Origin of the sequence: Bacillus sp. B28 (genome assembly GCF_029536185.1) — a bacterium.
Classification (GTDB): Bacteria; Bacillota; Bacilli; order Bacillales; family Bacillaceae; genus Bacillus; species Bacillus halotolerans.
This window is the reverse complement of record NZ_CP120511.1, coordinates 1,545,465-2,006,837: the sequence shown is the minus strand read 5'-3', so window position 1 is coordinate 2,006,837 and position 461,373 is coordinate 1,545,465. Positions and strand designations below refer to the sequence as shown.

Below are 461,373 nucleotides of genomic sequence, written 5' to 3'. Positions count from 1 at the left end.
CAAGGATTACGTCATGATCCTCTCGGCGATTTTACGAAACCCATCCATTCCTTTAAAAGAAATTCAATTAAGCGAAAAAGTAAACAAAAGGAAACACCTCGCAAGCACAATCGAATTGGATTTCTAATCATGGCCGGCAGCGGCTGTCCCGGCACAAATGCCGCGGATGCCGCCAGCCGCCTTCAAAACAGGAATGAAACCAACTGGAGGGATATGAATGTCAGAATTCAAACAACAGGAGTTGTTCTGGGGCCGCATGTTTCACACGGAAGACCGTCCCAGTGCATTCCCTTCGTTTCAAATGTCCGACTCAACATTAAAGCGTGATGTATCGAGTGCATCTGACTGTATTCACAGTTCATTGAGTTCAGATGTATCCCGGCGCATCCTGACCATGACAAATCAAACGCCGATGGCCGTTTATCTGGTTCTCCTGATCGGAGTTGAATCCCTGTTGTACAAATACACGGGGGAAGAGAGCGGGATTACAGGCGTTCCAACCTTTGAAGACGAAACTGATGAAGATCTTCGTTTAGATCAGCTCATGTTAATCAAGCAGAATATCAATGCCGACAGTACGTTTAAATCGATATTCCATGAACTGAAACATACGCTGGACGAAGCGATCTTATATCAGGACGTTCCTTTTGATAAAATGGCCGGACAGCTGCGGCTGAACTATAATACAAATCATTTACCGATCATCCATACGGTTGTTTCATTAGAGCAAATCCATTCTGATCGTTTCATAGAAACGGCTGCTTCAGATGCTTTATTTCAGTTTGCTATGAGGGAAGACACGATTGATGTAAAGTTATTTTTTAATGAACAAGCTTATGACCGCGAGTATATGTTACAGGTGATCAGGCATTTAAATCGTCTGTTTTCTATCATGTTATTCCAGCCCGACCTCACTCTCGGCCAAGTGGATATCTTGTCTGAAGCGGAGACTAATACTTTTCTCGCTGACTATCATCATACGAAAACTGAATATCCGCGGGATAAGACGATTTATCAGTTATTCGAAGCACAGGTGAAACGAACACCGGATCAACCAGCCATTATTCTCGGAGAAAAGCAATTCACGTATCACCAGCTCAATGAACGCGCCAATCAATTAGCCCGAACCTTGAGGGCCAAGGGCGTTAGGGCGGACCGGCTCACCGCCGTCATCAGTGAACACAGCATCGAACTGGTTGTGGGAATACTGGCCGTATTAAAAGCGGGAGGGGCCTATGTGCCAATTGATCCGGATTATCCGAAGCATCGCATACAGTATATAGTAGAAGACTCCCAAGCTGATATTATCTTGACAGAGAGCCATCTCCGAAAACAATTGGATATGGCCGGCACAATGGTTTTCATCGATGACGAAAGCTCTTACCATGAAGACGGCTCTGATCTTGAACCGATCAGCAGTACGAAGGATATGGCCTATGTCATCTATACGTCAGGTTCCACAGGCAAGCCAAAAGGTGTGGCAATTGAGCATCAGGGCTTAACCAATTATATTTGGTGGGCCCGCAGAGTGTATGTCAAAGGAGAAAAAACCAACTTTCCGCTATATTCATCCATCGCTTTTGATCTGACGGTAACGTCTATTTTTACCCCGCTTATTACCGGCAATGCCATCATTGTCTACAGAGGGGAAAATAAGGTGGCCTTGCTTGATTCCATTGTGCACGATTCGAGGGTGGATATTATCAAACTGACCCCGGCTCATTTGCAGTTATTAAAAGAAATGAACATTCCTCCTGAATGCACCATTCGGAAATTCATTGTTGGCGGCGACAATTTAAGCACGCGGCTCGCCCGAAACATCAGCGGGCAATTCGGCGGCAGAATCGAAATCTTTAATGAATACGGGCCGACAGAGACAGTTGTCGGTTGTATGATTCACTCCTTTGATCAGCAAAACGACAGACGGGAATCAGTTCCGATCGGAGCCCCCGCGGACAACATGAACATTTATGTGCTGGATAAGAGTATGAAGCCGGTGCCCATCGGCGTCCCGGGAGAAATCTATATCAGCGGGGACGGTATCGCCAGAGAATATTTGAATCGGCCAGAATTAACAGCGGAAAGATTTTTACGGAATCCATTTGTACAAGAGGCGAAAATGTACCGGACGGGAGACTTGGCCAGACGGCTTGCGGACGGTAACATTGAATACCTCGGAAGGATCGACCACCAGGTGAAAATCCGCGGTTACCGCATTGAAATTGGTGAAGTCGAAACCGCATTATTTCAAATACCACCGATTCAAGAAGCTCTCGTTATCGCACAAGAAACCAACGGGGAAACGACTTTGTGCGCCTATTTCACCGCACTGCATTCTTTAACCGCAGGCGAGATCCGGGAACATCTGTCCCGTCAGCTTCCTGCCTATATGATACCTGCTTATTTCATACAGCTGACAGCGATGCCGCTTACGTCCAACGGAAAAATAGATCGCCAGGCGCTGCCTGCTCCAACCGGAAATCTCACAGGCAATACCTATACAGCTCCGCGGACAGAACTGGAAAAAATACTGGCAGGAGTGTGGGAGTCGGTATTAGGCGCAGAACGTGTCGGAATCAACGATCATTTCTTTGAGCTGGGGGGAGATTCGATTAAATCGATCCAAGTGACCTCAAGCTTATATCAATCCGGTTATAAACTAGACATCAAACACTTGTTCAAGCACCCGACGATCTCCGGGGTAGTTCCTTTTATAGAGCCGGTCACCCAAATCGCAGAACAAGGGGAAATTAAAGGTCCGACACTTCTGACACCGATTCAGCATTGGTTTTTTGCCCAGCAATACCCTGATCCGCACCACTATAATCAATCCGTTATGCTTTATTTTAAAGAGGGTTTGGATGAATCAAAGCTTCGGGGAGTCATGAAGAAGATCGCTGAGCATCACGATGCTTTGCGCATGGTTTATGTTCCGACAGACCATGGGTACGAAGCCCGAAACCGGGGAATCGATGAAGGAGATTTATTCAGCCTTGAAGTATTCTCTTTACTCGAAGAAATTAATCCCGCCCAAACGATAGAATCGATATCCAATGACATTCAGCAATCCATCCATTTAGCCGAAGGCCCGCTCATGAAACTGGGATTGTTTCAATGTCAGGATGGAGACCATTTGCTGATCGCGATTCATCATCTGGTCGTAGATGGCGTATCGTGGAGGATTTTACTTGAGGATATAACGTTAGCTTATGAACAGCTGAAAAACGGAGAAGCGATCACACTTCCTAAGAAGACGGATTCCTACCTGTTATGGGCTGAACGATTGAAACGTTATGCAGAAAGCGCAGATTTTGAAGCGGAAAATCAATACTGGTTCGGGCAGCTGCATATCCCGCAGCATAAATTGCCAAAGGACAATGAACAGGAGAGCGGTATAGCCGAAGACCGGGAAATCATCATCGTCCAATGGACAGAGGCTGAAACCGAATGTTTATTGAAAAAATCGAACCGGGCCTATACGACTGACATTAACGATTTATTGCTGACCGGACTCTGTACGGCTGTTCATCGCTGGACTGGACATGAAGAGATTCTTGTTCATCTGGAAGGACACGGCAGGGAATCTATCTTTCAAGATCTTGATATTTCACGTACGGTGGGCTGGTTCACAAGCCAATACCCGGTTTCTCTTCAAATTCAGGCAGACCAGGACATCTCACAGCGGATTAGGACAGTGAAAGAACAGCTGCGTCAGATTCCCCAAAAAGGAATTGGATACGGCCTGATTAAATATTTGTCCGATCATCCGAAGGCATCTGACTTGACCGTTCATCCGGAAATCAGCTTCAATTACCTCGGTCAATTTGATCAAGATTTCGAAAATGGAGGCATCGAGGTATCTCCTTACTCCGGAGGGAAAATTGCAAGCGACAGACATCCCATTGCCTATACGCTTGACATCAACGGTATGATCTCAGACGGCCGGCTGTCATTGGCCATCAGTTACAGCGGTAAACAATATCGAAGAGAAACAATGGAAACATGCGCCGCTTTCCTAAAGAACAGCCTAAAAGAAGTCATCGATCATTGTACAGCCCAAAAGCAAATTCAGCTGACGCCAAGCGATATTTCACTGAAAGACATAACAATCGCAGAATTAGATCAATTTGCTCAGCAAACAAAGCATATTGGCGACATTGAAAATATATATCCTTTAACTCCCATGCAGAAAGGCATGCTGTTTCACAGCTTAATCGATGCGGCTTCCAGAGCTTACTTTGAACAAGCCTCTTTTGATCTTAAAGGCGATTTGGATATCGAAGCATTTACGATGAGTTTGTCGCAGCTGGCAGACAGACATGAGATTCTTCGGACTCATTTTTACACCGAATGGAAAGATCAGCCTCTGCAGATTGTCCTCCGAGAAAAACCGATCGAAATAACCGTTGAAGATATTCGAAACATGGAAGATGAACAACGCGGCAAATTGATTGCCGACTTTGTACAAAAAGATAAGGAAAGAGGATTCGATCTTACCCAAGATGCGTTAATGCGCGTATCAATCCTTCGTACAGAGGATGATCAAGCCCGATTGATATGGAGCTTTCATCATATTTTAATGGATGGCTGGTGTCTGCCTCTTGTTACGAAAGAAGTGTTTGAAACCTATTATGAGCTCCTTGATAGAAGAAAACCCGAGCAGGAAGCCGTCACCCCGTACAGCCGATATATCGAATGGCTGGAAGACCAGGATCATAAGAACGCTTCAGCCTATTGGCAAAAATATTTGGACGGTTATGAAGGACAAACCGTTTTACTGAAAGAATCTGTCTCAAACCAAGCCGAGGGATATCAAAAACAAAGGCTTGCATGCCGGCTCGGAAAGCAGCTATCAGAAGAAATCAGGCAGACTGCAAGCAAGCATCACGTCACCGTGAATACGTTTATTCAAAGCGCGTGGGGCCTATTGCTGCAAAGATACAACAACAGTCAGGATGTCGTTTTCGGGTCGGTCGTATCCGGCCGCCCGGCAGAAATTCCGGGTATTGAATCCATGGTCGGCTTATTTATCAACACCATTCCCGTACGTATTACCGCTCAGCCTGGAATGACTGTGGAACAAGTGTTGAAAATGAGCCAGGAGCAGGCATTGGCTTCTCAGGCGTATGATACATTTCCGTTGTATGAAATTCAGGCTCAAACCGAACAAAAGCGGCAGCTGATCAGTCATATCATGGTATTTGAAAATTATCCGGTCGAGAAACAAATGGAGCATATGAAACCGAATCGTGACGCACTGGACATTACCAATTTCCATGTGGAAGAGCACACTCATTACGATTTCAATTTTATTGTCATGCCGGCGGGGAATATCGAAATTCATTTTGTGTACAATGGCAACGTCTATGAACATACAAGCGTCAAGCGGATGGAAGAGCATTTTATGCAAATCATTAAGCAAATGGTGAACAGTCAGGCGATTCGCGTCCAGGACCTGGATATACTTACGGCGGATGAACGTTCGCTTCTTATAGAGGCATGTAATGATACGGCCGCGAATTATCCAAAGGAAAAGACGCTTTATCAATTGTTTGAGGAACAAGCTGAGCGAACGCCGGCGCAGGTGGCGATTGTTTTTGGAGATGAGAAACTAACGTATCGGCAGCTCAATGAACGGGCTAATCAATTGGCTCGAACGTTAAGGGCCAAGGGTGTAAGGGCAGACCGGCTCACAGCCATCATCAGCGAACATAGCATCGATCTGGTTGTGGGAATACTGGCTGTATTAAAAGCCGGCGGCGCCTACGTACCTATTGATCCGGATTATCCGAAGCACCGCATACAGTATATATTAGAAGATTCCAAAGCCGAGATCATCTTGACACAGTACCATCTTCGGCAGCGATTTACACATGCGGGCACGATCGTTCTATTGGATGAGGAAAGCTCTTATCACGAAGAGCACTCCAATCTTGAACGGATCAGCGATGCGAAGGATTTAGCATATGTGATCTATACATCGGGCTCCACAGGCATGCCCAAAGGCGTATTAATCGAACATCGCGGCTTAACCAATTATATTTGGTGGGCTGACAGCGTATATGTCAAGGGAGAAAAAACCAACTTCCCACTGTACTCCTCCATCGCTTTTGACTTAACGGTAACGTCTATTTTTACACCGCTCGTAAGCGGCAATGCCATCATAGTCTTCGGAGGAGAAGACAGGGCAGCCTTGCTTTCATCTATCGTACAGGATGCCAGAGTGGATATTATTAAGCTGACTCCCGCTCATTTGCAGTTATTAAATGAAATGAACATTCCCCATGAGTGCAGGATCCGGAAACTGATTGTAGGCGGCGACAATTTAAGCGTGAGTTTGGCCCGGAGCATCAGCGAGCGATTTCAAGATCAAATTGAAATCTTTAACGAATACGGGCCAACGGAAACGGTCGTCGGATGTATGATTTATTCCTTTGATCCGCAGAAAGACAGACGAGAATCGGTGCCAATCGGTACGGCTGCGGCCAATATGAATATTTATGTGCTGGATGGGGGGATGAAGCCAGTGCCGATCGGCGTTCCCGGAGAAATATACATTAGCGGGGCCGGCATAGCCAGAGGATATTTGAACCGCCCGGAATTAACGGCCGAGAAATTTGTTGAACACCCGTTTGCCGCAGGCGAAAAAATGTACAAAACGGGAGATGTCGCCCGATGGCTTCCCGACGGCAATATCGAGTATGTGGGAAGAATGGATCATCAGGTGAAAATCCGGGGCTACCGGATTGAAATTGGCGAGGTCGAAGCGGTTTTATTGCAACTGGAATCTGTCAAAGAAGCGGTCGTCATCGCGATTGAAGAAGAGGGCTCCAAGCAGCTGTGCGCCTACTTAACCGGAGATGAATCATTACATACAGCGCAGCTGAAGCGGCATTTGCTGAACAAACTGCCTACGTATATGATCCCAGCCTATTTTGTACAAGTAGAGAAGATGCCGATAACCGCTAATGGAAAAATTGATCGAAAAGCGTTGTCGGCTCCTGAGGGAAATAGGCTCACCGGAACCGAATACGCAGCACCCGAAACGTTAATTGAAAAGCAGCTGACCGAGATTTGGAAGAACATTTTAGGTCTCACTGACCCGGGTATTAAAGATAATTTCTTTGACGCGGGCGGCCATTCACTTAAAGTATTGCAGCTGATTCATCAAATTAACGCCGGTATGGGGCTCAACATGCATTATCAAGCCGTATACGATTTTCCTACCATCGAAACAATGGCACGCGCCATTCAAGCCGCGGTCTTCGAGTCCAAGACGGATAACGTATTCGTCAAGCTGAACCAGGAAGATTCAATCCCTGTGTTCTGTTTCCCGCCTTTAATTGGGTATGGACTCGTTTATAATGAAATGGCAAAAAGACTTGATGGCAGCTGCACAGTCTATGCGGCTGATTTCTTAGAAGAGCCGTCTTATGAGAAAGAGATCGTTGACCTGTATGCAGAAAGCATGATAGGCATTCAGGAACAAGGGCCTTTTGTTTTGCTTGGTTATTCTTCGGGATCGAATTTGGCTTTTGAGGTTGCCAAAGCCTTAGAGAAGCGAGAGCGCGTCGTATCAGATGTGATCATGCTTGATTCTAAAATCACTGTTTCGGTTACGCATTCATCAGAAACGGAAATTGAAGAGATCGTCCATCTGAATATGGATATTATTCCGGACTACTACCGAGACATATTAACCATTCCTTCGATTAAGGATAAAATCAGAAGCTACCTTGCGTATCACAATGAACTGATCAATTCCGGCGCCGTTAACAGCAACATACATCATTTGTTGTGTGGCGATTTGACTGATAGAGGATGGACGCAATCAACTGTACAGCATTACCTTGAGTACAAATTAAAAGGAGACCACGTGACGATCTTTGAACCTCATAATATCGAAGAAAATGTGGATGCAATTCGATTTATTATCAAAAGGATTGAAGAACGGCATCATCAAGGACTTATTCTTGATGAACAACTGTCAATGGGATCGTTTGCGGGAGACGCAAAGTTTGACAAAATGTAAATGATCAAGTGTAAAACGCCGCTGGCCTGGCAGTCAGCGGCGTTTTTATTAAAAAGGCGGAGTCATACTCCTGTGTTCGCAAGGCTTACTCTAGAAGCATTCTCCATGAACAGTTTTCATCAAATGGTAAAAAAATCATCATCCATTTTAAGGAAAAAGGAGGATGTCAAGTTATTAGAAAAAAGTGTAGCGTATGTTTATGGGTTCTAGCTCTATTATTGAGTTGCTTCACTGCGGAGTCTGCTTTTGCTGCCGGTACTGCAAATTTGTCCTCAAATGTTAAAAGATCCCCAAATTTAAAGAAAAAGGAGGAGCGTTAAGTTATGTCTAAAAAATGTTGCGTATGTTTATGGGTTCTAGCTCTATTATTGAGTTGCTTCACTGCGGAGTCTGCTTTTGCTGCCGGTACTGCAAATTTGTCCTCAAATGTTAAAAGATCCCCAAATTTAAAGAAAAAGGAGGAGCGTTAAGTTATGTCTAAAAAATGTTGCGTATGTTTATGGGTCCTTGCTTTATTATTGAGTTGCTTCACTGGGAAGTCTGCGTATGCTGCCAGTACTACAATTGCAAAACATGCAGGGAATTCAAACCCGCTTATAGACCATCATTTGGGAGCAGATCCGTTTGCGCTGACCTATAACGGAAGAGTCTACATCTATATGTCAAGCGATGACTATGAATATAATAGCGACGGAACGATTAAGGATAATTCATTTGCCAATTTGAATAAAATATTCGTCATATCTTCAGCGGATATGGTGAACTGGACAGATCACGGAGCGATTCCCGTAGCGGGTGCCAATGGGGCGAATGGCGGCCGGGGGATTGCCAAGTGGGCAGGAGCATCATGGGCCCCGTCAGCCGCGGTGAAAAAGATCAATGGTAAGGATAAATTTTTCCTTTATTTCGCAAACGGCGGCGGAGGTATCGGGGTTCTCACCGCAGACAGCCCGACCGGCCCATGGACAGATCCGATCGAAAAAGCGCTGGTAACGCCAAATACGCCAGGAATGTCCGGTGTTGTATGGCTTTTTGATCCGGCAGTATTCGTAGATGATGATGGTGCCGGTTACCTATATGCCGGCGGAGGCGTTCCGGGCGGTTCAAATCCCACGCAGGGGCAATGGGCCAATCCTAAAACAGCAAGAGTCATGAAATTAGGGCCTGATATGACCAGTGTTGCCGGAAGTGCATCTACGATTGATGCGCCTTTTATGTTTGAAGATTCGGGAATGCATAAGTATAACGGAAAATATTACTATTCTTATTGTATCAATTTCGGGGGCGCGCACCCGGCCGATAAACCTCCAGGTGAGATCGGCTATATGACCAGCTCAAGTCCTATGGATTCTTTTTCGTATAGAGGGCACTTTCTGAAAAATCCGGGAGCATTTTTCGGAGGCGGTGGGAACAATCACCATGCTGTTTTCAATTTTAAAAACGAGTGGTATGTGGTGTATCATACTCAAACTGTCAGCTCCGCTCTGTTCGGGGCCGGCAAAGGATACCGTTCTCCCCATATTAATAAGCTTGTGCATAATTCAGATGGCTCCCTGCAAGAGGTAGCGGCAAATTTTGCAGGGGTCAAACAGCTCTCCAACTTGAATCCATATAACCGGGTAGAAGCGGAAACGTTTGCCTGGAACGGACGGATTTTGACAGAGGCATCCTCAGCACCCGGCGGGCCGGTCAATAATCAACATGTCACAAACATTCATAACGGAGACTGGATTGCTGTAGGAAATGCAGACTTCGGGTCAGGCGGTGCCAGGACGTTTAAAGCAAATGTAGCATCTGCTGGAGGAGGAAAAATAGAAGTGCGTCTCGATAGCGTAAACGGCAAGCTTGCAGGAACCCTGAATGTACCTCCCACAGGCGGAACGCAATCTTGGAGAGAAATAGAAACTGCGGTAAGCGGCGCATCCGGTATTCACAACGTATTCTTTGTATTTACCGGAACTGGTACAGGAAACTTGTTTAATGTTGATTACTGGCAGTTTACGCAAAGATAACACCAGTTATGGCACCGCTTGCTTGCGATATAAAAGCAGACAGAACACATTTTTCTAATACGGTAAAAGACATTGAAGGAGAGGAAAAAATGATGTCGAGCGTCAAAAAAACAATTTGTCTACTATTGGTATGTTTCACTATGCTGTCAGTAATGTTAATGGGCCCAGGCGCTGCTGAGGTCTTGGCGGCAAATGATGTAACAGTTAATATTTCTGCAGAAAAACAAGTGATTCGCGGTTTTGGAGGAATGAACCACCCGGCTTGGGTTGGAGATTTAACTGCTGCTCAAAGAGAAACTGCTTTTGGCAATGGACAGAATCAGTTAGGCTTTTCGATCTTAAGAATTCATGTAGATGAAAATAGAAATAATTGGTACAAAGAAGTAGAAACTGCAAAGAGCGCGATCAAACACGGGGCAATCGTTTTCGCTTCTCCTTGGAATCCTCCAAGCAATATGGTTGAGACCTTCAATCATAATGGTGACACATCAGCTAAACGCCTAAGATACGATAAGTACGCCGCATATGCGCAGCATCTTAACGATTTCGTTACCTTCATGAAGAGTAATGGAGTGAATCTGTATGCGATTTCCATCCAAAACGAGCCTGATTACGCTCACGAGTGGACGTGGTGGACGCCGCAAGAAATACTTCGCTTTATGAGAGAAAACGCAGGCTCGATAAATGCCCGTGTCATTGCACCTGAGTCTTTTCAATACTTGAAGAATTTGTCTGACCCAATCTTGAACGATCCTCAGGCTCTTGCCAATATGGATATTCTCGGAACCCACCTGTATGGGACTCAGGTCAGTCAATTCCCTTATCCTCTTTTTAAACAAAAAGGAGCGGGGAAGGACCTTTGGATGACTGAAGTATACTATCCGAACAGTGATAACAACTCAGCGGATCGATGGCCCGAGGCCTTGGATGTTTCACAACATATTCACAATTCGATGGTTGAAGGGGATTTTCAAGCTTATGTTTGGTGGTACATCCGAAGATCATATGGTCCTATGAAAGAAGATGGCACGATCAGCAAACGTGGCTACAATATGGCTCATTTCTCAAAGTTTGTGCGCCCTGGATATGTAAGGATTGATGCAACGAAAAATCCTAATCCGAACGTTTACGTGTCAGCCTATAAAGGTGACAACAAGGTCGTTATTGTTGCCATTAACAAAAGCAACACAGGAGTCAACCAAAACTTTGTTTTGCAGAATGGATCTGCTTCTCAGGTATCTAGATGGATCACCAGCAGCAACAGCAATCTTCAACCTGGGACGAATCTTAAAGTAACGGACAATCATTTTTGGGCCCATCTTCCAGCTCAAAGCGTGACAACATTTGTCGTAAATCGTTAAAGGCACCTAAGGCAAGCGTACCACGTTGAAATTGAGCGATTTTCCGATCGGAAAATCGCTTTTTTCGTGTCTTGCGTCTGAAGCATACAGCATTAAAGCCTTACATGCGGGAGACATCAGTTTTTCATTGTTATATTTTAGCTGTATTATACGCCAACTTTGATAAAGCATTAATAGATCCTAATTTGGAGGTGTGGTTAAATAGCTAGAAGCAGATTTTATGAAAAACCAGACATTGATCCAAAGAGTTTAGATACTTCTCGATGGCAAAAAGTATTAACTGAAACATTTTTATACATTCCTGAGGACATTTTGCTTAAAATATATCTGAATGTGCTAAAGGACTAGTCATCCCCTTAATCAAGGACATTTTACGCCGATTGAGGGTTGATGGATATCTCCGCCCTGATATTGACGACGACTTGATTTCTTTTATGTTTGAGTCAATCAGTTTCATTTAGTCATGTTTTTTAGGGAATTCGATATTAAGGACTCTAAGCTGCAACATAAGATTAAGTAAGTACTTTGCGCTGACTTTATGGGTCATGGGATGCTTGAAGATCATAAATATTCTGAAATTGTTAGCGATCACAAGAAAGTCAGGGAGTAGATATGATTTACTGAAGATAGGATGTAATAGTTTCACAGTTTTGAAAAGCGCTTATAGAGCAATGTTTGTATTTCACATTCGCCACTTTTATTAATTAAGGGGGAAAACGAGAATGAAAACTTATGACGCATTTCCAGAACCAATTGGCGGCTATACTGTCGGCCGAACCCAGATGGATTTTGAGTACACGGCATCAGATCACTCAAAAAGAGAATTGACCGCGTTTGTGTACTATCCGTCCGACAGCAGCGAAGGTAAGACTACATCAACGTACATGTTTCCTGAAGTCTACGAGATGTTTCATGAGCAGCCACTTGTCACTGCGTATCTAAAAGGGAAGGATGTTTTCTCTATAGATATCAAGACCCAGTGTTACGACGACCTTGCTCTCTCCGGGAAGGAAAAGCGCTATCCGGTGTTATTCTATGTTTGCGGCGGGGGCGGTTCTCCAGAATGGGGTACAGTGATCTGTACAGACTTGGCAAGCATGGGATATGTTGTGGTAAGCATCGGGCATCAGAATAGCACGATGTATAAGCGTAAAGATGGGCGCCTGTTTAATGTATCAAAGGATTTTTCGGATGTCATTATGGCGTTTTCTGAAGATCAGGAGATGCGGGCGTTGGCTGGTAAGATGGAAATGCGGCCTGACGATGAAACTGCCATTGAGATGTGCCGTAACGTGCTTCAACTGCCGATACTTGACAAGTTAACAGAGTATAGTGAATTACAGGCGGAAGATGTAAGGTATGTAGCCAATTATCTTTACAAACTGGACTCTGGAGAGCTGAATTCCATCTTTAAACGCAGATTGTTGCTTGATATCGGCATGGGCATAGTCGGACATTCTTACGGAGGGCCTACAACGGCGATTGTTTGCCGGGACGACGACCGGTTCGCCTGCGGGATTGGCTTGGATAGCGGTGCGTTCGGCCTTCTCGACAGCGACCTAAAGAAACCCTTTTTGCTGCTTTTTTGTGAACCTAACTATAACATGAATGCGATAATTGGCGCTAACAATAGCATGGAAACCTATTATTTCTCTGTTGATCGTGTTGCGCATTTAGATTACTGCGACATTGTGTTTACCAGTGCTTATGAGGAGCTCAGAGGCGAACGGGATGCTATGGAGATGCGAAATCTTGTTACAGACTATACGAAGAACTTTTTTGATCATTACATACTGCAGAAGGCTGCAAGTGTGGAGAGTCTGGCATACGATGGCGTGGACTTGATCAAGAAGACCAGCAACAAGTGACATTACCGATTGCTGTAGGGAGAGGGATGCTCCGCAATCCATATTGGGCATTGGAAGCAGCAAAACAATTTAAAAAATCAACTGACGAATGGGTTCCAAAACAGTATGAAGCTGGTTTCTAAATATTGATTTTAATTTAGATAAATAGAATATTATTAAAAGCTCAAGGGTGCAATGATTTGTCAAATTTCATTGCACCTAAACAATTATTGTTTTCGTGAGCTACTGTAAAGGACCGAATTCGACTATGTCTTGGCCATGAAAGTTTTTTCTTATACAGAGAATAATCCTGGCATAAGAGAGGCTGAACAACCATGGTGTAGATTTTCGACTTATTTTAGTTTACATAATATATATTCTAGGAAGTAATTAATTTTAAAGAAATTCTGTCTCAATAACAAAGTATACTTAAGTTAGTGAGACAGAATAAAAAATCACTTACAGGTTGACCAATTTCGATTGCTTTTCATTTCAAGTGTCAAAACCCTGAGCTTCAGCAAGTCTGATTAAGAAACTTTAAAATGGCGAAGTCAACCCATAATAAACGGCTTCCAGCTCTTCCAATGTCATATCACCGTATGCGCATTTGATCACCGAATCAGCAAACTCATCATAATCATAATCGCTGGTAAAGCGTTGCTGCAGAAGTTTTTCGTAGGCTTCAATCTGTTCTTTTTGGTTTTGGATATCTTTTTCCTTTCCTGGATAGTCCGGTCCGTTAACCAAGTCGCTGTTTTGTTTGAACAGCAACATATACTGTTTCAATGTTTCGTCCACAGCTTGTACCTCCTTGTTCTGCCGCTGATTAGATAATGAAAACGGACACCAATTGTGATGTCCGTCAAAACAGGCACTATTTGGGTTCAGTTCCCCAAATCAGTTTTCCGTTATTATATAATGTGATTTTTTTTGTATCTTTAAACGTATTTGACTGGAAAAAAGAATAATCCCCGGCTTGTGAATAATTGCTCCAGTCCTCATTGTGAAGACGAATTTGAATTTCTCCGGTGCTTGCTCCCGGTGACAGCGTCCCGTTTCTAAACCCAAGTTCCAAATAGGCATCTGCACCTTTTACAGGTTTAGATAATGTCACAAACTTGTGCGTCACATTGCTGCATCCCATCTTCGCATAGTCACAGTCGAAGTTTTGGCCTTTGTTTTTCGTGTTATACCAGTAGCGGACAGTTACATTTTTTAAGTTAACGGTGGTCTTGGTGTTGTTTTTCACATTGATCTGAGGACGGATTTGGTTGCTGTTCACACTTCCATCCCCTGTTCTGTATTGTACAGAGATGCTGTTTTCCTGTGCAGGTTTCTCTTGCTTTGGCGTCTCAGATCTGTCTTCACTCGAATTTTGGGAGCTGCGGATGTTTTCTCTTACAAATGTCCCTGAAGCGGATAAATCTGATAACGGCCAGCCGCCTGTTTTAGATGCCCCCGGCTTTAAAGCTGAGGATGATTCCTGCTTATCAGAAAGGTTCCAGTTTACCCAGCTGATTTTCTTGCTGTCGAGATAATTCAGCCATTCTCTCGACTGGTCAAGGTATACACCGCCATTTCCGGAAGCGTCACTCGTCCCCCATTCCGTTACAAAAATCGGCGCTCCTTTGCTGAGCGCATAGTCCGCTTTATCCCTTAAAAACTGGCCGTGGGTGCCGGCATAAAAATGAAGCGCGTACATGACGTTAGCATCCTTAAGCTGATCATCCGCAGCATCGTTGACATCCTGGCTCCAAGTGCCTGTTCCGGTAATAATGATGTTATCCGGGTCATTTTTACGGATAACAGAAATCACTTCTTCCGCATACGGTTTGATATCGCGCTTCCAATTTACATCACCGTTCGGTTCATTAGCAATTTCATATATAACGTTTGGTGAGCTTCCGTAAAGGCTTGACATTTCCTTAAAGAATTCCTTCGCCTTCTCTTTATTTTGATTTGGATTGCCGTCATTTAAAATATGCCAGTCAATGATAACATATATCCCGAGCTCTTTTGCCGCTTCAACAGCTTCTTTGACTTTATTTTTCACAGACGGATTCTCGATATAACCGCCGTCAGCCGTGTACATTGCCGCCCGGAAGACGGTAATTCCCCAATCGTCTCTTAGCCATTTTAAAGTGTCTTTATTGACATAATCACCGAACCACTGCAAACCGTGTGAGCTGATTCCTTTCAGCTGTACCGGTTTTCCGTTTTGATTGACTAGCTGAGTACCTTTGATACTAAGCTGGCCATTAAGGGCTACAGGCGTTTTCGCCCCTGCTGCAGAGGCTTCTGGTGCCGCGACACCGCTAATTGTTAATACTGTCATTAATAAACAAGCGATAAAGATAGAGACTGAACGTTTCATATAGCATTCTCTCCTCCTCCAAATAATCATGTAAAACGTATGCCTATTAGCTGCCGCTCTCCCTCCCTTTCTTTTTTTAAACACGCACTCATTGTAAAAATCTTTCTCATGATTGTCTATCAACCTAATTTCTTGTTTTTAGGCGGCTTAAAAGCCTGTCTATTGACTCTTTTTGTGTTGCTTTCTATACAGCTGACACGTGTATATCAGGGATAATAGTGCTTGTTCAGGACTTTACACGTTATTTTTTGATGAAATCAAAAGATTCCGCTTTTTTTCGGCAAATAAAAAGCTGCATTCAAGTCATTAAATGCAGCCGTATTCTTTATGAATTTATGCTTCTTGTTTCTCTTCTTCCCAAGTTTCAGCGTGTTTCAGTCCTGGGATATTTTTCGCTTTAAACACAGGATCAAGTCCTTGTTTGCGCTGTTTCGCGTAATCTTTATAGACTTTGTATGCTACGTTTGACAGCAGTGTGATCACAACTAAGTTAATCAGCGCCATAACCCCCATAAAGAGATCCGCCATGTCCCAAACAATCTGGAACCCTGCTACACATCCAAAGACAACCATAGCAATAACCGCAATACGGTAAATGTTCAGCCATGTTTTGCTTGTTTTAATGAATTCAATGTTTGTCTCGCCATAATAGTAGTTTCCGACAACTGAGCTGAAAGCGAATAAGAACATTGCGACTGCTATAAAACTAGGCGCCCATCCCCCAATATGGTGGTCCAAAGCAGCCTGCGTTACTTGGATGCCGTCACCTTTTGGTGTTACACTGTACAGTAAAATAATAAACGCTGTGGACGTACATACGATAAATGTATCGAAAAACACGCCTAATGTCTGGATAAAGCCTTGCTTAGCCGGATGCGAAACATGAGCTGTCGCAGCAGCGTTTGGCGCGCTACCCATTCCCGCTTCGTTAGAAAAAAGTCCGCGCTGTGCACCGATGACAATGATAGCTCCTATTCCTCCGCCGACAACTTGTTCAATTCCTAAAGCGTTTTTGACAATTGTCGCAATAACGCTTGGGAATGCAGAAATATTTGTGAATACAACATATAGTGCAATAAGAATATAAAGCCCCGCCATGACCGGAACAATCAACTGTGTCACAGCGACAACACGTTTTAAACCGCCAAAAATAATAAAAGCCGTTAAAACAGCAAGAACAACAGCGACAACTATTTTATTCACATGAAAAGCGCCTTCTAACGCTCCTGCAATTGTATTTGATTGAACAGCGTTAAAGATTAAACCGAATGATACGGTAATTAAGACAGCAAATACGATGCCAAGCCATCTGACTCCAAGCCCCTTTTGGATATAGTAAGCCGGTCCGCCTCGGAAATCGTCTCCGTCCTTCACTTTATAAAGCTGAGCTAACGTACTCTCAACAAAGCTTGATGCCATACCAACAGCTGCTACAACCCACATCCAAAATACAGCGCCTGGTCCGCCTGTCGCAATTGCTAAGGCAACACCAGTCAAGTTCCCTGTACCGACTCGGGATGCGGCAGAAATAAAAAATGCCTGCATAGAAGAAACACCTTTGTTGCCTTGTGGCTTCTCACCTACTATTCTAAACATTTCGATAAAGTAACGGAATTGGATAAAACCAAAACGAAGTGTAAAAAATAATCCAAGCCCTATTAAAATATAAAATAAATATTTCCAGATAAAATCACTTGGAATATTAATCAAACTGTTGAAAAAAGACTCCATATTTACCTCCTGTTTCATCAATTCATTGTGAATTCAATTTTGATGTTAGATTTTTTAACATGACGAGTATTATTATATCACAATATGTCGAATTAGGAAGTTTTTTCGGAAGAATATTATGTTAGTTTGATTTTTTATTTCCTATGAATAAAATCATTAGAAATCAATAAAAAGAGTCTCCCTTTCTATACATTCACCGCTTGTTTCTCCCTAACCTAAGGGTGTATATCGTGATAATGTTTGAGCTGCAAACATATCTTTAAAATATGTTTTGAATCACACCCTAGATCGGGTATACATATACTAATAAAAGACATTTCACTTTAAAAAGGAACTGAAACGATATATACTTAACAAAGTGAATTTTATTTTTAAATTTAATAAATCAGGTTTACTTTTAAGACGGTCTGGGGTATCATTATAAAAATATTCAGTAATATCGAAGGGGGGAGATCATTTGAAAAAAGTAACGATACTTAAAGCGTCCATCTTATTTTTGGCGATTGCCAGTTTTCATTTGTTCTCAATCCCCCACGCCTTTGATATTGGCCATCATTATAAAGCGGTAGCCGACCAGCAGGAAATGCATGAGATGAAAGCTGGCCAAAATGCAGATGATGAAAAGAAATCCATCACCGGAGCTTTTGCGCTGACTGCCTTCTCAATGGCTGTGCTGCTGATGACCGCGGAAAACAAAGATATATGTTACTCCCGGAGACGGCAGCGAAGAAAAAGCTTTATACTGGCCAAATTTTATCAATCGTCTTATTTCGACAAACTTCATGTTCAACATCACCCGAATATATAACGAAAATATGAGGAGGCTGTTAACATGTTGTTTATCTTAAGAATGGTGATTTTAGGCTTATTCTCTTTCACAGCGCTGAACTTATTTGTATGGCAAGGTATTGAAGTCATTCATGCCGTGACAGACTTATTCACCAGCCATGAAAGCTGATGAAAAACAAAATATACCCGCTCACGATATGTGAGCGGGTTTTTTAATGATTATTCAGTTGTAAGACGCCAGACAGCTGTGACCTTGCCTGATTCTTCTTCATCAATAAAGAATGAACCATTGCTGTATCTGTCGTTTGTTCGCAGCTCTTTAGCCTGCAGTTCTTTTTTGTCCCCTTTTTCCGTCTCTGCCATAAACCGCTCATCAAGTCCGCACGCGAACAGCGAAACGACACGATGCGGATTTTTCTTCAGTTCACGCAGCATAACGACTCCCCGTTTTGCACGGGAGGTCTTTTCAAACTCAGAAAGACTCATACGTTTGACCGCTCCCCGCTGTGTAAACAATACGAGAGAATCAGACTCATGCAGAATTTCTCCTGACACGACAAAGTCTCCATCTTTCAAGTTAATTCCTTTAACGCCAGCTGCACGTGCGCCCACAACATTTACTTCATCTTCTCCAAACCATAGGCCATATCCGAGATGTGTCGCCATCAAGATCTGACTGTCACCATTTGTCACATGTACATCAATCAGCTCGTCTTCACCCTTTAGATTTAAAGCCACAAGTGCTTTAGAATAACGCTGTGCTTTGTAATGGGTGAGTTCTGTCTTTTTCACCATGCCGTTTTTCGTGAAGAATAAAAGATAAGCAGATGGATCAAACTCTTTTATCGGTATGGCCTTTACAATCGTTTCGTCACGTTCAATCGTGATTATGTTAGAAAAATGCTGGCCCATGTCCTTCCATCTGATATCAGGCAGCTGGTGAACCGGACAATAGATATAGCTTCCCTTATTCGTGAAAAGCAGCAGCACATCTGTCGTATTCATTTCAAACTGGTGCAGCATCCTGTCTGTGTCCTTCATTCCAAAATCCTGTCCGTTTGAAGCGGCAAAGGAACGCTGGCTTGTGCGCTTTAAGTAGCCATCTTTTGTAACGGTCACGTATACATCCTCAGAGGCAACCATGACTTCAAGATTAATTTTGATTTCCTCAATTTTTTCTTCAATGACAGAGCGTCTCGTGTCTGCATATTTCTTTTTCAGCGCTTTTAAGCTGTTTGTAATGACCTTTAACAGCTTTTTATCATTGCTCAAAATCGATTCAAGCTCTTCAATATTTTTGCTGAGCTCTTCAGCCTCTTCCTTGAGCGCTGTGATATCGGTATTTGTTAAACGATATAGCTGCAAGGACACGATAGCTTCAGCCTGAGGCTCAGTGAATTCATATTTCGCAATTAAATTGTTTTTGGCGTCACGTTTATCGCTAGAGGAGCGAATCGTTGCGATAACTTCATCCAAGATCGATAAAGCCTTCATAAGACCTTCTACAATGTGATGTCTGTCTTTTGCTTTTTGAAGCTCGTAAACGGATCGGTTTGTGACAACTTCTTTTTGGTGGCCGATGTATGCATCTAAAATAGCTGGCAGACTCATCAGCATTGGACGGCGGTTGTGGATCGCCACCATATTAAAGTTATACGTAATCTGCAAATCAGTATTTTTATATAAGTAATTCAAAATGCCCTTGGCATCTGCTTCTTTCTTTAGTTCTACGACCACTCTGAGGCCGGTTCGGTCTGTTTCGTCTCGAACCTCGGAGATGCCCTCAACCTTTTTATCAATACGGTACTCGTCCATTTTTTTCACAAGGTTGGCTTTATTGACTTCAAACGGAATTTCTGTAATCACAATTTGCTCACGTCCGCCTCTGATCGCTTCAATCTCAGCTTTTCCGCGGATAATAATTTTCCCTTTTCCGGTTTCGTAGGCTTTTCTAATGCCATCAACGCCCTGGATAATTCCGCCTGTCGGAAAGTCAGGCCCTTTGATCACTTCCATGAGATCGTCTACAGAGCATGATGGCATTTGAATGCGTTTAATAACAGCATCAATGACTTCTCCTAAATGATGAGGCGGTATATCAGTCGCATATCCTGCAGATATACCGGTAGATCCGTTGACCAGCAAGTTAGGGAACATAGCCGGAAGTACAACAGGCTCCTTGCTTGTATCATCAAAGTTTGGGACAAATTCAACAGTATTTTTGTCAATATCCCGCAGAAGCTCTGATGCAATCGAAGACAACTTCGCTTCTGTGTAACGCATGGCCGCCGGAGGATCTCCATCTATACTTCCGTTATTCCCGTGCATTTCAATTAATACATTCCGCACTTTCCAATCCTGGCTCATCCGCACCATTGCTTCATACACCGAACTGTCACCGTGCGGATGGTAGTTACCGATGACATTACCGACCGTTTTGGCCGCTTTTCTGAAATTTTTATCAAATGTGTTTCCGTCTGTATGCATCGCATACAGAATTCTGCGCTGTACGGGCTTCAAACCGTCGCGCGCATCAGGCAGCGCCCTGTCTTGAATAATATATTTACTATAGCGTCCAAAACGGTCGCCGATCACCTCTTCTAATGGTAAATCATGAAATAATTCTGGCTGTGACAATCATTAAACCTCCTCAGCGACCGATAAGTTTTCATTTTCTAAAATATTGCTTTCTTCGTCTAAGCCGAAAGCTACGTTTTTCTCAATCCACTTTCTGCGCGGCTCTACTTTATCGCCCATCAATGTCGTCACGCGTCTCTCAACACGTGCCGCGTCGTCAATTTTGACCCTTACAAGCGTACGGGACTCCGGATTCATCGTCGTTTCCCACAGCTGATCTGCGTTCATCTCACCAAGACCCTTGTATCGCTGGATTGTATAGCCCTTGCCGACTTTTTTCAGTACATCATCCATCTCTTCATCAGACCATGCATATTCAATGATTTCTTTTTTTCCGCTGCCTTTGCTGACCTTATATAAAGGAGGCAGTGCAATGAATACCTTTCCATTCTCAATGAGCGGCTTCATATAGCGATAGAAAAAGGTTAAAAGCAGCACTTGAATATGAGCGCCGTCAGTATCGGCATCCGTCATAATGATGATTTTATCGTAGTTAATGTCGTCGACTGCAAAATCAGCCCCGACACCGCCGCCGATGGCATGAATGATCGTATTAATCTCTTCGTTTTTAAAGATATCAGCAAGCTTTGCTTTTTCCGTGTTAATGACTTTACCGCGCAATGGCAGAACCGCTTGGAATCTGCGGTCTCTTCCCTGCTTTGCTGATCCGCCCGCAGAGTCACCCTCAACGAGATACAATTCATTCTTTGCCGGATTTCTTGAACCCGCAGGTGTCAGCTTACCGCTTAATGTCGCTTCTGATTTTTTTCGTTTTTTGCCGCTCCTGGCTTCTTCCCGGGCTTTACGTGCCGCTTCTCGCGCCTGGCTCGCCTTTATTGCTTTTTTCACAAGAAGAGTAGCGGTGTCCCGATTTTCCTCTAAAAAGTAAGCAAGCTGTTCTGATACGATTGCGTCTACAGCAGATCTTGCTTCACTTGTGCCGAGTTTTCCTTTTGTTTGTCCTTCAAATTGAAGAAGTTCTTCAGGAATACGGACAGAGATAATAGCTGAAAGCCCTTCCCTTATATCTGTGCCTTCCAGGTTTTTATCCTTTTCTTTCAGCAAAGCCACTTTTCTCGCATATTCATTAAAGGCTCTCGTCATTGCTGTCTTTGCACCTGACTCATGAGTTCCGCCGTCTTTTGTTCTGACGTTGTTAACAAACGACAGGATATTTTCTGAATAGCCGTCGTTAAACTGAAACGCAAAATCCACTTCGATGGAATGATGCTCTCCTTCAAACGAGACCACTTCAGACAGGGCATCTTTTTCCTCATTTAAGTAAGCAACAAACGCTTCTATTCCGTTCTCATAATAAAAGACTTCACGCTGGCCGTTCCGCTCGTCAATCAGTTCAATTTTTAATCCTTTTAATAAAAACGCTGATTCCCGTAAGCGTTCAGAAAGCGTTTCAAAATTATAAGTTGTTGTGCTGAACATTGTCGGATCAGGCTTAAAGTGAGTAAGTGTGCCTGTCTTTTTCGTTTTGCCAATCTTTTCGAGAGATGTGACCGGTTTACCTCCGTTTTCAAAACGCTGCTGATAGACGAAGCCGTCCCGCTCAATCGTAACCGTCAGCCATTCAGATAAAGCATTCACGACAGACGCGCCGACGCCGTGAAGCCCTCCGCTTGTCTTATAACCGCCTTGACCGAATTTTCCGCCTGCGTGAAGCACCGTTAAAATGACCTCAGGGGTTGGTTTGCCGAGTTTATGCATTCCAGTCGGCATGCCGCGGCCTCTATCCTGTACAGAAATACTGTTGTCTTTATGTATTTTAACGATAATGTGATCTCCATGGCCGGCAAGTACCTCATCGACGGAGTTATCTACAATTTCATAAACCAAGTGATGCAAGCCTCTCGCGTCGGTTGAGCCAATATACATACCCGGCCTTTTCCTTACGGCTTCAAGGCCTTCCAGCACCTGTATGGCATCTTCGTTGTAATCAAATTGCTGTTTTCTAGCCAAACGTACAAACCCCTTTCAAAAAACTAACATTCTCTTTTTCATTGTTACTTGTCAATTGTATAAAAGTATTTTTCATAATCCTTGCCCCGGTGCGCTTCTGCCTTGGACTCTTCATTATAACCAATGTCATCCCATTCTCAACATACAGCTAACGAATCATTCCGTAAAACATCCAAAAGTGCTGTTTTTCCGATATGAGAACGTATGTTTGTTTATTATATATAAAGCAGCGGACCTTCGCAAATCGAACGGCCGGAACCAAGCTTAGCAAGGCATTCAAAAAAAGCTGTTCAAGCTTTATTGTATCTGTTTCACAGTAATTCGCAAACAATATCTTTACATGAAAAAGCAAAAATCCTTGAATTCACAAGGATTTTTGCAGCTCTGAACCTATTTTGTTACAGCGTGTGCCACTTTTATGCACAGATCCATGATGACCGTTCTGCCATCATCCTTCAGCATCTGATAAGCCTCTTCGTTCACCAGGCCTTGCTGCGCCCAAAATACCGGGGCATCTGTCTCCAGAAACTCTTTAGCGACATCAGGAAGCTGTTCTGAACGTCTGAATACATTCACGATATCAATCGGACCGTCAATTTCTTTTAACGATGATACGGCTTTTACACCAAGCGCCTCTTCGATCGTCGGATTTACTGGTATGATTTCGTATCCCGCATCCTGCATCGCTTTTGATACCATATACGATGTTCTATCGGGACGGTCTGAAAGCCCGACTACCGCTATTCTCTTACTTCCATCAAGAATTTCTTTGATTTCCGCTTTTGAAGGGTTTTGCATGATAGACCACTCCTTTTTGTTTATTCTACACGACCGAAAAGGAAGAAATCAAAACATGATGTATGGCTGATTAGATTTGTAAGCAAACTTTACAAAAAAACTTATCATCAGATCATGACATCTCATGTTAAAATAGAGATTAGGGACATTGAAAAAGGAGAAATGTAGATGTTAATTGCTTTATTGATTATTTTGGCCTACTTGATAGGCAGTATTCCATCTGGCTTAATCGTAGGTAAGCTTGCCAAGGGAATTGATATTCGGGAGCATGGAAGCGGAAACTTAGGCGCTACCAACGCGTTCCGTACACTGGGCGTAAAAGCTGGTTCGGTTGTCATAGCCGGAGATATTTTAAAAGGGACACTGGCAGCTGCATTGCCTTACCTCATGCATGTTGATATTCATCCGCTCCTTGCGGGAGTCATAGCGGTTCTTGGCCATGTGTTTCCTGTGTTCGCCAAATTTAAAGGCGGCAAAGCCGTAGCAACTTCGGGAGGCGTCTTGCTGTTTTATGCACCTCTGTTATTCATTACAATGGTTGCGGTCTTTTTCATCTTTTTATACTTGACTAAATTTGTCTCTCTGTCATCAATGTTAACAGGGATATATACTGTCATATATAGTCTCTTTGTACATGATAAGTATTTATTGATTGTCGTCACGCTGCTCACTGTTTTTGTAATATACAGGCACCGGGCGAATATCAAACGAATTATCAATAAAACAGAACCTAAAGTCAAATGGTTATAAATGTTTAAAAAACTTCTATTTTGACACGAGATAGCCTTATACGTTTATAATAGAGAAAATCAAATGATAACAAAGGGAAAAGGGGGTCCTGTTATGAATATGACAGTTAACGAAGACGCGCTGAACTGGTATAAAGAAGAGCTTGATTTACAAAACGGAGACCAAGTTCGATTTTTCGTCCGCTATGGCGGCTGCAGCAACGTTCAAAAAGGCTTTTCTCTCGGAGTGGCGAAAGATGCTCCTCAAGAAGCAGGAGTCACGGCAGAAGTCGGCGGCATCACCTTCTTTATTGAGGAAAGTGATCTTTGGTACTTTGACAACCATGATCTTCTCGTCAGCTATTCAGAGTCTGCTGATGAGCCTGTATTTGAATACCATTAAGAAAAAGAACGCATATCCTATGCGTTCTTTTTTTATAAATGAAAACGTGTGAGATGGTCGGTCAGCTTTTCTTGTTCTAAGATATATTTTTGCGTCTCGCCCAAAAGATCAAAGTGGGGAAATTCGCTTTTTTTATGTATCCATTCTTCCTTCAAACCGTACGCCGCACCCCATTGAACCAGCTTATCAATATCTGCACAGCCTGCTTTTGTCACGGTTTTAGATTCCGGGAAACGGTCATCCAGCCAATAATGTGTTAAAAATGCGATTTCCCCTCTTTTGACTGCCTTCTTCCATCGGTTAACTTCCTCCCGTTTCACGCCAAATGCCATATGTCATTCACTTCCCTATTTTTTGGCCTTTTCATATGCTGCGTGCCAATCGGGGAAAGCCTTACGAAACTGAATCGGTTTAAAACTTTCTTTATCCACACAAATATGAGATGATTTCGCTTCAATTGATAGCTCACCAGCCGGATTATAAATATGGTAGCCATATATGGTTTTAAAGCCGTTGTATTCCTCAATCCATGTGTGCACCACCGCAGTTTCTCCATAATGGAGGGGTTTTTTGTAGGAAATATTGATATCAACGACTGGAGAAAGCACGCCTTTCTTTTCCATATCACTATACAAAAAGCCTAGGTCTTTAATGAGTGCCGTCCTTCCGACCTCCATCCAAATAAGATAATTCGCGTGATACACGATCCCCATTTGATCTGTTTCGGCGTAACGCACTTCTATTTCTGTTTTTGATACATGCAAGATACTCTGCTCCCTTAATCAGTTTAGCCCCATTTTACCACATCCAAATCAGAAAGAAAAAAACCAGGTTTCCCTGGTTTTTAGGAACGGTATCCCTTTTCTCTCGCTTCGGATTCGTCTTGAATTTCATTGCGAAATGCTTCGATGCTCTCTTCCCGTCTTGCGTTTTTTTCTTTGATGCGCTGCTTATCTTCTCCTGAAGCAAACTCCATTGATTCTTCTGCTTCTTCTATATTTTCGATCGTATTTTGGACCATATCCTGCAGTTTCTCTACGTTGTCGGAACGGTCGTCAGGATTAGGCTGCTGATATTGATTTTGGTTTTTTGTCATTGGGATGAACCTCCTAGTATAAAATCAATCCGGCGCTATTCGCCTTTCGTCTGCATGATAATTGGCTGCTGACCAGAAGTATCGTGCATTTTTTCCCCTTTATTGCGTTTATATTTAACAGGCTTCGTACCCAAGTGGCTTGGAGCATATTGAGGCTGACCGTTTTTCTTGTTGTTTCCCATGTTTATCCCTCCTCAACAAATAGGATTCTCAAAAGGAGGGGCAAACATGAATACAAATTAAAGGTTATTTTTGCTTAAATCGCTGTTCAAGCTTTTCCTCAAGCTGATTTAAATATTCCGTATTCGTCATCAGCTCTTTTTTGTTTTCCATGACGAGCTCATGAAAAGAACGTTTTCTCATCTTCTTCACTCTTCTCACCTCCGCGTATTCTTTTATTTTTTCCAATTCTGAAAATTTGTAAGCATGTTTGCACATAAAAAAAACTGAATCTAATGAAGATCCAGTTTTTCTTTCATCTCTTTTTTTGTCATGGTCCCGATATGTATGTCTTGAATCACGCCTTTTTCATCTAAAATATACGTAGTTGGGTACGAAAATACATTATAGTCAGCATTAATTCCTTTTTTATCAATCAAAATGGGGAAGGTTAAATGATACGTATCAGCAAAGGCTTGCACCTGTTTCTCGCTTTTCTCAGCTGAAGTAAAATTAACTGCAATAACCGCTACATCTGAGTGCTCCTTTTGCAGTTCCTCCATCGCCGGCATTTCCTGTCGGCACGGTTTGCACCAAGTTGCCCAGAAGTTAAGCAGAACTTTTTTGCCTTTAACGTCTGATAAAGAGGCCCTTTCTCCTGATAGCGTTTTCAGATTGAAGTCAGGCGCTTGCTGTCCCTCTTCAATGCCTATTTCTTTTTTGCTAAATTGCTGATAGACGTTCCAGCACATGTATCCGGCAAGCCCAATCAACAGGATTCCTGCCACCCATTTTTTCAGCATAATGTCACCCCCGGAGCTATCTTATCTCATAAAAAGAAGAGAAAGCAGAGTGCCTTCTCTTCTTCATACATTATGATTGCTTCATTTTTTCGCGAAGCACCATTTGCAGAATTCCGCCATGGCGGTAATAATCAATTTCAACTTCACTATCGAAGCGCACAAGTGCTTCAAATGTTTTTACATTTCCGTCTTCATCAATTGCTCTTACTGTAACGATATCACGAGGGCGTACGCTTTCATTAACATCCACCTCGATCACTTCTTTACCGTTTAAGCCGAGTGTATCCGCATTTTCACCTTGTTTAAATTGAAGCGGGAGCACACCCATGAATACCAGGTTACTTCTGTGGATTCTTTCAAAGCTCTCAGCAATGACAGTTCTAATGCCGAGCAGGTTTGTTCCTTTTGCAGCCCAGTCACGGGAAGATCCCATACCATAATCTTTGCCCGCTAAGATGGCAAGGCCTGTTTTATCTTCTTTATATTTCATGCAGGCATCATAGATTGATGTCACTTCACCAGTCGGCCAGTACGTTGTAAATCCGCCTTCTGTGCCCGGCGCGATTTGGTTTTTGATGCGGATGTTTGCAAATGTTCCTCTCATCATAACCTCATGGTTTCCGCGGCGGGAACCGTAGGAGTTAAAGTCACGAGGTGACACACCTTTTGCTTGCAAGTATTTTCCGGCAGGTGTATCTTTTCCGATTGCCCCTGCAGGAGAGATATGATCGGTCGTGACTGAATCACCGAATTTACCGACAACACGAAGGCCTTTTAAAGGTTCAACCTTACCTGGTTCAACTGACATTTCTTCGAAGAATGGCGGGTTTTGGATATAAGTTGACTCATTATCCCATTTATACAGCGCTTCATCTGTTGTCTCAATCTCATTCCAGCGTTTGTTGTCATCGAATACTGTTTCGTACTCCTTGCGGAAGAGCTCCGGTGTAACGGTTTGTTTAACAAGTGAATTAATTTCGTCCATTGACGGCCAAATATCGTTGAAGTACACTTTTTGTCCGTCTTTTCCGACACCGATCGGATCCGTTTTCAGGTTAATGTTCACTGTTCCAGCCAGCGCATAAGCTACTACAAGCGGCGGAGAAGCAAGATAGTTACCTTTCACAAGCGGATGAATACGTCCTTCGAAGTTACGGTTTCCAGAAAGAACAGACGTAATCAACAGGTCATTTTTCGCAACTGCTTCTTCAATTTCCGGTGAAAGCGGACCTGAGTTTCCGATACATGTTGTACATCCGTATCCAACGAGGTTAAAACCAAGCTCTTTCATGTATGGAAGAAGGCCTGAATTAACAAGATATCCTGTAACAACCTTAGAACCCGGTGCAAGTGATGTTTTCACGTAGTTAGGCACTTTGAGTCCTAATTCAACCGCTTTTTTCGCCACAAGGCCGGCGCCGATTAAGACGTATGGGTTAGATGTATTTGTACAGCTTGTAATCGCAGCAATAGCGATTGCACCCGTTTTCATGACTGTTTCTTCGCCGTTAAGCAATTTAAATTTAATTTCTTTGTCTTCCTCTTCGGCGTTTAATCCGAATCCTTGGTTACCCGCAGGACTGACTAAGTGTTTTTTAAACGTTTCCTGCATAGCAGAAAGCGGAATCAAATCCTGAGGACGTTTTGGACCGGAAAGGTTTGCTTCAATTTTAGACAAATCAATTTCGACGACATCAGTAAATTGCGGGTCTTCTACATCTGGAGTGTAGAACAAGCCGTTGCTTCTGCAGTATGCTTCTACTACGTCAATATGTTCAGCATCGCGGCCTGTCAGACGCAGATAATTTAGAGCTTCTTCATCTACAGGGAAGAAGCCGCATGTTGCACCGTATTCCGGAGCCATGTTGGCGATTGTCGCACGGTCTGCCAGCGGCAGTTCAGCAACTCCCGGTCCGAAGAACTCAACAAATTTACCGACTACGCCTTTTTCACGCAGTACTTGTGTCACTTTTAACGCCAAGTCAGTGGCTGTTGTTCCGTTCGGAAGCTTTCCGACGAGTTTCGCGCCGATTACCTCAGGAACAGGGAAATAAGAAGGCTGCCCAAGCATTCCGGCTTCCGCTTCAATTCCGCCGACACCCCAGCCGAGAACACCGATTCCGTTAATCATTGTTGTATGCGAGTCGGTTCCTACCAGCGTATCAGGATACGTAATCAGTTCCCCGTCTTCTTCGACTGCGTGGACAACACTTGCCAAGAACTCAAGGTTTACCTGGTGAACGATACCTGTTGCCGGCGGTACTGCCTGGTAGTTATTAAACGCTTTCTTTGCCCAGCTTAAAAATTTGTAACGCTCTGCATTTCTTTCGAATTCCAAGTCCATATTAATAGCCAAAGCATCTTCTGTGCCCGCTTTATCAACCTGTACAGAGTGGTCGATGACAAGGTCAACAGGAATCTCAGGGTTGATTTTGTCAGGATCTCCGCCGACAGCTGCCATTGCTTTACGTAATGAAGCAAGGTCAACTACTGCCGGTACCCCAGTGAAATCTTGTAAAATAACGCGAGATGGTTTAAACGGAACATCGATTTCCTTTAACTCGGCAGTTCCCCATTTTGCCAAATTTTCCACGTGTTCTTTTTTGATAACGAATCCGTCAACTTGACGCAATACAGATTCTAAAAGAACTTTAATGGAATAAGGAAGCTTCGACACATTTCCGATCCCCAAATCTTCCAATGCTTTCAAAGAGTAGTAATGATAAGTTTTCCCATTTGTAGTAAACGATTTTCTCGCTTGGAAAACGTCTTGTGCTGCAGTTTTTTGCTCGTTTGCCATTCTCCAAAATCCCCCTTCAGATCAGTTCATTCTCAGATGAACATTACATTCCATCACAATTTTCTCACAATTTCATATTAAAACAAAATCATACATAAGTAAATATCAATGTTTTTATTAAATACAATAAGATCGGCTTATCAGGGCAAAAAATCGGGAAATTTTACTGTCTGCACTCTCTCATATTCCTCATTGAAAGAAGCCATATTATGATTGAGGTGATAATGATGGTCAAACGAAAAGCAAATCACGTAATAAATGGGATGAATGACGCGAAAAGCCAAGGCAAAGGCGCCGGCTATGTAGAAAACGATCAGCTTGTACTGACTGAAGCAGAACGCCAAAATAACAAAAAAAGAAAAACCAATCAATAACGTTGAACTCTTTTAAGGAGGTTCTCATTTTATGACCAATAAAAATACAAGTAAAGATATGCATAAAAACGCTCCTAAAGGTCACAATCCGGGTCAGCCGGAACCCCTCAGCGGAAGCAAGAAAGTAAAAAACAGAAATCACACAAGACAAAAGCACAATTCCAGCCATGATATGTAATAAAAGCAGACCTTAGCGTCTGTTTTTTTATGCGTTCACCCATTTCTGACCAACTGCATAAGCTAAAGCAAGGTTGATATATGGAGGAATGCTTCCATGACCCATTCAAAACGAAACGATGCTAATGATTTCGATGGTATGGAGGAATGGCTTCGGCAATTTTTTGAAGATCCGTTCGCCTGGTACGACGAAACATTACCTATTGATCTATATGAAACAAGTCAGCAATATATTATTGAAGCAGATCTGTCGTCTATACAGCCGACACAAATCACAATTACCTTGTCCGGATGTGAGTTTATCCTGACGGTTAAATCCTCAGGACAGACTCTTGAAAAACAAATGATGCTTCCTTTTTATTTGAATGACAAGTCGATTGAGACTGAATGCGAAAATCAAATTCTTACAGTTGCCGTCAATAAAGAGACGAATGATGGCTCTTCTTTTTCTCTTCAATTCCCTCTCAGCTAAAATCAAAAGTCACTTTCATCCCCTATAATGAAAGTGACTTTTCTTCCGTCCATTTATCGTCAAATACCCTCTAGTGACTCTCCCATGGCCAAATAGCAGATTCACTATACAATAGAATATGATCTATCATCTCTTTTGACTAGACGTCTATCAGTTTTTTCTATTTTTTTAAAACATTGTTCTTCTATTCTTTCTTCATATACAATATGGTTAGTATAAGGGGGAATGATTGATGCTGGGAGGCTGGTTTTTGTGGTTTATTCTGTTTTGGGTGATCACGATGATTGTCTTGTTATCAATCGGCGGTTTTTTTATGTTTCGAAAGTTTTTAAAGCGTTTACCAAAAGAGGACGGCAAATCTGAGCTGGATTGGCAGGATTACTATATTGAAAACAGCAGACATCTATGGAGCAATGAAAACAAACAATTTCTCGATGAATTGGTCACACCTGTTCCGGAGCTGTTCAGAGATATAGCTCGAGCAAAAATTGCCGGAAAAATCGGAGAGCTGGCATTAAAAGAAAACGCAGCAGCAATTGATCAGCGGCTTATTATTAAAGGTTATATTTTGGCTACTCCGAAAAGAGACCATACCTTTTTAAAGAAACATCTACGAGACAAGAAAATCGATATTGAACCTTATCAGGCCCTTCTTAAATAAAAAACCTTTCCCGCAAGGAGGAAAGGTTTTTTAATTCATTTGAATGTCTGCTGACTGCAGCTCGCTTTGAAGTTTTCGGTATGACAGATACATGGCGATTCTCCACGGCACAATCATACCGAAAGCCAGAATCCAAAACATTCCGCTCAGTGCGCCGTAATCAACCGATGTGCTTAAAATTGATTTCATCACAATTCTGATCACTAAAAGGCCGACTAATATAAAGACAAATGCCTTAGAGCGTTTCATGTAAATTTCATTATTTTTAATTTCAAACTTTGAAGTTTTTATAAGAAAAATAGAGAAAATCACGCCTAAAGTGATCGCTTCTAAAAACTCTTCACCCGTTACCCAAAAAACCGGAAATAAAAACATTAACGCCCCCGTACTCATAAAAATCGGCGGGAGAATGATTTTTTTCGGTGAAACGGGCTTATCGGAAGACTTAATTCTGACCACCATCACAGCTGCAGCCATTAAAACAGCAACAATTGATGAAACTATAATCATCATACTTATCATTCCTTTGTTTTCTCGGAGTGTTGACACTATATACTATACTCCAAAACAATAAAAAAAACCATTTAGAAAAGAAATGACTAGCAATTTCCCATAACGCGGTTGACAGCTTCTAATACTTTGGACTCCTCAAACGGTTTGACGATAAAATCTTTGGCCCCAAGTTCAATGGCTTCTGTAACAATTCTTTGCTGGCGCATTGCGGTACACATGATGATCTTTGCTTTAGGGTCAAAGGATATGATCTCACGGAGCGCCTTAATGCCGTTTTTCACCGGCATCGTAATATCCATCGTCACTAAGTCCGGCCGAAGTTTTTTATACAGGTCTGCCGCTTGCTCGCCGTCCGCCGCCTCGCCTGCTATTATGTAATTTGCCTCTTCCAAGATCTCTCTGATTTTTACTCTCATGAACTTGGCGTCGTCTACAACTAAAACTCTTGTCATATTCCCCTCCAAAAATCGAATTCCTCAGGTAATAGTATTATTGTACCAAAAACAAAAGGATTAGTAGTAGTGCAAAAGTAATTTAACAGTCAGAAACCTGTAAATCCTCCAAAAAGATCCGACAGCAAAATAATGATCAAGTTCATCCAGTCAAAAAATAGCAGGACCCCAATAACAATCATAAGTACACCGCCCGCTTTCATGATCAAAAGCTGATTCTTCCTGATCCACTTCAGCTTCGTGATGAAGAACGACAATAATACAAACGGAACGGCAAATCCGAGAACATATAGCATCATATACGGTATCGCTGAGCCAGGATTAGTACCTGCTAATGTGATAACAGCCCCCAAAATGGGACCGGTGCAAGGCGTCCAGCCGGCCGCAAAAGCCATACCGATTAAAACGGAACCGAAAAAACCGCTTGGCCTATGCTTAAAATGGACTCTGCGTTCTTTCATGATAACCTCAGGCCGAAACACGCCAATCGTAATAAAACCGAACAGAATAATGAGCAAAGCGCCAACTTGCCGAATGGCATCATGATAATCCCTAAACAGGGTTCCAATAAAAGATGTTCCATATCCTAAAGCTATAAAAATCACTGAAAAGCCCAGCAAAAAAAACAGCGTATGGGCCAAGCTTCTTTTTTGCAGCAATAGTTTCTCTGTTTTCACATCATCCATGCTGACTCCTGTAATATATGACAGGAAAGCCGGATAAAGCGGCAAGCAGCAAGGCGAAATAAATGATAAAAATCCCGCGCCGAATGTCAGAAAATAATTCACATCTCCCATATCCTCATCCCTTCATGATTTGACATTCCTTCAAGTTATGACAAAATCATTTCATTTTTTTAACACTTTCACTCGAAGGATTTCTATTTTCAAAAAAAACTTATATAATTTAATTTGACATTGAGACATTGTACTCCTTCTCATTTGAAAATTAGTATAAATATGGATATAATATAAACATTCACTTTTGAAGATCTAATGTATGAAAGGATACATCCCTGTGATTAGAGAGCATCTATTAAATGAAATTGAAAAAAAAAGAGCAGAGCTGCTGCAAATTGTCATGGCGAACGGAATGACATCTCATATTACGATAGAACTCAGTCAGGAGCTTGACCATCTTCTCATACAATATCAAAAGCAGCGCCTTCGAGCAGTAGCGGGTGATGAATGATTGCAAAATAAAAAACCCGATAAAGGGTTTTTTATTTTATAACCATGTTTCTCTATATCATAATCTTTACGTATTATTTCGTTTGATTATTCATGGCTTTCATCATTTGATTGATTTTCTTTTGAGAAGGTTTCATTCCCATTTGCATCATCATCATGCGTAACATTTGTTCATTAATAGGCGGATTCTTTTTAAGGTAGCTCATCATATATTTACGAGCAATAAAAAACCCGAGTGCAACACCTATGAGCAGTGCAACAACGCCCACTAGGATGCCAACCCATAAAGTCATTTTATTTCCTCCTTCATGTTGTCTAGTTTAAAGTGTACTAAACCAAAAGCTATTATACAACATTTACATCTCTTTTTCTTCGGTTTTAGACAAAATTTCTTTCTTTCACCGGATTTAACCACCCATACCGCTTCGTATTGAAATCCATTGCGAGAAAGCAAGGGCTTACTTTGCGAAGAACTTCAAAAAATATCGTTTCCGCCTCGTAATCTCCGTTAGCTACAATTTCAATCATGTGTTCTTTCATCATAAAAGACGCTTGTCCCTTAGCTTTTGGGAGAGATAATCTATAAATATAATCCAGCTGTGTATAGTTTGTATTATTCAAATTCATTTTTAACCGCTGATGCATATGTAAAATCGGAATGGGTCTTGTGATATATTGAATTTGTTTCTCTGTCATTTCATACTGCTGCCTCGTCAGGCTTGTCCAATGATAGTCTTGAAACAGCTCAAACATAACCGATTCCCGCCCGAAATAATGATTGGCAAATTCCTCTTTGATCAGGTACGTATAGTAGTGACGTTCCATCTTCTCATCCCCTTTTCCAGCAGCATTTCATTTGCATTCTATTATACAAAAGAAGAGAAGAAAGAATTGTCTATTACTGTTAAACAGCCAATACTATTTTTGTCGGATAAACAAGAAAAAGAGGATGATTTGACTCATCCCCTTTGAAAAACTTATTTATTGATTAATGCTTTGACTCGATCCACAACATTTGCAACTGAGAAGCCGTATTCATTGATAATGGTTTCGCCAGGAGCGGAGGCGCCGAATTTGTCAATACCGAGCACGTCTCCTTCAAGCCCTGTGTATTTGCCCCAGCCAAATGATGAGCCCATTTCAATCGCAAGACGTTTTCTCACATCTGACGGAAGCACGGAGTTTTTGTATTCATCCGATTGTTTCTCAAAACGATCTACTGAAGGCATGCTGACGACAGAAACATCAATATTTTCTTTCGCCAATTCCGCCTGTGCTTCAATTGCGAGGCCAACCTCTGAGCCCGTAGCGATGAGAAGAGCGTCAGGTGTTTCGTTTTTAGACTTAGAAACAACATAAGCACCTTTTTCTACACCAGCTAATGCCTCTTCAGCTGTTTGGTCGATTGTAGGAAGGTTTTGACGTGTCAATACAAGCGCTGTTGGCTGATTTGTGCTCTGCACCGCAAGCTTCCAAGCCGCTGCTGTCTCATTACCGTCTGCAGGACGGATTAAAGAAAGGTTAGGCATAGCGCGTAATGAAGCAAGCTGCTCAACCGGCTCGTGAGTCGGTCCATCTTCACCGACCGCGATACTGTCGTGAGTAAAGACATATGTCACAGGAAGACCCATTAATGCTGCAAGGCGAATGGCCGGACGCAAGTAATCAGAGAAGACAAAGAATGTTCCGCCGAATACACGAAGTCCGCCGTGAAGCGCCATACCATTTAAGGCTGCACCCATAGCAAATTCACGAACACCAAACCAGAAATTTTTGCCTGAGTAATCAAGCGCTGTATAATCACCGGAATTTTTAATCGTCGTTTTGTTTGACCCTGCTAAGTCTGCAGAACCGCCGACAAAGAACGGAATTTTATTCGCAAGACCGTTCAGAACTTCACCTGAAGAGGCACGGGATGCCAGACTGCTTCCTTTTTCATAAACAGGCACCTCTTGATCCCAGTCTTTCGGAAGTTCTCCTTTGATAGCCAGCTCAAGCTGTTCAGCGAGTTCCGGATAAATTTCTTTATATTTAGCGAATTGGTCATTCCATTCCTGTTCCTTTTTCTCGCCGGATTCTTTTACTGTTTTTGCGAAATGCTCATATACTTCTGACGGAACGTAGAAATCTTCTTCATACGTCCATGCATAAGCTTCTTTTGTTAATTTACTTTCTTCTTTGCCAAGCGGAGCACCGTGAACACCGGAAGTGCCGGCACGGTTAGGAGAACCGAAACCGATTGTCGTTTTTACTTCAATCAATGTAGGTTTCTTGTCGTTTTGGCGTGCTTTTTCAATTGCCGCAGATAATTCTTCAATATTGTTTCCATCCTCAACGTAAAGAACTTCCCAATTCATCGCCTCAAAACGCTGTTTCACGTTTTCAGAGAATGAACGATCCAGATCTCCGTCCAATGAGATGTCATTAGAATCGTATAATAGGATCAGACGGCCAAGCTGAAGATGGCCTGCAAGTGAAGCGGCTTCAGAAGAAATACCTTCCATTAAATCGCCGTCACCGCAAATGCTGTATGTATAGTGATCGACTACATTGAATGAATCGCGGTTGTAAGTTTCGGCTAAATGGCGTTCTGCGATAGCCATTCCAACCGCCATTGCGATTCCTTGTCCAAGCGGCCCTGTTGTTGCATCAACACCTGCTGTATGTCCGAATTCCGGATGCCCCGGTGTTTTGCTGCCCCACTGGCGGAATCCCTTAAGATCTTCAATGCTGAGATCATACCCGCTTAAATGAAGCATGCTGTATAAAAGTGCTGATCCGTGTCCCGCAGATAAAACAAAACGATCGCGGTTAAACCACCCAGGGTTTGCCGGATTTACATTCATAAATTTTGTCCATAGCGTATATGCCATTGGCGCTGCCCCCATAGGCATACCAGGGTGACCAGAGTTTGCTTTTTCAATAGCGTCTATTGATAGTGTGCGAATGGTAGCAACTGATTTCTTTTCAATTGTATCCATAAAAATCCCCTTCCTTATATGTTGTACCCTTTCATCATAAATGTCTGACGACTTTTTCTCAACTGTTTCAGCTTAAATTTGAGAGAAACTTGATACATTTTGTCACCTGAAGAAAGCGCTGTTCTTTGTAGTATATACAAAAGAGGAATACGATATTGCCGTATTCCTCTTATATTAGTGAAGTCTGTTATTATTTTTTTCTCTTTTTAACTTTTCAGGTGTTACGTCATTGCCTTCAGGATCAATGATTTTTACACTTTTTAATGTGTTTTTCATAGAAGAACGAAATCCTTTTAGGTACTCTTGACGGAGCTTTTGCTGTTCAGCTTTTTCTTCTTCTGTAATAACGCCAGCTTTAGCTTTTGCGGCAAGTTCATTGATTCTGGCAATTTTTTCGTTTGAAATCATGATAAACTCCTTTATTGCATTTTGTCTATATACTACTAAAACAAGAGGAGTTTTACAACTGATTCACTCGCCTGTCTGCTCATTCTCTATGTATTCCTGAAAACGCCGATGGACTGTCGCCTTTGACACATCATAGCCAAAACCTCTCAACGTAGCCGCGATTTCAGCAAACGTCAGTTTATTCGCTCTCAACCGGACAATTTCCGAGATCGGAACTTCTATTCTTTCTTTTCCGCTGTTTTCATGCTGGTTTTTCAGGTTCTTTTGTGGCTTAAAACCATTTTTCACTGCACGTTTCATTCCGCGTTTAATTTTCATGTTGTGGATTTTCCGCTGGTATTCCTCCACAATGCTGACGATTTCCAGCACCATAGAGTCAGCCTCTGATAACTCCAGCTCACCTCTGTGAGCGGTCGTATATACTTTCACACCTTCCCTGTAAATACAATGAAGAAGTGCAATTTTCGCGTTTCCCCGGCCGAGTCTTGTTTCATCCTGAACTAAAATCACATCAATATTTGAATTCTTGATATGATCAAGCAAATCAAATACACCATCCCGGTCCATTTCATATCCGCTGGCTTTTTCAGAAATCACTTTGACGACTTCCATGCCGTTCTCGGCAGCAATGGCCGTAAGCTCCTCCTCCTGCCGCTTTAATGAGGTTTCTTGCTGTTCTTTATTTGTGCTTACTCGGGCATAAATGAGCGCTTTCACCTTTCTACCTTTCCTCTCTATTTAACAGTAGCCAGTTCGTATGCAGCCGGGTGTTCCTTTTTTAATGGAATCACCAATTCATCCCCCGGCTGAATCTCAGACGTCTGGAGATTATTTTTTTCAGCTACCCATTCAACAAAATCACTTTTATTTATCTTTTTTGAGTCATCCACCTGATCAGCGAGCGACCAGAGCGTATCCCCAGACTGAACTTTTATTTTAACATATTGATTAAGCTCCTGGTCGCTGCTTGTATATGACAACAGAAGGATAACCACGCTTAGAATCACAGTGAACAGGCCGACAAAAATAATAGATTCTTTATTCATGATAACAACCTCCGACAAGAATGTTTGTTCGCATTTTTATAATTTCAGTATATACGAACAAATGTTTCTGTCAATTGTTTTTTTCGAACCTATGTTTGTACTGTCAGGAAAATCATGCTATAATCTATTTAAAATCGACGTTTAGAGGTGCAAAAAATGACGAAGCTATCAAAAAGGCAACTTGATATCCTCCGTTTTATTAAAGCAGAGGTTAAATCAAAAGGATATCCGCCTTCGGTTAGAGAGATCGGAGAGGCTGTCGGCCTGGCGTCCAGTTCTACTGTCCACGGCCATTTGGCCCGTTTGGAAACAAAAGGGCTGATTAGACGCGATCCGACAAAACCAAGAGCGATAGAAATTCTGGATGAAGAAGTAGAGATTCCAAAAAGCCAAGTCGTTAATGTACCGGTAATCGGAAAAGTAACGGCGGGCTCGCCTATTACAGCGGTTGAAAACATTGAAGAATACTTCCCGCTTCCTGACCGTATGGTTCCTCCGGATGAGCATGTGTTTATGCTGGAGATCATGGGTGACAGTATGATTGACGCAGGTATACTTGATAAGGACTATGTTATTGTAAAACAGCAAAACACGGCGAATAACGGTGAAATCGTAGTGGCGATGACAGAAGATGATGAAGCTACGGTAAAACGTTTCTATAAAGAGGATACTCACATTCGCTTACAGCCTGAAAATCCAACCATGGCTCCGATCATACTGCAGAATGTCAGCATATTAGGAAAAGTAATTGGTGTGTTCAGGACTGTCCATTAAACTATTGAACTATCAGTTACAAAGAATAAACCCCCTCTTCCTTTACGGAGTGGGGGTTTTGTTTTTAAAAAAAGCAGGCTCGCCCTGGCTTAGGTGCGAACCTGAATAGGAGGAAAAAGAACATCATGTTTACACCATAATTATCCATCATTTAATTGTTGAAGTCAAGAAATTTTCTTTCCTTAACGAAACTTTTTAAAAAAAAGTGCTGTTTAACAAATTAGACGTTCTCTTCTTATAAATGTTTCGATTTTTGGACGTGAAAAGATGAGGTATACTCTGCTCTTTTATATTGAGCGAGGTAAAAGGAAATATACTGAATATTTAGTACATAGTTTATTTAGTTAATTTATTCTGCAAAAAAAGCTCACTTCTTTTCAAAAATGTGAGCTTCAATCAAAATTAAAATATTCTACACCATAGCGGCCTTTTACATGAACACTTGCACAGTTTTCTGAATGTTCTTCAGCTAATATTCGATACCGGTGATAAGGTTCAATGGAAGCCTTATCTTGAGCGCTAAAGTCAAACCAATTACCGGTGAATTGTTTTGTGCTTAACGTAGTATAATCCCCTGCAAGTCCCATTCGCTGAAGCTTAATGTTAACTGAACAAGTGTTCACTCCTAATATCGTAAATTGGTATCCTAAAAAATAATCCATTGCCGGTACATCACTAATGTTTTCTACATAAAACGCTTTTGTTCCGTCCTTTAGAATAAAGTCGGTTTTATGCTCAAACTGTGAAGTTGCTGCATGAATGGTCCCGGTTCCAAAAACACATAGTAAAACAGCTGTCATGAGCAATATTTTATTTCTCAACTGCAATCCCCTCCTTTACCATATATTAACCCCAGAAGATAAATATGTATATCCCCTGTTACTCTGTTTCCCGTACTTTTTCAATCATAAAAATCCATGTGGGTTTTAGCTTGCTTATAATATTGAAGTCTGTCTTGGAGAGTTCCTGTATGGAATTCAAATTTATGGCCGTCAGGATCAGTGAAATAAATTGATTTTCGATCACGTTCATCTCGTTCTCTCCCAGGCAACATAGTAACATGAAGGTTTTTTAATTTTGCGGACATTTGTTCAAACTCGCTTTCCTCAATTGTAAAAGCGATATGGGTATAAGAAGCGTTAATATCATTTCTGGGAATGTCACGCTCTTCGTTGAGAGCCAGCCATATGCCGTTTAAATCGAAATATGCAGTGCTCCTTCCTTTAACCAGCAGTTTAGCATCAAAGACATTTTGATAAAACTCGATGGAAGTCAGTAAATCAGAAACAGAAAATAACAAGTGATTGATCCCTTTGATCTCCACTGTGTCTCCTCCTTAGTATTTAAAGATAGATGATTAAAAACCATGAAAGATTGATTTGTTTAACAGAAGCTCAACCCCATCCCTTGTGTACGGGCATTGCAGCCAGAAAGTTTCAAACGACCAGCAAAAAATACCAGTGTAAACAAAAGCAATTTGTTCAAAATAAATCATATTACTTCAGAAGGGAATGACCATTATGAATGGCTACGGCCTTCATGAAACGTTAGAATTGCACGAATTGCTTACGTTTAAGAACCTTTGTTTGACAAAATCTTCAACCATGACGGGACTTGTACAAGATGAAGAATTAAAGAGTATTCTTGAGCAGGATGCTCAAAAAACAAAACAACAGGTTGCGCGTTTGCAGGAATTGCTGTCAGTGAGAGGTGAACAAGCGTGAATGAGTTCTTTCAAAAATTAGCTGGAATGGGCAGCATGACCGAACAAGTGATCGCAACGGATTTTTTAATATCGGCAAAGACAGGCGTTAGAAATATTGCAGCTGCCATCACAGAATCTTCATCCCCAGAAGTCAGAGAAACGCTGCAGCAATATTTACATGACGCGATGAATACCCATGAACAAATTTTTCATTATATGGCTGCAAAGGGTTTTTATCATTCTAAAGATTTAACTCAGCAAATAAGTGTCGATCTAGAGGCAGCAGATACCGCTAAAGATTTGCCACAAATATAGGTGATCAAATGAAACATATTATCGCTCTTGCTTCTAAGACAGCTTTAACTCTTGCCCTATTGTATGTGATTTTGGATAGAGTTTACCATGCTTCCTTTTTAAGTGTGCTGTTTATTGCATTTTTCTTAAGCTTTGTAACATACCTTTCCGGTGACATCCTGATCTTGCCGAGAACCAGCAATATAACAGCTTCACTGGCTGACTTCGGACTTTCACTCGTTATTCTTTGGGTCTTTCTTGAAACGCAAACTAGAAACGGTTTCTCACCGTTTGCAGCCGCTCTGATTGCGTCTGTCTGCCTTACTGTTTTTGAATATTTTTTTCACCGGTATTTACTGAAAAATGTGCTGGATGAAACATTCCGAAATGAACTGACTGTCAAAGATAACACTCTGCAATATCAAACCGAGGCATCAGATGAATTGTTTCCTGAAGCCAATGATCAGAAGAAGGACGAAAAATAAGGAGGCTTTGCGCCTCCTTATTTTAATAGCTGTTTTCTATGAAATGGGTCATCACTTCTGTAAAATCATAAAACCTCTCATTTTGAGTCACGGATCTGCTTTTTAAAGAAAAGATGCCAAACAAAGATTCTCTGAAACCTGTACTCATCTCTAACTGGATGCTCAAACCGGTTTTTGATTTATTCGCTATATTGTTTGGACTTACGCCTGCATGCGGATGATCTGTACCAAGCAATTCAGCCGGAAAACCGGCTTTTTGCAGTTTTGAAACTAATTCTGCCGCTCTTGATCGGTCTGTTCCGCCGATTTGTATCTGTTGGTCCTCTCCTGCATATCCATGCAATGAAATGACATACTCATGACTTGCTACAAGCTTCAGTGCCTGAGGCTCGTCAAAATGTGTGCTTGTTATATGCAGTACTGAATTTCCAGACGTCTTCAAACCTTCAAACAAATACATGGAATATTCTTTGCTGAGCTCTCTCGCTAATTCACTTGTGCCGCCTTCAATACCTCCTCCGTGAATAGCTAAAACAAGCACAGAGCTGCCGGTTTCTTTTGTGGCAATGTTATAATCTGAAGGATCTTCGTGATTCTTTAATTCCTCGAAATTCTGATAGATATCCTCTGCATATACAGAAGAAACCGGAACAAACAACAAGAAAATTAACAACAATTTTACATTTTTTAAAGTTGATGGAAAACGTTTGACTATGTTACAATCAACATGCTTCAAGGAATGGAGCACACGGCGGAGCAGGGATACTTTGGCCGGTTTCATCTACTCCGCCTCAAAACCAAAAACACAGGATGCTGGACTCTTTGAGGCTTTAGCACGAATTATCTCGTCCTCCTTGTTAAATTTTTGTTAAATTCACAATATTATATACCATTAGCCCGGGCGCTGTTCTTCACATTTATGAATTTATACTCCTTAGCAAAAAAGTAAGATCGCACGGCTTTATTCTCATTCCCCCATTAAATAAAAAAAATGCACCCGCCTGCTGGCTTGTGCACCTTTTACTTTCTGTTATTCCCGCGCTTCTTTACTTTATTGAGCTTATTAATGTCTTTTTCAATTTTTCTTATTCTCCGCTTTTGTGGAATGGCTTTTATTTCACTGTAAACAGCAATAAACCCGCTTAAAGTCACTGCTGCAATATAAATGAAACGGTGTTTGATAAAACGGTCAACAAGATCATGGTCACCTGCTTTTCTTTCAAGCCTTTCGATTACATCTTTATCGAATAGCTGATCGACATAAACTTGCTTCATCCCCACTGCAAATCCCGCAGCCAGCCATACAATCAGAAACAAACTGATATAAAACATAAAAACCCTTCCTTCCCCGTCTGTATGAGTCGCAGCATGAAAATGTGCCGAACCGATTGTTTACCGGACGAGAGACTGTCAGATGAACTATTGTCTTTGTTTTATATTATTCATTTGGACGGGCAATATGTAATGTCATAATCTACAGTTAGAAATTGAATCCCAAACAGCCACATTTCGTGAACAGCTGTTAACCTGTTTGCACCCGCCGGAGCCTTTATATGAAAGGTTTCAGATAATGGAAGCGGGCAGGTCCCGACTTTTGTTCTAAGATAAATCCCTTCATCCCCAGCACCGCTTTTTCTCTGCCTGCTGGTCAAAATCAGGTTCTCTTTGTGATGATAAGGCTTTAAAATGCCTGTCATGTTACTGAAAGGAAGCGGCAGAGAAATATTCATGTACCCTTCCCCTTTTGAGCGATATACAGAATACAGCGCGGTAAAAATGGTTTCGTTTTTTTCATTTGTTCTGATCCAGGCACGTACCTTTTTTCTTCCGTCTTTTTTTGAATGGACACCTTTTATTGTACTGTGCATCCTATACCAGTCAGGATTCGTTGACAGATGTATTTGTCCGGTTCTTTTGCTGATGTATTCATACATTTTCGCAAAGGGCTGAAACCAAGTGCTCCACGTCACTTTTGCTTTTACCTCATAATCTTTCGTCTGTTCATAAAAAGAAACAATCAACGGTGTCAAATGCTCCGGTGAAAAATCGTTTGAACGAAGGCTTCTCATATCATCCACAAGTCCGCTATATCGAATGTTATTTTCAGCGTGAATGTTGTGCAAAAAGTTCTTTCCGATTGTTCTCTTTCCGTATATACGGCTGAAAACCTTGACACTCGCATCCGAGGGCTGAGGATTTTCTTTTCTCCATCCTGCAAGAGCCGGCAAAATAACACCGAATGCGTTCACGATACCGTGTATCCATATCATTTGGCTGATGGTCAGCGTGACTTCTTGCCGGAATACACCGAATGAGTAAATGAAAGAGAAACAGATCGTTATCATTAACACGACAGAAGACAGTCGGATAAGCACTTTTCCTGTCTTACTGCGAAAAGCTGTCTTAAATATTAAGTATGAGTTAAGATAAAGTGCCGCCATATAGATACCAACCGCCAAGATATCAAGTGTTTTTGAGTATGTTATTCCGAGTGCGATGAGGAGCGGCGACAGTAAAATAATCCATGTCACCCAACCGTACATAACCCGTTTTTCTCTATTGACTCTGCCAAGTAAACCATTAAAGATCGGGATCAGAAAAGCAGAATAGTGAAAATGAACAGCTGTGAGCAAAATAATAAGAGGACCGAAGTGCAGGATATGTAAATGCGCAGCATAGGCAAAAAACCAAAATCCCCCTCCGCCTAAATAAACGAGTCCTAACAAAATAGATGTTTCTTCGATTCTATGTATTTTTGTTTTCAAGAGCCGCAACACACCATATAAAGCCAACAAAGCAGTGTATATCCACCAGATCAGTGCAAAATATCCTACGTCTGTTACAAGGGCTAATACCGCGAAAACAGCTGCTGCCGGATAGATGTGCATCAATATTTTTTCCGAAAATTGAATAGTCCTGTGAGCTGATTGATGAAAAACAAAAGGAAAAATTCCGGGCACAAAAAAGAGAATGGAAAACAAGACAAGCGCCTCCGCAACTAATATGTCGGGAGCTTCAGATACAAGAAACCAGATGAAACAAAGCGCACTAATGATGCCGTTTCGTTTTAACATACTTCTCCCTCTGTTTCCCGAAACGTCCCTTTATAATAAAAAAGAGTGCCAAGAATTGCATTTTCCACATGAACTTGTATAGTGAAACAGTTGTTGCTTTCATCAAAAGTTTCGCAAACAGTGGAATTACCGCTCAGCCATTTTGGCAAAGGAATTCTTTTTCCGCATATTAATAGCCATTGCTTTCCTGATGTAATGTGGAGAGACCCGTCAGAGAGTGCTTCAAAAGTTAAAACAGACAGCAGAATATGAGGTTGGCCGAAAAAATCAAGTATTCGTTTTTCATTTTCGTCGTAAACCATAACTGCATCAAAGAAACGCTTTTTATCTTTAAAGACAAAAGTCCGATTCCATTCAATCCCCGTATGTTCCTGCTTCGTAAGACATGTTCTGTTTTTAATTGTAAAAGGGATGTCCTTTCCTCTTTCTGAAAAGAAACATCTAAAAAACACCCCGCATTTCAGCAGCATTCTGACAAAAAAAGACCCTCCGCTTATTTCTGACATCGTTCCTCTTCCGCTGAATGTATGTGACCTGTCTAATTGATAACGTTTCTGCAGCTTGGGATGTAATAGATGATAATTTATAATTGTTTTTTTATACATTGAACTCACCATTTCACTTCTTTCTTTTTCGTTTCGTATGCCGAGCACTGGGAAGCCGGAGACTGATCAAGCCGCTTGCCGCAGTAACCACACTTAACAGTAAAGAACATATTCCGGCATCCAGAAAAGCGCAGACAGCAAAGATACAGGTCTGCACAGCATGAAGTGTCCATTTTCTCTTTAATGGACTCAGCCATAAAATGCCCAATCCTATCTTCGCTGCGCCTGCCATATTGTTCGTTTCAAGATCTGTAAACCCGTGGTAAAACCAAAACAGACTAAAAAACAAGCACGTCAGCATATAGACAAACGCATAACGGATCAATTGTTTCGGATGTTTATTTTGTTCAATCCAAAGTCTCAATGAATCAAAACTCCATGCTGTTGCCCACCCCAACAGCGGCCGAAATAATAAACGGTCAATCCATCTTCCCAGAAAGCCATATGCCGTTTCATATTGATACTGCGTCATAAATGTAAGCTTCCCGTTATCATGCTGTATGTATTTCCAATACCCGCTGCCTTTTTTAATCAGGGATAACGGATGGTTGGAGGAAAAGGCCAGGGAGGATACTCTTTGAGAGGAATGCAATTTCGTTCCCACGGTTTCACCAGCACCTGACACCTTTAATCCAAAGCCAATTCTTGTCTCGTAAAGAAACCTCTGCGCTTCATTTACGCTTCTGTTTAAATATGTAATGTCAGAAAACCGCAGATCCCATTCCTTATGTAGCGATGGGTTTTGCGTATATTCCCAAAGCTTGTCCAGGTCAGATGTCATCTCGATTTCGACATAAATCGGCTTCTGTTTCACAGCCCCTCCTCCCTTCTTTTTCTAGCAGTTCCTATATTAGCATATTTATAGTATTAAAATATATTAACGTTAAAATTTGAGTTCAAAGCCTTCTACATCATCTGAAACCTCCACAGGTATCCCCATAATGGTTTTAGGTTTGGAAACGTAAACAAAACGCATCTCTTCTTTTAACTGCTGAAGTGTGCTTTCATTAACTACAATTTTCGCGGGTTTTCCCGGACTATTATCAATGGCCGCTTTTATTTTACCGAGCACGCAGAACCCTCCTTCTTTACATTCTCATCACGATAGAAAAAGCAGAAATATCAGCATAATTACATTAACTACAGCCAAAATGCCTGAGACATATGCTATGCTCTTCTTTTTTCTCCAGAAAAACAGCACATTGGCCAATAACATAAAACTGATCAGTGCATCAAATACCCGAAATGCTAATTGATTAAAAGAAATCTTTGTTCATAAAAGCCCATTGCAGCCAGATAAATCATCAAGATCGTGAAATTTATAGAATGAAACACCGGACAACAGATTCAGCATAATTCATGCTCACTATGGACATGATTTCGTTAGATGATATAAAATTTGCTTGAAAGTATCTATTGGATAAAGAGGAGCAATATATGGATAAATATCAAGAAAAAACATTACCGGACATTACGAAACATGTAACATTAGAAGCGCCTATTCAAAAGGTTTGGGAGACAGTCTCAACTTCAGAAGGCATAGCCAAGTGGTTTATGCCGAATGATTTTCAGTTGAAGGAAGGATATAAATTTCATTTGCAATCACCATTTGGACCATCACCTTGCAAAGTTTTGACGGTTCATGCTCCCGGAGAGCTTTCTTTTGAATGGGATACTGATGGATGGATTGTTACATTTCAATTAACAGACGTAGGGAACAAAACAGAATTCACTCTCATCCACAGCGGTTGGAAGAAGCCGGATGAAATGATCGGTAAGGCAAACGAGAAAAGCTCAGTCATTCGGGATAAGATGGATGGCGGCTGGACAGGCATTGTGAATGAACGACTTCGCAAGGCTGTTCAAGAGTAAGGTATTTCATTGCTCATACAGTATAAAAAGAGAGAGCTCCCTCTCTCTTTTATTCATGACAAAGTTAAATTCACTGAACTGTATCTCCGAATCAATCGTAAAACGTAACTGTTTTTGATTTACCAGAGTAATCAGTAACAAAGAACTCTGCCTTGTTATTGCTTCCATCTACAAATTTCCCGATACTGCTAAAGGTATGACATTCTCCGGGTGAAAAATAATTAGAACCCACATATTCATCAGGGTTGTCACCAGCATCATCCTCATATAGATGCAGCGATACGGAGAAAGGTGTACTTCCTGAAAGACAAACTCTAAAATCACCTCCGCTCGAGTATACCGTCGGACTTGAATAAGTATAGGTGTAAGTCCCAAGCTTATCCCACTCTCCGGCTCCAGCAGTTCCCGCTTTTTCTGCATGTGCAGATAATGGAAAAGCGACAGCGAACATGAAAACAGGCAGGCACCCTATTAGCTTATTGCATCTCATAATAATATCTCCTCCTTATTTTAATCATAGCAACTTACAGTTATATATATCACCCCCCTTTAAATAAAATTGCAGGTATGTGTATGGTATTGGAAGCTTCATACGTTTTATCATCAGCATTTTCCCTGAAGAAATCACATCATTCTCCCTTCCCCTGTGTTATACAAAATATTCAAAACAGACGTATTCTCATTTGAACTGCCATCTTTTATAATTTGTTAATAAGGGTTCGTACTTCAAACAAGAGGAGGAGAAGCATCATGGAATTAAGCGTCACAAAAATGTTAGTTATTTTATTTGTAGGTTTTTTAGTGTTTGGTCCTGATAAGCTGCCTGCGCTTGGCCGATCTGCCGGAAAAGCCTTATCAGAATTTAAAAAAGCGACAAGCGGATTGACTCAAGACATAAGAAGTAGTGGTTCAGAAAACAAAGAAGACAAGCAAATGTAAGGTAAAATGATTTGGCCGATGCACATCGGCTTTTTATATTGTTGTTTCTGCATGATCCATCAGTTTTCCTCTGATTATTCCTCAACTTCTTTTTTTGGACAGCCCTTTTTTACTTTTGCAATTTAAACTGTCCAATCCGCAAACTCTAACTTCCATATAATGAAGCGTATGATCATAAAAGGAGGGGTATTTATGGGTTATTACAAAAAATATAAAGAAGAGTATTATACGGTTAAGAAAACGTATTACAAGAAGTATTACGACTATGACAAAAAACATTATGATCACCATGACAAAAAAGATTACTACTGTGATTATGACAAAAAACATTATGATCACGACAAAAAAGACTATGACTACGTTGTAGAGTATAAAAAGCGTAAGAAACACTGCTAATACTCCATTTAATCTCCTCAATTTTGCTTCCCCGGTCAATGGCCGGGGGTTTTTTTGCAGAAAAAACTATGTAACTTCAATGTCTAAACGAATCATAGGTCTAATTTGTTAGCTTTTTTACCTTTGGTGAGTGTCTTACAATTATTATTTGCTCCTTAATGCTGATTTTTTAATAAATATTGAACATTTGATACATAGTTTAATTAGTTTATTTTTAGATCTAGGGTGTCAATATATAAACATAACGCATTCATAAACAAGAGATTTTAACGATTTTGTCGATTTATCTTAATAAAAGAAGTTCCAAAATAAGGTATAATAATTGACGAAACCACTTTTAAAAGGGGGAATTTTGTTGAAAAAAGTATTAATTGCAGGTGCAGTAGGAACAGCTATTCTTTTCGGAACCATTTCTTCGGGAGTTCCAGGTCTTCCAGGAGCAGACACTCAAGTGGCAAAAGCGGCTTCCCAGCTGCCTAAGGGAATCGGCGGACGCTCCTACATAAACAGTACAGGCGCTGTATTCACGGCTAAAATTAAGCTTCCCGACACTGTGAACATCCAAGACTCTGTCTCTACCCCTTATATTTATTCAGGCTTTAGCGCAAAAAACGGAACTGAGGCAGATATCGGCCTACAGTACAGCAAACAATACAACGTCTGGAAACCGCTCATGAAAGTCGGTTCTAAAAATGATGAAACGTATATCGAAGGAAAAGAGAAATTTACTTATAATAAAGGCTTTCGTCCCGGAAGCACAGTTCAATTGACGATCTACAAAAACTTGAACGGGAATACTCGCATGACCCTCTGGGGAACGAACAATGACGGCTATACCGGACGTATTATCATGGAAATTCAAGGAACAAACATCGGCACTCTGTCGAAATGGAAAACACTTGCCACCGCTGCGGTTTCAGCCGAAAGCCAACGCTCTGCCATTAAAGCAACTTTTTCAACAACTTTTAACAATATCACAATCGACAATAAAGCAGTGACACCTGTCGTCGATACACAGGATTTTGCAAAAGTCCTCCCTTCTGGAAATAATGTCACGATTTCTGTTAATAAATAAGGAATGCTGCAAAGGGCGCCGGCAATGCCGGCGCCCTTTTTTATTGTATAACCTAAAAATGAAATCCACTGGATAAAATGATGATTCCAATACTATGATGTCATCATTTACCACATTTTCTCTTTACGAATTAAAAAATTCCCTCTCTTTTTTCTTGTTTAGCTTAAAAGCTATTAAAATGTTGATTAATGCAGCTGGGAAATATAAAAAACCTACTCCTAGAATACCTAAAATTGTACTTGAACTTATGATATAACTTTTTGTCATCTCTTGACTGTCATTAAAAATAAGAAGGGTAATCAATCCTGCTAATACACCTACGAACCACGCGTTACCCACTGCATAAGAATCATCTAACATTCCCATCAGCTGTCCGATGATTGAGATAACAATAGCAGTAAAACTTGATAACACGGCAAGTCTTTTCATTCTTCTGTCACCTTTTTCATATATTTAATCCGGTACATATTAACACTCCTTAACGTGCGTCAATGCTTGAATTTCCCCTGCTTAAATGTTTTTCAATTTCTCTTGCCCCTTAATGACTACTACCATTGAATACCGCAGAAGCTAATCAGACTCTTACCTTGGCTCTCTAACGAAACCGAATAGGTAAAGTGTATTCAAGTCTGCTACGGAGTTGGAGTGAATTTTTTCTTAAATTAAAAGGGCTAATGACATCTTTCCTTACATTAGTTTTAGTATTTTTGCTTTTGTTGTAATCCCCGTTTTTAAATCAGCGCTGGAATCTGAGCCACTGCTTTTATGGACATTAACTAATTTCCCTATTTTCCATCGAATTTCTTGTTCAAGACTTACTTATCTTTGAAAACTAATATGGATTTAAAAGGAATTCTAGCAATAAATACAGAATTGAAAAGATAAGCGCAAAATACGCTACAGCAACTGCAATACTGAAAACGGCGCTTATATTAAAAGAAAGAGGTGTCTTTAGAATGGTTCATTTTAAAAACTACCCCGATCCTTCTCTAAACGCCAAATCTGAGTCACACCCGGAATATACATCTGAAATTGAACATGTCAAGGAGAGAATGCAAAACCTTATTAGGCATTCCGTTACAGATCAAAACGTCGAAGTAACTGACGCAAGGATGACGGCAGAAGGAGAGATCACCTCTCTTTTAAAAGAACGTCTTGACAGAGAATACCATAAGCTTTTAAGTAAAATCACCCGGGAAGTAAATGTGGAAGACTTCGGAGCTGTTCCCGATGGACGAGACAATACAGAAGCTTTTCGAAAAGCAATCGGTAATGGTCGCGTCAAAGTAAATGTTCCTGCCGGAGAATATCTGGTTCAAGGGATTAAACTTCCGTCCTGGACAACAATTGCAGGGCAAGGTAAAGGAATTACCGTAATTAAACTTCATGAAGACTCTCCCGCTCATGAATGGGTAATCACAAATGATGATTACCAAAATGGGAACCGCAATATTTTTGTTCAAGGAATGTCATTAGACTGGAATCCTAATAGACAATGCGGTGTGAAAAATCCTGGTGGTCAATTCTCCAGCTGTTTAACTTTTGCTAAAGTTGAATATGGATGGATTAGAGACGTGGAAGCCATTAACGCAGGTCTTCACGGCATTGATATTACATCCCCAACGTACGATCATTTACCTGATACCGACTGGACTAAAGACGGCTCAAAATATATTTGGATTGATAACTGTGTGGCATATGGTTCAGGAGACGACGGCATTACTACCCATTATAGTGAATACATCTTTATTTCAAATTGCCATTCCGGTAATCCGCGAGGAACGGAGTTTGCAGAGGGTGTATCCAACTCCAACGGAATAGAAATCGACGATGGGTCTAAGCATGTATGGCTTTTGAATAACTTTACAAGCGGAAACATTCGTGGAGTAGAGGTTAAAGCGCATGCAATGTGGCCAGCCTCTCAAAATGTCCATATCATCGGCCATGTTTCTTATCGTGATGTCCGGGCATTTGATCTTCGTCATATTGGTCATCATCAAGCCACTGATCCTGAAAGCACAACGGCTTATGATGTCACACTCATTGATTGTTCAGCAATTGAACCGGTTTTCAACTCTCTTTATGAAGCTGTCACGCCAAGAGCTCTAGTTGTTTCAGCATATAAAAACGTTAATGTAAGCGGATTCACAGCAATTGGTGATCCCGACTATGACTATAAGGAAAATCCTGTCGTAGCTTTGCAATACCGCAGTCAGAATATCACCCTTAGCGGTATTAAAATTCGCGGATTTAAAAAAGCCGGTGTTGATATTCATTTATCAGGCGGGTCAAATAAAACTGATTATATTAAAATTTCAAACTTTGATATTTATCAATCTGCTCCAAAAGGAATTTCAATCGGTGGCGGTCTCTATAATGTGAATATACTAAACGGTACAATGATTGCTGATAACGGAGCGGTCGGAATTCAGTCGCCTAATAATCAAACCGTCATTCTCGGTGTACATGCAGAAGGCTATAGTGCGGCGGTCACCATCAAAGGTCAATCATACCAGCATGTACCCATTAATTTAAAAGGCGGCGCACAGCTTGCAACAACCTCTGGCTTCGCCTTTAACCAAACGAGCGCAGTTATCGCTGGTACCGGAGACATTACGGCGAAGGGAGAAAGAAATGCGGTCATCGGCGCTTCAGGAGGCTCTAGCACAGAAGGCTCCCGTGCATTAATCGCTTCTTCAAACAATGCCCATATTAAAGGAAACAATGTTTCAAGGACAATTTTGTCTTCTGAAAGTATTATACTGGAAGAACCATACACCGTGGCAGGAGGCCATCAATCAATGAAATGGCTTCTTGACTCAGTTGGAGGAAACGGGACATTTGCAGGAGCAATCAGTTCTTCCTTAAATGGATATGGAGAGTATTTTGAGAGTTCAACTGGGCAGTTAATCCAGACAGGTACAATCGTCACTTTAAGAGGTGAAAAAATAGCGCCCGCCCACGTGGGAGATTATATGCTTGGAGCTATTTCGGAAACAGCAGCTTTCATTTCAGGAGCATCCAGCTTCGTCTGGCAGGACCGCTATTTGACTAATGAGTTTGGCGGATTCATTTATGAGGATCTGATCGACAAGGAAACCGGTGAATTGATACGTGTGCCAAAACAAAATCCAGACTATGATGCAGCGCTGGAGACCGCTTATCATTCACGGGCTGTAAGGGACGAATGGCATGTGGTTGGACTGGCGGGACAGCATTATGTACGTATTGACGAAACTGTGGGACAAGGAGACTACCTTACTGCGCATAATGGGATAGGAACAAAAGCATCTGAAGGAACCTGGAAAGTAATGAAAATCACTACCATTTACACTCCGGAAAAAGGGTACGGCATCGCACTCACCGTCATTAGATAGTGAGAGTCTGGAACAAGTTCTTTATACTGATGAAAGATTAAATGATATCAGTTTTTTTATTTCCTGTTGGTTTAATATCAAGATATCTCAAGCTATAATAGCCCAAGATTCAGGCTCATTTTCTTGAAACTTGGGCTTCATGACCACTTCATTAGAAATCAAAAATACGTAACAAACCTAAATCACAATATTTTTATAAACATCCTTGTTTTGATCCATATTCCCTTCTTCACATTTCCGGGGAAGGAAGGTTAACATTAACCAACATTGCATTTTTACATCAGTATTTAAAAATTCCGTGCATTCCAATTAAGGTGCTAATACTATTCCTCACCTTTTTTATACATTTCATTTTATAACTCTTAAATCTTTGGAACGGCTTTTATATCTGTAGCCTTAAAACTTTCTTGCTACGCATAACGTTGAATGTTTCCACATCTTTGATTTCCCCTCATTTTTTTATTCAAATAATTCATTCTTCACTTGCTGCATCATACTCCCCTTTTTGATTTTCAGATACCAACCCTGTACAATATTCAAAAAACCAAAAGGATGATGAACATGTGTGGCAGATTCACTTTATTCTCAGAATTTGACGACATCATTGAGCAATTCAACATAGATCACTTCTTGCCTGAAGACGAATATCACCCCAGCTATAATGTCGCGCCAGCACAAAACATCCTTACCATTATTAATGATGGATCAAGCAACCGTCTTGGAAAATTAAGATGGGGTCTCATTCCTCCTTGGGCTAAAGATGAAAAGATCGGTTATAAAATGATCAATGCTCGTGCTGAAACATTGGCCGAGAAACCCAGCTTTCGAAAACCGCTTGTCAGCAAACGCTGCATCATTCCGGCCGACAGTTTTTATGAATGGAAACGCCTTGATCCAAAAACTAAGATTCCTATGAGAATCAAGCTGAAATCATCCAATCTGTTCGCTTTTGCCGGCTTATACGAAAAGTGGAATACACCTGAAGGTTACCCGCTCTACACTTGCACAATCATTACGACAAAACCTAATGCGCTTATGGAAAATATCCATGATCGAATGCCGGTTATATTGAATTACGAATATGAAAAAGAATGGCTAAACCCTAAAAATACAGATCCCGATTATCTCAAAAGCTTGCTTTTGCCTTATGATGCTGATGACATGGAAGCATACCAGGTTTCATCATTAGTTAACTCACCTAAGAACAATTCACCTGAGCTTATTGAAGCCCATTAAGTACCCTGCCAGATTGCTTTATATATCACCTTCGCCTAAGCAAAATAAACGAACGTGTACAGATTCAAAAACACCCCCTTATGTGCCATGCGTTATTTTTAAACCTAATGATTCAGTCAGCTGCCCAATTTTTAAATTGAATCGATTAAAGATATAGAGCGTTTCTCTGTAATGAGGAATGCTTTTTTCTTGTCCAAAGTGAAAAAAGACAGCTCTAAAACAACAAGGAAATAATCTATTTCAATATTTTTTTATTGTAAAACGATAAATAATATGTTAAATTCAAATCGACATTATTAGGTGAGGTGCTTTTTATGAAACGAGGATCAACACTCTTTTTAAAGATAGCTGTTATTCTTATTGGAATTCCAGTTCTTGCTTTGTGCATATTTTTAGTGCCGGAGATAGCGAACTTTGCAGCGGAATTGTATCCAGATATTTCTTATCTGAAATATCTTGTTTATATCGATTTGTATGCAGCGGCGATACCTTTTTATTTCGCTCTGTATCAAGCCTTTACACTTTTAAGCTATATTGACCGGAATAAAGCTTTCTCGGAATTATCAGTAAGAGCTTTAAAGAAAATAAAATACTGTGCAATCACCATCAGTCTTTTACTTGCGGCAGGCATGCCACTCTTCTATCTCATCGCGGAGATGGACGATGCTCCAGGTATTATACTAATCGGATTGGTCCTTATTTTTGCCTCAATGGTTATCGCAGTCTTTGCTGCTGTTCTCCAAAGGCTTTTGCAAGAAGCTATAGATATAAAATCAGAAAATGATTTAACAGTCTGAGGTGAAAACAATGGCAATTATAATCAATATTGATGTGATGCTGGCTAAAAGGAAAATGAGCGTAACGGAACTGTCGGAGAAGGTTGGAATCACGATGGCTAATCTTTCTATATTAAAAAATGGAAAGGCAAAGGCCATTCGATTATCAACTTTAGAGGCGATTTGTAAGGCTTTAGAATGTCAACCCGGAGATATTTTGGAATACCGAAGTGATGAAGACATCCAAGATTAATAAGTCAGGAATAATCATGCAAGGAAAAGATAGTTACTCGGCGGTGATTCTATGCACATAACCCTATGTCTATTTAGCGACTATACTAAACAGGCCTTCCATATATTCAAAAAAACCTTTGGAGGCAAAATTCATGAAAGCATTTAAACAGCTCGTTTGTTTTGGCTGGGAGCAGGCCCTATCATGTCTGTTTCCTGTCGTTATTTTTGCCTCTTTGGCAATTACACAAATCATACCGCTTCCCCTCCTGCCACGGTATGACTGGCTGCTCATCATCTGCCTTCTCATGCAATGGTGGATGGTGTATTCAGGGCTTGAAACACGGGATGAACTAAAGGTGATCACAATGTTCCACCTTATTGGACTTGCTCTTGAACTTTTCAAGGTACATATGGGCTCTTGGTCTTATCCGGAGGAGGGATATTCCAAAATTTTTGGAGTGCCTTTGTATAGCGGCTTTATGTACGCAAGTGTAGCCAGTTATCTTTGCCAGGCATGGAGGAGGCTTAAGGTTGAACTGGTTAAGTGGCCGCCGTTTTGGGCCGTTGTACCTCTCGCCGCTGCGATTTATTTGAATTTTTTCATCCACCATTTTTGGATTGACGTCCGCTTTTGGTTATCTGGACTTGTCTTGATCGTCTTTTGGCAATCATGGGTTACATACGAGGTGAACGGGACTCGTTACCGTATGCCGCTCGCCCTATCATTTATGCTCATCGGGTTTTTTATATGGATAGCCGAAAATATCGCAACGTTTTTTGGGGCTTGGGAATACCCAAACCAAACCGATACATGGAGTCTCGTTCATTTAGGAAAAGTGAGTTCATGGCTCTTGTTAGTGATTGTCAGCTTTCTTATAGTAGCGACGTTAAAACAAGTTAAGGGGAAAAATTCCACCAGGATAGATACTAGTCCATTTTTATAATCGTTAAAGAATCTTCTTTAATAAAAGTTGGATCCCGCATAGTAAGCAATTAGCGTACAACATTCTGAATAAGTAAAGTGGAAAAAGCAACGTTTGAATTGTTGCTTTTTTCTTTATAAATAGCTGCCGGAATTATAGAGGGTTATTTCAGTAAGATTTCGACCAGGAAGTAATGCTTTAATCAAAATCAGCTTTCGTTTAGAGAGCTCAGTCATGTGGACTCAACCTTATGTCTCTCTAATTCACCCTCCCATAAAAGAAGTCGTCAGGTTGCATAAGGTGAATGAATAGCTTATGTCATTTATCGCTCGGCATTTATTTCTTTTGGTAGCTGTGATGGCGCTTTGGGAACTTTTCGCAGTTTGATATTGATGACATCAGAGGAATAAAGCGTAACAATCATACTTCCCTCATATCGTTTGGCCCGGATTAGGACCGGTTGGTTATATTGATTATGAAAGCGAAAGTCAGGGCCTCCCCAGCTTACGGTTGCATCACGTCCGGACGGCACATATGGTACGCTTCTTGTGTGAGAATAACGCTGAACGATTTGCAGCCCTGCACGATCGACAGCATTAAATAATGTTGATGACACCTGACAAATTCCCCCGCCTACACCTTCAGACAACTCACCTTTTACGATAATAGGTGCCCGCATGTATCCTTTGTCCTGAGTTCTCATCCCAACTACTTGATTAAATGAAAACGTCTCATTTGGAAAAACAACATGATTGTCAATTGCTTTTGCAGAAAGAGAAATATTGTGTGAACGGCTTTTATTGCTTGAATTAAAATAAGTTACATACTGGCCTAACTGCTGCGTACTGATGTGAGCAAGCAACTCGCTGTCAACTTTCGGATAAATGTTCAATTCCGGCACTTCTATTTTGGATGGGCCATGACCAAAGAAATAGGCATAAAATTTCTCCTTAAACGCCTGTTGATAAAGTCTGTAACCCATTTTCCCCGGGATGATGATTCCTTGATCGTTAAGCTTGGCGTTTATGGGCTCCTGGTAAATTTGTTGATCAAGCTGTTTGATAAACTTACGGTATTTTTCATGATCAATCATTGGGGTACCGGGAAGAGGCATCGTAAAATCTTCGCGGTGAACAGTAGCAATTGTCCGTCCTTGTTGTGTGATCGCTAAACTGTCAGATGGCTCGCTGGGCTGAGCCAATAATAAAAGGCCAGTGATCCAAATATGTATCATAAGTCGGCATACCTCCCGACAATTAGTATGAACAGGAGCTTATCCTTTGATGTATCTCGTCTTATCATATCGTTCTTAAGCGTCTGGTCTTTGTTTGAACCCAACGTGAGCCCTCCTAAGAGAGCTTTGACTTATGTGATTAGTCCATGTCTACTTCAGCATTCACATCACCTAGTGTTAAGAAATCATGTCTTAACCAATACCAATGTTGTCAAGCAATCGTTGAATTAAATCAGTAAATGAAGTTACTGCCATAGGCAGCTATTTTTGTTTAGATGTACTATCTGATCCTCGGTCATCGTATCAATCTTCACCTAAGTGAAGAAAATCAATATTGAACTAATCAGCTAATATAAAAAAATAAAAGTGCTGTCGACTCCGGCCATCGGTTAGCATCTTCTCGTTAGATCAAGAGTTTGCTGTTGAATGATTTCAGTTAAGGTTGAATAAAATCAGATTGAAAGCATCCAACCATCAATGTTACAGGATTTATTAACGGCTAAATGCGCTTTACACTATTCTATAAGAAGGAAGGAAGCGTCGATGACAAAGCTCTGCCGAGAAGTTTGGATTGAAGTAAATCTTGATGCCATAAAAAAAAATTTGCGAGCAATACGCCATCATATACCAAAAAAGACCAAAATTATGGCTGTCGTAAAAGCGAACGGTTATGGTCATGGGTCTGTAGAAGTAGCGCGCCATGCACTGGAACACGGGGCTAGTGAGCTCGCTGTTGCCAGCGTGGAGGAAGGAATCGTTTTACGAAAAGCGGGAATTACAGCGCCTATCCTTGTGCTTGGTTTTACATCCCTTAGTTGTGTGAAAAAATCAGCAGCTTGGAATATAGAGTTATCAGCATTTCAGGTTGAATGGATCAAAAAGGCTAACAATATATTGGAAAGTGAAGCGGGTACTAACCGATTGGGTATTCATATTAATGTGGATACTGGTATGGGCCGACTAGGTGTACGTACAAAAGAAGAACTTTTAGCAGTAGTGAATGCATTAACAGCAAGTAAACTCCTAAGATGGGAAGGTATCTTTACACATTTTTCAACAGCCGATGAAGAAGACACCACTCTAACCAGACTGCAGCACGATCAATTTCTCCGTTTTCTCCGTTTTTTAAAAAACCAAGACATTGAGCTGCCCACCGTGCATATGAGCAACACGGCTGCGGCTATCGCTTTTCCGGAATTTAGCGCTGATATGATTCGTTTAGGTATAGGCTTATATGGATTATATCCTTCAGCATATATAAAACAACTACATCTCGTTAAGCTTGAACCTGCACTAAGTTTAAAGGCGCGTATCGCTTATGTGAAAACCATGCTGACAGAACCCCGTACCATTAGTTATGGTGCTACATACATCGCAAATCCCGGTGAAGTCATTGCTACACTCCCGATCGGATATGCTGACGGTTATTCTCGCGCGCTTTCAAATCGCGGGTTTGTTCTTCATCGCGGAAAACGAGTGCCGGTGGCGGGAAGAGTGACAATGGATATGATCATGGTTAGTTTAGGAGAGAGTGAAGGCAAACAAGGAGAGGAAGTTGTGATTTACGGTCACCAAAAGGGAGCTGAGATTCCCGTTGATGAAGTTGCTGAAATGCTTAATACGATTAACTATGAAGTGGTATCTACATTAAGCCGTCGCATCCCCCGTTTTTATATAAGAGATGGCGAGATTTTTAAGATATCAACTCCAGTAATGTACGTGTAGATTTTTTCTTTCATTTTTTTGCAAATGTGAGGTGGTCAATCCCTCTTTTATGCTGATTTAAGATCCTATCATAAGAGGGATTCAGTTTTACACACTTATCCCCCCTATCGCTGCAATTTTAGAAAGAGGATCACAATATCAAATAGGAATTTTAGGTATTATTTCTCGATTAATTAAGAAAAAGTATTGTGAATACTTAAGCTACTTAGTCGCTGCCTTTTTCTCGTTTTGCAGAAAAACAGAGTCCCAGATCCAAAAGATTACAGCAAATGATATACTAAATAAGTAAACTTCGTATTCCATTAGGAAGTCTAAGGTGTTCTTTGGATCAGTAATTACAGCGAAGAATAACCATACTAAGAAGGAAAAGAATATGTATATGAGTAAATATTTCGGGTTAAACCTCTTTGGATTGCGATTTACGAAATATTGAACAGGTGCAGCAAAGATTACATAAAAGATAAACAGAATAACACTTATGAAGAAGTATGGAATATAGCCATCATAATCAATGCCAAAAACATAAACAACAGCAGCTGATAACGCAGACAAGACATGAACAAATATGATCCTTAAAACTTGCATGTTTAAACCCCCTTTCATTATGTAAGCATCACTATGATGATCTCAATTATTGTTAAAATTGACATACCTACTTCCTGAATTAAATCTAGACTAAAGCTCCGTCACGTCCGAACTTTACAAATAGATTTACTTTGTTTCTTCAAAGTGACAAGAACATAAACTGAATTGTGATCTCTATCTATAAAGTATGTATCCCGGATGAAGAAATTTGTGTAGCCAGCTGTCTTGAGTATCGCTTTACTCATCATGAGCATATCCATCTGAATATCTTAATCAGTTGGAAAAGCCACATTAGCAGTAAACGCTGCATGTACTTAAAAGAAAGAATTATCAAATTTAAAGTTTAAGATTTTATGGCAATCCTTACGCACTATTTCCTTTATTGGGCCATTATGTCTCATTAAAACTGCTGTTTTATTCAGATATCAAACATCTTGGGTGTCTTTCTTATTCTTAAACCATTGAATAGCATTTCGGCGAGTTATTGCAACAGGTATTAATAGCAGAGTACCGACAATAAGCAACATAAAAAAGATCACAAACAACGCACCTGTTCCCGGAACAATTTCTTCATAGGTAATAAAGCGTTCCTCTCCCTGCAGGGCGAAGAACCGAGAATTTTCGAGAAAGACTAGATGAAAAGCGATTGATGTCCATAAGCTTCCTGTAACAATACGCAGGAGTTGAAGGATGAATCCAAAAGACAACAATAAAACGATGTAATCTAAAGTGATAGCAGGTGACTCAATTCCAGCTATATATTGCAAACCACTTACAGCTATGGGTGCAAGCACAAACAGAATCGGCTGCAGGAGCAAGGCCATGAAACAGTTAAATCGCCTGTTTAGAGCATAGTACACCGCCCCACGAAAAGTTAATTCCTCTGGAAAAGCTTCATAAAAGAAAGCGATAATCATATTTAAGAGCAATACTGTAACTAAATGAATAGAGAAATGAAATTGTGTAATTTTGACCCAGCCCAATAAATGGGCGATTGTGAATCCAGATCCGGATGGTTGATTAACGGCATATCCTTCTTTTAAAGTCCTAATAAACAAATTAGGATCAATCTTTTTACAGCTTATAAAGAACATTGGCATATTGTTCATTTTTGTATTTAAGCAATTCGAAATTAATCAACGGTTTGTATAAATCTTTATCTGATAAATTTAATTTATTTCTAAAGTATTTAATTGCTTCATCTTGTTCTTAGAAATAATGTTTGGCATTTTTCTAATCTCCTTTTTATATAATGTTTTAATACACACTAAATTGGGTAAAAATTTGTAGAGGTGATTTCTTTGAATAATGACCATAAAGTTACTCATTACTCTTCATTTATTTTTTCAACAATCATGGTATTACTAGTCGCCATCTTTCCACAATACACTTCTTGGTTTGTAACAGTTTTCTTCCTGGGTTTTGCACTTATCTATACATTCCAAAGACATAAAACAAGTTCTTCAAAAGCAATTTCTTATATTTCGTATTTTTTATTCATCGTTTCATTGACTTACACTTTAGTTAATCGGTTCCTGCTGATTCCCAGTCATCAGCAGCTATTTTAATGTTTTGATTGTTAAACACTGAGGCTGTTTTAAGTACATTAACTGGTTGATTAACACTTAATGGAGTTGTTTGGTTGTTTGTGGCTTCTTCTTAGCTTCCGCCCCAGCCGCAAAAGGTGAAAGCAACCCACCAATGACCAATGTTCCAACAATACCTACCTTACAATTGTAGAGTTCAAGGTAATCCTCCTCCAAATGTAAAATTGTGTACATTCGGAAATTACCCCACATTTATCCATTTAAACCACAATATTGTTTTAGACAAATAAAAAGAAGGAGTCTCCAAAAATTATATTGTTGGGATAACCTCTGTTCAAGATTATAGACTATTTACAAAAATGGTTTGAGTATTCAAATCCAGACTTCTTCGAACTATACGAAAACCTTGCTCTGGGCCAATGCCATTTGGATCAAACTTTCCTGAAAAATCTATCTGGATGCTGGTGACTCCGCCAACCCAACCGCCTCTTTTAGTAACCCGCCATGAACCACTTTTCGAATCTCCGTACCAATTCCAGCACCATTCCCTTACATTACCAGACATAGCGTAAAGTCCTAACTCGTTCGGGTTTTTTTGACCCGCAGTTTTTGGTTTACCATGGTTATTTTCTATTGCAGGCCGTTCCAATTGCCTGATAGGTACTTATTTATCTCCAGAGTTCGTCCAATACCATGCTACTTCATTTACCTCATTGCTGCCGCTGTATGTGTAACTCTTGCTCATCTGTCCTCCACTTACAGGCATATTCCCACTCTATTTCTGTGGCAATCGGTATCCCTTAGATCCTGAATTGATCGTGACTGTTCATTTTAAATTACCGTACTCACTTTGCTTATTGAAGTCTTTCTTATTCTTGATTATATTGTAATAGGGTTTTAAGCCCTCTTGGATACTGCGTTTATTACAGTATTCAAGAGCATCATACCAACTTACCATTTCTACCGGCAATTTGTCGCTTTTGGATTGTGAGGGGTTACTTCTGTCCACTCTTTCTGAGTTACCTCATTTTTGCCGAAAAACTCGATATTTTTACGCCTTTTCCATAAAAGTTAGACTTTTTGATCTTAACAGTCTCACCTTTAATTAGTATAAAGTTTTGAGGATCTGGTTCAACTACCGAGATATTTTTATTTTGCTTAAGGCTTATGTTTGATGAAGAAGGGGTTATGTGAAGGTGTCTCTTGTGAGCAAGCGCTGACTACAAAAAATATCGCTATTAAACAAAAAAATTAATACTATTCCATTACACTTATAGGGAAAGTTATAAAACCTGATGGAGAATATGCCAAGGCCGTTCGCCTCGTAGAAAGGACCTTTAACGATTACTCCCGAGGCATATAATGAGAATCCAACTAAAAGACCGTCGCCTCTTAGTAAACTCACAATAACAACGATTATAAACTTTCTCAAGGAACGATCAGCAGCCCGTTAGCTACCCTTAATTAAAGATAATCTGTTACCACACTGTTACGTTAGAACTTCCACTACTTTTATATCCCTCTGTCGCTAAGACTTGGTAAGACCAATTACTGCCCAGATTCATCCCATATCTCTTCCATGCGTTAACGTGATTGCTGAAAGTGATTGTAGCGTTGCTTCCAGTTGGTCTCTTCGACTGGCGAACACTCCAGTACTGCGTAAAAGTAGTTTTATCGCCATCAATGGAAGGTGCATCATAACGTGTAGTTGTGTACACGTCATATGTACCCCCATCACTGTAAACCGTACCTTTATACGTTCCAGTAGGTCTATAAGTACCCCATGAATCCACTACATAATATTCAATGAGAGGTGCTCTCGTCCAACCATATAAAGTCAAATATCCATTGCCATTCGGCGCCCAAACTCCGGCATTATAGTTTATTGTTCTAAATGGCGAGCCTATAGTCCAGCCTTTACCAACAACGAAATTTCCGGTATTAGACCAATTCACACTGTAATTCCCGCCAGATCCATTGACTGCGTTTACTGTTCCGCCCCCATCAGTCCAATTTTGCCAGTAATCTGTGCCAGCTGCAGAGGCGGTTGCCGAAAACATGCTGATACTCATTAAAGCTGCCGTTAATCCAACTAAGAAATTCTTTTTAAATTTAAACATATGTTACCTCCTATAATATTATTTCTGACTTTGACATGAGGTAGCACTCGTATATATTTAAAACATTGTTCATTACTAACGCCAAAGCTTTTGATCGTTCCCTTCAATATAATATCACGAATTCACGAGCAAATATTAAGAACATTTGTAATTTAATTACAAATACCTAAAAAATTATATTATAAGTGGTCTTGTTCCGCCATAGCCTGATCCTTTTTTCGCAGAATCACAAATCTTGTTACTAAATCTGATGGAGTAATATCTGTAATTAACTCCTATTCGAACCATTTCCTATAAAGGAAAAATACACTAGAGATTGTGAAGTCATTGTAGCTGCCCCGGGTGGTGCTCCTGACTTTGAAGCTGTAATGGAACATTTCATATCCAAAAAATCAGCTCATAAGACTGTTTACTGTGTCTTCAATGTTATCTGCAAAGACGGTCAGTCAATTGCCTCTAAGCCGCTCACTGTGCGTAAGACAGTTTTGAATTCACTTGAACTGAATCATCCTAATGTCTTTGTTATCGAAGGAATTCAAGGTAACAGACTAACTAACTTACTTTACCTTGGCCAAATAAAAAAATTAGAGGGAATCGTGCTCAAGAAAGCTGACTCCCCTTATGAAATCAATAAACGTTCACACAATTGGCTGAAAGTGATCAATTATGATTACACTGAAGTTCTCATAACGGCTACACTAAGAAGGATATAAAATTCCTTCCATCCTATCCCGATGGAACTTCAGCTGGATTTATGGAATTCATGCCACATGCAGAACGAAGTAAGTTCCACTCTATGAAACAAGTAAAGTCTGAATCTGATGAATATGTATTTATTGAGCCCATTTAATGTAAGGTTAAGCACAGATTTAAGACTAAACACGGTAAACTCCACATGCCTTCCTTCGAATCCTGAAGAGTATAAACTCTCCGTTACATAACTTCTTAGTGCCAAGCCCTATAAAGCTTAATGAAAATTTAGTACATGGTTTAATTAGTTTATTTAATTTTCATCTATTCAGCAATAAGGGTAAACGATACTTTCTACAAATCCAATCTCCTTTCCCTTATTGCGAATTTTCATTCATCCCTCATAGCTGTACGCCCATATTTCTTTAGAATCCCTCAGCTCGCCACAGTTCCCTGTTATGATGAATTCTCTAAAACTATTGATCATCTGCCACACGTTACCTCCGTGTGAAAATCCGTTTGGATCGTGGCGTAATTCATACGGATAAACGTCTTCCCCCGTGTAATTATCAACAAAGAATAGCTGTGTTCTGAATTTGACATACGCTTTTTGATTAGATTGTCCTGAGATGTTTTCTTTGCTATAGAAAGTTCGACGCTCAATGCTTGCGATAAGCTTTATCAGGTCATTAATATCATTCATGCGTTTAATTTGTCCTTCCCTTACCCCCTTTCGATAAAATAAATATTTTATTTTGATTCTAATGTAATCTTTTTAAATCTCTTTTTAGTTTCCCATATTTCTTTTACATTTGTCTCGGAGGTGAAATGTAATGAGATTTCTTCAGGGATTTTTTTGCGATTTGGACTTTTGATAAAGTCATGGATTATACAATAGCTGCTGTAATTTGGTTTGTATTCAAGTCCAAATCAAAACAGACTGAGTATCATGATCACTTCGAAGAAAGACGCCGCCATAGAAACTAAATCATCCTTCTATGATTTTTATCGATACGTGTGTTTTTCCGATAACGATCCATCCTTATATGTTTAGTTAAAAAACTATCTTTTATTTAGACTTGTTCAGCTTGTCGTATAGTATTTAACAGTTCTTTCTCAAATGTTTTTATGTGATTGCCTTCGAATCAAACCCTTACTCTTGTTTCGTTTTCAAATTCATTATTTAAAGCAGCTGCCTATTCAGTTTTTACATAAATACATTTATACTTGCTGTCATCAACTACATAAGCGTTCAGTATTTTCACTCCTTCGGATCATGATTTTAGTTAACTTTAAAGTACATCGTCTTGAGAAATTCCCTTTTAATTGGTAAGCTGACACCTAGGATCATACAAAGCAGGTGATGTCTTGAATAAAATAATCGGAATAATTGGATTAATTGTTTCCTTAATTGTGCAAGGGTTTTCAGCAAGTGATTCGTTGACTCATGAGATTGCTATGGCTTGTCTATTTGTATTCTTAATCATTTATAATTTTGAACATACTAAGGATTTCTCTAAAAAATCTCTAATTGTCTTAGGAGCAATCTTTATAGCACTAATGATAGGTATTTATCAACTCCTTTCCTTTATCGGTGATTACTTTGAGAGGCTCAACTTAAATATTGGACTTATCATCTTACTTGAGATTGCTTTGATCATTGTTTTGGTATCTATTGCAGTAAACTTAATGAAGCTTATTGCGAATCGGTTAAGGAAAACACCTCATGGAAAAGAGTTTTAACTCTTTTCCTTTTTTATGCTAAGTGCCCCTTTCTATTGGTCTGGTCTCTTATGTATGAAATCAAATGCAATATCAACTTTCTCAGGTTCCATTTCCTCTGTTTCTCGCTGCTAGTTGGCCATTTTCCTGACGATTCATGCTCTGGACTGAATATTCTTTAGCAGCGTAATATTCACTACGTAGTTGCTATGCAGATTCGTCTTTATCACTCGTGTACCATCCACTTATTTTATTTTTATTCTTTATTGGTTTATATGTATTCTATTCTCAGCTGAAATAAGGATTGTCTTTAAGGAACAGTACTTCCTCTATCTGTTGACCACGTGATTCAAAGTGAAAATCAAAATCGCTATAGCTTCTTATTATTCATACTGTAATCATCATTAACCCCCCCCCTTACAGATTTCAATAGTAATAAAAACATCTTAATATCCGTATTTAAATGACATTAACCGACACACAATTTCCATATGTATGGTATTAATATCACTATTTCCCTAATCCATAAAACCATATAATGTGATTGCAAGAAGAAAATTATGGAAATTGGGGATTTTACATGAGTTACAAAAAAGCATTAACAGGTGTTGCATTATCTGTAGGTTTACTTGTTTCAGCATCTCCAGCGTTCGCTGCAAGTACAAGCCCGGATCAGGTAGTAGCAAATGTTGCAAGTGATGATTTTAAAGCTCAAGCTATCACATGGGATCTGCCTAGCACTACAGGTATTTTTGCCAACACATTTGAACAAGACGGAATCCGCTGGTATTTAAAAAGTATTACAAAAGTCTCGGAAGGATATTGGATTGGCCACTACGAAGGTGTACGAATATAAGATCGTAATTGGGGGCTTCTGGCTCCCTTTTTTAACTTCATCGTCTTCCGCATTCAGATCATTTGTAAACATCCATATGCCCATAGTTCTAATTCACTTTCGCCGGAGCTAGGACAAATAATATCTTCGACCGCGCCCTTCAATAACTCAGGATTTTGATTATATCGCCGATCATTTTGTTTGTTGCCGTCTTCGTAAATAACGGACTTGCTTCTTTCTTTTTCTCGTTAACGATGTACCATGAGCCTTCCAGTATTCTTACTTCTCCGATGAATGTTCCCGCCCTGTATGGAAACCATAGCTCCGTTTCCTTCTGCTTGACGTTTTCACCCGCATACATTATTTTCCTGATTGCATTTTTCTCTTTGATCAGTTTCCGTCATAAGTGCCGCTGTGGAGCTGTCGGTGACACAAACCAAAACACCATTACACTGACGACGCAATACCCAATCACCATCGATGGTTAGGCTCCTTAATGCATCTGCTCGCCGTCCCATACTCTGAATTCTGTGTTCATTGCGCATCCTCCTATATATATCTCTCTTTTGATCGTTTTTAAAGCGAATGAAGCCGTGTTTTTCATATCTACTTTGTGAAAACACTTTCTATCTTCTGTATCGCACAGAGGAATTTTTATAGCTATGTGGATTGTTCATAGATTTTGTATGTGCCGGTTTTCTGTTGCATAATGCACATGGTTTACTTTCTGTTGATGAGATCCTCCTATTTTCACGCTATTTCCTCCTTAACGCCCTTGCTGCAGCCGCATTTAGAGCAGCAGGCATCTAGGCGGATTTATATATTTAAACGTAGTTCACCAAACGTTAACAAAAAATCCCTTGGATATTTTTGTATTCCATGTAATAATACAAGTGTATTAAAAAACAAAAGGAGTGTTTAAAATGAGAATGAAAAAAGTTTTAGCTGGTTCTGCTTTATCCCTTTCTTTGCTGGTATCAGCTGTCCCTGCTTTTGCTGCTAGTCCAGATGGTACACATTCTGAAAATAATAGTGTTGCTTCAAGTGATTTCAAAGCTAAACTTTATACAAAAGAAGAAACAAATGACTCCGGCATCTTTATTAATACGCATACCGATGCGGAAGGAATCACTTGGTTCCTGAAAAGAATCAATAAAAACAGCGATGGAACTTGGACAGCATATTATGAAGGTCGTAAACTTTAGCCATTAGAGAGGGAGCTTTGCTCCCTTCTATCATTCTTATTTAAAAGGGGAAAATTTCCACTATGTGGTCTCATAAGTAAGAAATCAAATGCAATATCAACTTTCCCTAATTCCTTCTTTTCTGATACTCGCTGAGATCCTCAATGGTCTCGACTGATTCACCCTTAGCTGCAATATAAGTAATTGATCATACCATTGATGTGATTGCTGTATAAGGTTCGTCTTTAAAATACAAGCCTCAATAAATGAAAAACGATGGACTCTCCATCTTCATTATTAAAGACAAGATTGAATATATGCAGTACTTTATCAGAACAACTATTTCTTATAAAAGAATAAAATAAGTGTTCGTTTTGCATCTTTCCTGTTACGAAAACTCTACTCAAGCCAGAAATCATTTTGTTTTTTTAAAAAACATTCTTGATTTTCACATTTATATAAGCACTCATAAAATATTAGATCATATCCATTATATATAACTAAAATGCCGGTATAATTGCTATTATATGGAGATTTAACTACCAAATATATGGGGCATATTTACATCTAAATACTCAAAAACAAGAACAAACGTGCCTATAGCACTTTCATTCCACACCTTACCCAAATTTTCATTTTCCTAATTCCGTCTCAAAAAAATTACATGGTAATCGCTACCGTATAGTACCAATGTTTTTCTCTCTTATAATTCCCCCTTTTTCTTCAATACTTACTTAAAGCAGCCACTTCCCTCTACTCCCTCTTACGTTTTACGATCGTTTAATCCCTATTCATCAATCAAATTAGTCAATATCCATATGTTTATCGCCTTTTTATTTTACGATAAGCATGTTATTCGCGTTCGATATATGACTTGATTGTATTTGTTGACAATTTGACAGAGAAATTTAATGCACTTCTAACTTTTTTAATTGCAATAGGAATTGTGGTTGCCCCCACAACTCAAGGCATTTCTGACAGTGAACAAGCAATGGATTACCAATCTCCACAATAAACCCTAAATTGAGGAGGGTATTTTTTCGTTTTTAAGATAACATTAATCTTCCTTATTCATTTAAATATGATAAAATATTACATATTTAATATAGGAGGGCTTGTCTTGGAGCAAATGATCTCTTCTTCTAAAGTTGGAGTGAAAATAAATGAGTGGTATAAATACATAAGATTGTTTAGTGTCCCAGATTCGGAAATATTGAAAGCTGAGGTCGAGGAAGAAATAAAGCATATGAAAGAAGATCAAGATTTATTGTTGTACTATTCTCTCATGTGTTTTCGCCATCAGCTGATGCTGGATTACCTTGAACCCAAAACAATGAACGAAGAACGCCTCAAAATTTCAGACTTATTAGAAAAGATCGAAAGTAACCAAACTGATTTGAAAGGAATTCTTGAATATTATTTTAACTTTTTCCGGGGTATGTATGAATTTGAACAGTACGAATATCTTAATGCCATAAGCTTCTATAAGCAATCCGAGAAAAAGCTATCACTTGTCGCAGATGAGATAGAACGAGCAGAATTCCACTACAAAGTTGCAGAGATTTATTATCATATGAAGCAGACACACATGTCGATGCATCATATAGTTCAAGCAATAGAGACTTATAAAGCACATGAAACATATACTGTAAGGGTTATTCAATGTTCGTTTGTTATTGGACTAAACTATTTAGATATGGAATATCCTGAAAAAGCGATCCCTCATTTTAAAGAAGCTCTAGACAAAGCAAGAGAAATCGACATGCCACGTTTAATCGGTTCGTCCCTATATAATCTTGGCTTATGTTCATTTGCTGAGGAAGCTTATGAAAAGGCAGCTGAGTACTTTAAAGAAGGTATACTAGTATACCAAAACAACGGGTATGAGCATTCAAATCGTTTATTAGATATCTTGTTAATGTTATCAAAAACCACATTTAAAATGAGGAATCAATCAGAAGCAATTTCTTGGTGTGCGCATGGTCTGTCTTTGTCCAAGAATTTAAATGATGAAATTATGGCTAAAATGTTTGAATTCATTAATGCCTTATATGTTGATGACGACAATGAAGAATTAAATTCGATTCTAAATTATTTAGAATCGAAATCAATGCTTTCAGACGTGGAGGATTTAGCCTCAGAAGCAGCGAAGTATTATAATGAAAAAGAAGACCATAAAGTAGCTAATGTTTTTTATGAGAAAGTGCTTTATGCCCGTAAACAAATTCAGAGAGGGGATTGTCTTTATGAAACTTAAGCATGCATCTGTCTTTATTTTAGCCATTGTTTTAATTGGATTTGTCAGCATTTATTTAACTAACACTCAAAAAGATGTCCAAGAAGCACGTAGAGGGCATACAGCAAGTATTGGTGATCTCACTAACGGACATTCATTTGAAGTTGCAAGTAGAGGTCATACTTCTTAAATATGTATCATTCCCCCCTTCAAATTTTGAAGGGGTTATTTTTACGATTTATGTCCACCAGTTAGACCTGTTTTCTGAAGTGCAGTTCCTGCAGGTGTATAAGAAACTGTTCTCAGGATCGCTTTCGATTCGTATTTGTTTCTTTCCCATTCATTACAAACCCGAGCTCTCTTCTACCAAATAGTCTTATTTGCTGATTAGAGTTATCTTCAATATTAGACTTACATGATTCTAGTAAGAAGATTGTTATTATCATTATTTTGACTGATGTTCCCTTTTAAAAGAATCATGTATGATCGATATAGAAAACGTTTTCAAAGAAAGGGGATACCAACATGTCTAATCGTATGAAACGAGTGTTGTTGCTTTTTGTCACTGGATTGTTTATGAGTTTGTCTGCAGTCACTTCTACTGCCTCGGCTCAAACCGGCGGATCGTTTTTTGACCCTTTTAACAGCTATAACTCCGGATTATGGCAAAAAGCACATGGTTATTCGAATGGAAATATGTTCAACTGCACTTGGCGTGCAAATAACGTCTCAGTGACGTCAATAGGTGAAATGCGTTTGGCGCTAACAAGTCCATCTTATAACAAGTTTGACTGCGGGGAAAACCGCTCTGTTCAAACATATGGCTATGGACTTTATGAAGTCAGAATGAAACCAGCTAAAAACGCAGGGATCGTTTCATCGTTCTTCACCTACACAGGCCCAACGGATGGAACTCCTTGGGATGAGATTGATATCGAATTTTTAGGAAAAGACACAACAAAGGTTCAATTTAACTATTATACAAATGGTGCAGGAAACCATGAGAAGATTGTGGATCTTGGATTTGATGCAGCCAATGCCAATCATACGTATGCGTTCGATTGGCAGCCAAACTCTATTAAATGGTATGTCGATGGGCAATTAAAACATACTGCGACAAGCCAAATTCCGACAACACCAGGAAAGATCATGATGAACTTGTGGAATGGTACGGGTGTCGATGAATGGCTTGGCTCTTACAATGGTGTAAATCCGCTATACGCTCATTATGACTGGGTGCGCTATACAAAAAAATAATGCCAAATGTGAAAGAGCCTGCTGCAATATAGCAGGCTCTTATGATTGTAATGAGAAAATTGTTGGCGTTCCCTATAGTGAAACTGAAGAGCAAATAGAAGTTTAAATTTATATGAGTTTAGTTTCTTAACTAAATGATAACAAAAAGCGAGTATATTTTTAGTCGCTTTTTGTTATGGCTTATGCCCACCAGTAAGCCCAACTATGTAAAGCGCAGTTCCTCCAGGTGTATAAGAAACTGCTCTCAGAATCGCTTTTAATCCGTATGCTTCTAATTCCATCCATAACGAATCCAGGCTTTCTTCTCTTTTCATTATCCACTTCAAATAAACTCAACTGTTGATTAACTTCATCTTCAATATTTGATAACGTAACCGAGATACTTCTCTCTTACCCGAGTAAAACTTATGAAAGAGCATCAAGCAGCATCTATAAATATCCATCGTGATATTTGTGGGAAGATCAATTGTTTTTGCTCGATGAAATTCCCCCCAAGCTTATTGTTCGACCAACTTTGTTATGTGTACGTGCCCTTTCTGCAAATCTCCAAGAGAACAGCTTTCACGTCTCCAAATAAATAAACCTCTAAAAATTAGTAGACATAAAAAATAACAAGGGCTTTAAGACCCTTGTGAAAGCTTGGTTTCATTACACTCTCTATCTTCCTTTTTTATCATTCTATATTCTTTTACGAATTTTGGTAAAAAAAGAAAAATGTACCGTTTGGTACCTTTTTTATATTCATTTCTCATTTCTTGTGAATTTTGGCAGTTCGAATATAATTGCTATGATGCCGCAGATCCCGATTAAAACAGGATAGAAAGAGTAATGCAAGATGCTGACAGGTGAAATATTCCCAAACTTCCCGGCCGATAACATCTGCGCGCCATAAGGAATTAAGCCTTGTACCACGCAGGAAAAGATATCTAAGATACTTGCCGACTTTCTATTGTCGATTTTAAATTCATCAGAGATATTTTTGGCTATCGGTCCGGCTGCAATAATAGCAATCGTATTATTGGCAGTAGCTAGGTTAGTAACACTGACCAATCCGGCAATACCGGCTTCAGCACCTTTTTTCGAATTGATCTTTTTGGAAATGAATCCCACCAAAAAGTCAATCCCTCCGTTTTGTTTCATGACGCCGACCATTCCGCCAATTAACATTGAAAGGATGATAAGATCAGACATTCCGGCAATTCCATCCGTAATTGCTTTAAAATAAGACTCAAGCGTCAAGCTGCCGCTTGCAAACCCTATAATTCCTGTTAAGATCAATCCCCCAAAAATGACAGCCACCACATTAAAACCAATTAACGCAAAGACTAACACGGCAACATAAGGAAGTACTTTAAACCAGCTGTAAGATTCAGCCCCGGTATGTCCTACGTGTCCTGTCGGGATAAAAAATAATAAAATGATAGTTATGATAGCAGCAGGCAAAACGATCAAAAAATTCGTTTTAAATTTATCCATCATTTGTGTTTTTTGTGACCGTACTGCCGCGATGGTGGTGTCCGAAATAAAAGAAAGATTATCTCCAAACATAGCTCCGCCGACAACAGCTGCAATAGCGATTGCAGTAGACAAGCCAAGTTCTCCGCTCAAACCGGCGCTAATTGGAGCAACTGCGGCAATCGTCCCCATCGATGTTCCCATCGAAACAGAAATAAAACAAGCAATGATAAAAAGCCCTGGCAGTATAAACTGATTCGGAATAATGCTCAAAGCAAGGTTAACGGTTGAGTGTACCGCTCCCATCGTCTCAGCTGCAGAAGCAAAAGCACCCGCTAATATAAAAATGATAACCATAATAATAATATCAGGATGTCCCGCCCCGGAAGCAAACCATTCTATTTTCTGATTGAGAGATTGCTTCTGGTTAAATGAAAGCGCGAAAGCTGATGCTATAATTGCCGCAATCAATATCGGCAATTTATAGAAATCTCCAGTCAATACACCAGAGCCGACAAAAAGGCCTACAAATAAGACTAGCGGCAATAGCGCCCAAGGATTTCCATTTTGTTTCATCTAAGTAGCCACCTTTAATTTCAGTATCAAGTCGTAAAATATAGTCTAAACAACATTCCATACTTTAAAAGGCTACAGTAAAAAAGTCAAGCGGAAAAATAGTATAGTAATTATTAAATTAAAAACAGAAAAGAAAGAAGGATTTTTCAAGAAGAGGAAATAACACTTTCATCAACAGATTATTTGGGAAGTTTCATATACAAATACAACTGTTTGATGAGGAGTGTTTGAGGGGGCAACACGCAACGATGCTGGCATAAAAACTGTTTTAGCTATTATCAATAATACAATATAAAAAGGAAAGAGTTCATACCCTTCTTCCTCTTTATGCACCAGCTCAATCTGCGGTCATAGCAATTGTTATTCAAACAAGAAATAGCAAACATCAGAGAACATGAGGAGCATTTACAAGAAAATAAATTTAATAATTAAAAGGGCGCTATTTTCATATTCAAATTGAGTTCTTGTAAGCACTAATTGCTTCGTTACGTAGTAACATGTTATCTTTGTTAACCATGCCTAAGTTGTAAGCTTTTTTAATAATATCTAATACCTTCAAATCCATTGCATAAAGACTACCTCCACCATTTCATCTAGATTTCCAATAATCTAAAGACTTATTTATGTCAAGTGAGCTTTTTTTATTCTCAGGTTCAACTACCTCATTTTTCTCTAGTTTTTCACAGAATTCACTAAAACTAACGGATGAAGGAGTTGGATTATTCCCTCCATATCCTTCAGTAGCCAAACTGCAAAATGCTAAGAATTTTGGATCTTAAATAAGATCACTTGAGTTTACATTTACCACTGATAACCACAATCCTTTCAGAGCTTTTTATATCTTAGAGCACCCTTTCCATCTTTACACGTGTTAAATATCTACAATTATTCAAATGATTTGATAATTAAATAAAAAAAGAACCTGCATTAAGCATGTTCTCTCCCTAATTTGCAAACTTTTGTTTTATAGATAAAACCATTATTTTATTGGAACGCAGAACTTTATCGATGTACAAGTGATATTATCCATGATTCAGTTTAAATTCTTCTCTTGTCATCCCAAAGCAAATACCATCATAATAGGCACCTTTAGTGAAAATGATCTTTCTTAGTTGTCCCTCTTTCATGAAACCTAATTTTTAATGTAATCGTATGGATGGATTATTATAAGTTTTTTATTTAATTCTTTGATTTCACGTTCTTTTGCTTCTTCTTTCTTAACGCTAAAGTAAGATTCAGAATGCTTTTCAATATCACCTTTTTTCTTATGTATGTCACTTTATGCTTTTGCATTATAGCGAATCGGAGTGGCGTTTTTCCCTTTCCCTGTTGATTCTGCAGCTTTATAAAATCTTGCTGAATGAATTGTTCGTTAGGCTCTGTTTCAACGTATTCTGTTATTAAATCCTCATCAAGCTTGTACAGCTTATCAATTGTTTTTTTACGTTTGTCATCTGCAGAAGAAAGTTTGCCTTTGAAATCTTCTGTTGAGTAAATTTCAAGAGATAAGATGTCATTCAGAATATCTTTCATGGCCTTCTTTTTTTCAGACATAATGGATTTTGATTTTGTATAGGCGTTGGTTCAGTTCATGTTCTTAAAAAGATTCTTCAATGTAAGCATCAGACATCTTTGCCTCTTCAAGTTTTGCAGATACGCTGCTTAATAACGCAATTTTCATATCAATTAGATCATCCATTGGTCAGTGACGCCTACATGGTCGTGATAGAAGGCTTTGATGTTATCAGCACCTTTACCAGAAAACTCGCTGTCATCCGGATCAGCTACAGCTTTAAATGCTTTTCTGAGCTTATCCATTTGTGACCTTAGTTCCCTTGTACTCCTTGGTTCTTTTATCCGCTTCAGAGAGCAAAGAATCAGCTTCAAATACCTCATGTCATTCTCCTTTTTCTGCTTTCAACACACAAATTTTACCATAGTTTGGGAGATTCCATAAAACTAAAATGTTTCAAGTATCAGAATTATTTCTAAAGAAATAGTCTTAATTACTCGCTCAATCTTTATGAAGAAAAGGATTTTTCCTTCTTTAAGTTTAGAAAAAAGAGAATAGTACGCAAAAGACACAGAGATATTAAATCCCATTCTTTATAATATAATGAAATAAATATTGAATATGAAAGCGTTTTCTTTTTGTTTTTAATGTGAATTAAATAATATAATAGGAAGTGTGATTATTTGAAGAAATTGAGGGCTACTTTACTATTGTTTCTGATTAGCGCTTTAGTTGTAGGTGTTATGCCAGAATTTAAAGCCAAAGCAGTAAGTAATGAAATGTTGGATACATCTGCTCAAGTATCAAGTGATATTGAGGGTAAAGAAGAGCTTGAAATTAATGGAGAAAAGTACACGTAGTTCTTACGACTTCACTGATCCTGCAGTGAACAAGATTGATGTTACTGATGAAAATGGTGCGAAAACAAAATTTGTATATCACACTGAGACGAATACTCTATATAAGAACAATGAACTTGATTTTAATCTGATCAAGCAAGAAGATGGAATTTTATCACCCTCAAATGCATCAACTATGATGATTCCACAAGGTGGAAAATACATGGGTAAATACAATTTGAAGGGAGTTTCAATTGGTGTTGCTACCACAGCAATCGCCGCAGTCTCAAAAGCACCTTACAATGTCATACTAAGTATTGTATCATTTTTAGCAGGTACACAAACAACTGCATATTATACGGTATTCCAGTATCGTTATGCCTTTAAATGTAATGCATATTCTTATGTCAATAGAACAAAATTCTATGAAGACTCGTCAAGAAAGAAAATCCTAAGAACAGCAGACAGCGCTAAATTCTTTGGAAGCAGACCAATCCGGCAAGTTGTCGGACATAAAAACGAGGTGAAAATATGCAACAAGAAAAAACAACAGTTATTAATAGGCCAATAAAAAGATATATCCTTTTGTTCCTTGTTTTATGTGCGTGCTATTTCGTTTACATGGGGGTACTGGGGAAGAAGTTTACTGTGATTCCACTGGCTATTTTCATTGTTGGCTCTTTAATTGGCGAGTTCGTAAGAATAGCGAGGATAAAAAGATAGGAGGTTCCACCTTCTATCTTTTTTGTTAACAGCTACAAACTCTCACTGAATCTTTACTGGAAGTAAGAAAGAGTACCTCACATAACAGTAATGAAGATATTAGTCAACAAGGTGTAACTAATGCTAAGTCTGAAACGAATATGCAACTAGTATTTCGATATTAAGGAGGTGTTTATGTCCTAGATAAAATATAGATTTTATCAAAATACATACTTGAAAGACATAGATAACAAGAACATGCGTTTAGTATTTCTAAGGTTTTATTACGAATAAAATAAAACCTCATCCGCTAAGAACGAGGCTTCTTCCAATCTATCGCTATATTCTGCTTACATTTACGACAAGTTACATTGTGTTTTCCGTACATTACAAAGTTGTTTTTAAATTCACATTGCGGACACTCTAGACGCTCTCCTCCAAAAAAGGCTCCAAAGATAAGAAAGACGCTGAGTGAACCCAGACCCAATCCCGGCAGGATACCGATTATAGAGATAATTAAGATAAAACTTATTAAAAAATCACTAAACCAACAGTAAACATAAACAAACGAGGAATCCATCGTTTTGGAGTCATCCGTCTTCGCTCAACCTCTACTCTTACAAAGTCCATTCCCCTTACCTCCGTGGCGTGATGGTAAAATTATACTACGGAATTTATTTAAACAGCAATGTGTTTTTATGTATTTAAATCGAATATAGAAAGTTTTCTAAATGAGAGATTGGGTCAATCCCCTTCTCTCTTTTTTTGTTCAAATTTTACAAAAGAGAGATGTTTTTTGCCAACTTATACAAATAATTATATTCCAGTAAACAAGTATACTCGACCTGGTTTAAAGTTAAATGGTGTTAAGAAATTAGTTGTTCATTACACAGCCAATCCGGGCGCCGGCGCAGATAATCATCGAAGATACTTCAGCAATGCGCAAGTTTATGCGTCAGCTCACATTTTCGTTGATAAAACAGAAGCAATTTGTATCATTCCGTTAAATGAAGTAGCTTACCATGCAAATGATATTCAGCAAAGAGATAGTGCCGGAAATCCTTATCGAGGAGTTGCTGCGCTGAAACCTAACGCTAACTTTTTATCTATTGGAGTTGAAATGTGCCTTGAAAAAGACGGTTCATTCCATTCAGATACAGTTGAAAGAACTGAGGATGTATTCGTTGAATTATGTAATAAGTTTGGTTTAGATCCTATTATTGATATTGTTCGTCATTATGACATCACTCATAAGAATTGCCCTGCACCATGGGTATCTAACGGCCAAAAATTTGCAGACTTTAAAAATCGAGTAAAGGCAAAAATGTCAGGCAAATCTGTTTCAAAAGCTTCTCCAACTAAACCAACAACCCCCTCCCCTTCCTCTTCATCAGCAGCAAGTGGTTCACTTAAATCAAAAGTTAACGGTCTTCGTTTCTATTCAAAACCATCTTGGGAAGATAAAGATGTTGTCGGCACAGTAAATAAAGGTATTGGATTCCCTACAATTGTAGAGAAAGTTAAAGTTGGATCAGCGTATCAATACAAAGTTAAGAACTCTAAAGGTGCTACATATTACATCACTGCTTCTGACAAATATGTTGATGTTACAGGATCAGTTAAAACCTCTTCACCTTCCCCTAAAACAACATCAACTTCTTCAAGTTCCTCATCTATTAAATCCGTGGGAAAAATCAAAATTGTTGGTGTATCAAGTGCAGCAATTGTAATGGACAAGCCTGATCGAAATAGCTCTAAAAATATTGGTTCAGTCAAGCTTGGAAGCACTATTTTAATCTCTGGTTCAGTTAAAGGTAAAAACAACTCAAAAGGTTATTGGGAAGTTATCTATAGAGGTAAACGTGGATACATCTCAGGACAGTTCGGATCAAAAATCTAATTATATTCAATTATCTCGGAGAATGTTTGCTGATCTATACATATCATCGAATATCCTCTTAATTTAGGAGGTGATGTAATGTCACCTTTCTATATTCATTAAAGGTTGGTGACAAATGGATAACTTTGAGCAAAGCACTATTTCAAGACTAAGTGCGCTAGAAGAAAAAGCTAAACACACTGATAACAAGGTTGACTCCCTTCAAGAAAGAACAAATGTTATCGGTCGTATTGCTACACTGGTTGAGCAACAAGTCGAAATTAATAAAGACTCTCAAGCACAATCAAGAGAACAGTTTAGTACTCTTAACGAAATGAGTAACAGTTTAAAAAATCTAAGCAAATCGTATGAAAAACTGGACAATCGAGTTGAAATACTAGAACGCTCTGATTCCACTCGAAAAATTGACCCCTCTCAATTTACAAAAGACCTTGTATTCAAGGTGTTACCAAGTGTGATTGCAACTATTGTCGGTGCATGGTTGCTCATACATTTTGGCCTTAAATAAAATTAACAGGAGACGATTAAATGACTAAAATCAACTGGAAAGTAAGACTGAAAAAGAAAACATTTCTTGTCGCAATTTTCTCAGCAACGCTGTTATTCGTACAAGCAATTGCCACTGCTTTTGGATACGACTTGACTGTATTTGGTGACGATTTAACAGAGAAATTTAATGCTCTTCTAACTTTTTTATCAGCAATGGGCATTATTGTTGATCCAACTACTCAAGGTATTTCTGATAGTGAACAAGCACTGGATTATGATTTACCGAGATAAAACCCCTACCCTTCTCTTGACTGAGGAGGATATTTTTTTCGTTTTTTAGAATAACATTAATCTGTACTCGAATTATCATTTTGTCGTTAACGACTGATAGGACTCTATAGTGGAATTAGGTTAATTCATTGCAAGATAATATCAAAATAATTTAAGGGAGTACATGGTTGTTAACATGTACTCCTTTGCAATAATTACTATTGATAAAATATTTTTTCTGATAAACAATTTATATATTTTTTTTAGTTGAATTAATTATTAAAAAGTAATTGCATTCTTCTTCTGATAGATTTATAAATCTATGATCTATATCTGCTTCAAAATATATTGAATCTCCCTCTTCTAATGTATAGACTTGAGGTTCCTCTCCTAATTGGACTTGTAACTTCCCTTTGGCAACATATATATACTCCTCTACACCTTTTTTATGAGGAGGAAAGCCACCTGTTTCTTTAAAGGGTGGTATCTTATTTAGAATAAATTCAATATCGTTAGTAGGCGGGGACAAAAGATGTCTTTCGAATTTAGTTTTTTCGTCTTTATATAATAATCTCTCATGGGAACGAATAATTGATACACTTCTTTTTTGTTCCTCTCCTAGAAGGGATGAGATTGTCTCATCTAGTGCTTCTGCAATTTGTGAGGCAATATTGATTGTGGGATTTTTATCTCCTCTTTCAATTTGCGATAACATAGATTTACTAACCCCAGATTTTTTAGCCAACTCCTCCAATGTATAGCCTTTTAGTTTTCTTACGTTCTTTACATTAGTTGAAAATTCCATAAAACTCCACCCTCATTCCACTATAGTAAATTAAATTCTTGACTTTATTTTATAATGAATTTATCATGGAATCAATTCCACTATAGTGAATTAAGTTCTTGACTTTGTTTTATAATGGATTTATTATGAAATTAAATTCATTATAATGTTTATTTTTGGAAATAAACACAATGAAAAGAGCAAGGGGAGTGGTTGTTCACCTTTAAAAATCTGAATATTTAAAATTAACTTGAAGTAATCAATACTAAATTATTGAATTTTACAGAAAGAAGAGGTTTGTTTAGATGACTACAAAGATATTTATCGACGGTACCTTCTATGAGAAAAGTGAAGCAAAAATTAGTGTGTATGACCACGGGTTATTATATGGTGATGGTATCTATGAAGGATTGCGCTGTTATTCCGTCTATGTATTTCAAATGAAAGAACACCTTTATCGTTTAAAACGTTCTGCCAACAGTCTACGTATGGAACTTCCATATTCTTTAGAGGAAATTGGTGAATATATTTTAGAGACATTAAGGATCAATGAACTTCAAAATGCCTACATACGTTTACTGGTTACAAGAGGTGTAGGTAATATAGGACCTGATCCAAAAACTTGTAAAAATACCAGCTTAATTATTATCGTGGAAGATTTACCGAATGTTCATGGAGAATCTGTTAAAGAAACAGGGCTGTCATTAGTAATCGTGTCTACACGCCGTGATGCTGTAGACGCAACTTCACATGAGATAAAGTCACTTAATTATCTTAATAGCGTGGTCGCTAGAATGGAAGCAAACCAATATGGAGCAGATGATGCCATACTACTAGATCCTAGAGGGTTTATTTCTGAATCAACTATATGTAATGTTTTTATAATAGACAAAGACAAACTTGTGACTCCTAGTCCATCTAATGGAATCCTTCAAGGTGTAACAAGACAAATTATTATAGATATTGCACAGGAACTAAACATAGATGTTGAGCAAAAAGATATTACACCGTTTCAATTAATTAATGCAGATGAAGTTTTTCTAACAGGAACGCATGCTGAAGTTGTTGGGGTAACACGTATTAATAATATTGAAATATCAAAAGGTAATATTGGGGAAATAACAAGAAAATTCATTCATAAGTTTCAGGAAAGAACATTAGACGTAACCTATAGTACTCCAGTATATAAAAATTCAAATATGGTAAGGTGATCAACTAATGGTTTTATTAACTAGTACTAGGAATATATTAAATGAAAAATTACATAAAATATCCCAAGGTATTCTATCCCCTAGAGATGTACTGTTTGAGTTACAGGAAGAACAGTTAACTGATCTCCTTGCACCTAACTTTATTAAGGAGGATGGACATTCTTCAATCGCAAATGGAGAAAGTATTCTTCCTGGAGATGTATCAGGCCAGTTAGTTCTAGATAGAAAATTAGGCGAAACATTATTAAAAGAGGCTCAAAAAAGAAATACAACTATTGATTTAATCTATTCTCTAGAGGGTGGAGACTTAGAGGACTTCTATGTACTAACATCATCTAAAGGTTTTTTCACTAATCAAAAAGCACGCACTACCTTCTGTCCCGTTCAAGCTAGCTGTGAAGGTATTCCAACATTGGTTAATGTCAATTGTAAATACCAATTTAATATGGAGACCAGACAGATTACTTATACTTTTAATGATGGTAGTAAATTTGAAATTGAACAGCCTTCAAGAAGAATCATATTCAAAAAGGATATAATAAATGAAGGTGAATGTCTCTCTTTAAACGCCAATAAAGGATTAATTTTAAAAGGAAACCTATCTTCTACGCCTTCTACTATAATCAAGGTTTATCACATTCTTTCTCAAGCTTTTATAGAAGCATTAGACAATTACGGGCCAGATAATGCAGAACAAAATATTATTTACTCAAGTATATATCAAAAAAACAAAAAGTTTCTTATAGAGACTATTCAATCTCCAGAATTTTTAGGCTTTAAAAAATTATTAGAAGAAGCATACAATATCTCAAATCTCAAGGTGTTATCAACAGCTCATACTACTAGAACTATGACTCTTACCAGGATGTATGGAAGTGACATATCAGTTGTAGATGGTGAGGTTTGCCTGCAAAGTAATTCTAATAGATACGGGTTAGGGTTATTAAGAGATGAACGTATGTGGAATCAAACTAGTGACATTGATTTAATGAGAATAATATTTCTTGGTGAAGAGATTGTAGGACAAAGTTACCTAGAGTATAAAGATAAGTATTTACAAAGATTCACTGAAATGGTCTATGACGTATTCAAAGTAGGTACAGGTGAGATTGCTGTTGTTAGGTTGTTATGTATGCCCTACAATATGATTTTCACAAAAGATTTTGATACTAAAAGTTTCTCTGAAAAATATAATTTAAACGAAAAGGCTGTGAGTGATCGCGTTAAAATTCTAGCAAATGAATCGGAAACATATCATGGTTGTCGAGGAGTAAGAGTTACCGTTCAAAGACAAGATATATGCCAAATTTGGTCGGAAGGAGTTATTAGGGCAGCACATAAAGCATATAACGAAGGTGTAAATGTTCATTTACAAATTCTATTGTCAATGGTTACTTTTCCGGAGGAAGTCTCTATGTTTGTAGAAACTTTTGAGAAGCTTGTGAAGTCATATGGAATTCAAGACTTAGTACGTGGAGTATCTATAATGATTGAAACATCAGGAGCTTTTCATGTATTAGAAGATATTCTTGATGTTAAGGGAGAGGATTTAGAGCTAAACGGTGCCTTATTTGGCGGAAACGATTTTACTGCAGCATGTCTCAATATGAATAGGGCAGACTCGGCCAAGTCGATTATTCCAGAATACGTTAAGTTGAACATAATGCCTAGTAGCCCGTTCCAAATTATTAATGAACAAATTGTTGGAAAAGCAATTGTACAAGGGCTGAGACGTACTAAACTTTTAAAATTATCAAATAGAAGAGAATACTTAATAGGTTTAGGTGGAGAGATAGCTGGTTCTTGGCATTCAGTCAAATGGTTATCTAAAAACGCAGCTCCTCATGGATTAAATTATGTTTCTACTCCGCCAGACAGAATTTTATTTTCACTATTTGCAAGTGCTCAATCAGTTCTACAATCTTTGTATAGTGATATTTCATAAATTAAAACGTTTACGCTACTTATAATGGCGTAAACGTTTTAACATTCGAAAGGAAAATTAATTATGAATTTAATAATAGCTTTATTACCATTTATATGTGTTTTTGTTTTTTTATTTGTATTAAAACAAACATCGTTGAAGTCTGGACTCCTATCCTACACTGCTACCCTACTTATCATTTTGATCTACCCTAATTATCGTATAACCTTAGAGGGCGCCTTACATGCTTCCTTCAAAGGTTTTTTAATCTCCTTTGTAGCAGCGTACGTTTTGTTCTTTGGCATACTTTTTTTTCATTTAATTAATAATATTGGTGGCATTCAAACAATCGCTGCTTTTATTTCAGGTGCAACAAACGATCAGCTTTTACAAGTAATATTATTGGTCATGGGGCTCTCACCCCTCTTAGAATCAACAAGTGGTTTTGGGATAGCTTTTATGATTGTAGCACCAATTTTAATTGCACTGGGTTTTCCCCCAATTAAAGCAGCTTCAATTGGACTTGTCAGTTTACTCGCAGTCCCATGGGGTGCCTTATCTACTGGGACAGTGATAGGTGCTCAGATTGGAGGTATTGCTCTCAAGGAAGTAGGTACTGGAACTGCTATTATAAGTATTCCTATATTTATCTATTTCTTGATAATTGCTGTCTACCTTGCTGGAGGGAAAAAGGCAATTAGACATACATGGAAGGAAATCTTATTCATTTCAATTGTTTTTTCACTTACAATGATTTTGTTTAATGTTTTTGTAAGTGTAGAGTTAGCTGGAGTTCTCAGTTCCCTAGCTAGTAGTTCCATTGGTTTACTCATAATCAAAATAAAAAACTCTTCTCAACTTAAAATGGCAAACAAGACTATTAATGAGACTTCTATGTCTGAAAAGCCTGAAGAAAGTATAAGTATCATCAAAGTTATGAGTCCTTACTTATTTTTGACTATGTCAATTTTCGCCACAAGACTTATACCCTTATTTAAAGATTTTTTAGAATCTAATTTTGTTCTTGAGTTACCTGCTTTTTCTTTTTCGTTAGCTTTACTTTATTCGCCGGGTTTCTGGCTGTTTGTTACATGTCTATATACGATATTCATTTTTAAAATTTCAAAGAATGTTATCTGGAATTCAATTAAAACCACTATAAAACAATGGGTTCCTTTTGTAATTTCCACCACAGCATTTGTAGCAATTTCACAATTAATGACTACATCAAACATGACCTTTACCATAGCTAATGCTGCTGGATTAATGTTTGGTACACTATTTATATACGTTTCTCCATTTATCGGGGGAATTGGAGGCTTCCTTACAGGTAGTAATACAGGATCAAATGCAATGTTCACCCAATTACAAGTTCAAACAGCCACAAAAACTGGATTACCATTAAATTTAGTTGCAAGTATTCAAAATGCAAGTTCTTCTCATGCAACGATGGCTTGTCCTTCTAGAATTGCATTAGGAGCGACATTATGTGGAATCGAGTCAGAAGAGAACAGTTTATTAAAAAAGATGACTTTAATCGTAGTTGGAGCAATATTATTAATTATCATTATGACTATTATTTTATTGTTACTTGGAAACTATTCTAAATAAATTCATTTTTAGTTTGTAAGTCAGAAACTTCACAACTCAACCATGTTTAACCCTTCTCAATGAGAAGGGTTTTAAGTCTTATGTCCCCCAGTAAGTCCAGCTCTGTGAAGTGCAGTTCCTGCGAACGTAACTGATATACTTCTCACTGTTTTACCGGAGTAAAACTTATTAAAGATCATCAAGCAGCATCTATAAATGTCCATTGTGATATTTGTGGGAAGATCAATTGTTTTAGATCGGAGAAAACCACCGCCAAGTTCATCTTTACTGTAACCAATTCCCAAGCTAATTGTTCGACCAACTTTATTATGTGTACGTGCCCTTCTTGCGACTTCTTCGCAAATCTCCAGAAGAACAGCCTTAATTTCTTCTCTCCTTGTATAATCCCTCAGTAAGATCTGACTCTTACCAAAACTAATTTGCCCTTGCATCAAAGGAGCTCCTATTTCTGATAAATCGATTCCATGAGCATGGTAGTACAACTGATTCCCCATTATTCCAAACTTCTTTTCAAGCAGCTCTAAAGGAAATTTGGCTAACTGACCTACAGTTGATATTCCCATCCGATTCAGATTTCTTTCCATCCTCCCTCCTATCCCCCACATTTTTGACAAAGGGTGAACATTCCAGAGTTTATTTGGCACATCTTCATATCTCCAACGTGCAATACCGCTCTTTGTTTTCTTACTCTCCAGGTCAAGTGCAAGCTTACTGAGTAACATATTGTCTCCAATACCTACTGTGCACATCAAACCAAATTCTCTCCACATGCTGCTTTGGATTGCTTTGGCCATTTCTTCAGGATCTTCTTTTCCTGCATCTAAAAAAGATTCATCATTGAATAAGTATGGACACATTTCTCAGGAACAAATCTGTAAAACAGCTTTGTAATCTCAGTCGAAACTCTGATGAAAAGCTTCATTTGCGGATTTACAATGTGTATTCTTGGATCTTCAGGTATCTCAAAAAGTCTCGATCCTGTTTTGATTCCAAAATCTTTTTTAAGTGCAGGAGATGCAGCTAATACTACACTTCCCTGTCTCTCCGTATTCCCTACAACAGCAAGATAACACGTTAAAGGATTAAGTCCCATTGTTACAGCCTATACAGAAGCATAAAAGGATTTCATATCGACACAAAGAATATTCTTACGTGGAAATTGTGAGTAATCAATCATTGTATGTAACTCCTATGATGTTATTCTTATTGACATAAACTGTATTGTCGTTCTGGTCTTTTACGGGAAGCTTTTGTTGTTCAAAATTAATGTAATGAACTCTGCCGGTAACATTTTCAACAAATCCATTGTTAAAGAGTTTGAATTTCAACTCTTTATTAAATTCAAGTGCCTCAGAGACGAGAAGATCCATCTCTTCAATTTGATGGTCATCTAAGGATGGTTTTTCAATTTTTGATACATCAATCAAATCTTGTTTAAGTTGTGTTAAATGTTCTGGAAGCATCATTGATGTCCATTTGATTGTTCCTCGATCCCTAAGCATATCGACTCACTCCTTTATTGATCTAACATTAACAGAACAAATGTTCTTCATTCAATATAAACAAGAACAAAAGTTCGATGTAAATGTTGGTAATAAATAAAACCCCCTTATAAAAGGAGGTTAATTAGGAGCAAATCAAGTTGCCATATTACTTAGGGTTTCATTGAAAGAAATGTACGACAAATATGCTGTCAAAGTTATCGCAACGCTTCGCTTCTGCTATCATCCTCTAATTAAAGTTGCAATGGATTTAGTTAGAATTCCAGATATAAAACATACAACTGTCATGATAGTCACCCAGATTAAAAAAGTCGGCTCTAACCCTATTTCAATTAGCATAAAAACTAAAGAAAGTACAAATATAATCAAGGTTGTTACCCATACTCTTTTGAAAATAAAGTATCCTATTATTCCTAAGATAAATGATACAGCCGGCAGTACTAGTAGTATTAAAAATGCAGGACCACCCAAATGAGATATCCTCCTAATCTTATTCATTATGCAATAATTCAAAACGTGCAATTTCCCATTCTTTTTTCGCTTTTAATGGTGTTGTGTTAACCTTTTTCCCTGATTTTAAGTCATAGGAGGTTATTTCCCCTAAGACATTCTCTTTTTGCATGTCAAACCCTTTGATAAGGACGTACATGTTACTATCATCAAATTTAATATCATTCAATAACATTTCACTATTGCCTGCATAGAATTTGAAAGATTTTTTCTTATTTAGATTTTCATCAAAAAAGCTAACTTTCCCATTGTATGAGACAGCAACGATCTCATCAGTTATTCTTTTTAATTTTGTTGGGATGAATCCATTCTCCATTATAACTTCTTTTTTTGTTTTTAATGTCTCCTTATCAATCAATAGTATTTTTGAAGCTTCTTTTTCATTTACATTATCATTAATAGCTAACATAAATGTTCTTTTATCAAAAGTTTGGAATGCATCTTTAGCATCTGTGAAATAAACAGTCTTATTTGGAATGGAGGCCTTCTTTTCCTGCTTGTTCGTTTTTGGATTAATTGAGATGATGGACATATTCTCTTCATCACTCGTAATAGCGTAAATTTTATTATCTAGGACTTGTGCTGAAACAATCTCTCCATCCCTAATTTCCAGACTTTTGTTTTATGGATAAAACCATTATTTTATTTAGATTGAGGATATTGGTTCGACAAGCAACAATACTTTGCTATTGTGTTAATCGTATCAGCAGTCCTATCTTCAACTAAGCCTACAGTACAGCTTCTAAAGCATAAAAATATTTCCAACTTACAAAAAGTGAGGTTAAGCAAATAGCTTTTTTAAAAATCAAATCCCAGCTTCCATCAAACCTAGCGCATCATTATAAGTTTCCAAAGCATATAAGCACCAAGAGATAATAAACCAACACCTATTAGAAAAGCTAAAATCAAACCACCAAAGAAATAAAATCCTCCCATGAATCTCACTCCTTTTCAGTATCATGCCATCAATAACCTTGATACCTTAATGTATATCATATGAGCTCAGATTCAATAAGTTTCGGTCTTATTTGCAATACTTTTGCTTAACAGTTTAATAAATCATCATCTAATTTAATGTAGAGAATTCCATCATCTTCTTTATCAGATTCAATTGGTTCATCAACTAAACTTAAGATAAACTCCTCAAACGAATTGGCAATCAGGAAAAAGCCTTTATTGGGATAACTTAATTCATGATCCCAAAACAATATCATTTCATTATCGATATCCATGCATATTTCATTCCCACCTGCGGAACTTGCAATAGGAATAATATTTCTAGGAAAGCGATCAGAATATGTATCGATTGCTTTCTGAAGACTGTTATGATCGTTCGCTAAATCATAAAAACCTTCTAACAATTGTGTATTAACGTCCTTACCCATCCAAGGGTCTTTCTCTATAGGTTTATAGCAAACGTCATACTCAATCTCATCTGTTGTTTTTTTACTTCCTAGATAACATCCTCCATATTTCTTCAAAAAGTCCTTATAATCTGAAGGTAATTGATTGCCTATATTTTTTTCAAGCTCTTTAAGTTGTTCATTTGTATTAATGCTAGGGTTTGTTTCAGCATCTATCGTAAACTCTTTCAACTTTTGTTCGATCTTAGTGAAGCTCATTTTAATACCCTCCGCATTGCACATCTTTAGCAATGAACAATTGCAATACTTTTGTTTAATAGATTATTCAATTTCTACGCCATCATATGCATCGCCTAGTGATATATAATCATCCCTTAACCAATACCAATGTTTACCCTTATTCTCAAGCAGTCGTTGTATTAAATCAGTAAATGAACTTGCTATCACTTGTGTTTCGCCGACTATTCCATGTCGATCAAAAAAGCTGTCATAGCATTTTCCTTTTCGCTCTTCGTTTAAGTCAATTGTTAGGTATTCTCCTTTTCCATCCGTGCAAACAATATACCACTCGGATGAAATGTCTTCTTCACAGAGTTCCCCAACAATAATGGGATTAGCCAATTTAAACTCATCTGGTCTTACTATGTATATTGGATACTCCGCATTTTCAAATAAAACTGCACCGCCACATTGTTCATAAAATTCACTAATATCTATTGGTAGTTGATGCTTCTCTTCTAGTATTGGGAGACCATCAGCTTCAAACAGCCGACAGTCTGATGTGGAAGCAATCTTCTTGATTAACATATCAATGCTCAAGTCCGCACCTACTTTCTAAAGTTGTATTGATTAAATGCGTTATAATATTGCTGTCTCGCTTCTTTAGGAACATTAGCAGCATCAAACATCTTCTCAGTAAGTTCTTGTATTTCCCTAGGTGATACTTCTTTCCAATTTACTTTACCGCCAACTTTTTTCCCTGTTTTTTCATATAACCATTCTCTATAAACTTTCTTGGTAGCATTGTGTTGCTCCTTAGTTAAAGCTACTGTTGGCGTATTACTACCTCTACTCACATAATTCGGAACATTATGTTTGGCCCATACGTCCATTACACCGTGATGATTCTCTAAAGGACTGTTACTTGGTCTATAATCAACGACATCGAAAGGTTTTACTTCTTTATCTGACCCTTTAGCAAAACTCATTAGCTGATTTTTCAAGTTTTCTCCATCCACTACATTGTATGGCACGTCCCCTGCCATAGCAAGATCGTACTTAGGGTTATAAGGCAGCAAATCTGGAATCTTGACGTCCTTAATTTTCTTCCCTGCTTGACTAGCTTTATTTATTACCTTGCCTGCTGCATCAGCTTTGTTAATGGCTCCTGCACCTTTGGTTCCAAAAACAGCTACAGCCACTGAACCAACAGCATAGGTTACCCACCTTGATCTAGAATAGGCATCCCCATTCACCATATCTTTTTGATATGACTCTTCTATTGCTGCTGAAATAGCGTCATATGTTTTCACTGGATGAATAACTGCATTCCCCAGTGCTGAGAGTGTTTCTCCTGGATCGGTGATGAAGTCCCATAAGCCGGTTACAGTGTCTTTTCCAACATCGTATAAACCAACTCCTACACCTTTTACGATATCCCAGGTGATTTCTCCTGCTCCTTCTAGCTCCTTCTAGCTGCTTCGCTTGTTCGATTTGTACCGCAAGCTGAACTTGAGCTGGCTCCAGATTCTCGTAGCCTACTTTCTTAGCGATCTCTAAGTATTCATCAGGATCAGACACACCGTCATTAAGTTTTTTCTTTAATTCCTTGATTTCACGTTCTTTTGCTTCTTCGTTCTTAACGCTTAAGTAAGATTCAGAATGCTTCTCAATATCACCTTTTTTCTTATGTATGTCACTTTCTCTATATGCTTTTGCATTATAGTGAATCGGAGTAGCGTTTTTCCCTTTCCCTGTTGATTCCTGCATCTTTTTAAAATCTTGCTGAATAAATTGTTCGTTTGGCTCAGTCTCAGCGTACTCAGTTTTTAAATCCTCATCAAGTTTGTTTAGCTTATCGATAAGGAAACCCAATCCTTACCGCACTTTTTTCCTCTCCCCCATAGTTTGGATCAAGGAATACATCGTTAATTTCTTTGATTGGAATTTCAATTTTGGATAATTGCCAATTGATTACTAAGTTTTCTTTTGATTTTTTAACTTTGACCCCTATCATAAGCACGTTCCCCTTTTGACTATAAATTCAGTAAAATTTTAACATGACCTGATCAAACATAGACTGAAAAAAGAACATGTTAAGGAAAAATTAATTCATAATAATTGAATCCCGGATTGTAATTATTCATGTTCTACCGATATAGATAGAAAACAAAAATTCTAAAGAGGAAATGAAGCTGAAGAAAGTAATATTAGACTTTGCTACATTCTGAGTTTATCTTTGTTCTTTATGGATCAGTTCAAAAGAAAAAAACTGAAAATGGCGGACAGGATTGACCCCATAAGATGAGACAAATAAAAAACACCTAAAAACAACAGGAAAAGCTGCAGTCAAAAAAGTGTCTAAAAAGCTTGATGAAACTCCTGATCCACTAACAGCAATTAAACCGTTTGTCATGCGAGAAGATGTTGTTGTAGCAGGTGGCATGCCGTATAATGTCATCAATGATGTGAGCGCAAAAGACAGGCTACTTCAGCTTGCTAAAAAATTAGATGAAACAAGAAAGTAATTTACAGGTCAGAAAGTAAACGTCCCTTGGTTAAATAAGAAAAATATGAATCATACGAAATAGGTGGCAAGGTCAAAGTTAAAGGACAACCTAGAGATGTAAGCCGTAGAGTCTATACAATGAAAGATATTGATCTTAATCAAAAAAATCGGAAAGGCCTTACGAATCTTTAACTAATGAAAAATGGCAATGCTCCTTTTGCAAAAGATGGAACCCAAATTAATTTGCATCATTTGATTCAAGAAGAGCCTGGAAATATGCTCGAGATACCTGAAAGCTGGCACAATAAGTACAGTGATGTTTTGCATGGATTAAAAGAGAATGGACAGAGTTTTAGAAATAATCCAGTACTTGATAAACAATATAAAAAGTTTCAGAAGAAGGTATTGGAGATGGAGAGCTCAGCAATTTGAGAACCAAGGATAAGAGGTGAAAGTTTAATGGATTATTCAAAAGTGAAAACTTTCTTTGATGAAAATAAAGAAAATTCAATTCTCACCGGGGGAGTCACTGAAGATCAAATTAGAGAAATAGAAGAGGATCTTAATGTAACCCTTCCAGACAGCTATAAATGGTTTTTAACTGAGTATGGTTCAGGGGGAGCATACGGTACAATGATACTCGGATATGACTCTCACGGTGCTGAAGTTGTCGATCAGACCAATGAATATAAAAAATATTATAACCTTTCGGATGGTCTTGTAGTGATCGAATATGTTGATGAATTTTCTTATTGTCTTGACACTAACAAGATGAAAGAAGGAGAATGCCCTGTCATCCTTTGGGATAACCAAGAGGGATATGGTAAACAAGTTGGTAGCACATTCCTAGAGTTTTTAATAGAAGAGCTTGAAGAAGCGAAAGACGACTGGATCGATGATGAAGACTGGGACGATTAAGTCAAAGGATTGCAATTTAGAGCCCCTCATTATATGAGAGGCTCTTTTATTACTTCAATTTCACTTCAATTTTCGCTTTAGTCTTAGGTCCATAAATGCAGTCAATACCGTTATTCTTCGCCCCTTTGTTCGGGTAGAAATAAAGAGCAGCCAACGCTTTTTGAATCCGCCTTATTTCGCATAGGGCTTGTGACTTTATAGATGCCAGAAGGCAGCGCATATGACGTTTTTTTTGCTGCTTGATTTAGTGCTGGAAGTGCTTGATGCTGTGAGCTTTAATGCTTGGCCGACCTGGATCAAGTTCGGGTTTTTGATACCGTTCAAGCTTTGCATGGTTGCCACACTCACCCTGTGCTCTTTTGCAATCGCGGAAAGAGTATCGCCTTTTTTAACTGTGTAAGTGCCCCCGAAATCTTTAGATGCAGATGATGACGGTTTAGAAGTTGTTTTCCCGCCTAGAGCCTTCAATTCTGCTTCGATGGCATCCTTAACCTCGTCCCATCTGCCCTCTGACAAAATACGGTGCGGACAATACTTGCCGTTTCAATCCTGGTGCTTGCGCACACGATCAATACCCTAGCCGCGTTCTTTGAGCAGCTGCGCCACAAATTTGATTGCCAGTTTTTCTGCCGCCTTGTATCTAGGGCCTCCTGACTTGCTGTAACAGATTTCAACGCCAATCGACTTACGGTTTCCGGTGCCGTTTGTGCCGTCTCCTGTGTACCATGCGTTACGATTTAACGGCAGCCCTTGAATAACCTTTGTGTCATCAACTGCAAAGTGGAAACTTGTTGATTGGTCATATTTTGTTCAAGGACCAAAAATATCGATCTCTTAACTTATGACCAAAATTTAAAAATCCCCTGACACCAATAGTGCCAAGGGATTGAGAGATTAATACTGAGACATATACTGTTCGCGCTCCCAAGGATGAACTTGTGTGCGGAACATATCCCACTCGATTTCTTTTGCTTCGATGAAGTGCTCGAATAGGTGCTCGCCTAGAGCTTTGACCATCACTTCGTTTGATTTGAATTCGTCTAATGCTTCAGCAAGTGTTGCAGGAAGGTCGACGATTCCGTTTTCCATGCGCTCTTCTTTGCTCATCACGTAGATGTTGCGGTCGATTGGAGCTGGCGCTTCTAGTTTGTTTTTGATTCCGTCTAAACCTGCAGCAAGCAAGACGCTAAGTGCTAGGTACGGATTCGCAGCTGGATCTACGCTGCGCACTTCAACACGTGTGCTGATGCCGCGGGAAGCCGGGATACGGATAAGCGGGCTTCTGTTTTGCGCGCTCCATGCAACGTAGCAAGGTGCTTCATAGCCAGGAACAAGACGTTTGTAAGAGTTCACTGTCGGGTTTGTTACTGCTGTAAAGCTTGTTGCATGCTTCACGATACCTGCAATGAAGTGTTTCGCTGTTTCACTTAACTGAAGATCTGCGTTTGCATCATAGAATGAGTTAACGCCATCTTTGAAGAGTGATAGATTGCAGTGCATACCTGAACCGTTCACACCGAACAACGGTTTTGGCATAAATGTCGCATGCAGACCGTGTTTGCGGGCAATTGTTTTAACAACTAGTTTAAACGTTTGGATGTCGTCACAAGAGCGGACTGCACCGGCATATTTAAAGTCGATTTCGTGCTGGCCAGGCGCTACTTCGTGGTGAGATGCTTCGATTTCAAAGCCCATCTCTTCAAGCTCAAGAACGATATCGCGGCGGCAGTTTTCTCCCAAGTCAGTTGGAGCTAAGTCGAAATATCCGCCTTTGTCGTTTAATTCAAGAGTCGGTTCGCCTTTTTCGTCTAATTTGAATAAGAAGAATTCAGGCTCAGGTCCTAGATTGAAATCACTGAAGCCCAGGTCTTCCATTTCTTTCAGAATCCGTTTTAAGTTGTTTCGCGGGTCACCTTCGAAAGGTGTGCCATCCGGATTGTAAATATCACAGATGAAACGTGCTACTTTACCTTTTTCAGCTGTCCATGGGAAGATAACAAATGTATTTAGATCAGGATACAGGTACATATCTGATTCTTCGATGCGAACGAAACCTTCAATAGAAGATCCGTCAAACATGACCTTATTATCAAGTGCTTTTGGAAGCTGGCTTACAGGAATCTCAACGTTCTTGATTGTTCCAAGAATGTCGGTAAATTGCAGGCGGATGTACTTGACGTTTTCCTCATTTACTAATTTTACGATATCTTCTCTTGTATACTTTGCCATTTCGTAAAACTCCTCCTCTAAAAGGTAAATGTATATAGCAAAACAGTTGCTAACGGATTAATGAAAGAAGCGGGACATGTCGCCTTGACGGAATGTATTTCCTCTTTGAAAACGGCCGGCTTGCATAAGCTCGTTTTTCAGGAGCTGTCTCAGTTCGTCATCAGACAGATCATGTTTCATTGGTTTCTTCGTCTTCTCATTTTGTTTCTGTTCCGGCTCGGCCGAAGCTTTCGCCAGAATTTGTTTAATTCCTGCCATGTTTACACCTTGTTCAATCAGGTGTTTAATTTCTAACAGTTTATCTACATCGTGAAATGAGAATAATCGTCTATTTCCTTCGCTTCTAGCTGGAAATATCAGTCCATTTTCCTCATAATACCGAATTTGTCTTGCTGATAATTCGGTCAATTGCATGACAATTCCTATTGGAAATAAAGGCATTGAGCGGCGAATGTTATCACTCATCTCAATTTCCTCCTTTTCTTAACTTAGTTTCATTATAGGTGATGTTATATTTTGTGTCAATAACATGTAAGGATTCTTAACATGAAATTCAGTGAAAATTTTAAACTATTCAAATTAATTTCTTATCCATTAAAGAATCCACTGCACTGCATATGGCATTTTTCACATGCGCATAGGTTAATCCTCCCTGCACATACGCTACATATGGCGGGCGGATAGGGCCATCAGCTGATAATTCAATGCTTGCTCCTTGTATAAATGTGCCCGCTGCCATAATCACATCATCTTCGTATCCCGGCATGTAGGCTGGATAAGGCGTCACGTGGGCATTGATCGGCGATGCATATTGAATGGCCTGGCAAAAGGCAATCATCTTTTCTCTGTCGGAAAACTCAACGGATTGTATCAAATCTGTTCTTTTCGCATCCCATTTCGGGTTTGAAGTGAAGCCCAGTTTTTCAAGGAATCTCGCTGTAAACACCGCTCCCTTTAAGCTTTGTGACACAACGTGCGGCGCCAAAAAGAAGCCTTGATACATTTCCTGGAGCGAGTAAAGAGACGCTCCGGCTTCCCGGCCGATGCCCGGTGAAGTCATTCGGTATGAACAAGCCTCGATCCATTTAGATTTTCCAACGAGGTACCCGCCTGTTTTGGCAAGACCGCCTCCCGGATTTTTAATAAGAGATCCCGCCATGAGATCGGCGCCTACATGGCAAGGTTCCAGCTCTTCTACAAATTCTCCGTAACAGTTGTCCACAAATACGATAAGGTTTTCATTGATTTCTTTTACAAAGCGGATCATTTCTTTGATTTCACTAATTAAGAAAGAAGGACGATTGGCATATCCTTTTGAGCGCTGAATGCCGATCACCTTTGTCTTCGGATTGATAGCTGCAGCGACAGCATCGTAATCTATTTTTCCGTCTTCAGTCAGGTCAACCGCATTGTAGCCGATTTGAAAATCCTTTAACGATCCAGAATTTTCTCCGCCTCTAACGCCGACAATTTCTTCTAACGTATCATACGGCTTGCCTGTGATATAAAGCAGCTCGTCCCCCGGTCTGAGGACACCGAATAAAGCAATAGAAATCGCATGTGTGCCTGATATAATTTGAGGCCTGACAAGCCCGGCTTCTCCGCCAAACACATCTGCATAAATGCTTTCAAGTGTATCTCTTCCGATGTCATCATAGCCGTATCCTGTAGACGGCGTAAAATGAGTGTCGCTTACCTTGTGTTTTCTATAGCTTTGAAGCACTCTCCATTCATTGCGTTCACTGATTTCTTCTATTTGTTTATGAACGCCGGCAATTTCCGTTTCCACTTCCATTGCTGTTTTTTTTAATAAATCTCCGTGTGTTAAAGTTTCGAACATGTCCTTGTATTCCCTTCTTACATATACTTCTTCAATTCACCGATGATACTTTGCTCTTCTTGTACATATCCCGATATGTCGTACTGTTCGTTTTCTTCATTAAAATGAAAACGGTCAACCATCGTTTCGGATTTGATTCTGGAGAGAAGCTTGCCCTCACTTGCCGGTACCTGCGCTTCAAAAGGCATTAACAGTTCTTGGCGCAAATAACGCTGGATGGTTCCCTTAAACTTTTCAGCATCCTCCTCAAATCTTGCACTGACCATGATATGATTCTTTCCAACGGACGGGATAAAGTCAGGCAGCTTTTGATCGCGTTTGTTATAAGCCGTCAGCACCGGGATATCATCTGCTTCAAGCTCTTCCAGCAAGCGAAGCACCGTTTTTTCGTGCCCTGTGTACTCCTCATTTGAGGAATCAATCAGATGCAGAATCACATCCGCTTCTTTTACTTCTTCAAGCGTTGAGCGGAATGCAGCGATCAGTGTCGTCGGAAGATCTTGAATAAATCCGACCGTATCTGACAGGAGCACGCTGTAGCCGCTTGGCAGCACCATTTTTCTGGTCATAGGGTCCAGCGTGGCAAACAGAAGGTCTTCTTCATAGCTGTCAGCGCTTGTCAAGCGGTTAAACCACGTTGATTTCCCCGCGTTCGTATACCCGACAAGAGCGATTTGCAGCACACCGTTTTTCTTTCTTCTTTCACGATAGCGGCTTCTATGGCGAATGACAGCGGATAACTGCGTGTTAATTTCATGAATGCGATTTCTAATATGGCGGCGATCGGTCTCCAGTTTTGTTTCCCCCGGTCCTCTCGCGCCGATCCCTCCGCCTTGCCGGGAAAGGTTGATCCCCTGTCCCGTCAGACGCGGGAGAGCATACTGGAGCTGAGCCAGCTCGATTTGAAGCTTTCCTTCTCTTGTTCTTGCTCTTTTCGCAAAAATATCTAATATCAATTGCGTGCGGTCGATGATTTTCACTTCAATCGCAGTTGCCAAGGACTTCAGCTGGCTTGGTGACAGTTCATCATTAAAAATAAGAAGATCGGCTTCAAGCTCTTCAACGAGCGTCTTCAGCTCTTCAACCTTCCCTTTTCCTATATATGTAGCTGCGTCAGCCCGGTTTCGTTTTTGCGTGACGCTGGTCAATACCGTTCCATCTGCTGTTTTTGTCAGTGATGCAAGCTCTTCCATGGAATTTTCAAAATGCTCATCTGTTATATGGGGCAGCTGACATCCGACTAAAATGGCCTTTTCCTGTCTTGTTTCTTGTTCGTTCAAATGGATGTTCCTTTCTATTGCATATTGGGCAGTAGTATTATCATACCAAACCCTGCATGTGTATACCACAAATCGATTGCTGTGAAAAGCAAGAAATACATTAGAAAAAAAGACCTCTCACAGAAAGAGGTCTATATCGAGCCAGCGGCGTCTTCTTTGATTGAAAGATCTTGGCTTTTAATGGTCATCAAATCGCTTTTTAAGTATTGGTCGCCCATTAGAAGTCTCATGGCTTGCGCTCTGATCGATTTTTCTATGACATTTCTGACAAAACGGCCATTGCTGAATTTAATGGGACTTGTTGTGCTTTTGACTGTCATTAAGTAATCCTTTAATTTCCATTCAGCTTCTTGACTGAGCTGGTATTCCCGCTCTGCGATCATTCGTTTCGCAATTTCCATAAGCTGATTGACGGAATAATCCGGGAAATCGATGGAGATGGGAAATCTGGATTGGAGACCGGGATTCAATGATAAAAAATGCTCCATTTCCCGTGAATATCCGGCAAGAATTAAAATGAATTCATGCTGTTTGTCTTCCATATGCTTGACGAGCGTGTCGATCGCTTCTTTTCCGAAGTCCTTTTCGCCGCCCCTTGCAAGGGAATAGGCTTCGTCTATAAACAAAATGCCGCCTAATGACTTTTTGATTAAATCCCTCGTCTTTTGGGCGGTGTGGCCAATGTATTCCCCGACCAAGTCCGCGCGTTCCGCTTCGATCAGGTGGCCTTTTGACAGTACGTTCATTTCAAAGAACAGCCGGCCGATAAGCCGCGCAACTGTCGTTTTCCCAGTTCCCGGATTTCCTTTAAACATCATATGCAGCGCTTGCTTTCCCACCTTCAAGCCCTGTTCCGCACGTTTTTGATTGACAAAAATCCAAGCGTATATTTCCTTAATGTTTCGTTTCATTTCCTCCATTCCAACCAGTGTGTTCATCTCTTTTTCTATTTCCTTCAAAATGCCGTGCTTAGCTTCGTTTTTTTGCAAAGCCGCTTGATATTCCGCCTCTGCCTCAGCGTTTGTCAGCACCTGCTTATGTCCGTTAAGAATAATGTTGATCTGTCCGTTGTTTTTATAAGTCACAGCGCGCTCCAACATTTTCACCTCTCAGTTCTCTCTATATGATATTCAAGCGTATGCCTTATGTGACAAACGCCTATCATGTGTCGAAACAAATGCTTTTTTTCGGGAACAATGGGGAATCCTGCGCTTTCCCGAGAAATACTTTATTTCTTATTGTATTCACGAACACAGGGTGGACAAACCAAGAGATTTTATTTTCAGTAAATTTGTTAGAACAATCAGCTATGAAGGCGATATTTCTTCGAGGTATAAACCTCAGTCAAGATATTTTCAAGGGCGGTCTCTGTTGTTTCTATATTAAAACAGCATATTATGCAGATATGCTTGTGATGAGCTGAGGGATTTGTGAATTATCAGATATACTTTCCTTTCACTTCAGTAGGTTGACATGAAAGTAAACCCCAGTCTGCATGAACAGCGTCTACTTCAACAGCTGAGCTTCTCTTACTGTTCGTCAATTGTGACAGCTTTTCTTTCGGTCCGTCGAATTTGATTTCTCCCTCATCAATCAGGATGATCCGTTTACATAAACGTTCAACGTCATCAATTTGATGGGAGGTGAGAAGAATCCTCGTTTTATGCTCAGTATTTACATGATGAAGAAATTGCTGTATTCTTCTTTTCGCAACGATATCTAAACCGATTGTCGGATCATCGAGAAAGAGGATTTTCGGATGATGTATAAAAGCCAGCAACTTTTTGGAAGAAATCCGGGTAAAACACCCGGGAAATCAACTTTCCTGAGAGACTAAGCCTAGGATGATGTCAAATCCCCATACTTCTCCAAATACAAATGCCAATAATCCGATGAAGAACTGGAGCGAAAATAATGGCACCGAGGAAAAGAGTGAGTATAAACGTTAACCCATGCGAACCATGAGTGATATTAATAGGAAACAAAAAGAATGTCTGAACGCTATTTCCATTGAGTATGTTCTGACTGACCTCCAAAACCACAGTCGGGCCGCAAAAAGACTGAAGCAGCATATGGATGTCATCATCATTTCCCCCTCCGCTTTCTGCTGAATTGGATTGAATCCCCCCTTTTTTAAGCCGATTAGAAGGCACACTTTTAGCAACCTTCCTGTCGCATCCTGTTGGATTGTGCGCTTTCCCGAGAAATAATTTTTCGGGTAACAGGGGTTATTTCCTCATTTTTCTGCCGGATGATAATCGTACAAGCAGAAGCCGTCTTTTTTCATATCCTGTAATGAGGTGATGGAGAATGGTTAAAATTTTTATTGATCCAGGTCATGGCGGGTCCGATCCAGGCGCAACAGGCAATGGTCTCCAAGAAAAAACGTTAACCTTGCAAATCGCTTTAGCTTTACGTACTATATTGACGAATGAGTATGAGGGTGTTACTGTGCTGCTGAGCCGGACAAGCGACCAATATGTCAGCTTAAGCGACCGGACAAATGCTGCAAATAACTGGGGAGCCGATTTCTTTTTATCCATTCACATTAATTCCGGGGGCGGAACAGGTTTCGAAAGCTACATTTATCCGGGAGTCGGAGCACCGACAACGACTTACCAATCGGAGATTCACTCTGAAGTCATACAAGCTGTTGACTTTTCCGATCGCGGTAAAAAAACAGCAAACTTTCACGTATTAAGGGAATCCTCAATGCCTGCCCTGCTTACGGAAAACGGTTTTATTGATACGGTTACTGATGCGAACAAGCTTAAAACGAGCAGTTTTATTCAAAGCTTGGCAAGAGGACATGCAAACGGGTTGGAGCAAGCCTTCAGCCTTCAAAAGACATCCAACTCAGGGTTATATAAGGTTCAAATCGGGGCTTTTAAGGTCAAAGCAAATGCGGACAATCTTGCAAGCAGTGCAGAGTCTAAGGGCTTTGACGCCATTGTGCTCTTAAAGGACGGATTATATAAAGTTCAGATCGGCGCTTTTTCTTCCAAAGATCACGCCGATGCCCTTGCTGCCAGAGCTGAGAATACCGGCTTTGACGCTATGGTCTTCCTAGAATCATAATACTGCTGCGGACGAGCATGCCTGATAAAAAACCCGGTTCCTCTTCATGAGAAACCGGGTTTTTTTATTCAAGAATGTCAACCACGAATTGCGACCATGTTTCCAGACGGTTATAAATGTCTGTTTGTTTTAGTTCAGAAATTTTCATCCATTTACCCGCGATTTGCTCTTTCTCTTTGACTTCCACATGTGAGCCTGGCTTTAATTGAAGCGCAGATAGAATACCGATATGCACTTTACCGACACTGTTGTCATCATCATTTATCAAACCTAATGTGACAATGGCCTGCTTATCTTCTTCTTCGATTTGCAGTTCTTCATCAAGCTCCCGGTCTGTGTTCAGCTTTAAGACCTCGGCAAAGGATGCAGCTCCTTCAATATGATTCATATGGCCGCCAAAGCCAAGAGAAAGCTTATTGTGAAGACGTGATTCTCCGCCGCCAGCCAGCCGCTCATAAAGGAAAACTTCATCCTCGCGTTTAATGACGACATAAGGAATCGGCTGCTTATAATGAGGATCTTCTTCTGCGTCTCCCCTTCTCATTTCAGAATAGGTCGCCTCAATTTGAGCCATAATTTCTGCTACTCGGGCATCTTCACTGTTTACGCCTTGAAAAGTCAATTTTTCTTTTTTAAACACTTCATCGCGCGGAGCGACCAAGATGATTTCATCCATTTTTCCCATGATTACTGCGTCCTCCTATTTCAACCTTCAAGCCGAAAAGAGCAGATATTATATCTGCTCTTTTTCATCATCAAAGAAAAAGTCATCATCTTTGATCGGCTCAACGGTCGCTTTTTTGTACCCGTTCCCCTTCATGGAGAAGAAGTCATGTGATTTTGTTTTTGTATTTAATCCGTTTAAAACGATCGGATTAATGTCTTCCTCTTCAAAGTAAGGATCAAATCCAAGGTTCATCAGCGCTTTATTCGCATTATAGCGGATGAACTTCTTGACATCGTGCGAGAGTCCGACTTGATCGTATAAGTCCTCGGTATACTCAAGCTCATTCTCATAAAGCTCATTCAAAAGGTCAATGGCAAATTCGCGAAGCTCTGCTTTTGTTTCTTCTGTCTGCTTATTGTAGATTTCTTGAGCGAGAAGTCCGACATAAACACCGTGAATCGCTTCATCACGAAGGATCAAGTTGATAATTTCACCGCTTTGCATCAGTTTTCCTTGTCCGTAGAAATATAACGGATAATAGAAACCGCTATAGAATAGGAAGCTTTCTAAATACACAGATGCAACCATTGCTTTGAACAGTGAAATCTCGTCATCTTTTTTAATCGCTTTGTAGAGTCCGACGATGATTTGCGCTTTTTTCTGCAAAAATTTGTTTTGTTTGACCCATTCGAATACTTCATTAATCGTTTCAGTCGGTGCCAGTGTCATGAAAATATTAGAGTACGATTTTGCGTGAACGGCGTTCTCCATCATCGCCATAAAATTCAGCACGGCTTTCCGCTGGTGGCCGTCTACGTGTTCAGCCACGATCGGCATTCCTGTATTCCCCTGCTCTGTATCAAGAAGAGTCAATCCGGCCAGTACCTTCATATACGTGTCTTGCTCGTTTTTCCCAAGGTACTTCCAAGTGAGGAGATCGCCGTTTAAAGCAATCTCTTCCGGAAGCCAGAACTGTTTCACATTTTGGTTATAGAACATTTGGGTAAAGTCGTCTTCATGTTTTGACCAGTTTGCTGCGTCATAAATTTTCGTCACTATAAACTCTCCTTTAATCAAACAACACAAGAAAGGCAGCTGTCTTGCCCAGTATCTTTCGTTCTTGCATAGTAAATGGTTTTAATTCCTCTGTGATGTGCATACAAATCAATCCGGTTTAAATCACGAGTCGTCATTGTATCTTTTAGGAACAATGTAAAGCTGATTCCCTGATCAACGTGCTGCTGGATTGTCGCGATCATATCTACGACTTTGAACATATCCATATCATAGGCTTCTTTGTAGAAGAACCAGTTATTAGATGCAAGCCCAGGCATTGGGTAGTACGTTTTTGAGTTGCCGTATGTTCTTTCTTCAATCCGTTCCATAATCGGCATGACAGATGCCGTGCTTGACTGAACGTATGAAATCGAGCCTGTCGGCGCAATGCATAATCTGTAGCTGTGATACATGCCGTGTTCAGCGACAAATGCTTTTAATTGTTTCCAGTCCTCTGTCGTCGGGATATGCATACCTTCAAACAGATTTGCGATTTTTTCGTATTTCGGCGAGAAATCAGCTGAAACGTATTTATCGAAGTATTCACCAGTTGCATAGGTTGATCCTTCATATTGATCAAACGTCTCGCCCTTCTCTTTTGCGATCTCTGCAGAACGCTGGATAGAGTAGAAGTTCACCATCATAAAGAATGTGTTCGCAAAGTCGCGCGCTTCTGGACTTTCATACGCGATGCCATTTTGCGCCAGGTATCCGTGAAGGTTCATAGCGCCGAGACCGATTGATTTCATCGCTTTGTTTGCCCGTCTTACAGCAGGTGCATTACGAATATCCGTCGTTTCAGATACGTGAGTTAAAGAATCAGTCGCAAGCTTAACAGTCTTTTCGATCGATTTGTGCTCCATCACGTTGAGAATGTTAAGCGATCCCAGGTTGCAGGAAATATCCAAACCGATTTCATCTTCTACATCGTAGTCTGTGTAAGAAGAAACCTGAGATGCCTGCAGCACTTCAGAGCAAAGGTTAGAAAATTTCACCTTTGAAATATGGTTATTCGCATGTACTTTGTTGACATTATCCTGGAACATGATGTATGGATAGCCTGATTCAGAACGAAGCACCGCAAGTTTTTCGAGCAATTTCCGCGGGTTGATTTTCTCTTTTTTCACCCGGGGGTTGTCGACAAACTTATCGTACATTTCATTCATGTCCATTTCGTCCATGTGCTGTCCGTACTCTTTATAGATGGTATGCGGATAGAATACATAAGCCGCTTTGTCCTCACGCGCAAGCTCAACGAACTTGTCCGGAATGACTACACCGATAGAAAGTGTTTTGACGCGCACATCCTCGTCGGCAGAAATCTTTTTCGTATCGAGAAAATCATTGATATCGCGGTGGAAAATGTTTAAATACGCCGCACCAGATCCTTGTCTTTGTCCCATTTGGTCAGCATAACGGAACGCGTTATCAAGAAGCTTCATAACGCCTACAACGCCTTTTGTGGCATTTTCAACATCTTTGATGGCTTCACCTTTCGCGCGAAGCTTGGACAGGTTAAGAGAAACCCCGCCGCCCAGTTTAGAAAGCTGCATGGAGATATCGATCGCTCTTGAAATGTCATTTAAAGAATCATTGACTTCGAGCAAGAAGCAGCTCACCAGTTCTCCGCGGCGTTTTCTGCCAGCGTTCAAGAATGTCGGTGTGCTCGGCTGATATTCCTGATTGATCATCAGGTTGACATATTCTTTTGCTTTCTCAGTGTCGCCGTTTGCGAAGAACAGCGCAACAATTGAGATCCGGTCCTCATAACGCTCGAGGATTTTTTTCTTGTCATTCGTTTTCAAAGCATAGTCATTATAGAATTTAAACGCACTCATGAAGGAAGGAAAACGAAACTTCTTAGCGTAAGCTGTCTTAAACACTTCTTTAATGTCTTCAAAAGAATAAAGGCTTAAAAATTCTTCTTCATAGTATTGATTTTCAATCAAATAATCCAGCTTCTCTTTTAAATCGTGAAAGAATACTGTGTTTTGATTGATATAATCTACAAAATAGCTATGTACAGCCTCTTTATCCTTATCAAACTGGAATTTTCCATCTTTTTGGATCATGATTTCGTTATTTAACTGGATCCATTTTGGCACTTGATTTTGTGACAACTCTTTCTACCTCCTGAGTAAACAATTCAACGTCTTTAGATGTGCCGCTGAGTTCAAATTTGTGCAAAATCGGCACCTGATATTGTCTTGAAATGGTATCGGCGCTTTTCGCAAAGTTATCGCCCCATACTTTATTGCCGCTCGCAGCGACTCCTAATAAGAGATGGGCGTATTTTTCGAGAAATGATTGTGTTGATGCCGGTACCTGGCCGAAGTTTGTCGTGTAGGTGACCAAAACAAACGGAGTGTCCTGGTGGTCAATTTCGTCCACCTTGCGTATTTGCTGAAAGTCTATTTTATTCACAAAGCGCTGAACATTCCCTGTTTTTGAATCAAATATGATTTGTACCACGTTTTATCACGACCTATCAAAAAATATGAATCTCTAAACTACTAACACTATATATAGTATACTACCCTCTGGCAAAAACACAATATATAGATTCGTTTTAATAAAAAATTCATATTTTCTCTCTGGCACCCTCATCAGGGCCCAAAAAAGAGAGCAGAACGAGAATCATCTCTCATCCTACTCGAAGTGTCGTTTTTAAGCCGATGTATATCATAACATGAAAAAAAACTGCTTAGTAGTCTAGATTTTTTTTTCTTATACTGTCACAGCATTTTTCGCTTTCGACTGTTTCTTCTATTTCTGCGTCAGCGCCGATTTCTTCTAAAACTGCCTTCAATGCGCTTATAATTGAGGCTTCTCTGATTAATTCTTTTCCATTAACAATAATACTCGTTCCATATTCATAGCAGGAATCGTCTTCACAGATTTCTTCCCAGTGATTGACAATAATCTTATGCTTCATCATTTCACCCTCTGTATGTTCTGTGTCAGTATTCAGTTTAGCGGCCTGCCTCTGCTTTGTAAAATTCCATGCTTGTGAATTTTATTCAAGCTCATCAGACGGAAACGCTTTTTTAAGCTTTACCTTGTTATCAGCCTCATTATACTCATAAATTTCTATATTGCCGTCATTTACGATTCCAAAATGATTATTTTCGAGCGGAAATGAACTTGGCTGGGGCGTTTCATAAGAATCTCCGCTATCTGTTTCAATTACTGTTTCATCCCTCCCGCACGCACCAAACAATAAGAACACAGCAATCCAGACAAGTGCAATTCTGATTCGTCTCAACTCCGCTTCAGATTCAGAAAACATTCGTTCACTCCTCTTGCGTTCAAATTTTTTACATTATATACACTTTCCCCCTTCTTATGTTCTCATTATAAAAAAGACCACGCAAGATAAAAAACAAGAGAGGCTGCTGTGTTAGCCTTTCAGCCCCTCCCTTTCTTACTTCTGTACATAAATGGATACTGAACCTCCGTTTACATGAAACTCTCCCCATCCATCAGAATGAATCGTAACAGGATCGGAGCGGTTCCCAGTAATGTCATACCATGTCTCGCCGGCATTTTGCTTTCCGACGTACATCCTCTTTGACCCGCCAGGACCGTCTGTGATTAATGCAGCCAATCCTGATTGGGCGGCCGATTGATCACCTTCCCTCGTCCAGCCAATCACATTCTCATGGTCAAAATAATCATGCTGGGTCCCGTATGCATAATGTTTACGCGCTTTTAAAATGGGTTCTATTTTATTTTTGAGCGGCGGAATTTCCCTTGACGATGAACCCTTTGTTCCATACATATCTCCATAGAAAACCTGCGGGTAACCAGCCTCTCTTGTTAAAATGAAGGCATAAGCGAGGGGCTTAAACCATGTTTGTACAGTCGACTCCAATGATTGCCCCGGCTGTGTATCATGATTTTCCACAAATGTTACCGCTTGCATCGGATGCTTCGATACGACAGTGCCATCCAGCAAATGTCTCATATCATAGCCGCCCCCCTGTGAGGATGCAGCCTGCAAATGATAGTGAAGCGGGACATCAAAAACAGATTGCTTAAAATCAGTTTTATTCAAATAGTTTTCGAGCTCGTTCAGGTTATTTTGCCAATACTCTGCAACTGTAAACATTTCCTTTCCTGTTGATTGTCTGACTGCCTTTACCCATTCACTCAGAAAAGAAAATTTAATATGTTTAACAGCGTCGAGCCGAAAACCGTCGAGTTGAAGCTCGTTTGCATACCAGGTACCCCATCTTTTCGTTTCTGCGACAACATCTGGATGATCATAGTCGACGTCTGCATACATCAAATAATCGTAGTTGCCGTTTTCCCTTGATACTTCCCAATCCCATGCCTTTCCATCCCCTTGAAACTTATAGATGCGGTTCAGCTTTCGGGATTCGTCCCAATCCGCTCCGTCGAAATGGTACCAATGCCACTTAAAATCGCTGTACGTGCTTCCGCGGCCCGGGTAATGAAAGCCTGTCCATGCTTTTATTTGATACTCTCCTGATGTTTCCTGATTTCTATCGTTTGGATTCACTTCGACCGCGGTTACATCTTCCGTTGCATCCGCGCCTGCCTTATGATTCAAAACAACATCACCGTATACTTGGATGTTTTGCGAATGCAGGGAGCTGATCGCTGACTGAAGCTCCGGTTTTGTACCGTATTTTGTGCGCATCGTCCCTTTTTGCTGAAATTCTCCTAAATCGTACAAATCATATGGGCCATATCCATTGTCAGATTGACTCGTTCCTTTGTATGCAGGCGGAATCCATACAGCAGTGATTCCAATTTCAGATAAATGCCCCGCATCTCCTTGCAAGCGTTTCCAATGTAGTCCGTCATTAGGCAGGTACCATTCAAAGTACTGCATCAGCGTGCCATTTACGCTTGCAGCCCAAGTTTTAGATACCGGCAGCGTGACAAACAGTAGTGTTAAGAAAAACACCAGACCCCATGATATGGCACGTTTTCGTTTGTGATTCATTTCCCTCTCCCCTTTCCAGCATGATCACAAATCATTGTACAACAATAGGAGTTTTACACAAATAACCAATTTCCTATATTTTTTGTAATCTCTATAGGAACTTCTGCGACACAAAAAACCTCGGGCTTTCAGCCCGAGGTTTTTCTATTTCGTTTTTATCTTTATGGTCTATTCTAATTCAAGCTGGACGTTTTTTTGCGGTGCAAAAGTCGAGATCGCATGTTTATATATAAGCTGCTGCTTACCTTCCGATTCTAGCAATACGGTAAAGTTATCAAAGCCTTTCACCTGGCCGCGCAATTGAAAGCCGTTCAGTAAAAAAACAGTGACATACGTATTTTCTTTGCGGATTTGATTCAAAAACTGATCCTGAATATTAATCGGTTTCATGTTTCGTCCTCCTTGATTCTCTATATCATACAGTTTCGATTAAAGTTGCAGTTTTCCTGCTATATGTGTGAAAATTTCCTTTTTTTTCAGCTCCATATCAACAGGCGGGGTCATATCGAACCAGTCAACCGGCATTTTGTTGCGAAACCACGTCAGCTGGCGTTTCGCATACCGTCTGGAGTTTTGTTTTAATTGCTCGACAGCCTCAGAAAGTGTCACAAATCCGTCAAAATATGCGTACAGCTCCTTGTAGCCGATTGCCTGTATCGATTGACAGTCTCTCAATTTTCGATCGTAGAGCTGTTTCACTTCCGGCAGAAGTCCGGCTTCCATCATCAGATCAACTCGCTGATTAATCCTGTCGTAAAGCGTGTCTCTGTCCATTGTAAGCCCGATTAATACAGCATTGTACAGCAGCTCCCGCTTTTGCTCTTTTAAATGCTGTGACATCGTTTTACCAGATGTATGTAAAATCTCCAGTGCGCGAATTACTCTTCTTGTATTATTCGGATGAATCGCTTTTGCTGCCTCCGGATCAGCCGCAGCCAGCTTAGCATGAAGGAATTCAGCTCCCTCCTGCGCCGCAGCCTTCTGCATTTCTTCCCGAAACGTCGGATCATTCGCCTCTTCCGTAAAGGTATAATCGTAAAGGACGGATTGAATGTAAAGCCCCGTACCGCCTACAATCATCGGAAGATTTCCTTTTTTTGCGATTTCGCTGATTTTATTTCTGACCAAACCTTGATAATCCGCGGTGGAAAAAGAATCTGCCGGGTCTAGAATGTCAATCAGATGATGCGGCACACCTTCTGTCTCCTGTTCAGAGATTTTAGCTGTCCCGATGTCCATTCCTTTATAAACCTGCATGGAATCTCCGCTGATAATTTCCGCGTTCAAATCCTTAGCAAGCTGAATGCTTAAATTGGTTTTCCCCACTGCCGTTGGTCCGACTAATATGACAACGGGCTGTTTGTTATTTTTCACTATGTATCACTCTCTTTTACAAATCTCCCCCCATTATAACATTCATCATATATAACCACCTATCCATTTTGCCCTTTTTTTGCAGCAGTAAACATCTCTTCTACCAGCCAAGAGGCTCATTTCCGACGATTTCCCGTGTCTTGCCTTTCAAATGATGGCGATGCGTTTTTTTGCTGTGATTTCGGGGATCGTACACAACGCCTCCGTAACGGATCTGAATCGGCTCGTTATAAGCGAGATAAGTATTTTCTTCAATTTCGTGATAATGTGTGCCGTCAGCCCTGGGAATGGCAGGGCCCGAGATCCCGTAATAGCGGTGGAAATGGCCATTTTCAAACGAAGTAATCCCAGTGAAGTAGTGTGTATGGCGATCCGTATTCGTTCCGTTTGCCGGCTGAGTAAAACCTTCAATGATATGATAATGCCCCTGTTCACTGGTTGTTTTAGCACGATAAGCATGTACGTGAGGCGGCGCCATGGCCCAGTCAGACTGATACAGGCCCAATCAATTCACTCTCCTTCTTTTTCAGCTGAACGCCCAATCAAATTTGGGTAGGCTGAATACACTGCATCATCTACACTTTATTATTGGAGGAAAGAAAAAATGAACGAAGTGGAATATTTCACTGACGAAAATGATGCAAGAATCTTTGGCAGACCAGGGTTCGGCTACGGCTTTGGACGGCCAGGTTTTGGATTTGGAAGACCTGGATTTGGCTATGGCTTTGGACGGCCGTTTGGATTTTACGGAGGACCTTTTTTTGGCGGGCTGGTAGGCGGACTTGTAGGAAGTGCTTTATTTAACCCTTATTTTTATGGCGGATATCCTTATCCCCCGTACCCATATTACTACTAAACCCAGCAGACCCCTTATAAAAGGGGTCTTTTTTATCCCCCGAATCTGAGTTGAAATGAATCTCTTGACTCATACATAGGTTTGCACTAATATTTTTCTAGCTGATGATCTTTTCATTACCTTACATTTATCATATTTTGAGTGAGGAGGATTACGATGTTGATCGGATACTTATTCCTCACAATTGCCATATGCTCAGAATCAATCGGAGCGGCCATGCTGAAAGTGTCTGACGGCTTCAAAAAGTGGAAGCCGAGTGCATTGGTCGTGATTGGTTATTCCCTTGCCTTTTATATGCTGTCGCTTACTTTAAACCGCATCCCTCTAAGCCTTTCATATGCGACATGGAGCGGCGTGGGTACCGTGCTGACGGCCGTTATCGGGGCAAAATTTTTCAAGGAAAAACTGAATGTAAAAGGATTTATTGGGATTGGTCTATTAATTTCAGGTGTCGTGCTGCTTAATTGGCAGTAAGGGAGTGTTGTATATGAGAGGATTTCTTTATTTGGCTCTTGCCATATTATCTGAGGTATTTGGGAGCACAATGCTCAAACTCTCCGAAGGTTTTACGCAATTCTGGCCTATTATCGGAGTGGCTGCCGGATTTCTGTCCGCCTTCACATTTTTAAGCTTTTCTTTAAGAACCATAGACTTATCAAGCGCTTACGCCACTTGGTCCGGTATCGGGACGGCGCTTACAGCGGTAGTCGGTTTTTTGCTTTTTGGCGAAACCATCAGCTTGAAGGGTATATTTGGGCTGACACTCATTATTGCAGGCGTTGTGCTGTTAAATCAGTCAAAAGCCCCTAATAAAGAAAAAAAGCAGACGGCCTGTCAGTGACCGTCTGCTTTTTTATGATTGCTCAGAAATTTTTACAGCAGCTTCTAGCTGCAGTTCGACGTTTCCTTGAATGGCTCGTGAGATCATGCAGGAAGATTCCGCTTTTTCACAAAGCTTGCGGGCTAACGCAACGTCTTCTTCTGAGGCATCGTGTCTGAGGACTACTGCGGGGCGGTGAATGATTTTTTTGTATGTAAAGATCCCTCTTGTCACATCGACTATGCCTTCTGATTCCATCTGCAGATCTTCTTTTTCCAGTCCGCTTCTTTCCATCATAGCAGCAAGCGTAATAATATAACAGGTTGCCGCTGCCCCAAGAAGCATTTCATCCGGGTTGGTCCCCTCCCCCGGTCCGTCCATTTCTTTAGGAATAGAAATAGACGTGATGAGATTGCCGCTTTCGATTGTGCCGACATCATTGCGTTTTCCCGGCCAATTCGCTTTTAAATAAAAATGATGATCTGCCATTTGATTGCCTCCTTCAATGGATTCCATTTCAAGTCTACTGATCTTCCTTAATTTTGTCCTCTGATTTGCTTATTAGGAATATTCTTTTTCAAGTACATGTTTTATCGCCCGGACATAAGAGTAGAATTCACTGGTTTTCGTGTATTTCCTATCTTTATAGTAAAAATCATCAAAAAAGGCTTCTCTCTGTTCACGGCTGATTTCCAGCTGGATACTCAGCCCGGTTTCCCCCTGGTTATTAATGTTATCTGCACTTAATCCTGCAAGGCCGCTTTGAGAGGACGCTAATTCAGCGGAAAACCCTCTTTTTTCAAGAGCTCTGACAATCATTTTCGCCCGCTTACGGTCTGTTCCTCCGACAAGTGTATTTTTCTTTTCTCCTTTATATCCGTGAAAAGCGACAACGTACTGGTGCTCCTTGATCTTCTCTTCAGCCAATGGCTCATCAAAGTTGGTGCTTGTAATGTGCAGCGTTTGATTATCATGTGACTTTAAGCCCTCAAACAGGTAAGTCGAGTAGTCATCGTTGAAATAACGCACAAGCTCACTTACTCCGCCTTCAATTCTTCCGCCGTGCGGAGACATGATTAAAATTTTGCTCCCTTTTTTCTCTTGATAAGAAATATCATAATCAGCAGGGTCCTCATTCTCTGCCAGACTGCTGAAATTTGAATATGTATCCGGCTGGTTAGATGGTTCAGGTTCTAATGAGTAATGAACATATCTTATGAATAAGACTATGGCTAAGACGAATATGACATTTAGTAAAAATCTTCTCATGTTAAACTCCTTTCACAAGAATGGCAAGGTTCATTATATGAGGTATAGTCAATAGGTTTTATCTTACCATTGTATACACCATATCATCAGTGAAAAAGTTCCCGGTTTCAAAAAATCAATTGAATGTCACATTTATCAGCGGTTATATTGAAATATCAGTGAAAAAAGATTGAGAGGAAAAACAGAAAAGGTAGGAATAACCTCACTTGGTAATTAAATGTATAGAGGAATAAGAAAGGTTTTACTAAAAACCAGGCTGTCCGGGATGCTGAAGCGGACAGCCTGTTATAGTCCTGCGAACCAGGGTTCTTGCTTCCTTGTTCGCACAAAGTCACAGGAGAGGATAGAGTCCAATAAAAACGTTCTGATCTGATGGTTCGTAAAACAAAAAGCTTTAATTTGTGTTTTGCTTTTCTGCCTGACGATAATCGTTCTTTTTGTTATGGTGCCGTCTTTCTTCATATATATAATGCTGATTGGTATCTGATCTTCCAAAGACCGGCGTAAGAAGATATTCATGCGATCTATCGCTCCCTCCTATTTGATATATATATAAATGATAATACGAACAAACGTTCTTTTTCAATACCCAATGATTAACAGTACACATGATTCTTTCGTATCAGATTCAAAAGATTCATAAAAACAAACTCTTGTCCGCCTCCTCTAAAGGACAAACAAACTTACCAAACATACGATCCACTCATAGAGTATACAGAGAACTTCATAATAGGAGGAAAATCGATGTTTGGCTACTCTATGGTACAAATGGTGAGAGCAAACGCTCATAAGCTTGATTGGCCGTTGCGTGAAAGCGTCTTGCAGCTCTACAAGCCCTTCAAGTGGACTCCTTGCTTTTTACATCAGTTTTTTGAAACAACATTAAAAAACAGAAAAAAAATGTCGGTCATCATTGAATTCGAGGAAGGCTGCCATGAGGCCGGCTTTCAAATGGCGGGACAGGTTTTACAAAAAGAAAAACGCAGTAAGCTAAAAAACCGTTTTAACAAAATCAATTGCTGCAGCGCAGAGGTTACCCCTTCAGCATTGCATTCTCTTCTTTCTGAATGCAGCGATATTCGCAAAGTGTATTTAAACCGCGAAGTCAAAGCGCTTCTTGACACAGCAGCCGAAGCAAGCCATGCAAAGGAAGTCGTCAGAAGCGGGCAAACCTTAACCGGTAAAGGCGTTACAGTCGCAGTCGTCGATACAGGAATCTACCCGCACCCTGACTTAGAGGGAAGAATTATTGGATTTGCCGATATGGTAAACCAAAAAACAGAGCCTTATGATGATAATGGACATGGCACACACTGCGCAGGTGATGTCGCAAGCAGCGGCGCGTCATCTTCCGGCCAATACCGCGGACCTGCACCGGAAGCCAATCTAATCGGAGTAAAAGTGCTGAACAAACAAGGTTCAGGCACGTTAGCGGACATTATTGAAGGCGTCGAATGGTGTATTCAATATAATGAGGACAATCCGGATGAACCAATTGATATTATCAGCATGTCCCTTGGCGGCGATGCGCTGCGTTATGACAATGAACTGGAAGATCCATTAGTCAAAGCAGTTGAAGAAGCTTGGAACGCCGGGATTGTCGTCTGTGTTGCTGCCGGAAATTCAGGCCCTGATCCGCAGACAATTTCAAGCCCTGGTGTAAGCGAAAAAGTCATTACTGTCGGCGCGTTTGACGATAACAATACAGTAAGCAGCGAAGATGATACAGTTGCTTCTTTCTCAAGCCGCGGACCGACTGTATACGGGAAAGAAAAACCCGATATTTTAGCACCGGGCGTAAACATCATTTCCCTTCGCTCACCGAATTCATATATCGATAAGCTGCAAAAATCAAGCCGTGTAGGGTCTCAGTATTTTACAATGTCGGGGACATCAATGGCAACGCCGATCTGTGCGGGAATCGCCGCCTTAATACTCCAGCAAAATCCAGATCTTACGCCGGACGAAGTGAAAGAGCTGCTCAAAAATGGGGCTGATAAATGGACAGGCGAAGACCCGAATATTTACGGTACCGGAGCAATCAATGCTGAGAAAGCTATTCCTGGTGAATAAGATTTCATGATCTTCGTGAACACTGCTGGTTCGTTAAAGGGTCAGCAGTGTTTTTAGCATACATAAGCCGGTATATCCCAGCAGAGTGTAAAACATAAAACAATTGGGAATAGTTACAGTATAGATCAAAAGGAGGAATGACTGATGGCACTCAACAACATTGAACTTTCTGAATGGTTGAGAGAGCGGATCGGCCAGACGCTTGATATTAGAAAAGGCGAACTGACCAATAACCAAGACGAGATTTCAGATTTGGATCAGATTGTTCTTCACCTTCAAAAAGTGGGCATACGCAGCGCAAACCACCCTGACGACTATGTTGCAAATGACGAACTCGTCCTGGAAGGCGAAGGAACAACCTTTACTGAAGCTGGGGACGTACCGCTTCCGCAGAACGCTTATGAAATTCCTTTATTAGGGGATATTCACATTCACCAAGAAAATGGCGGATTGAAGGTACTGACAGATCGTGCGGTATATACTATTGATGTACAAAACAAATGAAGAAACTTTTCACCTGGTCGAAAGAATACAGCGCCTTTGAAATTGCTCCAAAGGCGCTTGTTTGCATGGAATCATTTCCTTACCCGCAAGCCGATATTTTCGTCCCAAAACTATTGAACGGCACCTAAAATAGATATATAGTTTTAGACATAACAGGCTGTCGTTTCCAATGGGATTCTGTTATACAGATTGCGCAAAGCTTTCTTTTACATCTGGTCTAAACTGAATAAATGCATCTGTCTTAATCTATTAGGCGAGGAGAATGAAAATGGAAAATTTGATGTTTCATCCGCATGCTAAAGAGTTTCATGAAAACCCCTTTTCAGTTTTAGGCCGTTTTAGAGAACACGCACCCATTCATCGATTCGAATTACACCGTTTTGGAAGTACATATCCGGCGTGGTTAATCACCCGTTACGATGATTGCATGGCATTTCTTAAAGACAACCGAATTACAAGAGACGTTAAAAACGTAATGAGCAAAGAACAAATTGAAATGCTCAATGTCAGTGAAGACGTTGATTTTGTATCAGATCATATGCTGGCAAAAGACACACCTGACCATACTCGTTTAAGGTCACTGGTTCACCAAGCATTTACCCCCCGCACCATTGAAAATCTACGCATCAGCATCGAACAAATTACTGAACGATTGTTAGATGAAATGGAAAAAGAGAATGAAACAGACTTTATGGCATCCTTTGCCTCTCCGTTACCGTTTATCGTGATTTCTGAAATGATGGGCATACCGAAAGAGGATCGGGCACAGTTTCAAATATGGACCAATGCCATGGTTGATACTTCAGAGGCCAACCGAGAACTGACCAATCAGGCTCTTCGGGAGTTTAAAGACTATGTTGGCAAGTTAATTCAAGAAAGAAGAATACAGCCAAAAGACGATTTGATCAGTAAACTTGTGCATGCTGAAGAAGACGGCCAAACGTTAAGTGAAAAAGAACTTTACTCTATGCTGTTCCTTTTGGTGGTAGCAGGACTTGAAACGACGGTTAACTTAATCGGTTCTGGCACCCTTGCATTGCTTCAGCACAAGGAAGAATTAGAGAAACTGAAACTGCATCCTGAAATGATAGATACAGCCGTTGAAGAATTGCTGCGTTACACCTCCCCTGTCGTTATGATGGCAAATCGGTGGGCCATTGAAGACTTCTCCTACCAAGGCCATTCTATCAAAAAGGGAGACATGATTTTTATAGGAATCGGTTCTGCCAATCGAGATCCTGAACGATTTGAAAATCCAGAAACATTCGATATAACCAGAACACCTAATCGGCATATCTCTTTCGGCTTTGGGATACACTTCTGTTTAGGAGCGCCGCTGGCAAGATTGGAAGGACAAATTGCGTTTAACGCACTGCTGAAACGATTTCCGCAAATTGAACTTACGGTAACGCCAGAAGAGTTGAAATGGAGAAAAAATGCTTTTTTAAGAGGATTAGAAAGTCTTCCGGTCTCACTTGCAAGGAAAGATTCACTTTCACACCTCAGCTGATTTCTTCCAGCAGATAAAAATCCCCCTTTTAAAGGGGGATTTTATATTTCCTCAGCGCTTTACCAATTCATCAGCGTTTTCTTCGCTGGCTTCATGTTTTTTGCGAAAAGCCTTAAGGAAATTCGCGTTTACCACGCCTCTGTTTGAGTATAGTTTTTCACAAAACTCCAGCATGGCGCTGGACGCTTTAGATTCTGTTAACATCATCATGTGATTGCTGGAATCGACATCCACCAAATGGAATTGAGGGATTTGCCGCTCCCATTCCTCCCAGTAGGCAGTATCATCCAACGGTATTTTTTCATTTGAAATGGTAAAGTAAATGTCCAAGTCGCCAAGGAAAGACTTGCTTTTATTGCGGAAATAATAACATTTTACCGCTTCAGGATCCACAAGCGGCTGGACAGTGTACGCCTCAAATTCATAAGCATGCTGAGCTTTGACCATTTGGTTAAGCTGAGTCCGTATTCTCGTCTCCGGTTTGTTTAATCCCCGCTTTCTTGCTAAACCAATCAGTTCAGTTAAAAATTCCTCTTCCTCTCTGTCAACATCTACCTCTTCACGGCTGATGAGAACGTCTGTAAGCTTTTCCGGCTGAACAATAGATGCCAGCATCGTATTTATCGTTTGAAGCATTGATGTTTTTACAGAAGGCTCATTTTGTTCACGTCCAGGACTGTAAGGGGAATCAATCATGACCATGCTTTTTACAGCAAGCCCCTGGCTTTGCAGCTGGCGTGTTACTTCATATGCGAGCAGTCCGCCTAAGGAATATCCGCCTACATCATAAGGGCCTTCCGGCTGTACGGATCGCATAATGTCTATATAATAGGAAGCCATTTGTTCAATCCCGTGTAAAGGAGCATGATTTGTCATAAAGCCCTTGGCTTGAATGCCGTAAAAAGGACGCTGGCTTTTCTTCGCAAATGGCGTATAGATTTCTACACCGCCTACTCCTCCATGAAACCAAAATACAGGGCGCCCCCGCTTGCCATCGTTTAACGGTATTAATTCCGGAAATGACCGGCTGACAGTCTGGACTGACTGGTCTTGGACTGTATTTTCCCGTTTCATTGCTATCAAGTCCACCATATTCTGCACAGTTTGACACGTTTGCAGCTCTGCCAGGCTGATTGACAGGCCAGCTTCTGCTTGCCATTGCTGCAATAACTGTATACAAACGATAGAATCAAACCCGTAATCTTGTAATGCCTTTTGAGGATTTAATTCTTCAGGTGTCATGCCCAATACATCAGATATCATTTGAATATCGTTTCTTTTGTGAGGGGGAATCTCATCATTTGAAAAAGCAGGTGCTATTTCTGGTGACAGAAAGCCATTCCAGCAATTTCTTTTTTCAAACGGATAGGCGGGCAAGGATATTCTCCGCGCACCTTTTCCTTGATGAAGCTGCTCCCATGGAATTTGCACTCCTTTTGCCCAGCAAAACGCGATCTTTTCAAGATGGTTTTCAGACAATAGTGTCTGCATCACGATATCGCCCAATGTTCCCTCAAGTAAGGCACCGATATCTGACATGCCTTCTTCTGAATTTCCGATAAAGCAAGGTACAGTGCTTTTCGGCTTTTCTGCTTTTTCCGCAGCTGTTAAGTACTCTTCCAATCCGAGTACGAGTTCATCCTTACTGCGGATAACCAGGGCCATCCGGTCACTCATCTCTTCTCGTCCGACTTGAAGTGTGTAAGCGTAATTTTGTAAAGACAGTGCTTTTTGCTGTTTTACATAGTCAAGCATCTGTTGAACAACGGCTCTTAGTCTGTCTCGGTTTTTTGCAGAAAGCACCACAATGTGCGGCTCATCTGTATGTTCAATTGCTGGTTCTGTATGAGAAGGAACATATTCTTCTAAGATGATGTGCGCGTTTATTCCTCCAAAACCATAGCTATTAATGCTTGCTCTGCGTGGTATCGTTCTGCCTGCATCATCCTGTATTTCTTCCCACTGCTGGTTTCCGTCAATCATCCGGAAACGCGTTTCCTTTATTGACACCTGATCATTCAATGAACCAAAACCGGGAATACCAGGTATTGTTTTATGCTGCATCGCCATGCTGACTTTCATAAGAGCAGCCATGCCTGAGACCAGTTCTCCATGCCCGATGCTCGGCTTTAAGCTGCTGATGTAACAAGGCATTTCTCCTTGCAGTTGGTGTGAATGCTCCGATTCGAGCTGTCTGTATCCCGATTTCAACGCTTCCACTTCTATAGCATCAGCCACTGGCGATGCGATCCCGTGCGCTTCTATATAAGTCACCGTTTTCGGATCTACTTGCGACCCTTGGTAAGCCTTCTTCATCGCATCCTTCATTCCAACCGGATTAGGCGCGTGCAGTGACATTCCCCTGCCGCCATGCGATACACCTGTCCCTTTAATGACAGAATAAATATGATCAGAGTCTTCAATGGCTTTTTGTAAAGGTTTAATGATGAGAACCCCTGCACCTTCACTTCGAACAAATCCATTCGCCTCTGCTTGAAAGGACTTGGCTTTCCCTTCCGCACTCAAATATCCCATTGAATCAAAGCCGCTAAAACCCTTTGGTGAGAGCAGGAGATTCACAGCGCCAACAATGGCTTGCTCACATTCGCCGTTTCGAATGGATTGAATCGCTCTGTGCAAAGCGACAAGAGCTGAGGAACAGGCAGCCTCATAATATTCACTTGGCCCTTTTACATTCAGTGCATAGGAAATACGGTTTGGCATTAAGGAAGGAATCACAGCCGCATCGGTATTGCCGGCTGCGACAAAAACTCCTGTCGGGCAGCTGGATAAGGCTTGGCCTGTTATACCGGCGTCTTCCATCGCCTTCCACGCATGTGTCAAAAGCAGAAACTCCTGGGGATCCATTGTCGCTGCTTCTTTCGGTGAAATGCCGAAAAACAGCGGGTCAAACTCACCTATGCCTTCTATAAATCCGCCCCATTGAAGGCTTGACTGCTTCCCATCAGTATTTTCGGTATATTTTCGCCAATCCCAGCGTTCTTCCGGCACTTCAGAAATACAATTCCTCCCGTGAATCAGGTTATCCCAAAATTCCGTTACATTGTTTGCTCTTGGAAACTGCCCCGACATGCCGATAATGGCTATGCCGTCTGCCGTTTCTTTTGTTTCATCCGTCTTTCTTTCATAGGTTTGCATTTGCTTTATTTTATTTTCTTTTATATTCTGGGATTTCTGCTGTTGCTTGGTTCCTCCAAGCAATTGAACAAAGGATTTTTCATATTTTTCGGCAAAAAAATCGGCCAGTTCTTGAAGAGTCGGATATTCAAAAAACAATGTAGGATTTAGCTCAATCTTTGTCTCTGATTCCAGCTCTCTTGTCAACGCAATCAATTGGGAAGAATCGATCCCTAAATCCATGATATGAACTTTTGCAAGAGACAGTTTTGATGGAGTGGCCGTCTTATCAGCCAGTTTATCTGTGATATAGCTTTGAATACGGTCTCTTATATCGTGTATTTGAATTTCCTGATTTTCCTCTTTGCTTCCTCGATCTGTTAAGCTGAATTGCTTTAAAGAGTAACCTGAATAGCGCAGCACCGTCTCTGACGCTTCATTCATCACGTCTATGTCAAACAGCAGCATTTCACCGGTATTCTTAACGAAAGTAATCATAAGCCAGCAATCTTCACTAATTTTATTTTTTGTGAATTGAATATCGTTGATTCCAAATGGCAAGAAATGCCCCTCTATGTCTAATTGTTCTATGAAACTGAGAATTGCCAGGTAAGCACTGTTTGTAATCAATGGGCTGACAGTGTAATGATGCGCATTTGCCATTCCGTTTTGAGACAAACGCACTTTTGCAAGGATTGAATTATTGCCTCTGTACAGATGAGTGATGGTTTTATACAAGTCTCCCCACTCAGCGCCGCCGTCGACGGTTTGATACATTTGGTCAATATGATCCAGCTCTGTTAACGAACGTTTTACGCTTTCAATGTTGACTTTTTTTGTTTCAAAATGGTCTTTTTGGCATTGCCCGATTGCGGCAGGCTTCCACGTCTCAGATTCCCGCTCACGATACATGATTTGCAAATCGATTGCATGATCTTTCTGAAGAGGATCAGCTTTTATTTCAATTGTTTGCCCTTGGTTTATGACAACAGGATTTAGATAACTTAATTTACTGATACGGCCGCTGATTTCTTCAGGGAACATTTCAAAAAACGCGTCAATCGCAAGACTTGCATAGGTTGCACCGACGAGCACCCGTTCTTTGTTGAACACATGGCCTTGAACGTAAGGCTCATCGTATGCGAATGAATCTTGTATCAGCGGATGATTAGCCGTTTGTTCATCATGCCTTTTCCCTTCTTCATGAGGCAGGGCACCAAATTGAAAGACTGTTTGATGGTCAAATGCATAGTGAGGCAGATTGATCCAGCCAGTTTCATTCCCTTGATGTATATGGTCAAAATGAATCGAAGCCCCCGCAGCCCATTGCTGTGCTGTTAAGCTTGTTTCTTCATGGGCAGAAATCGCATCTGATTGTAAATCAAAGGATGTATAGATACCATCCTGGAGTGAGCTTTCTTTTGTTTTTTGGAAAATCTCTAGTTTCTCAATCAATTCCTGCGTCGACGATACCGAAAATGCAGCCCGATGTTCTAAGTCATGATTAATCCTGTGCAGTGAGCGTACAACTGCTCCAATAGAAGAAGATGGTTTTTTTTCTAAAAACACTCGCAGTTTTTCAAGATAGCTGAGCAGGCTCCATTTCGTTTTCGCAGAAAAAACGGCCAGATAGTCCTGCTGGTGAGGCACTGGATGTTGCTGCTCAGATGCAGCGCCAATAAATTCTTCTATAATGAGATTCGCATAGGCCCCTCCCGCTCCGAAAGAATTAATCATGCTTCTTCTGGGCAGATGCTTTCCTGTATCGGGATCTTTTAACCGCTGCCACGGCTCTGTTCGTTTTTGCAGATAAAATGCTGTGTTTTCCAGGTTAATATTTGGATTGACAGGGGTGGCATTAATCGTCGGCACAAGCGTCCCATTTTTCATCTGCAACAGAACTTTGGTGAGCTGAGAAATGCCGGAAGCCGCCTCCAAATGTCCAAGATTCGATTTTACAGAGCCTATCGCACAAAACTGTTTCTTATTTGTATACTGATGAAATGCATTAGATAGTGCGATTACTTCAATCGGGTCGCCTAACGCTGAACCATTTGCCGCAGATTCTATATAGCCGATTGTTTCCGGATCAATGCCGGATTGCTGAATGGACTTGGAGATTAATGCAGCTTGCTGCTTCGGGTCTGGCGCTGTATACATCTGCCTTCCTCCGCTATGATTGGCAAAGCTGCTTTTGATGACGGCATAAATATGGTCGTGATCTTCTATCGCCTTAGAGAGCGGTTTTAGCAGGACGGCTCCGACACCTTCACCCGGAATAAGCCCGCTTCCTGTGCCAAAGCTCTTGCTTTGATTTCCGTTCCCTAAAAGATTTGCGCGCTCCAGCGCATCATATTTTGAGAGATCCAATGTTAAATTGACACCGCCGGCTATTGCCATCGAACAGTTTTTCAGTTTCAAACTCTCACATGCAAGATGGATTGCGTTTAATGAACTGGAGCATGCGGAGCTGACAGCCAGACTTGGTCCTGTCAGGTTAAAAAAATGAGAAACGCGATTTGCAATATGCCAGTCTCCGCCATTAGAGCTCAGCACCGCTTGTTCTAATGAAGGGATATTCCAAAAATACTGATTATACATGTTTCCAACAAAGACACCTACTCCCGTTCCGTTGTCCTGCAGTTCATTTAATCGGATTTGGGAATAGCCTCCGTCCTCAAATGTTTCCCAGACGGTTTCTAAAAATAAACGAAGTTCCGGTGTCATTTCCATTACTTGATTCTGATCCGCTTCAAAAAGATGATGATCAAACGCATGTACGTCTTTTAAAAATCCGCCGTAGCGCTTCTTATCTGACGATTGTAATGATTCTTTCGACAAAGTGTTTACTAAAGATGTCCGCCATCTTGATTGCGGAGCCTCTGTAATACAATTATCCCCTGCTATTAAATGCTCCCAGAGCTCTTCTACGTTTTCAGACATCGGATAACGTCCGCTTATGCCGATAATAGCAATATCTTCTGTGCCGTAATGATTCGGTGTGGTTCTATGAGAAGGGATTGCCTTTACGTTTTTCGCTGTTTCGGTTTCTGATTTTGGATTCGCTTTTGCTTGCTGAGTTTTAATTACCTGCTGGTCTCCGCTAAAACGGCGCGTTTGATATGTAAACGGCTGTTCAGATTTTATTGGCTTCGCTTGAATAGAAGTTTCTTTATTTGCGGGCTGTGATTTTTCTTTCAGCAGTGATGTCCGCAGCTTCCCTTCATGCTCCTTTATCAGAAAATCGACGAGTTCTTTCGTATTGCTGTGTTCAAATAAAATTGTTTTCGGAAGCTCCCCCGTCAGTTTTTCTAACTCACGAATAAAATTCACCTGCAAAATAGAATCGATTCCATACTTCTCAAACGTTGTTTCTGCATGTATACGCTCCGGTGATAGTTTTATCGATTTTGCTAACGTATGTTTCACAAATTGTGTCGTTTGTTCAAGAAGAGAATCCTCATCACTATCCTTCGTTTGAGAATGATGTTCGTCTAGATGGTAATCTATAATTTCTTCTGCTGGTTTTGCTGTTCGCGTTTTTTGACGGACGATTCCGTCACTTTCCGCTGCAATGATCTGCTGGCCGAGTTGATGTGATTGTTCAGCCATAAAGGAAACATAACGAAAGCCCTCACTCTCAAGCACCATTTTCCATGAATCTGGATATAAACCAGGGCAGCCCGGGATACGCAGATCAGGATCTTCATACAGCCACCAGCCCTCTAACAAGCCAAAGGTCAGGTGTGAATATATATTATGGTCATTAATCTCATTCAGAAGGAGCAGACCGTTTTTCTTCAAAACCGCTTTGGCATTTCTCAATGTCTGCCGGATATTTTTCGTCGCATGAAGCACATTTGCTGCGACAACTACATCGTATCCGCCCGCTTCTATATGTTGTTCAGCCGCCGGCTCTTCCACATTAAATACCTTATACGTCAAATAAGGGTTGTCCGGACCGTACGTTTTTTCCGCATGCAGTAAAAACGCTTTGGAGAGATCTGTATAGCAATATTCTTTTATATGTGACTGATAGGCTTTCATTTTTTGAAAAACCGCAGCGCTTGTACCGCCTGTTCCCGCTCCGATTTCTAGTATACGAATCCTTGCTTCAGGCTCTTGCTTTAGACGCTCCTGCATAAAGGCAGCCAAGGTGTCTGCCAGCACATCGTTAAAATAGTCTGCGACTTGATTGTTTTTATAGATTCCTTCCACTAACTCCATAGATGAGTTCGGAAAAAGGATATCGGTGGCAGATGCCTTGCCGGTCAGAATATCCGGCAAGGCTTTAAGTGCAGTCTCTACTAACACCACCATGGCTTTCATGTTACTGTCTTGAAGCAAGTCTGCTTTTTTTTCATCCCATTCGTTCCACAATTCATTTATGTCCTCTGTTGAGCGGGTTACGGCGTATCCATTTGCCGTTTGTTGAAGAAAACCATGCCGCTCCAAAATCGATAGGCTCTCCTCAAACCATCTGCCATAGAAATTCTGCAGCACCGGCTGGGGCTTATTTTCCTTGAAAAATCCTATGGACTGCAATTGTGCTAACAGCATCTTACAGAGAATGTCTTCTGTGTTTCGCATTGGCGCTTCCCCTCCTATAACAGTTGTTGTATCTTTGTGCTGTCTCCCGGGTGATAGCTTCGCAGTTTCTCAATGGCGGAGCTGTGAGTTTCCGGATACACCTCAATTGTTTCGTCATTCTGTCCTGAGTCATTGTCCGTTCCGCAGTCTGCCATCTTCATCATCACAAGCTGTTTCAGCGGCCCCCCGAGCAGCAGTTCCAACGCTTCCATCGCTTCAGGGGCTTCAATAGAGCCTATGCCCGCCTGCGCCATTCTTCGCTGATAATCAGGTGAGGAAACAACACCAATGCTGCCCCAATAACTCCAATTGATCACAGCTACTGTACAAGGCCATACTTGTGAAAGCCGATAAGCAAAAGCATCCTTAAAGCTGCAGCCGGCAGCATAATTGCTCTGTCCTGAAGCTCTTGCAAATGATTGTACGGAAGAGAAAAACAAAGCAAAGTCCAACGGCTCTTTCTGGAAGACTTGAGCCATTTGCACACTTACATCCACTTTTGCAGAAAGAACATTTCTGAAACGTTCCTCATTCATATTCATCAGGCTTTGGTCTTGCAAAACGATGGCAGAATGAATGATTCCGTTGATTTCCCGATGTATTTGTTTGATGGCTGCATAAGCGCGTTCCAAGTCCTCTCGGTTTGCGGCATCAGCTTCGATGTAAAACGGAGCCGGCCCAAAACGCGCAAGTCTGTCCAGCTTGCTTTGAATGGATGTATCTTTTGTTCTTCTGCCAATCCAAACGACGTGCGCTTGGTATGTTCGAATCACATATTCGCTCCAAGCTTCTCCAATTCCGCCCGCACCGCCTATGACAACATAAACGCCTCCGTGCTTATACTTGGTATGCACAGGCTGATTGCTGTGTACAGGAATCAGACGCTGTTTGTGCCAGGTTTTGTTCCGATACGCCCAAGTATTTCCCTCTTGGTCGAATGGCAAGGAAAAGATTTCATCCACCGGCCAATCTTCATTTCGATCTACATCGATCAGTTTTGTCTGCCAATTTGTATATTCTTTTGCCATCGAGCCGATCAGACCGTGAAGACCGGCATCAATTGGATTGACAATGTCATGCTGATCAACACATTGCGTATTCGCTGTCACGACCGTCCAGCTTATCGTCTTCTCTCCATAGCCTAAAGAAAGCATCGCCTTAATGAGCCTGAACAGTTGAATTACGCTTTGGTTTTGGGCTTCAATCATGTCATCACCGATTTCGCACTCCGCAACATGGGAAGGAGAAATCCACACAATATGGTCAAATGCCCCTAATGCATCAAGCTGGTTTGCCAACTGATGAATCGAATCATGCGGCTTGATGTGCAGCTCTTTGGCAAGCGGGAACTGTCTTTGTACAGCGTTTCTGCTGTTTTCATCCCCACCTAGAATGACAACACGCTCATCAGCAGACGGAATGATCCTGCTATTCTCCGTTTGCACTTGATCCCATACCGGCGCCATTAGAAGCGCTCCATTAAGAGACGCCTTGCTGTCAGAGCGTTTTATTTTTTCCGGGCGTTGTATGTCTTCTTCTATCACTCTTGAGGAGATGCCCTTGATTCTTACACATACCTGGCCTTGTTCATCACATAGATCAATATCCAGCCGTTGTATTCTGTCCTCGTTTGGACGCGAGGTGACAGAGACCCACATGTTTTCTGTACATGGGCTATATACTTCAAGCTCCTGCAGTGCAAAAGGCAATGAAAGCTGTTCGTCTCCGGAATTCAGCTTTAACCCGATCGACGCTTGTAAAGCAGAATCCGTCATACTCGGATGAAGAATAAATTCGTTCAGCGTTTGAGATACACCAGACGGCAGCGAAAGCTCCGCCAACGCTTGATTGCGGCCAATGTAAAGCTGCTGTATTCCTTGAAAACCAAGCCCGTATTCTATGCCGATCGCTTTAAATAACTCATAGCACTGTTCATTTGAAAGTGTGCTTTGACTGCATTGTGATTGCAGCGCGCTGATATTATGAGAAGGAATGTTTCCTGCCTCTCTTATCTCAACACTGCCCTGACTGTGTACCTTCCGTGTGTTCTCACCGTCTTCTGTAAAGATTTCAAAAGCAATTTCACCATCTTGCTGAGGATCAAGACTGATATGCACTTGGACAGGCTGACCGTCCGCCACAATCGGCTGTACCCAAACAACATTTTTTATATGAATGACAGATTGATGATCTTTGAGCCCTCGCACTGCCTGCGAAATGGCTGCATGTACCATCTCAAGATACGCGACCCCCGGCATGACCGGCTTTCCCTTCACCTTGTGGTCGTTGAAAAAGAACTCAGCGCCTGTAAAGATTGAGCTGAAACGCTGCTCTGTCAAATCAGAAGTGTTGGTTTGTACTAATGGGTGCAAAACTGCTGTATCAACAGTTTTTGTCGGTGCCTTTTGTGTGATTGCCTCCTCTTTCATATCCGTTATCCAGTAGCGCTCTTTTGCAAATGGATAGGTCGGCAAGCTGATGCGGTTAGGCTGTTTCCCGTTATACATTTTATTCCAATCTATTTTTAATCCTGCTACCCATAATTCAACCAGTTTTGTATAAACTTCGGGTTCCCAGTCATTTTTGAGTGTTTTCTGAATGTCTTCGTCTGACCTGAGTGTCTGTAATATCCCTTTATTCGCCCTGCCTCTATACATGTTGGTCGCATTGGTTTGTCCTTCTATAAAGAGGTACAGTTTCTCCAGCAAATCTTGAACCGAGACAGCGATAATCCCTAATCTCTCCTCCATTGCATCGCGCCCCTCTTGGAGTGTATAAGCAATATCAGTGAGATCACGATCTGAGATTGAATGTTTGCTGATAAAATCCGCCAATTGCTGTGCTTGGTCCTTCAGGCGATCTTCTTCCTTTGCCGACAAGACAAAGATGCCCGGGTTCTGTGATGTCACTGCTGGCGCTTGTTCAGAAGGAGCAGTTTCTTTTGGAATATATTCCTCAATGACCACATGGGCATTGACACCGCCTATGCCAAATGAACTGACTCCGGCTCGGCGAGGCATTTCCCGTCCGTTTTCATCCCGCAGCGATTTCCATTCCCTGGATTCCTGCACGATATAAAATGGGCTGTCTTCCAATCTGATATATGGATTGATCGTCTCACTGTGCAGACTTTTTACCAGCGTTTTGTGTTTTAGCTGCAACAGGATTTTGATGACACCGGCTACACCGGCTGCGAGCGATAAATGGCCGATGTTTGTCTTCGCTGAACCCAGTCCGCAATGGCTGGCATGAACAGAAGGATCTCCCGTTTTCTCGTACAGTTCTTTAAATGCAGCCTTCAGCCCGTTAATTTCTACCGGATCGCCAAGTTCCGTTCCGGTTCCATGCGCTTCAATATACGTCACAGTTCTCGGATCGATTCCCGCCTTCAAATAAGCGGTTTTTACGACTTCTGCCTGAGCCTTCGGATTAGGCGTCGTCAGAGAATTCGCGCGGCCTCCGTGATTTACCGCACTTCCTTTGATCACACCGTAAATATGATCGCCGTCGCGTTCCGCCGCCTTTAGTTTTTTCAGGAAGAGGATGCCTGCACCTTCACTGACCGCAAATCCATCGGCTTTATCAGAGAACGTTTTGCATTTTCCTTCTTTGCTCAGAGCCCCTGCTTTATCGTAGGCAATGTGGCCTTGCGGTGTGACAACCGTGTTGACGCCTCCCGCGATCGCCATTTCACAGTTTCCAGCTTCAATTGCACAAACTGCATGATGAATGGCGACCAGTGAGCTTGAACATGCCGTGTCAATCGGTTCGCTCGGTCCATGAACGTTAAGAAAATAACTGACTCTATTCGGTCCGGCAGAAGGACTCATATTAGCAGCCGCTGAGCCTTCGATATCTACATTTGAGAGAAGAGAGCTGTATCCCGTGTTCCCAGTACCGATGAATAAGCCCGTTTTGGTTCCTGATAGGCTTTGGGCTGAATGTCCAGCTTCTTCTATCGCTTTCCAAGCATAGGTCATTAATAGACGCTGCTGAGGCTCCATCTGCTCAGCCTCCAGCGGAGAAATGCCGAAGAACAACGGATCAAAGTCGGCTACTCCATCAATAAAACCGCCCCATTTGACGTTCGTTTTATTTGCTTCTTTTAGCGGGTCTCCGTAGTACTCACGCCAATCCCAGCGGTCTTTTGGAACCTCTGTTATACAATCTGTTCCTTCTTTCAAATTCATCCAGTACTCCTCAACATCCTTTGCTTTTGGGAAAACTCCGCTCATCCCTACAATGGCAATGGGTTCGGGCTCAGGCGCATGCTCGGCTGTCTTCTTCACTGGCAGCTCCTTCGGTTTGCCAAAACGGTTTTCGGTTGAAAACCTGATGTCTTTCGTGGCTTTTTCCGCAGGCTGTACAGGCAGATCCTCCTTGACAGGCACTGCAAATTGCGCCGAGAATGTATTTTGATATTCTGCTGATAAATACACGGCAAATGCAGAAACAGTTGCATGCTCAAAGAAAATTGTAGGGGTCAGATCCAGCTTGTATTGTTCATTTAATATATTAGCGAATTCAGTCAAAGTGATTGAATCAAATCCATATTGATTAAACTCCATATGCGGATCAATCTCTTCAGTTTTGATTTTGAGCAATTGAGAGATTGCTTGCTTTAAAATGTCTTGTATTTGGTCCAATAAGCTGTCTTGATCCATTCTTGCTATCTGGGTCACAGGCTCTTGCGCTGGTTTATTCGGAACATCTTCAGAAGGCGGCTTTTGAGACAGCTTTTCTCTCATCATGTCTTTGATACCTTCCATGACAATGACATTATCTTTACCAAAAGCCAATCCTTTATAAAGTGCCTGAATGCCGGTTTCAGTTCGCATAGCCGTAACGCCCGTATTTTTCATTGTCATTTTTTCAGTTTCTTTATTTACACGCATGCCGCCCTCTTTCCACAGCGGCCAATTGATCGACAATGTTTGGCCGTGTCTGTACATGGCGGTCACAAGCGCATTACGATAAGCGGCATAGCTGTCCATAAATGCATTAGCCATCGCATAATCCGCCTGTCCCGCGCTGCCGGTGACACTAGATATGGAAGAGAAAAGGATAAAGAAATCTAACGCGAGATGCTCGGTTGCCTCATCCACATTTACGAGCCCTTTTACCTTAGGAGCGAGGACCTGCTTAAGTTCTTCATTTGTTTTATTCATGAGATAGTTGTCTTTAAGCAGTCCAGCACTGTGAATCACGCCATGCAAATCGCCATAATCAGCTGTGATCCTTGTGATTAACTCGGACGCAGCCTCCGTTTGAGTCACATCAACCCGTCTGTACTCTGTACGGGCACCTAAACGCTGCAGCTCGCTAAGCTGTGATTGCTGATCAGCGCTAAGCGCGGACCTGCCTGTAAGAATCAAAACAGGCTGTTTGACTTGGCTTGCAATTTCTTTCGCAAAAATAAATCCAAGTCCTCCTGCGCCGCCTGTGATGAGGTACACACCCTTATCCTTCCACGGCAATCTGATTTCACGGTCAGGCGTATGAATTTCATTTAATTCATTGATGTACCGTTTGCCTTTTTCATATTTAATGCGCTGATCTCCTGTGTTTCTTTTATTCTCTTGGACTATGTCTGCGATCCTATTCATAGTTTCGTTTGTATCGATTTCAATCGTCTGGCCGATCAGCTTTGTATTCTCCAGCCCGGCCGTTTTAAGGAGCGCCGAAAGTCCTGAGAAAGAGTAATGCTTTCTTTGCGCGGAGGTAAGCATTTGGATCAGAACATGGCCTTGCGGCTTGCTTTTGAGGATACTCTGTATCGTCTCAAGCGCTTGTTCGGCATAATCTTGGAATCGCTCTGCCAGACCCTCCCGGTAAGACTCCAATACTATACATTCCGCTCCTTTGAGCTTTGATTCAATGCTGTCTTTTGAGAGTCCGTTCATTTCACACAGCATGATAATATGCCGTTCATATTCTGGTTCCGGACCGTCTTTGTCGATCTCCCTAGACATCCATTTTTCCTCAAACATCAAAGTTTCCATCGTTTGGTCAGACTCTGCTGATCTAGGATCGCTTTCTGCCGCTCTGAAAGACAAACCTTTTAACCGTACGCAAACATTGCCGTTCTCATCTAAGATATCAATATCCCGCTTTTGCACCTTATCAGTCGATTTGCTGCCTTCACTGTATCTGGCGTATACCCACATGTTCGAGGAACATGTCCCGAAGACTTCAAGCTCTTGTACCGCAAAAGGCAGCGTCAGCCGGTTATCTCCTGCGCCTGTCAAAATGCTGGATGCCTGTAAAGCGGAGTCCATCAGACCCGGATGCATGCTGAATTGGCTAATTGTATCTAAAACAGAAGGATGCAATGACAATCTTGCCAATACAAAATGTTCAGCTGTATAAATCTTTTCTACACCGCGATAAGCTGGACCGTAGTCAAAACCAATCATTTTATAGGTGTCGTATACTTCGTTTACGGAGAAATGAGTTTGCTGACACTTATTTCGCAGGGATGCTAAATCAATGACCGGCGTATCCGCAGCAGGATGTAATTCAGCTCCGCCTTGACTGTATACAATTGGTTTGTCACCGGCTGTTTCCGGGTTGCCGTAGATTTCATACGTAATGTCACCATGCTCCTCCGGAAAAAGCCTGATGTGTACTTGCAGCGGCTGCTCCCCGACTACAATCGGCCGCACCCACACTGTGTTTTTGAGCGTAATGCGATACTGACCGTTTTGTACCTCTGCAGCCTGCTCAATGGCAGCTCGCGCCATTTCAAGATGGGCCACTCCCGGCAAGATCCGTTGGCCTTTGACAACATGATCTGCAAGGAAAAACTCTTCACCCGTATAGATTGAGCTAAACCGCTGTTCCGAGAGATTCGAAGTGTTTTGATGCATTAATGGATGTAACACAGATGCGCTGATGTGAGATGCTTTTTTGTCGGCTTTAACGCTTCCCCTTTTTGCGACATAATCAGAAATCCAGTAACGGTCTTTCGCAAACGGATATGTCGGCAAGCTGATGCGATGCGGCTCATTCTCGCCATATAGCTTCGCCCAGTCCACATCAAGCCCTTTCACCCATAATTCCAGCAGTTTTGCATACTTTCCGCGCTTCATCCATTTTTCAACCGCTTCTTGAATTTCTTCATCTTCCGTCAGCATTTGCAGCGTTCCTTTATCAATCCGCCCTCTATATACATCCTCCACATTATTTTTGCCGGCTGCATAGTCTTTTAGCTTGTCTTGCAAATCCTCAATTGACCCGGAAATGATCCCCAGCCGTTCTTCCATCGCGTCTCGCCCGGCTTGCAGCGTATAAGCAATATTTGCGAGATCTTCGTTTTTGTAAATATGCTGGTCTAACGCTTCAGCCAGCTGCTGTGCGTATTCTTTCAGTCTTGCTTCATTTTTAGCTGATAGGACGAAAATACCTGGATGTTCAGAAGTGATCGACGGTATGCTGCCAGCGTCCGCCTTCGGAATATATTCCTCGATGAGCACGTGGGCATTTACCCCGCCGATACCAAATGAACTGACGCCTGCACGGCGAGGCAGATCCTGCCCCTGCTCATTCTGTAGCGCTTTCCATTCTTCTGTTTCCCGAACGATATAAAATGGGCTGTTTTCAAGCTGAATATACGGATTGACAGTCTCGCAATGGAGACTTTTCACTAAGGTTTTGTGTTTAAGCTGCATTAAAATTTTAATAATTCCTGCTGCACCGGCTGCAAGCGATAAATGACCGATGTTTGTCTTCGCTGAACCGAGGCCGCAATAATGATTGGCAGAAGTGTCTCCTTCTTTTACACCCAGCCCTTTAAAAGCCGCTTTCAATCCGTTAATTTCAACCGGATCTCCAAGCTCCGTACCTGTTCCGTGCGCCTCAATGTACGTCACCGTTTTGGGATCGATTCCCGCCTTTTGGAATGCCGTTTGTATGACTTCCGCCTGGGCCTTCGGATTAGGCGTCGTTAAAGACGCCGCACGCCCCCCGTGGTTCACTGCGCTTCCTTTTATCACTCCATAAATATGGTCTCCCGCTTCCTCGGCCGCTTTTAACTTCTTCAGAAACAGTATGCCGGCTCCTTCCCCATGAGCAAAACCATCAGCTCGATTTGAGAACGTCTTGCATTTGCCTTCTTTGCTCAGGGCACCCGCTTTATCAAAGCTGATATACACCTCAGGCAGAATAATCGTATTAACGCCGCCGGCTAATGCCATGTCACAAGTGCCTTCCTCGATTGAGGAAATGGCGTGATGGATCGCTACCAATGAACTGGAGCACGCCGTATCAATAGGTTCACTCGGCCCATGCAGATTAAGGAAATAACTGACACGATTCGGACCGACTGACGGGCTCGTGTTAGCTGCCGCTGACCCTTCTATTGCCGAGTTCGCTTTAGAGAAAAGAGAACTGTATCCTGTATTACCCGTTCCGATGAAGACGCCTGTTTTTGTGCCTGACAGACTTTTTGCCGAATACCCTGCATCTTCAATCGCTTTCCATGCGTAAGTCAATAATAAGCGTTGCTGCGGCTCCATTTGTTCAGCCTCACGCGGGGAAATGCCAAAGAATAATGGGTCGAATTCCGCAATGCCGTCAATAAAACCTCCCCATCTTACATTCGTTTTATTGGCTTCCTTCGCAGGGTCCCCTTCATATTCGCGCCAATCCCAGCGGTCTTTCGGAATTTCCGTCATGCAGTCCTTGCCTTCTTTTAAGTTCTTCCAGTAGGCATCCACATCTTTTGCCATAGGAAAAATGCCGCTTATTCCGACGATTGCGATTGGCTCGGGCCCGGATTCACTCTGTATGGTTGCCGGATGCATAACCGGCTGCTTTCGGCGTCTTTTTGAGGTGCCATGTATGGTTTTATCCTGTTCAAATGCAGGCTGAGCCTGAACCTTAGACCTGGTGCGTACAGCAAATGTTTTCGCAAATACCGCTTGATATTCTTCTGACAAATGCTTGCCGAACTCATGGATCGTCGGATGGTCAAAAAAGACGGTTGGCGTCAGCGCCAGTTTATATGCCCGATTGATATGGTTGGTGAATTCAGTCATAGAAATGGAGTCAAACCCATACACCGTCATTTCGGCATGGTCATCAATCGTTTCAAATGGAACCTTTAATAGCTTGGCGACCTCCCGCTTTAACATCGCCTTTACTTTATCCAGCAAACTCCCTGTGTCAATGCTCTTTGCCGGTTCAGTCATGCTTTCTGTTTCCCTCTTTTCAATAGGTGCTGAGGCGGTTTTTGACAGCATGTTTTGTTTTATCTTCTGAACGTTTCCTTCCATCACCATGACCTGGCTTGCCTCACTATTGAACGCTTGATAAAAAGCCTGTATGCCTTGTTTTGCTTCCAGAGGAACAATTCCGGCCAGCTGCACAAGTCTTTTCTCCGTTTCACGATCGACCTTCATGCCGCCCTCTTTCCATAATGGCCAGTTTACAGAAAGCGTTTTGCCATGCCGCTGACCGTGTTCGGCTAGCGTACTGCGGTAACCGGCATACATATCCATAAATACATTGGCTGCCGCATAGTCAGCCTGACCAATGCTGCCTAAACTTCCCGAAAGAGATGAAAAGAGAATGAAAACATCCAATGCCAAATCCTTGCTGGCTTCATCCAGGTGAACGAGTCCTTTTACTTTAGGCGCCAGCACGTCATGCAAATCTTCTGCTGATTTCTTGGCCAAATAGCTATCTTTAATAATTCCCGCGCTATGAAGAATGCCATCAAGACGGCCATGTTCTTTCTGGATATTGTTCATTAACTGGTACACTGCGATTTTATCGGCAACATCCATTTGCTGATAGGTGATCTCGGCCCCTATGGCGCGAAGCTCTTCAATCTTCCCTCTTTTATTATCATTCAGAGGTGAACGGCCCGTCAGAACGACTGTCGCATTTTTCGTTTGTTCAGCAATTTCTTTTGCGAACATAAGGCCTAAGCCACCGGCACCGCCTGTGATGAGGTAAACGCCGCCGTCTTTCCACGGCATGCTGATGTTACGGCTTGCCGCTTTCATTTCACTCCAATCTGCAATAAATCGTGTGCCGTTTTGATATCTGATATGGGTGCCGCTGCTTATTTGATTTTCTTTCAGTTTGCGGGCGATGCTTTCCCCGCTTTCTTCACTGCTGATTTCAATCATTTGTCCGGTCAGCTTAGCCGTTTCTAATTCGGCCGTTTTCAGCAGCCCGGTCAATCCAGAAAACAATCGCTGCTCGCCTTCTGCGGAGGTCACGATCTGAATCAGAATATCTCCTTTCGGTTTCTCGCGAATCAGCGCTTGCACTTTTCTAAACACCTGTTCCGTATACGAATGAAAACGCCCATCCACTGAAGCAGGCCTTGCTTCCAGGATGAAGACATGGACATGCTCCATTTCTGCTTCGATCTTTTTTCTTATATCCTGATCACATTCACAGAGGAACACGAGATGCTCTGCATATTCTTTATCCGCTTTTCCGCCAGCCTTTTGTTCTTTCCAAACGGGCTGAAGCAATAAGGTTTCTGAATGTGATGATTCTGTTTGTATGTCATTCTCCATCACTCTCGTCGAAAATCCCTTCATCCGTATACAAACGCTGCCCTGCTCATCGCATAGATCAATATCAACTTTCTGTATCAGATCGCCCGGTTTATTTTTTGAATTGAATTGAACATAAACCCACATATCAGAAACGCATTCATGAAAGACTTCAAGCTCCTCTAAAGCAAATGGCAGCGCGGCTTTAAAGTCTTCACTGTCAGAAAGCTCCGCCCTGGTGACGTTTTGCAGATATTCAGCCGTCTGTAACGCCCCATCCAATAAACTTGGATGAAGAGCATAATCGGCTGCTGTATGAGAGACAGATCCCGGCAGCGATAATTTGGCGAGCAGCTGGCCGTCTCCTTTATAAACGGTCTCCACACTCTTGTATCCGGGACCGTAATCGGCTCCGATCATGCCTTCATAAAATAAGGAGGTGTCCATGAAGCCTTGATTACATTGATTCTTTATCGCCTCTAGATCCAATACCTCCGCATGTTTTGGCTGAAATAATTCCGCTATGCCCTGGTTATATACAATTGGGTCTGCGTCAGCGGATTCCGGTTCACCATACATCCGATAAAGAATATGTCCGCCGTCTTCATCATAGAGCCCGATGTTTACTGTAACCGGCTCATCTCCCGCTACAACCGGACGCATCCAAACCACATGTTTCAGGCGGATTCCGGATTCCTCATCATCAAAACCGCCAATTCCTTGTTCTATAGCGGCTCTTGCCATTTCAAGCGTGACAGCTGCAGGCAAAATCGCCATCCCTTTAATGATATGCTCAGCAATAAAATACTCCTGTCCTGTGAAGCTGGAGCTGAACCGCTGCTCCGATAAAACAGATGTATTCTGGTGCACCAAAGGATGCAAGCGTGGTTCAGCTGTTTTACGATTGCCCGTGCTGATGTCAGGCCAATACCGTTCTTCAGCAAAAGGATATGTCGGCAGACTCATGCGGCGCGGCTTCGCATTCGGGTAAAGATGGCGCCATTCAACCTGAAAACCTTTGGCCCATACTTCGGCAAGCTTTTTCAGTTTGCCTTTGGACATCCATGATGCAACCAGTTCTTCCGTTTCCTCATCTCCAAGTAAGAGATCAGCGGATTTCACTCGCGTTTTTTCTCCTTGAATACAGCCTTCTGTCAACGGTTGTCCATTCACAAAACGCTCCAGCTGCAGCTTCCATTCTTCCAAATCGCTCGCCATAAAAATAACTCTTGTGTCCATCGCCTCCCGGCCGATCTGGAAGGTGTATGCCAAATCCCTTAAAGAGTGTTTTGTCAGATCATTTTGACTGACAAATGTCAGCAGTTCCTTTACATATGCTTGCAGCCGCTCCCTGTTCTTTGCCGATACCGGAATGAGGTACGGAGGATTTCCTTCGTTATCCGCTCTTGTATCTTGGGCATTTTCATATTGTTCGAATATGGCATGAGCGTTCGTTCCGCCAAGCCCAAACGAGCTCAGCGCTGCCCGATGTACACCTTGATTTTTCTGTAATAATTTTCGTTCGCGGACAACATAAAATGGAGAGCTGTCAAAGTGAATATTAGGATTCGGCTCCTGGCAGTTGATAGTTGGCGCAAGTTCGTTATGAGATAAGCTCATGGCAACCTTAATGCAGCCGGCTAACCCTGCGGCAGTATCCAAATGTCCGATATTGGTCTTCACCGAACCGATTCCGCAAAATTGTGTTTTGTCCGTGTATTGCTTGTACACTTTGTTTAAGGCAGAAATTTCAATAGGGTCGCCTAATTTAGTCCCTGTACCGTGTGCTTCAATGTAGCTGATCGTTTCAGGATGGATATCTGTTTCGTCCAATACGCTCTGTATGACCTCTGTTTGGCCTTTTACGCTAGGTGCATAAAAGCCGGCCTTATCAGCTCCGTCATTATTGATTCCTATTCCGCGCATGATGGCGTAAATATAGTCTCCGTCTCTTACCGCATCCACAGCTTTTTTCAATAGGACGACAGCTACACCTTCTCCTCCAGCCATTCCGTCAGCCGCGGCGTCAAATGCCTTAACATGCCCGTCACTTGAAAAATTCAATCCGTTTTGATGCACATAGCCTATTCCTGACTGCGCGTGCAAGGTTGCGCCTCCAACAAGCGCGTATTCAGATTCACCAGCTGTTAGGCTTTTGTACGCTTGATACAAACCTACTAGTGAAGAAGAACAATTGGAATGAACAAAGTAGCTTGGCCCCTTTAATCCGAGCTTGTGCGAGATCATCGTCGGGATCGTTCCGCTTTGGGCTAATACCCATGAGACATAGCCATCCGGAGATTCATGTCCTTCTGTTCTCTCCTTCGGCAATAACGTTCTGTAGGAATTGTTGCTTGCAGACATATATACACTTGTTTCCGGAATCTCTTTTGCCACATAGCCCGCATCCTCAATTGCTTTCCATGAATGCAGCAATAAGAGACGAAGCTGAGGGTCCATAAACTCAGCATCTTTAGGAGAGATTTGAAAGAAACCTGGGTCAAACAAATCTTTTCCCTCAATCACAGATTGCACAGGAACGTAATCAGGATGTTGAATTAATTCTTCAGGCACTCCGTATTCTCGCAGTTCTTCTTTTGAAAAAAATTGAATACTTTCCTTGCCTTCTTTGATTTGATTCCAGAACTCATGATGATTTTTTGCACCCGGAAACTGGCAGGAGATTCCCACAATGGCAATACTGTCTTCAAAATACAACGGCAGCGCTTGCTGCTCCGTCTGTTCCGTTTGTTTCACCCTCTTCACATTCTGCTTGCTTTCATTTTGAGGTATGGCCGCCGCATCTGTGTTTTTCATTTCAATAATGTACTGGCTGATGGCCCTGATATTGGCGTACTCGAACAGCTCCGTTACACTGAATTCACAGTCAAATTCTTTTTGGATTCGTTCCGCCACGGTCACGGCAAGAAGTGAATCGCCTCCCACATCGAAAAATCCGTCCTCTGGCCCAAAACCGCTGACTTTCAGCATATCCTCCCAAATGAGCTGCACTTTTCCCTCTACTTCTGATAACTGTAAATGTTGTGTTTTTAAATGATTTAAAATGACCTTCCGATGTTCCAATTCCTTGCGGTTCACTTTCCCGCTTGGTGTTAATGGCAGTTCATCCAGGCGGATAAAGTGCGCAGGTATCATATATTCCGGCAGGCTGGATTTCAGGCAGCGTCGCAAATCGTTTGGATCGATAGGCGGATGTCCAATTTGCTCCGTATAATATGCAGCCAGCTTTTTATGTCCTTCCAGCTGCTTGACTACTACTGCCTGATCTAAAATGCCCGGATATTCACTCAGTTTCGTTTCTATTGCACCTAATTCAATTCGGAAACCTCGGATTTTAACCTGGCTGTCAATGCGGCCTAAATATTCAATATTCCCGTCAGGCAGCCATCTTGCTGAATCACCGGATTTATAAAGCTTGGTCCCAGCTTCAAACGGATTGTCAATAAATGTTTCCGCTGTCAGGCCAGGCTGGTTATAATAGCCCCTTGCCAATCCGTCGCCTGCGATACAAAGCTCACCAGGTTTTCCGATCGGAACAGGCTTTAAATGCTGGTCCACGATATAAATCTTCGTATTGGATACAGGCTTGCCGATTAGCGTATGATGACTGGCGATATCTCCTGTTCCGCATCCGAAATAAGTCGCGTAAATGGAGGCTTCTGTTGGTCCGTAAATATTTTCAACACGGCAGTTTTTAAAGATGGATACTGCCTTTTTCACCAATTCCTTAGGAAAGGCTTCTCCTGCAACCATCATGTATTTGATTGGTCCTTCTTCAGTAAATTTCCTGTTGTCTTTTGCCGTTTCTAAAAATACATGCAGCATGGCAGGGACAAAATTAACATGGGTCACATGATATTTTTCAATCACATCCATGCACAGCTGCGGTGATTTCTCTCCATCTGGCGGAAGAATAATAAGGCGGCCATTTCCGATAAACCAGCCGAATAATTCCGATATGGATACGTCGAAAACATAGTTCGTCTTTAATAAATAAGCGTCCTCAGCAGTGACAGGATACTGGGATTCAAGAAAATTCAGCGTATTCATAATGCTCTGATGCTCTACCATGACTCCTTTAGGCTGTCCCGTACTGCCCGAGGTGTAAATGATATATGCGAGATGATGGGGTTTGACTTCTCGTTTCAATTCACTTTTTTGTTGAGCAGTGTCCGTTTGACTGCAAGCCAAATCGATATTGATGACTTTTACATGGTCATCAGTTAATTTGTTTACTTTGTCATGAGCTTTAGATTGTGTAAGAACAATGGACGCTTCACTGTCTTTGAGCATGTACGCTAATCGTTCTTGAGGGAAGTTCGGATCTAGAGGCACATACGCTCCGCCGGCTTTCAGAATCCCTAAAATTCCGATCAGCATATCAAACGAACGCTCTGCACAAATCCCTACCGGGCGTTCCGGTCCAGCCCCCTGTGCTTGAAGATAAATGGCCAGCGATGTGCTTTTTTGATCTAATTCCTTATATGTAAGAGTCTCCTCTTCGAATACGACCGCTATCGCATCGGGTGTTTTTTTCGCTTTTTCCTCAAACATCTCATGTATGCACTTGTCTTTGGAGTCATTTGTCTTTGTCGCATTCCATTGCTCGAACAAGCTGATTTGTTCCTGATCTAGCTGTAAAGAGTATGTTTCAAGTGATAAAGACGGATCGTTAATGATGTTCTCAGTGAGTTTGATGTAGTTCTCCATCATTCTTTCAATGGAAGATAATTCATATATATCAGGGTTATACAGAAGATGAAGCACTGTTTCGTTTTCTTGTTCATACACTTCCAGCGCCAGCTCGAATTCCCCTTCTTGCCGAATGTCCTCGATATATTTGATGCCAAGAGCTTGATATTGCTCCAGCATTTTTTGTAAGCCTGCTGTCTGAAAGAAATTCTGGTAGAGAAAGGCTGTTTGAAAAATCGGAGAATCTGCTGCTGAGCGGTCTACATTCAGTTCTCTTACCAGTGCCGGAAACGGGTATGCCGAATGGTCAAGTCCGTCTGCCACTGTCAGCTGCAGGTCTCGAAGGAACTCTTGACATGTTTGGGTTCCTATCTCTTTACTCCGAACAGCCATCATATTAATAAAGTACCCGATGATCGATTCAAAACCGTCTTCAGGCCGCCCCATTGTCGGGACTCCGACAATGATGTCCTTTTGTTTTGTATAGTGATGCAGCAGCACTTTATAAATACAAAGATACACAACAGATTCGTTCACATCATGAGAACGGGCTAACGACTTTATTTGCTTGCTCAGGTTATGAGGGAGCAAGCTTTTGTAAGCTTGCCCCTTATATTTTTGTGCTGAAGGACGGGGACGGTCGGCCGGCAGCTCAAGAATAGGCAGCGTTCCGGACAGCTGCTCTTTCCAATAAGCAAGGTGCTCAGCCCCTTCTCTAGCGCCCAGCATACGATTTTCCCAGTCAACAAAGTCAGGATAATCGGCCGGTAAAGTCTGCAGCACCAGCTCTTCGCCTCGCAGCAATTGTTGATACGCCTCTAAAAGCGTCGATATAAATGTCAGCATTGACACACCGTCAAATATAATATGATGAACCGTGATAAGCACAATGCATGCCTCATTTGACTGATGAAACAGATATGTGCGCATTAACGGACCTGTTTCCAGATGAAAAGGTTCTTTAGCTTTTTCTTTTAGGCAGGGCAATACCTCAGCTGAATGCATAGCTGAGATATCCGCTTCCTCAAAATGAAGAGCCTGCGACGGCTGAACCGTTTGATATGGAATGCCATTTTCCTCTTGAATCACACTCGTTAAAACAGGATATTGTTTCTGTACAAACAGAAGGGCTTGCTTGAACGTCTCGACATGTAATTTTTTGCTGACGCGAAAGCATAAAGGAATATTATATGCGCCCATATCAGGAGACATTTTTTGAAGCATCCATAACCCTTTTTGACCTTCTGAAAGCGGGCTTTCCAACTGACGCTTCATGCTTTGAAGATGTTCTTCTACCTCAGTAATTGTTAATTCTCCTGATCTGTAGGCATCGAGAATTTCTTTATGGTTCATACGATTAACTCCCTTCTATGATGTTTTGCACACTCTTAAAATCCAATTTCCCTTGCGCCACCTCTTGCATCAAACCGATGATTTGCTCGTCAGTGTACAGGCTGTTGGTTTGATTTTGCGGCAGAGCCTCCGCGCTTCGGTTTTTTCCTTCAGCTTTTAAAGCCACATAAGCAGAAAGCGCTTGGATTGTCTGGAATTCAAGAAGCTCCCGGCCGGTCAGCTTGATCTGAATGGTCTTTTCTAAATGACGCATCAGCTTTCGGCCAAGAATTGAATCCATCCCGTATTCTCGAACGTTTCTTTTGAAATTGATTTGATGCCGTGACAGGCTCAGCTCTCGTTCCAGAAATTGTACGATGATGTCTTGAATGTGTTTCTCTTCATTGGACTCGTCAGTCTCACTTTGGGCGACTTGTGACGATGGTCTACTATTCTTATCTGATGAGATCCAATAGCGTTCCTTTGCAAATGGATAGCCAGGTAACGGAACGATACGGACATTATTGTCTTCATGGAGCAGTTCCCAAGAAATATGATTTCCTTTCGTCCACCAATCTGCTATCTTTTTAAAATCTTTTTCTATGACGACCGTTTTCAGAGATGTTTCATCTCTTTCTTCTGAAATGTCTTCCACATTCCCTGTATAAAAGGATGTAAATTGGCCGAATGATTCACCATTCTTCACCAGTTCTGCAAATTCCTTCAATTTTCGCACCAGTTGTTCCTGATTATTCACTACGATCGCCAGTCTTGCTTCCATTGCTTTTCTCCCAACCTGGAGTGTATACGCAACATCAGGTAATGAAAGGCTGTCATTCTGCTCTGCATACTCAAGCATTTGCAGAACAGCATCGTGAAGCCGATCCTCATTTTGAGCAGAAAGCACGATAACTTGCGGACATTCCGTTGGCTCTTGATGCGCGGATGCCTGCTCATCCGGAATGTATTCTTCAATTACTGCATGCGCATTCGTACCGCTGATGCCCGTTGTGCTGATTGTCCCCATCCTCGGATTATGATTTTTTCTGATCCATGGCTGGTTCTCTTTGTGAAGCACAAAAGGGCTTTCTGCAAACTGAATATAGGGATTGCTCGATTCACATTCATGGGTAGCCGGAATCGTTTGATTTTTCATAGCCATCAGCATACTGATCAAAGCAACCACACCGGAAGCTGCAAATGTGTGTCCGATTAATGATTTAATTGAGCCGATGGTGCAGAATTGCTTCTGTTTCGTATATTTGCTGAACGCACCCGTCAATGCCTGTACTTCAAGCGGATCTCCCAGATTTGATCCAGTGCTGTGCGCCATCACATATTGAATATCCAGCGGATTGATCTGATATTTTTCATAAATGCTTTCTATTAATTCCGCCTGGCTAAAAGGATTGGGAGCTGTCATTCCATTGGTTTTGCCGTCATAATTCACGCCGCTTGCTTTTATACATCCATAAATGTGATCTTGATCTTCAATTGCCTTTGATAATGGTTTCAGCAGAACAGCTGCTACCGCTTCACCAGGCACAAGCCCATTGGCATCCTGGTCAAACACTTTGCATTGTCCATCTGGAGAAAGCATGTCCGCCTTTGTCAGCGCCTCATAAGACATTTGAGAAATATTCAGACTGACGCCGCCGGCTAAAGCCATTTCACAGTCTCCCTGACGCAAGGCTGCGCAAGCCTGATGAATGGCTACAAGTCCTGAGGAACATGCTGCCGTCAACGCCATATTAGGTCCTTTTAAATCTAATGCGTATGCAATTCGCGCAGCCAATGTGGCGTTTTGAGTGCCGGTAATGTAATCCGTATCACCGGTTAAGTGGGCATATTCTCCTTCTTCCACACCCACATAAACGCCGCAGGACTTTCCTTTAATCCGGTTTCCCATATATCCTGCGTCCTCAAATGTATGCCATGCTTCTTCCAGAAACAATCGCTGGCGCGGGTCCATACTTTCGGCTTCTTTAGGCGATATGTGAAAAAACAGCGGATCAAATCGGTCTATGTCTTTCAAAAATGCGCCCCATCTCGGCACTTCTGCTTTCTCTGGATGTCCTTTGACTTCACGCCAGTCCCAGCGGTCTTTCGGAATTTCTGAAATGCATTTTTTTCCGTTTTTCAGATTGTCCCACAATTCATGAACCGAATCAGCTTGAGGAAACCTGCCGCTCATTCCGATAATGGCGATAGGCTCTGTGTAAAGCTGCCGGCCGCTTCTATGGCTGTTTTCTGATTGGAGTGCTGCAGTAACCGGCACTTCAGCTTCAGCCTGATTCTGAGTATCAGATGCATCACCCCGGTAAAATTCCTCGATCAGGCCTTTATGATCCGTTAAAAAGAAGCGGATTAATTCTTTTAAAGTCGAATAGCCAAAAAATAAAGCAGGCGTTATCTCGACTTTGTAATAGTCAGTTAACACGTTCGAGAATTTAGCCAAGTAGATGGAATCAAATCCAAAGTCGGCCCAGTTCTTATTCAAGTCTAGCTTGTCTTTTGAGATCTTAAGCAAGGTGTGAATATGCGTTTTCAAGTCCATTTCCAAACGTTTTTCAACGCTTAGGTTCTTCATCCCGCCCGATGTTTCTTGTGCAGGCGGGGCTATCATGTCCGGTTCTGGAACGGCACTTTCAGTCATTCCTAAAAAGCGGCGGACCCGGCTTGGCTGACCGGCGATGATAAGATGCTGCGCATCCTGCTGAGACAAAATGTGTTCAAACTTACGTATGCCTTCTTCCGCTTCTAAGAAGCGCTGACCGCTTGACTTCAGGTACATCTCGGTAGTTTCGGCATTCCCGATCGTCATCCCGCCGTCCTTCCAAACAGGCCAGTTGATAACAAACGTATGGCCGCGATGAAGCTCGTTTCTGTAATGTGCATAGGCCATTTGGAACCGATTCCCTACCGCATAATCACAAAAACCAAAGTCTCCTAAAATAGCAGAAGACGAAGAGAAGTAACAGATAAAATCCAGGGTTTCTTTTTTAAACCACTCGTCAAGTGCGATCGTTCCATTGATTTTCGGTTCAATAATACGCTTGAAGCTATCCATTTCTTTTTCAAAAATAGAGGACCCGCTCTCGATACCGGCGGCATGAATGACACCATTGATGGTGCCGTACCGGTCTTTTCCGCGTTTCACGCAGTCTCCCATTGCGATCGGATCACACACATCCGCCTCTGCATACATGGCTTCGCCGCCTAAATCCTTCAATACTTTTAGCTGCTTTTGTTTTTCTTTATTGATAGGCGTTCGTCCTGTCAGAATGATGTTCGCAGCATAGTTTTTAACCAAATGCTTGGCGAATAAATAACCGAGCCCTCCTAAACCGCCTGTAATCAGGTAAGTTCCCCCGGACTTCAATTTGCTGTTGCCTGGCTGTAACGTTGTCTGTTCAATCTGACATACATAACGTTTCTCATTCTGATACAAGACGGTTTGTTCAGTTGAAGCCTGTAATTCCGTCCAGATCTTGCTTGTCCAATCGTCCATTGATTCTTTTGGAATTTGATCAGCATCCTGAAAGATTCCTGTCACTTTCGTATTCGGAAGGACTAGCCCGAGTGAACGTTCAAATCCTATCCATGATTCCAGATAACTTCGGTCAAGACCACTTTCAAAACATCCAGCCAATAACACACGGGCAGGTTGAAGCTTCGCGGCCGCCATAGCCTGCAATAAATAGACTGCACAGGAATAATCCTGACTACAGCTTGAATCCTCCGTCGCCCATAAATAGAGGATTGCATCCGGTTCTCCATGTTCTTCCTGAATCCTACGAAAGGCTTTCTCAAAAGTGCCGGGGTCCTTCCGTACAATTTGATAAGAGTATGGAGACTGTTTGCCGTACGTTTCGCCTTGAGAAACAAATATGACCTTGGTCTCTGAATCAAAGCTTTTTACAGCTGAAGCGAATGCTTGTTGCTTGTCTCTGTCAGTCAGAAAACAGACGAGAGTTGTGAAGCTTTTCGATGTGAGAGACACCTGCTGTTCTTTCCATACTTCTTTAAAGGTCATCACCTCGAAGTCCTCTTGCTCTTGGTGTTCTATATTGTTTTCAAAGGACGATGTTCTCTTTTCAACACCTGATGCCCAGTAATGTTCCTTTGCAAATGGATATGTCGGCAGGCTGATTCGGATCGGCTTATGAGCTCCGTACAGCTTTGTCCAGTCAAAAGACAAGCCCTTCACCCAAAGATCCAGTAATTTCGTAAATTTCCCTTTGCTCATCCAGGCGTCTATCATCTTCTCCGTATCTTCATCAGCTGATAAGAGCGCTAATGCTTGTTTATTATCGTCGATACAATCCAGATATAGATCCTCTGCTTTCATTTCTATAAAATCTTGCAGCTTGCTCTCTAGATCTTCTATTGATTCGGCAATAAAGCCAAGCCTTTCCTCCATTGCTTCACGGCCTGTTTGCAGCGTAAAGGCAATCCGGACCAGATCTGATTCACTGTACCTTTTTTCGCGAACGGCATTGAGCAGCTGCTCCGCTCTTTCTTGAAGCCGTTCACTGTTTTTCGCTGACAGCACGATCAGAGCAGGAGGAGGAGCTTGAGGTGTTTGTGCCTCGGTTTTCGGAATATATTCTTCTAAAATCAGATGGGCATTTGACCCTCCGGCGCCAAAACTGCTTAATCCGGCGCGTCTCGGCACTTCCCGACCGTCAATGATCGGCCGCTTCCATTCACCAAGCTTTTGCTGAACGATAAACGGAGTTTGACTGAATTCAATATTTGGATTCAAACGCTCAGCATGCAATGATGGTGCGATTTGACCGTATCTAAACTGAAACAGTATTTTTGTCAAACCGGCGATGCCGGCTGCACTTTCACAATGACCAATATTGGATTTGCTGGAGCCGATCGCGCAGAACTGTCTTTCTTGTGTATCTTCCTCAAACGCTTTTGTTAATCCAGCAATCTCAATCGGATCTCCTAATGCAGTGCCTGTTCCGTGTGCCTCCAGATAACTGATCGTTCTGGCTGGGATATTGGCATGCTGAATGGCTTCTTTAATCAGCTTGGCTTGGGCATTCGGATTTGGAACCGTATATCCGTTGGTTTTGCCTCCGCTGTTAATGGAGCTGGCCTTTATCACCCCATATATATGGTCACCGTCTTCTATTGCTTTTTGCAAAGGTTTTAAAATGACGGCACCCACTCCTTCTCCATCAACAAACCCATCTGCGTCATCACCGAATGATTTACATCTGTCAGTTTCAGAGAGCATGTTCATGACAGATAAGTTCTGATAGTGAACAGGGTCGACAACTAAATTGACGCCGCCGGCAATGGCGCACTCACTTGATCCGCTGTAAATGCTTTCTAACGCCAAATGGATCGCTGTCAGAGAAGACGAACATGCTGTGTCAACAGCAAGGCTCGGGCCTTGGAAATTCAGCAAATAGGATACCCTGTTGGCAATGGACCAATAACCGTAGCCAGTAGGATAATTTTTGTTCATTACTCCGGCAAAGACGCCGACTTTTCTGCTTGAGCAGAGCGAGTCTGGCGTGTATCCCGCATCTTCAATACTCGCATAGGCGGTTTGCAGAAATAATCGCTCCTGAGGGTCCATTCTTTCTGCTTCTAGCGGAGAAATTTGAAAGAATAAAGGATCAAAAGTGTCCATACCTTTGATAAATCCGCCCCACTTTGTATAAATAGAGCCTTCTTTTCCTTTTTCTTTATCGTAATATGCTTTCCAATCCCAGCGGTCTTTCGGGATTTCCTCTATACAATTTCTTCCTTCTTTTAGATTGTTCCAAAATTCTTCTGCTGTCTCCGCCTGAGGATAACGCCCGGATATGCCGATAATGGCAACATCACGGCTGACCGGTGCTTGTGCCAGTGATGGTGCTTCTTTCTCGCGGCTGCGGCCAAGCTTACGATAGCGCCGGGTTGTGTCAGGCGCCTGCCCAGCCTCCTGTGAAGATTTGTTATTGATTGCTACCGGCTTGTCATTTTGCACTTGACGGTCAAGGCCTGTCAGTCTCATAAGTGCTTCTTTTTTCGTTTTGATTAAGTGTTCCACTAACGCGTCTATTGTCTGATACTCAAAAAATAAAGTGCTGCTCACATGGTCCAGTTCCTTACGTAATGTATTCGTGAGCTGAACAACGACAATAGAATCGATGCCGTACTTTTCAAGCTGTTCAGATGAATCGATTTTACTTGCAGGGATTTTCAATGTTTGTCCGATTCGTTTTTTCATATACTCGGTGCTTTTTTCTATCAAGACGGCATCATTTGATGGTCCGACTATCTCTGAAGCTACGTTTTGGACAGATGCCGGCTCCTTACTCACTGGTGAAAAATTCTTTTCTGCAGGAGGCGCCATGTCCATAGCCATACGGCGCACCACTCCGTTGCTTGAGGCTGCTATGATCTGGTGACTGAGGTCATGTGCTGCTTCTGCCGGGAAGAACACGGATTCAAAGCCTTCGCTTTCTAAGGCCTCTTTCCATTTGTTTGGATATAGACCAGGACAGCCGGGAATTCGCAGCGCAGGATCTTCATACAGCCACCAGCCTTCCAACAGTCCGAAGGTGATGTGCGGAAACAAGCTGTTTCCCGCCATTTCATTTAGTAAAAGCAATCCGTTGTGCTTCATCACAGCTTTTGCATGCCGCAGCGTTTGGCGAATATTTTTTGTCGCGTGAAGGACATTGGCGGCAATTACAACGTCATAGCCGCCTGCCTCGATTTCCTGCTGATCGATCGGTTTTTCTACGTCAAATAGCTGATATGTCAGGTAAGGATTTTCCGCCCCATACTCTTTTTCTGCATGCAGCAAAAACGCCTTTGAAAGATCTGTATAACAATATTCTCCTATATGATTTTGATAAGTTTTCAGTTTTTGAAAGATTCCGGCACTCGTGCCGCCAGTGCCTGCGCCTATCTCCATAATGCGAATGGAGGTTTTAGGGTCCTGTTTCAGCCGTTCATCTACGTAAGCTGTTAACGTATCAGCGAGCACTGTATTGAAGTAGTCTGCAACTTGGTTATGCTTATAAATACCTTCCACCAATTCCATTGACGAATGAGGGAACATGATATCCGTCGCAGGCACCTTCCCTGTCAGGATATCCGGTAATGCTTTCAGCATGGCCTCAGCTAATACAACCATCGCTTTTGTGTTGCTGTCTTGGAGCCATTCTGATTTCTTTGCATCCCATTCATTCCAAAGCATGTCTATATCCTCTGCCTTGTCCTTCCTCACCAAAGAATCTCCATCTTTTTTAAGATAGTCTTGCTGCAGAAGGAATTCGCTGCTTTGCCGGAGCCACTTTTCATAAAACTCACGAGTATTGTTGTTTCGTGGAAGACGTTCAACCGATAATGTATGACCATCAAACAGCCCGGCCGTCTGCATCTGCGCTAATAGAAGTCTGTAAAGGAGAGCGTCCAGCCCCTCGTGTGTAACTTTTTTTATTTTCCGTATTTCCGGCAGGCGTCTCTTCAGGCTTTCGGCGTCTATCGAAGGCTGCTGCGGGTAAAGGGTGATGAATTCCTTCTGATTCACGCCTTCGACTGCAACAGGTTTAGTCGTATGAATGAAAGCCGTTTGGCTGACAGGCCCTGAAAGCAGGGCTTCTAACGCTTTCATCCCTTCCTCAGGTTCAATTAAACCTAAGCCAATTTGATTCATGAGCTGCACATAATTTTCATCTTCGGCCGCTTCACTGTTCCCCCAATATCCCCAATTCATGACGTTAACGGGACAACTCCAGCTTTGGGACAGTCGGTAAGCAAATGCATCTGCGAACGCACAGCCAGAGGCATAATGGCTTTGCTTCACATTTTTGATATGGGACACAAGCGAAGAGAAAAATAGAACAAAATCCAAATCCTCCTGCTGAAATACTTTGGCCATATGAACACTTACATCCACCTTTGCCGCCAATCCAGTTCTGAATTCTTCGAGCGTCATATTTTCCAGGCTTTGTTCAAATAAAACCATTGCAGAATGAACGATCCCATGAATATGAGGATGGCGTTTTTTCACTTGTTCATAAGCCTGCTGCAATGAATGCATATCCGCAGCATCGGCTGCAATATAGTAAGGCGCAGGTCCAAGTGCCGAGAGACGGTTTAATTTTGCCTGGATGGCATCATTGATTTGACTGCGTCCAATCCAAACGATCTGCGCCTGATAGCGGCGGATCATATACTCACTCCACGCCTCTCCGATGTACCCAGCTCCTCCAATAACCACATACACTCCGCCGGTTCGATATAACGTATCATTCGACGGGGATTGCTGATATGGAATCAATTGCTGCTGATGCCATTGGTGATTCCGATAGACCCACGCGTGCCCAAGACGGTCTGCAGGGAGTGTAAACATCTGTTTGATCGGCCAAGTGCAGCCTTCTTCAAGGTCAATCAGCCGGATCTTCCAATGCGGATATTCCTTAGCCATTGTGCCAATGAGTCCATGAATGCTAGCATGAGCAGGATTGACAGCTTCATGCTGAGTAATCGGCTGCGCTTGGATGGTGATAATTGACCATTCCAGCTTTTCCCCGCCATAGCCTAATTGAAGAAGTGCTTTCACAAGCTTAAATACGTGAAGAACGTTTTCTTCCTGTTCTTCAATAAACATTTGCTCTGAGTGTAGCGGGGCAATCCACAGTACATGGTCAATGCTGCCGCACGCTTGCAGCTTATTTGCTATCGTTTCCATGTGATCTGCCGGCTGGATATCCAAAACCACAGCCTGAGGATAGTATTGTTTTATTAACTTCTGTTCGTGCTCAGTACCCCCTAATAAAACGGCTTGTCCACCGGCAGCCGAGACACCGCTCTCCGCATTTGGAGACACTGGTTCCCAGACAGGAACCATCATTGTATGTCCTATCGATGAAGACCCCGCTGCTATTGCTTCCGGAGATTGAGGTTCTCCTTCCAGCGCTCTAATGGAAGCCCCCTTCATTTGCACACAGACATTCCCATCTTCATCGCATAGATCAATATCATACTTTCTGATTTTGTCCTCTGCCTTACTGTCTGAACTGAATCTAATATAAGACCAGATTTCAGAAGGGCAAGAGGCAAGAATGTGAAGTTCCTGCATTGCAAACGGCAGAGACAGCTTATGGACTTGAGCATCCGTATTGACTGAGCTAACGATAAAACCAATCGATGCATGGAAAGCGGAATCCATCAAACTCGGATGGAGCATGAATTGCTTCTTACCGTCTTCCAAAAAAGCGGGTAAGGAGATTTTTGCAAGCAATTGTTCGTGTCCGATAAGCACTTTTTTAATCCCTTGATAGCCCTCTCCATAGTCAAGCCCTATCTTCCGAAACGCCGCATAGCATTGCTCTGATGTCACTGTGTCCAGACTGCATTCCGCCTGCAGCGCTTTAATATCTAAAACAGGAATGTCCGGTTCAGCCCCTAGGATTGCAGTCCCTTGGCTGTGTATCATCTGGTTTTCATCTTTGTTGTAAATCTCATAGCTGATCTCTCCGCTCTCCTCAGGATAAAGGCCAATATGTATCTCTTTTGGTTCACTTTCAATCGCGATAGGACGAATCCAGACGATGTCTCTGAGCGACACAATTCTTTGTCCCTCTCCCAGATCACCCGCTGCTTTTTCCGCTGCTTCCCTTGCCATTTCTAAATAGGCAACACCCGGCAGGATTTTCTGTCCCTGCACAACATGATCTGATAGAAAAAATTCCTTGCCTGTGAAGCTAGAGCTAAAGCGCTGCTCAGAAAAGTCTGACGTATTCCTATGCAGCAGCGGATGTAATGCAGAATTCGTTGTTCTGCCGCTGATTTTCGTCTCAGGTGCCGGTATCCAGTAGCGTTCTTTTGCAAACGGGTAGGTTGGAACACTTACTTTAAGCGGCTTGCGAGCGCCGTAGAGTTCATCCCAGTTGACCTGTTTTCCTTGAACCCAAGATTCCGCGATGTTCTCCAAATCCCCCGCTTTTGCCCCGGTAAACCCTTGGCCCTCTTTGGCCTGTCCGGTCCAGCAGCGATCGGCTTCTTCACCTTTTACAAATGCTCGAAGTTGATGAATTAGATCCTTTATGTCTTTCACGATGAAGGCTGCCCGCTCCTCCATTTCCACCCGTCCTGCCTGCAGTGTATAAGCAAGCTCAAAAAGATTAATGTCCTCGTGAAGAAACTCAATGAGTTTGCCGGCGTATGCTTGCAGCCTGTCTATATTTCTCGCCGACAAGGGAATAATTGCCTCTTCATATTTCACCGAAACAGAGGCTGAGGCGTCCTCTTTCGGGATGTATTCTTCCAAAATGATATGCGCATTGGACCCTGACGCTCCAAACGAACTTACACCGGCACGGCGGGGATACTTAATCTCCATTCCGTTTTCTGTCAATGCCGGTTGCTCCCATTTCTTTGCTTCGCGCTGAACAAAAAACGGTGATTGATCCAGCTCCAAATAAGGATTCAGCTCTTCTGAGTGTAGGGATGGGACCAGCGTTTTATAATACAGCTGCAGAACGGTCTTCGTTAACCCGCTGATGCCGGCTGCAGATTCAGCATGGCCAATATTTGATTTCACAGAACCGATCGAACAAAATTGCTGATCCTGCGTATTTCGGCTGAAAGCCTTCACCAATCCTTGAATTTCAATTGGGTCTCCTAAAGAGGTGCCGGTGCCATGCGCTTCCACATAGCCGACCGTACGCGGATCGATTCCTGTTTTTTCTAAGCAGGTTTCTATAACATCGGCTTGCGCTATAGGGCTCGGAACCGTAATACCGCTGACTTTGCCTACATGATTAATGGCACTTCCTTTGATGACGGCATAGATCCGGTCACCATCCTGTTCAGCTTTTCGCAGAGGCTTTAATAATACCGTTCCAACCCCTTCTCCAGAAACGTATCCGTCACCGCCTTCGCCGAATGTATGACAATAGCCGTCACTCGAGTGCATCCCCACACTGCCATAGCTGATATATTTAGCCGGGTGCAGAGATAAATTGACACCCCCTGCTATCGCAGCCTCACATTCCCCATTCCGGATGCTTTCTATTGCCAAGTGAATGGCAGTCAAAGAAGATGAGCAGACCGTGTCCACTGCCATGCTTGGTCCATGGAAATTACAGTAGTAAGACACTCTATTGGCGATTTGCGCATAGTTCAGGGACAAAGGAAAGGGATTTTGTTCGGATAAAGCTTCAGCACCTATAAGAGAATAGTCCTTATGCATGACACCGGCAAAGACGCCGACATGCCGTCTTTTATTAGCGCCTCGCTGTGCAGCAATTGTCTCAGGCGTATAGCCTGCATCTTCAATGGCTTCCCAGCATGTCTCTAAAAACAAGCGTTCTTGAGGATCCATGGTTTCTGCTTCTCTGGGAGAAATTCTGAAGAATTGCGGATCAAAGCAATCGGCATCCTCAATGAACCCGCCCCATTTTGAAAAAGGCTTTCCTGAAGGTGTTGTCAGTTCATCGAATTCCTTCCATTCCCACCGTGATTTCGGAATTTCACTGATGCAGTCTGTTCCAGCCTTAAGATTTTCCCAAAATTCTTGTATGTTTTTCGCCTTAGGATAACGGCCTGCCATCCCAATGATCGCAATGTCCTCCGCTTTTTTTGGCGGGGAAGAAAGAGCATCTAAAGACTCCGGCAGTGATGCAGGAGGCTGGCGGACAGCATCGTCCGCCTCTCCAAACAAATAGTTTTCAGCCAAATGCGCTGATAATTCTGCAATCGTTGTATATTCAAACAGCAAAGTGGGAGAGAGATCTTCTCCAACATGAGAGCCTATCGCCTGAACAATTTCAAGCAAGGATGGCGAATCTAACCCAAGCTCATAGTACCCGGCGTGAATATCCATTTGTTCTGCCGGCTTTTCAAGCTGTTCAGCCAGCAACTGACGCAGTAACCTTTCAAACGCATTGTATTTCCGGCCAGCGTCATGAGAGACAGAAGTTTCTTTTACCACACTCTCTTCCTGGAGCTGATCGATTTCTTTTTCAGGCTGAAAGGCCTTCGCATCCCGGACAGACTTGCTTGCGAAGTTTTTGAGTTCGGCTACTTTTTGTCCAGAAGAATTAAAATATTCAATGGTCATATAAGTAAGCTCGTTTTTCTGGCGCACGGAGGAAGCTTGAATGCGCGCCGCACATTCTTTTTGTAATGGCTCCGAAGCTGTAAAGGATTCGAAAAACAAAGGCAGATACACAGTCTGTTCGTTTTTATTTACACTTGAGAGCAAGCCGCTTGACCCTAAACCGCTGCCGTCGATGAGCGTCGGATGAAACATAAAAGCCTCAGAATGAAGCAATGCTTCTTGTCCGACAGATACATCAATCAAAGCGGCCTCTTTTGTTTCATATACCTGTCCTTCTGCTTTCATCATGCCTGTATGCACTAATTCTTGACGGCGGCATTGATCATAGATGTCGTCCAAATTCAGAATTCGGCCGGCCGCTTTTTTCCATTGATGAAGGTCAATCTTTTCCGTGAAAGCAGCTGGTGCTTTATGATGCATCTCGGCCGAAGCATATCGTCTATGACCTGATAACGACTCTCCATGCTGTTTTTGCCCTTCAATTAAGATGGACCATGTTCCTTTTTTGCTTTCAGACACTTGGATTGTCAGGGCAATGTCATACGATGCTTCCGCGATCAGAGGATAAAAAATGGTCAGATTTTTCAGTTCTAGCTCTTGATAAGCGTAACCATGTTCTTGGAATACTTGATAAATCAGATCTATATAAGCAAGGCCGGGTAATAACGCTTGTCCATATACCTTGTGATTGCACATGATAGGATTATTTAATGAGATGCGTAGTTGTTCAGTTATCATGTTCCCACTCCTCTCTTATTTGAAAGTTTTCCAAAACATTTCTTTAGGAGCACCCTTGTCTGAAAACCCTTGTCCCCGCTCAGTTTGAGCTGATAGGGCTCGATTCTCTGTTAAAACGGGCCGCCGATGCAGTGCCGGCAGCGGCAAAGGCTTTCTTCTGATCGGCCGATCAGCCGAGTCATCCCAGGCTTCTATAATCAAGTGGGCATTCGTTCCTCCATCGGCAAAACAATTGATCGCTGCAGCCGGCGTTTTCTCCTTCCACTCGGCTTGTGTTTTACAAAAGTACAAATCCGTTTCCTCAATATTAAAATGCGTCATTTTCTCATCACCTGACAGGAACGGAACCAATTGTCTATGTTTCAGCATCAAAGCGACCTTAATCAGGCTTGCTATCCCTTCTGCGCATAAAGGGTGGCCGATGTTAGGTTTAACCGACCCCAATCCTAAGGGAGCATTGCAGTGGGAACGGTAAATCGCTTGAATCGCCTTAAGCTCAAGCAAGTCCGTCACAACTGAACCAGATCCATTTGCTTCGAGATAACTGATTTCTTCAGGCTTTTTGCCGCTTTTCTCAAGCGCCGACAGCATCACGTCCTTTTGCGCCTCAAGATTCGGCGCGGACGGGCCTGCCGTTCTTCCGTCATTGTTTACAGCTGCGGCTTTAATGACAGCATAAATGGAATCTCCGTCTTCAAGTGCTTGGCTGACCGTTTTGACTAAAACCATTCCCACGCCTTCTCCTAAAACGACGCCTTCTGCTCGCTTGTCAAATACATGGAAAGACGGCTTGCCACTTAAAAGTCCGCGTTCCTGAAACATTCGATGTGCATCTGTATCGAGCAAACTGACACCGCCGACAACCGCTGCCTCGATATCTCCGCTTCGTAAAGCCTGAATGGCCATATTCATGCCGACCAATGCAGAGGAACAGGCTGTATCCAGAACAATACTCGGTCCTCGCAAATCAAAAAATTGTGAAATATTAGCGGCTAAATAGTTTTGTCCTCCAGCAACAATCGGATTTCTCGCTTTTGAAAGACTGTATTGATCAGGCTTGTGCTGACTGCGACCTCCTATATAGACACCAGCCCGCATGCCTTTCATTTCCTTTTCGGTGTACCCGGCGTGATACATCAGCTTCAGACTTTCTTCCAATACTGCCAAAGCCTGCGGGTCCATTGCTCTGACATCATCATCGGACATCAGGAAGAAATCAGGATCAAATCGGTTCAGATCCTCAATTACCCCGGCAAAATACGAGCTGGAATTGCCAAAGCGTTCAGGCGGCACAGGTTTGATCTCTGATCGACCGTCACGTATTAAATCCCAGTATGCCTCCAGCGTTTCCGCTCCGGGAAATCGGCATGTCAGGCCAACGATCGCGATGTCTTCTGCATGAAGCGCCGGTTTTATGTCGCTTGCCTTTTGCATTTGCTGTTTCGCCGCGGAAGCCTGATCGGGCGGCAATGATGCCGCATCAGGCACGTGTCCTTTTGAGGCAGCTGAATGTACAGCATCTGGTAAGGCAGATTTATATTCAGAAATCAGCCACTTTGCAAAAGATTCTATTGTGGGGTATTCAAATAAAATAGATGGATCGATATCTCCTTTTAACTTTTGATTAATCTGCTGTAATAGCTGCGCCAAAATAATCGAATCTACTCCGTATTCTTGAAAAGGCTCATCAGTTTCAAGGTCTTCGGCGCCTATCTTCAGCTCGTCAGAAAAAATAGTCACAAGCCATTCTACTGTTCCATGGAACAAGCTTTGAGCGCTGTCTGATTCTCTTGTCTCAGCACGCTGGAAAGCCTTATCCGTCAGTGAGTGCTGCATGAGCTTACCCGGCTGCCATACATCTGTATGGTAAATCGCGGGCAGGACAACAGCTTGTTGTTTTTCAGAAAGAATCTGATCCAGAAGCTGCAATCCCTCCTTGTTATTCAAGCCTAACAGTCCGGTCTGTTCTAAAGCTTTGCTTCGAACCTCGCCTAAGCCGGTCTCCTTCCAATTTGGCCACTGAATGCTGACGATCGGATATTTATCTTTATGTGATTCTGCAAAATAATCCATAAATGCATTCGCCATTGCATAATCAGCTTGTCCGGCCGCAAGCACAGGGACGGTCGCTGATACAGATGAAAATAAAACAAAGAATTGCAGCGGCTCATCTTTGAGCAGGTCAAATAAGGATTGAAGCCCTCCGACTTTCGGCTCCAGCACGGCTTGAATTTCTTCTGCTGATTTTCTTATAAATGCCGGATTATGTTTATTCACTGCCCCGGCACAATGAATCACTCCGCCAATCGCTCCCATCGTTTGCTGAATCGTCTCGATGCTTTGTTTGACAGCAAGCGGATCGGATAGCTGAAGAGACAGTACTTGTACTTGAGCGCCCATTGCTTCCAACTCTTGGATGGCTTTCAATTTCTGAGCAAGCGGCGTGTTTTTCGCTTTAAGAAACTCCCACTGTTCACGCGGGGGCATGACTTCACGGCCGGTGAGAACCAATCGTTTCACCCCGTATGTTTGCACAAAATGACGCGCACACACCAATCCAAGCCCTCTTGTCCCACCTGTAATCAGCAGCACCTGGTCTGACGGAAACGATAATTCTTTTTGATTAACAGCATCTGTTGTTCGCTCGTCCAAATATGCGCGATAACGCCGTCCGTCTCGATAACAGACTTCGGTGTCTCTGCTGTCAGCATAAAATTCATCTGCAATCTGTCTGGCCAGCTCCTTTTCAGCTGTTACATGGTCTGTGTCCATATGTCTTGATGTAAGGTGACTGTATTCACTTTGGAGCATTCGGTATAGACCGGCCCGGGATGCACCGGACAGATTAACAGCTTTATTTTCGTAAGACTCGAGCCCCTTCGTCACACACAAGACAGTCAATTCTTGCTTGTGTTTACGGCCAAACTCAATCAGTTTTTGCAGCCAACTGATCCAGTTTAGCGATTGCTCATGGCTCATTCCGCATCCGATCAAATCCACTGCTCCGCCGACATTTTCCCAGTCGGCGTCTGACAGATGCTCAAGCTCTTGGCTGTCAATGATGCGATAGCTCGAGAAATACTGGGAAAGCTCTCCAGCCAATGACCTTGTTTCTGCGTTTGCCAATATGGCAACCGTTTGGCTCCTACGTTCTGCTGATGTAATCGGGCAATACTGCCACTGTTTTTGTAACAAGCTCTGTTTCGTAGGCCGTGCAGCAGATGGCAATGCCGAACGGCTGTCTTTTTCTGCAGCATCTTCATTAGGCAGCCAATAGTACTCTTCTGCAAACGGATAAGCAGGCAGACTGATTCGGCGAGGCATGTGATCGCCATAAAGCTCGTTCCAGTTTATTCGCAATCCTTTTACCCATAATTCCGCTAGCTTCTCCAGCCTTTTTTTCTCAATCCACGTTTCCAGCAGGGCTTTGGCGTCATTATCTGTTTCAAACACTTTCATTTCACTTTTCTTCGTTTTGACATGCGCGTCATACATTTCTGTATTCGGAATATCTGCAATATAGTCTTCAAGCGTTTTGATAAGCATTTCTCTCGAATCAGCCAAAAATGCCATTCGGTAGTCCATTGGTTCCCGGCCAGTCTGAAGGGTATATGCCATATCATCCAGATTGATATCTTTATTAGAATCTGCGAAGTCTCTCATCGATTGGGCATAAGCCTTCAATTGCTGCCTTTTTTTCGCTGAGAGCACAAATAACTTTGAATGATGGCGATCTGGCAATGGATCATTGTTTCTATCAGACTGATATTCTTCAATCACGAGGTGGGCGTTCGTTCCGCTATATCCAAAAGAACTCACACAGGCCCGCCGCGGTTTTCTATCAGCCGTTTCCCAATGCTTAAGCTCAGTGTTTACATACAAAGGCGATTCTTCAAAATGAAAATGCTCATTAGGTTCAGAGAAGTTCAATGTAGGCACCAGCGTTTTATGTTTCATGCACATCAGCACTTTTTGAACCCCGGCAACACCCGCTGCCGCTGATGTATGGCCAATGTTGCTTTTCACTGAACCGATCGCACAAAATTGCTTTTTGTCTGTTTTCTCTTTAAATACGGTTGACAGCGCCTCTAATTCTATTGGATCTCCTTGTTTTGTTCCGGTGCCGTGCATTTCAACATAGCTAATGCTTTCAGGATGTATGCCATATGTCTCATATATATCCCGTTCCAGATCCATTTGGCTTTTCACGCTCGGTGCCGTAATTCCGTTTGTTTTCCCGTCCTGATTAATGCCCGAACCGATAATAATACCATAGATGTGATCACGATCCGCTTCTGCATCTTTCAGCCGTTTCAAAACGAGTGCTCCTGCCCCTTCTCCGGGAACAAAACCATTTGCGCCATTATCAAATGCTTTGCATTGTCCATCAGGAGACAGCATGCCGGCTTCACACATACTGATGTAAGATTCCGGTGTCAGGTATAAGGTGACTCCTCCCACCAGCGCCATATCAATTTCTTTGTTTACTAATGCTTGACGCGCTAAATGTGTACCGACTAGTGAGGATGAGCATGCCGTATCGATCGGAATCGCCGGCCCTTTTAAATTGAGATAATACGGAATACGCGCTGCCGCTATCGCAAAGCTGTTTCCGGTGGCGCTTGCTCTTGCCTGATTCCGATTCAGCATCACTCCGTATTCATTGCTCATAATGCCAAGATAAACACCGCACTTTTTATTGCTTAACGTTTGCGCATTATATCCGGCATCCTCGAATGCTTTATAGCCTTCCTGCAAAAAGATTCGATGCTGCGGGTCTATCAGTTCAGCTTCTGACGGCGGAATATTAAAAAACAGCGGATCAAAATGTTCAATATCATCCAGCATCCCCAGTGATTTGCAGTAGACTTTCCCCTTTTGATTCAGTGCCGGGTCATAGTATTTGTCTATATCCCACCGTGATTTCGGAATGTCACGGATCGCATTTCTTGCATTGACCAGATGATCCCAATATTCTCTTACATCCTTGGCACCGGGGTATCTGCCTGCCATCCCGACTATGGCTATCGCATCGTCTCGGTAACCTTGATGAGATCGGTCTGGTTTCTGTTCAGGCGCTTTCATCGCTGGCAGCCGAACAGGCTGAATCGAACGCTCCGCGGGTTTCGCTTTTGCTGGTGCTTCAGGCTGTTTATTCTCTTGGAAAAGCTCATCCTCTATTTCTTTACTTCTATTACTATGATTGACAAGCTCGGCTTTTAACATATTTGCAAACTGACGAATTGTTGGATAATCATAAACTTTGGTAACTGAAAATGATGTGCCATATTGCTTATTGATTGCTTTTATCCATTCTAGTCCTGTAATGGAGTCCATTCCGATATCGATAAAGGTGTCATCGATATCGACCTCTTGGGAATCCATGCATAACACTTCAGCAATGCTTTCCTTTAATTCATCATTCAGTGTTTCAATTGTTCCAGCATATTGACTGGAAACAGAAATTTCCGCAGCTGCATATTGAATGTCTTCAACTGGTTTCTGCTGCTCCGGCTCATGATGGCCTAAAGGCTGCAACGAAATATTATCCGGTTTAGATGAGATGGATTCCCGTTGTATCGGTGTATACGTCTCCTCTGATTTTTGCGGATGGTTTTCTGCATTTTCTCCATCAGCTTGTGTGCTTAATTCATCTTTTAAGAAAGCGGCAAAATCACGGATTGTCGGATAATCATAAACCTTGGTCACAAGAAGCGATGTACCAAATTTCTTATTGATTGATTTTATCCATTCAAGACCGGTAATGGAGTCCATGCCGATATCAATGAATGCCTCGTCCGGGTCGATTTCATTTTGATCCATATATAACACGTCTGCTAAGCTTGCCGACAATTCATCACATAAGACTTCAGCAGTTATGGTTTGCTGCTTTCTAACCGGCTGCAGCAGAACAGATGTACTTTGCGGTGTTTCCTGACTGCTTGCCATCAAAGGCTGTAACGAAATATTGGCAGGCTTATCGCTGACTTTTTCCGGAATAAATGGCGCTTGGATGACTGACTGTGGTGTAACAGCCGGCTTCACCGGTCTTTTTTCAACTGTCTTCACCACAGTTTCTTCTATCCAATAACGGTCTCTTGCAAAAGGATAGGCAGGCAAGCTGATACGGCGCGGCTTACCATTTTGATAAAGCATGTTCCAATCGATATTTAACCCTTTGACCCAGAGGTCTAAAAACTTTGCGAATTTTCCTTTGCGAACCCATGCTTCAATTGTCTTCGCCATATCTTCATCAGCCGCAAAAACTGCCATGGTTTCTTTATTTCGCTTCACTTGTCCCCGATATAAGTGATCAATGTGTTCTTTTCCAGATATAAAATCATTCAGCTTTTCTTTAAGCTCCTGCATATTTTCAGCTACAAACGCCAAACGCTCATTCATTGCTTCCCGTCCGACCTGAAGCGTATATGCGATACGAGGCAGATCGGCTTCAGAATAACGCCCATCACGGAGAGCATCCAGCAATCGTTCCGCCCGTTTTTGAAGTATCTCTTCATTTTTTGCTGAGAGCACAATAACAGCCGTCTGTCCCGCTGAAGAATGCTCTGGCTCAGATTTCGAAGCATATTCTTCTATTAGAATATGGGCGTTACCCCCTCCGGCGCCAAATGATGAGAGGCCTGCGATTCGCGGATATTCAATTTCTTTTCCATTTACTTCAATGATCGGCTTCTTCCATTCTTCAAGCTCTTGCTGGACTTTGAATGGAGAATTGAAGAAGTCAATATTCGGATTCAGCACTTTTGAATGAAGGGAAGGCGCCAGCTGTCTGTATTTCATTTGAAGCAATACCTTTGTTAATCCCGCAATGCCCGCTGCACTCTCACAGTGCCCGATATTTGATTTGGCTGAGCCTATGGCACAAAATTGTTTGTCTTTCGTATGTTCTGAGAACACTTTAGCCAGCCCTGTTATTTCAATAGGATCTCCGAGTGAAGTGCCTGTGCCATGCGCTTCGATATAACTGATAGCCCGCGGGTCAATTTGCGCCTCTGTAACCGCCTTTTTAATGACCTCTGCCTGAGCTTTCGGATTAGGGACTGAGTATCCGTTTGTTTTTCCTCCGTGGTTAATGGCTGTGCCCTTAATGACTCCATAAATGTGATCGCCATCTTCAATCGCTTTGGACAATGGCTTAAGGAGTACAGCTCCAACGCCTTCTCCCGGTACATAGCCGTCTCCTCCCTGTCCAAAGCTTTCACACCTGCCTTTGCTTGACATAAATTTGTTCTGTCCAAGCATCAAATATTTATTGGGGTGGATTGAAACATTGACTCCCCCTGCGAAAGCTGCCTCACATTCACCGCGCTGCAAGCTTTGGCAAGCCAAATGTATAGCGGTCAATGAAGAAGAGCACATCGTATCCAGAGCCATACTCGGTCCATGGAAATCGAAATAATAGGATACCCGGTTTGCTACAGAGGATGGATTTCCCGGTAAAGCCAGAGACCGGCCACGCGCTTGTTCTTGCGCTCCGTACAGCTGATATTCTTCGTACATGACACCGACATAAACGCCTACGTTTCCGCCAAGCTCAGCATTCTGTTTACGGCCGAGGTGCTCTCTTGTATATCCGGCATCCTCCATCGTTTCGTAAACACATTGCAAAAATAAACGCTCCTGCGGATCCATTAATTTTGCTTCACGAGGAGAGATATGAAAAAATTGCGGGTCAAACTTATCTACATCCTTAATAAAGCCTCCCCACTTGCTGTACGTTTTTTCTGGTTTGTCCTTATCTTTATCGTAATAGAGACTGTGGTCCCAGCGGTCTTCAGGAATCTCGGTAATACAGTCGTGTCCGTCCCTCAAGTTTTTCCACAGTTCATGGATGTTGTCTGCTTGCGGATAGCGTCCGGAGATTCCGATAATCGCAATCTCTTCCGTTTCTTTTTCAGCAGACTGCTTTTGCCCGTTTCTTTGCATGGGGACGAATCCGGACTTTCTGCGGCGAACCGGAATTTCTTTTTTCTCTTCGGTCTCAGAATCTGGCTTTCTATTTTCCTCTATTGAAGAAGATGTTTCTGATTCAATCCCCAAGATGTGTAACAGCTTTTCTCTATGTGATTCAGTAAAATACTGTGATAATGACCGAATATTGAGGTATTCAAAGAACAAGGTTTTAGACAATGAACCGAATACTTTTTCTAATTGTCCGGTAACATGCATGATCATAATTGAATCGATTCCGTAATCCTCCATTGGAGCTTCGGCGTCAATCTGGCTGACAGGCAGCTTTGTAACTGAGGAAAGCACACTCTTGAAATAATCCTCTGCTTTTTCTCTCAGCATCTCTTCGTCGGCTCCCATCACGGAACTCGCATTTTCAGCATGCTGAATTTCACTTTTGTATTTTCCATTTGGAGATTGTCCATTTCCTGTTTGATCCAAAAATGAATGGATTTTGCTTGCCGCGCCTGCAGCCACCATCAGCTGCGATTTTCCTGAGGCCCACCCATGGTATAATGCCTGAATTCCGTCATCTGTTTCCATGGCGACCATACCCGTATCTCTCGTCAGCATCCTTTCGGTTTCAGCATTAACATGCATGCCCCCGTCTTTCCACAGCGGCCAGCTCATGGCAAGGGTTTTCCCGTAGCGCTTGTGATGTGCTGCTTGGACATTCCGGTACTCGCTGAATGTATTCATAAAAGCATTTGCCATTGCGTAATCCGCCTGTCCTGCACTTCCCACTGTCCCGGCATTTGAAGAAAAAAGGATAAAAAAGTCGAGCGGGATATCTTTCGTTGCTTCGTCAAGATGAATCAGGCCGGTGACCTTTGGAGCGAGCACATCTTGAATCTCGTCTTTCTTTTTCTTAATAATGAAATTATCTTTTATAATGCCTGCGCTATGAATGATGCCATTTAAGCCGCCATATTCCTCTTGAATCTCTTTCGTTAAAGCATAAACAGCTTCTTTTTCAGTCATATCGGTTTGTCTATAAACAACACGTGCGCCCATTTCCTGTAACCTCTGAAGCTGTGACTGCTTTCTTTCATTGAGCGGAGACCTGCCTGTGAGAATCATGACAGCCTCACGCGTTTTGTTTGCAATTTCGTTTGCAAATAGGAAACCGAGTCCCCCTGCACCGCCTGTAATCAGATAAACCCCTTTATCCTTCCATGGCATGTCGGTGCCGGGTTGATCAGCTGCCGCCTCTTTCCATTTGCTTACATACCGTTTTCCTTGCCAATATCGGATATGGTTATCATGAGGATATTGCCTGCATTCTGCTAATTTTTCAGCCAGATCGGTTGCAGATATCCCTGAATCAAATTCAATCAGCTGGCCATTGAATGCTGGGTTTTCCAGCTGGGCCGTTTTGAGAAGTCCCGCTAAGCCGTTTAGCAGCTGCGGTTCATCCAATGCAGGAACAGCGACTTGAACGAGCACATTCCCGCCAGGTTTTGAGTTTAGCAGCTGTTGAATGTCTTCGAATAACTGTAAAGCATACGCTTTAAACCGCTCATGAACTGCTTGCCCGCTTTTTTCCAATACCGTACAGTCAAACTTGTTCCGGATTCTTTCGATTTGCCTTTCTGCCATATCACAAACAATAACTTTATGCCTCTGATATTCCATTAACTCATTTTTCTCTGAAACAGCGGCTTCTTCCCATATATGCTCGAATAAAAGTATGCCAGTTGCTAAATCTGTCTCGTTTTCTAGAGTTCTGGCAGAATAACCTTTCATTCGCACGCATACCTGGCCCGCTTCATTACACAAATCGATGTCAAGCTTCTGAATACGATCCGCAGCGGTACTGTCCTCGCTGTATTTCACGCGGGCCCACATCGAAGGCTCACAATCTTTGAAAATTTGGACATCCTGCAATGCGAAAGGCAGCATTGCTTGGCTTTCTGTCAAACTGGCATCCTCTGTTCCAAGCCTCAGACCGATAGAAGCTTGAAATGCTGCATCAATCATGCTCGGATGCAAAACATAATGATCTTGGGTATGTGAAACGACAGACGGCAAACTCAATTTAGCTAGAGCTTCGTTTGCCCCGACATATATAGTATCAATCGCTCTGTGGCCGTCACCGTACTCAATTCCCATTTCCGCATAAGCGTCATAGCATACAGCAGGCGGCAGAATGCGTCTACTGCAGCTTGCTTTCACCTCTTCAATATTCAGTTTAGGAGCTTCTTCAGTCTGGCAAAGCACAATGCTTCCTTGGCCGTATATCACCGGTTCCTCCCCCGCACTGTCACTCTCCCTGCAGATTTCGAACAAAATATCACCATTGTCTTCCGGATAAAGGTGAACGTATATGTCTGATTGCAGATCTGTGACGGCAACAGGGCGAATCCAAACGATATCCTGAAGACGAATATCTGCATGCATCTGGTTCGCAGCCGCCTTTTCTGCAGCTGCCCGAACCATTTCTAACAAGGCTGCACCGGGTAAAATGTGCTGACCCTTAATGACATGATCCTTTAAGAAAAATTCACGCCCTGTGAACTCTGAACGAAAACGCACGCCCGACATGTCAGACACATTTTCGTGCAAGAGAGGATGAATGGCATGGCCTTGGGTCAAATTCTGTTTTGGCAAGTCAGTCTCTGTCTCTTTCTCCGGCACCCAATACCGCACTTTTGCGAAAGGGTATGTCGGCAAGCTGATCCGCTTAGGTTTGTTTTCCCCGTATAAGAGCTTCCAATCAACCGCAGATCCACCGGCCCATTTTTCAGCGATCAGGTTTAGATTTTCTTGTTCCAGCCATTTATGTACGGTTTCCGCTGAAAGTGAAATATCACCGGTTTCTTTTGTCATTCGGCCCTTCCAGCAATGCTCAATGGTTTCCTGTCCTTTTAGATATGCTTCTAATTGACCTCTCAATTCTTGAATCCCGCCTGCCAAAAAAGCAACCCGCTCTTCCATCGGCTCACGGCCAATCTGCAATGTATAAGCCACATCTCTGATTTCAAGACCCTCATGAAGAAAATCGAGGAGACGTTCCGCATACACATGAAGACGTTCTTGATTCCGGGCAGAAAGCGGAAGAATCACCGGTGTGGTGTCACATACAGACATGGTCTGCTCCGCTGCTTCAGGAATGTATTCTTCTAAAATCATATGTGCATTAGAACCCGTTGCACCGAACGAACTGATGCTTGCCCGGCGCGGATAGATGATTCTCTCACCATTCTCATTGATAACAGGCTGCTTCCAAGTTTCGGTTTTATGCTGCACATAAAATGGCGACTTTTCAAAGTCAACGTACGGGTTCAGCTCTTCTGAATGCAAAGAAGGCACGAGGGTTTGATGGTGAAGCTGAAGGGCGACTTTGCTTAAACCGCTGATACCTGCGGCGGATTCCGCATGCCCGATATTTGACTTGACAGAACCGATTGAACAGAACTGACGATCCTCTGTATATTGGCGGAACGCTTTTACCAGACCCTGTAATTCGATCGGATCTCCTAAAGACGTACCGGTTCCGTGCGCTTCCACATAACTGACAGTCCGCGGGTCAATCCCTGTTTTCTCCAAGCATGTCTCAATCAGATCAGCTTGTGAAACAGGACTTGGCACAGAAATCCCGCTTACAGTTCCTACATGGTTGACTGCACTTCCTTTAATTACTGCATAAATCCGATCTCCATCTTTCTCGGCCTGGCGCAAAGGCTTTAATAAGACCGCACCAATTCCTTCTGCCGGCACATAGCCGTCCCCATCCTTGCCAAACGTGCGGCAGTGCCCGTCAGTGGAAAACATATCCCAAACACCGTACGTCATATACTTATTTGGGTGCAGAGAAAGGTTAACACCGCCGGCTAATGCGACCTCGCACTCTCCGTGGCGAAGGCTTTCCAACGCCAGATGTACGGCAGTTAAAGATGAGGAACATACCGTATCAACCGCCATACTCGGACCGTGGAAATTACAAAAATAGGACACTCTGTTGGCAATTTGCGCGTAGTTGAGAGAGAGAGGGAACACATTTTCCTTCGATGCTGCTTCAGCACCGACTAATGTATAGTCCTTGTGCATGACGCCGGCAAAAACACCTACATGCTGTCTTTTGTTCCGTCCTCTAGGTGTGGCCAACGTCTTCGGCGTGTAGCCAGCATCCTCAATCGTTTCCCAGCATGTTTCTAAAAACAGCCGTTCCTGAGGATCCATTGTCTCCGCTTCTCTAGGCGTGATTCTGAAAAATTGGGGATCAAAGCAATCAGGATTATCAATAAATCCGCCCCACTTAGAAATGCTTTTTCCTGAAGGGGAGGTGATTCCTTCAAAGCGCCTCACATCCCAGCGCGACTCGGGAATCTCGCTAATGCAATCCATTCCCTCTTTCAGATTGTTCCAAAAGTCATGAATATTGTTTGCATTCGGATACCGGCCCGCCATGCCGATAATCGCAATGTCTCCCTCTGCTGCCTTCAGAGGTGCAGTTCGGGCAGAATCCTCATGTACACGTCTCTTCCGGCTTTCAGCAGTACCGCGATCGATTGCGCGAAAAGCGGCACGCTTTTGTTCAATCTGATCAATAGAATGAGAGGCGGTAAAATGCTCACCGTACTCCTGGGCAAGAAACGCTGACAGCTCCGCAATCGTGGTATGCTCAAACAGGAGCGTCGGTGAAAGGCTCTCACCAATTTTGTCACTGATTGTTTCTACCACTTCAAGCAACCCGGAAGAATTCAGGCCCATTTGATAATAGCCGACCTGCTTTTCAATCTGTTCGACCGGCTTATTGATTTTGTCTGCGATTAATTGGCTGACGAATTGTTCAGCTGCCTCGTATGTCCCCGTACTCTCGGCTGACGATGACACCTCTTTGATTCCTTCTGCAGCCTGTGAAAATTCGGCTGTATCTTTTCTCGCCTCCTGGCTTTGAGGCAAATCCTTGCGGCCTCCATGAATAAGCTCTGCTTCACGCACTAATTTACTTGTGAAGTTTTTCAGTTCAGCCACCTTTTCTCCCGAAGCATTAAAAAATTCAAGCGTTACATAAATAAGCTCTTTTTCCTGACGGACAGATGAACGCTTAATTCTTGTCATGCAATGCGTCTGCAAAAGGGCTGAAGCAGAAAAGGATTCATAGAACAGAGGCAAAAACAGCCTCTGTTCCCCTTTAAGCAAGGATGTAAGCAAATTGTTGGCTCCCACTCCGCTCCCATCAATGAGAGCCGGATGAAACATAAAGCCTTCTGCATGAAGCATGGCTTCGGAGCCAAGAGAAAGATCAAGGAGCACACCTTCTTCCTCTTCATAAATATGTCCATTCGCTTTCATATATCCGCTATGCACAAGTTCCTGACGTCTGCACTGTTCATACACATCATCGAGCTGGACAATCGTGTCCGAAGTTGCTTTGAGGTGATTGAGCTCCAGTGTTTCTTCAAACACTGCCGGCACGTCGGTGTGCATATCAGCCTTCATATAGAGCTTTTCATCTGACGCTTCTTTATCACGGCGTTTTTCGAAGCCTTTAACTGATATTTGCCAATGCCCTTCATTTTTCTCCGTGCAATCGATATCGAGCATAGTTACCGAATCCTGTCTAGCAGTCAACGGCTGGTAAATGGATAAGTTCCGCAGCTGAAGCTCTGAGAAGGAATAGCCGTGTTCTCTGAATATCTGGTAAATCATATCAATATAAGCCAAACCCGGAAGAACATGTTGTCCGTAAACCACATGGTGATAAATAAACGGATTTTTTAACGATAGAGTGAGTTGCTTCGTTATATTTTTCACGTTAGACCTCCACTTCATAAGTATCCCATATGTTTGCTGTGCCCATTTTTAAGGTCTCCTCTTCCGGCTTTGACGAGCCAGCCGAAAACACCCGTTTCTTTAATTCAGGAGGCGATATTGGACTACGCTTAATCACACGTTTTTTATCTTCATCCCACGCCTCTAAAATGACATGGGCGTTTGTCCCCCCATCGGCAAAGCAGTTAATGGCCGCAGCAGGCAGCGGTTCTGTCCATTTTTCCAGCGATCGGCTGAACGTGAGATTCGCTTTCTGCTTATCGAAATGTGACATCTCTTGATCACCTGATAAAAATGGAACAACACTGCGCTCTTTCATCATCAGAACAACCTTGATAAAACTTGCGATTCCTTCAGCACAAAGCGGGTGTCCGATATTCGGCTTGATTGATCCGAGCGAAAGGGGATTTGCGTTCCCTGAACGGTACACGGATTGTATCGCTTTAAGCTCAAGCAGATCGGTTACCATTGAACCTGATCCGTTTGCTTCAAGATAGCTGATGTCCTCTGGCTGTTTTCCGCTTTTGGCAAGCGCAGCCTTCATGACTTCCTTTTGCGCCTCCAAATTAGGTGTTGCCGGCCCTGCGGTTCTTCCGTCATTATTGACCGAGGCCGCTTTGACCACAGCATAAATGGTATCTCCGTCTTGTATGGCCTGTTTTACCGTTTTTAACAGAACCATTCCGACACCCTCACCTAAAACAACGCCATCAGCACGCTCATCAAACACATGGAAGGATGAACGCTTACTTAAAATGCCGCGCTGCTCAAACAGCCGGTGAGAGGCGTCTGAACCAAGCAAGCTGACACCGCCCACTACAGCAGCTTTCATATCCCCGCTGTGTAAGGCCTGAATAGCCATGTTCATGCCGACTAAAGCTGATGAACATGCTGTATCTAACACAACACTCGGGCCGCGAACATCAAAAAACTGTGAAATATTTGCCGCTACATAATTCTGGCCGACTGTCACGATAGGATTCTTCGCATGAAGAAGACTCTCTTCATCAGGCTTGTGCTGGCTTCTGCCTCCAAGATAGACACCGATGGATTCACCCTTTATTTCATCTGGTGTATATCCGGCGTGATACCAAAGTTTCAAACATTCTTCCAATACCAATAATGCTTGCGGGTCCATCGCCTTTACATCCTCTTCATGGAGCAGGAAGAAATCAGGATCGAAATGGCTGATGTGATCAATGACTCCGGCATAATACGGTGACTGATAACCCCAGCGCTCTTCTGGAACCGGTCCGATTGACGAGCGTCCCTCAGATAATAACGACCAATATGATTCCAGTGTATCCGCCCCCGGAAAGCGGCAAGATAATCCGACAACGGCGATATCATCCTCTGCATAAGAACTCGGTGACGAGGACACCGGCACCTGTCTTCGGCTGACAGAAGCTGGATCCTCCGCAGGGTGAGGTGTGACTGTCTCAGTTCTATTTGCCGAAGATGCTTCCGCATTTTCCGCTATCTTGTCTCCAAACAGAGCAGTCAAGGATTCGGCATAAGATCCTACAAGCCAATCAGCAAAGCGCTGAATTGTTGGATATTCATAAAGAATAGATGGATCGAGCGCTGCGTCTAACTTTCGATTAATACGCTGGAGCAGCTGTGCCAAGATAATAGAATCTACACCATAATCCTGAAATAAATCATCAATTTTCAGGTATTCGCGTTCGATTCTCAGCTCTTCAGAAAACAAAGCAACAAGCCATGTCCGCGTTTCATCTAAAAGCAGCTCATGTTTAGCAGGCTCTGCGGTTTTCCCGATTTTTTCAGGTTGTGATATTAGCAAAGCTTCTTCTTTCAATCCAGATTCTTGCCGTATCCGCCGCTCCATCAGCCGGTCTGGCTTCCAATTTTCCTGATTCGTTATAGCAGGGAGGACAACCGGCTGCAAGGTCCCAGATAAGATTTGATCCAGAAAACGCAAGCCCTCTGAATTCGTAATGCTCAGCAAGCCGCTTTCTCGATATGCTTGATTTGTCACTTCTCCCATACCGGTTTCTTTCCAATTCGGCCACTGAATGCTGAAGATTGGCGCACTTCCCTTATGTGCTTCTGCAAAATAATTCATATAGCTGTTAGCCATGGCATAATCAGCTTGTCCAGCCGAAAGTGCCGGAATAATGGCCGAAACAGAAGAAAATAATACAAAAAACTGTAGTGGCTCATGACTTACATAGTGATATAGGGTTGTAAGCCCCGACACCTTTGGCTCCAGTACCTGCTGCATATCATCAGCTGTTTTGCGGATAAACGCCAAGGTATCCATGTCCGTTATTCCTGCACAATGAATGACTCCGCCAATTGGCCCCATTGTTTGATTGATTTCATGTAAGGCTTGCTGTACTTGTGTCTCATCAGACAAAGAGAGTGACAGCATTTGAACTTGTATGCCTTGTGCCTCCAGCTCCCGCACCGCTTGAATTTTCTGCGCCGCAGAGGTATTTAATGTCTCAGCATGAGCCCATTCCTCTCGCGGAGGAAGCTGCTCACGTCCTGTCAAAACCAGCTTTTTGACTCCATAGTGTTCCGCAAAATGCCGGGCGCTTAATAGTCCGATTCCTCTTGTCCCGCCTGTAATGAGAAGCACATGTTCTTCCGGGAAGGTCTGTCGCTCTTCGATTCCTTTCCAGGTTACCGGATGCGCTTTTAAGTATGCCTGGTACCTCAAGCCCTCTCTGTAGCAAACCTCTGTCTCCTCAGTATCGGAATAAAACTCCTCAGCGATCTGCTTCGCGAGAATATGAGGATGAACAGAGTCTTCCGCATCCATATGCCTTGATCTCAAATGGCTGTATTCGCTTTGAAGCATACGATACAAGCCAGCACGGGAGGCTCCTGTCATCTGCACGGAAGGGTTTTGGAATGATTCCAGCCCTTTCGTCACACAAAGCAGCATGATTCCCTCTTTATGCCCGTCTTCAACCAGCCTTTGAATCCAGCTAATCCAATGTAGCTGTTCTTCCTCGTGTCCGCCGCAACCGATTAAATCCACAAGGCCGTCAAACTGTTTCCAATCATTACTTAACTGTTCATTGTCAATCCGGCTCACATTTAATATGAGATGTTTTGGGAAATGCTTTGATACTTCAGCTGCCAAGTATGCCGTCTCTTCATTGCTGAGAATCGCAACAGCCCTTGTCCCCGGCGTTTTTGTGGCAATCGGACTTGCGCTCCATTGTTTTGTCAAAACACATGAGGTGCGCTTTTCACTTTGATCAACGAACTCTATGTTGTCCGGTTCTGAAAGACGTTCCTCTGCCGGAAGCCAATAGTAATCCTTCGCAAACGGGTATGAAGGAAGGCTCATCAGACGCGGTTTGGCCGCCTCGTCATACAGTTTAGCCCAATTGACCGCGACACCTTTGACCCATAAATCCGCGAGCTTGGCGTATTTCCTTTTTCTGATCCAAGCCTCAATAGCCATCGCCAAGTCCTCATCGGCAGAAAAAAGGGCCAACGCTTCTTTGTTTCGATTCGCCTGTCCGCGGAAGAGCCCTTCAGCCCCTTCCTTGCTGTCTACATACGCTTGCAGTTTTTCTTCAAGCTCCTGCATTGTGCCCGCAATACAAGCCATACGTTCATCCATTTCTTCCCGCCCGACTTGAAGCGTGTAGGCGATACGGTGCAGATCTTGATCTGTATACTTTTTGTTACGAATGGCACCCAGCAACTGTGCAGCCCGATCCATTAGCCTTTGTTTATTTTTAGCCGACAGCACAATAATGTTCGGATGTTCAGTAAGCGCATGTCGGGAACCTGCTTTTGGAATGTATTCTTCAATCACAATATGGGCGTTTACTCCGCCAATCCCAAAAGAACTTATTCCTGCCCGGCGCGGGATTTCGTTTCCGTTCCGGTCTTTGACAGCTTTCCATTCCTCTTTTTCTTGAACAATGTAAAATGGACTGTCAGTAAGCTGCAGGTAAGGATTGAGCGTATCGCAATGCAGGCTTTTGGCCAAGGTTTTATGCTTCATCTGCAGCAGTACCTTAATCAGGCCTGAAATACCCGCTGCCAGCTCCAAATGACCGATATTGCTTTTAACTGAGCCGATCCCGCATCGATGATCCGGAACTTCCGGCTGTATGTGCTCATCCATATTAGACAGTTCTTTAAACGCGGCTTTCAGCCCGTTTATTTCTATCGGATCTCCCAATTCAGTCCCCGTTCCGTGCGCTTCGATATATGTGACTGTACTCGGATCTATGCCTGCCCGGCGATATGCACGCACCAGCAAATCAGCTTGCGCTTTCGGATTAGGCGATGTCAGAGTATTGGCTCTTCCTCCGTGATTTTCTGCCGTACCCCGAATGACGCCGTAAATATGATTCCCATCGCGCTCAGCATCTGCCAGCTTTTTCAGCATGACCATTCCGACACCTTCTCCTCTGACATAACCATTCGCATCAGCAGAGAATGTTTTACATCTACCGTCTTTGCTCAGCATGCCAGCTTTGCTGTAGCTAATGTGCGCCTCCTCGGTTAATATCGTGTTCACGCCTCCTGCGATTGCCATCTCACAGTCGCCGCTTTGCATAGCAGTCACAGCACGGTGAATCGCAACAAGCGAGCTTGAACAAGCCGTTTCTACCGGTTCACTTGGACCATTGGTATTTAAGAAATAACTCATTCTATTCGGACCGACCGAAGGAATCATATGGCCTGTTGCGGCATGACCTTCAATCGGCAGATTTTCTTTATTAAATAAATCTTTATATCCTGTATTTCCTGTGCCGATAAAGATGCCTGTCCCTGTACCTGAAAGGCTCTGCGGCGAGCATCCGGCATCTTCTATCACCTTCCATGCATATTCCATTAACAGCCTCTGTTGAGGATCTACATAATGGGCTTCACGGGGTGATATCCCAAAAAACAACGGATCAAATTCTGCAACACCATCAATAAATCCGCCCCATTTGATATCAGTCTTATTGGCTTCTGAATCAGGATTTCCATAATGCTCCCGCCAATCCCAACGGTCTTTCGGGACTTCCGTGATACTGTCTTTGCCTTCCTCAAGATTTCTCCAGAATTCATCTATATCATTGGCTCCAGGGAATCGGCCGCTGATGCCGACAATGGCGATCGGCTCATAATCGGCAGTCAGATTTGTGTTTCTTCCCTCTTTTGGCATAACAGTCTGTTTAAAGCGCTGTTTTCTCCTCTTTGTCATGCTTGGAGCCGCAGGAGCTGTTTCTTCATCTTTTTCAGGAGCCGATGATATTACGTTCTCCTCTGCAAAAGTTTCCTTGTATTCATCTATCAGATAGTCAGCCAAACTTTGAATCCTTCCATATTCAAAGAAAATGGTCGGCGTCAATTCCAATTGATATGCTTCATTAATCTGATTCGTAAATACAGTGAATGAAACTGAATCAAAGCCATACTCACTCAGTTCTGTATTGATATCGATATCTTCAACGTTCACTTTTAAAATGACGCTGACCATGTGACTCAATGAAGCTTGCAGGCTGTCTGCAGCAGGTAAAGAGGTGGATAATTCATCAGTCCCGCTGACGGCTACATCTTGACGCAGCCATTCATCCTGATACTCAGACATTACATATTCAGTCAAGCTTCGTATGCTTCCATATTCGAAGAAAATGGTCGGCGCTAACTCCAATCGGTATACTTCATTAATCCGGTTTGTAAATACAGTAAACGTAACCGAATCGAATCCGTACTCGCTGAGTTCTGTATTGATATCAATATCTTCAGTGTTTACTTTTAAAATCTCTCCGACCATCTGGATGAAAGACTGTTCCAATTTACGGGTTTGGCTGTTATGTTTATCTGCGCTTTTATGATCCATCCGTTTGATTTTAGACCCGGAAGAGAGCAATTTTTGCTTCATTTTCGCAAGCTGACCTTCCATCACGAAGACTTGCGGTTTTTCTGAAGCGATTCCTTGATAAAGGGCTTTAATGCCGTGATCACTTTGCATCGGGACCATTCCTGCGTTTTTCAACATACTCTTTTCAATTTCAGCATCAACTTGCATACCGCCCTCTTTCCATAACGGCCAGTTGAAGGAAATGGTTGTGCCGTTCCGCTTCTTAGACATGGCAAGCGCGTTTCTGTACGCGGCAAATGCATCCATAAATGTATTGGCTGCTGCATAGTCTGCTTGTCCAGTGTTTCCTAAACAACCGGACACAGATGAAAACAGGATGAAAAAGTCCAACTGCCAATCTTTGCTGCATTCATCCAGATAAAACAAACCGTTCACTTTTGGCTGTAACACTTCTTGAAACTCTTTATTTGTTTTGTGCACAATGAAGTGATCTTTTATGATGCCTGCACCGTGAAGAATTCCATTGAGATGGCCGTACGTCTCTTTGATTTCATCCATGAGCCGTGAGACCGCCTTTTGATCTCCAACATCAGCCTGTTTATAGATAACCTCTGCACCCAACTTCCGGAGAGCCTCAAGCTCCTGCTCCTTATGCTCATTTAAGACTGAGCGTCCCGTAAGAATGATGGCCGGATGAACGGCTCGATTGGCAATTTCTTTTGCAAACAAAAGACCTAAGCTCCCCGCTCCACCTGTGATAAGGTAAACACCATTATCCTTCCACGGCATATGAAGCTCAGCAGCTGCCGGACGCGCTATTTCACGCCAGCCTTTGACAAAGCGGTCTCCAGCTTCATATTTGATCTGTTTGTCATCAGGCCTCTGACTGTCGTCTATCAGCTTTTGATGAAGGCCAATGATCTCTTCCGGATTCTCGACCTCAATGACCTGAGCTGTAAGTTTGCTGTACTCCAATTCTGCTGTTTTGAGTAATCCGGACATACCCGCAAACAAATGCTTCTCGCCTTTCCCCGGCACAATCACTTGAATGATCAGATTAGTTTTAGAGCGAATTTTCTTTTGTATGAGTTCAAAAACCTGCTGTGTATAGCTTTGAAAACGTTCAGCGATATTCCCCTCAGTTTCATTCAAAGTAATGACATGCACATTCTGCATGCGGGATGCAATGCCGTCGCTGACCTTTCGTTCGGTTTCACAGAAGACAACGAGATGCTCTCCGTAAGATGTCACCTCTTTATCGCTCACCTCACGCTTATTCCAAATCGGCTCGAGCATTAACCGCTCATGTGTAACTGCAGGTTTTGGCGAATGAACTTCTCCTTCCAACACTCTTGTTGAAAATCCCTTCATCCTTACGCATACGTCCCCAGTCTCGTCAAACAAATCGATATCCGCTTTCTGCACCATATCCCCGCCGTGATCACCGTCACTTAACCGGGCATATGCCCACATCGCAGACGTACATCCTTTGATCACTTCAAGTTCTTCAAGCGCAAACGGCAAAATCAATTTTTGCTCAGTAAATTCCTGCATAATACAGATTGTGGCAGCCTGAACAGCGGAGTCCATCATACTTGGATGCAGCACAAAACGTTCCTGTGTGTCAGAAACAGATGCTGGCAGCTGCAATCGTGCCAAAACCTCTCTGTTTCCGATATTCACTTTCTGAATTCCTTGGAATGCCGGACCATGGAACATTCCTCTGCTTCTGCCTTCCTCGTAAAATTGGTGAGGCGAAAGCTCCTTCCGGCTGCAGCGGCGCTGTAATTCACCAAGATCCCAAGCCGGCTTTTCTGCTGCGGTTATCAGTTCCGCACTGCCTTGACTGTGTATGGCTGAGTCTGACCCTTCTCCGGTACTGTAAATGTCATATGTGATTTTCCCATCCTCTTCTGGAAAGAGACTGATATGCACACGAACCGGCTGACTCTCGACCACTACAGGCTGAACCCAAACGGCGTGATTCAATTTGATTCTGACATCCTGTTCGTTCGTGCTGCCTGCCGCCTTGTTTACAGCCATTTGCGCCATTTCAAGGTAGGCAACCCCAGGGAGCACCGGCTTCCCTCTCACCACATGATCTGTCAGAAAGAATTCCTCACCTGTAAAAACTGAACTGAATCTCTGCTCAGAAAAGTCTGACGTATTTTGATGAAGCAGCGGATGCAATGCACTGACGCCTGTCTGTTTAGCGGACATTCTTCCCGAAAGTTTGTGATCATCCTGTGATGCCCAGTATCGTTCCTTTGCAAAAGGATATGTCGGCAAACTCATTCTGTTTGGACGCACATCTTTGTAAAGCTGTAGCCAATCAATATGCGCTCCTTTACTCCATATCTCCGCCAGCTTGTTCACTTTTCCTTTTGCGATCCACTTCCCAATCAGGTCCGCGCTGTCTTCATCCTCTGTCAGCCATGAAACATCCTTGGCTTGCTGCTTCTCTCCTTGATAACAGCCTTCTATTGATGAATTTCTATTGATAAAATCAGCCAGCCTTTGTTTTAACTCATCCACATGATCAGCGATAAAGGCAACTCGATATTCCATTGCTTCTCGCCCGACCTGAAGGGTATAAGCAAAATCAGCCAGACGGCCGCTTTCAAGCCCTCTTCTTTCCAAATGAACCAGAATGCCATGTACATACTCATGCAGCCGCTCTTTATTTTTTGCCGATATCGGAATGATGCAGGCCCCTGTTTGTTTCTGATCAGCAGAAACTGTTTTGTATTGCTCGAAAATCGCATGAGTGTTTGTCCCGCCAAGCCCGAACGAACTAAGTGCAGCCCTGTGCGTTTTTATTTCATTACTCAATGCTTTCTTTTGATCGACGACGTAAAAAGGAGAATGAGCTAAGTCTGTATTTGGATTAGGCTCCTTATAATTGATGCTAGGAGCAAGCTCATTATGGTAAAGGCTCATCACAACCTTAATACAGCCTGCCAGCCCGGCGGCCGTATCAGCGTGTCCGATATTGGATTTGACCGATCCGATTCCACAAAATTGTTTTTTATTTGTATACTGCCTGTAAACTGCCGTCAACGCTGACAGCTCGATTGGATCTCCAAGCTTCGTACCTGTACCGTGCGCTTCCACATAGCTGATAGATTCAGGCTGAATATTCGTTTGATTCATGACCTTTTGAATTACGTCCGCCTGTCCTTTTACACTTGGAGCATAAAAACCGACTTTGTCAGCTCCATCGTTATTTACACCTATGCCTCTTAACAACGCATAGATATGGTCGCCGTCTTTTACGGCATCCGCCGCTTTTTTCAGCAATACAACGGCAACGCCCTCACCGCCAATCATTCCGTCGGCAGAGGCATCAAATGCCTTAATATGCCCATCGCTTGAAAAATTCAAACCTGACTGATGCACGTAGCCGATATTTGACTCGGTGTGCAATGTCGCTCCGCCGACCAAAGCATAATTAGATTCACCAGACATCAGGCTTTGATAGGCGGAATGCAATCCGATTAAAGAAGAAGAACAATTGGCATGAACGAAATAGCTAGGCCCTTTCAATCCGAGCTTATGAGAAATCATCGTCGGAATGGTTCCGCTCTGTGCAAGCACCCACGATACATAACCGTCCGGCGTTTCAAGGCTCTCCGTTGTTTCTTTTGGCAAGAGCGCGCGATATGAATTATTGCTTGCCGACATATAAACACTCGTTTCCGGAATCTGTTTGGACACGTAACCTGCATCTTCTATCGCTTTCCAGGAGTGAGTCATGAGCATCCGCAGCTGCGGATCCATAAATTCAGCATCTTTAGGTGATATTTGAAAGAAGCTTGGATCGAACTCGTCCTTCCCTTCAATCGAAGATTTAGCCGGGACATACCGTGAGCTCTCAGTCAGTTCCTCTGAAACACCCAAACTCCGAAGCTCTTCTGTACTGAAAAATTTAATACTTTCCTTGCCGTCTCTAAGGTTCTCCCAAAACTCAGCATGGTTTTTCGCACCTGGAAATTCACACGATATCCCAATAATCGCTACACTGTCCTCATAATAATCCGGAAGATCACCAGTAACATTTTGCATGTGAATAGGCTTATCTGACTTTTCCGCAGATGCTAAAGTCAAAGAGAAACCAGTATCCGCCATTTGCTGTTCAGTGATATATTTACTGATGCCTTTGATCGTTGAGTATTCAAACAAGTCTGTTACAGTAAACTCACAGGATAGTTCATGCTTGATGCGTTCGGACGCCGTAACAGCGAGAAGCGAATCGCCTCCCACATCGAAAAATCCGTCTTCCTGCTCAATGTCATAAACGTTCAGTACATCTTGCCAAATAGATAAAATAGTTTCCTGTATTTTCACAGAAGCAACATTCCCTTGCCTTGGCTGCTTCGCTGTCACTTTTTGTTTCTTCAGAGTGTTTCTGTCTATCTTGCCGTTCGGTGTTAACGGCATTTGGTCAAGCTGGGTAAAATAAGAAGGCACCATATAGGCTGGTAAACTGTTTTTTAAATAATTCCGCAGCTCCCTTGATGATAGAGATAAATTTGCATCTTTCACTGTATAATAGGCAGCGAGCTTCTCGTCTCCGTCCTGTTCAGCTGCAAGAATGACGCTTTCCTGAATAGCCGGATGTTCATTAAGCCGGCTTTCAATATCGCCAAGCTCAATGCGGAATCCGCGTATTTTCACCTGGTTGTCGATGCGGCCGATATATTCAATCCTGCCTCCCGGAAGCCAGCGTGCCATGTCACCAGTTCTATAAAGCTTTGACCCAGGCTCAAAAGGGCTGTCTATAAATCTTTCATTCGTCAATTCACCCTGTTTGTAATAGCCCTTTGCCACTCCGTCCCCCGCAATGCAAAGCTCTCCCGGGACACCAGCCGGGACAGGCGTTAGCTGCGAATCGGTAATATAAATCCGGGTATTTGCGATAGGCCGGCCTATCGTGATATGAGAGCTTTCTTCATTCACACGCTGGACCGCAGACCAGACTGTTGTTTCCGTAGGTCCGAACATATTCCAGGCTTCGCTGCCCGTATTGAGAAAATACCGCTTTAGTTTTTCAGGTAAGGCTTCGCCTCCGCATAGAATCTTAACTCCCTCTTCATTTTTCCAGCCTGAATAAAAGAGCATTTTCCATGTCGCAGGGGTTGCTTGCATGATTGTCGGTCTCATATCTTGTATGTCGCGCTTCAGTTTTTCAACGTCTTTTGTATGTTCAGTTTGGCAAATATGGCACTGCGCCCCCTTTATCAAAGGGAGATATAGCTCTAAAGCAGCTATATCAAAACAGTAGGTTGTTACAGCAAGCAGGCTATCCGCTGATGAAAGACCAGGCGTCTCACCCATGGAAACGAGAAAGTTTGTCAACGCTTTATGCGGAATCATGACACCTTTTGGCTTCCCTGTGCTGCCGGACGTATAAATGACATAAGCCAAGTTTTCCGGCTTGACGGTGCGCGAAAGAACACGACGATCAAAAGCGGCTTGAGTGATCTCATCCCAGTCCTGATCTAACAAAACTGTCTGAAGCCCATTCCAGCTTAAAGTATTGGCCAATTCGGAAGTAGTCAGTGTAATGGAGACTTCACTGTCCTTCAGCATGTATTCCAATCGCTCAGCCGGATAAGACGGGTCTAACGGCACATATGCTCCTCCTGCCTTGAGAATCGCCAATAAACCCACAATCATTTCCAGCGATCGATCCACATAGATACCCGCCAAGCGATCCGGCCCCGCTCCATGCGCCTGCAAATATATGGCCAGCTGTGTGCTTTTTTCATCAAGCTCCCGATACGTCAATGTATCACCTTTATAGCTGACAGCCGTCCGATTAGGCGTCTTTTTCGCCTGCTGCTCAAATAACTCATGAAAACACGCATGTGGATAATTCTTGTCAGTAGCGTTCCACGTTCTGAGAATCATTTGTTCCTCTTCGTCAGTTAATAAGGAATACTCTTTTAAAGACTGAGAAGGACTCCCAACAGCCTGTTCTGTTAAATAAACAAAATGATCGAACATAGCGGAAATAGAAGCGGTATCAAACAGCCCAGTATTGTATTTGATGTTCAGCTCCATTTTTTCTTCTTCTTCCCATAGCTCAAACACCAATTCGTATTCACCCTCTTGATGAATACTCTCAACGAAATCAACAGAAAAGGAATCCTTATATTTACTCAACAGACTTTGATAACTTCCAGTTTGAAGAAAATTCTGATAGAAAAAAGCTGTCTGAAAAACAGGTGAACCTGCTTGCTGGCGAGAAATATTCAAATCCCGCACCATTTTTGGAAAAGGATAAGCCGCATGATCCAGTCCGTCGAGGATTGTGAATTGCAATCTCGAAACAAACTCAGAAAAAGTTTCTCCCGCTTTCAGTTCACCTCGAATAGGCAGCATATTGAGAAAATGCCCAATAGAGGAATCAAATCGCTCTTCAGGTCTCACCATCGCAGGCATGCCGACGATCAGTTCTTTCTGATCGCAATAACGGCCTAACAGCATCATATAGCAGCTCAGCAATACCGTTGAAACATTTGTAGAATGCTCTTTGGCAAACGATCTGACACGCTTCATTAAACTGCTGGGCAGCCGCCGAGCGTATGTGTCTTCCTTAAACTCTGAAACGGACGTACTGGTGCTTACAGCCGGCAGCTGAAGATTCGGCAATGTGCCCGATAGCTGTTTCCGCCAGTACGAACGATGTTTCTCGCCGTCTTCACCGGCAAGCATGTTCTGTTCCCAAGCGGCAAAATCATGATAAACGGCCGGTGAAACAGACTCTTTCGGCTCCTGTCCTTCTAATAGAAGCTTATAGCTGTCAAAAAGACTGCGAATAAACGTCAGGGAAGAAATCCCGTCAAAAATAATATGGTGAATAACCACAAGCAAAAAGTGCTCTTCTTCTGATCTGGAAAAAACACGGACGCGCATTAACGGGCTGTTTTCCTTTACAAACGGTTCTTTTACTTGTTTTCTTAGATAAGCAGTTGTGTCAGACTCTTTCATACCCGAAATGTCTTCTGTTTTGATATCAAGAGATAGCGCCAGCTCATTTTTGAGGCAAGGCACTCCGTCTTGTTCTTGAATCACATGCTTTAATATCGGATGCTGTTTCAGCACATGGTGAAAAGCTTGCTTTAAAGTTTCAAGGTGAAGCGCTGACGTAAATCGAAAACAGAGAGGTACGTGATACGCGCTATTTTCAGGTGACATTTTTTGCAATGTCCACAAACCTTTTTGAACTTCAGAAAGAGGTTGAAAGGCTGCTTGCTTTTTTTCCGCCTCTTCTGATTGGGGTGCGTCAATGCTGTCTTTGTCACCAGACAGGCTGCTCCGCAAATCTTCTTTTTCTGACAGATAGTTGGCCAGTGATTCGATTGCAGGATACTTATATAACTCTCTGGCTGTGAGTCTGATGCGGTATTTTTTCTCGACCGCCCGAATAAGCTTCATCATCTTAATAGAGTCAATACCGAGGCTTTGGATATTGGTGTTGGGCTCAATCCAATTGCGGGAAACATGAAGCTCATCAGTAAAACAGCTGAGCAGATATTCCTGTATATCTTCTCTTATTCTTTTGGCATCATCTGCTCCCTGTGTCTCTCCCTCACCGTTTATACGGTTCGGTTTGTGAAGCAAGTGGTCGAACTCTCCATTTTCAAATGCCGTTTTCAGCTGTGTGCGCTGAATCTTTCCTATAGCTGTTTTCGGAATCTCTTCTTTATGCACCGGCAGCAAAAATTCGGGAGTCACACCGATTGTCTGCATGACATGGTACTGTATGTTTCTAAGAAGCTGAACGATTTCATCATCATTCATCTGGGTGGAAGTAACAAAGAAGATAGCCAGCTGATCCGTTGTATTGTTATTCACACGGACAGCACAAGCGGCAGTATAAGAAGTTTCGATTTCCGCTAATTCTTCAACTGCGGATTCAATCGCATGGCTGTAGTAATTGACACCATTAATAATAATCGCATCTTTCGTACGGCCCGTAATGGTTAGACGCCCATTGCGCAAAAAACCGAGATCGCCAGTTTCAAACCAGCCATCCTCCGTAAACACACTCTCATTCAAATCCGGGCGCCGATAATATCCGCTGGTAACAGAGAGGCCAGAGACTTGAAAACGGCCGATCTCGCCTTCCTCAACCAATTCATTATGGTCATCCACAATCCTCATGGAGAATCCAGGAATCGGGGAGCCTATTTCCACAAAACCATCATCATCGTTTGTTGCGGCACGGGTAAACTCACGAGAGAAAATCACGCCGGATGAAGTTTCAGACATGCCCCATGCAGGGCGAATCGCGTCAGCAGGCAATCCGTGAGGTTCTAAAAGCTCTAGCATTCTGCGCCCGACTTTAGCGACCATCGCTTCACCGCCATTGAGCATAAAGCGCATGGATGACAGGTCCCAGTTTCGATTTTTCATTTCATCAGAAAAATCAGTGACCAGTCCGAAAGCAAAATTCGGCGCCCACGTAACAGAAGCACGGTAATGATCAATCCAATCAAGCCATTTTAGAGGTTCCATCAAAATCGCTTCACTTGCGACGTTGATTTCTTGGCAGCCAAGATAAACATCCCGCAAATGAAGCATCCCGATGCCTCCGACATGATCAAACGGCATCCAGTTAAACGTGATATCCTCTCTTGTAAAACCTTGCATTTGAATAATACCTTTCACCATGCTTAAAATATTTTTGTGATTGAGCATGACTGCTTTGGGAGTGCCCGTACTCCCTGAAGTCAGCAGCAGAAGCGCCAAATCTTCAGGATGAGCTTGGTGCCAGTCGGTTTCCATCTCATCACAGTAAAGATCCTCGACAGCCAAGGCGCGAAAACCTTCAAGTTCTTGTTCTTTTGCCCAATCAATCATTTCCTGAAGCAATTCCCGACTCGTAATCACCGGCGGCCTGTCAAGAAGTGTCCATGCGTCTTTCAGTTTTTGAGTCCCGCTGTTCGACTCTGTGTACGTCGGGGCAACAGCTAAAGGAGCCGGAACAATTCCAGTTGAAACACAGCCCCAGAAAGCAGGGATAAATTGTGAATTGTCACCAAGCTGCAAGATCACATTGTCCTTTGCTCTCAGGCCAGATTGACGGAGCCCCTTCACAATACGCAGCGCATCCTTCCATAAACGGCCGTAAGATTGATGAATCTCAGTTCCATCCGGCTGCAGATAAATGATCCCCTTTGTTTCTCCAAGCTCCGCTGCAGTTTTGTATAAAACCTCGGGTATTGTAGCCGGTTGATCTTCGGATATATGTAATGGCTCCCCATAACTGACAGAGGGATTAGCTAATCCGCGGGTATTCACATCATTTCTCATAGAGCTGCCTCCATTTCACCTGCACATTTTTATGTATCACACGACGATCGTTTCTAATTCAATTAATTCCCATACAAACCTGTGATTCTCGTTTTGACTTCGTCTTGATGAAATGTTTTCTCATGCATAACGAGCTCCTGTTCTATCACGCTGGGAAGCTGCTCGCGAAGCGGCGCAACCAAGTGGTCCTTTAGTGTAATTAAGGAGTTTCTCGGTTTTTCCGCCAGCTCACGCGCCAGCTCCACAGCATACTCCAAAACTTCAGATCGAGGGAGGACTTTAAAGGGGATTCCTCTTTTTTCGAGATCGGCTCCCCGGTAATTGCCCGCATTCATTAATAACTCCTGCGCCAAGCTGAACCCGAGTTTTTGGGGAACGATAAAAGTGGCTCCCATACCCGGCGTAAACCCGTATTTCATAAAATTAGTGGTATACACGCTCTCCCTGCTCAGAATAACAAAATCAGCAAAGAGCCCCATGACAAAGCCGCCCCCAATTCCGTGACCCTGCATGGCAGCAATGACGGGAATTCTGCAATCAAGTGCCAGAGAATAGAGATTATCATCAGTAAACTTGGTGATTCCTTGCTGGATTCTCAGCAATCCTTCTTGTGTTCCGCCTGAAGCAAAATAATTGTCGTATCCCGTTAAAATCACTGCTTTATAGCTTTGGTGATTGCGAATGAATTCGAACGCTTGAATTAATCCGTCTGTGAGTTCTTGCGAAAACGCGTTTTTATGAGCACGGTCATGCATCTTGACCTGAATAATAGCGGGCTCGATTTCAAAAAGCTCTACAACAGAATGCGTCATGATGTCCTCCTAACGGTTTCTGATTGTATGTATTTCACACAGTTTACGGGCTCTTCTCCCAAGGGAACTGCCCCGTTTCAACGTACCTTATGATGCCCATTTGATTTTGAGGGTCGGAAAACATGTCTTGATTTTCAGTTAAAGCCATGGATTTCGTACGGCGCGGGCGGTCATCCAATGAATTGATAAACTGTTTATACCGCGCAATTGCCTTTTTATTTAACCGCCGCAAGCGCAATAAATGCTTTCTCAGCAGGACCTCGCTTTGAGCGTCACAGGCATCTACCAAGCTCCATTCCATGGCTTCCTGAACAAAAATCGGTTTTGTCATTAATGTCATATAATGCGCTTTTTGATAGCCGATCCTGCGAATCAGAAATGGCAGCACACAAGCTGGATAAAGACCAAATAACAACTCGGACAGACTGAATGATGCAGTTTGATCCGCAATGACAATATCACTGGCAGCCACAAATCCAAGACCTCCGGCATTTACTTTTCCCCGCACATGTGAAATGGTGACAAAAGGACCAGTCTGCAATTTCAGCCACAAATCATAAAGGGGTTCTTGAGAACTCGCTTGTTTTCTGCCGCTTTTCATCTCCTGATATATTTCTTGAAAATCCGCTCCGAAACAAAATACCTCCGGGAGCCCCTCTAAAACTATGACCGTAACGGAAGATGTCTCACATTGATTCATCACTTGTAAACATTCATCGATTAATTGGTCATTGATCGTATTATTAGCGTCAGGACGATGAAAGGTTAGATAGCAAATTGACTCTTGAAACCGGACCTTAATCGTTTGGTATGTCACGACATCCACCTGTACTTGCGATGAAACTCAGAAATTTCTTCTAAAAACAGCCTCGGCTTTTCTTGATGAAACTGCAATATCCACGGAATCATCTCAAGATCCAGCTTGACATTACGAGTTCCGAACCGGACCATCCCGCTTCCCTTGAACAGCGTTTCATACTCATCCATTGAAAGATGATATCGATTGTCCAAGTGCTTCTCGATTTCAAATAAGCGCTGGCGTTGTTGGCCTTGAGGCGTTGCAATTCCGCTGTAAAATTCAGAACAGCAGCCTGAACCATAGGAGAAACAGCCGATTCGTTTAGGCGAGTCAAGCTGCGCTTTGTCAATAGTGCTAGCCAACGCCAGAAGCAATGCGGCTCCCATAATGTTTCCGACCCTTTGGCAGTAGAGCAATCCCGGCTGTACCCGTTTCAAAAAATCAGTTTCTATCTCGGCCGTTTTCGCCTTTGCCATCTTACGCATCATCGTCCGGTGCGCCCCTTTCACCATTCCGCCAAAAGGCGTATGGTAGGCTAGATATTGAAACGTATCTTGATAATGAGCCCCAGGTACACGTTTTTGATATTCCAAGAACGTTTGTTCACAGCAATCCAAATATGACATTAAAGACAGGTCAGCATCTCCCGCCTCACTGTCGGGAATGGGACGGCACGTATCCATCACTTCGTAGCCGTAATAGCCGTTTGCCCCGGGATCAACTTGAAACACCTCGGGATTTTCGCCTATCAAAACAGCCACTGCTCCCGCTCCGGCACTCGGTTCGGCATAGGACCAATCCTCACTTAAAGCGTCTCCGCCTTCAGCGATTAAAAAACGGGAAATATCACTGGCGATGACCAGTGCTTTGGCACCCGGAGACGTCTGGGATAATATAAAATTCACTGCCATTTGAAATCCGGCAGTTCCTGAATAACAGGCTTGTTTTATTTCGAACAAACGACAGTTGCGATTGAGCCCTAAATACTCATGGATATAGGTGCTTAATGATTTTCCAAAATCGATCCCAGATTCGGAACAGGTGATCAGCAATTCAATCCTGTCCTTCTCTGCGTCACTTAGTGAATCAATAATCGGTTTAGCCGCATTCACTCCAAAGGTCACAGGATCTTCGTAAGGCAGTGCTACCGCTTTTTCCTTCATTAATAAATTTTCAAATCTAGCAGTATCTAAATGTCTGTACTTGGCTAATTGCATGACATCAAGGTATGCCGTTCCGCCAAAGACATTCATCGCTTCTATTCCAGCAGAAACCATTTATGATTCGCCTCCGCATTTTTCAATGTTTTGTATACAAACAGCGGTATTCATTCCGCCAAAACCCATGCTTAAACTCAACGCGTTTTTTATGTCGTGTGAAATTGATTGATCCTTCACCCAATGCAAGGAAGGATCAATTGGATCATGTAAATTCCGGCTCGGATGCAGGCGTGATTCTTTCATTTGAAGCAGTACAGAAATAATCTCAACAATGCCTGCTGCACTGAGCCCATGCCCGGTTATTGACTTTGTTGCGTTTATATAAGCATGAGAAAGACCGCAAGCATGCAGCGCCTTCAATTCAATTTCATCTCCAATGAAAGAACCCGTGCCATGAGGGTTTATGTAATCAATTTCTTCAGGTGTGAGACCGGCTCGCTCCAATGCCTTTTGTATGACATGGATCTCCCCTTCTAAAGAAGGATCAGGGTTTCGGTTCCCGTCTACTTTGATAGACCATCCAGACAATGCTGCATAGGGTTTTACGCCCCGGCGGACAGCCGTATCTTTTCGTTCTATCACCAATGCGCCGCAGCATTCTCCATAAATAAATCCATCTCTGTTCTGGTCAAAGGGACGGCACGCGTTTTCCGGCTCATCAGCATATTTATCCGTTCCCATAGCGCCTAAAGCCCTGAGCGCCTCACATTCCATATAGGAAATATCCATTAACGCCCCCAGTGCGATGCAAATATCAACCTCTCCTGACAGGACTTGCTCAATTGCTTGAATCACCGCCAACTGGCCGCTTGCGGAAGCACCTCCCGCCGTATAAGCTAAACCGGTAATTCCAAACTGTTCTGTACAAAGACCGCAAAGATCGCTATCCATAAAAGACAGTGCATATGCTGGCGACATGAAACCAGAGCGGTCCCTATAATTCTCATAAAGCTGGAGGGTCTCTCTTTGCTGAAAGTTCGATCCTCCTGCTACCAGCCCGATACGTGCGGAACCAGCATCGTCTAACTTCGCCTCCTCCCAGGCTTCTGAGAGAGTAACCAAAGCAGCTCGGCTGGAAAATGACGCTTTTCTTAGCAGTTTCTTAGAAAGACGGTCCGGATAAGATAACGAGGGAATTTCAGCTCCAATAAACCGGCTGTCTTTTTGTCTGCCAGGGCGCTGCATCACTTCAAAGGCATGCCTCCCAGACAATAACGAAGAAACAAAAGCCTCTTTCCCTTGGCCGATCGCTGCCGTTACTCCGACACCGGTCACCAAAATCTCAGGCGGATTGTACTTTGTCATAAAGCACCTCAGCTAATTCGCCGATGTTGTTCACACCAGACAGCTCGACACGAGGGATTTTTAATGATAAATCCTCAAGCACCATGGTTATAATTTCAGCCCTGTCTACAGAATCAGCCCCTAAATCAGCTAATCGATCTTCAGGCTCAAAACGGTGTCCGTCCAATTCCGGAAGAACCTCACAAATATTAGTAATCAATACTTCGAAGACTTTCTGTTTATTCATAACGTTTGTCTCTCCTTTAAATGGAATGTTAAACATGCAGGCTTCAACCATTTCTTTCGCAATATTCAATCTTTTATTATTGCACAATAGACTTTAAAGCGCCTTTTGAGAAAATAATGCAATTCTGTCGTTAAGTAACTTTGCGGTTTCTGTCATTAATATTTTCCCGATGTCATCCACATGACGGTTCCGCCAGCTCTCTAATTCCGAGCCTTTCACCCATTGATTAAAAGCTCCTAACGCCGGGCCGCAGTGAACTTGATAATCGACTTTAGACTCTTCGCTTCCGCTGATCGCCAATTGCGAGCTGTACCTAAAGTACCATCTGAAAATCAATGCCATCTTATGTTTCGGATTCCGTTCGGCCTTCTCAATCTCTGCCGATGGATAGTGTAATTTAATATCTTCATATATTTTTTCGATACTGCGTTTAAAATATTTCTCCTCTAGCTGAGTTAAGGTCTTTTGATCGATCTCACTCAATGATCCAAATCGCTGGTAAAGTTCATGCAGCTTGCTGGCTCGCGCCGGAAAAAACACACCTTTTTTCAGCACTTGCACTTTGCTGCCCGATTCGAACATATCACCCGCTGGCGCATACGCCGTATCTTGAACATTCATTTGCTGCAATAAATCTTTCACTCTGTCACTTGTGGCCGCTTCAACCGTACACTGATTGATTGAGCCGGTTAAGATAAAATCAGCACCGAGCATAAAGGCAGCCATCGCCGCCTCAGGAGTTCCTATCCCGCCTGCCGCACCGACGCGTATTTTTTTGTTATATCGATACTTTTTCATCATTTCGTCTCTTAATAATGTCATCGCCGGCATCAAACTGTATGCGACACCGCCGTCCGTATGACCGCCTGAGTCGGCTTCCACACAAATATCCTCTGCCACAGGGATCTCCCGCAATAACTCAGCTTCACTCGTTGTGATTTTGTTTTCTCTTAAAAGCTTTTCTACCATATTCTCCGGCGCAGGACTCATAAAGGATTCGGCAACCTCCGGCCTTGAGATTTTCGCTATTATTCGATTTGCACATGTCACTTCACCGTTTGGACGCCGTTTCAATCCTTTGGCGCGATATCTTACTAAAGCAGGAGTGACACTTAGAAATGCGGAGGCTTCCAAATGTCTCACATTATGTTTCAATAAAAGATCAATCATTTTTTCTTCTGATTCAATATGCTTCATATTGTGCACCAGGTTAATGCCATAGGCTTGTCCCTGCCCCAATTCGCCTTGAATAGACAGAATCGCGTCCTCAACGTCATTCAGATCCAAACCGCCCGTGCCAAAGAATCCCATCATCCCCGCTTTTGACATCTTTACAACCATTTCTTTCGAAGCAATACCGCGGTACATTCCTCCTGCAAGATAAGCATATGTAAGTTGATAGTCTTTTTTAAACTCGGCACTTCCTAATGAATGAGCTGTAATTTCAGCAGACATTCGAGCTGAATGGGCGTCACTCTCTGCTTGTTCATTTTGCTGGCCATTAGAGGCATTTTTCTCTGTTGAATCAGCATGATGTGTTAACGGCTCCGCTTCATTTTTTATGCGGGTAATTAAGCCGGTTAACACCTTTCCAGGACCGACTTCTTCAAACTCCATTGCTCCTCTTCCCATAAGAAAACGAATGCTGTCTGTCCATCTAACCGTGCTGTTCATTTGTTGAGACAGGGTATCTTTCAGCCTTTCCTGTTGATAAGGCTCTGCATATACATTCGAGATAACTGGAAAAGACAAAGGCGAAAAATGGAAAGTTTCTATAAATTGCTTAAATTCTTGTTTTGCTTCATTCATATACCTGGAATGAAAAGCTCCGCTTACGTTTAATGGGTGAAACAGCTTTACATCCTGGATGGTTTCAAAAACAGCTCTCGCTTTTTCAATATCTTTTTTTTGCCCGGAAATCACAATTTGCCGAGGTGTATTCTCATTTGCCACATCAATCGTATGTAAATGATGTTCTTCTAATACGGATGCAACTTGTTCCTTATCTAAACCGATCACCGCAGCCATACCGCCTCCAGTAATCCGTCCCATCAGCTCGCCTCTTTTTTTCACCAGCTTTAAGCCTGTCCCAAAGTCAAATGCGCCTGCTGCAAACAGGGCGTTGTATTCTCCTAAGCTATGCCCCGCCGCAAAATCAGGTTTTTCTCCGGTCTCCTCCAGCTTTTTCAAATAACTGAGTGCATTGACCACGTATAAAGCCGGCTGAGTATATTGAGTATGATTGACATCGAAATAGCCTAGTTCAGTACAAAGTTTTTTGATTGAATATCCTAGTATTTGATCTGCTTGGTCCGTCAAATACTGATATTGCTCAAAAAGTCCTTGTCCCATTCCTTTTTGCTGGGAGCCTTGTCCCGGAAAAACATATGTAATCATCTTGTTTACTTCCTTTCTAGTTTCTGTAAACGCTCAACCATCTCCAGATTTTTCAGCTCCTGATGAAATGGTGTGATGATTGAATAACAGCGATTCGCTGAATCTCCCGAGATTAATTGTTTAACAAACGCAGCTAAGGTTCCTGAAGGCCCCAAATCAATGAAATAGCACGTATGCTGACTTTCCAAAAATTGAATAGCTTCTCGAAATCTCATTGGTCTTCTTACAGTATCCCAAAAGAAATCGTTATGAATCTCGCGAATGCTGCTTCCCGTTAAACAGGATACCAACGGAATTTTAGGGTGTTTAAAAGATTTTGATCTTAAAAATTCTTTATATATATCTTCTGCAGGATCAATAAGGGAAGAATGAAATCCGTAGGATACAGGCAGCGGCTGGCAGAGAATCTCGTTCTCTCTCAGGACATCAGTGATCTGCTGTATGTTTTCACTTTCTCCCGAAATGACAAAGTGCGAATCATAATGAATGGAGGTTAATTCACTATTTTCAAATAGCTGCGGATGATCAAGTAATAGTTGCGGTTTGTCGAGTATAGCCAGCATTTTTCCTTTATCGCAGTATTTTTCGATGACGGTAGCCTGTTCAAGTATGCATTCCAGTATCTCTTTTGCGTCTAAAACACCGGAAGCAGCAGCTGACGCGAATTCTCCCAGACTTGCCCCCAGCACGTAATCAGGCTGGATTCCCTTTTCTGCGAAAACCCGATATAAAGAATACTCAACCATAAAAATAGCGGGGTGCGTATAAAGGACACGGTCAAACGGATCCGATACACGCTTAGCGGGATGATACATTTCATTGACTATAGATATGCCGATTCGCCGAGAGACAATGGCATCCATTTCAAGCATACATTGGCGAAAAACGGTGTTTCCGCTGAATAATTCTTTTCCCATATGATAGTACTGAGAGCCTTGTCCGGAAAACATAAAAACGAGTGGTTCATTCATTTGTATAACCTTCTTTTTTTATGTATTTATAGGTGAGTTACGGAAATATGATGATGCTGGCCTGCCTGTGAGAAAAGCCTCGTTATATGGTTTATAACATGAATGGAAAAATGCTTTCGTTTTGTTGTTCTGGATGTGGAAGCTCGTTAATGAAGTGATCTTGGAAGCATCTGAATTTGATGTGAATCATTTTGGCATCGCCAAAAACATCGACTCTATTATGACTTAGATGTTTTTGAAATAAAGGGCGGTTCTCTTGAAAGGAGAGCGATGGTTTATCGTCATATAAAAACTGACTGCGATAGTGCAAATGTCCGCTAGAGAGCGAACTTTTTTTATCAGCCTCATTATGTAACAGTATATAAATTCTTTCCGTTTTAACAGTGTCTATCGAATCATGCATCGCGTATACTTTAGACCCGAATTTGAGGCCTTTTGGTATAGAAATCGGTTTAGCGTGTCATAGGTTCCGCATCTGTTTCAATGCGGCGGATCAATCCTGTTAACACATTTCCCGGTCCTATTTCCTCAAACTCCATTTGACCTTTTTCCATTAAAAAGCGTATACTTTCAGTCCATTTTACCGAATGGTTGATTTGATCCGCCAGTGTCGGCTTAATTACTTCAGAAGAGTACGGTCTGGCATATACATTAGAAATAACCGGAATAGATAAAGGAGCAAAATGAAAAGTGTCAAGAAACTGTTCAAACTCCTGCTTTGCATGATTCATGTATCTGGAATGAAACGCACCGCTGACGTTTAAGGGGAGAAACATCGTAACGTCTGTTTTGGCTTCAAAGATGGATGCGGCTTTGTCAATATCTTCTTTTTGACCTGAAATCACAATTTGATAAGGAGCATTTACATTCGCAATGTCAATCGCATGTAAATGATGATCTATCAAAACCTCTGAAACCTGTTCTTCATTTAGTCCCATAACGGCCGCCATACCGCCGTTGCTTACCATGCTCATCAGCTCGCCTCTTTTTCTGACAAGCTTTAACCCCGTCTCAAAATCAAAGGCTTCAGCCGCAAATAGCGCATTGTATTCTCCAAGGCTGTGCCCGGCAACAAAATCGGGTTTTATGTCTGTTTCCTGTATTTTTTTCAGGTAGCTTAATGCGTTCACTACATATAAGGCCGGCTGAGTAAATTGCGTTTTGTTTAAGTTTGAATAAGGATTTTCTATGCATAGGCGTTTGATAGAATACCCTAAGATCTCATCTGCTTGTGCCGTCAGTTCTTTAAACTCATCAAATAACTCACTGCCCATTCCCTGTTTCTGTGAACCCTGTCCCGGAAAAACATATGTGATCATTCTATTAAAGCCACCCTTCCCCGCATATATAATTACCTGCTGACTTACGTTATAAAAAATATAAGTATTGCCCCGGATAAATAGTAGCATGTTCATGTTGATGGTAACCTCTGTAAATATTATCCGTCAAGTTAATTTTTCCTACACATTCCATCGTTTTTTCTCTGCATTTTTCAATAAAGGTATAAAGAATCAGGACACGCTGTAAAACATGAGAAAATAGACCTTCATATCATTTGTGCCAAAAGATGATGATACATAAGCTTCATTTCATCACTTAATAAAATCAACCCGTGCTTTGTCATCATTTTTCAAAAGGCAAATCTTTCGGATGCAGAAAGAAAATAGTCTAATAGAATGATTTCGGGAAACACTTATTTAAAATCAAAAATGCCTCTTTGATTTTTTCTATTGCGGAATTTCACAAAATATTCTCTTTTATCAATCTGAAAATAAATATTATGTTTTAAAAGCTCACCTATTGTTTGCCCTGGTGCTTGACCAAATGAATGCCCCGGATAAACCCGCCCTTCTGGGGAAACGATAGATTTTATCCTCTGAACACTGTCGAACATATCATCTGCGGAACTGCCATGATCTTCACATATCCCGCATCCTTCCGTAAAAATCGTATCTCCTGTGAATATACTTTCTGAAAATAAATAACACATCCCGCCGGCTGTATGCCCAGGTGTAAGCAGACATTGCGCTTTCGTCATTCCTATGCTGATGGTTTCAAGGTCTTGAAGAGCAATTAAGTTTTTGCATCTGAATTGGTAAAAGTCGATTTCTGTTTTCGACATATACACTTGAGGATGAAATAATGCCGAGAGCGGCTCAACAAGATTTACATGATCATAATGAGAGTGCGTTAAAAGAATTGCTGATAAATCAACCTCCAGCTCAGAAAGTTTATTAGTTATTTTACTCAATTCCCATGATGGATCAACAACTATTGCAGATCGGCTTACAATATCTTCAATGATGTAACAATAGTTAGTCCACCTGTGATGAAATGTTTTGATCGTATGTACCGCATAAGTAACCATTTTCACCATTCCTATCAATATGAAGTTCTTTCATTCTCTCTTCCATTCCCACTTTACCAAACGGCATGCGGCTTTTCCATTCTTCAATTCATTCTTGCAGTTACGGCTTGATTCTCATAAAAAAAGTTATTCTTTTTGGAGACTTGTCCATTAAGAATAACTTTTTACAGTAACCTATTCACTCTTGGGCTGATTCATCCACGCAGATAGATTGTAAATGCTGCATAATCACACGTTTGATCCGTTCTTTATTCACACGGCGAGGGTCAAACATCGCATGTAAAGCCAAGCCATCGATTAAAGCGTACAGCCTCTCTCCTTCTATTTCTTTATCAGCATGTTTTTGCAATAAATGAAGCTGGTCCAAGTAGTCAATCAGATTTCGAATTGCTTTGTAAATTTCGTCATGTCCCTCATCAAACATATTGTCTTTATGTCTCGCATAAACAGTAAAAGCAAACCATACCTCCATCTCTCTAATCGTTTCAGCATTTGTCGGGACAATTTCAAGCAGTATGTGTAACACTTTTTCTTTAGGCGGCAAATCATGGGCAGCAATTTCATTAATGCGGTCTGTCACCTTTTCTTTCACAAGTTTCATTGCAAAAACAAGCAATTCATCCTGAGTTGAAAAATAATGGCGAAGCGCACCTAACGACAGTCCTGCTTCTTTGGCAATGTTTCTGACTGAGGCCCCCTCCATCCCTCGTTCTAAAATCACCCGCCATGTCGCTTCTGCAATGTGTTTTCTTCTTTTTTCATGGTCAATTTGTTTTGGCATATCATTATTTTACCAAGAAAAAAATCAAAGAGCAATTTTTATAATACAGTTGTTTTATAAAAATGCAGATGGTAAAATCATATTAAATAATACAACTGTATTGGAAAGAGGGGAACAGATTGAACAGTGTCGCTTGGATGATTGTCTTCTGCGAAATAGGATTTTGGGTTGTAATAGTGTTAGGCCTTGTCGTACGCTATCTATTTAAACAAGATAAATTAGGGCTGCTTCTTTTTGCCTTAACCCCTGTCATTGACCTGATTTTGTTAATAATGACGTCCGCGGACTTATACCGCGGAGCCGTTGCGACTACTGCGCACGCGATTGCTGCAGTGTACATCGGCGTATCGATTGCTTTCGGCAAGCAAATGATCCAATGGGCGGATGAAAAATTCCGTTATTATGTAACAAAGCAAGGCTCAAAACCGCTTGTGCGCTATGGAATGGATCATGCGAAACATTATGCGAAAAGCTTGATCAGACATGTGCTCGCTTACCTTATTGGTGCCGGGCTGCTGGCCGGGATGATTTATTTTATTAATGATGCTGCCCGTACCGAAGCTCTGGGCAGTGTTTTAAAGCTATGGACAGTCATTCTGGGCATTGATTGCCTGATCACCGCCAGTTATTTTATCTGGCCGAAAAAAGCGAAAGCTTCAAAAAATCTCAGAAGTTAAAATTAGTCCCGCTAAAAAATCCTTTTTCAATAGAAAAAGGATTTTTTCACTTTTGTAAATATATGTTACACTTTATGCAAGTCATCTAGATAAGGAGCTTATATGAAAAAAGCCTCTGCTTTCTCAGTATACCTGCCGGATTTTCGCTTTTTTCATTAGGCACTTGCCTAGGAAACATATCCTGTTTTTATTATTATTTTAGTATATTCGGGATGAATTCTGCTGTATTGTGAATCACTAACATGTAAGGAGTGTAATACGTGAGCCAGAAAGAACACGACACGCCATTTAAAGACTTAAAACCAAGCTCAAAAATAATAGTGATTGTATCCATTGCCCTCCTTATCACAATTGCAGCTGCTGTGATCTTCGGCGGTTATTTCTTCGGCATGAAAGGGCTATTTGCCATTCTCGGCATCACATACGATTCCAATCAAACCTTATTGTTTTTTATATTGGGATGCTTTGCTGCCGGACTGGTTATAGACCCTCTAACAAAAGCCGTTTCTTTGATCATGATTCATTCACTTTCTATCAGAAAAACAGCACTTTTCACATTTGTTTTTTATTTCATCGCTAATTTCATCACAATTTGTTTAGTAGATTACTTTATGGATTCTATTTATATTCCGGACGCATTACTCTTTGTCATATCAGCATTTATGGCGTTCACTGAACTAGCATTTGATGATCAGCCTAAAACATGAACCGATAAAAAGCTGCTTGTGATTGATTCAAGCGGTTTTATGGTGTAATGTCATTTTCGTCGCCTCACTTTCTTATATGGTCAACGAGAAAGTGTAAAACAATTAGAGGAATGAAACCTGGAATGCAAAACAAAAATCAAAATATGTCTAAAAACTTGTTATTGTTTCGTTTCTTCTTGTTGCTGTGTCTAGTGTGCATCACAGCCCCGGCTACGGGTGAGGCAGGATCGGGCAACCAAAGGCGGTTCATATTCTCATAGGTTTAAGGGCATAGCCCTCACTCTTTGCCCTTTCATTCGCGAGTGAAGATACATATAAAATCTTTTTGATGAATTGCTTAGTCATCTTTAATGCTCCTTCGAATATTTTGTATCCTATTCATAATCTCTCCTTTGCCAATATAAAAAGACACACAATCGGATGTCTTACTCTCTTTCTACTAGAACGCCTGTAATCACCGGTGTCTCTTCACCTTCTTGCACAGGGCCGTAAGCTGAAACCTTATCACCCTTAGTTAATGTTAAATAACTCATGTTCATCACTAGATACAAACACTTTTCACCGTCTTCTTCCTGAGAAATTATAAACGAATCTTTATCCGTTACACTCTCGACTGTACCAGTTATCTTCACAACTTTATCAACTGGTGGATCGTTTACATTTAATTCTTCGTATGACGCTTGAGCAGCAATTTCCTTTACTGTTTCGTTAACTTCTGTACGTGCTGTGTCTGTAGACTCGTCTTCTTGAGTAACACCAGCATCATCTATAGACAACCCATCTGTGTTTGATTCCTTGTTTATTTCATTCTGTTTCGCAGTGTCATTGTTTTTCGTTTCATTGCTGGTTGAACAGCCAGCAAGCAGTCCAATAGATATCAAAGTAATTATTATGTATTTCATGTAACTCCCTCCATTATGAGAAGAGTATACCTTACATGATTGTTTCAAACTACTTTTTAATAGACAAAAGTTAATCCCTCCTCCATACTTCCTTTCCTCTGTTCACATGTGCCACTGCATCGCGCAGCTACCCAAATAAAAAAGCACCCCGAGGGATGCTTTTTTATTTTCTTTTCACATCAAATTGCGTGACAAGTCGCATATTAACATTTGCTATACGCTTACCATCTTCAAACTCATACCAATGTTCACATTCTTGCAATTCTTTTATAAGTGCTTTCTCAGATTCTGCAATTACTTTAGCTGTTCTTAAATTTTCATTATCAAACCAAAAAACAACTTCAAATTTCATAAACTTTCACCTCTAGATTTATTATCAGACAAGAGGACTAGAAATGAAACAGTTCGCAAAATTTGTCGAACGGTTCCCTTTTAATCACATATTTATTCTTTCTAAACTGCCACCGTACCGCCAATTGTCTATCCTGAGATTTACCGGAAGCAGTTTACAGAGAATATAAAAAAGCGCCTTCCGCCTTCCCCACGACGGGAAAGCGCCTTAACGAATATAAAAAAGAATCTAAGATAATAATTTTATCTGAGCGTAACACCTTCAACACTTTATTTGCGCTTAGTTAAAGCCTTGCGTTAGACGCATTCAATCTTTAATTAATATACGTAAGGCTTTACACATCCTCAATGTATGAGTGCCGATGTCATCCAAACCAACATACTCAGCAGCCGCCCTGAGAATCTTGTATGCCATCGACCGGGATATTGGCTTGTTAATCCCTTCACGGCTTTTAAAGAGAAATTCATGATCCTCTTTCCCTTCGACATAGGCCTTAGATTCTCTTTGAAGAGCAGGCGTCATGTCGATTCTCTTTTTCTTTTTCGTTTTCTTTTCTATGAGATTGAAGTATGGCCGTTTAGCGTCTCTTACTCTCAGCTGCAGAATATCCGATATGCGGAGCCCTGAATTGATACCGGTCACAAATAGCATGTAATTCCTCATGTTTTGCTCTTTTAAAAACCTCTTGATGTAGAAAATACATTCCGGATCACGTATAGGCTGAACAAAATTCATTAAGAAGCTGCCCCTTTCTTGTAGACTTCTTCTCTTAGAGCAAACGCCAGCCTATAGAGAGCTTTTGCCTTTACACGATAGTAACTTCGCTGGCTCATTCCGATTTCTGCATATACTTCATAATCGTACATTTCTTCCGGCTTCATATAGAGCATGAAGATGATCTGCCGTTCTCTTTGAGAAAGCCGGTTAACAGCCTTTTGAATCCTTTTTAAGAATTTGTCACGCTGAATCTCCCAATCAAGACGCTTTAACGCTGCATCTTCCGTCGATGAATGAAATTCATTCGTAATGCTTGGCGGAACAATGCTGTAAGTTGGTGTAACCTTTGGCAAAAAATCATCTGGCACCTGTAAGAGATATATCCGGTATTGATCAAGCAGCTTCTCTGCTTTTAATTTAGTCGCTTCTTCGTCAATCTGAGGAATGTTTAATGTTAATTGATTCATATTTTTACCCTCCCGTTTATTTGCGTCTTAAAGCCCCGCCTTTGCCTCTTTTCAATGTTTGCCTATCTTGCACCCATCATTTGCCGCCAAAACCGTTCAGAACGCTCCTGTGCGTTTTTATTGGGCTTTTTCTTCCTCTTCTTCATGCCATCCCTCCGTTCAAATAAAAAACGGACACCAAACAAACAGCTTTAATGCTGTAAGTTCAGTGTCCGCAGGCTTTCCGTCTTGGACTTATTTAATTTTAATTACGTTTATATTCATACTTCTATTTTATCTATTATTCTAATAATTTTCATCCGCGAATTTAGAAATTAATTCTGTAAATTTATAAAACTGTTCATTTTGTGATACATAACGGTCAAAGAGATTAAATTTATTGAACATAGCCTTTCGTAAACCGGTACTAAGTTCAAGCTGAATACTCTTGCCAGTTCTATTTCTATTTGCGATATTTTCCGGGTCTTCCTGCAAGTCGGCTGTCTTCCGCCAATAACTACGCAGAAAATCCGGCTTGGTTAAGTACATCCGTTAATTTCTGCGCTCTTACTCGATCAGTGCCGCCAACTTTAACATGCTAGACTGTTTACGATGTAAACACTTTTCTACAAAAATATGCCCACACCTCTTCTGGTGTAGGCATATTTTTGTATTTAATAAGTTGAAATTGTTCCAGATCCTTCAAAATACCAATATGAACCTGATTGTTTTTTCATGACCATATAATAATTTCCTGCTGGTATATCTACTAAATCCTCATCAAAATAGGTGGTTTCACCATCTGCAACATCTATTGTAAAACTGTCGATCACTGGGTCAGTGCCCAATACATCTTTTTTAATCTCAACTAATACTGTCGTTTCGTCTTCCGATTCATATCCAGTAGCATAAATTTCTCCTGAAACATTCAAGGTTCCTGCACAAAGGGCTCTGGTTACTCCCGTGAGTTTGGCGGAAAATTCAAAGTCAAAATCGTAAGAGTCATAACACGAAGCAGCCGGGGTTACAGAATTCGCAGTCGGTTTTTCAGAGTTCAATGATGATGCATTCGCCGTTGCAAACGGACTGATCGCCAAGCAAATAAGTACGCTAAACAAAGTAAGAATCTTTTTCACCATTTTATTCCCCCCATATTGTTGCTTTGCACAATAAAAATATTAACATATTAGTAAATTAATGACAATCATATTTTTGGGCTTTATTTTATTTTCTACTAGATTATTTGTTTTCTATTCTCGATTACAAATATATAATTGATAATGAATACGATCTTATTCGTACAAAATCGCCAAAAGTACGACTTTATTCGCACAACCAAAAAGTGGGATGGCGCTAGAGCCACAAGGGATATTACTTGAAGTATTCCGGCAAGATTTTCAGCTTATGAACTTGCCTGTAATCCATCACACAAATTCCTCCTCAACGCCCATGCTGCAGCCGCATTTCGGGCAGCTGGCATCTGGGCGGATTTATATATTTAAACTAAGTTCACAAATTACTAACAAAAATTCCCTTGGATACTTTTTCATTTCATGTAATAATACAGTTGTACTAAAAACAAAAGGAGTGTTTAAAATGAAATTGAAAAAAGTTTTAACTGGTTCTGCATTGTCCCTTGCTTTACTCGTTTCCGCTGCTCCTGCCTTTGCTGCAAGCCCTACTAATACTCATTCTGAAGAAAGTACAACAAAGGAAGTATCTGCATTAGGAACCCTAGTTGTTCGTGGATTACCTTCTGATCCAGAGCCAGGTCCAACAATCACTATAAACGGAACAACATATTATTTAGACAATGTTACTTTTTATCCTGATGGATCTTATACCGCCTACTATTCAAGTTAACTATGAGGAGGCTATGAGCCTCCTCTTCCCCTAGCCTAGTTACTCCCAATCACTCCCGGTAGAACGGCAATCGTAAGGAATAAAACCACTGCAATCGCCCCAATCAGCCAGCCATTTGTCTTGTCTCTTTTTGCAATAATTGCGTCCTTACCAACCATTTTCAGATCGTCAGCCTGAGCCTGCCGGAATTGATGGACCATTATCTCCTGCTGGCGCTTGTTTTCCTCGATGATTGCCTGCTGCTTTTTCATGAAGCCGATCATAATTTCTTTGACATATCTCTTTTCGATGATGTAGCAAGGCCCTGCGTTTATATCACATGGCTGCAGCTCCTCCTCAGAAGCTAATTGCCACAATGACAAGTCACTTATAATTTCCTGCAATTTATCCATGTCCGTTCCTCCCATATTGCAGAGAGGACCGGCCCCTCTGCGTCACATTTTATATCCGATCTCAAAATCAATTCTGGAAAGATTGCCTTTTGACGTTTGCACGATGGTTTTCCCGTGCTCTGGCATTTCCGTTAACTTGGACGTAATTTTTGTCATTTTCAATTTGATTAAGTACCTGTTCCAGATTTTCTATATGTTTTGGACAGTTCACCGTAAACGCCCCCGTATGGTATAATAGAAGTGTCGAGTTTTTATTTTCCATACGGGTGACGTCTACTAATGACTGTCATCACATCCAATCGTTCATCGGGAAACTTGCAGCTTTGTCTGTGGTTCTTCCGTTGGGATGATTGGATGTTTTTTTATATACTCCAAACGCTCCTCTTTCGTTATAATCCATGTAATGACTTCCCTATGCTGACGTAAGTTTTTATTTTCTAAAGTCAAGATGACTTCAAATGTTTAAATTCATATTACTGAAAAAACACAATAAAAAAAGCATTGAGCGATTCCGAAGAATATCTCAATGCTTGAAATGCATGACCAAAATATAGAAAAGGATATATTCCCCTTCGCCAAACCCCGCTACATCACCCGTTTGAACATCTTTTCCATCTCATACGTGGAATGATGAATCATAATCGGACGGCCGTGCGGGCATGTAAATGGGTCTGATGTGCTTCGGAGATCGTCCAGAAGCGCTTTGATCTCGTCGTTTCTGAGGTGGCGGTTTGCTTTGATTGAACCTTTGCAGCTCATCATAATCGCCGCTTCTTCGCGCAGTTTTTTGATATCAATGTATTTCGAATCGAGCACCTGCTGAATGATTTCTTCTATCAGCTCGGCTTCTTCTCCTTTTGGAAACCAAGCCGGGTGGCAGCGGACGATGTAACTGTTCGAGCCGAAAGACTCTAAAAAGACACCTACGCTTTCGAGCTCTTGTTGATGCTGTTCAATAATGAGTGCCTCGTTCGTGGAATAATGGAACGTGAGCGGCACAATCATGTCCTGCACCTCAGGCTCAACCTCCCCGACCTTTTCACGAAAATATTCGTATTTAATACGCTCTTGGGCGGCATGCTGGTCGATAATATATAAGCCGTTTTCGTTTTGCGCCAATATATAGGTCCCATGCATCTGGCCAATCGGGTACATGATCGGCACACGTTCAGATGATGTCTGCTGAAGTTCCTGAGCGGGCTCCTGTTCGAATGCTTCAGGCAATTCCTCTGAAACAGCAGGCTCTGCAATATCTTGTTTTGTTTCAGCCACAGAATGAGTTTCAAGCTGCTCTGAAGGCAATTCGTCTTCTATCTCAACTGGTTCTTTGACAACTGAACTGAGCTTCATTGGTGAATACGAAGGCATAGGCGCTTTTTCCGGCACTTTTCTTTCAGAAGGTTTATCATCAAAGGTCATGATCTGCTGCTCATTTTTGATCACAGGTGCTGACTTTTTCGGAAGCTGTGCGCTCGGTATCAGCTGCTGCTGTTTAAATACATCTTTTATGCCGTCACGAATTAAGTCGTGCAGCTCTGTTTCCTTGCTGAGCCGTACCTCAAGCTTCGAAGGGTGCACGTTGACATCGACTAAAATCGGGTCCATGGTGATTTCTATAAATGTGATCGGATGGCGTCCGATTGGCAAAAGTGTGTGATATCCTTCGTGCACCGCCTTGACGAGCGGGAAATTTTTAATATAACGGCCATTGATGACAGACGACATGTAATTTCTCGATGCCCGTGTAATCTCTGGCAGAGCGATATATCCCTTCACTTCAAAATCCAGTGAGCTGACATGAAGCGGCAGCATTTTTTTAGCGACAGCCGTACCGTAAATCGCGGCAAGGACATGGCGCACATCTCCATTTCCATTCGTTTGGAGAAGATTTTTTCCATGATGGCGAAGGCGGATCGATACCTCCGGATGTGCCAGCGCAATGCGGTTGACCACATCCGTAATATTCCCAAGCTCTGTATGAACGGTTTTCATATATTTCAAGCGGGCCGGTGTATTAAAAAACAGATTGGAAACGACAATTTCGGTTCCCTTCCTGCTTGAGGAACGCGATTCAGAAATAATGTTTCCGCCTTGGAGCATGAGCTTCGTTCCCGCTCCTTCTCCCGTGCTTGTCGTAATCTCCAGATGGGAGACTGACGCAATACTTGGCAGTGCCTCTCCCCTGAAGCCAAGTGTTCTCACTCTGAATAAATCATTCTCATCTTTTATTTTACTTGTTGCGTGGCGGCGGAAGGCACGCTTGCAATCTTCATTTTCCATTCCTTCTCCATTATCCAGAACACGAATGGATGCAAGACCCGCTTCCTCAATGTCGATTTCAATGACTGTGCTGTCAGCGTCGATGGCATTTTCCACCAATTCCTTTACGACTGAGGCCGGCCGTTCCACAACCTCGCCCGCCGCAATTTTATTTGAAAGTTCATCTGACAGCTGGATGACTTTTGCCACATTCATCACCCCGTTTTAATGTAATTTCTTTTGCAGCTTGTACATTTCATTCATCGCTTCCAGCGGTGTCATATCAAGTATATTCAGAGATTTAAAGATATCAAGTACTTGCTTTTCTTTTTTAGAAAGCTTTGGTGATACAGCCGGTTTATCCGATTCGTCAAAGAAGGACAGCTGTGCCGGCTCTTCTTTGACCTCATGTTTCTGTACTGGTACCTCAGGTTTCTGCACTGGCACTTCCGGTTTGTTCCCTGAATGCTCAAGTTCTTTTAGAATGTCTTGAGCGCGCGAAATCAGATCTTCCGGCAGCTCAGCCAGCTGGGCGACATGGATACCGTAGCTTTTGTCAGCGGCCCCTTCTTTAATTTGATGAAGAAAGACAACCGTTCCATTATATTCCTCAGCACGAACATGGACATTTTTCAGCTGCGGAAGCTTTTCTTCAAGAACCGTCAGCTCATGATAGTGCGTACTAAACAGCGTCTTGGCGCCAATATGGTCATGAACATATTCAATAATCGCTTGCGCAAGGGCCATGCCGTCATATGTGGACGTTCCCCGCCCGATTTCATCAAACAAAATGAGGCTGTTTTTGGTTGCATTTACAATCGCATTTTTGGCTTCAAGCATTTCCACCATAAATGTACTTTGTCCGGAAATCAAATCATCCGCCGCGCCGATTCGGGTGAAAATTTGATCAAAAATCGGAAGCATAGCTTTTTTCGCGGGCACAAAGCAGCCAATTTGCGCCATAATGGAGATGAGCGCGATTTGTCTCATGTATGTGCTTTTCCCCGACATGTTCGGTCCGGTAATGAGCAGCATCTGTCTGTTATCGCCCATCACACAGTTGTTAGGCACGTATTCCTGGCTGTCCATTACTTTTTCAACAACCGGGTGTCTGCCCTCTATGACCTCAACTTCATCTTTAGAAAACTCAGGTTTCGTGTAATGACGATTTTCACTAATTGTCGCAAAGCATTGCAGCGCATCGAGCTCACTCATCTGTTTGGCGAGCTGCTGCAAACGCGGAATATACAATTTCACTTTCTCACGCAGCTCGGTGAACAGCTCGTATTCCAGCTCGCAGATGTTATTTTCCGCTTCCAAAATGAGCGCTTCTTTTTCTTTTAATTCAGGTGTAATGTAGCGTTCTGCATTCGTTAGCGTCTGTTTCCGCTCATAGCGCCCTTCTTCAAGAAGGTGCAAATTCGCCTTTGTCACTTCAATATAATAGCCAAATACTTTATTGAAGCCGACTTTTAATGACCGAATGCCTGTATATTCACGTTCCTGCTGTTCAAGGCGGGCAATCCAGTCTTTCCCGTTTCTGCTAGCATCGCGGTATTCATCGAGTTTTTGATTGTACCCGTCTTTGATCAGGTTCCCTTCTTTTACTGATATCGGAGGGTTTTCGTACAGGGCTCCTTCCAGTAATTCTAGAACATCACCGCACGGGTCAATCCGCTCCGCACGCTCCTTCGCTTTCTTATGAGCCAGTGAAGCAACAAGCTGTTTAATGCCGGGCACTTGCTTTAATGATTCCTTCAGCTGAATGAGATCCCGTGCATTGACATTTCCGAATGCGACACGGCCTGCAAGGCGTTCTAAATCATAGACTTCCTTTAAACGCTCACGCAGATCTTCCCGTTCAAAGAAATGGGACATTAATGTTTCCACCATTTCTTGACGCTCTTCAATTTGATTCACTCTGATAAGCGGACGGTCAATCCACTGTTTCAGCAGCCGCCCTCCCATCGCAGTTTTTGTTTCATCAAGCAGCCATAACAGGGAGCCTTTTTTATTTTTTGAACGGATCGTTTCAGTCAGCTCCAAATTTCGCTTTGAGTACAAGTCGATTTTCATGGCTTCTTCAAGCTCATACACTTGTACAGGCTGAAGGTGATCTAAGCTCCGTTTCTGAGTCCTTTTCAGATACGTATATAAACGGAGAAACGTTTTCGTTACGTCCGGATTCTGCAAATGATCAATAATCTGAACGTGCTCATCCGTTTCCCCATCTTCAATTGAAATGGTAGCGCCGCACCGCTCCTTCAGCTGAGCAACCGTCTTTTCATCAAGGCTTCCCGATACGACAATTTCCCGCGCGCCGACCGAATAAATTTCTGATATGACGTCTTCCAGCCGTTCAATTAAAACAGCCAAATTTTCACCCGTTGTTAAATCGGACAGCGCCAGCCCGTATCCGTTTGAGCAGGCCGAAACTGATGCAATAAAGTTGTTTTCTGATTCATGGATGCCTTTTCCGTCCATTACAGTTCCAGGCGTAATCAGCTGAACGACTTCACGTTTGACGACGCCCTTTGCAGCCTTTGGATCCTCCGTTTGTTCGCATATGGCTACCTTGTATCCTTTTTTAATAAGCTGTTCAATATAAGCCGAAGCAGAATGATACGGAACACCGCACATCGGTATTTTTTCAGCGGCGCCTCCGTCTCTGCTTGTTAACGTAATTTCCAGCTCTTGTGATGCTTTTTTAGCGTCCTCAAAAAACATTTCGTAAAAATCACCGAGACGAAAAAATAAAAAGGCATCCTGGTGCTCTGCCTTTATTTTTAAATATTGCTGTATCATAGGCGTATAAGTAGCCATTGTTTAATCCCTCACTATGTATCAACGTTTCTATTTGCCAGCCTTCATTATAACATAAACAGAAAGTGTTAAAAGAATGATATGTCTATATAAAAAAGAGACTTGGGGTACCGACTCCCCTAGTCTCTTTTTTATTCTTCAGGATCTCCCACTAAAAATTCAGGATTGATGTCCTCCAGCTCTTCATCAAGTTCGTCTTCCCAATCCTCTTCGTCATCCTCTTCCCAATCAGAATTCACTTCTACAACAACCTTTGTTTCCCCTACCACTTCCGCCAAAAATTCCCTCTCCGCTTGCACGACAATTTTATTGCCATTTGGAGATATGGTGACTTCAAGGCAGTTTGGCTGCTGAAGCACTTTTGCAATCACTTCATGCTCATCGTCTAAGTAATTGTTATCTCTGTATCTGAGTTTAATCACATCGACGTACTTCACTCGTTCTGTGACAACTTCTGTTTTTGTATTGTCTGCGTAAGAGTACCATACGTTTATATCGTAATACCCTTCAATTTCTACGGTTTTTCCGATTTTTTCTGCGTCATACTTGTGATTGATAATCCAACCCCCCAAAATGCTGCTCGGTTTTTTCTCAGGGGAGATGGTATTGGTGCACTGTGTAAATTTTCTGCCTTTCGCTACTACCGCCTTCGTGATAATTTCCCTGTATTCAGACATTCCGGCATGCCTCCTTGTTCTTCTTCGTGTTATCTTATGCTGGGCATTCGTCTAGTGTGCATTTTTATAAATAAAATATAAAAATACAAAGTTTCTGTTCCATTGTATGCAGGGGTGCCTAGAAACTTTACTCATAAGTGCGATAAAGTTTATTTGGCTAAAGGCGGCAAAACAGATTGAATATTTAGTACATAGTTTATTTAGTTCTGTTAATAGTTTAACATAAAAAAACACGGTGCCTTTTCAGGCCCGTGTTTAAAGAGAACAGCTGTTATTTGAATGTTTCATCTTCGAACCGGTTTCTCCTTTTAGAAGGTCGCCTCCGGTTGATGCAATGATTTCATTTGTGACCTGATTGGAAATGGTGGTCGCCACGAGCTGCAGAAGGTCATTCACCTCAACCTGAGAATCTCTGAATTCCTGGATGACAGGAATGTCTTCAAGCTCCTCTTGCAGCGCATCAATTTTTTCTTCTACTTGTTTGAGCGCTTCGAGTTTTTGGTAATGCTTCAGATTAACAGCTTGTTTTTGCAGGGCTTTAATCTGATTAATGATTACAGACACTTTTGCGTTCTCATTAATTTGCGCTTCAGCCCGTTTGAAAAAATCAACCTCTTCTGTTTCAGAGATCATTTTTGCAAGGTTTCGTGCTTGCTGCACAATGTCTTTTTTAGAGTAGAGCGTCATCTTATTTCACCTCGATTGCTTCTCCTGCCATTTCTCCGTCAAGAGACCACGTTTTCGCTTGCTGGATTTTCACGCGAACGATTTTGCCGATCGCTTCCTTTGGTCCTTTGAAATTCACAAGCTTGCTTTTTTCAGTGTAGCCGGCAAGAACCTCAGGGTTGTTTTTGCTTTCGCCCTCAACTAATACTTCGACAACCTTGCCTTCATATTCCTTCATTTTTTTAGCAGAAATTTCATTAACCAGTGCGTTCAGACGCTGCAGGCGTTCTTTTTTCACTCTCATCGGAACGTTATCTTTCATTTTTGCTGCAGGTGTGCCTTCACGCGGAGAGTAAATGAACGTATAGGCGCTGTCAAACTCCACTTCACGGTATAATGACAGCGTTTCTTCAAACTGTTCGTCCGTTTCGTTAGGGAAGCCGACGATAATGTCAGTTGTTAAAGAAGCGTTTGGCATAGCCGCTTTGATTTTTCTGACGAGCTCCATGTAACGCTCTCTGTCATATTTGCGTGCCATCAGTTTCAAGACCTCTGAGCTTCCTGATTGGACCGGCAGATGAATATGATCGAGTAGATTGCCGCCTTTTGCAAGCACTTCAATGAGATGGTCATCAAAGTCACGCGGATGACTCGTTGTGAAACGGATTCTCGGGATATCGATTTTGCGCAGCTCATCCATCAAATCACCAAGGCCGTAGTTCATATCTTCAAAATCTTTTCCGTACGCGTTTACGTTTTGGCCTAAAAGTGTAATTTCCTTATAGCCTTCGCTTGCAAGTCTTCTTACTTCCTGAATGATCTCTTCCGGACGGCGGCTTCTTTCTTTTCCGCGTGTATACGGGACGATGCAATACGTACAGAACTTGTCACAGCCGTACATGATGTTGACCCAGCCCTTAATTTTTCCGTTGCGGACTTTCGGAAGGTTTTCAATGACATCGCCTTCCTTGGACCAAACTTCTATGACCATTTCTTTTGAAAGGTATGCTTCAGACAAAAGCTCCGGCAGACGATGGATATTATGCGTACCGAAAATCATATCGACAAACGGATGTTTTTTCAAAATCCTGTTAACGACTGATTCCTCTTGTGACATACAGCCGCAAACGCCTAAGATAAGATCCGGGTTATTTTTTTTGAGTGCTTTTAAGTGTCCAAGCTCACCAAATACCTTGTTTTCCGCATTTTCACGGATCGCACATGTATTTAACAGAATGACATTGGCATCGTCAACAGAGTTTGTCGCTTCATAGCCAAGAGCCATAAAGATGCCTGCCATTACTTCTGTATCATGTTCGTTCATTTGGCAGCCGTACGTCCGGATATAGAATTTTCTTCCTTCACCCATGCCTTTGAATTCTTCAGAAATTTTAAAGTCATTATGATAAGTAACGGCTTCTTTGCCGCGTTTTTTCGCATCTTTTAAAGAAGGCGGAATGTAGACAGCTTCAAAGTACTTGCTGTAATCCTTCTCGGATTTTTTGTCCGATGGATTAACTTGTCCGCTCTCTAATTTTTGCTTTTCATTCATATGATATTTCTCCTTTCAAACCAAACTTCCACCCTCCAGTATAAAGGTTATTGAAGCTCTGCACAACTGGCAACCTATCATTGTACACTCATTGAGAATAATAATCAATAAGGAATGAAAGGGAGAAGAGTGTTCCCTTCTCCTTACAATAGCTGAAGCTCCTTTGCTGTCTTTTCAATGGCATCAAGCGCCTGATCCAGTTCTTCTTTGGTGTGCTCGGCTGTAATAATTGTGCGTATTCTGGCTTTTCCTTTTGCAACAGTCGGGAAAACGATGCTTTGTGCAAAAACACCTTGTGACAGAAGCTGATCAGAAAATTGCTTCGCTGCCCCCTCATCACCTATTAAAATAGGCAAAATCGGCGTCTCGCTCTGTGTGAGAGTAAAACCCATTTGGACAAGCATTGATTTAAAATAATGTGTATTCTCCCACAGACGCTCCATATGCTCCGGCTCTTCCAGCAAGACATCAATTGCTTCCATACAAGCTGCAGTTACAGCCGGAGGATGTGACGTGCTAAATAAAAACGGACGGCCTTTATGACGCAAATAGTCGATTAACACCTTTGAACCGGCAGCGTATCCCCCTAAAACTCCGATTGCCTTGCTTAACGTTCCGACTTGAATATGAACCCTTCCGTCAAGACCGAAATGATTTACCGTCCCTCTGCCGTTTTCGCCAAGCACTCCGGATGAGTGGGCGTCATCAACCATCACAAAAGCGTCATATTTCTCAGCGAGCTCCACAATGTCAGGCAGAGGAGCAATATTTCCATCCATTGAAAATACGCCGTCAGTGACAATCAAACGCATGCGGTAATTCATTGATTTTCTCAGCACCTTCTCTAAATCACTCATATTTACATGCTGATAAACCTTTTTATCTGCCTTAGTCAATCTGATTCCATCAATGATAGAGGCATGGTTCAATTCATCAGAAATGACAATATCGTCTTTTGAAAGAATGCTGGAAAGTACACCTTGGTTTGTTGTAAAGCCTGATTGGAAGACAAGTGCCGCCTCTGTTTTTTTAAAGGCTGCCAGCTTTTTCTCCAATTCTTGATGCATGGTAAACGTTCCGGCGATTGTCCGGACTGAACCGGTTCCGGCTCCAAATTGCTGAGCAGCTTCCTGTACAGCTTTGATGAGTCTTGGGTGTGAAGTAAATCCGAGGTAATTATTAGAAGAAAGCTGAATGACTTTTTTATGATTCACTGTAACAGAAGGGCCCTGCATTGATTCCACCTGTTTAACGTCTTGCCATGTATGGTTTTCTTTCATTCTTTCAAGCTCTGCTTTTAGAAACTCAAATTCTTTTGTCATGTTGATCCCCCTTTTATGGAATTAAAATAACCTTTCCGCACTGTCCGCTTCTCATCAGTTCAAACCCTTTCTCAAACTCTGCTAACGGAAACTGATGGGTAATAATAGGTGAAAGATCCAGTGTGTTTGTTCTAAGCAATTGTGAAACCTGCCGCCATGTCGTAAACATCTTTCTCCCTGTGATCCCTTGGATGGTAAGGCCTTTAAACACGACTTTATTCGTCAGGTCGATGGTAACCGGATGTTCCGGCAGGCTGAGAATATGGAATCTCCCGCCATTTGCAGCCATTGCAAGGCCTTGCGCGATAGCTGAAGGGTGACCCGACATCTCACAAACGAGATCAGCTCCTTCCCCATCCGTTAAAGCGCTTACAATTTTGAGCGGATCTTCTTTTTCGACGGAGACCGTGCTTGTGGCTCCCATTTGTTTGGCGATAGCTAATCTGTACTCATTTTTGTCAATGGCGACCACCTGCGCTGCACCTGCTGCTTTTGCGACCGCTACCGCCATAAGTCCGATCGGCCCGCATCCAATAACGGCAGTCGTTCCTCCGGCGTTCTGACTCTCAAGAACTGTATGAACGGCATTTCCTAAAGGCTCTTGAATGGAAGCAATCGCTGGGTCCATATCCGCGGGGTTCCTCCAAACGTTTTCGGCCGGCACTTTGACATACTCCGCAAAACAGCCTGCCGTGTCCACTCCGATAATGGCCGTATTTTTACATACATGAGGCTTTCCTGTTAAACAAGGGACGCATGTGCCGCATACAATGTGTGTTTCCGCAGAAACATACTCCCCGATTTTTACACTGCTGACATTCTCGCCTACAGCCTCGACAATGCCACTAAACTCATGGCCGAAGACACAAGGAGCTTTTATTCTCTGCCGTGCCCATTGGTCCCAATTATAAATATGCACATCCGTGCCGCAAATGGAAGCTGCCTTAACTTTTATAAGAACTTCATGCTTATCGATTTCAGGAATGGGAACTTCAGCCAGCACAGCGCCGAAAGCACCGTGTTTTTTCATTACAGCTTTCATCTTTCCACTCTGCATGTACAATCCTCCTTTAAAAGTCTTGCTATAACCGGATTGTACCATGATCTGGAATCACCGTAAACAGCTGTGTCTTCCTAGGAAAGACAAAAGTATCCGTCTTGAAAAATGGGCTAAATTTTTTTTATAAAAAGCCGGAATCGTTTTTAGACATGACATATGATTCATTTATATTATAAAAATACTATTGAGAGAAAATATCACAATAAATGAAAAACAACCTGCTTGCATATGCAAACAGGTTGTGAATACTTTAATTTTCTTAGCGAGGCTCCACGATTAATTTAATCGCTGTTCTTTCTTCACCATCGATCTGAATATCAGTAAAAGCCGGAATACAAATCAAATCAACCCCGCTTGGCGCCACAAATCCTCTGGCGATTGCCACAGCTTTTACAGCTTGGTTCAAAGCACCCGCTCCAATTGCTTGAATCTCGGCGGCTCCGCGCTCTCTTAACACACCTGCAAGCGCACCTGCCACTGAATTTGGACTCGATTTTGCTGAAACTTTTAAGATTTCCATTTCTGCTCCCCCTTAGTTTTACAATGGATAAGTGAGTGTTCATTAGAACAATCATTATTAGATGTTGCTATCCAAAAAGCCATCCCCACAATGCTTTTCAAAAATAGCGGGCTACCTTCCATTTTTACTATATTCACTAAGGAGTTGCTATATTCCTGCTTTTCTTTTTAATATTTTTATAAAATAACCATGTGATCAATTATTCAAAGAACATGTGATCATCATTGATTAAAATACGTTCGATTTTAACGGCTTTTTTCGTTTGATCGTCTATATCAATGACGACTCCGCTCAGGGTTGTTTTTCCTTCAGCGACAGTAAAGCGCACAGGAAGGTTTGTTTTGAAACGTTTGATAATCGTTTCTCTGTCCATCCCCAGTATACCGTCATATGGGCCGGTCATTCCTACATCAGTAATATATGCCGTGCCCTTCGGCAAAATGCGGTTATCCGCTGTTTGCACGTGAGTGTGAGTTCCTACTACAGCAGATGCCCGTCCATCCGTGTACCAGCCGAGTGCGAGCTTTTCACTTGTCGCTTCCGCATGGAAGTCGATAAAAATGTACGGTGTTCTTTTAGCAGCTTCGGCAATTAATTCATCCGCTTTTAAAAACGGATCATCGAGCGGCGGTAAAAACGTACGGCCTTGCAAGTTGATAACAGCAAGTTCTTTACCGTTTGCTTTCACATATGTGATCCCTTTTCCCGGTGTTCCTTCCGGAAAGTTTGCGGGACGGACTAAGTTCGGGACATCGTCGATAAAATCGAAAATTTCTTTTTTGTCCCAGGTGTGGTTTCCCATCGTGATCGCATCTGCGCCAGACTGTATTAAACTGTGATAGATTTTTTCTGTTAAGCCTTTTCCATGTGCGGCATTTTCGCCATTTATAATGGTAAAATGCGGCTTGTATTTTGTTTTCAGCTTTGGCACATACTCTTTTACCATGTCGCGGCCCGGTGACCCGACAACATCTCCGATAAATAAAATTCTCATTTTGTAAATCCTTTCTATTCCTCAGCCGTCAAAAAAATAAAGTGATGCTTAGCGCATCACTTTATTTTGCATACTCTACGGCTCGAGTTTCTCTAATGACTGTCACTTTAATATGACCTGGATAATCGAGCTCGTCCTCAATTCGTTTTCGGATATCTCGCGCCAGGCGATGAGCTTCAAGATCATTTATTGAATCCGGCTTCACCATAATACGCACTTCACGTCCAGCCTGAATCGCAAATGATTTTTCAACACCTTCGTAGGACTCAGAAATTTCTTCGAGCTTTTCAAGTCTTCGAATGTAGTTCTCAAGCGTCTCACTTCTTGCGCCAGGTCTTGCAGCGGAAAGCGCATCTGCTGCAGCTACCAGCACAGCGATAATGGAAGTCGGCTCCTCGTCCCCATGGTGTGATGCAATACTGTTAATTACGACTGGATGCTCTTTATATTTAGTCGCAAGCTCGACTCCGATTTCAACGTGGCTTCCTTCTACTTCATGGTCAATCGCTTTTCCGATGTCATGAAGTAATCCCGCCCGTTTAGCAAGCTTTGCATCTTCTCCAAGCTCCGATGCCATCAGCCCAGCCAAGAATGCGACTTCCATGGAATGCTTAAGCACATTTTGACCATAGCTTGTACGGAACTTTAAGCGGCCGAGAATCTTGATCAGATCTGGGTGGAGGCCGTGAACGCCAACCTCAAATGTCGTTTGCTCACCCATCTCACGAATGTAGTCATCGACCTCGCGGCGAGATTTTTCAACCATTTCTTCAATCCGTGCCGGATGAATACGGCCATCCTGAACGAGTTTATCAAGAGCAATCCTTGCTGTCTCACGTCTGATCGGATCAAATCCGGACAGGATGACAGCTTCAGGGGTATCATCGATAATCAGGTCAATACCTGTCAGCGTTTCAAGCGTACGAATGTTACGCCCTTCCCGGCCGATGATACGTCCTTTCATCTCATCATTTGGAAGATTGACAACTGATACCGTTGTTTCGGCAACGTGGTCCGCTGCGCAGCGCTGTAAGGCGAGTGAAAGAATGTTTTTCGCTTTTTTATCCGCCTCTTCTTTCGCACGGTTCTCAGTTTCTTTTGTCATGATGGCGATGTCATGTGAAAGCTCGTTTTCAACCCGGTCAAGAATGATTTGTTTCGCTTCGTCACGAGTCAGACTCGAAATTCGTTCCAACTCTGACTGCTGCATACGAATCATCTCATCCACTTTGCTTTCCATCTCTTCAATATGTTGTTGTCGTTCATTCAGAGAATGATCTTTCTTCTCCAACATCGCTTCCCGTTTATCAATTCCCTCATGTTTGCGATCAAGGTTTTCCTCCTTTTGGAGTAAACGGTTTTCTTGTTTTTGAAGCTCATTTCGTCTTTCACGAACTTCTTGTTCAGCATCTATTCGAAGTTTGTGGATTTCATCCTTTGCTTCAAGCAGAGCTTCTTTTTTCAGTGCTTCAGCATCACGCTTTGCATCTTCAAGAATTTGCTCGGCTGCACCGCGTGCGCCTGCAATTTTCGCTTCGGCAATGGTTTTACGAACATAGTAGCCAACAACTAAACCGAGTAGAATCAGCAAAATGGAGATGAGAACCATCATAATTGGGGTCATACTTTCACCTCCTCTTGCTATGAACTTGGTTGTTGCTCAAAATAAGTGTCGGCATGTACATTGTCTAGTTTTCTCAACATACAGAACCTTCACAGGGAATGAAAGTTTCATCGCCCTTGTCAAGTTTAAATGGTTTAACAATCATGTTAAAAAAACAAATGTTACAACTTCATTGTAATTGTGTCGGAAATACTTGTCAAGCTTGCCAGCTTAACGTTTGCCGAGCCGCCCCCATTTATCGTGCTGAACGTGAATCCGCCAATCTTTTGAAAAAAAAGATCGTAAATTACTCCTGATTTAGAAGCTGGTATATTTTATTGTTCACTTGTCCAAGTTTAGCGTTATTTTGAATGTTTGACAACAAAACAACAACGGTTTGTCCGGATTTGCTGAAGCTGTTCAATACGTTGAAGCCCGGCATGACTCCGTGGTTTGAATAGCTTCCGGGAGCCACATAAAATCCCATCCCGTATGTGGAACTGCTCCCTGGCGTGAACATTTTTTCATAGCTTTCTTGCGAATAGAGCTTGCCGTCTATCAGTGCTTTGTCAAATTTGTACATATCGGCAGCACTCATATATATATCGCCTGCTCCATAAAGCTGAGATAAATCAGGCATATACGGTGTGACGGCCCTGCTGCCTTTCAGTTTGTAGCCGACAGCTGGATAAGGCTGCTTATCGTATGTCTTGTAAAAACCCGAGTGCGTCATCCCTGCAGGCTTAAAGATATGATTGGTTATGTATTGTTCATAAGACTCACCGCTCACTTCAGCAACAATATAAGCGAGAACTGTATAGTTAGAATCCTGATAGTCCCATATTCCAGGCTGACGTTTGATTCCTTGCTGCTCTATGTCTTTTATTAAGTCATCCGGAGTGATCGCGCCATTCCCTTCAACATGTCCGTTTATTCCCGATGTATGAGTAAGCAGATTCTTTAATGTAATATTCTTTCCGTTGGGAAAATGGGATAAATATGTGCTGACCGGATCACTTGTCTGGAGCTTTCCCTTTTCCTCAAGCTGCAAGATAGCGGTTGCTATTAGCGCTTTTTGTGACGATCCGACATAAAAAGATGTCGCAGGATTGTTTTTTATGTGATGCTCGCGGTCCGCGTAACCAAAACCTTTATTGATTACGACTTCTCCATTTCTGACGATCATGGCTGTCCCGCTGAAGCCGATCTCTTTTAAATAACTGCTGATTTTTTGATTGCGGTCCACTGCTTTGATTTGTTCCTCTGTTTTTTTGGCTTTGTTTTTCTTCTGATCAGCGTGCTTCTGACCGATATCAGAAACCGCCACAGCTTCTTGAGATGGTTCGGCTTCTTCATCCTCTCGATGAATGGCATTCCAAATCGTGAAACAAATGATTGCGGCCAACATACCAAACAAAAGTTTGCCTCTTTTATTTAGTTTTCTCCGTCTGCGCGTCGCAGTTCTTCTGCGAGTAGGGCTTGTCATTCATTTTATCCTCCCAATCTAATTTCAAATAAACACGTTTTGTTAGACGTATGAAGTACTATAAAAGTTGTCAAAAAAACCAATTTATTTATCATTATTTTGCAGAAAATATAAAAGAAAAAAGGCAGAGTTCTCACTCTGCCTTTTTTATCATTTCAAATTCATTTTATTTTTATTCTTATTCTTCAAATTCGAGTTCTTCCTGTGTCTCTTCCGCCTGCTGCTGTACTACTCCGTTATTATCTAAGCCGTAATGTTCACGAATTTGCTCCTGAATCATAAGCATGATATCTTTATTTTCTTTTAAGAATTGTTTGGCATTTTCACGGCCTTGGCCAAGACGCTCTTCTTCATAAGAGTACCATGAACCGCTTTTTTGCACGATATCAAGTTCAGTTCCGAGATCAATGATTTCGCCTTCTTTTGAGATACCTTCTCCATACATAATATCAACCTCAGCTGTACGGAACGGAGGAGCCACCTTGTTTTTCACAACTTTAATTCTCGTTTTATTCCCCATAACGTCGTTGCCTTGTTTCAGCTGTTCAGCACGGCGTACTTCAAGACGAACGGAAGAGTAGAATTTCAGCGCACGACCGCCGGGAGTCGTTTCCGGGTTTCCGAACATAACGCCGACTTTTTCACGAATTTGGTTAATGAAAATCGCAATTGTTTTCGATTTGTTGATAGCCCCTGAAAGCTTACGAAGCGCTTGAGACATTAAACGTGCCTGCAAACCGACATGTGAATCTCCCATGTCGCCTTCAATTTCAGCTTTCGGAACGAGCGCCGCTACAGAGTCGACAACAACGATGTCAACCGCACCGCTTCGAACTAACGCTTCTGCAATTTCAAGCGCCTGCTCGCCTGTGTCAGGCTGAGACAGTAAAAGCTCTTCGATATTGACACCGAGTTTTTGTGCGTATACCGGGTCTAGCGCGTGCTCCGCATCGATAAACGCAGCTTGTCCTCCCTGCTGCTGAACCTCAGCAATCGCATGGAGCGCAACAGTTGTTTTACCTGAGCTTTCAGGACCGTATACTTCAATAATCCGTCCGCGCGGATATCCGCCAATTCCCAGTGCCGTATCAAGAGCGAGGGAGCCGCTTGGGACAGTAGAAATTCTTGTATCTGTCTTTTCTCCCAGTTTCATAATGGAACCTTTGCCGAACTGCTTTTCTATTTGTTTAAGAGCCATATCTAAGGCTGCCTGACGATCACTCATTCTATTTTTTCCTCCTTTATGTTACCACTACATATACTATACCCTGTTTGAAGGGATTTGCCAAGAAAAAAGCGAACGCATATTCGGATTTTTTCTTGGCCTGATTTCTACCAAAATATCATAATGAATCAGAGAAATCATGTTTTTTGAGGAGGATAGTGTGCTGAAAACATTATTTTTGCTCTAACAGTTTTAAAATTAAATGGCAGCCATATTTAGCAGCACGTTTTCTGATTCCTGTTCTGGAGCCTGCAAAGTGAAACTCGTGAACCTCTTCTTTTCCGTTTGCAGAAATACCGATAAATACATGTCCAGGTGCATGGCCTTCTTGAGTATCAGGGCCGGCAACACCGGTAAAGCTAATGCCAATATCGCTTCCAGTGAGCTGCTGAACACCCTTTGCGAGCTCAGATGCGCATTCCTCGCTGACTGCTCCGAAACGGTCCAATGTTTCCTTTTTGACGCCGAGCACATTTTGCTTCACTTCGTTTGAATAGCAAACAACGCCGCCGGAAAACAATGCTGAAGCGCCGCTAAGGTCTGTCAGCCATTCAGAAAACAGCCCGCCGGTAAAGCTTTCTGCGGCAGAAAGCGTGATGCCTTTTTCCTTACATGCTTTAGATAGCTCTTTCACAAGCGATGTAGCGTCGTAGCCATAGAAAAATTCACCGACACGTTCTAAAATAACGGCTTCTGTTTCTTTTAACAAACGCTCTGTTTCTTTTTCATCGGCATGTTTTGCTGTCAGGCGAAGCGTCACCTCTCCGTCCGCTGCCAACGGAGCGATCGTCGGGTTCGTCTGTGCATCAATGATATCTTCTAAATCAGCTTCAAGCTGAGACTCGCCGATACCGAAAAAGCGAAGAACAGTTGATACAATTTTTTCATTGGAGCCCATCTTTTTAAGAAGAAGCGGTTTTGCCTCATTTTCAAACATCGGACGCAATTCGCTCGGCGGCCCGGGAAGAAGCATATAAAAGCGCGAATCATGCTCTGTAAGCATTCCCGGCGCCATTCCAAAGTGATTCGCCAGTACGTCAGATCCTTCGATGACAAGCGCCTGTTTTCGGTTATTAGGTGACATCGTGCGTTTTGTTCGTTTGAAATAATCCTCAATGGATTGAAACGCCTCATCATTTAAAACGAGCGGGCGTCCCAGCACATTTGCTATCGTTTCTTTTGTTAAATCATCTTTTGTCGGTCCGAGCCCTCCTGAAAAAATAATAAAATCAGAGCGCTCTTCAGCAATACGGATGACCTGCTTCAGCCGCTCCGGATTATCACCGACTGCTGTATGGTAAAATACGTTTACTCCGATTTCTGCCAGCTGTTTGCTGATAAATTGAGCATTTGTATTCGCAATCTGACCAAGTAAGAGCTCTGAACCGACTGCAATAATCTCTGCTTTTTTTGGAAATTCCATCACGTATGTCCTTCTTTCTTAGTTAGATGTTTTTAGCGCTTCCCAGTTTTTAGCGAAATAGTCCCAGCCTGATACAACGGTAAAGAATACGGCTACCCATAACGCCAGGTCAGCGAACGGAAATGACACAAGCTCAAACGGAAGATTGTGAAGAAGCAATGCAGATACTGCAATGATTTGTGCCCAGGTTTTAATTTTACCAAGCATATTCGCAGCGACTACTTCTCCCGTTCCGGCTAATACGAGCCTTAAACCTGTTACGGCAAACTCACGGCTGATAATCACAATGACCATCCAAGCTGGAGCAAGATCAAATTGAACAAGGATAATTAACGCTGCCGATACGAGAAGTTTGTCCGCAAGCGGATCGAGAAATTTCCCAAAGTTTGTAACAAGGTTCAGTTTGCGGGCATAATAACCATCTATCCAATCTGTCGTCGATGCAATAATAAACAAGATAGCGCCCGCCAAGTGTGTGACCGGAATGGATTCGTCTCCAAATTCGAGCCTGCCCCAGTCAAACGGCGCCAGCATGATAATCATGAAGATTGGGATTAATGCAATTCTTGCTAGTGTGATTTTATTCGGTAAGTTAAACATAAAGCCCCTCCAGTTTCATACTCGGACGTGAAGAAAAGTCATCTGGTGATTAAGATGACTTTTCTTCCTTTTTATTTACAATCTTTATTGTTTGTGCCATCACTTCTTTAGGATCAAGTTTATATGAAAGAACCTCACCGTTGATTTTTATTTTCAGGTTAGGTGCATATCCTGTACGGATTTCAACTTGTTTCTGATCAGTTATGTCTTTTTTATATGTTTCGTCTTTTTTCAGTGTACCCTCTTTAAGAGAGCTGCTGTTTTCATCGCGCACTCGAATCCAAGAGCTGTCTGAAGCCTTCAGCTCAAGCTCGATTTTATCAGCGCCGGACACTTCATAAGTTGTTACAGATCCTTCAGTGCCAGTTGCTTTCACCTCTAGTTTGTCACTGTCACTGTCTTCTTTTTTATCTTCTTTGTCTTTCGTTTCTTTTTTCGTGTCTGTCTCTTTTTCAGAGCTGTTGGTTTGATTCTCTTTCAGCGTTGAATCTTTAGGGATCTCATACTTGCTTTCACTTTTCGCGATTGATTTTTCTGATGCCGCATTGCTATTATCATCGTTTTTATGATTCGCAAACTGAATTATAGCGTAAACAATGGCGATCACGACAATCACGCCGAGAATCACAAGTATTGTAGGCAGCAATTCCAGCGCCTTAGAAGCAGGCTTTGGCATTTCCTTCTGGAGATTCATGCCGGAGATTTTTTCAGACACATCGTCATGATACGTATTCGGGATATCTTTTTTATGCTCCTCAAACAATTGGTCAGCATCAAGCCCGACGGCTTCCGCATATTGCTTGATGAAAGCCCGGACATAAAACTTACCCGGAATAATGTCATAATTTCCTTCCTCCAAGGCGGTTAAATACCTTTTTTGAATCTTAGTTGCCGCTTGGAGATCATCCAATGACATTGCTTTTTCCTCTCTGGCTTCTTTCAGCCGGATTCCTAGTTCAGTCACAACAAACACCTTCCAATTTTAAAAATCAAAGCTTGAAAACCCGGATTGATCAAACATTTGGGGTTCTTCAGCATGTTCATATGTAATAACCTCATCAGGATCATTTCTCAGTTCAATAATATAATCAAAGTCATCTAGTGTATACTCTGTATTTTGAACGAATATGTCCGGATGCTCCACCACTTTTGTAGCAGGCAGCCTCATGATTTCCCTCACCAGCTGCAGGTGGCGTTCTGATCCTCTTCTTGTCGATACAATTCCGTCAATGATAAAGACATTTTCAGTGCTGTATTCATCGGCAATCAGCTGGCTTCTGATTGTCTGTTTCAGCAAGGTAGATGACACAAACAGCCACCTTTTGCTGGCGCATACGCTGGAAGCTACGATTGACTCCGTTTTCCCGACGCGCGGCATTCCCCGGATCCCGATTAATTTATGGCCTTCTTTTTTGAACAATTCGGCCATAAAATCGACTAATAAGCCCAGCTCGTCCCGTTCAAAGCGGAATGTTTTCTTATCATCGGCATCCCTCTGGATGTACCGGCCGTGACGCACGGCGAGGCGGTCGCGAAGCCTTGGTTCTCTCAGCTTCGTTACTTTAATTGTTTCCATCGTTTTTAAGATTGATTCTAATCGCTTAATTTGATCTATATGGCGGCACCTGAGCAGCATTCCCCTTCTGGAAAGATCGACGCCGTTTATCGTTACGATGTTAATAGAAAGCATCCCGAGAAGAGATGAAATATCCCCGAGCAGTCCGGGGCGGTTCACTTGAATTTCATATTCAAAATACCATTCGAGCTTTGCCAAATGATATACCCCCTTCATTGTGGCAAAATTTTACCTTCCTTTATCATAAAGCATTTTTCTCTAATTAGAAAGAAGAATGTTGCTGTGATGGGGAAAACATAAAAAAGAGAGGAAGAATCTCCTCTCTTCTTAATGAGTGCTGTTATTTTCAACAAGCTTAACCATCATATTGGCAATGGCGTGCTGTTCTTCTTTAGATGCTACGCTCCAAAGATCTGCCAGCACTTTTTCCTGCTCGTTCTTAGAATCCACTTCATTAGCCAGGTAACCGCCGATTTCTGTAGCAAGGTCAGTGATGGTATCCTGACTCATGCCTTTATCTTGCGCATAGTTTAAACGATCACCAAGGAAATTCTTCCAGTTATCCCAGTTTTCTAATACTGACATGTGAGTTTCCTCCATTTCATGTGAAGTTACAAAATTATTTTGTCCTTCTTAAAAGAAACTATACACATTTTATTTTGCATCAGCAGTGCCAGCCGCCGTTAACTGACAGAATCTGTCCAGTAATATAGGAAGCTTTTTCAGACAGGAGAAATGCTGCCGCCTCGGCAACTTCTTTCGGCTGTGCAAGCCTGCCGATCGGGATTTCATCTGCGATATCTTCTAATTCCTCCGGATTGAATTGATTCATCATGTTTGTATCTACAGCACCCGGCGCTACTGCGTTGACCCTGATACCGCTTGGGGCCAGCTCCTTAGCCAGTCCTTTTACAAACGAGTGCTGCGCTCCCTTTGCCATGCTGTACAGCACCTCACACGATGCGCCAGTCTCTCCCCAAATAGAGCTGACTGCCACGATCGCTCCCGATTTGTTACGGATCATGCCTGAAACAAGGTTTCTCGTCAGCATGTAAGGACTTGCCACATGCAGCTGAACCATTTCCTGTACCGTAGCATTATCTACATCAGTAATCAGTCCAAAATGGCTTCTGCCGCTGTTTAAAACGATCGCATCAACCGGCTGAACTATTGATTTTGTTAGTTCATCAGCGCCAGTGGGAGTGGAGAGATCTCCTTGCAAAATATCAGCATATATGCCAAATGACCGTTTCAGTTTTTCAGCAAGCTCTGCTGCCGCGCTTTCATTCTGATTGTAGTGCAAAAGCAGATCATATCCCTCTGCTGCAAGCGATTCACTTATGCTTTTGCCGATACCGCCGCTCGCCCCGGTGACTAATGCTGTTTTTTTCATCCTCTTTCCTTCTTTCCGCAGAAAAACACCCCTCACATTGGAGGGATGCATGTTAAGATTTAGGAACCACTTTGCAGACAGTCAGTCTGTCCTCAGCAATTTCCTCTTGTATGATTTGCTGCACATCCTCGAGGGTGATCTGCTCGAGGACAGTTACAATATCAAACAGGCTCATCTCCAAAAATGCATAGCGAGTGAATTGGTTAGCGATGTATTCAGGTGAGTTTAATGCCTTTAAAAATGACCCGATTTTTTTCTTTCTGGCAAGTTCAATCTTCTCAGCGGTGATGATTTCACCGGCGCGAAGCAGATTGCCTGAAATGTCTTCAGCCAATTTATCCGGTTCAGGCGTGTCCCCGCCAATGGCAGCAAAACCGAACCCATATTCAGCCGTAAAATCAAAGCTGAACGTTTCATCTATATACCCTTTTTCATAAAGGGACTCATATTGGGCAGAGCTTTTGCCGAACAAAGATTCAAGCAATAGGTTCATTGTAAGTTCATGCTTGAGCAGCTCTTTCCCTAATTTATACGGATGCTTTGATTTCAGTCCGACGAGACATTTCGGTCCCTGGACATTCATTTTAATTTCTTTTTCTTTCCGGAAAACAGATTCTTGCTCTTTTACTTCTTCCCGTTTAATTTCCGGCTGATCTGTATACGGTTTTCTTTCCTGATTTTCTCTTACCTGAGAAATGATAGCTTCAGGATCAACAGGACCGACTATAAAGAGGAGCATGTTGCTCGGATGATAAAACGTTTCATAGCATTCGTAAAGAAGGTCCTTTGTGATATGGGATATGCTTTCTACCGTGCCGGCTATGTCTATTTTGACAGGATGATCTTTGTACATGTTTTCAATCACCCCGAAGTAAAGCCTCCAGTCAGGGTTATCATCATACATGTTAATTTCCTGGCCGATAATCCCTTTTTCCTTTTCCACCGTTTTTTCTGTAAAATAAGGGTCCTGCACAAAATCAATCAGTGTCTCCAAATTGCGTTCCACATTTGACGTGCTTGAGAAAAGATAAGCCGTTCTTGTAAATGACGTGAACGCATTGGCAGAGGCGCCCTGTTTACTGAAATCTTGAAAAACATCTCCATCAGCTTTTTCAAACAGCTTATGTTCAAGAAAATGGGCAATCCCATCCGGAACTTGAACCATCTCGTCTTTTCCAAGAGGGACAAACTGATTATCGATAGACCCGTACTTTGTTGTGAATACCGCATACGTCTTGTTGAAGCCTTTTTTCGGCAAAACGTATACGTCCAGGCCGTTTGACATTTTTTCATGATACAGCGTCTCCTGAAGCTGTTCAAATTCGATTGGTTTTATCAAGATGCACCCTCCGTCCCTTTTAAGAAATAAGTCGTATCAAGCTGAATCTTTTCGCCGACTTTAATGATATCCTCTTTTGTCACCCGCTCAATATTGGCAAGGAAATCTTCGATCGGAATATCGACTTGGGCAGCGGCCTGCTGATATAGAAATTCAGATAAACCGTACGCAGTATCAATTGTTTCCAGCACCTGATTCCGAATCATGGCTTTCGTCTGAGAGATGTCTTGCTCACTGAACTCCCCGTTTTTCATAGCCTGAAATTGCTCGGCAATAATAGAGACGGCTTGTTTGTAGTTTTTCACTTCAATTCCTGACATCACCATTAATAAACCTTTAAAGCTATCGATACGCGAGGCTGCGTAATAAGCGAGACTTGCTTTTTCCCGAACATTAATGAAAAGCTTGGAATGAGAAAAGCCGCCGAACATTCCGTTAAAAACTTGTAAAGCTGAATAATCCTGATCCGTAAAGGTAATATTGGTCCGATAGCCAATATTCAGCTTGCCTTGTTTGACGTCTTCTTCATCAATGACTTCTTTGGGCTCAGGTTGTTCAGCATGATTGTTTGCAAATGCTTCCAGGGTGCGTTCCTCTGTTTGAAAATATTGTTCAATAGCAGCTTGCACTTGTTTACTGTCAACATCGCCGACGACATATAAATCAAGCTGGTCTTTTTGGATCGCGTGTCGGTATGTTTCATATAATTGATCGGCCGTAATGGCATCAACATCGTCGATCTCACCATTGACGTGCAGCGAGTAAGGTTCGTTTTTACACATTTCCTGTATAAGCCTTAGATTAGAGTAACGCATTTTATCATCATAAACTGCTTGAATTCTTTGCTTCAGTGTTCGTTTTTCTTGATCCACATATTGCGATTGAAAAACGCCTGCTTCCAAAGCAGGTGAAAAGACGATTTCTGCGAGAAGCTGCAGCCCTTTTTCAAGGAGCGGCGTCTGATCTTTTAAATATTTTTCATTCGGAATTTCAAGTCTGAATGTAATCACATGCTGTTCACCTTTTTTCGAGAGATCAGCCGAAACAGACGTGCCGTAAAGTTCATCCAGGTAAGAACGCAATTCTGCAGTTTTTGGACGGCTTTCTGTTCCTCGAAGCAGCACATGCGGGAACAGCGCTCTTTTCGTAACTTGCTCCTTTGTTAAGGGCGCCAGCATTTTAAAGATAAGCGAGACGGTTTTAAATTTTTCTGTTTCTACAATATGTGCGGTTAAACCGCCGTGCTTTGTTTTGACTTCATTGACATATGACATGTGAAACCTCCTTCGTTCATTTCTTATTAGTATGTATTATGACCAAATTTCAGCATTCGCAGAAACACTCTTTCATGTAATTATAGCAACTGTAGGATTTATAAGGAAACAATAACCTCTTACGTATTAATTGTTCGTCCGCTATTGGAAATAAAAAAGAGTTTTCTGCCGAGATTCGCTATTCTTCTCAGCAAAAAAAAGACGGTGTGTCAAACCGTCCCTAAGTTTTTTTCTTCTTCACTTTTTTTAGCATCTACATTAAAGAGCACCAGAAATAAGGAAATAATCCCGCAAAACGCGGAAAGAATGAAGATAAGCCAGCTTGCATTAGACATCAATGCCGCAAACACAGGCGGCCCGAGAGCTACTCCAATAAAGCGCATACTATTATAAAATGAGGAAATTGTTCCGCATTCCTCACTCTCAATCCCTTCTGTTATCAGCGCATCTAAAGCAGGAAGCGCCATTCCGATTCCAATTCCCCCAAAGCTCAAAAAGATAAATAAAAAATAAAAACTGTGGTTCCACCACAAGCCGATAAAAGACAGGCTTAACATAATCATCCCTGTAACGACGCAAAATTTCATTCTTGCCTTATCTTTGCCGATCTTTTTACCCGCTATAAAAGAACTGCTGGACAGGAATAAAAGAGGTATCGCCAGCAGCCCGCCTTTGGCCACTCCGTCAATTGTATATTTATTCTCTAGCGTATCTGATAAGTAAAATAATACGCCAAATAATAAAAACATAATGACGCACCCAATAATAAAAACTGTGTAGAGCCAGCGTCCATCCTGTTTAAAGATTTTCCGCACATTCTTGAGGAACTCTGAAATTGTAGGTGCATCCTCATCTTCTTCAGGCTTTTCGACCAGAAACAATACGAGCAAAAAGCTGATCAAACAGAAAAACGGAATAAACCAAAACGGGACGAACCAGTACCAGGAGGCAAGTAAGGCACCCAGTATGGGACTCAGCACTTTTCCAGAGGTGTTAGCGGTCTCAATATCGCCAAGACCGGCACTGACCTTTTCATCATCCCCCTCAAACAGATCGCCGATAAACGGCATGACGATGGGAGCTGCACCCGCTGATCCGATGCCTTGAAGAACCCGTCCGACCAAGATCATAGCGTAAGGATTGTCTATATATGTCGAAGCAAAAGCAGCCACAGCTCCCCCTATTCCCGCAATAAGAAGGCATGGGAGCAGCACTTTTTTTCTGCCAAATCTATCCGACAGGTACCCCGCGATCGGAATGCAAATGATCGCTACCACCGAATATACAGTGATAATTAATGACACTTGAAATGAACTGACCGACAGCTTTTTCTCCATCATCGGAAGCACGGGAATCAGCATGGAGTTCCCTAATGTCATAACAAGCGGTACGGAAGCCAGAGCAATAATATTTTTCATTCCTATTTTTTCTTTCAACATTTTCACCCATTCACTTTGTCATCCTTTATATCTTGCGTTAACAGCAGTAAAAGTATGTACAAAGAAACATAAACCAGGCAAATAAAAAAACAGACACATCACAGGCGTCTGTTTTTAGAAACGTTTACGCAAAACATGGAATCTGAATTTGTCGGCTCTGAAATAATTTAATGAATAAAGCACCGGTTTATCATGCTGATCGTAATGCGTTTGTTTTAACAGCAAAAGAGCTGTTTCCGGATCGCATTCCAGCACTGGAGAAATCGTATCATGATAGCCGATCGGCTCAATATCAGTTACGGCGTAGCTGATCACAGAGCCTGAATTTTTCTCAAGCAGGTCAAACATAGACTCTTGCTGGTGAGAAAAAGAATCCGGCAATATATCCATCGGAATTTTGTCAATACAATACACAATCGGCTGCCCGTTTGCCGTTCTGACACGTTCAAGATAAAAAACTTCCTGGCCCGATGTCAGATGAAATCTCTTGATATCATCATCAGACGGCATAAGCACTTGAGATGAAAGAAAAATCGTTCCTGGAATCATATTAGCCTGTTCAATCATCTTGGTTACACTGTTCAGCTGTTCAATGCCCGAAAGAAATAACGGCTTAGAATGGACAAAAGTTCCTACACCATGCCTTCTGATAATCACATGCTCTTCTTCCAATATCCGCAGTGCTTCACGCAAAGTCGCCCGGCTGACACCAAGCTTTTTGGAAAGCTCAAATTCAGAAGGGAGCTTTTCTTTCTCAGTGTAGATTCCATTTTTAATATCCTCTTTTATTCGTTCAATCACTTTTAAATACAAGTGCCGATTATCAGCTTTTGTAGACATGTTTCCCCTCCGTAAACCACTTTCGATAAAAATTATTGAACAATTGGGACAACTATATCATGTTTTGTCGAAAAAATAAATAAAAAGGTGTACAGTTTACATAATGTTATTATTGTTACTGAACCCCCTTCATTTAAGAAGAGAGCTCATCATGTTTTTCTTTTGATATTAAGACTTCCCTTGGTTTGCTGCCTTCATACGGGCCAACTACGCCGCGTTCTTCCATTGCATCAATCAGGCGTGCCGCTCTCGTATACCCGATTCTGAACCTTCTTTGCAGCATCGATACGGATGCAGTCTGCATGCCGACGATTAATTCGACGGCTTCATCATAAAGGTCATCGGTAACCTCAGTATGGGTTTCCGTTATTTCTTCAGGAATCATTTCTTCCTGATATTGAGCTTTTTGCTGCGTAATGACATGATCCACGACCTGCTCTACTTCTTCGTCTGACAAAAATGCTCCTTGTACACGGACAGGTTTATTAGCCCCGACAGGTAAAAACAGCATATCTCCTCGTCCTAAAAGCTTCTCAGCGCCCCCCATATCCAGAATGGTCCTTGAGTCCGTCTGTGAAGAGACACTGAATGCGATTCGTGACGGAATATTTGCCTTGATGACCCCTGTAATGACGTCAACTGACGGACGCTGTGTCGCAATAATAAGATGGATGCCGGCAGCCCGTGCCATTTGGGACAATCTCGTAATCGAGTCTTCTACATCAGATGAAGCTACCATCATGAGATCAGCTAGCTCGTCCACAATGACCACGATATACGGCAGCTCTGGCTGTTTTGCCTCTCCCTCATTATTGGAGCGTTTTATATAATCATTGTACCCTTCAATATTTCTTGTTCCGGTATGCGAAAACAATTCGTACCGACGTTCCATTTCATTGACAACCTTTTTCAAAGCTTGTGATGCTTTTTTCGGGTCAGTTACCACCGGAGCAAGCAAATGCGGAATCCCATTGTACACATTCAGTTCAACCATTTTTGGGTCAATCATCATCATTTTCACTTCATGCGGTTTAGCGCGCATCAGAATACTTGTAATAATGCCGTTGACACAGACACTTTTTCCGCTTCCGGTCGCGCCTGCGACAAGCAAATGAGGCATTTTGTTTAATTCAGCAAGCACAGCTTCACCCGAAATATTACGGCCAAGTCCGATTAACAGTTTTGCATCAGGTCTGTCATTAAGTTTTGACTCAAGCACTTCCTTCAGCGATACCATAGCCACTTCCGCGTTTGGCACTTCTATGCCGATAGCAGATTTACCTGGAATAGGCGCCTCAATCCTGATGTCTTTTGCAGCTAACGCAAGCGCTAAATCGTCACTTAGGTTGACTATCTTGCTTACCTTCACTCCGACATCCGGATACACTTCATATTTCGTGACAGCCGGCCCAAGATGAACCTGTGTCACTTTCGCCTTTACGCCGAAGCTTTGGAAGGTGCGTTCAAGCTTTCTGGCATTTTCATAAATATTTTTTTTATCAGCCTGCTGGCCGGTATGCTTCGGATCAGCTAATAAATCTAATGACGGCATCTGATAATCTTTATTTTCAAGTTCTGTAAAAGTCATTGGCGGAGCAGCAGCCGTTTCATTATGGTCAGCCTCGGACTGATTTTCCTGAAGCGTTTCTGTGGCCGGCTCAATTCGTTTTACTGCAGCTGCCGGAGGCTCTTCCGCTTCATTCCGGTCTGAAAAGCTTGAGATAATCGGCTCTGAATGAATGAGAGGCGATACCATTTCCTGCTCCTCTTCTTCAGCAGCGGGCTCTGGCTCGATTTGCTGTTTTTTGCGCGCCGGCTTTTGTTTCTTACTGGTATTGGCTTTCGCTTTTTTCGATGATTTCATATTTGTTTTGACTGATTTCATATCATCAATAAAAGCAAACCATTGTTCTTTGATGAAACGGCCGATCGGGCTCATCCACTTTTTCAGTGTTTCTTGAAGAGAACGCCCCGTGACCAGAATCATTCCGATCAAAATCATTACAATCGCCATAATTTGAGAACCAGTTGATGCAAACAAAAAGTGTGAAGCCGCAAACAGAAGCGCTCCGATCATCCCCCCGCCTAAATCAGGTGAAGCAGAGCTTCCATTCATGTCCATTAAAAATAATTCCCATGTATTGCGGATCACGCTGGCAGACTCAATAGATCCTCTGTTCGTCAAATTTTTAAACAGCTGTACATGAGAAAGCAGCAATATGCTTGCAATGATGCAGTACAGCCCAGCCTTTCGTCTTGTTAAAAGACTCGGCGTTTTTTTCTTCCAAAATAGGGAAACCCCTAAAACGAATAAGCCTAACAAGCATAAAATAAACCACTCACCAGCGAAAAAACGGAACAAGTAGATAAAGGTTTGTCCCACTACACCAAGCTGTAAAATGGCAATAATTGAGATAGCAATGCACAGCAATCCGTTTAATTCAAATTTTATGTTGAGCTGTTTTGCCTGTTTTTTTCTCGATTTTCTTTTTTTCTTTGCCACACTCATCACCTTACTGCGTTAAAAAATGTAAGTTCATACATAATGAAGAAAGCAGCCGTTTACTGGCTGCGTTTTTCTGTAGGATTCCCCTATTATAGCATATTTTGCCCTTAAAAAAGGGCCGGAATCTTATACGTTTAATTTTAGCTTTTGTCCCGGAGAAATATCCGGATGCAGAAAGTGCATTGGATTAGTGCTCATGACTTGAATAACCTCTGCTTCATTGCCTTTCATCTCGACAAGAAGCGGAACACCTCTATACTCAATTTGCTCGTGTGCACTTGGCTGTTGGTTCTGTTCCGCGAAAACAATTTCCTGCGGCATCGTGGTATACAAAATCATTGAATCATCCGTCCTTTTTCTTCTCTCGCTTCCTCGACCAGCTCATTTAATTTATGAATCGCCTGTCCGACTCCGCCGACGTGATCAATCAGTCCATACTCGACGGCATCCTTGCCGACGACATTTGTTCCAATATCGCGTGTTAAGTTTCCTTTTGAAAACATCAGCTCTTTAAACTTATCTTCATCTACATTTGAATGGCTTGTTACAAAGTTAACGACTCTTTCTTGCATCTTATCCAAGTACTCAAAGGTTTGAGGCACGCCGATCACCAGTCCCGTCAGACGAACGGGATGAATCGTCATGGTAGCTGTTTCAGCGATATAGCTGTAATCACAAGATACCGCAATTGGTACGCCGATGGAATGTCCTCCGCCAAGTACGATGGAGACGGTCGGTTTTGACAAAGATGCGAGCATTTCAGCAATTGCAAGACCTGCTTCTACATCTCCGCCGACTGTATTTAATATAATAAGCAAACCTTCAATTTTTGGATTCTGCTCAATGGCAACGATTTGCGGGATTACATGTTCATATTTTGTTGTTTTGTTTTGCGGAGGCAGCTGAACATGGCCTTCTATTTGTCCGATAATGGTCAGACAATGAATATTTGTATCTTGCGGCAGCTGAGGAAGTGTCGTTTCTCCTAGCTGCTGTATTTTATTCATAATGCTGTCTTTCGCATCATTTTTTTCGGGACGTTCTTCTTCTGTATTTTCCATACGATGATCCATTTCGCTTTCACCCTTTCCGAGTTTCTCTTTGTATTATGAACAAAGATCTTCAATTCAATCCCGGCTTAACAGGCAAAAAAATAAAGACCGGAACAGGTCCGGTCTTACGTTTACATTAGACTTCCATAATAATTGGGATGATCATCGGTTTACGTTTTGTTTTTTCATATAGGAATTGGTTCAAAGCATCTCGCATTGCCTGCTTAAGCGTTGACCATTCAACGTTTGATGTTTCAGTTGCTTCTGTCACGATAGAGCGTACAAGCTCAGTAGCCTGTACGATAAGGCCTTCAGACTCTCTTACATAAACAAAACCGCGTGTGATAATCTCAGGACCTGATACAAGATGTTTCTTTTGTTTATCAAGTGTAATGACAACAATCAGTATGCCGTCTTGTGAAAGTAAGCGGCGGTCTCTCAGCACAATATTTCCGATGTCGCCTACACCTAAACCGTCGATTAAAATATTGCCGTATGGCACTTTATCACCGATCTTTACGTTTTGGCCGCGGAACTCGACAACGTCTCCTTTTTCAATTAAGAAAATATCACTGCGCTTCATGCCGATTTCTTCAGCGATTTTTGAATGAGCCTTTTGCATTCTGTATTCGCCGTTTACAGGAATTAAATATTTTGGTTTAAGCAGATTGATCATCAGCTTTAACTCTTCCTGTGAGCCGTGTCCAGATACATGCACACGCTTTTGGGCAAAAATGACTTGTGCGCCGGCTCTGGCAAGCAAATCTACTGTTTTAGAATAAATGAGTTCCTGCCCAGGGATCGGAGTGGATGCAATGACAACTGTATCCCCTTCTTCGATATTCAGCTGCTTGTGAGCTTTGTTTGCCATTCTTGTCAGAGCTGCCAACGGTTCACCATGGCTGCCGGCAGTTACAATCGCTACTTCGCGCTTCGGATATTTTTTGACATCCTGAATTGAAATAAACAGTTCATCATCTGCTTCAATATATCCAAGCTTTCTTGCAAGCTGAAGGATCGATTGAAGGTTTTTTCCGGCAATGGCAATCTTTCTGCCATTTTGAGCCGCTGCATGAATGACTTGCTGAATCCGGTTAATATTGGATGCGAAAACGGCAATGATTACCCGGTTCTCTGAATTGTACAGTGCGTCCGAAATCTCTCCGCTGACAGCAGCTTCCGAAGGGGTGTAACCCGGTCGTTCTGCATTAGCACTGTCAGAAAGCAGAGCAAGTACGCCGCTGTTGCCGATTTTGGCAATCTCGCCAATGTCGCACGATTGATTAAGTGCGGGTGTTTGGTCAAATTTGAAGTCTCCCGTGCATACAATAGATCCAAGTGATGTTTTTAAACTGACGCCTACTGAATCAGGGATACTGTGGATCGTATTAAAGAACGATACCTTTGTTGATTCAAATGTAATGACAGATTTTGAGTGAATTTCTCTTAAATCAGCTTTTCGGTTATGTCCGTATTGTTTTAATTTCTCTCTTAATAGTGCAAGCGTCAGCTTTGTTCCGTATACAGGAACAGACAGCTTGTTTAATAAGTAAAAAACGCCGCCGATATTCTCATCATGCCCATGTGTTAAAAAGATAGCCTTAACGCGGTCAGATCGTTCAATCAAATATGATATGTCAGGAATCACCACATCAATACCGAGCATTTCGTTTTCTGGATGCATTAGGCCGGCATCAACGACAAAAATGTCTGAATCAATTTCGATGACATAAAGGTTCTTCCCAATTTCTCCGACACCGCCAAGGGCGATAATTCTAACGTTTTCTGTATTTTTCTTTTTCAAAATCTATATCCTCCTAGTCTCATACCCGTCCATCATCACTTGTTCCTATTATAACTGAAAGTAAATTTAGAAAACAAGATAAAGCAGAAGGTTTAGGGAAAACCAATATGTATAAGAAACGGTCAAACTCAGGTGGAATGAGAATGACCGCGTTTGTTTCACTGTATGAAATTTTTCTTACAGTTCGCTGATCGCGCTGCTTAAGCTCAGACGTTCATCTTCGTTTAATGGGATGAGAGGAAGACGCACTGAACCGACATCAAGGCCTTTCAGCTGAAGAGCTGTTTTCACAGGAGCCGGGTTAGGCGCTTTAAACAGTTCCTTCATAATCGGCAGCAGTTTCTGGTGAATCAGTGCCGCGTTAGCTGTTTGCCCATTTGTATAATTTTTGATCATTTGCTGCATATCAGAGCCTACGATATGGCTTGCGACTGAAACGACACCTCTTCCTCCTACTGACAGAACAGGAAGCGTCAAGGCGTCATCCCCAGAATAAACGGAGAAATCTTCAGGCGTTTCCGCAACAATTTTTGTAATCGCTTCGAGATCTCCGCTCGCTTCTTTAATCGCAACAACATTCGGAATATCCGCCGCCAAACGGATTGTCGTCTCAGGAGCAAGAGAAGCAACGGTGCGGCCCGGCACATTGTACAGCATAACCGGAAGAGATGTTTCAGAAGCAACAGCTTTAAAATGCTGATACATTCCTTCTTGTGAAGGTTTATTATAATATGGCGTAACAAGCATCACCGCATCTACGCCTGCTTCCTCAGCTTTTTTGGTCAGCTTAATGGAATCTTTCGTATTGTTGCTGCCAGTACCCGCAATGACAGGCACCCGGCCGTTCACTTCTTTGACCGTATATTCAAATAGCGCTATTTTTTCTTCTGTTGAAAGGGTTGGAGATTCTCCTGTTGTTCCCGCTACCACTAAAGAATCTGTTCCGTTTTTCAACAAGTAATCAATCAGTGTAGACAATTTTTGAAAGTCTACATTCCCTTTATTGTCAAAAGGTGTAATCATAGCTGTAGACACATTTCCGAAATTCATTTTTTTCACCTCATCATGATTCAATCACATTTACTTAGAAAGTTCAAACACTTCATGCAAAGCGTTTACAGCAGGAACCATGTCCTCTTCATGGACAAGCACCCAGATGGTCGTGTGGCTGTCCGCCGACTGCAGAATAGGAATCTCTTTCTCTGATAGAGCTGTCACAATTTTAGACGTTACACCCGGGACGCCCATGATACCGGCACCGACCGCCGAAACTTTTGCGCAGTTTTTCGTCACCATCGGGTCATAACCCATATCCATTAAGATGCGCTGAGCTGTTTCCGTCTTGTTCCCAGCCACCGTATAAACGATTTCACTAGGTGTAATGTTAAAGAAATCAACGCTGATCCCTGCACTCGCCATCGCTTTAAAAACTTCAGTCTGAACGTTATACTGACCGATTTTTGAAGGCACTTTGAACTGTGTGACATCTTTGACATGGGCAATTCCGGTAATCAGCCGTTCAAAAACATCACTGCCGACATTGGAAGAATGATGTGATGTCACCAATGTGCCTTTATCTTTGGAATATGTTGAGCGGACGCGAATCGGAACCTTAGCCTGCATCGCAATCTCCACAGCTCGCGGATGAATCACTTTCGCTCCCTGGTACGCCAGGTTGCAGATTTCTGTATATGTTACTACAGGAAGCGGTTTCGCGTTTTCCACTACTCTCGGATCAGCAGTCATCACACCTTCAACATCTGTGAAAATGTCGATGTATTCAGCGTCAATTGCCGCCCCAAGTGCAGCTGCAGACGTATCGCTGCCCCCTCTTCCGATCGTTGTTGTATCGCCCTTTTCAGTAGCGCCTTGGAATCCTGCGACGACTACTGCGTCATGATTCGCAAGCACACTGAATAAACGCTCCGGTTTCATTTCAAGGATTTTCGCATTTGTATGCTGATCATTCGTTAAGAACCCAGCCTGAGCCCCTGTCAGTGCAGATGCTTTTACACCGTTATCCAGCAGCATGCTCGTAAAGACGACAGAAGAAATCGTCTCTCCGCATGATAAAAGCAGATCCTGCTCTCTCGGGGAAATCGCAGACTGGTCGCCGTAAAGCAGTCCCAACAGAGAGTCTGTTGCGTACGGATCACCCTTCCGGCCCATCGCAGAAACGACAACGACAACCTTATATCCTTCACTGATTGCTTCTTTAATGTGCTCTAAAGCCAGTTTACGTCCTTTGTCATCTTTTACAGATGTCCCGCCAAACTTCTGAACAATTATCTTCACTGTTTTCACTCCAAATTATTCGGACGTAACAGAAGAGAGCAGGCTATTTGCGCCTTACTCTCTTCTATTCGTCTTTGGGAAATTCTTTCTTTTATACGAGGTTTAGTTTTTTCAGGCTTTCTGCAATTTGAACAGAGTTCCATGCTGCGCCTTTTAATAGGTTATCAGAAACTACCCATAAATGAAAACCGTTTGCTCTGTCCAAGTCTTTGCGGATGCGGCCTACAAACACATCGTTTTTGCCGACTGCATCGGCAGGCATCGGATAAAGCTGCTGGCTCAGGTCGTCTTGAAGTGTAATGCCAGGAGCTTCTTTTAATAGATTTTTAATATCTTCCACAGTAGCGTCATCTCGGTCTACTTCGATGTAAACGGACTCTGAATGGCCGGTTTCAATCGGAAGTCTCACACATGTAGCCGCTACTTGAAGCTCAGGCATGTGCATGATTTTTTTCGTTTCATTTATCATTTTCATTTCCTCAAACGTATAGCCGTTATCTTGGAATTTATCAATTTGCGGAATCGCATTGAAAGCGATTTGATAGTGTTTTTTATCCCCTTTTACAGGCATAATCTCTGGTTTGATTTCTTCGTTGTTCAAAATCGCCTCTGTTTGGCTGTACAGCTCTTTTACAGCTTCATTTCCCGCTCCTGATACCGCTTGGTAAGTTGATACGATAACTTTGTTTAAGCCGTAAGCTTTGCGGATCGGTTCCAGTGCAGCCACCATTTGAATTGTAGAGCAGTTAGGGTTGGCAATAATGCCGTTGTGTTCGTGCAAGTCTGCCTCGTTAACTTCAGGCACAATAAGCGGTGTATTTTCGTCCATACGGAACGCACTTGTATTATCTATAACAATAGCGCCGCGTTTTACAGCTTCGGGTGCCAATGCCTGTGATACGCTTCCGCCGGCGCTGAACAAAGCAATATCTACTCCTTCAAAGCTTTCAGGAGAAGCTTCCTGTACAGTCAGCTCTTGGCCTTTAAACGTGACTTGGGTACCAGCAGAGCGTTTTGAAGATAGCAATGTAAGTGTGTCCATTTCAAAATTTCTGTCTTCAAGTGTTTTAAGCATTTGTTGTCCTACAGCTCCTGTCGCTCCGACAACAGCTACGTGTAAACCTCTTCCCATCTGTAAAACTCCTTCCGCCAATCAGCTTCATTGAATTGATTTGACTATAATTTTACGTTTTATTTTACCATAGAATATGCGGGTAATGATCGAAATTTTTTGTTTGGGAAAGATTTTCTGTATATTTAGTCATTTCCCTGATAATTATCAACGAGAATCGGCTGAAGCTGCTGATGCATCAGCGCCTTTTGAACGGTTTGAGGAAGCAGATCCATTTTGGCAACCATTGAATTCGGTTTTTTGAAGGGATCGTCTTGCCCAAATGGAATAAAGAAGATATTTTTGGTAGACATGAGCCTCATTAGGTTTGAGCCGTTTAAACCGAGAGCGTCATTTGTTGATATACCGAGAACGACCGGCCGATTGTTTCTGATTGTTGCTTTTGCAGCCATCAGTACAGGGCTGTCTGTCATAGCGTTGGCGAGCTTGCTCATCGAGTTTCCAGTTAAAGGAGCAATTACCATGCAGTCCAGCGGAAGCTTTGGCCCGAGGGGTTCAGCCTTTACAATTGAATCAATTGCCTCATATCCGGTAAGGTCTTCAATCTTTTTAACCCATTCTGCTCCTTCTCCAAAGCGTGTATCAGTCGATTTTACAGTAAATGTGACAACCGGCCGAACTTCCGCTCCTTCATTGACTAGCGCCTCAATTTGCGGAAACACCGCTTCATATGTGCAATGCGAGCCGGTCAGTCCAAATCCGATTCTTTTCCCTTTTAGTGACGACATTCTTATTTCCCCTCCTCAGCATGTAGTTCAGCCAAAAGCTTGCTCAAGACATTGGCGAGGATCTGCCCTGCTGTTTTAGGAGCGACAATCCCCGGCAAACCAGGGGCAAGGAGTGCCTTAATCCCTTGTTTTTCAGCATATTTAAAATCGGTTCCGCCGGGACGTGAAGCCAGATCCAATATTAAGGTTTTCGGTGTCATGCGAGAAAGCACAGTTTGATTCAAAATCATGCTCGGTATGGTATTAATACAAATATCTATATCTTTGACATGCTCTTTGAGTTCATCAGTGTGAAACGGAACGAGCCCCATTTCGGTGATGCGCGCCAGATGCGCTGAACTTCTTGCCCCGACCTTTACATTCGCTCCAAGCGCGGCAAATGTACGGGCGATCGTCATTCCGGTGCGTCCCAGCCCGAGAACCGCCACCTGAGATCCGTGTATCGTATAATCTGTGTGCTGAATGGCCAGCATGATGGTTCCCTCTACTGTCGGAATAGAATTGTATATCGCAATGTCATCCCGCTCAAACAGCTTAACAAGTTTTCTGTTTGCTTGAGCTGCAATGTTTTCTAAATAGGCGTTAGAAATCCCTGAGAAAATGACACAGTGTGCAGGCGTTTGGTCAAGGTGCTCCTGTTTTAAAACAACTTCTTCATTTGAAAATACGGTTGATACGACACCTTCTCCTGTTGTCGCAGACACAGGAAGAATGATACTGTCTATTTGCTGATAAGGAATTTCATCAATATTGCATTTTACAGCTCCGGTAAAACCGTGATCCAATTGGTCAAAACCGACGAGATAGATGTCAGTCTGCTGTTCAGTGAGCTTCCTAATAATTTCGAGCTGTCTTGCGTCACCGCCGATAACTGCAATTTTCAATCCGGTTAACATGTTAAACGTTCACCTTCTTTGTATATACTGGATCCCTAGCTGTTAAGCTCCCCTTCATCTTATGATCAAAAGGAAATAGCGGTGAATTAAAACATACGCTTTTTTCACACAAAAAAACATCGGCAGACTCAGCCGATGTTTGGATGTTTTCATGAAAGCCCATAACCTGCAGAGTTGGGCCTTTTCTATAGTTACTCTTGGTGAGGAGAAATTTCCTCAGGGACATCTAAAATGATCATATCTGATCCGATCTTTTGAATATGATTCCAGGGGACACGAATGTCTTGACCGTGTTTTCTCAAACCAAACCATTTGACTGTCGGAATGAGGAGCGCTGTGATCTGACCATCCTGTTCATTGATTTCTAAATCGGTCTGACCCAGTACTCCCAGCCGTTCAGCTCTTTTGATGTCGACAATTTCCTTCCCGGATAATTCACTGAGCCGCATCTCTGTCACCCCCTTGTACTATGTATGATCAAAAGGATAAAAAAATGCCTGCTCCGTTTCAGGGCAGGCATTTCGGATTTATGACGGCATATTGCCGGAAGGGCTGATAAGAGCCAGAGAATAGTCATTCGTAAACATTTCTCTGGCAAGACCGTTGACACGTTCTAAGTTTACAGCGTTTAATTCATTAATAATTTCGTCTAATGTTTTGTGTTTTCCGAGCAGCAGTTCATTTTTACCGTTTCGGCTCATTTTGCTGTTCGTGCTTTCTAAGCTCAGCATCAAGCTTCCCTTCATTTGCTCCTTGCTGTTTTCCAGCTCTTTCGGCGTTATGCCGTCGCGCTTTAATGTTGCAAGGGTTTCTTGAATGGTTTCTGACAGCTGCTGAAGCTGATTTGCACCTGTTCCGCCATAAATGGTGAGCATGCCGCTGTCCTCATATGAGCTGTGATAGCTGTAAACAGAATAAGCGAGCCCTTTATCTTCACGAACATCTTGGAACAGGCGGCTGCTCATGCTGCCTCCGAGCACATTATTAAGGACGATCAAATCATAAATTTTTTCATGACCGACTTCCAGCCCCTTAAATCCCAGACATAAATGGGCTTGTTCTGTTTCTTTTTTTCTTGTGAGTTTTTCTGTATGGAATCCGGGCTTCTGAAGACCTGTCGCTTTGCCCTTTGCCTCGTATGATCCGAACCATTTTTCTACATCTTTTATAAAGCTTTCTGAAATATTACCCGCTACAGAAATAACGACACGGTCCGGCGTATAATAATCATGCATGTACTGCCTGAGAGAGTCGCCGTTAAAGGAATCAAGCGTTTCCTCTGTGCCTAGAATCGGATAGCCTAAAGAATGATTCCCGTACGTGGCTTTGCTCAGTAAATCATGAACAATATCATCGGGCGCGTCTTCATACATTTTTATTTCTTCGTAAACCACATTTTTTTCTTTTTTCAGCTCGTTTTCATCAAAAGTTGAATGAAAGAACATATCTGCTAATACGTCAAGTGCGTAATTCGCATGCTCATCAAGCACCTTTGCATAATAGCAGGTATATTCCTTTGAGGTAAACGCATTGACCTGACCGCCAATACGATCAAAAGATTCTGCTATCTCACGTGCAGATCTTGTGCTCGTCCCTTTGAAGAACATATGCTCCAAAAAGTGGGAAATCCCATTTATCTCCGGCGTTTCGTGCCGCGAGCCTGTACCAATCCAAACGCCGATCGCGACAGAACGGACTGTCGGGTTATTTTCAAGCACAACTCTTACACCATTTTGACACGTATATCGTTTAATCAAATTTGTTCCTCCTATTCAAAGACTGGCTGCCTGCCCTGTTACTTCAACAGTCTTGTTTCATCCATTAGTTCAGTGACTGTTCCAAGCGCATATCCTTTATCTTTTATCTTTGTAATCAGCGCTTCAAGACTTTCCGCCGTGGGATTGGTCGGATGCATTAGAATCATGGCACCATTATGTATCTTGCTTAACACCCGCGTTTGAAGTGCAGACGGAGCCGGTTTTTGCCAGTCGATTGTATCAACTGTCCACATCACTGTTCCCATATGTTTCTTAGCTGCAATGTCAACAACCGCTTTCCTGAAACTCCCGCTTGGCGGAGCGAACCATTTCGGCTTGACGCCGAGCGTTTTTTCTATTTGCTCATTCGTCTTGTCGAGCTGTTCGGAAATTCTTCCTGTAGTCAGTTTGCTCATATCCGGATGATTGTATGAATGATTTCCGATTTCATGTCCTTCTTCCGCAATCTTTTTAGCCAGCTGTTCATTGTTTTTCACCCAATTGCCTTCCAAAAAAAACGTAGCCTTCACGTTATGCTTTTGAAGGACAGGGAGCATTCTTTCCAAATATTCGTTTCCCCATGCCACATTAATTAAAAAAGCCACCATCGGTTTTTCCGGATTCCCTTTGTAAATAGGCTCTGGCTGAAGAGACTCAAGATGAACGCTTGGTTTTACTTGACTGTACACTAAATCGTTTTCCCGAAACTCACCGTGCTTTTTCATTTTTTTATATGATTTTTCAATATTGACCTTCAAACCATTGTAACCGGGAATGCTTTTCCACACCTTGTCTATTCTTGCATTCTGAGGCTTTACTTCATAATCTGGCGCCTTTTGAAGCAATTCTTCATATAACGGGTCTTTGGACGCCGAGACGGTCACCGTATCTTGTTTCATTGCCCCTATATAATCAAGTGTGTGCGGATTTTTCATCATCTCGAATGAAACAAAAAAAAGAAATAGAAAAACGGCAAACGGTACAAATTTTTTGTACATGTTCTGTCCCCCCTCACCTCACATTATGAAGGAGAAGGACAAGGTAGAACCCGCTTGCTTTTTAAAGCGTCAAAATAAAGAAGCCGGGTCTCCCAGGCTCCTTTCATGTTTTCATTTAAGATTGTTGTTCTTCTTTTTCTTTCTCTTCACGGAGCACAGCTTTACGAGACAAGTTGACCCGTCCTTGCTTATCGATTTCAGTAACCTTCACAAGAATCTCGTCTCCGATTTTGACAACATCTTCAACTTTTCCTACACGCTCAAGCGCAAGCTCTGAAATGTGCACCAAACCGTCTTTTCCGCTGAAAATTTCAACGAAAGCACCGAACTTTTCAATTCGTTTTACTTTACCTAAGTAAAGCTGGCCGACTTCAACCTCTCTGACGAGGTCTTCGATGATTTTCTTCGCTTTTTGGTTGCTGCTTTCAACTGTCGACGAAATAAAGATTGTGCCATCCTGCTCGATATCAATTTTAACACCGGTCTCTTCGATGATTTTATTGATTTGTTTTCCGCTAGGTCCGATGACATCGCGGATTTTATCAGGATTAATAGCCATTGTTAAAATCTTAGGCGCATATTGAGAAAGCTCTTTTCTTGATTCGCTTAATGTAGCAAGCATACTGTTGAGGATTTCCATTCTTCCTTTTTTCGCCTGCTGAAGCGCTTCTTCAAGAATCTCTCTGGAGAGGCCTTCAATTTTAATGTCCATTTGCAGCGCCGTTACGCCCTTTGCAGTTCCGGCAACTTTAAAGTCCATGTCTCCAAGGGCATCTTCCATGCCTTGAATATCAGTCAGAACAGTATAATGTTCGCCTGATTTGACAAGTCCCATTGCAATACCTGCGACTGGTGCTTTAATCGGTACACCGGCATCCATCATCGCAAGTGTGCTTGCACAAATACTTGCCTGAGAAGTGGAACCGTTTGATTCAAGCACTTCGGATACAAGACGGACAGTATAAGGGAAATCTTTTTCAGATGGAATAACAGGCTCAAGCGCACGCTCACCAAGAGCTCCATGTCCGATTTCACGGCGTCCCGGTCCGCGCATCGGTCCAGTTTCCCCGACGCTGAATTGCGGGAAGTTGTAATGATGCATAAACCGTTTCGATTCTTCGACACCTAAACCATCAAGGATTTGCACATCTCCGAGAGCACCTAACGTACAAACACTGAGAGCCTGAGTCTGTCCTCTTGTGAACAATCCGGAACCGTGTGTTCTCGGCAAGAGGCCAACCTCTGAAGAAAGCGGGCGGATTTGATCGACTCCGCGGCCGTCAGGTCTTACTTTCTCTTCAGTAATCAGGCGGCGCACTTCATTTTTGACAAGCTTGGACAAAGTCTGTTTGACTTGTTTGATTGTTTCCTCGTCATGCTCATCATCCTCGAATTTTGCCACAACTGTGTTTTTCACTTCATTAATGGCATCTTCACGGGCATGTTTTTCATGAACCTGGATTGCTTTCAGCAGATCTTGCTCTGCTAAAGCCTTAACTTTTTCACTCAGCTCTTCGTCAATTTCATAAAGCTTAATTTCTGATTTTTCTTTGCCGACAGCTGCAACAATTTCTTCTTGGAATGCAATCAGGCGTTTAATCTCATCATGGCCGAACATAATCGCTTCTAGCATCGTTTCCTCAGGAACTTCGTCTGCTCCTGCTTCCACCATGTTAATTGCATCTTTAGTTCCGGCAACGACAAGATTGATATCACTTTTCTCAAGCTGATCAACCGTCGGGTTAATAACAAATTGATTATCAATGCGTCCGACAGTTACCCCTGCAATCGGTCCTTCAAACGGGATGTCTGATACAGAAAGTGCAAGCGATGAACCGAACATAGCAGCCATTTCTGAAGAGCAGTCTTGATCAACACTCATGACGATGCTGATGACTTGAACTTCATTACGGAATCCATCGGCGAACAAAGGCCGGATCGGACGGTCGATTAAACGGCTCGCCAAAATGGCTTTTTCACTTGGACGTCCTTCTCTTTTAATAAACCCACCAGGTATTTTACCTACCGCATACAATCTTTCCTCGTAGTTTACAGTAAGCGGGAAGAAATCAAGCGGTTTCGGTTCTTTTGAAGCGGTTGCTGTACTGAGTACTGCTGTATCGCCGTAGCGAACCATAACAGCACCATTTGCCTGTTTGGCAAGCTGGCCGGTTTCAACAGTAAGCGTTCTTCCGGCCCAATCTATGGTAAAGACGTGTTTTTCTTGTCCCATACGATTACGAACTCCTCTCTTCGTTGTGTGAAATAATCAATTACTCCTATTATGAACGAAATGGATTGAACATATCAATGTCAAAGTAGTATGTAAAAGGATTTCAATGATTAGTTATAAAAAATTTTTCGCTTTTATACGATAAAAAAGCGGGAATCCTCCCGCTTTTTACGATTATCGACGTAAGCCTAGTTTGTTAATTAACTCACGGTAACGAGTTACGTCTTTATTACGCAGATACGTAAGAAGATTACGACGCTTACCTACCATTTTAAGAAGACCGCGACGTGAATGGTGGTCTTTCTTGTGAGTACGTAAATGCTCGTTCAAGTTGTTAATTGAATCAGTTAGGATAGCGATCTGAACTTCTGGAGATCCAGTATCAGATTCGTGTGTTTTAAACTCGCTGATGAGTTGGTTTTTACGCTCTTGAGTAATTGCCATCCTGTTTCACCTCCAAATAATATTTAGCCCCAGTTACCTAGCAACCGTCGGTGACTTCGGATTGCCAAGCAAAGGTTTTAAGACTACGAAAACTATCATACTAAAAATCGAGCCTATATGCAAATATTTTAGAATAAAATTTGTGTGCGCTGCATGTTATTTCCGCAAATTGCTGAAATAACGGATCGCTTGCTGCTTATCTTTCTCAATTTGCTCTGTTAATTCTTGAATGCCGTTGAACTTGCGCTCGCTCCGAATTCGTTTATACCATTCAATTTTTATAGCGGCTCCGTATACTTCTTGATCAAAATCAAATAAATTGACCTCAATTGAAGGCTGTTCCGGACGTTTTTCATAAAACGTCGGCTTATAGCCGATATTGCAAACGCCGTTGTAAATCTCGCCGTTTATTTCCGCCTTGACGGCATATACACCGGTTGGCGGGACAATATAGCTGTTATTTAAGCCGATATTGGCCGTCGGAAACCCGATTGTCCGCCCTCTTTTATCTCCGTGAATGACAATTCCTTTAATAAAGTAGGGCTGTCCAAGCAAGACATTGGCCAGTTCAACGTCTCCGTTTTGAAGTGCAGTCCGAATATAGCTGGAGCTGATTTTTTTATCCTGCTCCGTCAATTTTTCCACCATTGTGCAATCAGCTTTTCCATCTAAATCAATCGGCATCGTTTCCATTGTTCCTTTGCCGTATTTTCCGTACGTAAAATCAAAGCCTGCCACTGCATGCTGTACATTAAGGCCTAAAATATACTGATCAACAAACTGCTCAGGAGTCAGAGAAGCAAACACTTCATTGAATTTAACGACATACAGAATCTCCGTGCCTAATTGTTCAATTTGGCTGATTTTATCTTCAAGAGGGGTAATCAGATCCTTTGGTTCCCGATCCCTGCCCAGCACATGGGAAGGATGGGGATGAAAGGTCATCACGGCTAATGTCAGACCCTTTTCTTCAGCTATCTGTTTAGCTGTGCCGATTACCTTTTGATGCCCTAAATGAACGCCGTCAAAATAACCTAACGCCATCACAGACTTTGGCTGCTCCTCTTTTATTAAATGATGCGGATGTGTCATATGTATCGTCTTCACAGAACGGTCACCTTTTTTCTATTGTTCGCTTTTTTGCATCAATACTTTTGCCGGCTTTAACAGCCCGTGTTTTGTAGGATGAGGGAAATAAATCGCCAGACAGCTTCCGGATTCCGTATAGACTGCGAGACGGTCGTCACTAGTCAGATCCGAGAATTGTTCTGGTGTTTCAAGCAAAGCCCCATTTTCTACTTTCTTAGCTAATGTATCACTTATGATCCATTTCGGCAAATGATTGAGCGCACGTTCAATAGAGACTGTATGGTCTGCTACAGTTCCGGACTCGGCTTGAGCTTCCAGCTCTTCAAACGTATAGCATTCATCAAGAGAAAAGTCACCGGATGCTGTACGGATCAAATGAGACATATGAGCCGGATATCCAAGCTTTTCGCCAATCATAACCGCCAATGTGCGCACATAAGTTCCTTTTGAACATGTTACTGTAAACCGGAAACTCGCTGTCTCTCCATTATGTTTAACCCCTGTAGTGAGCACAATATCTTCAATGGTAATAAGACGTTTTGGCCGCTCTACTTCAAGTCCCGCTCTTGCATATTCATATAATTTTTTGCCGTTTACCTTTACTGCGGAATACATCGGGGGTATCTGTTCTTGTTGCCCCTTTAAACTGTTTAAAACCTTTTCTACTTCTGCTTCATCAACAGCTTGATCTACTGGCTTTGTTTCAACGGTTTCTCCGGTTTGATCCTCTGTCGTCGTTGAAACACCAAGCGTAATTTCAGCATCATATGTTTTAGACTTCTCAGTTAAATATTCGACAATTTTGGTAGCCCGGCCCACACAAATCGGAAGCACACCTGATACCTCAGGATCAAGCGTTCCCGTATGTCCGACTTTTTTTGTTTTAAGCAGCTTCCGGATCTTCATGACACAATCATGCGATGTCATGCCGACCGGTTTATGTAAAAGGAGAACTCCGTTAACCATATGCCTTTCACTCCTTCTGTTGTGAGGATTTTCTTCAAAACGCAGAAAAGAGGACAGACGACGAACGCCTATCCTCTTCATTTGTTATTCAGACGGGTTCTCTGAATTCAATTGGTGAATCAATGTTTCGATTCGATTTCCGTAATCAATTGATTCATCGAACTCAAATTCAATTTCAGGCGTTTTACGAAGTCTGATGCGGCTGCCGATTTCAGAGCGAATAAACCCTTTCGCCTTAGCAAGCCCTTTCAGTGCTTCCTCCCTTTTTTTCTCGTCTCCGAGAACGGAAATATACACCTTTGCAATTTGTAAATCACCGGATACACGTACATCCGTTACTGTCAGAAAACCAATTCTCGGATCCTTCAGCTTTCGGCTGATAATATCACCGAGTTCTTTTTTCATTTGCTCGCCGACACGGTTTGCTCTCATACTCAATTCAATCACCTCTAAGTTAAAACCACTCTGTTCTAGTGATCGTCCGTTCAATTTCAGGAAAAGAATCGATAAACGCAAGAACACGCTGCAATTCTTTTTCTGTCTGAACGCGAGAGGAAGAAACAGCGGCGATTCCAAAGCTGGTTCTTTGCCATGTGTCCTGATAGCCAATCTCCGAAATCGAAACATTGAACTTATTTTGAACCCTGGTTAAGATCCGCTTCAGAACGGCGCGCTTTTCTTTTAACGATCCTGCATCATAAATGATGCATTCACATTCCGCAAATCCGATCACTTTCTTTCAATTTCTTGCATGACATACGCTTCAAGGATGTCACCTTCACGAATGTCATTGTATTTCTTAATCGTTATACCACATTCGTAGCCTTGTGAAACTTCTTTCACATCGTCTTTAAAGCGTTTCAGAACGTCCACTTCGCCTTCGAAGATTACGACGCCGTCACGAATTAAACGGAGGCCGCTGTCGCGCGTAATCGTTCCTTCAGTAACATATCCGCCGGCAATCGTACCGATTTTAGACACTTTAAATGTCTGGCGCACTTCTACTTGACCAATTACTTTTTCTTCATATTCAGGATCAAGCATACCTTTCATAGCTGCTTCAATCTCGTCGATTACTTTGTAAATAATACGGTGAAGACGAATATCTACGTTTTCAGCTTCAGCCGTACTCTTAGCATTACCGTCCGGTCTCACATTAAACCCGATAACAATTGCATTGGAAGCAGATGCTAAAATAATGTCAGATTCTGTGATTGCACCAACGCCTGTGTGGATGATTTTCACTTTAACGCCTTCAACTTCAATTTTTTGAAGTGCGGCTGTTAAAGCTTCGGCAGATCCCTGAACGTCAGCTTTTACGATTAGGTTGATGTCTTTTACATCACCTTGTTTAATCTGCTCGAACAAGTCGTCAAGACTCAGCTTTGCTTTATCGCTGCGCTGCTCTTCAAGCTGTTTGGAAGCACGTGCTTCTCCAACAGAACGAGCTGTTTTTTCATCTTTAAAGACAAGGAATTGATCTCCCGCTTGAGGCACGTCATTTAGACCGGTAATTTCAACCGGAGTAGACGGTCCCGCTGTTTTCACACGGCGACCAATATCATTGACCATTGCACGGACACGGCCAAATGTATTGCCGACTACAATCGGATCACCGACATGCAGTGTTCCAGTCTGTACGAGCAATGTCGCAACTGACCCTCTGCCTTTATCAAGTTCCGCTTCAATAACAGTTCCTTTTGCCTGGCGGTTCGGGTTCGCTTTCAGTTCCTCTACCTCACTGACAAGCAAAATCATTTCAACGAGTTCATCGATGCCTTTTCCAGTTAAAGCGGAAAGCGGAACAAAAATCGTTTCTCCGCCCCAAGCTTCAGGCACAAGTCCGTACTCTGTCAGTTCTTGCATCACACGGTCAGGGTTTGCAGCTTCTTTATCAACTTTATTCACAGCAACGATGATCGGCACTTCTGCCGCTTTCGCGTGGTTGATCGCCTCTACTGTTTGCGGCATTACACCGTCATCCGCAGCTACAACCAGGATCGTAATATCGGTTACTTCCGCACCGCGTGCACGCATTGTTGTAAATGCGGCGTGACCCGGGGTATCCAAGAAAGTGATTTTCTTGCCGTTTTCTTCGATTTGGTAGGCTCCGATATGCTGAGTGATTCCGCCAGCTTCTCCTTCAACAACCTTTGTTTTACGGATGCTGTCAAGAAGCGTTGTTTTCCCATGGTCAACGTGACCCATGATTGTAACGACAGGAGGACGAATTTCAAGATCCTCTTCTTTGTCAGGCTCTTCGTATTTCTCTAATTCAGTTTCTTCAAGGACAATAACTTCTTCAGTTTCAACACCGTATTCTGATGCAATCAGTTCGATTGTGTCTTTATCGAGCTCTTGGTTAATGGTCGCCATAACACCAAGAAGCATCAGTTTTTTGATGAGTTCAGAAGGCTCTTTGCCAAGCTCTTCAGCCAGTGCGCCGACTGTTAAAGTGCCTGAGAACGTAATTTTTTCAGGAAGCTCCTTTTTCGGCTTCACAGGCTTTTGCTGATGTTGGTTTCTGTTATTGTTATTGTTGCGTTTATTTTTTTTGTTGTTGTTATTCTTCTTGTTTTTGTTAAATTGATTATTCTGCACGTCATTCTTCTTTCCGTCTCGAATTTTATTTGGTTGATTTCCAGCAGACTGCTGATTTACCCCTTGCGGCTGTTTGTTTTTGTTCGTTTCCGCAGGCTTTTGAGATTTAACGGCTGCGCCGCCTTTTTTAAATTTGGCATCAAGCTGTTTAATGGCCTTTTCTTCAAGCATGGCCATATGATTATTCACTTCTAAATCCATGTTCTTCAGTGCGGTCAAAATTTCCTTACTTGAAACATTTAACGCTTTTGCATATTCGTATACTCTCATTTTAGCCATTCGTTCACCCCCAAAAATATTAATCGAGCAAGCTGATCAGCTTATTCGCAAAACCTTGGTCAGTGACGGCGACAACGACACGGGATTCTTTACCGATAGAGCGTCCAAGAATCGCGCGATCCGCGACTTTTTTATAAGGAACTTTATAATAATTGCACTTGTCGGTTACTTTCTTTGCTGTGTTAGATGATGCATCCTCTGTAAGCAGGACAAGCTTCGCACGCGCATTCCTGATTTCTTTAATAACCAAGTCCTCGCCTGACACGACCTTACGAGCTCGATTGGCCAGACCCAGCAAGGGAAACCATTCCATTCCAGACATTTTATTTTTTCACCTTTTCCGCCAGTTCCAGCAATTCTTCGAAAATCTGGTCATCGATTTGTGATTGAAATTGATTTTGCAAAGTGTTTTTCTTTTTTGCTGCTAAGATGCACTCTTTATCCAGCGTTAAATAAGCACCCCGCCCGTTCTTTTTCCCGGTCGGATCTACTGAGATTTCGCCTTCTTTTGAACGTACAACTCGGATTAGTTCCTTTTTAGGCTTCATTTCTCCAGTCACTACACACTTGCGTAACGGGATCTTTTTGTGTTTATTCACCTAAGGTCACCTCTTATTCATCCGATTCAGCAGTTTCAGGCTTCGTAAAGAGCGGCTCTTCGTCGTCTTCTTCAAGTTCTCTCGGATAAATTCCAAGCTCTCTTGCGTCTGTTTCGCTCTTAATATCAATCTTCCAGCCTGTCAATTTAGCAGCTAAGCGTGCGTTTTGTCCTCTTTTGCCAATCGCCAGAGACAGCTGGTAATCAGGAACAATAACAGTTGTCGCTTTTTCTTCTTCATTCACGATGACATCCAGCACTTTCGAAGGGCTGAGCGCATTCGCGACAAATTCTACAGGATCATTCGACCAGTTGACAATGTCAATTTTTTCACCTTTTAATTCATTGACAATCGCCTGAACACGCTGGCCTTTAGGACCGACGCAAGAGCCCACCGGATCCACATCAGGATCATCAGTGCGAACAGAAATTTTCGAACGGTCGCCTGCTTCTCTGGCAACAGATTTCAGCTCTACAGTTCCATCATAAATTTCTGGCACTTCGATTTCAAATAAACGCTTCAAGAGGCCTGGGTGTGTTCTTGACACATAAATCTGCGGGCCTTTCGTCGTTTTTTCTACTTTTGTGATATAAACCTTAATGCGGTCATGAGGCTTATAGCTTTCATTCGGCATTTGCTCATTAACCGGCAGCAAAGCTTCAATTTTACCTAGAGACACATAGATAAATTTATTGTCCAGGCGCTGGACGATACCAGTCATGATGTCTTCTTCACGGTCAATAAACTCAGAATAGATCACACCGCGTTCAGCTTCGCGCACACGCTGTGTCACGACCTGCTTCGCTGTTTGGGCCGCAATGCGTCCGAAATCTTTAGGCGTTACTTCAATCTCTACAACATCGCCTACCATATATTCCGGGTGGATGCTTTGCGCCTCTTCGATTGAGATCTCCAGTCTTTGATCGTATACCTCATCAACGACATCTTTTCTTGCGAATACACGGATTGTACCTGTTTCACGGTTCAAATCCACCCGTACATTCTGCGCCTGATTAAAATTTCGCTTATAAGCAGAAATTAAAGCAGCTTCGATTGCTTCAATGATAATTTCTTTGCTGATGCCTTTTTCTTTTTCAAGAATGGTGAGAGCATCTAATAATTCACTGCTCATGTTAACGGTCTCCCCCCTTAAAACTTGTATTCATTAGAATGTTACAGCTAATCTTGCGTTAGCTATTTTTTCATACGGAATATCGATCCGTTTCTTTCTTGTTTTGATTGTCATCTCAACTGTCACTGTTTGTCCATCGAATTCAGCCAGCTGTCCTTCAATCACTTTTACGCCGTCAATCGGCTCATAGGTCTTAATGTATACATTTTTCCCAAGTGATTTTTCGAAATCGGCTTTTTTCTTTAATGGACGCTCAGCTCCCGGGGATGAAACCTCAAGAAAGTAATTTTGGCTGATTGGGTCTGCCTCATCAAGCTTCTCGCTTAGAGCTTCGCTTACTTTGGCACATTCCTCAATATCCACACCGTCATCGGAATCAATAAACACGCGAAGGAACCAGCTTTGACCCTCTTTGACAAATTCAATGTCAACGAGTTCAAGCTGAAGGCTGTCTACGATTGGCTGAGCCATTTCTTGAACGGTGTCAGTCACTTTTTTGCTCATGTTCTTCCTCCTTGTGCTGTCGATATCATATTCGTCTCGTCACTCTGCATAAAAACCCTGCTTCAAAAGAGCAGGGGCTTTAAAGTAAACGATGAACATGTCGAGACAAAATTGTCTTGTTCAATACAAAAGAGCGGGTTTCCCCACTCTTTGCCTCGGTAATCGTTAGCATTTCCAATAAAACTATACCATAACCATATTTTTATTGCAAATGGATATACGTTTACCTTTACGCTGTTAAGCAGATCACAGGGGCTCTACTCATACGATTGCACTTTTGCCGCTCATGTATGCATAAAAGCCGAATTTCTTAAGAAATTCGGCTTTTATATGCTAAAACAGCGATAATTGGTTTTGATCCGGCAATGACTCCAAACAGCCGTGACGATCTAAATACTCTAAAATCGTTTTTGATACTTTCCCTCTCTTTTGCAAATCTTCTTTTGAGAGAAATTCTCCTTCTTCACGGGCCTTTACAATATTTAGAGCGGCGTTCGTACCTAATCCAGGAATAGAATTAAACGGCGGGATCAGGCTGTTGCCGTCAATAATAAATTCCGTTGCGCTGGAGCGGTATAAATCGACTTTTTGGAATGAATAGCCTCTTTCACACATTTCCAGCGCTAATTCTAATACTGTGAGAAGGTTTTTTTCCTTCGGCGACGCATCAAGCCCTTTGGAGTTGATATCCTCCATTACGGCTTTGATTGCTGTGGAGCCTTTGATCATTGTATCAATATCAAAGTCGTCTGCACGAACCGTAAAATAAGCCGCATAATACAGAAGCGCGTGATGCACTTTAAAGTAAGCAATACGGACTGCCATTAATACATAAGCCGCGGCGTGGGCTTTCGGGAACATGTATTTAATCTTTTTGCAGGAATCGATATACCAGTCTGGGACATTGTTATTTTTCATTTCTTCTTCCCATTCAGGCGTTAAACCTTTTCCTTTACGGACAAATTCCATAATTTTAAACGCCAGTGACGGCTCGAGCCCTTGATAGATTAAATAAACCATAATGTCATCACGGCAGCCGATCACCTCACTCAGCTCACAAATATTATTGTGAATGAGCTCTTGCGCATTGCCGAGCCATACATCTGTTCCGTGAGACAGCCCTGAAATCTGAACGAGCTCAGAAAACGTTGTCGGCTTTGTGTCTTCAAGCATTTGCCGGACAAAGCGGGTTCCGAATTCAGGAATACCCAGAGTGCCCGTTTTACATCCAATCTGTTCCTGTGTGACACCGAGTGATTCGGTTCCTTGGAAGATTTTCATTACTTCAGGGTCATCTGTCGGAATCGTTTTCGGATCAATTCCGCTTAAATCTTGAAGCATACGGATTACCGTCGGGTCATCGTGCCCCAGAATATCAAGCTTCAGCAGGTTGTCATGAATGGAATGGAAGTCAAAATGAGTCGTTTTCCATTCAGAACCTGTCGCATCTGCCGGAAACTGAATCGGAGAGAAATCATAAATATCCATATAATCCGGAACTACGATAATACCGCCAGGGTGCTGTCCGGTCGTCCGTTTTACACCTGTACAGCCCTGCACAAGCCGGTCGATTTCGGCGCCGCGCATATGGAGATTATTGTCGCCGGCATAGCCTTTTACGTAACCGTAGGCTGTTTTTTCTGCAACCGTGCCGATCGTTCCCGCACGATAGACGTTGTCTTCTCCGAACAATACTTTTGTATAATTGTGGGCATGCGGCTGATATTCCCCTGAGAAGTTCAAATCGATATCAGGTACTTTATCCCCTTTAAATCCCAGGAACGTTTCAAACGGAATATCGTGCCCGTCTTTTTTCAAAGGCGTTCCGCAATGAGGACACATTTTGTCAGGCAGGTCAAAACCTGAACCGACAGATCCGTCATTAAAGAACTCAGAATGCTGGCATTCAGCACATATATAGTGTGGCGGCAGCGGGTTCACCTCTGTGATCTCAGTAAGTGTCGCAACTAATGAAGAACCTACCGATCCCCGTGACCCTACCAGATAACCGTCATCGAGAGATCTCTTTACGAGTTTATGAGAGATCAAATAAATAACAGCAAAGCCGTGGCCGATGATACTTTTCAGTTCTTTTTCAATACGCGCTTCAACGATTTCAGGGAGCTGCTCTCCGTAAATGCTACGTGCACGCTGATAGCTCATTTCCCTGATTTCTTCATCAGCGCCTTCGATTTTCGGCGTATATAAATCATCTTTAATCGGCTTGATGTCTTCAATTAAAGATGCAACTTTTTGTGTGTTAGTGACAACGATTTCCTTCGCTTTTTCTTCCCCTAAGAAGGAAAAGGCTTCAAGCATTTCATCTGTCGTTCTGAAATGCACTTTCGGGAGTTCGTGTCTGTTCAGCGGATTCGCGCCGCCCTGAGAGGATACTAAAATCTTTCTGTAAATTTTGTCCTCATCATTCAAATAATGAACATTTCCTGTTGCGACAACAGGTTTATTAAGCTTTTCACCGAGTTTGGTGATATTCGTAATGATTTCTTTCAGCGATTTTTCATCGCGAACCAGTTCTAGCTCAAGCAAGTGGCGGTACACCTCAGGCGGTTGAACCTCGAGGTAATCGTAGAATGATGCAACATCCTCCACCTCTTCCGGCGACTTTTGCATCATGCCTTCAAAAACCTCTCCTCTGTCGCAGGCTGAACCGATCAGAAGGCCTTCCCTGTATTTCTCAAGCTGAGACCTTGGAATACGCGGCACTCTGTAAAAATAATGAATATGGGAAAGTGAAACGAGCTTAAATAAATTTTTTAAGCCTGTGCTGTTCACCGCCAGCACTGTTGCATGATACGGTCTTGACCTTTGATAAGCGTTGGACTGACCCATATTTTCATTCAGCTGGTCATGATACTGAATGCCCTTTTCAGCAGCATCCTCCAGCATTTTCAGAAGCAAATAAGCGGTTGCCTCGGTATCATAGATCGCACGGTGATGCTGTGTAAGTTCAATGTTAAACTTTTTACACAGCGTGTTCAGACGGTGATTCTTAAATTCCGGATAAAGAAAACGGCCAAGCTCCAGCGTATCAATGACAGGATTTTTTGCTTTTTCAACTTGGAGAAGCTTTTTGAAAGCCACGTTTAAAAATCCCATATCGAAGCTTGCATTATGGGCGACGAGAATATCATCGCCAATCCATTCTCTGAAATCTCTTATCACGTCTATTACATCCGGCGCGTCGACCAGCATATCATCAGTGATGCCTGTCAGTTCAATGATTGTGGCCGAAAGCGGACGATGCGGGTTGGCAAATGACTCAAACTTATCAATGATCTCTCCGCCTTTCACTTTTACAGCCGCCAGTTCAATAATCGTATCATACACAGCGGAAAGTCCGGTTGTTTCGACGTCAAAAACGACATATGTTTCTTCATCAAGCAAACGGTGTGCGGGATTATAAGCAATCGGCACCCCGTCATCCACGATATTGGCTTCCATTCCGTAAATCATTTTAATTCCATGTTTTTGGGCAGCAGAATAAGCATCTGGGAAGGATTGAACGACAGCATGGTCAGTCAAAGCGATCGCCTCATGCCCCCATTTTTTCGCCTGTTCAACAAGCTTTCCGATGCCTGTTACAGCATCCATTTGGCTCATTGGGGAATGCAGATGCAATTCTACCCTTTTTTCTCCTTCAGGCGCCGTGTCTTCACGGTTTTTTACTTTTATCTCATTTACATCGTTTGCAATCATGACCAGATCTCGGACAAAGGTGTCGTTTTGAATGCTTCCGCGTGCTTTTACCCACATGCCTTTTTTCAGAGACTTCATCAGGGCCGCATCTTCTTTTTCTCTTGCAAACATTTTAATTAAGATACTATTTGTGTAGTCAGTAATTTTGAAGATGCACAGCGTGCGCCCGCTTTTCAGTTCTCTGGTTTCCACATCAAACACATAACCCTGAACCGTAATTCTCCGTTCCTCGTCCATTATGCTGTCAAGTGTTCTGATTTCCTCGTTATCTTTAATTTGATAGCCGATAACAAGAGGCCCTGAAGGAGCTTGATCTTCATCACTTTCTTTATCGTTCTTCTCCATTTCAATTAAAGCCTGCATCGCCCGTTCTTGATCTTCAGCTAGCTTTTGTTCCCGAAACTTTTGCACTTCTTGATCAGATACAAATATTTCAGCATCAAGCTGAAAATCCGGAAACCCAAATTGACGGTATCCCGCTTGAATCATCGCACTGTATTTGTTCTTAAGAGCAGATGCTTCTGTATCCGTTTTTGTTTTGACAATCAGTTTGTTGCCCTTCAGCTTTGGTTTTTGCTGGCTTAAGAGACTGATAATCGGCGGTGAAATGCCTTGCAGCTCTTCAATGCAGCGTGTCCAGTAATCCTGCACGAGGCCTTCATCAACCTCGGCATCTTGCACTTCGATTGAAGACGTCACTTTTGCAATATGGGCAAACGATTGCGTCAGCCTCATGGTTAACATGTCATATATTTGATAAGGCAGCAAAGATTTAAATTTAAAATGAAAATGCCAAGATTTAGATGCTTTGTGTATCGTCAGCTTTTTAATCTCGCCATCTTCAAAGTATGTCATGAAGGTATCATCTGTCATATTAATCTGCTGCAGAAGAATTTGAAACTGCCTTCTGTTTACTGATAACTGTTCCATTAAGACAGTATCCCCCCTAAAAACTTCATAAGTGAAGGTACCTCAGGCAATGAGGTACCTTCTATTATTTCTATTTTAACATGTTTTTTGATAAATCGTTATGGTGTTTACTGCTTGCTGATAAAGGCACATAACTCATCAACAGAAACTTCTGTTGACTCACCTGTTTTGCGGATTTTAACTTCCACAATTCCTTCATCAGCCCGTTTGCCGACAGTAATACGGATTGGAAGACCGATTAGATCCGAGTCAGCAAATTTTACGCCGGCACGTTCCGCACGATCGTCATACAGCACTTCATAGCCTTTCGCCTTTAAATCAGCGTACAGCTTTTCAGCCAATTCTTTTTGCGCATCGTTTTTGATATTCAGTGCAAGAATATGAAGATCATACGGCGCGACGCTTTTTGGCCATATTAAGCCTTTTTCGTCGTGATGCTGTTCAGCAATAGCAGAAAGGGTTCTGGAAACACCGATTCCGTAACAGCCCATCAGCATTGGCTGTGCTCGTCCGTTTTCATCTAAATATGTCGCATTCATCGCTTCAGAATAACGAGTTCCAAGCTTAAAGACTTGTCCGACTTCGATTCCTTCTGCAAAACGGATCGTGCCTTTGCCGTCTGGTGACGGGTCGCCTTCCTTAATAAAGCGAAGATCGGCAAATTCTTTAATTTGCGCATCACGGCTTACGTTGACATTTTTATAATGATAATCTCCTTCATTCGCACCGGCAACAGCATTAACCATTGCTTTAACAGCGAAATCTGCATAGACGTCAATCTCTTGATTCACACCGATAGGTCCGACAAAGCCAGGCTCTGTTCCAAGCTGCTGAACGACCTCTTCATGGGAAGCAAGTTCCATAACCTCTGCATGCAGGAGATTCTTCACTTTAATATCATTCACTTCGTGATCCCCTCGTACAAGCACCAGAACAAAACGGTCATCCGCTTTAAACAATACCGATTTCATGCAGGCTTCAGCTGGAACCTGTAAAAATGCAGTCAGCTCATCGATCGTTTTCACATTAGGAGTGTGCACTTTTTCTAAAGCGATAGGCTCTTCATTTGAAGGGACTTCCTGATAAAGAACTTCAGCCATTTCGATATTGGCTGCATATTGTGATTCATCAGAGTACGCAATGGTATCCTCTCCGATTTCAGAAAGTGCCATAAACTCATGTGTATCTTTTCCACCCATGGCACCTGAATCAGCGATAACAGGTCTTACATTAATGCCGCAGCGGGCGAAAACATTAGAATACGCATTGTACATTTTTTGATATGTTTCATCCAAGCTCTCTTCAGAAGCATGGAAAGAATAAGCATCCTTCATAATGAATTCGCGGCCTCTTAATAAACCGAAGCGCGGGCGTTTTTCATCCCTGAATTTAGACTGGATTTGGTACAGAGTCAGAGGGAGACGCTTATAGGATTTAACCTCATCGCGAACGAGTGAAGTGATCACTTCTTCATGCGTTGCCCCTAAAGCAAATTCACGGCCGTGACGGTCTTTAAGTCTCATCAGTTCGGGACCGTACGTATACCATCTGCCTGATTCCTGCCATGTCTCAGCCTGCTGCAGCGCGGGCATAAGCATTTCTACAGCGTCGATTTTTTCCATTTCCTCACGGACGATCTGCTGAATGTTTTGAATAACCTTATACGCAAGAGGCATATAGCTGTATACCCCGCTCGTATTCTGTCTGATAAATCCTGCTCTTAGAAGAAGCTGATGACTTTTCGCTTCGGCATCAGCTGGAACTTCACGGAGCGTAGGAATAAGCGTCAAGCTTTGTCTCATTTCTTCGCACCTCTGATTGATTTACTTTTCATTTACAAAAACAGCCGCTGGATATCGTTCCATGTAACGACCAGCATAAGAAGCATTAGGAAAGCGACTCCGATAAACACCACAAAGGCTTCTTTTTCTCTGTTGATCGGTTTGCCCCGAATGGCTTCTATAAATAGAAACAACAGTCTTCCGCCGTCAAGAGCCGGAATCGGAAGCAGGTTGACGATACCAAGGTTAATACTTAAAAATGCAGCAAACTGGAATAAATTAATGATTCCCGTTTTTGCCACTTGGTCTGTCATATCGTATATGCCGACAGGACCTGAAAGCATATCAATTTTAAATTGTCCTGTCACTAATTTACTGAGATTTGTTAATATCGCTTTTGTAACATCAACAGTTGATGTTGCACCATAAGCAACTGCTGAGAGAACGCCTTTCTCAGTCGGCGCGTAAGAACCAAAGCGGCCGATTGTTTTTTTGTTCTCATCTTTAACGGCTTCCGGAGTAACTGAAATGTGGAGCGTTTTGTTATCTCTTTTTACCTCAACGTCAATTTCTTTTTCCGGGTTTTCTTTTACCGCAGAGACAATGTCGGTCCAGGACCTCATCTTCTCTCCGTTAATGCTTTGAATGTAATCTCCTTCTTTTAGCCCTGCTTCGGCTGCCCGTCCGTTGTCTGTCAGCTGTCCAAGCATAGGCTCATTTGACGGAACACCCTGAATCAGCCCAAGCATCACTAAAATGACATAAGCCAATATGAAATTCATAATCGGACCTGCGGCAATCGCCTTAATTCGCTGCCACACAGGTTTGGAACCAAACTGGCGGTTATACGGCGCGATCTGAACTTCTTCTCCGTCTACAATGAAAAAGGAGGTTTCACTCACACTAAAGCTGGAAAGCTCATCCTCTTTCCCCTGTTCATAGCCGGTGATCTTCATGTCATGCTCTAGGTCCGCCGTTTCCACCTCGATAATTAAAGCATCCGGGTATTTTTCCTTTTGATTGATGATGACTTTTTCAACCTGATCCTCTTTGTTAAAAAGAAGCCCGATCGTGTAGCCGGGTTTCACCTCAATCATTTCCGGATCTTCGCCGGCCATGCGGACAAACCCGCCGACCGGGAGAAGTCTGATCGTATACACCGTTTCATTTTTTTTGAATGAAAAGATTTTTGGACCAAAGCCGATCGCAAATTCACGGCACAGAATTCCCGCTCTTTGGGCTAACAACAAATGGCCCAGTTCATGGAAGAAAACGAGCGTTCCGAAAATAATGATAAACGCTATAACTGTATTCACGAACATACCACCTTATGTGAGTATTGAATTGACGTATCCCCGGGTATCTTTGTCCACTTCCTGAATGTCTGCCAAGCTAGGCTTTTGAATAACCTGATGGCGGTTTAATGCCTTTTCGATACAGTCTTCAATCGCTAAAAACGATATCTTGCCCGCTAAAAAGGCGGCGACAGCCTCTTCATTTGCCGCGTTTAGCACAGTCGGCATTGTTCCCCCTATTTTACCTGATTCAAAGGCAAATTGTAAGCAGCGGAACCTGTCAAAGTCAGCTTTCTCAAAATGAAGAGTGCCGATTTCCCACAGCTCGAGCCTTTTGGCGTCTGGCAATGGCAATCGGTCGGGATAGGTGAGCGCATATTGAATCGGAACCCTCATATCAGGAGTGCCGAGCTGTGCAATCACACTTTTGTCATGAAACTCTACCATGGAATGGATGATGCTCTCCTTATGTAAGACCACATCGATTTGTTCATATGGAATATCGAAAAGCCAATGCGCCTCAATCACCTCTAATCCCTTATTCATCATTGTAGCCGAATCAATTGTAATTTTTGCACCCATTGACCAATTCGGGTGCTGTAATGCATCTTCAATTGTAACTGATTCGAGCTGCTCCCGCGTCTTGTCCCGAAAACTTCCGCCGGACGCCGTAATGATAAGGCGATCAATGTTTTTAGCCTGTTCGCCTTGCAGGGCTTGAAAAATGGCTGAATGCTCACTGTCAACGGGCAGCAGCGGAACATTGTATTTCTTAGCATGTTCTTTAACTATATGCCCGGCAGTGACAAGAGTTTCCTTATTTGCAAGCGCAATTGTTTTTTTCAATTCGATCGCCTTTAACGTAGGAATGAGACCGACACTCCCAAGCAAGGCATTGACAACAATATCGACTTCCTCCATAACTGCCGCTTCAATCAGGCCTTCTTCTCCAAGCCCGATCTGGCAATCAAATGAAAAAGAAACTTGTTTTAATTTGTGATATGTATCCAGATCACCGACAGATACAAACTTCGGCTGAAAGGCCTCTATCATCGGCACGGCCTTATCAATATTTTTGCCGAACGACATAGATACCAGCTGAAATTGGTCTTGGTGCGTACGCAATACGTCAAGAGTCTGTTCGCCGATTGATCCTGTTGCTCCTAAAAGACAAATATTTTTCAAAGTGCCACTACTCCTATTCTTTTTGCTGCATAATCAGTCTCTAATTCATATTAGACTTTTTTATGAAAAAAGGGCAAGCAGAAAGTACAAGAAAGGCATGACAAACAAAAAACTGTCAAAACGGTCTAGCACACCGCCATGCCCGGGAAGGATTTTCCCAGAATCCTTTACATCGTAATGTCTTTTCAGAGCGGATTCTACTAAATCCCCAATCTGTCCGAAAACAGACAAAAACAGTGTGATCAAAAGCAGATAGAAATATGGGATCGGCAAGTTTGCCACAAGCTGAAAAATCGTCGAAAGTACAAGTGCAATGACGATTCCGCCTACAAATCCCTCAACTGTTTTATTAGGGCTGATTTCAGGCCACAGTTTTCGTTTCCCAAGCGATTTCCCGACAAAATATGCACCGGAATCAGTCGACCAAATCACGACACAGGCATAAAAAATGTATGTCAGCCCATGCTGATCAAGATTTCTGATTTCAATAAAATAATAAAAACACATTCCGATGTAAATCGTTGCAAGGGTAATAAAGCCGACTTCATCAAAGGTAAAAGTGTTCTTCACCAATACTGTGTACGTCAGTAAAATCAGTACTGCGAACAAAGCCGTTTCAATTTTCGAGATACCATTCGCTTCAAAAAAAGAGTACTGGCTTGGCATTAAGAACATCCATAACAATAAAAGACTGATCAATCCAGGCAGTGAAACCAGCTTAAGTTTTTTCATCCGCAGAAGCTCAAAAAGCGCTACACTGCCCATTGCATAAACTAATATGGTGAACGGCAAATTCCCGACAATAACTAAAAATAAAAATACAATTGCTGCCAGAACACCTGTCAAAATTCTTTGTTTCATGTCCACCATCCTCTAAATTCCGCCAAACCTCCGGCCCCGTTGCTGATACTCTCCTAACGCCTGCAAGAAATGATTTTCTTTAAAGTCAGGCCACAGAACGTCAGTAAAGACAAATTCACTGTAGGCAACCTGCCAAAGCATAAAGTTGCTTAGTCTAATCTCGCCGCTCGTTCGAATTAAAAGTTCAGGATCCTGCAAAGATTCAGTCATTAAATGATTAGAAAAAAGCGACTCATCAATGTCTTCTATTTTCAAAGAACCATCCTTCACTTTTTCCGCGAGTGTTTTTGCAGCAGTGACAATTTCAGTACGCCCTCCATAGTTGAGAGCAAAATTAAGGATCAGCCCGTCATTTTGCGCCGTATCCTTTACAGCCTTTTCAATCGCACGCATTGTGTGCGGCGGCAAGGCTGATTCATCTCCTATAATCCGGACCTGCACATTCTCCTCAACAAGTTCCGGTAGATACGTATTTAAAAACTCTTCAGGAAGCTTCATCAAAAAATCAACTTCCATTTTCGGCCGCTTCCAGTTTTCTGTTGAAAATGCGTACAGGGTCAGTACCTTGACACCCAATTCGTTAGCAAGCTTTGTTGTCCTTTTAACCACCTTCATTCCTTCGTGGTGGCCTGCAATTCGGGGGAGAGAGCGTTTTTTAGCCCAACGGCCATTTCCATCCATTATAATGGCGATGTGTTCGGGGATTTCCCCCTTAAGTATGTCTTCTTTTGTATAGCGTTCTAAGTTGGAAGCCGCAGTTTGCTGGTTCTTCCAATTTTTGAGTATGTTGAGCATGAGATTCCTCCGTCACCCAAAAAGGTTGCATTCCCTGCTGATAACCAATGTAATCAACAGTATTAACAAAAAAACCCCCTGTAAACATGAGAGGGTCTTTTCACTATTATCTATTGTACATAGTTTTTCATTAAACTTCCATGATTTCTTTTTCTTTGTCTTTTGTGACACTGTCAATTTTTGACACATATTCATCTGTCAGTTTTTGAACATCTTCATTGGAAGCACGCAGCTCATCTTCAGTGATGTCTCCGTTTTTCTCAAGTTTTTTGAGATCATCGTTCGCATCACGGCGTACATTTCGTACAGCTACTTTTGCGTCTTCAGCATATTTTTTTACAACTTTGACTAATTCTTTACGTCTTTCTTCTGTTAGCGCAGGAATCGCAATGCGAATCATATTGCCGTCGCTCGTTGGCGTTAAGCCTAAATCCGCTTTTAAAATTGCTTTTTCGATATCACCGATTGCTGACTTGTCGTATGGTGTTATGACCAGCATACGAGCTTCAGGCACGTTAATAGAAGACAGCTGATTTAAAGGTGTCTGTGCTCCGTAATATTCAACTGTTACTTTATCTAATAAAGATGGGTTCGCACGGCCTGCGCGTACAGTAGCCAATTCACGCTGATAAGCAGCAATTGCTTTTTCCATTTTTTCTTTCGTTTGTGTTAATACTTCTTTTGACACGTTATTTCCCCCTCACGATCGTTCCGATTGATTCGCCTGTCACGGCGCGTTTAATATTTCCTTCTTCCATAATAGAAAAGACGATTAGCGGAATGTCATTATCCATGCATAAAGATGATGCTGTTGAATCCATCACTTCCAAGCCGTCTTTTAGAACGTCAAGGTAAGAAAGCGATTCATATTTTACAGCTGATTCATCTTTTCTAGGATCAGCATTATACACACCGTCAACATTGTTTTTAGCCATTAAAATAACGTCTGCTTCAATTTCAGCAGCGCGCAGTGCAGCTGTCGTATCAGTTGAGAAATATGGGTTTCCTGTACCCGCAGCAAAAATAACGACACGTTTTTTCTCTAAGTGGCGTATCGCTTTTCTTCTGATATACGGTTCAGCAACTTGTCTCATTTCAATGGATGTTTGCACTCTGGACTGGATTCCGAGTGTTTCCAAGCTGTCTTGAAGAGCAAGCGAGTTCATCACTGTCGCCAGCATCCCCATATAGTCTGCAGTTGCGCGGTCCATGCCCAGGTCACTTCCTGTTTTTCCGCGCCATAAGTTGCCGCCGCCTACTACAACAGCCACTTCGACTTCAAGCTCAGCGATTTCTTTCACTTGCTTTGCAATGGATTGAATGACAGTAGGGTTAATTCCATTACCCTGTTCCCCTGCCAATGCTTCCCCGCTAAGCTTTAATACGATACGTTTGTATTTTGGTTTTTCCATAATAACCTCCAAGTGTAAACATTGCCGTTTTCTATTATGCAAGAGAAAAAAAGGTTTGTAAATATAGTTTTAAAAATAGGGAACACAAAGTGTGTCCCCTATACTGCCTGAAAAGACGCGACTTGATCGCGACATCTTTTCACCATTATTTTTTCACTTGGTTCATTACTTCTTCAGCAAAGTTTTCTTGACGTTTTTCGATACCTTCGCCAACTTCATAGCGAACGAAAGTTTCAACAGTTGCGTTTTTCGCTGCAACAACTTGTTTCACTTTTTCATCTGGGTTTTTAACAAATGCTTGGTCTAAAAGACAAATTTCTTCGAAGAATTTGTTCAGACGGCCTTCAACCATTTTCGCTACGATGTTTTCAGGTTTTCCTTCTTGAAGAGCTTGCTGAGTTAAGATTTGACGCTCATGGTCTGTTTCTTCTTCTGATACTTGGTCACGAGAAATATAACGAGGGTTAACCGCAGCAACATGCATTGCGATATCTTTCGCAGTTTCTTCGTCAGTTGTACCGTTAAGAACAGTTAATACGCCGATGCGTCCGCCCATGTGAAGGTAAGCACCGAATGCAGAGCTGTCATCTTTTGTAAGAACAGCAAAGCGGCGAAGCGTGATTTTCTCACCGATTTTAGCAACTGCACTTGTAATGTACTCTTCTACAGTAGAGCCGTTGTCCATTTTTTGGCCCATTGCTTCTTCAACATCTGCAGGAGTGTTTGCAAGAAGGTGGTCAGCCAATGTATTAAGAAGCTCTACGAAGCCTTCGTTTTTCGCAACGAAATCAGTTTCAGAGTTTACTTCTAAAATAACACCTTTGTTGCCGTCAGTTTTAATAAGAGTTGAACCTTCTGCTGCGATACGGTCAGCTTTTTTCGCTGCTTTTGCAATTCCTTTTTCTCTAAGAAGGTCAATTGCTTTGTCCATATCTCCATCAGTTTCAGTTAACGCTTTTTTACAATCCATCATACCCGCGCCAGTTTTTTGACGCAGTTCTTTTACTTGCTGTGCAGTAATAGCCATTTGTATTCCTCCTTATATGTTTAAACAAGATATGTATCATGACATTTTTCTTGAAAAAAGGTGATAAAAGGCAGTCCCTCTTATCACCTTTTGAATAGGTTACGCAGTTGTTGTTTCAGTTTCTGGTGCAGTTTCTTCAGCAACTTCCGCTTCTTCTTCGCCTTGCTTCGCTTCTAAGATTGCATCTGCCATTTTAGAAGTTAGAAGTTTAACAGCGCGGATAGCGTCATCGTTCGCAGGAATAACAACATCGATTTCATCAGGATCACAGTTAGTATCTACAATTCCGATGATAGGGATGTTTAATTTGCGAGCTTCCGCAACAGCAATGCGCTCTTTGCGAGGATCGATGATGAACAATGCATCAGGAAGATCCTTCATTTCTTTAATTCCGCCTAGGAATTTTTCAAGACGCTCTAATTCTTTTTTCAATTGAACGACTTCTTTTTTAGGAAGTACTTCAAACGTACCGTTTTCTTGCATTTTTTCAATGTCTTTAAGACGTTTAATACGTTTTTGGATTGTTTCAAAGTTTGTTAATGTACCGCCCAACCAGCGTTGATTGACATAGTACATGCCAGAGCGTTGAGCTTCTTCTTTAACAGAATCTTGAGCTTGTTTTTTTGTACCTACGAAAAGGATTCTTCCGCCTTCAGCAGCAAGATTTTTAGTGAAGTTGTAAGCTTCCTCTACTTTTTTGACTGTTTTTTGAAGGTCAATGATGTAGATTCCGTTACGCTCCGTGAAAATATAACGCTTCATTTTTGGGTTCCAACGGCGTGTTTGGTGACCGAAGTGAACACCAGCTTCAAGCAATTGCTTCATAGAAATGACTGACATGTTATTTCCTCCTAATATAATGGTTTTTTTCCTCCGCTTAGGTCATTTTTGTGCAGAACTGCCGCCTGCAGCACCCTCTGCATAAATCGTTAAGCGTGTGTATTTAACACCAAGACATAATATAACACAGCTTTATGCGACAATCAAGAATCCTTTACAGCTTTGGAGCGAAATTTTAGAAATAGCTCGATTTCTGTCTTTCCGCTCTTCAATTTCTGAGCAATTTCACCAGCTGAATATCCCTGTTCATATAATGACATAACTTCATCTTCAAATGAACGGGCATCGCTGTTTACGTTCTCTTCCGCCCTCTCAACCTCGTTGATCAGACCTTCGATATGCTCGGGAAGAGCGTTGTTTTCTTCCTGAACAGCATCTCGCTCTGAATGTTGTTCTGCCTGCTGATGCTCTTCCTTCTGTTTTTCTTCAGTTTGAACAGAAGGTACATCCAAGTTGTCTATCAACTTCTCATTTTCTTCTTTTAGTTCAAGAAGAAATGCCGCAAGTGTGTTCTCCGTCTCTTCCAGCAGATTCTTTTGCTGTTTTTCTGTTTCTTTCACAGCTGCGAGCCTCATATACAGGATAATGACAGCGTACAGAAGAACGCCGTGAAGCGTGAAGCTTAAAAGCCATAATAGTGTTGACATGTTTTTCACTCGCTAATCATGAGAATTCTTTATTGAATTACTTTTTCAAGCAGATTCTTTAATTTAAATAGTGCCTTTGAATGTATTTGTGATATACGGGACGTAGAAAGATTCAATACCTGTCCGATTTCTGTCAATGTCAATTCCTCTTTATAGAACAAACTGACCACAAGCTGTTCTTTTTCAGAGAGTTCGTGAATTTTGTCCGCAAGCTGCGCAATCAGCTCATCTTTCATGATCTTTTCTTCCGGCGGGACATTTTTGTCATCTCTGATCATGACCTGGATGTTTTCCCCGTCATCCTGATCATGAAGCTTTTCGTCAATTGACAGCAGATTTGCAAAAAAACCTTCATTCATTGTTGACACTACATCCTGTTCCGTCATTCCGAGTTCCTCTGCAATTTCTGCGGGCGATACATTCCGAAGATAGCGCTGTTCAAGCTTTTCAATCGCCGCTTCAACCTTCTTTGTTTTTTCACGCGAGGTTCTGGGCAGCCAATCCTCTTTACGAAGCCCGTCAATAATTGCACCGCGAATTCTAAACGAGGCGTAGGTATCAAATTTTAAGTCCCGGCTGGGGTCAAATTTTTCAAGGGCATCATATAAACCAAGCATACCAAGGCTCATAAGATCGTCTTTATGCACTGATTTTGGCAGTCCGACAGAAATTCTGCCTACATGATATGTGACAAGCGGCATGTAACGGCGCATTAAATCATCACCGGCCTTAGGATCTTTCCACTCTTTCCAGCGCGACCAAAGCACCTGATCTTCATAATTCAAGGATTGCATTGTTATCCCCCTAATACCTTAATTAAATCGTTTTTTCACCTTGTTTAACAGTTCGAATATGCAGCATACAGGACTTCGGTTCAAATTCTATCGTACGGCCGCTTGAGCCTCCCGTATCTTCACTGATAATCGGAATTTTATATAATGACAGCTGTTCCTTTATCGCTAAGACATTTCTCGGTCCGATCTTCATCAAATCATTCGTCATTTTAAATTTAAACATCTCTGATCCGCCGGCAAGCTTTGCTTTTAACGCAAACTTTCGGCAGCCCGCTTCTACCAGCATATCAATCGTAGCTTTTACAGCGGTATCGGCATATTTTGCCCGATTGAGTTCAGCTGTTTTTGATAACGTCGAATCCGGCAGCATGACATGGACAAGCCCCGCCGTTTGCTTTTCTTTATCGTAAAGCACCAGCCCTACACACGACCCTAAACCAGACGTCCGGATTGAATCCGGGAAGCGGGCGATCTTCACGTCCGCTATTCCAACCTTTACAACAGCAGCCTCAGTTGTACTCATAATGAAGCACCCAAGGCGACAAAGAGCTTTTCAAATGAATCATAGTCCGGCAGCATAAACATATGCGCTTTTAGCTCCTGCTGATGGCTTTGGTCAAAAATTGACGTATCAACAACAATTGCATGTTCTCCAACCTGGCTGAGCTCCATCAGACCTTCACTGATGACAGCACCGAACATGTCCAGTGAAACTTCTGGAACACTCGGGTAAAGCTGGAGTTTCGTCAAATCAGCCAATGCCGTTAAATATGATCCTGCTAAAATATTGCCCAGTTCATGCAAAGCGGAAGAACTCATATGATCTTCACCCAGGTTTTCTATATCAAAATCCGGGTTGCCGATCAGCTCTCTGATAAACTGCTCCGCCTGATAAAAAGGCATTATAAAGAACATTGAGCCCGTCAAATCGCCTTCCATTCTTAAAAAGATACTGGCGACCGGCATTTCTGCTCCGCCGAAAAAGTCTACAAGTTCATCAAACGACAGTAACTTTGCAAACGGGACTTCCATATCAATCTTTCTATTTAACAGCTGGGCCATTGCAGAAGCAGAGTGGCCGGCTCCGATATTGCCGACTTCCCGCAAAATGTCCATCTGCTCTTCTTTGATTCCATTAAAAATACTCATGTCATAACCCCTTTAAGATTAAGCTTGATCGGGCACAGCGGACTGAGATGATTCTTTATCCAAAACCGCATTTGCATCAATAATATTTAAGAGCCTGTTCTCTTGTTTTACAATTTGTTTGATCGACACATACGTGTCTTTTTGAACACTTTCCGGAGCGGACTCTATTTCACTTTCATGAACTGTTATGACATCATTTGCTTCATCCACGATCCAGCCGACTTCAATATCACGATAAGCAATAATGATAATTCGTGTTTCATCGGTAATTTCATACTCAGGCAAGCTGAGACGCTTTCTTAAATCAATAACCGGAGTCACCACGCCGCGCAAATTGATCACTCCGCAAATATAAGGTTCAACGCCTGGCACTCTCGTTGGCTTTTGCCATTTCTCAATTGATTTCACCTGAGTGACAGAAATGGCATATTCTTTGCCATTTACCATAAAGACAATCATTTTTTCGCCTGTTTTAATTTCTGCAGTCATGTGAGACACCTCCTCGTATGGTTAAATAATCAGTGCATTACAATCGATAATGAGCGCTACTTCTCCGTCTCCTAAAATAGTAGCTCCGGAAATTGCAAAGACGTTTGTTAAATAATCTCCGAGTGATTTCAGCACAACTTCCTGCTGGCCAATAAAGGAGTCCACCACAAATGCAGTAGGTTTGTCGCCTTTCTTCACGACAATGATATGGAGCTGTTCTGCATCTTGTCTTGTATCTTCTATTTTAAACTCTTCTTTTAAATATACGACAGGGACAATATGCCCTCTAAAATCAATTACTTCACGGTCATGCGTTTGCAGAATATCTTTTCTGTCTATAACTGCCGTTTCAATTATAGAAGAAATCGGAATCGCAAATGTCTCTTCTTCCAATTTGATCAGCAGAACTGAAATAATGGACAATGTAAGCGGAAGCTGAATGCTGAATAGTGATCCTTGTCCTTCTGCAGATCTCACACTGACTGAACCGCCGAGTGACTCGAGTTTATTTTTCACAACATCAAGCCCGACACCCCGCCCGGAAATATCCGAAATTTGATCAGCTGTAGAGAACCCCGGAGCAAATATCAATTCATAAATTTCATTGTCTTCTAAAGTTTCAGCTTCTCTTTCTGTAATGACACCGCGCTCAAGCGCTTTTTCAAGGATTTTTTTGCGATTAAGGCCTGCCCCGTCATCCTCAACTTCAATAAAGACGTGATTTCCGCTGTGATAAGCTTTCAGCACAACTTTTCCAGACTCAGGTTTTCCTTTTTGCAAACGTGTTTCCGGAGACTCAATTCCATGGTCAATACTGTTTCTGATTAAGTGAACGAGCGGATCTCCAATTTCATCAATTACTGTTCGATCGAGTTCTGTTTCCGCACCGATGATGGAGAGTTCGATTTTTTTATTCAGCTCTTTTTGAAGCTGGCGAATCATTCTTGGGAAACGGTTAAAAACAGTTTCAACCGGAACCATTCTCATGTTGAGAATAATAGACTGCAAATCGCCGGAAATTCTCGTCATTCGCTCGACTGTTTCAGTCAATTCATTGTGCTCAAGCTCTTTTGCAATCTGCTCAAGACGCCCGCGGTCAATGACAAGCTCTTCAAATAAGTTCATTAAAGAATCAAGCCTGTCGATATTGACACGAATCGTTTTAGATCCGCCTGTATGCTTCGACTGTTCATCGTTTTTAGCAGGCTGCTTTTGTTTATCCTGCTTAACAGGTGCCTGTGCAGCAGCTGGTGTATCCGCCTGAGGCTCCTCCGGTTTTTCAGCTGGTTGTAAAGGCGAGCCCTGAATAATTTCAACATGCTCGACCTCTGAAACTCCGTTGATGATCTGTTCAACGTCTTCAGCCGTTTGATTCGTTAAGAAGCAAACCTGGAAGTCAGTGCCGAAATCTTCCGTCTCAAGCACTTCCGCACTCGGTATTGTTTTGGCTACTTCTCCGATCTCATTGAGCTTCTCAAAAACCATATATACACGAACCGCTTTTAACATACAGTCTTCTTTCAGAGAAATTGTGATTTCATACCGTTTGAAACCTTGCTCCTCCGCTTCTTCTATCACTGTTCGTTCAAACTCATCATATCCCCAATCAGATGCTGAACCCTTCGCTTCAGCAGGTTCCGCTGAAGCAGCAGTCTCAGCATGCGCACCGTTCACGTCAAGCTTTGCGCTCACTTCAGAGATATCTCTTTTACCATCCCCGCCGTCAATAATAGACTGAACCATTGCTTCCAGATGATCCAGGGCTTCAAACAAGATATCCATCCAGTCTGATGTAACTGCCATATCTCCGTTTCGAAAAGCATCCAATACGTTTTCAAGCAGATGGGTTAAATGGGCTAAATCCGTATACCCCATCGTTGCGCTCATACCTTTTAGTGTATGGGCAGCCCTGAATATATCGTGGACGAGCTGAAGATCTGTCGGGTCTTTCTCTAAAAGGAGAAGCTTTTCATTACATGTTTGTAAATGTTCTTTACTTTCATCAATAAAGACATCTAAATATTGATTCATATCCATTTGAATCACACCCTCTCTTTTTTCACACAGCTTGTGATGGATGCTGCGATATCTTCCACATGTTTAATTTCATGAATAAGGCCCGCCTTAACGGCTGCTTTCGGCATCCCAAATACAACACAAGATTCTTCAGACTCTGCAATGGTTTTCACATTGCCGGACGCAAGCATGTCCTTAAGACCGGCAGTACCGTCACTGCCCATTCCGGTCATAATGACCGCTACTTTTTCATAGTCTGCAAGTTTGCCGACAGAACGGAACAAGTAGTCTGCTGATGGTTTATGACGGCTTGGCGTATCGTGATTATCAAGAACGATTTTAAGACCGCCGCTGTTTTTGATAACGGATATGTTTTTTCCCCCCGGAGCTATGTACACACAGCCGTCAAGAGCTGCTTCGCCATCTTTTGCTTCCTTTACATGAATGTCAGACAGATGGTTCAGCCGATCAGCCAGAGAAGCAGTAAAGCCTTCAGGCATGTGCTGTACAACGACTACAGGCGCGTTTAAATCCTTAGGAAGCTTTGGTATCACCTTTTGAAGCGCCCTTGGTCCGCCTGTTGACGTGCCGATACAAACAATATGTCTGCCTGTTCCAGATTTTGACTGACTCAATGCAGGCTTAGCGATGCGTTTAGGCTCAGGCCGAATGACCGCCGGAGCCGCAGATTTTTGCTGGCCGGAAAGCCCAGCCGCGATGACCCGCTCAACTAATTGTTCTTTAATTTTGTATAAATCTAAAGATATAGAACCAGATGGCTTTGTGATAAAATCAAAGGCGCCTATCTCTAAACAGTTAATCGTACACTCTTTTCCTTGCTGGGTCTGGCTTGAAACCATAATGACCGGCAGCTGATAAAGCTCAATAATTTTCCGCAGTGTGTCTGTTCCATTCATCACCGGCATTTCGATATCAAGTGTGATAACATCCGGTTTCAGCAATTCTATCTTTTTAAGTGCCTCTTCTCCGTTTCTCGCAGTTCCGATTACTTCTATCTGCTTTTCCTCGGTTAGAAAATCACTTATCATTTTTCTCATAAAAGCCGAATCATCAACTACAAGCACACGAATCAAATTAAGCCCTCCTCATTAAAAAAGAAGATAATTTCTCAATAAATGTCTGTTTTTCTTCTTTGTGTCTAGTTTCTTCTCTTTCAAACAAGGCGTCCGCTAGGAGACGGACTGACCGGCTGGCTTTTGCCTGAGGACTTTTTAATAAAAAAGGAACCTGTTCGACAACTGCTTTGCTCACGATCCCGTCGTCAGGGACTGAACCGGCAAACTGAACCGCTTCGCCTAAAAACATGTGAATGGTCCGGGAAAGGCGGGTAAAAGCGTCAAGCCCTTCCTTTTGATCACGGCACCGATTGACAGCTACTTTCATAGAAAGCTGATTTCCTGTCAAAGCTAAATGTTTGACAGCGCTGTATGCATCCATAATGGCTGTAGGCTCCGGGGTTGTTATGATCAAAATGTCTTCTGCTGATAAAATAAAAGGCAGCTGGTCTTTTGATAAGCCCGCCCCCATGTCAAACAGTACATAATCGAACTGACTTAACGCATGAGAAAGCTCATTAGCAAAAAAGGTCCATTTTTTCTGGTCCAGCTGAAACATCATATCCAGCCCAGTTCCGCCAGATATATACCGAAGACCCTTTGGCCCAGTAGATATGGATTGCATAAAAGGCTTGCGCTCAGTTAGAACGTCAATAATAGTAACGGAAGACGAGTTTCCCATTAATATATCAATGTTCCCCATTCCGATATCAAGATCAATAAGCAGTACCTTCTTGCCTTTATCCTGCAGCGCAAGAGCCATATTTAAAGTGATGTTGGATTTTCCGACACCGCCCTTGCCGCTGATGACTGCAAGTGTTTTAGCTTTCTGTGCAAAAACAATCGGAAGATCGCGCTCACGCTTCTTCATTTTCGCCCGTAAAGTTGCTGCTTGGTCAAATCTGTTCATCTGCACAGCATCCCTACAAACTCCCTCGGCGAGACTGTCTGTATATCCTCCGGCACATTCTGGCCGTTTGTGATAAACCCGGCACCTATCTTTGATTCTGCCAGTATACTGAATACAGAGCCTAAGGAAGCAGTCTCATCTATTTTCGTAAAAATAAACTGATTGACAGGAACAGATGAAAAACGTCTGACAATTTGTTTCATATCTTCATATTTTGCAGTCGCTGACAAAACGAGAAATGACTGAATACTGCTTTCAAAAGGAATCGTCTCTTTCAGTTCATCGATATATTGCTGTTCTCTGAAGTTTCTTCCTGCTGTATCGATAAATACATGATCATATTCAGCAAATAATTCTTTCGCCCGCTGAAATTCCTCTTTTGTATAACAGACTTCCAGAGGAGCCTGCAGCAGCTCGGCATATGTTTTCAACTGTTCAACTGCTGCAATCCGATAAGTATCTGTTGTAATAAAAGCAATTTTTTTCTGTTTTTCAAGCAGAGAAGACGCTGCTAGTTTTGCAAGCGTTGTTGTTTTACCCGCGCCCGTCGAACCAAACAGCACGATATACTTCGAACGAATGGGCTCCTGCCACTTGTCTGCTGGAGGTAGTGCCTCGCACAGTATATCCTGAAGTTTACCGGCCACGTTTTCTTCCGTCAGTCCGCCCGATTCAACAGAGAATCGCAGTATTTTTTTCATAGTACTGGTCTTAATTGATTCATTAACGCCGGTTACTCCCAAAAGTTGTTCAGCTTTTCTGAGCGGTTCAGGAAGTACGGATTGATATGCTGAAAAATCACCTGGCTCAGATTGAGCCGGAATTTGAGGGATTATCCTCTCCTCTATTTTCGGACTGCTGACAGGAGGTTTTGACGTTTGTTTCGGCTCTGCTGCCTTTTCAACTGTTTTTTTCTCAAGAAAATCTTGATCCAATACGGCAATCACTTCAACAGCCGGTTTTTTTAAAAGCCCGAACCATTTACGCTTATTGATTTTTTTGGAATTTAGTATAACCGCTTCATTGCCTAGTTCTTTTCTGATAAGCTGTGCCGCTTCTTGCATTGAAGCAGCAGTAAATTTTTTGATTTTCATTAAATATCCACCACTCCAATGCTTTGAACTTCGACATTAGCCTCAAGCTCGTTATAAGAAAGAACAGGAAGATCCGGAAAATATCGTTCCAGAAGCTGTTTCACATACATCCTTACAGGAGGCGAGCAAAGAAGAATTGCAGTCTCTTGCCGTATTGAGAGCTGTTCGGCTTCTTTTGCAACAGAACGCACAATGCTTTCCGACACATCTGGTTCAAGCGACAAATAGTTCCCATGTTCTGTTTGCTGTACACCGTCAGCAATTGCCTTTTCTACACGGCCGGAACAAGTGATCACTTTTAACACTTCATTTTCTTTGGCAAACTGGGCAGTAATTTGCTTAGCAAGTGCCTGTCTTGTGTACTCTGTCAAAAGATCAGAGTCTGTTGTCAGTTTTCCGTAATCGGCGAGCGTTTCAAAAATGGTTACCAAATTGCGGATTGAAACTTTTTCTTTTAACAGTTTAGCCAGCACCTTCTGAATATCTCCGACAGATAATGGATTTGGCGTGACCTCTTCCACCAAGACCGGATACGTTTCTTTCAAATGATCAATAAGCTGTTTCGTCTCCTGTCTGCCGATTAATTCATGAGCATGCTGCTTAATTTTCTCTGTAATATGTGTTGAGACAACTGAAGCCGGATCTACAACTGTATAGCCCAGCATGTCAGCTTCATCCTTCACCGATTCGCCAATCCATTTGGCTGGAAGCCCAAACGACGGTTCCACTGTTTCGATCCCTTCAATCAGGTCGTCTTCAGGCGTAGGCGACATTGCTAGATAATGATCTAGTAATAGCTCGCCTTTTGCTACTTCATTTCCTTTAATTTTCAATCGGTATTCATTAGGCTGCAAAGCGATATTGTCTCTGATACGCACAACAGGAATGACAAGCCCAAGTTCCAGCGCCAGCTGACGGCGAATCATCACAATTCGGTCTAATAAATCCCCGCCCTGATTAGCATCCGCCAGCGGAATCAGACCATAGCCAAACTCGAATTCTATCGGATCTATATGCAGAAGCTGCACAACACTTTCGGGGCTTTTGAGCTCGTCAACTTCAGCCTCTTCCTCAAGAATCTCTTCCACTTCTTCTTTTTCCTTACCTGTTTTAGATAGCGTATAACCGCCAAAAGCAAGCAGCCCTGCAAGCGGCCCTGTTAGGAGAATACCAATTGGAGTAAACAAGCCAAGAAGCAAAATAGTTGCTGCTGTAACATATAAGAGCTTTGGATAAGCGAACAGCTGGCCTGTGATGTCATGACCTAAGTTTCCTTCGGAGGCTGCTCTTGTCACGACAATACCTGTAGCTGTAGAAATTAACAGCGCCGGAATTTGCGATACAATTCCATCTCCTACAGTCAGCATCGTAAAACGAGAGGCTGCCTCTTGTATCCCCATGCCTTGCTGTAGCATACCGATAATGATTCCGAAAATGATATTGATCATCACAATAATAATTCCGGCAATTGCATCACCTTTCACAAATTTGCTGGCACCGTCCATCGCACCGTAAAAGTCTGCTTCTCGAGCTACTTTTTCACGGCGGTGTTTCGCTTCTTGTTCGTTAATCATGCCTGCGTTTAAATCAGCATCAATACTCATCTGCTTCCCTGGCATTGCATCAAGCGTAAATCTTGCCGCAACCTCGGAAACACGTTCCGCGCCCTTTGTGATGACGATAAACTGAATAATAATTAAGATAATAAATACAACAAGTCCGACTAAAACATTTCCGCCGACAACGAAGTTACCGAAGGTCTCAACAACCTTCCCTCCTTCGCCGTGCGAAAGGATCGAACGCGTCGTTGACACATTCAAGCCCAGACGAAATAAGGTCAAAAGCAGCAACAGTGATGGAAAAATCGAAAACTGCAGCGGTTCTTGCATATTCATTGTGGTCAGAAGCACGATCAACGCAAGAGAAATATTAATAATGATCAAAATACTTAACAGCCATGGAGGAAATGGTATCACCAGCATTGCCACAATGAGGACAACACTTATTAAAACGGATAAATCTCTTGTTGACATGCTGTTTTTTCTCTCCTTTTGAATCTAAAATTCAATTTACTTTTTGTTTCGTTTTAAATACGTAAGCCAGGATTTCTGCCAAGACTTTAAAAAACTCTTCCGGCACCGCCTGATCAATTTCAACCTGATCATATAACGCACGGGCAAGCGGTCTGTTTTCTACCATCATGACATCATGCTCTTTAGCAATCTTCCTTATTTTTAATGCAAGGTGGTCAACACCTTTTGCAACAATGTATGGTGCATCCATTTTTTCTTCGTCATATTTAAGTGCGATCGCATAGTGAGTCGGGTTTGTGATGATGACATCAGCTTTCGGCACTTCCTGCATCATCCGCCTCATTGCCATTTCCCGCTGTCGTTGCTTAATTTTAGACTTAATAATCGGATCTCCCTCAGATTTTTTGTACTCATCTTTTATATCCTGCTTTGACATTTTGATATTTTTCTCATAGTCAAATCTCTGATACAAATAATCGAGTCCGGCAAGAATCAACAAAGCCCCTGCTCCGCTCAGCCCCATCCACAGGGTGAGTTTTGAAACAAAGGAAAGTGCCTCTTCAGGTGTCAGAAGCGGGAGGCGGAGAATTTCTCCATAGTGCATCCAAAGCACAACAAACGCCGCAAACCCTACAACAGCAATTTTCAGAATCGATTTAAGCAGCTCTACAATCGCCCTCATGCTGTATATCCGTTTAAAGCCTTTTATCGGATCCAATTTTTCAAGCTTAGGCTGGATCACTTCCGCAGAAAATAAAAATCCCACCTGCATATAGTTGCTTACAACTCCTGCAACAAGGGCAACAAGCAGAATCGGAGCAAGTACGATGCCAGTATCCTTTAATAAGCTGATAAACAGGATGTGCACATTTGATTCTGAGAGCTTCATTGTGAGTGACTCCGTGTAAAATGTCTCTATAAATGACAGCAGCCTGTCTCTCATATACGGGCCGATCGCAATAAACGAAAGGAAGATGACTAATAACGAAACGGCAGTATTCACATCAGAGCTTTTTGCAACCTGCCCTTTTTTTCTAGTATCCTTCCGTTTTTTCGGAGTGGCTTTCTCTGTTTTTTCTCCCGCAAAAAATTGGAGGTCAATTCTGAGCTTCATTAAGAAACACCGACCAATGCTAAAAGATTCCGCATCGTTTCAATCGTTAAGCCGAAAACATTCCGAACAACGACGAAGATAACGGACATACACACGATGAGCATGATAAAACTGACAGCAATCTTTAAAGGCAGACCGACGACAAATACATTTAATTGCGGAACTGTCCGGGCCACGATGCCTAATGCAAGATCCACAAGAAACAAACTGGCCACAACCGGCGCCGACATTTGAAATGCAATAATAAACATTGCATTAAAGCTTTTGGCGATAAGATAAGCAAACTTTTCATCGCCAAAATTCGGAAATGCCTGATCAACCGAAATATACTGAAAGCTGTAGTAAATACCGTCCAGCAGCAAATGATGCGCATTGACACTCAGCATAAACAAAAGAGCCATCGTATAGATAAACTGGCCGATCAATGGACTCTGTGCGCCCGTTTGCGGATCGATAACGTTCGCAATTGAAAAACCCATCTGAAAATCAATAAACGAACCGGCTATCTGAACAGCAGCAATCATCATATAAGCAATCAAACCAAGACACAGACCCACCAAAGCTTCTTTAAACGCCAGCAGCATATATTGCTCGTCAACCTCCAAAGACGGAGGTTTATCAATCGTGCTGAAGCAAATGACTGCAAGAAAAAAAGCAAATCCGATACGATGAACAGCCGGAACATTTCTGTGGCCGTATAGCGGAACCGTTACAAAAAAAGCAGAGATCCTAATAAAAACCAATAAAAAAGCAGGAAATAAATCAATAATCGAATTCATCACTGTATTACCCTGCAAAACGATTTAAATTAGAAAACAGCTCTGTTGTGAACGAAAGGATGGTCGACAGCATCCATGGCCCGAAAAAAATCAGTGCCAAGAGGACTGCCACGATTTTGGGAATAAACGCCAAAGTCTGTTCCTGGATTTGAGTTGTCGCCTGAAAGATGCTGACGATTAATCCGACCAATAAGGCGATCGCAAGCAGAGGCGCGCTGATCATCAGCGTTACATATACGGCTTTTTCCGCCATAGAAATTACAAATTCTGAATTCACGTTTAGCACCTACCCTAAAAGCTCTGAAGCAAAGATTTCACAATTAAATACCAGCCGTCTACTAAAACAAAAAGTAAAATTTTAAAGGGCAGAGAAATCATAACTGGAGGGAGCATCATCATCCCCATTGACATCAGAACGCTCGCCACTACCATATCAATAATTAAAAAGGGGATAAAAATCATAAAGCCTATTTGAAACGCTGTTTTAAGCTCCGAAATGGCAAAAGCGGGAACCATCGTTGTAAGAGGAATATCTTTTAATGATTCGGGTTTATCCATTTTCGCGTAATTCATAAACAGTGCCAAATCCTTCTGCCTTGTGTGCTTACTCATAAATTCTTTAATCGGTTCCTCAGCTTTTGTATACGCTTCGTCCAAACTGATTTTATTGTCCATCAATGGTGTCAGCGCTTCTTTATTAATCTCTGAAAAAGTAGGAGCCATAATAAAAAATGTTAAAAATAGCGCAAGGCCGATAAGGACCTGGTTGGGCGGCATTGATTGCGTCGCCAGTGAAGTTCTGACAAACGACAGAACGATGACGATGCGGGTAAAACATGTCATAAGAATCAATATTCCAGGCGCCACTGAAAATACAGTTAACAATAATAGTAATTTAACAGTTGAACTGACGTTACCCGGATCGCTAGAACTGAAAATATTTATAAACTCATTCATGATGACGTGGGCCTTTCTTTTTTCCTTCTGAACGGTTTTGTTTTAGCTCTTCAAGCTGCTCTTTTAATGCTTTAGAAAAGGAAGGCAGCTTTTGCTGCGGCTGATTCTCAGAACCCTTTAGGGGTTTGACAAGCTTTTGCCACTCTATTTTGCTTGACATCGCCTCTTCATGCTGGCTGAGTATGACTTCGATTTCCTTTTCATCCTCAATTTCTTTAAGGAGCTGGATCGTCTCTCCTACCCCAACGACGAGAACACTGTTGCCGACTTTAATCAATTGGATAGATCGGTTTTGGCCAACCGATGTTCCGCCGATATTTTCAACATATTGAAAAGGCTTTAGCAGCCGGTTTCTTTTGTTCATAAGCTTAACAAGCCCGTAAATCAGCGCGATGACAAACAATAAAGCGAAAATCATCTTCACAAAATCAAAAGCTGAAACAGAAGGAGCAGCAGCTCCCTCCGTCTCATCAGCAGTTTGTGTCGTTTTTTCTTTCTTTTGCTCTGGCTTATCTGCGGTCTTTTCCTCTTTCTTTTGAAACCATTCGTTTACAGTTGAATCATCAGATGCCGCCGCATCAGCAGCAAGCGGATGCACACTGAATAAAATGAAAAAACATATAAAAGCAATGAAACATTGACTCTTTTTCAACAGTCGTACACCCTTTAGCTTAATGTTTTGTTGATTGCTTCAAGCACACGGTCCGCCTGGAAAGGTTTCACGATAAAATCCTTAGCACCGGCTTGAATAGCATCGATAACCATTGATTGCTGTCCCATGGCAGAACACATAATGATTTTAGCTTGAGCATCAATTTGTTTAATTTCTTTTAGTGCAGTAATACCGTCCATTTCTGGCATTGTGATATCCATTGTAACTAAGTCAGGAGAATGCTCTTTAAATTTTTCTACAGCCTGAGCGCCATTTTCGGCTTCTGCCACTACGTCAAAACCGTTTTTTACCAAAATATCTTTGATCATCATTCTCATAAATGCTGCGTCATCTACAATTAAAATTCTATGTGCCATAATTTTTTCTCTCTCCTCGTGTTTCTTTATTTTAAATTATTAATGCGTTCTGCCTGGCTTAATATGTCAGTGACCCTTACTCCGAAGTTTTCCTCAATGACCACGACTTCGCCTTTGGCGACGATACGCTGATTCACTAAAATATCTACCGGCTCACCGGCTAATTTATCAAGCTCAATAATACTTCCGGCTGAAAGTTCTAAAATTTCTTTTACGCTTCTTTTCGTTCTGCCGAGTTCAACAGTGATCGAAAGCGGGATATCCAAAAGCATATCCAGATTGTTTATAGGAGCTTGTGTGCTCTCATTTGGATCAAATGATGAAAATTCCACTGGTGAAACTTGAACAGGCGCGGCTTTTTTCGGTTTCCCCTGCCTTTTAGCCGGCGCTTGCTGCTGCGGTTCGTTCCGCGGCTCGGGCATCACAGGCTCTTTCGGCTGTTCATATGTAACCTCAGGCTCCGGCTTTGTTTCTTCAGCTGGACTTTCCTCCGTGTTCATAAGGCTCGAGATCAAATCTTTAGCAAATGTCAGCGGATATAGCTGCATGATGTTAGAGTCTATTAACTCGCCCACCTTCAAGCGAAAAGAAACTTTAACCAGCATTTCATCAGCAGGAATACGGTCTGTTCCTTTTTCTTCATTTACATCAAGCAGTTCTACACGCGGGGGTGAAATATCAATTTTTTTACTGAATACAGTAGACATTGACGTTGCTGCCGACCCCATCATTTGGTTCATCGCTTCTTGAACCGCGCTCAAATGGATCTCTCCAAGTGAAGGATCTGCACCTTTCCCGTCTCCCCCGATCATTAGGTCCGCAATAATCGCCGCGTCACTTTGTTCGACGACTAGCAGGTTGCTGCCGCTGAAACCTTCCGTATAATTCACTTCAATTGCAACATACGGTTCAGGAAACGCATCACTGATTTTGCTTCTTGGGATGACAGTTACGTTTGGAGTCGTAATATCAACTTTTTGATTTAAAAGCGTGGATAAAGCTGTCGCTGAACTGCCGAATGAAATATTTCCGATTTCACCGATCGCATCACGCTCCATGTCCGATAAGTCATGCACTTCCGTAGCCTCAGGCTCGTCAGGTGTGCTGCTCGTGCCGTTAAGAAGCGCGTCAATCTCATCTTGAGATAATCTGTTATTCTCCATCTTGTTCACCTCTTATGTCGTGGTCTAAAATTTGCACTGCCTGTTTTCGATTCACCCGGCCGGCTTGTCCTAAAAATTTCGGCTTATCTCCGACCAATACAGTAAGAGGATCTGTTACTGATTTGTCCAAAGTTATGCAGTCTCCGACTTCTAAACTTAAAAACTCTTCTATTGTCAGTTCAGATGTGCCGAGTTCGGCCACGACAGGTATTTGTGCTGTCATGATACGTTTTTCAAGCGACTTTGTTTCCTCAGGTTTCGGTTCATTTCTTTCTGATTGCATCCAATAATGGACCGAAAGCTTTGGTATGAGCGGCTCGAGGACGATATGCGGGATACAAAGATTAATGACACCGCTGATTTCGCCGATTTGGGTGTTGAGTGAAATAACAACAACCGTTTCATTAGGAGATACCATCTGAACAAATTGCGGATTCACTTCAAACTCAGTCATTTCGGGTTCAATATCAGCAATGGACTGCCAAGCTTCTTTATAATTTCCCAGTGCATTTTCAAATAAATTAGAAATAATTTTTGTTTCAATTTCTGTTAAACTATCAACCTTATTATGACTGATCCCGATGCCCCCCATCACACGATCCATCATCGTATAGGCAATTGTCGGGTTAACCTCCATCATAATTCTGCCTTCCATCGGATGGACATCGAATAAATTCAGGATCGTCATATTCGGTATGGATCGGATAAATTCCTCGTATGGAACCTGATCAACAGAGCTGACCGATATATGGATATACGTTCTAAGCTGAGCAGAAAAGTGAGTTGTAAGCAGTCTTGCAAAATTGTCATGAATTCTTGTTAAACTGCGGATTTGGTCTTTAGAAAACCGCAGCGCGCGTTTGAAATCATAAACCTTTACTTTTTTCTCTTTTTCTTCTTTTTTCAGCTCTTCAGCATCCATTTCACCCGTTGATATTGCAGAAAGCAGTGCATCTATTTCATTTTGGGAGAGAACTTCTCCTGACATTTTCCTCACCTCCGTATTCTGTCAAATTATGCTTTATTGCAGATTAAAAGAGGTAATATACACTTTTTCTACTTTTCCTTCTTGGAGGTAGCTATTCACTTTATCTTTTAGTTCCTTCTTAAAGGTTTCTTTTCCCTTGTCTCCCTCAATCTCATCAGCATTCGTATCAGCCAGCAGTGATATAACAGCATCTTTCACTTGAAAATCACGTTTTTCAAGCTCTTCTTTTGATTTATCAGAGTCAGTTTCAAGTTTAATCGCTAAGCGAATAATGTTATCGGACTTTAAATTCGTTGTGATTTCTGCGACATCAACAGAAGATGCAACGATTTCATCAATACTTCGTTTTGCCTCATTTTTTTCGGACTTTCCGCCTAATACAAAATAAGCCGCCGCCCCGAGAGCACCAATTACGATAAGAATAATTAGTAAAATGATCAATAATTTTTTCTTCATTCCGGTTCCTCTATTCCATGGTCCATTGAAAATATTTGTATTTTTTGATAGAAAGACACGATCTTCTCCAGAACAGCTTCTTCATCTTCTTTTACTACAAACTTCTTACCGTTCGACAGTGTGATTGTAGTATCCGGAAAGCATTCAATCTGTTCAATAAATAACGCATTCAGCGTAAAGGGCTGCCCATTTAAACGGGTTACTTTAATCATAAAACAGCGGAGAAGCGATTACTCGCCTCCCCTCCCTCCTTAACGTTTAAGGTTAACCAGCTCTTGAAGGATTTCATCCGATGTTGTAATAATCTTGGAGTTTGATTGGAATCCGCGCTGAGCAACAATCATTTCAGTAAACTCGTCAGTTAAATCAACGTTAGACATTTCTATAAATCCTGACTTCAAGGCACCTGTACCGCCATCACCAGGCTGATTAGCTGCACTAGCAGTTCCAGAGTTCAAAGATTCACGATACAAGTTGCTTCCGATTTTATCTAAACCGTCACTGTTTGCAAAAGTAACAATCCCGATCTGACCGCCATCTTGTGGTTTACCGCCAGCATCAACAATTGACACTTTTCCATCGGATCCGATACTAAAACTTTGAGCATCAAGAGGAATTTTTATTGTTCCTCCCGTCATATTTAACACATGGTAGCCGTCACCAGTCACCAATGTTCCGGTATTATCTAAATAGAAGTTTCCGGCTCTTGTGTAAGCCGTTCCATCACCTGTATCGATTTGAAAATAACCGTCGCCGTCAATCGCTAAATCAAGCGTTCTTCCTGTGCTTTGTGTTGCGCTTGTTGAATGGATGGTATCGATTGTGCCAGATGATGAACCTAAACCGATCTGCTTAGAGTTTGTTCCGCCGATTGTTGCACCAGCAACAGAACCGCCGGCAATCGTTTGACTTACCATATCTTTAAAGGTAACCCGACTCTTTTTGAATCCCACTGTATTTACGTTGGCAATGTTATTGCCGATAACATCAAGTTTTGTTTGAAAGTTTTTCATACCGCTGATTCCAGAATAAAGTGAACGTAACATAATATATTCCCCCAGATGTTTTTATTTAGAAGATTGTCCCACAGACATGACATTCGCCGGACTGATCTCAGTCCCATCATCAAGAACGAGATAATAATTTCCTTTAGAATGTTTAACAGAGCTTACTGTGCCTGTTTTATCTGTTGCACTTTTACCATCAGTCCAAGATACTTCTTTTCCCATCCAATCAACATACGTTGTAAACGGATCTTGGTTTTCAACGAATTTAGTCATCGTCGTATTCAGATTCATCATCTGTTCCAGGCTTGAAAAAGTCGCCATCTGGCTGATAAATTCTTTGTCATCAACCGGATTAAGCGGATCTTGGTTTTGGACTTGAGTCATTAATATTTTTAAAAACTCGTCTTTTCCCAGGCTGCTGTTGCTTGCAGCTGCAGTGCTGCTTGTTTTTTCAGGCAATTTATATTCTGAGCTTATTGATGTCATTCTTCTTCCTCCAATTCAACCATTGACACTTCATCAAGCAAGTCGCCAAACTCGTTTGATTGCTTTTTCTGTCTTTGCTGCTTCTGTCCCTCTTGCTGCTGTTTCTGTTCATCAGCAAGCTGGCCATATATCGGCTGGTCTCCGCTTTGAATCGGCAATGTAAAACGGTCAACTTGGACAGCCATATTCGGCAGTGATTGCTTCAGCTGAGGCAGATGTTGTTCGAGCAGCTCTTTTGCAGATTGGCTGGATGCAATGATTTTACTCTGGAACATTCCATTTTCATTTGTCAGCTTAATTGTGACAAATCCTAAATGTTCAGGGTTCAGCCGAATTGTAAAACTGCCGGTTGACCTCCCAAAGGGTGTATATTTCATCTGCTTCCATGCACTGATCACTTGATCAGCAACCGTTTTCGTTTCGGCTGCATGCAAATCAGATGAAATCTGCAAATCCAGTGCCTGAACTCCTCCGGTGCTCCGGTAGCCTGAAAACATCATTTGAATTCCTGACTTACTATCTATGGGCTGAATACTTACAGAGGAATCTGCCGTACTTTTATTACCTGACGTCAGAGTGTCCGGCGAAAGGGCACGTTTTCCGACCTCTAGTGACGATTCGGATGATTTCGATAACAAGAAAGCTTTCAGCTGACTTTCAGCTATATTCCATTCCTTCGTCCCTTTTTGAGGAAGCACTGACATCTGTTCCATTAAGCTTTGAAAACTTTTCAGCTCTGACTTTGACATCGTATAAAGCTTTGAACTTGACTCGTCTTTTGTAAATATCTGCTGTCTAAGATCCTGAATAAGCTGTTCCGATATGCCCTTTTTATCTAATGCCGAAAGAAATTCATCTCCATTTTTGTAGACAATATGAGCTTGATGATCACGGTCAGTCATTTTATTTCCTTCTAAAAGCTGACTGATAAGCATTTGGATATGAATAAGCGTTTTAACATCTTCTGCTGATGCATCATTTTCCTGAACTTCTTGCTCGCTATCAGACTTGAGTTCATCAGTAGCGGCATCACCAGCTGAATTCTTTGCAGTCAGAGCAGTTTTCTCTTCAGAAATAGTTTTGTCTGCAAGTATTTGCCCCATGTGCAGTTGATCAGTTCCGTCAGCCAATTTTAATTCAACTTCTTGCAGCAGATTCTGTAACATTTGCTGAGCGGATTCATCCAGCTGCTTTCCTGTTAGTTTACTTAACGTTTGCAGAAGATCGGCTTTTTGCTTGTCTTGGTTTTCAGGAGTTGCTTTTAGCCAATCACTGATCTTTTTACATGCATCTTTTAAAAGCTGATCGTCAGTCAGAGTCCCATTTCCTTGTGATGAAGGTTCTTTCGAGCCGGCTTCAGACATAAGCCAATTTTGAAAAACTCCCTGGCTATTTTTGATTGTTTTAGCAGCTGTTCCTGCTGTAGTTTGCAGCCGAGGTCCGGCTAATTCAAGCAGCTTCACCTTTATTCCCCCTATTCTTGGCTGGCAGCAATTTTTTCTGTATATGTTGCCGCTTGCTCAGGAGTCATTTTTGCCAAAATTTCAGCAAGCTGCTTTTTGCTCAGTCCATTCAATATTTTCAGCGCTTCTTTTTCCTTTAATTGGGCAATGATTTTAGCAGCCTTTCCGCTGTCCATGCTTTTATAAACACTGATGACTTTATCATCAGAAGCTTTATCAGAACTTGATGAACCTTCTGTGTTATCCTTCGGTGTCTTTTTTTGGTCTTCCGCTGTTTTTTCAAGAGAACGAATTTTTTGATTCAGCCTGTCTATTTCAGATTTGCTTGTATCCAAATCTTTATTCAATATACTGATCTCACTTTTTTGATCCTTAATGGTTTTTTCCAAGGCCGCCGTATTACTGTTATTCTTAGCTGCTGATGATGTATCTTTTTTATCTTCGGTCTCAGGAACCAATTCTTTAAGAACTGGCGTTTTGGCTGCAGCTTCCTGTATCGGCTTTAAGACATTGACACCAGCCGCCCAGAGAACAATCCCCCCTGCTATAAGCAGAAATATCAGCGGAAGGATAATGATCAGCAAAACCGATCGGAACTTACCTGATTCTTTCTTTTTGCCGGACATTACATTCGCTCCTAATGGCCCTGAATCATAAACTGCTTGATCGAAATATCGTCCATTTCTTTCATCTCTGCAGCTTTGTCTTCAAGAGCAAACATTTTAAACTGTTTTTCACGCATCTTTTCAAACTTCTTCACTTCAATATTTTTTTCTGTTAACACTTCTTGCTTTTGGTTCATTTGATTCCTTTTCATAATGACGAGCTTTTGGTAGTGATAAATTGTGTTTTCAAGATTTGAGACAAATTGCTGATAATGCCTCATCTCTTGAACGCTCATCCCGCTTTTCAGTTTGTTTTCTTTATTTTGCTCAAGCAATTCCTTTTTGCTCATATTCTCATATAGTTTCTCCGCTACAGTTTCAAATTCAGAAACTGATTGCTGATACTCAGACAAAGACTGGTCTTTTTCGTTCTCTTTTAGTTCCAGCAGCTTTTGGAATCTAAATTGATAGGCCACGTTCTATTCCTCATTTCCTGTCAAACTAGTTAATGCAGCAATGCTTTCTTCCAATGATGCTGATTCTTCTGTTCCCTGCTTCAGAAATTGAATAAGCTGCGGATAAAATTGTATCGCCTCATCAATTTCTCTTGAGGACCCTCTTTTGTAAGCTCCTATATTAATGAGATCTTCAGAATTTTGATACGTTGATAAAAGTTCACGGAATTTATTCGCTGCGTCTAAGTGCTGTTTTGTCGAGATGTTTGACATCACCCTGCTGATGCTTTTTAACACATTGACGGCAGGAAACTGGCCTTTATTAGCAAGAGCCCTGTCTAACACAATGTGTCCGTCTAAGATTCCGCGAACAGTATCAGCAATAGGCTCATTCATGTCATCCCCGTCGACTAACACTGTATAAAACGCTGTGATTGTTCCGTGTTCATTTGCACCTGTTCTCTCTAGTAAACGAGGTAAAATAGCGAACACAGAGGGTGTATATCCTTTTGTCGTCGGGGGCTCTCCAGCGGCAAGTCCGATCTCCCTCTGAGCCATCGCCACCCTTGTGACAGAATCCATCATAAACATGACATTTTGCCCTTTATCACGAAAGTACTCAGCAATGGCTGTCGCCGTATATGCGGCTTTCAACCTCGTTAATGCAGGCTGGTCTGAGGTAGCAACAACTACAATTGACCGCTTCAGACCCTCTGCTCCCAAGTCTTTTTCAATAAACTCCCGAACCTCTCGACCGCGTTCCCCGACGAGTGCAATTACGTTCAAATCAGCTTCGGTCTGTTTAGCGATCATTCCCATTAATGTGCTTTTCCCGACGCCGCTTCCTGCGAAAATACCAATCCGCTGGCCTTTTCCGACAGTCAGCAGACTGTCAATAGACCTGACGCCAACACCCATTTTTTCCCGGATAGGCGGGCGTTTCATCGGGTTAGGAGGTGATTGCTCCGTCGATACAGGCGAAAGTCCTTTCGGTAAAAGTTTTCCGTCGAGCGGTTCGCCAAACGCATCAATGACTTGTCCGATCAGACCGGCTCCTACCTTTACACGAAGAGATTCACCAGTGGCTTCAACAATGCTCCCGGGGGCAATGCTAGCGGCCTCTAAATAGGGCATTAACAAAATATTTTCATCCTGAAAGCCAACAACTTCAGCTTTGATGACTTTACCTGATTGACCTTTTGCATAAATCAGGCACAGGTCGCCAATTGAGCTTGCCGGCCCCTTTGATTCGATCATCAGGCCGATCACCCGTTTTACTTTTCCATAACGCTTATACGAGTCTGTCATTTCTATGCAATCTATCAGACTCTGTGTCTTCATTGATCCGCACCTGCTTCCAGTGCTGTAAGGAGCTTATGCTTCAGTTGCACCAGCTGGGTATCAATGCTTGCATCCACTCTTCCAAAAGGAGTTTCTATATAGCATGATCCTTTTTCAGCTTTTTCATCGGCGTATAAACCTAGCCGGCATTCTTTGTAAAGAAGCTGCTGGATTTCGTCTTTATGCTGAAAAACTGTTTCATAGTAATAAGGGTCCACATATATTGATATATCGTCATATTCCTTTACTTCGTTTACCACCTGTTTCACAAGCAGGATAAAGGCCTCTTTATCATCAGATTTTTGCTGCCATACTTTTTTAGCTAACGCAACGGCAAGCTCAACGATTTCTCCGGAGGCATCTTCAAGCTTATCCTCTACAGCTTTTCTGGACATCTCTGTTATGCTGTTTGCCTGATTGAGCAGCTCAGCATACTGTTGCAAGGCTTCAGCTCTCCCTAATGCAACACCTTGTTCGAAACCTTCTGTTTTCGCTTCTTCAATAAGCTGCTGTTTTTCAGCCGCCCAATCATTTTTTTCCTGCTCAATTTGACGGCATATATCTTCCATTTGGCTGTTCGCTTGCTCGGAAATCCGATCAGCTTCTTTTTTGATCCGAGCCATTAACGCTTCCGGATTTTCTTCAGTCTGTAAAAGATGTGAATGATCGATCCGAACCTCTTGTAAAGAAAGCTTTCTTCTTTCCTGCTGTGGGGAAAAAGATGATTCTTGTTTAATGATATTAGACAATAATATCGTCTCCTCCGCCTCTTGCTATAACAATTTCACCGGCTTCTTCAAGCTTTCTGACGATGCTTACAATTCTTGATTGAGCCTCTTCTACATCCTTCAAACGTACAGGGCCCATAAATTCCATTTCTTCTTTGAATGTTTCAACCATACGCTGTGACATATTGTTGAATACAATTTCTTTGACTTCCTCGCTTGCCACCTTTAATGAAAGGAGCAGATCGTCGTTTTCAACATCGCGTATAACCCGTTGAATTGCTCGGTTATCAAGGGTAACAATATCCTCAAAGACAAACATCCGCTTCTTGATTTCTTCAGCAAGATCAGGATCCTGAATTTCCAAGGAATCCAATATCGTCTTTTCTGTTCCTCTGTCTACACCGTTTAACACTTCAACAACAGCTTCGATTCCGCCGGTTTGCGTATAATCCTGAGTAAATGCGGAGGATAATTTCTGTTCCAGAATCCGTTCTACTTCATTAATAATTTCAGGTGACGTTCTGTCCATTACAGCAATCCTTCTTGCGACTTCTGCCTGTACCTCAGGATTCAGCTCGGATAAAATTTGTCCGGCCTGCACAGGGTCAAGGTAAGACAAGATTAAAGCCATCGTTTGCGGATGCTCTTGTTGGATGAAATTTAAAATTTGTTCAGGCTCTGCTTTTCTGGCAAAGTCAAATGGTTTAACTTGCAGAGAAGAAGTCAGCCTGTTTAGTATGTTTTCAGCCTTATCTTCTCCCAGCGCCTTCTCAAGAACTTGTCTGGCATAGCTTAAACCGCCCTGAGAAATATAATCTTGCGCAATCGCTATATTATGAAATTCCTCTATAATCTCATCCTTTTTTTGATGATCGACACTTCTAACTCCTGATATTTCAAGGGTAAGCCTTTCAATTTCTTCATCGGTTAAATGCTTATATACAGAAGCTGACACATCTAAACCTAAGGAAATCATGAGAATGGCTGCTTTTTGTTTTCCTGTAAGCTTGTCTTGATCACGTCTCGCCATTTCTAATCCCTCCTAATCCTCGGCCAGCCAGCTTCTCAGCAGTTTTGCAAAGTCTTCAGGCTTATCTTTCGCCATCTTTTCAAGCTGTTTTCGTCTGACTGTTTCCTCTGTTTCATTTTCCTCTTCATTAATATCAGGCAAATTGATAGGCTCCTGAGGCACTTCATACGTGTATTCCTCAAATTCATCCTCTTGAGCGCGTTTCTTTCTGATAAACATAATGATCAGAATGATGATAACTGCGATCAATACGCCCCCAACGATATATACCCACATTGGGATACCAGAGGATTTTTCCGTATCAGTATCTAGACTTACTTTTCCGTCAAAAGGCTGAACGGAGACAACAATTTTATTATTGATATCTTCATCAGAAAGGTTCTGGTTCTGTGTTTCATCCTTATCCAATGATGTTCTGACAACAGTTGAAAGGATTTTTTGTATATCATCCTGTCTTTCAGTTGATAGCGACGCTGTGTTTTTGGCATCAGGCGGCTCTACCATTACTTGAATCCCTAAATCCCTTACCTTATAAGGGCTTTCAGCTATTTCTTTATGGATTCGGTTAACCTCGTAATTGATTTTATTACTGCTTTTTTCGTAGTTCCCACTTTCGGTATTTTCACCGTCAGCCTGATAGTTTGTTACATCTTCATCACCGGTTCCGGCAGTTCCGCCATTAGCTGCGCCGTCTCCCTGATATGTTTCCGATACTTTTTCAGCACTGACCGCGATGCCTTCCATGTTTTCTTTGTCAACAGGCTCGACGATGTCTTCTGTGCGATTTTCTTTTGTAAAGTCAATATCAGCCGTGACAGAAACAACAACTTTGTCCTGCCCCATCATCGTTCCGAGCAATGACTGAACATGTTTTTGAATGTCTTTTTCAACTTGGGATTTAGCTCCCTGCTGCGAAGAATAACTATCAGCGTAGGATCCTGAACCGCTGTCTGTTTTGTCATAGTATGTAGAGTTCTGGTCCATGATGACGATGTTATCTTCTTTTAAGTTCGGCACACTTTTCGATACCAGATGATATAATCCGTTGATCTGGCTTTGGTCCAGAGTGTAGCCAGGCTGAGTCTGCAGGACGATTGAAGCAGATGCTGCTGATTGCTCTTCACCGACAAAGACAGCGTCTTTCGGAAGGTTAATCATTACTTTTGAATTTTTGATACCGTCCATTTCATTAATCAGATTGGATAGTTCCGTTTGTGTGGCTTTGACTTTCACCATATCAAATTCATTATCTGTTAAACCAAAGCCGGCGTTCTGTCCAAAAAATGAGTAATCAATTGATCCGGTTTTAGGAAGCCCTTCTGCCGCCAGCTGAACTTTCAGTGAATCAACCTGATCTTCCGGAACCTTAATGACCGTACCGCCATTTGAAAGTTCGCTAGGCACTTTTTTTGCATCCAATTCCTCTTTGATCTGTCCGGCTTCTTCAGCTGACAAATCTTTGTACAGCGGCGCCATTTTCTGATTAGAAGAAAAAATACTTATAATAATCGCAAGAATGATAATTGCCGCTAAAGCACTAATCATTAAAACCTTTTGTAATTTAGATCTATTTTTCCAAAACTCACTTGTTTTGTTTTTCATTTGCATTAGAGTACGATTCATGTTAACCCCCGGTCATTCCACTCTTTCTCTTTCTCGTCAGACCCCCTACATTTGCATTCTCATAATCTCCTGGTATGCTTCCACAGCTTTGTTGCGGAACTCAGTTGCAGCAGTCAGAGAGATGCTTGCTTTTTGAGCGGCGATCATGACCTCATCAAGATTCACATCTTTTCCTGCAGCCAAGGCATTAGTCATATTGTCAGAAGCTACTTGGGACTCATTTAACGAACTTATAGAGTTTTTTAAAAGCTCCGAAAAGCTTGTTTGATTTGAAGAGTCTGTTTTTTGGCTATTGTTTAATTGATTTGTTGCATTTTGAGTGTTTTGAGTATTTTGAACCTGAAAAGGAGAAATTGCATTGATCACATTCATCACCTTACTTTCCGATTTCTAGAGCCTTCATCAGCATTCCCTTTGAGGCATTCATTGCTGTGACATTGGCCTCATATGATCTCGTACTGCTGACAAGATCAACCATTTCTTTTAATGGATCAACATTTGGCTTTTGAACATATCCTTCAGCGTTTGCATCAGGGTCAGTCGGATCATAGACCAGATTAAAATCAGAGTTATCTTCAGTGATTTTTGTAACCTTTACCCCATTTCCGACATTGCCGCTTCCGCTCATTTTAGAATTCAAAATCGATGAGAACGATTCACCTTTTGACTGAAGCGAAACCATTTTCCTTCTGTAAGGCACCCACTCACCGTTTACCTGCTTGGCTCTTGTCGTATCCATATTCGCCAAGTTAGACGATACAACATCCATTCTGAGGCGCTGAGCTGTTAAAGCTGATGCTGAAACATTTAAGCTTTGAAAAGCTATCATTATTTTCCTCCTGTTAACACGGTCTTCAGAGAATTGAATTTGCCGTTCATTCTTTCAACTAAAGCTTGATAGTTAATCTGATTTTCAGCTAGTTCTGTCATCTCTTTGTCAACGTCAACGTTATTTCCGTTTTGCTGATAAGATGTATCTCCGCTCGTTACAATTGAATAATTTGAATCAGCATCAGAAAAATCAACATGCCGATAGTCTGTTTTTATAGATTCGAGACGAGAGGATTCTTGATTCAATAAATTTTGGAAAGAGACTTTTTTCGCCTTATAGTTCGGTGTATCTATATTAGCAATATTATTAGTTATGACTTTTTGCTTAATATTCGCTCTGCCCAAGGCATTTTCAAGATTTTGTATCGTTCCAGAAAATAAGCTCAAATCCACTTACCTCCATTTCAGTTTTTTTCACCCTCAATATCCTTGTCGAGATTTGTAAAACCATATGCTTATTGTAAGAAATAACAGGCATAAAGTCTATGAAGTTCGTGTAAAAAAATGTCCTCATATATATCTATTTTATAACTAGGTACATAGTCCTAGATTATTTGAACTACATTTTTTACATTTATATAAGGCTGAAAATAGCTTAATTTCTGTATTTTCCCCATTTATTTCGTCATTTTTCTGTTTTTATGAAGAAAATAATAAACTTTATTAAAATTATTACAAAGAAAGACTTTTCACCCAGGAAATAAAGCTTATTGATTTCCTTTATTTGAACGAAAAGAAGAACCCCTTAAAAAAGGGGTTCTTCTTTTCATTAATGGGATTTCAGGTTTTCTAATTCAATCAGGAATTTGTTGTTCAGCACTTTGATATAAGTACCCTTCATTCCTAATGATCTTGACTCAATTACACCGGCGCTTTCAAGCTTTCTGAGTGCGTTAACAATAACTGAGCGGGTAATGCCGACACGGTCTGCAATCTTACTTGCAACAAGGAGACCTTCGTTTCCGTCAAGCTCTTCAAAGATGTGTTCAATTGCTTCAAGCTCACTATAAGAAAGAGAGCTGATTGCCATTTGTACGACAGCTTTGCTTCTTGCTTCTTCTTCAATTTCTTCTGCTTTTTCTCTCAGAATTTCCATTCCGACAACTGTAGCGCCGTATTCAGCAAGAATTAAATCATCATCATTAAATTGATCCTGTAAACGTGAAAGAATGAGTGTACCTAATCTTTCTCCGCCTCCGATGATCGGCACAATTGTTGTTAAACCAGCTTGGAACAAGTCTCTGTTTTCAACAGGGAAAGCAGTGTACTCACTATTGATGTCCAGGTTAGAAGATGTTTCAGGGACGTTGAACAGATTCTTCGTATATTCCTCTGGGAATTGGCGATCCTCAAGCATTTTTTTCATACGGTCATTTTCAATTTGCTGGTTGATAGAGTAGCCGAGAAGTTTTCCTCTGCGGCTTACAACGAAAATATTGGAATCAATTACATCCCGAAGCGTTTCCGCCATTTCTTTAAAGTTAACCGGTTTCCCTGCCGCAGCTTGCAGCATGGAGTTAATAATTCTTGTTTTTTGTAATAAAGCCATGATAAATGATCCTCCTAAACATTCCTCTTATTAAATTTTCACAATATAAATTGACTTAAATCTTTGTTTTTAGCTATCGTTCCGAGTTTTTCTTCCACATACTGCGGTGTAATCGTTATTTTCTCCATTGTTACATCCGGAGCTTCAAAAGAGAGATCTTCTAACAGACGTTCGAGTATTGTATGAAGGCGTCTCGCACCGATATTATCTGTTTCCTGGTTCACATGATAGGCGACTTCAGCAATCTTATGAATAGCTTCGTCAGAAAATTCAAGAGATATACCCTCTGTCTGCAATAATGCCTGATATTGTTTCAAGAGCGCGTTATCGGGTTCAACCAAAATTCTCACGAAATCGTCAACCGTCAGTTTGCTCAGTTCTACACGAATTGGAAAACGCCCTTGCAGTTCAGGAATCAGATCAGACGGTTTGGCCATATGAAATGCTCCCGCTGCAATAAACAATACATGGTCTGTTTTAACTGAACCGTATTTAGTGACAACGGTAGAACCCTCAACGATTGGGAGAATATCACGCTGAACACCTTCTCTTGATACATCAGCTGAAGATGACGCGCCACCGTTTTTTGCAATTTTATCAATCTCGTCGATAAAGATAATTCCGCTCTCTTCTGCCCGATGGACAGCTTCCTGGCTGACTTCATCCATATCAATGAGTTTGCTTGCCTCTTCATTCGTCAGGACTTTTCTGGCTTCTCTGACTGTCATTTTACGGCGTTTCTTTTTCTTTGGCATCAATCCGCTCAGTGCATCCTGCATATTCATGCCCATCTGCTCCATACCCGAGCCCTGCAGCATGTCAAACATAGAAGGCTGCTGCTCTTCAACTTCTACAGTAACATAGTGGTCTTCGAGCTCTCCTAATGCCAGCTGATGAGCCATGCGTTTTCTTTTTTCTTCAATGTTTGCTTCTTCCTGGCTTTCCGTTTCGTCCTCGCCGTTTGGCTGGCTGCCGCCGAAAAACATTTCAAACGGGTTTTTAACGCCTGATTGTTTTTTCTTCCCTGGAACTAACAGGCGAACAATGCGTTTATTTGCATTTTCTTCTGCCTGTTCCTTCACTTCGTTGATTTTTTCTTCCTTTATAAGACGAACAGAAGTTTCTACAAGGTCTCTGACCATTGATTCAACGTCTCTGCCTACATAGCCGACTTCTGTAAATTTTGTTGCTTCAATTTTGATAAATGGCGCACCTGAAAGCTTAGCGATTCGTCTGGCAATTTCAGTTTTCCCTACCCCGGTAGGCCCCATCATTAAAATGTTTTTCGGAACGACCTCGTCTTTCAGCTTTTCATCCAGGAGACTTCTTCTATAGCGGTTTCTTAATGCCACGGCGACAGCTTTTTTCGCGTTTTGCTGACCGACGATGTATTGGTCTAACCGATCTACAATCTGTCTTGGTGTTAACGGTTTTTTTTCCATGCGCCTCAAGTCCTTTCTATTCAAGCTCTTCCAGTATGATTTGATCGTTCGTGTATACACAAATTTCGCCCGCTGTTTCCAGCGCAGCTCTAGCAATCTCACTTGCAGTCATGCTCTCCCCGGCATGCTTTTTCAGCGCTCTTCCGGCTGCCAAAGCGTAATTGCCGCCTGATCCAATTGCCAGAATGCCGTCATCCGGCTCGATAACCTCACCAGTTCCCGACACGAGAAGCAAGGTATCTTGATTCATAACGATCAGCATGGCTTCAAGCTTTCTAAGCACTTTGTCGCTTCGCCATTCCTTTGCAAGCTCAACAGCAGCTCGTTTTAAGTTGCCATTATATTCTTCAAGTTTCGCTTCGAACTTTTCGAATAGAGTGAAAGCGTCTGCAACAGATCCCGCAAATCCTGCGAGAACCTTGCCGTTAAACAGTTTTCTTACTTTTCTCGCAGTATGTTTCATTACAACAGCCTGACCAAATGTAACTTGACCGTCTCCGGACATTGCGCTTCGTCCCTTATGCTGTACTGCAAAGATTGTGGTCGCATGAAAAGATGACATAAAGGGCCTCCTTTAATTTTTCTTAAAAGCTCTTGGATGGTGAGACATATATGTGTTTCTCAACATTTCCTTCGAAACGTGCGTGTATATCTGTGTCGAAGACAGATTGGAATGCCCGAGCAGTTCTTGAACGCTCCTCAAATCTGCTCCTTCGTTTAATAGATGAGTGGCGAACGTATGTCGAAGCATATGCGGATGGATATGTAAAGTGCCGGACGCTTTTTTGACAAGCCCGCTTAAAATGTGTCTAATGCCTCGAGCTGTAAGCGGTCCGCCTCTTTGATTCACGAATAATAGATCATGAGGTTCTTTTGCTTTTTTCAGCAAGCACTGTCTTCCGCTATTCATATATAACTTCAACGCTTCGCGGGCGTAAGACCCAAAAGGGATATAACGCTGCTTCTTGCCTTTCCCGTGAACAAGCACTGTATCCATAAATAAATCAAGATCATGAACACTTATGGAAGAGCATTCACTGACCCTCATTCCGGTGGCATAGAGAAGCTCTAATAGCGCTTGATCCCTCATGCCGGTCGGCTTGCTTATATCTGAAACTTCAAACAGTTCCTCAAGCTCTTTTTGATATAGAAACTTCGGTATCCGTTTCTCTTGTTTCGGCAGATGAACAAGCTGGAACGGATTATCATCAACAAGCTTTTCTCGCATCAGAAATTTGTAAAAGCTTCTCAATGCAGAAATTTTTTTGCTGATTGTTCTTCTCGATAAACCCTTTTCATAGGCTTCCGTCAAAAAAATTCTAGTATCTTGATATGCAACTTCTTCAAATCCATTTATACCTTGAACGCGCAGGAAAGTCTCGAATTCTTCAATTGAATCCACATAATTCACAATAGTATATTGTGAATAATTTTTTTCAATTTGTAAATATTCAACGAATAACTTTACGAAATTCTTAACATTCTCCATGCCAAATACCTCCCCAGGAAGGGCTTTTAAATGGTATCACAAATCGCGATCAAGTTGCAATCAATACCTATATTGTTTTCGAAATTGTTTGAATTGTCTCGATCGCCCGATTTGCGTACTGTTCATTACGCTCTTTTTTATTTTTAATTTTAACAGGCAAATCTTTCAAAAGCCCAAAGTTTGCATTCATCGGCTGGAAGTTCTTCTGGTTTGTTGTTGTAATATAGTGAGCCATACTGCCTATTGCTGTTTCCTGAGGAAAAGTGACAAGCTCTTCTCCTAAAACGAGTTTAGCCGCATTAATACCTGCTACAAGTCCAGAAGCAGCCGATTCCACATATCCTTCTACTCCCGTCATTTGTCCTGCGAAGAACAAATCGTTCCGTTTTTTAAATTGGTAAGTCGGCTTTAACAAGCTTGGAGAATTAATGAATGTATTTCTGTGCATAACACCGTATCTGACGATTTCCACATTTTCAAGTCCGGGAATCAATTTGAGGACTTCCTTTTGGTCTCCCCATTTTAAATGAGTTTGGAATCCTACAATATTATAGAGAGTTCCCGCCGCATCATCCTGTCTGAGCTGAACGACTGCATATGGACGTTTTCCGGTAACAGGATGCTCTAATCCCACTGGCTTCATCGGTCCGAAAAGCATTGTTTTCTTTCCTCGTTTTGCCATTACTTCAATCGGCATGCAGCCTTCAAAGAAAATCTCTTTTTCAAACTCTTTTAACGGCACAGTTTCCGCTGATGTCAAAGCTTCATGAAAACGGTCAAACTCTTCTTCTGTCATCGGGCAGTTTAGATAAGCCGCTTCTCCCTTGTCATAACGGGATTTCAAATACACTTTATCCATGTCAAGGCTGTCTTTCTCTACGATAGGCGCCGCTGCATCATAGAAGTATAAATAGTCCTCTCCAGTAAGCTCTTTTAACTGTGCAGACAATGATTCTGAAGTTAACGGACCAGTTGCGATAATCGTTGGTCCTTCAGGTATTTCTGTTACTTCTTCATTAACGACGGTAACGTTGGGATGGTTTTTCACCCGGTTTGTAACACTTGCCGCAAATTCATGCCGGTCTACCGCGAGTGCGCCGCCGGCAGGCACTGAGCATTCGTCAGCCGCAGCAATAATTGCTGAATCAAGTGCACGCATTTCTTCTTTTAGTACACCTACAGCGTTAGCAAGTGTATTGGAGCGTAAAGAGTTGCTGCATACCAGTTCTGCAAATTTATCAGTATGATGGGCAGGTGTCTGTTTGACTGGGCGCATTTCATATAATCTGACTTGAATCCCCCGTTTGGCAAGCTGCCACGCCGCTTCACTGCCTGCGAGTCCGGCTCCGATTACATTCACTGTTTGTTGGTTCATCTTTCACATCTCCTAGTTTATTATTCATTGTCTTCTTTTAACACACAAAGAAGGTGAGCAAGACCCTGCTCACCGCTACTTCTGTGGTTCTTCCTTATAATCGCATTCCACGCATTGGACTTGTATGCCTTTTTTGAGCTTTTTCTCAACAAGCATTTTTCCGCATTTCGGACATTTTCGTTCAATTGGTTTGTCCCAGGAAACGAATTCACAGTCCGGATAACGGTCACAGCCGTAAAAAACCCGTTTCTTTTTCGATTTTCGCTCAACAATATTTCCTTCTCCGCAGCTCGGACACTTCACACCGATTTGTTTGACAATCGGCTTTGTATTCCGGCAATCGGGGAAATTGGAGCAAGCTAAGAATTTACCGTATCGGCCCATTTTATACACCATAGGAGAACTGCATAATTCACAATCTTCTCCGGCATATTCTGGTTCAATTTCAACTTCCTTCATTTCTGATTCGGCTTTTTTCACGCGCTTTTCAAAATCGGTATAGAAGTTATCAATAATCTGTACCCATTCTATATTGCCTTCCTCAACATTATCAAGGTCTTTTTCCATTTTTGCCGTAAACTCAACGTTTATGATTTCAGGGAAAAATTCCATGATCAGCTCAAGCACGATCTGCCCTAATTCTGTGGGAACAAACCGTTTATTATCCAAACCAACGTACCCGCGCCGCTGAATCGTATCAAGCGTCGGAGCATAAGTGGAAGGACGGCCGATCCCGAGTTCTTCAAGCGTTTTAACCAAACGGGCCTCAGTATAGCGCGGAGGCGGCTGGGTAAAATGCTGTTCCGGTTCTATGTCCTTAGATAAAACAGTGTCTCCCTCTTGCAAGTCAGGCAGCATCCGGTCTTTTTCTTCCAATTGATCGTCTTTGCCTTCAACATACACTTTCATAAACCCGGAAAACTTGACTTTACTTCCGTTTGCACGAAAAGTCAAACCGTTGTTTGTCAAATCAACACTCATTGTATCTAAAACAGCAGATGCCATTTGGCTGGCAACAAAGCGCTCCCAAATTAATTTATACAGTCTCAGCTGATCTCTACCAAGGACTGCTTTTAATTCGCTTGGTTTTCTGAGAACCGACGTCGGACGGATCGCTTCGTGGGCATCCTGAGCATTTTCATTCTTTTTAGCGGGCTTTCTTTTGCCGCCTAAGTACTCTTTTCCGTACGTTTGATCAATAAACGCTGCTGCTTCATCAACTGCTGTATTGGAAATACGTGTTGAATCCGTTCTCATATACGTAATCAGACCGACAGTTCCTTCTTTTCCAAGATCAATTCCTTCATATAATTGCTGCGCAATCATCATCGTTTTCTTCGCCCTGAAATTGAGCTTACGCGCTGCTTCCTGCTGAAGGGTGGAAGTTGTAAATGGCAAGGCCGGATTACGTTTACGTTCCTTTTTAGTTACTTTTTCAACTGTATACTTATTGCCTTTGAGCTGAGAAAGTATGTCCTTTACATCCGCTTCACTCTTTAAAGGAAGTTTTTTGCCGTTTTTACCGAAAAAGCCCGCTTCAAACGTCTCCTGTCCTTTTAAGAACGTGCCGTCTATTGTCCAATATTCCTCTGGCTTAAAGTCGTTAATTTCCTTTTCACGATCAATAATTAACCGGAGGGCAACAGATTGAACACGGCCAGCGCTGAGTCCTTTTTTGACTTTTTTCCAAAGAATCGGGCTGATTTTATATCCGACGAGCCTGTCTAATATACGTCTCGCCTGCTGTGCATCCACCAAATCCATATTGATCATACGGGGATGCTTAAATGATTCTTTAATTGCATCTTTCGTAATTTCGTTAAACACAACACGGCAGTCTGAATGAAGATCCAGATCAAGGCTGTGGGCCAAGTGCCATGCAATCGCTTCCCCTTCTCTGTCGGGGTCGGCTGCGAGATAAACTTTTTTAGCTTTTTTGGCAGCCGTTTTCAGCTCTTTTAGTACCGGACCTTTACCTCGAATGGTTATATATTTCGGTTCGAAATTTTGTTCTATGTCAACTCCCATTTGACTTTTTGGAAGATCCCGGACATGTCCCATTGATGCTTTCACTTTATATTTTTTACCTAAGTAACGTTCAATCGTTTTCGCCTTAGCGGGCGATTCCACGATGACTAGATAATCAGACATTTTCATCCCCCTCAAGAGGTGTTCTCTCTCTTCAAGTATTTCAAATTTTATTTTATATTTGCAGCTGTCTTTATTTGGCTTTCAACATTTCATTCTTTATGATGAACGATTATTTAAATAGAAAACAATATGCAACTTTAAATCCTCACTATTATTAAATATTACAATGCTGTTTGTCAAACGATAATTCAAAAGGGTTCCGTATATTGAACGTTTTTCTCAGGAAGCTCTGCATAAATATCCTCTGCAGACCATATGGCTTTAGCCCCCTCTTGAATCAATTTTATAGGACCTCCGGCGTAAGGATCAAATACAGAACCGGGTACGGCAAATACTTCTCTCCCTTGTTCCAGCGCTTGGTATGCGGTAATCAAAGAACCGCTTTTTTCTTTGCCCTGCACAACAATAATGCCCTCACTTAACCCGCTGATGATACGGTTTCTCATAGGGAAATGCCATTTTTGGGGTTTGGTTTCAGGTGGATGCTCTGACAGAAGAAGATGGTGTTTAGCCATGTGTTCTGCTAATTGAAGATTTTCTCGAGGATAAATGTTCTGAAATCCGCCTGCGATGACTCCGATTGTCCGCCCCTTCGCCTTAATACTTGCAGCATGGGACAATCCGTCAATCCCAGACGCCAGCCCGCTGACAATCACCCACTTTTTATGGCAAAGCTCTATTGTAAGATGATTGACAACCCGAATTCCATAAGCTGTCGGATGTCTCGTACCTACAATTCCTATTTTTCTCCCTTGAGAAAGAAGAGATATATCACCTTTTGCAAACAGCACGGGAGGCGGATCATAAATGGTTTTCAGCCAGAATGGATATTGATCTGAGGATATTGGGATGACATTAATGCCTTGCTGATGATATACAGAGAGTAAATGCTGAAGTTTTGGATATTGTTCTTCTATTTTATTTTTTAGAGCCGCAGCCCTTACTTTGCCGCGTGAAGCTGTTTCTAATGCACATGAAGGATTTGTCAGTGACATTGACGGATCAGCTTTCCACCATTTTAATAGAAGAGACGGGGGTAGTAATTGGTTGATTCTGCAAGTGATTAAACAGGCAGCGGCCTGATCCAATATGAGAACCTCCTTTTAACAGCAAAAGCAGGAACAGCCAAGATGGCTGTCCCTTCTCTATTAATGAGTTTTGCACGTTTCAAATAAATTCTTTTCTTTCAACACTTTAATTAATGTTTCTCCCATGACAGAAGGTGTCTCTGCAACTTCGATTCCGCATTCATTAAGTGTTTTGATTTTTTCATCAGCCGTGCCTTTTCCGCCGGAAATGATGGCGCCTGCATGTCCCATTCGTTTCCCTGGAGGTGCTGTTTTACCGCCAATGAATCCGACTACCGGTTTTGTCATGTTGGCTTTTACCCACTCAGCAGCTTCCTCTTCAGCTGTACCGCCGATTTCGCCGATCATGATGACAGCGTGTGTTTCAGGATCTTCGTTAAACGCTTTTAAAACGTCAATGAAGTTGGTTCCATTTACAGGATCGCCGCCGATTCCAACGGCTGTAGACTGTCCTACACCCGCTTCTGACAGCTGATGCACTGCTTCGTATGTTAATGTTCCTGAACGCGATACAACGCCTACATGACCCTTTTTATGGATATATCCGGGCATAATGCCGATTTTACATTCATCAGGCGTAATGACGCCAGGACAGTTCGGTCCTATTAATCTCGTTTTCTTGCCTTCCATGAAGCGTTTCACTTTTACCATATCTAAAACCGGGATATGCTCTGTGATGCAAATGACCAGATCAAGCTCCGCATCTACCGCTTCCATAATTGCATCAGATGCAAACGGTGCCGGAACATAGATAACAGACGCATTTGCGCCAGTCGTATGAACTGCATCAGCCACTGTATTAAATACAGGTACCCCTTCCACTTCTGTTCCGCCTTTTCCAGGTGTCACACCGCCCACGATATTTGTGCCGTATTCAAGCATCTGCTTCGTATGGAATAAAGCGGTAGAACCTGTAATCCCTTGTACAATAACTCTTGTATCTTTATTGATAAAAACACTCATTATTTGGTCCCCTGCCTTTCATTCTTTCCTATACTAAAGATACGATTTTCTGCGCGCCGTCAGCCATGGATTCCGCAGATGTAATATTTAATCCTGATTCACTAAGGATTTTCTTCCCTAGATCCACGTTTGTTCCTTCAAGACGGACGACAAGCGGCAATGTTAAACCGACTTGTCTTGTCGCTTCAACAACCCCTTCTGCGATGACATCACATTTCATAATGCCTCCGAAAATGTTGACGAAAATCCCTTTAACATTTTGATCAGAAAGAATGATTTTAAATGCTTCCGTGACTTTTTCTGCGGTTGCGCCGCCCCCGACATCAAGGAAGTTGGCCGGTTCTCCTCCATAATGTTTAATGATATCCATCGTGGACATTGCTAGTCCAGCGCCGTTTACCATGCATCCGATATTTCCATCAAGGGAAATGTAGCTCAGATCGTATTTAGAGGCTTCAATTTCTTTTGGATCTTCTTCGTCCAAATCTCTGTATTCCATAATATCTTTTTGTCTGTATAATGCGTTGCTGTCAAAATTTAGTTTCGCATCAAGCGCCATCACATTCCCGTCTCCAGTTACAACGAGAGGATTGATTTCGGCGATTGAGCAGTCTTTCTCAACAAACGCTTTGTATAGTCCAAGCATAAATTTAGCAGCTTTCCCCACAAGCTCTTTTGGAATATTGATAGCGAATGCAATTTCTCTAGCTTGATAGCCTTGGAGGCCAACAGCCGGATCAATGACAGCCTTTTTGATTTTTTCCGGTGTTTTCTCTGCTACTTCTTCAATTTCTGTTCCGCCTTCTTCAGAGGCCATCAGAACAATTCTTGAAGTGGCACGGTCAAGCACTAATCCCACATAGTATTCCTTTTTAATATCGCAGCCTTCTTCAATAAGTAAGCGTTTTATTACTTGCCCGTCCGGACCCGTCTGATGCGTAACGAGGGTCTTACCTAAAAGTTCTTCGGCATACGCTTTTACTTCGTCTAATGATTTTGCTATTTTTACCCCACCAGCTTTGCCTCGACCGCCAGCATGAATTTGAGCCTTTACGACATAAACCGAGCTGGATAAGCTCTTTGCTTTTTCAACTGCTTCTTCTGCTGTAAAAGCCACTTTACCTTCAGGAACAGACACCCCATATTTTCTGAGGACTTCTTTTCCCTGGTACTCATGGATATTCATTTCCCATCCTCCTAACTTATGTAACAAAACTAAAAATAGACTGCGCTTTCATTCTATATAATACTGGAAGAGTTGTCTAGAGTTCGATGCAAAATCTTAAAATCCTTCTAAACATTCAAACTTTTATTTTATTAAAAACATAAATTTCAAGCGGAGAATGGGGAATATTTTAGCTATTTTTTATTTTTTACACTTTCGTCCAATCTGTAAATGAAAGAAAAAATCTCGGCTACCGTTTCATAAAGTGCTTCCGGGATCTGGTCATCCACAGTCAAATGGCGCATTAATTCGACAAGGGTCCGATCTTCTTGGATCGGGACCCCCGCCTTTTTAGCTTCTTTGATAATGTTGTCAGCAACATGGCCCTTCCCGGTTGCAATTACTCTTGGCGCCTTGTCTTTTTTTTCGTCATAATGGAGAGCTATAGCTTTTCTTAAAGGCGTTTGCTCGTTCATATTTTCACATCCACTCCCTGATCACTGATGCTTGTTATGTATTGATCAATAGTAGCCTTTTCATCAGATTGAAGGCGTTTTTTAGCGTTAACCCCTGAAAGACTGTAGCCCATTTCTTTGAGCGATTGCTTGAGGGCGGGCACCATCGGATCGATTGCCGGCTGAAGTTCAAAGTCCGTCTCAATTGTAATCGTCATGACTTGCTGCTGTATCAGGCAGTCGACAACTGTTTCTTTTAACGTATCCAATTGCAGTAAAAACAAGAGCCGGCAATGGGAAGGATCGAGCTTTCCATCCGCTTCTTTTTGTCCTTTAAACAGAACAGTCATGTCCTGAATCCCCGATTTTGAAAACATCGGAAATGACATCACAATTTGGCTGTAGGAAGGATGATCCTGCTGCATGAGAAGCTGACCGTTTAATTTATGGAAGAGCTGATCCGCTTCCTGTTTGACAGGTTCCGCTAACTCACGTGACGCTCTGGCAGCATGAAGAGCCATCTTAACTGATTGAATATCATCAGGCAGCACTGCGGCACCTTGTTCTAACGCTTTAATAAATGCAAGCTCATCTCGAGCGCCTATTGCCATTTTCACTTTGGATAAGAAAGAAAGAACATCTGCCTTATCCGCCAAATTAGGAGCTGTTTGCTGAACAGCCTTTAAAAACACTTCTGCTTCTTGATCCGTGACTTGCGCGGCCTGCAAAGCAGATGCTGCTGCCTCAGGCTTATTTTGACTAGAGGAAACAACAGCCTTTATCCAATTCGCTGCTTCTTTTACGATTGGATTGCCGTTTTTATCCGCAGCTTCCGTCAGTGTGGCCAGCAGCCTTCCTGCTTCTTTCATTGAAATGTCTGAGACAGTTTTAGCGGCACCGTCTCGTGTGTTTCGCTGCTGCTCCTGCGGGTTTGCAGGCGCCCAGTTTGCCTTTCCTGCGGAGCCGTCTGCTGCGCTAAGCTCCCGGTTTCCAGCTGTGCTGACTGAAGAGGCAGCTCTGTTATGATCCGTTAACGAGATAAGCTTCTCGATAAGACGTTCTGCATGGACATCTGTTTCGCTATTAAAAAGTGCCGTAACGGCTTCTTTTAGCTTTGTCAGCGCCTGGCTCGGCTGAGGATTTTGATGAATAGCCTGAATCAGCTGAGATAGGTGCTGATGGAGCGGTACAGGCGATTTGACAGCATGAACTCCGCTCAAAACATCGGGGTGAACGGGGAGATCCCGCTTTAAGGCAGATAAAACTGTTTCGATGGCTTTTTTTGTGTCTGTCGCAGGCAGCGTGTCCATCCAGCGGACGGCTGTTTTGATATCATTTTCTGTGATGGGTGTTTTGCTTTTCAGCATTGCGCCAGCCATCATAAGGGATGCGTTTGACGGCTTCACTGAAATAGCGTTTAGAAGCTTGCCCGCTGCATCCTGAATGGTTTTGGGATTTTGGTCAAAGCTTTGCACAACCTGGAGACGGCCTGTCTGTTCCGCTGGTTTTTTTTCGTAGGAAAACCAGTAATACGCCTGAGGACGAAGCTGGGTTTCAAGTTTGCCTTGAATCGTTTGATTCCCTACTTGGATCAGTGCATGCTGGTCCCCTAATAAACGAAGCACTTTCCCTAAAAGGAGACGCTTTACGGCATTTGATTCGTCGGTTGTATGTGATGTTTCCTGCGGAGCTGCAGTGTTTCCAAAAAGGTTTTTGAGCGCCTGCTGTACATCATTTCGTATGTTCATTTTCAAAAGGTGCCTCCTTGTCCATTAGATTATCTGTAAGATTGAACAGGAGCGAAAGTTTTCCGGTGCAAGTCGGTCGGTCCATAAGCTGCGAGCGCTTCAAGATGCTCTTTTGTCCCATAGCCTTTATTTTTATCAAAGCCGTACTGCGGATACTTTTCGGCGTATGCGCTCATCATCCGGTCTCTCGTTACTTTCGCAATACACGCACCTGCTGCGATAGACACGCTCTTGGCATCACCTTTTATAATTGAAGACTGAGACGTATCGAGCGGCAGTGTCATCGCGTCAACGAGCAAATAATCGGGTGTATCGGACAAATCGCGGATTGCTTCGACCATTGCCAATTTTGAGGCTTCATAAATATTGATCTCATCAATAACAGCTGCTTCTACAATTCCTATGCCGACTGCCACAGCTTCTTTCATAATGAGATCGTAATATTCCTCACGCTTTTTTTCTGTAAGCTTTTTTGAGTCTGTGAGCCCAAGTATTTCGCATTCCTCAGGCAGGATGACTGCGCTGGCGACAACCGGTCCTGCCAATGGGCCCCGGCCTACTTCGTCTACTCCTGCAATAAAACGAAACCCCTTGTTTCTCGCAAGCCTTTCATAGGAGGTCATATTCACCCACTGTTCTTTTAGCGCTTTTTCCTTTGCGTGCTTTTTCAGCCATTGCTCTACAAGCGCTTGTACGCTTTTTCTCGGATCATTTTCACACTGGGCAAGAAATGGGTCCTGGTCATCTCTTACCTCTTGCAGACGGTCTCTAATGTCTTTTACGGTTAATGTATTCACTTTCTCTTCTCCCTTACTGTATGTATCGGTCCTGTCAGGAAAAAATAAAGACCCGCATTTCTGCGCGTCTTTACATCGTCGGCTGTTCGAATGACAGCCTCCCGAACTTTTCTGTGCGGATATCACGAATGATCACTTCAGTCGTTTTATCGTAGTTAATAAGCCCACCGCTCATGAGGCAGCCGCGTTTTTCACCTATTGCATCAAACAGCTCCGCGATGTCTTCAGGTATCTCATCGAGCCCGTAGCGTTCTTTAAGCCGTTCAGGATAATGTTCTTCGAGAAAACGGAGGCCAAACACGGCAACATCCTGAAGATTGATAATCGAGTCTTTAATAGCCCCCGTGACTGCCAGCCTCAACCCGACAAGCTCGTCCTCAAATTTAGGCCATAAAATCCCCGGAGTGTCTAAAAGCTCCAATTCTTTCCCGACTTTGACCCATTGCTGAGATGTTGTGATACCGGGTCTGTCTCCGGTTTTCGCAATGTTTTTCTTTGCCAGCCGGTTGATAAGCGTTGATTTTCCGACGTTCGGAATGCCGATGATCAGCGCCCGGATCGCTCTTGGCTTTACACCTTTTGCTCTCATCCGGTCAAATTTCTCCTGCAGGATATCTTTTGAAGCCGGAACAATTTGATTTAATCCTTGGCCGTTTACAGAATTAATGGACAGAGAGCGGATTCCTTGGTTCTCAAAGTGCTCTTTCCACTGCTGTGTAACTGCCGCATCTGCTTTGTCAGCTTTATTTAACAGCATAATTCTCGGCTTATTTTTTAAGATGTCTTCAATCATTGGGTTTCTTGATGACATCGGGATTCTGGCATCTACCAATTCATATACAATATCGATTAATTTTAATTTTTCGGTTACTTCCCGTCTTGCCTTTGCCATATGGCCAGGGAACCATTGGATTGTCATGTGACACGAACACCGCCTTTATCTTCTGAGTGTGCAAGATTCTTAGTTGTTCTTTATGTATTTTACGATGCCTGACCGGCATTTTCAAATTCTGTATAAAAAAAGAGCTTGTTACTGGTAACAAGCTCTTTTCGTTCGTTATCATTATCGTCTGATTTCTTTAATACGAGCCGCTTTTCCGCGAAGTTCACGCAGGTAGTAAAGCTTAGCACGGCGTACTTTACCGTAACGTACAACTTCGATTTTCGCGATTTTTGGTGTGTGTACAGGGAAAGTACGTTCAACGCCAACACCGTAAGAAATCTTACGAACTGTGAACGTTTCGCTGATTCCACCACCACGACGCTTAATCACAACACCTTCAAAGATCTGGATACGCTCACGGTTACCCTCAACAACTTTTACGTGTACACGTAAAGTGTCACCAGGACGGAACGTAGGAAGATCAGTACGAAGCTGTTCTTTTGTGATATCTTCAATTAGTTTTTGCATCGTTTTCAACTCCTTCCAACAGATGCTCTTGGCCTCAAAACCCGGCACAGCGGAACATCGTTTTCAAGCTTCAACGGATAAGCCCGTTCAAGCCACAAGTAGTATCTTATCACAATTTCATAGCCTATGCAATAAAATCTATTCTTTTTCCCATTCAGAAATCCATTTTCTTTCTTGCTCTGTAAGCGGATAGTCTTTCAGAAGATCCGGGCGTCTTAAATAGGTTCTTCTGATCGATTCTTTATTCCGCCATTCTTTGATTTTAGCATGGTTTCCTGATAGAAGTGTTTCAGGCACTTTTAAACCTTTATAATCTGCCGGTCTTGTATAATGCGGATGCTCCAAGAGCCCCGTACTGAACGAATCCTCTATGTGGGAAGCCTCTTTGCCAAGCACACCCGGAAGCAGCCTGACGACACTGTCAGCAATCATCATCGCAGGCAGCTCACCGCCTGTCAGAACGAAGTCGCCAATTGATATTTCATCTGTCACCAAATGCTCGCGGATTCGCTCATCATAGCCTTCATAATGGCCGCAGATAAACAGCAAATGCTCTTCCTTTGCCAATTCCTCGGCTTTTTTTTGGATGAAACGCTCACCTTGCGGGCAGACAAGGATAACGCGCGGCGGACTGTCGGCTTTTGAGGCCAGATCCTCAACCGCGTCAAAAACAGGCTGAGGCTTCAGAACCATACCTGCTCCGCCGCCGTAAGGATAATCATCCACTGTATTATGCTTGTTATCAGAATACTCCCGGAAATTGACGATCTGGAACTGCACTGCTTCTTTTTCTTGGGCTTTTTGAAGAATGGATGAACCGAGCACCCCTTCAAACATTTCAGGAAACAGCGTCAAAAAATCGATTTTCATTCGTCTATTAATCCTTCCATGAGTTGAATCTCAATTTTCTTTTCGCTGACATCAATCTGTTTGACGACTGATTCAATGTAAGGGATCAGCGCGTCTTTTTTACCTTTACGACCGATTACCCATACATCATTGGCTCCCGGTGTTAAAATTTCTTTCACCTTTCCGATCAGTTCGCCTTCTTCGGTAAAAACTTCACAGCCGATAATTTCGTGGAAATAAAATTCTCCTTCATTCAGCTCACCCAAATCCTCTTCAGGAACTTTGATGATGGCGTTTTTCAGTTCCTCTACTTCATTCAGGCTTTGTCTTTCTTTAAACTGCAGCAGATGAAATTGCTTATGCAGCCTGTACGTGTTTACCGTTACCTCTATCGGTTCTTGGCGTCCGTCCATAAACAAATACAGCGTGTTGCCCGGCTTGTACCGTTCTTCGGCAAAATCCGTTTTTGAAATGACCCGCACCTCACCTTTAATTCCGTGGGTATTTACAATTTTACCGACATTAAACCATCGCTTTGTCATATGATCACCTCTGGCGAATTTCAATTACTGTTCCGTCTTTTATGACGATGGTGTTTGCTGCTGTTTTCTCATGCCAGTCATCTCCGACTTCAATGGTCAGCAGCGCATCGATTTCCTTTTCTTTCATTTCACTGCCAAGCGGTAATGTATGTACTTGGGTAATTTGAAAATCGATCATTTTCATATTATCTTTTCGTTTTTCTATTGCCTTTTTAAATTGTTCAATTACATCTGGGTTCTGCTGTTCTTTTTCATGTTTTCTAAGCTGAAAATAGAGCTGGCTGCATTCTCGTTCAAGCATTTGCTTCTTTTCTGTGAAAGTAGATAAAAGCTTTTCTTTGCTGCGCTCGGTTAAGACTTGCATAACGGCTACACGGTGAATAATTTGCATCGCACCAAGCTCCCTGCTTTTAAAACTTTTTCAAGACCAGACTTTTCTATCTTGTCTTATCTTCTATCAGTTTACCCGTTTTTTGCGTGTAAAAAAAGGGGAGGTGCCGGCCCTCTCCCTTTTAGTCAAATATTTCAAATTGAACTTTCTTAGAAGACTGTGCGCCAGCTGCAAATACAGCTGTTCGAATCGCTTTTGCAGTCCGGCCTTGCTTCCCGATAACTTTACCGGTATCTGACTTATGAACAGATAAGCGCAGCGCAATCTTTTGATCGGTTTCTTCTCTTATGACCCGAATGTCATCTGGATGATCAACAAGCGGCGTCACAATCGTGACAATCAAATCTTCCAAGTGTTGATCAGTCATTACTTGCCTTGTTTAGCGTTGTGGAATTTTTCCATGATTCCTTGGCTAGAGAACAAGTTGCGAACTGTATCAGATGGTTTCGCTCCAGTTTGAAGCCATTTAAGAGCAAGCTCTTCATCGATTTTTACTTCCGCTGGTTTTGCAACCGGGTTGTAAGTGCCGACTGTTTCGATGAAACGGCCGTCACGCGGTGAACGAGAATCTGCTACAACAATACGATAGAAAGGAGATTTTTTTGCTCCCATACGTTTTAAACGAATTTTTACTGCCATTTTACTAGCACCTCCGAAAATATTTCAACAAGATAGTATATTAACAATGATAAAAGTGTTTGTAAAGTGTTTTTTCTTAACAACGGTTTTATCATGTATAACCGATTACATAAAAGGTAACTTAAATCCTTTTTTCTTTCCTTTTGACATGTTTGTCATCTGCTTCATCATTTTTTTCATTTCGTCAAACTGCTTAAGCAGACGGTTGACTTCCTGCACGGACGTCCCGCTTCCTTTCGCAATCCGCTTGCGCCGGCTGGCATTAATGATATCCGGCTGTTCTTTTTCAAGAACGGTCATCGATTTAATGATCGCTTCCACATGATTCAGCTGCTTTTCATCAACTTGAATATTTTTCAAGCCTTTCATCTTACCTGCACCCGGCATCATTTGCAGAAGCTCATCCAAAGGCCCCATGTTTCTGACCTGTCCGAGCTGCTCCAGAAAATCATCCAATGTGAAGCTCATTGTTCTCATTTTTTGTTCCAGCTCTTTGGCCTTGTCTTCATCGACGGTTGCCTGAGCTTTTTCAATCAATGTTAACACGTCACCCATGCCGAGAATCCTTGATGCCATGCGTTCAGGATGGAATGCTTCTAATGCATCAAGCTTTTCGCCTAAACCGGCGAATTTAATCGGCGTGTTTGTCACCGCACGAATGGAAAGTGCAGCACCCCCGCGCGTGTCTCCATCAAGCTTCGTTAACACAACACCGGTTAAACCGAGCTGTTCGTTAAAGCTTTTGGCTACATTCACGGCATCCTGCCCGGTCATTGAATCGACAACCAGAAAGATTTCTTCCGGATTCGCGATTTCTTTCACTTGGGTGAGTTCATCCATAAGCTCATGGTCGATATGCAAACGGCCTGCTGTATCCAAAATGACATAATCATAGTGTTCTTCCTTGGCTTTTTCGATAGCCTGCTTGGCTATTTCTACAGGGCTGACCTGATCACCAAGGGAAAAAACAGGCATGTCGAGCTGCTTGCCTAGCGTTTCCAGCTGCTTGATTGCAGCAGGACGGTAAATATCGGCAGCAACCAGCATCGGTTTGCGATTATGCTTTTTGCGCAGCAGATTTGCAAGCTTACCGCTCGTTGTCGTTTTACCGGCACCCTGGAGACCGACCATCATAATAACAGTCGGCGGCCGCTTCGCAACGGCGATTTTGCTCTCTTCGCCGCCCATCAGCTCAGTCAGTTCCTCTTTAACGACTTTAATGACCTGCTGGCCGGGCGTCAGACTTTTCATGACGTCTTGGCCTACAGCGCGTTCACTTACTTTTTTGACAAAATCCTTGACTACTTTAAAGTTAACGTCAGCCTCAAGCAGCGCAAGACGAACCTCACGCATCATATCTTTTACATCTTGTTCGCTGACTTTCCCTTTTCCGCGGATTTTAGAAATCGTCTGCTGCAGTCGGTCGGCTAATCCTTCAAATGCCATAGTTTGCCGCCTCCTAATCTAATTTCTCAAGCGCTTCAATCAGAGCTGTAATTTCTTCCTTTTCTTCAGTACCGGAAGCAAGCTCCTTCAGCTTATTAAACATCTCTTTACGCTCCTGAAACTTTTTCAAAAGGAGCAGCTTTTCTTCATATTGTTCAAGCATCGCTTCTGTTCGTTTGATGTTATCATAAACAGCTTGTCTTGAAACCTCATACTCTTCGGCTATTTCGCCAAGGGAGAAATCGTCCAAATAATAAAGAGACATATAGCTCTTCTGTTTAGACGTCAACAACGACTGATAAAAATCAAACAGATAATTCATTCTCGTTGTCTTTTCGAGCGACATATGAGCTCTCCCCTTTGTTAAGTCAAATCCCTTTACGATAACTTAGTTTACATGGTTTTAATGTGAGTGTCAAGTTTTTATCTTGTCAAAGCAACGATCACTTTTTCCAATATTATCTAAACATCATCTAATTTATTCCGATATTGTATATGATCCCTATTTTAAAGGAGGATTCTCATGAAAAAAATCGGTTTATTGGTTATGTTATGCTTGGCTGCCGTGTTACCATTTATTTTTCCCGCCCAGCAAGCAGCTGCGGCCGGAGCCCCTTATAAGGCCTCCATCTCAAATATTAGCACGGACGGAGGCGTGTACGGTAAAATCAATTACGGACAGGGCCAATTTTGGCGAGTCAAGTACAATATTACGATAAGCGGTACATTGCTCGACGAAAAAGGAGCGCCAGTGCCAAACACACCAGTCAGCTTCGAAGCAGATACAAAAGTCGGGAATACAACACAGACAGCTGCGGGAACAACTGATGAAAACGGAAAGTTTAACGTTCCGATGTATTTAGGACCTGCTGCTGGATACTACACGTATTACACATCTGTTTCCGTTCATTACTATGACATTATTCCATTCAGGGTTTATTCAGGTGATGCGAGATTGCTATCCACTGATAACAGCCTTTATCATTTCGCCTATCAAGTGAGACGATAACAAAACAGCCCCCAAGGCTTTTGGGGGCTGTCTGTCTTTTTAATCCTCCGCTTTTTCCACTAAATCTGAAAAGAGCCCGTATACGTAAGATTCAGCGTCAAACTCCTGAAGATCATCAACTTTTTCTCCTAAACCGACTAATTTAACCGGAATATGAAGCTCGTTGCGAATTGCAAGGACAATGCCGCCTTTTGCAGTGCCGTCAAGCTTTGTTAAAGCAATTCCTGTAACGTTTGTTGCTTTAGAGAACTCCTTCGCCTGTGCCATTGCGTTTTGTCCAGTGGTGGCATCAAGGGCGAGCAGCACCTCATGAGGCGCTTCAGGCACTTCTCTTTCGATAACGCGCTTCACCTTTTCGAGCTCCTTCATCAGGTTTACCTTATTTTGAAGACGCCCTGCCGTATCACAAATCAATACATCGGCTTCTCTCGCTTTGGCAGCGTGAACAGCATCATAGATGACAGCCGCAGGATCGCTGCCGGCCGCCTGCTTAATGACAGGCACACCCGTACGTTCTCCCCATACTTCAAGCTGTTCAATCGCTCCTGCTCTGAAAGTGTCTCCGGCAGCGAGTACAACAGACTTTCCTTCTTGCTTTAGTTTATGAGCAAGCTTTCCGATCGTTGTCGTTTTGCCGACTCCATTTACGCCGACTAGGAGAATGACATTTAAACGCCCTTCCTGAATGTTCAGCTCAGAAATTTGTTCGTCTCCGCTGTTATAAATCTCCACCAGCTTCTCAGAAATAACAGACTGCACTTCCTGCGGATCTTGAATATTTCTGCGTTTCACTTCTTTTTTGAGCTCGTCTATCAGCTCCATAACCGTTGTAAAACCGACATCAGCACTGATCAGGACCTCTTCAAGCTCTTCGAAGAAGTCCTCATCAATTTTACGGTAACGGGACACGAGATCATTCACTTTGTTTTGAAAGGAGTTTCTCGTTTTTTCAAGGCCGTCCTTAAACTTTTCAGATACGGAATCTGTCTGTTTTGTGATTTTCTCTTTTAATTTTTTAAAAAAGCTCATCTTATAACCTCTTTCCTCGTTACTGAACGAATTCTTTTGTCTCTTCCAGCTTCACTGAGATGACCTTAGAAACACCGGATTCCTGCATCGTCACTCCGTAAAGCACATCAGCTTCCTCCATTGTGCCTTTTCTGTGGGTAATCACAATAAACTGAGTATCGGCACTGTATTTTTTCAAATACTGCGCAAACCGGAACACATTTGCTTCGTCAAGCGCGGCTTCTACCTCGTCTAGTACACAAAACGGCACAGGGCGCACCTTTAAAATTGAGAATAAGAGCGCAATAGCAGTAAGCGCACGCTCTCCGCCAGACAAAAGGTTTAAGTTTTGCAGTTTTTTCCCCGGCGGCTGCGCGATAATTTCCACTCCGGAATGCAGCAGATCATTCGGATCGGTAAGCCTTAATTCCGCTCGTCCTCCTCCGAATAAGGAGCGGAAGACTTGATCAAAGTGAGAGCGAATTTGGACGAATGTGTCATTAAAGCGTTTCGTCATCTCTTCGTCCATTTCCTCAATCACTTGGAACAGGGTATTTTTTGCTTCTGTTAAATCTTCTTTTTGCTCTGACAAGAATTGATAGCGTTCGTTAACCCTCTCAAACTCATCTATGCTTCCGATGTTTACCGTTCCAAGCTCTTCTATAGCGAGTTTAATCAGCTTCACGCGCTTTCGTGCTTCCTCAGGATCTGTTTCAAGCTGGTATTTCTCTTTAGCTCCCTCAAAGGACAAGCTGTATTCTTCCCGCAAGTATTGCAGCAAATTATCAAGCTCGACTTCCATTCGGCCTAGTTTTACTTCTTCGTCTTTTAAGAGCGTTGTTTTTTGTTTATACAGGCGCTTCATTTCTTTCAGCTCGCGCTCATACGTATCAAGCCCCTGCTGAAGTTTGATCCTCTGGTCGCGCCTTAACGCAATCAATTCAATTGTTTTTGTTTTGTCATTCAATTTATGTTTCGCGGCCTCTTCCAGTTTTTCTTCGCCGCTTGTGCTTGATGACATTTCTGACGTTAAGAAGCTTAGGTCCTCTTTCGTCTCTTTTAAAGCAAGCTCTGTTTCTTGGAGCTCTTTCTTTAATCTAGCGAGGTTGTCCTCTTCGCTCTTACATGCTTGCTCTTTTTTCGCTGCTGCGATCTTCAGCTCAGTCAGCTCATTGGAGAGAGACTCTTTTGTAGAGGACTGTGTCTGTTTTTGTTTTGTCAGTCTATCAATATCCTCTTCAAGCTGTTTCATCTTTTCGGATACGGAAGAAAGCTTTTCTTCCAGCTCGCGTTTGCGCGCTTTCTTCTCTTGATCGCTTTCTGACAGAGCTGATTTCTCTTGATCATAGAGCTCTAAGTGAGTATTGATATTCTTCTCAGCGACTTGAAGCTCATACAGCTGGCCTTTCACATCCTGCTGCTTTACTCTTAAGCCTTCCCCGGCCTCTCTTAATTCAGCCAGTTTTTTCTCCATCTCCTGAATGGATTGCTTAAGGGTTTTGACCTCTTGTTCAAGCTGCGCTGTTTTTTCTTCCATCTCAACGAGCCGCTGGGTGACATCCTCTAGTTCCCGGCTTCTTCCTAGCAGGGAGTTGTTTTTCTTTTTAACGGCGCCCCCCGTCATTGAACCTCCAGGATTCACGACATCGCCCTCGAGAGTAACAATGCGGTAACGGTGTCCAAGCAGCTTCGCAAGCTCATTTGCGCCTTTTAAATGCTCTGTAATCAGAACGGTGCCAAGCAGGTTTTGAATGATACGGCGATACGCAGGATCAAATGTGACAAGATCACTGGCAACCCCGAGAAATGACGGGTGCTGCTCCGCAGTTGCCGCGTCCCTGCTTTGAAGCTGACGGTCTTTGATGACAGAAAGCGGCAGAAATGTCGCCCGGCCGAACGAATTCTGTTTCAGATATTGAATCGCTTTACGGGCGGACTGTTCATCATCGGTTACGACATGCTGTGCTGAAGCTCCGAGTGCTATTTCAATGGCCGTTTCATACTTTTGTTCTGTTGAAATCAGCTCAAGGACTGCCCCGCGAATACCGCCAAGCCGCTCTTTCGCTTTCAGCACCTCTTTAACACCTTGATAAAAGCCGGAGAAATCTCCCTGCATCGTCTCAAGCATGTCTTTTTTCGATCTCGCCTGCTGGACGTATTGGTATGCTTGGTAAAGAGCAGATTCATTTTTCTCATATTGACGCTTTTTCTGCTCGTATTTGACCTGCATTTCACGATACGCGCCGACTTGGCTGTGAATCTCCTGCTCTATGCGGGCAAACTCGGTTTCACATGCAGCTTTTTGGGCGGAAATATCGCGCCGTTCCTGCAGATGCTTTTCATTATTATCAGCTAGCCTCTGCTGGGTAACGGCTGATTGGGACATCTGGTCATCAAGCAGCTGGAGCTCATTGCGAATCGACGCCTGGCTGTTTAACAGCTCAAAGTAATCGCTTTTCAGCTGTTCAATTTTCTCCTCGATATTTTCATTATGAAGACTGAGAGCCTGCTGCTTTTCCTTCACCTGTGCTTTTAAATCTTTCACTTCTGTCTGAAGCGTTTCGAAAACAGCTTCCTGCTTCGCAAGATCTTCTTTCAGCACAGCTTCTTTTTGCTGAAACTGTACGATGGCTTCTTCAAGCTGCTCTCGGTTTTGCACAGCGTTTTTTTTGCGTTCTTTCAGTACTTCTTTGCGCCCTTCCAGCTTTTCAAGCTCCTCACTTGTCACAAGCAAGACTTGCTGGAGCTCGTCCACTGATTCATCGAGCGCTTGAATTTTGTCTCGCGCATCTTCAATTTTCGCTTCTTTTGCTGAGATAGCAGACGATTCAGCGAGCTCTTCTTCTTTAGCGGCTTGCACTTTCTCCTGAAGGCTTGACCATTTGGCGTGCAGCTCTTCAATATCGTAAGCGGTCAGCGCAATTTCAACGTGCTCAAGCTCTTTCTTTTTCTCCAGGTAGTCTTTCGCAATTGAGGCCTGTATTTTAAGAGGTTCAACCTGGCCTTCCAGCTCATGTAATATATCTTCTACCCGGTTTAAATTATCCTGGGTTTCAAACAGCTTGTTTTCTGCTTTTTTCTTTCTCGTTTTGTATTTGAGCACCCCTGCTGCTTCTTCAAAGATACTGCGGCGATCCTCCGCTTTGCTGCTCAGGATTTCTTCCACTTTCCCTTGGCTGATAATCGAAAATGCTTCTTTTCCAAGTCCTGAGTCCATAAATAAATCAATAATATCTTTTAAGCGGCACGGCTGATTGTTAATTAAAAATTCACTCTCGCCAGATCTGTACACACGTCTTGTGACACTGACCTCATGGAAGTCAATCGGCAAAAAATGATCGTCATTATCAAGCGTAAGTGTAACTTCGGCAAGATTTAACCGTTTTCTCGAATCACTGCCGGCAAAAATAATATCTTCCATTTTCCCGCCGCGAAGGGAACGTGCTGATTGTTCTCCAAGAACCCAGCGAATAGCGTCTGTGATATTGCTTTTTCCGCTTCCGTTCGGGCCGACAACCGCAGTGACGCCTTTTACAAAATCAACGGAAATCCGTTCTGCAAATGATTTAAATCCTATAACGTCTAAACGTTTGAGGAACATAGCGATCCTCCTTATGTAATAAGTATTTCAATTTTATCATAAACATGGATGAAATAAGACGGCAAACATACTGAAATCCCCCTTATAACTCAGGGGGATTTTATTGTTTCGTATGGTGTTTTTGCAATTTAGCTAGAGCTTCCTGAGCAGCGTGCTGTTCGGCTTCTTTCTTTGAACGGCCGTTTCCGACTCCGAGTGGTTCACCTTTTAGAGATACGATGGCTTCGAATTCACGGTTATGGGCAGGTCCTTTTTCGTTGGATATTTTATACTCCAGCGAGCCCTTGCCGTCCCGCTGCACGTATTCCTGCAGCTGGCTTTTAAAATCCATCACATGAGAAAAAGCACCATCGTTTATTTTAGGGAACACATAGACTTTTAAGAAACTTTCGACCGGCTCTAATCCCTGGTCAAGATACAAGGCTCCGATAAATGCTTCGAAGACATCCGCCAAAAGTGCAGGACGTTTTCTGCCGCCCGTCATTTCCTCGCCTTTCCCTAATAGGACAAGATCGCCGAATGACAGTTCGTGAGCCAATGAAACGAGAGACGGTTCGCATACAATCGCGGCTCTCAATTTCGTCAAATCTCCTTCACTCATAGCCGGATACTTGGCAAATAAGAATCTGGAGATCGTCAGTTCCAAAACAGCGTCACCTAAAAATTCAAGCCTTTCATTATCTTCATACGGCTTTTTCCGATGCTCATTCACATAAGATGAATGTGTAAATGCTTGATACAAAAGCTTTTCATTTTGAAAGTGAACCGAGATCCGTTCTTGAAACTCTTTAAATTGTTCTATTTTTTTATAGAACTTTTTCTTATCTTTATAATGTGAGTGTTTTGACATAGTAACCTCCATAGGCACATCAGGTTCACCGCGCTTCTCTGACTAAACCGGATACAGCGCGCGTAAAAGCGGCATGCTGTAATAACTGCACGAATAAAGGGCTAAAGCCCCGCATTTCGGCGGGACTTTTAGCATCAGCTTATTGCTGGTTTTGTATGTAGTTCACAGCGTCGCCGACTGTTGCAATCTTTTCAGCATCTTCGTCAGAAATTTCCATATCAAACTCGTCTTCAAGTTCCATAACAAGCTCAACTACATCCAGGGAATCAGCACCTAAGTCTTCCTTGAAAGAAGCTTCAAGTTTGACGTCTGCTTCATCAACGCCAAGGCGATCTACGATGATTTTCGTTACACGCTCTAATGTATCTGCCATAGCAATTCACCTCCCCTCAAGTATTATAGTGGATTCGTTTTTAAAAAACTAGAGTAACTATGATGAAATTTTCGAGAAAAAACTTACATTACCATTCCGCCGTCAATATGAAGCGTCTGGCCTGTCATGTAACGCGCTCCCTCTGAAGCAAGAAACGTGACGACGCTGCTGACATCTCCGGGATCGCCAAAGCGAGCGAGCGGAATTTGTTTCAGCATTTCATCTTGAACGTCTTTGGCAAGCTTATCTGTCATATCGGTTGAGATAAATCCAGGCGCAATCGCATTGACTGTGATGTTGCGGCTTGCGAGCTCTTTAGCTGAAGACTTTGTTAAGCCGATCACACCCGCTTTTGCAGCCACGTAGTTGGCTTGTCCAGGATTTCCGCTGACGCCTACGATAGACGATACGTTAATAATCCGGCCTGAACGCTGCTTCATCATTTGTCTTGTGACAGCTTTCGTGCAGTTGAAAACACCCTTCAGGTTAATGTTAATAACATCATCCCACTCATCTTCTTTCATTCTCATGATGAGATTGTCTTTTGTAATTCCGGCGTTGTTCACTAGAATGTCAATCGTAGAGAAAACAGAAATCGTTTCTTTTATCATGTTTTGTACATCTTCAGGATTTGATACATCGGCTTTGACAGCAATTGCTTTTCTGCCCATTGATTTGATTTCATCTACGACTTCATTTGCTTTCGCTTCGCTGCCTGAGTAGTTAACGACAACGTTTGCACCGTTTTTGGCCAAGTCAAGGGCGATTGAACGGCCGATTCCGCGGGATGCGCCAGTGACAACAGCTGTTTTTTCATTAAGCATTCTCATTCTCCTCCTTAAGCGTTTGAATTGCCAGTTCAATCGTTTCCGGGTCTGATACGGCAATGGTTTTTAAGCGTCTGTTTACTTTTTTCACAAGGCCTGAAAGCACTTTGCCGGGACCGATTTCAATAAACGTCGTAACACCCTCTGCGATCAGCTTGTTAACAGTTTCCTCAAAACGAACCGGGGAGTACAGCTGCTCAATGAGTTTCTCTTTAATGTCTGCCTTATCTGTCATCACATCTGCAGAAACATTTGAGATCACCGGCACTTCTGCGTCTTTCAGTTCACAGGAGTCCAAGACTTCCTTCAGCTTATCAGCGGCAGGCTTCATCAGTTCAGAATGGAACGGACCGCTTACGTCAAGCGGGATCGCACGTTTAGCGCCGTTCTCTTTTGCCTGTTCAGATGCAAGCTCTACTCCTTTTGCCGTTCCGGAAATAACAATTTGTCCGGGACAGTTGAGGTTGGCAAGCTGCACAAGGTGGCCATCCTCAGTGACTTTATCGGTTACTTGTTTCAATGCGTCGGCATCCATGCCGAGAATGGCAGCCATCGCTCCTTCTCCGGCCGGCACCGCTTCGTTCATGAACTCACCGCGTTTTCTGACAGTATAAACAGCGTCTTTAAAGCTCATTGCGCCAGCCGCCACCAGTGCAGAATATTCTCCAAGGCTGTGTCCGGCTGTGAAATCAGGTGTAATGCCTGATTCTTTAAATTTTTCAAGCACAGCAATGCTAGTCGTCAGCAAAGCAGGCTGCGCATTGTATGTAAGGGTTAATTCTTTGGCATCACCTTCAAAAATCAGTGAGCTAAGCTTTGTTTCCAATGTTTCGTCCGCTTCATCGAACAGACGTTTTGCAGCTGGAACCTGATCATAAAGCTCTTTCCCCATGCCGATAAATTGAGATCCCTGACCAGGGAATAAAAATGCAATCTTACTCATGATGTAAAAACCTCCAGACTATTCATCTGTTTTTTCTTCTTTTACTTCTTCCTGAATGAGCGCAGCCATGTTTTGGCTGACCATCTCTCTGGCTTGGCGGATCGCATGATAAACCGCACGGGCATCAGAAGAGCCGTGTGCCTTGATTACCGGCGCTTTCAAACCGAAAAGACTTGCTCCGCCGTATTCGGAATAATCCATTTTCATTTTCATTTCCTTCATCTTCGGCTTCAGCACAGCGGCCGCAAGCTTAGATGTAAAGTTTGACGTGAGCGCTTCTCTCATCATTTTAAAAATGGACATCGCAGAGCCTTCAAGCGTTTTGAGTGTAACATTCCCGGTAAATCCGTCCGTTACTACGACATCTGCTACATCGTCTAAAAGGTCCCGTGCTTCCACGTTTCCGATAAAGTTGATGTTTGCCTCTTTTAATAATTGGAACGTCTGCTTCGTCAATTCGTTTCCTTTTTTATCTTCTGTTCCGACATTCAAAAGACCGACTCTCGGTGAAGTCACGCCACGGACTTGCTGCGAATAAACAGAACCCATAATGGCGTATTGAACGAGATGCTCAGGCTTGGCATCTACATTGGCGCCGACATCAAGGAGCAGAAATCCGCCGCCTGATACAGTTGGCAGTGTCGGTGCAAGCGCAGGGCGGTCAATTCCTTTAATTCTTCCCACAATAAACAGGCCGGCTGTCATTAACGCGCCGGTATTTCCTGCTGAAATGCAGGCGTCAGCTCTGCCTTCTGCAACTTCCTGCGCCATCAGAACCATAGAAGAGTTCTTTTTTCTCCGCACGGCGCGGACCGGTTCGTCCGTAGGCTCAATCACTTCATCTGCGTGCAGCACCGTGATGCGATCTGATGATGTTGTTAAATACGATTCTATTGTTGTCTTGTCACCGACAAGTGTAATATGAAGATCATCAAATGACTCTATACCCTTCATAACTCCGTCAATAACAGCTTTGGGAGCGTGGTCTCCTCCCATTGCATCTACAGCTATTCTCATGCATGCTCCACCTTTATGAATGTTTTGAACGGTACATGTCAAAGCGTCCAGAAAAAACAATTTCCTCTGCAACATAGCTGTTCACTTCGACAACCGTTCTTCCTTTATCTTTCTCAACCGCCGTCACTTTCGCTTTCGCAACGACGCGCTCACCCTGCTTTACCTGCCTGGTAAAGCGGATGTCTGCACTTGCAGTCAGCGCCAATTCGTCATCTATAATTGCAACGGCCAAAGAATTCGCCTGAGCAAATAAATGGTGTCCTCTCGCAATTTGATTCCGGCTGAATACATGCTCCTGTTTTATTTCTAAAATAGAAATCGCCTGATCATCCAGCTCAAGGTCAATAATTTCTCCGATGACTTCGTCTAGTGACAGGGACTTCACTTCATCTTCAAGCGTTTTCTCTGCCACGTTCTTAATTCTTTCTCTCAGCTCCGGTATGGAAAGCTCCAAGCGGTCCAAACGAATCGTCTGTATGCTAACTCCGAATTTTCCCGCTAATTCTTCATCTGTAATAAATGGGGTTGCTTTGATCGTCTGCTGAAGTAATTCCTGGCGTTCTTTCTTATTTCTTCTCATATCTAAACACCATCCGGCAAATTAAGACTAGGTACTAATAGTAGTATATAATTTCATAGATTGGAATGCAATGATTGTTTCTGGCTAAACACCAAAAACTTCTTGCCTCAGCTCAATTTTTCCCCGTCCATGACTCCGCTTTTCAGCAAATGCTCTCTTAGCGCCCCATATTCAGGGTCGTTCCAGAACGCTTCCGAAGCCACCAGATTTGCAGCGTCCTGCCTTGCCGTTTCAAGCGCTCTGTAATCATGAACCATGTCCGCCACCTTAAAATCAGGCATTCCGCTTTGTTTTTTTCCAAAGAAATCTCCCGGGCCTCTCAGTTCCAAATCCTTTTCAGACAGTTCAAAGCCGTCATTGGTTTCCGACATGATTCTCATCCGTTCTTTTCCTGTTTCTGATTTCGGATCAGCCATAAGAATGCAGTAGGATTGGTGCTCGCCGCGGCCTACACGGCCGCGCAGCTGGTGAAGCTGGGACAAACCAAAGCGATCGGCGTCGTAAATGACCATAATCGTTGCATTCGGGACATTCACTCCGACTTCAACAACAGTGGTTGATACGAGAATTTGACACGTATTCGCGCTGAATTCCCTCATCACCTGATCTTTTTCATCGGAATGCAGTTTTCCGTGCATAAGACCGACGTTCCATTTTCCACGGAAAACCTCAGAAAGCATATTGTATACATCTATAGCGTTTTGCACATCAAGCTTGTCTGATTCTTCGATCAGCGGACAGATAATATACGCCTGTCTGCCTTGCTTTAATTCTTTTTCGACGAATGCCAGAATGCGGTCCAGCATGTCATGTTTCACCCAATAGGTCTCGATTTGTTTCCGCCCCGCCGGCATCTCATCAATGACGGAGACATCCATTTCACCGAAAACAGTAATCGCCAGGGTTCTCGGAATCGGAGTGGCTGTCATAAAGAGCACATCGGGATCCTGCCCTTTGTTCCGAAGCTTCTTCCGCTGTTCAACTCCAAATCGGTGCTGCTCATCCGTAATGACAAGACTTAGCGCTTTAAACTCGACCTCATCTTGGATTAAAGCATGGGTTCCTACAAGAATATCAATCTCTCCCGCAGCAAGCCGCTCAAGCAATTCCCTTCGGCGCTTCCCTTTTACAGAGCTTGTCAGAAGGGCGACATTGACATCCCACTTTTCAAACAGTGAAACAAGGGAATCAGCATGCTGTTCAGCAAGAATTTCTGTCGGAACCATAAGCGCTCCCTGATATCCGGATAAAATGGCCGCATAAAGCGCGATGGCAGCGACTGCCGTTTTTCCTGATCCGACGTCTCCTTGAAGAAGACGGTTCATTCTATATGGGGAAGACATGTCTGCTGTTATTTCGCGAAGCACGCGGGACTGGGCGTTGGTGAGAGGAAACGGGAGGCTTTTGACAAATGTCATGAGTTCTTCGTTTGAAAAACGCTGCCGTATCCCTTGTGACTGCTCTCTTTCCGCCTTTCGGAACGCCTGCATTTTCAACTGAAATAATAAAAATTCTTCGTAAACGAATCGGCGTCTGGCCAGCTTTAATGCTTCTCTTGTTTCTGGCTGGTGCATCGCTTTTAACGCTTGATGATAGTCCGGCAGCTTATAGCGAACTTTAAGATTTTCCGGGAGAGGATCAGGTATTGAGTCCGCATATTGGGTCAGCCCGTGCTGAATAAAACGTCTCATCATTTTGACGGTGACATTTTCTTTCACGGAATAGACTGGTTCAATGCTTTTATCCTCTTGATGCGGCCCATTTTTTAATTCCTGAACAGAAATGGTCTGACGATGCTTGTCCCATTTTCCGGAAATCGTCACAACAGAGCCCAGCGAAAGCTTTTTCTTTAAATAAGGACGGTTAAAACAAATGGCAGTGATTAAATAATGGCCGACAAGAAGGCGAAATGTCAGCCTGTTTCGTTTTTTTCCGTAATAGGTAAGAGAAGGCTCTGAATGAACCTTCCCTTCAACTGTGACTCTTTCATCATGCTGTACTTCTTCTAAATCCCTCAGCTCGTAGTCATCATAGCGATAAGGGAAATAATTCAGAAGATCAGAAATGTCATAAATACCGAGTTCATTTAATGTTTTTTCTGTTTCCGGCCCAATGCCCTTAATGTTGGCTATACTAGTTTGCTGATGTTGTTTCACTTGAACCCAGCGCTCCTCCGAATATTTTTTTCTCTAATTCTCTTCCCGTCGGTGTGGCCGCTAAACCGCCCTGGCCTGTTTCTCTAAGGGCAGTGGGCATCGTTTGGCCGATTTTATACATCGCATCGATGACCTCGTCACATGGAATCCGGCTTGTAATGCCTGCTAATGCCATATCAGCAGCAATCATCGCGTTTGATGCGCCCATTGCATTTCGCTTCACACAAGGCACTTCAACAAGGCCCGCAACAGGATCACACACAAGGCCGAGCATATTTTTTAATGTAATGGCCATGGCCTCCGCACTTTGCTCAGGTGTTCCGCCTGCCATTTCAACAATTGCCGCAGCTGCCATACCCGAGGCAGATCCTACCTCTGCCTGACACCCGCCGGCAGCACCGGAAATACTTGCATTATTTGCTACGACAAATCCGAAAGCTCCGGCCGTAAATAAAAAGCGGATCATTTGTTCTCTTGTCGGGTTCAGTTTTTCTTTCACGGCAAATAACGTACCCGGCACTACACCTGCAGATCCGGCAGTCGGTGTCGCACAGATTGTTCCCATGGCGGCATTCACTTCATTTGTTGCGACAGCTTTCGATACCGCGTCTAAAATCAGCGCTCCCGACAGGCTTTTTCCAGATCGAATGTAGGCCTGTAATTTAACGGCATCCCCGCCTGTTAAGCCCGTTTGACTCGTAACTCCTTCAAGCCCTTTTTGAACCGCCGCTTCCATAACAGTCAGATTGTGATCCATCTGCTGAAAAATTTCTTCTTTTGTTTTTTCTGTTACTTCCATCTCTTGAGCGATCATGATGTCAGAGATGGATATTTGCTTTTCTTTCGTTATCTCAATTAATTCTTTTACATTACGAAACATAACTGGCTCCTCCTGACCCTTCGCTAGTCAGCAATCTTTGTCACTTGAATAATGTTCGGCAGCTTCGACAGCTCATCGAGAACATCATCGTCAATATTTTGATCCACTTCTATTGTCATCAGCGCAAGCTGACCAATATCCTTGCGGGCGACTTCCATATGGCCGACGTTGATTGAGAATTTCGCAAGGACATTGGCAACTCCTGCAATGGTGCCAAACTTGTCATTATGGACAACTAGAATGGCAGGGTGGTTTCCAGACAGACGGAGCTCAAAGCCGTTTAATTCTGTGATTTCAATTTTTCCTCCGCCTATCGAAATTCCCGTCAGTTCAAGTTCTCCCTTTTCATCAGAAATACTAATTCGAGCTGTGTTCGGGTGAACCGGAACAGCGTCTTCAACTCGAAACTCTATATCAATTCCTTTATCTTCTGCAATTTGTATAGCGGTTTTAATCCGTTCGTCAAATGTATCAAAATCAAGCAGACCGCCGATAATTGCCACATCTGTGCCGTGACCCTTATATGTTTCAGCAAAAGAGCCGTAAAAGGACACAACGATGCGCTCAGGCTCTCTGCCAAATAAACTTCTGGCCACTCTCCCGATTCTCGCCGCGCCTGCTGTATGCGAACTGGACGGACCGATCATAACCGGGCCGATAATATCAAAAACGCTTCTGTATTTCATGCTATTCCTCCTTATGAAACAGAGCTTATAAGCGGCTTTGCTTCTAGACTAATTGATCGGATATAAAATGGCAAGCGGGCGCGTTACAGCGCTGCCGCACTTAAAAGCAGACATAAGAATAGAAGGGCAATTTGCCCTTCTATTCTGCAGAAACTATATACGAATACAGCGGCTGTTTTCCGTTGTGGATTTCAACCTCAATCTCTTCGTACTTGTCGTTGAGAAACGCTTCAAGCTCTTCAGCTTCTTCTTGAGACGCATCTTCTCCATAAAGAATGGTGACAATTTCGTCCTCTTCTCCGATCATTTCTGACAAGAGCATTTTTGCAGCACCCAGCTGATCTTCAGCACTGCCGATAATCGTTCCATTCATAATCCCCATAAAGTCGCCTTTTTTTATGTCTTGTCCGTCAATATGAGTATCCCTGACTGAGTATGTCACCTGTCCGCTTTTTACTTGCTGAATGGCACTTAGCATATTGGCTTCATTTGCTTCAGGCTCTTGATCCGGATTAAATGCCAGCAGCGCTGACATGCCTTGCGGAACCGTTTTGGCAGGAATGACAAAAACCTTATCGCCTATCACACTTGCGGCTTGATTGGCCGCCATGATAATGTTGGAGTTATTCGGTAAGATAAACACAGTGTCTGCATTTACAGATCTTACAGCATCGACAATATCCTCAGTGCTCGGATTCATCGTCTGGCCGCCTTCAATTACAACGGAAGCGCCAATGCTTTTGAATAAATCAGAAATGCCTTCTCCCATCGCAACAGTCACAATGCCGTACGGCTGCTTTGCCGCTTTCTCGCTGTGAGCAGGCTCGCTGTCCTGGCTGATGATGGAAGTGTGCTGCTCTCTCATGTTTTCAATTTTGATTTTTATTAATTCACCGTAATTTTGAGCGTAGTTTAACACGTTTCCCGGCTCTTCAGCATGAATATGAACCTTCGCCAGAGACTCGTCTGCAATAACCAAAAGAGAATCACCAAATTGGCTGAGGTCATTTCTGAATGTGCCTTCATCAAATTCTCTTTTATTCTGATCGAGCCTTACCATCACTTCTGTACAGAAACCGAATTCAATATCATCTGTATTCATCATGCTCTGCGCGCTCTTATGATGCTCTGCGCTGACCATGTCATCAAGTGACGGAAGAACGGTTTTCTCAGGAACGGTCTCTCCTTTTAATGAAGCGAGGAAACCTTCATACACACAAAGCAGGCCTTTGCCTCCGCTGTCAACGACTCCTACTTCCTTCAGGACAGGCAGCAATTCTGGTGTCCGGTTTAAGGATGCCTCAGCTTCCTTTGTCACCGATGTCATCAGCGCAATGATATCGGTTTCTTTTTCCGCCAGGGCCACCGCTTGTTTCGCAGCATCTTTTGCAACTGTTAAGATGGTGCCCTCCACAGGCTTCATGACTGCTTTGTAAGCCATATCGACACCGGCTTGCAGCGCGGCGGCAAACTCTTTTGCATTAATTTCTTTTTTTGTTTCAATGCTTTTACTGAATCCTCGGAACAATTGGGACAGGATGACTCCTGAATTCCCTCTTGCCCCCATGAGCAATCCTTTAGATAACGCGGAGCCCACTTTACCGATATCACTTGTCTCCAAATGCTCCACTTCTCTTGCCCCGGAAGTCATTGACAGGTTCATGTTTGTTCCCGTATCACCGTCCGGCACCGGAAACACGTTGAGCGCGTCAACCGCACTCGCGTTTTGCGACAGATTCTGTGCACCTGCAAGAATCATCTCGGCAAAGGTTCTGCCGTCTAATGTTCTGATAGACAATCCTACTCCTCCTAACTACGGGTTCGTCACTCGTACGCCTTGGACATAAATATTGACAGAGTCCACTGCAAGTCCGACTGTTTGATTTACTGTGTACTTTACTTTTGTTTGGACGTTATGTGCCACTTCAGAAATTTTTGTGCCGTAGCTGACAATGATATACATGTCAATATGTATCTGTTCTGCTTCTTGGCGAACTTGAACACCTCTGCTGAAATTCTCTTTCCGAAGGATTTCAGTCAGTCCGTCTTTAATTTGGTTTTTAGAGGCCATTCCAACAATGCCGTAACAGTCAATCGCAGCGCCGCCGGCAACCATTGCAATGACTTCATTCGATATATCAATCTGTCCGTATTTCGTTCTTAATTCAATGGACACACTAGTTCCTCCTTCGAATGCATAGAGTTACAGCTATTCTACTATATGAATTCCATTATGAAAAGAAAAGACGCGACAAACGCTGCATGTCTCTTTACATATACTATAGCGCCGCTGTTTGCGCAAGATGTCAAGTGAATTTTCTTGAAAGATGATGAAACAATAGTTGCAAACGTTTTTTAGCTGTGGTAAATTATTTAAAGTATCCATATCGAAAGCATCTAAGAACATATGAAAGTGAAAAAGTAGATGTTTTGTGCAAGTGAGGAGGGAAACAAATGGCACGTAAATGCGTTATCACAGGTAAAAAAACAACAGCTGGGAATAACCGTTCTCACGCAATGAACGCTTCTAAGCGCACTTGGGGCGCGAATCTTCAAAAGGTTCGTATCCTTGTGAACGGAAAACCTAAAAAAGTATATGTATCTGCTCGAGCTTTGAAATCCGGTAAAGTTGAGCGTGTATAACAAAATGAACGCCTGCCCTGATATGTGGCAGGCGTTTTTATGTGGTGAAAGGGGGCTTGAACCCCTGGGCTTTAATCTTTTCTAAATGAGCCCAGCATCGCCCGGACAATTCCTCCTAAAAACTTCGGCAATTTAATGGTGTAAAATTTCATTTTTGTCCCCTCCTATAAGTCCCGTAACCGCCTGTTCATCGCTTTAAGGTTCATTAATTTCAACAAATGAGTGAAAGCAGAAGCTAATCCGTGCTTCTTATCATTATTAATATGCCTTTCGCAAACGAAAAAGTACCTCGTGAATGAATGAGTTCGTTACTAATACATAGTGTTGAACCAAGCGTAATATGACACTTATTTAGCGGATATTTAAAACCGGTGAGAGTCAGCTCATTTACTTCTTCTGTAAATGGGATGAAGGAGATATACCGTTTGTTTTGATCGATAAGAAGAGAATATTCGCCTGGAGAGAACATCTGAATATCATTCTGTTTGTCTATAAGCTTCATTTTCGAATTTGTTTTTACTCCCCTGTACAGCAGCTGAATATTTCCTAAAAAGTGATCTGCTCTGCCTCCCGTAATTCCGAAGATTTGAATGACATCCGGCTGCTTTTCGAGGGCCCAATCAAGAGCGAGGTCTAAATCAGTTTGATCTTTTTCTGCCTGGTACACATGGAGAGCGGGCGCGGCTTTTTCGATTTGCCGGCGTTCCTGCTCCGTAATGCTGTCAAAATCTCCGAAAGCTTCATCAGGAATGATGCCGGCATCTAAAAGCGTGACTGTGCCCTTGTCAACCCCGACCCAGATCGTGTGATCAGCCGTATAACCAGTCAGGTCGGGGATCAAATCTTTTGGGCCTCCCGCAACGATATTGATTTTTCTCATCTCTTTTTCCTTTCTGCTTCTGGGTACAGGAAAAAGAGCTCGGGCTAAATATTCCCGGCTCTTTCTCCTGCTGCTTATTTGTTTCCTCTTATCTCAGAAATAGCTTTTTCGCGGTCAGTTTGGCCATAAACAGCAGAACCGGCAACAAGTAAATTTGCGCCCGCTTCGATGACTAGCGGGGCTGTTTCTTTGTTGACGCCGCCGTCTACTTCAATTAGCAGATCATGTTTCCCTTTTTCCTCTGCCATTCGTTTCACTTCTTTTATTTTCGGAAGAACAGAATGAATAAATTTCTGTCCGCCAAATCCAGGGTTCACCGTCATTAAGAGTACGAGATCAAGTTCTTCAAAAATATGCTCAATTACTTGAACAGGTGTATGCGGATTCAGGACAACGCCAGCTTTTACACCCTGCTCTTTCATAAGCTGGATTGTCCGGTGAAGGTGCGGACAGGCTTCGGCATGTACAGACAGGATATCTGCTCCAGCTTTTGCGAAAGCCGGGATATAACGGTCTGGCTCTTCAATCATTAAATGTACATCCAGGGGCAGTTTTGTCACCGGACGAATGGCTTCTACAATCAGCGGCCCAATCGTAATATTCGGGACAAAATGGCCGTCCATGACATCAACATGAATGTAATCGGCTCCGCCTTTTTCTACATCTTGAATCTCCTTGCCTAAAGCGGCAAAATCAGCGGAAAGAATAGAAGGTGCAATCTTTACCATGATCTAATACCTCGGCTTTCTGTCTTTGATCTCTGTGATAAATTCAACATAATGGTCGTAGCGGTACTGCTTTAATTCCCCTTCTTCAACAGCTTGTTTGACTGCACATTTCGGCTCTTTCAAATGCAAACATCCTCTGAATTTGCATGATGCGCTTTTTTCTCTGATGTCAGGGAAGGTGTAGCCCAGCTCTCCTTCTTCAATATCTGTAAACTCAAGAGAGCTGAAACCCGGCGTATCCGCAACCAGACCTCCGGACGTGTGAATGAGCTCCACATGGCGGGTTGTATGCTTCCCGCGGCCTAAATGCTCGGAAATCTCGTTTGTTCTCAAACCCAGCTCGGGACTGATCGCGTTGAGAAGCGAGGATTTTCCAACCCCCGACTGGCCGGCAAAGACCGTTGTTTTGCCGCGGAAATGCGGGATGATCTCCGTTAAACTTTCTTGGTCCTTAGAAGAGGTAAGAAATACGTCATAGCCAATGTTACGGTAGTCTTCAGCATACGCTTGAATGAGCTTTTGTGTATGTTGATCTTCAATTAAATCCATTTTTGTAATACAAATAATCGGCTGGATGTCATTCGCTTCTACGAGAACCAAGAAACGGTCGAGCAATGCTGTGCTGAAAGATGGCTGCATCGCCGAGAAAACAAGCACCGCTTGATCAACGTTGCAGATCGGCGGCCTGATAAGTTCATTGGTTCTTTCTTTAATCTCCAGAAGATATCCTTCTTTATTATTTTCAGCTTGATAAACAACATAATCACCGACCAAAGGGGTGATTTTATTTTTTCTGAAAATGCCTCTTCCTCTGCATTGTATAACTTTTCCGTTATTTGAATCCTCTGATTCATCCAGTACGTAATAAAAGCCGCTAAGCGCTTTAATAATTTTGCCCTCAGGCATATTTTCCCTCCTTGTTATTCATCTTTCGGATACTCAATTGTTTTGTAGCTGACGACTTTATTATTGACCATCACTTGATAGTACCCTTTTTGGCCAGGTTCAATCTTCAGTTCGATCGTCCGTTCTGCGGGCTCTTTAATCTTAAAATGTTCGTAAGTGTCAGAAATGCTGTGGTCCGCGTCGTCAATCGCGATTTGCACCTCCAGCTCGTCCCCTTCGTTTTCAGGCTCATATGGAATCTTGACTTTTTCTTTCACTGTTTTCGCCGGTTTTTTCTCAGGTCCGAGAGAAAATATCACTTCGACCTCATTTCCCGGCTTTAGGGCCGTTCCCGCTGCCGGCTTTTGTTTGACAACCTGTCCTTCCGGAACGTCATCTGAGTACGCTTCTTTTTCCACCAGCTTGAGCCCGTTATCTTCCAGATATCCTGAGGCTGCTTCTTTACTGTATGTTTTTAAATCTCTGAGCGTAATATCTTCCGGCCCGATGCTGACTGTGAGCTTAACTTGATCTTCGTCCGGCACAAGTTCGGTCCCTGCTGACGGATTCTGATCTATGACAGTGCCGGCGTCTTTCTCATCATTATTTACTTCATCCACCGTTACATTTTTAAAGCCCTGTTCCTTTAACACTTTTTTTGCCTTGTCGACTGATTGGTCCGTCACATCACCGATCTGCTTTTTTGCTTTACCTGTGCTCTTATAAAGCGTAACCGTTGCCCCTTCTTTAACAGTGGACTCGGCTTTAGGATCGGTTTTGACCATCAGGCCTTCTTCGATCTTCTCATCTGAGATTTCCAATACGTCTGAATCTACCTGCAAGCCTTCTTTTTCTAGAAGATCTGCCGCTTTCTCATATTCCATCCCTGCTACATCGGGTATTTTGACATCCTTAGGCATAAAAAGAGAAGGAAAAACAGTGACGGCGAGAACTCCTGCCGTGATAAAAATCAGGCATATGGTGAGCAAAATCCACGGCCATTTTTTTCTCTTTGCTTTTTTCTTCGTTTGGTTTTCTTGAGGAAATGTCATGTCAGCTTCGGTTTCATTAGAAGCTTTCGCAAGCTCTTCATCCTTAATAATCGGAATCGCTTTCGTCATTTCTTCATCATCTTGAATCGTAAATTTCTTTTCGTTGAGCCTGTCCGCGTCAAAAGCTGTTCGAATATCTTCTTCCATATCTTCAGCAGTTTCATAGCGATGAAAAGGATCTTTGGCGGTTGCCTTTAATATAATGTTTTCAACGCTTTGGGGTACTGAGGGATTCCACCTTTTCGCTGAAGGGGTTTCAGCCTGAAGATGCTTTAAGGCGATGCTGACAGCCGATTCTCCATCAAACGGGATTCGGCCGGTTAACAGCTCAAATAAGACAATCCCAAGCGCATAAATATCTGATTTTTTTGTGGCCAGACCGCCCCGCGCCTGTTCGGGGGATAAATAATGGACTGAGCCCAGCACAGAATTGGTGTGGGTGATTGTTGTCGAAGTCAGTGCAGTCGCAATTCCAAAATCCGTTACTTTGATATTGCCCATATGGTCGATCAAAATGTTATGCGGTTTAATATCCCTGTGGACAATATGATTTTGGTGGGCATGGGCAATGGCTGAGACAATTTGCTCCATGATGCTGAGCGCTTCTTTGGGATGAAGCGGCCCATTTGCTGTTATGTATTCTTTTAGCGTCATGCCCTCTACGTATTCCATGACAATATAGTAAATATCATCTTCCTCGCCCAAATCATAAATGCTGACAATATTCGGGTGATCAAGACTTGATGCCGATTGGGCTTCTCTTCGGAAACGCCTGATAAACTCATTGTCATTCACATAGTCAAACCGCAGGATTTTGATTGCGACTTCACGATCAAGAATAATGTCCTCAGCTAAATAAACGTTGGCCATTCCCCCGCCGCCTATGGCACGGAGAATCTGGTAACGCCCGCTGATTCGCTTGCCGATTAGCACTGATCTTCACCCTCTTCAACATGTAAAGCAAGCTCAAGCAACACTGCTGTAATATTGTCTTCCCCGCCATTCTCATTGGCTTTGTCCACAAGCAGGTTTACTTTTTCCTGAGGAGCTGAATCGCTTTGCAGGATGTCTTTTAATTCAGTGACTTCCACTTTATTCGTCAGTCCATCAGAACATAAAAGGAGTTTATCTCCGGGTTCAATTTCGAAAGAACGTGCGTCAATACTGACAGATTGATCTGTTCCGAGCGCCTTCGTCAGCACATTTTTACGCGGATGATGCTCAGCATCTTCTCTGGAGATTTCACCGGTGCGAACCAGTTCATTCACAAGAGAATGATCCTCTGTCACCTGAACGAAAAGATCGTCCTGAAGCAAATAGCATCTGCTGTCGCCTATATGAGCAACGGAAACCGTTTTGCCTGTAAAAAGAGCGCATACAATGGTTGTTCCCATGCCTTGGCATTCTTCGTGCGCTTGGGCATGATCGTAAATCTTGCTGTTTACCGCGAGAATCTGTTCAATGAGCCACTCTTCACACTCTGACGGCGCTGCAGGAATCGTATCTGCCTCATTCCATTTCTCTCCCATGGCTTTCACAGCCATCTTGCTTGCAACATCTCCAGCAAGATGGCCGCCCATGCCATCAGCGACAACCGCTAATACAAAATCGTCTTTCCCCTTAAAAATACCCGCATCATCTTCATTATGCTGGCGGATTTTCCCTGTATCTGTTTTTAAGGCTGTTAACAACCCTCATCACCTCGTCTCGTCTTGACGCTCCTTCGCGCGAAGCTGACCGCAGGCTGCGTCAATGTCATGGCCTTGCTCTCTTCGGATCGTGACATTTACTCCGCGGGATTTCAGCGTTTTCTCAAAAGCAAAAATCTGCTCGCGCGGTGTGCGGACGTAATCCCGTTCAGGCACATAGTTTACCGGAATCAAATTCACGTGGCATTTTACGCCTTCCAGCAAGTCTGCAAGCTCTTCAGCGTGCTCGACCTGGTCATTTACGCCGCCGAACAGACCGTATTCAAAGCTGATCCGGCGTCCTGTTTTATTAATGTAATATTTAACGGCTTCCATTAAATCAGGCAGCTTGTACGCTCTGTTAATCGGCATCAAACGGCTTCTGATTTCAGTATTTGGCGCGTGCAGAGAAATCGCAAAGTTAATCTGCATTTGCTGATCAGCGAATTCGTAGATTTTCGGGATGATTCCGCTTGTAGAAACAGTAATATGGCGGGCACCGATGTTCAGTCCCTTATCATGGTTAATGATCTTTAAGAACGCAAGCATTTCGTTAAAGTTATCAAATGGTTCGCCAATTCCCATGATGACGACAGAGCTGACGCGTTCATCCGTTTCATCCAGCGCTTTTTGAACTTTCACCACTTGAGCGACAATTTCGCCCGCTTCAAGATTTCGTTTTAAGCCGCCGAGCGTTGATGCGCAGAATGTGCAGCCAATGCGGCAGCCGACTTGTGTCGTTACACATACAGAATTACCATACTCGTGTCTCATTAAAACGGTTTCGATTGTATAACCGTCGTGAAGCTCGAATAAAAACTTCATCGTACCATCTTGAGAAGTTTGTTTAACAGCTGTTTTCAGCGTCGTTAATACGAAATGAGTGTTTAATTTCTCACGCAGATCCTTTGACAGGTTTGTCATTTCGTCAAAAGAAGATACTCGTTTTTCGTAAAGCCATTCAAAAATCTGTGCCGCGCGGAACGGTTTCTCTCCGTTGTCTGTCAGCCATTGTTTGATTTCGTCTAATTCAAAAGAATAAATTGAAGGACGCTCTGTCCGCAATTCTTTTCTGCTCTTTGTTTTTTTAAGTTCTGTCATTGCTTATCCCTTCTTTCTCATGCTGCAAATAAAGAAACCATCTGTTCCGAAATAATGCGGAAGGATTTGAAGCCTCCCATCCCGAACAAAGGGTCTCGCCTTTTCGGGCAGCCGCTTTTCAAGAGACAAATCGGGTTCAAAATCAGGATGTTCTTGTATAAACGCATGGATAACTTCTTCATTTTCTGTCCGATCCATTGTACACGTACTGTAGACAAGAGTGCCACCTTTTTTTACTAATGGCGCAATTTCCCTTAAGATAGACAGCTGGATTTCAGCAAGCCGGGAGCTGTCATTTGGGGTTTTGGTGTATTTCATATCCGGCTTTCTTCTGATCACGCCAAAGCCTGAGCATGGAGCGTCAACCAAAATACGGTCAAACTGTTCACTTTTAAACGTTTCTCCCGCTTTTCTCGCGTCCATTGTTTTCGCATCAATAATGGAAAGGCCAAGCCGTTCTGCCGCTTCTTTGATCAGCTTCACCTTATGTTTGTGAAGGTCAAGCGATGTCACACTTCCCTTGTTCTCCATTAATTCAGCGATATGGGCTGACTTTCCGCCCGGCGCCGCGCACGCATCAAGCACCGTTTCACCTGGCTTAGGGTCAAGGGCCCGGGCAACCAGCATGGAACTTTCATCCTGGATGGACACTTCACCGGTCTGGAAGAAGTGAGTTCCGGCGATTGTACCCTTTACAAGCTTCACAGCGTCTTCGGCGAGATCGCCTTTTTCTGCTTCGATTCCTTCAGCTGCCATTTGATCAAGTATCTCCGCTCTGTCTGTTTTCATTTGATTGATACGCAGCGTTTGCTTAGGCGGAATGAGATGAATGCGGCAAATCTTTTCAGCCGCATCAAATCCGTATGCGTCTGCCCACTCTTTCACGAGCCATTCAGGATGGCTGGTTTCTGTCGCAAGCCTGAGAACAGGATCTTCGACAGCGTCAAAGGAAGGGACTCCTTCACGCTGTATAGAGCGAAGCACGCCGTTGACAAATGAGGCAATGCCTTTATGCCCTCGGTTTTTAGCAATCTCTACCGCTTCATGGATGACTGCCCGGTCCGGGATTTTTTCTAAATATTCCATTTGATATAAGGACAGGCGGAGAAGCTGGATAACCCACGGCTTCACCTTTTGCGGCTTGTTGATAAACGGCTTGAGCATATAATCCAGCGCAATTTTGTTTTGCAATGTACCGTACACGAGTTCAGTCAAAAGCCCCCGGTCCTGATCGCTCAATTTATTGGATTTAATAACCGATTTCAGGAGCAGGTTACTGTATGACTGATTTTGTTCTAATTTGACCAGCGCCTCCAGCGCAATATCGCGAACGCTATTTGTTTTCATTGTGTACTCCTAACATATCACCTGTCTCAACATGGGCGCCACGGACAAAGTCTTCGCCTCGCATACGTTTTTTGCCGGCAGGCTGCAACTCTGTTAATAACAGTGCCGTATCGTTTCCTGTGGCGACGATAATTCCTTCTTTTTCGATAGCAATGACTGTGCCGGGCTCGGCTTTTGCCGGCGCCGCTGTTTTCTTGGCCGCCCACACTTTCAGGTTTTGTCCATTTAAAGTCGTATAGGCAACAGGCCATGGGTTTAAACCTCGAACTTGATTATAAAGCTCTTCTCCCGCTCTGGACCAGTCAATCAGCTCTTGTTCTCTTTTAATGTTTGGCGCATACGTCGCTTTCTCGTCATCCTGCTTTTCAGGTGATATGTCGCCGGCTATAACTTGAGGAACTGTTTCAGACAAAAGCTTCGCGCCAGCAACGCTTAATTTATCGTGCAGGGTTCCGACATTGTCGGTTTCTTCAATGTCTACTTCCACTTTTGAAATCATATCGCCTGCATCTAATTTTTCCACCATGTACATAATGGTAACTCCGGTTTTTTTCTTTCCTTGGAGAATGGAATAATGGATAGGAGCCCCGCCTCTCAGTTCAGGCAAAAGAGACGCATGGACATTAATGCATCCGTACTTAGGGCTGTCGAGAAGCTCTTTAGGCAGAATTTGCCCAAACGCTGCCGTCACAATAAGATCCGGTTTTAATGCCAGCACCTTTTCAATTTCTTCTTTCAGTCTGACTTTTTCAGGCTGAAGAACCGGGATACCGTGACGCAAAGCTTCTTCCTTCACAGGCGGAGGCGTGAGCACTTTTTTTCTGCCCTTCGGACGGTCCGGCTGCGTGACGACCCCCACTACTTCATATCCGTCATCTATCAGGGTTTTTAACACAGGAACTGAAAAATCGGGTGTTCCCATAAACACGATTCTCGTCATCAAATCATCCTTCCATATCCGCTAGTTCATCTTCTGTATAATATTTGCTTATTTTTGATGTGAACAGCACGCCGTCCAAGTGGTCCATTTCATGTTGCACAGCTCTCGCGAAAAAGCCTCTTGCTTCAAGAATAAACGGTTTTCCCTGACGGTTATACGCCCGCACTTTCACATAATCGGCACGTGTGACATCTCCGTAGACGCCGGGAAAACTCAGGCATCCTTCAACTCCGGTTTGCTCGCCGTTTTGTTCAAGAATTTCCGGATTCACAAGGTCAATTCTGCCGCTTTCTTCTCCGATATCAACAACAGCCGCTCTTTTTAAAATACCGATTTGCGGCGCTGCCAGTCCGACTCCATCCATTTCGAGCATGGTATCGTACATATCATCAAGCAGTTTTTTTAGCTTTTTATCAAAAACAGTCACGGTTTCCGCAGGCGTTTCCAAAACCTCCGCGGGATGTGTGACGACCTTTTTTACTGCCAATTCATTACCCTCCAAGACGTGAGATCTTACATCATCATATAAGGATTCATATCAATTGAAATCATTACATGTTTTTGTTCAATTTCGCGTTTATAATGTTCCAGTATCTTCTTCAATAAAGCTGATATCTGGGTTTCCTGTTTGTATTTTATCACGCATTGATAGCGATATCTATCTTTGATCCTGGCGATCGGCGATGCGCTTGGACCGAGTATTTTCGTATCCGCCCCGCAGTTTGCTTTCAGAAAGTGTGCGATTTTCTCAGCCGTTACAGCCGCTTTTGCCACTTCCTCGTGAGAAACCGTCACAAGAGCCAAATAGTAATACGGCGGGTAGGATTGCTCCCTCCTGTGTGCCATTTCTTGCTGATAAAACGTTTCATAATCATGCGTTTTCGTCAGCTGGATGCTGTAATGGGACGGTGTATACGTTTGAATGATGACATTGCCGGGTTTTTCATGTCTTCCCGCGCGGCCGCTGACTTGTGTTAGCAGCTGAAACGTTTTTTCGGCAGATCTGAAATCAGGAATGTGCAGTGTTGTGTCAGCGCTTAAGACTCCGACAAGTGTCACATTCGGAAAATCAAGCCCTTTCGCAATCATTTGCGTTCCAAGAAGAATATCTGCTTTGCCTTCTCCGAAAGCAGACAATAATTTTTCATGGGCACCTTTCCGAGAGGTCGTATCAACATCCATCCGTATGACTCTTGCATGTGGCAGCACCTTTGTTAATTCTTCTTCCACTCTTTGTGTTCCCGTTCCGAAAAAACGGATATGATCGCTCCCGCATTCAGGACAAGTATGCGGAACAGGCTCTTCATGTCCGCAATAATGACATTTCATCCTCTGGCCGGAACGGTGATACGTCATGGAAATGTCGCAGTGAGGGCATTGCGGGACATATCCGCAGTCCCTGCACATCACAAAGGAGGAATAGCCCCTTTTATTTAAAAACAGCACAGCCTGTTCACCCTTGGCAATGGTTTCTTCAAGCTTTTCCATCAATTCTATTGAAAACATAGAGCGATTGCCGTTTCTGAGCTCCTCTCTCATATCCACAAGCGAAACCTCAGGCATCACTTGGTGATTGACGCGGTGTTTCAGCGAAAGCAGCTCGTACACTCCTTTTTGCGCCCGTGCATATGACTCTAACGTCGGTGTAGCACTGCCTAACACAACCGGACAGCGGTGGTGCTCCGCCCGCTTGATCGCTACCTCTTTCGCATGGTAGCGCGGCATTTCCTCTTGTTTATAGGACGATTCATGCTCCTCATCGATGATAATCATCCCGAGATTTTCAAACGGGGCAAAAATAGCGGACCTCGCACCCACGACAAGCCGTACTTCCTTGCGGTGGATTTTGCGCCACTCGTCATACTTTTCACCAGTGGATAACCCGCTGTGCATCACGGCTACCTGAGAGCCAAAACGCCCTTTAAATCGATGAACCATTTGCGGCGTTAACGATATTTCCGGTACAAGTACGATGGCTTCTTTTCCTTTCGCAAGCACTTTTTCAATCGACTGGAGATAAATTTCCGTTTTGCCGCTTCCCGTCACTCCGTGCAGGAGAAACACCTGATGTTCATTGTTGTCTAACGTCCGGCGTATCGGCTGAAAGGCCGCGCTCTGCTCGTCTGTCAGCGGCAGCGGTTCTGTTTTTTTGAACATTTTGTCCTGATAGGGGTCTCTGTAAACCTCTTCATAGGTTTCTTTCAGAAGCCCCTTTTGGATCAGGGTCTTGATGGTGGCCGAGCTTGCGTCTGTTTTTTTGCACAGGTCCGCAGCAGATATTTTCGTGCCTTCCGGTTCCGTCATGAAAAAGTGCAGGATCGCCTGCTGTTTGGCCGCTTGTCGGGTTAAACCCTCAGCCTGCTTGGAGAGCTCTTCTTTACCGGCATTGGCCTGAATATACCTGACCATTTTTTTGTTCGCTTTTTGCGCCACTTTATAAGTTACATCGATATGGCCTTTTTGAACCTGCTTCTGGATGATTTTCAGCGTATCGTGATCAGGTATATCGGAATACAGCAAGCTCTTTGTTTCAGAAAACAGCCGTTCTACCTGCGGCGGGATATCCGCACCTTCCGTAATCTTCAGCTCTTTTTCATATTTTGCCTTTAATGCGGCAGGCAGCATCGCTTGAAGCGCCGTAATCTTAAAAGACAGCGTTTTGTCTGACAGCCATGAAGACAAATGCATCAGCTCTTCTGTCAAAACAGGCGTAAGATCTAATAAATTCTCCACTTCTTTGACAGATTTACCTGAGAGATCAGACGTATCTTTGACAGCTGTCACAAACCCTTGAATTTTACGGGGGCCAAACGGAACAATGACCCTCATTCCCGTTTTGATCATACCTTTAAGATGGTCTGGGATTTTGTAATCAAACGGCCTGTCTATATTTTTGGTGCTGACATCAACGATGACTTCGGCAAAATTCATGAGTGCTCTCCGGTTTGTTTTAAGAGGGCTGCGACTTCTCCAAGAATATCAAACGAAACATCGAGCTTAGACATCTTCGGCAGCTCGCGTTTGCGCCCGTCTTTGAAAAAGAGCGTCACAATATTCGTATCAGCACCAAAACCGGCCCCTGCCGCTTTCACATCATTCGCCACAATCATGTCAAGATTTTTGGCAGAAAGCTTTTTGCGGGCGTAATGTTCAACATCTTGTGTCTCAGCAGCAAAACCGACTAACAGCTGATGCTGTTTTTTCTCGCCCAGTTCTTTTAAGATGTCGACCGTTCTTTTTAATTCAAGGGTCATTCCGCCGTCTTGCTTTTTCATTTTTTGGTCAAATACTGTTTTTGGCGTAAAATCGGCAACAGCAGCTGTTTTTATGACGACGTCGCTTCTCTCATACACAGAGAGCACCGCATCGCGCATGTCCGCAGCCGATTGGACAGAGATAAACTGAGAAAGCCCTTTAGGGACATCAAGAGAAACCGGCCCTGAGATCAAGGTCACGTTTGCACCAAGCCGCACCGCAGCCTCAGCTAATGCGTATCCCATTTTACCCGTCGATTTATTCGTAAAAAAACGCACAGGATCAACTGCCTCCCGTGTCGGGCCTGCTGTGATCACCACTTGTTTCCCTTCTAAAGGCGCGTCTTTTTCTTCTGCAAAATGCTTTTCCGCAAGCTTCACGATGTTTTCGGGTTCTTCCAATCTTCCTTTTCCGACGTAACCGCATGCTAAATAGCCCTCGCTCGGTTCAATAAAACGAAAACCATCCTGATAAAGGACAGAAATATTGCGTTTGACTGCCGGATGGTCATACATATGCACATTCATGGCGGGCGCAATCCATACCGGCGCTGTTGCCGCTAATAAGGTTGTTGTCAGCATATCATCAGCAATGCCGTTGGCCAGCTTTCCAATCACATTGGCCGTAGCCGGCGCAACAATAATCAGGTCGGCCCAGTCAGCTGCGTCAATATGAGAGATGACGCTTGGATTTTGTTCTTTAAATGTATCTGTATATACTTCATGGCGGCTCAATGCCTGAAATGTCAGCGGTGAAACGAACTGGCACGCAGATTCAGTCATAATGACTTTAACATTTGCCCCCGCCTGCACCAGCTTGCTTGTCAGCGCACAGGCTTTATAAACAGCGATGCCTCCGCTCACGCAAAGCAACACATTTCGATTGTTCAGCAATGACTTCTCCCCCTCTGCAATTTACAACAGCACGGAAAAAAATAACAACCTACATGATATAGGTTGCTACTTGTGCTACTATTCGCGGTCTTCCTTTTCAAACGAAAGCAGGCCTGCATCAATTTCTTCTAAAGCTTTGCCTACATATTTGTGTGAAATCGTATGTTCAATCATCTGGTCTTTTTTGATTTGCATTTCACGCGCGCGTCTTGCAGAAACGGTTACGAGCGTGTATTTCGAATCCAATTTATTCATTAATGAGTCAATTGACGGATCTAACATCAGTTATTCAACCTCCAGCATTTTCTTATATCTTGGTGCAACGCGCTCACGCTTCAAATGTTCAGCGAGAACGATTGCTTTGATTTTGTCGCAAGCCGTTTCGACATTATCATTTTCTACGACGTAATCATATGCGTCCATCATTTCGATCTCAGCTTTTGCGGCTTTCATGCGATTTTCAATCAGAGCATCTGTTTCCGTTCCTCTTGTCACAATTCTGTTCTTCAGTTCAGAAAGACTCGGAGGCGCAAGGAAAATAAACAGACCTTCCGGGAAAGCATTTCTCACTTGAAGAGCGCCTTGAACTTCGATTTCTAAAAAGACGTCTTTTCCTTCTTGGAGCGTCTGTTCAACATAATCGACAGGAGTGCCGTAATAATTGCCGACATATTCTGCCCATTCAAGCAGTTTATTGTTTGCAATCATTTGCTCAAATTCTTCTCTCGTTTTGAAAAAATAATCGACTCCGTTCACTTCGCCCTCTCGCGGGTTTCTCGTTGTTACTGAAATCGAATACTCGAATTTTGTATCTTCTTGCGAAAAAATCGCTTGCCGAACCGTTCCTTTACCAACTCCTGAGGGACCTGAGAGAACGATTAATAAACCTCTTTCTTTCATGCGGCAATTATCCCTGCCCTTCATCCATAATTTCTTCTTTAACAGAAAGTCTGTGTGCAACTGTCTCAGGCTGGACGGCAGATAAGATAATGTGATCACTATCCATGACGACAACTGCACGGGTTCTTCGTCCGTATGTAGCGTCAATTAGCATTCCGCGGTCTCTTGCATCCTGGATCATCCGTTTGATTGGCGCAGACTCCGGGCTGACAATCGAAATCATCCGATTGGCGGAGATAATATTGCCAAATCCGATATTAATCAGTTTAATCGTCATCTTCTACGTTCCCCCTGTAAAATAGACGTCTCTAGTTTAGCCTAGCAAGTCCGTCTGTAAACAATACGCACAGTCACTATTCTATATTTTGCACTTGTTCTTTTATTTTTTCAATAGAACTTTTCATTTCGACGACAAGCTTTGTGATCTGGTGATCATTTGCTTTTGAGCCGATTGTATTTGCTTCCCGATTCAGCTCCTGGACAAGAAAGTCGAGTTTGCGCCCGACAGCTCCGCCTTCAGCTAATATATCACGAAACTGAGCGAAGTGGCTCTTCAGCCTTGTAATCTCTTCTGTAATATCAGAGCGATCTGCAAAAATAGCGCATTCTGTAACAAGCCGGCTCTCATCCAACACGTCTTCGGTCCATTCTTTTATTCTGGCGTACAGCCGTTCCCTGTAACGAGACACCGCATCGGCTGCCAAAGATTCGGTCTTTTCGGCCAGCTCTTCAAGCTGGTCAATATGCATCAGACAGTCTTTGGCTAGAAGCAGCCCCTCTTTTTCGCGCATCTCACAGAGTCCTTTTACGGCTTCCTCTGCAGCAGCTGTTATTAACTCCTCAAGCTTTTCATTTTGTGTCTGCTCCTCATGAATCTGGACGACATGATCAAGCTTGAAGAAGTCCATGACATCAGGCTCTGCGGACAATTGATATCGCTTTTTCATATCCTCTGCAGCTGCGACAAACTCATCGAGAAGCGGCCAATCAATGTCAAGCCTTCTCTCTACAAGCATATCACTGTCAACGGAGACGAAAAGCTCAATTCTTCCGCGCTGTATGTACTGCAGAATCGTCTGTTTCAGCTTATCTTCTAAATATAGCAAAGGCCTTGGCAAACGAGCGTTCACTTCTTTAAACCTGTAATTCACAGATTTAAGTTCAACGCTTACAGAGAGATCATCTTGTGTTTTGCTTGCACTGCCGAAGCCTGTCATACTTCGTATCATAAATAAAACACCCAATTTCTTCCCTGTTCTCAAAATAAAAGGGCAATAGACATGCTATTACCCCTAAGATTATATCATATGAATTTATTTTTTTCTTGTCAAAAGTGACCCCGCCAGCAAAAAAGTAGGGATGGCCGACATGCCGATGACCAGCATCCAGTCTCCCGGCGTGATGGCAACCGTATGGAAAATCGGCTGAAGCGGCGGATAGTAAATGACCACCAGCATCAGTAAAATCGATGACAATACAGCGCCGATCAGATACAAGTTTTCAAACGGATTTCTGGAAAAAACGGACGTTTCGCTCCGGCAGTCAAATACATGAATGAGCTGAGCCAGCACCAACGTCGCAAACGCAATTGTCTGCGCATAAGACAAATTCTCAGGATTGCGGTGATAGACGATGATAAAAGCCAAAATCGTGGCAGCACCGATTAAAAACCCTCTGGAGACCACCTTCCATCCAAGCTTGCGGGCAAACACCCCTTCTTTCGGGTGACGCGGCTTCCGCTTCATCACGTCTCCTTCCGGCTGATCCATGCCGAGCGCCATCGCCGGCAATCCGTCTGTCACCAAGTTGACCCACAAAATCTGAATCGGCACGAGCGGCAAAGGAAGGGCAAGCAGCATGGCGAAAAGCATGACCAGAATTTCTCCTACGTTAGAAGCCAGCAGGTATCGGATAAATTTTCTAATATTTTCATAGATATTTCTGCCTTCTTTAATCGCTGATTTAATGGTTGCAAAATTATCATCTACGAGAATGAGGGATGATGCTTCCTTCGCCACATCCGTTCCTGTAATACCCATGGCAACGCCGATATCAGCCTGTTTGATAGCCGGCGCGTCATTGACGCCGTCTCCTGTCATTGCAACGATATGTCCGTTTTCCTGATACGCTTTGACAATTTTCAATTTATGCTCAGGAGAAACGCGGGCAAACACATACACATCCTCCACTACGTCAGAAAGCTCTTCTTGCGAAAGCTCATTCAGCATCTGGCCGTCCATGATTTTTCCGCTTTTCGGGAGGAGGCGCAAATCTTTCGCTATAGCTTTTGCTGTCTCAACATGATCCCCTGTAATCATGACCGTCTTAATTCCCGCTTCACGGCATTCTTTAATCGCCTGTCTGACTTCAGGGCGCGGCGGATCTATGATGCCTGAAAGGCCAAGCATTGTCAGATCTTTTTCCGCCTGCTCCATTGACGGTGTTTCCCCTGCTTTTACCGGTCTATAGGCAACCGCAATCGTTCGGAGCGCCTGGGAAGCCAATTGCCGTAATACTGCCTCTGTTTCTGCTTTTCTCTCATTTGAGAAAGGAGCGGCAGAGCCGTCATAATAAATACGGGCGGACCGCTGCATCAGTACATCCGGCGCGCCTTTCGTAATGATATAGCGCTTTCTGTCCTGATCCTCTACAATGACAGTCATCATTTTTCGGGCTGAATCAAATGGAAACTCCTCAACCACCCGGTAATGGGATTCCACAAACTCCTTTGAAAAGCCGCCTTTTCTTGCCGCGGTGAGCAGCGCTCCCTCTGTCGGATCTCCGTCAAGCACATAGTCACCGTTTCTATTCTCAATATTCGAGTTGTTACAAAGCGCTCCGAACAACAGCATTTGCTCCAGAGGCTTATGCTCATTCACACTGACCTCTTTATCGTTCAGTGTGAAGCCTCCTTTCGGATCGTAGCCCGTGCCCGACACTCTCCACGTTTTTCCTCCGGACCATACATGTGTGACCGTCATTTTGTTTTGCGTCATTGTTCCTGTTTTGTCTGAACAAATAATAGAGGCACACCCAAGCGTCTCAACCGCCGGAAGCTTTCTCACGATTGATTTTTGCTTGATCATACGCTGTACACCCAATGACAGCGCTACTGTCACAATGGCTGGCAGCCCTTCTGGAATGGCGGCTACCGCTAGCGAAACACCGGCTAAAAACATACTGTACAGATCGTGTCCCTGGATCACGCCGACAGCGACAACAAGTACAGTGAGCAGCAAAGCGACAACAATTAAAATTTTCCCGAGCTGCTCGAGCCTTCTTTGCAGCGGGGTTGACAGAGTTCCCGCCGATTCAAGCATGTCAGCGATTTTCCCCATAGCCGTGTTCATTCCTGTACCGACGACAACACCGACACCGCTGCCGCGGGTGACGATGGTTCCCATAAAGGCCATATTCGTAATATCCCCCAGCGACACATCGGGTTTTTTCAATTTATCCGCATGTTTCACAACCGGGATTGACTCTCCGGTTAACGCTGATTCTTCAATTTCCAGGCTTTTCGCTTCGACAATGCGGACATCTGCCCCAATCCGGTCGCCGCTTGTAAACTTCACAATGTCGCCCGGCACCAGTTCTTTCGAAGGGATCTTTGTCCAGCTTCCTTCCCTGAGTGCCATCACATGAGGAGTTGACAGCTCTTTTAATGCCTGGAGAGATTGCTCTGCACGTCTTTCTTGAAAGAAACCGAGTATGCCATTCACAAACACAATCGCAATAATCGCAACCGCATCTACATATTCACCAAGAAAACCTGAGATTAACGTTGCCGCCAGAAGCACAAGCACCATAAAATCTTTGAACTGCGCGAAAAACAAGAGAAGCGCTGATGTTTTTTTCCCTTCTTGCAGCTCGTTTGGCCCATGCTTGTCGAGGCGTTTTTTCACCTCTTTTTCAGTTAATCCTTGTTTCATGGACGTATTTGTTGCCTCTAATAAGTCTGTTTGTCCCATTTCATGAAACTTCATTCCGCTCGTCCACTCCCCTGCTCTCGTATAGAGATATCACTCTATAAGCATGCTTATTCTGACTCGTCCCATTTCATGCTATAATTATCGAATGCAGGAAGAATGAGAGGGTGTATTATATATGTCGTTTGATGGCATGTTTACATACGGAATGACACACGAACTGAACGAGCGAATAATGGGCGGACGGATCACGAAAGTCCATCAGCCTTATAAGCACGATGTGATTTTTCACATCCGCGCCAATGGAAAAAACCAAAAGCTTTTATTATCGGCACACCCAAGCTATTCACGGGTGCATATCACGGCACAAACGTATGAAAACCCGAGTGAACCGCCGATGTTTTGCATGCTGCTAAGAAAGCATATTGAAGGCGGATTTATTGAAAAAATTGAACAGGCGGGCCTTGACCGCATTATGATTTTTCATATTAAAAGCCGTAATGAAATCGGCGATGAAACGCATCGAAAGCTTTATGTCGAAATTATGGGCCGCCACAGCAATATCATTCTGACGGACGGAGAGGAAAATGCGATCATCGACGGGCTGAAGCATTTATCACCGTCAATGAACAGCTATCGCACCGTACTGCCGGGCTACGATTATAAGCTTCCGCCGGCCCAGGACAAAATCTCACCGCTAGAAGCGACTGAAGATGACATGTTGCGTCATCTCAGTTTTCAAGAAGGACGGCTAGATAAACAAATTGTTGACCATTTTTCCGGTGTTTCTCCGCTCTTCGCAAAAGAAGCTGTACACAGAGCGGGCCTTGCCAACAAAGTGACACTGCCAAAAGCGTTGCTGGAGCTCTTTGCAGAGGTAAGGGAGCACCATTTCAACCCTAACATTACGACTGTTAACGGGAAGGAATATTTTTATCTGCTGGAGCTGACTCACCTTAAAGGAGAAGCACGCCGCTTCGATTCATTAAGTGAGCTGCTGGACCGTTTTTATTTCGGAAAAGCTGAGCGGGACCGGGTTAAACAGCAGGCTCAGGATCTTGAGCGGTTCGTTGTGAATGAGCGGAAAAAGAACGCCAACAAAATCAAAAAACTGGAAAAAACACTGGAGTATTCGGAAAACGCTAAGGAATTCCAGCTTTACGGGGAATTGCTGACCGCAAATTTATATATGATGAAAAAAGGCGACAAGCAGGCTGAAGTCATCAACTACTATGATGAGGAAAATCCCACAATCGCCATCCCGCTGAATCCGAACAAGACGCCTTCAGAGAATGCACAGGCCTATTTCACTAAATATCAGAAGGCGAAAAACTCAGTTGCCGTTGTCGAAGAACAAATCAGGCTGGCTCAGCAAGAAATTGAATACTTCGACCAATTGATCCAGCAGCTGTCTTCCGCTTCTCCGCGCGATATCAGTGAAATCAGAGAAGAGCTTGTGGAGGGGAAATATTTACGTCCTAAGCAGCAAAAAGGGCAGAAAAAACAAAAACAGAACAACCCTGTTTTAGAAACATACGAATCCTCTTCCGGCCACACTATTTTAGTCGGCAAAAACAACCGTCAAAACGAGTATTTAACGACCAAAGCAGCTGCCAGAGACGACATATGGCTTCACACGAAGGATATCCCGGGCTCCCATGTTGTCATCAGAAGCAGCGAGCCGGATGAACAAACAATTATTGAAGCCGCCACAATTGCAGCTTATTTTTCAAAAGCAAAAGATTCAAGTTCTGTGCCTGTTGATTATACAAAAATCAGGCACGTCAAAAAGCCGAACGGCGCAAAGCCCGGATTCGTGACTTATGACAGCCAGCATACCGTCTTTGTCACGCCTGATGCGGATACTGTCATCAGACTGAAAAAAAGCTGATTTATATAAAGAAAAGCCAGAGCAGCAACTGCTCTGGCTTATTTATTTCTTCTGATCTGATAAAGCCTGTCTACTTCGCTGACAAAGTCGCCGTCAATGAGCATGTCCACTTTTTCAGCAAGTTCCTTCGTATGCTTTGGACTGGCTCCGTTTGTCGAAACAGAAACCGTAACATGCCCTCTTTTTACGATTTTCGGCATGTACACATTGCCCAGCTCAGCGTCACTGGCACAGTTGACAAGCTGGGAAGGCGATGCATTTTGAGCGATCTCTTTATTCACAGCGGCGTCATCCGTCGCGGCAATAATCAAAAAAGCGTCGAGATAATCCTCTTTCTCAATCTTCCGGCTCAGCCACTTGATTTGGCGATTGTCTGCCATCTGCCTGATTTCCGGTTCCGCAACCGGACTGACAAGCGTAATATCCGCTCCATCAGAAAGCACTGTTTTTAACCTTCTGAGCGCAATACTGCCGCCCCCTGCGATCACAACCTTTTTCTTCTGCAAACTAATGTGAAGCGGGAGCATATGAGCCTCCGTCAAAATTAAATTGCCCCTCATGGTTGTCAGCAGTTTCTTTTACACGATTTAAAAATGCCTTTTTCACATGCGGGTGGAAACCGATATAGGAAGAGAGGTAGACATTTGGATTTTTGGCCTTCAATTTCCAGACCTCACGTTCAATCTCATTCATCAGCATCCCGGTAAACAGCAAATACGGAACAATAAAGGTCGTCACGCCTTCATCTTTTTTCAGCTCAGAAAAAACATCTTTGTAATTGGGACCGCATGCTGTCATAAAACATGGAATCACTTCCTTGACGGGCATGATGTTTTGGAGCAATCCGGCAATGCCGGTTACGTCTCTTTTTACATCTGGGTCTGAGCTTCCCCTGCCGATGAGCACAACCCTCGCGTTTTCGTACGGAACGCCTATGTCTTTAACACGATGATAGACAGCTTTGACAACTTCTTCGTCAATCCCAATTGGACTTCCGTATGAGATATGGATTGAAGGATACCGGGACGCGGCACGGGCAATTTCTTCCGGAATATCATGTTTTGCATGAGCAGCCGTTAAAAGAAGCAGAGGCACCACTGCGATATGAGTGGCGCCTTGCTTCACACATGCTTCAAACCCTGTCTCAATTGCCGGCTCCTGCAGCTCTAAAAAACTGATTTCCTGAACAGGCGCAGAGATGTGCGCTTTGCATCCTTCCAAAAATGCAGCGGCCTCTTGCTGAGCCTTTTTTACCCGGCTGCCGTGGCCGACATATAAAATCGCTTGTTTCATTTACAACGCCTCGCTTAAATCTTGTTTTTTCAGCTCAGATTCAAACCATTCCAGCTTATAGTGATAATTTACAACATTTCCAACAACAATTAAACTCGGATTTTTAATGTCTTCTTTTTTCACCGTTTCTGAAAGGGTGTCAACTGTACAAAAAACAGATTTTTGCTTGTCCGTTGTTCCCCAATGAATAAACGCTGCCGGAGTATGACCGTCCCGGCCGTTTTCCAAGAGTTTTTTTTCGATCTGCTGCACATTTTTAATGCCCATATAGATGACAAGTGTATCAATCCCTGTGGCCAGCGCTTTCCACTTTTCCTCAAAATCCTCTTCTTTTTTATAATGCCCCGTTACAAAAGCCACGTTAGAGCCCGCGTCCCGATGAGTGACAGGAATCCCGGCATAAGCAGCCGCCGCGATTCCCGATGTGATACCGGGGACAATTTCAAACGGAATGCCATTTTCAGAAAGGCATTCCGCTTCTTCCCCTCCTCTGCCGAACACAAATGGGTCTCCGCCTTTCAATCTGACAACGGTTTTCCCTTTTTGCGCATACTTCACAAGAAACCGATTGATGGTTTCCTGCTTCATTGTATGAAAATCTGGAAGCTTCCCGCAGTAGATCAGGTCCGCCTGCTCCTTGGCATATTGCAAAATCTCTTTATTTACTAATCTGTCATATAGGATTACATCAGCTTTTTCAATGGCTTTCAGCGCTTTAATTGTCAGCAGATCAGGATCTCCGGGACCCGCTCCTACAATATATACTTTCCCCATCGTCTTTCCCCCGATCTATTCGAGTTCTTCCAGAACGTTCGCTGTGATGTTATTCTTGTTTGCATTTTCGGCATCTGAGAAGAACACAGCTGAGCGGCGTTTAGCTCAGTTGCTGCTTTACAAACTCGATCAGCTGATTTTTGCACTCTTCACGATCATATTGTCCTGAGTCAAGGACGAGCTCAGGAGCTTCCGGTTCTTCATAAGGAGAATCAATGCCTGTGAAGAACGGAATCTCTCCGTTTCTTGCTTTTTTGTAGAGTCCTTTTGGATCTCTTTGTTCACAAATATCGAGGTCGCATTTAATATAAACTTCATTAAATTCGCCTGCTTCCACAAGCTGGCGGACCTGGTCTCTGTCCTCACGGAAAGGAGAGATAAAAGCAGTAATGACAATGGTGCCCTGCTGCACAAAAAGTTTCGCTACCTCTCCGATTCGGCGGATGTTTTCTTTTCGGTCTTTATCAGAAAAACCGAGATCTTTATTTAAACCGTGGCGAATGTTGTCACCATCCAGCACAATAACTTGGTAGCCTTGCTCAAAAAGTTCTCTCGCAGCAGCATTGGCAATGGTTGATTTGCCTGATCCGCTTAAGCCCGTCAGCCAGAGAATGGAGCTTTTATGCTTGTTTTTTTTCTGATACTCTTCTTTTGTAATAGAGGCTTCATGCCATACGATATCGCGATTTGTCACTGCCAGTCCCCCTTAAGAAACGCCTGCTTCTTCTTTTTTCTTCATGCCTTTGATTAACACCTCTACAACTTCTGCGCGGCTGAATTCTGCAGGCGGCAGTACACCGTCTCTCAGCATCCCTCTCACCTTGGTGCCTGATAAAATCACGTGGTGCTCTCGGCCGTGCGGGCACGTTTTTGCTGTTCCCATATTTCCGCATTTTTCGCAGAAGAAGCTGTGCTCAAATTTCAGCGGTGTAATGCCGAGTTCTTCAGGTTTAAATGTGTCAAACAGCTCCTGGGCTTCGTACGTGCCGTAATAATCACCGACACCGGCGTGATCGCGGCCGACAATGAAATGCGTGCAGCCGTAGTTTTTTCTGACAAGCGCATGGAAAATCGCTTCTCTCGGACCGGCATAACGCATTGCAGCCAAGAAAACGCCAAGGAAAACTCGCTCTTTCGGGTAATAGTTGTCAAGAAGCACTTGATAGCTTTCCATACGGACATCAGCGGGGATGTCATCAGATTTTGTTTCGCCGACAAGCGGGTTTAAAAACAAACCGTCCACTGTCTCAAGAGCCGTTTTTTGAATATATTCATGCGCTCTGTGAACAGGATTTCTCGTTTGGAAACCGACAATTGTTTCCCAGCCTTTTTCTGCAAACTGGCGTCTTGTTTCCGTCGGTTCAAATGTAAACTCAGGGAATTGTTTGAAAGCTTTTTTAATCAGTGTGATCGGACCGCCGACATATGTATCACCGCGGCTGAACAGCTTTTTTACACCCGGATGAGCCTGATCATCCGTTTTATACACGTTAACAGCTTCTTTTTGTTTGTCAGGCACGTATAAGTCTTCGATTTGGATAACGCCGTATGTTTCTCCGTCATACGTTAATTTTACTGTTTCGCCGACTGACAGTTCGGCTGCTTTTTGTGCATCTACCGGCAGCGTGATCGGAATAGACCATACAACACCGGAAGCAAGACGCATGTTTTCAACAACAGATACGTAATCTTTCTCATTTAAGAAGCCTTCGATCGGGCTGTATCCGCCGATTCCGATCAATTCCAGGTCAGCAAAAGAAATCAAATCAAGTTCAATTTCTTTCTGAATGCCGCTTACCTCATACGACTCATTTACTCGGTTTACCAGTTTTCCTCCATGTGGTGCTAAGCTCATAATATTCATTTCCTCCTAGTTAACAGATAAAATAACTCAGATTAATAGTTAGATTCCCCCGCCTTGATCGTGGACAGAGCGTCTCTCTTTACGAATGGCTTTTGTCAGGCTGACGGCACCGCCTGCCGCTAAAAGCACACTAACCATGATAAAGATTGAATAATAATCCGCCTTTAAAAACATAGATACAAGCAGATAGGAGATGGATAAAGATAAAAACGGCGACACGATCCATACTTTCAGCATCGTTTGAACGACCTGTTTATGAAATACGTTTGGTCCGTTTTTCGCCATGCCTATTCCGATAATAGACGATGACGTTACTTGCGCCAAGGGCACCGGCATTCCAAATATAGAACTGATGATCACCAGCCCTGCTCCTGTTCCGGATAGGAGAATGCCTTCCCCTTTTGAAAACCGCGTGATTTTCTTCCCGTTTGTTTCTAACACCCTGCGGCCTAAGATCAGTGCGCCCAGGGCTACAAAAACTCCCCCATACAGGGTTCCTTTCGCTACATCCAGTACGCCGGCAGCCACTAACGGTCCAACAGCATTCGCTACATTGTTCATGCCCGCAGAGAATGCTTCAAAAAAACCAGCGCATAGCAAAAGGATGCCAAGGATGTTTTGTTTACGGGAAGACGTAATTTCGATCTTAAAATAACGAAACAGCTTTGCTACAAAAAATGTAAAACCAAAAGCGAACAGCGGAACGAAAATCCAAAATGAAACAATAATCAGAAGATTGTTTACAAACAATACTTTGTACGCAACGCCCACACCGACAACCGCCCCGACTGTGACTTCACTTGTCGATAAAGGAATGCCGAGCAGATTAGCTGTAAAAAGCGACAGTGCAGCAGCCCCGATAATGATGCAAACAATCGTCAGCGTGATCGTCTGTTCCGGGATAATCCCAGAGCTGATGGTTTTCACAACTTCGCCCCCGCCAATGACAGCCCCGGCCAGAACACCAACAGCACATATGATCAAAGCGTAGGTTTTCTTTTTGATGGCCCCAGAGCCGTAAGCAACTCCCATTGAAGCTGCAGCGCCGCTTGCGCCAATATTTACTGCGAAAAACAAGCTAAATAAAATAGCGGCTAATTCCATTTTGCAGCTCCTTATTCATGCAGTCCGCATTCTGTTTTCGCCATACCGTTCCATCTGCCTGAGCGCAGGTCCTCTGCGGTAAATGCAGGTGACGTACAAGGCGCGCAGCCGATACTTGGATACCCTTGATCGTGGAGCGGATTGTAGTCCAACTCATTCCGAGAGGTGTATCTCCAGATGTCTTTCCAAGTCCAATGGATAAGCGGGCAAACTTTTACTGATTTGAATTTCTCATCTTTGTTTAAGAAATTCGTATTGGCACGGCTTGGCCCTTGATCGCGGCGCAGGCCGGAAAGCCATGCCGGGTGGCCGGAAAGCGCCTCTCTTAAAGGAACGATCTTTCTGAGATAGCAGCATTGATTCGGCTCTCTTTCCCACAGTTTATCACCATGTTCTTCCGCCTGTTCCTCAAGAGTAAGGTTCGGTTTCTTCAGGATGATATTGAGGCCGGGATAGCGCTCTTTCACGCGTTCTATCGTTTCATAGGTTTCTTTAAAATGAAGCCCTGTATCGAGAAATACAATCTCTGCGTCTTTTTTCACTTTATAGATTAAGTCAATCAGAACGATTCCTTCAATTCCGAAACTGCAGGCATAAACAAGCTGATTGCCGTAATGGCCGTAAGCCCATTTTAAAACTGACAGCGCCCCTTTATAAGGATCGTCCTCCGGAAATGTAATCGTTGGTTCTTCCCAATTATCGTACGTTAACATTTCTTCTTTCCTCCTTTCGGAGACAAACAAACAGTAGCTTTCTGCCGGTTGTCTTTCCCAATTGTAATGTGATGCGGCTGCTGTTATCTCCGTAAACAGCCCCTCTTAAAATAAAAAACTTTCAATCCGGCGGAAAGAAAGACAGGAACTGCATGTAGCCCTTATCTTTCAAAATGGAATACATTTTGCTGGAAGTAGCACCTTACACATTGTGCAGGTTGCCGGGCTTCATAGGACCAGTCCCTCAGCCGCTCTTGATAAGTTTTTCAGATTTGTAGTAAATTTTAGCACAATTCTAACATAAGTCAACCCGAGTTTTTTTATAGGATTAATAAAAAAACAGACCCAAGGGCCTGTTTTCAATCGTGGCAAGGCATTAAAGCCCTTCACAATACTGAAATTTATTTTTTAATTTTTAAACCAATCTTTTGACTCGGGATTCATTTTCCATGTTTGCAGCTTCTTCAGGTCATCTGAATGAATATTTCCATTCTCAAGTGCAACCTCTGTCAGTGTGTCATAATCAGTTAACGAATAGTATGGAAGATCAGCCTCAGCAAACGCTTCCTGCGCTTTAGGAAGTCCATACGTAAAGATTGATACCACACCAAGCACTTCACAGCCAGCGGTTTTCAGAGCTGCTGCAGCTTCGAGTACGCTGCCCCCTGTGGAAATTAAATCTTCTATGACAACTGTTTTTTGGCCTTTTTGAACTGCACCCTCAATTTGATTGCCTTTTCCATGTGCTTTCGGTTTGCTTCTCACATAACACATCGGCAGGTTCAAACGGTCAGCCGCCAATGCCGCATGAGGGATACCTGCTGTCGCTGTTCCTGCGATCATCTCAGCTTCCGGGAAATGCTCCTGGATAAGCTTGCTGATGCCTGCAGCAACATCATTTCTTACCTCTGGGAAAGAAAGGGTAAGGCGATTGTCACAGTAAATTGGCGATAAAATGCCGCTCGCCCATGTAAACGGCTCATTCGGGCATAAAAATACAGCTTGAATGTCTAATAGATGTTTTGCGATGATTTGTTTCATTGTTTGATTCCCTCCCATTCGAGTTTGACAGCTTCATAGGCTTTTAGCGGATTTAGAGCTTTTGTAATAGAGCGTCCCACAACAATTGCTGATGACCCTTTTTCTCTTGCTATAGAAGGCGTTGCAACGCGAACTTGATCATTCGCAGTGTCTGCTGACATACGGATACCCGGGGTCACCGTCAAAAACGACGGCGACACTGCTTCGTAAATGGCTTTTGTTTCATGCACAGAGCACACTACTCCATCAAGTCCGCTATTCTCCGCCAGTTTGCTGTAGTGCACAACCGTGTCGATGAGAGGCTTTCTGATGAGCAGCTCATCCTTCACCATTTGTTCAGATGTGCTTGTTAGCTGGGTTACCGCAATAAGTGACGGACGTTGTTTTCCTGCCGGCGTGCCTTCCTCTAGGCCTTCCAAGGCTGCTTCCATCATTTTTTTGCCTCCGGCTGCGTGAACATTAACGAGATCGACTCCAAGGCAGGCAAGACGCTTCATTGCTTTATTCACCGTGGTCGGAATGTCATGGAGCTTTAAATCTAAAAAGACCTTACAGTTTCTTTCTTTTAATTGTGCAATGATAGCCGGGCCTTCTTGATAAAAAAGCTCCATTCCAACCTTCACAAATAACGGTTCTTTGTGAAAAAACGCTAAAAATGACAGTGTTTCTTCAGCTGATGCAAAATCAAGCGCGATGATGGGCAGGTTGTTTTTCATGCTTCCAGCTCCTTCCGATGCATTCTTCAACAGATTCATAGCCGTATCGGCGTAAAACAGCTGGGAGCTGTTCAATGATGTCAGGGCATGCGAAAGGATTCACGAAATTTGCTGTTCCGACAGCGACCGCACTTGCTCCAGCCAGAAGAAATTCCAATGCGTCTTCGGCCGTCTGAACGCCTCCCATCCCGATAATCGGAATGCTGACAGCCTGGCTGACCTCATACACCATGCGGATGGCAACAGGCTTTACAGCAGGACCCGAAAGCCCTCCAGTTTTATTGGCTAATATTGGCTTGCCTGATTTTAAATCGAGCCTCATGCCGATTAATGTGTTGATCATCGTTAGACCATCCGCACCCGCCTCTTCGATCGCTACCGCAATTTCTGTGATGTTTGCCACATTCGGAGAAAGCTTCACATATACAGGCACATCTGACACTTTTTTAACAGCCTTCGTCAAATCAGCAGCCATGGCAGGATTTGTGCCAAAAGCAATTCCGCCTGTTTTGACGTTCGGACAGGAAATGTTCAATTCAAGCGCATGGACATTAGGCGCTTTGCTGATATGTTGTGCGACTTCAACATAATCCTCGACCTGTGAGCCGGCGACATTGGCAATAATAGGCGTATCAAATTGCTCAAGCCATGGCAGCTCATTTTCTAAGACGCTTTCCAGCCCTGGATTTTGCAGACCGATCGCATTGAGCATTCCAGCGCCAGTCTCAGCTACCCTAGGCGTCGGATTCCCGAAGCGGGGCTCCTTTGTCGTAGCTTTGATCATGATTGCTCCGAGACAAGACAAATCATAAAAACGCGCAAACTCTTTTCCAAAACCGAAGCAGCCTGATGCGGGAATGATCGGATTTTTCAAATCCAGCCCCGGCAATTTCACCTCTAGCATTACAGCGCCACCTCCTGAGCTTTAAATACAGGTCCGTCAAGACATACCTTTACATAGGATGTCTCACTTTCGTTTGTATGGCACACACAGGCGAAGCATGCACCGATACCGCAGCCCATTCGTTCTTCCATGGAAATGTAAACCTCTTTGTGGGCGTATTCTTGTTTGAGCGCCTTTAGCATCGGTGTCGGCCCGCAGCTGAGGAGAATGTCAAATTCAAGATTTTTCTGTTTGATGACATCTGTGACAAACCCGGTTTCCCCGTAGCTTCCGTCAGCTGTTGCCACATACGTGTCGCCGTACTGTCCGCATTCTTTTTCGTAGAAAACATCCTTTGCCGATTGGAATCCTAAAACGTGTATGACCTTTACGCCTTTTTCCTTTAAACGTTTCGACAGTTCTTGGAGAGGCGGCACTCCTACACCACCTCCTACCAGCAAAGCCGTCTTTCCGGGTTGGACTTCATCTACTGGAAAGCCATTGCCCAAAGGCCCGAGGACATCCACGAGATCTCCCTTCTGCTTCAGCGACAAGAGTCTTGTTCCTTCCCCATCTACTCGATAAATCATGGTGACTTCATTTTTTTCAAAGTTAACATCAGCAATGCTGATTGGTCTTCGCAAAAGAGGCGTAACCGCTTCGCTCACTTTCAGATGAAGGAACTGTCCCGGGACATTAAACCCTTGGACAAGCTCCCCTTTTAGAACCATTTGATACACCCGGTCTGCAATTTGCTGGTTAGCACACACCGTCAAATACGCTTTTTTCATATAGTGATTGCCGCCTCCTGATTTGTGTTGATTGCCGGCATTTGATCGGCACGGAACGTCATGCTTTCCAGCACCCGCAAAATGGCTTCTGCCGTATCTAAAGATGTTAAGCAGGCAACACCGTTTTCTACTGATTCACGTCTGATTCTAAATCCGTCTCTCGCCGGCTGCTTTCCTTTTGTCAGCGTATTGATGACAAACTGGGCTTCTCCGTTTCTGATCACATCAAGCAAGTTCGGGCCGTCCTGGCCGATTTTTCCGACGACCTTCGCTGGAATTGACGCTTCCTTGAGATACCCCGCCGTTCCTTCGGTCGCTAAAATGTTATACCCGATCGCATGGAATCGTTTAGCGATGGCAAGCCCTTCTTCTTTGTCCTTATCAGCCACTGTTAAAAGCACGGAACCGTAGTTAGGAATTTGAATTCCTGAAGCTATCAGGGCTTTATAGAGGGCCTTTTCAAGAGTGGAATCTTTGCCCATGACCTCTCCTGTTGATTTCATTTCAGGCCCTAACGTAATGTCCACTCTTCTCAGCTTCGCGAAGGAGAAGACCGGCGCTTTTACAAATACGCCCTGCTGTTCAGGCTGCAGGCCTTCATTGTAGCCAAACTCAGCCAGCTTTTGCCCGAGAATGACTTTTGTCGCGAGGTTTGCCATCGGAATGCCCGTGATCTTGCTTAAAAACGGCACCGTTCTGCTTGATCTCGGATTGACTTCAAGCACGTATACTTCACCTTGTGACAGGACGAATTGAATGTTGAGCAAGCCGACAATGTTCAGCCCTTTTGCAAGTGCGATCGTATATTGTTCAATTTTTTTCTTAATGTCTTCCGTCAGAGACTGCGGCGGATAGACCGCGATGGAGTCTCCGGAGTGCACGCCCGCACGCTCAATGTGCTCCATGATTCCCGGAATGGCAACGGTTTGGCCGTCAGACACCGCATCCACTTCGATTTCTTTCCCAGTCAGATATCTGTCAATTAAGACTGGATGCTGCGGATTGATTTTGACTGCGTTTTTCATGTAATGGAGCAGCTCTTCCTCATGATAGACAATTTCCATCGCCCGTCCGCCAAGCACATATGAAGGGCGCACCAGTACCGGATAGCCGATGGTGCTTGCGATGTTTACCGCCTGATCAACCGATGTCGCAGTTTTGCCAAGCGGCTGCGGCACTTGAAGTTCTTCCAGCGCCTGTTCAAACTTATCCCGGTCTTCCGCACGGTCTAAATCTTCTAATGACGTTCCAAGGATTTTGACTCCGCGTGCAGAAAGTTCGTCAGCAAGGTTGATTGCAGTTTGTCCGCCAAATTGCACGACAACGCCCATCGGCTGTTCGAGGTCAATGATATGCATGACATCTTCGATCGTAAGCGGTTCAAAGTACAGCTTGTCTGAGATACTGAAATCGGTCGACACGGTTTCCGGGTTATTATTGACGATAATTGCCTCATAGCCTGCTTGTTTAATTGCCCACACAGAGTGAACCGTAGCGTAGTCAAATTCAACCCCCTGGCCGATTCGAATCGGGCCGGAGCCAAGTACGATCACGCTTTTCTTATCTGTAACAACAGATTCATTTTCTTCTTCATATGTGCTGTAGAAGTATGGCGTTTCTGATTCGAATTCCGCCGCGCACGTATCCACCATTTTAAATACCGGTGCAATTCCCGCTTGTTTTCTCATGCTGTAGAGTTCAGATTCTTTCATTTTCCACTCGCGGCTGATGTACTTATCAGAGAATCCGAGTTCTTTTGCCTGTCTCAGCACATCTGTATCGCCCGCATTTGCTTTCAGCTCTTTTTCAAACTGAACGATTCCGAACAGCTTATGCAGGAAAAAGAGGTCGATGGCAGAGAATTCATGAAGCTGCTCAACTGTGTAGCCCCTTCTGTACGCTTCAGCCAGGTAGAATAAACGCTCGTCTCCGGCTTTTTTAATCCGCTTCTCAAGAAGCTCGTCTGAAATATCAGCGGCATCTTTTAATTCAAGATGATACACATCAGCTTCCAGTGAACGCACAGCTTTCAGCAGCGATTCTTCAAGCGTGCGGCCAATCGCCATTACCTCTCCCGTCGCTTTCATCTGAGTGCCGAGCCTTCTGTTTGCTGATTCAAACTTATCAAATGGCCAGCGCGGTATTTTAGATACGACATAGTCCAGCGCTGGTTCAAACGCTGCATATGTCTTACCTGTCACCGGATTCATCATCTCGTCTAATGAAAGGCCGACGGCGATTTTAGCTGCGAGCTTTGCGATCGGATAGCCTGTCGCTTTTGATGCTAGGGCAGATGAACGGCTGACACGCGGGTTCACTTCAATGATGTAGTATTGGAAGCTGTCTGGATCTAAAGCGAGCTGTACGTTACATCCGCCTTCAATTCCAAGCGCACGGATCAGTTTTAAAGATACATTCCGGAGGAGCTGATATTCCCGGTCGCTGAGCGTTTGGCTCGGTGCGACGACAATACTGTCTCCTGTATGGATTCCGACCGGATCAATGTTCTCCATATTACAAACGACAATCGCATGATCTTGGCTGTCTCTCATGACTTCGTATTCGATTTCTTTGTAGCCGGCAATGCTTTTTTCAAGCAAACATTGGTGAACCGGGCTTAATTTTAAGCCGTTTTCTACAATTTCTTTCAGCTCAGCTTCGGTGGAGCAAATCCCTCCGCCTGTGCCGCCTAATGTATATGCAGGGCGGACAATGACAGGAAATCCGATTTGGCTGACGAAATTCTCCGCTTCTTCTAGCGAGTGAATGATCTCACTTTCAGGGACGGGTTCATTCAGCTCATTCATTAATGTTCTGAACAAGTCACGGTCCTCAGCTTGCTGGATTGCAGAAAGCTTTGTGCCGAGCACCTCAACGCCGCACTCCTCCAGCACACCTTGCTCAGAAAGCTCAACCGCAAGATTCAAGCCTGTTTGCCCGCCGAGTGTAGGAAGAATGGCGTCAGGACGTTCTTTTCTGATGATCCGTGTCAGAAATTCAGATGTCAGCGGTTCGATGTAAACCCGGTCAGCCATTTCTGTATCAGTCATAATCGTCGCAGGGTTTGAGTTGACAAGAATAACCTCATAGCCTTCTTCTTTTAATGCAAGGCAGGCTTGAGTTCCCGCATAATCAAATTCAGCTGCCTGACCGATGATAATTGGTCCTGACCCAATTACTAAAATTTTGTTAATGTCTACGCGTTTTGGCATACCGCTTCCCCTTCTTTCTCTGTTGTTTCGATCATTTCGATAAATCTGTCAAATAGATGATTAGCGTCCTCAGGACCGGGTGATGCTTCCGGATGATATTGAACCGTAAATGCCGGCAGTGTTTTGTGTTTCAGCCCTTCAATCGTATCGTCGTTTATCGCGATGTGTGTGACTTCAAGCTCTGTTTCATTGATAGATGAAACTGTATAGCCATGGTTTTGGGATGTTAAGGCAACTTTTCCGGTTGCAAGTTCTTTTACCGGATGGTTAGAGCCCCTGTGACCGAATTTCATTTTTTCAGTATCGGCTCCGCACGCCAGCGCAAATAATTGGTGGCCGAGACAAATTCCGAATAATGGCACTTTTCCAAGAACATCTTTTATCATTTCAATTGCTTCAGGCACATCTTTCGGGTCACCAGGTCCGTTAGAAAGCATGATGCCGTCTGGCTTCAGCTGAAGGACTTCTTCTGCTGTTACATTGTAAGGCACAACAATGACGTCACATTTCCGTTTGTTCAGCTCTCTTAAAATGCCGTGCTTCATGCCAAAGTCCACCAAGACAATGCGTTTGCCTCTTCCCGGACTAGGGTATGCTGTTTTGGCTGACACTTGGGATACTTGATTTCTCGGCAGTTCAGTTTCGTTCAGTCTTTTTAGCACTGCTTCGATTTCTTCATCAGGTGAGGCAAACGTTCCTTTTAGCGCGCCTGCCGTGCGGATCATTCTCGTCAGCTTTCTTGTATCAATTCCTTGCAGTCCCGGAATGTTTTTCATTTTTAAATACTCATCCAATGTGTAAGCTGAACGCCAGTTGGAAGGCAGTTCACATAATTCTTTCACAATCAATCCTTTAACAAAAGGCGTAATAGATTCAAAGTCATCACGGTTAATGCCGTAATTTCCGATAAGCGGATATGTTAACGTAACGATCTGCCCGCAATAAGAAGGGTCTGACAAAATTTCCTGATAACCAGTCATACCGGTATTAAAAACGACTTCTCCCATGCTGTGCTCCAAGCTCCCGAAGGCTTTCCCCTCAAATACCGCTCCGTTTTCCAGTACTAATCGTCTTTTCATTTCACAAGTCTCCCTTCTTCATAAGCAAGCGTTCCTGCTGCAATTGTAGCGATTGGCCAGCCGCTGCAGTTAAGGCCGTTAAATGGTGTGTTTTTACCTTTAGATAAGAATGTTTCTTTGTCTATAACTGCTTCTCTTTCCAAATCGATTAATGTGATGTCAGCTGCTTGTCCCGTTTTCAGCGTTCCATATGGGAGACCAAACGCTTCGCAAGGCTTGATTGTCATATAATCAATCAGCTGTTTCAGCGTCCAGCTGCCGTTTTTAACAAAATGTGTGTAAAGAAGCGGGAACGCTGTTTCCAAACCGACAATTCCGAACGGCGCCAGCTTCATTTCTGTGTTTTTCTCTTCTTCTGTATGCGGCGCATGGTCGGTTGCTATAAAGTCGATCGTTCCGTCTAAAAGTCCTTCAATCAGTGCTTCTCTATCTTCCGCACCGCGGAGCGGCGGGTTCATTTTATAGTTTGTATCCAGCCCGGGAATGTCTTCATCACAAAGCAGTAAATGGTGAGGTGAAACTTCTGCTGTGACCCGAATTCCCGCTTTTTTCGCATCACGCACGACTCTCACAGATTCTTTCGTGCTGATATGGCATACATGGTAATGGCAGTTTGCCGACTCAGCCAGTAACACGTCACGGGCAATATGAACCGATTCACACACAGAAGGAATGCCGTTAAGCCCGTTCGCTTTTGAAAACGTCCCCTCATGGACGCTGCCTCCGTAAATTAAGGAGTTATCCTCGCAATGTGCGACAATCGCTTTGTCAATCGCGGCTGCGCGTTTCATTGCTTCATACATCATTCCTGCTGTCTGTATACCGACGCCGTCATCTGTAAATGCAAATGCCCCAGCTTCTTTTAATGCTTCAAAGTTTGTCATCTCATCGCCAATTTGTCTGATCGTAATAGATGCATAAGGAAGGACTCTGACGCATGATGTTTCTTTAATGCGATTTTGCACCCATTCCATCTGCTCCTTCGTATCAGGAACCGGCCGTGTATTCGGCATAGCTGCTACTGTTGTATAACCGCCGCGCGCCGCTGCTTTTGCGCCTGTTTCAATGGTTTCTTTTTTCTCTCCGCCAGGCTCTCTAAAGTGTACATGGAGGTCAACAAACCCCGGTGAAACGAGCAATCCTTTCGCGTCAATAACCGTTTCTCCATCTGTTGCATCAAGCTTGCCGATTTCTGAGATGACCTCTCCTGTCACCCGAATATCCCGTTCTGTTTTTTCACCATTTTCGTTAAGTATCCAGCCGTTTTTAATGAGATATGACATACGTTGCTTCTCCTCTTTTCGCATTGGTTTGTAAGGCTCGCTGTAACACTGCCATTCTGATAAATACGCCATTTTGCATTTGTTTGAAGATTCTTGATTTTTTACTTTCTACTAAGCTGTGATCAATCTCCACTCCTCTGTTCACAGGCGCCGGGTGCATAATAATCGCATGCTGCTTCATACGTTCAGCCCGTTCTACAGTCAAGCCGAATTCATTTAAATAGCCTTCCTGGCTGACAGCTGACTGATGTCTTTCATTTTGGATACGCAGCAGCATGACAACATCCGAAGTCTCTACTGCTTCATCCATTGGGACATACGCGCCAAACGTATTTTCTTCATCCTGCCATTCCGGCGGACCGGAAAACAGAACGCAGGCACCGAGTCTTGTCAACACTTCAGCATTAGACCTCGCGACTCTGCTGTGCTTAATGTCGCCGTGAATGGAGACGGTAAGACCTTTGAACGTATTGAATTCTTCATTGATTGTCATTAAATCAAGCAATGATTGTGTCGGATGCTGGCCGCACCCGTCTCCCGCATTCAGAACCGGGATATTTACATGTCCGACAAGCTCTTTGTAGTACTCATCCTCACTGTGTCTGATGACACACGCGTCAACACCGATTGATTCGAGCGTTCGAATTGTGTCATATAAGGTTTCGCCTTTTTGTACGCTGGTGCTTGTTCCGTCAAGATTGAGGACATTCATGCCCAGTTTCTTTTCAGCTACCTCAAAGCTGAATCGTGTTCTGGTGCTTGGTTCAAAAAACAGATTCGCTGCAAATTTACCTGTCAGCTGATGGTCTGTTTTTCCGTTTTTAAGGTCTTGAGCAGTTTGAAGCAAGTCTTTGATTTCCCCAGTGCTGAGTTCACTCATCGTCGTTAAATGCTTCATTTTCTTTCCCCTCTCATTTCAACTTGTTTAAGGCTGAAAAAACCCCGGTCTTGGATAGACTCGGGGTACGGTTAAATAGAGGAGCAGCGTGAAGCTTTCTTCTCTTTATAACCCTTCCAAGCCTCTCTGGACTTTCATTAAAAGGTTTAAATATGATGTTGTTCGAATGTGTCTGCCTGCTCTTCCTTCGCTTGCGGAAGTATCAGGTTTAAGATGACACCTACAATTGCCGCAAGCGCCATGCCCGACACTTGGAATCCTCCTTCAGACACCTGAATAAATGCGCCGCCTACGCCGATTACAAGGATGACTGATGTGATGATGAGGTTTCTGTTATTTTCATAATCAATTTTGTTGTCAATCAGCATTCTCAAACCGCTTGAAGCGATGATGCCGAACAGCAGGAAGGAAACGCCTCCCATAACCGCTGACGGGACTGAACTGATAAGTGCAGATATTTTGCCGATGAACCCGAAACAAAGGGCAATCACTGCCGCGCCTCCGATAACAAAGACGCTGAACACTCTCGTAATGGCCAGTACGCCAATGTTTTCTCCATAAGTTGTTGTAGGCGGGCCGCCAATCAAGGAAGCAAGGATTGTGGCCGCGCTGTCGCCCATTATTGAGCGATGGAGACCCGGTTTTTTAATGAAGTCTTGCCCTACAACTTTGCTCAGCACCATCTGGTGGCCGATATGCTCTGACATGGTAACAAATGCGACAGGGACCATTGCTGCGGCGATGCCAAGCGTCACTGACGGTGTATAATCTTTAAACGGGATGATAAATTCAGGAACTGCAAACCATTTCGCGTCAAGCACCGGCTGGAAGTTGACAATTCCTTGAGTCAAGGCAAACAAGTATCCGCCGATGATTCCGATCAAAACCGGGATTAAGCTTAAGAAGCCCCGCAAGAAAATCGCGCAAATGATCGTGATCGCTAAAGTGACACCTGCAACACTGAAATGTTTTAAGCTGTAAACCAGCTCACTGGCATTCGGATCAGCATACATGGCCATATTTACCGCTGTGCCGGCCAGCCCCAGTCCAATGACGATAATAACCGGACCTACGACGACAGGCGGGAGAAGCTTCATCAGCCAGCCTGTTCCGAGCTGTCTGATCAGCAAGGCAATCAGCCCGTACACAAGCCCTGCCAGAAACGCACCAATCATTGCCGCTCCGGGTCCGCCGGTCGCTTTTACCAAGATGATCGGAGAAATAAAGGCAAAGGATGAACCGAGATACGCTGGTATTTGTCCTTTCGTGATCAGAAGGTAAGCAAGTGTTCCGATACCGCTCGTCACCAATGCAACAGCAGGACTCATTCCGACCAGCTTCGGAACCAAAATCGTTGAGCCAAACATCGCGAATAAATGCTGCAGGCTGAACGAAACCCAAGAGAAAGGTTTCGGGATTTCCCTGACTCCTAAATTAACTTTTTTCTTACTCATGATGATTTTCCCCCTGATTGATGACTTTTCATATTAGGATGACTTAATAACTGTATAAAAAAACCTCTTTGCTGTTTTTACGCAAAGAGGCATACAAAGACCGGCCGCATACTTTCGGGGCTTCGCTGTGCACCTCTTTGCAACCTCTCTGGATTGCGTTTAAAAAGGTGATACATTATTCATTTTCATAAATGGCGACGAGATCGTTTTTGTCAACCTCATCAAGCTGAACCATAACCTTTTCAGCTTTTGAAGTCGGGATGTTTTTCCCGATGTAATCTGCTCGGATCGGCAGTTCTCTGTGTCCTCTGTCAACAAGCACAGCCAGTTGAATCGAGGAAGGTCTGCCTACATCGACAAGGGCGTCCATTGCGGCTCTGACCGTTCTTCCTGTGTAAAGAACATCATCTACGACAATTACTTTTTGATCTGTGATGTCTACCGGTATATCTGCACCTTTCACAAGCGGTTCTTCATTGCTCGTTTTTTTGGATAGATCGTCTCTGTAAAGGGTGATATCAATTTCTCCAACCGTTACAGGATTCCCTTCAATCTGTTCAATCCGTTCGGCGAGGCGTTTTGCCAAGTAAATGCCTCTTGTCTTGATACCGACAAGGATGCAGTTGTTCATCCCTTTATTGCGTTCAATCATTTCGTGAGCAATTCTGGTCAGCGCACGTCTGATTGCCTGTTCGTCGAGAATGACAGCTTTTTGATTCATTATGTGACACCTCACAGTTCATTTAGAAGAAAAAACCTCTCTTGCCATTGGCAGAGAGGGGTTTTAGGACAAGGTGCGTGCATATACACGTATCCCGTCAATCCGTTATCCTTCTCAGCCTCTCTGGACTGTTTTAAAGAATCTATTCAGCTTCGTTTATTATTTCAAAAAAGAGATGCCCTGTCAACGGGTTTTTCTCAAATTTTCAATTAAAGCAGACATATCCTCAGGAAGCGGTGCCTCAAATTCAATATATTCGTCAGTGCGCGGATGCTGAAAACCTAAAATTCCGGCATGAAGCGCCTGTCCGTTAAAATCGATCGTTTTTCTCGGCCCGTATTTCGGATCCCCCGCTAACGGGAATCCGATATACTTCATATGCACACGGATTTGGTGCGTTCTTCCTGTTTCAAGCTGGCATTCCACAAGCGTAAACTCCTGGAAGCGGTCAAGAACATGAAAATGAGTGACGGCGTTTTTTCCATCACGTGTTACAGTCATGCTTTGCCGATCTTTCTTATCCCGCCCGATCGGCGCATCAATTGTACCGTCATCGTGAGAAATAAGCCCATGGACAACTGCCGTATATTTCCGCGTAACCGTTTTGTTGACCAATTGGTTTACAAGTGACTCGTGCGCCATATCATTCTTCGCCACCATTAGTAAGCCAGACGTGTCTTTATCGATTCTATGGACAATCCCCGGGCGCATCACGCCATTTATTCCGGATAGGTCCGTACAATGAGCCATAAGGCCGTTTACAAGTGTACCCGTAAGATGCCCGGGAGCTGGGTGCACAACCATTCCGCGAGGTTTATTGACGACCAGCACATCCTGATCTTCATAGTAAATATCCAGATCCATAGGTTCTGCCAGCACGTCGAGCACTTCAGGCTCAGGCACAGTGACGGTCACCTGATCCCCCGGCTGAATTTTATAATTCGATTTTACAGGGCTTCCGTTCACGACAACTTGTCCGTCCTTCACCCATAGCTGCACCTGGGTTCTCGACCAACCATTTTCAGTCGATGCCAGAAATTTATCAATCCGCTCACTTTTTTGTTCTTCTGAAGCGGTTATGTCAAATTGATTCATGCTATTGCTCCTTCTTCTTTTTCCCGCTGTCCAACAGCATTTGTATAAATAAAAGCATTACGCCGACACATAATGAAGAGTCCGCGATATTAAAAATCGGGTAATTGTAATTGACGATAATGACATGGATAAAATCCACCACTTCCTGTCTGACAGCCCGATCGATAAAATTGCCGATGGCGCCGCCAAGCATGAGTCCAAGGGAAACACCAAGAAGCTTTTGCCCTTTCGTATAACGCTGTATGTAATAAACAATACCAATAATGACTGCAGTTGTGATGAGGTAGAAAAACCACATCTGACCGGCTAGTATCCCCCACGCCGCACCCGTATTGCGATGGGAGGTGATATAGAATACCTGATCAATGATCGGTATGCTTTGTCCAAGTTCCATGTTCTTGACAACAAGCCATTTTGTCAGTTGATCAGCTGCGATAATAAGTAGTGCGATAACGTAATACAGCACAAACGTTCCTCCATTATACGGTTACTTTAGTCCATTATGCATTTTATCAATAAAAAGCACTGGAGTAAAGAAATATCAGCCTCTATACAGACTTAATCGGAGAGGCGCTGTTATTCATACAGCGCCTGATCATATTCGATATCAGTTGATTTCCACAGAGGAAGTGTTTTTTTTTCAAATTGGACTGAATACAGAAAATCATTTGCTGTTCGCGCTGTCGGCAGCACAGCCAGCTTTGAAAGAGGAATAGGAGCTCCAGTTTCTTCACAGTATCCGAATGTGCCGTCCTCAATTTTCGACAATGCGAGAAGAACGTCTTGAAGCTCTTCTTTAATATGATAGATCAGAGTTGCTTTTTGTTTATGATTGATTGCTGCTTGCGGGCTTGTTGAAACCTGAAAGCAAGAATACTCAAATAATCTCGACTGTAATTCTTCTTTCATCAGAAGAAGTTCCGTATAAATTGCGGTCAGTTGATCATTCATTCATCACAACTCCTGCTCTTAACGTAATACCTATATTGTTACCTGTGAATGATGATCTAAAGCCCATAAGATTTTTCCTGCCATTCTAAACGATGTCACTCTTGGCACAAAAAAAGGCCCGGCTTTTGCGCCGGGCTCTTTTCATTAGTTCTGATAATACTTTTCAACGATTTCAGCGTTGCGCAGTGACAATGTAGGATATTTCGGGTTCGCACCTACATCTTTAGAAATCACACGGGATCTCTCACACATTTCGCCTTCAGCTTTCTCGACAGTGATTTTCCCTGTCTCAAAGCTTTGCGCATCGTTTGGCGCTTTATTTTCTTCGCTGATGGTTAATTCAGAAACAATAAACAGCTGAGAAAGATTTTCTTTAATAGAAGCTAATAGCTCTTTGTTTTCTTTATTCGGATACAATTTCAGGCTTGCTTCCAATGATTTACCGATGATTTTTTCATTTCGTGCTGTTTCTAACGCTTTTAGCACATCATCACGAAGAGACATAAAACGGTCAAACTTATCTTCTGTCGCTTCGCTGTTTGGAACCGCAATCGTTTCCGGCATGTCTGTCAGCTGAACGCTCTGCTCGTCAACAAATGTTAAGTGAGACCATAATTCGTCAGCGGTATGAGGCAGAATCGGTGCTGTAAGCTTCACTAACGCAAGCAGCGTTTCATAGAATACAGTCTGCATGCTGCGTCTATCCGGATGATCCGCATGCTCAATGTATACAATATCCTTAGCGAAATCCAGATAGAATGAGCTTAATTCAATTGTACAGAAATTATGGATGCTGTGATACACAACCGCAAATTCGTATTCGTCATACGCTTTTTTCACTTTATCAATCAGTTTGTTTAGCTTAATCAGCATATACTGATCGACTTCACGAAGATCTTCAACAGCCACCGCGTTTGTTTTTGGATCAAAATCGAACAGGTTGCCGTGAAGGAAACGGAACGTGTTGCGGATTTTACGGTATACTTCAGCAACCTGCTTCAGAATCGCATCAGACACGCGAACATCCGCCTGGTAGTCAACAGAAGACACCCATAATCTCAAAATGTCGGCGCCAAGCTGTTTCATGACTTTTGCTGGAACGACGACGTTACCGATGGATTTACTCATTTTGCGTCCTTCTCCATCCAGTGCAAACCCATGGCTGAGCACACCTTTATATGGCGCTTTTCCTGTTACGGCTACTGCTGTTGATAGAGATGAGTTAAACCAGCCCCGGTATTGGTCAGAGCCTTCAAGGTATAAATCAGCCGGCCGAACGAGATCCTCGCGTTCTTCAAGCACCGCTTGGTGGGAAGAACCAGAATCAAACCAAACATCCATGATGTCCTGTTCTTTTGTAAAAGTGCCGTTCGGGCTTCCAGGATGCGTAAAGCCTTCCGGAAGAAGATCCTTCGCTTCTTTTTCAAACCAAATGTTTGAGCCATGTTGTCTAAACAATTCTGAAACGTGCTCAATCGTTTCATCTGTGATGATTGGCTCGCCGTTTTCAGCATAAAATACCGGAATCGGCACACCCCATGCACGCTGTCTGGAAATACACCAGTCTCCGCGGTCACGAACCATGTTGTGCAAACGCTGCTCGCCCCATTCAGGAACCCATTTGGTTTCTTTAATGGCATCCAGCAGGTCTGATCTGAAATCTTTAATAGACGCAAACCATTGCGCAGTTGCTCTGAAAATGGTTGGTTTCTTTGTTCTCCAATCGTGCGGATAGGAGTGTGTAATGAATTCAAGCTTCACGAGCGCGCCTTTTTCTTCGAGCTGCTGTGTGATCACTTTGTTTGCATCATCATAGAACATACCTTCAAAGCCAGGAGCTTCGCTTGTCATCACACCTTTTTCATCAACCGGACAAAGGACGTCTAAGCCGTATTTTTGGCCAATGATAAAGTCATCTTCCCCATGTCCAGGTGCTGTATGAACACAGCCTGTTCCGGCGTCAGTTGTCACGTGATCGCCAAGCATAACGAGTGAATCTCTGCCGTATAGCGGATGTTCAGCGATAATATTTTCGAGATCTTTTCCTTTGATCGTTCTTGTCACTTCATACTGCTCAAAGCCGCATGCAGAAGCTACAGCTTCAACCAGTGCACTTGCTACAACAAAGCGGTCATCACCGACTGCAATCACGCTGTATTCCAGATCAGGATGAACTGAAATGCCGAGGTTTGCAGGAATCGTCCAAGGCGTTGTTGTCCAAATGATGATGCGCTCGCCGTTTTCAAGCACGCCTTTTCCGTCTTTCACGCCAAACGCAACGTAAATAGATGCTGAGCGTTTGTCTTGATATTCGATTTCCGCTTCAGCTAAAGCAGACTCACTTGAAGGTGACCAGTTAACCGGTTTAAGGCCTTTATAAATATAGCCTCGTTTTGCCATTTCACCGAAAACGCGGATTTGCTGCGCTTCATATTCCGGTTTCAGTGTCACATATGGATTTTCCCAGTCGCCGCGGACTCCAAGACGCTTGAATTGCTCGCGTTGACCCTCAATTTGCTTCCATGCATATTCTTCGCATAGCTTGCGGAATTCAGCTACTGACATTTCTTTGCGGTTCACTTTTTTGTTTTTTGTAAGAGCTGTTTCAATCGGCAACCCGTGTGTATCCCAGCCTGGTACATACGGTGCGTTGTACCCGCTCATTGATTTGTAGCGGACGATGAAGTCCTTTAAAATTTTGTTAAGCGCGTGGCCCATGTGGATATCGCCGTTTGCGTACGGAGGCCCGTCATGTAAAACAAATTTAGGGCGGTCTTTCGTCCGTTCCTGTACTAGACTGTAGATATCCTGCTCCTCCCATTTCTTTTGCATGTCAGGCTCACGGTTTGGCAAGTTGCCTCGCATCGGAAAATCTGTTTTCGGCATTAAGAGCGTGTCTTTGTAATCCATTTTCATTCCTCCACCAATTTTTTCAGAAAATAAAAAAAGCCCTCTCATCCCATAAGGGACGAGAAAGCTTATCTCGCGGTACCACCCTTTTAGAAAAAGCCAGGCTTACGCTTTTTCCTCTCGAGCATCGTAACGTGATGAACGTCCTAACCTACTGTGAGTTCAGAAAGGAAACTTAAGGGCTGATCTACATGATTCCGGCCATCCCGGACTTTCACCATCTCCGGGTCGCTATGAAGGCATGATGGAAACATGACTGTCCCTTTCAACCGTCTTTTCATCTGAATTTATGAACGTATTATATTCGACAAGCTAAGAAAATGTCAAGGTAATCAGAGAATTTATTCCTTTTCCTCAAACACAGCGTCGACTTCATACTCAAGCAAATGATCCCAATCATCATTTTTCAGAAGATCAAGCTGCGCTTCAATCAGCATTTGGAAACGTGTTCTGAACACTTTAGACTGTTTTTTCAGCTCTTCGATTTCCATTGCGATTTTTCTTGATTTCGATAAAGATTCGTTGATGATGCGATCAGCGTTTTTCTCCGCTTCCCGAACAATCAGCTTTGCTTCCTTTTGAGAATTGCGCTTTACGTCCTCAGCTGCTTCTTGGGCAACCAGAATCGATTTATTCAGCGTTTCTTCAATGTTGGCAAAGTGTCCGATTCTTTCATCGAGCTCATTGACTTTCGCTTCAAGCTCTGTTTTTTTACGGAGAACAATTTCGTAATCTTTTCTGACTTGACTTAAGAATTCATTTACCTCGTCTTCATCATATCCGCGAAAACTTTTTGTAAACGTCTTGTTGTGAATATCATTCGGCGTTAATGGCATGATGCCACCTCCATTTTTTACATTTCAGTACGGTTATCTAGTTCACATTATAAAACAAATTTCGCACAGATGGAGAAAAAAACTGAAAAACCGACTATTTTTGTCGTTCAAACGTGACTCTCCACTTGTCTTTTTTGGTTTTCCCTTCGATTTTTGTCAGGCTGCAGCGGCCAAAGCCCCTGATAGAGAGCATATCCCCTTCAGCAACCTGGTAAGAAGGGTCTTCAACAACCTTCCAGTTCACTTTTACGAGACCGTTTTTCACCAGCGTTTGTGATTTCTGGCGTGATTGCCTGCTCATAGAGGCGCAGACCGCGTCAAGCCTTAAAGAAGAAACGGTGTCATCTCTTATTTCGACATCCAGTGCAGGAATTTCAAGGTCTGACAAGTCAATTTTCTCAAGCTTGACTGCAGCTTTTCCGGCATGGGTAAGCTGAGCCGCAACAAAATCGGCTGTATCAGCTGAGACAATGATTTGCACCGCCGTCTCTGAAAACACGAAATCGCCAAACTTTTGCCGCTTCAGACCGATTCCCATTAATGAACCAAGGAGAGACCGGTGATCAACCGTCACAAATTTTTCAGCATAGCGAACGTCAAACGCCTGAAGCTCAAAATCCGATTCTTCCGGCGTGATGTACTCAGGATATAAAATGGCCCGTTTTCGCTCCGCTCTGTCATAGCCGCCGGAAAAAGCCAGTCCTACATCTGCCTGTCCCGTGACCGCAGCGAGAATGACCTGTTCCCGGGGATCTAAAAAGTCGGTCAGCTTCATCCGGTACTGCTCCTGGACAATTCTTTTCCATTCGAGCGCCTGATCGATAAAGGCACGCTCCTCTTTTCTGAAGTGCTGATAAATATCGCTCATCGTCTTTCCCTTCTATGTAAAGAGGCTTGGCTGCTGCCAAGCCCCCTATCAAACTGTCACCTTAAAACGCAATCATGCGATAAAGCCCCCACAAGCCGGTTGTTGCAAACCGCAGCACAAGAATGGCCACGATTGGCGAGATATCCAGCATTGCAATTGGAGGGATGATTTTTCTGAATGGCTCGAGATATGGTTCACAGATCGACGCTAAAAACCGTCCGACTGCTGTTTCCCTCGTACTCGGCACCCATGACATAAAAATATATATGATCAGGGCAAATGAGTATATTGTAATTAATAAGCTTAAAACCGAAAAAACTTGATAAAGGATCATCTCGCTTTACCACCTCTGATCGTCTTCAGATATGAGCTCAGAAATTGTGCCTGATACATCTACGTTGTCAGGCGTGCATAGGAAAATATCTGAACCGATTCTTTGGATATCGCCGCCAATGGCATAAACGGTGCCGCTTAAAAAGTCAACAATCCGTTTCGCCTGGTCATGCTGTATCCGCTGAAGATTGACGACAACTGCCCGCCTGTTCTTCAGATGGTCGGCTATTTCCTGCGCCTCCGCATAAACGCGCGGCTCACTCAACACCACTTTAGAGGATTTCTGAACACTTTGCAAGCTTACTACATTCTGTTTGGCTGCTGGTTTACCAGCATTATAAGCAGGTTTTTCTTTTTGTTCCTGTTCTTCATGAGAATCCCGCTCAGTTTCAATATATTCGTATTCGTATTCTTCTTCATCCATTGAGAAAAAGTTTTTCAGTTTATTTTTCATACTCATTGCTGTACACCCCCTGTTTCATTTCCGACTAACGATGAGCCGATTCTAATATAAGTAGCCCCTTCTTCAATCGCGATTTCAAAATCATTTGACATGCCCATCGACAGTTCTGTACACGGAGCGTTCGGCTGTTTCAGCTCTTGAACCTGATCACGAAGTTCTCTAAGCGTTCGGAAACAGCTTCTAATCTCATCTTGGTCATCAGTCAGCGGAGCCATTGTCATCAGTCCGGCCACAACAATGTTGTCAAAGCCGGAAAGTTCCTGTATGAATGGTATCACTTCTTCTTTATTCATGCCGTGTTTAGAGGGCTCAAGCGAGGTATTGACCTGCACAAAGCATTGGACAGCACCTTCAGCCCGTTTTTCAATTTCTTTCGCTAATGAAAGCCGGTCCAGGGAATGAATATAGGAAACTGAATTGACGACAGCTTTTACTTTTCTTGATTGAAGGCTGCCGATAAAATGCCATTCCGGATTTCCTTTCATGATTTCCTGTTTGCGAAGCAGTTCGGCGTCCCGGTTCTCTCCGAGGCACGTGATGCCCGCATCTACCGCCTCCTGTGCTCTTTCAGGCGACACATATTTTGTGACTGCAATAACCGTAACTTCATCGGATCTGCGGCCCGATCTGTTACATGCTTCGTTTATTCGTTCGTTTATATGTCGTAAATGATCAACAACACGCAAGATCTTTTATGCCTCCTTCATTCCGATAAAGGACATCATCCGTCCTGTTTTCCCCTGATCTCGCCGATGGGAAAAGAAAAGTGACGGCTCACTTTCCGTACATAAACCGCTGACAGAAATCTGCTCATTTGCCAAACCGCTGTCGACCAGTATGAGTCGGTTCAGCTCTTTCAGGTCAAGCTGATACTGCCCCTGCCCCGTCTGATTCACGGCGCGATCTGCTGAAAACGGCAATGCGCGGACAGCATTCATCACACGGTCATCTACCGTATAGCACGCACCGCAGATAGACGGTCCGACAACAGCGTATATATCAGAAAGCTTCGAGCCCTCCTGTTCGGTCCATTGCTTCACCATTTCTCTGCCAATCTGTTTGACCGTGCCTTTCCATCCGGCATGAGCAATCCCGACAAGCGATTTCACCGGATCGAAAAAGAATAGAGGCACACAATCAGCAAAGCATAATGCCAAAAATACATTTTTATCATTTGTATAGAGCCCGTCTGTTGCTTTAAAAGCTGAGTGATACTCACGGGCGCCTTTTCCCCTGTCCCTCTGCGTCACTTTTTGGACGCGATTGTCGTGTGTCTGGTCAGCAAATACCCAAGACTGCAAATCAATATTAAACATATCGGCTATATATTTACGATTTTTAACCACATCTGCATCTTTGTCATGAACGTGCAATCCTGTATTTAACGACTCAAAAGGTTTTTGGCTGACACCGCCGTTTTTCGTAGTAAACCCGGCAATGACTTCCGCATCGTTTTGATTCGTTTGTTTCCAGTCTTGTATCATGAGTGTCGAGGGGGTGGTGAGACTGAATGGGTGATATGTATTCATGATGATCCAACCTTTCGACAAACATTTATAAGGCGTAATTTCCCACTTATTTTACCACATCTTTCTGCATTCGTTTAGCGCCGATTTACATATTTCATAAATGAAATGTGCCGGAAGAGTTCAGACTTCCGGCATTTGACAATCAGCGGCAAAAAAGCAGGTTAAACATTGGATTCACTTAATCGGACTAAAATGACATCTTCTCCGATTTTAACTATATTTCGCCAAGGAATGACCATTTCCTCTTCCTTTCCAAAAAAACCGAGAACTTTTCCATTTCCCCCTAGTATAATCGCCTGAATTTTTCCTGTGGTGACATTGATATCAATATCACCGATGCTCCCTAATTTTTTTCCGTTAGAGACATTGACGACATCCTTTACTTGAAATTCTGAAATGCTGATCATCCCATCACGTCCTTTTTCGGTCCTTTTTTTCTAGTATATGAACGGGCGGGCTGAACCTTGTCAGCAAGGAGAAATTTTCATATCATTGTTCTTTTTTGCGGCTGCACCATCTTATGATGAACGTGAGCATGATTTTCGTATAATCTACGAGCTGCTTAATCGATACCTCTTCATTAACGGCATGAGCATTATATAAATCGCCCGGTCCGTATATCACGCTTGGAATACCGGCATTATAAAGCCATCCCCCATCGGTTACGGTTTGAGAAACGTCAATGATCGGGCGTTCCTGTTTGATCTCCTCGTGTGACGCCGTAAGGGCTAAAACGCCGGGATGAGCCGGATCAACTTCCAAGGCCGGAAAAATTTCTCCTCTTTCTTCAATCATTGAAGAGCCTCCCCATTTGAAGACAGGACGGTTTTCCCTCAGCCAAATATCACTGTCACTCAGCCTGTTGATATAATCTTCTATTTCAGCAGCCACTTCTTCATGCGTTTCATTGGGATAAAAATGGACGGTAATCCATAATCGGCACTCATCCGCTATAAAGGCCGCATGTCTGCCTCCTTCTATAACAGCGGGATTAATTGTGTTTGTACCGGGGGTAAAGCCGGGATAGCTTTTCATAATGGCCCAATGGCGCTCCAGCTCACCGAGTCCAGAAATGATTTTTGCCATTTTTTCGATTGCGCTCGCCCCGAATGTTCCTCCGCCAGCGTGGATCATATTCCGTCTTGTTCCATCGTGAAACGTTTGACTGCTTTTCATTTCGATCCAGCCTGTAATCACTCCGCCTTGGCCTTGAATATGCATATCGCTCGTATCCGCCACAACTGCAAAGTCTGCGTGATAGCCCTTTTTGCAGCATTCAAGCGTGCCGGCCTCTCCGACTTCCTCCCCGATGACCGATTGCAGAATCAAATCGCCCGGGAGCTCAACGCCCGCTTCACGAATCAGCTTTAAAGCAAACAGCACACAGGCCATTCCGCCTTTCATATCTGAAGCGCCCCGGCCGATTAAGAAACCGTTTTTCTCACTGGGACAAAACGGGTCATGCACCCAATCCTCGCCCTCTTTTACCTCTGCCACATCGACATGCCCATTGATGATTAAACTTTGATAGGCGGCTGAATTTGTTCCCTTTAAAACACCCACAACATTGGGATCTCCTGGATAAACGTCCCATTTGTCGATGGAAAATCCCCGTTCAAGCAAAAACTGCGCAATCCATGTTTGGATGCTGTCTGTATTTCTCGCAGGCGGCGCCGGTGTTTTAAAAGAAATCAGCGTTTTCGCAAGCTCAATGAGCTCGTCCTTTTGTTCTTCCGCTTTTTTCAGTAAAGATTCTACTTGATCAATCATGTTATCCGCTCCTATTTTTAATAGAAAAAAGCCGTTTCATATTCATGAAACGGCTTAATAAAGAAAGCAGAGTGCAAGCTGCTGCATTCTCCGCTTTTTTCACCGCTTCCCTCCGCTGGTATGATCCAGATCAGGTCAATAAGGGTTGAGACAAGCGTCTCTCTCAGCTTCGAAAGCACCCCCAGGATGAATCGTATGTTGTTATGCATTTGTTACCGGCTCAACTCTTGTTAAAAACGGACGATCCTGATTCCATAATACATGGATCGGCGTATCAAAAAAAGAAGAAAGTGATTCGTCTGTCAGCATGTCTTTCATTTGTCCTGACCTAAAGACTTCTCCCTTTTTTAACAAGAGGGCTTTATCAAATATCGGCAAAATTTCTTCTGCATGATGCGTAACATAAAGAATAGACGGCGCATTTTCCCTGCTTGCAATGTGCGTAATCGTATCTAACAGTTTTTCCCGGGCAATAAAATCAAGTCCTGTAACTGGTTCGTCCAGTATAAGCAGCTCCGGATCAGCCATTAGCGCTCTTGCGATTAAAGCTCTTTGTTTCTCTCCTTGAGAAAGAGTTTCGTAGCGGCGGTCGGCATAATCAATGGCTCCTAAGTCCTCGAGCAGGGCAATCGCTTTTTCTCTGATTTCCGCACTTGGTGTTTCATACAAGCCAATCGAAGCATATGCCCCGCTCAGAGCAATTTCAAAAGCTGAATCTGCCGGATACAATTTTTGCTGAAGACCCGCTGAGACAAGGCCGATTTTTCGTCTGAGTTTATCTCCCAGCTCCGTTTTTCCGAATACATGACCAAGCACCTGCATCTCGCCTGCTGTCGGAAAATAGTAAGAGCATAACATATTTAACAGCGCGGTCTTCCCAGCTCCGTTTAATCCGTAAAGCACCCAATTCTCCTTTTCTTCTACTTTCCAATGAATATCCTTTAGTATCCATTTTCCATCCCGTTTTAGTGAGACATTGTCAAGCTTCAAAATCATTGTGGTCCTCCTCTTTCCAAGCCAAATAATTATTTTAATTTTCACAAAACTGTGTACGGACTAGGATACCTTACTTTTTCGAAAACGTAAACCGCTCGTTTCCAAATAGAAAAGCCTTTAAAACAGAAATTGTTTTAAAGGCTTTCAGCGTGCATGCTATTGATGAATATTCTTATTCATTTGTTTGATTGCTGCCTTTTCCAGTCTGGACACCTGTGCCTGGGAAATGCCGATTTCTTCAGCTACTTCCATTTGCGTTTTTCCTTGGAAGAACCGTTTTCTTAAAATCATTTTTTCCCTCTCGTTCAGTCTTCTCATGCCCTCTTTCAAAGCCAGCTCTTCAATCCATTGTGTATCTTTGTTGCGTTCATCACTGATTTGATCCATGACATAAATCGGATCTCCGCCGTCATTGTAGATCGGTTCAAAAAGAGATACCGGATCTTGAATGGCGTCGAGTGCGAACACGATTTCTTCGTGCGGTACTTCAAGAACTTTGGCGATATCCTCTGCCGTCGGCTCCTTGCTTGTCTCACTGATTAACCGCTCTCTTACCTGAAGTGCCTTATATGCGATATCCCTGAGTGATCTCGAGACACGTATCGGGTTATTATCGCGCAAATACCTGCGGATTTCTCCGATAATCATAGGTACAGCGTATGTTGAGAACTTAACATTGTGGCTTAGATCAAAATTATCAATGGATTTCATTAGTCCGATGCAGCCGACTTGAAATAAGTCATCAACATACTCCCCTCTGTTATTAAATCTTTGAATGACACTTAAGACAAGACGCAAGTTCCCGTTTACAAGCTTTTCTCTGGCTGAATCATCACCTTCGTCCTGCAATTGCCTAAACAGCTTTCTCATCTCTTCATTCTTGAGTACGGGTAATTTGGAGGTATCCACCCCGCAGATTTCGACTTTATTTCTCGACACTTTTTTCCCTCCCTACAGGAGCTGCTGTACAACGTTAAGTATCTCCTCGGGTGGGAAAAATATGCACTGCACTCAAACCGAAAAATAGTCATAATTGGGAAATCCTTGTAGAATCAAGGGATTAACCCGCAAAATTTTTTTACACCATTTTGTTGAATTCTTTTCGCAATCTTTTAATGATTCTTTTTTCCAGACGGGAAATATAGGATTGGGAAATCCCCATCATATCCGCAACATCCTTTTGGGTCTTTTCCTCTTCGCCGACAAGCCCAAAACGCAGTTCCATGATTTGTTTCTCCCTCTCATTTAACTGTTCGAGCGCTTTTTTCAGAAGCTTTTTATCTACGTTTGCTTCAATGTCCTTTGTGATGATGTCGTCATCCGTGCCCAGCACATCAGAAAGCAGCAGCTCATTGCCGTCCCAATCAATATTAAGCGGTTCATCAAAAGAAACTTCTGAACGGATTTTGTTGTTTCTCCTTAAATACATCAGGATTTCATTCTCGATACAGCGAGAGGCATATGTAGCCAGCTTGATTTTCTTTTCCGGATTGAAGGTATTCACAGCTTTGATTAATCCAATGGTGCCGATGCTGATTAAATCTTCAATATTAATTCCCGTGTTTTCAAATTTCCGTGCGATATAGACGACAAGCCGCAGGTTGCGTTCGATCAAAATAGCGCGGGCCGCCTGGTCGCCGCTTGGGAGCTTCATTAATAGAACCTGCTCCTCGTCTTTTGATAATGGCGGCGGCAAAGCTTCACTCCCGCCTATGTAATACACTTCATCGCTTTTTAAGCCCAGTTTCATCAGCAGCTTATACCAGAGGTGCGTCAACCGCAATTTAAGTTTTTTCATCTTCCTCTCCCTTCTAAATGTCACGTCTTATGAGTATGATAAGTAACGGACATTTGCGAACATTAGGATACGTGCTTAATGGCCTTTCCGGACAGCATTTTCGGATGAATAATCGCGTCAAAATCTCCATCTGCCGACAGCTTTGACGTGCTGATGCCGATTAAGCATTTATCCGCGGAAATCATTTCATCTTTTGTCATAATCGTTACATGATCCGGTTTGATACATAATAAAAATTGATGCTGCTGGCCTACTCCCCGATATGGGATCAGCCTCATTTTATCTAAAAAACGAAACGAATCATCAAGCTGTTCAATCGCTTCCATCGGGTCTGCATTTCGGATAATCATCGTTTCAGCCTCTCCGAAAATTGGTTCAAGCTTATCAATGTGAAGAATCATGACCGGCGTTTTTGTGAGCGGATCATACAGCTGGTTGCCGGAATCCACCAGGCCTCTTGCGTGCAGTGTTTGGCCGCCCAGGTCCGCCTGTACCCTGACTCGTTCCTCATATTGAATGTTTTTTGTTTCAATATCTTCGATTCTTCCCTTGGAAAAAAACCATAATGCGGGAAAGCCAGCCACGATAAACATCCAGCTGATCGGGTCGCCAAATCCGGTTTGATTGGTGATCATGACACCGTTTCTGACAATAGAGTTTGACTGCAGCAATGAATGTGCTCCGATGATTCCCCCTCCCATTAGAAAAGTAGCAAAATAAAAGGAAAACAAATTTTGAAAGAAATAGCGAAATCGCTTAAAATCGAATGTCACGAGCACAATGACAACCGAAAAAGCGAGCTTTCCGGCCGGGTTCTCAACGATCGGCGAGAAAGGAGTAAACATCAAAAGGACAATACTTGAACCGATAAATGCGCCGCCTATCAATCTTCTTTTTTTCACATGGCGTTTTAAAATAAAAGCCGTCAGTAAAAGCAACAGTGCGTCAAAACAAAAGTTTAACAGCCAAATGATATCTAAATAGATTTTCACACCTGACCCCTTTCTTTCTTGCATCACGCTGTTCCCCTTCTTGTTTCATAAGTATAAAGCAAGCTCTGTGGGAAAGTCTGTCAATTAATGTTGAGAGGCCCATACAATTTTTCAGGGATAACTGCTTAATTTGTCGAGGGAATAAATGAGAGGATATAGAAAAAAAGCTGCCAAGAGCGGCAGCTTTCTTACACTTACTTTTCAGTATTGATATAAAGTTTTCCATTCGCTGTTTTTCTAGTTTCATTGCCGTAATCGTCTCGAACGATAACCTCTACTTTAGCTCCGTTTGCTTTAATAGAAGATGTTGCTGTCCAGTAGCCTTCATATCGTCCCGGAGAAATTTCTCTTAACGGCAGCTCGGTAGCGTTTTGTACATTCGCTCTTGCATTTGTGAGCGGCAGGCGAATGACAAACGTTGCATCTGCGCCTTTCGCGCTTGAAAAAGCGATTTTGACCGATTCACCGGCTTTTAAGGTTTTGTCCTCACCAGGAATCAGTCCAGTAATGACTGGCTGGTCAAAATTCACATCAACGACAGCTTTTTTCGTCGTTTTGTTGCCTGCTAAGTCAGTGGCTGTCACCTTTACTTTGTTGCTTCCGTTTTCCAAAAGGATACGGGCAGAGTAGGAACCGTCTGTGACCGTTGCTTTTTTGCCATTAACCTTTACTTCTTTCAAGTTGTCATCTGAAACAGTGCCTTTAACAGTCAGCGTTTCTTTATTGATTTTCTCGCCATCCTTTGGATTGTCGAGTGTCAGTTCAGGGTTGTCTTGATCAAGTGTGACCGTGACAGGACTTGAAGCATCTGTCGTTCCGGAGTCTGTTGATGCAGCCGCTGTCAGCTTGTTTTCCCCTTTGCTGAGTGAAACTCCTGCCTCGAACGTGCCATCTGCGGCAGTTTTCGTTTCTCCTGCTTCTTTATCACCATTATAAAGGGTTACAGTCGTCCCCGGAGATGCCTTTCCTTTTACCGTGACGTTCTCTTTATTGGTGTATGATTTATCTTCAGGAGAAGTAATATCAGGTACGGCAGCTTCATAATCGACTAACGCGCGAATCATATAGTTGCCGTCTTCTTTATCTCCTTTTTGCCATGCTCCGTTAACATACTGCCAGTTGCGATCTGAGTACTGCCCGGTTTCATCCATTGCCAAGCCTGGTGAATATGGATCAGGTTTTGACTGGATATAGACAAGATAAAAGTCTTTATCGACCATAATCCCCTTCGAGCTGAGATCGACTTTCGTCCATTCGCCATTACGAAGAGCTTCCGCGTTATATGGTCCCGCAATTTTTTTGCCGGGTGCCCCATCTTTCCCTGAAGCATCGTAAACCTCGACCTTAAACTCTGTGCCGCCAGGATCAGGGAACTCCGTATCCCAGAATCTGAATAGCCCTCCTGTCAGCATGCCTTTTTCCTTGCCGTCAGCAAGTGACATTTTAACCGCCCATCCGTTTCCGGCCGCGAAATAGGAATTTGCATTCTCCGCTGTTCCGTCATCATATCCGATCTCGCCCGGATATCCGACGAAAGGCTTCAGCACAGTTTCTTTTGTGATATCACCTTTTAAATCAACGGAAAATTCATCACTGTAATAGCCCGGTGCAGCCACTTTAATGGTGTAAGAGCCCTCGTAGGCCTCAAGTGTATATTCTCCTTTGTCGTTTGTAGTTGCCGGTTCAACAGCGGCATCCTCGATAACATAGACGGAAGCGCCTTTTACCGGCTCTCCTGTTGTTTTATTGATGACAGTGCCTTTTAATGTGCCTTTCTTTATTTCTTCTAACGTAAAATTAGCTTGGGTTGTCTGATCTGCCTGCAAAGACACTTTTTGCGTTTTCGATTGATAGCCGTAAGCTTCTGCCATAAGCGTGTAGTCTCCTGCTTTATGCGTCAGCTTGTACTGTCCGGTTGATTGATCTGAATAGGTTGATTTTCCTGTTTCAACCACACTGACCTGTGCTCTGAGCGGCAATGCTTGCGGCTGCATATCAGCACTATGTTTTGTTTTGGCAGCTGTATTCGTTGACGGCTTAGCCTTTTTTGGATTAACCGCTTTTTTCTTTTGCTTTTCTGCCGGTTTTTGTACGCCCAGCTTATTCTTTTTGGCTGTTTTCCCGGAAGATTTGTCTGAAAGCTGAACATCATCAACGTACCAGCCCTCTTTTGCAATGCTTTCATCAGACTGAAGGTTAAACATCACTCGAATGTTTTGGCCTCTGTATGCGGATAAATTAATTTCTTCGCTGGTCCAGTTTGAAGTCTTTCCGTTATAGGCCCCTGCCTGCTCCCAATTCGTTTCGCCTTCCGGTAAAACAAAAACGTAGCCATAATCAAAATCATTTTCCAGGTTGTGCCAACTTCTAAATTGAAGAAACAGGCTGCCTGAATCAGGCACGTCAATTGGAGGCATAGTGAGATTCATATTCGCACCATTGGCATAATTTCCAGTCAGGTTTGTCCCATATACTTTTTCTCCTGATGCAGCTGCATTAGGGCCTGATTCCGGAACTCCCCACTCCCAGTTATTATTTGTTCCGCTCGTAAGCCAGCCGCCTGGTTCTGTTTCAAAATCCTGCCTGTATCCAACAGTGATGCTAGGTTTCACGGATACATCATATATGTCAGACTCGACAACATGGCCGCCAAAATCCTGAATGATCCACTTATAGCTTAATGCGGTCCCCTTTATATTTGGGATTTCCGCCTGGTACGTTCCTTTCAGATGATCTCCGCTGATTCGTTTAGCTTTGACCTCGTTCCATTCGCCTTGATCCAGCTTATAGGACAATTTCACGGATGTCACACTCACATTGTCTTCAGCTGTCAAGGTAAGCGGAAGGCTGGCACCTTCATAAGCTTCATTTACTTTCTCATGCTGAAAGCCAGGCTGCTCGTCATCTTCCCCATCGACAGAAACTTGCCCTTCAGCTTTTCCTAAACCGTCTGTAACCGCTGATACGGCATCAAAAGCGTTCACCAAACCATGACCGTATCCGTTATTCGGAGAGTCAGGGAATGTAGAATCCGTTAATGGCTCAGCCGTGCTTGTCAATATATCCTCCATCTCATCGACAGAAAGTGAGGCGTCTGCCTGCTTCAATAGCGCAGCAACAGCAGAAACATGCGGTCCTGCCATCGACGTGCCATCCCAACCGTCTTCATATGTCTGGCCGGGAACTGAAGACCGGATGTTTACGCCTGGAGCAGAAATTTCCGGCTTTGTTTCATCGTATGGCGACGGTCCCTGGAGTGAAAAATCGCCAAGCTTTTTGTTAATATCAGTCGCTCCGGTCGCAAACGCTTCCGGATAATTAGCAGGATTCGCAACAGAACCAGGTCCTCCCGGGTTAAAGAGGTCAGCATTTCCCGCAGAGAATTCCGGGAAAATGTCGGCCGCCCGCCACGCATTGACCATATCTCTGTACCATTCATCAAGGCCGGAGCCCCCGCCCCAAGAATTATTGACGACATCCGGAGCCATTTCCGGATGAGGGTTGCCCTCTGCGTCCTTTGGAGCTAAAATCCATTCACCAGCCTCTAAAATGTCAGCATCTGTCCCGCCATCTTCAGAAAACGCCTTAACAGCAATCCATTTTGCACCAGGTGCGACACCAATTTGATTCGTGCCATCAGGCTCAGAACCAACCATTGTACCTGTTACATGAGTACCGTGATCAAGATCATCATATGGACTTGACTCGTTCGCTACAGCATCAAACCAGTTCATGTCATGATCAGGCTCATTTGGGCTTTCCGGATGAAACCCGCGATATTTTTCTTTTAATGCAGGATGTTCCCATTCAACCCCGGTATCAATGGAGGCGACAACCGTACCCGTTCCGTCATAGCCAAGCTCCCAAGCCTTCGGTGCGTCTATTTGGTCTACATTCCATTCTACACCGTCAGTTGCTTTTATCGCTTTTTGTGCTTTTTTCATATTGAATGGGGAAGCGGATGACTTAAAAAGCTGCCGTTTTTCATTCGGAAGCACCTTTTCTACTTCAGGGAACTGCGCCACTTTCTCCATGACTTCTTTTGAAGCATGTACAGCAATTCCATTTACCACATAATAGGAGTGAATATCATCGGCGTTCCCTTTATTTTTCTGGCTGTTTAAATATTTCAAGACGTCTTTCTGAGCTTCATCAGCTGTCACTTTTAACGAAGACACGACGGCCGAACGCTTTTGATATTCCGTTTTAGCAGCGGTCAGCTTTTTAGATTTCGCTTTTTTGACAGCTGATTTTGCTGCTTTTTGGGTGTCAGCTTGATCTTTAAATTTGATCAGAAAGGTAGTTTTTTCTTCTTTTTTAAAGCTTTTCTTTAATGAGCTGGAAATCTTATTTTGAATCGATTCAGAAGATTGAAGCTCCTGTTTTACAGAAGAAGCAGCACCTTTGCTGCTTGCCCCGGCTGCACCCGGAAACAGCAGTGAACTGACGACAACTGTACTCAAAACAGAACTGATCAGTCTGTTTTTCGTTTGTTTCCTCATTTTTCATCCCCCTTTTTTAAACCACTTTGTAAAAAAATGTCGTCCCTCCTTTAACATTCAATTTGTTTGTCAAAGCTTCGCTGTACGTTAACTGTAGACAATCTCAATTACAGATATTGTCGTTTTCTGTCATCTTATTTCCATATAAATGAAAATGATGATATGGTCACGAAATATCAGTAGGTATAATAGGTTGATTTGTTGTTATGTGTAGGAAGACATAGTGCAAAAGGCATAAGAGATGAATGGAAATGGTTGAGGAAAAAATAAAAAAGGACAAAATCGAAAACGATTTTGCCCTTTCAATTAGCCGCGTTTATTGCGGTTTCTTAAGAATGTCGGAATATCAAGCGTATCGTCAGCCGGCTGTGAGGTTTGACGGCTGACTGTATTTTGATGCTGCGGTTCCTCTCGTTTCGGCTCACGTTTTGGAGCACTCTGATTATGTGATTTGATGTTCTGGTTTAATGATGGACGCTGGGGTTTCGTAACATCTTTCTCCTGTTCGATAAAACCAGTGGCAATCACAGTAACCACAATCTCGTCTTTAAGATTTTCGTTAATAACAGAACCGAAAATCATGTTTACATCCTGATCAGATGCAGAAGCGACAATGTCTGCTGCTTCTTGAACTTCATAAAGGCTCAGATTTGTTCCGCCAGTAATGTTCATTAAGACGCCTTGCGCGCCATCAATTGCTGCTTCAAGAAGCGGACTGGAAATGGCTTTTTTCGCAGCTTCTGCAGCACGGTTTTCTCCAGTCGCAATACCAATACCCATTAAAGCAGATCCTTTGTTTGACATGATCGTTTTCACATCAGCAAAGTCTAGGTTAATGAGACCAGGAGTAGCGATCAGGTCAGAAATACCTTGAACCCCCTGACGGAGTACGTTATCAGCTTCACGGAATGCTTCAAGCATCGGCGTATTTTTATCAACAATTTCAAGAATACGGTCGTTCGGGATCACAATCAGCGTGTCCACCGCTTCTTTCATTGCAGAAATTCCGCCCGCCGCCTGCAGCTGTCTTTTGCGACCTTCGAACGTAAACGGTCTTGTAACGACTCCGACTGTTAATGCTCCTAAATCTTTTGCGATTTGCGCAATAACCGGTGCGGCACCTGTTCCTGTTCCGCCTCCCATACCAGCTGTTACGAATACCATGTCAGCGCCTTTTAACGCTTCTTCAATCTGCTCTTTGCTTTCCTCTGCGGCTTTTTTTCCGACTTCCGGATTTGCACCTGCTCCCAATCCTCTAGTCAGCTTTGCGCCGATTTGCATTTTCACTTCCGCTTTTGACAGGTTAAGAGCTTGAGCGTCCGTATTTACCGCGATGTACTCTACTCCTTGCACTTCATTCTCAATCATTCGGTTGACCGCGTTGTTACCGCCGCCTCCTACTCCGATTACTTTAATTGATGCTAAGCCGTCTATGTTTGTTTCGAACTCCAACATGCTAAATCCTCCTAATCTGCCGAATGACTATCTATCTATTCCCAAAACATGCTTAATAGTTTTTTCATTTTGCTCTGTTTGTTATGTTCGGCTTGTGTTTTTTGTTTTCCTTTTGGCCGTTGCTGCATCTCATTTTGGTGATGATGCTGCTCTTGTTCCTCTGCTGATGAGACGGCGATTTCCTGTATCGCTTCTTCAGGCATCTTGAAGCCAATTTTTCTGCCTTGAATTCTTGCATTCCGGCAGGCGAATTGAATCATGCCAACTGCCGTCATATACTGAGGATCTCTTACACCGATATAATTCGGGCTCGCCACTCTGACATTGTTTTGCAGCACATCCTGCGCTAGTGACATGATACCAGGCATTGCTGCTTGCCCCCCTGTCAGCACGAAGCCTCCCGGCAGATCGCTAATTCCCATATTGCGAAGTTCTTCTGAAGCAATCTCAAGAATTTCTTCGACTCTTGCTTCTATGATATTCGCTGCTTCCTGCTGTGTAAATGTTTGTTTCTGATTGGTGCCTATAACGGTTACCTCAAATACTTCATCTTCTGAAGCCTCGTTATAGTAGGCATGTCCAAATTGTTTTTTCACACGTTCCGCTTCTTCTGTGGACGTTCTCAATCCGATGGAGATATCTTTGGTGATATTTTCGCCTCCGAGAGGAATGACACGGGTAGAAGTCAGGTGTCCGTTCTGGAACACGGCAATGGTGGTGGACCCTCCGCCTATATCAATGAGAGCCACACCGAGATTTTTCTCATCCTTTGACAAAGCAGCAGAACCGGCTGCCAGCGGCTGTAGACAAATATCAGTTATTTCAACACCGGCTCTTTCAACGCAGCGAAGCAAGTTATGTAATATTGTTTTTGAACCGGTGATCAGTGTACCCTCTACTTCTAAACGCACACCAAGCATTTTTTTCGGGTCGGTAATTTCATCTCTTCCATCTACGATAAATTGTTTAGGAATGACGTCGACTATCAGCTGTTCATGCGGTATTGAAACAACCTGAGCCGCTTCCATGACGCGGCGGACATCTTCTACTTGAATTTCTTTATTTTCACTGGAAACTGCTACAACACCGTTTGTATCTTGAATATTGATATAATTTCCATTAACGCCGACAATAGCTTTTCTAAGCGGAAAACCTACCATTCTTTCAGCTTGGTCAAACGCTTTTCTTATAGAATGAACGGTCTCATCTATATCAACGATTGAGCCTTTTTTCAACCCTTCAGACGGTACATTTCCCACACCGATAATATTTAGGGAATCATCTGTCATTTCTCCGACGATCACTTTTGTATTGGACGTACCGATGTCAAGACTGACGTAAAGTTCATTGTTGTTCATTCTATGGCACCTCCTCACATTTCGATCATTTCTATTCTATTATTTGCGGAACAACAATACAATGAATGTGGCTTTACAAGTGTGTAACAAAAAATAACAACGGAATATTCCTTATGTGCTTTTCACATTTTATGTTTATTGAAAATATTCGTTATATCCTATGTATATCCTCTTTTATATCACATTTTTTTTATTTTTTTTAGAAAGAGTCCACTTTGTTAGTAGATTTCTTCTTATAACGGCTATATTCTGAAATAACCTGACTCCAAATGCGAATATACCTGCTAAATACAAGTCTACACCAAGATGGACTCCCAGAAAAGCTAAACTTATTGCCAATATAATATTAAAAAAGAAACCGGAAACAAATACCATTTCATCATATGTACCTTGTAAATGCGCCCTGATTCCGCCGATTAAAGTATCAAGTGCAGCAAGCACCGCAAGTGATAAATAATTTGAGTATTCACTCGGTATCGTTAAGTTTGTCATCAATCCGATCGTTATTCCGAGCACGAGTCCAAGCACGGGCAGCCACATGACAATTCTCCTCCCTTTTAGTCTTTCAGCGGTTTTAGCTGTTGTACGTCCACTGCTCTGTCATAAGCTTTTAAAGTCAGGCTGCTGTCAGACTTACCTGCTTTTAACGCTACATTTTCAGAAGCAAAGATATCCTCCAAATCGGACCCCTTTACCCTGCTGTACAGCTTGTCCGGATCTTCAGCAAGCACTTTTACTGTTAAAGGATAATCATCAAGGCTGTATCCGTCTATTTTTGTTGTGCCGTTTATGTCCCGTATCACTGAAGAAATCACAACTCTTCGCTCATTTATTGAGATATGCTCAGCACCATAGGAGTTGAGTTCATTGATCAGCTTCTTTAGTAAATCCGGCGGTGGATTTTTGACCGCCTCTCCAGTTACGCTTTCAGAAAAAAGCGGAGAAAGGGTGATGACAATTCCGCTACCTGTTATATCGGTCATGCCGGCTGTTTTTTTTAAGGTTTGTAATGTATTATTGAGCGCTGTTTCTTTTGTCAATTCTTTGTTTTGTGTATAGGTATTCAGCAATTTATCATACTTTTTAATTTCAGCCAGCAGCTCTTCCTGCTTCTTCTGCTCTGATGTAAGCTCTTCTCTTATATCCCACATATCTCTTGTATCTCGGACTTGTGGATGCTTTAAAGAATTAAATTGAACAGATATCATAAGGCCGAATATGACCATAAGCACGCTGATGCTAATGAAGGAACGCTTTATTTTCAATCACTTCACCCGCTTTTCCAGTCATTCCTTCGTTTTCAGAATGGGTTCCATTTGTACATTTTTCTTTTTTTCTGCGGTAACAGAAATATGATCCATAGAAAGCTGATCGATCAGGCCTCCTGCTATATTTAACGAAGGAAGCAGGACATCAGGATCTCCGATGGCAGAAACGACAAACGGGGCGGGGTGCTGCACCCCGTCTACCGTTACGACCGGCCCGTTGCACTTGATGTAGGAATCATGGGTCAGCCGCTGGCCGTTGACGGAGACGGCTGCCGCACCAGATATATACAGTTCATTTATGACTTGAAAGAGATGGCTTTCGTGAACGATGTAGCTGTTCACGTTCTCTCCTTCCGGTATGTAAGAAGCATCTTCCAAAGTCACTTGAACGCCCTCTCCTTGTACACCGACTTCCCCAATATACATTCTGTACTTTTCTACATCTTCCAGGACGTTATAGTATTCGGTTTTTTCGTTTTTCAGCTTATTTTCAGTCTGACGGACTTTGTTCTGCTTTTGATACAGTTCTTTTTCAAGGTCCTTGTTTTCTTTCTCTTGTTTCAGCAGTTCATCCCGCAGGGCATATTCTTTTTTCCATTCTTCCGTCTCTGTCATGCTTTTGTGGTTTTCTCTTGTCGTCTGAAAAGAAAAAGAAATTAAAAAGCCGGCGATAAGCATAATCAAAGAAAGAAGGACGACTGATTTGCCCCTCAATTTCCATCTTCCTTTTTGGCAGACGAATCGCTTTTTCCAAACTCCTCAAAATAGGTTGCAACTTCTAAATGAATAATCCCTTTTTTACTGCCGCTGAGCTGTGAAATAATAGAAGGATACGTTTTCATTCGGTCTGCAAAGGTTTTGATGGATGCAGTGACGACATACCCGTCGTTCATATATAATTTAATTCGATTTTGATCCATTTTGACAGGAGTATAATACACTTCTGAAATCGATTGTTTTATAGAATTTGACAAAGCATCGAGCTGCTTGGCCATCTGAACACGTTTTTTAGCGTCTGTCCAATTCACCAAAATCGGTCCCGCATCATCCGGCGTTACTTCGTCTGGCAAAACTGAACCGTTTTCAAGGACTTCATAATACACATTGTCTTTTTCTAAATAAGCAATCGCTTTATATTCTTCGATCGCAATGTTGATTTTATTAGGAAGGGATTTGCTGATTTCTGCTTTTTTTACTAATTTATTTTGCTGAATCTTTTTTGCTGTTTTTTTCTTATCCAGACTCCAAAATTCAGTATCCCCGCTTTTGATATCGGAAAGATCAATAATCTCCTTTTTGGAAACATTCTCATTGCCGCTAACAGAGATTGATGAAATTTTACTGATCGGTGTCTGCAGATACACGATGATCAGCACCATCATAAAAAAGAGCATAATAAATGAAATAAGCCGGCGGTTTGCCTTCTGTTTTCTCTGCTCTTTAATTTTAGGGATCCGCTCTTCAATATTTACGATTTTTTCTCGGTCATGCCCCGGATTCATTGCCTGTTCACCTCATTCAAATGAAACAGCCTTAAAAGTCTGCCTATTCCAAAACAAACGGCATACTATGATGCCGTTTGTGTTTGCTTACAGTATATCATATGAACAGCTTCAGTTCAGAACTTGAATCAGCGATTTTCACCGATGATTTCAACCTCTGTGTGCATCTCAATCTCGTATTTTTCACGGATCGTCTTTTTCACATGGTCGATCAGATCAAGCACATCTTTTGCTGATGCTCCGCCCGCATTGACGATAAAGTTCCCGTGCATTTCCGATATTTTCGCACCGCCGATTTGATATCCTTTTAAGCCTGCTTTTTCCACTAGATTGCCGGCATGGTTCGGAAGCGGGTTTCTGAATATGCTTCCTGCACAAGGGCTTGAATACGGCTGTGTATTCTTTCTGTAGTCTTTATTGCTTTGCATTTGCTGAACGATTGATTCTTTATCTTTTTGTTCAAGCTGCAGAACGGCTTCAAGACAAACACCAGGGCGTTTCTTTTGCAATACGGACGTTCTGTAGGTGAATTCCATCTCCTCATTTGTCAGCCACTCGATCGTGCCATCTTCAAATAAAATATGCGCTTTGACAAGGATCTTACTCATATCAGACCCGTGAGCGCCTGCATTCATATAGACAGCCCCTCCGACAGATCCCGGAATTCCGGCAGCGAATTCTAATCCCGACAAGCCTTTTTTGCTCAGCGATGTAGCAAGACGCACGACTGAATAACCGCCACCGACAGTGACTTGTTCCCCGTCAAGCTCCAAGTGGTCAAGACCCGCACCCAGCTTGATGACCACGCCTCTGATTCCTTCATCTAATACAAGAAGGTTTGACCCGCGGCCGATGACTGTCCACTTTACTTCATATTTTTTTACAACATCCATGATGTCCTTGACAGCATCTACACTGCTTGGAATGACCAATACATCCGCAGGACCGCCGATTTTCATTGTTGTATGATTTGCGAGCGGTTCATTTGCAAGCACCTTGCCGACTTCGCGTTCTTTTAATTCTTGTATCACTTTCTCCATCGTAAACCTCCGCATTCCATTTGCTTTTCTATTATTTTTTCAAATCTTCAAGTACGCTGTATAAACGGGCAGCCGCATCAGGAACACCGAGTGACTTTGTCCGTTCGCTCATATCCTTTAATGTTTGTTCATCAAGCACAATCCGGTCAAGCGCTTCAATCAGCTTTTCCCCGCTGAGTTCGGTTTCTTTTAACACAATCGCCGCATCATGCTGACCGAGAGATCGCGCATTGACCTCCTGGTGATTCGCCGTTACATACGGACTTGGAATCAGCACACTCGGGATTCCTAGTGCCGTAATTTCCGCAATGGTCGTCGCACCCGCTCTTGCTACAATCACATCAATTGCCTTTAAATATTCTGGCATCTGATGGAGAAACGGTTTTGTGACCATATTGTCAGCTGCACCCTTGTTTTTCAGCTCAGTCATTACTTTCTCATAGTGAACCTCGCCCGTAATATACAGAACTTGATACGCTCTTGATTTCAGCGCATCCTGCATATCAATGACCGCTCGGTTAATCGGTGCGGCGCCTCTGCTTCCGCCGAAGATTAATACGGTTTTTTTCTCTTCAGAGAGTCCGAATTCAGCCATTGAGCGGCCCGTCTTTATTGAGACGACCTCAGAGGCTCTCGGGTTTCCCGTAAATACAACTTTCTCACTTGGAAAATGTGATTTTGCTTCCTCAAAACATATTGCTACTTTATTAACATATTTTGAAAGAAACTTATTGGTGATGCCCGGCAGGCTGTTTTGTTCATGAACGATACTCGGAATCCCCATTTTTGCAGCCGCGTATACAACCGGCCCGCACACATAACCGCCCGTTCCAATCACGGCATCCGGCTTAAATTCCGCTAAATACGATTTGCTTTTTTTAACGCCCTTTAGAAAACGCATCACCGTTTTTACGTTTTCAAATGAAAGCTTTCTTTTAAAACCTGTAATTTCAATGGAACGAAACGGTATATTTTCCCGTTCTACAATTTTTTTCTCTAATCCGTTTTCTGTTCCGATATATAAAAATTCCGTATCAGGATGGCGGCGTTGCACCTCTTTGATAAAGGCAAGGGCTGGATAAATGTGTCCCCCTGTGCCGCCTCCGCTTATTGCAATTCGCATAACTCTTCCCCCAGTCTCAGTTTCTCTATAACATAACGATAACCCTGTTTTTATGGACAGGGTTATCGCATCAATTGTTTCCCAGCTTCCTGTTTCATAGGATCGCTTCACTAATAAAATTCATTAATACCTCGAGTACCGGCTCACGTTCAGCAGCACGCCGACAGCCATCAGCATCAGGGTCAATGATGAACCTCCGTAGCTCAGAAACGGCAGCGTGATGCCAGTTACCGGAATAAGGCCCGTCACAACGCCGATATTGATCATAACTTGGATCGCGATCATTGAAATAATCCCCACAGCGACAAAGCTGCCATATAGATCTGGTGCACCGAGCGCGATCCTGATTCCTCTCCACAGCAGCACGCTGAACAGAAGCAAAATAAGCGACCCGCCGATAAACCCAAGCTCCTCTGACAAGATGGCGAAAATAAAGTCCGTTTGCGGCTCAGGCAGATAAAAGAATTTCTGTCTGCTTTGGCCAAGCCCCATTCCGAACAATCCGCCAGGCCCAACCGCATATAGCGATTGAATGATTTGAAAACCGCTGCCGAGCGGATCTTCCCACGGATTTAAGTAAGAGGTAATCCGTTTAATCCGGTATGGAGCCGACAGTACGAGCCCGACAAATCCGCTCAGGCCGATCAGCCCGAGAAAGACGAAATGGGCGATTCGCGCACCGGCTACAAAAATCATGACAATACAAGTACCGACCATTACCGTTCCCGTTCCGAGGTCAGGCTGGCACATAATAATCAAAAATGCGGAAAACACGATGCCGAGCGCCGGGACAAATCCACGTCTGAACGATGTAATGTTTTTTTGCTTTTCAGAGAGAAATTTAGCAAGGAATGCTATCATCGCAAGCTTCATAAACTCTGAAGGCTGTATGCTGAATGCGCCGACTCCGATCCAGCTTCTTGAGCCGTTCCGCACCATGCCTACGCCTGGTATTAAAACAAGCACCAGCAAGAAAAAACAGATAACCATCAGCAATTTAGACCATGTCCGCCATGTCCAATAATCAACATTCATAATAAAGAACATAGCAATAACTCCGATGCCCGCAAACAGCAGCTGCCGTTTCGCGAAAAAGAATGAGTCGTCAAATTTATAATCCGCCCATACCGCACTCGCACTGTACACCATAATTAATCCAATTGTTAATAATAATAACGTAATGATGACCAATAACAAATCAGGCGATGTTTTTTTAGTAGTCAAATCAATCGACACCCCAAGCTTAAAGTCATTAGGGCTGCCGATTCTCCAAGACAAGCCCTTACTTAAGCATATGCACGGCGTCTATAAACATGTCACCGCGTTCTTCAAATGTTTTGAATTGATCCCAGCTCGCACACGCAGGTGAAAGCAGAATGACATCTCCTTCATTTGAGAGCGCAAACGCCGCAGATACTGCTTGTTCAACATTATCGACACGTTTGACATGTTGTATTCCCAGCTCATTTCCGAGCTGTTCGAGTTTCGGTGCTGTCTGTCCGAATGTAAGCACCGCTTTGACGTGCTTCATGTAAGGCTTTAAGTCGTCAAACCCGTTTCCGCGATCCAGTCCGCCTGCAAGCAGGATGACAGGTTTTTCAAAAGCCGAAAGCGCCTTGCTTGTCGCCAAAACGTTTGTTGCTTTGCTGTCATTATAAAACTTACGGTTCTTCACCGTTGTGACATACTGGAGACGGTGCTTGACGCCGGTAAAGCTTGTCAGCACTTTTTTGATGGCCTCGTTGGACGCTCCAGCCGTTTTCACTGCCGCAATCGCAGCTAAAATGTTCTCCAGATTATGCGCACCCGGCAGCACAACCTCTTCCAGAGGAAGAATAGCTTCGCCGCTGTACATAATCATGCCGTCTTTTACATAAGCGCCGTGTTCAAGCTGTTTGCGTACTGAAAAAGGAACAATTCCGGCTTCTCCGGCTTCAGCCAGGCGGACAACTGTTTCATCATCCTGGTTGACAATTGCTTTATCTGAAGCTTTCTGATGCAGATACACTTTCTGTTTCGCTTTTTCATAGTTTTCTCTCGTATGATGATAATCCAGATGGGCATCAAACACGTTTAAAATCAGGCTGATTTCAGGCCTGAAGTCGTGCGTCCCCATCAGCTGAAATGACGAAAGTTCCGTTACGATCCATTCATCTCCATCAGCGTGATAGGCAACCTCACTTGCGACTGTACCGATGTTTCCGGCGATCAGCGTCTTTTGAGAGTCTGCCTTCAGCATTTCATAAATCAGCGTCGTCGTTGTCGTTTTTCCATTCGATCCGGTAATCCCGATAAATTTGGCATTAGTCAGATGGTAGGCAAGCTCAATTTCTGTCCAAATCGGTATGCCTCTTTTTTCTGCTTCCTGAACCATAATATTTTCATATGGAATTCCCGGGTTTTTGATCAGTACAGTAATCTGATGCTGATCGAACAGAGAAACAGGGTGCTCTCCGCAGACAACTTCGACCCCTTTTTCAGAAAGTTTCTGGGCTGGTTCGTTCTCATCAAAAGGCTTTTGGTCGTTGACTGTAACATAAACACCTTTTTCATGAAGAATAGACGCCGCCGCAAACCCGCTTTTCGCGAGCCCAAGGACTAAAAAATGCTGATTTTGCAAAAATAGATCGTTTTCCACTTATAACCACACCTCGATGTAAATTCCTAATACGGCAAGCAAAAGTCCCGCAGCCCAAAATGTTACAACAACTCTCCATTCAGACCACCCGACAAGCTCATAATGGTGGTGAAGCGGACTCATTTTAAAGATTCGTTTACCTGTCGTTTTAAAGCTGATGACCTGCAAAATAACGGATAATGTCTCAATGACGAATACACCGCCGATAATGACCAGCAGGATTTCTAATTTCGTTAAAATGGCAATGGTGACGATTGCTCCTCCCAATGCAAGTGATCCTGTATCTCCCATAAACACTTTGGCTGGATGCGCATTGAATACCAGGAAGCCCAGCACCGCTCCGACAACCGCGACTGAGAAAATAGCAACATCATATTGGGATTGATTCCAAGCCAGGATGGCAAAGGCGCCAAAAGCAATAGCTGCCGTACCTGATAATAAACCGTCAAGACCGTCAGTCAGGTTGACGGCGTTTGATCCGCCGACAAGCATAAATAGCACAAGGATAAAGTAAGACCATCCAAGATCAAATGACAGATCAGTCCCAGGAATGCGGATATCCGTCGCAAAATTGTAGTAATGATACACCGCATAAAACACAATTGCGATGATAATTTGTCCGATCAGTTTTTGCTTTGACGTCAGACCGAGATTTCGTTTCATGACGACTTTGATGTAATCATCCAAAAAGCCGAGTAAACCGTAACCGATCGTGACAAACAGCAGCAGGAACATTTCCGGGCTTATTTCTGAAAACTTCTGTGTCATCACAATTGTTGTCACAATGATAGACAGTATGATCATGACTCCGCCCATTGTCGGTGTCCCTGATTTTTTCTGGTGTGATTTCGGTCCTTCTTCTCTAATACTCTGGCCGAATTTTAATCTTCTTAAAAACGGAATAAGAATCGGAGAGAGCAGAACACTGATTAAAAAACCCATTAAAATTGTAAACAGAATGACTTGCTCAAGCATTGTCCTTTTCTCCTCCTGTTTCTTTCAAACGACATACGTAGTTATCATATTCATGATTTTTTTCCATATGAAAAATCTTTTCAAGCTCCATCATTCAATAACATCTCTTTCCTATGAATTCGTCTTATTTTTATTCAGTTCGACAATCGCTCTTGCCGCCACTTCGGCATCGTCAAAGTCAAAAGTTTCGTTCCCAATCTGCTGATAGGTTTCATGGCCTTTCCCGGCAATGAGGACAACGTCGCCTTTTTTGGCGTTGGCAATGGCAAAGAAGATCGCCTGCTCGCGATTTGCGATGCTGTGGTAGTATTCGTTCTCTACCCCTGCTTCCATATCTCTTAAAATGGCACGCGGATCTTCGCTTCTTGGATTATCTGAAGTGAAAATCGGTTCGTCAGCCAGCTCAACAGCGATTTTCGCCATTTTCGGGCGTTTCGTCTTATCTCTGTCTCCGCCGCAGCCGACAACGACAAAAAGCTTTCCTTCCGCCATGTCTCTGCATGTCTTCAGCACGTTTTCAAGGCTGTCCGGCGTATGCGCGTAATCAACTATAACCGGAAATTCCTGCTGCTGATTAACCAGTTCAAAACGGCCTCTTACGCCATGCAATTCTTCCACGGCTTCTGTAATGGTTTCAAACGGAATGCCTGCCGCAATACAAGTCGCAACAGCAGCGAGCACGTTATACACGTTAAACTGTCCAACGAGCGACATCGTGATGTGCTTAGTGCCTTTGTTCGTCACCAGTTGAAAACTCGTGCCCTGTGCAGTGGTTTTGATATCTTTCGCCATTACATCAGCATTGTTTTTAATTCCATATGTAGAAATATGTGCCGCAGTGACCTTTTCAAAATAAGCGCTTGCCTCATCATCCGCGTTTAAAACAGCCCGTTTTGGATTTTCATGGTTGAATGCCCCGCCAAGCTGAGAAAACAGCAGACTTTTTGCCTGTCGGTACTCATCCATCGTTTTGTGATAGTCAAGGTGATCCTGTGTTAAGTTCGTAAACACGGCAATGTCATAATCACAGCCGTGAACCCGTCCCAGTGACAAAGCGTGAGAAGAAACCTCCATGATGGCCGTGTCGACGTGCTTGTCATTCATTTTTTTAAATGTTTGCTGCAACGTGACGCTTTCCGGTGTCGTGTTTTTAACGGGAAGTGTTTCGTCATCGATTTTAATGTACATCGTGCCGATTAAGCCTGTTCGTTTCCCCGCTTTTTTGAGAATCTCATCAACCATATGGGTCGTAGAAGTTTTTCCGTTTGTGCCCGTTATTCCGATCAGCTGCAGTTTCTTTGTCGGCTGTCCGTAAAACGCATCAGACAAAACGCTGAGCGCCCGCAGTGACTGCCGGACAATGATGACAGGCACATCCACATCAAGCTCCTTTTCAGCCACAATAGCCGCTGCGCCGTTTTCAACTGCTTTTTGCGCAAAATCATGGCCATCTACCGTATACCCTTTTACACATACAAAAAGACTCCCTTTCTTTACTTCCCTGGAGTCCATCTCAATTGAAGTTATTTCAGGGTCTTGTGAGTCATTTACAGAAGGTTCGGTTGTTAAGTATGTAAGCAGCTTTGTAAGTTTCATCGTATCAAACCTCTCAACATTCTATTCGTTCTTTTTATCATTGAAGTCACATCAAATGATGTGATAATGACTTTTAAGCATACAGTTCATATTTTAGCGTAAAAAAAAGGATACATCCAGCTAATCTTGAAAGATATCAGCATTTTTCTGCAATAAAATAATAGGCAGCCCGAATTAATCGGCTGCCTCCTTTTCATCTTCTTCAGTCAAATAAACACGTATCTTAGAGCCCTCTTTTACTTTTGTTCCTGCAGCTGGTGATTGTTTGACGATTTTGCTTCCTTTTCCGGAAGCATCTATATTCAGATTCACCAAGAGTGACTCAAGATCTGAGACAGACATCCCTACAACATTCGGAACTTCTATTGTTTTTGTGTCGTTCCATTGGTATTTTTTTTCGATTTGATTTTTCCTAGGCTTAACACCAAGCTCCGGCAGGCTGTCTCTCATAATACTTCCCACAATAGGCGCTGCAACGGTTCCGCCAAACTGAATCGTGCCTTTCGGGTTATCCACCGCGACATAGACGACAAGACTCGGATCGTCCGCCGGAGCGAAACCGATAAATGATACAATGTGGTTGTTTTCGAGGTATTTTCCATCTTTAACCTTTTGTGCTGTTCCTGTTTTTCCGCCGACACGATAGCCTTCGACAAACGCATTGCGTCCGGTGCCTTCTGCAACGACGCTTTCTAAAGCATAGCGGATTTGTTTTGATGTTTCCTTAGAAATGACTTGTTTCTTGGCGATTGGCGATTGTTTTTTGACAGTTTTTTTGGTGACCGGATCAAGCCACTCTTTTGCTATATAAGGTGTGTAGAGCGTGCCGCCGTTAACAGCGGCAGAAACGGCTGCAACCTGCTGAATCGGCGTGACGGATACTCCCTGTCCGAAGGCGGTTGTCGCTTGCTCAACCGGGCCTACTCTGTCAAGCGGAAATAAAATCCCTGTTCCTTCCCCCTGCAGGTCAATCCCGGTTTTTTGGCCAAATCCAAAGCCTTTTATATATTTGAATAGCTTTTCTTTGCCCAATCTCTCGCCCAATTCAACGAAGCCGGGGTTACAGGAGTTTTGCACAACTTCAAGGTACGTTTGCAGCCCGTGGCCGCCCCTTTTCCAACAGCGCAGTCTTGCTCCGTCTACTTCTGCATGCCCTTTATCATAAAATTGGTCGCGTTTTAAGTTGACTTTTTGCTCCTCCAGAGCCGCCGCAAGTGTAATAATCTTAAAGGTAGAACCCGGCTCGTATGTGCTCCATACAGGGAGATTCCGATTGTAAACGGACGGGTCAACAGATTGGTAGTCAGCCGGATCAAAGTCAGGTCTGCTTGCCATTCCAAGTATTTCTCCGTTTTTCGGATTCATTGCGACTGCAATCATACCGTCTGGATGATATTTAGCTTCAGCATTATCAAGCTCTCGTTCCATTATGGTTTGCACCTTCGAATCCACAGTCAGCTTCATATCGAGTCCATCCTTAGGAGGCGTGTAGTCATCCGCTTCATCGGGCATTTTCTTCCCTTTGGCATCTGTATAAAACTTAACAGAGCCTTTTTCTCCTTTTAAATCATTATCATAATAGGCTTCAAGCCCAAGAAGTCCTTGGTTATCAATACCTGCAAACCCAAGCACATGAGATAAAAAGCTGCCGAACGGATAATGGCGGATACTATCCTCCGCTACATACACCCCTTTTAAATCGAGCGCTTTAATTTCTTTTGCCTTCTCATTTGAAATTTTTCTCCCTTCTGGCGTAATCTTTTCTATCGATGCTTTTTTCGTGACGTGCTTATATACTTTTTCTTCAGACATATTTAACACCGCAGCCAGCTGTTTGCTCGTTTTCAGCGGATTCTGGACTTGGCGCGGCACGACAAATACGGTCGGTGCACTTTTATTTGTGGCAAGCTTAACGCCGTTCCGATCAAGGATCTCTCCCCGTTCCGGCTCAAACGGCAGGTTCCGGCTCCAGGAATCCTTCGCCAAAGAAGTCAGTTTCTCCCCCATGACAAACTGAACATACCCCAGCCTTGTATCAATGATCAGAAATACGATCACTCCAAAAAGCAAAACAAATAATAAACGTTTTCTAACCGTTACATTCGAGACGCGCAAGGCACCGTTCACTCCTTATTTAGGCTTGTTTCATTTTATGCCTGCGTATGGACAGGTAGAACGGCGCTCCTCTTTGGAGATATAAAAAAAGAAAGCTTACCCGACGGGGTAAGCTTTCTTTCTATTTAATCAGGATTCTTAAACTTCACCTTAATCACAGTTCCGTCTTTTATTTCTTTGTCCTTCTTAACGCTTTGGCTCACAGCGTAACCTTGTCCGCTCACTTCAATATGAATTCCTGCCAAATCGCCGTATTGAAGAACCTCTCTTCTCGACCAGCCTGTCATATCAGGCATTTTGATTTTGCCGCCCGTTTTCAGGAAGACCTTCTGATTGGTCAAAACTTCCTCACCCGTTTTTGGATATTGCTCTTTTACCGCAATATCACTTCCGATCACAATCGGTGTGAGATTTTCGTCTTTTGCTTTCTTTTGAGCACCTGTTACAGTTTGATCTGTTAAGTCAGGCATCGCCTGCGCTTTCATTTCTTCCTTATTTGAATCAGACGTTTCAGTCGGTTCAATGTTCAGATAATGCAAACTGTTTTTCATTGTCGGATTGAAAATTTCAGAGACTGGATTAGAACCTGTTTCATCATTTTCTAATTGCGGCTGCTGCACTGCAACATAGATCAGCAGCTCAGGATCATCTTTAGGCGCCATTCCCATCACAGAAAATACGTAATTATCGCGTCCAGATAGATAACCGTTTTGTCCGGCAATTTGCGCTGTTCCGGTTTTAACAGCCACATCAAAACCTTCAATTTTATATGGCTGTCCAGTACCGATATCAGAGGTAACGACATCACCTAAAATATTACGAACCTTTTTAGCGGTATCCGCAGAAATTGGGGTACCGGCGGACTGAGGTTTATTTTGATAAATGGTTTTTTTCTTATCAGGATCAACAATATGATCTATGACATAGGGTTTCATCATTTTACCGTCATTTGCTATTGCAGTTGCAGCCTGCAGCTGTTGAATTGGTGTAACAGCAGAGGCTTGGCCATATGCAGTCGATGCTTTGTCAAATTCATATTTAAAATTCATTTTACTTGATACTTCACCTGGCAAGTCAATACCTGTTTTTTGATAGAAATTGAACTTATGAAGATACTCATTAAACCGGGAATAGCCCAATTTTTCATTAGCCAGTTTGGCAAAAGCAACATTTGAAGACCTTACAACACCGTCATGATATGTTGTTGGCCCCCACCCTACACCATCATTGTGGTCCCTTACAGGTTCTCCCCCAACTATATATGTTCCGGACTTGTACTTTTCATTGCCGTTATACACATTCTCCTGTATCGCAGCTGCAAGTGTAAAGATTTTCATTGTCGACCCGGGCTCATACGCATATGAAATCAAATCGTTATAATAATTCGTCACATCGCGCGTATTCGGGTCAAAGCTTGGACGCTGCCCCATGGCTAGCACTTTGCCCGTCTTCGGATCAACAACTGCGGCCATGATTTTTTTCGGTTTATACTTTTCCGCCACTTTTGTCATACTGTCTTCTAAAAAGGTTTGAATTTTCTGGTCAATGGTTAAATATACATTGTCACCATTTTTTGGCGCTGTAATTTTATTTTTGCTGTTCGGGAGCTCCCAGCCGGATTTGTCACTTTCATATGTTACGTATCCGTCCCGCTCCTTCAAATACTGATCCAGCACTTTTTCTAAGCCCATCGCGCCCGTAATTTCATTTGTTTTTTGGTCAACCTCGGCATAGCCGATTAAGTTGGACGCAAATATGCCGTTCGGATAGTACCGCTTTGTATCACGCAAAAATGAAATTCCCGGAAGTTTAAGCTTTTCGATTTTCTGTTTTTGGGAATAGGTAATATCCCGGCCTGCTGATCCGAACTCAACTTGTTTTGCACCCTTCTTATTTAAGAGATCAAGGATTTCAGCCTTGTCCAAATCTATCACATTAGACAGTTCTTCCGCTGTTTTTTCCTTGTTCTGGACATGCTGCGGATGCTTTTTGTCAGTTGTCATTTTTTCATCAAGAACAGCGATCAGCTTATACGTAGCTGTATCCTCAGCAATCACTTTTCCATTTCTGTCTAAAATGGAGCCCCGGCTCGCTTCGATTGTCCGTTTCTTTTCATGCTGCTCTGTCGCTTTTGTCGCAAGTACTTCACCGTCGGCTTTTCCGGTTATTTGAATATATGCCATTCTCCCAAGGATGACAAAGAAAAAGAGAGCGAAACAAATACTTAGAATCGCCGCTCCTCTGTTCATAAATTTATTCTTTTTTGGCATTTGAATCATTCCTGTATGTTTTTCACTTTTTTATCTTTTAAATTCAAGCCGTTCTTTTTCGCAATATCCATAATGCGCTGCGGCTTACTTAAATCAGCAACGCTTTTTTCGAGGTCACCAATCTGCTTGTTTTCGGAAGAAATTTGCTCCTCAAGCTTTTGCACCTCTATATTTGTTTGGTAAGCCGCATATGCCTTCGATACGATCAAAAGCGATACGCTCAGCACTGCCGCAGCGAAGAGGACGAGAAGCACCTTTTCTCCGAGTGTAATGGAAGCCCTTTTCTTGACAATCATTTTTTTCTCAGGACTGATCGCATGCCGTTGCTGTTTCTCTGGTTGATAAGCTAAATTGCTCATAGGCTGATGACCTCCTTTTAAGTTTGCGTTCGCGTATTGTTATTTTCTTTTTTCAGCAATTCGAAGCTTCGCAGAACGAGCACGATTGTTTTCTGCCAACTCTTCTTCAGATGCCGTGATCGGTTTTCTTGTGATAAGCTTGAGCTCCGGTTCAAACTCTTCCGGTATAACAGGAAGACCCGGAGGAAGTTCCGGAAGTGACGACTTCTCTTTAAACGTAGATTTACAAATTCTGTCCTCAAGTGAGTGGAAGGTAATCACTGATACCCTGCCCCCCGGCTTTAACACGTCAATCGCTTGCTCCAAAGCCTCTTCAAAAACCTTCAGTTCATCGTTCACAGCAATTCTGATTGCCTGAAACACGCGTTTTGCGGGATGTCCTCCGCTCCTTCTGGCCGGAGCGGGAATCGCGTCTTTTATTAGATCGACCAGTTGGCCCGTAGTTTGAATAGGAGATTTGCTTCTTGCCTCCTCAATTTTTCTGGCGATCTGTTTGCTGAACTTCTCTTCACCGTATTTAAAGAAAATACGGACAAGATCCTCATAGCGCCACTCATTTACGACCTCTTTCGCCGTAAGCGTGGCCGACTGGTCCATCCTCATGTCCAAAGGTGCGTCATGATGGTAACTGAATCCTCTTTCCGGTGTATCCAGCTGCGGGGAAGACACCCCTAAATCAAATAAAATACCGTCTACTTCAGTAATGCCGTGTTCATGTAAACATTCTTTTAAATACCTAAAGTTGCTTTTAATCAGAATAAGCTGTCCTTGATAATCGGACAACGCTTCTTCTGCATGCTGTAATGCCGTGTCATCTTGGTCAAAAGCGATTAAACGCCCTTTCTCTGATAACTGCTGTAATAAATATGTACTGTGCCCAGCTCCGCCGAGTGTGCAGTCTACATATGTACCGTCCGGTTTTATATTTAGGCCGTCAACGGTTTCACGAAGAAGTACTGTCTTGTGTTGAAACATTTGTGTTGGTCCCACCTTTTATCAGGATGAATTGAAATTGTTTTTAGAGTGTTATACACGAAGATTCATTATATATCAAACCCAATCATGTTTTCAGCAATTTCAGCGAATGAATCTTCTTGCTCTTCTGTGTATTGTTCCCAAATTACTTTACTCCACAATTCAATTCGATTCGAAACCCCGATAACAACACATTCTTTTTCCAGTTTAGCGTAATTCAATAGAGATGATGCGATATTCACCCTGCCCTGCTTGTCCAGTTCGCATTCTGTCGCACCTGAAAAGAAAAAACGGGTAAATGCGCGGGCATCTTTTTTTGTGAGAGGAAGAGCTTTTAATTTTTCTTCAATCTGTTTCCACTCGTGCATAGGGTAACCGAAGAGACATTGATCAAGTCCTCTTGTCAGCACAAACTGCTCACCGAGGCCTTCTCTGAATTTAGCGGGTACGATCATGCGGCCTTTCGCATCGATTGTATGCTGGTATTCACCCATAAACATGATCTTTTGCCCCACTTTCTCTCCTTAACTCACCACTATCCACCACTTCTCTCCACAACTTCATTTTACACTGTTTATACATAAAAAAAAACCCTGAACTATTCAGGGTTCTTTAAAACTTTATTTCAAAGTTTGACAACTTGATGTTGATTTTGAAAAGAAAATGGCAGATTCTTGAATGATGTGAAGAATTTTGGACCGTACCTGTTTAAATAATACATGATATTCCAAATTCGCTCTTGCGGTGCGAGCAATGGTTTAATGCTATTTTGGATTCTCTCATAATCCCTTAAGACATAGCCTTCTTTTTCTTCAATTCGTTTTGTCACTGTACGCTCTAAAAACTGAAGCTGATCCTGAATAAACGCCGCGTTCTTCAGGAGCAAAGGCTCCATGCTCCGATCAACCTTAAGCGCCTCCTGCCGGACGGTTTTATGAATCGCTTCAATCTGGTTTTTCGCTTGCTCAATCACCGCGGTAAACTCTTCCGGAATCTGGTGTTCAAAGTATTTTTCTTTTTGGTTTTCCGTCCCGCCTTCTATCGCCTCTTGTAATGATATCTTTCGTTCAGCCAGTTTTTTCTCAATATGGCGCTCGACTATCGTGATGTTCAGCCTCGGCATAACAGGAGGCATTTTAAAGCCCATCACTGCAAAAGCCTGTTTAAGCTCACCCCAATAGTTGATTTCACCGGGGCCCGCGATAAATGCCAAGGTAGGAATCAAAAATTCCTGCATTAACGGTCTCGTTACAACATTATTGCTGAAGCGTTCAGGTTGTTCTTCTATATGCGTATAAAGTTCATCCATCGACCATGCCAGATCAAGCTCCTTAATCACAAAGCGGCCGTTGTCCTTCTCAATTAAAAAGCGTTCCTCTTCATATTCATAAAACAGATGTGCCTGCTCTTTTCCAGACTCGATAATCGGCTTGTAGCCCGCTTCGCGCATGAAGTCCTGCTGTTTAGAAACAGCGTGTGCAAGTTCATCATTGTCACGGAGGATCTTTTGGAACATGGCGGTTTCCAGCTTTTTAATTCCCGGGTCTCCGGAATTTAACAATACTAAGCCTTCCTCTTGAAACAGATCCGCAATCAGCTGTTCAAAGAAATCAGTAAACGTAACAGATTCCCTTAAACATCGTTTCACATGTTCTAGAAGTGTGTTCGTATGGTCTGTTTCTTCAAAAGCCGCAAACACATCGTCTATCCATGCGGCGCATTTGTCTTGGTCAAGCGGTGTGTTGGCGGCAGATGACTTTTTCCAGTAAGACTGCGGAAGCTTTTTTTTCACCGGACCGCTTTCTTCTAACGTGTGGACAAAATTAATTTCATCCAAATCATGGTCTTCTCCGGCAACCCAAAAGATCGGTACAACAGGCACTTGCAGCTGTTCTTCCTTTTCCTTTGCTAAAACAATAATTGAGATGATTTTATGTATAGTGTAAAGCGGTCCTGTTAAAAGCCCTGCCTGCTGTCCGCCGACAACAGCAACACTTGACGGATCCTTCAGCTTCTCAATAGAATGCTGCATGGCGCTTGAGCCGAATTTGTTGTGATAAGAGGATAAATAGGCTGTCAATTCCTCTCTTGCGAAAACCCGCGAGGATAAATCTTTCAGTCTTTCTTGCCACATATCCTTATGATGAATGCTGTAATCAAAAAAAGAAGACATTTCTTCTTTACCATCTATATAGTGCTGTACAAACACATTCTGATTTTTGATGGAAAGTTCAGTTAGCTGCATCTTCTAGAACTTCCTTTCTCCAATAAATAGTTAGTTATCCGAAATGAGTATAGCATGTTACCAGAAAAGCTCAAAAGACTTTGTTTGGGTTTCGCTCCAAAGCTTTGATGCTGCCATGTAAAAACGCAAGGTGAACAGCGTCGCAGCCTTGAAGCTGTGCTTCTTTCAGCAAATATCCGAGGATGGCGTCAGCCTCCGTCTGCCGTGCGGCGGTCACATCGACCAGCATGGAAGAGCGATTGTCTTTCGTTTGCTCACAAACTGCACGCACACGCTCCCAGGCCGCCTCTTCATCTTCCAGCCGCAAAATGCTGCACGCTTCTTGAAAAACGAGCTTCATATAAGAAAAATAAGCAGGCACAGTCAACAGCTCTCCATTTTTCACACGCAGCAGCGCAGTTAACGGATTGATGCAGGCGTTTACGATCAGCTTGCCCGTCAGCAGTCGATACCAATCCATCTCATAGCGAATTGGGAATTCAGAATGGTTATGCTGGAGCACCGCGTTCAGCCGATCTGGTTCAGCATGCTTGAATGCGCTCCATTTTATCGCACCAATACCTGTATGTTCAACTGCTGTATCCGATTTCCTTACAGCTCCGTGCTCAACAACCCCAACATAAACAGAATGGTCAGCACCCCAGTCTTTAAGGCCGTGAATATGGCCCATACCGTTTTGCAAAAATAAAATATTTGTTTTTTTGATTCGTTCAAGCATCGGGAAAACAGTCCGAAGCTGATGCTGTTTCACTGTCACGACAAGAAGGTCAAAACATGAATCAATAGCTGTGCCCGCGCTGCAATGAGCATTGAACGCTTTTCCGGCTTTATAAAGCTGAATCCCTTCCGATTGAATCGCTGCGGCCTGTTCATCCCGCCTTGTCAAAACAGTCACCTCATGATCCAAAGATAAATAATAGGCACATAAAAGACCGACGGAGCCCCCGCCGATAATTCCAATTTTCATGATGTCACACCCAATTTAACATTTACGTATTATCATAGCAGAAGTATGAAAAAAATACTTCACAGAGATTTCAAAACCTTAAATTAAAGTTTAAATATTTGGATTTTTTAAATAAAGCGTTTACAATATATGTAGAGAACAACAAAGGGGGAGATTAATTTGATTAAAGTAGAACGTCTGCTCGTCAACTATAAAACGCTTGAAGAATTCAAGAAATTCAAAGAATACGGTATACAAGAGCTCTCAATGCTTGAAGATCTTCAAGAAAATATCATTGAAAATAACAGCACTTCGCCTTTTTATGGGATTTATTTCGGGGATAAACTGGTAGCGCGAATGAGTCTGTATCAAGTCAATGGCAAATCAAATCCTTACTTCGACCAACACCAGGATTACTTAGAGCTTTGGAAGCTTGAGGTCCTTCCAGGTTATCAAAACAGGGGCTACGGTACAGCATTGGTTGAATTCGCCAAATCATTCAGAATGCCGATTCGAACAAATTCTCGGATTAAATCAGCAGAGTTTTTTAGTAAAATGAACTTTGAACCAGTCAAATATGACATGGCGCGGGACAAAGGGGAAAACCCGCTCATCTGGCATCCGGATATGGATGGCGAAATGACACCGGGTGAATCAGCATAGAAATGAAACAACCGGCCTTTGATGACTCTAGGGCCGGTTCATTTGAGGGTTCATTACGTTTCTTGAGCTGTTTTTTTCAGTCTCCCGTCTTCCTTCGAAACAACCATTTTTCTGGCTCGATCCATAATATCGATCAGTGCCTTATAGTCCTCTTCTGTCATCTCCAGCTGGTTTCTCAATGTTTGGTTTTCACTCCGTAAATCCTCAAGTTCTTTTTGCAGCGACTGAATTTGCTCCTTCATTTTTTCCTTTTCAACGTGGAATTCTTGCGCGGACGGCGCTTCTTTAAACTGCTCGAGAAACTCAATCACATCCTGAATGGACAAATCTCTTTTCCCCTCTGAAGCTGCCGGGGCAGCCTGCTTGACGGAATGCGGCATATTGACGGAATGAACCCCAATTTGTTTTCTTAGTTCTTTCCGCTGTTTTTTTGCCAGTTCTATGCCTGATTGGTATTGCTTTCTCACATAAGAGTTCCACCTGAATCCGCAGGCAGCGGCTGTTCTGGTCAGTGCCCTTCCGACCTCCTCAAAGGCAGAAAGCTGTGTTCCGCCCTCGCGAATATGACGAAGCACAACTTCTGCCAGCAGCAAATCCTCATCCTGTGTCCAAGCATCTTGTCTTGTAATGGTCAAATCAATCTCCCTCCATGTCAGCTTATTTATCTCATACATATGCCGGTAATAGATTAGATAGACTATTTGCACTCACAAATTTTCTGCAAGCTGACAGGAAGAAAAAAAGAAAAAGCGCAGGGTTTTCACCCTGCGCTTTTCTTATTAGTTACTTTTTACATTTATGTCTTTGCCGTTGTATGATCCGCATGCTTTGCATACACGGTGAGACAATTTCATCTCTCCGCATGACGGACATTCTGTCATACCAGGTACATTAAGTTTGAAATGTGTACGGCGCAATCTTTTTTTCATTTTAGAAGTTCTTCTAAAAGGTACAGCCATTATTCCCACCTCCTTAAAGAGTTAAGATTCATCATCTTGTTTTAAGAGCTTTTCAAGGGCTGCAAGTCTCGGATCGACTTTGTTCTTCTTGTCTTCCTCTGAAATGACTTGCCAGTCCTTTCCTTCTTGAGGAGCAGCTCCTTTTTCTTGTTCAGATTCACAAAAGATTTGCATAGGGATTTCTAAAAGAATTTCTTCTTTCACGATCGGAGTTAAGTCGATAGTATCGTCCTCAACAGTGTGAACGTCATCATCTTCTATATCATCCGTCTGATGAAATATAAACAGTTCTTTTGTCGAAATTGTAAATGGATACGGAACATCAACGAGTGTTCTTGAGCATGGCAAAATCATTTCGCCTGAGATCGTAAAATCAAACGAAACCTGCTTAGATTTGATATCCGCTCTGCCTTTCACCCTTACAGGAGAAATGCGGCGAATGTCAGAATTCAGCTTTGTCAGCTCATGTAACTCAACTGTCTCATCAAACTCAAAACTCGGTTTTTTCATTTGATGCAACTGATAAATCGTCCATTTCATTTGTATCACCTCAGGAAAGCAACAAACATGATTATAGCTTTTAAGAATGTTTTTGTCAATATTTTTTCTTTACAGCATAATGCTGCCAGCCAAGCATCGTTGACAGCTGAATATACTATGCATACACTTAAATCAAAAAAGACGTAAGAGTTTTCAATTGCAAATGTACCATACGTTTTTAAACATAGCAAGAAAGGCGGAAAAAATATGAAAGCTGTCGGATTGGTGGTTGAGTATAATCCCTTTCATAACGGACATCTTTATCATGCCCAAACAGCCAAGCGGCAAACCGGATGTGACACGGCTGTTGCGGTGATGAGCGGACATTTTCTGCAGCGCGGGGAGCCTGCTGTTGTATCCAAATGGGCCCGCACAAAAATGGCGCTTCAAAGCGGGGTCGACCTCGTAATCGAACTGCCTTATCTTTACGCGGTGCAAAAAGCGGAGATTTTTGCACACGGCAGCGTCTCCACTTTGAACAAACTGGGATGCGAGGCACTGTTTTTCGGGAGTGAGAACGGACAAATTGAGCCGTTTTTAGAAACCGCAAAGGTAATGGATGAGCATAAAGATTCGTTTGATCAATGTATCAAAGAAGAGCTTAAAAAGGGTGCCAGTTATCCATCAGCTGCTGCTATCGCCTTCAAATCGATTTTACATACAGAAAACGGACTTGATATGTCGAAGCCGAACAATATTTTGGGGTACCATTATGTGAAATCGATTCTTTCCGGCGGATATGAAATGAAACCCTATACGACATCGAGAATCTCCTCGGATTATCATGATGCCGACCTTCCTGATGAAGACAGCCATATCGCCAGCGCAACCAGCATCAGAAAAGCCCTGATTGAAAAGTCTTTTGAAGACTGCGTTACGTTTCTTCCCGCAGCAGCTGCACGGGAATTAGCGAATTACCGCAAGTCTTTCGGGCTGTGGCATACACCAGAAAGCTATTTTTCTTACTTGAAATATAGTCTTTCGACTCTCACAGCCTTAGAATTACAGCACATATACGAGGTTGAGGAAGGGCTGGAGAACAGAATCCTCCGTTCAATCAGAAAAGCCAGCTCCTATCAGGAATTTATGGAGTTTCTGAAAACAAAGCGATATACGTGGACGAGGCTTCAGCGGATGAGTACACACATTTTAACGAGAACGAAAAAACAGGAGATTCACCGGCTGCTCAATGTCGAGGAGGTGCCTTATATCAGACTACTTGGGATGACGAAAAAAGGACAGGCCTTTTTATCAGAAAAGAAAAAGGAGCTGTCCGTTCCGCTTGTCAGCAAGCTGGCCTCCTTTTCCCACCCCGCTCTCGATCTGGATATTAAAGCAAGCAGAATCTACAGCCTTGCGATTGAAGAGCCCCTTAGAACCGAGTTTGATTTACAAGAATACGGACATGCCCCAATACGATATGACGAGGATGAACACCGTTTTTTGAGCATATAAAAAAAGCACCTGGATATCAGGTGCTTTTCGCTTTCAGCTTATTCAAATAATCAATCGCATCCTGCATCGTATCAACAGGCACGATCTTCATGTCCGAATCAATGTCTTTCGCTGTTTTTACTGCATTTTTGTAATCTGAATTGCTTGCGCCGTTTTGATTCGGAGCAAAGAAAATGTCTTTGCCGGCTTTGTCTGCGGCGACGACTTTTTGATCAATGCCGCCGATCGGGCCTACTTTTCCGTCAACATCAATGGTACCGGTTCCCGCAATATCGTAGCCTTTTGTTTCGTCTGGTTTTGTCAGCTGATTATAGATTTCAAGCGACATCATTAATCCCGCTGACGGGCCGCCGATATTTTCGATTTCGAAATCAATATCAGGCTTTACCTTGACGTTTCTGTCCGTATACAGCGAAACTCCTATTCCGGCACGGCCAGGCTCATCAGGAAATTGTTTTAACGCAAGGGTGACCGTCTTTTCTTTTTCTTCTCTTTCGATTTTTAACTTTACTTTATCCCCGGCTTTTTTGCTGCTGATATAATCGATCAGCTTTTCAGCAGACTGATAGTTTTTTCCGTCCGCGCTGATGATTTTATCGCCGACTTCTATTTTCCCTTTCGCCGGCATGTTTTCGACAACTGAGCTTGCGTAGATGCCGTTAAAGGAATAGCTTACTTTTTTTCCTGCCTTTTGATATGCGGCGATGACGGCATTTTCCTGTGAGCTTTTCATCATTTGCAGCTGCCGTTTCATATATTCCTTATCTGATTCGCCTTCTTCCTTGATGCTTTCATCAGGAACAATTTCATAATAGGGGTGCATTTTAGCCCATGCGTATGTAAATGGATTAGCCGGTCCCACTTTGACAGTCATTAAGGACAGACTCCCTGTTTCCGAGTAGCCCCCCTCCACTTTTATCAGTGAGCCGAGCTCTGTCGCTTCTCCCGGTTTTGTAATATAGTATGGCAGTTTTATAAATGATACAACGGCAATCAGTATGAGGATGACAAGCATCCAGCTGAAATGTTTTTTACGTAGCAAGTTATTAGCCCTCCCAATTCTCTATTTCTTTTTTTATCTGGCTGATCATTCGGTTTGTTGCCTCCTCGCCTGCCGATATCATTTCATCAATATTGGCAAACGAGCTGGAGCTGTATGTTTCAAGAGAAGGGCGAATCATGATATCAGCGGCAATCGTTTGATGTCGCACCAATTCATTTTGGAGTATATCCATACTTTGCATGATTACATCAAAAATATGCGCCGCCTTTTCGGTTTTCCGAACCCTGGAGACATCTGAAGCGATGATAATGTCAGCCCCCATATCTTTTACAACAGAAACCGGAATACGGTCGACCACCGCGCCGTCTACGAGAAGCCGTCCGTCCAGCTTCTGCGGAATAAAAATGCCTGGTATGCTGATGCTTGCCCGAACCGCATCTGACACTGATCCTTTGCGGAAAACAATCTTTTCTCCTGTCTGCAGATCACACGCGACAATTCCAAGAGGGATTTTGAGTTCCTCAATCGGTTTGCCGAATGTATAAGCATGCACGAGCTGCCTGACACGGTCACCTCTCAAAAAACCGAGTTTCGGTACCGTATAATCAGCATAGATCCGCCGTTTGAAAGCCTTGGCGACTTTTTTCATCGTTTCCACGTCATGCCCCGCGGCATAGAAGCTGCCGACCAAAGCGCCCATACTGCTCCCCGCAATCATATCCACATCAATTTGGTGCTTATGTAAACTGGAAAGCACGCCGAGATGAGCAAGTCCTCTGGCGCCTCCCGATCCTAACGCTAACCCGATTTTAGGTTTGGCCAACATGTTAACCTCCTGCCCGAATTCCCTGTATACGGAATTCTATGGTCTAAACTGAACCCCTATGCTCGTATATTAGTACAAAGGGTCAAGAGGACAGGTACTGCTTGGCCGTTTCGAGTCATACCATATTTTATCATGATATACATGTCATTGTGCATTTTTAGCGTCGGGGAGGTAAGAATGAACTTGTCGAAGATTCATACACTTTTGATTGCTGCGTTTTTTATTTTTTTAACAGCGACTGTCATCTCACATCCGCAGGCCTCATTCGAAGCCTCTAAAACCGGGCTGTCCATGTGGTGGGAGGTCGTATTTCCGTCTTTGCTGCCGTTTTTCATACTGTCTGAGCTATTAATCGGCTTTGGTATTGTAAGGTTTGTCGGTGTTCTGCTTGAGCCTTTTATGCGCCCTATTTTCCGCGTGCCGGGTGTCGGCGGCTTCGTTCTGGCCATGGGCATGGCATCAGGGAACCCCGCGGGCGCAAAACTGACGGCAAGGCTGCGGCAGGAAAAACAGATTTCAAGAGTAGAAGCGGAACGGCTTGCTTCCTTCACCAATTCATCCAACCCGCTCTTTATTTTTGGAGCTGTCGCCGTCGGCTTTTTTCAGAATGCGTCATTAGGTATTTTATTAGCATCTGCACACTATTTGGGTAATTTGGCTGTCGGTTTAACGATGCGCTCCTACGGGCGTAAAGAAGAGCGCCAGCTCATGAGAAATAAAACCATATCTTTGCCTTCTATCAAAGATGCTTTACATGCGCTTCACACCGCAAGGCTTGCGGAAAAACGGCCTTTAGGAAAAATTTTGGGCGACGCTGTAACCTCATCCGTTCAAACGCTTCTAATGGTAGGCGGCTTTATTATTTTGTTTTCTGTCTTTAATCGTTTGTTATCCGTCGTACAGCTGACCGATATTCTCTCTATTGTTACAAAAGGCGCACTGACCTTGTTTCAGCTTCCCGCTCAATTGGACATTCCTCTATTATCAGGAATGTTTGAAATCACATTAGGAAGCAAGCTTGTCAGCGAGACAGATGTCTCCCTTTTGCAAAAAGCTGTTGTTGTCAGCTTTATCCTCGGATTCAGCGGCTTTTCCGTTCAGGCTCAGGTGGCAGGCATTTTATCAGAGACGGACATCAGATTTAAACCATTCTTTATTGCGCGTGTGCTGCAAGGCATTTATGCCGCCGTTTTTGTCATTCTGTTATGGAAACCTCTTTACACCGCGTGGAATGACCATGATCAGTACGTTTTTAAATCTCTTGATACAGGTGAGCTGCCGACAGCTCTTATCAGCGGATGGAATCTGCTTGTGGAGATTGGCCCTGCTGTCACGTTATGTGCACTGTTTACGTACATTTTCATTTTTTCTTACAGACTGACAAACGGTACAAAAAAAGGATGAGCTTAAAAACACTCATCCTTGCCTGAATTTTTTCTGAAGCGCCTTCTCGACTTCCGGCGGTACAAATTCTGACACCGCACCTTTATACTTTGCCACTTCTTTTACTATGCTTGAGCTTAAGAAAGAATATTGGTTATTTGTCATCATAAAAAAGGTTTCAATTGATTCATCAAGCACACGGTTTACGGATGTTCCCTGCATCTCGTACTCAAAATCAGACACCGCTCTCAAGCCTCTTAAAATGGCTTTTGCATTTTTTCTTTTTGCATAATCAATTAACAGCCCTTGTGACGTTTCAACTGTTATGTTCGGAATGTCTTTTGTCACTTCTCTCAAAAGCTCACAGCGTTCTTCTACACTGAATAACGGCTTTTTTGAAGAATTGTTCAACACACACACATACACTTGATCAAATATATTAGCCCCCCGTTTAATGATATCCAGATGCCCGTAGGTCACCGGATCAAAACTGCCGGGACAGACAGCTATACTCGTCACATCACAACCCCCTCTTTTTATAGATCGCCACTCCTGTCAGGCCGTAGGTTTCTTTTCTTGTTATCACTAGATCACCTACTGCTTCGGGAAGCTCGACGTCTTTGTCATGCTCTGCGACGATAAAGCCGCCATCCTCCAGCATTTGTTGTTCGTCTATCACACTTAAGAGCGCCTTCAGTTTTTGTTCCTTATACGGAGGATCAAGAAAAATCCCGTGAAAGCCCGCTTCTCTTTTCGCAGCTGCGTGCAAAGCACGTTCCGCATCATTACGGTACACATCTGCATATGCTGTAAGCTCTAATGTTTTCAAGTTCGATTTCACCGTTTGAATCGCTTTAAAATCACGGTCAACAAATACACAATGGTCAAACCCTCTTGAAAGCGCTTCAATACCAAGACCTCCGCTTCCTGCGAATAAGTCAAGCCCCCTGCCCCCATCAAAATAAGGGCCAATCATATTGAAAATGGATTCCTTCACTTTATCGGTTGTCGGTCTCGTTGATGTTCCCGGCACTGCCTTAAGTGAACGGCCTTTTTTTGATCCAGAAATTACTCTCATGTTCCACACCACTTTTTCTAAAAGCTATTTTGTTTCCTTGTTCGGCCGGACGCCGTTATGTATAAGAAAAAAACCAATCCTATCTTATCATAAAGCATTCTTTCAAACAATGAGCGCTAATCTTCATATACAAGTGTATAAGCGGAATGATCATTGTCCATACTATAAGCAACAGCATCCAGAGGATGTTGTTGCCAACCGCGGAGAAGACTTACGTTTCCCCATAAGTTCTTCCTCCGGTTTCTCCTCTCCCTTTGCCTTCTCCTTAACTTGTTAAGGAATAGAAGGACCCCGCAGAAACCTGCGGGGATTTTTTTATACAGCTATATTCCGATTTTATAATCATATTCCTTTGCTTTATCAAGCTTTGACTCAAATTCCAATTTTAAAAACGGTTTATATGAAGGCTCAACTTTCTTAACAAAAGAATAAGATGAGATCTTGTCCATTGTTTTTTCAATTTGGCCCATATCACAATACAGCACGACATATTTTAAGCGTTTTGACACATAATGCACATTTCCGAACTTTCTCAGCATTTTGCTTTGCTTTAAAGAATGAAGATACACAATCATGCCTTGGCGTCTATTCTCCAATACATTCACCTGCCTGATTTCTCTTATATGTAAAAGACGAGACGGCCAGTCTCGTCATGACACTTTGCATCCGCAGCCGCCGCCTGATCCGCAGCCGCCTCCGCATGAAGACAAACCGTCAAAATAAGGATTCCCAGTCGGAACTTTAATATGCTCTGATACAGCTGTCCCAATTTCAACGCTGATTTCATCAAGAATAGACTGCAGTTCCGTCTCCGCTTTTTTGAAGTCGGCCACCTTATCGTTCAGGTCGAGCTCCCGTTTGATCTCCCTCATTTTCCGGGATATTTCTCTATAGTCAGGATGATATTTGCCAAAACGCTGCACATCCTCATATTGCTCTTTTATTTTGATAAAAGAACGAATAATCCGCCCTGCCTCTTCATCTTCCTGGAGACGCTTGTAACAATTGCGGTAGTTCTCAGCCGTCTCCGACTGCAGAATCATCTCGGCAAGCTGCTGAGCTTCACTTTGAAGCCGCACGGATTCCATCGTCGCATACATAGCACGCACCTCCAGTTGTTAGTTTACCATGAAACCAGCCAATTGGAAAATGCTTAGCCGCCCTTAAAAATAGACTTGTAAAAGCCTCCCTAGTTTACACAATGAAAAAGACCCATTTTCGGGTCTTTTAATCTTTTGTCCGCATTGCCTGGAACATTTGCATCATCATTTGCGCCATTTGAATCCCGTTCGTAAATTGATTCACCCGATGCGGAATGGTTTTTTCGTAAAAATTCATCATCTCAAGCTGAAATGAAGCCAGATCATCCGGCTTTCTCGCCAGCCTCCGGTACCATATCGGCTGTTCTCTTAAGAATCGTTTTCGTTCTTTATCTGCTAAAATAAATTCCTGAACGTCTTTGCGCATATAAGCTCTCCTTTATTAATCCTTCCGAAAAGAAAAAGGATGCTGTCCGGGCCCTGGCTGAGATTGCTTCTGTCCGCTTCCGGAAAATGTGTTGAGAAGGCTTTGCAACGATGAGATCGACTGGCTCATTTTATTGATCTGTTCATTCATTTGATTGACATCCATCTTTTTCACAGCTGTAACCATTTTAGAAACAAAATCATTTTTTTCTGATGTTTCGGGTACCGCTTCTGCGGCTTCCTCCGGTTCTCTGTACGAGTCCCAAATGGGGTCTTTCTCTCCGAAAAGGACCCAATTTTCGTACACGTCCTGCCAGCTTCTTTGTTCTTTGCGCACTTCTTTGATCAGCTTGGGATGTTTTTTAACGAATTGTTTAAAGTCATTAATTGATTGATTGGCATGTTGATTCGCCACAATCCTCACCCCCTCCGAAAAATATACCTACTACAATGTATCGGTTTGTGAGCCATTGTGTTCGCCTAATATTCATCGAAAAATCATTTTCTCGTAAAACAAGAAGCGCAGATTAACAGAAGCTTCCTCCCCCGATAAAGCCGAGGCCTTAATTGTCCTGAAATCAAGATTCCTGCCCTTTGCAATGTTTGGGATGCCGCATTCCAAAGCCCGTCAGAACAAGATCCCTAATCGGCCCCGGCGGTCTTAAAGTCTCCACATCAAAAAAGAGCTGGACTGATCCAGCTTCAGCTTCTTAAAGTTCATTTTTTTGGTAATGTCACTCACAGTATCATTGAGAAAGCTTCGTCTGCTGCAATCGCCTTGTTCTAAAGCCTTTGCAGAAACAATAAAAAGCCGCAGGACCTGTCGTCCGCGGCTGATTTCAGCGTTTAATAAAGTTTTGAGTGTAATACTTCCGGTCTACACCAACGCCAAGGTGCGTGTAGTCTGAATGCAGAAGCGCTTTTCGATGGCCTTCACTATTCAGCCAGCCTTCTACAGCAGCCGGACCGTCCACATAATTGTACGCGATATTTTCTCCCGCTTGCTCAAAGTCGACATCCCCTTTTTCTAAGCGGTCCTTCAGCGTGCCGTATTTCTTCGATACATGGGAGAAATAGTTGTTTTCTTTCATGTCCTCACTGTGGCCAAAAGCCACTTCGGCCGTCGGCTGATCCCACTCAAGCTTAGCTAACCCATGTTTGACACGAATAACATTGGTCAAATCGAGTATTTGCTTTTCACTCGTTGATTGGATCTCTTTCCACTTATCTTCCGTAACGGTTTGCGGTTCTACTAACTCACCGCGGTACACTACCTCATAAGGTCTTTGCTTGACAAAGGTTTGCGCATCAAACGCCCTGATGCTGGATAGCTTCCCTTCAAATTTGTCCATATACAGCTGGACGTACATCTTCCCTACTTTTACAGTCGGTCTGGTGTTGATGTCCTCTTCAGAAAACTCAAACCGATAGGAATTTCCTTTATACTCTACATTTACAAACGGAGCCACCTGGGTTGTCTTAAATACTTCTCCCGTTGACTCACCGATTTTGAAGGGCTTTGCGTTAATATCATTTCCCGCCGCAAATAATGTGACCACTTTATTGTGCAGCATCCCGATTTGCACATACTGGTCTTTTCCCTGATTATAAACCCACCATTCGTAATCATAAGCCGAGGGGTCAATACGTTCCGGTTCCCCAAGTTTTTTCTTTACATCGTCGGCGGATTTGCCCATAAAGGACAATAATCCCGAAGTCGGCATATGTATTCGTTTGCCGCTTGCCGCTTCCTCGTTAGAGACTTGAGGCTCGCTGTCATTTGATTTTTTTTCAGGAACAGCCCCATATTGAATAAACAGAACATAAGTTCCGCAAATAATCAAGAGGATAACCATGGCTCTTAATATATTTTTCAATCTATCACCCCCGTGATGTGAATTGCATGTCTTGCCTTATTTTTCATTACAATACAGCCTATTTAACATGTCAAAGATTTATGTGTTAATGCAAAAAGCCTTGCTCTCTGTTTTCGTCCTCTGAAATATCTGATAAAGCACTGCCGGCACGTTCATTTGTTTGTTCAGATAAGGATAGATCGCCAAGCGTGACAATACCAGTCAGCTTGTTGTTTTTGGTTACAGGTATGCGTCTGAGCTGATGGGATGCCATTAAATGAAGAACCTCATCAACTGGCGCGTCCTCTTCCACACTGACAGGTTTTTCAGTCATAGCGTCAGTGATTTTTTGTGAGTTCGGCCTTTTTGAGGCGATGCCTCTTAACACCAGATCACGATCAGTTACGATGCCGACCAGTGTTTCTCCATCCTCATCAACTACCGGAATGGCTCCTACATCCGCGTCTTTCATCTTTACCGCAGCTTCATATACATTATCTAATACCGTGCAATATTGCAAGTCAGCTGTCATCAGATCTTTTATTTTTGTCATCCGTAAAACCTCCTTTTATCTAGTGATATTTTCGTCAAATTTTCATTTTTGCATACTTTCAAAAGAAGAAGATTCATTGAAAGTTTAACGCTTTCATACTATGATTGTCAGGAAAGGTAATTTTTATAAGGAGGGGTCAGTGTTGAAGTTTACTGATAGCGGACTTGAAGGGGTAAAGGCTGAGCTCAGCCTCTTGGACGATTTGATGGAAAGCAAGGGACTCATCAGAGCCGGTCAATGGGATTATGAAAGAGTGACCTATGACAGAAAGTTTTCGACGATTGAGGGAACGTTTTACCTGCGGGTTCAAGGCATTGCGACAGAGGGCGATGTCGGAAGCGGCCGCGCCGTTATTCAATTAATGCCCCCTCTATTAGGAAAACACTATTACCCGCACGGAGTGGAATATGGAGAAACAGAAGAATTCCCAGTGCAGGTTGTGACCAAAAGCAAGGCACTCATCCAGGACATCTCCGACATGCTGAAAACAGTTCAAATGTAATAAAAAAGGTACAGCCTATTGCCGCTGTACCTTTTATGATATCGTCTGCTGAATATAAGGCGGCTCCTCCTGTCCATCCTTTTCCCTTTCCTTCTTCACCCATTGGAAAAAGACAATAGCCAAAAAAGCGCCGTACACAATTTCCTGAATGATTTTCATCATAACTGCCCCAAGCTGCTGATCCTCTAACAAAGGAAGTGTGTTAAACATTTCCGGTCCTGTTAACGGAACCTGTCCCAGCATATCCGCAGGAACACAAAGCTTCATGGCTTCCGCCCAGGCAGACGGATCGGTATAAGTGGCATATAAGGGCGTGCCGCTAAACATGATCAGGGCGCAAGCAGGCGTGAGCAGCATACCGTCCGCCATAATATAGCCCAGCTTCATCAGGCCGCTGAGCTGCGGGAGCCGAGCCACCTTGTGTACGAGCGGCCACCACATAAAAAACGCTAACACGAAGATGAGCCAAGTCATTAACGCATGGTAAAGCGTATCCGTTTTGACAGTATCAAATATTAGCGGCACATGATATAGAGAAAAAATGCCGTTAAATAAAAGCAATGCAATTAAAGGTGTAGAGAAAAATGTAAAAAACGGTTTAATGGCAGGCCGAAAAATCATTTTTTCCCAAGCCCATGCGGGAATTCCTGCGATTAATAAAGGCGGAACCACTAAATACAAAACAGCCATCTGCACCATATGGGCGCTGAACATAATATGTCCGAGCAGATCAACCGGGCTTCCTTCGGCTGCATATAAAAACAGCATCGCCGACAGAAAACAGGCCATTTCTTTACCCGTGATACGGTCGGGCTTTGAAGACATCCGTCTGTAAAAAAAGATGTAAAGCACCGTGATGCCTAAAAGGATACAAAAAAGATAAGGGCTCCACATGGCGCGAAACCCAAACACGTCTAACTGATTCATGTCTTCACCTCCGGCGGCTGCTTAAATTACCACCATATAATTGTAACAAACGCAAGCACCGTAATGAACGCGACAAACATGCCTGAATACAGAAACAATGCCGGCGCTTCATGACCTTTCTGATTCATATGCATGAAGTAATACAGCTGAAATATCACTTGAACAGCCGCAAGCAGTATAATGAAAGGAATCGTAAACCAGCTGCCGATGCCGTCTGTTGCCACAGTCAGAAATGCAACGAGCGTAAGACCGATCATCAGGCCAAAAGACATGACTTGATATTTCATCTCCTGAGCATGCTTCTTTTTCTTATATTCAAGGTCGCCGCTGATATGTCCTCTGCTTTTTTTATCGACCATGTTTATCCCACCATCCCCATTAAATATACAACGGTAAAGATAAAGACCCACACGACATCAATAAAATGCCAGTAAAGACTGGCCACGTAAAACTTAGGCGCGGTATATAAGCTCAAGCCCCTCTTTGCATTGCGAATCATCAGCGTGCTGATCCACAAAAGGCCAAACGCCACGTGTGCACCATGTGTGCCGACAAGCGTATAAAACGATGAGCCAAGCGCCGAGCTTGTAATGGTAAAGCCAAACTCATGTGTGTAATGCTTAAATTCGTAAATTTCCAAGCCTAAAAATCCCGCACCCAATAACAAGGTAATTCCCAGCCAGAGCTGCATTTTGCCAAATGAAAAGTTTTTCATATGGTACATCGCATACACACTCGTTAAACTGCTCGTTAATAAGAGCATTGTGGCGATAAAAACGAGTGTGACATCAAACATTTCTGTCGTAGGCGGGTCACCGGCGTTTGAATTCCGGAGTGCAAGAAAAGTGGCGAAGAGAGACGCGAACAAAACAGTCTCTCCCCCAAGAAAAAGCCAAAAGCCTAAAAATTTATTTTTCCCTTCCAGTGTTGCTTTTTCGGGAGAAGCTGGAAAGGTCTCTGCGGTGAATTTTTCTTCAATTTGCATTACGCCTTCACCCCTTTATCATCGTTCGGCAGTTCCTCTTTGTGAATATGATAACCGTGATCATCAATCACTGAACGGAGCAGCATTGTAAAAAATGTGATGCCAAGTCCGATAAAGATCACCGGCAGACCCCAAGCGTGCTCGGTTCTATACAAGAGACCAAAGGCAGCGACAAAGAGGCCGAAGGAAATGATCAGCGGCAGAATTGAACCGTTTGGCATATGGATATCTTCAACCGGTTCAGCCGGTGTCATAGATTTGTGTCCCGCCTGCTTCTCGATCCACAGCGGGTCAAGCCCTCTGACAAATGGAAGCTGTTTAAAATTATATTCTGGCGGTGGTGACGAAACAGCCCATTCAAGCGTACGTCCGTCATGCCATGGATCATCTCCGACATATTCGCCCTTCACCGAGGTCCAGATGACATTGACAAGCAGGAGGATAACGGCTGCTGCCATAAAAAACGCCCCGATTGTACTGATCAAGTTGCCGGTTTCAAGGCCCTGGCCTGGCAAGAAGGTATACACACGGCGCGGCATTCCCATTAAACCGACAAAGTGCTGGATGAAAAAAGTAAGATGGAAACCGATAAAAAACAAAACAAATGAAATTTTCCCCATTGTTTCATGCAGAATTTTACCAAACATTTTCGGCCACCAGAAATGAACACCGGCTAATAGCCCGAATACGACTCCGCCTATAATGACATAGTGAAAGTGCGCCACAACAAAATACGTATCATGGAACTGGTAATCTGCAGCTGCCGCAGCCAGCATGACACCTGTCACACCGCCAAGCACAAAGGACGGGATAAATGAGACGGCATACAGCATGGCCGTCGTGTACTTCACATTTCCTCCCCAAATCGTCAGCAGCCAGTTAAATATCTTAATCCCGGTCGGAATCGCGATCGCCATTGTTGCAACTGCAAAGATTGCGTTCGCAATCGGCCCGAGACCTGTCGTAAACATGTGATGCACCCAAACCATAAAGCCAAGAAAACCGATAAGCACGATCGCAAAAACCATTGAAGAATATCCAAACAATCGCTTTCTGGAAAACACAGGGATGACCTCTGAGAAAATGCCGAAAGCAGGCAAAATCAGAATATAAACCTCCGGATGTCCGAATATCCAAAATAAATGTTCCCAAATAATCGTGTTACCGCCAAGTTCTGGATTAAAGAAATTTGTGCCGAACAGCCGATCCAGCATCATAAGAGCCAAGCCAACCGTAAGCGGCGGAAACGCAAACAAAATCAATGCCGACGCCACAAATGTCGTCCATGTAAACAAAGGCAGCCTCATGTACGTCATGCCGGGAGCCCTCATGTTAATAATCGTGGCCAAAAAGTTAATCCCGGCTATCAGCGTCCCCAGTCCGGATATTTGCAGTCCAAGGACGAAAAAGTCTATGCCGTGTCCTTTGGAATAAAGCGAAAGCGAGGCATATGACGTCCATCCCGCATCTGGCGCTCCTCCCAAAAACCAGCTTAAGTTTAAGAAAATGCCGCCGAAAAAGAAGAGCCAAAAACCAAGCGAGTTTAAAAATGGAAACGAAACATCCCGCGCCCCGATCTGCAATGGAACAACCGCATTCATCAAAGCAAATAAAAGCGGCATCGCAGCCAAAAAGATCATTGTCGTCCCGTGCATCGTCATCACTTCATTGTACGCTTGAGCACTGAGAAAAGCATTTTCCGGCTTTGCAAGCTGGATTCTGATAAACATCGCTTCAATTCCCCCGACAAGAAAGAAGAATCCCCCTGCGATTAAATAAAGTATCGCTATTTTTTTATGGTCCACCGTCGTCAAATAATCCCAAAGCATAGATCCGCGCGTCCGCTTTTCTGTAAGCGCATTCAACATATGTGACCTCCCCCAATATCTCCCTTTCTTCCCTACTTGCTTTCTGCTTTCAAGCCTTTTAAGTATTCATAAAGCGCGTCCATTTCACTGTCTGAAAGCTTCGGATATGTTCCTGTCATTTTGTTCCCCGGCTTTATGCTCTCAGGGTCTTTCAGCCAGGCTTTCACATTTTCTTTATTCGCATCCTTCACCCCTGCCACTTTTGTCCTTTCACCGAATGTAGCAAGGTTTGGCGCCGTTCTTGCTGCCTCTGCACGCTTATCATTTGGCTCGACCGCATGGCAGCTCAGGCAGTTCTTCTCTTTGAACAGCTCTTCCCCCTGCTTAGCCAAATCACTTTCTGCTGCCGTCTTATAGTTTTTCATATCTTTTGTCCATGACTGGAATTCTTTCGCAGAAAGCGCCTTTACTTTAAAATCCATGAGTGCGTGTGAAGGCCCGCATAGCTCAGCGCACTTTCCAAAGAACGTATCTCCCGCCTCTTTGCTGCGTTTTGAATCGAAGGTTAAGAAGAACGTATTTTCGTTATCAGTATTGGTATCAATTTTTCCTCCTGCTGAAGGAATCCAGAAAGAATGTTTTACATCAGAGGCTTTTAAACTGAAATAAACCCGCTGGTCTGTCGGTACGATCAGCTCCTGGCTTGTGATAATGCCGTAATCAGGATATTCGAACTCCCACCAATACAAATTTGCTCTGACATTGACAACAAGAGCATCCTCGGCTTTGCGGTTTTTCTTATCCATAGGTGATGTATCTGCGAGTTCAAGCGTATATAATACGACAGGGATAACAAGAATGATGAGCAGCAAAATAGGGATCACTGTCCATGTGATTTCTAAAAATTTATTCCCTTCCACCTGTTTTGGTATCGTGTTCTCCCCAACCCGCGACCTTCTGAATCTCACAATCACATAAAAGAAGATAACAGATACGACTGCTACGACAACAACCATAATCAATGTACTGAGCACTGTCAGGTCATACTGTTTATCAGCCACCTCGCCAGCAGGCTTGAGCGTGGATAAAAAAGGTTTTCCACATCCGCTTAACAGAAGCGGCACTAAGGCTAATAATGAGATAAGACGCCAATGCTTTACCATTTCACCCAACCCCTTTTCTGGTCAATACAACGGCGGAGAATAGATTGATTCTTAATGCAATCCAGCCCGCCTCCCAATAAAGCACTTACATTTCCTCTTCTCTTAAATTATGAGTTTTTTTACTCAAAATGCCATCTATGTATAAAAGTAAAGCCGCCTGATTAAACAAAAGGTCAAGGCGGCATTTACTAGTTGTCATCGTTTATTTTGAAGCGATAAAACAAGCAATGTATCTATTTTTTAGAAAAGCGTAAAGACAACCATTGCAACGAAATAGATTGTCATGTAATTCAATGAGTAAACGAACATCAGCGTCGCCCACTTCATGATATTTTTTGAACGGAAGCCCATCAAGCCAAGAATCAGCCAGCCGATATTTAACAGCAATCCGAGAATCACAATCGGAAGACCGAGGCTTCCTAAAAAGAATGGAAGCGGCATCAGGCACGCAACCCATACAATAATTTGTCTTTTCGTTACTTCAAATCCGTATACGACAGGAAGCATTGGGATATTCGCGGCTCTGTAGTCCTCAGTTTTCTTAATGGCAAGCGATAAGAAGTGAGGAATCTGCCAAATGAATAAAATCATAAATAATACCCATGCCACGACGCCGATATTTCCTTCTACTGCCGTCCATCCAATCAGAGGCGGCACCGCTCCGGAAACACTTCCTACTACTGTGTTAATCGTATAGCGGCGTTTCGTCCACATTGTGTACAGGACAACATAAGTAAATACTCCGATAAAACCAATAACAGCAGCCATCACAGTGGTCATCAGCAGCATGATCAATCCTAAAGCAACAAGCAAAATTCCAGACCATAATGCCTGATTCGGCTGAATTTTACCCGTAACCGTCGGTCTTACTTTTGTACGCTCCATGATATGGTCAATGTCCCGGTCATACCAGTTATTGATCGCACAGGACCCCGCAATAATCAAAGATGATCCAAATAAAGTAAGAAGAACGGTGTTTATATTGCCTAAAAAGCTTAAACCGGAAATATGAAAAGCAAGCCACATTCCAGTAAAAGTTGTGATGAGATTAGAATTTACGATCCCTATTTTAATGAGGGACAGAAAATCTTTCCATGCCGTTGTTTCTTCAATTTGTCCGTCTATAGCTGTATCATTTAAGATTCTGGAGTTAGCCATAACGTAAACCTCCCTTACAAACCTAACGCAGGTTTATAATAACCTGCAACTCTATCATACAAGATAACAACTTGTAAAAAAACATCCTATTAAATATTAAACGAGAAACAGGAATTTATTTGTGAACTTTTTATGAATTTTACCAAAGATGAAGGCAAACGCCAATTCGATAATGCGTTTACCTTATTTCTATCAGACCCGGCATGAATAATCAAGTATACATTTCCAGAAGTCGTGATTCTATTATATTTTTGTGAACAAAGGGCTCTAAGAATTGCCACAAAACACATATTCGCTTACACTTGGTACGTATAAAAAATCGCAGCAGTTTGTTAAGAAGGTGAATATTGTATGAATAAAGCATTAAAAGCTCTCGGTGTTTTGACAACATTTGTGATGCTTATTGTTTTAATCGGGGGAGCCCTCGTTACTAAAACAGGTTCAGGCCAAGGATGCGGCAGACAGTGGCCGCTGTGCCACGGGCGTTTCTTCCCTGAACTGAATCCCGCTTCTATTATTGAATGGAGCCACAGATTCGCAAGCGGCATCTCAATTATTCTTGTATTAAGCCTTGCCTTTTGGTCATGGAGAAAAATCACACCTGTTTTCCGTGAAACAACGTTTCTCGCCATCATGTCCATTATCTTTTTGTTTCTTCAGGCACTGCTTGGCGCGTTGGCTGTCGTGTTCGGTTCAAACGCGCTTATTATGGCGCTACATTTTGGGATTTCACTGATTTCTTTTGCGTCTGTTTTAATATTGACATTGCTTATATTTGAAGCTGATAAATCAGCCAGAAAACTGGTCAAACCGCTTCAAATCGGCAAGAAAATGCAATTTCACATGATAGGTATTTTGATATATTCCTATATCGTTGTGTATACTGGCGCATACGTAAGACATACAGAATCCAGTCTGGCGTGTCCTGATGTGCCGCTGTGCAGCCGGCTGAACAATGGACTTCCGACCCAATTTCACGAATGGGTGCAAATGGGGCACAGAACTGCAGCCTTGCTCCTGTTTGTATGGATTATCGTTGCCGCTGTTCATGCGATTACTGCCTATAAAGAACAAAAGCAAATCTTTTGGGGCTGGATTTCGTGTCTTATTTTTATCACGTTACAGGCACTATCCGGCATTATGATCGTGTATTCTGAACTGGCGCTGGGCTTTGCGCTTGCGCACTCATTTTTTATTGCCTGCCTGTTTGGGGTTTTATGCTACTTCTTATTATTGATTGCACGCTTTCGTTACGAATCAAGACGGGCATAAGACACAAGACCAAAGCTCTTATACGCTTTGGTCTTTTTTATCATTCCATTTCGGCAGCTTCATATAATTCAACTTTCGGTTTGCATACTGAACTTGATGATTTATATAAGGTTTGGATCATCTCGGGCGATGATGTATTCTAAACGCGCTGCTCAATCGATGTTTGGGACAGGATTTTAATTAAAATAACTTTTCCTCTAGAAGTCAATTCATTCTCACCCGAAAAGAAGCCGTAATTATACGAAGCTTATTAAGCATCAGCTTGCTTTTCTCATTCCTGCACCCGCGAGCAGACAACCCATGCGTCCTTCACACACGTTTGAAACAGCCCCCGCTCGTTGCAGCAGCTGCACGTTCATATCTCGTTCCTCACTAAAAAAGAGTGTATATCAAATGATATACACTCTTTTTGATTATGCTTTTTCAATTTCGAGAAGCATATCTCCCGTTTGGATCGGCTCTCCATTTTTCACATGAATCTGTTTGATTGTTCCTGAGAATGGCGCCTGAACCGTTGTTTCCATTTTCATGGCTTCGTTGATCATCAAATGATCACCTTTATCAACTTTGGCACCCGCTTCTGTCAGTACCTTGATGACAGTTCCAGGCATAGAAGCCGCAATATGACTTGGGTTTGTACGGTCTGCTTTTAATCTTTCCTGAACGGAAGACTTAATGCTTTCGTCCTTTATGACCACTTCACGCGGCTGGCCGTTCAGTTCGAAATAGATCACACGAGTTGCATCCGGCTGAGGTTCACCGATTGAAATCAGTTTGACGATCAGCGTTTTCCCGCGTTCAATTTCCACTTCTATTTCTTCGCCTAATGTCATGCCATAGAAGAAGGTCGGAGTATCTAATACCGAAATATTCCCATAGCTTTCAGCAGTTTTTACATAATCAGAGAAGACTTTAGGATAAAGGGCGTACGCCAAAGCATCCTGGTCTGAGATCTCCAGATCATGCTGCTCTTTAAACTCCTGTTTGATCGCTTCAAAGGATACCGGCTCAAGCAATTCTCCCGGTCTCACTGTGATCGGCTCCTGCCCTTTTAAAATGAGCTTTTGAAGTTTTTCCGGGAATCCGCCATGAGGCTGTCCAATATTTCCTTTGAAAAGCTCAATAACAGAATCAGGGAAATCTAATGATTCGCCTTTTTCGTAAATGTCCTTTTCAGTCAGGTTATTTTGCACCATGTACAGCGCCATATCCCCGACTACTTTAGAGGAAGGCGTAACCTTCACGATATCACCGAACATATCATTTACTCGTCTGTACATCTCTTTGACTTCATTCCAGCGATCGCCCAGGCCTACTCCCTTCGCCTGCTGCTGCAGGTTACTGTATTGGCCTCCAGGCATTTCATGCTCATAAATTTCGGTATGCGGAGACTTCATCCCGCTTTCAAATTCACTATAGTATTTACGAACTGATTCCCAATACTGGGATAATAATTCCACGCCTTGCACGTTCATTTCCGGACGGCGGGAGTTGCCTTCCATCGCATGGTAAAATCCGCTCGCGCTAGGCTGCGATGTTAAGCCAGCCATTGAGCTGACCGCCACGTCTACGATATCAACGCCTGCTTCTACTGCTTTTGCATACATATAAATTCCGTTGCCGCTCGTATCATGCGTATGAAGGTGAACCGGAATATTGATCGTTTCTTTCAACGCAGACACCAGCTCATATGCAGCTTGCGGTTTTAACAGACCTGCCATATCTTTAATTCCGAGAAAATGGGCCCCTGCAGCCTCAAGCTCCTTCGCCATAGATGTATAATAAGCAAGATCATATTTTGTACGGGTTTTATCAAGAATATCACCTGTATAACAAATTGCCGCTTCAGCCACTTTACCTGAATCCCGAACGGAATCGATGGCTAACGTCATCCCTTTTACCCAGTTTAAGCTGTCAAAAATACGGAAAACATCAATACCGGATTGAGCGGATTGCTTCACAAATTCTTTAATCACATTATCCGGATAATTCGTATAGCCGACAGCGTTTGAGGAGCGAAGCAGCATCTGGAACAGCGTATTCGGCACTTCCTTGCGGAGGTCCTCCAGACGCTTCCATGGATCTTCCTTCAGGAAGCGGTAGGCTACATCGAAGGTCGCGCCTCCCCACATTTCCATGCTGAACAGCTCCGGCCATAACGCAGCCGTCGGATTAGCGATTTTTTTCAAATCATGCGATCTGAATCTAGTCGCCAGTAAAGACTGATGGGCATCCCGGAATGTTGTATCAGTTAATAGAACAGATTTCTGTTCCTTAACCCAATTAGCAAGCCCTTCAGCGCCTTTTTCATCTAGAATCTGTTTTGTTCCTCTTGCAGGCTGCTGATCAACGTCGACTTTTACAGCTAACGGCTTGTCAAACGCCGGTTTTTCTTTTTTGCCGATTCCAGGGAAACCATTCACGGTCACATTCCCGATATAAGTAAGCATTTTTGTTCCGCGGTCTTTCTGCTTAGGGAAATTAAACAACTCAGGCGTTGTATCAATGAAAGACGTATCATATTGTCCTGTCAGAAACTTTTCATGCTTTGCGACATTTTCAAGGAACGGAATGTTTGTTTTAATTCCTCTGATTCTAAACTCCTGAAGGTTTCGAACCATTTTGGCCGCCGCCTGTTCAAACGTTAAAGCCCAAGTTGAAAGCTTAACGAGCAGTGAATCGTAATATGGCGTAATAACGGCGCCTTGGAAGCTGTTTCCTGTATCAAGACGAACACCAAAGCCTCCGCCTGAACGGTAAGCCATGATTTTCCCTGTGTCAGGCATAAAATCATTTTGCGGATCTTCAGTCGTTACCCGTGACTGAATCGCAAAGCCGATTGTAAAAATGTCCTTCTGCTCCGGAATGTTGACTTTTTTGCTATGTAGGCTGTGGCCTTGGGCAACAAGTATCTGTGTCTGCACAATATCAACACCGGTAATCATTTCCGTAATTGTATGTTCAACTTGAACACGCGGATTTACTTCTATAAAATAAAACTCGTTGTTCGCGACAAGGAATTCAACCGTACCAGCATTTATATAGTTCACGTTTTTAGCAAGCGCAACCGCAGCTTCACAAATTTGGTCTCTCAATTCAGTTGACAGCGAAACGCTCGGTGCTACTTCGATTACCTTTTGGTGGCGTCTTTGAACAGAACAATCCCGTTCAAATAGATGAATCACGTTTCCCTGATTGTCCCCGATTACCTGGACCTCAATATGCTTAGGGTTTTCAATCAGTTTCTCTACATATACTTCATCATTGCCAAAGGCTGCTTTTGCCTCTGATTTCGCACGTTCATATGCTTCTTTGACTTCACTTTCGCTTCTGACAATTCTCATGCCGCGGCCGCCGCCGCCAAGCGAAGCTTTAATAATAATCGGATAACCGTGAATTTGTCCGAATTGTTCGACTGCTTCAAGCGTTTCTGCAGGGCCGTCGCTTCCTGGTATTACTGGAATTCCGGCTTTTTCCGCCTGCTCACGCGCTTTTACCTTATCACCAAACATATCTAAATGTTCAGAAGTCGGACCAATGAACACGATGCCTTCTTCTTCACAGCGCCTTGCGAAATGTATATTTTCAGATAAGAAACCATATCCCGGGTGGATCGCATCCACCTTGTTTCTTTTCGCAATATCAATAATACCTTCAATATCCAGGTAGGCATCAATTGGTTTTTTCCCTTCGCCAACCAGGTACGCTTCATCAGCTTTGTAACGATGATAGGAACCGGAATCTTCTTTTGAATAAACCGCAACTGTACGAACATTCAATTCTGTACAAGCACGGAATATACGGATTGCAATTTCTCCCCTGTTTGCTACTAACACTTTTTGTATCGATTGCTGTGACAAACTTTTTTCCCCCTTACCCGAATGGAATATAATCTATCATATCGGAATATCCTTCACGTGTACACACTTGTTTTTTACAGATAAACAGTTTTTTCTAGCTGCTTCTTTTTCATTCCCTTTGGCGCCAAGGACTCTCTCTTTTTCTTATTCTCTGAATATTTCACAAACATGCTGATATTGATTAATATCCCCATGCTTCCCAATAATAGAAGTAAAGAAGAGCCTCCGTAGCTGATAAATGGCAGCGTAACACCCGTAATCGGGATTAGCCCGCTGACACCGCCAAGGTTAATAAACGATTGTACGGCAATCATGCTTGAAATGCCGATTGCCAGAAGACTTCCAAACGGGTCCTCGCATTTTCTCGCAATATAGAAACCTTTTAATACGATAAAGCCCAGCAGGAAAACAACAAATAATACCCCAAAAATGCCAAGTTCTTCAGCAATCACGGCCATGATAAAGTCAGTATGGGATTCTGGAAGATACCCGTATTTTTGGATACTTTCACCGAGTCCGAGACCGAAAATACCGCCAGACCCAATCGCATAATAAGAATTGATCACTTGCAAACCAGATGAATCCGCATATTTAAACGGATCTTCCAGACTCTCAAAACGAGCTAAACGCCCTTTAGTTAAAATATCATCCTTATTTAAATAAATAAGCGGGCTGACCAGGATTAAAACAATTCCGCCCAGCAAAACTAGCCTTGCCAGCGTCTTTCCGCTGAAACCAGAGCACAAAATCATACACGTTGCGATGATGGCGATAATCATCGCTGTACCAAAATCAGGCTGCATGGCAATTAAACCGCAGATAATAACCGTCATCACCACAGGAGGCGCAACTCCCGTTAACAGGTGATCAATATAGCTTTGTTTTTTTGCATATACAGCTGCTAGATATAAAATGACCACCAGCTTGACAAATTCACCCGGCTGGATACTCATTCCGCCGATTTTAAACCAGCTTTGCGCATTTCCGGCAACATGCCCGAATACAAACAGTGAGATAAGCGCAAACACAGAAGCAAGCAGCATTACCTTTTGAAACTTTTGATGAGCCAGTGCTTTGTAAGGAAACACGGCCATAACAATAAAAAGGATTCCTCCTGCAATTAAAGCAAACAGCTGCCGCATGAAAAAATAATTACTGCTTACGTTATACCGAGAAACAGCCGTAATCATACTTGAGCTGTACACCATCACTAAACCGAATCCGCATAGTAAAACAATTGCGAATATCAGTGAGTAATCATAAGATTTTAGCATTTTTTTTAACATAACATCCTCTTCCCTGCTTCCAACTTCCATTACCTATGGTTTTTATGTATTTATATTTTTTATTTTACTACAATTTATCAAACGACACGAAGATTCTCTATACGATTCGGATGAAATGCACAAAAAGAGACCGTCATTAACGGTGAAAAAAGCAAGCAGTTATAAAAAAACCCAAACTGTTAATTAGTTTGAGTTTTATCATTTATTTACCTGTAAACGCGTCGTGCAAAGCAGACAATTCGCGTTCTAATGTGTATAAAAGGTCTTTTCCATCTTTTTCGTCAACCAATCCCAGGCGGACAGCAAAATCGATTTCCCTCGAAAGTCCGAACATTTGAGTATCTAATACCTCTTCATATAGAGGACATTGAGGCATCGTTAAGTTATCCATTTGTACTCGGATCAGCTTCAAAATCTTCTCAGCGTCAACTTTCAGTAGCTCAAAAGCTTTTTGCCGATGGTCAACTATCATCTCTGAAGCCAAAAGTATCCCTCCGTTCCCCAGGCGAGTACCTAATTCTTCTATTTATCATAAAGGGTATCAGCAGAAAATGCAAGAGGATTTAAACAGATGACATAAATTAAAAAATACTCAGCTTGTACGTTTCAGACATTATTTTCAAAAGCTTTACACCAGCAATGCTGTTCCCTTTTTCATCCAAAGCGGGGCCGAAAATCCCGATGCCAAAATCATAGGGTGAAATGCCCATAATCCCTCCTGATACTCCGCTTTTCGCAGGAATTCCGACCTTAATCGCAAATTCTCCGCTTGCATTATACATTCCGCAGGTGACCATAAACGTCTTGCAAATTCTCGCGACATCTTTTGAAATGACTTGTTCTCCTGTTTCTGGGTGCCTGCCGTTGAGCGCAAACACAGCCCCGATTTTTGCTAAATCAAGACTGTTCATCTCAATCGCACATTGCTTCGTATATAAATCCATTACTGCTTCAACATCATCCTCAAAAATCCCGTACTGCTTCATATAATAACACATCGCCCGATTAATCATTGATGTGCTGTATTCAGAATCAGCTACGTCCCGGCAGTAGGTGATGCCTTGGTTGTTTGTCAATTTTCTGATGAAAGAAAGGAGATAATCGAGTCTCTCTTTAGACGTTTGTCCTTTCAACAAGCTGGTTACAACCAATGCTCCGGCATTTATCATAGGATTTAGCGGTTTGCTCGGATTCACGGTTTCAAGCTTAATGATTGAATTAAACGGATCACCGGTCGGCTCCTGTCCGACATAACTGAAGACTCTGTCCTTGCCGTATTCCATTAACACAAGGGCAAGCGAGAGCACTTTCGATATACTTTGAAGAGTAAATGTTTTTTCTACGTCACCCGCTGACAGACAAGTATTATTGGAATAATAAATCGCTACCGAGAGATCGTGCTGATCAGCTTTTGCTAAAGCGGGAATATAGCTGGCCACCTCTCCCTTGTCTGTCACTTTTTTCGCTTCTTTCACTAACGCTTCCAGCTCGTCATTATGCCGGCATACCATGCGACCACCCTCGCTCCCTGAGCATCTCAATACATATAATTTGTTACACAAAGTGACAATTCATGCGAAAACTTTTATAATTTTGAGAGAAGGGGGTTATACCATGAGCGTTATACAAGTAAAAGGCAATGTTACATATCCGATTACGATTGATCCGAGCGTATGGATTTTTGATGATCGCAAATTTTCATTTGACCGTAAAGGGGACGGCCAAGAAGTCAATTTTCATACGGCTGAGAATGAATCTGGCCTTGATACTGAACGTGTTATTAGAGAAGGACGGATTGCGCCGCCTACATTAAAGACGGAAAAACAATTTGAGAAACAAAAACTGATGAACGGCAGCTTCGCAATGAAATTGGGAAATGTGCTGAAAAATGCCGAGCCGCTCAGCTCTGCATCACAATGTGTATTTATTACAAGTTCCGGTAAAGCCGCCGTTCCTCTTGAAACCGCGCTGAACAGCATTGTCCATTTCAGCCAGGCGGGCAAGCCGATTCAGGAAGGCGGCCCAGTTCATATTTATTTTGAAGATCCAGTTGATCACAAACAGCCAATCACCAATATAAAAGAGATCGACATCATTTAAATCGTCACAGCAAGTCAGCGGCAAGCTGGGCAAGCCCGGATCTCTCACCTTTTAAAAGCTTCACACTGCCGGAGATGGGTTGTCCTTTAAACCGCTCAACGACATATGCCAGACCATTATTCAGACTGTCTAAATATGGGTGATCAATTTGTTCAGGATCGCCCATTAAGACAATTTTACTGCCTTCGCCCACTCTTGTAAGAAGTGTTTTCACTTCATGCCTGGTCAAATTTTGCGCTTCATCAATGATTATAAATTGATCAGGAATGCTTCTCCCTCTTATATACGTCAGCGCCTCTACCTGGATTGAACCGATCCCCGCCAAAATCGCCTCGAGCTCTCCCGGTTTCTTGGCATTAAACAGAAACTCTAAGTTATCAAAAATCGGCTGCATCCAAGGCTTTAGCTTCTCCTCTTTTTCACCCGGCAAGTATCCGATATCCTTGCCGACAGGAACAATCGGCCTTGCCACGACCAGCTTCTTATATATCCCTAAATCTTCTGTCTGTAAAAGCCCCGCTGCCAAAGCAAGCAACGTTTTCCCGGTTCCGGCTTTTCCGATCAGCGTCACCAGCGGAATATCTTCTCGCAGCAAAAGCTCTAACGCCATTGTCTGCTGAACATTTCTCGGCCTGATTCCCCATACGTGTTCATCATCAAACACAAGTCTTTTTAGGACCGTGCCCGTTTTATCCGCAATACCGACGGCAGAGGACGACCCTCCTAATTCATCCTTCATTAAGGCGAACTGGTTTGGGTAAAATGCATGCTGCTTCATATCCTGAACTGAAATTTGTTTTTTTCCGTAAAAAGAGCTAAATAGCTGCTGGTTTATATATAAATCCTTATATCCGCTGTACATTTCATCATTGTCCACAACCCTGTCATTTAAGAAATCTTCAGCAAGAAGGCCGATGGCATCCGCTTTGACTCTGACTAATACATCCTTGCTGACAAGGATCACAGGCCTACCGTCTTCCTTCGTCTCTTCTTCAAGGCTTAAGTTTTTAGCAACGGCTAATATACGATTATCATTCGTTTTTTCGATAAAGATTTCTTGAAGCTGGTGAAAGGAACGGTGGTTCAATTCAATTCGCAGCGTTCCCCCCGTATCAAGCGGAACCTTCTCATGCAGCCTCCCCTTCAGTCTTAGCGCGTCTATCAGCTTAGATACGTGCCTCGCATTCCTCCCAACTTCGTCCATATATCGTTTCTTGGAATCAACCTCTTCTAAAACGACAGCAGGGATGACAACTTCATTTTCTTCAAAAGAAAAAATAGCGTTAGGATCCTGTAATAACACATTCGTATCTAACACATAAATTTTACTCAAGTCTCAGCCTCCTGATATAAGGGTGGTCAAAGTTCTTCCTGCTTCTCTTACGATGAAAAAGGTGAACGCCTGCTAAAATATATGTTTTTGTGAATAAAGATAGAAGGTTAATTCAACAATAAAATTAATGAATGCATTTCAAGGAGGGAAACCGCAAGTGCGAATTCTTTTCATTATCATACAGCTCACACTCATTTTATCCGCCTGCGCTGTTCAACAGGGAAGACAGGAGCAAAATATTGAAAAAGAATCAACAAGACAGCAGGAAACAAAACCGATTCACGTAAAGGACACATCTCAGGAAACAAAAGACAATGGAACTAGAACTGATATTGCCAAGCATCTTGTCGGCGTTGCGGAAAAAGTGCCGGATGTCAAGGATGCGACAGCTGTTGTGCTTGGAGGATATGCTGTAGTAGGAATTGACGTCGACGATAACCTGGATAGAAGCAAAGTCGAAACCATCAAATACTCTGTGGCACAGGCTTTAAAAAATGATCGGCACGGCGCCAATGCAGTAGTGGTCGCTGATCCTGATACCGTCAGCCGTCTCAATGAAATGGGAAGAGAGATCAGTGAAGGCCGTCCTGTTACGGGGATTTTAGATGAACTGGCCGCGATTGTCGGCCGGGTGCTTCCGGAAGTGCCTAACGATGTGATTGACGATGAAGATGAACCGCAAACCAAGCAGCAAAACGATCAATTAAACAGAAAGCAAGAGAAGGAAATGGAAACGGAACAAAACGATCAATCTGATCATCATATGAAAAAGAATAATAATGATTAAGCTAGAGCCCTTTCGGCTTTAGCTTTTTCTTATTTTGGACAGCATCTGATCCATGATATAATACATATTAGAGTGAAAGAGGTGATATGATGAGGGTCCAATGTTCCATTTGCGATAAAATTGAAACGATTGATGATGAAACCCTGATCGCGAAACGGCTGAGAAACCGTCCGATCCATACATATATGTGCCAGGAATGCCATGACCGAATTGCCAAAAAAACAGAAGAACGGCTGAAAACCGGAAAGTTCACATTTCACCCGGGACAGCAGAAGAAAGAAAAAGTTAAAAAATAAAGCGGCAGCTATTCATACAGAATACAAAAAAAAGACTCAGCGAGATGCTGAGTCTTTTTTCATGATTTTGCGGACTGTTCCTTTTTCGACTGATACAGCCGAATTTTGTAAATGATTAAAATCAATGCAGCGACGACCAATCCCTCTGCCACAGGCAAAAATACACCGAGAAAAGTCAAAACAGTGCAGCCTAAAGCCAGAAATAAGTACACCACTGCGGATTTTAATACCGGAAGCCGTTTTGCAAATCCAAGCTTAAACACAATAACAGCTAAAACAAAAATGGTGCCATACAGCAGCCACATGCCTGCTGCTGGCTGCCGATCCACTTGATATAGAGCGGCAAAGAACGACAGGCGTTCGCTTACATCATTCAAAAAGATTCCCTCCCCTGCAGCGTACGGGTTCTATCTTTTCAAATTCTGCAAGGGATTAAGACAATCCTGCTGTTTTTTTCTTTTTAGCCGCTTTTTCACGTTCGTTTTTATTAAGGATTTTCTTTCTTAAACGGATGGATTCAGGCGTTACTTCGCAGTATTCATCTTCGTTTAAGTACTCTAAAGATTCTTCAAGAGACATGATGCGCGCTTTTTTAATTGTTGTTGTTTGATCTTTTGTTGCAGAGCGGACGTTTGTCTGCTGTTTCATTTTGCTGACATTGACAACAAGGTCGTTGTCACGGTTATGCTCTCCGACAATCATTCCTTCATAAACTTCAGTACCAGGTTCAACAAAGATCACACCGCGGTCTTCAATCCCTTGAATTCCGTAAGATGTCGCTTTTCCGTTTTCCATTGACACAAGCACACCTTGACGGCGTCCGCCGACTTGGCCCGCCTGCATCGGCTGGTAACTGTCAAACGTATGGTTCAGGATACCGAAGCCGCGTGTTAATGACAGGAACTCTGTTGAGTAACCGATCAATCCGCGGGAAGGCACTGTAAAGATTAAACGGACTTGGCCGTTACCGTTGTTAATCATATCGATCATTTCACCTTTACGCGCTCCCATTGATTCCATTACAGAGCCTGTATGCTCTTCCGGAACATCAATTTGCACGCGCTCTACAGGCTCACAGCGTACACCGTCAATTTCTTTGATGATAACTTCAGGTTTTGACACTTGAAGCTCATAGCCTTCACGGCGCATGTTTTCAATTAAAATAGACAGGTGAAGCTCACCGCGGCCAGAAACCACCCAAGCATCTGGAGAAGCTGTAGGCTCGACACGCAAGCTGACATCAGTCTGCAGCTGTGACTGAAGGCGCTCTTCAATTTTACGGGCTGTCACATATTTCCCTTCACGGCCGGCAAACGGGCTGTTATTTACGACAAATGTCATTTGAAGTGTCGGTTCATCAATACGAAGCACCGGAAGCGGTTCTTGATGCTCTACAGGACAGACTGTTTCACCGACGTTGATATCTTCCATACCGGAAACCGCAACGAGGTCTCCCGCTTTTGCTTCTTCAATTTCCACCCGTTTTAAGCCTTGGAAACCAAAGATTTTTGTCACACGGAATGATTTAGCTGTACCGTCAAGCTTCATAAGAGAAACCTGCTGACCGACTTTCATCGTACCGCGGAAAACACGTCCGATTCCGATACGGCCTACATAGTCGTTATAATCAAGAAGTGCAACTTGGAATTGAAGCGGCTCATCTGCATTCTCAACAGGTGCTGGAACATGCTTAATAATCGTTTCATATAAAGCTTCCATGTTTTCATCTTGCTGCTTAGGGTCAAGGCTCGCTGTTCCATTAATCGCGGAAGCGTATACCACCGGGAATTCGAGCTGTTCTTCATTTGCGTCAAGCTCGATGAACAGGTCAAGAACCTCATCGATAACTTCTTCAGGACGTGCGAAATCACGGTCGATTTTGTTCACAACAACAACCGGGTTCAAGTTTTGCTCAAGAGCTTTCTTCAAAACGAAACGAGTTTGAGGCATGCAGCCTTCATATGCGTCAACGACAAGCAGTACGCCGTCAACCATTTTCATAATCCGTTCTACCTCTCCCCCAAAGTCTGCGTGTCCAGGGGTATCCAAAATATTAATGCGTGTATCTTTATAGTTAATCGCAGTATTTTTCGCCAAAATTGTAATGCCGCGTTCGCGTTCAAGATCGTTTGAGTCCATTGCGCGTTCAGCAACTTGTTCGTTGGCACGGAATGTACCAGCCTGGTGTAAAAGCTGATCGACTAGAGTCGTTTTCCCATGGTCAACGTGGGCAATAATCGCGATGTTGCGAAGATCATTTCGAAGTTTCACTTTTTCATCTCCTAAAAAAATTAGATAACTTTCATATTATACCACACATCCTCTTTAAAAGCGTCACGTTTTTCTGTAAACTTATCATAAGACGTAAAAGGGGATGGAAATATGAAAAAAATGAATTGGCTTTTATTATTATTTGCATTTGCAGCGGTTTTCAGCATAATGCTGATCGGCGTCTTTATCGCCGAAAAAAGCGCGTGGGGCATTATCGCCAGCATTGTGCTCGTTTGCGCCGTTATGGGAAGCGGATTTACGTTAAAAAAGAAAATGCGCGAGCAAGGATTGCTCGATTAAAAGCTTATCCTTGCTAAAGACATTGTAATCAAAAACACCGCAAATGAATGCGGTGTTTTTTCGTTACGTAAGGCTTATCTCCCCTGTTTCCTAGGCGGGAAGAAGCAAAACAACATCCATTCATGGACAATCGTTCTAAATATGACACTTTTAACCAAACAAAAGTGGTTCGACATTGATATACACAAACTACCATAAAGCCTATTTCCCTCACACCATCCTCTCCCTATAATGGGATTTGTACCACAATTCACAAAAGGGAGAGACGAAACATGAAGAAACCATTTGTAAAAAAAGCCATACTTACAACTGCCGCACTGACCTCAGCCACCCTGCTTACTTTCGGACCTGATGCCGCAAGCGCAAAAACAGTTAATCACAGCACACCTGCTTTGCAGGAGACAATCACAAATGAAGACCTGAATACATTTTTCGATTTATTAAATCAATGTATATATGAAGAAGACGGAGTTTATTATTTCGACAGTGAAAAAGCTGTCGAGTTAGGAATGACTCAAGAAGAGGCTCAAATCATTACGAAATTGTGGGAATCGACATCTGAATTCTTCGATATTGTTTCACAATGTGTGTATGTTGAAGACGGCAGCTACAAATTTGATACAGAAAAAGCTGTTGAGCTCGGCTTCACAGAAAAAGAAGCACTCGCGCTTGACCAATTTTTCGCCGCTGTTTCCCTTAAAATTCATATTCTGCAGGCATCCATTGTTTCAGAAGATGGAGCGTACAGCTTTGATAAAGATGCAGCTTTAGAAGCTGGTGCGACACCGGAGCAGGCTGATTTTTATGAAAAGCTCTTCGGTGCACTGTCTCAAGAACAGCTTGCAGCCATCTACCAAATGCTTCATCCGCAAGCTTAATGTAATAAAAGCGCTTGTCCGTAAATCCGGCAAGCGCTTTTCCTTTATATCAGCAGTTTGATGATCAGCATCACAGCAAACACAGCTCCAAACCAGAAGGCTGCTTTAATAATCAGCAAACCATAGTATCTTTGTTTAAAACGGATTTCTTCTTCAGGCAGAAAAGCATCTTGAGGGGGCTGTTCATCTTTAAACTCAAAAGGCTCAGACATCTGTTCAAACATTTCTCTGCAGCTGCGGCAGGTGTTCATATGCTTTTCAATGAAGTTTTCCGTTTCTTTTTTGCAATCACCTTCAATATACAGAGGGAGAAGGTCTCTTACTAGAAAGCAGGTCATATCCGCTCCTCCTCTCTGCTTTTCGTCATGTTTTTCTTGAGCTCTAATCTAGCCCGGTGAAGTGTGGTTTTCACTTTCGAAAGGCTCCAGCCTAAGATTTCGGCGATTTCCTCATAAGAAAGCTCTTAAAATTAAAACGGATTGGTGCTGATCCTTTAGCTGCAGGAGCTCTTGCAGTATATCTGTTCAAAATGCAATACATAATGACTGAATAAATCAAACACGAACAACAATCCTTTACTTCTTATTAAGGCCTCATCAGGTTAGACAAGCCGCTTGTTAAAAAGTTTCAATAAAACCAAAAATTTCTGATCTCCCCCTTCGATAAAGACGACATAACTCTTGCAATTCATCCATCACATGACACTTGACTCATCTTGATATTATTCAACAAAAATAAACACAGGACAATTCTATCAATTTTGTCTAGTTATGTTAGTTTTTGTTGAGAATGCCAGATTGCTCGTTTAATATAACGATATAAAGATTTTTCAGTATTTTCAAAAAGGGGGATTTATTGTGGGTTTAGGTAAGAAATTGTCCGTCGTTGTCGCTGCTTCGTTTATGAGTTTATCAATCGGCCTTCCGGGTGTTCAGGCTGCTGAGAATGACCGGCTTAAGGAGAATCAAACAAACTTTCTCCCCAAAAGCGCCATTGCACAAACAGAGCTCTCTGCTCCAAATGACAAAGCTGTTAAACAGTTTTTGAAAAAGAACAGCAAAGTGTTTAAAGGCGATCCCGCCAAAAGACTGAAACTTGTGGAAAGCACAACTGACGATCTTGGGTACAAGCACTTTCGATATGTGCCTGTCATTAACGGAGTGCCTATTAAAGATTCGCAAGTGATCGTTCACGTCGATAAATCTGATAATGTCTATGCGATCAATGGAGAATTGCACAATCAGTCTGCTTCAAAAACAGAAAACAGCCAAAAGGTATCCTCTGACAAAGCTCTGGCACTCGCTTTTAAAGCCATTGGCAAATCACCAGACGCCGTTTCTAACGGAAGCGCAAAAAACAGCGATAAAGCAGAGTTAAAAGCGGTAGAAACAGAGGACGGCGGCTATCGTCTGGCTTACGATGTCACGATTCGCTATGTCGAACCTGAACCTGCAAACTGGGAAGTCTTAGTGGATGCCGAATCAGGCACCATTTTAAAACAGCAAAATAAAGTAGAACATGCAGCCGCAACAGGATCAGGGACAACACTAAAAGGCGCAACAGTTCCTCTGAATATTTCTTATGAAAGCGGCAAATATGTTTTAAGAGATCTGTCAAAACCAACCGGCACTCAAATTATCACGTATGATTTACAAAACAGACAAAGCCGCCTTCCGGGAACACTTGTCTCAAGCACAACAAATAAATTCACAACTTCATCACAGCGCGCAGCTGTAGATGCCCACTATAACCTGGGTAAAGTGTACGATTATTTTTACTCGACATTTAAACGAAACAGCTATGACAACAAAGGCAGTAAAATCGTTTCTTCTGTTCACTACGGCAGCCGTTATAATAACGCCGCTTGGACAGGGGATCAAATGATTTACGGTGATGGAGACGGCTCCTTCTTCTCCCCGCTTTCCGGCTCATTGGATGTGACGGCTCATGAAATGACACACGGTGTCACTCAAGAAACAGCCAACCTTGTCTATGAAAATCAGCCTGGGGCATTAAACGAGTCGTTCTCTGATGTGTTCGGTTATTTCACTGATACAGAAGATTGGGATATCGGTGAAGACATTACGGTCAGCCAGCCGGCTCTCCGCAGCTTGTCTAATCCGACAAAATATGACCAGCCTGACAATTACGCCAACTATCAAAACCTTCCGAATACAGATGAAGGCGATTACGGCGGTGTACACATAAACAGCGGAATTCCAAACAAAGCCGCTTATAATACCATTACAAGCCTGGGCATATCTAAATCACAGCAGATTTATTACCGTGCGTTAACAACGTACCTTACGCCTTATTCCACTTTCAAAGATGCGAAGGCCGCCCTCATTCAGTCTGCCCGTGACCTTTATGGCTCAACTGATGCCGCAAAAGTTGAAGCAGCCTGGAAAGCCGTCGGTTTGTAATGTCTAAACTGAAAAGCCTGAGATATCTCAGGCTTTTTCTTGATTTTCAAGTTTGTTTGTAAATCAGCAGCTGTTTCATGATAGCCGTACATATGACTACCTTGCCTCTGAACAAATCGCAGACAGTGTAAATACAAACTCGGTCATTATCCGCCAAATCAGCCGATTGTTAAAAAAATCGGGCTTCATTGATGTCAAAAGAGATTGTTGAAGAAGGTGAGCTTTTCCACACTCATAAAAACTCTCATCCCGACTGCTGGACCCGAACATTTAAACTGCAGGTTTTAGAGCTAGGCCCAAGCCGCTTATGTTCATCGCGAGGCGACTCCGCTTCTCATTATGTGCGGTGATCAGGATGACGTTGTTCTGTATAAGAAGCGCTGATTTATACAGGGCACTTACAAAAGCAGGTCATGATGAGTTATGTATAAAGTAAAAGGTGCCGGACATATCGGTTTACCCAAGACCATACACTTCGTATTGTAAAAACATTCTTTCATTCTCATTTAAACAGCCAAAAATTAAATAGAAGAATCTTACTCTTCCAACCTCAAATACATTGACAAAAATTTTTATTTATGCTATAATTTACTATTCATATAGTTGTGTGTATAATAAGGTTCTCCTGGCCGGGGGAATCTTATTTTTGTTTATCAGGAGGACATGGTATGAGGGAAAATGAATCCAGTTTAACTGCTTTGATATCAGCGTTTAGCCGAGCCTATCACAGTCAATATGATACACCTAAAATTTTTGACGATTATATCGCCAAAGACCTTATTTCTGAAAAAGAGTTTTCCGACATTAGTCAAAATATGATACAAGGCATACAGTTTTTCAATAAAGATATTGCCCAAAAGTTTCAAGATGACCCAGAGGAGATACTAAAGTGGATTACACAAGTCCAGCTTTCCCCTACGCCCTTAGCTCGAGCAGCATATTGTGAGAAAGTATTGCGCAACGAAGTGGTGCTGGGAGCAAAACAGTATGTCATTCTTGGCGCCGGATTAGATACATTCTGCTTCCGGCATCCAGAGCTGGAAGACAGCTTAGACATATTTGAAATTGATTACCCGGCTACACAGCAATTGAAAAAGAAAAGACTGGATGATGCAAGGCTTACTATTCCAGCGAATCTTCATTTGGTTCCTATGGACTTTACCAAAACGTTTTCCTTTCAGCCTCTCTTAGATGAAGGCTTTGATAACGAAAAAACGTTCTTCAGCCTTTTAGGAGTTTCTTATTATTTGACGAAAGAAGATAATCATAGCCTGCTTAACCATTTATTTGCCCGTGTCCCCTCAGGAAGCTCTATCGTTTTTGATTACGCAGACGAAACGCTCTTTGAAACAAAAGGAAAGTCGAATAGAGTTGAACATATGGTGAAAATGGCTTCAGCAAGCGGTGAACCGATGAAATCGTGTTTTACTTATCTTGAAATCGAAGAAGCATTAGATTCAGCTGGTTTACTCATCTATGAACATGTAACACCAGCCGAAATCAATGACCTTTTCTTCAAGAATCGAACGGATTATTTGTCAGCGTTTGAAACCATTCATTATATACATGCCGTAAAAAAATAACCCCCCTGGTTCTTCACCAGGCTCGCCTCTCAATCGATGGTGAAGGATTGGGAGGTTTTTTTGCGCATGAAAATAAGCTGCCGTCATGTATACGGCAGCTTAAACTAAAGGCTTTACCATGATTATGTACGGCTTATCTGCCTCATCTTTCTCCGTCTTGAGCTGTTCAAAGCCGCATTGGCTCAAAAACAGTATCCATTCATTCCGGTCAATCGGAACCGCTGTAAATAGTGCTCTATGTTTGTCTTGAAGCGATTGGCCGATCTGTTCAATGATCTTCCTGGCATGTCCCTTTCTTTCTTCAGCAGGATCAACCAGCACTGTTCCCAGCCATGGCTTTCCGTTGGAAGGAGCCCATTCGAGATGATAGCTGACGGCAACAGGCAGACCGTCTTTTTCCCAAACAAGCCATGATCCGTTATACATCGAGTAGGAGATCATATAGCTTTCTGCATCTTTTTCCCCAAACTCTTCCTTTTTCCAAACAGGATGAGCCTCCGCAATTTCCTCAAACCAACTGAGGTCATCCTGTTCAATTGGTCTATTTTTCAGCATGAAGATACTCTTCAAATATTGTTTTATGTATAGATGGGTTTCCAGCCAGCACACAGTGATTTTCTAAAAAAGTGAATGGTTCCCCTTCAGTCGTTGTATAAATGCCCCCTACTTCGTTTAACAGCACACAGCCAGCTGCGTAATCCCAAGGAGCAAGCCGCATTGTAATGTAAGCGTCAATTCTTCCCGCAGCGACGTTTGCCAGTTCTAAAGCGGCAGAGCCATAGGAGCGTGTTCCTCTCACCCTTTTCACAAGCGGTGCCAGCACACCCGGGTCAATTCTTCTGTTTTCCGTCACCCATGTCGCATTAATGGCTAGAATCGCTTCTTCAATAACGGTTTCCTTTAAAGGAGACAGCTTCGTATCATTCATATAAGCACCTTTACCGCTAAACGCGTGATACAGTTCATCATGCACCACATCGTAAATTAATCCGATTTTTCCTTTTCCATTTTCAAAAATACCGATTGAGATTGCAAAATTTCTTTGCTGGTGCACAAAATTCATCGTCCCGTCAATCGGATCGATAATCCAGACGACACCTTCCAACGAGTGAAGTTTGTCTCCTTGTCCTTCTTCTCCGAGTATGCGATGCCCAGGAAAGGTTTCTTGGATGCGGTCAATAAAAAACTTTTCCGTTTCCTTGTCAATATTGGTGACTAAATCATTCGGATTTGATTTTGTTTCAATTGTCAGGCTTTCGTGCATCGACTGTTTAATTCTTGCGCCTGCTTCTTTTATCCATTTCTTTGCAGTCTCATCAATTTCCGTCCAATTTGTCATTCATGCGTACCTCTTTTCTATGTAGGCCTTTATTTTATAGGATACTGATAACGGCGGTGAAAAAGCAAGGAAAATGAAAAATATGCCTTCTCACGTAAAAACGAACCATTCACGCGGTTCGTTTTCACTATAGCTTTTTACCCGTTGAGGCGAATCCATTCTTTTCTGAGACGTTCAAGTTTGTTTTTGCTTAGCTCAATTTGTTCGTCATTTTCCTTTTGCATTGCCTCATAAAGGGTTGCCAATTCATAATCAACCTCTAGTCTCCAGACAGCTACACGGTTGTTTTTCTCTTCCCTAAATCCCTCTTTCACAACTTGCCTCATTGTCTTTCGCCCCTTCCAGAGATCATTTGTTTTAAAAAAGCATCCCATTTTGCCATTCAACAATGATACTTCTTATATCCTATGATTCTTCTATTTACCTGTAACATGATTCTGAAAATTGTGTGTTTACCTATTCGTTTATTACCACATTCCCCCTCTCTTCAAACGCGTGCTCATCTTTTTGCTGCGCGTTCTAACTGTGATAAAATATGTATACTTAGCATGAAGGAGGAAAATCATGACACAAATGCGTTTTACTGAAGAAGACTTTAACACATTTACAATAGACGGCTTAGACGCGCGCATGGAGGTGTTAAAAGAGCGGGTTCGTCCGAAGCTGACTGCTTTAGGCGAGCACTTTGCCCCGACATTATCCGCTTTAACCGGAGATGAAATGTTTCCCCATGTGGCCAAGCATGCAAGGAGATCAGTCAACCCTCCTGCAGACAGCTGGGTGGCATTCGCAAACAGCAAAAGAGGCTATAAAAAACTGCCGCATTTTCAAATCGGCTTGTGGGAGAGCCATGTTTTTGTATGGTTCGCGATCATTTATGAGTCCCCTATAAAAGAAGAATACGGCAAATTGCTTGAAGCGAATCAAGACAGCGTTACAAATCACATTCCAGACAGCTTTGTTTGGTCTGCGGATCACACAAAACCGGGAGTCCATAAGCAGTCAGAAATGGACAAAGAACAGCTCAAGACATTGTTTGAACGGTTGCAGACAATAAAGAAAGCCGAGCTGTTATGCGGCATTCAGCTTCAAAAAGAAGAGGTGCTGAATATGAATAACCAAGAATTCCTTCAGCGAATCGACGGTGCCTTCCAGCAGCTTGCATTTCTGTACCGCTTAACCCAAAAAGTATCACAAGCATAAAAAAAGAGCCGGGACCTTTCATCCGGCTCTTTTCCTTTTACATCTTAATCTTTGCCTGGTCAGATTCCTTCGCCTGCTTGACCGTACGATAAGGAGAGTATGTACTTTGTTCCTCAAATTCGCCGCACAGCTTTTTTTCTTCAGCTTTTCCCGGCACAATTTCTTTGAATCGCCGATACGTCTTAAGCAGCTCTTCACGGTCGGCACCCTTTTCATAAGCCAGCTCAACCTGCTGGAAAAATGCAATCACATCCACTGCTTCTTCGGTTGTCCAATCTTCATTCATCGGATATTGGTATTCCATTTTCTTCACTCCTTATAGATTCGCTTTCCTTTTACAAAAAGCATCTTCATTTGATCATAAATTGTTCTTTACATTCTTTCAAGTTCATAATATAATTCATTTGTTTTACGTCTAAAAAACGGTTGAGAAACTGATTTTAATACACACTAATATGCATAGGTATTACTACAAAGGTGGGAAAACAATTGTCGCAACATGAAACACCCTTATACACAGGCCTGAAAAAGCACGCAAGCAGACAGCCTGTTCAATTCCACATTCCCGGCCATAAAAAAGGGGCAGGAATGGATCCGGAGTTCAGACAATTTATCGGTGAAAACGCGTTAAGTATAGATTTGATTAATATTGAACCATTAGATGACCTGCATGCGCCTAAAGGCATTATTAAAGAAGCGCAGGATTTGGCGGCCGAAGCTTTCGGCGCGGATCACACCTTTTTTTCTGTTCAGGGAACAAGCGGCGCAATCATGACAATGGTGATGGCTGTCTGCGGACCTGGAGATAAAATCATCATTCCAAGAAATGTGCACAAATCCATTATGTCAGCTATTGTATTTTCCGGAGCTGTCCCAATCTTTATTCATCCTGAAATTGACAATGAACTGGGCATCTCTCACGGCATTACACTTGAATCCGCTAAACGTGCGCTGAATGAACATCCTGATGCCAAAGGGCTTCTTGTGATCAACCCGACATATTTCGGGGTAGCTGCTGATTTAAAAAGCATCGTAGAACTAGCCCATTCCTTTGATGTGCCGGTTCTGGTCGATGAAGCACACGGCGTTCATATTCATTTTCACGACCAATTTCCGCTTTCAGCAATGCAGGCAGGTGCAGACATGGCTGCGACAAGTGTGCATAAGCTAGGCGGATCACTGACACAAAGCTCTATTCTAAACATGAAAGAAGGCCTTGTTTCTAAAGACAGAGTGCAATCGATACTCAGCATGCTGACAACCACGTCTACTTCTTATTTGCTTCTAGCCTCTTTGGACGTCGCCAGAAAACGGCTTGCGACAGAGGGCTATCAGCTTGCTGAAGAAACGTTGAAGCTTGCTAATCAGACGAGAGAACGTCTGAACCAAATTGACGGCATTTACTGTGTCGGTTCTGAAATACTCGGTTCTAAAGCGGCTTACAATTATGACCCGACAAAATTAATTATTTCAGTTAAAAACCTCGGGCTCACAGGACATGATGTCGAGAAGTGGCTGCGGGAATCCTTTAATATCGAAGTAGAGCTTTCAGATCTGTATAACATTTTGTGTATCTTCACACCTGGTGACAGCCAGAACGATGCAGACCGCCTTGTGGAAGCTTTACAAGAGATTGCACGTCAAATGTCAGCAAATGATGTTACGCATAAACAGACAAAGGTACTGCTTCCAGAAATCCCGTTACTGGCGATGACGCCGCGTGACGCTTTCTATGCAAATACAGAAATTGTTCCATTAAAAGAAGCAGCAGGACGGATTATCGCTGAATTTGTGATGGTGTATCCTCCTGGAATTCCTATCTTTATCCCCGGCGAGATTATTACAGAAGAAAACATCAGCTACATCTTCAAAAACATTGATGCCGGGCTTCCTGTTCAAGGACCGGAGGATTCTACTTTGAGCATGATTCGAGTCATAAAAGAGCAAAAAGCTATTCAATAAATACAAAAAGCATGCGGCTAAGCCGCATGCTTTTTCTTACTCTTCATCAAGAGGACACTGACATTGTCCGCAGCATGTACCGTATAACGTTGTAACCTTCTCATCCTCGAAGTAATGAATGGCTTCGTTACAATCTTGGCAAACAATCGTACCCATCTCTCATTCCCCATTTCTTTTAGTTTTGAAAACGCTTAATTTCTTTTGTTGGTATTATATTAATATGTCACATTTAAAATGTCAACAACAAATTGTATAACACATTTATTTCGAAAACTTTTAATGTAACATGTTTTTTCTTTTCGGTTCCATGAATTATCATCTTCTTAACAAACGCTTTCATTCGATACTTATGCTGAAAAGACATTGTGATTTCATGTTTTCGCGAACTTTTTTTGAATAGTGTAACGAAATTGCAAATGAGATTCGCGATGAATAATGTGTGACGTTCAGAGTATTGGGTTTAAAGAGATGCTATCTCTCTTTAAAAACGGTTTCAATTATATAACAATTAGGTAACAAGAAGCAGATGACGCGGTTACTCATGATAAACTAAAACTAGTTTACTATGGTTTATACAGAGGAGAAGATAGATGCGATATCGCGCGGTATTTCCCATACTGATGATAGTATTTGCTTTATCGGGCTGCACCCTTTCCACAATCAATCCAATAAAAAAAAGCCGAATTGACAGCATTCATCATACTCAAATCCTATTTTTTTCTGATGAAAATCAAATTGATCAAGAGGCGTCATATTATGATGCTCTGCTAGATTTAGAAAAGGATTATCCTGACCAAATAGATAAAATGAAGGTATACGATAACAGAAAAGGCTGGGAAGATGAAATCGAAACCGTCCCTACTCTCATGGTAGTTGATCAGCGGCATGTCGTTGTGAAAATAGAGGGATGTGTGAAAAAGAAAGAAGACATCATTAAACCATTACAGCATGTACTGTCTAAATAAATAAAACAGCCCTCGCTTACAGCGGGGCTGTTTGTTATGTCATCTCTATTATTTTACGATGTGAATCGGGCTTCCGATTGCAACTTCAGCAGCTTCCATTGTGATTTCACCCAATGTTGGATGCGCATGAATTGTCATAGCGATATCTTCAGCAGTCATGCCGCCTTCGATAGCTAAACTTAATTCAGAAATCATGTCAGAAGCGCTTGCGCCGGCGATTTGCGCACCGATTACAAGGCCATCCTCTTTACGAGTGATCAGCTTCATGAAGCCGTCAGTTTCGTTAAGAGAAAGCGCGCGGCCGTTTGCTGCAAATGGGAATTTAGCAGCAACAATGTCAAGGCCTTCTTCTTTCGCTTGTGCTTCAGTGTAACCGACTGATGCAAGCTCAGGCTCAGAGAAGACAACCGCAGGAATACCAAGGTAATCGATTTCTGCAGGCTCTCCAGCGATCGCTTCTGCAGCAATCTTACCTTCGTAAGATGCTTTGTGAGCAAGCGGCGGTCCTTCAATGATATCACCGATTGCATAGATGTTAGGTACGTTCGTGCGGCACTGTTTGTCAGTTTTGATAACACCGCGGTCAGTCATTTCAATACCGACTTGCTCAAGACCAAGCTCATCAGTATTTGGACGGCGTCCGACAGTAATCAGTACGTAATCAGCATCAACGGTTTTTTCTTCACCTTTTACTTCGAAAGTGACTGTTACGCCGTCAGCTTTTTCTTCAACGCCTTTAGCCATCGCGTTTGTATGGATTTCAACGTTGCCTTTTTTCTTCAGTCTGCGAGTTACAAGGGAACTCATTTGTTTTTCGAAGCCTGGAAGAATTTCATCTCCGCCTTCAAGAATAACAAGCTCAGTGCCGAAGTTTGCATACGCAGTTCCAAGCTCAGTTCCGATGTATCCGCCGCCGATAACAACAAGCTTTTTAGGAATTTCTTTAAGAGCCAAAGCGCCGGTTGAATTTAGGACACGCTCAGTATATTTGAAGTTTGGCAATTCGATAGGACGAGAACCAGTCGCAATGATTGCGTTTTTGAACGTGTATGTTTGAGCAGAATTCTCATCCATTACACGAACTGAATTGCTGTCTACAAAGTAAGCTTCGCCTTTTACTACATCTACTTTGTTGCCTTTAAGAAGACCTGCTACACCGCCAGTAAGCTTGTTAACAACAGAAGTTTTCCACTCTTGAACTTTTGTGAAATCAACTGTTACGTTCTCAGCAGTGATTCCCATGTCATCAGAATGCTTAGCATTCTCATAACGATGGCCAGCATTGATCAGCGCTTTTGAAGGGATACATCCAACGTTCAGACAAACGCCTCCAAGAGTTGCTTTTTCAACGACTGTTACTTTTTGTCCAAGCTGTGCAGCGCGGATGGCAGCTACATAGCCGCCAGGTCCCGCACCAATTACAAGAGTATCTGTTTCAATAGGGAAATCTCCTACTACCATAACATTACGCCTCCATTAAAATTAATTGTGGATCGTTCAGTAAACGCTTGATGTGATTTAGTGCATTTTGCGCAGTCGCTCCGTCGATCATACGGTGGTCGAAGCTGAGAGAAAGAGCTAAGACTGGAGCTGCTACGATTTCGCCATCACGAACAATCGCTTTTTCTGCAATGCGTCCGATACCAAGAATCGCAACTTCTGGATGGTTGATAACCGGAGTGAACCATTGTCCGCCGGCTGAACCGATGTTTGTAATTGTGCAAGATGCGCCTTTCATTTCAGCTGGAGCAAGCTTGCCTTCACGAGCTTTTGTTGCAAGGCTGTTGATCTCATCAGAAATTTCAAAGATCGCTTTACGGTCTGCATTTTTTACAACTGGCACAAGCAAGCCTTTTTCAGTGTCAGCAGCTATACCGATGTTGAAGTAATGTTTTTGGATTACTTCATCTGTTTTATCGTCAATTGACGTGTTTAAAACAGGGAATTTTTTCAGTGCAGATGTAAGAGCTTTTACAACGTAAGGCAAGTATGTCAGCTTGATGCCTTGATCAGCAGCAACCTGTTTGAACTGTTTACGATGTGCAACAAGGTTTGTTACGTCCACTTCGTCCATTAGTGTTACATGAGGAGCAGTATGTTTAGAGTTAACCATCGCTTTTGCAATTGCTTTACGGATACCGCTCATTTTTTCGCGAGTTTCTGGGAATTCACCCTCTGGAGCCGGTGCAGCAGCCGGTTTAGCAGCAGTTTCTTGAGGTGCAGCCGTTTCTTGCGGCGCAGCTTCTTGCGCTCCTCCGTTTACAAAGCTGTCGATATCTTCTTTCACAACACGTCCGTTGTTGCCTGAACCTGTTACTTTACGGATATCTACGCCTTTTTCACGAGCGTATTTACGTACAGAAGGCATAGCGATCACGCGTTTGTTCGGGTCAACTTCAGATTGGTCCTGCTGTCCTGCGCCAGTTTCTTTAGCAGGCTCTTCAGCACGCTCTTCTTTCGCAACATCTTGTCCAGCTTCACCAGTAGACTGAACTTGTGCTTCAGTTTTTGCGTCGCCAGACTCATCGCTGCCTTTAAATTGAAGGTCTTCGTAACCAGGTGCATCAAACGTAATGATCGTTTGTCCAACAGTTGCAACCGTTCCCTCTTCAACTTTTAATTCTAATACTTTTCCTTTAACAGGTGAAGGAATTTCTACTACTGCTTTATCATTTTGGACTTCCGCCAGTACATCATCTTCGTCAACCTCATCGTTAGGCTTGACAAACCATTTTACGATTTCGCCTTCGTGGATACCTTCCCCGATATCTGGAAGTTTAAATTCAAATGCCACAGTTCTCGACCTCCTAGTTTGATTAAGCAATTTTAAAGTTTACAACGTAAGCATTGAAAACAGATATATAATAGAGGGAAAACGTTCATCTTCCCTCTCGATTATGCAGTTTGATTAAAATTCAAGTACTTTTCTTGCTGTTTCAAGAACATCTTTATGGTTTGGAAGCCATACGCTCTCCGCTTGAGAGAAAGGAAATACTGTATCAGGCGCAGCCACGCGAAGTACAGGTGCTTCCAAGCTCAAGATCGCACGGTCATTAATTTCTGCTACTACGTTTGCAGCAATACCGGCTTGTTTTTGTGCCTCTTGAACAACAATCGCGCGTCCTGTTTTTTCTACAGATGCGATGATTGTATCAATGTCAAGCGGGCTTACAGTGCGAAGGTCGACAACTTCAGCAGAAATGCCGTCTTTTTCAAGCTCCTCGGCAGCTTTTAATGATTCATGAACCATTGCGCCGTAAGTGATGATTGAAAGGTCAGTACCTTCACGTTTTACGTCAGCTTTGCCAAGCTCAATTGTGTATTCTTCTTCAGGAACTTCCTGACGGAAAGAACGGTAAAGCTTCATGTGCTCTAAGAAAACAACAGGATCGTTGTCTCTGATCGCAGAAATCAAAAGTCCTTTGGCATCGTAAGGAGTTGATGGAATAACAACTTTGATACCAGGCTGTTGTGCAACAAGACCTTCTAAGCTGTCAGCGTGAAGCTCAGGAGTATGAACACCGCCGCCGAACGGAGAACGAATGGTTACAGGTGAAGTCCAGCGTCCGCCAGAACGGTAACGCATACGAGCCATTTGGCCAGAAACTGAATCCATTACTTCGTAAACAAATCCGAAGAATTGGATTTCCATTACCGGACGGAAGCCGTTTAAGCCTAAACCAAGGGCAAGACCGCCGATACCAGATTCAGCAAGTGGCGTGTCAAACACACGGTCTTCACCGAATTCTTTTTGCAATCCTTCTGTCGCACGGAATACGCCGCCGTTAACACCAACGTCTTCTCCGAAAACTAAGACATTTTCGTCATTTTTCAGTTCTGTGCGTAACGCATCCGTGATTGCTTGAATCATTGTCATTTGCGCCATGGCTTACTTCGACTCCTTCTGTGTATAAATTTCAAATTGCTCCTCAAGGTTATGAGGCATTTTTTCGAACATGATTTTCATTAAATCAGTTACTTTTTGCTTAGGCTCAGCATCCGCTTTTTTGATCGCCTGCTTAATTTCTTCTTTTGCATCCTCGATTACTTTTGTTTCTTCTTCTTCAGACCATAGGCCTTTGTTTTCAAGGAACGCACGGAAGCGTACAAGCGGATCTTTTTGCTCCCACTCGTTTTCGATTTCTTTTGTGCGATATTTAGTCGGATCGTCACCAGCCATTGTGTGCGGGCCATAACGGAATGTCAGTGTTTCAATCAGTGTCGGGCCTTCACCGTTAATCGCCCGTTCGCGTGCTTCAGCAGTTGCAGCGTATACAGCAAGCGGATCCATTCCGTCTACTTGTACACCCACAATACCGGCAGCTACTGCTTTTTGTGCAATTGTGCCTGCTGCAGATTGTTTTTCAACTGGAGTTGAAATCGCGTAACGGTTGTTTTGTACAACGAAGATCGCAGGTGCTTTATAAGCGCCGGCAAAGTTAATTCCTTCGTAGAAGTCCCCTTGTGAAGCTCCGCCGTCACCAGTGTAAGTGATTGCGACAGCTTTCTTACCGCGTTTTTTAAGACCTAGCGCAACACCGGCCGTTTGAATGTATTGAGCACCGATAATGATTTGTGGAGAAAGGGCATTCACATCATCAGGCATTTGGTTTCCTCGGAAATGTCCGCGAGAGAACAGGAACGCTTGATATAATGGAAGGCCGTGCCAGATTAACTGAGGCACATCACGGTATCCCGGAAGAACGAAGTCTTCTTTTTCAAGCGCGAAATGTGTAGCAATCTGAGAAGCTTCTTGGCCCGCAGTAGGAGCGTAGAATCCGAGACGTCCTTGACGGTTTAATGAGATAGAGCGCTGATCAAGCACACGCGTAAATACCATGCGGCGCATAAGCTCTTTCAATTGATCATCAGTTAAATCAGGCATCGCCGCTTCATTCACGACTTCTCCCTTTTCATTTAAAATTTGGAACGTTTCGAACTGCTTTTTAATGGCATCAAATTGCTTCTTACTATCAACGATTACTTTTTTCGTTTTTGCAGCCATACTAAAGTCACCTCTTCCTTTCTTTTAAACAGTCATTAGACGTGCATTCCTTTTATACATACAAACTTAGGGTACCCTAAAGTATCAGCAGTAAGTCGTATATATTTTAGCCGATCCCCAGTTTGCCGAAACCATTTATGTAGGATAGTTACACTCTGCTTTGAACTGTATTATTTCGAAGTTGTAAAAAACTAATACAACACCGCTTAACATGGATTAGTTTACACCATATAAAGAAGAACCGTCAATCGTTTTCATCGCTGATTTTCAATAAATGTATTCGCTTTACATTTTCTATAAAAAAACAGATGCAGCCTGTACCTCAAACTGTACTAGTATAACCTATCACACTGTACTACAATAGAAATTTAAATTTTGAATAGAATTTAAAAAAAGAGCTGATCATAGTCAGCTCTTTTTTATATGATAGCCTGCGGCGTCATATAAATCTTCGCGGGCTTTATTATATTTCTCCGTTTGCACATCAAATTCTCCGCTTTGTTTAAGGACTTTTTTATAAGATGCATTCGCTTTTTCAATCTGCTGATCAAGCTTATTCAGCGTCAAGTCTTTGTCTTTCAGCAGCTTATACAGTTTTTTATTAAGTTTAATCGCTTTTTCATATTCTTCAAACATAGAGCTGTATGCAGCATATCTTTTTTTCATATGATCTGCCGCAGTCTCGGCTTTTGCCTTGATGTGTTTATCCTTAATATTTTCTGCGGATTTTTTGGCTTCCTCAAATTCTGATTCGGATTTTTCGATGCTCTCATTTTCAAGCTTTAGATGTTCTTCTCGTTTATTTACATTCTCTAGCGCTTCGTCTGATAATGAAACGATTTTTTTATAATCATCCATATTGAGCTTGATGACATCATTGTAGAGAGCATGTTCTTTCTTCTCTAATTCTTCGAGCGTTTTCTGTTCTTCTTGAAACGGTTTTTCTAGATCAGCGACTTTTTCTAATGAGTCATGAAGTGAATCCAGCGGGTCCTGTCCCACACATCCGGTTAATAGTAAAGCCACAGCGCAAAAGGCTCCGATTTTCACACCGTAGCGCCGTTTTATTCTGTCTTTCACGTTAAATCCCCCAATCTTGACAATTTCTACTATAGAATCCATAGAGATATTTGACAATAGCCAGGTGGTTATCGCATGGCTTTCTGAGTAAAAAATAAGATCTAATCGTGAAAAATCAGGACAGATGACCATACAACTTTTTTGTTTTTACATAGGTTATTGTAGACGCTATGCCTACTACAAGGCTCTGGCGTAATTAAAAGAGGAGGTTATGTTCATGTACGGTTATGGATATGGTTACGGCGGAGGCTGCTGCAGTTATGGTTACGGATATGGCGGAGCAGGATATGGCCGCACATTTGCGTTAATCGTTGTTTTATTCATTCTGTTAATCATTGTTGGAGCTGCTTATTTAGGCGGAGGCTGTTGCTAATTACACAGTAAAACACTGACCAGCCTTTACGGCTGGTCATTCGTTTCGTTGCACCTTTACGAAGAAATCCGATATAATTTACATATTAAGCTTTAGGAGTGAAGTTTCTTGATTACTATGGAAAACATCGTGCGCGACGGCCACCCTGCCTTAAGAGAGACAGCAGAGCCTGTCGGGCTGCCTGCCACAGAAGAAGAAAAACAGCAGCTGGCGGATATGATTGAATTCGTAAAAAACAGCCAAAATCCGGAATTAGCTGAAAAATACAATCTGCGCCCCGGCGTAGGACTTGCGGCACCTCAAATTAATATTAATAAACGGATGATCGCAGTCCATGCAGAAGATGCTTCCGGGAAGTTATACAGCTATGCATTGTTTAACCCGAAGATCGTCAGCCATTCCGTTGAAAGAAGCTATTTAACAAGCGGTGAAGGCTGCCTGTCAGTTGATGAGGCAATTCCCGGCTATGTTCCGCGCTACGCTCGTATCAGAGTGAAAGGAACAACACTGGAGGGAGAACAAATAGACATTCGTTTAAAAGGATTTCCGGCGATTGTATTTCAGCATGAAATCGACCATTTAAATGGCGTTATGTTTTATGATCATATCGATAAAGAAAATCCATTTAAGGAACCTGAAAATGCGGTGGCGATTGACCGCTAAAAGAAAATATACGGCTGACACTATAAGTGCCAGCCGCTTTTTTATTTTAGCAAGCCTAATTCTTTAACAGCATAAGCAATTCCATCCTCGTCTACAGGCTTTGTTACAAAATCCGCAACTTCTTTTAATTCAGGAACGGCATTCCCCATGGCAACGCCTGTTCCGACAAACTGAATCATTTGCAGATCATTTAATCCGTCACCGAAGCCATATGTATCGCTGATATCAAACGGAAGGCGCTCGATTACTTTTTTAATCCCCTCCGCCTTTGATCCGCCGCGCGGCAGAACATCAGTCGAAAGCTCATGCCAGCGCACAAGATCGAATTCTGGAAAAGCCCCATAAACTTTTTCTTCTTCATCCTGGCAAAACAGCAGAAGCTGAAAAATTTCTTTTCCTTCATAGAAAAGCTCATCGGTTTCAGGATAGTCGGTTTTCAGGCTGCCGATTCCCTCTAAGACATGAGGATGGTCAGCAACAGTCGCTTTCATTGTATCTTCAGCCATAAATACAACCGGGTGGCTCCCTTCTCCCGCCTGCTTTAACAATCTTCTGATAGCTTCTTCAGGCAGCGGATTCTTATAAATCACTTCATTTTCAAAGACGACATACTGACCATTGTAAGAAATAAATGAGTGAATGCCTAACTCCTCTAAAATCGGCTTCACCAGAAACGGGGACCGCCCGCTGGCGATAAACACATGGTGTCCCTGCCTCTGAAGCTCCGCTACCGTTTTTCTTGTGCTTTCCGGTATCTTTTTGTCGTGATCATATATCGTGCCGTCAATATCGAAAAAAATTAATTTTGAGTCCATCGTTATTCCCCTTTATCGTCTAAATCTGCAATTCCCACACTCATCATACAAAAAGATTTCAGTTCAGCAAACTATTTCCCTCAAAAACAAAATAAAATTCCATTAATATCCACGAAAAGTCCGTGCTAAACTCCGTATACTATTTGTATAAAACAGCCTTGGACAAGTATCAATCGAAGGAGGGACCACGTTATGCTTCGGAAATTAAAAAAGAAACTCAGAAGACAGTGGAACGGAATGCTCCGCAGGAAAGCCATTGCCTGATAAGGGATCTGTCCCTTTTTGAAAGGTCCTTATTTTGCTCAAGACTTTCCTTATATTCCGTTTTCGAATATAATAGAATAAGCGAGTCTAACATACGGCATTTAAGGAGAGATTTGGATGATTTATAAGGTATTTTATCAAAAAAAAGCTGAGGAAGTACCTGTTCGGGAAAAAACAGATTCACTTTATATTGAAGGCGTATCAGAGCGTGACGTCAGAACGAAACTGAAAGACAAGAAATTTAATATTGAATTTATCACACCTGTTGACGGTGCTTTTTTAGAATATGAACAACAGAGTGAAAATTTTAAAGTATTGGAGTTATGAGCGGTATGAAATTTGTAAAAAACGATCAAACTGCTGTTTTCGCCCTCGGAGGACTGGGCGAAATCGGTAAAAATACGTATGCGGTGCAGTTTCAGGATGAAATTGTGCTGATTGACGCGGGGATCAAGTTTCCCGAGGACGAACTGCTCGGTATTGATTACGTCATTCCCGATTACACGTATTTAGTTAAAAACGAAGATAAAATTAAAGGGCTTTTTATCACTCACGGGCACGAAGACCATATCGGCGGCATCCCGTACCTGCTTAGACAAGTCAATATTCCCGTTTACGGCGGTAAACTCGCGATCGGCTTACTTCGGAATAAACTTGAAGAGCACGGATTATTAAGACAGACTAAGCTTAACATCATCGGTGAGGATGATATCGTAAAATTTCGCAAAACGGCTGTGTCATTCTTTAGAACAACACACAGTATTCCGGATTCCTACGGTATTGTTGTAAAAACGCCGCCCGGAAACATCGTACATACTGGAGATTTCAAATTCGACTTTACTCCAGTCGGCGAGCCGGCAAACTTAACGAAAATGGCCGAAATCGGCAAAGAAGGCGTTCTGTGCCTCCTTTCAGACAGCACAAACAGTGAAAACCCGGAGTTCACTATGTCTGAACGCCGTGTCGGAGAAAGCATTCATGACATTTTCCGCAAGGTGGACGGCCGAGTTATCTTCGCTACATTCGCGTCGAATATTCACCGCTTGCAGCAGGTAATTGAGGCTGCTGTATTAAATGGAAGAAAAGTTGCCGTATTTGGACGCAGTATGGAATCGGCTATCGAAATCGGACAAACTCTCGGCTATATTAACTGTCCTAAAAATACGTTTATTGAACATAACGAAATCAATCGCATTCCTGCCAATAAAGTAACAATCCTGTGTACAGGAAGCCAAGGGGAACCGATGGCGGCTTTATCCAGAATTGCAAACGGCACACATCGGCAGATTTCAATCAATCCTGGGGATACAGTCGTATTTTCTTCATCCCCTATTCCGGGCAACACAATCAGCGTGAGCCGCACAATTAACCAGCTGTATCGTGCGGGGGCCGAGGTTATTCACGGACCTCTTAATGATATCCATACATCCGGTCACGGCGGACAGGAAGAACAAAAGCTGATGCTTCGTTTAATCAAGCCTAAATTCTTCATGCCGATTCACGGTGAGTACAGAATGCAAAAGATGCACGTCAAGCTTGCGACAGATTGCGGCATCCCTGAAGAAAACTGCTTTATCATGGATAACGGTGAAGTATTGGCGCTTAAAGGCGATGAAGCTTCAGTTGCCGGTAAAATCCCATCCGGTTCAGTATACATCGACGGTAGCGGTATCGGTGATATTGGAAATATCGTGCTTCGCGACCGCAGAATTCTTTCTGAAGAAGGTCTTGTGATCGTCGTTGTCAGCATAGATATGGATGACTTTAAGATTTCAGCGGGCCCTGACTTGATTTCCAGAGGGTTTGTTTACATGAGAGAATCAGGTGATTTGATCAATGACGCCCAGGAGCTTATTTCAAACCACTTGCAAAAAGTTATGGAACGAAAAACCACTCAATGGTCAGAAATCAAAAATGAGATCACGGATACGCTTGCTCCGTTCTTATATGAAAAAACGAAACGCCGCCCAATGATCCTTCCGATCATTATGGAGGTTTAAAAAAAGATGCACTCACTTAGGAGTGCATCTTTTTTATTGCAGTGCTATATGCTGAAATGACTTTACATCAAACAATCCTGTAGTCGTCATTTTGATGTCAGGAATGACAGGCAAAGCCAAGAATGAAAGCGTCAAAAATGGGTTAAACCGGTCTTTAAAACCGATAAATGAGAGCTTTTCATGAAGCGTCATTAAGCTTTGATTCACCAATTCTGCAGATTGGTCGGATAATAACCCCGCAATCGGCAGAGCAACCGAGTGAAGTTCTTCCCCGTCTTTTATAACTGTTAATCCGCCGCCAATTTCCTGCAGCTTATTAACTGCGGCTGCGATATCGGTGTCATTTGTCCCCACGGCAATGATATTATGCGAATCGTGTGAAATCGTTGTTGCAATCGCCCCACTTTTCAAACCAAATCCTTTCACAATACCAAGTCCCGTTTCTTTTAATCCCTTATGCCGTTCCACGACTGCAATCTTTAACAAGTCAAGATCGATTTCAGGCTGAAAAATGGGTGCTTCTGGAGCCGGAACACTCACCAGGCGTGTTTCAAGCTGATTTGGTATGATTTGAATGACATTCATCTGCTGCTGGGGATCAATTGGCATATGAAAATCCTGTTCGGAAAGAGGAGCAGCAAGGTTAACGGAATGAAGCAGCGCCGGGTCTGGTGTTAGCGTATGAGCTTGTGCCTGACAGACTGCTTTATTATTTTCAGCAACAGTTTGTCCTTTTACCAACGTCTTTGTGACAGTGACATTTTCCACATCTGAAATAAAGAGCAAATCGGCGTCAAATCCCGGAGCAATCGCTCCCTTTGTATCTAGTCCGTAGCATTCCGCTGCATTCAGGCTTCCCAATTGGTATGCCAAAAACGGATCGAGGCCAGCTTGAATAGCCATTTTCACCTGATGATTCACACTTCCCTCTGACAATAAATCATCTACGTGTTTATCATCAGTACAGAAAAAGAAACGGCGCGCATTCTTTTCATTAACAGCCGGCAGCACTTTCATTGTATTTTTGGCGACTGACCCTTCTCGCATCATGACGTACATTCCTCTTCTGATACGATCCAGCGCTTCTTCCTTCGTCGTTACCTCATGATCGGTCAAGACAAAAGCGGTTCTGTAAATATTGATGAGATCAGTTGACAAGCCTGCTAAATGTCCGTCAATCCGTTTCCCCGCGCTCCGGGCATCAAACAGCTTATTAACCATGTCTGCTTCACCCTGCTCAACCGATACATAATCCATCACTTCAGCCAGACCCAATACCTCTTTCTCTTCGTAAAATGGCTTCAAATCGGCCGCCCGAAGTACCGCACCGGATCGCTCAAAGCTGGCGGCAGGCACACTGGAGGGAAGCATAAAATGGATATTCAGCGGTGTTTGCCGAGCCTGTTCAATCATAAATTTGATCCCTTCCTGACCGGACACGTTCGCTATTTCATGCGGATCGGTAATGATGGTCGTCACGCCATTCGGCAATACGGCTTTTGCAAACTCGATCGGTGTCACCATTGATGACTCAATATGTACATGACCATCAATAAATCCCGGCACAATGACTTGCCCCTCTGCATCAATGGTTTCTTCACCTTCATACTGGCCGAGGCCTACAATCACTCCGTCTGTTATCGCAATATCTTCATAAATCCACTCATGATTATATACGTCCATGATTTTCCCGTTCTTAATGACGATGTCAGCTTTTTGTCTGCGGGCTGAAGCATTCAGCCTTTTGACCAGCGCTTCTTTATTCAAATGGCCCCCTCCTCTTTTTTATTTATATGGTACAATATGCTATCGGAACGCTTATCCGTAGTCAATAAAATTTTAGTAAATTGGCGCTTAGTTCATTAAAGTTGTTATATTCTGATAATATTAAAAAACCGCCCCTAAGGACGGCTTATATTTCTTCTATTTCGTATGAAGAACTCTTTTCTCAAAACGTGAAATATCCGTAACCGATCCAATGACGATGAGAATATCTTCTTGATGTATCACTTCAGTCGCAAGCGGCGACACGATGACTTCCTTGCCCCTTTTAATCGCTACAATATTAATACCGTATTTCGCCCGTATATCTAAATCGAGAAGAGTGTTTCCGGCAAGACGGCTGTTGGCAACGATCTCGACAAGACTATGCTCTTCTGACAGCTCCAAATAATCAAGTACATTGTTGGAAACGATATTATGCGCAATTCTTTTTGCCATATCACGTTCCGGGTGGACAATGTGATCCGCGCCGATTTTGGACAGCACTTTTTCATGGTAATCATTCTGAGCCTTAACTGTAATCGTATTGACACCCAGTTCTTTGAGAATCAGAGTTGTTAATATACTCGCCTGAATATTTTCACCGATCGCAACAATGACGTGGTCAAAATTCCTCAAACCTAAATTTTTCAGAACAGATTCATCGGTCGAGTCTCCGATGACGGCATGTGATGCAATCTTGGCATACTCGTTGACTTTATCTTCATCAATATCCATCGCCATGACCTCGACGCCCTCTTCACTCAATGCTTTGCATATACTTCCACCAAAACGGCCGAGTCCAATTACGGCAAATTCTTTTTTCATAGTGGTGCTCCTTTACCTAACATCATATTGATCAAATTTTAACATATTCTTTTGAGGCAGTGTTAATTTCATCAACCTTTTGGCAGCGAATTCATATGCTGCTTAAGCCGTTCAGTAAAGCCCTTGGTCAAATAAAGCTCCGCTCCCCGTTCAATCTCGATTTGATAATGCTGAGGAGGTGCTGTTTCTGCTTCTTTTCGGAGGACGAGAAAGGTTAAACAATCAGTATAGAGCTTTCCCCCTGCTTCAACGTCTACAAATGCCGGCCGATAGGTAAGAGATTCAACCCCTTCCCTTTTATATAAATAGGCGACAGCTGAAAAAGGAAGACGATACAACACCCCTTCTGTCGTACCTCCGTCTTCAGTGATATCCGCTCTTGAGCCGTCTGGCCTTTTTAACGTAAAGCGGGTTGTATACCCTTTTAAAACAGCTCCTCCCACTGGATCTTGAAAATAATGATCAACCCCTGCTTTTTGAAAACGGGCATTGTCCATACAAGATCCGTAGGCAAAATAGTACACGGGATCTTTAGATTTGCTGATCATCTGATGTTCTTTCCAGTCACCGCTGCCTATTTTCACAAAGTCAGCACAATCATCTTTTTTCATATAATATACAACTGCTTCCTTGATTCCAGCATCAGTTTCGACATGTACAGATGTCTTGTGGTAGCCTTGATAAAAAAGATCAAGCTTATGTATACACAATTCATCTGCTTCATATATCTCACCGCAAATATAGCCATCAGCCCCAAACAAGGCCGCAGGTTCCTCGGCAGCCGTATTAAAAAGACTTCCCTTTGTCCGCGCCTGCTCACTGATACAAGCCGACTGTGATAACAAATGATGATTTTTTTCATGCTTCCTTAAGGTCCCATATACAAACAGAAGCGAGTTCATCTTGTTTTTCCCCTCTCAGCTGTCAGATTTCAAAGGCAAAACAACTTGAAAGATGCTGCCTTTTCCAGCTTCACTTTCAATCTTCAATTCCCCGTTATGTTCCTTTAATATTCTCAAACAAATGGCGAGCCCCAGCCCTGTGCCTTTCTCCTTTGTTGAATAAAAAGGTTTTCCGATTTGCTCAAGCTTTTCCTGTGACATGCCGTTTCCTTCATCTTTTACGCTGATTACGACGTGTGAAGCTGTTTTAGCAGTGGAAATCGTAACGACACCGCCCTTTGGCATTGCTTCAATTCCATTTTTGATAATATTGATAAAAACCTGCTTCAGCTGGTTTTCGTCCCCTTTAATCATACAGGCTTCCGTCTCACCAAAATTCTTTTCTATAGCAATATTGGACAATATGGCATTCGTATCAAGCAATGTCGTGACTTGTTTCAAAATTTCATTGATTGGGTGCGTTTTAAATGTAATTTCCTGCGGCTTCGCCAGCAGCAGCAGCTCGCCGAGCACCAGGTCAATTCTTTTAATCTCTGAAAAGATGATATCAAAATAATCTTTTCTATCCGGATATGATGTTTTCATAATTTGAAGGAATCCGCTGACGGACGTTAAAGGATTTCTGACTTCATGTGCAATGCCGGCAGCCAGTTCACTCGTGATTGACAGTTTCTGCGACTCCCTCGCAAGCCGTTCATTGATTTCCAGAAGCTCATCTTCAGCCTCTTTTCGCTCAGTGATGTCTGACATTGTACCCAGGCTTCCGGTAAATTGCTCATCTCGGTCATAGTAAAGTTTATAGTGAACCTCGCCCCAAAAAATCGTCCCGTTCTTTGTCACATATTTTGCCGTAAACATCCCCGAGGACGCTTTGTTTTTGATTTGAGTATTAATGTGATCAGCTACATGCTTTTCTTTTATGAAATAATCATTATACATTGTCCCCATACATTCAATGATCGAAAAACCTGTGATAGCTGCCCACGCTTGATTTAAGTATGTAATTTCACCTTTTGCATTTGTTTGAAAAACGATCTCCTGTAAATTATCCATGATGCGGTTCTTCTCATCAGAAAGCTGTTTATACTTCCATTCATTATCTTTCATTTTCTTGACCAGCTGTTTTTTCTCATCGACATAATACGCCAGCATCCAGACACTGAAAATCGTTACTGCTGTATACACAATGTCAACAGGCCAATTAATCGGGTTTTTGCCTATAAAATAAAATAAATAATCCCAAAACATAATAAAAATCATCGCCAAAATAATGGAAATGATACGTGCTTGATATTTTCTCATATGACCACCTGCCGCTTGTGTTTCTCTGTTTATTGTACCATTCTTCGACAAATAATAGAGTAAAATATGTAAAGTATCCCAAATCATTCATTACCTTTTGTTCATGATGTCATATCTTAGGCGGCGGTAATCAGAAATCGGCACGCAAAAAAAGGCGGAGATTACACCATTCCGCCTTTTTCAACATATATTATTCTTTTAAAGCGGCTTGAATTTCTTCGAGAAGCAGCTGTGCGCCTTCAGGGCTTAACGTAATTTTACCGTTGCCGTACTCTTTATTTTCTGAAGTGATTTCCCCAGTCATTAAACAAATGCCATGAGGTTTGTACTTTTTCAAAATAATTTTATCGCCCTCGACAAAAAACTCAATGCTGTCTTTAATAGCAATATCCAGTGCCCGTCTTAACTCTATCGGCATAACAATACGGCCTAATTCATCTACTTTTCTTACAACACCTATTGATTTCATAAAAACCCTTCTTCCTTAAATGTTTCTTTTTTCATGTAATATTCAAGGTTGTCCCTCAATATATCGTAGACGTACGAAACGCAGAAAAAGTTTCCCGCTTTCTTGAAGAATCGCAAGATATTTTTTCCATAAAACCGAAAAATGTATTACTTCTGTTACACCCTTCCGCAGTTTTTTACAAAAACATTTCTTTCCCGACGCACACCCCCAAAAATCGCTTCTTTTCTTAGAAACTTTAAATGTAGAATCATATAAAATCAGGATAAAGATTGGGTGAAAACATGTTTCAATCAACTGAAATTGGAATTGACTTAGGAACAGCTAATATACTTGTTTACAGCAAAAATAAAGGAATCATCTTAAATGAACCTTCTGTTGTCGCAGTAGATACAACGACTAAAGCAGTGCTTGCGATCGGGACTGACGCGAAAAATATGATCGGTAAAACACCGGGAAAAATTGTCGCTGTCAGACCGATGAAAGACGGCGTTATCGCTGACTACGACATGACAACTGATTTGTTAAAGCACATCATGAAAAAAGCCGGAAAGAGCATCGGCATGTCGTTCAGAAAGCCGAATGTCGTTGTGTGCACACCATCAGGCTCAACTGCAGTAGAACGCCGCGCCATCAGTGACGCGGTGAAAAATTGCGGAGCGAAAAACGTCCATTTAATTGAAGAACCGGTGGCAGCTGCAATCGGAGCGGATTTGCCGGTTGACGAGCCGGTTGCTAACGTGGTGGTAGATATCGGCGGCGGGACGACGGAAGTCGCGATTATTTCCTTTGGAGGCGTTGTCTCCTGCCATTCAATCAGAATCGGCGGCGACCAGCTTGATGAGGATATCGTTGCTTTTGTGCGGAAAAAGTACAATTTGCTGATCGGTGAACGCACAGCTGAGCAGGTTAAAATGGAAATTGGCCATGCATTGATTGAGCATGTGCCGGATGCAATGGAAATTCGCGGACGTGACCTTGTGACGGGGCTACCGAAAACCATTATGCTTCAATCAAATGAAATTCAAAACGCGATGCGTGAATCTCTCCTTCATATTCTTGAAGCGATTAGAGCCACACTTGAGGACTGTCCTCCTGAATTAAGCGGAGACATTGTCGATCGCGGCGTAATTTTAACAGGCGGCGGGGCGCTTCTTAATGGGATCAAAGAATGGCTGTCAGAAGAAATCGTTGTACCTGTACACGTGGCGCCAAACCCGCTTGAATCCGTGGCAATCGGCACCGGCCGTTCTTTAGAGGTGATTGATAAGCTCCAAAAAGCGGTTAAATAATCCTTTTCTCGCAAAATCTCAGAAAGTAATTGAAATTCCTGCTTCTTTTTTCCTCTCTCGCTTCATATTGTGGGAAATGGAGAAACGATAAGGAGGAAACAGATGCTTAGAGATTTAGGAAGACGGGTAGCGATTGCAGCCATTTTGAGCGGAATCATTCTTGGAGGCATGAGCATTTCACTGGCAAACATGCCTCATGCGCCTGAAGGCACTGTAAAAATGAATCATCCATAAGTGTTGAAAAGCCCAAGACCATTTTGTTTTGGGTTTTTCTCTTTGCACTCCTTTCTTTTCTTTATAGGAGATTATTTGATATGATGAGAAAAAAGCACGAGGAGGAAAGATTGATGGATACATTTTCAGAGAAACTAAATACATATGCCCAGCTGGCGGTTGAGGTCGGCGTTAATGTCCAAAAAGGCCAGTATGTGGTGGTAAATGCTTCGACGGAGGTTCGCGATTTCGTCCGTCTGATTGTAGAACATGCATATGAAAAAGGCGCAAAAAATGTAACAGTGAATTGGCAGGATGACGAAGTGGCCAAATTAAAATATGACCTGGCGCCGTTTGAAGCCTTTGAAGAGTATCCTGAATGGGAAGCGAAAGGCAGAGAAGAGCTTGCCAAGAAAGGAGCTGCTTTCATTTCAGTCGTATCCTCAAACCCAGATTTACTGCAAGGGGTAGATTCCAAACGGATTGCCGCCTTCCAAAAAGCTGCAGGCAAAGCGTTACATACATACAGACAATACATTCAATCTGATAAAGTGAGCTGGACTGTCGTCGGTGCTGCATCAGCAGGTTGGGCTCAGAAAGTATTCCCTGGCAAATCAGAAGAGGAAGCGACACAGCTCCTGTGGGAAGAAATTTTTAAAGCCACACGCGTAAACGAAGAAAATCCGGTTCAAGCGTGGATCAATCATGATCAAAACCTTCATGAAAAAGTTGATCATTTGAACCAAAAACATTATGCCGCTTTACATTACCAAGCGGAAGGAACTGATTTAACAATCAAGCTGCCGAAAAAACACGTTTGGGCAGGTGCCGGAAGCGTAAATGAAAGCGGACATGAATTTATGGCCAATATGCCGACAGAAGAAGTATTCACACTGCCGCAAAAAGACGGGGTTGACGGGTTTGTATCGAGCACAAAACCGCTAAGCTACGGCGGGAACATTATCGAAAACTTCACGCTCACATTCAAAAACGGCCGTATTGTTGACATTAAAGCCGAAAAAGGAGAAGACATTTTAAAAGAATTGGTCGAAACAGATGAAGGCTCTCACTATCTTGGTGAAGTAGCTCTTGTCCCGTACGATTCGGCTATTTCACAGTCAAATATTCTTTTTTACAACACTTTATTTGATGAAAATGCGTCAAATCACCTGGCGATCGGCAGTGCCTATGCTTTTAATATTGAGGGCGGAAAACAGATGTCTCGCGAAGAGCTTGTCAAAGAAGGCTTAAATGAAAGCATTA

General features: G+C 42.9%; 400 protein-coding genes, 20 pseudogenes, 2 riboswitches and 1 other annotated feature (2 of these 423 running past the window's edge). Of the genes and pseudogenes, 84 read left to right on the top strand and 336 right to left on the bottom strand.

Translation table 11 applies throughout. From position 1 onward, the window contains the following. From P3L57_RS09895 to P3L57_RS09870, 6 genes and pseudogenes are all read left to right on the top strand, one after another. On the top strand, positions 1-127 hold the final stretch of the coding sequence (locus tag P3L57_RS09895) for a non-ribosomal peptide synthase/polyketide synthase (RefSeq protein ID WP_277617520.1). Its footprint begins 15,959 nt before the window's first position; the window shows 127 of its 16,086 coding nt (coding positions 15,960-16,086); the start codon falls outside the window, past its left edge; its stop codon occupies positions 125-127. A gap of 90 nt (positions 128-217) precedes the next feature. Beyond that, a complete protein-coding gene (locus tag P3L57_RS09890) occupies positions 218-8,032 on the top strand; it encodes a non-ribosomal peptide synthetase (RefSeq protein ID WP_069486604.1) in 7,815 nt (2,604 codons plus the stop codon). Positions 8,033-8,505: 473 nt separating this feature from the next. Next, a complete protein-coding gene (locus P3L57_RS09885; protein WP_069486602.1) occupies positions 8,506-10,044 on the top strand; it encodes a glycoside hydrolase family 43 protein in 1,539 nt (512 codons plus the stop codon). An 89-nt stretch (positions 10,045-10,133) separates the two neighbouring features. Further along, entirely contained in the window at positions 10,134-11,405 is a 1,272-nt protein-coding gene (xynC, locus tag P3L57_RS09880) for a glucuronoarabinoxylan endo-1,4-beta-xylanase XynC (RefSeq protein ID WP_069486601.1), read from the top strand. A gap of 722 nt (positions 11,406-12,127) precedes the next feature. Next, positions 12,128-13,273 carry an alpha/beta hydrolase gene (locus tag P3L57_RS09875; protein WP_059291728.1) on the top strand — a complete coding sequence of 382 codons (1,146 nt, stop codon included), beginning with the start codon at positions 12,128-12,130 and terminating at the stop codon, positions 13,271-13,273. 8 nt (positions 13,274-13,281) lie between these two features. Beyond that, positions 13,282-13,395: pseudogene (locus P3L57_RS09870) on the top strand (NADPH dehydrogenase); the annotation flags it as partial. A gap of 394 nt (positions 13,396-13,789) precedes the next feature. Here P3L57_RS09870 and P3L57_RS09865 read toward each other — a convergent pair. From P3L57_RS09865 to P3L57_RS09855, 3 genes are all read right to left on the bottom strand, one after another. Further along, entirely contained in the window at positions 13,790-14,050 is a 261-nt protein-coding gene (locus tag P3L57_RS09865) for a YnfE family protein (RefSeq protein WP_069486600.1), read from the bottom strand. A gap of 76 nt (positions 14,051-14,126) precedes the next feature. Further along, entirely contained in the window at positions 14,127-15,626 is a 1,500-nt protein-coding gene (locus P3L57_RS09860) for a cellulase family glycosylhydrolase (RefSeq protein ID WP_069486599.1), read from the bottom strand. A gap of 333 nt (positions 15,627-15,959) precedes the next feature. Next, entirely contained in the window at positions 15,960-17,357 is a 1,398-nt protein-coding gene (locus P3L57_RS09855) for an alanine/glycine:cation symporter family protein (protein WP_059291731.1), read from the bottom strand. 457 nt (positions 17,358-17,814) lie between these two features. Here P3L57_RS09855 and P3L57_RS09850 point away from each other — a divergent pair, with 457 nt between their 5' ends. Together P3L57_RS09850 and P3L57_RS09845 are read left to right on the top strand one after the other, a co-directional pair. Further along, on the top strand, positions 17,815-18,165 hold the full coding sequence (locus tag P3L57_RS09850) for a hypothetical protein (RefSeq protein ID WP_044155717.1): 351 nt from the start codon (positions 17,815-17,817) through the stop codon (positions 18,163-18,165). 24 nt (positions 18,166-18,189) lie between these two features. Beyond that, positions 18,190-18,315, top strand: a complete 126-nt coding sequence (locus tag P3L57_RS09845) for a hypothetical protein (protein ID WP_010334426.1) — start codon at positions 18,190-18,192, stop codon at positions 18,313-18,315. A gap of 50 nt (positions 18,316-18,365) precedes the next feature. On the opposite strand, the gene parC is transcribed toward P3L57_RS09845, so the two are convergent. The 3 genes from parC to P3L57_RS09830 all read right to left on the bottom strand — a co-directional run bounded on the left by parC (position 18,366) and on the right by P3L57_RS09830 (position 23,552). Continuing rightward, positions 18,366-20,783 carry a DNA topoisomerase IV subunit A gene (gene parC, locus P3L57_RS09840; protein ID WP_069486598.1) on the bottom strand — a complete coding sequence of 806 codons (2,418 nt, stop codon included), beginning with the start codon at positions 20,781-20,783 and terminating at the stop codon, positions 18,366-18,368. A gap of 3 nt (positions 20,784-20,786) precedes the next feature. Continuing rightward, entirely contained in the window at positions 20,787-22,754 is a 1,968-nt protein-coding gene (gene parE, locus P3L57_RS09835) for a DNA topoisomerase IV subunit B (RefSeq protein ID WP_069486597.1), read from the bottom strand. A gap of 390 nt (positions 22,755-23,144) precedes the next feature. Next, a complete protein-coding gene (locus P3L57_RS09830) occupies positions 23,145-23,552 on the bottom strand; it encodes a CoA-binding protein (RefSeq protein ID WP_059352978.1) in 408 nt (135 codons plus the stop codon). Between the two features lie 168 nt (positions 23,553-23,720). Between P3L57_RS09830 and plsY the strand changes: the two genes are divergently transcribed. Both plsY and P3L57_RS09820 read left to right on the top strand, forming a co-directional pair. Next, positions 23,721-24,302: a glycerol-3-phosphate 1-O-acyltransferase PlsY gene (gene plsY, locus P3L57_RS09825; RefSeq protein ID WP_024121591.1), complete on the top strand. Its 582-nt coding sequence runs from the start codon at positions 23,721-23,723 to the stop codon at positions 24,300-24,302. Between the two features lie 93 nt (positions 24,303-24,395). Next, positions 24,396-24,683, top strand: coding sequence for a HesB/YadR/YfhF family protein (locus tag P3L57_RS09820; RefSeq protein ID WP_024121590.1), 288 nt, complete (start codon positions 24,396-24,398; stop codon positions 24,681-24,683). Positions 24,684-24,715: 32 nt separating this feature from the next. Here P3L57_RS09820 and P3L57_RS09815 read toward each other — a convergent pair whose 3' ends face one another. The 7 genes from P3L57_RS09815 to acnA form a co-directional block, all read right to left on the bottom strand. Continuing rightward, entirely contained in the window at positions 24,716-25,015 is a 300-nt protein-coding gene (locus P3L57_RS09815) for a hypothetical protein (RefSeq protein ID WP_024121589.1), read from the bottom strand. 15 nt (positions 25,016-25,030) lie between these two features. After that, positions 25,031-25,447, bottom strand: a complete 417-nt coding sequence (locus P3L57_RS09810; RefSeq protein ID WP_069486596.1) for a YbgC/FadM family acyl-CoA thioesterase — start codon at positions 25,445-25,447, stop codon at positions 25,031-25,033. Between the two features lie 80 nt (positions 25,448-25,527). Then, entirely contained in the window at positions 25,528-25,779 is a 252-nt protein-coding gene (gene tlp, locus P3L57_RS09805) for a small acid-soluble spore protein Tlp (RefSeq protein ID WP_069486595.1), read from the bottom strand. Positions 25,780-25,814: 35 nt separating this feature from the next. Further along, complete coding sequence (gene sspN / locus P3L57_RS09800; RefSeq protein WP_024121586.1) at positions 25,815-25,961, bottom strand: acid-soluble spore protein SspN; 147 nt, start codon at positions 25,959-25,961, stop codon at positions 25,815-25,817. Positions 25,962-26,025: 64 nt separating this feature from the next. Continuing rightward, a complete protein-coding gene (locus tag P3L57_RS09795; protein WP_003244964.1) occupies positions 26,026-26,151 on the bottom strand; it encodes an FbpB family small basic protein in 126 nt (41 codons plus the stop codon). Positions 26,152-26,231: 80 nt separating this feature from the next. Beyond that, complete coding sequence (locus P3L57_RS09790; RefSeq protein ID WP_069486594.1) at positions 26,232-26,741, bottom strand: redoxin domain-containing protein; 510 nt, start codon at positions 26,739-26,741, stop codon at positions 26,232-26,234. 70 nt (positions 26,742-26,811) lie between these two features. After that, complete coding sequence (gene acnA / locus P3L57_RS09785) at positions 26,812-29,541, bottom strand: aconitate hydratase AcnA (RefSeq protein ID WP_069486593.1); 2,730 nt, start codon at positions 29,539-29,541, stop codon at positions 26,812-26,814. Positions 29,542-29,768: 227 nt separating this feature from the next. On the opposite strand from acnA, the gene sspO reads away from it, so the two are divergent. The 4 genes from sspO to P3L57_RS09765 all read left to right on the top strand — a co-directional run bounded on the left by sspO (position 29,769) and on the right by P3L57_RS09765 (position 31,225). Further along, positions 29,769-29,915, top strand: a complete 147-nt coding sequence (gene sspO / locus P3L57_RS09780; RefSeq protein ID WP_003221239.1) for a small acid-soluble spore protein SspO — start codon at positions 29,769-29,771, stop codon at positions 29,913-29,915. Positions 29,916-29,946: 31 nt separating this feature from the next. Next, the gene (locus P3L57_RS09775; protein WP_003221237.1) at positions 29,947-30,093 is read left to right on the top strand and encodes a small acid-soluble spore protein P; all 147 of its coding nucleotides are present in this window, start codon (positions 29,947-29,949) and stop codon (positions 30,091-30,093) included. 78 nt (positions 30,094-30,171) lie between these two features. Continuing rightward, entirely contained in the window at positions 30,172-30,564 is a 393-nt protein-coding gene (gene cotM, locus P3L57_RS09770; RefSeq protein WP_082687889.1) for an outer spore coat protein CotM, read from the top strand. A gap of 232 nt (positions 30,565-30,796) precedes the next feature. After that, positions 30,797-31,225: a DUF2621 domain-containing protein gene (locus P3L57_RS09765; RefSeq protein WP_044155728.1), complete on the top strand. Its 429-nt coding sequence runs from the start codon at positions 30,797-30,799 to the stop codon at positions 31,223-31,225. Positions 31,226-31,255: 30 nt separating this feature from the next. Here P3L57_RS09765 and P3L57_RS09760 read toward each other — a convergent pair whose 3' ends face one another. The 3 genes from P3L57_RS09760 to P3L57_RS09750 form a co-directional block, all read right to left on the bottom strand. Continuing rightward, a complete protein-coding gene (locus P3L57_RS09760; protein ID WP_082687905.1) occupies positions 31,256-31,747 on the bottom strand; it encodes a CcdC family protein in 492 nt (163 codons plus the stop codon). Between the two features lie 77 nt (positions 31,748-31,824). Continuing rightward, positions 31,825-32,190 (bottom strand): response regulator, encoded by a 366-nt coding sequence (locus P3L57_RS09755; RefSeq protein ID WP_059291739.1) that lies wholly within the window; start codon positions 32,188-32,190, stop codon positions 31,825-31,827. 89 nt (positions 32,191-32,279) lie between these two features. Further along, positions 32,280-32,987, bottom strand: a complete 708-nt coding sequence (locus tag P3L57_RS09750; protein WP_044155730.1) for a cytochrome c biogenesis protein CcdA — start codon at positions 32,985-32,987, stop codon at positions 32,280-32,282. 220 nt (positions 32,988-33,207) lie between these two features. Between P3L57_RS09750 and ynzD the strand changes: the two genes are divergently transcribed. Next, positions 33,208-33,381 (top strand): aspartyl-phosphate phosphatase YnzD, encoded by a 174-nt coding sequence (ynzD, locus tag P3L57_RS09745; RefSeq protein WP_024121579.1) that lies wholly within the window; start codon positions 33,208-33,210, stop codon positions 33,379-33,381. Between the two features lie 73 nt (positions 33,382-33,454). Here ynzD and P3L57_RS09740 read toward each other — a convergent pair whose 3' ends face one another. The 6 genes from P3L57_RS09740 to yneA form a co-directional block, all read right to left on the bottom strand. Next, a complete protein-coding gene (locus P3L57_RS09740) occupies positions 33,455-33,673 on the bottom strand; it encodes a YneF family protein (protein WP_003221221.1) in 219 nt (72 codons plus the stop codon). A gap of 85 nt (positions 33,674-33,758) precedes the next feature. After that, positions 33,759-34,205, bottom strand: a complete 447-nt coding sequence (gene sirA, locus P3L57_RS09735) for a sporulation inhibitor of replication protein SirA (protein ID WP_059291740.1) — start codon at positions 34,203-34,205, stop codon at positions 33,759-33,761. A gap of 152 nt (positions 34,206-34,357) precedes the next feature. Beyond that, positions 34,358-36,361 (bottom strand): transketolase, encoded by a 2,004-nt coding sequence (tkt, locus tag P3L57_RS09730; RefSeq protein WP_044155732.1) that lies wholly within the window; start codon positions 36,359-36,361, stop codon positions 34,358-34,360. Between the two features lie 174 nt (positions 36,362-36,535). Continuing rightward, the gene (locus tag P3L57_RS09725) at positions 36,536-36,769 is read right to left on the bottom strand and encodes a DUF896 domain-containing protein (RefSeq protein WP_024121576.1); all 234 of its coding nucleotides are present in this window, start codon (positions 36,767-36,769) and stop codon (positions 36,536-36,538) included. A 63-nt stretch (positions 36,770-36,832) separates the two neighbouring features. Beyond that, on the bottom strand, positions 36,833-37,486 hold the full coding sequence (locus P3L57_RS09720) for a YneB family resolvase-like protein (RefSeq protein ID WP_024121575.1): 654 nt from the start codon (positions 37,484-37,486) through the stop codon (positions 36,833-36,835). A gap of 17 nt (positions 37,487-37,503) precedes the next feature. Further along, a complete protein-coding gene (gene yneA / locus P3L57_RS09715; RefSeq protein WP_059291742.1) occupies positions 37,504-37,815 on the bottom strand; it encodes a cell division suppressor protein YneA in 312 nt (103 codons plus the stop codon). Between the two features lie 156 nt (positions 37,816-37,971). On the opposite strand from yneA, the gene lexA reads away from it, so the two are divergent. After that, on the top strand, positions 37,972-38,589 hold the full coding sequence (lexA, locus tag P3L57_RS09710; RefSeq protein WP_010334405.1) for a transcriptional repressor LexA: 618 nt from the start codon (positions 37,972-37,974) through the stop codon (positions 38,587-38,589). Positions 38,590-38,981: 392 nt separating this feature from the next. Here the strand turns inward: lexA and P3L57_RS09705 are convergent, their stop codons facing one another. Beyond that, a complete protein-coding gene (locus P3L57_RS09705) occupies positions 38,982-39,410 on the bottom strand; it encodes a hypothetical protein (protein ID WP_083244471.1) in 429 nt (142 codons plus the stop codon). Between the two features lie 80 nt (positions 39,411-39,490). After that, a complete protein-coding gene (gene fosM / locus P3L57_RS09700) occupies positions 39,491-39,913 on the bottom strand; it encodes a FosM family fosfomycin resistance protein (protein WP_059291743.1) in 423 nt (140 codons plus the stop codon). Positions 39,914-40,109: 196 nt separating this feature from the next. On the opposite strand from fosM, the gene P3L57_RS09695 reads away from it, so the two are divergent. From P3L57_RS09695 to P3L57_RS09685, 3 genes are read left to right on the top strand one after another with little or no spacing between them, the layout of a single operon-like run. Continuing rightward, on the top strand, positions 40,110-40,313 hold the full coding sequence (locus P3L57_RS09695; protein WP_024121571.1) for a DUF892 family protein: 204 nt from the start codon (positions 40,110-40,112) through the stop codon (positions 40,311-40,313). After that, positions 40,310-40,609 (top strand): spore coat protein, encoded by a 300-nt coding sequence (locus P3L57_RS09690; RefSeq protein WP_059335692.1) that lies wholly within the window; start codon positions 40,310-40,312, stop codon positions 40,607-40,609. The genes P3L57_RS09695 and P3L57_RS09690 overlap by 4 nt, the downstream gene beginning before the upstream one ends. A gap of 8 nt (positions 40,610-40,617) precedes the next feature. Next, complete coding sequence (locus P3L57_RS09685; RefSeq protein ID WP_069486592.1) at positions 40,618-41,073, top strand: YndM family protein; 456 nt, start codon at positions 40,618-40,620, stop codon at positions 41,071-41,073. A gap of 22 nt (positions 41,074-41,095) precedes the next feature. On the opposite strand, the gene P3L57_RS09680 is transcribed toward P3L57_RS09685, so the two are convergent. From P3L57_RS09680 to P3L57_RS09655, 6 genes are all read right to left on the bottom strand, one after another. Further along, entirely contained in the window at positions 41,096-41,854 is a 759-nt protein-coding gene (locus P3L57_RS09680; RefSeq protein ID WP_059352970.1) for a poly-gamma-glutamate hydrolase family protein, read from the bottom strand. Between the two features lie 239 nt (positions 41,855-42,093). Continuing rightward, on the bottom strand, positions 42,094-42,405 hold the full coding sequence (locus P3L57_RS09675) for a hypothetical protein (RefSeq protein ID WP_044155745.1): 312 nt from the start codon (positions 42,403-42,405) through the stop codon (positions 42,094-42,096). Between the two features lie 110 nt (positions 42,406-42,515). After that, positions 42,516-44,147 (bottom strand): YndJ family protein, encoded by a 1,632-nt coding sequence (locus tag P3L57_RS09670; RefSeq protein ID WP_069486591.1) that lies wholly within the window; start codon positions 44,145-44,147, stop codon positions 42,516-42,518. After that, positions 44,141-44,761: a DUF4166 domain-containing protein gene (locus P3L57_RS09665; protein ID WP_069486631.1), complete on the bottom strand. Its 621-nt coding sequence runs from the start codon at positions 44,759-44,761 to the stop codon at positions 44,141-44,143. Before P3L57_RS09665 ends, P3L57_RS09670 begins: the two co-directional genes overlap by 7 nt. Before the next feature lie 4 nt (positions 44,762-44,765). Beyond that, positions 44,766-45,566 (bottom strand): hypothetical protein, encoded by an 801-nt coding sequence (locus P3L57_RS09660; RefSeq protein ID WP_059335695.1) that lies wholly within the window; start codon positions 45,564-45,566, stop codon positions 44,766-44,768. A 69-nt stretch (positions 45,567-45,635) separates the two neighbouring features. Continuing rightward, a complete protein-coding gene (locus tag P3L57_RS09655; protein ID WP_059335696.1) occupies positions 45,636-45,824 on the bottom strand; it encodes a hypothetical protein in 189 nt (62 codons plus the stop codon). Positions 45,825-46,189: 365 nt separating this feature from the next. Here P3L57_RS09655 and P3L57_RS09650 point away from each other — a divergent pair, with 365 nt between their 5' ends. Beyond that, positions 46,190-46,624, top strand: a complete 435-nt coding sequence (locus P3L57_RS09650) for an SRPBCC family protein (protein WP_059335697.1) — start codon at positions 46,190-46,192, stop codon at positions 46,622-46,624. 91 nt (positions 46,625-46,715) lie between these two features. Here the strand turns inward: P3L57_RS09650 and P3L57_RS09645 are convergent, their stop codons facing one another. Beyond that, complete coding sequence (locus P3L57_RS09645) at positions 46,716-47,114, bottom strand: hypothetical protein (RefSeq protein ID WP_069486590.1); 399 nt, start codon at positions 47,112-47,114, stop codon at positions 46,716-46,718. Between the two features lie 260 nt (positions 47,115-47,374). On the opposite strand from P3L57_RS09645, the gene P3L57_RS09640 reads away from it, so the two are divergent. From P3L57_RS09640 to P3L57_RS09630, 3 genes are all read left to right on the top strand, one after another. Then, a complete protein-coding gene (locus tag P3L57_RS09640; RefSeq protein ID WP_044155756.1) occupies positions 47,375-47,563 on the top strand; it encodes a twin-arginine translocase TatA/TatE family subunit in 189 nt (62 codons plus the stop codon). 192 nt (positions 47,564-47,755) lie between these two features. Next, positions 47,756-47,959, top strand: a complete 204-nt coding sequence (locus P3L57_RS09635) for a spore coat protein CotC (protein ID WP_024121562.1) — start codon at positions 47,756-47,758, stop codon at positions 47,957-47,959. A gap of 352 nt (positions 47,960-48,311) precedes the next feature. Next, a complete protein-coding gene (locus P3L57_RS09630) occupies positions 48,312-49,034 on the top strand; it encodes a YrpD family protein (RefSeq protein ID WP_139127433.1) in 723 nt (240 codons plus the stop codon). A 123-nt stretch (positions 49,035-49,157) separates the two neighbouring features. On the opposite strand, the gene P3L57_RS09625 is transcribed toward P3L57_RS09630, so the two are convergent. Then, positions 49,158-49,463, bottom strand: coding sequence for a hypothetical protein (locus tag P3L57_RS09625; RefSeq protein WP_059291753.1), 306 nt, complete (start codon positions 49,461-49,463; stop codon positions 49,158-49,160). A 527-nt stretch (positions 49,464-49,990) separates the two neighbouring features. Here P3L57_RS09625 and P3L57_RS09620 point away from each other — a divergent pair. From P3L57_RS09620 to P3L57_RS09600, 5 genes are all read left to right on the top strand, one after another. Beyond that, on the top strand, positions 49,991-52,411 hold the full coding sequence (locus P3L57_RS09620) for a peptidase G2 autoproteolytic cleavage domain-containing protein (protein WP_069486588.1): 2,421 nt from the start codon (positions 49,991-49,993) through the stop codon (positions 52,409-52,411). 561 nt (positions 52,412-52,972) lie between these two features. After that, on the top strand, positions 52,973-53,647 hold the full coding sequence (locus P3L57_RS09615; RefSeq protein ID WP_069486587.1) for an SOS response-associated peptidase: 675 nt from the start codon (positions 52,973-52,975) through the stop codon (positions 53,645-53,647). A 314-nt stretch (positions 53,648-53,961) separates the two neighbouring features. After that, positions 53,962-54,444 carry a DUF2975 domain-containing protein gene (locus P3L57_RS09610; RefSeq protein WP_044155761.1) on the top strand — a complete coding sequence of 161 codons (483 nt, stop codon included), beginning with the start codon at positions 53,962-53,964 and terminating at the stop codon, positions 54,442-54,444. A gap of 10 nt (positions 54,445-54,454) precedes the next feature. Then, positions 54,455-54,676 (top strand): helix-turn-helix domain-containing protein, encoded by a 222-nt coding sequence (locus tag P3L57_RS09605; RefSeq protein ID WP_069486586.1) that lies wholly within the window; start codon positions 54,455-54,457, stop codon positions 54,674-54,676. Between the two features lie 133 nt (positions 54,677-54,809). After that, positions 54,810-55,601, top strand: coding sequence for a DUF817 domain-containing protein (locus P3L57_RS09600; protein WP_044155762.1), 792 nt, complete (start codon positions 54,810-54,812; stop codon positions 55,599-55,601). Between the two features lie 301 nt (positions 55,602-55,902). Here P3L57_RS09600 and P3L57_RS09595 read toward each other — a convergent pair whose 3' ends face one another. Then, entirely contained in the window at positions 55,903-56,814 is a 912-nt protein-coding gene (locus P3L57_RS09595) for a VanW family protein (RefSeq protein ID WP_069486585.1), read from the bottom strand. Positions 56,815-57,357: 543 nt separating this feature from the next. On the opposite strand from P3L57_RS09595, the gene alr reads away from it, so the two are divergent. Continuing rightward, on the top strand, positions 57,358-58,539 hold the full coding sequence (gene alr / locus P3L57_RS09590) for an alanine racemase (protein ID WP_059335702.1): 1,182 nt from the start codon (positions 57,358-57,360) through the stop codon (positions 58,537-58,539). Between the two features lie 201 nt (positions 58,540-58,740). Here the strand turns inward: alr and P3L57_RS09585 are convergent, their stop codons facing one another. The 3 genes and pseudogenes from P3L57_RS09585 to P3L57_RS09575 form a co-directional block, all read right to left on the bottom strand. Next, entirely contained in the window at positions 58,741-59,124 is a 384-nt protein-coding gene (locus P3L57_RS09585; RefSeq protein WP_059335703.1) for a UPF0715 family protein, read from the bottom strand. A 425-nt stretch (positions 59,125-59,549) separates the two neighbouring features. Beyond that, positions 59,550-60,137: pseudogene (locus tag P3L57_RS09580) on the bottom strand (CPBP family intramembrane glutamic endopeptidase); the annotation flags it as partial. Further along, a pseudogene (locus P3L57_RS09575) lies at positions 60,138-60,353 on the bottom strand (hypothetical protein); the annotation flags it as partial. It abuts the pseudogene before it with no gap. 72 nt (positions 60,354-60,425) lie between these two features. On the opposite strand from P3L57_RS09575, the gene P3L57_RS09570 reads away from it, so the two are divergent. Further along, a complete protein-coding gene (locus tag P3L57_RS09570) occupies positions 60,426-60,692 on the top strand; it encodes a hypothetical protein (protein WP_083244468.1) in 267 nt (88 codons plus the stop codon). A gap of 319 nt (positions 60,693-61,011) precedes the next feature. Here P3L57_RS09570 and P3L57_RS09565 read toward each other — a convergent pair whose 3' ends face one another. From P3L57_RS09565 to P3L57_RS09555, 3 genes are all read right to left on the bottom strand, one after another. Next, the gene (locus P3L57_RS09565; protein ID WP_254665040.1) at positions 61,012-61,320 is read right to left on the bottom strand and encodes a formylglycine-generating enzyme family protein; all 309 of its coding nucleotides are present in this window, start codon (positions 61,318-61,320) and stop codon (positions 61,012-61,014) included. A gap of 177 nt (positions 61,321-61,497) precedes the next feature. After that, complete coding sequence (locus tag P3L57_RS09560) at positions 61,498-61,680, bottom strand: SUMF1/EgtB/PvdO family nonheme iron enzyme (protein WP_325099870.1); 183 nt, start codon at positions 61,678-61,680, stop codon at positions 61,498-61,500. A gap of 469 nt (positions 61,681-62,149) precedes the next feature. Continuing rightward, on the bottom strand, positions 62,150-62,791 hold the full coding sequence (locus P3L57_RS09555) for a glycoside hydrolase family 11 protein (protein ID WP_059293828.1): 642 nt from the start codon (positions 62,789-62,791) through the stop codon (positions 62,150-62,152). Positions 62,792-63,105: 314 nt separating this feature from the next. Between P3L57_RS09555 and P3L57_RS09550 the strand changes: the two are divergent. Further along, positions 63,106-63,707 (top strand): annotated as a pseudogene (locus P3L57_RS09550) (ATP-dependent DNA ligase); the annotation flags it as partial. Between the two features lie 102 nt (positions 63,708-63,809). Here the strand turns inward: P3L57_RS09550 and P3L57_RS09545 are convergent. Both P3L57_RS09545 and P3L57_RS20740 read right to left on the bottom strand, forming a co-directional pair. Further along, a pseudogene (locus P3L57_RS09545) lies at positions 63,810-64,184 on the bottom strand (hypothetical protein). 445 nt (positions 64,185-64,629) lie between these two features. Beyond that, positions 64,630-64,737, bottom strand: a pseudogene (locus P3L57_RS20740) (hypothetical protein); the annotation flags it as partial. Between the two features lie 112 nt (positions 64,738-64,849). Between P3L57_RS20740 and P3L57_RS09540 the strand changes: the two are divergent. After that, positions 64,850-65,224, top strand: coding sequence for a YoqO family protein (locus tag P3L57_RS09540; RefSeq protein WP_069486584.1), 375 nt, complete (start codon positions 64,850-64,852; stop codon positions 65,222-65,224). Between the two features lie 559 nt (positions 65,225-65,783). Next, positions 65,784-66,059: an LCI fold-containing protein gene (locus P3L57_RS09530; RefSeq protein ID WP_024121546.1), complete on the top strand. Its 276-nt coding sequence runs from the start codon at positions 65,784-65,786 to the stop codon at positions 66,057-66,059. A 139-nt stretch (positions 66,060-66,198) separates the two neighbouring features. On the opposite strand, the gene P3L57_RS09525 is transcribed toward P3L57_RS09530, so the two are convergent. Then, positions 66,199-66,399, bottom strand: coding sequence for a hypothetical protein (locus P3L57_RS09525; protein ID WP_059291765.1), 201 nt, complete (start codon positions 66,397-66,399; stop codon positions 66,199-66,201). A 562-nt stretch (positions 66,400-66,961) separates the two neighbouring features. On the opposite strand from P3L57_RS09525, the gene P3L57_RS09520 reads away from it, so the two are divergent. The 4 genes from P3L57_RS09520 to P3L57_RS09505 all read left to right on the top strand — a co-directional run bounded on the left by P3L57_RS09520 (position 66,962) and on the right by P3L57_RS09505 (position 69,648). Beyond that, positions 66,962-67,243: an LCI fold-containing protein gene (locus P3L57_RS09520; RefSeq protein ID WP_024121543.1), complete on the top strand. Its 282-nt coding sequence runs from the start codon at positions 66,962-66,964 to the stop codon at positions 67,241-67,243. An 853-nt stretch (positions 67,244-68,096) separates the two neighbouring features. Continuing rightward, the gene (locus tag P3L57_RS09515) at positions 68,097-68,237 is read left to right on the top strand and encodes a phage holin (protein ID WP_083244467.1); all 141 of its coding nucleotides are present in this window, start codon (positions 68,097-68,099) and stop codon (positions 68,235-68,237) included. 105 nt (positions 68,238-68,342) lie between these two features. Then, positions 68,343-69,479 (top strand): response regulator aspartate phosphatase, encoded by a 1,137-nt coding sequence (locus P3L57_RS09510; protein ID WP_069486583.1) that lies wholly within the window; start codon positions 68,343-68,345, stop codon positions 69,477-69,479. Continuing rightward, entirely contained in the window at positions 69,469-69,648 is a 180-nt protein-coding gene (locus tag P3L57_RS09505) for an aspartate phosphatase (protein ID WP_069486582.1), read from the top strand. The genes P3L57_RS09510 and P3L57_RS09505 overlap by 11 nt, the downstream gene beginning before the upstream one ends. A 41-nt stretch (positions 69,649-69,689) precedes the next feature. Here P3L57_RS09505 and P3L57_RS09500 read toward each other — a convergent pair. Then, positions 69,690-69,868: pseudogene (locus P3L57_RS09500) on the bottom strand (UV damage repair protein UvrX); the annotation flags it as partial. 115 nt (positions 69,869-69,983) lie between these two features. Between P3L57_RS09500 and bglS the strand changes: the two are divergent. Beyond that, positions 69,984-70,715 carry a beta-glucanase gene (gene bglS / locus P3L57_RS09495; protein ID WP_069486581.1) on the top strand — a complete coding sequence of 244 codons (732 nt, stop codon included), beginning with the start codon at positions 69,984-69,986 and terminating at the stop codon, positions 70,713-70,715. A gap of 173 nt (positions 70,716-70,888) precedes the next feature. Here the strand turns inward: bglS and P3L57_RS09490 are convergent. From P3L57_RS09490 to P3L57_RS09475, 5 genes and pseudogenes are all read right to left on the bottom strand, one after another. Beyond that, positions 70,889-71,283: pseudogene (locus P3L57_RS09490) on the bottom strand (DinB/UmuC family translesion DNA polymerase); the annotation flags it as partial. Between the two features lie 173 nt (positions 71,284-71,456). After that, positions 71,457-72,746 (bottom strand): Na+/H+ antiporter NhaC family protein, encoded by a 1,290-nt coding sequence (locus P3L57_RS09485; RefSeq protein WP_069486580.1) that lies wholly within the window; start codon positions 72,744-72,746, stop codon positions 71,457-71,459. A 451-nt stretch (positions 72,747-73,197) separates the two neighbouring features. Further along, a pseudogene (locus P3L57_RS20640) lies at positions 73,198-73,494 on the bottom strand (hypothetical protein). A 274-nt stretch (positions 73,495-73,768) separates the two neighbouring features. After that, positions 73,769-73,918, bottom strand: a pseudogene (locus tag P3L57_RS09480) (GNAT family N-acetyltransferase); the annotation flags it as partial. A 7-nt stretch (positions 73,919-73,925) separates the two neighbouring features. Then, positions 73,926-74,564: pseudogene (locus P3L57_RS09475) on the bottom strand (T7SS effector LXG polymorphic toxin). 378 nt (positions 74,565-74,942) lie between these two features. Here P3L57_RS09475 and P3L57_RS09470 point away from each other — a divergent pair. The 5 genes from P3L57_RS09470 (at position 74,943) to P3L57_RS09450 (ending at position 78,480) form a co-directional block, all read left to right on the top strand. After that, the gene (locus P3L57_RS09470) at positions 74,943-75,119 is read left to right on the top strand and encodes a hypothetical protein (RefSeq protein WP_227492934.1); all 177 of its coding nucleotides are present in this window, start codon (positions 74,943-74,945) and stop codon (positions 75,117-75,119) included. Next, complete coding sequence (locus P3L57_RS09465; RefSeq protein ID WP_254665039.1) at positions 75,100-75,669, top strand: hypothetical protein; 570 nt, start codon at positions 75,100-75,102, stop codon at positions 75,667-75,669. Before P3L57_RS09470 ends, P3L57_RS09465 begins: the two co-directional genes overlap by 20 nt. A 927-nt stretch (positions 75,670-76,596) precedes the next feature. Beyond that, positions 76,597-77,700 carry a peptidoglycan recognition protein family protein gene (locus P3L57_RS09460; protein ID WP_069486579.1) on the top strand — a complete coding sequence of 368 codons (1,104 nt, stop codon included), beginning with the start codon at positions 76,597-76,599 and terminating at the stop codon, positions 77,698-77,700. Positions 77,701-77,815: 115 nt separating this feature from the next. Further along, positions 77,816-78,208 carry a hypothetical protein gene (locus P3L57_RS09455; RefSeq protein ID WP_069486578.1) on the top strand — a complete coding sequence of 131 codons (393 nt, stop codon included), beginning with the start codon at positions 77,816-77,818 and terminating at the stop codon, positions 78,206-78,208. 20 nt (positions 78,209-78,228) lie between these two features. Further along, positions 78,229-78,480 carry a phage holin gene (locus P3L57_RS09450; RefSeq protein ID WP_069486577.1) on the top strand — a complete coding sequence of 84 codons (252 nt, stop codon included), beginning with the start codon at positions 78,229-78,231 and terminating at the stop codon, positions 78,478-78,480. A 229-nt stretch (positions 78,481-78,709) separates the two neighbouring features. Here the strand turns inward: P3L57_RS09450 and P3L57_RS09445 are convergent, their stop codons facing one another. Beyond that, on the bottom strand, positions 78,710-79,264 hold the full coding sequence (locus P3L57_RS09445) for a helix-turn-helix domain-containing protein (RefSeq protein ID WP_069486576.1): 555 nt from the start codon (positions 79,262-79,264) through the stop codon (positions 78,710-78,712). 284 nt (positions 79,265-79,548) lie between these two features. Between P3L57_RS09445 and ilvE the strand changes: the two genes are divergently transcribed. The 3 genes from ilvE to P3L57_RS09430 all read left to right on the top strand — a co-directional run bounded on the left by ilvE (position 79,549) and on the right by P3L57_RS09430 (position 83,989). Then, a complete protein-coding gene (gene ilvE, locus P3L57_RS09440; protein ID WP_069486575.1) occupies positions 79,549-80,454 on the top strand; it encodes a branched-chain-amino-acid transaminase in 906 nt (301 codons plus the stop codon). A 7-nt stretch (positions 80,455-80,461) separates the two neighbouring features. Further along, positions 80,462-82,399, top strand: coding sequence for a putative PEP-binding protein (locus P3L57_RS09435; protein WP_069486574.1), 1,938 nt, complete (start codon positions 80,462-80,464; stop codon positions 82,397-82,399). A gap of 63 nt (positions 82,400-82,462) precedes the next feature. Further along, positions 82,463-83,989, top strand: coding sequence for an L-lactate permease (locus tag P3L57_RS09430; RefSeq protein ID WP_069486573.1), 1,527 nt, complete (start codon positions 82,463-82,465; stop codon positions 83,987-83,989). A 71-nt stretch (positions 83,990-84,060) separates the two neighbouring features. Here P3L57_RS09430 and P3L57_RS09425 read toward each other — a convergent pair. From P3L57_RS09425 to P3L57_RS09390, 8 genes and pseudogenes are all read right to left on the bottom strand, one after another. Beyond that, positions 84,061-85,166 (bottom strand): annotated as a pseudogene (locus tag P3L57_RS09425) (Y-family DNA polymerase). Further along, complete coding sequence (locus P3L57_RS09420; protein ID WP_069486572.1) at positions 85,159-85,491, bottom strand: YolD-like family protein; 333 nt, start codon at positions 85,489-85,491, stop codon at positions 85,159-85,161. Before P3L57_RS09420 ends, P3L57_RS09425 begins: the two are co-directional and overlap by 8 nt. 222 nt (positions 85,492-85,713) lie before the next feature. Further along, entirely contained in the window at positions 85,714-85,962 is a 249-nt protein-coding gene (locus P3L57_RS09415; RefSeq protein WP_232460785.1) for a DUF2651 family protein, read from the bottom strand. Between the two features lie 19 nt (positions 85,963-85,981). Further along, positions 85,982-86,533: an eIF2A family protein gene (locus P3L57_RS09410; protein WP_069486570.1), complete on the bottom strand. Its 552-nt coding sequence runs from the start codon at positions 86,531-86,533 to the stop codon at positions 85,982-85,984. 511 nt (positions 86,534-87,044) lie between these two features. Further along, positions 87,045-87,623 carry an SMI1/KNR4 family protein gene (locus tag P3L57_RS09405; RefSeq protein ID WP_069486569.1) on the bottom strand — a complete coding sequence of 193 codons (579 nt, stop codon included), beginning with the start codon at positions 87,621-87,623 and terminating at the stop codon, positions 87,045-87,047. Between the two features lie 63 nt (positions 87,624-87,686). Continuing rightward, positions 87,687-88,184 carry an SMI1/KNR4 family protein gene (locus P3L57_RS09400; RefSeq protein ID WP_069486568.1) on the bottom strand — a complete coding sequence of 166 codons (498 nt, stop codon included), beginning with the start codon at positions 88,182-88,184 and terminating at the stop codon, positions 87,687-87,689. An 8-nt stretch (positions 88,185-88,192) separates the two neighbouring features. Then, a pseudogene (locus P3L57_RS09395) lies at positions 88,193-89,447 on the bottom strand (hypothetical protein); the annotation flags it as partial. Next, a pseudogene (locus P3L57_RS09390) lies at positions 89,446-89,601 on the bottom strand (SunI/YnzG family protein); the annotation flags it as partial. The pseudogenes P3L57_RS09395 and P3L57_RS09390, both read right to left, overlap by 2 nt. A gap of 421 nt (positions 89,602-90,022) precedes the next feature. Here P3L57_RS09390 and P3L57_RS09385 point away from each other — a divergent pair. Beyond that, positions 90,023-90,538 (top strand): annotated as a pseudogene (locus P3L57_RS09385) (HNH/ENDO VII family nuclease); the annotation flags it as partial. Between the two features lie 14 nt (positions 90,539-90,552). Continuing rightward, positions 90,553-91,011, top strand: a complete 459-nt coding sequence (locus P3L57_RS09380; RefSeq protein ID WP_059352948.1) for an SMI1/KNR4 family protein — start codon at positions 90,553-90,555, stop codon at positions 91,009-91,011. A gap of 49 nt (positions 91,012-91,060) precedes the next feature. Here the strand turns inward: P3L57_RS09380 and P3L57_RS09375 are convergent. From P3L57_RS09375 to P3L57_RS09345, 7 genes and pseudogenes are all read right to left on the bottom strand, one after another. Then, a pseudogene (locus P3L57_RS09375) lies at positions 91,061-91,767 on the bottom strand (LysM peptidoglycan-binding domain-containing protein). Positions 91,768-91,905: 138 nt separating this feature from the next. Next, entirely contained in the window at positions 91,906-93,240 is a 1,335-nt protein-coding gene (gene glnA, locus P3L57_RS09370; RefSeq protein ID WP_024121509.1) for a type I glutamate--ammonia ligase, read from the bottom strand. A 57-nt stretch (positions 93,241-93,297) separates the two neighbouring features. Continuing rightward, entirely contained in the window at positions 93,298-93,705 is a 408-nt protein-coding gene (gene glnR, locus P3L57_RS09365) for a transcriptional repressor GlnR (RefSeq protein WP_010334345.1), read from the bottom strand. A gap of 109 nt (positions 93,706-93,814) precedes the next feature. Then, positions 93,815-95,080 carry a methionine gamma-lyase family protein gene (locus P3L57_RS09360; protein WP_044155781.1) on the bottom strand — a complete coding sequence of 422 codons (1,266 nt, stop codon included), beginning with the start codon at positions 95,078-95,080 and terminating at the stop codon, positions 93,815-93,817. 17 nt (positions 95,081-95,097) lie between these two features. Further along, complete coding sequence (gene hflX / locus P3L57_RS09355; protein ID WP_069486567.1) at positions 95,098-96,360, bottom strand: GTPase HflX; 1,263 nt, start codon at positions 96,358-96,360, stop codon at positions 95,098-95,100. 131 nt (positions 96,361-96,491) lie between these two features. After that, complete coding sequence (gene spoVK, locus P3L57_RS09350; RefSeq protein WP_069486566.1) at positions 96,492-97,460, bottom strand: stage V sporulation protein K; 969 nt, start codon at positions 97,458-97,460, stop codon at positions 96,492-96,494. 338 nt (positions 97,461-97,798) lie between these two features. Then, on the bottom strand, positions 97,799-98,140 hold the full coding sequence (locus P3L57_RS09345; RefSeq protein ID WP_069486565.1) for a P-loop NTPase family protein: 342 nt from the start codon (positions 98,138-98,140) through the stop codon (positions 97,799-97,801). Positions 98,141-98,670: 530 nt separating this feature from the next. Here P3L57_RS09345 and P3L57_RS09340 point away from each other — a divergent pair. Beyond that, a complete protein-coding gene (locus P3L57_RS09340; protein WP_059292729.1) occupies positions 98,671-99,438 on the top strand; it encodes an N-acetylmuramoyl-L-alanine amidase in 768 nt (255 codons plus the stop codon). A gap of 64 nt (positions 99,439-99,502) precedes the next feature. Here the strand turns inward: P3L57_RS09340 and P3L57_RS09335 are convergent, their stop codons facing one another. The 10 genes from P3L57_RS09335 to P3L57_RS09290 all read right to left on the bottom strand — a co-directional run bounded on the left by P3L57_RS09335 (position 99,503) and on the right by P3L57_RS09290 (position 107,988). Continuing rightward, a complete protein-coding gene (locus P3L57_RS09335) occupies positions 99,503-100,123 on the bottom strand; it encodes a hypothetical protein (RefSeq protein ID WP_044155790.1) in 621 nt (206 codons plus the stop codon). 48 nt (positions 100,124-100,171) lie between these two features. Beyond that, on the bottom strand, positions 100,172-101,161 hold the full coding sequence (gene nrdF / locus P3L57_RS09330) for a class 1b ribonucleoside-diphosphate reductase subunit beta (protein ID WP_044155791.1): 990 nt from the start codon (positions 101,159-101,161) through the stop codon (positions 100,172-100,174). Between the two features lie 17 nt (positions 101,162-101,178). Next, positions 101,179-103,281: a class 1b ribonucleoside-diphosphate reductase subunit alpha gene (gene nrdE / locus P3L57_RS09325; protein WP_044155793.1), complete on the bottom strand. Its 2,103-nt coding sequence runs from the start codon at positions 103,279-103,281 to the stop codon at positions 101,179-101,181. Further along, complete coding sequence (gene nrdI / locus P3L57_RS09320; RefSeq protein ID WP_044155794.1) at positions 103,241-103,633, bottom strand: class Ib ribonucleoside-diphosphate reductase assembly flavoprotein NrdI; 393 nt, start codon at positions 103,631-103,633, stop codon at positions 103,241-103,243. The genes nrdE and nrdI overlap by 41 nt, the downstream gene beginning before the upstream one ends. Before the next feature lie 232 nt (positions 103,634-103,865). Continuing rightward, positions 103,866-104,096: a hypothetical protein gene (locus P3L57_RS09315; protein ID WP_024121497.1), complete on the bottom strand. Its 231-nt coding sequence runs from the start codon at positions 104,094-104,096 to the stop codon at positions 103,866-103,868. Positions 104,097-104,177: 81 nt separating this feature from the next. Further along, positions 104,178-104,450: a YmzC family protein gene (locus tag P3L57_RS09310; RefSeq protein WP_024121496.1), complete on the bottom strand. Its 273-nt coding sequence runs from the start codon at positions 104,448-104,450 to the stop codon at positions 104,178-104,180. A gap of 135 nt (positions 104,451-104,585) precedes the next feature. Then, on the bottom strand, positions 104,586-106,136 hold the full coding sequence (gene amyS / locus P3L57_RS09305) for an alpha-amylase (RefSeq protein ID WP_069486563.1): 1,551 nt from the start codon (positions 106,134-106,136) through the stop codon (positions 104,586-104,588). Positions 106,137-106,304: 168 nt separating this feature from the next. After that, complete coding sequence (hfq, locus tag P3L57_RS09300) at positions 106,305-106,526, bottom strand: RNA chaperone Hfq (RefSeq protein ID WP_003221097.1); 222 nt, start codon at positions 106,524-106,526, stop codon at positions 106,305-106,307. Positions 106,527-106,565: 39 nt separating this feature from the next. After that, positions 106,566-107,510: a tRNA (adenosine(37)-N6)-dimethylallyltransferase MiaA gene (miaA, locus tag P3L57_RS09295; RefSeq protein ID WP_059335762.1), complete on the bottom strand. Its 945-nt coding sequence runs from the start codon at positions 107,508-107,510 to the stop codon at positions 106,566-106,568. Between the two features lie 100 nt (positions 107,511-107,610). Next, a complete protein-coding gene (locus P3L57_RS09290) occupies positions 107,611-107,988 on the bottom strand; it encodes a YmaF family protein (protein WP_081638307.1) in 378 nt (125 codons plus the stop codon). Positions 107,989-108,114: 126 nt separating this feature from the next. On the opposite strand from P3L57_RS09290, the gene P3L57_RS09285 reads away from it, so the two are divergent. From P3L57_RS09285 to erbB, 3 genes are all read left to right on the top strand, one after another. Continuing rightward, positions 108,115-108,366 (top strand): hypothetical protein, encoded by a 252-nt coding sequence (locus tag P3L57_RS09285; protein ID WP_044155798.1) that lies wholly within the window; start codon positions 108,115-108,117, stop codon positions 108,364-108,366. Positions 108,367-108,522: 156 nt separating this feature from the next. Continuing rightward, positions 108,523-108,840 (top strand): multidrug efflux SMR transporter subunit EbrA, encoded by a 318-nt coding sequence (ebrA, locus tag P3L57_RS09280; protein ID WP_059292733.1) that lies wholly within the window; start codon positions 108,523-108,525, stop codon positions 108,838-108,840. Between the two features lie 13 nt (positions 108,841-108,853). Continuing rightward, positions 108,854-109,207, top strand: coding sequence for an SMR family multidrug efflux transporter EbrB (gene erbB / locus P3L57_RS09275; RefSeq protein WP_044155801.1), 354 nt, complete (start codon positions 108,854-108,856; stop codon positions 109,205-109,207). A 12-nt stretch (positions 109,208-109,219) separates the two neighbouring features. Here the strand turns inward: erbB and P3L57_RS09270 are convergent, their stop codons facing one another. The 3 genes from P3L57_RS09270 to P3L57_RS09260 all read right to left on the bottom strand — a co-directional run bounded on the left by P3L57_RS09270 (position 109,220) and on the right by P3L57_RS09260 (position 110,974). After that, positions 109,220-109,675 (bottom strand): OsmC family protein, encoded by a 456-nt coding sequence (locus P3L57_RS09270; RefSeq protein ID WP_059292734.1) that lies wholly within the window; start codon positions 109,673-109,675, stop codon positions 109,220-109,222. A gap of 72 nt (positions 109,676-109,747) precedes the next feature. Continuing rightward, on the bottom strand, positions 109,748-110,455 hold the full coding sequence (locus tag P3L57_RS09265) for a poly-gamma-glutamate hydrolase family protein (protein WP_044155804.1): 708 nt from the start codon (positions 110,453-110,455) through the stop codon (positions 109,748-109,750). A 285-nt stretch (positions 110,456-110,740) separates the two neighbouring features. After that, positions 110,741-110,974 (bottom strand): WYL domain-containing protein, encoded by a 234-nt coding sequence (locus tag P3L57_RS09260; protein ID WP_044155805.1) that lies wholly within the window; start codon positions 110,972-110,974, stop codon positions 110,741-110,743. A gap of 225 nt (positions 110,975-111,199) precedes the next feature. On the opposite strand from P3L57_RS09260, the gene P3L57_RS09255 reads away from it, so the two are divergent. The 3 genes from P3L57_RS09255 to P3L57_RS09245 all read left to right on the top strand — a co-directional run bounded on the left by P3L57_RS09255 (position 111,200) and on the right by P3L57_RS09245 (position 114,542). Next, positions 111,200-112,528: a serine protease AprX gene (locus P3L57_RS09255; protein WP_069486562.1), complete on the top strand. Its 1,329-nt coding sequence runs from the start codon at positions 111,200-111,202 to the stop codon at positions 112,526-112,528. Between the two features lie 144 nt (positions 112,529-112,672). Further along, positions 112,673-113,032 (top strand): protein YmzB, encoded by a 360-nt coding sequence (gene ymzB, locus P3L57_RS09250; RefSeq protein ID WP_069486561.1) that lies wholly within the window; start codon positions 112,673-112,675, stop codon positions 113,030-113,032. A 268-nt stretch (positions 113,033-113,300) separates the two neighbouring features. Beyond that, positions 113,301-114,542, top strand: a complete 1,242-nt coding sequence (locus P3L57_RS09245; protein WP_059292736.1) for a cytochrome P450 family protein — start codon at positions 113,301-113,303, stop codon at positions 114,540-114,542. Positions 114,543-114,593: 51 nt separating this feature from the next. Here the strand turns inward: P3L57_RS09245 and P3L57_RS09240 are convergent, their stop codons facing one another. From P3L57_RS09240 to P3L57_RS09170, 15 genes are all read right to left on the bottom strand, one after another. Next, the gene (locus tag P3L57_RS09240) at positions 114,594-122,270 is read right to left on the bottom strand and encodes a beta-ketoacyl synthase N-terminal-like domain-containing protein (protein WP_264798569.1); all 7,677 of its coding nucleotides are present in this window, start codon (positions 122,268-122,270) and stop codon (positions 114,594-114,596) included. 14 nt (positions 122,271-122,284) lie between these two features. Then, positions 122,285-138,772 (bottom strand): non-ribosomal peptide synthetase, encoded by a 16,488-nt coding sequence (locus tag P3L57_RS09235; protein ID WP_277617522.1) that lies wholly within the window; start codon positions 138,770-138,772, stop codon positions 122,285-122,287. A gap of 82 nt (positions 138,773-138,854) precedes the next feature. Beyond that, a complete protein-coding gene (locus P3L57_RS09230) occupies positions 138,855-151,655 on the bottom strand; it encodes an SDR family NAD(P)-dependent oxidoreductase (RefSeq protein ID WP_264798568.1) in 12,801 nt (4,266 codons plus the stop codon). Between the two features lie 15 nt (positions 151,656-151,670). Continuing rightward, positions 151,671-165,404: a type I polyketide synthase gene (locus P3L57_RS09225; RefSeq protein WP_264798567.1), complete on the bottom strand. Its 13,734-nt coding sequence runs from the start codon at positions 165,402-165,404 to the stop codon at positions 151,671-151,673. Then, entirely contained in the window at positions 165,388-180,540 is a 15,153-nt protein-coding gene (locus P3L57_RS09220; RefSeq protein WP_069486556.1) for a non-ribosomal peptide synthetase, read from the bottom strand. The genes P3L57_RS09225 and P3L57_RS09220 overlap by 17 nt, the downstream gene beginning before the upstream one ends. A gap of 62 nt (positions 180,541-180,602) precedes the next feature. Beyond that, a complete protein-coding gene (locus P3L57_RS09215; protein ID WP_059292742.1) occupies positions 180,603-181,352 on the bottom strand; it encodes a polyketide synthase in 750 nt (249 codons plus the stop codon). 43 nt (positions 181,353-181,395) lie between these two features. Further along, positions 181,396-182,178, bottom strand: a complete 783-nt coding sequence (locus P3L57_RS09210; RefSeq protein ID WP_083244464.1) for an enoyl-CoA hydratase/isomerase — start codon at positions 182,176-182,178, stop codon at positions 181,396-181,398. Next, positions 182,166-183,428 (bottom strand): hydroxymethylglutaryl-CoA synthase family protein, encoded by a 1,263-nt coding sequence (locus P3L57_RS09205; RefSeq protein WP_069486555.1) that lies wholly within the window; start codon positions 183,426-183,428, stop codon positions 182,166-182,168. The genes P3L57_RS09210 and P3L57_RS09205 overlap by 13 nt, the downstream gene beginning before the upstream one ends. Next, a complete protein-coding gene (locus tag P3L57_RS09200; protein WP_044155819.1) occupies positions 183,429-184,676 on the bottom strand; it encodes a beta-ketoacyl synthase N-terminal-like domain-containing protein in 1,248 nt (415 codons plus the stop codon). Then, positions 184,654-184,902: an acyl carrier protein gene (locus P3L57_RS09195; protein ID WP_024121473.1), complete on the bottom strand. Its 249-nt coding sequence runs from the start codon at positions 184,900-184,902 to the stop codon at positions 184,654-184,656. The genes P3L57_RS09200 and P3L57_RS09195 overlap by 23 nt, the downstream gene beginning before the upstream one ends. A 93-nt stretch (positions 184,903-184,995) precedes the next feature. After that, on the bottom strand, positions 184,996-187,299 hold the full coding sequence (fabD, locus tag P3L57_RS09190) for an ACP S-malonyltransferase (protein ID WP_069486554.1): 2,304 nt from the start codon (positions 187,297-187,299) through the stop codon (positions 184,996-184,998). A 5-nt stretch (positions 187,300-187,304) separates the two neighbouring features. Continuing rightward, complete coding sequence (locus P3L57_RS09185; RefSeq protein WP_059335772.1) at positions 187,305-188,270, bottom strand: acyltransferase domain-containing protein; 966 nt, start codon at positions 188,268-188,270, stop codon at positions 187,305-187,307. A gap of 452 nt (positions 188,271-188,722) precedes the next feature. Next, positions 188,723-189,589: an ACP S-malonyltransferase gene (gene fabD, locus P3L57_RS09180; RefSeq protein WP_024121471.1), complete on the bottom strand. Its 867-nt coding sequence runs from the start codon at positions 189,587-189,589 to the stop codon at positions 188,723-188,725. Positions 189,590-189,963: 374 nt separating this feature from the next. Continuing rightward, complete coding sequence (locus tag P3L57_RS09175; RefSeq protein WP_069486553.1) at positions 189,964-190,638, bottom strand: MBL fold metallo-hydrolase; 675 nt, start codon at positions 190,636-190,638, stop codon at positions 189,964-189,966. A 178-nt stretch (positions 190,639-190,816) separates the two neighbouring features. Then, positions 190,817-191,419, bottom strand: coding sequence for a TetR/AcrR family transcriptional regulator (locus tag P3L57_RS09170; RefSeq protein ID WP_044155825.1), 603 nt, complete (start codon positions 191,417-191,419; stop codon positions 190,817-190,819). A gap of 119 nt (positions 191,420-191,538) precedes the next feature. Between P3L57_RS09170 and P3L57_RS09165 the strand changes: the two genes are divergently transcribed. Continuing rightward, a complete protein-coding gene (locus P3L57_RS09165) occupies positions 191,539-192,096 on the top strand; it encodes a hypothetical protein (protein ID WP_069486552.1) in 558 nt (185 codons plus the stop codon). Positions 192,097-192,356: 260 nt separating this feature from the next. Beyond that, the gene (locus tag P3L57_RS09160) at positions 192,357-192,803 is read left to right on the top strand and encodes a YrvL family regulatory protein (protein ID WP_059292750.1); all 447 of its coding nucleotides are present in this window, start codon (positions 192,357-192,359) and stop codon (positions 192,801-192,803) included. 425 nt (positions 192,804-193,228) lie between these two features. Here the strand turns inward: P3L57_RS09160 and P3L57_RS09155 are convergent, their stop codons facing one another. The 7 genes and pseudogenes from P3L57_RS09155 to P3L57_RS09135 form a co-directional block, all read right to left on the bottom strand. Further along, positions 193,229-193,705: a putative periplasmic lipoprotein gene (locus tag P3L57_RS09155; RefSeq protein WP_069486551.1), complete on the bottom strand. Its 477-nt coding sequence runs from the start codon at positions 193,703-193,705 to the stop codon at positions 193,229-193,231. Between the two features lie 163 nt (positions 193,706-193,868). After that, positions 193,869-194,057 (bottom strand): hypothetical protein, encoded by a 189-nt coding sequence (locus tag P3L57_RS09150; RefSeq protein WP_024121464.1) that lies wholly within the window; start codon positions 194,055-194,057, stop codon positions 193,869-193,871. A gap of 342 nt (positions 194,058-194,399) precedes the next feature. After that, positions 194,400-194,792, bottom strand: a pseudogene (locus P3L57_RS09145) (tyrosine-type recombinase/integrase); the annotation flags it as partial. After that, positions 194,792-195,241 carry an ArpU family phage packaging/lysis transcriptional regulator gene (locus P3L57_RS09140; RefSeq protein WP_059292752.1) on the bottom strand — a complete coding sequence of 150 codons (450 nt, stop codon included), beginning with the start codon at positions 195,239-195,241 and terminating at the stop codon, positions 194,792-194,794. The gene P3L57_RS09140 and the pseudogene P3L57_RS09145, both read right to left, overlap by 1 nt. A gap of 16 nt (positions 195,242-195,257) precedes the next feature. Next, positions 195,258-195,387 (bottom strand): annotated as a pseudogene (locus P3L57_RS20735) (hypothetical protein). A 139-nt stretch (positions 195,388-195,526) separates the two neighbouring features. Next, positions 195,527-195,769, bottom strand: coding sequence for a poly-gamma-glutamate hydrolase family protein (locus P3L57_RS20730; protein ID WP_069486550.1), 243 nt, complete (start codon positions 195,767-195,769; stop codon positions 195,527-195,529). Positions 195,770-195,894: 125 nt separating this feature from the next. Next, positions 195,895-196,359, bottom strand: coding sequence for a hypothetical protein (locus P3L57_RS09135; RefSeq protein WP_059292754.1), 465 nt, complete (start codon positions 196,357-196,359; stop codon positions 195,895-195,897). A gap of 457 nt (positions 196,360-196,816) precedes the next feature. On the opposite strand from P3L57_RS09135, the gene P3L57_RS09130 reads away from it, so the two are divergent. Then, entirely contained in the window at positions 196,817-197,083 is a 267-nt protein-coding gene (locus P3L57_RS09130) for a hypothetical protein (protein WP_059292755.1), read from the top strand. A 35-nt stretch (positions 197,084-197,118) separates the two neighbouring features. Here P3L57_RS09130 and P3L57_RS09125 read toward each other — a convergent pair whose 3' ends face one another. From P3L57_RS09125 to P3L57_RS08580, 110 genes are all read right to left on the bottom strand, one after another. Beyond that, entirely contained in the window at positions 197,119-197,346 is a 228-nt protein-coding gene (locus tag P3L57_RS09125) for a hypothetical protein (protein ID WP_254665042.1), read from the bottom strand. A gap of 171 nt (positions 197,347-197,517) precedes the next feature. Then, positions 197,518-197,631 (bottom strand): XtrA/YqaO family protein, encoded by a 114-nt coding sequence (locus P3L57_RS09120; protein WP_158003514.1) that lies wholly within the window; start codon positions 197,629-197,631, stop codon positions 197,518-197,520. 429 nt (positions 197,632-198,060) lie between these two features. Continuing rightward, positions 198,061-199,944 (bottom strand): DNA mismatch repair endonuclease MutL, encoded by a 1,884-nt coding sequence (gene mutL / locus P3L57_RS09115; protein WP_059352930.1) that lies wholly within the window; start codon positions 199,942-199,944, stop codon positions 198,061-198,063. 15 nt (positions 199,945-199,959) lie between these two features. Further along, positions 199,960-202,557, bottom strand: coding sequence for a DNA mismatch repair protein MutS (gene mutS / locus P3L57_RS09110; protein ID WP_069486548.1), 2,598 nt, complete (start codon positions 202,555-202,557; stop codon positions 199,960-199,962). 131 nt (positions 202,558-202,688) lie between these two features. Further along, the gene (gene cotE, locus P3L57_RS09105) at positions 202,689-203,234 is read right to left on the bottom strand and encodes an outer spore coat protein CotE (protein WP_024121461.1); all 546 of its coding nucleotides are present in this window, start codon (positions 203,232-203,234) and stop codon (positions 202,689-202,691) included. Positions 203,235-203,489: 255 nt separating this feature from the next. Continuing rightward, positions 203,490-203,921: a regulatory iron-sulfur-containing complex subunit RicA gene (gene ricA, locus P3L57_RS09100; protein ID WP_010334317.1), complete on the bottom strand. Its 432-nt coding sequence runs from the start codon at positions 203,919-203,921 to the stop codon at positions 203,490-203,492. A gap of 1 nt (position 203,922) precedes the next feature. Continuing rightward, entirely contained in the window at positions 203,923-205,452 is a 1,530-nt protein-coding gene (gene miaB / locus P3L57_RS09095) for a tRNA (N6-isopentenyl adenosine(37)-C2)-methylthiotransferase MiaB (RefSeq protein ID WP_024121459.1), read from the bottom strand. 143 nt (positions 205,453-205,595) lie between these two features. Beyond that, a complete protein-coding gene (locus tag P3L57_RS09090; RefSeq protein ID WP_069486547.1) occupies positions 205,596-206,774 on the bottom strand; it encodes a glycine C-acetyltransferase in 1,179 nt (392 codons plus the stop codon). A gap of 13 nt (positions 206,775-206,787) precedes the next feature. Beyond that, a complete protein-coding gene (gene tdh, locus P3L57_RS09085; protein WP_069486546.1) occupies positions 206,788-207,831 on the bottom strand; it encodes an L-threonine 3-dehydrogenase in 1,044 nt (347 codons plus the stop codon). A gap of 262 nt (positions 207,832-208,093) precedes the next feature. Then, the gene (gene spoVS / locus P3L57_RS09080; protein WP_003154135.1) at positions 208,094-208,354 is read right to left on the bottom strand and encodes a stage V sporulation protein SpoVS; all 261 of its coding nucleotides are present in this window, start codon (positions 208,352-208,354) and stop codon (positions 208,094-208,096) included. A gap of 199 nt (positions 208,355-208,553) precedes the next feature. Then, positions 208,554-209,348, bottom strand: a complete 795-nt coding sequence (ymdB, locus tag P3L57_RS09075; RefSeq protein ID WP_003245138.1) for a 2',3'-cyclic-nucleotide 2'-phosphodiesterase — start codon at positions 209,346-209,348, stop codon at positions 208,554-208,556. Between the two features lie 61 nt (positions 209,349-209,409). Then, complete coding sequence (gene rny, locus P3L57_RS09070; protein ID WP_010334309.1) at positions 209,410-210,972, bottom strand: ribonuclease Y; 1,563 nt, start codon at positions 210,970-210,972, stop codon at positions 209,410-209,412. Positions 210,973-211,258: 286 nt separating this feature from the next. Beyond that, a complete protein-coding gene (locus P3L57_RS09065; RefSeq protein WP_069486545.1) occupies positions 211,259-212,437 on the bottom strand; it encodes a serine hydrolase domain-containing protein in 1,179 nt (392 codons plus the stop codon). A 178-nt stretch (positions 212,438-212,615) separates the two neighbouring features. Then, on the bottom strand, positions 212,616-213,662 hold the full coding sequence (gene recA / locus P3L57_RS09060; RefSeq protein WP_010334307.1) for a recombinase RecA: 1,047 nt from the start codon (positions 213,660-213,662) through the stop codon (positions 212,616-212,618). A 172-nt stretch (positions 213,663-213,834) separates the two neighbouring features. Next, positions 213,835-215,085 (bottom strand): competence/damage-inducible protein A, encoded by a 1,251-nt coding sequence (locus P3L57_RS09055; RefSeq protein WP_069486544.1) that lies wholly within the window; start codon positions 215,083-215,085, stop codon positions 213,835-213,837. 18 nt (positions 215,086-215,103) lie between these two features. Then, a complete protein-coding gene (pgsA, locus tag P3L57_RS09050) occupies positions 215,104-215,685 on the bottom strand; it encodes a CDP-diacylglycerol--glycerol-3-phosphate 3-phosphatidyltransferase (RefSeq protein ID WP_010334305.1) in 582 nt (193 codons plus the stop codon). 49 nt (positions 215,686-215,734) lie between these two features. Beyond that, a complete protein-coding gene (gene rodZ / locus P3L57_RS09045; protein WP_024121453.1) occupies positions 215,735-216,649 on the bottom strand; it encodes a cell shape determination protein RodZ in 915 nt (304 codons plus the stop codon). An 18-nt stretch (positions 216,650-216,667) separates the two neighbouring features. Next, positions 216,668-217,459, bottom strand: a complete 792-nt coding sequence (locus P3L57_RS09040) for a DUF3388 domain-containing protein (protein WP_024121452.1) — start codon at positions 217,457-217,459, stop codon at positions 216,668-216,670. Between the two features lie 129 nt (positions 217,460-217,588). After that, entirely contained in the window at positions 217,589-217,846 is a 258-nt protein-coding gene (locus P3L57_RS09035) for a DUF3243 domain-containing protein (protein WP_044155842.1), read from the bottom strand. A gap of 79 nt (positions 217,847-217,925) precedes the next feature. Continuing rightward, positions 217,926-218,654 (bottom strand): elongation factor P 5-aminopentanone reductase, encoded by a 729-nt coding sequence (gene ymfI / locus P3L57_RS09030; protein WP_069486543.1) that lies wholly within the window; start codon positions 218,652-218,654, stop codon positions 217,926-217,928. A 52-nt stretch (positions 218,655-218,706) separates the two neighbouring features. After that, entirely contained in the window at positions 218,707-219,993 is a 1,287-nt protein-coding gene (gene yfmH, locus P3L57_RS09025; RefSeq protein ID WP_059352923.1) for an EF-P 5-aminopentanol modification-associated protein YfmH, read from the bottom strand. Continuing rightward, positions 219,990-221,267 (bottom strand): EF-P 5-aminopentanol modification-associated protein YfmF, encoded by a 1,278-nt coding sequence (gene yfmF / locus P3L57_RS09020; protein WP_059352922.1) that lies wholly within the window; start codon positions 221,265-221,267, stop codon positions 219,990-219,992. The genes yfmH and yfmF overlap by 4 nt, the downstream gene beginning before the upstream one ends. A gap of 209 nt (positions 221,268-221,476) precedes the next feature. After that, the gene (gene bcbE, locus P3L57_RS09015) at positions 221,477-222,685 is read right to left on the bottom strand and encodes a bacillibactin exporter BcbE (RefSeq protein ID WP_229043040.1); all 1,209 of its coding nucleotides are present in this window, start codon (positions 222,683-222,685) and stop codon (positions 221,477-221,479) included. 135 nt (positions 222,686-222,820) lie between these two features. Further along, the gene (locus P3L57_RS09010) at positions 222,821-223,546 is read right to left on the bottom strand and encodes a GntR family transcriptional regulator (RefSeq protein ID WP_059292764.1); all 726 of its coding nucleotides are present in this window, start codon (positions 223,544-223,546) and stop codon (positions 222,821-222,823) included. 133 nt (positions 223,547-223,679) lie between these two features. Continuing rightward, entirely contained in the window at positions 223,680-226,049 is a 2,370-nt protein-coding gene (locus P3L57_RS09005) for an FtsK/SpoIIIE family DNA translocase (protein ID WP_059352921.1), read from the bottom strand. Between the two features lie 129 nt (positions 226,050-226,178). Next, positions 226,179-226,391 (bottom strand): YlzJ-like family protein, encoded by a 213-nt coding sequence (locus tag P3L57_RS09000; RefSeq protein WP_024121444.1) that lies wholly within the window; start codon positions 226,389-226,391, stop codon positions 226,179-226,181. Then, on the bottom strand, positions 226,388-227,125 hold the full coding sequence (gene tepA, locus P3L57_RS08995) for a translocation-enhancing protein TepA (protein WP_069486542.1): 738 nt from the start codon (positions 227,123-227,125) through the stop codon (positions 226,388-226,390). The genes P3L57_RS09000 and tepA overlap by 4 nt, the downstream gene beginning before the upstream one ends. Positions 227,126-227,240: 115 nt before the next feature. Next, entirely contained in the window at positions 227,241-228,908 is a 1,668-nt protein-coding gene (gene rnjB, locus P3L57_RS08990) for a ribonuclease J2 (RefSeq protein ID WP_044155851.1), read from the bottom strand. Between the two features lie 177 nt (positions 228,909-229,085). Beyond that, complete coding sequence (gene dapA / locus P3L57_RS08985; RefSeq protein WP_024121442.1) at positions 229,086-229,958, bottom strand: 4-hydroxy-tetrahydrodipicolinate synthase; 873 nt, start codon at positions 229,956-229,958, stop codon at positions 229,086-229,088. Between the two features lie 30 nt (positions 229,959-229,988). Continuing rightward, positions 229,989-231,203: an aspartate kinase gene (gene dapG / locus P3L57_RS08980; protein ID WP_024121441.1), complete on the bottom strand. Its 1,215-nt coding sequence runs from the start codon at positions 231,201-231,203 to the stop codon at positions 229,989-229,991. 91 nt (positions 231,204-231,294) lie between these two features. Beyond that, positions 231,295-232,335, bottom strand: coding sequence for an aspartate-semialdehyde dehydrogenase (gene asd, locus P3L57_RS08975; RefSeq protein ID WP_069486541.1), 1,041 nt, complete (start codon positions 232,333-232,335; stop codon positions 231,295-231,297). A gap of 125 nt (positions 232,336-232,460) precedes the next feature. Beyond that, positions 232,461-233,063 carry a dipicolinate synthase subunit B gene (dpaB, locus tag P3L57_RS08970; protein WP_069486540.1) on the bottom strand — a complete coding sequence of 201 codons (603 nt, stop codon included), beginning with the start codon at positions 233,061-233,063 and terminating at the stop codon, positions 232,461-232,463. Positions 233,064-233,065: 2 nt separating this feature from the next. Then, on the bottom strand, positions 233,066-233,959 hold the full coding sequence (gene dpaA / locus P3L57_RS08965; RefSeq protein WP_024121438.1) for a dipicolinic acid synthetase subunit A: 894 nt from the start codon (positions 233,957-233,959) through the stop codon (positions 233,066-233,068). Between the two features lie 191 nt (positions 233,960-234,150). Then, a complete protein-coding gene (locus tag P3L57_RS08960) occupies positions 234,151-234,408 on the bottom strand; it encodes a YlmC/YmxH family sporulation protein (protein ID WP_010334291.1) in 258 nt (85 codons plus the stop codon). A gap of 78 nt (positions 234,409-234,486) precedes the next feature. Continuing rightward, positions 234,487-235,716, bottom strand: a complete 1,230-nt coding sequence (locus P3L57_RS08955; protein WP_044155855.1) for a M16 family metallopeptidase — start codon at positions 235,714-235,716, stop codon at positions 234,487-234,489. A gap of 38 nt (positions 235,717-235,754) precedes the next feature. After that, on the bottom strand, positions 235,755-236,714 hold the full coding sequence (locus P3L57_RS08950) for a polysaccharide deacetylase family protein (RefSeq protein WP_069486539.1): 960 nt from the start codon (positions 236,712-236,714) through the stop codon (positions 235,755-235,757). Positions 236,715-236,829: 115 nt separating this feature from the next. Next, complete coding sequence (pnp, locus tag P3L57_RS08945) at positions 236,830-238,947, bottom strand: polyribonucleotide nucleotidyltransferase (protein ID WP_044155857.1); 2,118 nt, start codon at positions 238,945-238,947, stop codon at positions 236,830-236,832. Positions 238,948-239,121: 174 nt separating this feature from the next. After that, positions 239,122-239,391 (bottom strand): 30S ribosomal protein S15, encoded by a 270-nt coding sequence (gene rpsO / locus P3L57_RS08940; RefSeq protein ID WP_003154182.1) that lies wholly within the window; start codon positions 239,389-239,391, stop codon positions 239,122-239,124. 156 nt (positions 239,392-239,547) lie between these two features. Beyond that, positions 239,548-240,498, bottom strand: coding sequence for a bifunctional riboflavin kinase/FAD synthetase (ribF, locus tag P3L57_RS08935; protein WP_069486538.1), 951 nt, complete (start codon positions 240,496-240,498; stop codon positions 239,548-239,550). A gap of 18 nt (positions 240,499-240,516) precedes the next feature. After that, positions 240,517-241,446, bottom strand: a complete 930-nt coding sequence (truB, locus tag P3L57_RS08930; RefSeq protein WP_059352916.1) for a tRNA pseudouridine(55) synthase TruB — start codon at positions 241,444-241,446, stop codon at positions 240,517-240,519. 84 nt (positions 241,447-241,530) lie between these two features. Beyond that, positions 241,531-241,884 carry a 30S ribosome-binding factor RbfA gene (rbfA, locus tag P3L57_RS08925; protein WP_010334286.1) on the bottom strand — a complete coding sequence of 118 codons (354 nt, stop codon included), beginning with the start codon at positions 241,882-241,884 and terminating at the stop codon, positions 241,531-241,533. A 16-nt stretch (positions 241,885-241,900) separates the two neighbouring features. Further along, positions 241,901-242,179, bottom strand: a complete 279-nt coding sequence (locus tag P3L57_RS08920; protein WP_003220950.1) for a DUF503 domain-containing protein — start codon at positions 242,177-242,179, stop codon at positions 241,901-241,903. Further along, the gene (gene infB, locus P3L57_RS08915) at positions 242,176-244,326 is read right to left on the bottom strand and encodes a translation initiation factor IF-2 (RefSeq protein ID WP_044155863.1); all 2,151 of its coding nucleotides are present in this window, start codon (positions 244,324-244,326) and stop codon (positions 242,176-242,178) included. The genes P3L57_RS08920 and infB overlap by 4 nt, the downstream gene beginning before the upstream one ends. Before the next feature lie 19 nt (positions 244,327-244,345). Beyond that, on the bottom strand, positions 244,346-244,648 hold the full coding sequence (locus P3L57_RS08910) for a YlxQ family RNA-binding protein (protein ID WP_024121429.1): 303 nt from the start codon (positions 244,646-244,648) through the stop codon (positions 244,346-244,348). 1 nt (position 244,649) lies between these two features. Then, positions 244,650-244,925 (bottom strand): glucose-induced regulator RulR, encoded by a 276-nt coding sequence (gene rulR / locus P3L57_RS08905; RefSeq protein WP_010334283.1) that lies wholly within the window; start codon positions 244,923-244,925, stop codon positions 244,650-244,652. Between the two features lie 13 nt (positions 244,926-244,938). Continuing rightward, positions 244,939-246,057 carry a transcription termination factor NusA gene (gene nusA / locus P3L57_RS08900; protein WP_069486537.1) on the bottom strand — a complete coding sequence of 373 codons (1,119 nt, stop codon included), beginning with the start codon at positions 246,055-246,057 and terminating at the stop codon, positions 244,939-244,941. Between the two features lie 33 nt (positions 246,058-246,090). Next, positions 246,091-246,561, bottom strand: coding sequence for a ribosome maturation factor RimP (gene rimP, locus P3L57_RS08895; RefSeq protein WP_069486536.1), 471 nt, complete (start codon positions 246,559-246,561; stop codon positions 246,091-246,093). Positions 246,562-246,894: 333 nt separating this feature from the next. Beyond that, entirely contained in the window at positions 246,895-251,208 is a 4,314-nt protein-coding gene (locus tag P3L57_RS08890) for a PolC-type DNA polymerase III (RefSeq protein ID WP_069486535.1), read from the bottom strand. 107 nt (positions 251,209-251,315) lie between these two features. Beyond that, complete coding sequence (gene proS / locus P3L57_RS08885; RefSeq protein WP_069486534.1) at positions 251,316-253,010, bottom strand: proline--tRNA ligase; 1,695 nt, start codon at positions 253,008-253,010, stop codon at positions 251,316-251,318. Positions 253,011-253,042: 32 nt separating this feature from the next. Next, positions 253,043-254,311: an RIP metalloprotease RseP gene (gene rseP / locus P3L57_RS08880; RefSeq protein WP_081638303.1), complete on the bottom strand. Its 1,269-nt coding sequence runs from the start codon at positions 254,309-254,311 to the stop codon at positions 253,043-253,045. 6 nt (positions 254,312-254,317) lie between these two features. Then, positions 254,318-255,469 carry a 1-deoxy-D-xylulose-5-phosphate reductoisomerase gene (dxr, locus tag P3L57_RS08875; protein WP_069486533.1) on the bottom strand — a complete coding sequence of 384 codons (1,152 nt, stop codon included), beginning with the start codon at positions 255,467-255,469 and terminating at the stop codon, positions 254,318-254,320. 60 nt (positions 255,470-255,529) lie between these two features. After that, positions 255,530-256,339 (bottom strand): phosphatidate cytidylyltransferase, encoded by an 810-nt coding sequence (gene cdsA / locus P3L57_RS08870; RefSeq protein WP_277617519.1) that lies wholly within the window; start codon positions 256,337-256,339, stop codon positions 255,530-255,532. 3 nt (positions 256,340-256,342) lie between these two features. Beyond that, positions 256,343-257,125: an undecaprenyl pyrophosphate synthase gene (locus P3L57_RS08865; RefSeq protein WP_024121421.1), complete on the bottom strand. Its 783-nt coding sequence runs from the start codon at positions 257,123-257,125 to the stop codon at positions 256,343-256,345. A 130-nt stretch (positions 257,126-257,255) separates the two neighbouring features. Continuing rightward, positions 257,256-257,813, bottom strand: coding sequence for a ribosome recycling factor (gene frr, locus P3L57_RS08860; protein ID WP_024121420.1), 558 nt, complete (start codon positions 257,811-257,813; stop codon positions 257,256-257,258). 1 nt (position 257,814) lies between these two features. Continuing rightward, positions 257,815-258,537, bottom strand: a complete 723-nt coding sequence (pyrH, locus tag P3L57_RS08855) for a UMP kinase (protein ID WP_010334275.1) — start codon at positions 258,535-258,537, stop codon at positions 257,815-257,817. 145 nt (positions 258,538-258,682) lie between these two features. Then, the gene (tsf, locus tag P3L57_RS08850; protein ID WP_024121419.1) at positions 258,683-259,564 is read right to left on the bottom strand and encodes a translation elongation factor Ts; all 882 of its coding nucleotides are present in this window, start codon (positions 259,562-259,564) and stop codon (positions 258,683-258,685) included. A gap of 99 nt (positions 259,565-259,663) precedes the next feature. Then, positions 259,664-260,404 (bottom strand): 30S ribosomal protein S2, encoded by a 741-nt coding sequence (gene rpsB, locus P3L57_RS08845; RefSeq protein ID WP_024121418.1) that lies wholly within the window; start codon positions 260,402-260,404, stop codon positions 259,664-259,666. 143 nt (positions 260,405-260,547) lie between these two features. Then, entirely contained in the window at positions 260,548-261,051 is a 504-nt protein-coding gene (locus P3L57_RS08840; RefSeq protein ID WP_069486532.1) for a Swarming motility protein SwrB, read from the bottom strand. Positions 261,052-261,080: 29 nt separating this feature from the next. Further along, positions 261,081-261,845, bottom strand: coding sequence for an RNA polymerase sigma-28 factor SigD (gene sigD, locus P3L57_RS08835; protein WP_010334270.1), 765 nt, complete (start codon positions 261,843-261,845; stop codon positions 261,081-261,083). A gap of 22 nt (positions 261,846-261,867) precedes the next feature. After that, positions 261,868-262,368, bottom strand: a complete 501-nt coding sequence (gene cheD, locus P3L57_RS08830) for a chemoreceptor glutamine deamidase CheD (protein ID WP_044155874.1) — start codon at positions 262,366-262,368, stop codon at positions 261,868-261,870. Next, a complete protein-coding gene (gene cheC / locus P3L57_RS08825) occupies positions 262,365-262,994 on the bottom strand; it encodes a CheY-P phosphatase CheC (protein WP_024121415.1) in 630 nt (209 codons plus the stop codon). Before cheC ends, cheD begins: the two co-directional genes overlap by 4 nt. A gap of 18 nt (positions 262,995-263,012) precedes the next feature. After that, complete coding sequence (gene cheW, locus P3L57_RS08820; RefSeq protein ID WP_024121414.1) at positions 263,013-263,483, bottom strand: chemotaxis protein CheW; 471 nt, start codon at positions 263,481-263,483, stop codon at positions 263,013-263,015. A gap of 21 nt (positions 263,484-263,504) precedes the next feature. Then, entirely contained in the window at positions 263,505-265,520 is a 2,016-nt protein-coding gene (cheA, locus tag P3L57_RS08815) for a chemotaxis protein CheA (protein WP_044155876.1), read from the bottom strand. Between the two features lie 5 nt (positions 265,521-265,525). Further along, positions 265,526-266,593, bottom strand: coding sequence for a protein-glutamate O-methylesterase CheB (gene cheB / locus P3L57_RS08810; protein WP_069486531.1), 1,068 nt, complete (start codon positions 266,591-266,593; stop codon positions 265,526-265,528). Between the two features lies 1 nt (position 266,594). After that, positions 266,595-267,491 carry a MinD/ParA family protein gene (locus tag P3L57_RS08805; RefSeq protein WP_083244461.1) on the bottom strand — a complete coding sequence of 299 codons (897 nt, stop codon included), beginning with the start codon at positions 267,489-267,491 and terminating at the stop codon, positions 266,595-266,597. Beyond that, complete coding sequence (gene flhF, locus P3L57_RS08800) at positions 267,482-268,579, bottom strand: flagellar biosynthesis GTPase FlhF (protein WP_069486529.1); 1,098 nt, start codon at positions 268,577-268,579, stop codon at positions 267,482-267,484. Before flhF ends, P3L57_RS08805 begins: the two co-directional genes overlap by 10 nt. After that, positions 268,579-270,612: a flagellar biosynthesis protein FlhA gene (flhA, locus tag P3L57_RS08795; RefSeq protein ID WP_044155881.1), complete on the bottom strand. Its 2,034-nt coding sequence runs from the start codon at positions 270,610-270,612 to the stop codon at positions 268,579-268,581. Before flhA ends, flhF begins: the two co-directional genes overlap by 1 nt. 31 nt (positions 270,613-270,643) lie before the next feature. Continuing rightward, positions 270,644-271,726 (bottom strand): flagellar biosynthesis protein FlhB, encoded by a 1,083-nt coding sequence (gene flhB / locus P3L57_RS08790; RefSeq protein WP_059292779.1) that lies wholly within the window; start codon positions 271,724-271,726, stop codon positions 270,644-270,646. Continuing rightward, positions 271,726-272,505: a flagellar biosynthetic protein FliR gene (gene fliR / locus P3L57_RS08785; protein ID WP_024121407.1), complete on the bottom strand. Its 780-nt coding sequence runs from the start codon at positions 272,503-272,505 to the stop codon at positions 271,726-271,728. The genes flhB and fliR overlap by 1 nt, the downstream gene beginning before the upstream one ends. A 7-nt stretch (positions 272,506-272,512) precedes the next feature. After that, entirely contained in the window at positions 272,513-272,782 is a 270-nt protein-coding gene (fliQ, locus tag P3L57_RS08780; RefSeq protein ID WP_010334259.1) for a flagellar biosynthesis protein FliQ, read from the bottom strand. A gap of 14 nt (positions 272,783-272,796) precedes the next feature. Further along, a complete protein-coding gene (gene fliP / locus P3L57_RS08775) occupies positions 272,797-273,462 on the bottom strand; it encodes a flagellar type III secretion system pore protein FliP (RefSeq protein ID WP_024121406.1) in 666 nt (221 codons plus the stop codon). After that, complete coding sequence (fliZ, locus tag P3L57_RS08770; protein WP_044155883.1) at positions 273,455-274,114, bottom strand: flagella biosynthesis regulatory protein FliZ; 660 nt, start codon at positions 274,112-274,114, stop codon at positions 273,455-273,457. Before fliZ ends, fliP begins: the two co-directional genes overlap by 8 nt. 14 nt (positions 274,115-274,128) lie before the next feature. Next, a complete protein-coding gene (cheY, locus tag P3L57_RS08765; RefSeq protein WP_010334256.1) occupies positions 274,129-274,491 on the bottom strand; it encodes a chemotaxis protein CheY in 363 nt (120 codons plus the stop codon). Positions 274,492-274,517: 26 nt separating this feature from the next. Further along, positions 274,518-275,654 carry a flagellar motor switch phosphatase FliY gene (fliY, locus tag P3L57_RS08760; protein ID WP_069486528.1) on the bottom strand — a complete coding sequence of 379 codons (1,137 nt, stop codon included), beginning with the start codon at positions 275,652-275,654 and terminating at the stop codon, positions 274,518-274,520. Then, a complete protein-coding gene (fliM, locus tag P3L57_RS08755; RefSeq protein WP_010334255.1) occupies positions 275,644-276,642 on the bottom strand; it encodes a flagellar motor switch protein FliM in 999 nt (332 codons plus the stop codon). Before fliM ends, fliY begins: the two co-directional genes overlap by 11 nt. A gap of 33 nt (positions 276,643-276,675) precedes the next feature. Further along, complete coding sequence (fliL, locus tag P3L57_RS08750; RefSeq protein WP_044155887.1) at positions 276,676-277,098, bottom strand: flagellar basal body-associated protein FliL; 423 nt, start codon at positions 277,096-277,098, stop codon at positions 276,676-276,678. After that, positions 277,095-277,310, bottom strand: a complete 216-nt coding sequence (swrD, locus tag P3L57_RS08745; protein ID WP_010334253.1) for a swarming motility protein SwrD — start codon at positions 277,308-277,310, stop codon at positions 277,095-277,097. The genes fliL and swrD overlap by 4 nt, the downstream gene beginning before the upstream one ends. Positions 277,311-277,349: 39 nt before the next feature. Then, positions 277,350-278,144, bottom strand: coding sequence for a flagellar basal body rod protein FlgG (gene flgG / locus P3L57_RS08740; RefSeq protein WP_069486527.1), 795 nt, complete (start codon positions 278,142-278,144; stop codon positions 277,350-277,352). A 21-nt stretch (positions 278,145-278,165) separates the two neighbouring features. Continuing rightward, positions 278,166-278,591, bottom strand: coding sequence for a flagellar hook assembly protein FlgD (gene flgD / locus P3L57_RS08735; protein WP_024121401.1), 426 nt, complete (start codon positions 278,589-278,591; stop codon positions 278,166-278,168). Continuing rightward, positions 278,588-280,054 carry a flagellar hook-length control protein FliK gene (locus P3L57_RS08730; RefSeq protein WP_083244460.1) on the bottom strand — a complete coding sequence of 489 codons (1,467 nt, stop codon included), beginning with the start codon at positions 280,052-280,054 and terminating at the stop codon, positions 278,588-278,590. The genes flgD and P3L57_RS08730 overlap by 4 nt, the downstream gene beginning before the upstream one ends. Positions 280,055-280,065: 11 nt before the next feature. Beyond that, positions 280,066-280,680, bottom strand: a complete 615-nt coding sequence (locus tag P3L57_RS08725; RefSeq protein ID WP_069486526.1) for a MotE family protein — start codon at positions 280,678-280,680, stop codon at positions 280,066-280,068. An 11-nt stretch (positions 280,681-280,691) separates the two neighbouring features. After that, positions 280,692-281,135 carry a flagellar export protein FliJ gene (fliJ, locus tag P3L57_RS08720; RefSeq protein WP_010334249.1) on the bottom strand — a complete coding sequence of 148 codons (444 nt, stop codon included), beginning with the start codon at positions 281,133-281,135 and terminating at the stop codon, positions 280,692-280,694. Positions 281,136-281,138: 3 nt separating this feature from the next. After that, positions 281,139-282,455: a flagellar protein export ATPase FliI gene (gene fliI, locus P3L57_RS08715; protein ID WP_069486525.1), complete on the bottom strand. Its 1,317-nt coding sequence runs from the start codon at positions 282,453-282,455 to the stop codon at positions 281,139-281,141. Then, positions 282,452-283,204, bottom strand: coding sequence for a flagellar assembly protein FliH (gene fliH, locus P3L57_RS08710; protein ID WP_069486524.1), 753 nt, complete (start codon positions 283,202-283,204; stop codon positions 282,452-282,454). Before fliH ends, fliI begins: the two co-directional genes overlap by 4 nt. Further along, positions 283,197-284,213 carry a flagellar motor switch protein FliG gene (gene fliG / locus P3L57_RS08705; RefSeq protein ID WP_003231981.1) on the bottom strand — a complete coding sequence of 339 codons (1,017 nt, stop codon included), beginning with the start codon at positions 284,211-284,213 and terminating at the stop codon, positions 283,197-283,199. Before fliG ends, fliH begins: the two co-directional genes overlap by 8 nt. Positions 284,214-284,225: 12 nt before the next feature. Further along, entirely contained in the window at positions 284,226-285,836 is a 1,611-nt protein-coding gene (gene fliF, locus P3L57_RS08700) for a flagellar basal-body MS-ring/collar protein FliF (protein WP_069486523.1), read from the bottom strand. A gap of 45 nt (positions 285,837-285,881) precedes the next feature. Next, on the bottom strand, positions 285,882-286,202 hold the full coding sequence (gene fliE / locus P3L57_RS08695) for a flagellar hook-basal body complex protein FliE (protein WP_024121395.1): 321 nt from the start codon (positions 286,200-286,202) through the stop codon (positions 285,882-285,884). Positions 286,203-286,212: 10 nt separating this feature from the next. Then, on the bottom strand, positions 286,213-286,665 hold the full coding sequence (flgC, locus tag P3L57_RS08690; RefSeq protein ID WP_069486522.1) for a flagellar basal body rod protein FlgC: 453 nt from the start codon (positions 286,663-286,665) through the stop codon (positions 286,213-286,215). Beyond that, complete coding sequence (gene flgB / locus P3L57_RS08685; protein WP_044155900.1) at positions 286,665-287,054, bottom strand: flagellar basal body rod protein FlgB; 390 nt, start codon at positions 287,052-287,054, stop codon at positions 286,665-286,667. The genes flgC and flgB overlap by 1 nt, the downstream gene beginning before the upstream one ends. Before the next feature lie 382 nt (positions 287,055-287,436). Then, positions 287,437-288,216, bottom strand: a complete 780-nt coding sequence (gene codY, locus P3L57_RS08680) for a GTP-sensing pleiotropic transcriptional regulator CodY (RefSeq protein WP_003220850.1) — start codon at positions 288,214-288,216, stop codon at positions 287,437-287,439. 38 nt (positions 288,217-288,254) lie between these two features. Further along, complete coding sequence (hslU, locus tag P3L57_RS08675; protein WP_044155901.1) at positions 288,255-289,658, bottom strand: ATP-dependent protease ATPase subunit HslU; 1,404 nt, start codon at positions 289,656-289,658, stop codon at positions 288,255-288,257. 16 nt (positions 289,659-289,674) lie between these two features. Further along, positions 289,675-290,220 (bottom strand): ATP-dependent protease subunit ClpQ, encoded by a 546-nt coding sequence (clpQ, locus tag P3L57_RS08670; RefSeq protein ID WP_014663962.1) that lies wholly within the window; start codon positions 290,218-290,220, stop codon positions 289,675-289,677. 12 nt (positions 290,221-290,232) lie between these two features. After that, positions 290,233-291,147 carry a tyrosine recombinase XerC gene (xerC, locus tag P3L57_RS08665; protein WP_069486521.1) on the bottom strand — a complete coding sequence of 305 codons (915 nt, stop codon included), beginning with the start codon at positions 291,145-291,147 and terminating at the stop codon, positions 290,233-290,235. A gap of 67 nt (positions 291,148-291,214) precedes the next feature. After that, entirely contained in the window at positions 291,215-292,522 is a 1,308-nt protein-coding gene (gene trmFO / locus P3L57_RS08660; RefSeq protein ID WP_024121391.1) for an FADH(2)-oxidizing methylenetetrahydrofolate--tRNA-(uracil(54)-C(5))-methyltransferase TrmFO, read from the bottom strand. 75 nt (positions 292,523-292,597) lie between these two features. Continuing rightward, entirely contained in the window at positions 292,598-294,673 is a 2,076-nt protein-coding gene (gene topA, locus P3L57_RS08655; protein WP_044155905.1) for a type I DNA topoisomerase, read from the bottom strand. Between the two features lie 188 nt (positions 294,674-294,861). After that, positions 294,862-295,761 (bottom strand): DNA-processing protein DprA, encoded by a 900-nt coding sequence (gene dprA / locus P3L57_RS08650; protein ID WP_059335799.1) that lies wholly within the window; start codon positions 295,759-295,761, stop codon positions 294,862-294,864. Positions 295,762-295,821: 60 nt separating this feature from the next. Then, the gene (gene sucD, locus P3L57_RS08645) at positions 295,822-296,724 is read right to left on the bottom strand and encodes a succinate--CoA ligase subunit alpha (RefSeq protein ID WP_069486520.1); all 903 of its coding nucleotides are present in this window, start codon (positions 296,722-296,724) and stop codon (positions 295,822-295,824) included. Positions 296,725-296,752: 28 nt separating this feature from the next. After that, the gene (gene sucC / locus P3L57_RS08640) at positions 296,753-297,910 is read right to left on the bottom strand and encodes an ADP-forming succinate--CoA ligase subunit beta (RefSeq protein ID WP_003238568.1); all 1,158 of its coding nucleotides are present in this window, start codon (positions 297,908-297,910) and stop codon (positions 296,753-296,755) included. A 173-nt stretch (positions 297,911-298,083) separates the two neighbouring features. Then, complete coding sequence (locus tag P3L57_RS08635; RefSeq protein ID WP_059292791.1) at positions 298,084-298,365, bottom strand: FlhB-like flagellar biosynthesis protein; 282 nt, start codon at positions 298,363-298,365, stop codon at positions 298,084-298,086. Continuing rightward, complete coding sequence (locus P3L57_RS08630) at positions 298,362-300,092, bottom strand: hypothetical protein (protein WP_069486629.1); 1,731 nt, start codon at positions 300,090-300,092, stop codon at positions 298,362-298,364. The genes P3L57_RS08635 and P3L57_RS08630 overlap by 4 nt, the downstream gene beginning before the upstream one ends. Positions 300,093-300,121: 29 nt before the next feature. Further along, entirely contained in the window at positions 300,122-300,889 is a 768-nt protein-coding gene (locus P3L57_RS08625) for a ribonuclease HII (protein WP_059335800.1), read from the bottom strand. Positions 300,890-300,959: 70 nt separating this feature from the next. Next, a complete protein-coding gene (ylqF, locus tag P3L57_RS08620; RefSeq protein WP_010334231.1) occupies positions 300,960-301,808 on the bottom strand; it encodes a ribosome biogenesis GTPase YlqF in 849 nt (282 codons plus the stop codon). A 144-nt stretch (positions 301,809-301,952) separates the two neighbouring features. Further along, complete coding sequence (gene rplS, locus P3L57_RS08615) at positions 301,953-302,300, bottom strand: 50S ribosomal protein L19 (RefSeq protein WP_010334229.1); 348 nt, start codon at positions 302,298-302,300, stop codon at positions 301,953-301,955. A gap of 138 nt (positions 302,301-302,438) precedes the next feature. Then, complete coding sequence (trmD, locus tag P3L57_RS08610; RefSeq protein WP_069486519.1) at positions 302,439-303,170, bottom strand: tRNA (guanosine(37)-N1)-methyltransferase TrmD; 732 nt, start codon at positions 303,168-303,170, stop codon at positions 302,439-302,441. After that, complete coding sequence (gene rimM, locus P3L57_RS08605) at positions 303,167-303,691, bottom strand: ribosome maturation factor RimM (protein WP_044155911.1); 525 nt, start codon at positions 303,689-303,691, stop codon at positions 303,167-303,169. The genes trmD and rimM overlap by 4 nt, the downstream gene beginning before the upstream one ends. Before the next feature lie 4 nt (positions 303,692-303,695). After that, positions 303,696-304,082, bottom strand: coding sequence for a YlqD family protein (locus tag P3L57_RS08600; protein WP_024121382.1), 387 nt, complete (start codon positions 304,080-304,082; stop codon positions 303,696-303,698). 121 nt (positions 304,083-304,203) lie between these two features. Next, positions 304,204-304,449, bottom strand: coding sequence for a KH domain-containing protein (locus P3L57_RS08595; RefSeq protein WP_024121381.1), 246 nt, complete (start codon positions 304,447-304,449; stop codon positions 304,204-304,206). Continuing rightward, on the bottom strand, positions 304,449-304,721 hold the full coding sequence (gene rpsP / locus P3L57_RS08590; protein ID WP_003220815.1) for a 30S ribosomal protein S16: 273 nt from the start codon (positions 304,719-304,721) through the stop codon (positions 304,449-304,451). The genes P3L57_RS08595 and rpsP overlap by 1 nt, the downstream gene beginning before the upstream one ends. 105 nt (positions 304,722-304,826) lie before the next feature. Next, a complete protein-coding gene (ffh, locus tag P3L57_RS08585; protein WP_044155913.1) occupies positions 304,827-306,167 on the bottom strand; it encodes a signal recognition particle protein in 1,341 nt (446 codons plus the stop codon). Positions 306,168-306,180: 13 nt separating this feature from the next. Next, positions 306,181-306,513, bottom strand: a complete 333-nt coding sequence (locus P3L57_RS08580; protein WP_044155914.1) for a putative DNA-binding protein — start codon at positions 306,511-306,513, stop codon at positions 306,181-306,183. A gap of 177 nt (positions 306,514-306,690) precedes the next feature. Here P3L57_RS08580 and P3L57_RS08575 point away from each other — a divergent pair, with 177 nt between their 5' ends. Further along, positions 306,691-307,176, top strand: a complete 486-nt coding sequence (locus P3L57_RS08575; RefSeq protein ID WP_044155916.1) for an Ig-like domain-containing protein — start codon at positions 306,691-306,693, stop codon at positions 307,174-307,176. Positions 307,177-307,215: 39 nt separating this feature from the next. On the opposite strand, the gene ftsY is transcribed toward P3L57_RS08575, so the two are convergent. From ftsY to P3L57_RS08510, 13 genes are all read right to left on the bottom strand, one after another. Then, positions 307,216-308,205, bottom strand: a complete 990-nt coding sequence (gene ftsY, locus P3L57_RS08570; protein ID WP_044155917.1) for a signal recognition particle-docking protein FtsY — start codon at positions 308,203-308,205, stop codon at positions 307,216-307,218. Positions 308,206-308,224: 19 nt separating this feature from the next. Continuing rightward, positions 308,225-311,785, bottom strand: coding sequence for a chromosome segregation protein SMC (gene smc, locus P3L57_RS08565; protein ID WP_264798545.1), 3,561 nt, complete (start codon positions 311,783-311,785; stop codon positions 308,225-308,227). Positions 311,786-311,885: 100 nt separating this feature from the next. Beyond that, the gene (gene rncS / locus P3L57_RS08560; protein ID WP_010334220.1) at positions 311,886-312,635 is read right to left on the bottom strand and encodes a ribonuclease III; all 750 of its coding nucleotides are present in this window, start codon (positions 312,633-312,635) and stop codon (positions 311,886-311,888) included. A gap of 139 nt (positions 312,636-312,774) precedes the next feature. Next, positions 312,775-313,008, bottom strand: a complete 234-nt coding sequence (gene acpP, locus P3L57_RS08555) for an acyl carrier protein (RefSeq protein WP_003154310.1) — start codon at positions 313,006-313,008, stop codon at positions 312,775-312,777. A gap of 83 nt (positions 313,009-313,091) precedes the next feature. Then, entirely contained in the window at positions 313,092-313,832 is a 741-nt protein-coding gene (fabG, locus tag P3L57_RS08550; protein WP_044155920.1) for a 3-oxoacyl-[acyl-carrier-protein] reductase, read from the bottom strand. Then, a complete protein-coding gene (gene fabD, locus P3L57_RS08545) occupies positions 313,825-314,778 on the bottom strand; it encodes an ACP S-malonyltransferase (protein ID WP_044155921.1) in 954 nt (317 codons plus the stop codon). Before fabD (P3L57_RS08545) ends, fabG begins: the two co-directional genes overlap by 8 nt. Before the next feature lie 18 nt (positions 314,779-314,796). Further along, on the bottom strand, positions 314,797-315,795 hold the full coding sequence (gene plsX, locus P3L57_RS08540) for a phosphate acyltransferase PlsX (RefSeq protein ID WP_044155923.1): 999 nt from the start codon (positions 315,793-315,795) through the stop codon (positions 314,797-314,799). A gap of 13 nt (positions 315,796-315,808) precedes the next feature. Next, positions 315,809-316,375 (bottom strand): transcription factor FapR, encoded by a 567-nt coding sequence (gene fapR, locus P3L57_RS08535; RefSeq protein WP_024121372.1) that lies wholly within the window; start codon positions 316,373-316,375, stop codon positions 315,809-315,811. Positions 316,376-316,482: 107 nt separating this feature from the next. Further along, on the bottom strand, positions 316,483-318,531 hold the full coding sequence (recG, locus tag P3L57_RS08530; RefSeq protein WP_044155924.1) for an ATP-dependent DNA helicase RecG: 2,049 nt from the start codon (positions 318,529-318,531) through the stop codon (positions 316,483-316,485). After that, positions 318,509-319,411: an L-serine ammonia-lyase, iron-sulfur-dependent, subunit alpha gene (sdaAA, locus tag P3L57_RS08525; RefSeq protein ID WP_044155925.1), complete on the bottom strand. Its 903-nt coding sequence runs from the start codon at positions 319,409-319,411 to the stop codon at positions 318,509-318,511. The genes recG and sdaAA overlap by 23 nt, the downstream gene beginning before the upstream one ends. A 23-nt stretch (positions 319,412-319,434) precedes the next feature. After that, a complete protein-coding gene (gene sdaAB, locus P3L57_RS08520) occupies positions 319,435-320,097 on the bottom strand; it encodes an L-serine ammonia-lyase, iron-sulfur-dependent subunit beta (RefSeq protein ID WP_024121369.1) in 663 nt (220 codons plus the stop codon). A 139-nt stretch (positions 320,098-320,236) separates the two neighbouring features. Further along, a complete protein-coding gene (locus P3L57_RS08515) occupies positions 320,237-321,895 on the bottom strand; it encodes a DAK2 domain-containing protein (RefSeq protein ID WP_069486518.1) in 1,659 nt (552 codons plus the stop codon). Between the two features lie 15 nt (positions 321,896-321,910). Then, positions 321,911-322,273 (bottom strand): Asp23/Gls24 family envelope stress response protein, encoded by a 363-nt coding sequence (locus P3L57_RS08510; RefSeq protein WP_024121367.1) that lies wholly within the window; start codon positions 322,271-322,273, stop codon positions 321,911-321,913. 278 nt (positions 322,274-322,551) lie between these two features. On the opposite strand from P3L57_RS08510, the gene rpmB reads away from it, so the two are divergent. Continuing rightward, positions 322,552-322,740 carry a 50S ribosomal protein L28 gene (gene rpmB, locus P3L57_RS08505; RefSeq protein WP_003221548.1) on the top strand — a complete coding sequence of 63 codons (189 nt, stop codon included), beginning with the start codon at positions 322,552-322,554 and terminating at the stop codon, positions 322,738-322,740. Between the two features lie 71 nt (positions 322,741-322,811). Here rpmB and spoVM read toward each other — a convergent pair whose 3' ends face one another. The 17 genes from spoVM to P3L57_RS08420 form a co-directional block, all read right to left on the bottom strand. After that, positions 322,812-322,892 (bottom strand): stage V sporulation protein SpoVM, encoded by an 81-nt coding sequence (gene spoVM, locus P3L57_RS08500; protein WP_003221545.1) that lies wholly within the window; start codon positions 322,890-322,892, stop codon positions 322,812-322,814. Positions 322,893-322,975: 83 nt separating this feature from the next. After that, a complete protein-coding gene (locus P3L57_RS08495) occupies positions 322,976-323,620 on the bottom strand; it encodes a thiamine diphosphokinase (RefSeq protein WP_044155927.1) in 645 nt (214 codons plus the stop codon). Positions 323,621-323,694: 74 nt separating this feature from the next. Beyond that, on the bottom strand, positions 323,695-324,348 hold the full coding sequence (rpe, locus tag P3L57_RS08490) for a ribulose-phosphate 3-epimerase (RefSeq protein ID WP_044155928.1): 654 nt from the start codon (positions 324,346-324,348) through the stop codon (positions 323,695-323,697). A gap of 3 nt (positions 324,349-324,351) precedes the next feature. Then, a complete protein-coding gene (rsgA, locus tag P3L57_RS08485; protein ID WP_044155930.1) occupies positions 324,352-325,254 on the bottom strand; it encodes a ribosome small subunit-dependent GTPase A in 903 nt (300 codons plus the stop codon). 14 nt (positions 325,255-325,268) lie between these two features. After that, on the bottom strand, positions 325,269-327,218 hold the full coding sequence (pknB, locus tag P3L57_RS08480) for a Stk1 family PASTA domain-containing Ser/Thr kinase (RefSeq protein WP_069486517.1): 1,950 nt from the start codon (positions 327,216-327,218) through the stop codon (positions 325,269-325,271). Next, entirely contained in the window at positions 327,212-327,976 is a 765-nt protein-coding gene (gene prpC, locus P3L57_RS08475; RefSeq protein WP_044155932.1) for a protein-serine/threonine phosphatase PrpC, read from the bottom strand. Before prpC ends, pknB begins: the two co-directional genes overlap by 7 nt. A gap of 6 nt (positions 327,977-327,982) precedes the next feature. After that, positions 327,983-329,074, bottom strand: coding sequence for a dual-specificity RNA methyltransferase RlmN (rlmN, locus tag P3L57_RS08470; protein ID WP_059352895.1), 1,092 nt, complete (start codon positions 329,072-329,074; stop codon positions 327,983-327,985). Positions 329,075-329,077: 3 nt separating this feature from the next. Continuing rightward, positions 329,078-330,421, bottom strand: coding sequence for a 16S rRNA (cytosine(967)-C(5))-methyltransferase RsmB (rsmB, locus tag P3L57_RS08465; protein ID WP_044155935.1), 1,344 nt, complete (start codon positions 330,419-330,421; stop codon positions 329,078-329,080). Then, complete coding sequence (fmt, locus tag P3L57_RS08460) at positions 330,408-331,361, bottom strand: methionyl-tRNA formyltransferase (protein ID WP_059292801.1); 954 nt, start codon at positions 331,359-331,361, stop codon at positions 330,408-330,410. Before fmt ends, rsmB begins: the two co-directional genes overlap by 14 nt. Positions 331,362-331,365: 4 nt before the next feature. Continuing rightward, on the bottom strand, positions 331,366-331,848 hold the full coding sequence (gene def / locus P3L57_RS08455) for a peptide deformylase (RefSeq protein WP_069486516.1): 483 nt from the start codon (positions 331,846-331,848) through the stop codon (positions 331,366-331,368). Positions 331,849-331,874: 26 nt separating this feature from the next. Then, the gene (priA, locus tag P3L57_RS08450; RefSeq protein WP_264798517.1) at positions 331,875-334,292 is read right to left on the bottom strand and encodes a primosomal protein N'; all 2,418 of its coding nucleotides are present in this window, start codon (positions 334,290-334,292) and stop codon (positions 331,875-331,877) included. Beyond that, entirely contained in the window at positions 334,289-335,509 is a 1,221-nt protein-coding gene (gene coaBC / locus P3L57_RS08445) for a bifunctional phosphopantothenoylcysteine decarboxylase/phosphopantothenate--cysteine ligase CoaBC (protein ID WP_044155938.1), read from the bottom strand. The genes priA and coaBC overlap by 4 nt, the downstream gene beginning before the upstream one ends. Positions 335,510-335,587: 78 nt before the next feature. Beyond that, a complete protein-coding gene (gene rpoZ / locus P3L57_RS08440) occupies positions 335,588-335,791 on the bottom strand; it encodes a DNA-directed RNA polymerase subunit omega (RefSeq protein ID WP_003221520.1) in 204 nt (67 codons plus the stop codon). 3 nt (positions 335,792-335,794) lie between these two features. Then, positions 335,795-336,409, bottom strand: a complete 615-nt coding sequence (gene gmk, locus P3L57_RS08435) for a guanylate kinase (protein WP_024121355.1) — start codon at positions 336,407-336,409, stop codon at positions 335,795-335,797. 7 nt (positions 336,410-336,416) lie between these two features. Further along, entirely contained in the window at positions 336,417-336,686 is a 270-nt protein-coding gene (gene remA, locus P3L57_RS08430; protein ID WP_003154355.1) for an extracellular matrix/biofilm regulator RemA, read from the bottom strand. Positions 336,687-336,762: 76 nt separating this feature from the next. Then, the gene (locus P3L57_RS08425; protein WP_024121354.1) at positions 336,763-337,638 is read right to left on the bottom strand and encodes a YicC/YloC family endoribonuclease; all 876 of its coding nucleotides are present in this window, start codon (positions 337,636-337,638) and stop codon (positions 336,763-336,765) included. Between the two features lie 84 nt (positions 337,639-337,722). Then, on the bottom strand, positions 337,723-340,395 hold the full coding sequence (locus P3L57_RS08420; RefSeq protein WP_044155940.1) for a calcium-translocating P-type ATPase, SERCA-type: 2,673 nt from the start codon (positions 340,393-340,395) through the stop codon (positions 337,723-337,725). A 121-nt stretch (positions 340,396-340,516) separates the two neighbouring features. Here P3L57_RS08420 and rqcH point away from each other — a divergent pair, with 121 nt between their 5' ends. Next, positions 340,517-342,229 (top strand): tRNA modification protein RqcH, encoded by a 1,713-nt coding sequence (gene rqcH, locus P3L57_RS08415; RefSeq protein ID WP_069486514.1) that lies wholly within the window; start codon positions 340,517-340,519, stop codon positions 342,227-342,229. Between the two features lie 38 nt (positions 342,230-342,267). On the opposite strand, the gene sirC is transcribed toward rqcH, so the two are convergent. The 53 genes from sirC to P3L57_RS08150 form a co-directional block, all read right to left on the bottom strand. After that, positions 342,268-342,756 (bottom strand): precorrin-2 dehydrogenase, encoded by a 489-nt coding sequence (gene sirC, locus P3L57_RS08410; RefSeq protein ID WP_059335812.1) that lies wholly within the window; start codon positions 342,754-342,756, stop codon positions 342,268-342,270. After that, positions 342,737-343,522 carry a sirohydrochlorin chelatase gene (gene sirB, locus P3L57_RS08405; protein WP_069486513.1) on the bottom strand — a complete coding sequence of 262 codons (786 nt, stop codon included), beginning with the start codon at positions 343,520-343,522 and terminating at the stop codon, positions 342,737-342,739. The genes sirC and sirB overlap by 20 nt, the downstream gene beginning before the upstream one ends. Further along, positions 343,523-344,296 (bottom strand): uroporphyrinogen-III C-methyltransferase, encoded by a 774-nt coding sequence (gene cobA / locus P3L57_RS08400; protein WP_059292807.1) that lies wholly within the window; start codon positions 344,294-344,296, stop codon positions 343,523-343,525. Positions 344,297-344,396: 100 nt separating this feature from the next. After that, positions 344,397-344,990 carry an adenylyl-sulfate kinase gene (cysC, locus tag P3L57_RS08395; protein ID WP_044155946.1) on the bottom strand — a complete coding sequence of 198 codons (594 nt, stop codon included), beginning with the start codon at positions 344,988-344,990 and terminating at the stop codon, positions 344,397-344,399. A 12-nt stretch (positions 344,991-345,002) separates the two neighbouring features. Next, entirely contained in the window at positions 345,003-346,151 is a 1,149-nt protein-coding gene (gene sat / locus P3L57_RS08390) for a sulfate adenylyltransferase (RefSeq protein WP_059352888.1), read from the bottom strand. A 48-nt stretch (positions 346,152-346,199) separates the two neighbouring features. Continuing rightward, a complete protein-coding gene (cysP, locus tag P3L57_RS08385; protein ID WP_044155948.1) occupies positions 346,200-347,264 on the bottom strand; it encodes a sulfate permease in 1,065 nt (354 codons plus the stop codon). An 11-nt stretch (positions 347,265-347,275) separates the two neighbouring features. After that, complete coding sequence (locus tag P3L57_RS08380) at positions 347,276-347,977, bottom strand: phosphoadenylyl-sulfate reductase (protein WP_024121347.1); 702 nt, start codon at positions 347,975-347,977, stop codon at positions 347,276-347,278. A gap of 158 nt (positions 347,978-348,135) precedes the next feature. Then, positions 348,136-348,241: riboswitch (SAM riboswitch) on the bottom strand. A gap of 144 nt (positions 348,242-348,385) precedes the next feature. Continuing rightward, entirely contained in the window at positions 348,386-349,018 is a 633-nt protein-coding gene (gene pyrE / locus P3L57_RS08375; RefSeq protein WP_069486512.1) for an orotate phosphoribosyltransferase, read from the bottom strand. Then, a complete protein-coding gene (gene pyrF, locus P3L57_RS08370) occupies positions 349,015-349,734 on the bottom strand; it encodes an orotidine-5'-phosphate decarboxylase (protein ID WP_069486511.1) in 720 nt (239 codons plus the stop codon). Before pyrF ends, pyrE begins: the two co-directional genes overlap by 4 nt. Beyond that, positions 349,703-350,638 carry a dihydroorotate dehydrogenase gene (locus P3L57_RS08365; protein WP_069486510.1) on the bottom strand — a complete coding sequence of 312 codons (936 nt, stop codon included), beginning with the start codon at positions 350,636-350,638 and terminating at the stop codon, positions 349,703-349,705. Before P3L57_RS08365 ends, pyrF begins: the two co-directional genes overlap by 32 nt. Beyond that, positions 350,638-351,408: a dihydroorotate oxidase B electron transfer subunit gene (gene pyrK / locus P3L57_RS08360; RefSeq protein ID WP_044155954.1), complete on the bottom strand. Its 771-nt coding sequence runs from the start codon at positions 351,406-351,408 to the stop codon at positions 350,638-350,640. The genes P3L57_RS08365 and pyrK overlap by 1 nt, the downstream gene beginning before the upstream one ends. Beyond that, positions 351,405-354,620: a carbamoyl-phosphate synthase (glutamine-hydrolyzing) large subunit gene (carB, locus tag P3L57_RS08355; protein ID WP_069486509.1), complete on the bottom strand. Its 3,216-nt coding sequence runs from the start codon at positions 354,618-354,620 to the stop codon at positions 351,405-351,407. Before carB ends, pyrK begins: the two co-directional genes overlap by 4 nt. Beyond that, on the bottom strand, positions 354,605-355,699 hold the full coding sequence (locus tag P3L57_RS08350) for a carbamoyl phosphate synthase small subunit (protein ID WP_069486508.1): 1,095 nt from the start codon (positions 355,697-355,699) through the stop codon (positions 354,605-354,607). The genes carB and P3L57_RS08350 overlap by 16 nt, the downstream gene beginning before the upstream one ends. Further along, complete coding sequence (locus P3L57_RS08345; RefSeq protein WP_069486507.1) at positions 355,696-356,982, bottom strand: dihydroorotase; 1,287 nt, start codon at positions 356,980-356,982, stop codon at positions 355,696-355,698. Before P3L57_RS08345 ends, P3L57_RS08350 begins: the two co-directional genes overlap by 4 nt. After that, complete coding sequence (locus tag P3L57_RS08340) at positions 356,966-357,880, bottom strand: aspartate carbamoyltransferase catalytic subunit (protein ID WP_044155959.1); 915 nt, start codon at positions 357,878-357,880, stop codon at positions 356,966-356,968. The genes P3L57_RS08345 and P3L57_RS08340 overlap by 17 nt, the downstream gene beginning before the upstream one ends. 146 nt (positions 357,881-358,026) lie before the next feature. Further along, on the bottom strand, positions 358,027-359,334 hold the full coding sequence (gene pyrP, locus P3L57_RS08335; protein WP_044155960.1) for a uracil permease PyrP: 1,308 nt from the start codon (positions 359,332-359,334) through the stop codon (positions 358,027-358,029). Positions 359,335-359,509: 175 nt separating this feature from the next. Then, a complete protein-coding gene (pyrR, locus tag P3L57_RS08330; RefSeq protein WP_024121338.1) occupies positions 359,510-360,055 on the bottom strand; it encodes a bifunctional pyrimidine operon transcriptional regulator/uracil phosphoribosyltransferase in 546 nt (181 codons plus the stop codon). Positions 360,056-360,238: 183 nt separating this feature from the next. Further along, a complete protein-coding gene (locus P3L57_RS08325; protein WP_069486506.1) occupies positions 360,239-361,150 on the bottom strand; it encodes an RluA family pseudouridine synthase in 912 nt (303 codons plus the stop codon). 1 nt (position 361,151) lies between these two features. After that, the gene (lspA, locus tag P3L57_RS08320) at positions 361,152-361,616 is read right to left on the bottom strand and encodes a signal peptidase II (RefSeq protein ID WP_010334181.1); all 465 of its coding nucleotides are present in this window, start codon (positions 361,614-361,616) and stop codon (positions 361,152-361,154) included. A 110-nt stretch (positions 361,617-361,726) separates the two neighbouring features. Continuing rightward, complete coding sequence (ylyA, locus tag P3L57_RS08315; RefSeq protein WP_024121336.1) at positions 361,727-362,101, bottom strand: sporulation-related RNA polymerase-binding protein YlyA; 375 nt, start codon at positions 362,099-362,101, stop codon at positions 361,727-361,729. A gap of 144 nt (positions 362,102-362,245) precedes the next feature. Next, positions 362,246-365,011 carry an isoleucine--tRNA ligase gene (gene ileS / locus P3L57_RS08310; RefSeq protein ID WP_069486628.1) on the bottom strand — a complete coding sequence of 922 codons (2,766 nt, stop codon included), beginning with the start codon at positions 365,009-365,011 and terminating at the stop codon, positions 362,246-362,248. Between the two features lie 51 nt (positions 365,012-365,062). Beyond that, positions 365,063-365,290: a binding site (T-box leader), on the bottom strand. A gap of 62 nt (positions 365,291-365,352) precedes the next feature. Continuing rightward, positions 365,353-365,847 carry a septum site-determining protein DivIVA gene (divIVA, locus tag P3L57_RS08305; RefSeq protein WP_010334179.1) on the bottom strand — a complete coding sequence of 165 codons (495 nt, stop codon included), beginning with the start codon at positions 365,845-365,847 and terminating at the stop codon, positions 365,353-365,355. A 94-nt stretch (positions 365,848-365,941) separates the two neighbouring features. Continuing rightward, positions 365,942-366,715, bottom strand: coding sequence for a YlmH family RNA-binding protein (locus tag P3L57_RS08300; RefSeq protein ID WP_059335826.1), 774 nt, complete (start codon positions 366,713-366,715; stop codon positions 365,942-365,944). Positions 366,716-366,776: 61 nt separating this feature from the next. Beyond that, a complete protein-coding gene (locus P3L57_RS08295; protein WP_003221463.1) occupies positions 366,777-367,049 on the bottom strand; it encodes a YggT family protein in 273 nt (90 codons plus the stop codon). A 6-nt stretch (positions 367,050-367,055) separates the two neighbouring features. Beyond that, positions 367,056-367,508, bottom strand: coding sequence for a cell division protein SepF (gene sepF / locus P3L57_RS08290; protein ID WP_024121333.1), 453 nt, complete (start codon positions 367,506-367,508; stop codon positions 367,056-367,058). Continuing rightward, complete coding sequence (locus tag P3L57_RS08285) at positions 367,505-368,197, bottom strand: YggS family pyridoxal phosphate-dependent enzyme (protein ID WP_059292820.1); 693 nt, start codon at positions 368,195-368,197, stop codon at positions 367,505-367,507. The genes sepF and P3L57_RS08285 overlap by 4 nt, the downstream gene beginning before the upstream one ends. Before the next feature lie 6 nt (positions 368,198-368,203). Beyond that, positions 368,204-369,040, bottom strand: a complete 837-nt coding sequence (pgeF, locus tag P3L57_RS08280; protein ID WP_069486505.1) for a peptidoglycan editing factor PgeF — start codon at positions 369,038-369,040, stop codon at positions 368,204-368,206. A 161-nt stretch (positions 369,041-369,201) separates the two neighbouring features. After that, positions 369,202-369,447 (bottom strand): YlmC/YmxH family sporulation protein, encoded by a 246-nt coding sequence (locus P3L57_RS08275; protein ID WP_044155967.1) that lies wholly within the window; start codon positions 369,445-369,447, stop codon positions 369,202-369,204. Between the two features lie 82 nt (positions 369,448-369,529). After that, positions 369,530-370,810 carry an acetylornithine deacetylase gene (locus tag P3L57_RS08270; protein WP_069486504.1) on the bottom strand — a complete coding sequence of 427 codons (1,281 nt, stop codon included), beginning with the start codon at positions 370,808-370,810 and terminating at the stop codon, positions 369,530-369,532. Positions 370,811-370,900: 90 nt separating this feature from the next. Further along, positions 370,901-371,003, bottom strand: a riboswitch (TPP riboswitch). Positions 371,004-371,011: 8 nt separating this feature from the next. Then, complete coding sequence (locus P3L57_RS08265) at positions 371,012-371,806, bottom strand: ABC transporter ATP-binding protein (protein ID WP_069486503.1); 795 nt, start codon at positions 371,804-371,806, stop codon at positions 371,012-371,014. Between the two features lie 156 nt (positions 371,807-371,962). Then, a complete protein-coding gene (sigG, locus tag P3L57_RS08260) occupies positions 371,963-372,745 on the bottom strand; it encodes an RNA polymerase sporulation sigma factor SigG (RefSeq protein ID WP_010334169.1) in 783 nt (260 codons plus the stop codon). 139 nt (positions 372,746-372,884) lie between these two features. Next, positions 372,885-373,604 (bottom strand): RNA polymerase sporulation sigma factor SigE, encoded by a 720-nt coding sequence (sigE, locus tag P3L57_RS08255; protein ID WP_024121327.1) that lies wholly within the window; start codon positions 373,602-373,604, stop codon positions 372,885-372,887. A gap of 62 nt (positions 373,605-373,666) precedes the next feature. After that, complete coding sequence (gene spoIIGA / locus P3L57_RS08250; RefSeq protein ID WP_069486627.1) at positions 373,667-374,596, bottom strand: sigma-E processing peptidase SpoIIGA; 930 nt, start codon at positions 374,594-374,596, stop codon at positions 373,667-373,669. Positions 374,597-374,790: 194 nt separating this feature from the next. Further along, positions 374,791-379,098 carry a S8 family peptidase gene (locus tag P3L57_RS08245; protein WP_069486502.1) on the bottom strand — a complete coding sequence of 1,436 codons (4,308 nt, stop codon included), beginning with the start codon at positions 379,096-379,098 and terminating at the stop codon, positions 374,791-374,793. Positions 379,099-379,404: 306 nt separating this feature from the next. Next, complete coding sequence (gene ftsZ, locus P3L57_RS08240) at positions 379,405-380,553, bottom strand: cell division protein FtsZ (protein WP_024121324.1); 1,149 nt, start codon at positions 380,551-380,553, stop codon at positions 379,405-379,407. A gap of 35 nt (positions 380,554-380,588) precedes the next feature. Then, a complete protein-coding gene (ftsA, locus tag P3L57_RS08235) occupies positions 380,589-381,911 on the bottom strand; it encodes a cell division protein FtsA (RefSeq protein ID WP_024121323.1) in 1,323 nt (440 codons plus the stop codon). Between the two features lie 174 nt (positions 381,912-382,085). Beyond that, the gene (locus P3L57_RS08230) at positions 382,086-382,451 is read right to left on the bottom strand and encodes a small basic family protein (RefSeq protein ID WP_010334164.1); all 366 of its coding nucleotides are present in this window, start codon (positions 382,449-382,451) and stop codon (positions 382,086-382,088) included. Positions 382,452-382,468: 17 nt separating this feature from the next. Beyond that, positions 382,469-383,176 (bottom strand): DUF881 domain-containing protein, encoded by a 708-nt coding sequence (locus P3L57_RS08225; RefSeq protein WP_044155972.1) that lies wholly within the window; start codon positions 383,174-383,176, stop codon positions 382,469-382,471. 21 nt (positions 383,177-383,197) lie between these two features. Continuing rightward, on the bottom strand, positions 383,198-383,893 hold the full coding sequence (locus tag P3L57_RS08220; RefSeq protein ID WP_069486501.1) for a DUF881 domain-containing protein: 696 nt from the start codon (positions 383,891-383,893) through the stop codon (positions 383,198-383,200). Next, a complete protein-coding gene (locus P3L57_RS08215) occupies positions 383,890-384,681 on the bottom strand; it encodes a cell division protein FtsQ/DivIB (protein WP_059335834.1) in 792 nt (263 codons plus the stop codon). Before P3L57_RS08215 ends, P3L57_RS08220 begins: the two co-directional genes overlap by 4 nt. Positions 384,682-384,809: 128 nt before the next feature. Continuing rightward, positions 384,810-385,721, bottom strand: a complete 912-nt coding sequence (gene murB / locus P3L57_RS08210; RefSeq protein WP_024121317.1) for a UDP-N-acetylmuramate dehydrogenase — start codon at positions 385,719-385,721, stop codon at positions 384,810-384,812. 31 nt (positions 385,722-385,752) lie between these two features. After that, positions 385,753-386,844 carry an undecaprenyldiphospho-muramoylpentapeptide beta-N-acetylglucosaminyltransferase gene (gene murG / locus P3L57_RS08205; protein ID WP_044155976.1) on the bottom strand — a complete coding sequence of 364 codons (1,092 nt, stop codon included), beginning with the start codon at positions 386,842-386,844 and terminating at the stop codon, positions 385,753-385,755. A gap of 123 nt (positions 386,845-386,967) precedes the next feature. Further along, the gene (spoVE, locus tag P3L57_RS08200; protein WP_003221421.1) at positions 386,968-388,068 is read right to left on the bottom strand and encodes a stage V sporulation protein E; all 1,101 of its coding nucleotides are present in this window, start codon (positions 388,066-388,068) and stop codon (positions 386,968-386,970) included. Between the two features lie 58 nt (positions 388,069-388,126). Next, the gene (murD, locus tag P3L57_RS08195; protein ID WP_044155978.1) at positions 388,127-389,482 is read right to left on the bottom strand and encodes a UDP-N-acetylmuramoyl-L-alanine--D-glutamate ligase; all 1,356 of its coding nucleotides are present in this window, start codon (positions 389,480-389,482) and stop codon (positions 388,127-388,129) included. Further along, entirely contained in the window at positions 389,483-390,457 is a 975-nt protein-coding gene (gene mraY, locus P3L57_RS08190; protein WP_044155979.1) for a phospho-N-acetylmuramoyl-pentapeptide-transferase, read from the bottom strand. Positions 390,458-390,568: 111 nt separating this feature from the next. Further along, complete coding sequence (locus P3L57_RS08185) at positions 390,569-392,053, bottom strand: UDP-N-acetylmuramoyl-L-alanyl-D-glutamate--2,6-diaminopimelate ligase (protein ID WP_059335837.1); 1,485 nt, start codon at positions 392,051-392,053, stop codon at positions 390,569-390,571. Positions 392,054-392,227: 174 nt separating this feature from the next. Next, complete coding sequence (locus tag P3L57_RS08180; RefSeq protein WP_044155982.1) at positions 392,228-394,168, bottom strand: stage V sporulation protein D; 1,941 nt, start codon at positions 394,166-394,168, stop codon at positions 392,228-392,230. A 125-nt stretch (positions 394,169-394,293) separates the two neighbouring features. Beyond that, the gene (gene pbpB / locus P3L57_RS08175; protein WP_069486500.1) at positions 394,294-396,438 is read right to left on the bottom strand and encodes a penicillin-binding protein 2B; all 2,145 of its coding nucleotides are present in this window, start codon (positions 396,436-396,438) and stop codon (positions 394,294-394,296) included. A 5-nt stretch (positions 396,439-396,443) separates the two neighbouring features. Next, a complete protein-coding gene (gene ftsL / locus P3L57_RS08170; protein ID WP_059292828.1) occupies positions 396,444-396,797 on the bottom strand; it encodes a cell division protein FtsL in 354 nt (117 codons plus the stop codon). 39 nt (positions 396,798-396,836) lie between these two features. Then, the gene (gene rsmH / locus P3L57_RS08165; protein ID WP_044155985.1) at positions 396,837-397,772 is read right to left on the bottom strand and encodes a 16S rRNA (cytosine(1402)-N(4))-methyltransferase RsmH; all 936 of its coding nucleotides are present in this window, start codon (positions 397,770-397,772) and stop codon (positions 396,837-396,839) included. Positions 397,773-397,840: 68 nt separating this feature from the next. After that, on the bottom strand, positions 397,841-398,272 hold the full coding sequence (gene mraZ / locus P3L57_RS08160; protein ID WP_003221402.1) for a division/cell wall cluster transcriptional repressor MraZ: 432 nt from the start codon (positions 398,270-398,272) through the stop codon (positions 397,841-397,843). Between the two features lie 125 nt (positions 398,273-398,397). Then, positions 398,398-400,017 carry a bacillithiol biosynthesis cysteine-adding enzyme BshC gene (bshC, locus tag P3L57_RS08155; protein WP_069486499.1) on the bottom strand — a complete coding sequence of 540 codons (1,620 nt, stop codon included), beginning with the start codon at positions 400,015-400,017 and terminating at the stop codon, positions 398,398-398,400. Between the two features lie 70 nt (positions 400,018-400,087). Beyond that, positions 400,088-400,984 (bottom strand): 2-dehydropantoate 2-reductase, encoded by an 897-nt coding sequence (locus tag P3L57_RS08150; protein ID WP_069486498.1) that lies wholly within the window; start codon positions 400,982-400,984, stop codon positions 400,088-400,090. 159 nt (positions 400,985-401,143) lie between these two features. On the opposite strand from P3L57_RS08150, the gene P3L57_RS08145 reads away from it, so the two are divergent. Continuing rightward, positions 401,144-401,626 (top strand): N-acetyltransferase, encoded by a 483-nt coding sequence (locus P3L57_RS08145; RefSeq protein ID WP_044155988.1) that lies wholly within the window; start codon positions 401,144-401,146, stop codon positions 401,624-401,626. A 53-nt stretch (positions 401,627-401,679) separates the two neighbouring features. On the opposite strand, the gene gerR is transcribed toward P3L57_RS08145, so the two are convergent. The 3 genes from gerR to P3L57_RS08130 form a co-directional block, all read right to left on the bottom strand. After that, a complete protein-coding gene (gerR, locus tag P3L57_RS08140) occupies positions 401,680-402,261 on the bottom strand; it encodes a sporulation-specific transcriptional regulator GerR (protein WP_069486497.1) in 582 nt (193 codons plus the stop codon). A gap of 144 nt (positions 402,262-402,405) precedes the next feature. Continuing rightward, entirely contained in the window at positions 402,406-402,585 is a 180-nt protein-coding gene (rpmF, locus tag P3L57_RS08135; RefSeq protein WP_003154457.1) for a 50S ribosomal protein L32, read from the bottom strand. A gap of 21 nt (positions 402,586-402,606) precedes the next feature. Then, complete coding sequence (locus tag P3L57_RS08130; RefSeq protein WP_024121301.1) at positions 402,607-403,125, bottom strand: YceD family protein; 519 nt, start codon at positions 403,123-403,125, stop codon at positions 402,607-402,609. Positions 403,126-403,152: 27 nt separating this feature from the next. On the opposite strand from P3L57_RS08130, the pseudogene P3L57_RS08125 reads away from it, so the two are divergent. Together P3L57_RS08125 and P3L57_RS08120 are read left to right on the top strand one after the other, a co-directional pair. Continuing rightward, positions 403,153-403,336 (top strand): annotated as a pseudogene (locus P3L57_RS08125) (hypothetical protein). Then, complete coding sequence (locus tag P3L57_RS08120; protein WP_059292832.1) at positions 403,333-404,580, top strand: nucleotidyltransferase; 1,248 nt, start codon at positions 403,333-403,335, stop codon at positions 404,578-404,580. The pseudogene P3L57_RS08125 and the gene P3L57_RS08120 overlap by 4 nt, the downstream one beginning before the upstream one ends. Positions 404,581-404,596: 16 nt before the next feature. Here P3L57_RS08120 and ddcP read toward each other — a convergent pair whose 3' ends face one another. Further along, the gene (ddcP, locus tag P3L57_RS08115) at positions 404,597-405,622 is read right to left on the bottom strand and encodes a protease DdcP (protein ID WP_044155992.1); all 1,026 of its coding nucleotides are present in this window, start codon (positions 405,620-405,622) and stop codon (positions 404,597-404,599) included. A gap of 4 nt (positions 405,623-405,626) precedes the next feature. After that, entirely contained in the window at positions 405,627-406,406 is a 780-nt protein-coding gene (locus tag P3L57_RS08110; RefSeq protein ID WP_044156759.1) for a patatin-like phospholipase family protein, read from the bottom strand. 180 nt (positions 406,407-406,586) lie between these two features. Between P3L57_RS08110 and ylbJ the strand changes: the two genes are divergently transcribed. Then, positions 406,587-407,813, top strand: coding sequence for a sporulation integral membrane protein YlbJ (gene ylbJ / locus P3L57_RS08105; protein WP_044155993.1), 1,227 nt, complete (start codon positions 406,587-406,589; stop codon positions 407,811-407,813). A gap of 12 nt (positions 407,814-407,825) precedes the next feature. Here the strand turns inward: ylbJ and coaD are convergent, their stop codons facing one another. The 8 genes from coaD to P3L57_RS08065 form a co-directional block, all read right to left on the bottom strand. Continuing rightward, positions 407,826-408,311 (bottom strand): pantetheine-phosphate adenylyltransferase, encoded by a 486-nt coding sequence (gene coaD / locus P3L57_RS08100; RefSeq protein WP_044155995.1) that lies wholly within the window; start codon positions 408,309-408,311, stop codon positions 407,826-407,828. 1 nt (position 408,312) lies between these two features. Then, positions 408,313-408,870, bottom strand: a complete 558-nt coding sequence (rsmD, locus tag P3L57_RS08095; protein WP_024121294.1) for a 16S rRNA (guanine(966)-N(2))-methyltransferase RsmD — start codon at positions 408,868-408,870, stop codon at positions 408,313-408,315. Positions 408,871-409,193: 323 nt separating this feature from the next. Beyond that, entirely contained in the window at positions 409,194-409,466 is a 273-nt protein-coding gene (locus tag P3L57_RS08090; RefSeq protein ID WP_024121293.1) for a YlbG family protein, read from the bottom strand. 54 nt (positions 409,467-409,520) lie between these two features. Continuing rightward, positions 409,521-409,970, bottom strand: a complete 450-nt coding sequence (ricF, locus tag P3L57_RS08085) for a regulatory iron-sulfur-containing complex subunit RicF (protein WP_010334140.1) — start codon at positions 409,968-409,970, stop codon at positions 409,521-409,523. Between the two features lie 127 nt (positions 409,971-410,097). Beyond that, complete coding sequence (locus tag P3L57_RS08080; protein WP_024121292.1) at positions 410,098-410,337, bottom strand: YlbE-like family protein; 240 nt, start codon at positions 410,335-410,337, stop codon at positions 410,098-410,100. A gap of 15 nt (positions 410,338-410,352) precedes the next feature. Continuing rightward, a complete protein-coding gene (gene ylbD, locus P3L57_RS08075; RefSeq protein ID WP_044155996.1) occupies positions 410,353-410,751 on the bottom strand; it encodes a YlbD family protein in 399 nt (132 codons plus the stop codon). A gap of 424 nt (positions 410,752-411,175) precedes the next feature. Further along, the gene (locus tag P3L57_RS08070) at positions 411,176-412,213 is read right to left on the bottom strand and encodes a CAP domain-containing protein (RefSeq protein WP_024121290.1); all 1,038 of its coding nucleotides are present in this window, start codon (positions 412,211-412,213) and stop codon (positions 411,176-411,178) included. Positions 412,214-412,298: 85 nt separating this feature from the next. Then, positions 412,299-412,745 carry a CBS domain-containing protein gene (locus P3L57_RS08065; protein WP_010334136.1) on the bottom strand — a complete coding sequence of 149 codons (447 nt, stop codon included), beginning with the start codon at positions 412,743-412,745 and terminating at the stop codon, positions 412,299-412,301. 139 nt (positions 412,746-412,884) lie between these two features. Here P3L57_RS08065 and P3L57_RS08060 point away from each other — a divergent pair, with 139 nt between their 5' ends. After that, positions 412,885-413,247 carry a YugN family protein gene (locus P3L57_RS08060; protein ID WP_081638298.1) on the top strand — a complete coding sequence of 121 codons (363 nt, stop codon included), beginning with the start codon at positions 412,885-412,887 and terminating at the stop codon, positions 413,245-413,247. A gap of 33 nt (positions 413,248-413,280) precedes the next feature. Here P3L57_RS08060 and ctaG read toward each other — a convergent pair whose 3' ends face one another. From ctaG to cyoE, 6 genes are all read right to left on the bottom strand, one after another. Further along, entirely contained in the window at positions 413,281-414,174 is an 894-nt protein-coding gene (ctaG, locus tag P3L57_RS08055; RefSeq protein ID WP_044155999.1) for a cytochrome c oxidase assembly factor CtaG, read from the bottom strand. Positions 414,175-414,200: 26 nt separating this feature from the next. After that, positions 414,201-414,533: a cytochrome c oxidase subunit IVB gene (ctaF, locus tag P3L57_RS08050; protein WP_044156000.1), complete on the bottom strand. Its 333-nt coding sequence runs from the start codon at positions 414,531-414,533 to the stop codon at positions 414,201-414,203. A gap of 2 nt (positions 414,534-414,535) precedes the next feature. Next, entirely contained in the window at positions 414,536-415,159 is a 624-nt protein-coding gene (gene ctaE / locus P3L57_RS08045; RefSeq protein WP_010334132.1) for a cytochrome c oxidase subunit III, read from the bottom strand. Continuing rightward, a complete protein-coding gene (ctaD, locus tag P3L57_RS08040) occupies positions 415,159-417,027 on the bottom strand; it encodes a cytochrome c oxidase subunit I (protein ID WP_044156002.1) in 1,869 nt (622 codons plus the stop codon). The genes ctaE and ctaD overlap by 1 nt, the downstream gene beginning before the upstream one ends. Positions 417,028-417,059: 32 nt before the next feature. Further along, a complete protein-coding gene (gene coxB, locus P3L57_RS08035; protein WP_044156004.1) occupies positions 417,060-418,130 on the bottom strand; it encodes a cytochrome c oxidase subunit II in 1,071 nt (356 codons plus the stop codon). A 240-nt stretch (positions 418,131-418,370) separates the two neighbouring features. Next, positions 418,371-419,288 (bottom strand): heme o synthase, encoded by a 918-nt coding sequence (gene cyoE / locus P3L57_RS08030; protein WP_044156005.1) that lies wholly within the window; start codon positions 419,286-419,288, stop codon positions 418,371-418,373. Between the two features lie 351 nt (positions 419,289-419,639). Here cyoE and ctaA point away from each other — a divergent pair, with 351 nt between their 5' ends. Then, on the top strand, positions 419,640-420,560 hold the full coding sequence (gene ctaA / locus P3L57_RS08025) for a heme A synthase CtaA (RefSeq protein WP_044156006.1): 921 nt from the start codon (positions 419,640-419,642) through the stop codon (positions 420,558-420,560). Between the two features lie 413 nt (positions 420,561-420,973). Here ctaA and pyc read toward each other — a convergent pair whose 3' ends face one another. The 4 genes from pyc to glsA all read right to left on the bottom strand — a co-directional run bounded on the left by pyc (position 420,974) and on the right by glsA (position 427,217). Beyond that, positions 420,974-424,420, bottom strand: a complete 3,447-nt coding sequence (gene pyc, locus P3L57_RS08020; RefSeq protein WP_277617518.1) for a pyruvate carboxylase — start codon at positions 424,418-424,420, stop codon at positions 420,974-420,976. A gap of 74 nt (positions 424,421-424,494) precedes the next feature. Beyond that, positions 424,495-425,706 carry an FtsW/RodA/SpoVE family cell cycle protein gene (locus P3L57_RS08015; RefSeq protein ID WP_044156009.1) on the bottom strand — a complete coding sequence of 404 codons (1,212 nt, stop codon included), beginning with the start codon at positions 425,704-425,706 and terminating at the stop codon, positions 424,495-424,497. Between the two features lie 202 nt (positions 425,707-425,908). Further along, positions 425,909-426,190 (bottom strand): Fpa/YlaN family protein, encoded by a 282-nt coding sequence (locus P3L57_RS08010; protein WP_003221339.1) that lies wholly within the window; start codon positions 426,188-426,190, stop codon positions 425,909-425,911. Between the two features lie 97 nt (positions 426,191-426,287). Continuing rightward, entirely contained in the window at positions 426,288-427,217 is a 930-nt protein-coding gene (gene glsA, locus P3L57_RS08005; protein WP_044156011.1) for a glutaminase A, read from the bottom strand. Between the two features lie 103 nt (positions 427,218-427,320). On the opposite strand from glsA, the gene P3L57_RS08000 reads away from it, so the two are divergent. Beyond that, positions 427,321-427,806: a hypothetical protein gene (locus P3L57_RS08000; RefSeq protein WP_059292838.1), complete on the top strand. Its 486-nt coding sequence runs from the start codon at positions 427,321-427,323 to the stop codon at positions 427,804-427,806. A 4-nt stretch (positions 427,807-427,810) separates the two neighbouring features. Here the strand turns inward: P3L57_RS08000 and P3L57_RS07995 are convergent, their stop codons facing one another. Continuing rightward, positions 427,811-429,139 carry a PhoH family protein gene (locus P3L57_RS07995; RefSeq protein WP_024121278.1) on the bottom strand — a complete coding sequence of 443 codons (1,329 nt, stop codon included), beginning with the start codon at positions 429,137-429,139 and terminating at the stop codon, positions 427,811-427,813. A gap of 157 nt (positions 429,140-429,296) precedes the next feature. On the opposite strand from P3L57_RS07995, the gene P3L57_RS07990 reads away from it, so the two are divergent. Both P3L57_RS07990 and P3L57_RS07985 read left to right on the top strand, forming a co-directional pair. Continuing rightward, complete coding sequence (locus tag P3L57_RS07990; protein WP_024121277.1) at positions 429,297-429,926, top strand: YhcN/YlaJ family sporulation lipoprotein; 630 nt, start codon at positions 429,297-429,299, stop codon at positions 429,924-429,926. 86 nt (positions 429,927-430,012) lie between these two features. Beyond that, positions 430,013-430,222: a YlaI family protein gene (locus P3L57_RS07985; RefSeq protein WP_081638297.1), complete on the top strand. Its 210-nt coding sequence runs from the start codon at positions 430,013-430,015 to the stop codon at positions 430,220-430,222. A gap of 59 nt (positions 430,223-430,281) precedes the next feature. Here P3L57_RS07985 and P3L57_RS07980 read toward each other — a convergent pair whose 3' ends face one another. Both P3L57_RS07980 and typA read right to left on the bottom strand, forming a co-directional pair. Beyond that, positions 430,282-430,599, bottom strand: coding sequence for a YlaH-like family protein (locus P3L57_RS07980; protein WP_024121276.1), 318 nt, complete (start codon positions 430,597-430,599; stop codon positions 430,282-430,284). A gap of 55 nt (positions 430,600-430,654) precedes the next feature. After that, on the bottom strand, positions 430,655-432,493 hold the full coding sequence (typA, locus tag P3L57_RS07975; protein WP_010334118.1) for a translational GTPase TypA: 1,839 nt from the start codon (positions 432,491-432,493) through the stop codon (positions 430,655-430,657). A 111-nt stretch (positions 432,494-432,604) separates the two neighbouring features. Here typA and P3L57_RS07970 point away from each other — a divergent pair, with 111 nt between their 5' ends. Together P3L57_RS07970 and P3L57_RS07965 are read left to right on the top strand one after the other, a co-directional pair. Further along, a complete protein-coding gene (locus P3L57_RS07970; RefSeq protein WP_010334117.1) occupies positions 432,605-432,793 on the top strand; it encodes a YlaF family protein in 189 nt (62 codons plus the stop codon). Positions 432,794-433,065: 272 nt separating this feature from the next. After that, positions 433,066-433,671: a hypothetical protein gene (locus P3L57_RS07965; protein ID WP_069486495.1), complete on the top strand. Its 606-nt coding sequence runs from the start codon at positions 433,066-433,068 to the stop codon at positions 433,669-433,671. A 44-nt stretch (positions 433,672-433,715) separates the two neighbouring features. Here P3L57_RS07965 and P3L57_RS07960 read toward each other — a convergent pair whose 3' ends face one another. Further along, complete coding sequence (locus tag P3L57_RS07960) at positions 433,716-434,009, bottom strand: anti-sigma factor family protein (RefSeq protein WP_044156016.1); 294 nt, start codon at positions 434,007-434,009, stop codon at positions 433,716-433,718. After that, positions 434,006-434,183, bottom strand: a pseudogene (locus tag P3L57_RS07955) (sigma factor-like helix-turn-helix DNA-binding protein); the annotation flags it as partial. The pseudogene P3L57_RS07955 and the gene P3L57_RS07960, both read right to left, overlap by 4 nt. Positions 434,184-434,528: 345 nt before the next feature. Between P3L57_RS07955 and P3L57_RS07950 the strand changes: the two are divergent. Together P3L57_RS07950 and P3L57_RS07945 are read left to right on the top strand one after the other, a co-directional pair. Further along, entirely contained in the window at positions 434,529-436,094 is a 1,566-nt protein-coding gene (locus P3L57_RS07950) for a M4 family metallopeptidase (RefSeq protein WP_044156018.1), read from the top strand. Positions 436,095-436,762: 668 nt separating this feature from the next. Continuing rightward, the gene (locus P3L57_RS07945) at positions 436,763-437,677 is read left to right on the top strand and encodes a class I SAM-dependent methyltransferase (protein ID WP_069486494.1); all 915 of its coding nucleotides are present in this window, start codon (positions 436,763-436,765) and stop codon (positions 437,675-437,677) included. A gap of 99 nt (positions 437,678-437,776) precedes the next feature. Here P3L57_RS07945 and P3L57_RS07940 read toward each other — a convergent pair whose 3' ends face one another. The 3 genes from P3L57_RS07940 to P3L57_RS07930 form a co-directional block, all read right to left on the bottom strand. Continuing rightward, entirely contained in the window at positions 437,777-438,232 is a 456-nt protein-coding gene (locus P3L57_RS07940) for a GNAT family N-acetyltransferase (protein WP_059335854.1), read from the bottom strand. Next, the gene (suhB, locus tag P3L57_RS07935; protein ID WP_044156022.1) at positions 438,219-439,016 is read right to left on the bottom strand and encodes an inositol-1-monophosphatase; all 798 of its coding nucleotides are present in this window, start codon (positions 439,014-439,016) and stop codon (positions 438,219-438,221) included. The genes P3L57_RS07940 and suhB overlap by 14 nt, the downstream gene beginning before the upstream one ends. A 137-nt stretch (positions 439,017-439,153) precedes the next feature. Then, positions 439,154-439,342 carry a hypothetical protein gene (locus tag P3L57_RS07930; protein ID WP_010334110.1) on the bottom strand — a complete coding sequence of 63 codons (189 nt, stop codon included), beginning with the start codon at positions 439,340-439,342 and terminating at the stop codon, positions 439,154-439,156. A gap of 238 nt (positions 439,343-439,580) precedes the next feature. On the opposite strand from P3L57_RS07930, the gene P3L57_RS07925 reads away from it, so the two are divergent. Continuing rightward, on the top strand, positions 439,581-440,219 hold the full coding sequence (locus P3L57_RS07925) for a YktB family protein (protein ID WP_059292842.1): 639 nt from the start codon (positions 439,581-439,583) through the stop codon (positions 440,217-440,219). A gap of 37 nt (positions 440,220-440,256) precedes the next feature. On the opposite strand, the gene P3L57_RS07920 is transcribed toward P3L57_RS07925, so the two are convergent. Beyond that, positions 440,257-440,523 carry a UPF0223 family protein gene (locus P3L57_RS07920; protein WP_024121266.1) on the bottom strand — a complete coding sequence of 89 codons (267 nt, stop codon included), beginning with the start codon at positions 440,521-440,523 and terminating at the stop codon, positions 440,257-440,259. 185 nt (positions 440,524-440,708) lie between these two features. Here P3L57_RS07920 and speA point away from each other — a divergent pair, with 185 nt between their 5' ends. Then, on the top strand, positions 440,709-442,181 hold the full coding sequence (speA, locus tag P3L57_RS07915) for an arginine decarboxylase (protein ID WP_069486493.1): 1,473 nt from the start codon (positions 440,709-440,711) through the stop codon (positions 442,179-442,181). A 36-nt stretch (positions 442,182-442,217) separates the two neighbouring features. Here the strand turns inward: speA and P3L57_RS07910 are convergent, their stop codons facing one another. Beyond that, positions 442,218-442,337 carry a GapA-binding peptide SR1P gene (locus tag P3L57_RS07910; protein WP_010334106.1) on the bottom strand — a complete coding sequence of 40 codons (120 nt, stop codon included), beginning with the start codon at positions 442,335-442,337 and terminating at the stop codon, positions 442,218-442,220. Between the two features lie 434 nt (positions 442,338-442,771). On the opposite strand from P3L57_RS07910, the gene slp reads away from it, so the two are divergent. Then, positions 442,772-443,146 carry a peptidoglycan-associated lipoprotein Slp gene (slp, locus tag P3L57_RS07905; RefSeq protein WP_024121264.1) on the top strand — a complete coding sequence of 125 codons (375 nt, stop codon included), beginning with the start codon at positions 442,772-442,774 and terminating at the stop codon, positions 443,144-443,146. A 48-nt stretch (positions 443,147-443,194) separates the two neighbouring features. Here slp and lpdA read toward each other — a convergent pair whose 3' ends face one another. From lpdA to P3L57_RS07880, 5 genes are all read right to left on the bottom strand, one after another. Beyond that, positions 443,195-444,607, bottom strand: coding sequence for a dihydrolipoyl dehydrogenase (gene lpdA / locus P3L57_RS07900; protein ID WP_044156025.1), 1,413 nt, complete (start codon positions 444,605-444,607; stop codon positions 443,195-443,197). 4 nt (positions 444,608-444,611) lie between these two features. After that, the gene (pdhC, locus tag P3L57_RS07895; protein WP_277617517.1) at positions 444,612-445,940 is read right to left on the bottom strand and encodes a pyruvate dehydrogenase complex dihydrolipoyllysine-residue acetyltransferase; all 1,329 of its coding nucleotides are present in this window, start codon (positions 445,938-445,940) and stop codon (positions 444,612-444,614) included. A 114-nt stretch (positions 445,941-446,054) separates the two neighbouring features. After that, entirely contained in the window at positions 446,055-447,032 is a 978-nt protein-coding gene (pdhB, locus tag P3L57_RS07890) for a pyruvate dehydrogenase complex E1 component subunit beta (protein WP_014113660.1), read from the bottom strand. A 3-nt stretch (positions 447,033-447,035) separates the two neighbouring features. Then, positions 447,036-448,151, bottom strand: coding sequence for a pyruvate dehydrogenase (acetyl-transferring) E1 component subunit alpha (gene pdhA, locus P3L57_RS07885; protein WP_024121261.1), 1,116 nt, complete (start codon positions 448,149-448,151; stop codon positions 447,036-447,038). 408 nt (positions 448,152-448,559) lie between these two features. Continuing rightward, positions 448,560-449,231 (bottom strand): YkyA family protein, encoded by a 672-nt coding sequence (locus P3L57_RS07880; RefSeq protein WP_069486492.1) that lies wholly within the window; start codon positions 449,229-449,231, stop codon positions 448,560-448,562. A gap of 217 nt (positions 449,232-449,448) precedes the next feature. On the opposite strand from P3L57_RS07880, the gene P3L57_RS07875 reads away from it, so the two are divergent. Together P3L57_RS07875 and def (P3L57_RS07870) are read left to right on the top strand one after the other, a co-directional pair. Then, positions 449,449-449,604: a YjcZ family sporulation protein gene (locus P3L57_RS07875; protein WP_024121259.1), complete on the top strand. Its 156-nt coding sequence runs from the start codon at positions 449,449-449,451 to the stop codon at positions 449,602-449,604. A 108-nt stretch (positions 449,605-449,712) separates the two neighbouring features. Further along, the gene (def, locus tag P3L57_RS07870) at positions 449,713-450,267 is read left to right on the top strand and encodes a peptide deformylase (protein WP_069486491.1); all 555 of its coding nucleotides are present in this window, start codon (positions 449,713-449,715) and stop codon (positions 450,265-450,267) included. A gap of 41 nt (positions 450,268-450,308) precedes the next feature. Here the strand turns inward: def (P3L57_RS07870) and P3L57_RS07865 are convergent, their stop codons facing one another. Then, complete coding sequence (locus P3L57_RS07865; protein WP_069486490.1) at positions 450,309-451,082, bottom strand: Cof-type HAD-IIB family hydrolase; 774 nt, start codon at positions 451,080-451,082, stop codon at positions 450,309-450,311. A 381-nt stretch (positions 451,083-451,463) separates the two neighbouring features. On the opposite strand from P3L57_RS07865, the gene rnpZA reads away from it, so the two are divergent. Both rnpZA and rnjA read left to right on the top strand, forming a co-directional pair. After that, positions 451,464-451,673 (top strand): RNA polymerase subunit omega 1, encoded by a 210-nt coding sequence (gene rnpZA, locus P3L57_RS07860; RefSeq protein WP_010334097.1) that lies wholly within the window; start codon positions 451,464-451,466, stop codon positions 451,671-451,673. A gap of 5 nt (positions 451,674-451,678) precedes the next feature. Continuing rightward, entirely contained in the window at positions 451,679-453,346 is a 1,668-nt protein-coding gene (rnjA, locus tag P3L57_RS07855) for a ribonuclease J1 (protein WP_010334096.1), read from the top strand. A 33-nt stretch (positions 453,347-453,379) separates the two neighbouring features. Here rnjA and ade read toward each other — a convergent pair whose 3' ends face one another. The 5 genes from ade to abhA all read right to left on the bottom strand — a co-directional run bounded on the left by ade (position 453,380) and on the right by abhA (position 458,608). Then, positions 453,380-455,113 carry an adenine deaminase gene (gene ade, locus P3L57_RS07850; RefSeq protein WP_059335858.1) on the bottom strand — a complete coding sequence of 578 codons (1,734 nt, stop codon included), beginning with the start codon at positions 455,111-455,113 and terminating at the stop codon, positions 453,380-453,382. A 156-nt stretch (positions 455,114-455,269) separates the two neighbouring features. After that, positions 455,270-455,935, bottom strand: a complete 666-nt coding sequence (ktrC, locus tag P3L57_RS07845; RefSeq protein ID WP_010334094.1) for a Ktr system potassium transporter KtrC — start codon at positions 455,933-455,935, stop codon at positions 455,270-455,272. A 71-nt stretch (positions 455,936-456,006) separates the two neighbouring features. Beyond that, on the bottom strand, positions 456,007-456,837 hold the full coding sequence (locus P3L57_RS07840; protein WP_059292847.1) for a gamma-glutamylcyclotransferase family protein: 831 nt from the start codon (positions 456,835-456,837) through the stop codon (positions 456,007-456,009). Positions 456,838-456,852: 15 nt separating this feature from the next. Beyond that, positions 456,853-458,139 (bottom strand): two-component sensor histidine kinase KinC, encoded by a 1,287-nt coding sequence (gene kinC, locus P3L57_RS07835; protein ID WP_069486489.1) that lies wholly within the window; start codon positions 458,137-458,139, stop codon positions 456,853-456,855. 190 nt (positions 458,140-458,329) lie between these two features. Beyond that, positions 458,330-458,608 carry a transcriptional regulator AbhA gene (abhA, locus tag P3L57_RS07830; protein WP_024121253.1) on the bottom strand — a complete coding sequence of 93 codons (279 nt, stop codon included), beginning with the start codon at positions 458,606-458,608 and terminating at the stop codon, positions 458,330-458,332. Between the two features lie 281 nt (positions 458,609-458,889). Here abhA and mreBH point away from each other — a divergent pair, with 281 nt between their 5' ends. The 3 genes from mreBH to P3L57_RS07815 all read left to right on the top strand — a co-directional run. Next, positions 458,890-459,897 (top strand): cell shape-determining protein MreBH, encoded by a 1,008-nt coding sequence (gene mreBH, locus P3L57_RS07825; protein ID WP_024121252.1) that lies wholly within the window; start codon positions 458,890-458,892, stop codon positions 459,895-459,897. Positions 459,898-459,999: 102 nt separating this feature from the next. Further along, a complete protein-coding gene (locus P3L57_RS07820) occupies positions 460,000-460,131 on the top strand; it encodes a protein YkpC (protein ID WP_024121251.1) in 132 nt (43 codons plus the stop codon). Positions 460,132-460,244: 113 nt separating this feature from the next. Further along, on the top strand, positions 460,245-461,373 hold the 5' portion of the coding sequence (locus tag P3L57_RS07815) for an aminopeptidase (RefSeq protein ID WP_069486626.1). 104 nt of this gene lie beyond the right edge of the window; the window shows 1,129 of its 1,233 coding nt (coding positions 1-1,129); it begins with the start codon at positions 460,245-460,247; its stop codon lies off the right edge, out of view.

What these genes read in the sequence shown, in the direction of transcription:
- sucC (WP_003238568.1), bottom strand. Translation starts at nt 297,910, where the DNA reads ATGAATATCCATGAGTACCAGGGAAAAGAAGTCCTCAGAAAATATGGG.
- P3L57_RS09760 (WP_082687905.1), bottom strand. Translation starts at nt 31,747, where the DNA reads ATGATAAGTATGATGATTATAGTTTCATCAATTGTTGCTGTTTTAATG.
- topA (WP_044155905.1), bottom strand. Translation starts at nt 294,673, where the DNA reads ATGTCTGATTATCTAGTCATCGTGGAATCGCCCGCTAAGGCGAAAACG.
- cheC (WP_024121415.1), bottom strand. Translation starts at nt 262,994, where the DNA reads ATGAGTATTTTTAATGGAATCAAAGAAGAGCAGATGGACATTTTGCGG.
- tdh (WP_069486546.1), bottom strand. Translation starts at nt 207,831, where the DNA reads ATGCAGAGTGGAAAGATGAAAGCTGTAATGAAAAAACACGGTGCTTTC.
- P3L57_RS08380 (WP_024121347.1), bottom strand. Translation starts at nt 347,977, where the DNA reads ATGTTAACGTACGATAATTGGGAAGAACCAACGATTACATTTCCGGAG.
- rnjA (WP_010334096.1), top strand. Translation starts at nt 451,679, where the DNA reads ATGAAATTTGTAAAAAACGATCAAACTGCTGTTTTCGCCCTCGGAGGA.
- mreBH (WP_024121252.1), top strand. Translation starts at nt 458,890, where the DNA reads ATGTTTCAATCAACTGAAATTGGAATTGACTTAGGAACAGCTAATATA.
- P3L57_RS09380 (WP_059352948.1), top strand. Translation starts at nt 90,553, where the DNA reads ATGGATTATTCAAAAGTGAAAACTTTCTTTGATGAAAATAAAGAAAAT.
- P3L57_RS08725 (WP_069486526.1), bottom strand. Translation starts at nt 280,680, where the DNA reads ATGTCCGGCAAAAAGAAAGAATCAGGTAAGTTCCGATCGGTTTTGCTG.
- P3L57_RS09270 (WP_059292734.1), bottom strand. Translation starts at nt 109,675, where the DNA reads ATGGCAGATCATCATTTTTATTTAAAAGCGAATTGGCCGGGAAAACGC.
- sirB (WP_069486513.1), bottom strand. Translation starts at nt 343,522, where the DNA reads ATGAAACAAGCGATTTTATATGTCGGCCACGGCAGCCGGGTAAAAAAG.
- P3L57_RS08265 (WP_069486503.1), bottom strand. Translation starts at nt 371,806, where the DNA reads ATGATTTTGAAGCTTGACAATGTCTCACTAAAACGGGATGGAAAATGG.
- abhA (WP_024121253.1), bottom strand. Translation starts at nt 458,608, where the DNA reads ATGAAATCAATAGGTGTTGTAAGAAAAGTAGATGAATTAGGCCGTATT.
- bcbE (WP_229043040.1), bottom strand. Translation starts at nt 222,685, where the DNA reads ATGAAAAATATTATTGCTCTGGCTTCCGTACCGCTTGTTATGACATTA.
- kinC (WP_069486489.1), bottom strand. Translation starts at nt 458,139, where the DNA reads ATGAGAAAATATCAAGCACGTATCATTTCCATTATTTTGGCGATGATT.
- P3L57_RS08840 (WP_069486532.1), bottom strand. Translation starts at nt 261,051, where the DNA reads ATGTCAACACTATTATGGCTTTTAAGCTTCACGCTTCACGGCGTTCTT.
- P3L57_RS09150 (WP_024121464.1), bottom strand. Translation starts at nt 194,057, where the DNA reads ATGAAATTTGAAGTTGTTTTTTGGTTTGATAATGAAAATTTAAGAACA.
- asd (WP_069486541.1), bottom strand. Translation starts at nt 232,335, where the DNA reads ATGGGAAGAGGTTTACACGTAGCTGTTGTCGGAGCGACAGGAGCTGTA.
- P3L57_RS08425 (WP_024121354.1), bottom strand. Translation starts at nt 337,638, where the DNA reads ATGATACGAAGTATGACAGGCTTCGGCAGTGCAAGCAAAACACAAGAT.
- priA (WP_264798517.1), bottom strand. Translation starts at nt 334,292, where the DNA reads ATGAATTTTGCCGAAGTCATCGTTGATGTCAGCACCAAAAATATAGAC.
- miaB (WP_024121459.1), bottom strand. Translation starts at nt 205,452, where the DNA reads ATGAATGAAAAGCAAAAATTAGAGAGCGGACAAGTTAATCCATCGGAC.
- P3L57_RS08960 (WP_010334291.1), bottom strand. Translation starts at nt 234,408, where the DNA reads ATGCGGCTCAGTGAATTATCCGGGAAGGAAATTGTCGACATCAAAAGA.
- P3L57_RS09820 (WP_024121590.1), top strand. Translation starts at nt 24,396, where the DNA reads ATGAATATGACAGTTAACGAAGACGCGCTGAACTGGTATAAAGAAGAG.
- P3L57_RS09065 (WP_069486545.1), bottom strand. Translation starts at nt 212,437, where the DNA reads ATGACAAGCCCTACTCGCAGAAGAACTGCGACGCGCAGACGGAGAAAA.
- cheA (WP_044155876.1), bottom strand. Translation starts at nt 265,520, where the DNA reads ATGGATATGAATCAATATTTAGATGTCTTTATTGATGAAAGTAAAGAA.
- P3L57_RS09875 (WP_059291728.1), top strand. Translation starts at nt 12,128, where the DNA reads ATGAAAACTTATGACGCATTTCCAGAACCAATTGGCGGCTATACTGTC.
- P3L57_RS09135 (WP_059292754.1), bottom strand. Translation starts at nt 196,359, where the DNA reads ATGGTGAAAAAGATTCTTACTTTGTTTAGCGTACTTATTTGCTTGGCG.
- P3L57_RS09235 (WP_277617522.1), bottom strand. Translation starts at nt 138,772, where the DNA reads ATGAAGCGTCAGTTGGAAAGCCCGCTTTCAGAAGGTCAAAAAGGGTTA.
- truB (WP_059352916.1), bottom strand. Translation starts at nt 241,446, where the DNA reads ATGGTTAACGGAGTTCTCCTTTTACATAAACCGGTCGGCATGACATCG.
- tepA (WP_069486542.1), bottom strand. Translation starts at nt 227,125, where the DNA reads ATGGATCATCGTATGGAAAATACAGAAGAAGAACGTCCCGAAAAAAAT.
- P3L57_RS09140 (WP_059292752.1), bottom strand. Translation starts at nt 195,241, where the DNA reads ATGAATCAATTAACATTAAACATTCCTCAGATTGACGAAGAAGCGACT.
- rpmB (WP_003221548.1), top strand. Translation starts at nt 322,552, where the DNA reads ATGGCACGTAAATGCGTTATCACAGGTAAAAAAACAACAGCTGGGAAT.
- rimP (WP_069486536.1), bottom strand. Translation starts at nt 246,561, where the DNA reads ATGAGCAAAAAAGTGACTGACACCGTTCAAGAAATGGCTCAGCCAATC.
- P3L57_RS09255 (WP_069486562.1), top strand. Translation starts at nt 111,200, where the DNA reads ATGTTTGGCTACTCTATGGTACAAATGGTGAGAGCAAACGCTCATAAG.
- P3L57_RS09125 (WP_254665042.1), bottom strand. Translation starts at nt 197,346, where the DNA reads ATGATCGGCTTCATGAAAAAGCAGCAGGCAATCATCGAGGAAAACAAG.
- infB (WP_044155863.1), bottom strand. Translation starts at nt 244,326, where the DNA reads ATGGCTAAAATGAGAGTATACGAATATGCAAAAGCGTTAAATGTTTCA.
- sspN (WP_024121586.1), bottom strand. Translation starts at nt 25,961, where the DNA reads ATGGGAAACAACAAGAAAAACGGTCAGCCTCAATATGCTCCAAGCCAC.
- flgG (WP_069486527.1), bottom strand. Translation starts at nt 278,144, where the DNA reads ATGTTACGTTCACTTTATTCTGGAATCAGCGGTATGAAAAACTTTCAA.
- nusA (WP_069486537.1), bottom strand. Translation starts at nt 246,057, where the DNA reads ATGAGCAGTGAATTATTAGATGCTCTCACCATTCTTGAAAAAGAAAAA.
- ymfI (WP_069486543.1), bottom strand. Translation starts at nt 218,654, where the DNA reads ATGAAAAAAACAGCATTAGTCACCGGGGCGAGCGGCGGTATCGGCAAA.
- spoVS (WP_003154135.1), bottom strand. Translation starts at nt 208,354, where the DNA reads ATGGAAATCTTAAAAGTTTCAGCAAAATCGAGTCCAAATTCAGTGGCA.
- cotE (WP_024121461.1), bottom strand. Translation starts at nt 203,234, where the DNA reads ATGTCTGAATACAGGGAAATTATCACGAAGGCGGTAGTAGCGAAAGGC.
- P3L57_RS09220 (WP_069486556.1), bottom strand. Translation starts at nt 180,540, where the DNA reads ATGAGAAATGATGTGAATACCCGCGGATTAGCTAATCCCTCTGTCAGT.
- ctaE (WP_010334132.1), bottom strand. Translation starts at nt 415,159, where the DNA reads ATGCAAATTGAAGAAAAATTCACCGCAGAGACCTTTCCAGCTTCTCCC.
- P3L57_RS09010 (WP_059292764.1), bottom strand. Translation starts at nt 223,546, where the DNA reads ATGTCTACAAAAGCTGATAATCGGCACTTGTATTTAAAAGTGATTGAA.
- P3L57_RS07820 (WP_024121251.1), top strand. Translation starts at nt 460,000, where the DNA reads ATGCTTAGAGATTTAGGAAGACGGGTAGCGATTGCAGCCATTTTGAGC.
- dpaB (WP_069486540.1), bottom strand. Translation starts at nt 233,063, where the DNA reads ATGTCGTCACTAAAAGGGAAAAGAATCGGATTTGGACTGACCGGCTCG.
- cheD (WP_044155874.1), bottom strand. Translation starts at nt 262,368, where the DNA reads ATGAGTACAACTGAGGCTGCTGTTGTAAAGGTTGGAATAGCGGACGTG.
- P3L57_RS07960 (WP_044156016.1), bottom strand. Translation starts at nt 434,009, where the DNA reads ATGACCTGCTTTCTAGTAAGAGACCTTCTCCCTCTGTATATTGAAGGT.
- P3L57_RS09465 (WP_254665039.1), top strand. Translation starts at nt 75,100, where the DNA reads ATGGAGAAAAGTACACGTAGTTCTTACGACTTCACTGATCCTGCAGTG.
- trmFO (WP_024121391.1), bottom strand. Translation starts at nt 292,522, where the DNA reads ATGAACCAACAAACAGTGAATGTAATCGGAGCCGGACTCGCAGGCAGT.
- P3L57_RS08630 (WP_069486629.1), bottom strand. Translation starts at nt 300,092, where the DNA reads ATGAACATACGAAATGATGTACAGCAGGCGCTCAAAAACCTTTTTGGA.
- P3L57_RS07865 (WP_069486490.1), bottom strand. Translation starts at nt 451,082, where the DNA reads ATGGACTCAAAATTAATTTTTTTCGATATTGACGGCACGATATATGAT.
- rseP (WP_081638303.1), bottom strand. Translation starts at nt 254,311, where the DNA reads ATGTTCGTGAATACAGTTATAGCGTTTATCATTATTTTCGGAACGCTC.
- smc (WP_264798545.1), bottom strand. Translation starts at nt 311,785, where the DNA reads ATGTTCCTCAAACGTTTAGACGTTATAGGATTTAAATCATTTGCAGAA.
- P3L57_RS08130 (WP_024121301.1), bottom strand. Translation starts at nt 403,125, where the DNA reads ATGAAATGGACGATTTATCAGTTGCATCAAATGAAAAAACCGAGTTTT.
- P3L57_RS09260 (WP_044155805.1), bottom strand. Translation starts at nt 110,974, where the DNA reads ATGAATATCTTCTTACGCCGGTCTTTGGAAGATCAGATACCAATCAGC.
- ylqF (WP_010334231.1), bottom strand. Translation starts at nt 301,808, where the DNA reads ATGACAATCCAATGGTTCCCTGGCCATATGGCAAAGGCAAGACGGGAA.
- rimM (WP_044155911.1), bottom strand. Translation starts at nt 303,691, where the DNA reads ATGACAAAGCGATGGTTTAATGTCGGTAAAATTGTAAATACCCACGGA.
- P3L57_RS09130 (WP_059292755.1), top strand. Translation starts at nt 196,817, where the DNA reads ATGAAATTGAAAAAAGTTTTAACTGGTTCTGCATTGTCCCTTGCTTTA.
- pyrF (WP_069486511.1), bottom strand. Translation starts at nt 349,734, where the DNA reads ATGAAAAACAACCTGCCCATCATCGCGCTTGATTTTGCATCAGCTGAA.
- P3L57_RS08340 (WP_044155959.1), bottom strand. Translation starts at nt 357,880, where the DNA reads ATGAAGCATTTAACGACGATGAGTGAACTCAGCACTGGGGAAATCAAA.
- fliL (WP_044155887.1), bottom strand. Translation starts at nt 277,098, where the DNA reads ATGAAGAAAAAATTATTGATCATTTTACTAATTATTCTTATCGTAATT.
- P3L57_RS09650 (WP_059335697.1), top strand. Translation starts at nt 46,190, where the DNA reads ATGGATAAATATCAAGAAAAAACATTACCGGACATTACGAAACATGTA.
- P3L57_RS09520 (WP_024121543.1), top strand. Translation starts at nt 66,962, where the DNA reads ATGAGAATGAAAAAAGTTTTAGCTGGTTCTGCTTTATCCCTTTCTTTG.
- P3L57_RS09635 (WP_024121562.1), top strand. Translation starts at nt 47,756, where the DNA reads ATGGGTTATTACAAAAAATATAAAGAAGAGTATTATACGGTTAAGAAA.
- P3L57_RS09505 (WP_069486582.1), top strand. Translation starts at nt 69,469, where the DNA reads ATGAAACTTAAGCATGCATCTGTCTTTATTTTAGCCATTGTTTTAATT.
- P3L57_RS08185 (WP_059335837.1), bottom strand. Translation starts at nt 392,053, where the DNA reads ATGAAACTTACAAAGCTGCTTACATACTTAACAACCGAACCTTCTGTA.
- pgeF (WP_069486505.1), bottom strand. Translation starts at nt 369,040, where the DNA reads ATGAATACATATCACCCATTCAGTCTCACCACCCCCTCGACACTCATG.
- ftsY (WP_044155917.1), bottom strand. Translation starts at nt 308,205, where the DNA reads ATGAGCTTTTTTAAAAAATTAAAAGAGAAAATCACAAAACAGACAGAT.
- rnpZA (WP_010334097.1), top strand. Translation starts at nt 451,464, where the DNA reads ATGATTTATAAGGTATTTTATCAAAAAAAAGCTGAGGAAGTACCTGTT.
- glsA (WP_044156011.1), bottom strand. Translation starts at nt 427,217, where the DNA reads ATGGTATGCCGGCATAATGACGAGCTGGAAGCGTTAGTGAAAGAAGCG.
- P3L57_RS09285 (WP_044155798.1), top strand. Translation starts at nt 108,115, where the DNA reads ATGAACGAAGTGGAATATTTCACTGACGAAAATGATGCAAGAATCTTT.
- rpsP (WP_003220815.1), bottom strand. Translation starts at nt 304,721, where the DNA reads ATGGCAGTAAAAATTCGTTTAAAACGTATGGGAGCAAAAAAATCTCCT.
- fabG (WP_044155920.1), bottom strand. Translation starts at nt 313,832, where the DNA reads ATGCTTAATGAAAAAACAGCTGTTGTCACTGGCGCATCCCGCGGAATC.
- P3L57_RS09225 (WP_264798567.1), bottom strand. Translation starts at nt 165,404, where the DNA reads ATGAAGTGGAGGTCTAACGTGAAAAATATAACGAAGCAACTCACTCTA.
- P3L57_RS09845 (WP_010334426.1), top strand. Translation starts at nt 18,190, where the DNA reads ATGTTGTTTATCTTAAGAATGGTGATTTTAGGCTTATTCTCTTTCACA.
- P3L57_RS20730 (WP_069486550.1), bottom strand. Translation starts at nt 195,769, where the DNA reads ATGTACTTAACCAAGCCGGATTTTCTGCGTAGTTATTGGCGGAAGACA.
- sdaAB (WP_024121369.1), bottom strand. Translation starts at nt 320,097, where the DNA reads ATGAAATACAGAAGCGTTTTTGATATTATCGGCCCGGTTATGATCGGT.
- P3L57_RS09200 (WP_044155819.1), bottom strand. Translation starts at nt 184,676, where the DNA reads ATGACAAAGTACAATCCGCCTGAGATTTTGGTGACCGGTGTCGGAGTA.
- P3L57_RS07940 (WP_059335854.1), bottom strand. Translation starts at nt 438,232, where the DNA reads ATGCTGAAAAATAGACCAATTGAACAGGATGACCTCAGTTGGTTTGAG.
- P3L57_RS08245 (WP_069486502.1), bottom strand. Translation starts at nt 379,098, where the DNA reads ATGAGGAAACAAACGAAAAACAGACTGATCAGTTCTGTTTTGAGTACA.
- P3L57_RS09055 (WP_069486544.1), bottom strand. Translation starts at nt 215,085, where the DNA reads ATGGAATTTCCAAAAAAAGCAGAGATTATTGCAGTCGGTTCAGAGCTC.
- P3L57_RS08420 (WP_044155940.1), bottom strand. Translation starts at nt 340,395, where the DNA reads ATGAAGTTTCATGAAATGGGACAAACAGACTTATTAGAGGCAACAAAT.
- rncS (WP_010334220.1), bottom strand. Translation starts at nt 312,635, where the DNA reads ATGTCAAAACACTCACATTATAAAGATAAGAAAAAGTTCTATAAAAAA.
- ymzB (WP_069486561.1), top strand. Translation starts at nt 112,673, where the DNA reads ATGGCACTCAACAACATTGAACTTTCTGAATGGTTGAGAGAGCGGATC.
- ktrC (WP_010334094.1), bottom strand. Translation starts at nt 455,935, where the DNA reads ATGAAAAAAGAATTTGCCGTAATTGGACTCGGCCGTTTTGGTGGAAGT.
- P3L57_RS07875 (WP_024121259.1), top strand. Translation starts at nt 449,449, where the DNA reads ATGTACGGTTATGGATATGGTTACGGCGGAGGCTGCTGCAGTTATGGT.
- P3L57_RS09765 (WP_044155728.1), top strand. Translation starts at nt 30,797, where the DNA reads ATGCTGGGAGGCTGGTTTTTGTGGTTTATTCTGTTTTGGGTGATCACG.
- P3L57_RS07930 (WP_010334110.1), bottom strand. Translation starts at nt 439,342, where the DNA reads ATGAGGCAAGTTGTGAAAGAGGGATTTAGGGAAGAGAAAAACAACCGT.
- P3L57_RS08365 (WP_069486510.1), bottom strand. Translation starts at nt 350,638, where the DNA reads ATGCTAGAGGTGAAATTGCCGGGGCTGGATTTGAAAAATCCGATCATT.
- divIVA (WP_010334179.1), bottom strand. Translation starts at nt 365,847, where the DNA reads ATGCCATTAACGCCGAATGATATTCACAACAAGACGTTTACAAAAAGT.
- flgC (WP_069486522.1), bottom strand. Translation starts at nt 286,665, where the DNA reads ATGATAGCTTTTCAAAGCTTAAATGTTTCAGCATCAGCTTTAACAGCT.
- P3L57_RS09405 (WP_069486569.1), bottom strand. Translation starts at nt 87,623, where the DNA reads ATGAGCTTCACTAAGATCGAACAAAAGTTGAAAGAGTTTACGATAGAT.
- trmD (WP_069486519.1), bottom strand. Translation starts at nt 303,170, where the DNA reads ATGAAAATCGATTTTTTGACGCTGTTTCCTGAAATGTTTGAAGGGGTG.
- rlmN (WP_059352895.1), bottom strand. Translation starts at nt 329,074, where the DNA reads ATGACAGAACTTAAAAAAACAAAGAGCAGAAAAGAATTGCGGACAGAG.
- rplS (WP_010334229.1), bottom strand. Translation starts at nt 302,300, where the DNA reads ATGCAAAAACTAATTGAAGATATCACAAAAGAACAGCTTCGTACTGAT.
- fabD (WP_044155921.1), bottom strand. Translation starts at nt 314,778, where the DNA reads ATGAGTAAGATTGCATTTTTATTCCCTGGTCAGGGATCTCAATTTATC.
- spoVM (WP_003221545.1), bottom strand. Translation starts at nt 322,892, where the DNA reads ATGAAATTTTACACCATTAAATTGCCGAAGTTTTTAGGAGGAATTGTC.
- dpaA (WP_024121438.1), bottom strand. Translation starts at nt 233,959, where the DNA reads ATGTTAACCGGATTGAAAATTGCAGTTATCGGCGGTGACGCAAGACAG.
- P3L57_RS08495 (WP_044155927.1), bottom strand. Translation starts at nt 323,620, where the DNA reads ATGAGAAAAATCAATATCGTTGCGGGAGGCCCAAAAGATTTGATCCCC.
- lexA (WP_010334405.1), top strand. Translation starts at nt 37,972, where the DNA reads ATGACGAAGCTATCAAAAAGGCAACTTGATATCCTCCGTTTTATTAAA.
- P3L57_RS08910 (WP_024121429.1), bottom strand. Translation starts at nt 244,648, where the DNA reads ATGTCTGGAATGGAATGGTTTCCCTTGCTGGGTCTGGCCAATCGAGCT.
- P3L57_RS07965 (WP_069486495.1), top strand. Translation starts at nt 433,066, where the DNA reads ATGAAGAAACCATTTGTAAAAAAAGCCATACTTACAACTGCCGCACTG.
- P3L57_RS09525 (WP_059291765.1), bottom strand. Translation starts at nt 66,399, where the DNA reads ATGTATGCGGGTGAAAACGTCAAGCAGAAGGAAACGGAGCTATGGTTT.
- sigE (WP_024121327.1), bottom strand. Translation starts at nt 373,604, where the DNA reads ATGAAAAAACTTAAATTGCGGTTGACGCACCTCTGGTATAAGCTGCTG.
- P3L57_RS09815 (WP_024121589.1), bottom strand. Translation starts at nt 25,015, where the DNA reads ATGGCATTTGGCGTGAAACGGGAGGAAGTTAACCGATGGAAGAAGGCA.
- ylbJ (WP_044155993.1), top strand. Translation starts at nt 406,587, where the DNA reads ATGAACTTGTCGAAGATTCATACACTTTTGATTGCTGCGTTTTTTATT.
- fliF (WP_069486523.1), bottom strand. Translation starts at nt 285,836, where the DNA reads ATGAATCGTACTCTAATGCAAATGAAAAACAAAACAAGTGAGTTTTGG.
- P3L57_RS08345 (WP_069486507.1), bottom strand. Translation starts at nt 356,982, where the DNA reads ATGTCATATCTCATTAAAAACGGCTGGATACTTAACGAAAATGGTGAA.
- P3L57_RS09750 (WP_044155730.1), bottom strand. Translation starts at nt 32,987, where the DNA reads ATGGGAGATGTGAATTATTTTCTGACATTCGGCGCGGGATTTTTATCA.
- bshC (WP_069486499.1), bottom strand. Translation starts at nt 400,017, where the DNA reads ATGCAGCTAACTGAACTTTCCATCAAAAATCAGAATGTGTTTGTACAG.
- rsmH (WP_044155985.1), bottom strand. Translation starts at nt 397,772, where the DNA reads ATGTTTCAACACAAGACAGTACTTCTTCGTGAAACCGTTGACGGCCTA.
- P3L57_RS08230 (WP_010334164.1), bottom strand. Translation starts at nt 382,451, where the DNA reads ATGTGGCTGCCCGTGCTTGGACTCGTGCTCGGAATAACGATCGGATTG.
- rsgA (WP_044155930.1), bottom strand. Translation starts at nt 325,254, where the DNA reads ATGCCTGAGGGCAAAATTATTAAAGCGCTTAGCGGCTTTTATTACGTA.
- pbpB (WP_069486500.1), bottom strand. Translation starts at nt 396,438, where the DNA reads ATGCCAAAAAAGAATAAATTTATGAACAGAGGAGCGGCGATTCTAAGT.
- P3L57_RS08865 (WP_024121421.1), bottom strand. Translation starts at nt 257,125, where the DNA reads ATGCTCAACATACTCAAAAATTGGAAGAACCAGCAAACTGCGGCTTCC.
- rpmF (WP_003154457.1), bottom strand. Translation starts at nt 402,585, where the DNA reads ATGGCTGTACCTTTTAGAAGAACTTCTAAAATGAAAAAAAGATTGCGC.
- P3L57_RS08575 (WP_044155916.1), top strand. Translation starts at nt 306,691, where the DNA reads ATGAAAAAAATCGGTTTATTGGTTATGTTATGCTTGGCTGCCGTGTTA.
- P3L57_RS09120 (WP_158003514.1), bottom strand. Translation starts at nt 197,631, where the DNA reads ATGACAAAAATTACGTCCAAGTTAACGGAAATGCCAGAGCACGGGAAA.
- ilvE (WP_069486575.1), top strand. Translation starts at nt 79,549, where the DNA reads ATGACTACAAAGATATTTATCGACGGTACCTTCTATGAGAAAAGTGAA.
- P3L57_RS09855 (WP_059291731.1), bottom strand. Translation starts at nt 17,357, where the DNA reads ATGGAGTCTTTTTTCAACAGTTTGATTAATATTCCAAGTGATTTTATC.
- yfmF (WP_059352922.1), bottom strand. Translation starts at nt 221,267, where the DNA reads ATGTCATATGTCAATGAAGTCAAAACAAAGCACGGCGGTTTAACCGCA.
- ylyA (WP_024121336.1), bottom strand. Translation starts at nt 362,101, where the DNA reads ATGAATGATCAACTGACCGCAATTTATACGGAACTTCTTCTGATGAAA.
- fliM (WP_010334255.1), bottom strand. Translation starts at nt 276,642, where the DNA reads ATGTCAGGAGAAGTTCTCTCCCAAAATGAAATAGATGCACTGCTTTCT.
- P3L57_RS07910 (WP_010334106.1), bottom strand. Translation starts at nt 442,337, where the DNA reads ATGGGTACGATTGTTTGCCAAGATTGTAACGAAGCCATTCATTACTTC.
- mutS (WP_069486548.1), bottom strand. Translation starts at nt 202,557, where the DNA reads ATGGCTACTTATACGCCTATGATACAGCAATATTTAAAAATAAAGGCA.
- P3L57_RS08580 (WP_044155914.1), bottom strand. Translation starts at nt 306,513, where the DNA reads ATGTCGCTCGAAAAGACAACGAGAATGAATTATCTGTTTGATTTTTAT.
- rpe (WP_044155928.1), bottom strand. Translation starts at nt 324,348, where the DNA reads ATGGTAAAGATTGCACCTTCTATTCTTTCCGCTGATTTTGCCGCTTTA.
- plsY (WP_024121591.1), top strand. Translation starts at nt 23,721, where the DNA reads ATGTTAATTGCTTTATTGATTATTTTGGCCTACTTGATAGGCAGTATT.
- fliG (WP_003231981.1), bottom strand. Translation starts at nt 284,213, where the DNA reads ATGGCGAGACGTGATCAAGACAAGCTTACAGGAAAACAAAAAGCAGCC.
- ctaD (WP_044156002.1), bottom strand. Translation starts at nt 417,027, where the DNA reads ATGTTGAATGCGCTTACAGAAAAGCGGACGCGCGGATCTATGCTTTGG.
- mraZ (WP_003221402.1), bottom strand. Translation starts at nt 398,272, where the DNA reads ATGTTTATGGGTGAATACCAGCATACAATCGATGCGAAAGGCCGCATG.
- P3L57_RS09675 (WP_044155745.1), bottom strand. Translation starts at nt 42,405, where the DNA reads ATGTTTTATATCAGTTTGTTTCTGATTGTATGGCTGGCTGCGGGATTT.
- sirC (WP_059335812.1), bottom strand. Translation starts at nt 342,756, where the DNA reads ATGCTCCCGCTTCACATTAGTTTGCAGAAGAAAAAGGTTGTGATCGCA.
- P3L57_RS09175 (WP_069486553.1), bottom strand. Translation starts at nt 190,638, where the DNA reads ATGGTTACTTATGCGGTACATACGATCAAAACATTTCATCACAGGTGG.
- ctaG (WP_044155999.1), bottom strand. Translation starts at nt 414,174, where the DNA reads ATGAATCAGTTAGACGTGTTTGGGTTTCGCGCCATGTGGAGCCCTTAT.
- P3L57_RS07945 (WP_069486494.1), top strand. Translation starts at nt 436,763, where the DNA reads ATGAGGGAAAATGAATCCAGTTTAACTGCTTTGATATCAGCGTTTAGC.
- P3L57_RS09680 (WP_059352970.1), bottom strand. Translation starts at nt 41,854, where the DNA reads ATGAAACCGGCCAAAGTATCCCTGCTCCGCCGTGTGCTCCATTCCTTG.
- pyrH (WP_010334275.1), bottom strand. Translation starts at nt 258,537, where the DNA reads ATGGAAAAACCAAAATACAAACGTATCGTATTAAAGCTTAGCGGGGAA.
- hfq (WP_003221097.1), bottom strand. Translation starts at nt 106,526, where the DNA reads ATGAAACCGATTAATATTCAGGATCAGTTTTTGAATCAAATCCGCAAA.
- fapR (WP_024121372.1), bottom strand. Translation starts at nt 316,375, where the DNA reads ATGAGAAGAAATAAGAAAGAACGCCAGGAATTACTTCAGCAGACGATC.
- suhB (WP_044156022.1), bottom strand. Translation starts at nt 439,016, where the DNA reads ATGACAAATTGGACGGAAATTGATGAGACTGCAAAGAAATGGATAAAA.
- cheY (WP_010334256.1), bottom strand. Translation starts at nt 274,491, where the DNA reads ATGGCACATAGAATTTTAATTGTAGATGACGCAGCATTTATGAGAATG.
- hslU (WP_044155901.1), bottom strand. Translation starts at nt 289,658, where the DNA reads ATGGAAAAAAAACCGTTAACACCAAGACAGATTGTAGATCGGTTAGAC.
- P3L57_RS09605 (WP_069486586.1), top strand. Translation starts at nt 54,455, where the DNA reads ATGGCAATTATAATCAATATTGATGTGATGCTGGCTAAAAGGAAAATG.
- P3L57_RS08065 (WP_010334136.1), bottom strand. Translation starts at nt 412,745, where the DNA reads ATGACAAAAATAAAAGATCTGATGACAGCTGACTTGCAATATTGCACG.
- pgsA (WP_010334305.1), bottom strand. Translation starts at nt 215,685, where the DNA reads ATGTTTAACTTACCGAATAAAATCACACTAGCAAGAATTGCATTAATC.
- bglS (WP_069486581.1), top strand. Translation starts at nt 69,984, where the DNA reads ATGTCTAATCGTATGAAACGAGTGTTGTTGCTTTTTGTCACTGGATTG.
- P3L57_RS09420 (WP_069486572.1), bottom strand. Translation starts at nt 85,491, where the DNA reads ATGCTTAGGGATCGAGGAACAATCAAATGGACATCAATGATGCTTCCA.
- amyS (WP_069486563.1), bottom strand. Translation starts at nt 106,136, where the DNA reads ATGAATCACAAACGAAAACGTGCCATATCATGGGGTCTGGTGTTTTTC.
- sat (WP_059352888.1), bottom strand. Translation starts at nt 346,151, where the DNA reads ATGAGCTTAGCACCACATGGAGGAAAACTGGTAAACCGAGTAAATGAG.
- codY (WP_003220850.1), bottom strand. Translation starts at nt 288,216, where the DNA reads ATGGCTTTATTACAAAAAACAAGAATTATTAACTCCATGCTGCAAGCT.
- P3L57_RS09310 (WP_024121496.1), bottom strand. Translation starts at nt 104,450, where the DNA reads ATGTTTTCTGAATCTGAAGCGGAGTTGAGACGAATCAGAATTGCACTT.
- P3L57_RS08215 (WP_059335834.1), bottom strand. Translation starts at nt 384,681, where the DNA reads ATGAATCCGGGGCATGACCGAGAAAAAATCGTAAATATTGAAGAGCGG.
- P3L57_RS09265 (WP_044155804.1), bottom strand. Translation starts at nt 110,455, where the DNA reads ATGAGAAGATTTTTACTAAATGTCATATTCGTCTTAGCCATAGTCTTA.
- tkt (WP_044155732.1), bottom strand. Translation starts at nt 36,361, where the DNA reads ATGGATACAATTGAAAAGAAATCAGTTGCTACCATTCGCACACTATCA.
- P3L57_RS09485 (WP_069486580.1), bottom strand. Translation starts at nt 72,746, where the DNA reads ATGAAACAAAATGGAAATCCTTGGGCGCTATTGCCGCTAGTCTTATTT.
- pdhA (WP_024121261.1), bottom strand. Translation starts at nt 448,151, where the DNA reads ATGGCTGCAAAAACGAAAAAAGTAATCGTTGATAGTAAGAAGCAATTT.
- P3L57_RS09645 (WP_069486590.1), bottom strand. Translation starts at nt 47,114, where the DNA reads ATGAGATGCAATAAGCTAATAGGGTGCCTGCCTGTTTTCATGTTCGCT.
- ctaF (WP_044156000.1), bottom strand. Translation starts at nt 414,533, where the DNA reads ATGGTCGATAAAAAAAGCAGAGGACATATCAGCGGCGACCTTGAATAT.
- recA (WP_010334307.1), bottom strand. Translation starts at nt 213,662, where the DNA reads ATGAGTGATCGTCAGGCAGCCTTAGATATGGCTCTTAAACAAATAGAA.
- P3L57_RS08300 (WP_059335826.1), bottom strand. Translation starts at nt 366,715, where the DNA reads ATGAGCGATATTTATCAGCACTTCAGAAAAGAGGAGCGTGCCTTTATC.
- P3L57_RS09340 (WP_059292729.1), top strand. Translation starts at nt 98,671, where the DNA reads ATGGTTAAAATTTTTATTGATCCAGGTCATGGCGGGTCCGATCCAGGC.
- sigD (WP_010334270.1), bottom strand. Translation starts at nt 261,845, where the DNA reads ATGCAATCCTTGAATTATGAAGATCAGGTGCTTTGGTCGCGCTGGAAA.
- P3L57_RS09620 (WP_069486588.1), top strand. Translation starts at nt 49,991, where the DNA reads ATGGTTCATTTTAAAAACTACCCCGATCCTTCTCTAAACGCCAAATCT.
- P3L57_RS08080 (WP_024121292.1), bottom strand. Translation starts at nt 410,337, where the DNA reads ATGCGCAAAGACGTTCAGGAATTTATTTTAGCAGATAAAGAACGAAAA.
- fliR (WP_024121407.1), bottom strand. Translation starts at nt 272,505, where the DNA reads ATGAATTCGATTATTGATTTATTTCCTGCTTTTTTATTGGTTTTTATT.
- P3L57_RS09410 (WP_069486570.1), bottom strand. Translation starts at nt 86,533, where the DNA reads ATGTCCATCATCTCAATTAATCCAAAAACGAACAAGCAGGAAAAGAAG.
- P3L57_RS09670 (WP_069486591.1), bottom strand. Translation starts at nt 44,147, where the DNA reads ATGTTAAAACGAAACGGCATCATTAGTGCGCTTTGTTTCATCTGGTTT.
- P3L57_RS09610 (WP_044155761.1), top strand. Translation starts at nt 53,962, where the DNA reads ATGAAACGAGGATCAACACTCTTTTTAAAGATAGCTGTTATTCTTATT.
- P3L57_RS09640 (WP_044155756.1), top strand. Translation starts at nt 47,375, where the DNA reads ATGGAATTAAGCGTCACAAAAATGTTAGTTATTTTATTTGTAGGTTTT.
- ftsZ (WP_024121324.1), bottom strand. Translation starts at nt 380,553, where the DNA reads ATGTTGGAGTTCGAAACAAACATAGACGGCTTAGCATCAATTAAAGTA.
- P3L57_RS09585 (WP_059335703.1), bottom strand. Translation starts at nt 59,124, where the DNA reads ATGCAAGTTTTAAGGATCATATTTGTTCATGTCTTGTCTGCGTTATCA.
- ffh (WP_044155913.1), bottom strand. Translation starts at nt 306,167, where the DNA reads ATGGCATTTGAAGGATTAGCCGACCGACTGCAGCAGACGATTTCTAAA.
- rpsB (WP_024121418.1), bottom strand. Translation starts at nt 260,404, where the DNA reads ATGTCAGTCATTTCTATGAAGCAATTGCTTGAAGCTGGTGTTCACTTC.
- P3L57_RS09360 (WP_044155781.1), bottom strand. Translation starts at nt 95,080, where the DNA reads ATGTTCGAAACTTTAACACACGGAGATTTATTAAAAAAAACAGCAATG.
- ctaA (WP_044156006.1), top strand. Translation starts at nt 419,640, where the DNA reads ATGAATAAAGCATTAAAAGCTCTCGGTGTTTTGACAACATTTGTGATG.
- P3L57_RS09035 (WP_044155842.1), bottom strand. Translation starts at nt 217,846, where the DNA reads ATGTCAGTATTAGAAAACTGGGATAACTGGAAGAATTTCCTTGGTGAT.
- flhF (WP_069486529.1), bottom strand. Translation starts at nt 268,579, where the DNA reads ATGAAAATCAAAAAATTTACTGCTGCTTCAATGCAAGAAGCGGCACAG.
- P3L57_RS07970 (WP_010334117.1), top strand. Translation starts at nt 432,605, where the DNA reads ATGAAAAAAATGAATTGGCTTTTATTATTATTTGCATTTGCAGCGGTT.
- acnA (WP_069486593.1), bottom strand. Translation starts at nt 29,541, where the DNA reads ATGGCAAACGAGCAAAAAACTGCAGCACAAGACGTTTTCCAAGCGAGA.
- cdsA (WP_277617519.1), bottom strand. Translation starts at nt 256,339, where the DNA reads ATGGTGGACATGAAACAAAGAATTTTGACAGGTGTTCTGGCAGCAATT.
- sucD (WP_069486520.1), bottom strand. Translation starts at nt 296,724, where the DNA reads ATGAGTGTTTTTATCAATAAAGATACAAGAGTTATTGTACAAGGGATT.
- P3L57_RS09090 (WP_069486547.1), bottom strand. Translation starts at nt 206,774, where the DNA reads ATGACAAAAGAATTTGAGTTTCTAAAAGCAGAGCTTGAAAGAATGAAA.
- coxB (WP_044156004.1), bottom strand. Translation starts at nt 418,130, where the DNA reads ATGGTAAAGCATTGGCGTCTTATCTCATTATTAGCCTTAGTGCCGCTT.
- P3L57_RS09170 (WP_044155825.1), bottom strand. Translation starts at nt 191,419, where the DNA reads ATGCCAAAACAAATTGACCATGAAAAAAGAAGAAAACACATTGCAGAA.
- flhA (WP_044155881.1), bottom strand. Translation starts at nt 270,612, where the DNA reads ATGTCAACAAGAGATTTATCCGTTTTAATAAGTGTTGTCCTCATTGTG.
- plsX (WP_044155923.1), bottom strand. Translation starts at nt 315,795, where the DNA reads ATGAGAATAGCTGTAGATGCAATGGGAGGAGACCACGCTCCCAAAGCT.
- ftsA (WP_024121323.1), bottom strand. Translation starts at nt 381,911, where the DNA reads ATGAACAACAATGAACTTTACGTCAGTCTTGACATCGGTACGTCCAAT.
- P3L57_RS09185 (WP_059335772.1), bottom strand. Translation starts at nt 188,270, where the DNA reads ATGAATGAACCACTCGTTTTTATGTTTTCCGGACAAGGCTCTCAGTAC.
- tsf (WP_024121419.1), bottom strand. Translation starts at nt 259,564, where the DNA reads ATGGCTATTACTGCACAGCAAGTAAAAGAACTGCGTCAAAAAACTGGC.
- P3L57_RS08270 (WP_069486504.1), bottom strand. Translation starts at nt 370,810, where the DNA reads ATGATTGATCAAGTAGAATCTTTACTGAAAAAAGCGGAAGAACAAAAG.
- rqcH (WP_069486514.1), top strand. Translation starts at nt 340,517, where the DNA reads ATGTCGTTTGATGGCATGTTTACATACGGAATGACACACGAACTGAAC.
- P3L57_RS09000 (WP_024121444.1), bottom strand. Translation starts at nt 226,391, where the DNA reads ATGATTTTGTATACCACGATGCCGCAGGAAATTGTTTTCGCGGAACAG.
- slp (WP_024121264.1), top strand. Translation starts at nt 442,772, where the DNA reads ATGCGATATCGCGCGGTATTTCCCATACTGATGATAGTATTTGCTTTA.
- glnA (WP_024121509.1), bottom strand. Translation starts at nt 93,240, where the DNA reads ATGGCAAAGTATACAAGAGAAGATATCGTAAAATTAGTAAATGAGGAA.
- P3L57_RS09830 (WP_059352978.1), bottom strand. Translation starts at nt 23,552, where the DNA reads ATGCAAAACCCTTCAAAAGCGGAAATCAAAGAAATTCTTGATGGAAGT.
- sepF (WP_024121333.1), bottom strand. Translation starts at nt 367,508, where the DNA reads ATGAGTATGAAAAATAAACTGAAAAACTTTTTCTCAATGGATGAAGAA.
- P3L57_RS09595 (WP_069486585.1), bottom strand. Translation starts at nt 56,814, where the DNA reads ATGATACATATTTGGATCACTGGCCTTTTATTATTGGCTCAGCCCAGC.
- P3L57_RS09725 (WP_024121576.1), bottom strand. Translation starts at nt 36,769, where the DNA reads ATGATTTCAAACGAAAAAATTGCCAGAATCAATGAACTTGCCGCAAAA.
- P3L57_RS07840 (WP_059292847.1), bottom strand. Translation starts at nt 456,837, where the DNA reads ATGAACTCGCTTCTGTTTGTATATGGGACCTTAAGGAAGCATGAAAAA.
- tlp (WP_069486595.1), bottom strand. Translation starts at nt 25,779, where the DNA reads ATGACAAAAAACCAAAATCAATATCAGCAGCCTAATCCTGACGACCGT.
- P3L57_RS09195 (WP_024121473.1), bottom strand. Translation starts at nt 184,902, where the DNA reads ATGAATAAACAGAAAGTCTTCGAAGTATTGATTACTAATATTTGTGAG.
- sdaAA (WP_044155925.1), bottom strand. Translation starts at nt 319,411, where the DNA reads ATGTTTCGTAATGTAAAAGAATTAATTGAGATAACGAAAGAAAAGCAA.
- P3L57_RS09685 (WP_069486592.1), top strand. Translation starts at nt 40,618, where the DNA reads ATGAAACATATTATCGCTCTTGCTTCTAAGACAGCTTTAACTCTTGCC.
- carB (WP_069486509.1), bottom strand. Translation starts at nt 354,620, where the DNA reads ATGCCAAAACGCGTAGACATTAACAAAATTTTAGTAATTGGGTCAGGA.
- P3L57_RS09245 (WP_059292736.1), top strand. Translation starts at nt 113,301, where the DNA reads ATGGAAAATTTGATGTTTCATCCGCATGCTAAAGAGTTTCATGAAAAC.
- P3L57_RS09450 (WP_069486577.1), top strand. Translation starts at nt 78,229, where the DNA reads ATGACTAAAATCAACTGGAAAGTAAGACTGAAAAAGAAAACATTTCTT.
- P3L57_RS09625 (WP_059291753.1), bottom strand. Translation starts at nt 49,463, where the DNA reads ATGAAAAGACTTGCCGTGTTATCAAGTTTTACTGCTATTGTTATCTCA.
- P3L57_RS09205 (WP_069486555.1), bottom strand. Translation starts at nt 183,428, where the DNA reads ATGGTTTCTGCTGGAATAGAAGCGATGAATGTCTTTGGCGGAACGGCA.
- ricA (WP_010334317.1), bottom strand. Translation starts at nt 203,921, where the DNA reads ATGACGCTCTACTCTAAAAAAGACATTGTGCAGCAAGCACGAAACCTT.
- P3L57_RS09755 (WP_059291739.1), bottom strand. Translation starts at nt 32,190, where the DNA reads ATGACAAGAGTTTTAGTTGTAGACGACGCCAAGTTCATGAGAGTAAAA.
- P3L57_RS08635 (WP_059292791.1), bottom strand. Translation starts at nt 298,365, where the DNA reads ATGAACGAGCAAACGCCTTTAAGAAAAGCTATAGCTCTCCATTATGAC.
- P3L57_RS08275 (WP_044155967.1), bottom strand. Translation starts at nt 369,447, where the DNA reads ATGATCAGCATTTCAGAATTTCAAGTAAAGGATGTCGTCAATGTCTCT.
- dapA (WP_024121442.1), bottom strand. Translation starts at nt 229,958, where the DNA reads ATGAATTTCGGAAATGTGTCTACAGCTATGATTACACCTTTTGACAAT.
- rpoZ (WP_003221520.1), bottom strand. Translation starts at nt 335,791, where the DNA reads ATGTTAGATCCGTCAATTGACTCATTAATGAATAAATTGGATTCGAAA.
- P3L57_RS09455 (WP_069486578.1), top strand. Translation starts at nt 77,816, where the DNA reads ATGGATAACTTTGAGCAAAGCACTATTTCAAGACTAAGTGCGCTAGAA.
- pnp (WP_044155857.1), bottom strand. Translation starts at nt 238,947, where the DNA reads ATGGGACAAGAAAAACACGTCTTTACCATAGATTGGGCCGGAAGAACG.
- cyoE (WP_044156005.1), bottom strand. Translation starts at nt 419,288, where the DNA reads ATGGCTAACTCCAGAATCTTAAATGATACAGCTATAGACGGACAAATT.
- clpQ (WP_014663962.1), bottom strand. Translation starts at nt 290,220, where the DNA reads ATGTCATCTTTTCATGCGACCACAATCTTTGCAGTACAGCATAAGGGA.
- murB (WP_024121317.1), bottom strand. Translation starts at nt 385,721, where the DNA reads ATGGAGAAAGTGATACAAGAATTAAAAGAACGCGAAGTCGGCAAGGTG.
- alr (WP_059335702.1), top strand. Translation starts at nt 57,358, where the DNA reads ATGACAAAGCTCTGCCGAGAAGTTTGGATTGAAGTAAATCTTGATGCC.
- xynC (WP_069486601.1), top strand. Translation starts at nt 10,134, where the DNA reads ATGATGTCGAGCGTCAAAAAAACAATTTGTCTACTATTGGTATGTTTC.
- P3L57_RS08595 (WP_024121381.1), bottom strand. Translation starts at nt 304,449, where the DNA reads ATGACTGATCAACACTTGGAAGATTTGATTGTCACGATTGTGACGCCG.
- sspO (WP_003221239.1), top strand. Translation starts at nt 29,769, where the DNA reads ATGGTCAAACGAAAAGCAAATCACGTAATAAATGGGATGAATGACGCG.
- P3L57_RS09790 (WP_069486594.1), bottom strand. Translation starts at nt 26,741, where the DNA reads ATGCTGAAAAAATGGGTGGCAGGAATCCTGTTGATTGGGCTTGCCGGA.
- sirA (WP_059291740.1), bottom strand. Translation starts at nt 34,205, where the DNA reads ATGGAACGTCACTACTATACGTACCTGATCAAAGAGGAATTTGCCAAT.
- fliP (WP_024121406.1), bottom strand. Translation starts at nt 273,462, where the DNA reads ATGAATGAGTTTATAAATATTTTCAGTTCTAGCGATCCGGGTAACGTC.
- erbB (WP_044155801.1), top strand. Translation starts at nt 108,854, where the DNA reads ATGAGAGGATTTCTTTATTTGGCTCTTGCCATATTATCTGAGGTATTT.
- acpP (WP_003154310.1), bottom strand. Translation starts at nt 313,008, where the DNA reads ATGGCAGATACATTAGAGCGTGTAACGAAAATCATCGTAGATCGCCTT.
- P3L57_RS08295 (WP_003221463.1), bottom strand. Translation starts at nt 367,049, where the DNA reads ATGATCCTTTATCAAGTTTTTTCGGTTTTAAGCTTATTAATTACAATA.
- pyrP (WP_044155960.1), bottom strand. Translation starts at nt 359,334, where the DNA reads ATGAGTAAGAAAAAAGTTAATTTAGGAGTCAGGGAAATCCCGAAACCT.
- P3L57_RS08000 (WP_059292838.1), top strand. Translation starts at nt 427,321, where the DNA reads ATGAGCGTTATACAAGTAAAAGGCAATGTTACATATCCGATTACGATT.
- P3L57_RS08600 (WP_024121382.1), bottom strand. Translation starts at nt 304,082, where the DNA reads ATGCAAATTATTCACCGTGTAGCCGTTATGCAAGTCTTAACCGAGCGC.
- pyrE (WP_069486512.1), bottom strand. Translation starts at nt 349,018, where the DNA reads ATGAAACAAATCATCGCAAAACATCTATTAGACATTCAAGCTGTATTT.
- cysP (WP_044155948.1), bottom strand. Translation starts at nt 347,264, where the DNA reads ATGGAATTAGCCGCTATTTTATTTAGCTTGTTTTTCGCAGTAAATATT.
- ftsL (WP_059292828.1), bottom strand. Translation starts at nt 396,797, where the DNA reads ATGAGCAATTTAGCTTATCAACCAGAGAAACAGCAACGGCATGCGATC.
- flgD (WP_024121401.1), bottom strand. Translation starts at nt 278,591, where the DNA reads ATGACATCAATAAGCTCAGAATATAAATTGCCTGAAAAAACAAGCAGC.
- remA (WP_003154355.1), bottom strand. Translation starts at nt 336,686, where the DNA reads ATGACGATTAAACTGATTAATATCGGATTTGGCAATATTATCTCCGCC.
- ricF (WP_010334140.1), bottom strand. Translation starts at nt 409,970, where the DNA reads ATGTATGCGACGATGGAATCCGTGCGGCTTCAAAGTGAAGCTCAGCAG.
- spoVK (WP_069486566.1), bottom strand. Translation starts at nt 97,460, where the DNA reads ATGTTGGAGCGCGCTGTGACTTATAAAAACAACGGACAGATCAACATT.
- P3L57_RS09230 (WP_264798568.1), bottom strand. Translation starts at nt 151,655, where the DNA reads ATGATAACTGAACAACTACGCATCTCATTAAATAATCCTATCATGTGC.
- P3L57_RS09335 (WP_044155790.1), bottom strand. Translation starts at nt 100,123, where the DNA reads ATGGGAAAAATGGATGAAATCATCTTGGTCGCTCCGCGCGATGAAGTG.
- P3L57_RS07985 (WP_081638297.1), top strand. Translation starts at nt 430,013, where the DNA reads ATGATGAGGGTCCAATGTTCCATTTGCGATAAAATTGAAACGATTGAT.
- proS (WP_069486534.1), bottom strand. Translation starts at nt 253,010, where the DNA reads ATGAGACAAAGCTTGACGCTTATTCCTACGCTCCGTGAAGTTCCAGCT.
- P3L57_RS09215 (WP_059292742.1), bottom strand. Translation starts at nt 181,352, where the DNA reads ATGACGCATTCTGTTGTAGAGCTTTTTGAAATCGAGCCCGCTATTATT.
- swrD (WP_010334253.1), bottom strand. Translation starts at nt 277,310, where the DNA reads ATGATTAAAGTAACCCGTTTAAATGGGCAGCCCTTTACGCTGAATGCG.
- rny (WP_010334309.1), bottom strand. Translation starts at nt 210,972, where the DNA reads ATGACCCCAATTATGATGGTTCTCATCTCCATTTTGCTGATTCTACTC.
- P3L57_RS09430 (WP_069486573.1), top strand. Translation starts at nt 82,463, where the DNA reads ATGAATTTAATAATAGCTTTATTACCATTTATATGTGTTTTTGTTTTT.
- P3L57_RS09290 (WP_081638307.1), bottom strand. Translation starts at nt 107,988, where the DNA reads ATGGCGCCGCCTCACGTACATGCTTATCGTGCTAAAACAACCAGTGAA.
- P3L57_RS09695 (WP_024121571.1), top strand. Translation starts at nt 40,110, where the DNA reads ATGAATGGCTACGGCCTTCATGAAACGTTAGAATTGCACGAATTGCTT.
- P3L57_RS09530 (WP_024121546.1), top strand. Translation starts at nt 65,784, where the DNA reads ATGAGTTACAAAAAAGCATTAACAGGTGTTGCATTATCTGTAGGTTTA.
- P3L57_RS09555 (WP_059293828.1), bottom strand. Translation starts at nt 62,791, where the DNA reads ATGTTTAAATTTAAAAAGAATTTCTTAGTTGGATTAACGGCAGCTTTA.
- P3L57_RS08350 (WP_069486508.1), bottom strand. Translation starts at nt 355,699, where the DNA reads ATGAAAAGACGATTAGTACTGGAAAACGGAGCGGTATTTGAGGGGAAA.
- P3L57_RS09740 (WP_003221221.1), bottom strand. Translation starts at nt 33,673, where the DNA reads ATGACTTTATGGGTTGGCATCCTAGTGGGCGTTGTTGCACTGCTCATA.
- P3L57_RS09885 (WP_069486602.1), top strand. Translation starts at nt 8,506, where the DNA reads ATGTCTAAAAAATGTTGCGTATGTTTATGGGTCCTTGCTTTATTATTG.
- glnR (WP_010334345.1), bottom strand. Translation starts at nt 93,705, where the DNA reads ATGAGTGATAACATTCGCCGCTCAATGCCTTTATTTCCAATAGGAATT.
- rsmD (WP_024121294.1), bottom strand. Translation starts at nt 408,870, where the DNA reads ATGAGAGTAATTTCTGGATCAAAAAAAGGCCGTTCACTTAAGGCAGTG.
- pyrK (WP_044155954.1), bottom strand. Translation starts at nt 351,408, where the DNA reads ATGAAAAAAGCGTATTTGACGGTGTGTGCTAACCAGCAAATTGCAGAC.
- cobA (WP_059292807.1), bottom strand. Translation starts at nt 344,296, where the DNA reads ATGGGGAAAGTATATATTGTAGGAGCGGGTCCCGGAGATCCTGATCTG.
- pdhB (WP_014113660.1), bottom strand. Translation starts at nt 447,032, where the DNA reads ATGGCGCAAATGACAATGATTCAAGCAATCACGGATGCGTTACGCACA.
- P3L57_RS08325 (WP_069486506.1), bottom strand. Translation starts at nt 361,150, where the DNA reads ATGAATCAATTTGACATAACCGCTTCAGAAGAACAAAAAAGTGAGCGG.
- P3L57_RS09890 (WP_069486604.1), top strand. Translation starts at nt 218, where the DNA reads ATGTCAGAATTCAAACAACAGGAGTTGTTCTGGGGCCGCATGTTTCAC.
- P3L57_RS08015 (WP_044156009.1), bottom strand. Translation starts at nt 425,706, where the DNA reads ATGTTAAAAAAAATGCTAAAATCTTATGATTACTCACTGATATTCGCA.
- P3L57_RS07920 (WP_024121266.1), bottom strand. Translation starts at nt 440,523, where the DNA reads ATGGAATACCAATATCCGATGAATGAAGATTGGACAACCGAAGAAGCA.
- P3L57_RS09155 (WP_069486551.1), bottom strand. Translation starts at nt 193,705, where the DNA reads ATGAAATACATAATAATTACTTTGATATCTATTGGACTGCTTGCTGGC.
- rpsO (WP_003154182.1), bottom strand. Translation starts at nt 239,391, where the DNA reads ATGGCAATTACTCAAGAGCGTAAAAACCAACTCATCAGCGAGTTTAAA.
- P3L57_RS09435 (WP_069486574.1), top strand. Translation starts at nt 80,462, where the DNA reads ATGGTTTTATTAACTAGTACTAGGAATATATTAAATGAAAAATTACAT.
- ebrA (WP_059292733.1), top strand. Translation starts at nt 108,523, where the DNA reads ATGTTGATCGGATACTTATTCCTCACAATTGCCATATGCTCAGAATCA.
- P3L57_RS08120 (WP_059292832.1), top strand. Translation starts at nt 403,333, where the DNA reads ATGAAAGCTGTCGGATTGGTGGTTGAGTATAATCCCTTTCATAACGGA.
- fabD (WP_069486554.1), bottom strand. Translation starts at nt 187,299, where the DNA reads ATGATTACATATGTTTTTCCGGGACAAGGCTCCCAGCAAAAAGGAATG.
- P3L57_RS09240 (WP_264798569.1), bottom strand. Translation starts at nt 122,270, where the DNA reads ATGCGAAACACAGAAGACATTCTCTGTAAGATGCTGTTAGCACAATTG.
- P3L57_RS09860 (WP_069486599.1), bottom strand. Translation starts at nt 15,626, where the DNA reads ATGAAACGTTCAGTCTCTATCTTTATCGCTTGTTTATTAATGACAGTA.
- cheW (WP_024121414.1), bottom strand. Translation starts at nt 263,483, where the DNA reads ATGACTGCAGAAATTAAAACAGGCGAAAAAATGATTGTCTTTATGGTA.
- xerC (WP_069486521.1), bottom strand. Translation starts at nt 291,147, where the DNA reads ATGGAGAATGTTAAGAATTTCGTAAAGTTATTCGTTGAATATTTACAA.
- flhB (WP_059292779.1), bottom strand. Translation starts at nt 271,726, where the DNA reads ATGAAGCTCAGAATTGACCTCCAATTTTTTGCGGGAGAAAAAACAGAG.
- gmk (WP_024121355.1), bottom strand. Translation starts at nt 336,409, where the DNA reads ATGAAAGAAAGAGGTTTATTAATCGTTCTCTCAGGTCCCTCAGGAGTT.
- P3L57_RS08950 (WP_069486539.1), bottom strand. Translation starts at nt 236,714, where the DNA reads ATGTACAAAAAATTTGTACCGTTTGCCGTTTTTCTATTTCTTTTTTTT.
- pyrR (WP_024121338.1), bottom strand. Translation starts at nt 360,055, where the DNA reads ATGAATCAAAAAGCTGTCATTCTCGACGAACAGGCAATCAGACGTGCG.
- fliY (WP_069486528.1), bottom strand. Translation starts at nt 275,654, where the DNA reads ATGGAGAATAACAGATTATCTCAAGATGAGATTGACGCGCTTCTTAAC.
- P3L57_RS09445 (WP_069486576.1), bottom strand. Translation starts at nt 79,264, where the DNA reads ATGGAATTTTCAACTAATGTAAAGAACGTAAGAAAACTAAAAGGCTAT.
- P3L57_RS09775 (WP_003221237.1), top strand. Translation starts at nt 29,947, where the DNA reads ATGACCAATAAAAATACAAGTAAAGATATGCATAAAAACGCTCCTAAA.
- fmt (WP_059292801.1), bottom strand. Translation starts at nt 331,361, where the DNA reads ATGACGAGAATCGTGTTTATGGGAACACCCGATTTTTCAGTTCCTGTG.
- P3L57_RS08890 (WP_069486535.1), bottom strand. Translation starts at nt 251,208, where the DNA reads ATGGAACAGTTATCAGTAAACAGAAGGCAGTTTCAAATTCTTCTGCAG.
- P3L57_RS09615 (WP_069486587.1), top strand. Translation starts at nt 52,973, where the DNA reads ATGTGTGGCAGATTCACTTTATTCTCAGAATTTGACGACATCATTGAG.
- yneA (WP_059291742.1), bottom strand. Translation starts at nt 37,815, where the DNA reads ATGAATAAAGAATCTATTATTTTTGTCGGCCTGTTCACTGTGATTCTA.
- ymdB (WP_003245138.1), bottom strand. Translation starts at nt 209,348, where the DNA reads ATGAGAATTTTATTTATCGGAGATGTTGTCGGGTCACCGGGCCGCGAC.
- P3L57_RS08150 (WP_069486498.1), bottom strand. Translation starts at nt 400,984, where the DNA reads ATGAAAATTGGAATTATCGGCGGGGGCTCCGTCGGTCTTTTATGTGCC.
- rsmB (WP_044155935.1), bottom strand. Translation starts at nt 330,421, where the DNA reads ATGAAAACAAATAGCGTTCGCGATATTGCGCTGGAGGCGCTGGTCAAA.
- fliI (WP_069486525.1), bottom strand. Translation starts at nt 282,455, where the DNA reads ATGAAGACACAGAGTCTGATAGATTGCATAGAAATGACAGACTCGTAT.
- mraY (WP_044155979.1), bottom strand. Translation starts at nt 390,457, where the DNA reads ATGCTTGAGCAAGTCATTCTGTTTACAATTTTAATGGGTTTTTTAATC.
- lpdA (WP_044156025.1), bottom strand. Translation starts at nt 444,607, where the DNA reads ATGGTAGTAGGAGATTTCCCTATTGAAACAGATACTCTTGTAATTGGT.
- ileS (WP_069486628.1), bottom strand. Translation starts at nt 365,011, where the DNA reads ATGGATTACAAAGACACGCTCTTAATGCCGAAAACAGATTTTCCGATG.
- P3L57_RS09600 (WP_044155762.1), top strand. Translation starts at nt 54,810, where the DNA reads ATGAAAGCATTTAAACAGCTCGTTTGTTTTGGCTGGGAGCAGGCCCTA.
- fabD (WP_024121471.1), bottom strand. Translation starts at nt 189,589, where the DNA reads ATGATCACATATGTTTTTCCGGGACAGGGTTCACAGAAACAGGGAATG.
- P3L57_RS07925 (WP_059292842.1), top strand. Translation starts at nt 439,581, where the DNA reads ATGACACAAATGCGTTTTACTGAAGAAGACTTTAACACATTTACAATA.
- murG (WP_044155976.1), bottom strand. Translation starts at nt 386,844, where the DNA reads ATGCGAATTGCAATAAGCGGAGGCGGCACAGGGGGACACATTTATCCA.
- P3L57_RS09315 (WP_024121497.1), bottom strand. Translation starts at nt 104,096, where the DNA reads ATGAAGCATAAGATTATTGTCAATCACTGGGAAGAAATCTGTGAAGAC.